General features: G+C 68.7%; 411 protein-coding genes, 5 tRNA genes, 1 other RNA gene and 2 pseudogenes (1 of these 419 cut by a window edge). 247 read left to right on the top strand and 172 right to left on the bottom strand.

What is annotated here, in order from left to right:
* Positions 1-188: 188 nt before the first annotated feature.
* The 7 genes from AC1PK7_RS08185 (at position 189) to AC1PK7_RS08215 (ending at position 7,068) form a co-directional block, all read left to right on the top strand.
* Positions 189-713 carry a GspH/FimT family pseudopilin gene (locus AC1PK7_RS08185; protein WP_420010199.1) on the top strand — a complete coding sequence of 175 codons (525 nt, stop codon included), beginning with the start codon at positions 189-191 and terminating at the stop codon, positions 711-713.
* A gap of 25 nt (positions 714-738) precedes the next feature.
* Positions 739-1,215, top strand: a complete 477-nt coding sequence (gene pilV, locus AC1PK7_RS08190; RefSeq protein WP_420009534.1) for a type IV pilus modification protein PilV — start codon at positions 739-741, stop codon at positions 1,213-1,215.
* Complete coding sequence (locus AC1PK7_RS08195) at positions 1,212-2,177, top strand: PilW family protein (RefSeq protein ID WP_420009535.1); 966 nt, start codon at positions 1,212-1,214, stop codon at positions 2,175-2,177. The genes pilV and AC1PK7_RS08195 overlap by 4 nt, the downstream gene beginning before the upstream one ends.
* On the top strand, positions 2,174-2,752 hold the full coding sequence (locus AC1PK7_RS08200) for a pilus assembly PilX family protein (protein ID WP_010342103.1): 579 nt from the start codon (positions 2,174-2,176) through the stop codon (positions 2,750-2,752). Before AC1PK7_RS08195 ends, AC1PK7_RS08200 begins: the two co-directional genes overlap by 4 nt.
* A gap of 10 nt (positions 2,753-2,762) precedes the next feature.
* Entirely contained in the window at positions 2,763-6,482 is a 3,720-nt protein-coding gene (locus AC1PK7_RS08205) for a pilus assembly protein (protein WP_481100443.1), read from the top strand.
* The gene (locus AC1PK7_RS08210; protein ID WP_010342101.1) at positions 6,482-6,901 is read left to right on the top strand and encodes a type IV pilin protein; all 420 of its coding nucleotides are present in this window, start codon (positions 6,482-6,484) and stop codon (positions 6,899-6,901) included. Before AC1PK7_RS08205 ends, AC1PK7_RS08210 begins: the two co-directional genes overlap by 1 nt.
* Positions 6,902-6,991: 90 nt before the next feature.
* Positions 6,992-7,068 (top strand) — tRNA-Asn (locus AC1PK7_RS08215).
* A gap of 44 nt (positions 7,069-7,112) precedes the next feature.
* Here the strand turns inward: AC1PK7_RS08215 and AC1PK7_RS08220 are convergent.
* Positions 7,113-7,649, bottom strand: a complete 537-nt coding sequence (locus AC1PK7_RS08220) for a GspH/FimT family pseudopilin (RefSeq protein ID WP_481100444.1) — start codon at positions 7,647-7,649, stop codon at positions 7,113-7,115.
* A 134-nt stretch (positions 7,650-7,783) separates the two neighbouring features.
* On the opposite strand from AC1PK7_RS08220, the gene uvrB reads away from it, so the two are divergent.
* The 17 genes from uvrB (at position 7,784) to AC1PK7_RS08305 (ending at position 26,036) form a co-directional block, all read left to right on the top strand.
* Complete coding sequence (uvrB, locus tag AC1PK7_RS08225) at positions 7,784-9,814, top strand: excinuclease ABC subunit UvrB (protein ID WP_481100445.1); 2,031 nt, start codon at positions 7,784-7,786, stop codon at positions 9,812-9,814.
* 98 nt (positions 9,815-9,912) lie between these two features.
* Positions 9,913-9,987: transfer RNA gene (locus AC1PK7_RS08230), tRNA-Val, on the top strand.
* Positions 9,988-10,192: 205 nt separating this feature from the next.
* A complete protein-coding gene (locus AC1PK7_RS08235) occupies positions 10,193-10,402 on the top strand; it encodes a hypothetical protein (protein ID WP_420009538.1) in 210 nt (69 codons plus the stop codon).
* 288 nt (positions 10,403-10,690) lie between these two features.
* Entirely contained in the window at positions 10,691-12,325 is a 1,635-nt protein-coding gene (locus tag AC1PK7_RS08240; RefSeq protein WP_010342094.1) for a type IV secretory system conjugative DNA transfer family protein, read from the top strand.
* Positions 12,326-12,731: 406 nt separating this feature from the next.
* On the top strand, positions 12,732-13,154 hold the full coding sequence (locus AC1PK7_RS08245) for a hypothetical protein (protein ID WP_017907227.1): 423 nt from the start codon (positions 12,732-12,734) through the stop codon (positions 13,152-13,154).
* A 60-nt stretch (positions 13,155-13,214) separates the two neighbouring features.
* Positions 13,215-14,228 (top strand): VirB8 family type IV secretion system protein, encoded by a 1,014-nt coding sequence (locus AC1PK7_RS08250; protein ID WP_481100446.1) that lies wholly within the window; start codon positions 13,215-13,217, stop codon positions 14,226-14,228.
* A complete protein-coding gene (locus AC1PK7_RS08255; RefSeq protein ID WP_017907225.1) occupies positions 14,225-14,986 on the top strand; it encodes a TrbG/VirB9 family P-type conjugative transfer protein in 762 nt (253 codons plus the stop codon). Before AC1PK7_RS08250 ends, AC1PK7_RS08255 begins: the two co-directional genes overlap by 4 nt.
* Entirely contained in the window at positions 14,983-16,164 is a 1,182-nt protein-coding gene (locus AC1PK7_RS08260; protein WP_371181648.1) for a TraB/TrbI/VirB10 family type IV secretion system protein, read from the top strand. Before AC1PK7_RS08255 ends, AC1PK7_RS08260 begins: the two co-directional genes overlap by 4 nt.
* A gap of 19 nt (positions 16,165-16,183) precedes the next feature.
* The gene (gene virB11 / locus AC1PK7_RS08265; RefSeq protein WP_481100447.1) at positions 16,184-17,227 is read left to right on the top strand and encodes a P-type DNA transfer ATPase VirB11; all 1,044 of its coding nucleotides are present in this window, start codon (positions 16,184-16,186) and stop codon (positions 17,225-17,227) included.
* A 132-nt stretch (positions 17,228-17,359) separates the two neighbouring features.
* Positions 17,360-18,235: a lytic transglycosylase domain-containing protein gene (locus AC1PK7_RS08270; RefSeq protein WP_481100448.1), complete on the top strand. Its 876-nt coding sequence runs from the start codon at positions 17,360-17,362 to the stop codon at positions 18,233-18,235.
* A gap of 73 nt (positions 18,236-18,308) precedes the next feature.
* Positions 18,309-18,704, top strand: a complete 396-nt coding sequence (locus AC1PK7_RS08275; protein WP_209244508.1) for a TrbC/VirB2 family protein — start codon at positions 18,309-18,311, stop codon at positions 18,702-18,704.
* On the top strand, positions 18,697-19,008 hold the full coding sequence (locus AC1PK7_RS08280) for a VirB3 family type IV secretion system protein (protein ID WP_010340363.1): 312 nt from the start codon (positions 18,697-18,699) through the stop codon (positions 19,006-19,008). Before AC1PK7_RS08275 ends, AC1PK7_RS08280 begins: the two co-directional genes overlap by 8 nt.
* Positions 19,009-19,174: 166 nt before the next feature.
* A complete protein-coding gene (locus AC1PK7_RS08285; protein WP_481100449.1) occupies positions 19,175-21,646 on the top strand; it encodes a VirB4 family type IV secretion/conjugal transfer ATPase in 2,472 nt (823 codons plus the stop codon).
* 120 nt (positions 21,647-21,766) lie between these two features.
* Entirely contained in the window at positions 21,767-22,498 is a 732-nt protein-coding gene (locus AC1PK7_RS08290) for a hypothetical protein (RefSeq protein ID WP_371182856.1), read from the top strand.
* Positions 22,499-22,582: 84 nt separating this feature from the next.
* Positions 22,583-23,686, top strand: a complete 1,104-nt coding sequence (locus AC1PK7_RS08295; protein ID WP_481100450.1) for a TrbL/VirB6 family protein — start codon at positions 22,583-22,585, stop codon at positions 23,684-23,686.
* Positions 23,687-23,692: 6 nt separating this feature from the next.
* Positions 23,693-24,178, top strand: coding sequence for a DUF4189 domain-containing protein (locus AC1PK7_RS08300; protein ID WP_481100451.1), 486 nt, complete (start codon positions 23,693-23,695; stop codon positions 24,176-24,178).
* A gap of 247 nt (positions 24,179-24,425) precedes the next feature.
* Positions 24,426-26,036, top strand: coding sequence for an alpha-glucosidase (locus AC1PK7_RS08305; protein ID WP_481100452.1), 1,611 nt, complete (start codon positions 24,426-24,428; stop codon positions 26,034-26,036).
* A gap of 773 nt (positions 26,037-26,809) precedes the next feature.
* Here the strand turns inward: AC1PK7_RS08305 and AC1PK7_RS08310 are convergent.
* Positions 26,810-29,560: a TonB-dependent receptor gene (locus tag AC1PK7_RS08310; protein ID WP_481100453.1), complete on the bottom strand. Its 2,751-nt coding sequence runs from the start codon at positions 29,558-29,560 to the stop codon at positions 26,810-26,812.
* Between the two features lie 475 nt (positions 29,561-30,035).
* Complete coding sequence (locus tag AC1PK7_RS08315) at positions 30,036-32,129, bottom strand: glycoside hydrolase family 97 protein (RefSeq protein ID WP_481100454.1); 2,094 nt, start codon at positions 32,127-32,129, stop codon at positions 30,036-30,038.
* A gap of 239 nt (positions 32,130-32,368) precedes the next feature.
* Between AC1PK7_RS08315 and AC1PK7_RS08320 the strand changes: the two genes are divergently transcribed.
* Genes AC1PK7_RS08320 through AC1PK7_RS08330 form a run of 3 tightly spaced genes read left to right on the top strand, consistent with a single transcriptional unit; the run spans position 32,369 to position 37,733 of the window.
* The gene (locus AC1PK7_RS08320) at positions 32,369-34,570 is read left to right on the top strand and encodes an alpha-L-rhamnosidase-related protein (protein WP_481100455.1); all 2,202 of its coding nucleotides are present in this window, start codon (positions 32,369-32,371) and stop codon (positions 34,568-34,570) included.
* 5 nt (positions 34,571-34,575) lie between these two features.
* On the top strand, positions 34,576-36,051 hold the full coding sequence (locus tag AC1PK7_RS08325; protein WP_481100867.1) for an MFS transporter: 1,476 nt from the start codon (positions 34,576-34,578) through the stop codon (positions 36,049-36,051).
* 8 nt (positions 36,052-36,059) lie between these two features.
* Positions 36,060-37,733 carry an alpha-amylase family glycosyl hydrolase gene (locus AC1PK7_RS08330; protein ID WP_481100868.1) on the top strand — a complete coding sequence of 558 codons (1,674 nt, stop codon included), beginning with the start codon at positions 36,060-36,062 and terminating at the stop codon, positions 37,731-37,733.
* 65 nt (positions 37,734-37,798) lie between these two features.
* On the opposite strand, the gene AC1PK7_RS08335 is transcribed toward AC1PK7_RS08330, so the two are convergent.
* Complete coding sequence (locus AC1PK7_RS08335; RefSeq protein ID WP_481100456.1) at positions 37,799-38,866, bottom strand: LacI family DNA-binding transcriptional regulator; 1,068 nt, start codon at positions 38,864-38,866, stop codon at positions 37,799-37,801.
* 330 nt (positions 38,867-39,196) lie between these two features.
* Here AC1PK7_RS08335 and thrS point away from each other — a divergent pair, with 330 nt between their 5' ends.
* From thrS to AC1PK7_RS08445, 22 genes are all read left to right on the top strand, one after another.
* Complete coding sequence (gene thrS / locus AC1PK7_RS08340; protein WP_481100457.1) at positions 39,197-41,101, top strand: threonine--tRNA ligase; 1,905 nt, start codon at positions 39,197-39,199, stop codon at positions 41,099-41,101.
* A gap of 48 nt (positions 41,102-41,149) precedes the next feature.
* On the top strand, positions 41,150-41,689 hold the full coding sequence (infC, locus tag AC1PK7_RS08345; RefSeq protein WP_081481966.1) for a translation initiation factor IF-3: 540 nt from the start codon (positions 41,150-41,152) through the stop codon (positions 41,687-41,689).
* A gap of 386 nt (positions 41,690-42,075) precedes the next feature.
* Complete coding sequence (gene rpmI, locus AC1PK7_RS08350; protein ID WP_010342861.1) at positions 42,076-42,273, top strand: 50S ribosomal protein L35; 198 nt, start codon at positions 42,076-42,078, stop codon at positions 42,271-42,273.
* A 10-nt stretch (positions 42,274-42,283) separates the two neighbouring features.
* Positions 42,284-42,643 (top strand): 50S ribosomal protein L20, encoded by a 360-nt coding sequence (gene rplT / locus AC1PK7_RS08355; protein WP_010342859.1) that lies wholly within the window; start codon positions 42,284-42,286, stop codon positions 42,641-42,643.
* A gap of 204 nt (positions 42,644-42,847) precedes the next feature.
* Positions 42,848-43,843 carry a phenylalanine--tRNA ligase subunit alpha gene (pheS, locus tag AC1PK7_RS08360; RefSeq protein ID WP_481100458.1) on the top strand — a complete coding sequence of 332 codons (996 nt, stop codon included), beginning with the start codon at positions 42,848-42,850 and terminating at the stop codon, positions 43,841-43,843.
* 122 nt (positions 43,844-43,965) lie between these two features.
* Positions 43,966-46,344 (top strand): phenylalanine--tRNA ligase subunit beta, encoded by a 2,379-nt coding sequence (pheT, locus tag AC1PK7_RS08365; RefSeq protein WP_481100459.1) that lies wholly within the window; start codon positions 43,966-43,968, stop codon positions 46,342-46,344.
* A gap of 24 nt (positions 46,345-46,368) precedes the next feature.
* A complete protein-coding gene (locus tag AC1PK7_RS08370) occupies positions 46,369-46,668 on the top strand; it encodes an integration host factor subunit alpha (protein ID WP_003466661.1) in 300 nt (99 codons plus the stop codon).
* Entirely contained in the window at positions 46,649-47,005 is a 357-nt protein-coding gene (locus AC1PK7_RS08375; RefSeq protein ID WP_009597860.1) for a MerR family transcriptional regulator, read from the top strand. The genes AC1PK7_RS08370 and AC1PK7_RS08375 overlap by 20 nt, the downstream gene beginning before the upstream one ends.
* 101 nt (positions 47,006-47,106) lie before the next feature.
* Positions 47,107-47,183: transfer RNA gene (locus tag AC1PK7_RS08380), tRNA-Pro, on the top strand.
* 572 nt (positions 47,184-47,755) lie between these two features.
* Entirely contained in the window at positions 47,756-48,448 is a 693-nt protein-coding gene (locus AC1PK7_RS08385) for a polysaccharide biosynthesis/export family protein (protein WP_150409446.1), read from the top strand.
* Positions 48,445-49,881 carry a GumC family protein gene (locus AC1PK7_RS08390; RefSeq protein ID WP_481100460.1) on the top strand — a complete coding sequence of 479 codons (1,437 nt, stop codon included), beginning with the start codon at positions 48,445-48,447 and terminating at the stop codon, positions 49,879-49,881. Before AC1PK7_RS08385 ends, AC1PK7_RS08390 begins: the two co-directional genes overlap by 4 nt.
* Positions 49,882-50,192: 311 nt before the next feature.
* Complete coding sequence (locus tag AC1PK7_RS08395) at positions 50,193-51,653, top strand: undecaprenyl-phosphate glucose phosphotransferase (protein ID WP_010342854.1); 1,461 nt, start codon at positions 50,193-50,195, stop codon at positions 51,651-51,653.
* Between the two features lie 178 nt (positions 51,654-51,831).
* Positions 51,832-53,112, top strand: a complete 1,281-nt coding sequence (locus AC1PK7_RS08400) for a polysaccharide biosynthesis protein GumE (protein ID WP_481100869.1) — start codon at positions 51,832-51,834, stop codon at positions 53,110-53,112.
* The gene (locus AC1PK7_RS08405) at positions 53,109-54,206 is read left to right on the top strand and encodes an acyltransferase family protein (protein ID WP_481100461.1); all 1,098 of its coding nucleotides are present in this window, start codon (positions 53,109-53,111) and stop codon (positions 54,204-54,206) included. Before AC1PK7_RS08400 ends, AC1PK7_RS08405 begins: the two co-directional genes overlap by 4 nt.
* The gene (locus AC1PK7_RS08410; RefSeq protein WP_481100462.1) at positions 54,203-55,336 is read left to right on the top strand and encodes a glycosyltransferase family 4 protein; all 1,134 of its coding nucleotides are present in this window, start codon (positions 54,203-54,205) and stop codon (positions 55,334-55,336) included. The genes AC1PK7_RS08405 and AC1PK7_RS08410 overlap by 4 nt, the downstream gene beginning before the upstream one ends.
* Positions 55,333-56,382, top strand: coding sequence for a glycosyltransferase (locus AC1PK7_RS08415; protein WP_481100463.1), 1,050 nt, complete (start codon positions 55,333-55,335; stop codon positions 56,380-56,382). Before AC1PK7_RS08410 ends, AC1PK7_RS08415 begins: the two co-directional genes overlap by 4 nt.
* Complete coding sequence (locus AC1PK7_RS08420) at positions 56,379-57,881, top strand: lipopolysaccharide biosynthesis protein (RefSeq protein WP_481100464.1); 1,503 nt, start codon at positions 56,379-56,381, stop codon at positions 57,879-57,881. The genes AC1PK7_RS08415 and AC1PK7_RS08420 overlap by 4 nt, the downstream gene beginning before the upstream one ends.
* A gap of 52 nt (positions 57,882-57,933) precedes the next feature.
* Positions 57,934-59,121, top strand: a complete 1,188-nt coding sequence (locus AC1PK7_RS08425; protein ID WP_481100465.1) for a GumK N-terminal domain-containing glycosyltransferase — start codon at positions 57,934-57,936, stop codon at positions 59,119-59,121.
* Positions 59,122-59,173: 52 nt separating this feature from the next.
* Complete coding sequence (locus tag AC1PK7_RS08430; protein WP_420009557.1) at positions 59,174-59,965, top strand: polysaccharide pyruvyl transferase family protein; 792 nt, start codon at positions 59,174-59,176, stop codon at positions 59,963-59,965.
* A complete protein-coding gene (locus tag AC1PK7_RS08435) occupies positions 59,952-60,743 on the top strand; it encodes a WecB/TagA/CpsF family glycosyltransferase (RefSeq protein WP_481100466.1) in 792 nt (263 codons plus the stop codon). Before AC1PK7_RS08430 ends, AC1PK7_RS08435 begins: the two co-directional genes overlap by 14 nt.
* A gap of 74 nt (positions 60,744-60,817) precedes the next feature.
* The gene (locus AC1PK7_RS08440; protein ID WP_481100467.1) at positions 60,818-61,288 is read left to right on the top strand and encodes a cupin domain-containing protein; all 471 of its coding nucleotides are present in this window, start codon (positions 60,818-60,820) and stop codon (positions 61,286-61,288) included.
* Positions 61,288-62,355 (top strand): TraB/GumN family protein, encoded by a 1,068-nt coding sequence (locus AC1PK7_RS08445; protein WP_481100468.1) that lies wholly within the window; start codon positions 61,288-61,290, stop codon positions 62,353-62,355. Before AC1PK7_RS08440 ends, AC1PK7_RS08445 begins: the two co-directional genes overlap by 1 nt.
* A gap of 395 nt (positions 62,356-62,750) precedes the next feature.
* Here the strand turns inward: AC1PK7_RS08445 and dxs are convergent, their stop codons facing one another.
* The 8 genes from dxs to AC1PK7_RS08485 form a co-directional block, all read right to left on the bottom strand.
* Positions 62,751-64,664, bottom strand: coding sequence for a 1-deoxy-D-xylulose-5-phosphate synthase (gene dxs / locus AC1PK7_RS08450; RefSeq protein WP_481100469.1), 1,914 nt, complete (start codon positions 64,662-64,664; stop codon positions 62,751-62,753).
* 150 nt (positions 64,665-64,814) lie between these two features.
* On the bottom strand, positions 64,815-65,474 hold the full coding sequence (locus AC1PK7_RS08455) for an HNH endonuclease (protein WP_029562070.1): 660 nt from the start codon (positions 65,472-65,474) through the stop codon (positions 64,815-64,817).
* A gap of 113 nt (positions 65,475-65,587) precedes the next feature.
* Positions 65,588-67,372, bottom strand: coding sequence for an acyl-CoA dehydrogenase C-terminal domain-containing protein (locus AC1PK7_RS08460; RefSeq protein ID WP_481100470.1), 1,785 nt, complete (start codon positions 67,370-67,372; stop codon positions 65,588-65,590).
* A gap of 103 nt (positions 67,373-67,475) precedes the next feature.
* Positions 67,476-68,123 carry a response regulator gene (locus AC1PK7_RS08465; RefSeq protein ID WP_481100471.1) on the bottom strand — a complete coding sequence of 216 codons (648 nt, stop codon included), beginning with the start codon at positions 68,121-68,123 and terminating at the stop codon, positions 67,476-67,478.
* A 112-nt stretch (positions 68,124-68,235) separates the two neighbouring features.
* The gene (locus AC1PK7_RS08470) at positions 68,236-68,949 is read right to left on the bottom strand and encodes a sensor histidine kinase (protein ID WP_481100472.1); all 714 of its coding nucleotides are present in this window, start codon (positions 68,947-68,949) and stop codon (positions 68,236-68,238) included.
* A complete protein-coding gene (locus AC1PK7_RS08475) occupies positions 68,946-72,179 on the bottom strand; it encodes a protein kinase domain-containing protein (protein WP_481100473.1) in 3,234 nt (1,077 codons plus the stop codon). The genes AC1PK7_RS08470 and AC1PK7_RS08475 overlap by 4 nt, the downstream gene beginning before the upstream one ends.
* Complete coding sequence (locus AC1PK7_RS08480) at positions 72,176-73,021, bottom strand: FHA domain-containing protein (RefSeq protein ID WP_481100474.1); 846 nt, start codon at positions 73,019-73,021, stop codon at positions 72,176-72,178. Before AC1PK7_RS08480 ends, AC1PK7_RS08475 begins: the two co-directional genes overlap by 4 nt.
* A 46-nt stretch (positions 73,022-73,067) precedes the next feature.
* Positions 73,068-73,895, bottom strand: a complete 828-nt coding sequence (locus tag AC1PK7_RS08485; protein WP_481100475.1) for a DUF6689 family protein — start codon at positions 73,893-73,895, stop codon at positions 73,068-73,070.
* A gap of 241 nt (positions 73,896-74,136) precedes the next feature.
* Between AC1PK7_RS08485 and AC1PK7_RS08490 the strand changes: the two genes are divergently transcribed.
* Both AC1PK7_RS08490 and AC1PK7_RS08495 read left to right on the top strand, forming a co-directional pair.
* The gene (locus tag AC1PK7_RS08490; protein ID WP_481100476.1) at positions 74,137-75,540 is read left to right on the top strand and encodes a S8 family serine peptidase; all 1,404 of its coding nucleotides are present in this window, start codon (positions 74,137-74,139) and stop codon (positions 75,538-75,540) included.
* 614 nt (positions 75,541-76,154) lie between these two features.
* On the top strand, positions 76,155-78,635 hold the full coding sequence (locus AC1PK7_RS08495) for a S8 family serine peptidase (protein ID WP_481100477.1): 2,481 nt from the start codon (positions 76,155-76,157) through the stop codon (positions 78,633-78,635).
* A gap of 300 nt (positions 78,636-78,935) precedes the next feature.
* Here the strand turns inward: AC1PK7_RS08495 and AC1PK7_RS08500 are convergent, their stop codons facing one another.
* The 5 genes from AC1PK7_RS08500 to AC1PK7_RS08520 form a co-directional block, all read right to left on the bottom strand.
* Positions 78,936-79,934: an HlyD family secretion protein gene (locus AC1PK7_RS08500; protein WP_481100478.1), complete on the bottom strand. Its 999-nt coding sequence runs from the start codon at positions 79,932-79,934 to the stop codon at positions 78,936-78,938.
* A gap of 8 nt (positions 79,935-79,942) precedes the next feature.
* Positions 79,943-80,149, bottom strand: coding sequence for a DUF1656 domain-containing protein (locus AC1PK7_RS08505; protein WP_017916033.1), 207 nt, complete (start codon positions 80,147-80,149; stop codon positions 79,943-79,945).
* Entirely contained in the window at positions 80,133-82,301 is a 2,169-nt protein-coding gene (locus AC1PK7_RS08510) for an FUSC family protein (protein ID WP_481100479.1), read from the bottom strand. Before AC1PK7_RS08510 ends, AC1PK7_RS08505 begins: the two co-directional genes overlap by 17 nt.
* A complete protein-coding gene (locus AC1PK7_RS08515; protein ID WP_481100480.1) occupies positions 82,298-82,795 on the bottom strand; it encodes a MarR family winged helix-turn-helix transcriptional regulator in 498 nt (165 codons plus the stop codon). The genes AC1PK7_RS08510 and AC1PK7_RS08515 overlap by 4 nt, the downstream gene beginning before the upstream one ends.
* 277 nt (positions 82,796-83,072) lie before the next feature.
* Positions 83,073-83,549, bottom strand: a complete 477-nt coding sequence (locus tag AC1PK7_RS08520; protein ID WP_420009570.1) for an LEA/WHy family protein — start codon at positions 83,547-83,549, stop codon at positions 83,073-83,075.
* Between the two features lie 323 nt (positions 83,550-83,872).
* On the opposite strand from AC1PK7_RS08520, the gene AC1PK7_RS08525 reads away from it, so the two are divergent.
* The 3 genes from AC1PK7_RS08525 (at position 83,873) to AC1PK7_RS08535 (ending at position 85,183) form a co-directional block, all read left to right on the top strand.
* Positions 83,873-83,948, top strand: a tRNA-Phe gene (locus AC1PK7_RS08525).
* A 314-nt stretch (positions 83,949-84,262) separates the two neighbouring features.
* Positions 84,263-84,541, top strand: a complete 279-nt coding sequence (locus AC1PK7_RS08530) for a hypothetical protein (protein WP_481100481.1) — start codon at positions 84,263-84,265, stop codon at positions 84,539-84,541.
* 96 nt (positions 84,542-84,637) lie between these two features.
* On the top strand, positions 84,638-85,183 hold the full coding sequence (locus tag AC1PK7_RS08535) for a lipocalin family protein (RefSeq protein ID WP_481100482.1): 546 nt from the start codon (positions 84,638-84,640) through the stop codon (positions 85,181-85,183).
* Between the two features lie 81 nt (positions 85,184-85,264).
* On the opposite strand, the gene AC1PK7_RS08540 is transcribed toward AC1PK7_RS08535, so the two are convergent.
* Genes AC1PK7_RS08540 through queG form a run of 3 tightly spaced genes read right to left on the bottom strand, consistent with a single transcriptional unit; the run spans position 85,265 to position 88,153 of the window.
* Positions 85,265-85,651, bottom strand: coding sequence for a hypothetical protein (locus tag AC1PK7_RS08540; RefSeq protein ID WP_481100483.1), 387 nt, complete (start codon positions 85,649-85,651; stop codon positions 85,265-85,267).
* A 28-nt stretch (positions 85,652-85,679) separates the two neighbouring features.
* The gene (xseA, locus tag AC1PK7_RS08545; protein WP_481100484.1) at positions 85,680-87,020 is read right to left on the bottom strand and encodes an exodeoxyribonuclease VII large subunit; all 1,341 of its coding nucleotides are present in this window, start codon (positions 87,018-87,020) and stop codon (positions 85,680-85,682) included.
* 26 nt (positions 87,021-87,046) lie between these two features.
* The gene (queG, locus tag AC1PK7_RS08550) at positions 87,047-88,153 is read right to left on the bottom strand and encodes a tRNA epoxyqueuosine(34) reductase QueG (RefSeq protein ID WP_481100485.1); all 1,107 of its coding nucleotides are present in this window, start codon (positions 88,151-88,153) and stop codon (positions 87,047-87,049) included.
* Between the two features lie 23 nt (positions 88,154-88,176).
* On the opposite strand from queG, the gene AC1PK7_RS08555 reads away from it, so the two are divergent.
* From AC1PK7_RS08555 to AC1PK7_RS08580, 6 genes are all read left to right on the top strand, one after another.
* A complete protein-coding gene (locus AC1PK7_RS08555; protein WP_481100486.1) occupies positions 88,177-89,664 on the top strand; it encodes an NAD(P)H-hydrate dehydratase in 1,488 nt (495 codons plus the stop codon).
* On the top strand, positions 89,661-90,143 hold the full coding sequence (gene tsaE, locus AC1PK7_RS08560; protein ID WP_481100487.1) for a tRNA (adenosine(37)-N6)-threonylcarbamoyltransferase complex ATPase subunit type 1 TsaE: 483 nt from the start codon (positions 89,661-89,663) through the stop codon (positions 90,141-90,143). The genes AC1PK7_RS08555 and tsaE overlap by 4 nt, the downstream gene beginning before the upstream one ends.
* Before the next feature lie 80 nt (positions 90,144-90,223).
* A complete protein-coding gene (locus tag AC1PK7_RS08565; RefSeq protein WP_481100488.1) occupies positions 90,224-91,792 on the top strand; it encodes an N-acetylmuramoyl-L-alanine amidase in 1,569 nt (522 codons plus the stop codon).
* Between the two features lie 134 nt (positions 91,793-91,926).
* Positions 91,927-93,822 (top strand): DNA mismatch repair endonuclease MutL, encoded by a 1,896-nt coding sequence (mutL, locus tag AC1PK7_RS08570; protein ID WP_481100489.1) that lies wholly within the window; start codon positions 91,927-91,929, stop codon positions 93,820-93,822.
* Positions 93,822-94,751: a DUF1684 domain-containing protein gene (locus AC1PK7_RS08575; RefSeq protein ID WP_481100490.1), complete on the top strand. Its 930-nt coding sequence runs from the start codon at positions 93,822-93,824 to the stop codon at positions 94,749-94,751. Before mutL ends, AC1PK7_RS08575 begins: the two co-directional genes overlap by 1 nt.
* 13 nt (positions 94,752-94,764) lie before the next feature.
* The gene (locus AC1PK7_RS08580; protein ID WP_481100491.1) at positions 94,765-95,742 is read left to right on the top strand and encodes a TraB/GumN family protein; all 978 of its coding nucleotides are present in this window, start codon (positions 94,765-94,767) and stop codon (positions 95,740-95,742) included.
* 160 nt (positions 95,743-95,902) lie between these two features.
* On the opposite strand, the gene phaR is transcribed toward AC1PK7_RS08580, so the two are convergent.
* From phaR to gluQRS, 3 genes are all read right to left on the bottom strand, one after another.
* Positions 95,903-96,415, bottom strand: coding sequence for a polyhydroxyalkanoate synthesis repressor PhaR (gene phaR, locus AC1PK7_RS08585; protein WP_481100492.1), 513 nt, complete (start codon positions 96,413-96,415; stop codon positions 95,903-95,905).
* A gap of 207 nt (positions 96,416-96,622) precedes the next feature.
* A complete protein-coding gene (phbB, locus tag AC1PK7_RS08590) occupies positions 96,623-97,363 on the bottom strand; it encodes an acetoacetyl-CoA reductase (protein WP_481100493.1) in 741 nt (246 codons plus the stop codon).
* Between the two features lie 60 nt (positions 97,364-97,423).
* Positions 97,424-98,350: a tRNA glutamyl-Q(34) synthetase GluQRS gene (gene gluQRS / locus AC1PK7_RS08595; protein WP_481100494.1), complete on the bottom strand. Its 927-nt coding sequence runs from the start codon at positions 98,348-98,350 to the stop codon at positions 97,424-97,426.
* 104 nt (positions 98,351-98,454) lie between these two features.
* Here gluQRS and htpX point away from each other — a divergent pair, with 104 nt between their 5' ends.
* Positions 98,455-99,339 (top strand): protease HtpX, encoded by an 885-nt coding sequence (htpX, locus tag AC1PK7_RS08600; RefSeq protein WP_010342979.1) that lies wholly within the window; start codon positions 98,455-98,457, stop codon positions 99,337-99,339.
* Between the two features lie 85 nt (positions 99,340-99,424).
* Here htpX and AC1PK7_RS08605 read toward each other — a convergent pair whose 3' ends face one another.
* The 3 genes from AC1PK7_RS08605 to AC1PK7_RS08615 all read right to left on the bottom strand — a co-directional run bounded on the left by AC1PK7_RS08605 (position 99,425) and on the right by AC1PK7_RS08615 (position 103,471).
* Positions 99,425-101,497 carry a GGDEF/EAL domain-containing response regulator gene (locus AC1PK7_RS08605; protein WP_010342980.1) on the bottom strand — a complete coding sequence of 691 codons (2,073 nt, stop codon included), beginning with the start codon at positions 101,495-101,497 and terminating at the stop codon, positions 99,425-99,427.
* Between the two features lie 235 nt (positions 101,498-101,732).
* Positions 101,733-102,929, bottom strand: coding sequence for a BaiN/RdsA family NAD(P)/FAD-dependent oxidoreductase (locus tag AC1PK7_RS08610; protein WP_481100495.1), 1,197 nt, complete (start codon positions 102,927-102,929; stop codon positions 101,733-101,735).
* Positions 102,926-103,471, bottom strand: coding sequence for a YaeQ family protein (locus tag AC1PK7_RS08615; protein WP_019801702.1), 546 nt, complete (start codon positions 103,469-103,471; stop codon positions 102,926-102,928). The genes AC1PK7_RS08610 and AC1PK7_RS08615 overlap by 4 nt, the downstream gene beginning before the upstream one ends.
* Before the next feature lie 482 nt (positions 103,472-103,953).
* On the opposite strand from AC1PK7_RS08615, the gene AC1PK7_RS08620 reads away from it, so the two are divergent.
* Together AC1PK7_RS08620 and AC1PK7_RS08625 are read left to right on the top strand one after the other, a co-directional pair.
* Complete coding sequence (locus AC1PK7_RS08620) at positions 103,954-104,163, top strand: cold-shock protein (RefSeq protein WP_009597534.1); 210 nt, start codon at positions 103,954-103,956, stop codon at positions 104,161-104,163.
* 207 nt (positions 104,164-104,370) lie between these two features.
* Positions 104,371-105,063, top strand: a complete 693-nt coding sequence (locus AC1PK7_RS08625; protein WP_010342983.1) for a glutathione S-transferase family protein — start codon at positions 104,371-104,373, stop codon at positions 105,061-105,063.
* Positions 105,064-105,100: 37 nt separating this feature from the next.
* Here the strand turns inward: AC1PK7_RS08625 and AC1PK7_RS08630 are convergent, their stop codons facing one another.
* Positions 105,101-105,994 (bottom strand): alpha/beta hydrolase, encoded by an 894-nt coding sequence (locus AC1PK7_RS08630; RefSeq protein WP_420009587.1) that lies wholly within the window; start codon positions 105,992-105,994, stop codon positions 105,101-105,103.
* Between the two features lie 267 nt (positions 105,995-106,261).
* Here AC1PK7_RS08630 and AC1PK7_RS08635 point away from each other — a divergent pair, with 267 nt between their 5' ends.
* Complete coding sequence (locus AC1PK7_RS08635; RefSeq protein WP_481100496.1) at positions 106,262-107,833, top strand: protein adenylyltransferase SelO; 1,572 nt, start codon at positions 106,262-106,264, stop codon at positions 107,831-107,833.
* Positions 107,834-107,852: 19 nt separating this feature from the next.
* Here the strand turns inward: AC1PK7_RS08635 and AC1PK7_RS08640 are convergent, their stop codons facing one another.
* Positions 107,853-108,557: a TetR/AcrR family transcriptional regulator gene (locus AC1PK7_RS08640; RefSeq protein WP_481100497.1), complete on the bottom strand. Its 705-nt coding sequence runs from the start codon at positions 108,555-108,557 to the stop codon at positions 107,853-107,855.
* A gap of 62 nt (positions 108,558-108,619) precedes the next feature.
* Between AC1PK7_RS08640 and AC1PK7_RS08645 the strand changes: the two genes are divergently transcribed.
* The 3 genes from AC1PK7_RS08645 (at position 108,620) to AC1PK7_RS08655 (ending at position 113,553) form a co-directional block, all read left to right on the top strand.
* Entirely contained in the window at positions 108,620-109,783 is a 1,164-nt protein-coding gene (locus AC1PK7_RS08645) for an efflux RND transporter periplasmic adaptor subunit (RefSeq protein WP_481100498.1), read from the top strand.
* Between the two features lie 6 nt (positions 109,784-109,789).
* Positions 109,790-112,912 carry an efflux RND transporter permease subunit gene (locus tag AC1PK7_RS08650; RefSeq protein ID WP_481100499.1) on the top strand — a complete coding sequence of 1,041 codons (3,123 nt, stop codon included), beginning with the start codon at positions 109,790-109,792 and terminating at the stop codon, positions 112,910-112,912.
* 83 nt (positions 112,913-112,995) lie between these two features.
* A complete protein-coding gene (locus tag AC1PK7_RS08655; RefSeq protein ID WP_481100500.1) occupies positions 112,996-113,553 on the top strand; it encodes an adenine phosphoribosyltransferase in 558 nt (185 codons plus the stop codon).
* A 57-nt stretch (positions 113,554-113,610) separates the two neighbouring features.
* Here the strand turns inward: AC1PK7_RS08655 and AC1PK7_RS08660 are convergent, their stop codons facing one another.
* The 3 genes from AC1PK7_RS08660 to AC1PK7_RS08670 all read right to left on the bottom strand — a co-directional run bounded on the left by AC1PK7_RS08660 (position 113,611) and on the right by AC1PK7_RS08670 (position 116,397).
* Positions 113,611-114,129, bottom strand: coding sequence for a DUF6985 domain-containing protein (locus AC1PK7_RS08660; RefSeq protein WP_481100501.1), 519 nt, complete (start codon positions 114,127-114,129; stop codon positions 113,611-113,613).
* Positions 114,126-115,502, bottom strand: a complete 1,377-nt coding sequence (dbpA, locus tag AC1PK7_RS08665; protein ID WP_481100502.1) for an ATP-dependent RNA helicase DbpA — start codon at positions 115,500-115,502, stop codon at positions 114,126-114,128. The genes AC1PK7_RS08660 and dbpA overlap by 4 nt, the downstream gene beginning before the upstream one ends.
* 205 nt (positions 115,503-115,707) lie before the next feature.
* A complete protein-coding gene (locus tag AC1PK7_RS08670) occupies positions 115,708-116,397 on the bottom strand; it encodes an alpha/beta fold hydrolase (protein WP_481100503.1) in 690 nt (229 codons plus the stop codon).
* Between the two features lie 139 nt (positions 116,398-116,536).
* Here AC1PK7_RS08670 and AC1PK7_RS08675 point away from each other — a divergent pair, with 139 nt between their 5' ends.
* Positions 116,537-118,435 carry an ATP-binding cassette domain-containing protein gene (locus tag AC1PK7_RS08675; RefSeq protein WP_481100504.1) on the top strand — a complete coding sequence of 633 codons (1,899 nt, stop codon included), beginning with the start codon at positions 116,537-116,539 and terminating at the stop codon, positions 118,433-118,435.
* Positions 118,436-118,713: 278 nt separating this feature from the next.
* On the opposite strand, the gene AC1PK7_RS08680 is transcribed toward AC1PK7_RS08675, so the two are convergent.
* Together AC1PK7_RS08680 and AC1PK7_RS08685 are read right to left on the bottom strand one after the other, a co-directional pair.
* Positions 118,714-119,157: a barstar family protein gene (locus tag AC1PK7_RS08680; RefSeq protein ID WP_420009596.1), complete on the bottom strand. Its 444-nt coding sequence runs from the start codon at positions 119,155-119,157 to the stop codon at positions 118,714-118,716.
* Positions 119,154-119,624 carry a guanyl-specific ribonuclease gene (locus tag AC1PK7_RS08685; protein ID WP_481100505.1) on the bottom strand — a complete coding sequence of 157 codons (471 nt, stop codon included), beginning with the start codon at positions 119,622-119,624 and terminating at the stop codon, positions 119,154-119,156. Before AC1PK7_RS08685 ends, AC1PK7_RS08680 begins: the two co-directional genes overlap by 4 nt.
* A gap of 294 nt (positions 119,625-119,918) precedes the next feature.
* On the opposite strand from AC1PK7_RS08685, the gene AC1PK7_RS08690 reads away from it, so the two are divergent.
* A complete protein-coding gene (locus AC1PK7_RS08690) occupies positions 119,919-120,530 on the top strand; it encodes a superoxide dismutase (RefSeq protein WP_010340242.1) in 612 nt (203 codons plus the stop codon).
* A 401-nt stretch (positions 120,531-120,931) separates the two neighbouring features.
* On the opposite strand, the gene AC1PK7_RS08695 is transcribed toward AC1PK7_RS08690, so the two are convergent.
* The 3 genes from AC1PK7_RS08695 to AC1PK7_RS08705 form a co-directional block, all read right to left on the bottom strand.
* Positions 120,932-121,819: an endonuclease/exonuclease/phosphatase family protein gene (locus AC1PK7_RS08695; RefSeq protein WP_481100506.1), complete on the bottom strand. Its 888-nt coding sequence runs from the start codon at positions 121,817-121,819 to the stop codon at positions 120,932-120,934.
* A 172-nt stretch (positions 121,820-121,991) separates the two neighbouring features.
* Positions 121,992-124,244 (bottom strand): beta-glucosidase family protein, encoded by a 2,253-nt coding sequence (locus AC1PK7_RS08700; RefSeq protein ID WP_481100507.1) that lies wholly within the window; start codon positions 124,242-124,244, stop codon positions 121,992-121,994.
* Positions 124,245-124,320: 76 nt separating this feature from the next.
* Complete coding sequence (locus tag AC1PK7_RS08705; RefSeq protein WP_481100508.1) at positions 124,321-126,093, bottom strand: M14 family metallopeptidase; 1,773 nt, start codon at positions 126,091-126,093, stop codon at positions 124,321-124,323.
* 168 nt (positions 126,094-126,261) lie between these two features.
* Here AC1PK7_RS08705 and AC1PK7_RS08710 point away from each other — a divergent pair, with 168 nt between their 5' ends.
* Together AC1PK7_RS08710 and AC1PK7_RS08715 are read left to right on the top strand one after the other, a co-directional pair.
* Positions 126,262-127,818 (top strand): POT-type proton-dependent oligopeptide transporter, encoded by a 1,557-nt coding sequence (locus tag AC1PK7_RS08710; protein ID WP_481100509.1) that lies wholly within the window; start codon positions 126,262-126,264, stop codon positions 127,816-127,818.
* 8 nt (positions 127,819-127,826) lie between these two features.
* Positions 127,827-128,462, top strand: coding sequence for a rhomboid family intramembrane serine protease (locus AC1PK7_RS08715; RefSeq protein ID WP_010343836.1), 636 nt, complete (start codon positions 127,827-127,829; stop codon positions 128,460-128,462).
* Between the two features lie 149 nt (positions 128,463-128,611).
* On the opposite strand, the gene AC1PK7_RS08720 is transcribed toward AC1PK7_RS08715, so the two are convergent.
* The gene (locus AC1PK7_RS08720) at positions 128,612-128,818 is read right to left on the bottom strand and encodes a hypothetical protein (RefSeq protein ID WP_420009602.1); all 207 of its coding nucleotides are present in this window, start codon (positions 128,816-128,818) and stop codon (positions 128,612-128,614) included.
* A 229-nt stretch (positions 128,819-129,047) separates the two neighbouring features.
* On the opposite strand from AC1PK7_RS08720, the gene AC1PK7_RS08725 reads away from it, so the two are divergent.
* From AC1PK7_RS08725 to AC1PK7_RS08735, 3 genes are all read left to right on the top strand, one after another.
* A complete protein-coding gene (locus tag AC1PK7_RS08725) occupies positions 129,048-129,332 on the top strand; it encodes a GNAT family N-acetyltransferase (protein WP_420009603.1) in 285 nt (94 codons plus the stop codon).
* 104 nt (positions 129,333-129,436) lie between these two features.
* Positions 129,437-130,270, top strand: a complete 834-nt coding sequence (locus AC1PK7_RS08730) for a DUF3298 and DUF4163 domain-containing protein (protein ID WP_420009604.1) — start codon at positions 129,437-129,439, stop codon at positions 130,268-130,270.
* 141 nt (positions 130,271-130,411) lie between these two features.
* Positions 130,412-130,945 (top strand): MarR family winged helix-turn-helix transcriptional regulator, encoded by a 534-nt coding sequence (locus AC1PK7_RS08735; RefSeq protein WP_420009605.1) that lies wholly within the window; start codon positions 130,412-130,414, stop codon positions 130,943-130,945.
* 196 nt (positions 130,946-131,141) lie between these two features.
* Here AC1PK7_RS08735 and AC1PK7_RS08740 read toward each other — a convergent pair whose 3' ends face one another.
* Both AC1PK7_RS08740 and AC1PK7_RS08745 read right to left on the bottom strand, forming a co-directional pair.
* Positions 131,142-131,924, bottom strand: coding sequence for an anti-sigma factor (locus AC1PK7_RS08740; RefSeq protein ID WP_420009606.1), 783 nt, complete (start codon positions 131,922-131,924; stop codon positions 131,142-131,144).
* On the bottom strand, positions 131,921-132,454 hold the full coding sequence (locus AC1PK7_RS08745) for an RNA polymerase sigma factor (RefSeq protein WP_481100510.1): 534 nt from the start codon (positions 132,452-132,454) through the stop codon (positions 131,921-131,923). Before AC1PK7_RS08745 ends, AC1PK7_RS08740 begins: the two co-directional genes overlap by 4 nt.
* Before the next feature lie 108 nt (positions 132,455-132,562).
* On the opposite strand from AC1PK7_RS08745, the gene AC1PK7_RS08750 reads away from it, so the two are divergent.
* Positions 132,563-133,843 (top strand): S8 family serine peptidase, encoded by a 1,281-nt coding sequence (locus tag AC1PK7_RS08750; RefSeq protein WP_420009608.1) that lies wholly within the window; start codon positions 132,563-132,565, stop codon positions 133,841-133,843.
* Between the two features lie 104 nt (positions 133,844-133,947).
* Positions 133,948-134,730: a hypothetical protein gene (locus tag AC1PK7_RS08755; RefSeq protein WP_481100511.1), complete on the top strand. Its 783-nt coding sequence runs from the start codon at positions 133,948-133,950 to the stop codon at positions 134,728-134,730.
* Positions 134,731-134,908: 178 nt separating this feature from the next.
* On the opposite strand, the gene AC1PK7_RS08760 is transcribed toward AC1PK7_RS08755, so the two are convergent.
* Entirely contained in the window at positions 134,909-137,095 is a 2,187-nt protein-coding gene (locus AC1PK7_RS08760) for a M3 family metallopeptidase (protein WP_481100512.1), read from the bottom strand.
* A 330-nt stretch (positions 137,096-137,425) separates the two neighbouring features.
* Between AC1PK7_RS08760 and AC1PK7_RS08765 the strand changes: the two genes are divergently transcribed.
* Positions 137,426-137,917: a glutathione peroxidase gene (locus AC1PK7_RS08765; RefSeq protein WP_295860276.1), complete on the top strand. Its 492-nt coding sequence runs from the start codon at positions 137,426-137,428 to the stop codon at positions 137,915-137,917.
* A gap of 240 nt (positions 137,918-138,157) precedes the next feature.
* On the opposite strand, the gene AC1PK7_RS08770 is transcribed toward AC1PK7_RS08765, so the two are convergent.
* The 3 genes from AC1PK7_RS08770 to AC1PK7_RS08780 form a co-directional block, all read right to left on the bottom strand.
* The gene (locus AC1PK7_RS08770) at positions 138,158-138,937 is read right to left on the bottom strand and encodes a ferredoxin--NADP reductase (RefSeq protein WP_026143480.1); all 780 of its coding nucleotides are present in this window, start codon (positions 138,935-138,937) and stop codon (positions 138,158-138,160) included.
* A gap of 97 nt (positions 138,938-139,034) precedes the next feature.
* Positions 139,035-139,433 carry a hypothetical protein gene (locus AC1PK7_RS08775; RefSeq protein ID WP_209244665.1) on the bottom strand — a complete coding sequence of 133 codons (399 nt, stop codon included), beginning with the start codon at positions 139,431-139,433 and terminating at the stop codon, positions 139,035-139,037.
* Between the two features lie 25 nt (positions 139,434-139,458).
* Positions 139,459-141,342 (bottom strand): ABC transporter ATP-binding protein, encoded by a 1,884-nt coding sequence (locus AC1PK7_RS08780; protein WP_420009611.1) that lies wholly within the window; start codon positions 141,340-141,342, stop codon positions 139,459-139,461.
* Between the two features lie 149 nt (positions 141,343-141,491).
* On the opposite strand from AC1PK7_RS08780, the gene AC1PK7_RS08785 reads away from it, so the two are divergent.
* On the top strand, positions 141,492-141,752 hold the full coding sequence (locus AC1PK7_RS08785; RefSeq protein ID WP_420009612.1) for a hypothetical protein: 261 nt from the start codon (positions 141,492-141,494) through the stop codon (positions 141,750-141,752).
* 125 nt (positions 141,753-141,877) lie between these two features.
* Here the strand turns inward: AC1PK7_RS08785 and AC1PK7_RS08790 are convergent, their stop codons facing one another.
* The 3 genes from AC1PK7_RS08790 to AC1PK7_RS08800 form a co-directional block, all read right to left on the bottom strand.
* A complete protein-coding gene (locus AC1PK7_RS08790; protein ID WP_420009613.1) occupies positions 141,878-142,780 on the bottom strand; it encodes a dimethylarginine dimethylaminohydrolase family protein in 903 nt (300 codons plus the stop codon).
* 286 nt (positions 142,781-143,066) lie between these two features.
* Positions 143,067-143,507, bottom strand: a complete 441-nt coding sequence (locus tag AC1PK7_RS08795) for a carboxymuconolactone decarboxylase family protein (protein ID WP_481100513.1) — start codon at positions 143,505-143,507, stop codon at positions 143,067-143,069.
* 85 nt (positions 143,508-143,592) lie between these two features.
* Positions 143,593-144,480: an RNA polymerase sigma-70 factor gene (locus AC1PK7_RS08800; protein WP_371181729.1), complete on the bottom strand. Its 888-nt coding sequence runs from the start codon at positions 144,478-144,480 to the stop codon at positions 143,593-143,595.
* A gap of 101 nt (positions 144,481-144,581) precedes the next feature.
* On the opposite strand from AC1PK7_RS08800, the gene AC1PK7_RS08805 reads away from it, so the two are divergent.
* The 3 genes and pseudogenes from AC1PK7_RS08805 to AC1PK7_RS08815 form a co-directional block, all read left to right on the top strand.
* A complete protein-coding gene (locus AC1PK7_RS08805) occupies positions 144,582-146,102 on the top strand; it encodes a fumarate hydratase (protein WP_481100514.1) in 1,521 nt (506 codons plus the stop codon).
* Positions 146,103-146,211: 109 nt separating this feature from the next.
* Positions 146,212-146,847, top strand: coding sequence for a glutathione S-transferase family protein (locus tag AC1PK7_RS08810; protein ID WP_371181730.1), 636 nt, complete (start codon positions 146,212-146,214; stop codon positions 146,845-146,847).
* Between the two features lie 555 nt (positions 146,848-147,402).
* Positions 147,403-148,062, top strand: a pseudogene (locus tag AC1PK7_RS08815) (TonB-dependent receptor domain-containing protein); the annotation flags it as partial.
* A 58-nt stretch (positions 148,063-148,120) separates the two neighbouring features.
* Here AC1PK7_RS08815 and AC1PK7_RS08820 read toward each other — a convergent pair.
* The gene (locus tag AC1PK7_RS08820; RefSeq protein ID WP_481100515.1) at positions 148,121-149,272 is read right to left on the bottom strand and encodes a phospholipase A; all 1,152 of its coding nucleotides are present in this window, start codon (positions 149,270-149,272) and stop codon (positions 148,121-148,123) included.
* A gap of 142 nt (positions 149,273-149,414) precedes the next feature.
* Positions 149,415-149,900 carry a DUF456 domain-containing protein gene (locus AC1PK7_RS08825; protein ID WP_010344408.1) on the bottom strand — a complete coding sequence of 162 codons (486 nt, stop codon included), beginning with the start codon at positions 149,898-149,900 and terminating at the stop codon, positions 149,415-149,417.
* Between the two features lie 238 nt (positions 149,901-150,138).
* On the opposite strand from AC1PK7_RS08825, the gene AC1PK7_RS08830 reads away from it, so the two are divergent.
* Positions 150,139-150,357, top strand: a complete 219-nt coding sequence (locus AC1PK7_RS08830; RefSeq protein ID WP_017909030.1) for a cold-shock protein — start codon at positions 150,139-150,141, stop codon at positions 150,355-150,357.
* An 89-nt stretch (positions 150,358-150,446) separates the two neighbouring features.
* Here the strand turns inward: AC1PK7_RS08830 and AC1PK7_RS08835 are convergent, their stop codons facing one another.
* Positions 150,447-150,929 (bottom strand): glycine zipper 2TM domain-containing protein, encoded by a 483-nt coding sequence (locus AC1PK7_RS08835; RefSeq protein ID WP_481100516.1) that lies wholly within the window; start codon positions 150,927-150,929, stop codon positions 150,447-150,449.
* 309 nt (positions 150,930-151,238) lie between these two features.
* A complete protein-coding gene (locus tag AC1PK7_RS08840) occupies positions 151,239-151,667 on the bottom strand; it encodes a hypothetical protein (protein ID WP_371181732.1) in 429 nt (142 codons plus the stop codon).
* Between the two features lie 116 nt (positions 151,668-151,783).
* Between AC1PK7_RS08840 and AC1PK7_RS08845 the strand changes: the two genes are divergently transcribed.
* Complete coding sequence (locus AC1PK7_RS08845; protein ID WP_420009621.1) at positions 151,784-152,596, top strand: tRNA threonylcarbamoyladenosine dehydratase; 813 nt, start codon at positions 151,784-151,786, stop codon at positions 152,594-152,596.
* Here the strand turns inward: AC1PK7_RS08845 and AC1PK7_RS08850 are convergent.
* The 3 genes from AC1PK7_RS08850 to AC1PK7_RS08860 form a co-directional block, all read right to left on the bottom strand.
* Positions 152,593-154,032 carry a putative bifunctional diguanylate cyclase/phosphodiesterase gene (locus AC1PK7_RS08850; protein WP_481100517.1) on the bottom strand — a complete coding sequence of 480 codons (1,440 nt, stop codon included), beginning with the start codon at positions 154,030-154,032 and terminating at the stop codon, positions 152,593-152,595. The two genes, AC1PK7_RS08845 and AC1PK7_RS08850, sit on opposite strands and share 4 nt — an antisense overlap.
* 470 nt (positions 154,033-154,502) lie before the next feature.
* The gene (locus tag AC1PK7_RS08855) at positions 154,503-155,297 is read right to left on the bottom strand and encodes a TatD family hydrolase (protein WP_420009623.1); all 795 of its coding nucleotides are present in this window, start codon (positions 155,295-155,297) and stop codon (positions 154,503-154,505) included.
* Between the two features lie 6 nt (positions 155,298-155,303).
* Positions 155,304-155,540, bottom strand: coding sequence for a DUF6116 family protein (locus tag AC1PK7_RS08860; RefSeq protein WP_481100518.1), 237 nt, complete (start codon positions 155,538-155,540; stop codon positions 155,304-155,306).
* 172 nt (positions 155,541-155,712) lie between these two features.
* Between AC1PK7_RS08860 and AC1PK7_RS08865 the strand changes: the two genes are divergently transcribed.
* From AC1PK7_RS08865 to AC1PK7_RS08890, 6 genes are all read left to right on the top strand, one after another.
* The gene (locus tag AC1PK7_RS08865) at positions 155,713-156,528 is read left to right on the top strand and encodes a glycine zipper 2TM domain-containing protein (protein WP_371181737.1); all 816 of its coding nucleotides are present in this window, start codon (positions 155,713-155,715) and stop codon (positions 156,526-156,528) included.
* A gap of 93 nt (positions 156,529-156,621) precedes the next feature.
* A complete protein-coding gene (locus AC1PK7_RS08870; RefSeq protein ID WP_481100519.1) occupies positions 156,622-157,797 on the top strand; it encodes an acyl-CoA dehydrogenase family protein in 1,176 nt (391 codons plus the stop codon).
* 49 nt (positions 157,798-157,846) lie between these two features.
* Positions 157,847-158,386 carry a GNAT family N-acetyltransferase gene (locus AC1PK7_RS08875; protein ID WP_481100520.1) on the top strand — a complete coding sequence of 180 codons (540 nt, stop codon included), beginning with the start codon at positions 157,847-157,849 and terminating at the stop codon, positions 158,384-158,386.
* A gap of 37 nt (positions 158,387-158,423) precedes the next feature.
* A complete protein-coding gene (locus AC1PK7_RS08880) occupies positions 158,424-159,101 on the top strand; it encodes a glutathione S-transferase family protein (RefSeq protein WP_481100521.1) in 678 nt (225 codons plus the stop codon).
* A 52-nt stretch (positions 159,102-159,153) separates the two neighbouring features.
* Positions 159,154-159,708, top strand: a complete 555-nt coding sequence (locus AC1PK7_RS08885) for an NADPH-dependent FMN reductase (protein WP_420009628.1) — start codon at positions 159,154-159,156, stop codon at positions 159,706-159,708.
* Positions 159,709-159,959: 251 nt separating this feature from the next.
* On the top strand, positions 159,960-161,378 hold the full coding sequence (locus AC1PK7_RS08890) for a replicative DNA helicase (protein WP_010344425.1): 1,419 nt from the start codon (positions 159,960-159,962) through the stop codon (positions 161,376-161,378).
* Between the two features lie 86 nt (positions 161,379-161,464).
* Here the strand turns inward: AC1PK7_RS08890 and AC1PK7_RS08895 are convergent, their stop codons facing one another.
* Positions 161,465-162,196, bottom strand: coding sequence for a hypothetical protein (locus AC1PK7_RS08895; protein ID WP_481100522.1), 732 nt, complete (start codon positions 162,194-162,196; stop codon positions 161,465-161,467).
* Between the two features lie 262 nt (positions 162,197-162,458).
* On the opposite strand from AC1PK7_RS08895, the gene AC1PK7_RS08900 reads away from it, so the two are divergent.
* The 3 genes from AC1PK7_RS08900 (at position 162,459) to AC1PK7_RS08910 (ending at position 166,230) form a co-directional block, all read left to right on the top strand.
* Positions 162,459-163,880, top strand: coding sequence for a cryptochrome/photolyase family protein (locus tag AC1PK7_RS08900; protein WP_420009630.1), 1,422 nt, complete (start codon positions 162,459-162,461; stop codon positions 163,878-163,880).
* 95 nt (positions 163,881-163,975) lie between these two features.
* A complete protein-coding gene (locus AC1PK7_RS08905) occupies positions 163,976-165,430 on the top strand; it encodes a WS/DGAT/MGAT family O-acyltransferase (RefSeq protein WP_481100523.1) in 1,455 nt (484 codons plus the stop codon).
* Between the two features lie 95 nt (positions 165,431-165,525).
* Positions 165,526-166,230, top strand: a complete 705-nt coding sequence (locus tag AC1PK7_RS08910) for a YiaD family glycine zipper/OmpA-like lipoprotein (RefSeq protein WP_010344429.1) — start codon at positions 165,526-165,528, stop codon at positions 166,228-166,230.
* Positions 166,231-166,319: 89 nt separating this feature from the next.
* On the opposite strand, the gene AC1PK7_RS08915 is transcribed toward AC1PK7_RS08910, so the two are convergent.
* On the bottom strand, positions 166,320-167,417 hold the full coding sequence (locus AC1PK7_RS08915) for a LysR family transcriptional regulator (RefSeq protein ID WP_481100524.1): 1,098 nt from the start codon (positions 167,415-167,417) through the stop codon (positions 166,320-166,322).
* A 126-nt stretch (positions 167,418-167,543) separates the two neighbouring features.
* Between AC1PK7_RS08915 and AC1PK7_RS08920 the strand changes: the two genes are divergently transcribed.
* The 6 genes from AC1PK7_RS08920 (at position 167,544) to AC1PK7_RS08945 (ending at position 175,267) form a co-directional block, all read left to right on the top strand.
* Positions 167,544-167,768 carry a hypothetical protein gene (locus AC1PK7_RS08920; protein WP_420009633.1) on the top strand — a complete coding sequence of 75 codons (225 nt, stop codon included), beginning with the start codon at positions 167,544-167,546 and terminating at the stop codon, positions 167,766-167,768.
* Positions 167,765-168,538 carry an SDR family NAD(P)-dependent oxidoreductase gene (locus AC1PK7_RS08925; RefSeq protein WP_481100525.1) on the top strand — a complete coding sequence of 258 codons (774 nt, stop codon included), beginning with the start codon at positions 167,765-167,767 and terminating at the stop codon, positions 168,536-168,538. The genes AC1PK7_RS08920 and AC1PK7_RS08925 overlap by 4 nt, the downstream gene beginning before the upstream one ends.
* An 11-nt stretch (positions 168,539-168,549) precedes the next feature.
* On the top strand, positions 168,550-169,743 hold the full coding sequence (locus AC1PK7_RS08930) for an efflux RND transporter periplasmic adaptor subunit (RefSeq protein WP_481100870.1): 1,194 nt from the start codon (positions 168,550-168,552) through the stop codon (positions 169,741-169,743).
* A gap of 136 nt (positions 169,744-169,879) precedes the next feature.
* Positions 169,880-173,050 carry an efflux RND transporter permease subunit gene (locus AC1PK7_RS08935; RefSeq protein WP_010344282.1) on the top strand — a complete coding sequence of 1,057 codons (3,171 nt, stop codon included), beginning with the start codon at positions 169,880-169,882 and terminating at the stop codon, positions 173,048-173,050.
* A gap of 28 nt (positions 173,051-173,078) precedes the next feature.
* Positions 173,079-173,813: an SDR family oxidoreductase gene (locus AC1PK7_RS08940; protein ID WP_481100526.1), complete on the top strand. Its 735-nt coding sequence runs from the start codon at positions 173,079-173,081 to the stop codon at positions 173,811-173,813.
* The gene (locus AC1PK7_RS08945) at positions 173,807-175,267 is read left to right on the top strand and encodes an efflux transporter outer membrane subunit (RefSeq protein ID WP_481100527.1); all 1,461 of its coding nucleotides are present in this window, start codon (positions 173,807-173,809) and stop codon (positions 175,265-175,267) included. The genes AC1PK7_RS08940 and AC1PK7_RS08945 overlap by 7 nt, the downstream gene beginning before the upstream one ends.
* 235 nt (positions 175,268-175,502) lie before the next feature.
* On the opposite strand, the gene AC1PK7_RS08950 is transcribed toward AC1PK7_RS08945, so the two are convergent.
* The 4 genes from AC1PK7_RS08950 to AC1PK7_RS08965 form a co-directional block, all read right to left on the bottom strand.
* Entirely contained in the window at positions 175,503-176,495 is a 993-nt protein-coding gene (locus tag AC1PK7_RS08950; protein WP_481100528.1) for a GGDEF domain-containing protein, read from the bottom strand.
* A gap of 501 nt (positions 176,496-176,996) precedes the next feature.
* Complete coding sequence (locus AC1PK7_RS08955) at positions 176,997-177,170, bottom strand: hypothetical protein (protein WP_481100529.1); 174 nt, start codon at positions 177,168-177,170, stop codon at positions 176,997-176,999.
* Positions 177,171-177,668: 498 nt separating this feature from the next.
* Positions 177,669-178,562 carry an SDR family oxidoreductase gene (locus tag AC1PK7_RS08960; protein WP_481100530.1) on the bottom strand — a complete coding sequence of 298 codons (894 nt, stop codon included), beginning with the start codon at positions 178,560-178,562 and terminating at the stop codon, positions 177,669-177,671.
* Positions 178,559-180,412 (bottom strand): glycoside hydrolase family 15 protein, encoded by a 1,854-nt coding sequence (locus AC1PK7_RS08965; protein WP_481100531.1) that lies wholly within the window; start codon positions 180,410-180,412, stop codon positions 178,559-178,561. The genes AC1PK7_RS08960 and AC1PK7_RS08965 overlap by 4 nt, the downstream gene beginning before the upstream one ends.
* 222 nt (positions 180,413-180,634) lie before the next feature.
* Here AC1PK7_RS08965 and AC1PK7_RS08970 point away from each other — a divergent pair, with 222 nt between their 5' ends.
* Genes AC1PK7_RS08970 through AC1PK7_RS08980 form a run of 3 tightly spaced genes read left to right on the top strand, consistent with a single transcriptional unit; the run spans position 180,635 to position 184,353 of the window.
* Positions 180,635-181,993: an alpha/beta hydrolase gene (locus AC1PK7_RS08970; RefSeq protein ID WP_481100532.1), complete on the top strand. Its 1,359-nt coding sequence runs from the start codon at positions 180,635-180,637 to the stop codon at positions 181,991-181,993.
* Positions 181,990-183,513 carry a GMC family oxidoreductase gene (locus AC1PK7_RS08975; protein WP_481100533.1) on the top strand — a complete coding sequence of 508 codons (1,524 nt, stop codon included), beginning with the start codon at positions 181,990-181,992 and terminating at the stop codon, positions 183,511-183,513. The genes AC1PK7_RS08970 and AC1PK7_RS08975 overlap by 4 nt, the downstream gene beginning before the upstream one ends.
* Before the next feature lie 36 nt (positions 183,514-183,549).
* Complete coding sequence (locus tag AC1PK7_RS08980; protein WP_420009644.1) at positions 183,550-184,353, top strand: SDR family NAD(P)-dependent oxidoreductase; 804 nt, start codon at positions 183,550-183,552, stop codon at positions 184,351-184,353.
* A gap of 41 nt (positions 184,354-184,394) precedes the next feature.
* Here AC1PK7_RS08980 and AC1PK7_RS08985 read toward each other — a convergent pair whose 3' ends face one another.
* The 9 genes from AC1PK7_RS08985 to AC1PK7_RS09025 all read right to left on the bottom strand — a co-directional run bounded on the left by AC1PK7_RS08985 (position 184,395) and on the right by AC1PK7_RS09025 (position 188,714).
* The gene (locus tag AC1PK7_RS08985; RefSeq protein WP_481100534.1) at positions 184,395-184,574 is read right to left on the bottom strand and encodes an SHOCT domain-containing protein; all 180 of its coding nucleotides are present in this window, start codon (positions 184,572-184,574) and stop codon (positions 184,395-184,397) included.
* A gap of 47 nt (positions 184,575-184,621) precedes the next feature.
* Entirely contained in the window at positions 184,622-184,903 is a 282-nt protein-coding gene (locus AC1PK7_RS08990) for a hypothetical protein (RefSeq protein WP_481100535.1), read from the bottom strand.
* A gap of 322 nt (positions 184,904-185,225) precedes the next feature.
* Positions 185,226-185,447 (bottom strand): helix-turn-helix transcriptional regulator, encoded by a 222-nt coding sequence (locus AC1PK7_RS08995; RefSeq protein WP_481100536.1) that lies wholly within the window; start codon positions 185,445-185,447, stop codon positions 185,226-185,228.
* Positions 185,440-185,793 carry a hypothetical protein gene (locus tag AC1PK7_RS09000; protein ID WP_481100537.1) on the bottom strand — a complete coding sequence of 118 codons (354 nt, stop codon included), beginning with the start codon at positions 185,791-185,793 and terminating at the stop codon, positions 185,440-185,442. Before AC1PK7_RS09000 ends, AC1PK7_RS08995 begins: the two co-directional genes overlap by 8 nt.
* Positions 185,786-186,256 carry a hypothetical protein gene (locus AC1PK7_RS09005; RefSeq protein WP_481100538.1) on the bottom strand — a complete coding sequence of 157 codons (471 nt, stop codon included), beginning with the start codon at positions 186,254-186,256 and terminating at the stop codon, positions 185,786-185,788. The genes AC1PK7_RS09000 and AC1PK7_RS09005 overlap by 8 nt, the downstream gene beginning before the upstream one ends.
* Positions 186,256-186,564 carry a hypothetical protein gene (locus AC1PK7_RS09010; RefSeq protein ID WP_481100539.1) on the bottom strand — a complete coding sequence of 103 codons (309 nt, stop codon included), beginning with the start codon at positions 186,562-186,564 and terminating at the stop codon, positions 186,256-186,258. The genes AC1PK7_RS09005 and AC1PK7_RS09010 overlap by 1 nt, the downstream gene beginning before the upstream one ends.
* Positions 186,561-186,752, bottom strand: a complete 192-nt coding sequence (locus AC1PK7_RS09015) for a hypothetical protein (protein WP_481100540.1) — start codon at positions 186,750-186,752, stop codon at positions 186,561-186,563. The genes AC1PK7_RS09010 and AC1PK7_RS09015 overlap by 4 nt, the downstream gene beginning before the upstream one ends.
* Positions 186,749-188,563, bottom strand: a complete 1,815-nt coding sequence (locus AC1PK7_RS09020; protein WP_481100541.1) for a DNA cytosine methyltransferase — start codon at positions 188,561-188,563, stop codon at positions 186,749-186,751. The genes AC1PK7_RS09015 and AC1PK7_RS09020 overlap by 4 nt, the downstream gene beginning before the upstream one ends.
* Positions 188,556-188,714 carry a hypothetical protein gene (locus AC1PK7_RS09025; RefSeq protein WP_481100542.1) on the bottom strand — a complete coding sequence of 53 codons (159 nt, stop codon included), beginning with the start codon at positions 188,712-188,714 and terminating at the stop codon, positions 188,556-188,558. The genes AC1PK7_RS09020 and AC1PK7_RS09025 overlap by 8 nt, the downstream gene beginning before the upstream one ends.
* 33 nt (positions 188,715-188,747) lie before the next feature.
* Between AC1PK7_RS09025 and AC1PK7_RS09030 the strand changes: the two genes are divergently transcribed.
* A complete protein-coding gene (locus tag AC1PK7_RS09030) occupies positions 188,748-189,326 on the top strand; it encodes a hypothetical protein (RefSeq protein ID WP_481100543.1) in 579 nt (192 codons plus the stop codon).
* Positions 189,327-189,361: 35 nt separating this feature from the next.
* On the opposite strand, the gene AC1PK7_RS09035 is transcribed toward AC1PK7_RS09030, so the two are convergent.
* The 12 genes from AC1PK7_RS09035 to AC1PK7_RS09090 form a co-directional block, all read right to left on the bottom strand.
* Positions 189,362-189,625, bottom strand: a complete 264-nt coding sequence (locus AC1PK7_RS09035) for a hypothetical protein (protein WP_481100544.1) — start codon at positions 189,623-189,625, stop codon at positions 189,362-189,364.
* The gene (locus AC1PK7_RS09040) at positions 189,622-189,927 is read right to left on the bottom strand and encodes a hypothetical protein (protein ID WP_481100545.1); all 306 of its coding nucleotides are present in this window, start codon (positions 189,925-189,927) and stop codon (positions 189,622-189,624) included. The genes AC1PK7_RS09035 and AC1PK7_RS09040 overlap by 4 nt, the downstream gene beginning before the upstream one ends.
* A complete protein-coding gene (locus AC1PK7_RS09045) occupies positions 189,924-190,151 on the bottom strand; it encodes a hypothetical protein (RefSeq protein ID WP_481100546.1) in 228 nt (75 codons plus the stop codon). The genes AC1PK7_RS09040 and AC1PK7_RS09045 overlap by 4 nt, the downstream gene beginning before the upstream one ends.
* Positions 190,151-191,926 carry a lambda-exonuclease family protein gene (locus tag AC1PK7_RS09050; RefSeq protein ID WP_481100547.1) on the bottom strand — a complete coding sequence of 592 codons (1,776 nt, stop codon included), beginning with the start codon at positions 191,924-191,926 and terminating at the stop codon, positions 190,151-190,153. Before AC1PK7_RS09050 ends, AC1PK7_RS09045 begins: the two co-directional genes overlap by 1 nt.
* Positions 191,927-191,928: 2 nt before the next feature.
* Positions 191,929-192,783 carry a recombinase RecT gene (locus AC1PK7_RS09055; RefSeq protein ID WP_481100548.1) on the bottom strand — a complete coding sequence of 285 codons (855 nt, stop codon included), beginning with the start codon at positions 192,781-192,783 and terminating at the stop codon, positions 191,929-191,931.
* Positions 192,784-193,154: 371 nt separating this feature from the next.
* Positions 193,155-193,442 carry a KTSC domain-containing protein gene (locus AC1PK7_RS09060; RefSeq protein WP_481100549.1) on the bottom strand — a complete coding sequence of 96 codons (288 nt, stop codon included), beginning with the start codon at positions 193,440-193,442 and terminating at the stop codon, positions 193,155-193,157.
* Between the two features lie 2 nt (positions 193,443-193,444).
* Complete coding sequence (locus tag AC1PK7_RS09065) at positions 193,445-193,627, bottom strand: hypothetical protein (RefSeq protein WP_481100550.1); 183 nt, start codon at positions 193,625-193,627, stop codon at positions 193,445-193,447.
* A gap of 77 nt (positions 193,628-193,704) precedes the next feature.
* Positions 193,705-194,304 (bottom strand): hypothetical protein, encoded by a 600-nt coding sequence (locus AC1PK7_RS09070; protein ID WP_481100551.1) that lies wholly within the window; start codon positions 194,302-194,304, stop codon positions 193,705-193,707.
* A 38-nt stretch (positions 194,305-194,342) separates the two neighbouring features.
* Entirely contained in the window at positions 194,343-194,600 is a 258-nt protein-coding gene (locus AC1PK7_RS09075; RefSeq protein ID WP_481100552.1) for a hypothetical protein, read from the bottom strand.
* A 121-nt stretch (positions 194,601-194,721) separates the two neighbouring features.
* Complete coding sequence (locus tag AC1PK7_RS09080) at positions 194,722-194,946, bottom strand: hypothetical protein (RefSeq protein WP_481100553.1); 225 nt, start codon at positions 194,944-194,946, stop codon at positions 194,722-194,724.
* Positions 194,943-195,107 (bottom strand): hypothetical protein, encoded by a 165-nt coding sequence (locus AC1PK7_RS09085; protein ID WP_481100554.1) that lies wholly within the window; start codon positions 195,105-195,107, stop codon positions 194,943-194,945. Before AC1PK7_RS09085 ends, AC1PK7_RS09080 begins: the two co-directional genes overlap by 4 nt.
* Positions 195,104-195,466 (bottom strand): hypothetical protein, encoded by a 363-nt coding sequence (locus tag AC1PK7_RS09090; protein WP_481100555.1) that lies wholly within the window; start codon positions 195,464-195,466, stop codon positions 195,104-195,106. Before AC1PK7_RS09090 ends, AC1PK7_RS09085 begins: the two co-directional genes overlap by 4 nt.
* A 208-nt stretch (positions 195,467-195,674) precedes the next feature.
* Between AC1PK7_RS09090 and AC1PK7_RS09095 the strand changes: the two genes are divergently transcribed.
* From AC1PK7_RS09095 to AC1PK7_RS09105, 3 genes are all read left to right on the top strand, one after another.
* A complete protein-coding gene (locus AC1PK7_RS09095) occupies positions 195,675-196,049 on the top strand; it encodes a hypothetical protein (RefSeq protein WP_481100556.1) in 375 nt (124 codons plus the stop codon).
* Between the two features lie 101 nt (positions 196,050-196,150).
* Complete coding sequence (locus AC1PK7_RS09100) at positions 196,151-196,447, top strand: hypothetical protein (RefSeq protein WP_481100557.1); 297 nt, start codon at positions 196,151-196,153, stop codon at positions 196,445-196,447.
* A 119-nt stretch (positions 196,448-196,566) separates the two neighbouring features.
* Positions 196,567-197,010, top strand: coding sequence for a hypothetical protein (locus AC1PK7_RS09105; protein ID WP_242081073.1), 444 nt, complete (start codon positions 196,567-196,569; stop codon positions 197,008-197,010).
* Here the strand turns inward: AC1PK7_RS09105 and AC1PK7_RS09110 are convergent.
* Positions 196,926-198,503 carry an MASE1 domain-containing protein gene (locus AC1PK7_RS09110; RefSeq protein ID WP_481100558.1) on the bottom strand — a complete coding sequence of 526 codons (1,578 nt, stop codon included), beginning with the start codon at positions 198,501-198,503 and terminating at the stop codon, positions 196,926-196,928. The genes AC1PK7_RS09105 and AC1PK7_RS09110 overlap by 85 nt on opposite strands.
* A gap of 70 nt (positions 198,504-198,573) precedes the next feature.
* The gene (locus tag AC1PK7_RS09115; RefSeq protein ID WP_481100559.1) at positions 198,574-199,188 is read right to left on the bottom strand and encodes a helix-turn-helix domain-containing protein; all 615 of its coding nucleotides are present in this window, start codon (positions 199,186-199,188) and stop codon (positions 198,574-198,576) included.
* Positions 199,189-199,258: 70 nt separating this feature from the next.
* On the opposite strand from AC1PK7_RS09115, the gene AC1PK7_RS09120 reads away from it, so the two are divergent.
* Positions 199,259-199,483, top strand: a complete 225-nt coding sequence (locus tag AC1PK7_RS09120) for a helix-turn-helix domain-containing protein (RefSeq protein ID WP_481100560.1) — start codon at positions 199,259-199,261, stop codon at positions 199,481-199,483.
* A 19-nt stretch (positions 199,484-199,502) separates the two neighbouring features.
* Here AC1PK7_RS09120 and AC1PK7_RS09125 read toward each other — a convergent pair whose 3' ends face one another.
* Entirely contained in the window at positions 199,503-200,012 is a 510-nt protein-coding gene (locus tag AC1PK7_RS09125; RefSeq protein WP_481100561.1) for a hypothetical protein, read from the bottom strand.
* An 85-nt stretch (positions 200,013-200,097) separates the two neighbouring features.
* Positions 200,098-200,262 (bottom strand): hypothetical protein, encoded by a 165-nt coding sequence (locus AC1PK7_RS09130; protein ID WP_481100562.1) that lies wholly within the window; start codon positions 200,260-200,262, stop codon positions 200,098-200,100.
* A 54-nt stretch (positions 200,263-200,316) separates the two neighbouring features.
* On the opposite strand from AC1PK7_RS09130, the gene AC1PK7_RS09135 reads away from it, so the two are divergent.
* From AC1PK7_RS09135 to AC1PK7_RS09240, 22 genes are all read left to right on the top strand, one after another.
* Positions 200,317-200,766 (top strand): phage regulatory CII family protein, encoded by a 450-nt coding sequence (locus AC1PK7_RS09135; RefSeq protein ID WP_481100563.1) that lies wholly within the window; start codon positions 200,317-200,319, stop codon positions 200,764-200,766.
* Positions 200,763-200,954 carry a hypothetical protein gene (locus AC1PK7_RS09140; protein WP_481100564.1) on the top strand — a complete coding sequence of 64 codons (192 nt, stop codon included), beginning with the start codon at positions 200,763-200,765 and terminating at the stop codon, positions 200,952-200,954. The genes AC1PK7_RS09135 and AC1PK7_RS09140 overlap by 4 nt, the downstream gene beginning before the upstream one ends.
* Positions 200,951-201,931 carry a hypothetical protein gene (locus AC1PK7_RS09145; RefSeq protein WP_481100565.1) on the top strand — a complete coding sequence of 327 codons (981 nt, stop codon included), beginning with the start codon at positions 200,951-200,953 and terminating at the stop codon, positions 201,929-201,931. The genes AC1PK7_RS09140 and AC1PK7_RS09145 overlap by 4 nt, the downstream gene beginning before the upstream one ends.
* On the top strand, positions 201,928-203,412 hold the full coding sequence (gene dnaB, locus AC1PK7_RS09150; protein WP_481100566.1) for a replicative DNA helicase: 1,485 nt from the start codon (positions 201,928-201,930) through the stop codon (positions 203,410-203,412). Before AC1PK7_RS09145 ends, dnaB begins: the two co-directional genes overlap by 4 nt.
* A complete protein-coding gene (locus tag AC1PK7_RS09155) occupies positions 203,409-203,597 on the top strand; it encodes a hypothetical protein (protein WP_481100567.1) in 189 nt (62 codons plus the stop codon). Before dnaB ends, AC1PK7_RS09155 begins: the two co-directional genes overlap by 4 nt.
* Positions 203,594-204,235, top strand: coding sequence for a hypothetical protein (locus AC1PK7_RS09160; protein ID WP_481100568.1), 642 nt, complete (start codon positions 203,594-203,596; stop codon positions 204,233-204,235). Before AC1PK7_RS09155 ends, AC1PK7_RS09160 begins: the two co-directional genes overlap by 4 nt.
* A complete protein-coding gene (locus tag AC1PK7_RS09165; RefSeq protein ID WP_481100569.1) occupies positions 204,232-205,179 on the top strand; it encodes a phosphoadenosine phosphosulfate reductase domain-containing protein in 948 nt (315 codons plus the stop codon). The genes AC1PK7_RS09160 and AC1PK7_RS09165 overlap by 4 nt, the downstream gene beginning before the upstream one ends.
* Positions 205,176-205,571, top strand: coding sequence for a hypothetical protein (locus tag AC1PK7_RS09170; protein WP_481100570.1), 396 nt, complete (start codon positions 205,176-205,178; stop codon positions 205,569-205,571). Before AC1PK7_RS09165 ends, AC1PK7_RS09170 begins: the two co-directional genes overlap by 4 nt.
* Positions 205,568-205,753: a hypothetical protein gene (locus tag AC1PK7_RS09175; RefSeq protein WP_242081059.1), complete on the top strand. Its 186-nt coding sequence runs from the start codon at positions 205,568-205,570 to the stop codon at positions 205,751-205,753. Before AC1PK7_RS09170 ends, AC1PK7_RS09175 begins: the two co-directional genes overlap by 4 nt.
* Entirely contained in the window at positions 205,750-206,457 is a 708-nt protein-coding gene (locus AC1PK7_RS09180; protein ID WP_481100571.1) for a hypothetical protein, read from the top strand. The genes AC1PK7_RS09175 and AC1PK7_RS09180 overlap by 4 nt, the downstream gene beginning before the upstream one ends.
* Positions 206,454-206,969 (top strand): hypothetical protein, encoded by a 516-nt coding sequence (locus AC1PK7_RS09185; RefSeq protein WP_481100572.1) that lies wholly within the window; start codon positions 206,454-206,456, stop codon positions 206,967-206,969. Before AC1PK7_RS09180 ends, AC1PK7_RS09185 begins: the two co-directional genes overlap by 4 nt.
* A complete protein-coding gene (locus AC1PK7_RS09190; protein WP_481100573.1) occupies positions 206,966-207,223 on the top strand; it encodes a hypothetical protein in 258 nt (85 codons plus the stop codon). Before AC1PK7_RS09185 ends, AC1PK7_RS09190 begins: the two co-directional genes overlap by 4 nt.
* A complete protein-coding gene (locus AC1PK7_RS09195) occupies positions 207,213-207,644 on the top strand; it encodes a hypothetical protein (RefSeq protein ID WP_481100574.1) in 432 nt (143 codons plus the stop codon). Before AC1PK7_RS09190 ends, AC1PK7_RS09195 begins: the two co-directional genes overlap by 11 nt.
* Before the next feature lie 40 nt (positions 207,645-207,684).
* Positions 207,685-208,839 (top strand): TIR domain-containing protein, encoded by a 1,155-nt coding sequence (locus AC1PK7_RS09200; RefSeq protein WP_481100575.1) that lies wholly within the window; start codon positions 207,685-207,687, stop codon positions 208,837-208,839.
* Between the two features lie 153 nt (positions 208,840-208,992).
* A complete protein-coding gene (locus AC1PK7_RS09205) occupies positions 208,993-209,493 on the top strand; it encodes a hypothetical protein (protein ID WP_481100576.1) in 501 nt (166 codons plus the stop codon).
* 64 nt (positions 209,494-209,557) lie between these two features.
* The gene (locus tag AC1PK7_RS09210; protein WP_481100577.1) at positions 209,558-209,950 is read left to right on the top strand and encodes a hypothetical protein; all 393 of its coding nucleotides are present in this window, start codon (positions 209,558-209,560) and stop codon (positions 209,948-209,950) included.
* Positions 209,950-210,447, top strand: coding sequence for a hypothetical protein (locus AC1PK7_RS09215; RefSeq protein WP_481100578.1), 498 nt, complete (start codon positions 209,950-209,952; stop codon positions 210,445-210,447). The genes AC1PK7_RS09210 and AC1PK7_RS09215 overlap by 1 nt, the downstream gene beginning before the upstream one ends.
* Positions 210,444-210,578, top strand: a complete 135-nt coding sequence (locus AC1PK7_RS09220; RefSeq protein ID WP_481100579.1) for a hypothetical protein — start codon at positions 210,444-210,446, stop codon at positions 210,576-210,578. The genes AC1PK7_RS09215 and AC1PK7_RS09220 overlap by 4 nt, the downstream gene beginning before the upstream one ends.
* Before the next feature lie 2 nt (positions 210,579-210,580).
* Entirely contained in the window at positions 210,581-211,084 is a 504-nt protein-coding gene (locus AC1PK7_RS09225; protein ID WP_481100580.1) for a lysis system i-spanin subunit Rz, read from the top strand.
* Positions 211,085-211,307: 223 nt separating this feature from the next.
* Positions 211,308-211,790 carry a terminase small subunit gene (locus AC1PK7_RS09230; RefSeq protein WP_481100581.1) on the top strand — a complete coding sequence of 161 codons (483 nt, stop codon included), beginning with the start codon at positions 211,308-211,310 and terminating at the stop codon, positions 211,788-211,790.
* Positions 211,741-213,234 carry a phage terminase large subunit gene (gene terL / locus AC1PK7_RS09235; protein ID WP_481100582.1) on the top strand — a complete coding sequence of 498 codons (1,494 nt, stop codon included), beginning with the start codon at positions 211,741-211,743 and terminating at the stop codon, positions 213,232-213,234. The genes AC1PK7_RS09230 and terL overlap by 50 nt, the downstream gene beginning before the upstream one ends.
* Complete coding sequence (locus AC1PK7_RS09240) at positions 213,234-214,619, top strand: DUF1073 domain-containing protein (RefSeq protein WP_481100583.1); 1,386 nt, start codon at positions 213,234-213,236, stop codon at positions 214,617-214,619. Before terL ends, AC1PK7_RS09240 begins: the two co-directional genes overlap by 1 nt.
* A 3-nt stretch (positions 214,620-214,622) precedes the next feature.
* On the opposite strand, the gene AC1PK7_RS09245 is transcribed toward AC1PK7_RS09240, so the two are convergent.
* Positions 214,623-214,973 carry a hypothetical protein gene (locus AC1PK7_RS09245; RefSeq protein WP_242081044.1) on the bottom strand — a complete coding sequence of 117 codons (351 nt, stop codon included), beginning with the start codon at positions 214,971-214,973 and terminating at the stop codon, positions 214,623-214,625.
* A gap of 76 nt (positions 214,974-215,049) precedes the next feature.
* On the opposite strand from AC1PK7_RS09245, the gene AC1PK7_RS09250 reads away from it, so the two are divergent.
* The 22 genes from AC1PK7_RS09250 (at position 215,050) to AC1PK7_RS09355 (ending at position 233,755) form a co-directional block, all read left to right on the top strand.
* On the top strand, positions 215,050-216,189 hold the full coding sequence (locus AC1PK7_RS09250) for a DUF2213 domain-containing protein (RefSeq protein WP_481100584.1): 1,140 nt from the start codon (positions 215,050-215,052) through the stop codon (positions 216,187-216,189).
* Between the two features lie 3 nt (positions 216,190-216,192).
* Positions 216,193-216,639: a structural cement protein Gp24 gene (locus tag AC1PK7_RS09255; RefSeq protein WP_481100585.1), complete on the top strand. Its 447-nt coding sequence runs from the start codon at positions 216,193-216,195 to the stop codon at positions 216,637-216,639.
* Between the two features lie 12 nt (positions 216,640-216,651).
* On the top strand, positions 216,652-217,599 hold the full coding sequence (locus AC1PK7_RS09260) for a DUF2184 domain-containing protein (protein ID WP_481100586.1): 948 nt from the start codon (positions 216,652-216,654) through the stop codon (positions 217,597-217,599).
* A 55-nt stretch (positions 217,600-217,654) separates the two neighbouring features.
* Positions 217,655-217,951 carry a hypothetical protein gene (locus tag AC1PK7_RS09265; RefSeq protein ID WP_481100587.1) on the top strand — a complete coding sequence of 99 codons (297 nt, stop codon included), beginning with the start codon at positions 217,655-217,657 and terminating at the stop codon, positions 217,949-217,951.
* A 3-nt stretch (positions 217,952-217,954) separates the two neighbouring features.
* Positions 217,955-218,467: a DnaT-like ssDNA-binding protein gene (locus tag AC1PK7_RS09270; protein ID WP_481100588.1), complete on the top strand. Its 513-nt coding sequence runs from the start codon at positions 217,955-217,957 to the stop codon at positions 218,465-218,467.
* Positions 218,464-218,820, top strand: coding sequence for a hypothetical protein (locus tag AC1PK7_RS09275; protein WP_481100589.1), 357 nt, complete (start codon positions 218,464-218,466; stop codon positions 218,818-218,820). Before AC1PK7_RS09270 ends, AC1PK7_RS09275 begins: the two co-directional genes overlap by 4 nt.
* Entirely contained in the window at positions 218,820-219,911 is a 1,092-nt protein-coding gene (locus AC1PK7_RS09280) for a phage minor head protein (RefSeq protein WP_481100590.1), read from the top strand. The genes AC1PK7_RS09275 and AC1PK7_RS09280 overlap by 1 nt, the downstream gene beginning before the upstream one ends.
* Positions 219,892-220,317 (top strand): hypothetical protein, encoded by a 426-nt coding sequence (locus AC1PK7_RS09285; RefSeq protein WP_481100591.1) that lies wholly within the window; start codon positions 219,892-219,894, stop codon positions 220,315-220,317. The genes AC1PK7_RS09280 and AC1PK7_RS09285 overlap by 20 nt, the downstream gene beginning before the upstream one ends.
* A complete protein-coding gene (locus tag AC1PK7_RS09290; RefSeq protein WP_481100592.1) occupies positions 220,314-220,724 on the top strand; it encodes a phage tail terminator-like protein in 411 nt (136 codons plus the stop codon). Before AC1PK7_RS09285 ends, AC1PK7_RS09290 begins: the two co-directional genes overlap by 4 nt.
* A gap of 9 nt (positions 220,725-220,733) precedes the next feature.
* Complete coding sequence (locus tag AC1PK7_RS09295) at positions 220,734-220,982, top strand: hypothetical protein (RefSeq protein ID WP_481100593.1); 249 nt, start codon at positions 220,734-220,736, stop codon at positions 220,980-220,982.
* A 241-nt stretch (positions 220,983-221,223) separates the two neighbouring features.
* Entirely contained in the window at positions 221,224-221,691 is a 468-nt protein-coding gene (locus AC1PK7_RS09300; protein ID WP_481100594.1) for a hypothetical protein, read from the top strand.
* 106 nt (positions 221,692-221,797) lie between these two features.
* Complete coding sequence (locus AC1PK7_RS09305; RefSeq protein WP_481100595.1) at positions 221,798-222,190, top strand: hypothetical protein; 393 nt, start codon at positions 221,798-221,800, stop codon at positions 222,188-222,190.
* A gap of 28 nt (positions 222,191-222,218) precedes the next feature.
* Positions 222,219-222,533, top strand: coding sequence for a phage tail assembly chaperone (locus AC1PK7_RS09310; protein ID WP_481100596.1), 315 nt, complete (start codon positions 222,219-222,221; stop codon positions 222,531-222,533).
* Positions 222,534-222,536: 3 nt separating this feature from the next.
* Positions 222,537-225,932: a phage tail tape measure protein gene (locus AC1PK7_RS09315; RefSeq protein ID WP_481100597.1), complete on the top strand. Its 3,396-nt coding sequence runs from the start codon at positions 222,537-222,539 to the stop codon at positions 225,930-225,932.
* Positions 225,932-226,264, top strand: coding sequence for a phage tail protein (locus AC1PK7_RS09320; RefSeq protein ID WP_481100598.1), 333 nt, complete (start codon positions 225,932-225,934; stop codon positions 226,262-226,264). Before AC1PK7_RS09315 ends, AC1PK7_RS09320 begins: the two co-directional genes overlap by 1 nt.
* Before the next feature lie 8 nt (positions 226,265-226,272).
* A complete protein-coding gene (locus AC1PK7_RS09325) occupies positions 226,273-227,169 on the top strand; it encodes a tail fiber domain-containing protein (RefSeq protein ID WP_481100599.1) in 897 nt (298 codons plus the stop codon).
* The gene (locus tag AC1PK7_RS09330) at positions 227,166-227,864 is read left to right on the top strand and encodes a phage minor tail protein L (protein WP_481100600.1); all 699 of its coding nucleotides are present in this window, start codon (positions 227,166-227,168) and stop codon (positions 227,862-227,864) included. The genes AC1PK7_RS09325 and AC1PK7_RS09330 overlap by 4 nt, the downstream gene beginning before the upstream one ends.
* A 61-nt stretch (positions 227,865-227,925) precedes the next feature.
* Positions 227,926-228,684 (top strand): C40 family peptidase, encoded by a 759-nt coding sequence (locus AC1PK7_RS09335; RefSeq protein ID WP_481100601.1) that lies wholly within the window; start codon positions 227,926-227,928, stop codon positions 228,682-228,684.
* Complete coding sequence (locus AC1PK7_RS09340) at positions 228,681-229,286, top strand: tail assembly protein (RefSeq protein WP_481100602.1); 606 nt, start codon at positions 228,681-228,683, stop codon at positions 229,284-229,286. The genes AC1PK7_RS09335 and AC1PK7_RS09340 overlap by 4 nt, the downstream gene beginning before the upstream one ends.
* The gene (locus AC1PK7_RS09345) at positions 229,283-232,729 is read left to right on the top strand and encodes a TipJ family phage tail tip protein (protein WP_481100603.1); all 3,447 of its coding nucleotides are present in this window, start codon (positions 229,283-229,285) and stop codon (positions 232,727-232,729) included. The genes AC1PK7_RS09340 and AC1PK7_RS09345 overlap by 4 nt, the downstream gene beginning before the upstream one ends.
* Positions 232,729-233,031 (top strand): hypothetical protein, encoded by a 303-nt coding sequence (locus AC1PK7_RS09350; RefSeq protein WP_481100604.1) that lies wholly within the window; start codon positions 232,729-232,731, stop codon positions 233,029-233,031. Before AC1PK7_RS09345 ends, AC1PK7_RS09350 begins: the two co-directional genes overlap by 1 nt.
* Position 233,032: 1 nt before the next feature.
* Entirely contained in the window at positions 233,033-233,755 is a 723-nt protein-coding gene (locus tag AC1PK7_RS09355; protein ID WP_481100605.1) for a hypothetical protein, read from the top strand.
* Here AC1PK7_RS09355 and AC1PK7_RS09360 read toward each other — a convergent pair.
* Positions 233,752-234,069, bottom strand: coding sequence for a hypothetical protein (locus AC1PK7_RS09360; RefSeq protein ID WP_481100606.1), 318 nt, complete (start codon positions 234,067-234,069; stop codon positions 233,752-233,754). The genes AC1PK7_RS09355 and AC1PK7_RS09360 overlap by 4 nt on opposite strands.
* A 286-nt stretch (positions 234,070-234,355) precedes the next feature.
* On the opposite strand from AC1PK7_RS09360, the gene AC1PK7_RS09365 reads away from it, so the two are divergent.
* The 4 genes from AC1PK7_RS09365 to AC1PK7_RS09380 all read left to right on the top strand — a co-directional run bounded on the left by AC1PK7_RS09365 (position 234,356) and on the right by AC1PK7_RS09380 (position 236,645).
* Entirely contained in the window at positions 234,356-234,721 is a 366-nt protein-coding gene (locus AC1PK7_RS09365; protein ID WP_481100607.1) for a hypothetical protein, read from the top strand.
* A 133-nt stretch (positions 234,722-234,854) separates the two neighbouring features.
* The gene (locus AC1PK7_RS09370) at positions 234,855-235,511 is read left to right on the top strand and encodes a hypothetical protein (protein ID WP_481100608.1); all 657 of its coding nucleotides are present in this window, start codon (positions 234,855-234,857) and stop codon (positions 235,509-235,511) included.
* Positions 235,508-235,723, top strand: coding sequence for a hypothetical protein (locus AC1PK7_RS09375; protein WP_481100609.1), 216 nt, complete (start codon positions 235,508-235,510; stop codon positions 235,721-235,723). The genes AC1PK7_RS09370 and AC1PK7_RS09375 overlap by 4 nt, the downstream gene beginning before the upstream one ends.
* Before the next feature lies 1 nt (position 235,724).
* Positions 235,725-236,645 carry an SOS response-associated peptidase family protein gene (locus tag AC1PK7_RS09380; protein ID WP_481100610.1) on the top strand — a complete coding sequence of 307 codons (921 nt, stop codon included), beginning with the start codon at positions 235,725-235,727 and terminating at the stop codon, positions 236,643-236,645.
* Here the strand turns inward: AC1PK7_RS09380 and AC1PK7_RS09385 are convergent.
* Positions 236,621-237,838: a tyrosine-type recombinase/integrase gene (locus tag AC1PK7_RS09385; RefSeq protein ID WP_481100611.1), complete on the bottom strand. Its 1,218-nt coding sequence runs from the start codon at positions 237,836-237,838 to the stop codon at positions 236,621-236,623. The genes AC1PK7_RS09380 and AC1PK7_RS09385 overlap by 25 nt on opposite strands.
* 163 nt (positions 237,839-238,001) lie before the next feature.
* Positions 238,002-238,353, bottom strand: a transfer-messenger RNA (tmRNA) gene (gene ssrA / locus AC1PK7_RS09390).
* Positions 238,354-238,915: 562 nt separating this feature from the next.
* On the opposite strand from ssrA, the gene AC1PK7_RS09395 reads away from it, so the two are divergent.
* Positions 238,916-241,165, top strand: coding sequence for a S8 family serine peptidase (locus AC1PK7_RS09395; RefSeq protein WP_481100871.1), 2,250 nt, complete (start codon positions 238,916-238,918; stop codon positions 241,163-241,165).
* 473 nt (positions 241,166-241,638) lie between these two features.
* On the opposite strand, the gene smpB is transcribed toward AC1PK7_RS09395, so the two are convergent.
* Positions 241,639-242,142: an SsrA-binding protein SmpB gene (gene smpB / locus AC1PK7_RS09400; RefSeq protein WP_010344270.1), complete on the bottom strand. Its 504-nt coding sequence runs from the start codon at positions 242,140-242,142 to the stop codon at positions 241,639-241,641.
* A gap of 58 nt (positions 242,143-242,200) precedes the next feature.
* Between smpB and AC1PK7_RS09405 the strand changes: the two genes are divergently transcribed.
* Entirely contained in the window at positions 242,201-242,632 is a 432-nt protein-coding gene (locus tag AC1PK7_RS09405; protein ID WP_148828116.1) for a type II toxin-antitoxin system RatA family toxin, read from the top strand.
* A gap of 5 nt (positions 242,633-242,637) precedes the next feature.
* The gene (locus AC1PK7_RS09410) at positions 242,638-242,892 is read left to right on the top strand and encodes an RnfH family protein (protein ID WP_420009646.1); all 255 of its coding nucleotides are present in this window, start codon (positions 242,638-242,640) and stop codon (positions 242,890-242,892) included.
* A 27-nt stretch (positions 242,893-242,919) separates the two neighbouring features.
* On the opposite strand, the gene AC1PK7_RS09415 is transcribed toward AC1PK7_RS09410, so the two are convergent.
* Positions 242,920-243,318, bottom strand: a complete 399-nt coding sequence (locus AC1PK7_RS09415; protein WP_010344267.1) for an outer membrane protein assembly factor BamE — start codon at positions 243,316-243,318, stop codon at positions 242,920-242,922.
* Between the two features lie 103 nt (positions 243,319-243,421).
* On the opposite strand from AC1PK7_RS09415, the gene fur reads away from it, so the two are divergent.
* Complete coding sequence (fur, locus tag AC1PK7_RS09420; protein WP_026143876.1) at positions 243,422-243,844, top strand: ferric iron uptake transcriptional regulator; 423 nt, start codon at positions 243,422-243,424, stop codon at positions 243,842-243,844.
* A gap of 460 nt (positions 243,845-244,304) precedes the next feature.
* On the opposite strand, the gene recN is transcribed toward fur, so the two are convergent.
* Entirely contained in the window at positions 244,305-245,966 is a 1,662-nt protein-coding gene (recN, locus tag AC1PK7_RS09425; RefSeq protein WP_481100612.1) for a DNA repair protein RecN, read from the bottom strand.
* Positions 245,967-246,077: 111 nt separating this feature from the next.
* On the opposite strand from recN, the gene hrcA reads away from it, so the two are divergent.
* The 6 genes from hrcA to AC1PK7_RS09455 all read left to right on the top strand — a co-directional run bounded on the left by hrcA (position 246,078) and on the right by AC1PK7_RS09455 (position 253,602).
* Positions 246,078-247,136, top strand: a complete 1,059-nt coding sequence (hrcA, locus tag AC1PK7_RS09430; protein WP_481100613.1) for a heat-inducible transcriptional repressor HrcA — start codon at positions 246,078-246,080, stop codon at positions 247,134-247,136.
* Positions 247,137-247,299: 163 nt separating this feature from the next.
* Positions 247,300-247,821: a nucleotide exchange factor GrpE gene (gene grpE, locus AC1PK7_RS09435; RefSeq protein WP_481100614.1), complete on the top strand. Its 522-nt coding sequence runs from the start codon at positions 247,300-247,302 to the stop codon at positions 247,819-247,821.
* Positions 247,822-247,963: 142 nt separating this feature from the next.
* Positions 247,964-249,889 carry a molecular chaperone DnaK gene (gene dnaK / locus AC1PK7_RS09440; protein ID WP_481100615.1) on the top strand — a complete coding sequence of 642 codons (1,926 nt, stop codon included), beginning with the start codon at positions 247,964-247,966 and terminating at the stop codon, positions 249,887-249,889.
* Positions 249,890-250,047: 158 nt separating this feature from the next.
* Positions 250,048-251,178 (top strand): molecular chaperone DnaJ, encoded by a 1,131-nt coding sequence (gene dnaJ, locus AC1PK7_RS09445; RefSeq protein WP_481100616.1) that lies wholly within the window; start codon positions 250,048-250,050, stop codon positions 251,176-251,178.
* Between the two features lie 394 nt (positions 251,179-251,572).
* On the top strand, positions 251,573-252,493 hold the full coding sequence (gene pdxY, locus AC1PK7_RS09450; RefSeq protein WP_481100617.1) for a pyridoxal kinase: 921 nt from the start codon (positions 251,573-251,575) through the stop codon (positions 252,491-252,493).
* Positions 252,490-253,602, top strand: coding sequence for a prephenate dehydrogenase (locus AC1PK7_RS09455; RefSeq protein WP_481100618.1), 1,113 nt, complete (start codon positions 252,490-252,492; stop codon positions 253,600-253,602). Before pdxY ends, AC1PK7_RS09455 begins: the two co-directional genes overlap by 4 nt.
* Before the next feature lie 410 nt (positions 253,603-254,012).
* Here the strand turns inward: AC1PK7_RS09455 and AC1PK7_RS09460 are convergent, their stop codons facing one another.
* From AC1PK7_RS09460 to AC1PK7_RS09480, 5 genes are all read right to left on the bottom strand, one after another.
* The gene (locus tag AC1PK7_RS09460) at positions 254,013-254,225 is read right to left on the bottom strand and encodes a hypothetical protein (protein WP_010344257.1); all 213 of its coding nucleotides are present in this window, start codon (positions 254,223-254,225) and stop codon (positions 254,013-254,015) included.
* Between the two features lie 118 nt (positions 254,226-254,343).
* Positions 254,344-256,110: an ABC transporter transmembrane domain-containing protein gene (locus AC1PK7_RS09465; RefSeq protein WP_481100619.1), complete on the bottom strand. Its 1,767-nt coding sequence runs from the start codon at positions 256,108-256,110 to the stop codon at positions 254,344-254,346.
* On the bottom strand, positions 256,107-256,700 hold the full coding sequence (locus AC1PK7_RS09470; protein ID WP_017913577.1) for an IMPACT family protein: 594 nt from the start codon (positions 256,698-256,700) through the stop codon (positions 256,107-256,109). Before AC1PK7_RS09470 ends, AC1PK7_RS09465 begins: the two co-directional genes overlap by 4 nt.
* 56 nt (positions 256,701-256,756) lie before the next feature.
* Positions 256,757-257,893 carry a hypothetical protein gene (locus AC1PK7_RS09475; protein ID WP_481100620.1) on the bottom strand — a complete coding sequence of 379 codons (1,137 nt, stop codon included), beginning with the start codon at positions 257,891-257,893 and terminating at the stop codon, positions 256,757-256,759.
* The gene (locus AC1PK7_RS09480) at positions 257,890-258,444 is read right to left on the bottom strand and encodes an RNA polymerase sigma factor (protein WP_010344250.1); all 555 of its coding nucleotides are present in this window, start codon (positions 258,442-258,444) and stop codon (positions 257,890-257,892) included. Before AC1PK7_RS09480 ends, AC1PK7_RS09475 begins: the two co-directional genes overlap by 4 nt.
* 219 nt (positions 258,445-258,663) lie before the next feature.
* Here AC1PK7_RS09480 and AC1PK7_RS09485 point away from each other — a divergent pair, with 219 nt between their 5' ends.
* A complete protein-coding gene (locus AC1PK7_RS09485; RefSeq protein WP_481100621.1) occupies positions 258,664-261,549 on the top strand; it encodes a bifunctional diguanylate cyclase/phosphodiesterase in 2,886 nt (961 codons plus the stop codon).
* A gap of 320 nt (positions 261,550-261,869) precedes the next feature.
* On the opposite strand, the gene AC1PK7_RS09490 is transcribed toward AC1PK7_RS09485, so the two are convergent.
* From AC1PK7_RS09490 to AC1PK7_RS09530, 9 genes are all read right to left on the bottom strand, one after another.
* Positions 261,870-262,463, bottom strand: coding sequence for an LOG family protein (locus tag AC1PK7_RS09490; protein WP_010344248.1), 594 nt, complete (start codon positions 262,461-262,463; stop codon positions 261,870-261,872).
* A 223-nt stretch (positions 262,464-262,686) separates the two neighbouring features.
* Entirely contained in the window at positions 262,687-264,129 is a 1,443-nt protein-coding gene (gene lpdA / locus AC1PK7_RS09495; RefSeq protein WP_481100622.1) for a dihydrolipoyl dehydrogenase, read from the bottom strand.
* Positions 264,130-264,241: 112 nt separating this feature from the next.
* Positions 264,242-265,456 (bottom strand): dihydrolipoyllysine-residue succinyltransferase, encoded by a 1,215-nt coding sequence (sucB, locus tag AC1PK7_RS09500; protein WP_017909176.1) that lies wholly within the window; start codon positions 265,454-265,456, stop codon positions 264,242-264,244.
* A 47-nt stretch (positions 265,457-265,503) separates the two neighbouring features.
* On the bottom strand, positions 265,504-268,329 hold the full coding sequence (locus AC1PK7_RS09505; protein WP_010344245.1) for a 2-oxoglutarate dehydrogenase E1 component: 2,826 nt from the start codon (positions 268,327-268,329) through the stop codon (positions 265,504-265,506).
* A gap of 185 nt (positions 268,330-268,514) precedes the next feature.
* Positions 268,515-269,414, bottom strand: coding sequence for a GNAT family N-acetyltransferase (locus AC1PK7_RS09510; RefSeq protein ID WP_481100623.1), 900 nt, complete (start codon positions 269,412-269,414; stop codon positions 268,515-268,517).
* 7 nt (positions 269,415-269,421) lie between these two features.
* Positions 269,422-270,663 carry a ribosomal protein uL16 3-hydroxylase gene (locus tag AC1PK7_RS09515; RefSeq protein ID WP_481100624.1) on the bottom strand — a complete coding sequence of 414 codons (1,242 nt, stop codon included), beginning with the start codon at positions 270,661-270,663 and terminating at the stop codon, positions 269,422-269,424.
* Positions 270,664-270,912: 249 nt separating this feature from the next.
* Entirely contained in the window at positions 270,913-271,515 is a 603-nt protein-coding gene (locus tag AC1PK7_RS09520) for a DUF3060 domain-containing protein (RefSeq protein ID WP_481100625.1), read from the bottom strand.
* 67 nt (positions 271,516-271,582) lie between these two features.
* On the bottom strand, positions 271,583-272,950 hold the full coding sequence (purB, locus tag AC1PK7_RS09525; protein WP_010344241.1) for an adenylosuccinate lyase: 1,368 nt from the start codon (positions 272,948-272,950) through the stop codon (positions 271,583-271,585).
* A gap of 36 nt (positions 272,951-272,986) precedes the next feature.
* A complete protein-coding gene (locus tag AC1PK7_RS09530; RefSeq protein WP_481100626.1) occupies positions 272,987-274,306 on the bottom strand; it encodes a hemolysin family protein in 1,320 nt (439 codons plus the stop codon).
* Between the two features lie 399 nt (positions 274,307-274,705).
* Here AC1PK7_RS09530 and AC1PK7_RS09535 point away from each other — a divergent pair, with 399 nt between their 5' ends.
* Together AC1PK7_RS09535 and AC1PK7_RS09540 are read left to right on the top strand one after the other, a co-directional pair.
* Positions 274,706-275,704 carry a YiiG family protein gene (locus AC1PK7_RS09535; RefSeq protein WP_481100627.1) on the top strand — a complete coding sequence of 333 codons (999 nt, stop codon included), beginning with the start codon at positions 274,706-274,708 and terminating at the stop codon, positions 275,702-275,704.
* A 325-nt stretch (positions 275,705-276,029) separates the two neighbouring features.
* Positions 276,030-277,463: a class II fumarate hydratase gene (locus AC1PK7_RS09540; protein WP_481100628.1), complete on the top strand. Its 1,434-nt coding sequence runs from the start codon at positions 276,030-276,032 to the stop codon at positions 277,461-277,463.
* 224 nt (positions 277,464-277,687) lie between these two features.
* Here the strand turns inward: AC1PK7_RS09540 and AC1PK7_RS09545 are convergent, their stop codons facing one another.
* From AC1PK7_RS09545 to AC1PK7_RS09575, 7 genes are all read right to left on the bottom strand, one after another.
* Positions 277,688-278,128 carry a hypothetical protein gene (locus tag AC1PK7_RS09545; RefSeq protein WP_481100629.1) on the bottom strand — a complete coding sequence of 147 codons (441 nt, stop codon included), beginning with the start codon at positions 278,126-278,128 and terminating at the stop codon, positions 277,688-277,690.
* 155 nt (positions 278,129-278,283) lie between these two features.
* On the bottom strand, positions 278,284-278,844 hold the full coding sequence (locus AC1PK7_RS09550; RefSeq protein ID WP_481100630.1) for a DUF2884 family protein: 561 nt from the start codon (positions 278,842-278,844) through the stop codon (positions 278,284-278,286).
* A 41-nt stretch (positions 278,845-278,885) separates the two neighbouring features.
* A complete protein-coding gene (locus tag AC1PK7_RS09555) occupies positions 278,886-279,710 on the bottom strand; it encodes a DUF4097 family beta strand repeat-containing protein (protein ID WP_010344233.1) in 825 nt (274 codons plus the stop codon).
* Between the two features lie 43 nt (positions 279,711-279,753).
* On the bottom strand, positions 279,754-280,746 hold the full coding sequence (locus tag AC1PK7_RS09560; RefSeq protein ID WP_481100631.1) for an ABC transporter permease: 993 nt from the start codon (positions 280,744-280,746) through the stop codon (positions 279,754-279,756).
* Positions 280,743-281,624, bottom strand: a complete 882-nt coding sequence (locus AC1PK7_RS09565) for an ABC transporter ATP-binding protein (RefSeq protein WP_209031284.1) — start codon at positions 281,622-281,624, stop codon at positions 280,743-280,745. The genes AC1PK7_RS09560 and AC1PK7_RS09565 overlap by 4 nt, the downstream gene beginning before the upstream one ends.
* Positions 281,621-281,983, bottom strand: coding sequence for a GntR family transcriptional regulator (locus AC1PK7_RS09570; RefSeq protein ID WP_010344230.1), 363 nt, complete (start codon positions 281,981-281,983; stop codon positions 281,621-281,623). The genes AC1PK7_RS09565 and AC1PK7_RS09570 overlap by 4 nt, the downstream gene beginning before the upstream one ends.
* A gap of 2 nt (positions 281,984-281,985) precedes the next feature.
* Positions 281,986-282,228, bottom strand: a complete 243-nt coding sequence (locus AC1PK7_RS09575; protein WP_010344229.1) for a hypothetical protein — start codon at positions 282,226-282,228, stop codon at positions 281,986-281,988.
* 128 nt (positions 282,229-282,356) lie between these two features.
* On the opposite strand from AC1PK7_RS09575, the gene AC1PK7_RS09580 reads away from it, so the two are divergent.
* The 7 genes from AC1PK7_RS09580 (at position 282,357) to AC1PK7_RS09610 (ending at position 289,305) form a co-directional block, all read left to right on the top strand.
* Positions 282,357-282,923, top strand: a complete 567-nt coding sequence (locus AC1PK7_RS09580; RefSeq protein WP_209031287.1) for a glutathione peroxidase — start codon at positions 282,357-282,359, stop codon at positions 282,921-282,923.
* A 96-nt stretch (positions 282,924-283,019) separates the two neighbouring features.
* On the top strand, positions 283,020-283,970 hold the full coding sequence (locus AC1PK7_RS09585; protein ID WP_371181779.1) for an FKBP-type peptidyl-prolyl cis-trans isomerase N-terminal domain-containing protein: 951 nt from the start codon (positions 283,020-283,022) through the stop codon (positions 283,968-283,970).
* 15 nt (positions 283,971-283,985) lie between these two features.
* Positions 283,986-285,332, top strand: a complete 1,347-nt coding sequence (locus tag AC1PK7_RS09590) for a UDP-glucose dehydrogenase family protein (RefSeq protein WP_481100632.1) — start codon at positions 283,986-283,988, stop codon at positions 285,330-285,332.
* Positions 285,322-285,558, top strand: a complete 237-nt coding sequence (locus tag AC1PK7_RS09595; RefSeq protein ID WP_010344225.1) for a SlyX family protein — start codon at positions 285,322-285,324, stop codon at positions 285,556-285,558. The genes AC1PK7_RS09590 and AC1PK7_RS09595 overlap by 11 nt, the downstream gene beginning before the upstream one ends.
* A gap of 27 nt (positions 285,559-285,585) precedes the next feature.
* Positions 285,586-286,275: a DUF2058 domain-containing protein gene (locus AC1PK7_RS09600; RefSeq protein WP_481100633.1), complete on the top strand. Its 690-nt coding sequence runs from the start codon at positions 285,586-285,588 to the stop codon at positions 286,273-286,275.
* Between the two features lie 2 nt (positions 286,276-286,277).
* The gene (locus AC1PK7_RS09605; RefSeq protein ID WP_481100634.1) at positions 286,278-288,416 is read left to right on the top strand and encodes an acyltransferase family protein; all 2,139 of its coding nucleotides are present in this window, start codon (positions 286,278-286,280) and stop codon (positions 288,414-288,416) included.
* A gap of 115 nt (positions 288,417-288,531) precedes the next feature.
* Entirely contained in the window at positions 288,532-289,305 is a 774-nt protein-coding gene (locus AC1PK7_RS09610) for a transporter (RefSeq protein WP_481100872.1), read from the top strand.
* Positions 289,306-289,563: 258 nt separating this feature from the next.
* Here AC1PK7_RS09610 and AC1PK7_RS09615 read toward each other — a convergent pair whose 3' ends face one another.
* The 4 genes from AC1PK7_RS09615 to AC1PK7_RS09630 all read right to left on the bottom strand — a co-directional run bounded on the left by AC1PK7_RS09615 (position 289,564) and on the right by AC1PK7_RS09630 (position 295,534).
* Positions 289,564-290,475, bottom strand: a complete 912-nt coding sequence (locus tag AC1PK7_RS09615; protein WP_481100635.1) for an NAD-dependent epimerase/dehydratase family protein — start codon at positions 290,473-290,475, stop codon at positions 289,564-289,566.
* Between the two features lie 79 nt (positions 290,476-290,554).
* The gene (gene metH / locus AC1PK7_RS09620; protein ID WP_481100636.1) at positions 290,555-293,317 is read right to left on the bottom strand and encodes a methionine synthase; all 2,763 of its coding nucleotides are present in this window, start codon (positions 293,315-293,317) and stop codon (positions 290,555-290,557) included.
* A 73-nt stretch (positions 293,318-293,390) separates the two neighbouring features.
* Positions 293,391-294,536, bottom strand: a complete 1,146-nt coding sequence (locus AC1PK7_RS09625; protein WP_481100637.1) for a homocysteine S-methyltransferase family protein — start codon at positions 294,534-294,536, stop codon at positions 293,391-293,393.
* Complete coding sequence (locus AC1PK7_RS09630) at positions 294,533-295,534, bottom strand: ArsR/SmtB family transcription factor (protein ID WP_481100638.1); 1,002 nt, start codon at positions 295,532-295,534, stop codon at positions 294,533-294,535. Before AC1PK7_RS09630 ends, AC1PK7_RS09625 begins: the two co-directional genes overlap by 4 nt.
* Before the next feature lie 126 nt (positions 295,535-295,660).
* Between AC1PK7_RS09630 and AC1PK7_RS09635 the strand changes: the two genes are divergently transcribed.
* Positions 295,661-296,809, top strand: a complete 1,149-nt coding sequence (locus AC1PK7_RS09635; protein WP_209244784.1) for an acyl-CoA dehydrogenase family protein — start codon at positions 295,661-295,663, stop codon at positions 296,807-296,809.
* 338 nt (positions 296,810-297,147) lie between these two features.
* Here the strand turns inward: AC1PK7_RS09635 and AC1PK7_RS09640 are convergent, their stop codons facing one another.
* From AC1PK7_RS09640 to AC1PK7_RS09650, 3 genes are read right to left on the bottom strand one after another with little or no spacing between them, the layout of a single operon-like run.
* Positions 297,148-300,321 (bottom strand): efflux RND transporter permease subunit, encoded by a 3,174-nt coding sequence (locus AC1PK7_RS09640; protein ID WP_010341461.1) that lies wholly within the window; start codon positions 300,319-300,321, stop codon positions 297,148-297,150.
* 12 nt (positions 300,322-300,333) lie between these two features.
* Positions 300,334-301,617, bottom strand: coding sequence for an efflux RND transporter periplasmic adaptor subunit (locus AC1PK7_RS09645; RefSeq protein ID WP_481100639.1), 1,284 nt, complete (start codon positions 301,615-301,617; stop codon positions 300,334-300,336).
* The gene (locus tag AC1PK7_RS09650) at positions 301,614-302,267 is read right to left on the bottom strand and encodes a TetR/AcrR family transcriptional regulator (RefSeq protein WP_481100640.1); all 654 of its coding nucleotides are present in this window, start codon (positions 302,265-302,267) and stop codon (positions 301,614-301,616) included. The genes AC1PK7_RS09645 and AC1PK7_RS09650 overlap by 4 nt, the downstream gene beginning before the upstream one ends.
* Before the next feature lie 241 nt (positions 302,268-302,508).
* Between AC1PK7_RS09650 and AC1PK7_RS09655 the strand changes: the two genes are divergently transcribed.
* The 6 genes from AC1PK7_RS09655 (at position 302,509) to AC1PK7_RS09680 (ending at position 312,606) form a co-directional block, all read left to right on the top strand.
* A complete protein-coding gene (locus AC1PK7_RS09655) occupies positions 302,509-307,626 on the top strand; it encodes an NAD-glutamate dehydrogenase (RefSeq protein WP_481100641.1) in 5,118 nt (1,705 codons plus the stop codon).
* A 276-nt stretch (positions 307,627-307,902) separates the two neighbouring features.
* Positions 307,903-308,529, top strand: a complete 627-nt coding sequence (locus tag AC1PK7_RS09660; protein WP_481100642.1) for a hypothetical protein — start codon at positions 307,903-307,905, stop codon at positions 308,527-308,529.
* Between the two features lie 227 nt (positions 308,530-308,756).
* Positions 308,757-309,527, top strand: coding sequence for an NAD kinase (locus AC1PK7_RS09665; RefSeq protein ID WP_029562019.1), 771 nt, complete (start codon positions 308,757-308,759; stop codon positions 309,525-309,527).
* Between the two features lie 134 nt (positions 309,528-309,661).
* Positions 309,662-310,627, top strand: coding sequence for a 5'-nucleotidase (locus tag AC1PK7_RS09670; protein ID WP_481100643.1), 966 nt, complete (start codon positions 309,662-309,664; stop codon positions 310,625-310,627).
* Entirely contained in the window at positions 310,624-311,436 is an 813-nt protein-coding gene (locus tag AC1PK7_RS09675) for a fused MFS/spermidine synthase (RefSeq protein ID WP_481100644.1), read from the top strand. Before AC1PK7_RS09670 ends, AC1PK7_RS09675 begins: the two co-directional genes overlap by 4 nt.
* A gap of 339 nt (positions 311,437-311,775) precedes the next feature.
* Positions 311,776-312,606 carry a hypothetical protein gene (locus AC1PK7_RS09680; RefSeq protein WP_481100645.1) on the top strand — a complete coding sequence of 277 codons (831 nt, stop codon included), beginning with the start codon at positions 311,776-311,778 and terminating at the stop codon, positions 312,604-312,606.
* 357 nt (positions 312,607-312,963) lie between these two features.
* On the opposite strand, the gene AC1PK7_RS09685 is transcribed toward AC1PK7_RS09680, so the two are convergent.
* From AC1PK7_RS09685 to can, 8 genes are all read right to left on the bottom strand, one after another.
* Entirely contained in the window at positions 312,964-313,500 is a 537-nt protein-coding gene (locus AC1PK7_RS09685; protein ID WP_481100646.1) for a DUF2939 domain-containing protein, read from the bottom strand.
* A 109-nt stretch (positions 313,501-313,609) separates the two neighbouring features.
* Positions 313,610-314,296, bottom strand: a complete 687-nt coding sequence (locus AC1PK7_RS09690; protein WP_017914978.1) for a DUF2461 domain-containing protein — start codon at positions 314,294-314,296, stop codon at positions 313,610-313,612.
* Positions 314,293-315,732: an exodeoxyribonuclease I gene (gene sbcB, locus AC1PK7_RS09695; protein ID WP_481100647.1), complete on the bottom strand. Its 1,440-nt coding sequence runs from the start codon at positions 315,730-315,732 to the stop codon at positions 314,293-314,295. The genes AC1PK7_RS09690 and sbcB overlap by 4 nt, the downstream gene beginning before the upstream one ends.
* A gap of 149 nt (positions 315,733-315,881) precedes the next feature.
* Positions 315,882-317,246 carry an FAD-dependent oxidoreductase gene (locus AC1PK7_RS09700; protein ID WP_481100648.1) on the bottom strand — a complete coding sequence of 455 codons (1,365 nt, stop codon included), beginning with the start codon at positions 317,244-317,246 and terminating at the stop codon, positions 315,882-315,884.
* A 46-nt stretch (positions 317,247-317,292) separates the two neighbouring features.
* Positions 317,293-318,564: a kynureninase gene (gene kynU / locus AC1PK7_RS09705; RefSeq protein ID WP_481100649.1), complete on the bottom strand. Its 1,272-nt coding sequence runs from the start codon at positions 318,562-318,564 to the stop codon at positions 317,293-317,295.
* A 124-nt stretch (positions 318,565-318,688) separates the two neighbouring features.
* Positions 318,689-320,833 (bottom strand): FUSC family protein, encoded by a 2,145-nt coding sequence (locus AC1PK7_RS09710; protein ID WP_481100650.1) that lies wholly within the window; start codon positions 320,831-320,833, stop codon positions 318,689-318,691.
* Positions 320,834-320,864: 31 nt separating this feature from the next.
* Positions 320,865-321,386, bottom strand: coding sequence for a 3-hydroxyanthranilate 3,4-dioxygenase (locus AC1PK7_RS09715; RefSeq protein ID WP_010342512.1), 522 nt, complete (start codon positions 321,384-321,386; stop codon positions 320,865-320,867).
* A 38-nt stretch (positions 321,387-321,424) separates the two neighbouring features.
* A complete protein-coding gene (gene can / locus AC1PK7_RS09720) occupies positions 321,425-322,087 on the bottom strand; it encodes a carbonate dehydratase (RefSeq protein ID WP_010342513.1) in 663 nt (220 codons plus the stop codon).
* A 98-nt stretch (positions 322,088-322,185) separates the two neighbouring features.
* Here can and AC1PK7_RS09725 point away from each other — a divergent pair.
* Positions 322,186-322,377 (top strand): annotated as a pseudogene (locus tag AC1PK7_RS09725) (response regulator transcription factor); the annotation flags it as partial.
* A gap of 48 nt (positions 322,378-322,425) precedes the next feature.
* Here the strand turns inward: AC1PK7_RS09725 and AC1PK7_RS09730 are convergent.
* The 4 genes from AC1PK7_RS09730 to asnS are packed head-to-tail and all read right to left on the bottom strand — an operon-like array spanning position 322,426 to position 325,087.
* Positions 322,426-323,046 (bottom strand): FMN-binding negative transcriptional regulator, encoded by a 621-nt coding sequence (locus AC1PK7_RS09730; RefSeq protein ID WP_481100651.1) that lies wholly within the window; start codon positions 323,044-323,046, stop codon positions 322,426-322,428.
* A gap of 7 nt (positions 323,047-323,053) precedes the next feature.
* Complete coding sequence (locus tag AC1PK7_RS09735) at positions 323,054-323,368, bottom strand: hypothetical protein (RefSeq protein WP_010342525.1); 315 nt, start codon at positions 323,366-323,368, stop codon at positions 323,054-323,056.
* Positions 323,365-323,670, bottom strand: a complete 306-nt coding sequence (locus tag AC1PK7_RS09740) for a hypothetical protein (RefSeq protein ID WP_017907180.1) — start codon at positions 323,668-323,670, stop codon at positions 323,365-323,367. The genes AC1PK7_RS09735 and AC1PK7_RS09740 overlap by 4 nt, the downstream gene beginning before the upstream one ends.
* Before the next feature lie 22 nt (positions 323,671-323,692).
* Positions 323,693-325,087 (bottom strand): asparagine--tRNA ligase, encoded by a 1,395-nt coding sequence (asnS, locus tag AC1PK7_RS09745; protein ID WP_481100652.1) that lies wholly within the window; start codon positions 325,085-325,087, stop codon positions 323,693-323,695.
* A gap of 134 nt (positions 325,088-325,221) precedes the next feature.
* Here asnS and AC1PK7_RS09750 point away from each other — a divergent pair, with 134 nt between their 5' ends.
* From AC1PK7_RS09750 to zipA, 6 genes are all read left to right on the top strand, one after another.
* A complete protein-coding gene (locus tag AC1PK7_RS09750) occupies positions 325,222-325,569 on the top strand; it encodes a HesB/IscA family protein (RefSeq protein ID WP_209031318.1) in 348 nt (115 codons plus the stop codon).
* Positions 325,570-326,064: 495 nt separating this feature from the next.
* Positions 326,065-326,499: a 30S ribosomal protein S6 gene (gene rpsF / locus AC1PK7_RS09755; RefSeq protein ID WP_010342529.1), complete on the top strand. Its 435-nt coding sequence runs from the start codon at positions 326,065-326,067 to the stop codon at positions 326,497-326,499.
* A gap of 11 nt (positions 326,500-326,510) precedes the next feature.
* A complete protein-coding gene (rpsR, locus tag AC1PK7_RS09760) occupies positions 326,511-326,741 on the top strand; it encodes a 30S ribosomal protein S18 (RefSeq protein ID WP_002804494.1) in 231 nt (76 codons plus the stop codon).
* A gap of 194 nt (positions 326,742-326,935) precedes the next feature.
* Complete coding sequence (gene rplI / locus AC1PK7_RS09765) at positions 326,936-327,385, top strand: 50S ribosomal protein L9 (RefSeq protein WP_010342531.1); 450 nt, start codon at positions 326,936-326,938, stop codon at positions 327,383-327,385.
* A gap of 319 nt (positions 327,386-327,704) precedes the next feature.
* A complete protein-coding gene (gene smc / locus AC1PK7_RS09770) occupies positions 327,705-331,208 on the top strand; it encodes a chromosome segregation protein SMC (RefSeq protein WP_481100653.1) in 3,504 nt (1,167 codons plus the stop codon).
* A 111-nt stretch (positions 331,209-331,319) separates the two neighbouring features.
* Entirely contained in the window at positions 331,320-332,057 is a 738-nt protein-coding gene (gene zipA / locus AC1PK7_RS09775) for a cell division protein ZipA (RefSeq protein ID WP_481100654.1), read from the top strand.
* 311 nt (positions 332,058-332,368) lie between these two features.
* Here zipA and AC1PK7_RS09780 read toward each other — a convergent pair whose 3' ends face one another.
* Positions 332,369-333,499: a pyridoxal phosphate-dependent aminotransferase gene (locus AC1PK7_RS09780; RefSeq protein WP_481100655.1), complete on the bottom strand. Its 1,131-nt coding sequence runs from the start codon at positions 333,497-333,499 to the stop codon at positions 332,369-332,371.
* A gap of 510 nt (positions 333,500-334,009) precedes the next feature.
* Here AC1PK7_RS09780 and ligA point away from each other — a divergent pair.
* From ligA to gyrA, 6 genes are all read left to right on the top strand, one after another.
* Complete coding sequence (ligA, locus tag AC1PK7_RS09785) at positions 334,010-336,526, top strand: NAD-dependent DNA ligase LigA (protein WP_481100656.1); 2,517 nt, start codon at positions 334,010-334,012, stop codon at positions 336,524-336,526.
* The gene (locus tag AC1PK7_RS09790) at positions 336,523-337,008 is read left to right on the top strand and encodes an N-acetyltransferase family protein (RefSeq protein WP_481100657.1); all 486 of its coding nucleotides are present in this window, start codon (positions 336,523-336,525) and stop codon (positions 337,006-337,008) included. The genes ligA and AC1PK7_RS09790 overlap by 4 nt, the downstream gene beginning before the upstream one ends.
* Positions 337,008-337,958 (top strand): EF-P lysine aminoacylase EpmA, encoded by a 951-nt coding sequence (gene epmA / locus AC1PK7_RS09795; protein WP_481100658.1) that lies wholly within the window; start codon positions 337,008-337,010, stop codon positions 337,956-337,958. The genes AC1PK7_RS09790 and epmA overlap by 1 nt, the downstream gene beginning before the upstream one ends.
* Positions 337,959-338,094: 136 nt before the next feature.
* Positions 338,095-338,802, top strand: coding sequence for a DUF3011 domain-containing protein (locus AC1PK7_RS09800; protein ID WP_481100659.1), 708 nt, complete (start codon positions 338,095-338,097; stop codon positions 338,800-338,802).
* Between the two features lie 69 nt (positions 338,803-338,871).
* On the top strand, positions 338,872-339,936 hold the full coding sequence (gene mtnA, locus AC1PK7_RS09805) for an S-methyl-5-thioribose-1-phosphate isomerase (protein ID WP_371181866.1): 1,065 nt from the start codon (positions 338,872-338,874) through the stop codon (positions 339,934-339,936).
* A gap of 208 nt (positions 339,937-340,144) precedes the next feature.
* A complete protein-coding gene (gene gyrA, locus AC1PK7_RS09810; RefSeq protein WP_481100660.1) occupies positions 340,145-342,961 on the top strand; it encodes a DNA gyrase subunit A in 2,817 nt (938 codons plus the stop codon).
* A 1-nt stretch (position 342,962) separates the two neighbouring features.
* Here gyrA and AC1PK7_RS09815 read toward each other — a convergent pair whose 3' ends face one another.
* Complete coding sequence (locus AC1PK7_RS09815; protein WP_481100661.1) at positions 342,963-343,205, bottom strand: hypothetical protein; 243 nt, start codon at positions 343,203-343,205, stop codon at positions 342,963-342,965.
* Between the two features lie 118 nt (positions 343,206-343,323).
* Between AC1PK7_RS09815 and AC1PK7_RS09820 the strand changes: the two genes are divergently transcribed.
* Positions 343,324-345,753, top strand: a complete 2,430-nt coding sequence (locus AC1PK7_RS09820; RefSeq protein ID WP_481100662.1) for a membrane-bound PQQ-dependent dehydrogenase, glucose/quinate/shikimate family — start codon at positions 343,324-343,326, stop codon at positions 345,751-345,753.
* A 234-nt stretch (positions 345,754-345,987) separates the two neighbouring features.
* On the opposite strand, the gene AC1PK7_RS09825 is transcribed toward AC1PK7_RS09820, so the two are convergent.
* The gene (locus AC1PK7_RS09825; RefSeq protein WP_481100663.1) at positions 345,988-346,842 is read right to left on the bottom strand and encodes a hypothetical protein; all 855 of its coding nucleotides are present in this window, start codon (positions 346,840-346,842) and stop codon (positions 345,988-345,990) included.
* Between the two features lie 159 nt (positions 346,843-347,001).
* On the opposite strand from AC1PK7_RS09825, the gene AC1PK7_RS09830 reads away from it, so the two are divergent.
* The 3 genes from AC1PK7_RS09830 to AC1PK7_RS09840 all read left to right on the top strand — a co-directional run bounded on the left by AC1PK7_RS09830 (position 347,002) and on the right by AC1PK7_RS09840 (position 348,919).
* Positions 347,002-347,418, top strand: coding sequence for a hypothetical protein (locus AC1PK7_RS09830; RefSeq protein WP_481100664.1), 417 nt, complete (start codon positions 347,002-347,004; stop codon positions 347,416-347,418).
* Between the two features lie 160 nt (positions 347,419-347,578).
* Positions 347,579-348,277, top strand: coding sequence for a GDSL-type esterase/lipase family protein (locus AC1PK7_RS09835; protein WP_019800857.1), 699 nt, complete (start codon positions 347,579-347,581; stop codon positions 348,275-348,277).
* Between the two features lie 144 nt (positions 348,278-348,421).
* On the top strand, positions 348,422-348,919 hold the full coding sequence (locus AC1PK7_RS09840; RefSeq protein WP_481100665.1) for an N-acetyltransferase family protein: 498 nt from the start codon (positions 348,422-348,424) through the stop codon (positions 348,917-348,919).
* 21 nt (positions 348,920-348,940) lie between these two features.
* On the opposite strand, the gene AC1PK7_RS09845 is transcribed toward AC1PK7_RS09840, so the two are convergent.
* The 7 genes from AC1PK7_RS09845 to hutI all read right to left on the bottom strand — a co-directional run bounded on the left by AC1PK7_RS09845 (position 348,941) and on the right by hutI (position 356,323).
* Positions 348,941-349,567: a TetR/AcrR family transcriptional regulator gene (locus AC1PK7_RS09845; protein WP_420009704.1), complete on the bottom strand. Its 627-nt coding sequence runs from the start codon at positions 349,565-349,567 to the stop codon at positions 348,941-348,943.
* Positions 349,567-349,824 (bottom strand): acyl-CoA-binding protein, encoded by a 258-nt coding sequence (locus AC1PK7_RS09850; protein ID WP_010342548.1) that lies wholly within the window; start codon positions 349,822-349,824, stop codon positions 349,567-349,569. The genes AC1PK7_RS09845 and AC1PK7_RS09850 overlap by 1 nt, the downstream gene beginning before the upstream one ends.
* Before the next feature lie 93 nt (positions 349,825-349,917).
* Entirely contained in the window at positions 349,918-350,736 is an 819-nt protein-coding gene (locus AC1PK7_RS09855; RefSeq protein WP_420009705.1) for a hypothetical protein, read from the bottom strand.
* Positions 350,737-350,876: 140 nt separating this feature from the next.
* A complete protein-coding gene (gene hutU / locus AC1PK7_RS09860; RefSeq protein WP_481100666.1) occupies positions 350,877-352,544 on the bottom strand; it encodes a urocanate hydratase in 1,668 nt (555 codons plus the stop codon).
* 51 nt (positions 352,545-352,595) lie between these two features.
* The gene (gene hutG, locus AC1PK7_RS09865) at positions 352,596-353,459 is read right to left on the bottom strand and encodes an N-formylglutamate deformylase (protein ID WP_481100667.1); all 864 of its coding nucleotides are present in this window, start codon (positions 353,457-353,459) and stop codon (positions 352,596-352,598) included.
* A gap of 126 nt (positions 353,460-353,585) precedes the next feature.
* The gene (hutH, locus tag AC1PK7_RS09870; RefSeq protein WP_481100668.1) at positions 353,586-355,124 is read right to left on the bottom strand and encodes a histidine ammonia-lyase; all 1,539 of its coding nucleotides are present in this window, start codon (positions 355,122-355,124) and stop codon (positions 353,586-353,588) included.
* A complete protein-coding gene (hutI, locus tag AC1PK7_RS09875) occupies positions 355,121-356,323 on the bottom strand; it encodes an imidazolonepropionase (RefSeq protein WP_481100873.1) in 1,203 nt (400 codons plus the stop codon). The genes hutH and hutI overlap by 4 nt, the downstream gene beginning before the upstream one ends.
* Positions 356,324-356,386: 63 nt before the next feature.
* Here hutI and AC1PK7_RS09880 point away from each other — a divergent pair, with 63 nt between their 5' ends.
* From AC1PK7_RS09880 to AC1PK7_RS09890, 3 genes are all read left to right on the top strand, one after another.
* A complete protein-coding gene (locus tag AC1PK7_RS09880) occupies positions 356,387-357,784 on the top strand; it encodes a formimidoylglutamate deiminase (protein WP_481100669.1) in 1,398 nt (465 codons plus the stop codon).
* Between the two features lie 52 nt (positions 357,785-357,836).
* Positions 357,837-358,568 carry a histidine utilization repressor gene (gene hutC, locus AC1PK7_RS09885; protein ID WP_481100670.1) on the top strand — a complete coding sequence of 244 codons (732 nt, stop codon included), beginning with the start codon at positions 357,837-357,839 and terminating at the stop codon, positions 358,566-358,568.
* Between the two features lie 302 nt (positions 358,569-358,870).
* Positions 358,871-360,859: an SDR family oxidoreductase gene (locus tag AC1PK7_RS09890; RefSeq protein ID WP_420009712.1), complete on the top strand. Its 1,989-nt coding sequence runs from the start codon at positions 358,871-358,873 to the stop codon at positions 360,857-360,859.
* 103 nt (positions 360,860-360,962) lie between these two features.
* On the opposite strand, the gene AC1PK7_RS09895 is transcribed toward AC1PK7_RS09890, so the two are convergent.
* From AC1PK7_RS09895 to AC1PK7_RS09905, 3 genes are all read right to left on the bottom strand, one after another.
* A complete protein-coding gene (locus tag AC1PK7_RS09895; protein WP_481100671.1) occupies positions 360,963-361,937 on the bottom strand; it encodes a restriction endonuclease in 975 nt (324 codons plus the stop codon).
* Between the two features lie 226 nt (positions 361,938-362,163).
* Positions 362,164-362,814: a phasin family protein gene (locus tag AC1PK7_RS09900; RefSeq protein ID WP_420009714.1), complete on the bottom strand. Its 651-nt coding sequence runs from the start codon at positions 362,812-362,814 to the stop codon at positions 362,164-362,166.
* A 124-nt stretch (positions 362,815-362,938) separates the two neighbouring features.
* A complete protein-coding gene (locus AC1PK7_RS09905; protein ID WP_010342559.1) occupies positions 362,939-364,204 on the bottom strand; it encodes a patatin-like phospholipase family protein in 1,266 nt (421 codons plus the stop codon).
* 87 nt (positions 364,205-364,291) lie between these two features.
* On the opposite strand from AC1PK7_RS09905, the gene AC1PK7_RS09910 reads away from it, so the two are divergent.
* A complete protein-coding gene (locus AC1PK7_RS09910) occupies positions 364,292-365,011 on the top strand; it encodes a DUF8198 family protein (RefSeq protein WP_481100672.1) in 720 nt (239 codons plus the stop codon).
* Between the two features lie 478 nt (positions 365,012-365,489).
* On the opposite strand, the gene AC1PK7_RS09915 is transcribed toward AC1PK7_RS09910, so the two are convergent.
* Complete coding sequence (locus AC1PK7_RS09915) at positions 365,490-365,765, bottom strand: polyhydroxyalkanoic acid system family protein (protein WP_010342562.1); 276 nt, start codon at positions 365,763-365,765, stop codon at positions 365,490-365,492.
* A 116-nt stretch (positions 365,766-365,881) separates the two neighbouring features.
* On the opposite strand from AC1PK7_RS09915, the gene AC1PK7_RS09920 reads away from it, so the two are divergent.
* On the top strand, positions 365,882-366,679 hold the full coding sequence (locus AC1PK7_RS09920; protein WP_010342563.1) for an FHA domain-containing protein: 798 nt from the start codon (positions 365,882-365,884) through the stop codon (positions 366,677-366,679).
* Here the strand turns inward: AC1PK7_RS09920 and msrQ are convergent.
* Positions 366,648-367,277 (bottom strand): protein-methionine-sulfoxide reductase heme-binding subunit MsrQ, encoded by a 630-nt coding sequence (msrQ, locus tag AC1PK7_RS09925; RefSeq protein ID WP_481100673.1) that lies wholly within the window; start codon positions 367,275-367,277, stop codon positions 366,648-366,650. The genes AC1PK7_RS09920 and msrQ overlap by 32 nt on opposite strands.
* A 105-nt stretch (positions 367,278-367,382) precedes the next feature.
* Positions 367,383-368,351: a protein-methionine-sulfoxide reductase catalytic subunit MsrP gene (msrP, locus tag AC1PK7_RS09930; RefSeq protein WP_481100674.1), complete on the bottom strand. Its 969-nt coding sequence runs from the start codon at positions 368,349-368,351 to the stop codon at positions 367,383-367,385.
* A gap of 154 nt (positions 368,352-368,505) precedes the next feature.
* On the opposite strand from msrP, the gene serC reads away from it, so the two are divergent.
* From serC to aroA, 3 genes are all read left to right on the top strand, one after another.
* Positions 368,506-369,591 (top strand): 3-phosphoserine/phosphohydroxythreonine transaminase, encoded by a 1,086-nt coding sequence (gene serC, locus AC1PK7_RS09935; protein ID WP_267103685.1) that lies wholly within the window; start codon positions 368,506-368,508, stop codon positions 369,589-369,591.
* 79 nt (positions 369,592-369,670) lie between these two features.
* Positions 369,671-370,819 carry a prephenate dehydratase gene (gene pheA, locus AC1PK7_RS09940; protein ID WP_481100675.1) on the top strand — a complete coding sequence of 383 codons (1,149 nt, stop codon included), beginning with the start codon at positions 369,671-369,673 and terminating at the stop codon, positions 370,817-370,819.
* 612 nt (positions 370,820-371,431) lie between these two features.
* Entirely contained in the window at positions 371,432-372,745 is a 1,314-nt protein-coding gene (gene aroA / locus AC1PK7_RS09945) for a 3-phosphoshikimate 1-carboxyvinyltransferase (RefSeq protein ID WP_481100676.1), read from the top strand.
* 70 nt (positions 372,746-372,815) lie between these two features.
* Here the strand turns inward: aroA and AC1PK7_RS09950 are convergent, their stop codons facing one another.
* Together AC1PK7_RS09950 and AC1PK7_RS09955 are read right to left on the bottom strand one after the other, a co-directional pair.
* A complete protein-coding gene (locus AC1PK7_RS09950) occupies positions 372,816-373,067 on the bottom strand; it encodes a hypothetical protein (RefSeq protein ID WP_420009720.1) in 252 nt (83 codons plus the stop codon).
* A gap of 115 nt (positions 373,068-373,182) precedes the next feature.
* Positions 373,183-373,839 carry an energy transducer TonB gene (locus AC1PK7_RS09955; RefSeq protein WP_481100677.1) on the bottom strand — a complete coding sequence of 219 codons (657 nt, stop codon included), beginning with the start codon at positions 373,837-373,839 and terminating at the stop codon, positions 373,183-373,185.
* A 131-nt stretch (positions 373,840-373,970) separates the two neighbouring features.
* Between AC1PK7_RS09955 and serS the strand changes: the two genes are divergently transcribed.
* From serS to AC1PK7_RS09970, 3 genes are all read left to right on the top strand, one after another.
* Positions 373,971-375,251 (top strand): serine--tRNA ligase, encoded by a 1,281-nt coding sequence (serS, locus tag AC1PK7_RS09960; protein ID WP_481100678.1) that lies wholly within the window; start codon positions 373,971-373,973, stop codon positions 375,249-375,251.
* 420 nt (positions 375,252-375,671) lie between these two features.
* A complete protein-coding gene (locus AC1PK7_RS09965) occupies positions 375,672-376,661 on the top strand; it encodes a LysR family transcriptional regulator (RefSeq protein WP_010342573.1) in 990 nt (329 codons plus the stop codon).
* A gap of 101 nt (positions 376,662-376,762) precedes the next feature.
* Positions 376,763-376,852, top strand: a tRNA-Ser gene (locus AC1PK7_RS09970).
* A 111-nt stretch (positions 376,853-376,963) separates the two neighbouring features.
* Here the strand turns inward: AC1PK7_RS09970 and AC1PK7_RS09975 are convergent.
* Positions 376,964-377,884 carry an AraC family transcriptional regulator gene (locus AC1PK7_RS09975; RefSeq protein ID WP_481100679.1) on the bottom strand — a complete coding sequence of 307 codons (921 nt, stop codon included), beginning with the start codon at positions 377,882-377,884 and terminating at the stop codon, positions 376,964-376,966.
* 114 nt (positions 377,885-377,998) lie between these two features.
* On the opposite strand from AC1PK7_RS09975, the gene AC1PK7_RS09980 reads away from it, so the two are divergent.
* The 5 genes from AC1PK7_RS09980 to AC1PK7_RS10000 all read left to right on the top strand — a co-directional run bounded on the left by AC1PK7_RS09980 (position 377,999) and on the right by AC1PK7_RS10000 (position 381,948).
* Positions 377,999-378,712, top strand: a complete 714-nt coding sequence (locus AC1PK7_RS09980; RefSeq protein WP_481100680.1) for a DUF2306 domain-containing protein — start codon at positions 377,999-378,001, stop codon at positions 378,710-378,712.
* Positions 378,713-378,931: 219 nt separating this feature from the next.
* Positions 378,932-379,495 (top strand): hypothetical protein, encoded by a 564-nt coding sequence (locus tag AC1PK7_RS09985; protein ID WP_481100681.1) that lies wholly within the window; start codon positions 378,932-378,934, stop codon positions 379,493-379,495.
* Entirely contained in the window at positions 379,492-380,070 is a 579-nt protein-coding gene (locus tag AC1PK7_RS09990; protein ID WP_481100682.1) for a hypothetical protein, read from the top strand. The genes AC1PK7_RS09985 and AC1PK7_RS09990 overlap by 4 nt, the downstream gene beginning before the upstream one ends.
* On the top strand, positions 380,057-380,647 hold the full coding sequence (locus AC1PK7_RS09995; RefSeq protein WP_481100683.1) for a hypothetical protein: 591 nt from the start codon (positions 380,057-380,059) through the stop codon (positions 380,645-380,647). The genes AC1PK7_RS09990 and AC1PK7_RS09995 overlap by 14 nt, the downstream gene beginning before the upstream one ends.
* Positions 380,644-381,948, top strand: coding sequence for a hypothetical protein (locus AC1PK7_RS10000; RefSeq protein WP_481100684.1), 1,305 nt, complete (start codon positions 380,644-380,646; stop codon positions 381,946-381,948). The genes AC1PK7_RS09995 and AC1PK7_RS10000 overlap by 4 nt, the downstream gene beginning before the upstream one ends.
* A 25-nt stretch (positions 381,949-381,973) precedes the next feature.
* On the opposite strand, the gene AC1PK7_RS10005 is transcribed toward AC1PK7_RS10000, so the two are convergent.
* The 3 genes from AC1PK7_RS10005 to AC1PK7_RS10015 form a co-directional block, all read right to left on the bottom strand.
* On the bottom strand, positions 381,974-382,744 hold the full coding sequence (locus AC1PK7_RS10005) for a BPL-N domain-containing protein (protein WP_481100874.1): 771 nt from the start codon (positions 382,742-382,744) through the stop codon (positions 381,974-381,976).
* A gap of 29 nt (positions 382,745-382,773) precedes the next feature.
* Complete coding sequence (locus tag AC1PK7_RS10010) at positions 382,774-383,103, bottom strand: hypothetical protein (protein ID WP_481100685.1); 330 nt, start codon at positions 383,101-383,103, stop codon at positions 382,774-382,776.
* A gap of 290 nt (positions 383,104-383,393) precedes the next feature.
* Positions 383,394-383,972, bottom strand: a complete 579-nt coding sequence (locus AC1PK7_RS10015; RefSeq protein ID WP_481100686.1) for a DUF3617 domain-containing protein — start codon at positions 383,970-383,972, stop codon at positions 383,394-383,396.
* Between the two features lie 348 nt (positions 383,973-384,320).
* Between AC1PK7_RS10015 and AC1PK7_RS10020 the strand changes: the two genes are divergently transcribed.
* Positions 384,321-385,508, top strand: coding sequence for a DUF2252 family protein (locus AC1PK7_RS10020; protein ID WP_481100687.1), 1,188 nt, complete (start codon positions 384,321-384,323; stop codon positions 385,506-385,508).
* A gap of 24 nt (positions 385,509-385,532) precedes the next feature.
* Here AC1PK7_RS10020 and AC1PK7_RS10025 read toward each other — a convergent pair whose 3' ends face one another.
* Positions 385,533-385,997, bottom strand: coding sequence for a GNAT family N-acetyltransferase (locus tag AC1PK7_RS10025; protein WP_481100875.1), 465 nt, complete (start codon positions 385,995-385,997; stop codon positions 385,533-385,535).
* A 461-nt stretch (positions 385,998-386,458) separates the two neighbouring features.
* Between AC1PK7_RS10025 and AC1PK7_RS10030 the strand changes: the two genes are divergently transcribed.
* Positions 386,459-387,106 carry a response regulator gene (locus tag AC1PK7_RS10030; protein ID WP_010342586.1) on the top strand — a complete coding sequence of 216 codons (648 nt, stop codon included), beginning with the start codon at positions 386,459-386,461 and terminating at the stop codon, positions 387,104-387,106.
* A gap of 552 nt (positions 387,107-387,658) precedes the next feature.
* On the opposite strand, the gene AC1PK7_RS10035 is transcribed toward AC1PK7_RS10030, so the two are convergent.
* Entirely contained in the window at positions 387,659-391,168 is a 3,510-nt protein-coding gene (locus AC1PK7_RS10035; protein ID WP_481100876.1) for an Rne/Rng family ribonuclease, read from the bottom strand.
* 406 nt (positions 391,169-391,574) lie between these two features.
* Here AC1PK7_RS10035 and AC1PK7_RS10040 point away from each other — a divergent pair, with 406 nt between their 5' ends.
* A complete protein-coding gene (locus AC1PK7_RS10040; protein WP_481100688.1) occupies positions 391,575-392,564 on the top strand; it encodes an RluA family pseudouridine synthase in 990 nt (329 codons plus the stop codon).
* Between the two features lie 42 nt (positions 392,565-392,606).
* On the opposite strand, the gene AC1PK7_RS10045 is transcribed toward AC1PK7_RS10040, so the two are convergent.
* The 4 genes from AC1PK7_RS10045 to AC1PK7_RS10060 all read right to left on the bottom strand — a co-directional run bounded on the left by AC1PK7_RS10045 (position 392,607) and on the right by AC1PK7_RS10060 (position 396,279).
* Positions 392,607-394,466 (bottom strand): DUF3300 domain-containing protein, encoded by a 1,860-nt coding sequence (locus tag AC1PK7_RS10045; RefSeq protein WP_481100689.1) that lies wholly within the window; start codon positions 394,464-394,466, stop codon positions 392,607-392,609.
* A gap of 126 nt (positions 394,467-394,592) precedes the next feature.
* Positions 394,593-395,414: a zinc transporter ZupT gene (gene zupT, locus AC1PK7_RS10050; protein ID WP_481100690.1), complete on the bottom strand. Its 822-nt coding sequence runs from the start codon at positions 395,412-395,414 to the stop codon at positions 394,593-394,595.
* Between the two features lie 86 nt (positions 395,415-395,500).
* On the bottom strand, positions 395,501-395,932 hold the full coding sequence (locus AC1PK7_RS10055; RefSeq protein WP_010343878.1) for an energy transducer TonB: 432 nt from the start codon (positions 395,930-395,932) through the stop codon (positions 395,501-395,503).
* 5 nt (positions 395,933-395,937) lie between these two features.
* Positions 395,938-396,279, bottom strand: a complete 342-nt coding sequence (locus AC1PK7_RS10060; protein ID WP_010343877.1) for a 4a-hydroxytetrahydrobiopterin dehydratase — start codon at positions 396,277-396,279, stop codon at positions 395,938-395,940.
* 86 nt (positions 396,280-396,365) lie between these two features.
* On the opposite strand from AC1PK7_RS10060, the gene AC1PK7_RS10065 reads away from it, so the two are divergent.
* Entirely contained in the window at positions 396,366-396,962 is a 597-nt protein-coding gene (locus tag AC1PK7_RS10065) for an NfuA family Fe-S biogenesis protein (RefSeq protein ID WP_019800223.1), read from the top strand.
* A gap of 13 nt (positions 396,963-396,975) precedes the next feature.
* Positions 396,976-398,685: a transmembrane repetitive protein gene (locus AC1PK7_RS10070; RefSeq protein WP_481100691.1), complete on the top strand. Its 1,710-nt coding sequence runs from the start codon at positions 396,976-396,978 to the stop codon at positions 398,683-398,685.
* Positions 398,686-399,092: 407 nt separating this feature from the next.
* Here the strand turns inward: AC1PK7_RS10070 and AC1PK7_RS10075 are convergent, their stop codons facing one another.
* Both AC1PK7_RS10075 and AC1PK7_RS10080 read right to left on the bottom strand, forming a co-directional pair.
* Positions 399,093-399,554, bottom strand: a complete 462-nt coding sequence (locus AC1PK7_RS10075) for a c-type cytochrome (RefSeq protein WP_010342878.1) — start codon at positions 399,552-399,554, stop codon at positions 399,093-399,095.
* 7 nt (positions 399,555-399,561) lie between these two features.
* Positions 399,562-399,948, bottom strand: a complete 387-nt coding sequence (locus tag AC1PK7_RS10080) for a c-type cytochrome (protein ID WP_481100692.1) — start codon at positions 399,946-399,948, stop codon at positions 399,562-399,564.
* Between the two features lie 194 nt (positions 399,949-400,142).
* Here AC1PK7_RS10080 and AC1PK7_RS10085 point away from each other — a divergent pair, with 194 nt between their 5' ends.
* Genes AC1PK7_RS10085 through AC1PK7_RS10095 form a run of 3 tightly spaced genes read left to right on the top strand, consistent with a single transcriptional unit; the run spans position 400,143 to position 407,850 of the window.
* On the top strand, positions 400,143-401,261 hold the full coding sequence (locus tag AC1PK7_RS10085) for an efflux RND transporter periplasmic adaptor subunit (RefSeq protein WP_481100693.1): 1,119 nt from the start codon (positions 400,143-400,145) through the stop codon (positions 401,259-401,261).
* Positions 401,261-404,767 (top strand): efflux RND transporter permease subunit, encoded by a 3,507-nt coding sequence (locus AC1PK7_RS10090; protein ID WP_481100694.1) that lies wholly within the window; start codon positions 401,261-401,263, stop codon positions 404,765-404,767. Before AC1PK7_RS10085 ends, AC1PK7_RS10090 begins: the two co-directional genes overlap by 1 nt.
* Complete coding sequence (locus AC1PK7_RS10095) at positions 404,764-407,850, top strand: efflux RND transporter permease subunit (RefSeq protein WP_481100695.1); 3,087 nt, start codon at positions 404,764-404,766, stop codon at positions 407,848-407,850. The genes AC1PK7_RS10090 and AC1PK7_RS10095 overlap by 4 nt, the downstream gene beginning before the upstream one ends.
* A 142-nt stretch (positions 407,851-407,992) precedes the next feature.
* Here AC1PK7_RS10095 and AC1PK7_RS10100 read toward each other — a convergent pair whose 3' ends face one another.
* From AC1PK7_RS10100 to ykgO, 5 genes are all read right to left on the bottom strand, one after another.
* Entirely contained in the window at positions 407,993-409,285 is a 1,293-nt protein-coding gene (locus AC1PK7_RS10100) for a TraB/GumN family protein (RefSeq protein WP_481100696.1), read from the bottom strand.
* A 143-nt stretch (positions 409,286-409,428) separates the two neighbouring features.
* The gene (locus AC1PK7_RS10105; protein WP_019799707.1) at positions 409,429-410,313 is read right to left on the bottom strand and encodes a carbon-nitrogen hydrolase; all 885 of its coding nucleotides are present in this window, start codon (positions 410,311-410,313) and stop codon (positions 409,429-409,431) included.
* A gap of 143 nt (positions 410,314-410,456) precedes the next feature.
* Positions 410,457-411,494: an agmatine deiminase family protein gene (locus AC1PK7_RS10110; protein ID WP_481100697.1), complete on the bottom strand. Its 1,038-nt coding sequence runs from the start codon at positions 411,492-411,494 to the stop codon at positions 410,457-410,459.
* 90 nt (positions 411,495-411,584) lie between these two features.
* Positions 411,585-411,914: a hypothetical protein gene (locus AC1PK7_RS10115; protein WP_010342886.1), complete on the bottom strand. Its 330-nt coding sequence runs from the start codon at positions 411,912-411,914 to the stop codon at positions 411,585-411,587.
* A gap of 127 nt (positions 411,915-412,041) precedes the next feature.
* Entirely contained in the window at positions 412,042-412,167 is a 126-nt protein-coding gene (ykgO, locus tag AC1PK7_RS10120) for a type B 50S ribosomal protein L36 (RefSeq protein WP_010342887.1), read from the bottom strand.
* Positions 412,168-412,338: 171 nt separating this feature from the next.
* Here ykgO and cmk point away from each other — a divergent pair, with 171 nt between their 5' ends.
* From cmk to galU, 8 genes are all read left to right on the top strand, one after another.
* Positions 412,339-413,010, top strand: coding sequence for a (d)CMP kinase (gene cmk, locus AC1PK7_RS10125; protein WP_017913728.1), 672 nt, complete (start codon positions 412,339-412,341; stop codon positions 413,008-413,010).
* A gap of 228 nt (positions 413,011-413,238) precedes the next feature.
* Positions 413,239-414,918 carry a 30S ribosomal protein S1 gene (rpsA, locus tag AC1PK7_RS10130; protein WP_010342889.1) on the top strand — a complete coding sequence of 560 codons (1,680 nt, stop codon included), beginning with the start codon at positions 413,239-413,241 and terminating at the stop codon, positions 414,916-414,918.
* A gap of 80 nt (positions 414,919-414,998) precedes the next feature.
* Positions 414,999-415,304 (top strand): integration host factor subunit beta, encoded by a 306-nt coding sequence (locus AC1PK7_RS10135; protein ID WP_010342890.1) that lies wholly within the window; start codon positions 414,999-415,001, stop codon positions 415,302-415,304.
* Positions 415,305-415,377: 73 nt separating this feature from the next.
* Positions 415,378-415,677: a LapA family protein gene (locus AC1PK7_RS10140; protein WP_010342891.1), complete on the top strand. Its 300-nt coding sequence runs from the start codon at positions 415,378-415,380 to the stop codon at positions 415,675-415,677.
* Between the two features lie 6 nt (positions 415,678-415,683).
* Positions 415,684-416,862 (top strand): lipopolysaccharide assembly protein LapB, encoded by a 1,179-nt coding sequence (gene lapB / locus AC1PK7_RS10145; protein WP_481100698.1) that lies wholly within the window; start codon positions 415,684-415,686, stop codon positions 416,860-416,862.
* Positions 416,862-417,851, top strand: a complete 990-nt coding sequence (locus AC1PK7_RS10150; RefSeq protein WP_481100699.1) for an MraY family glycosyltransferase — start codon at positions 416,862-416,864, stop codon at positions 417,849-417,851. Before lapB ends, AC1PK7_RS10150 begins: the two co-directional genes overlap by 1 nt.
* A complete protein-coding gene (locus tag AC1PK7_RS10155; protein ID WP_481100700.1) occupies positions 417,851-419,761 on the top strand; it encodes a polysaccharide biosynthesis protein in 1,911 nt (636 codons plus the stop codon). The genes AC1PK7_RS10150 and AC1PK7_RS10155 overlap by 1 nt, the downstream gene beginning before the upstream one ends.
* Positions 419,761-420,642 carry a UTP--glucose-1-phosphate uridylyltransferase GalU gene (galU, locus tag AC1PK7_RS10160; protein ID WP_242158990.1) on the top strand — a complete coding sequence of 294 codons (882 nt, stop codon included), beginning with the start codon at positions 419,761-419,763 and terminating at the stop codon, positions 420,640-420,642. Before AC1PK7_RS10155 ends, galU begins: the two co-directional genes overlap by 1 nt.
* A 250-nt stretch (positions 420,643-420,892) precedes the next feature.
* On the opposite strand, the gene AC1PK7_RS10165 is transcribed toward galU, so the two are convergent.
* From AC1PK7_RS10165 to AC1PK7_RS10175, 3 genes are all read right to left on the bottom strand, one after another.
* The gene (locus tag AC1PK7_RS10165) at positions 420,893-422,098 is read right to left on the bottom strand and encodes an acetyl-CoA C-acyltransferase (RefSeq protein ID WP_010342896.1); all 1,206 of its coding nucleotides are present in this window, start codon (positions 422,096-422,098) and stop codon (positions 420,893-420,895) included.
* A 164-nt stretch (positions 422,099-422,262) separates the two neighbouring features.
* Entirely contained in the window at positions 422,263-424,635 is a 2,373-nt protein-coding gene (locus tag AC1PK7_RS10170) for a 3-hydroxyacyl-CoA dehydrogenase/enoyl-CoA hydratase family protein (protein ID WP_481100701.1), read from the bottom strand.
* Positions 424,636-424,669: 34 nt separating this feature from the next.
* Positions 424,670-425,302, bottom strand: a complete 633-nt coding sequence (locus AC1PK7_RS10175) for a TetR/AcrR family transcriptional regulator (RefSeq protein ID WP_010342898.1) — start codon at positions 425,300-425,302, stop codon at positions 424,670-424,672.
* A 215-nt stretch (positions 425,303-425,517) separates the two neighbouring features.
* On the opposite strand from AC1PK7_RS10175, the gene ndk reads away from it, so the two are divergent.
* The 11 genes from ndk to AC1PK7_RS10230 all read left to right on the top strand — a co-directional run bounded on the left by ndk (position 425,518) and on the right by AC1PK7_RS10230 (position 437,911).
* Positions 425,518-425,943 (top strand): nucleoside-diphosphate kinase, encoded by a 426-nt coding sequence (gene ndk, locus AC1PK7_RS10180; protein WP_002812972.1) that lies wholly within the window; start codon positions 425,518-425,520, stop codon positions 425,941-425,943.
* A gap of 11 nt (positions 425,944-425,954) precedes the next feature.
* A complete protein-coding gene (gene rlmN, locus AC1PK7_RS10185; protein WP_420009757.1) occupies positions 425,955-427,160 on the top strand; it encodes a dual-specificity RNA methyltransferase RlmN in 1,206 nt (401 codons plus the stop codon).
* Positions 427,147-427,965: a type IV pilus biogenesis/stability protein PilW gene (gene pilW / locus AC1PK7_RS10190; RefSeq protein ID WP_209245731.1), complete on the top strand. Its 819-nt coding sequence runs from the start codon at positions 427,147-427,149 to the stop codon at positions 427,963-427,965. The genes rlmN and pilW overlap by 14 nt, the downstream gene beginning before the upstream one ends.
* Positions 427,962-428,834 (top strand): helix-turn-helix domain-containing protein, encoded by an 873-nt coding sequence (locus AC1PK7_RS10195; RefSeq protein ID WP_481100702.1) that lies wholly within the window; start codon positions 427,962-427,964, stop codon positions 428,832-428,834. The genes pilW and AC1PK7_RS10195 overlap by 4 nt, the downstream gene beginning before the upstream one ends.
* Positions 428,835-428,898: 64 nt before the next feature.
* Complete coding sequence (locus tag AC1PK7_RS10200) at positions 428,899-429,537, top strand: YfgM family protein (RefSeq protein WP_481100703.1); 639 nt, start codon at positions 428,899-428,901, stop codon at positions 429,535-429,537.
* Positions 429,537-430,892 carry an outer membrane protein assembly factor BamB gene (bamB, locus tag AC1PK7_RS10205; protein ID WP_481100704.1) on the top strand — a complete coding sequence of 452 codons (1,356 nt, stop codon included), beginning with the start codon at positions 429,537-429,539 and terminating at the stop codon, positions 430,890-430,892. Before AC1PK7_RS10200 ends, bamB begins: the two co-directional genes overlap by 1 nt.
* Positions 430,893-430,910: 18 nt before the next feature.
* Positions 430,911-432,308 (top strand): ribosome biogenesis GTPase Der, encoded by a 1,398-nt coding sequence (gene der, locus AC1PK7_RS10210; RefSeq protein ID WP_017913737.1) that lies wholly within the window; start codon positions 430,911-430,913, stop codon positions 432,306-432,308.
* A gap of 7 nt (positions 432,309-432,315) precedes the next feature.
* Positions 432,316-432,921 carry a molybdenum cofactor guanylyltransferase gene (gene mobA, locus AC1PK7_RS10215; protein WP_481100705.1) on the top strand — a complete coding sequence of 202 codons (606 nt, stop codon included), beginning with the start codon at positions 432,316-432,318 and terminating at the stop codon, positions 432,919-432,921.
* Positions 432,918-434,135: a molybdopterin molybdotransferase MoeA gene (locus AC1PK7_RS10220; protein WP_481100706.1), complete on the top strand. Its 1,218-nt coding sequence runs from the start codon at positions 432,918-432,920 to the stop codon at positions 434,133-434,135. Before mobA ends, AC1PK7_RS10220 begins: the two co-directional genes overlap by 4 nt.
* Positions 434,136-434,308: 173 nt before the next feature.
* On the top strand, positions 434,309-435,445 hold the full coding sequence (moeB, locus tag AC1PK7_RS10225; RefSeq protein WP_481100707.1) for a molybdopterin-synthase adenylyltransferase MoeB: 1,137 nt from the start codon (positions 434,309-434,311) through the stop codon (positions 435,443-435,445).
* A gap of 615 nt (positions 435,446-436,060) precedes the next feature.
* A complete protein-coding gene (locus tag AC1PK7_RS10230; protein ID WP_481100708.1) occupies positions 436,061-437,911 on the top strand; it encodes a monovalent cation:proton antiporter-2 (CPA2) family protein in 1,851 nt (616 codons plus the stop codon).
* A 307-nt stretch (positions 437,912-438,218) separates the two neighbouring features.
* On the opposite strand, the gene AC1PK7_RS10235 is transcribed toward AC1PK7_RS10230, so the two are convergent.
* Together AC1PK7_RS10235 and AC1PK7_RS10240 are read right to left on the bottom strand one after the other, a co-directional pair.
* Positions 438,219-438,992 (bottom strand): alpha/beta hydrolase, encoded by a 774-nt coding sequence (locus AC1PK7_RS10235; RefSeq protein ID WP_481100709.1) that lies wholly within the window; start codon positions 438,990-438,992, stop codon positions 438,219-438,221.
* Between the two features lie 2 nt (positions 438,993-438,994).
* Positions 438,995-439,291 carry a DUF1244 domain-containing protein gene (locus tag AC1PK7_RS10240; protein ID WP_209245723.1) on the bottom strand — a complete coding sequence of 99 codons (297 nt, stop codon included), beginning with the start codon at positions 439,289-439,291 and terminating at the stop codon, positions 438,995-438,997.
* 51 nt (positions 439,292-439,342) lie between these two features.
* Between AC1PK7_RS10240 and folD the strand changes: the two genes are divergently transcribed.
* From folD to guaA, 3 genes are all read left to right on the top strand, one after another.
* The gene (gene folD / locus AC1PK7_RS10245; RefSeq protein WP_481100710.1) at positions 439,343-440,296 is read left to right on the top strand and encodes a bifunctional methylenetetrahydrofolate dehydrogenase/methenyltetrahydrofolate cyclohydrolase FolD; all 954 of its coding nucleotides are present in this window, start codon (positions 439,343-439,345) and stop codon (positions 440,294-440,296) included.
* 183 nt (positions 440,297-440,479) lie between these two features.
* On the top strand, positions 440,480-441,937 hold the full coding sequence (guaB, locus tag AC1PK7_RS10250; RefSeq protein WP_010342915.1) for an IMP dehydrogenase: 1,458 nt from the start codon (positions 440,480-440,482) through the stop codon (positions 441,935-441,937).
* 127 nt (positions 441,938-442,064) lie between these two features.
* A complete protein-coding gene (guaA, locus tag AC1PK7_RS10255) occupies positions 442,065-443,630 on the top strand; it encodes a glutamine-hydrolyzing GMP synthase (RefSeq protein ID WP_481100711.1) in 1,566 nt (521 codons plus the stop codon).
* Between the two features lie 334 nt (positions 443,631-443,964).
* On the opposite strand, the gene arsH is transcribed toward guaA, so the two are convergent.
* Positions 443,965-444,699: an arsenical resistance protein ArsH gene (gene arsH / locus AC1PK7_RS10260; protein ID WP_481100712.1), complete on the bottom strand. Its 735-nt coding sequence runs from the start codon at positions 444,697-444,699 to the stop codon at positions 443,965-443,967.
* Positions 444,700-444,740: 41 nt separating this feature from the next.
* Here arsH and AC1PK7_RS10265 point away from each other — a divergent pair, with 41 nt between their 5' ends.
* The 3 genes from AC1PK7_RS10265 to AC1PK7_RS10275 form a co-directional block, all read left to right on the top strand.
* Complete coding sequence (locus AC1PK7_RS10265) at positions 444,741-445,055, top strand: ArsR/SmtB family transcription factor (protein WP_481100713.1); 315 nt, start codon at positions 444,741-444,743, stop codon at positions 445,053-445,055.
* A 125-nt stretch (positions 445,056-445,180) separates the two neighbouring features.
* On the top strand, positions 445,181-445,612 hold the full coding sequence (gene arsN2, locus AC1PK7_RS10270) for an arsenic resistance N-acetyltransferase ArsN2 (RefSeq protein ID WP_481100714.1): 432 nt from the start codon (positions 445,181-445,183) through the stop codon (positions 445,610-445,612).
* A gap of 40 nt (positions 445,613-445,652) precedes the next feature.
* A protein-coding gene (locus AC1PK7_RS10275; protein ID WP_481100715.1) for an arsinothricin resistance N-acetyltransferase ArsN1 family B crosses the window boundary here: on the top strand, positions 445,653-446,023 show its 5' portion. The gene runs 154 nt beyond the window's last position; 371 of the gene's 525 nt are visible here — the first part of the coding sequence; it begins with the start codon at positions 445,653-445,655; its stop codon lies beyond the right edge, outside the window.

A 446,023-nucleotide genomic window follows, 5' to 3' on the forward strand; every position in this document is an offset into this window, starting at 1 on the left:
GGCGGGTGGGGCAGGGCCGAGGTGCATCATGCCGGCTGGGCGCGCGCCGCGCACGGTCCGTCCACGCCTCCATATCCGCCATCCGTCGGCAATGGCTGGCGCGGGGGCAGTCCGGCCGCTAGCGTGGCGATCGGGAGAATCTGGGGAAGACGATGGCGGTTCCTTGCGTGCGTGGCCCGGCCGAGCGGATGCAGCGTGGTTTCACGCTGGTGGAATTGATGGTCACGATCGCTGTGCTGGCCATCATCATGGCGCTCGCGGTGCCCAGCTTCACCGGCCTGATCCGTGGCAGCCGCCTGACCGGTGCAGCCAACGAACTGGTCGCTTCGGTTCAGTTGGCGCGTTCTGAAGCAGTGCGCCTGAACGGCGGCGTCAGCCTGTGCCGCAGCGACGACGGTGCGACCTGCGCCAGCGGCGGCAACTGGACGCGCTATCTGACCGTCACCCGCGACGGCACCGTGCTGCGCACCACCACGCTGCGGACCGGCCTGGTCGTCACCAGCAACACCCTGGACGCCATGGGCGACAAACTGACCTTCGGCGCCGACGGCATCGCGCGCAACAGCAGCGGCACCCCTGTGACGGGGGGCATCGTGGTCTGCATGGCGGTCACCAATCCATCCGACAACGTCCGCAAGGTCAACCTGATGGGCGGCAGCCGCACCCAGGTCACATCGACGTCCGACGGCGGCAGCTGCACCACCACCGGCTAGGCCGGTTCCGGCAAACGGAGACAGCATGAAGCGGTTCGACAGTGGCAGACACATGGCAGGCATCACCCTGATCGAGGTCATGATCTCGGTGCTGATCCTGGGGGTGGGCATGCTCGGGGTGGCGGCGATGCAGACCACCGCGCTGCGCAACAACCAGAGCGCGCTGCAGCGCAGCCAGATCGTCATGCAGACCTATACGATCCTCGATGCGATGCGTGCCAACCGCAACGCAGCGATGCTGGGGGCCTACAACACCACCGGCATGCTGTGCACGGCGCCGGCGGCGGGCGACCTGGTCGCGACCGACAAGGCGATGTGGCTCACCGGCCTGAAGAATGCGATCGGCGGCGACCCGGCTTCGACCTGCGGCTCCATCGCATGCAACGACGGCAGTTGCACCATCGTTGTGCAATGGGACGACAGCCGCGGACTGAACGTCGGCGCGAACGGCAACATCAGCGGCAGCACGACCCAGACCCTGAGCACGACGGCCCAGCTGTGAACACATCCATCACGCTTGCGCCGCCCCGGCGCCAATCCGGCTTCAACCTGATCGAGCTGATGATCTCGATGCTGCTCGGCCTGCTCGTGGTCGGCGCGGCGATCGGAATCTTCCTGTCCAACCGCCAGACCTATACGGCGACCGAAGGCTTGAGCCGGATCCAGGAAGCGGCCCGGACCGGCTTCGAGATGATGGCCCAGGATATCCGCGAGGCCGGCGGCAACCCCTGCGATTCCGGACTGCCGGTCGCGAACGTGCTGAACAATCCCACCGCGACCTGGTGGACGAACTGGGCGCTGCCGCTGACCGGCTACGAGAACAGCAATCCGTCCAACCTCACCGTCACCGCGGGTACCGACGCGATCCAGATCCTTTCCGCCGGTACCGGCGGCGCGACCGTGACGGCGCACAATGCCGCGACCCAGACCCTGACGCTCAATGCCGCCGCCCCCGACCTGCACAGCAACGCGATCATGCTGCTGTGCGACCGCCAGCAACTGGCGGTGCTGCAGATGAGCAGCGTGTCCGGTACCAGCGCCAGCTATTCGAGCGGTGGCCTCAATGCCTGCAACCGGCTTGGGCGCCTGCCCGGCGTGTGCGTCGCCGGCTCGAACAACTACACCTACGAGATCAACTCCATCCTGACCGAGGTGCGGGCGGTACGCTGGTACATCGCGCCCAGCAGTGGCGGAACGGGCACGTCGCTGTATCAGCAGGTCATCGCGCCGGGCGGGACGAGTCAATCGAACGAAATCGCCGATGGCGTCACCGGCCTGCAGTTCAAGTACCTGTCCACCGGCGGCACCGCCTATGTCGATGCCAACGCCGTAGCCAACTGGGCCAATGTGATCGCGGTGCAGGTCAGCATGACCGTCAGCTCCACGGCCGCGGCCGGCGCGGGCAAGCCGCCGGTGACGCGGACCTTCAGCACGATCGTGAGCATCAGGAACCGGAACCCGTGAACACGTCTCCGTCGCCCCGCCGGCAAGCCGGCATCTCGCTCATCGTCGTCCTGCTGCTGTTGCTGGTGATGACCCTGCTGGGTCTGGCCGTGCTGCGCGGGACGCTGCTGCAGGAGCGCATGTCCTCCAACATGTACGACCGCAGCCTGGGCTTCCAGGCAGCCGAAGGCGCCTTGCGCGATGCGGAGAAGGTCATCCAGAACGCCGCCGCGGGCGGCAACACGGTTGGCTTCAACTGTTCGTCGGGCCTCATCGTCTGTCCGGCTGTGCCCAGCAACACCTATACCGGCAATGCGTCGTCCGGCTGTGCGCTCGGCACCCAGGAATGCTGGGTGAACGGAACCGTGACGCCGACCGGCCAGGCAGTGCCTGCGCAGTACTACATCCAGTATCTCGGCCAGCGCACCAGTGAGGATCAACTGGGCCTGGGCTCGAGCATCAATCAGAACCAGTACGGCGGTACCGGCGGCACGTCCCTGGAAAAATACTACCGGGTCATCGCGCGCAGCGGCGATCCATCCGCGACCAATGGCCGCGCCATCGTCGTGCTGCAGACCAACGTGACCGTCAAGTAAGGAGCCCTCTATGACCAGTCGAGCGAAGAAGACGACGTACCGGGATTGGCTCCTTGCGGTGGTGGCCGGCCTGTTCATCGGCACCATCGGCGGTGCCGGCGCGGATGTGGATGTCTCGCAATCGCCGCTGTACGTCGGCAGCGATGTGCCGGGCAACCTGGCCTTCGTGCCCTCGGTTGAATTCCCCACGGTGATCAGCAAGGCGAACCTGTCCGATACCTATTCGGCGTCGAGCAAGTTCGTCGGCTATTTCGATTCCAAGAAGTGCTACAAATATAACTATAGTGATAATGAGGCTGGGCGTTACTTCTATCCTGTCAGTGTGCTTGGTACTAACCCGACTGATTATACGTGTAGTGGCAACGGAGTTTGGGCGGGTAATTTTCTCAATTGGGCGGCTACTCAAACCATCGATCCTTTCCGCTCTGCCTTGACTGGCGGTTATCGCGTCACTGATACGACGACTGACACCATTCTGGAGAAAGCGATTGCTGATCGCGACAGCACCGGTAATTTTCCGCGTCGCTCCATGAATAACGCCACTTTGATTGCAGGGGGGACGCCTGCAAGTTGGCAGAACTTCAATATGCGGATCGACGGTCTCGGCAATCAAATGAACTTTAGTGGTAGTTCGCTTGGTGATCCCACCAAGGCGGTTCCCTATGATCCCAGCAAGCATCGCCTGGATGGAAGTCTCCTGAACCCTGATGGCTCGCCATGCGTTATTCGTGTGTTGTGCGTCAGCGACTCATCGTTGACGTTCACAGTCTCGGTGCGGGTGAGGGTTTGCGACAAGTCCTTTCTGGAAGATAACTGTGTCGGTTATCCGAGTGGCTACTATAAGCCTGAGGGACTGATTCAGCAGTATGCGAAACGCATTCGCTACAGTGTGTTCAGTTACAAGAATGACGATAATCCCTCGGTGGATAGCGGTATTTTGCGCGCCAATCAGAAGTTTGTGGGCCCTCTGACTTACAATCCGGAGGAGGGGCCGCTGACTAACGCGGCTCGCGAGTGGGATCCCGCGACAGGTGTCATTTATCAGAATCCCGATGCGGCCGACGCTACTGCAACGAATGCAGCAATTGGATCTGGGTATTCTGTTAAGGATAGTGGGGTCATTAACTATCTCAACAAGTTTGGCCAGTTGAAGACAGGGAAAAATGTCAAGTCGTACGACGATGTCAGCGAGTTGTATTACGCGGCGATTCGTTACTTCAAGCATCAGGGAAATATCGCAGCGTATTCGGCGCTGACCGCCAGTAGTGCGCAGGGGAGATACCAGCAATCCGATGGCTTCCCGGTGATCACGAATTGGAAGGATCCGATTGCATATCGCTGCCAAGTGAATGTAATCCTTGGTATTGGCGATACCAATACGCATTATGATAAGAACTTGCCTGGAAACACCAGTTCAACGGGCGAGCCTGCCAAGCCCGCGGAAGTGGTGAGTGATAAATCTGTAGATGTAGTCTCGCGAATGGCGCAGATTTGGCGAAAAGAGGGGTTGAGTGAATCCGCCGCTGCGACAAAAGCGGTCGCGGATTCTTTCAATTCCGGAGGAAACAATAACTCGGGCTACATCGCAGCACTTGCCTATGACGCGCATACCAAGGATCTTCGGCCTGATGCCGCTCAAGACGGCTTGCCTGGTATGCAGACTCTGTCCACGCACTGGGTCGATGTCGTGGAGTACGGCAATTACAAGACTTCGAGTACAAATCAGTACTGGTTGACGGCCAAGTATGGTGGTTTCCGTGTGCCGGCGGGGTACAACCCGGATACGGATTTTAGTGCCTTGGCGGATTCCACTTGGTGGAATGGAACCTCCTATGTCAACAATCAAGCTGGTTATAAGCAGCCAGATAACTACTACATCGCAGCGGACGCGGAGCGAATGGTGGCCAGCCTGCGCCAGGCGTTCGAGCGCATCTTGGAGGAGATGAAGGGATCTGCGGCGTCGCTGGCCAGCAACACGACCAAGCTCGAGGCCGGGGCGCGGACCTACCAGTCGGTGTTCTACAGCGGAAGCTGGCGTGGCGATGTGGTGGCGTACGACGTCGATCAGACCACCGGCGCACTGACGCAGGCGTGGAGTGCGAACGGGCAGTTCCCGGTCTGGAGCAACCGCACGATCAAGTTCGTCAACTCGGGCGGGACGCTGGACAATTTTGCATACGGCAAGCTCGCCGGGACGCCGCTATCGTCTGCCACGCAGAACCAGATCAACTACCTGCGCGGCGATCGTTCGCAGGAAAAGGCCAACGGCGGTACGCTGCGCACCCGCACCGGCATCATGGGCGACATCGTCAATTCGCAGCCTGTGTACGTCGGTTCGCCGAATGCGCGCCTCTATACGACGGCGACGTTCACCGGTGCAAGCGCCTATGCCACCTTTGCGGCGAGCAACGCGCAGCGTGCACCGATGCTGTACGTCGGTGCCAACGATGGCATGCTGCATGCGTTCGACGCGACGACGGGTGCGGAAAAATTCGCCTTCGTGCCGAAGGCGGCGATGACCGGCTTGCTCGACTACACCGATCCCAACTATCAGCACCGCTATTACGTGGACGGCGAACTTACCGTCTCGGATGTCTACATCGGTGGCAGCTGGCGGTCCGTCTTGGTCGGAACGATGGGGCGTGGTGGCTCGGGCATGTTCGCGCTCGATGTCACCGACCCCAATAACATCTCATTGCTGTGGGACAAGACTTCTGCGGATATCACGCAACTGGGCAACAATCTCGGCAAACCGATCATCGGGCAACTCGCCGACGGTCAGTGGTACGCGATGCTCGGCAATGGTCCCAACAGCACCAGTGATTCTGCCTACCTCATCCTGGTCAATATCTCTGGTGGAGCCGCCACGCAGATTGCCGCAGGAACCGGCAGCAATAACGGCTTGTCGGGCGTGCTGGCTTGGTCATCTAACAACAATTTCATCGTCGACCGCCTGTATGCCGGCGACCTCGCAGGCAATCTGTGGGCGTTCGACATGTCCGGTACACGCGGCACCGCGCGCAGGCTGTTCTCCGCCAGCTATGCATCCAAGGCGCAGCCGGTCACCGCGGCGCCCACGGCGGCGAAAGACCCGTCGACAGGCTTGACCTGGGTGTTCTTCGGAACCGGCAAATACCTGTCCAGCGGCGATCTGGGCAACAAGGACGTGCAGAGCTGGTACGGCCTGATCGATCGCGGCAGCACCATTCCCTCGACGCGCGCCACGCTGGGCAAGGTCAATATCCTGCAGGAGGGGACGGTCAACGGGTACGCGGTCCGGGTCATCGACGACAAGCCGAGCGCGGGACAGGACGGGTGGTACATGGACCTGGTCTCGCCGCCCGGGACGACGCCGCAGGGCGAGCGCATGGTGGTCTCCAACTTCTTCCAGGGTACTGCGCTGATCGGCACCACGCGCATTCCGGATTCGGGCGATGTCTGCAGCCCAAGCGGCAAGGGCTTCGTGATGGCGATCAATCCATTCACCGGCGGGCGGCTGGCGCAGTCCTTCTTCGACCTGGACGGTAGCGGCGGCTCGAGTACCGGCGATACACTCAATGGCACTCCCGTCTCTGGCATCGGCTTGAACAGCAGCCCCAATAGCCCGATCTTCATCGGCAACCAGATGCAGATCGCATTGGACAACGCGAGTACGACCACGCTCGGTACCAACAGCAGCGCGCTGAGCATGAAGCGCGTGTCCTGGCGCGAACTCCTGAGGAACAATTGATGCGATCCCTGTCTTTCCCGGCCCGCCGGCAGCGCGGTTTCACCCTCATCGAGCTGATGATCGTGGTGGCGATAGTGGGTGTTCTCGCCGGCATCGCATTTGCCAGCTATCAGTCCTATGTCGTCAAGTCGCGTCGCTCCGCCGCCTCCGTGTGCCTCCAGCAAGGTGCCCAGCTGATCGAGCGTTACTACACGGCCAACATGACCTATGTGGGCGTGAACAAGCCGCAATGCGCAACCGATGCCGTGCAGTTCTACACCGTCGACTTCACCGGAACTCCCACTGCCAACGCGTTCAAGTTGACTGCGACGCCTACCGGCCCCCAATTGGCCAAGGACACCCAGTGCGGCGCGCTCAGCATCGACCAGAAGGGCGCGCGCACCACATCCACCGGCGCAGGCGAGGGCACGTGCTGGTGAGGTCGGGGGAGTAGGGCGCAGCGACAGTCGGAAAAGCGCGCTCCTCACCCCTTGCGATTGTCATGGGGGCTCTATACAATGCGCCTCCCCGCCCGAATAGCTCAGCCGGTTAGAGCACTTGACTGTTAATCAGGGGGTCGTTGGTTCGAGTCCAACTTCGGGCGCCAAATCCGCAAAGGCCGCGAGCAATCGCGGCCTTTGCTTTTGCGCGTCAGTCCGGTGCCCGGCAGGGCATCGGTTCGGTCGCTTTTCGCGTGCGGATGCGTCCGGTGTTGTTCACCACCACCGCTGCACGTAGCCGGCCGCGCTCGCAGATGTTGACGGTCAGATTGCTGCCGGCGCTGCGTCCATCGGGCAGGAAGCGGATCGAGGGGCGGCCTTGGTTGGAGCGCAGTACCAGTTCGCCGGCGCCCGGCGCGCTGCCTTCGCTGAGGATGCTGTCCGGCGCGATCGGCTGGCCTTGCCGGTCCGGGTCGCGGAACACCAGCCAGCCCTGGCTCCAGTCGCTGTCGCCGCGGCAACTGCCGTCCCCGTTGGACGGGCAGGCGCTGACCGGGACGCCGGAGCTGATGGCGCTGCTGCGCGCCAGGGCGAAGTGCGCGCTCAACTGGTGGGTCGCCGCCGTCAGGCGTTGGCTCGCCAGCAGCTCGCGGAACGCCGGCAGGCCGATGCCGGCGACCAGGCAGAGCACCGCCATCACGATCATGGCCTCGAGCAATGTGTAGCCTTTGATTGCAGCGTTCCGCATGTCCGTCGTCTCCCGGTGCGAGGTCGCCAGTCTCGCGGCGGGACGGCGGGGCTTGAATGAGGGGGTTGTGCGTTCCCATGTAGGAAATCTCCCCGGCGCGGGGTCAGCCCCGTTCCCCACCTTGAGGCTTGTGCATGTCCGACCGTTTCCAACTCGTATCGCCGTATTCGCCGGCCGGCGACCAGCCGCAGGCGATCGAGAAGCTGGTGGCCGGTTTCGAGGCCGGACTGGCCAAGCAGACCCTGCTCGGCGTGACCGGGTCGGGCAAGACCTACACCATCGCCAACGTGGTCCAGGCGATCCAGAAGCCGACCCTGGTCATGGCGCCGAACAAGACCCTGGCGGCGCAGCTGTACGGCGAGTTCAAGGCGTTTTTCCCCAACAACGCGGTCGAGTACTTCGTCAGCTACTACGACTACTACCAGCCCGAGGCCTACGTGCCGTCTTCGGACACCTTCATCGAGAAGGACAGTTCGATCAACGAGCACATCGAGCAGATGCGCCTGGCCGCGACCAAGACCCTGCTGTCGCGGCGCGATGCGCTGGTGGTGGCCACGGTCTCTGCGATCTACGGCCTGGGCGCGCCGGAGGACTACCTGTCGCTGCGGCTGATCCTGTCGATCGGCGAGCATGTCGAGCAGCGCCAGCTGATCCGCCACCTGACCGATCTGCAGTACACCCGTAACGAGTACGAGCTGCACCGCGGCAGCTTCCGCGTGCGCGGCGAGGTGATCGACGTGTTCCCGGCCGAATCCGACAGCGAGGCGCTGCGCATCGAGCTGTTCGATGGCGACGTGGAGCAACTGACCCTGTTCGATCCGCTGACCGGCGAGACCCTGCGCAAGCTGCAGCGCTACACCGTCTACCCCAAGACCCACTACGCCACCACCCGCGAACGCACCCTCAGCGCGGTAGACACGATCAAGCTGGAGCTGAAGGACCGGCTCGAGCAACTGTACGCGCAGAACAAGCTGGTCGAGGCGCAGCGGCTGGCGCAGCGCACTCAGTTCGACCTGGAGATGATGGCCGAGGTCGGCTTCTGCAACGGCATCGAGAACTACTCGCGGCATCTCACCGGCAAGGCACCGGGCGAGCCGCCGCCGACCCTGTTCGACTACCTGCCGCCGGATGCATTGCTGGTGGTGGACGAATCGCACGTCACCGTGCCGCAGATCGGCGCGATGTACAAAGGCGACCGCTCGCGCAAGGAGACCCTGGTGGAATTCGGCTTCCGCCTGCCGTCGGCGCTGGACAACCGGCCGCTGCGCTTCGAGGAATGGGAGGCGCGCTCGCCGCGCAGCATCTACGTCTCGGCCACGCCCGGCCCCTACGAGTTGCGCGAGTCGGCCGGCGAGATCACCGAACTGGTGGTGCGCCCGACCGGCCTGATCGACCCGGAAGTGGAGATCCGCCCGGTCGCGACCCAGGTCGACGACCTGCTGTCGGAGATCAACCTGCGTGTGGCCGACGGCGACCGCGTCCTGGTCACCACGCTAACCAAGCGCATGGCCGAAAACCTCACCGAATACCTCGGCGAGCATGGGGTGAAGGTGCGCTACCTGCACTCGGACATCGACACGGTCGAGCGCGTTGAGATCATCCGTGACCTGCGCCTGGGCAAGTTCGACGTCCTGGTCGGCATCAACCTGCTGCGCGAAGGCCTGGATATGCCGGAGGTCTCGCTGGTCGCGATCCTCGACGCCGACAAGGAGGGCTTCCTGCGCTCCACCGGCTCGCTGATCCAGACCATCGGTCGTGCCGCGCGCAACCTGCGCGGCAAGGCCATCCTCTATGCGGACAAGATGACGCGTTCGATGCAGGCCGCGATCGACGAGACCGGGCGCCGCCGCGAGAAGCAGGTGGAGTACAACCTGGAGCATGGGATCGTCCCGAAGTCGGTGGCGCGTCCGATCGTGGACATCCTGGAGGGCGCGCGCGACGACGTGGCCGAGGCCAAGTCGGGCAAGGGCAAAGGCAAGGGCAAGGCGCGTCGGGTCGCGGAGGAGCCGGCCGACTACCGGGCGCTGGCGCCGGCGGAGATCGCCGCGCGGCTCAAGGCCCTAGAGCAGGAGATGTACCAGCACGCCCGCGACCTGGAGTTCGAGGACGCGGCGCGGGTTCGCGACCAGATCAAGAAGCTGCGCGACGCCAGCCTGGTGGGCTAGGCGGGCCGCAGCGGCACCCGATCGGATGATGGGTATTGTTCTTGTCCGCCAGGTGGGCTAAGATTCGCGCCCCTGCAGCGGTGCGCCGCGGCAGAGAAGGGCGGTTAGCTCAGCGGTAGAGCACTACCTTGACATGGTAGGGGTCACAGGTTCGAACCCTGTACCGCCCACCACGACGCGAGATGCGAGCGTGGAAACGACAAAGCCGGCGCAAGCCGGCTTTTTTGCGCCTGCGCGATGGCCATCGGCCAGCTCGGCAGCAGAGCGCTGGCCGCGCGGCCAGGCTTGCTTTAGCATCCGAGCGGACGATCAGGCGAGGAGGCCAGGCGCATGGTGGAATACCATCATACGGTGCAAGTCAAAGGACGCTACCAGCTCGTGGCGTTGACCCGGGAGCCGGAATACAGCCCGGCCAACGTGGTCGGCTATGCGGTCACCACCGACGGCGGCGCCCGCATGGATCCGCACGACATGTCCTGGGACGAGGCACGGATCTTCCTGGACAGCCTGGTCGAGCGCGATCGGGACGCGGTCAGTGCGGAAAAGAAGCCTTCGCGGAACAGGCCGAGCACGCGGCAGCGCCGCTGAAACGCAATACCCATCCGAGGCCGTGGCGCCGCCCGCACGGCTGGCGGGCAAGGCGAGCCGCAGCCATGGGGGCGCCTGGTGCCATCGTGGTCATGGGCTGCCTGGCGACGCCGCCCTTGAACGATGAGCTGTTCCGGCCGAGCCTGCGCCAGGCACTCCCGCCCGCCTCGCAGACTGTCGACACGGGGCGTCTCAAAATGCGGAACTCGCTCTAGAATATTTGCCAGGATGGATCAGGGAGGATAGGGCTTGTCGAATCGTAAACTCGTTGCGGCGGCGCTCGTCGTCGTGCTCACGGCCGTCTGCGGCTATTTCCTGTCCGGCTACCTGGTCCTGTTGCTGTTGAAGCTGGACACGCGGATGTTCGGGCCTGGCACCTACTACCAGTACGTCCACGCCATCGGCTTGCCGGAGGTGGCTCCCTACGTCGGCAAGATCAAATGGGCCGGCTACCTCGGCTTCGGCTTGCCCGGCCTGGTGGCCCTGCTGATCCTGGTGCTGATGTTCAAGCCGGCCAAGCGCAGCCTGCACGGCGACGCACGCTTTGCCGGTGCGGCTGACCTGTCCAAGCACGGGCTGTTCAAGACCAGCGGCGACGGCATCGTGGTGGGCAAGTTCCGCGGCAAGCTGGTGCGCCTCAGCGGCCAGCAGTTCGTGATCCTGGCGGCCCCGACCCGGTCGGGCAAGGGCGTCGGCGTGGTCATTCCGAACCTGCTCGAGTACCAGGAATCGGTGGTGGTCCTGGACATCAAGCAGGAGAACTTCGACCTGACCAGCGGCTGGCGCGCCAGCCAGGGCCAGGAGGTGTTCCTGTTCAATCCGTTCGCGGAGGACCGCCGCACCCACCGCTGGAACCCGCTCAGCTACGTCTCCGACGACCCGGCGTTCCGCGTGTCGGACCTGATGAGCATCGCCGCCATGCTGTACCCGGACGGCTCGGACGACCAGAAGTTCTGGGTCAGCCAGGCGCGCAACGCGTTCATGGCGTTCTCGCTGTACCTGTTCGAGAACTGGGACGACGAGCGCAACATCGGCTTCCCCGGCGGTCTCGGCACGCCGACGCTGGGCGCGATCTACCGACTGTCGTCCGGCGATGGCACCGACCTGAAGAAGTACCTGAAGTCGCTGTCGGAGCGGCGCTTCCTCAGCGGCAATGCCAAGTCGGCGTTCTCCAACCTGCTGTCGCAGGCGGACGAGACCTTCGCCTCGATCATGGGCACGCTCAAGGAGCCGCTCAACGCCTGGATCAACCCAGTGCTGGATGCGGCCACCAGCGACAACGACTTCCTGCTCACCGACCTGCGCAAGAAGAAGATGACCATCTACATCGGCATCCAGCCCAACAAGCTGGCCGAAAGCCGCCTGATCATCAATCTGTTCTTCAGCCAGATCATCAACCTCAACACCAAGGAACTGCCCAAGAGCAATCCGGCGCTGAAGTACCAGTGCCTGCTGCTGATGGACGAGTTCACCGCCATCGGCAAGGTCGACATCATCGCCTCGGCAGTGTCATATATGGCTGGCTACAATGTCCGCCTTCTGCCGATCATCCAGAGCATGGCCCAGCTCGATGCCACCTATGGCAAGGACATCTCGCGGACCATCATCACGAATCATGCACTGCAGATTCTCTACGCTCCGCGCGAGCAGCAGGATGCCAACGACTACTCCGAGATGCTCGGCTACACCACCTTCCGCAAGAAGAACGTCACGCGCGGCAAGGACGTGACCCGGAGCGTGTCGGAGGAGAAGCGGGCGCTGATGCTGCCGCAGGAGTTGAAGGCGATGGGCAACGATCAAGAGGTGTTCTTGTACGAGGGCATTCCGCACCCGGTGAAGTGCGACAAGATCAAGTACTACAAGGATCGCCACTTCACCGCGCGACTGCGGCCCAAAGTCGACATTCCGACGCTCTCGATTTAAAAGTGTGACGAAAAACACCTATTTTTTGAGCGTAGTTATCATTTGAACGTTTTTTTGCCAAATGCTTGACGTGAGCATGCCCCTCCGGCACATTCTCGCGAGTATGGCGATGCATTGGTAACAGAAACAGGTACAGGAACAGGGGCGTGGGCCGACAGGCGCACGTAAGGGGTGACATGGAAGGTTTGTCGTCAAATTCCGTTTTCTTCGGCGCCGATCGCGCGGCCTCGGGAGCATGCCGTTGCCTGCCGCGGATCCGTGTCCGTGCCGTTCCCGGCAGCTCCCTTCTTGCGGCGCCTGTGTCGCGTCGTTGCGTCGAATTCCGCCATCCAGCAGTGGGCCGCCTGCGCGCCGCCCGCTCTCTACACGTTTCCGCAATTCAGAGGCTCGCGTGAAAAGAACGCATATGTTTCGGCTGATCGCTACGTTGAGTGCCGTCGCGCTGTTGAGCGCCTGTGCAACCAGGCCCGCGCCCGACTTTCGCGGCAAATGGAAGCCGGTCAACCGTTTCTCCGAGTCGACCATGGAGATCCCGCTGTACTCGTCGTACGTGTACCAGGCGATTCCGATGGACGGCACGCTGAAGACGATGCTCGAGCGCTGGGCCAAGGATTCGAACATGCAGCTGTCCTATGGCATCCAGTCCGACTACACGCTGTATGCGCCGGTTGCCAAGATCAATACCACCAGCATCCAGCAGGCAGTCGCCGAGCTGAGCGTGGTCTATGCACAGGAAGGTCTGAGCGTGACCGCTGCGGGCAATCGCATTCTGGTGCAGCCGTCGTCGTCGGTGAGCGGTACGCCGGCGACCAGCGGCAGCGCGAAGTGACGTCACCGCCGGTGCGCACGCTGCGCGCCGGCAGCCATTTTATGAACCTGGTGAAGTCTGATGTTCGGTAAAAAGCAGGCCGAAAGCGAAAACGTCAACAAAGCGGTCGCCAAGGCGGTCAACTACGAGATCAGCATTGCGGATCTGGCGCGCCGCAGCGAGCGCCGCGCATGGTGGGTCGCCTTCGGCGCGATCATCATGTGTCTGCTGCTGGGCGGCGGGTATTACTACATGCTGCCGCTGAAGGAAAAGGTGCCGTATCTGGTGATGGCGGATGCGTACACCGGCAATTCCACGGTGTCGGTGCTGCGCAACAGCGGCGATGTGCAAAGTGTCACCAACAGCGAAGCGCTGGCCAAGAGCAACGTGGCGCGCTTCATCACCGCGCGTGAGTCCTACGATTCGGAGATGATGGGGCTCAACGACTGGAATACCGTGTTCTCGATGGCGCCGCGGAACTCCGCGGTGGGCGCGGAGTATTTCAATCTGCACGCGCCGAACAATCCCTCGGCTCCGTATTACACCTACGGCAAGGCGCGTTCGATTCGGGTCAAGATCCTGAGCATCAACCTGCTGGGCGGCGGCGGCAAACCGTATACCGGCGCGAACGTCCGTTTCCAGCGCAGCATCTACGACAAGAAGACGGGGCAATCCACGTTCCTCGACAACAAGTTCGCCATCCTCGGCTTCAAGTACAACAGCAATCTGGCCATGGAAGACGATCTGCGGGTGCAGAATCCGCTGGGCTTCCTGGTGACCGATTACCGGGTCGACAACGACTACTCGGCGATGCCGGTTCCGCCGTCGCCCGCCGTGCAGGCCCCTGCAACCGGTGCGGTACAGCAGCCGGCCGCCGCACAGATGCCGGCCGCTGCGGGACAGGCACCCATGCCGCAGCAGATGCCTGCTCAGCAGACGATGCCCGGTGCGAACGGCACGATGCCGGTTCCGCAGCAGGAGCCGATGGCCAATCCGGGGAGCGCGCCCGTCTATCCGGGGACGCAGCCCGCTGCGGCCCCTCCTGCACCCAACGTTGCACCTCAGCACAATGGTAATGGAGCGAACGTTCGATGAGTTTCCTGACGAAAACCGGTTCGGCGCATATTGCGTTGCTGGCTCTGGGCCTGTTCGCGCCGATCGCGTCGGCCCAGGTGGTCCAGCAGTACGAGTACGAGCCTGACAAGATCTATCAGGTGCGTACCGGCCTGGGCATTACCACCCAGATCGAGCTGAGCCCGAACGAGAAGATCCTCGATTACAGCACCGGTTTCACCAGTGGCTGGGAACTCAGCCGTCGCGAGAACGTCTTCTATCTGAAGCCGAAGAACGTCGACGTCGACACCAACATGATGATCCGCACCGCGACCCATTCCTACATCCTGGAATTGAAGGTGGTGGCTACGGATTGGCAGCGGCTGGAGCAGGCCAAGCAGGCCGGCGTGCAGTACAAGGTCACCTTCACCTATCCGAAGGACACCAGCTTTGCCGCGGCCAGCGACGAGGTGAAGGATGAGTCGCAGCTCGATACGCGGCTGACCAAGGACCGCCATTACTACTTCGACTACGACTACTCCACGCGCTCCAAGCAGATGTGGATCGTGCCGAGCAGCGTCTACGACGATGGCAAGTTCACCTACATCAAAATGGATCTGACGCGTTTCCCGACAGGCAATTTCCCGGCCGTGTTTGGCCGCGAGAAGGAGAGCGACGAGGATTTCCTGGTCAATACCACCGTCGAGGGCAACACCCTGATTGTCCACGGGACCTATCCCTTCCTGGTCATCCGCCACGGCAAGAATGTTGTCGGCTTGCGTAGGAACAAGCAAAAGTGAACTCGAATCTACCTCCGTCTGACGAAAACTACGGCCGCGATAACGGCCAGCCGCGCAATCCGCAAGCGGACGACGCGCCGCGCGAGAATCCCTATTTCGCTCGCCAGCAGCAGACTGCCGACCCGGATCTGGATGCCAACGAGCCGGTGCTGCGCTCCAGCGACCTGAAGAAGCTCAATCGCAAGGCGCTGGTGTTCCTGGCCGGTATCGCCGCGCTGCTGATCGTGGCGATCTTCTGGCTGGTGAGCGGCAGCAGCACGCCGGAGCCGGCGCCGAAGCCGCGCCAGGAGGCAGTGGTGGCGCCTGCGCTGCCGCAGACCGCGGCGCCGCCGCCGGTGCAGCCGGCCGAGCCGGTGCAGCTGGCCGAGCAGCCGAGCCTGCCGCCGTTGCCGCCAATGCCCACCGATACCGACGCGCAGATGCAGTCGGCACCGCGACAGGAGCGTGGGCCGTCCTTGCTGGAGCGGCGCATGGCTGGCCTGCAGCAACAGGACGCCGGCGGCCAGGGTCTTGGCGGCATGATGCCGGGACAGGAGCAGGGCGGTGCGCCGATGCAGCAGGAGCAGGAGACCTCTGCCAAGCCGATCGCCAACCCGGACGGTCTGCTGGTGCGTGGCACCTATATCCGCTGTGTGCTGGAGACGCGGATCATCACCGATTTCCCCGGCTTCACCTCCTGCATCATCACCGAGCCGGTGTACTCCATCAACGGCCGCCGCCTGTTGCTGCCGAAGGGATCGAAGATCCTCGGCCAGTACGGTCCCGCGGAACCGACCGGCCCGCGCATGCAGGTGGTCTGGGATCGCATCACCACGCCGACCGGCATCGATGTGACCCTGGTCGGTCCCGGCGTCGACAACCTCGGTAGCGCCGGCCACCCGGGCCAATACAGCGCGCATTGGGCGAGCCGCATCTCGTCCGCGCTGATGATCAGCTTGCTCAGCGACGCCTTCAAGTGGGCGGCGGCCGAGCATGGCCCGAAGACCACGACGACCGGCCTCAATTCCGGCATCGTCACCGAGCAGCCGTACGAGAGCAACACGGCGCAGTCCATCCAGCGTCTGGCCGACCAGGCCCTGGATCGTCGCCGTCCCGCCACCGTGACCATCAACCAGGGCACCATCGTGAACGTCTACGTCGCCAAGGACGTCGACTTCACGGCCGTGTTGCCGCGTTGACCGAGATCGAGACAGCGACGTGACGTTCGACGACTCTCCGACCGCGCAGATCTCCACGGACTTCCTGGATTACCAGTATTCGGTGCTGGGCATCCTGGATTATCTGAACTCGCCGGAAGTGACGGAGATCTGCATCAACCGTCCCGGCGAGCTGTACCTGGAGACCCTGCGCGGCTGGCAGCGGATGGACATCCCGTCGCTGACCTTCGATCGCGCCCGGCAGTTCTGTACGGCGGTGGTCAACGAGAGCAATACCGGTCAGCGCATCACCGACGCCGATCCGGTGGTGTCGCTGACCTTTCCCACCGGGCAGCGCGCGCAGTTCGTGATCCCGCCGGCCTGCGATGCCGGCAAGGTGTCGATCACCATCCGTCTGCCGTCCAAGCACACCAAGACCCTGGAGCAGTACAAGGACGACGGCTTCTTCCAGGAGATCCTGGAGGTGCAATCGGGACTCAGCGAGCAGGACCTCGAGTTGCTCGAGTTGCGGCGGCAGCGCGATTACGCTGAATTCTTCAAGAAGGCGGTGCTGTTCAAGAAGAACATCGTCGTCGCCGGCGCTACCGGCAGCGGCAAGACCACCTTCATGAAGTCGCTGGTGAATCACATCCCGCACGAAGAGCGGCTGGTGACGATCGAGGACGCGCGCGAACTCTTCATCAGTCAGCCCAATTCCGTGCATTTGCTCTACTCCAAAGGCGGACAAAGCACGAGCAACGTCACCGCGAAGAGTTGCATGGAAGCGTGCCTGCGCATGAAGCCCGACCGCATCATCCTGGCGGAGCTGCGCGGCGACGAGTCGTTCTACTTCATCCGCAACTGCGCCTCCGGTCATCCCGGTTCCATCACCAGCTGCCATGCTGGCAGCATCGGCCAGACCTGGGACCAGCTGGCGTTGATGGTCAAGGCCTCGGCCGAAGGCTCGGGCCTGGAATTCGCCGTCATCAAGCGGTTGCTGATGATGACCATCGACATCGTTGTCCATATCAAATCGCATGCGGGCCGGCGCTATATCACCGGTATCGATTTCGATCCTGAGCGCACGCATTCGGGTGGAGGGTGAATATGTTCATTGAGGTGATAAGGCGAAAATCCGCCGATTGACTTTGAATTTTTCTTCCAACACGATTGATTTGCGACACTGCGGCGTTCCGGGCGATTGCCATGACGCCGATGCATAGGGAGTAACCACGGCATGTTGCCAGGCATGGAATTACTCAGCTGTCCCGAAATGGCGGTTCCGGCTGAAGTCATGCAGCACGTTGTGCGCGTCGAGTCGTCGCACAACCCGTTCGCCATCGGCGTGGTCGGCGGTCGCCTGGTGCGCCAGCCGCAGAACCTGTCCGAAGCGGTGGCCACGGCGCGGATGCTGGAAGAGAAGGGCTACAACTTTTCCCTCGGCCTGGGGCAGGTCAATCGCTACAACCTGATCAAGTACGGCCTGGATACCTACGAAAAGGCCTTCAAGACCTGTCCCAACCTGCAGGCCGCGTCGAAGATCCTGGCCGAGTGCTACAGCCGCTCGGGCGGCAACTGGGGCAAGTCGTTCAGTTGCTACTACTCCGGTAACTTCGAGACCGGGTACCGCCACGGCTACGTGCAGAAGGTCTACGCATCGATCAACCAGGGCAGGGCGCTGGCCGCGTCCACGGCTGGTGCGATTCCGGTGATTCCCGCCGGAGGCGTGCGTCGTGCGGTCAACGACTCGGTGAAGGCCGCGGCGGTGCGCGAAGTCGATTCGATCGTGTCGCGGCGCATCGACTCGGCGGCCGATCGACTTGCCAACGGGCTCGCTGCGCAAGGCCAGCCATCGATGCGTCCCCAGGCCGCCGTCGCGGCGCCGGGGCAGCAGACGGCTAGCGCAGTGGCGGCGCAGCCGGCAGCGGCAGACGCTGATCTCTACGTAATACGACCTACAGGCGCCGGCAAAGGAGTGGCGGTTCCTGCAGGTGGCGGGGCGCCCCCAGCTCCGCACGTTGCCGCACACGCGCCCCAGGCCGTGGCGGGAGCGGCCGTTCCTGGCTCAAGTACGCCGCCGCCGACGTCTGGCGACGGGGCCTTCGTATTCTAGCCAGATGCAGTAGCGCGGCCATGCAAGTGGCTTTTTGATCACCCCCTGTTTTCCAGTCAAGGAGATACCCACGATGTTCAAGAACAATCAGATGAAGTCGAACGCCAAGGTCATCGGCACGGCGGCGTTGCAGGCGGCGGTGTTTACCGTGGCCCTGCTCGCGTCCAGCTTCGCGATGGCGCAGGACTATGCCGGTGCGGACACCAAGGTCTGTGGCTTCCTCGGCAAGACCAACAACATCCTGAACATGGCATCGGTGGTGGTGGTGACCATCGCGGTCGTCTTCGCCGGCTACCAGATCGCGTTCGCGCACAAGCGCGTTTCCGAAGTGGCACCGGTGTTGCTGGGTGGCGTGCTGATCGGTGCGGCCGGCCAGTTGGCCAAGATGCTGATCGGCGATACCGGCCAGACCGAGTGCAAGGCCACCGCCGCGATTCAGATGATCCAGCACGTCCTGCACTATGCATAAGAACGTACTTTTCCGGGGCTGCACCCGGCCGGCGATGTTTTTCGGGGTGCCTTACATCCCGTTCTTCATCGGCGCGGGCGGCGGCTTCCTGATGGGTATTTATTTCGATATGTGGCTCCTGCTGCTCATTCCGGTCATCGTCTTCGTCATGCAGCAGATGACCAAGCGGGACGAGATGATCTTCCGCATGCTCGGCTTGCGCTGGATGATGAGGATGCGCGTGCGCAACCTGCAGCGTTATTCCGGCATGTGGGTGTTCTCGCCGAATGAGTACAGGAAAGAGGTGCCGGGCGCCAAGCGCTAGCTTGGAACCGGGCACCTTGTCTCGGCCCCATGCACGACGCTGATGTCGTGCATGGGGTTGTTCGGTTTTTCGTGTCGACGCGCGAGACTGGTGGGCGCGTAGTCGGCGGTTCCTGGCGCATGCGCCGGGCCTTGGCAAGACGAAACGGATTCTGAGTCACTTCATTATGTTCATCCCGGATACTTCGATCAGCGAGTTCATCTCCATCTCCACGCATGTGGCGCCGTCCGTACTGAAGACGACGGGAGGAGATTTCATGCTGGTCTGGCACTTGGGCGGGCTTCCGTTCGTGGGCCGCGAAGAGTGGGAGATCGAACACCGGCACAACACCTTCAACCGCATGCTGCAGACGCTGCGCGCTCCTGACTTCGCCAACGTGGCGTTCTGGGTGCACGACGTGCGTCGCCGCCGCCGCATCAAGAACGCCGGCAAGTTCAAGCAGGCGTTCAACCAGGAGCTGTCGGACCAGTACTACGGTGCCCTGTCCTCGCAGAAGATCATGCAGAACGAGCTGTACCTGACCATGATCTATCGCCCGGTGGTGACGGGGAAGCGGCTCATGGACAAGTCGTCGAGCATTCCCCAGTTGCAGTCCGAGCAGGACCAGGCGATCGCCAAGGTGATTGAGCTCGCCGGCAACGTCGAAGCCGTGCTGAAAGACTACTCGCCCTACCGGCTGAGCATGTACGAGGCCAGCAATGGCGTGGTGTTCTCCGAGGCGCTGGAGTTCTTCGGTTATCTGATCAACCGCATCGATGAGCCGGTGCCGGTGCTGCAGGCGCCGGTGCCCGCCTATTTGCCGGTCAGCAAGCACATGTTCGCCAACAAGACCGGCGACTTCGTGATCAAGACCCCGGAGGGCGTCAATCATTTCGGCGCCATTCTGAACATCAAGGAATACACCGACGGGACCTATCCGGGCATCCTCAATGGCCTGAAGTATCTCGACTTCGAGTATGTGGTGACCCACTCCTTCAGCCCGATGGGACGGCACGACGCGCTAAAGGTGCTTGATCGCACGAAGGGCATGATGGTGTCCTCCGGCGACAAGGCGGTCAGCCAGATCCACGAGCTCGATCTGGCGATGGATCAGCTGTCGTCGGGTAATTTCGTGTTGGGCGAGTACCACTTCACCATCGCTGTCTATGCGGATACGCAGGAGAAGCTCGCGCAGCAGATCGCGACTACCCGTGCGGAACTGTCCAATGCCGGTTTCGTCTCGGCCAAGGAGGATCTGGCGGTCGCGTCCTCCTTCTACGCCCAACTGCCGGGCAATTGGCGTTACCGCACGCGTATCGCCAACGTCAGCTCGCTGAACTTCCTCGGTCTGTCGCCGCTGCACAATTTCGCCCAGGGCAAGCGCGAGAACAATCCGTGGGGCGAGTGCGTCACCACCTTGCAGACTACCAACGGCCAGCCGTACTACTTTAATTTCCACGCGACGCATCCGGCGGAAAACTCGCTCGGTGAGAAGGCGATCGCCAACACCATGGTGATCGGCAAGTCGGGTACCGGTAAGACCGCGTTGATCAACTTCCTGCTCAGCCAGGTGCAGAAGTTCGATCCGGTCCCGACCATTTTCTTCTTCGACAAGGACCGCGGCGCCGAGATCTTCGTGCGCGCCTGCGGCGGCAACTATCTGGCGCTGGAGAACGGCAAGCCCACCGGCTTCAACCCGTTCCAGTGCGAGCGCACCGAGGCGAACGTGCAGTTCCTGGCCGACCTGATCAAGGTCCTCGCCGGCAAGATCGAGTACACCTCGCGCGAGGAGGAGGACATCTTCCGCGGTGTGGAAGGCATGCTCGATACGCCCATGCACCTGCGCAGCATGACCAACTTCCGCAAGAGCCTGCCCAACATGGGCGACGACGGCCTGTATGCGCGCATGCGCAAGTGGACCGCCGGCAACTCGCACGGCTGGGTGTTCGACAATCCGGTCGACACGATCGATCTGGAGAAGGCCAGCATCATCGGCTTCGACTACACCGACGTCATCGACAACCCGGAAGTGCGCGTTCCGGTCATCAACTACCTGCTGCATCGATTGGAAGCCTTGATCGACGGCCGGCCGCTCATCTACGTGATGGACGAGTTCTGGAAGATCCTCGATGGCAAGGGTGGCCTGAAGGAATTCGCCAAGAACAAACAGAAGACCATCCGTAAGCAGAACGGCCTGGGCATCTTCGCCACCCAGAGCCCGGAGGACGCGCTGGCCAGCGACATTTCCGCCGCCTTGGTCGAACAGACTGCGACCATGATCCTGCTGCCCAATCCCAATGCCAGCAAGGAAGACTACATGGACGGCCTCAAGCTCACCGAGGCCGAGTATCAGGTCGTGGTCAGCCTGGACGAGCGCTCGCGCTGTTTCCTGGTCAAGCAGGGTCATGGCTCGTCGGTGTGCCAGCTGAATCTGCGCGGCATGGACGACGCCTTGTCGGTGATCTCGGCGTCGACCGACAACATCGAAATCATGCACCAGGTGCTGGAGCGCAAGGCCAAGGAACATGGCGTCGCGCCGGACGACCTGACGCCAGAACAATGGTTGAACGAGTTCTATGCAAGGCGTAAGGGGTCCGGTAAATCGGGGCCGGCGAAGTCGGTGTCTTCGGATAATCGGGGGGCGGCGGCGGTCAGCTGACTGTCTCGCCCAGGTCACGCATGGGAATGTTTCTACAAGATCCGTGTTGAGGTGTTTATGAACAAGACGATGAAATCCTCTAATCGCGTTCGCACTGCTGTCGCTGCCTTCGCTCTCTGCATGCTGCTGCCTGCCACTGCCTTTGCTCAGTGGAAGGTGATCGATAACGAGCAGATCAGCAAGAACAAGGAAAATACCGATACGCTCGATAAGAAGCTGGACAAGATCCGCGGGGACAACGAGATCGGCAAGGCCGAGAAGGAAAAGTCCAGCGGCGACGAGGTCGACAAGCCGAAGGAGAAGCTGGTCAAGGTCGACGACAACTACGGCGTCTCCGACTGTGCAGCCAAGACCTCGGGAACGCCCGTGTCGCAGGAACAGCAGCAGACCTGCGAACTGATCCAGCGCACGCGCAACTCGCAGTTCAATTACATGGTGGCGATGTACGACATCACCGAGAAGCGACTGCAGCGTCTGCGCGACCTGGAACAACAGCGTGCGAAAATCGACACGAACCAGATCGGCTTGCTGGAAGACAATACCAACAAGCTGATCGCATTGCGGGCGCTGATGGACATCGATCGCCAGCAGACCGAAGCGGCGATGTTCGCCTATGAGAAGCGCCTGTCCTACCTGACCCAGGTGCAATCCGCTGGTGCCTGGGCGGCGATGCGCGGCAAGAAGGCCCCGTCGGCGACCGATACCGGCAGCAGTGGCAGCCTGTTCGACGGCTTCTCCGGGTTGAGCGACTTTGCGAGCAAGATCGCTGCAGGCGCCGCCATGGGCGTCGCCCTGGAGGCGGTCAAGTCGTCCAGTCCCAAGAATCTCGAGCGTCTGAGCATCGCGAAGTAAGACCCACGTGTCGCCGCTTCCACCTGATTGGAGCGGCGACACCTGCTAAAGCTCAGTGATGAGCGCGCGCGTTATGGAGCAGTCATGGATTTTTTGCAGAACTACGCCAACTACCAGTTCTTCATCCTCATCAACAATTTCTTGCGGGATGAGATCGACTACTTTCAGTGGGCCTTGTTGATCCGCATGTCGTGGTGGGTGACGGTGACGGCGATGAGCGCGCTGACACTGTGGATCCTGCTCAAGGGGTACCGCGTCGCCACCGGGCAATCGCGTGAATCGGCGATGGAGCTGGTGGTGAGTTCGCTGCGCTCGGCGCTCATCATCGGTGTGGCCATGAGCATGGTATCTGCTGCCAGGCCTGGGGCCACCACGGGCGATCAGCAGATGAACGGTCTGTATTGGCGGCTCACGGATGGACTCAGCAGCGCCATCGTGGAGACCGTGACCGGCGACTCGGAGAGCGCCTATCAGGCGATCGACAAGAACCTGGCGTTGATGCAGATCGCGATGACGAGCATCGATCAGATCGATACGGCGAGCAATCCTCAGCTGGAAGACGAAAAAAGTCGCGCGCGTTGGTTCACCGGCTTGGGCATGGCAGGCCCTGGCGTGGTGGGCGGGTCGCTGTTGCTGCTGAACAAGCTGGCGATGGCGCTGTTCGTCGGCTTTGGGCCGTTGTTCATTCTGTGTCTGCTATTTGATGCCACCAAGTCCTTGTTCCAGAAGTGGCTGATGTATGGAATCGGGACGGTCTTCTCGCTGGCCGTGCTGAGCTTCACGGTCGGTCTGGCGACGAAGGTGGTGGCGGCAGTGGCGGCCGGGTTCCTGGCCAAGTGGGCGCTTCCCGGCGGCTCGACCGAGGGTGTCAGCAGCATGGCATTGCAGCAAGGAGGAATCGGCTTGGTCTTGAGCACGCTGATCATCACGGCCCCGCCGATGGCGGCCTCGTTCTTCCAGGGCACGCTGGGCCAGTTCTCGCCGTACTCCGGATTTGGCGCGGTTGGTAAGGATCCAGCGTCTGGTAGGCCTTATACCCCTCAGTCGCCCAACCTCGGAATGAATGGCAGTCCAAATCAGTCTGTAAATTCCCAGGTTAGCAATTACGCTAATATGAATAGAAATTCTGGAGAACAGACTCAGGTTGCAATGCCTGGAAGCCGTGCCGCTTATGATGGTAGGGTTTAATTGGTTATGAAGAAACTTTTCTCCATCTGTCTTTTGCTGAGCGTAGCGTGCATCATCTCCCTCGATGCTGTTGCTCAGACTCGCTGTCCTGCTGGGGCGCAGGCAGGAAGCGCACAATGTTTGCCCGATGATGAAGCAGCTGCGCCATCCAGGCCTACTGGGGAGTGGATTAAGACTTGGGGGGCTCTTTCCAGTTCTAATGGTATGCACGGCGCTTGGTCGACAAAAGGGAAACTTAGTGAGGAAGAGGCGCGCGAGGACGTTTTGAGCAAATGTTCTCAGGCTGGAGGGCGCGATTGTATCTTGGATGCGACATATTTTAATCAATGTATCGCTGTTGCTGGCTCTAGTGATACGGGCGTCAATACTAATACTGGTGTAAACGAAAAGGTTGCCAGTCAAAGAGCATTGAGTGACTGCCAAAAGAAGTCAGCTGCAAATTGTTCGGTGGTTTTCTCGGATTGCACAATGCCGATCTTCAAGAAATATTAATTGGCATATTTTTTAACATTACCTCAATGAATTATTTTAATTTTCTTGATTTATTGCTTGTGTTTTAGTTTTTGGGATATTGGCTGCAGTGGATGCCAGTCGCTCCAAAGATTGTTCAGTGTTATATGGCTCTACTTTCGCTGAATACGTATGCAGGCCCAGCTGAGATTCCTGCATCAACGCTACTCTAACGCAGCGTTTCGCGTGCCCGTCGCACGCGCGATCTCTGCCCGAAGGGGGGCGTTGCATGTCTCAGGCTCCATGGTGGCGCGGTGCCGTCATCTATCAGATCTATCCGCGTAGTTTCCTCGACGCCAATGGCGACGGTATCGGTGATTTGCCGGGCATCGTGCGCAAGCTGGACTACATCGCCGCCTTGGGCGTGGACGCGATCTGGATCTCGCCGTTCTTCAAGTCGCCGATGGCCGATTTCGGCTACGACATCGCCGACTACCGCGAGGTCGATCCGCTGTTCGGCACCATGGCCGACTTCGACGCGCTGCTGGCCAAGGCGCATGCGCTGGGCCTGAAGGTGATGATAGACCAAGTGCTCAGCCATACCTCGGTGGAGCACGACTGGTTCAAGGAGAGCCGGCAGAGCCGAGACAATCCCAAGGCCGATTGGTACGTGTGGGCCGACGCCCGCGAGGATGGGACGCCGCCGAACAACTGGCTGTCGATCTTCGGCGGTGTGGCGTGGCAGTGGGAGCCGCGCCGTGGGCAGTACTACCTGCACAACTTCCTGGCCTCGCAGCCGGATCTGAACTTCCACAATCCGCAGGTGCAGCAGGCGACGCTGGACAATGTGGAGTTCTGGCTGGCGCGCGGCGTCGACGGCTTCCGGCTGGATGCGATCAATTTCTGCTTCCACGATCCGCAATTGCGCGACAACCCGCCCAAGCCGCCGGAAAAGCGGGTCGGCCGTGGCTTCAGCCCGGACAATCCGTACGCGTTCCAATACCACTACTACAACAACACACAGGCGGAGAACCTGCCGTTCCTGCAGAAGCTGCGCAGCCTGCTCGATCGCTATCCGGGCACGGTGAGCCTGGGCGAGATCTCGTCGGAGGATTCGCTGGCGACCACGGCCGAGTACACCCGGGCCGGGCACCTGCACATGGGCTACAGCTTCGAACTGCTGACCGACGATTTCAGCTCCGCCTACATCCGCGAGACGGTCTCGCGGCTGGAAGCGGCGATGACCGAAGGCTGGCCGTGCTGGGCGATCTCCAATCACGACGTGCAGCGCGCGGTGACGCGCTGGGGGCAGGGCGCGGAGACGCCGGCCTTCGCGCGGCTGCTGATCGCGATGCTGTGTTCGCTCCGTGGTTCGGTGTGTCTCTACCAAGGCGAAGAGCTGGGCCTGGGCGAGGCGGAGGTGCCGTTCGAGGCGCTGCAGGATCCCTATGGCATCGCGTTCTGGCCGAACTTCAAGGGCCGTGATGGGTGCCGGACGCCGCTGCCGTGGGAGGCCGGCGAGCACGCCGGTTTCAGCACTGGCGCGCCATGGCTACCGGTCGCGCCGGCGCATCGCGCGCAATCGGTGGCGGCGCAGGAGGCAGACCCGGATTCGGTCCTGCTTGCGATCCGCCAGTTCCTGGCCTGGCGCAAGCGCCATCCCGCGCTGCGCGGGGGCGACATCCTGTTCCACGAGACAGCCGAGCCGGTATTGATGTTCGAGCGTCGCCACGCCGCGCAAACCTTGCTGCTGGCGTTCAACCTGTCCGCCGAGGCCGTCGACGTGGCCATGCCCGAAGGACGTTGGCAGGCGGTGCAGGTCCCGGGTGTGGTGCCTGGCGCCGTCGGTGAGCGCTTGCGCTTGCCCGGCTATGCGATGGTGTGCCTGCAGGGTGCGTGAGCGCGCAGGGTGACGGCTTTGCCGGGTCGCCGTCGACGTATTGCGGCACAGCAAGCATGCCCTCGGCGAAGAGGCAATCCGGCGCCGCCTTGCGCCGGATTGGTCAGCGTGCAGGTGGTGGCGACGCCTGTGCCCGATCAAACAGCGCTCGTCCGGCGTGCCACGCCCTGTTAGTGGCGTCCGGTATTCGCCACGATAGCGTGGCAGTTGGCCGGCTGCGGTCAGAGAGTCAATCCAGAGACTGCGTTGCCGGCCCGCGCGGTAAACGGTCTCGTCATGCCACGTTGCCGACGCTGGCGCTACTGCCAAGAAGCTCCAAGGGACGCGTGACGCACTGTCGGTCATCGCCAGGAAATCGCCAAGCGCGCGCGTCGCCCCCAGGCCAATGCGGTTCCCTCCAGCAGCGCTGTGGCGCAATTGCCGCCTTTTGGCTGCAAGCCATGCATCGGCGATGCTGACCCCCATCTTGATCTGCGGCGTAGCGCCGCTCTCCGGCGCTGGTGGTCCGGAGGACGACCAGCTTCGGTGATTCGGACGCTGATCGGATGTGCGGAGATGGAGTTGTCCCACCTTCACGAAGCGTAGCGGCGATTTCCTGCGAACCGCGCGTCTTCCCTCCGCCAGGCAAAGCACACCGACATCGCGACGCGATCGCAATCCCGCTTCGTCGCTCGATATCCGGGTGCTCGGCAGCTCCGCAACCGGCAATCGCCCAAAGAAAACGCCCGCCGGGTGTGCGCCGGCGGGCGTCGTCTGCGTGCTCTACGCGTGGCTCAGAACTTGTAGTTCACGCCGAGCATGTAGGTGCGTCCCCATTCGACGTACTCCAGCGGGCGATCCTTGGTGCCGGCGTAGGTGCGGTAGGGCGAGTTGGTCAGGTTGCTCGCCTGTAGCAGCAGGCTCAGCCCGGCCAGGGTGCTGCCGTCGGCGAAGGTGTAGCTGACCTGGGCATCGGTGACATTCTCGCCGACCACGTAGCGCAGCGTGCGGTTGCCGTTGAAGTTGCCGATCTCGCCGATGAAGTCCGAGCGCCGCCGCTGGCTGACGCGCGCCTCGAAGCCGTTGCGCTCGTAGTAGGCGGTGAAGTTGTACACGCGCTTGGACAGGCCGGGCAGGTCGATCGGCGCCGAGCCCACGCTGGAGGCGCTTTCGGGATCGACGATCTTGATGTCGCTGTCGTTGAACGTGGCGCTGGCCTGAATGCCGAAGCCGCGCAGGCTGTCGGTGAACATGTCCAGCGGCAGCGAGGCGGTCAGCTCCAGGCCGCGCAGAGTGCCGCCCTTGCCGTTCTGCGGCGAGGAGAAGGTGCCCGTCGTCTGCACCGGCACGGTCATGTTAGGCGGGCGCACGTAGCTGGCGAGCAGGGCGGAGAAGTCGTAATCGTCGCGCGATTGCGTGTAGATGTAGCTCTTCAGGTCCTTGTAGAACACCGCCGCGGCGACGTAGGCCTTCTCGCCGAAATACTTCTCGTACGACAGGTCCAGCGCATTGGCGCGCCACGGGTCGAGCAGGGGATTGCCGCCGCTGCCGCCGGGCTTGCCGGTGGAGGTGTCCACGCCGAAATCCAGGCCGGCGCGCATCTGATCCACGCGCGGCCGCGCCACCTGCTTGGCTGCGGCGAAGCGCAGGGTCTGCTGGTGCGGGAACAGGAAGGCCAGGTTGAGGCTCGGCAGCCAATCGTTGTAGGTCTTGCCGGCGTCGATCGGCAGCACGTTCTGGCCGACCGGACGGGACTGGTCGAAGTAGCTGGACTGCGAGCTCTGATCGGCATGCTGCAGCTGTACGCCGATGTTGCCGCGCACACCGACCTCGCCGATGTCGGTGTTGATGTTGGCGCGGAGCCAGGCCGTGGTGATCTTCTCCTGCACGGTCCACGACTTCGGAATCAGGTAGTCCAGGTTGGTGACCGGATTGAAGGTCATGTAGCGCGAGACCGCCGCCGGTACGTTCCAGGCCGGGATGGTGCCGATGCCGGCGAAGCCGAGGTTGACCGGGTCGTACTGCAGATCGCTGGCGATGCTGGTGTCGCCCTGCGCGCCGAGCAGGATGTTGCCTTCGGCCTGGGTCTTCTGCTTGCGCCGGTCGGCGTAGTTGACGCCCACGTCGATGTCCGAGAACCAGGTCAGCGCCTGCGGTGCCGGCAGCGTCGCCGCCAGGCGGCCGCCCTTCAGCCGGTCCTCGACCTCCGGCACCTTGCCGTAGCCGGAGCCGTAGATGGTGTTGGTCAGGAACAGGTTGTTCGGGTCGGAGTAGTCGCGGCCGGGGGTGATCTGCGAGAAGTCGTTGGGTTTGATCGCCAGGCCGACGGTATCGAGCTGCGGCATCGGCACCAGCTGCAGGTTGTTCTCCAGGTTCAGCTCCTTGCGGGTGGCCTTGGAGTAGTTCAGGTCGGCCATCAGGCGCACGCTGCCGAGGTTGAACTCGTTGTTCCAGCCGAAGGCGTCGATCTTGTCCTTGCGCTTGTTGTACATGCCGCGCACCAGCGGATACACGCCGCTGGCGGTGCCGCCGGTGAAGCTGCCGCTGGCGTCGACCTGCGGATTGGTGATCAGCAGGCCGGGCGTGTAGCCGCCGTTGTAGTTGCTGAGGTTGACCTCGAACTGGTTGGCGGTGTCGATCTGCTCGGCTTCGGTATGGAACGCGTCGAAGGTGCTGGTCCAGGCGTTGGACGGGCGGAACTGCACGGTCGCCATCACGCCGTCGCGCTTGTTGTTGCCTGTGCGGCGCAGCGCCTTGATGCCGTCGGAGAAATAGGTGCCCGGGGCCACGCCGGGGCGGCTGCCGTTGTCGGTGTTCTGCGTGGTCCACGGCTCGTACAGGCCGACCTGGTTCTCCTGGATGGGCATGTCGCTGTGGGCATAGCCGATCGAGAAGCCCAGGGTGTTGTCCAGGAACTGGTCGATGTAGCTGGCGCTGAAGCGGTTGCCGAAGGCGTCGACGTTGGCGGCCTTGCCGAGCGAGCTCTTCTGCAGGCGGCCGCTGACGGCGATCACCCGGTCCGGAAAGCTCAGCGGACGCACGGTCTGCATGTCGATGGTGCCGGACAGGCCCTGGCCGACCAGGCCGGCGTCGGGCGTCTTGTACACGGTCACCCCGTTGACCAGTTCCGACGGGTACTGGTCGAACTCGACGCTGCGGTTGTCGCCGGTGCTGACCACTTCGCGGCCGTTGAGCAGAGTGGTGGCGAAGTCGGGCGACAGGCCGCGCACGCTGATCACCTGGGCGCGGCCGGCGACGCGCTGCGCGGCCAGGCCGGGCAGGCGGCCGAGCGATTCGGCGATGCTCACGTCCGGCAGCTTGCCGATGTCTTCGGCCGAGATCGCTTCGACGATGGACGTGGAATCCTGCTTGATCGCGATGGCGTTCTCGATGCCGCGGCGGATGCCGGTCACCTGGACCTTGTCCAGTTCGGTGACCGGATCGTTGGATGTGGTGGCGGTGGTCTCGGACTGTGCCGCCGCCAGCATCGGCGTCATCGCGACGGCCAGCGCCAGCGTCAGCGCGTTGCGCTTGTGGTTCAACATTTTCCCCTCCCAGGCAATGTTGTCTTGCGAATATCTGAACCGGCGAGGCGGCCGGATGTGCGTGTCGCGCAGCCGCAGGGCGGTGTCGCGATTGCGCTGTATGGTAGACACGCGGCTTCGTCGCGAACGCCCGCTGCATACGTATTCACTGGCCTGCATCGCATTGGAAGCGCTTTCAGGATCGCAATGTCGTGTGCCGGCGGCTACGCCTGCGCCGCCTTGAACATGTGGGGCGACGCTGCCGAGACTGTCCGTCGCGAACGCCCGGCGCGGTGCGCTAGGCAATGTGGCTGCGCATGGACCAGCGCGTTCCTGGTCGCGTTGCCGAGACGCGGCGCAGTCCCCGGCTGACAGGCCGATGCCGTGCGCAGCGGCGCTGTCCTGCACGCGTGCTGGCGCGGCGGCGGATCCGGGAAGTCAGTGACCAAGCACCCAGCGCATCCGCCGTCGGTGCTGCCTGCGGCACAGTGCCGCGTTAGCGCGAAGCAGCCGAGCCAGCGGCTGCCGGCGCCGGGTCCAGCGGCACGAAACGGATCGCCTGACCGCCGCCAGGCGCCAGCTTCAGCTGCAACTGATCGCGGCTGGTGACCTCGCGCTGCTCGCGCACGAAGTCGAACGGATTGCGCTGGTAGTCGGCGGCGTCGCCGTCGCGGTAGATTTCGGCGCGGTAGCGCACGCCGGGCTCAAGGAAGCCCAGCGCGATCGGCAGCACGCGGCCGTGTTCGTCGGTGATGCTGCCCAGGAACCAGTCGCGGCTGTGGTGGTCCTTGCGCACGATGGTCACGTACTCGCCGATCTCGCCGTCGAGCACGCGGCTGTCGTCCCAGTCCACTGCCACGTCCTCGATGAAGCGGAAGGCATCGCGGTGCTGCAGGTAGTGTTCGGGCAGGTCGGCCGCCATCTGGATCGGGCTGTACAGGGTCACGTACAGCGCCAGTTGCCGCGCCAGCGTGCTCGGAATCGCGCGTCCGCCGCGGCCCTTCAGGCTGAGGATGCCGGGGGTGTAGTCCATCGGCCCGGCCAGCATCCGCGTGAACACCAGGTTCACTTCGTGCTCCGGCGGGTTCGGCGGCTCGCCCCAGGCGTTGTACTCCATGCCGCGCGCGCCTTCGCGCGAGAGCCAGTTCGGGTAGGTGCGGCGCAGGCCGGTGTCCTTGATCGGTTCGTGGGCGTTGAGCGACAGGTGACGCTTGGCGGCCTCCTGCACCACCTTGAGATGATGGCGGGCCATGAACTGGCCGTCGTGCCATTCGCGCCACAGCGGACCGCCTGCCGGATTGCGCCGATCCACTTGGCCATCGTCGCAGACGTAGCCGGTTTTGAAGGTGTCCACGCCCAGCCGCGCGTACAGGTCCAGCGCCGCATCCAACTGGTCTTCGTAGTGCTCCACCGCGCAGCCGGTCTCGTGGTGGCCGATCAGGTGCACGCCTTTCTTCGCCGCATAGGCGCTGAGCGCGGCGATGTCGAAGTCCGCGGTGGCGCGGGTGAAGTCGAAGTCGTATCCATTACCGACCCAGTTGCCGTCCCAGCCGGGGTTCCAGCCTTCGACCAGCACGCCGCGGAAGCCGTGCGCCGCGGCGAAGTCGATGTAGCGGCGGGTATTGGCGGTGGTGGCGGCATGCCTGGGACCGCGTGCCCAGGTTTCCTGGTTCAGGTGCATCGACCACCACACGCCCACGTACTTGGCCGGGTGCACCCAGCTCACGTCGCCCAGCGCATTGGGTTCGTTGAGGTTGAGGATCAGGTTGGAATCGACCAGGCCGCCGGCGGTGTCGCTGATCTGCAGCGTGCGCCACGGCGTGTCGAAGGGCAGGGCGCGGCGGACCTTCCAGCCTTCCGCCGACGGCGATAGTTGCGCATGCAGGCGCTGGCCTTCGCCGCGGCGCAGCCACATCCCGGCGTAGTCGACCAGGGTGGCCTCGTGGATGGCCAGGTGCAGGCCGTCCTGGCTGCGCAGGGTGAACGGCGTGTGCGCCAGCGGCACCTCGCGCAGCGGCGTGCGTCGGTACAGGTATTCGTAGTGGATGGGTTCGCCGGCGGGAATCCACCAGGCGGTCGCCTCGGGGACGATGTCGAACTCGGTGAGCTCTTCGTCGATGACGGCCTCCTGCATGCCGGGCTGCTGCGGAAAGCGGTAGCGGAAGCCGAGCCCGTCGTCGTAGACGCGGAACACCACCGCGAAGCGGCGCTGGCGGCCGCCGCGCTCGCCCAGGTCCACGCGCAGTTCGTTGTAGTGGTTGCGCACATAGCGGCGCTCGCCCCACGGCTGTTCCCAGGTCTCGTCGACGCTGCGGCTGTGCTGGTCCAGCACCGCCAGGTCGCGATCCAGGGCGCCGTCGCGCAACTGGAAGCCCAGCCGTGATTCGCCGATCACCGCCTCGCCCAGCCGCTGCACGCGATAGCTGGGGCGGCCGTCGTCCAACTGCAGGGAGACGCGCAGGATCTTGCCCGGCGAGTCCACGCTGGCCACCGTCTGCGGCGTGGCGTGCAGGCATGGCGCAACGCACCACAACACGCTCGCCAGTAACGACGGCACACGCAGGCGCGACAGGACCTCAAACAGCGGCATATCCCCTCCCAGGGCGACCGTGGCAGCGCATCGACTATAGCGACGCGGTCCGCGGCCGCCGTGGCGCATGCGATGAATACGTATGCAACTGCACGCGTCGCGGTGCCGCCCGTCTACCATGTCCGCAGCGCCCCGCGATGCGGAGGCGGCGACCGCAGCGCCGGCGTGCCGGCCTGCGCTTCCACCATGCAGGCAAAGAGGGAGGGAGGTCGATCGGTGCGAGCCGGTCTGCCGCTTCGATGCTGAAGATGATTTGCTTGGCCGCCACCTTGGGTGCCGCGGCGTCGGCGTCTGCTGGACAGACGTCATTGCAATGGCGTGGCCAGACCGCGCAGGCCGAGGCCACGGCCGACGGCGGTTTCGTGCTGCACGCGGCGCAGGGCACGCGCGCGCTGCCGGCTCAGCCCTTGCGCAGCGAGACCGACAGCCTGCTGTTCGATGCGCTGTTCGCGCTGGCGCAGCAGGAACTGCGCGACGACCAGGTGCAGGCGATCCGCGACCCGGCGTTCGATCACGGCAAGCCGTTGCCGTGCGATTGCTACCAGACCGGCGAGCGCTGGCCCTACGTGTGGACCCGCGATGTCAGCTATGCCGCGGACCTGGCCCTGGCGCGGCTGGATCCGCAGCGCACGCGCCGCTCGCTACGCTTCAAGCTGTCGCCGATGCGCGGCACCGACGCGCTGCCTGGGCTGTTCGTGGCGCAGGACACCGGCTCCGGCGGCAGCTGGCCGGTGAGCAGCGACCGGGTGGTGTGGTTCCTGGCTGCGCGGCACCTGCTTGACGATCCGGCCTTTGCCGCCGATACCCGCGCCGCGCTCACGGCCACGCTGGCGCAGGATCGCGCGTTCGCGTTCGACCCGCTTATCGGCCTGTACCGCGGCGAGACCTCGTTCCTGGACTGGCGCGAGCAGACCTATCCGGCCTGGACGCGCGAGGATGTCGGCTTCATCGCCAGTTCCTTCGCGCTGTCCACCAACGTGCTGCATTACCAGGCGCTGCGCCTGGGCGAGCGTCTGGCTCGTGAGCAGGGCAATACGCAGGCCGCCGTACGCTATGCCGGCTGGGCCGATGCACTGCGCCAGGCGATCGCGCAGCGTTTCTGGCGCGAGGACCGCGGCACCTACGTCGGCTACATCGGTACGGCCGAGCATCCGGTGCGCTACGAAAGCTACGATCTGCTGGGCCTGTCGCTGGCGGTGCTGGCCGACGTACTGCCGCCCGCGCGCGCGCGCCAGGCGCTGGCCCGCTATCCCGCGGTGGAGGCGGGCAGCCCGGTGGTGTGGCCGCAGCAGCGCGAGGTGCCGATCTACCACAACCGGGCGATCTGGCCGTTCGTCAGCGCCTACGCGCTGCGTGCGGCCCGGCACACCGACGACAGCGTGCGCATCGACCTGGAAGTGCGCTCGCTGCTGCGCGGCGCCGCGCTGGCCGGCTCGAACATGGAGAACTACGAGTTCCTGAGCCAGGCCGCGCATGTCGACGATGGCGCACTGAGCGGTCCGGTGGTCAATTCGCCGCGGCAGCTGTGGTCGGTGGCCGGCTACCTGGCGATGGTGATCGAGGGCGTGTTCGGCGTGGAGGACGACGGCCGCGTGCTGCCCAAGCTGCCGATCAGCCTGGTGCCGCTGTTGTTCGGCGAGCGCCAGGAAATCGCGTTGCAATTGAAGGACCGCCGCATCGTGCTGCGCCGCCCGGCGCAACTGCAGGGCGACCTGCTGGTCGCCGGCAAGACCAGTACCCAGGACAGCACCACCACCGTCGACCTGGTGGCGCGCCACAGCGGCAGCGCACCCTTGCAGATGCTGACGGCGGAAGACGCCTTCGCGCCGCTGGCACCGCCGGCACCGCAGGTGCGGCGCGAAGCGCAAGGCTGGCGGGTGCAGGCGGCTACGGACACGGTGCTGTACGTCGATGGGCAGGCGCACACGGGGCACGCTGACGGCGCGCTGCTGCCGCTGGCCGAGCGCGTGCAGTGCCTGAGCCTGACCCGGCAAGTGGGGCGCTGGGAATCGCTGCACAGCCCCACCGTCTGCGTCGGCGACGTTGCGCGCGTGGACGGTGCCGACGCGTGGACGTGGACGGCGCCGCACGATGGCGAATACCGGCTGAGCCTGCGCTACGTCAATGCGCACGGGCCGATCAATACCGGTGTCACCGCCGCGGTCAAACGCCTGCAGGTGCAGTGCGGCGACGCGCCAGCACAGTCGCAACCGCTGGTGATGCCGCACAGCGTCGGCGAGCAGACCTCCACGGCGGCGCTGTTCATGCTGCAGGCCGGGCAACGTTGCGTCGCGCGCTTGCTGCCGGCGGCAAACATGAGCGCACTGCAGCACTTCGCACGCTACACCGGTGGCCAGGGCGGCGCCGATGGCGTGGTCAATGCCGCCGATGTCGCCGCGCTGCTGATCGCGCCGGTCGGCCCGATCGAGGAGCGCCCATGAGCGCCATGCCACGCGCCAAGCCGGCGCTGTCGTTCTGGCAGATCTGGAACATGTGCTTCGGCTTCCTCGGCATCCAGTTCGGCTTCGCGCTGCAGAACGCCAATGCCAGCCGCATCTTCCAGACCCTGGGCGCCGACATGGAGCAGGTGCCGGGACTGTGGATCGCCGCACCGCTGACCGGCCTGATCGTGCAGCCGATCGTCGGTTACCTGTCCGACCGCACCTGGAACCGTTTCGGCCGGCGTCGCCCGTACTTCATGGTAGGAGCGCTGTTCACCACGTTGGCCTTGCTGGTGATGCCGAACTCGCCGGCGCTGTGGGTGGCGGCCGGCACGCTGTGGGTGCTGGACGCTTCGATCAACATCTCGATGGAGCCGTTCCGCGCCTTCGTCGGCGACCAGTTGCCGACGCGCCAGCGCGCCACCGGCTATGCGATGCAGAGCTTCTTCATCGGCGTCGGCGCGGTGGTGGCGAGCATGCTGCCGTGGCTGCTGGCGCACTGGGGCGTCAGTAATACCGCCGCCCCCGGCGAGGTGCCGGCGACGGTGCGCTACGCGTTCTATTTCGGCGGCGCGGTGCTGTTCCTGTCCATCGGCTGGACCGTGCTGCGCACCCGCGAGTATCCGCCCGAAGACCTGCACGGCAGCGACGTCGCCACCGCGGCCGCCGCGGCGGCGCAACCGCGCCGTGTCGATGGCGCCGCTGCGCTGTGGTGCGCGGTGGGCATTGCCGGCGCGGCGGCCATCGCCTGGTGCCGCGGCGACCGCATGCTGTACGTGCTGGCCGGCCTGTGCATCGCTTACGGCGCGCTGCAGGGCGTGGCGCCGCGCCTGCGTCGCGGGCACATGCTGGCGGCGATCGCCTGCGATCTGCAGACCATGCCGCGGGCGATGCGGCGCCTGGCCGGGGTGCAGTTCTTCTCCTGGTTCGCGTTGTTCGCGATGTGGATCAACACCACCGCCGCGGTCACCCAGACCCACTACAGTACCCAGGACGTCACCTCGGCCGCCTACAACGAGGGCGCCAACTGGGTCGGCGTGCTGTTCGCCGCCTACAACGGCTTCGCCGCACTGGCCGCGATCGCCATTCCGCTGCTGGTGCGCGTCTGCGGGCTGCGCATGAGCCATCTGCTCAACCTGTGCCTGGGCGCGGCCGGCCTGCTGTCGTTCCTGTGGATCCGCGATCCGCAGTGGCTGCTGCTGTCGATGGTCGGCGTGGGCTTCGCCTGGGCCTCGATCCTGTCGCTGCCCTATGCCTTGCTGTCGGACAGCGTGCCGGCGGCGAAGATGGGCGTGTACATGGGCATCTTCAATTTCTTCATCGTGATCCCGCAGTTGGTCGCGGTCAGCGTGCTGGGCTTCGTGCTCACGCACTGGCTCGGCGGCCGGCCGCTGTACGCGCTGGCGATCGGCGGCGGCAGCCTGCTGGTGGCGGCGCTGTGCGTGCTGTGGGTGCCGTCGGATTCGGGAGCGAACGCATGATCGATCGGATGTCGCTGTTGGCGCTGGCCCTGCTGGGCGCCTGCGCCGCGTCGGCGCAGGCCCAGGCGCCTGCGCAGCAGGAGTTCTACGGCACGCTGGAACCCTTCGCCAGCGAGGCGGTGTACTTCGTGGTCACCGACCGCTTCGTCAATGGCGATCCGGGCAACGATCACCGCGACCAGGGCGGCGCGCACCGCACCTTCGACATCCCGATCCCGGCGCCGCCGGGCGAGAGCGACAACATCGGCTACCTCGGCGGCGACTTCAAGGGCGTGGTCGACAACGCCGGCTACATCCGCGATATGGGCTTCGGCGCGGTGTGGATCACCCCGATCGTCGACAACCCGGACGAGGCCTTCACCGGCGGCAAGCCGATCACCTGGGGCAGTTCGCTGAGCGACCGCGGCAAGACCGGCTACCACGGCTACTGGGGCGTCAACTTCTACAAGCTCGACGAGCATCTGCCGAGCCCGGGCCTGGATTTCGCCGGCTTCACCCAGGCGATGCATGCGCAGCAGCTGAAGGTGGTGCTGGACATCGTCGGCAACCATGGCTCGCCGGCCTGGACCATGCCCAAGCGGCAACCGATGTTCGGCCAAGTGTTCGACCGCAACGGCACGCTCATCGCCGACCACCAGAACCTGCCGCCGTCCAAGCTGGACCCGGCGCACAACCCGCTGCACGCGTTCTACAACACCGGCGGCAACCTGGCGCAGCTGTCGGATTTCAACGAGCGCAACCCGGCGGTGATGGAGTACCTGGTCGGCGCCTATTCGCAGTGGCTGGGGCAGGGCGCCGATGCGTTCCGCATCGACACCATCGGCTGGATGCCGGACAGCTTCTGGCACGAGTTCGTGCGCCGCATCCGCGCGCAGCGCCCGGGCATGTTCATGTTCGGCGAGGACTTCGACTACAACGCGCACAAGATCGCCGGTCACACCTGGGCCAGCAACGCCGGCGTCAGCGTGCTGGATTTCCCGCTCAAGCAGGCACTGGCGGCGACCTTCGGCCATGCCCAGCGCGGCTACGAGACGCTGCAGCCGGCGCTGTACCTGGAGCGCGGCCCGTACGCCAATCCGTACGAGCTGATGACTTTCTACGACAACCACGACATGGCGCGGCTGGACGCCAGCGACGCCGGCTTCATCGACGCGCACAACTGGCTGTTCACCGCGCGCGGCATCCCGGTGATCTACTACGGCTCGGAGACCGGCTTCATGCGCGGCCGTGCCGAGCACGCCGGCAACCGCAACTACTTCGGCCAGGAGCGGGTGAACGCGGCGCCCAGCAGCCCGATCTTCGCGCCGCTGCGGCGCATCGCCACGCTGCGCCAGCGGACCCCGGCGCTGCAGCGCGGCCTGCAACTCAACCTGCAGCTGTCCGGCGACGAGGCGGTGTTCTACCGGGTGGTGCAGCATGCGGGCAGCACCCAGACCGCGCTGGTGCTGCTGAACAAGAGCGATGCGCCACGCACGCTGGAAGTGCGCCGCTACCTGCAGTCCGGCACCTGGCACGACGGCTTCGATGGCAGCGCCATCGAGGTGACCGATGCATTGCGCGCCGAGGTGCCGGCACACGGCGTGCGCGTGTTCCTGTCCGATGCGCCGATCGTGCGCCCGGACCTGCGCGCGCGGCTGCGCTGGCTGATGGCGGCCAAGGACGGGGTCGCGCCGACGCCGTGAACGCGGCGCTGCCGGTCGGCGTCAGCGCGCCGGCCGTCGGCGCGTCGGTGCCCCAGCAGGGTGGCTCAGTTGCGCGGCAGCGACGAGCCGCGCAGCGCCAGTGTCACCGGCAGGGTGCGGCTGCTCACCGGCTGCCCGGCGATCTGCGCCAGCAGGGTGTCCACCAGCACCGCGCCGGCCAGCTTGGTGTCCTGCTGCACCGTCGACAGCGCCGGGTCGACGCTGGCGGCCACCGGGATATCGTCGAAGCCGGCCAGGGCCACGTCCTCGGGCACGCGCAGGCCATGCTCGCGCAGCGCCTTCAGCGCGCCGATGGCGATCAGGTCGCTGGCGGCGAACAGCGCATCGAAGCGCTCGCCGCGGCCGAGCAGCGCCAGCGCCGCCTCGTAGCCGGACTGCTCGGTGGTGATCGCATCGACCTGCAGCGCCGGCGTGGCGTCGGCGCCGGCCGCGCGTAGCGCCTGCAGATGGCCGCGGTAGCGTTCCAGGAATTCGGGGTAATGGTTGGACGCGTCGCCGAGGAAGGCGATGCGGCGGCGGCCCTGCGCCAGCAGGTGTGCGGTGATGTCGTGCCCGCCCTGGAAGTTGTCGCTGCCGATCGAGACCCCCGGCTGCCCGGGCAGCACCGCGCCCCAGCGCACGAAATGCGTGCCCTGGTCGACCAGGTGCTGCAGCCGCTGCTGCGCCTGCAGGTAGTCGCCATAGCCGAGCAGGATCAGTCCATCGGCCTTCTGGCTGTCGCCGTAGTCGGCGCGCCAGTTGTCCGACAACTGCTGGAACGACACCAGCAGGTCGTAGCCGTGACGGGCGCATGCGCGGGTGATCGAGCCCAGCATCGAGTGGAAGAACGGGTTGATCAGCGAGTCGTCGGTGGTCGGATCTTCGAAGAACAGCAGCGCCAGGGTGCCGGCATTGCGCAGGCGCAGGCTGGAGGCGTGCTTGTCGACCTTGTAGTTCAGCTCGCGCGCGATCGCCAGGATCTTGCGCCGGGTCTGCTCGTTGACCGCCGGGCTGCCGCGCAGCGCGCGCGAGACGGTGGGTTGCGACACGCCCGCGAGATAGGCGATGTCCAGTGAGGTGGCCTTGCCTTTGATGACGGCGCGTCCGGTGCGGAGAAAACGTCGGCGAAGCATGCCATGGCGGCTGCTGTAGCTCTTGCTGCGGCGCAGCGAAGGCCTCGGCGGCATACCAGGAATGACCGTTTTGGTAAAAGACCGCAATTACCATTTTGGTAAAAGCTGGTTTACCATTCCCGTCTATCGACCTGATCCGGACATGGGTGGCCCGCGGCAACGCCGGCCGAGCGTGCGACATGAGCACTACCACCGCCCTCGCGTGAGTTCCTGCCCAAGGCTGTCCGAGCAGGCGCCCTTGTGGCGCCTTCTTTCTGTCCCGCGCCCCGCCGCGACCGCCACCACGGTGGCGTGGACGCCGTCCCCCCGTTTCCATTTCCGCCGACTCCCATGATCACGATCACGCTCCCCGACGGCAGCCGCCGCGAATTCGAACACCCCGTCAGCCCCATGGACGTGGCCCAGTCCATCGGCCCCGGCCTGGCCAAGGCCACCATCGCCGGCCAGGTCGACGGCCGCCTGGTCGACGCCTGCGACCTCATCGACCACGACGCCAGCCTGCGCTTGATCACCGCCAAGGACGCCGAAGGCGTGGAGATCATCCGCCACTCCTGCGCGCACCTGGTCGGCCACGCGGTCAAGCAGCTGTATCCCGAGGTCAAGATGGTGATCGGTCCGGTCATCGCCGAGGGCTTCTACTACGACATCTACAGCGAGCGCCCGTTCACTCCCGAGGACCTGGCGGCGATCGAGAAGCGCATGCAGGAGTTGATCGCGCAGGACTACGACGTGATCAAGAAGGTCACCCCGCGCGCCGAGGTCATCGAACTGTTCAAGCAGCGCGGCGAGGACTACAAGCTGCGCCTGATCGAGGACATGCCCGACGACGTCACCGCGATGGGCCTGTACTACCACCAGGAATACGTGGACATGTGCCGCGGCCCGCACGTGCCGAACACGCGTTTCCTCAAGGCGTTCAAGCTGACCCGCATCTCCGGCGCCTATTGGCGCGGCGACGCCAAGAACGAGCAGCTGCAGCGCATCTACGGCACCGCCTGGGCCGACAAGAAGCAGCTCGAGGCCTACATCCTGCGCATGGAGGAGGCCGACAAGCGCGACCACCGCAAGATCGGCAAGCAGCAGGACCTGTTCCACCTGCAGGAAGAGGGCCCGGGCCTGGTGTTCTGGCATCCCAAAGGCTGGTCGATCTGGCAGGTGGTCGAGCAGTACATGCGCAAGGTCTACCGCGACAGCGGCTACGGCGAGGTGCGCTGCCCGCAGATCCTGGACGTGTCGCTGTGGCAGAAGTCCGGCCACTGGGACAACTACCAGGACAACATGTTCTTCACCGAGTCGGAGAAGCGCACCTACGCGGTCAAGCCGATGAACTGCCCCGGCCACGTGCAGGTGTTCAACCAGGGCCTGCACAGCTACCGCGACCTGCCGATCCGCTACGGCGAGTTCGGCGCCTGCCACCGCAACGAGCCGTCTGGCGCGCTGCACGGCATCCTGCGCGTGCGCGGCTTCACCCAGGACGATGGCCACATCTTCTGCACCGAGCAGCAGATCGAGGCGGAGGTCACCGCCTTCCACCAGCAGGCGCTGAAGGTGTACGGCGACTTCGGCTTCGACGACATCCAGATCAAGATCGCCTTGCGCCCGGAAAAGCGCCTGGGCGACGACGCCACCTGGGACAAGGCCGAGGCCGCCCTGCGCGCCGCGCTCGGCGCCTGTGGCGTGGAGTGGCAGGAACTGCCGGGCGAGGGCGCCTTCTACGGCCCGAAGATCGAGTACCACCTCAAGGACGCGATCGGCCGTACCTGGCAGCTCGGCACTATGCAGGTGGATTTCATGATGCCCGGCCGCCTCGGCGCCGAGTACGTGGACGAGCACAGCCAGAAGAAACATCCGGTCATGCTGCACCGGGCTATCGTCGGCTCGATGGAGCGCTTCATCGGCATCCTGATCGAGCACCACGCCGGCATGTTTCCGGCCTGGCTGGCGCCGGTGCAGGCCGTGGTCATGAACATCACGGACGCGCAGGCAGACTATGTAGACAACGTGCGGAAACTCCTTGCAAATCAAGGGTTCCGCATCGAAGCCGATTTGCGGAACGAAAAAATCGGTTATAAGATTCGCGAACACACGCTGCAGCGGGTGCCGTACCTGTTGGTCGCGGGCGACCGCGAGACGGAAAACGGCGCGATTGCGGTCCGTACGCGATCGGGGGAGGATCTGGGCACCATGTCGGTCGCCGCCTTCGCCGACCGGCTGCGCGCCGAGCAGTTGGCGTGACACCACCCTGGCGCGGACGGAGCCTCCGTCCGTGCCAGTCCGATTCCCCTGGGAGATTGCAACATCAGTACCCCTGACAACAAACAGAATCGCAAGAACCAAGAGATCCGCGTGCCGCGCGTGCGCGTGATCGGCGCAGACGGCGAGATGGTCGGCGTGTTGAGCCGCGACGAAGCGCTGGCGATGGCCGAGGAAGACGGCCTGGATCTGGTCGAGATCCAGCCGCAGGCCGATCCGCCGGTCTGCAAGATCATGGACTTCGGCAAGTTCAAGTTCGAGCAGCAGAAGAAGGCCAACGAAGCCAAGAAGAAGACCAAGCAGGTCGAGATCAAGGAAATCAAGTTCCGTCCGGTCACGGACGAAGGCGATTACCAGATCAAGCTGCGCAACATGCGCCGCTTCATCGAGGAAGGCGACAAGGTCAAGGTCAACATCCGCTTCCGCGGTCGCGAGATGAGCCATCAGGAGCTCGGTCGCGAAATGGCCGCGCGGATCGAAGCCGATCTGGGCGAGGACATCGTCATCGAATCGCGTCCGCGCCTGGAAGGCCGGCAGATGGTGATGATGATCGCGCCGAAGAAGCGCTGATCCGCGGACTGCAGCCCGGGATCGCGCCCCGCCAACGGCAGGCGCGCGGTTCTCCGGTATCTGTGGCCAACCTCTTCTTGACGTTCCGGGCGTAGCGCGGCTGCGCCGTTGCGGCGTGCCCGTGCGCCGCCCAGCCTGCGCGAATCCCGAATCCCGAATCCCGAATCCCGGCGCGCAAGCGCCCAGATCGAACTGCATGATTTGCAAGGCATTCCAAGCCCTGGCATAATGCGCGGCCCAGTTCATCGGGTTTGCCGCTCCGGCGGCAATAGGACCCGCCCGGATCCTCAGTGGATCAAGGGCTTACAAGCAGGTAAGGGCACGGACGGAAAGTGTGGCGCAGCCACCGCCCTGACCAGTGACAAAACACCATCAAGGACATTGCAATGCCCAAGATCAAGACCAACCGGGCGGCGGCCAAGCGTTTCCGCAAGACCGCCTCCGGCAAGTACAAGGCCGGCCACGCCAACCGTAGCCACATCCTCACCAAGAAAGCGACCAAGCGGAAGCGCAACCTGCGGCAGACGAACCACGTCCGTGCCGAGGACGCAGGCCGTCTGGACCGTATGCTTCCCTACCTCTGAGGACTGAACCATGGCTCGAGTCAAGCGTGGCGTCCAGGCGCGCCGTCGTCACAAGAAAGTTCTGAACCTCGCCAAGGGCTACTACAACGCCCGTCGCAAGGTCTTCCGCGTCGCCAAGCAGGCGGTGATCAAGGCGCAGCAGTACGCCTACATCGGCCGCAAGCAGAAGAAGCGCAATTTCCGTTCGCTGTGGATCACCCGCATCAATGCGGCGGCCCGCATCAACGGCATGAGCTACAGCCGTTTCATGAACGGCCTGCTCAAGGCTGGCATCACCCTCGACCGCAAGGTGCTGGCGGACATCGCCGTGCACGACGCGCAGGGCTTTGCCGCCCTGGCGGAGAAGGCGAAGGGCGCGCTGGCGGCATAAGTTTGCGAGTCCCTGCAGAAACCCGCGCGTCCACGTGCCGGGTTTCGGCGGGAGCCATCGCAGGCATGCAGGGGAAGGGCGCAAGTCCTTCCCCTTTTGCGTTTTTGGGGCGTCCCGATGCGGGGTGCCTGCCGGGTAGGTGAGGTCCCGCATCGGTGGGACACGGTGGCCACGGTTCGGCCGGAGCAGTGAGGCGCGAGTGCAATGAGTGAGATCGATTCCCTGAGCGGGCAGGCGCTGGCGGAGATTGCCGCGGCGCAGAGTCCGGAGGCGCTGGAGCAACTGCGGGTCGCGCTGCTCGGCAAGAGCGGCAGCATCACCGCCCAGCTCAAGCAGCTCGGTGCGCTGGCGCCGGAGCAGCGCAAGCTGGCCGGCGAGGCGATCAACCGCGCGCGCGACACGGTGTCCGCCGCGCTGGCCGAGCGCCGCACGCTGCTGGAAACCGCGGCGCTGGACGCGCGCCTGGCCGCCGAGCGCATCGACGTGACCCTGCCGGGCCGGCGCGGCGAACGCGGCGGGCTGCATCCGGTCACCCGCACGTTGGAGCGCATCACCGAGATCTTCGCGCGACTGGGCTACGAACTGTCCGACGGCCCTGAGATCGAGGACGACTGGCACAACTTCGAGGCGTTGAATTTCCCGCCGCACCACCCGGCGCGGGCGATGCACGACACCTTCTATTTCGGCGACGGCCGCCTGCTGCGCACCCACACCTCGGGCGTGCAGGTGCGCTACATGGGTGAGCATGCGCCGCCGCTGCGCATGATCGCCGCCGGCAAGGTCTACCGCAGCGACAGCGACCAGACCCATTCGCCGATGTTCCATCAGGTCGAAGGCCTGCTGGTCGACGAGCACGCGACCTTCGCCGACCTCAAGGGCACCCTGGCCGAGTTCGTGCGCGCGTTCTTCGAGCGCGATTTCCAGATGCGCTTCCGCCCCAGCTACTTCCCCTTCGTCGAGCCCGGTGCCGAGGTCGACATCGCCTGGCAGCAGCCCGACGGCAGTACCCGCTGGCTGGAAGTGCTCGGCTGCGGCATGGTCCACCCGAACGTGCTGCGCAACGTCGGCATCGACCCCGAGCGCTACACCGGCTTCGCCTTCGGCATGGGCGTGGAGCGTTTCGCGATGCTGCGCTACGGCGTCAACGACCTGCGCGCCTTCTTCGAGAACGACGTGCGGTTCCTGCGGCAGTTTGCCTGAGGGCGGGGATTCGGGAGTGGGGATTGGGGATTCGTTGAAGCGAGTTCCCCTCCAATCTTCCGGTCCCACGCGTATCCGCTCCTGCGAATCCCCAATCCCGAATCCCCAATCCCGGCCTTCCAATGAAATTCAGCGAAAACTGGCTGCGCAGCCACGTTCCGACCCAGGCCTCGCGTGAGCAGCTCACCGCGACCCTGACTGCCATCGGCCTGGAGGTCGAGGAGGTCGTGCCGCTCGGCGACGGCCTGCAGCAGGTGGTGGTGGCGCGGATCGTCGAGGCCGCGCCGCATCCCGAGGCCGACCGGTTGCAGGTGTGCCGGGTCGATGCCGGGCAGGGCGAGCTGCTGCAGATCGTCTGCGGTGCGCCGAATGCGCGCGCCGGGCTGGTCGCGCCGCTGGCGCTGGTCGGTGCGCAGGTCGGTGGCATCGCGATCAAGCCGGCCAAGCTGCGCGGCGTCGCGTCCAACGGCATGCTGTGCTCGGCCAAGGAGCTGGGCCTGGACAGCGATGCGTCCGGGTTGTTCGAGCTGCCCGACGATGCGCCGGTCGGCCAGGCGCTGACCGAGTACCTGGGGCTGCCCGACGCCAGCATCGAGATCAAGCTCACGCCCAACCGTGCCGACTGCTTCGGCGTGCGCGGCATCGCCTACGACGTGGCCGCGGCCTGCGGCAGCGACGTGCTGCCGCTGGCGGTGACGCCGGCGGCGGTGAGCAGCGAGCGCACGCTGGCGGTGGCGCTGGACGCGGGCGCCGACGCGCCGCGTTACTGCGGCCGCGTGGTCGAGGACCTGGATCCGGCGGCGAAGACGCCGCTGTGGATGGCCGAACGCCTGCGCCGCAGTGGCGTGCGCCCGGTGTCGCTGCTGGTGGACATCACCCAGTACGTGATGCTGGAACTGGGCCAGCCGATGCATGCCTTCGACCTGGACACCTTGCAGGGCCCGGTCGGCGTGCGCCACGCGCGCGACGGCGAGACCCTGACCCTGCTCGATGGCCGCGAGGCGGCGCTGGATCCGGCCTTCCTGCTGGTCACCGACGCCGATCGGCCGGTGGCGCTGGGCGGGCTGATGGGCGGCCACGCGACCCGCGTCACCGAGACCACCTGCCACGTGTTCCTGGAGGCCGCGCATTTCGCCCCGGCGGCGATCATGGGCCGCGGTCGCAAGCTCGGCCTGCACACCGATGCCGGCCACCGTTTCGAGCGCGGCGTCGACCCGGCGCTGCCGCGGCAGGCGCTGGAACTGGCCACGCGGCTGGTGCTGGAGCTGGCTGGTGGCCGCGCCGGCCCGGTGGTCGAGGCCGCCCTGCCCGAATTCCTGCCGGCACCGGCGCCGATCGCGCTGCGCCGCGCGCGCATCCTGCGCGTGCTCGGCATCGAGATCGCCGACGCCGACGTGGAGCGCATCCTGCGCGCGCTGGGCATGGAGGTGACTGCATCGGCCGATGGCTGGCAGGTCACCGCGCCGAGCCGCCGCTTCGACATCGCCATCGAAGAGGACCTGATCGAGGAACTGGCGCGCATCCACGGCTACGACCGCCTGCCGATGACGTTGCCCGGCGGCGCCACGCGCATCGCCATGGACAGCGAGACCCAACTGGACGAGCGCAGCGTGCGCCGGCAGTTGCTGGCGCGCGAGCTGCTGGAAACCATCAACTACGCCTTCGTCGATGCCGCGCTGCTGGACCAGTGGGGGCTGCACGACGGGCGCGTGGCCCTGGCCAATCCGCTCAGCGCCGAACTGGCGGTGATGCGTCCGTCGCTGCTGCCGGGGCTGGTCGCGGCGCTGGGCCGCAACGCCGCGCGCCAAGCCGGGCGCGTGCGCCTGTTCGAACTGGGCAAGGTGTTCGCCGCGGCGGCGGAAGCCGGTGCCGCGCCGACCGAGACCCAGCGGGTGGCGGCCGCGGTGTGCGGCGATGCCGACGCCCTGCAGTGGGGCCTGCCGGCGCGCAAGGTCGATTTCCACGACCTCAAGGGCGACCTGGAGGCCCTGGCCGCGGCGTCCGGCGCACGCCTGGACTATCGGCCGGCGACGCACCCGTTCGCGCATCCGACCCGATCGGCCGACGTCTATCGCGACGAGACGCGGATCGGCTGGATCGGGCAGTTGCATCCGCGGCTGCTGCAGGCGATGCAGATCGACGTGGACGTGCTGGCGTTCGAGCTGGACCTGGCGCCGCTGGCCGCGCGTGCCTTGCCGCGCGCCGCCGAGCTGTCGCGGTTCCCGTCGGTGCGCCGCGACCTGGCCTTCGTGGTGCCGGACGCGGTGAGCTGGGCGGCGCTGGCGCGTAGCGTGCGCGCGGCGGTGGGGCCGTTGCTGCGCGAGGTGGTGCTGTTCGACCGCTACGTCGGCGCGGGGGTCGAGGCTGGTTGCAAGAGTCTCGCTATGGGCTTGATTTTGCAGGACAACACGCGCACTCTGACAGAACGCGACGTGGAGGCGGTGGTCGCCGATGCGGTGGCCGCGCTGGCGCGGGAACACGACGCGCGGATGCGTGGTTGAGAAGGGACAGGGGATAGCAGGGCAATGGCGTTGACCAAAGCGGAAATGGCCGAGCGGTTGTTCGACGAAGTCGGGCTGAACAAGCGCGAGGCCAAGGAATTCGTCGATGCGTTCTTCGACGTGCTGCGCGATGCGCTCGAGCAGGGGCGGCAGGTGAAGCTGTCCGGTTTCGGCAACTTCGACCTGCGCCGCAAGAACCAACGGCCCGGCCGCAATCCCAAGACCGGCGAAGAGATCCCGATTTCGGCGCGGACGGTGGTGACCTTCCGTCCCGGACAGAAGCTCAAGGAGCGAGTGGAGGCATATGCTGGACCCGGGCAGTAACCGCGAACTTCCGCCGATTCCGGCCAAGCGCTACTTCACCATCGGTGAGGTCAGCGAGCTGTGCGACGTCAAGCCGCACGTGCTGCGCTACTGGGAGACCGAGTTCCCCAGCCTGGAACCGGTCAAGCGGCGCGGCAATCGGCGTTACTACCAGCGCCACGACGTGCTGATGGTGCGGCAGATCCGCAGCCTGCTGTACGAACAGGGCTACACCATCGGCGGTGCGCGCCTGCGCCTGGAAGGCGAGGGCGCCCGCCAGGAATCGGCGCTGAGCAACCAGATCATCAAGCAGGTGCGGCAGGAGCTGGAAGAAGTCCTGCAGCTGCTGCGGCGTTGAATCAGGGCGGCCACCGCCGCTAGGAATGCCAGCGGCAAACCCGCTATAATCGCCAACTCGCCGCGAGGCGGGTCCGCCATGACGGCGGAGACGCAACACATCGGGGTATAGCGCAGCCTGGTAGCGCACTAGTCTGGGGGACTAGTGGTCGTCGGTTCGAATCCGGCTACCCCGACCATCTTTCGAAGGCCCATGTCTGCGACATGGGCCTTTTTGTTTGGCCAGGCTGGGCGGCCGACCTCCACGCGCGCCGGTAGACGTGCACGGCCCCCCGGGGGCGAGCGCCGCTCATGGCAGCGGTGCCGAAGCCGACGATCCGTAACATTCGTTTGGGGCCAAACGCACTGCCGTAGACAAAATTCGCAGGACTGCGCCATGGCTGCGCGCCGGCGCCGCCGCGTCAGATCGGAAAGCCGCGCCAGAACTGAGAGCGATGCAGCGTCAATGCGTTGACATTGATCACGTTAACATCGCGTCGATGGAACGTTCACCGGCCCTTGCTACGCTGAATCGCCGGACATGTAGTTGAACCCTCCTGTTACTGCGTCAAAAAAATGTCGGGTAACGCCTTGGTGACGGCAGATGGCTGTGCCATAGTGCGTTGCAACACGAAGCTTCGCTGTTGGCCAGGGCCGTTCGTCCCGGGCAGGAATTGACACCGTGATCATCCTCTGGCCGGGACGGAGCCCTGGCCGGTTGGACGAGTGCGGCGCTTCGAAAACCATTCGACAGAGGGCATCAGCATCGCGCATGGGTAAACTTTCCGTGACCTTCCACTGGGCGCTGGCCCTGTTCTGCCTGGGACTGCTGTCTGCATGCAGCAGCGGGCCGGCGATGCGTACCGACCTGCCGGCGGGCGATCCGCTTGCCGCTTCAATGGGCAAGCCGGAATACCTGCTCGGCCCGGGCGACCTGCTGACGGTCAAGGTGTTCCAGGTCGACGACCTGGAGCGGCAGGTGCGGGTCGACAACGAGGGCCGCATCTCGCTGCCGCTGATCGGCGACGTGAAGGCCGCCGGCTCCAGCGTCAATGCGCTGCAGAAGGAGATCGCCGACCGCTACCGCAACGGCTATCTGCAGAACCCGCAGGTGTCGGTGCTGGTCGACGAGTTCACCGGCAACCGGGTCACGGTCACCGGCGCGGTCAGCGAGCCGGGCATCTATCCCATCCAGGGCTCCGCGCTGACTCTGCAGCAGGCGCTGTCGCTGGGCAAGGGCGTCAGCGACGTGGCCAGCCGCGGCAACGTGGTGGTGTTCCGGACCGTTGACGGGCAGAAGATGCTGGCCCGTTTCGATCTGCGCGAGATCCAGAAGGGGGCCGCGCCGGATCCGGCGATCTACGGTGGCGACATCGTGGTGGTGTACCGCTCCGACGCGCTGGTGTTGCTGCGGACCGTCGTGCAACTGACCCCGTTCGTGATGGTCTGGAGGGCCTACCGATGAGCGCCTCCACCTTGCCTCCCGCCTCGGCGCCTCGCGCGCGCGCCGTGGGCACGCCGCTGAGCCCGGCCGACATCGGCCTGCTGGATTACTGGAATGCGCTGTACCGCCAGCGTTGGCTGATCGTCGGCATCACTGCGGCGGTGGTGCTGCTGGCGCTGCTCGTCCTCCTGCTGATGACGCCGAAGTACCGTGCCACCAGCGTGCTGCAGATCGAGCGCGAATCGCTCAACGTCGCCAATGTCGCCAACCTGATGCCGGTGGAATCGCCGCAGGATCGCGACTTCTACCAGACCCAGTACGAGCTGCTCGGCAGCCGGTCGCTGGCGCGGCAGGTGATCCGCGAGGCCAAGCTGACCCAGGAACCGGCGTTCAAGCCGCTGGTCGACGAAGCCCTGGATAAGCTGCAGGACAACGGCGACGGGCGTGCGCCGACGCCGCAGGCGCGTGCTGCCGCGGCCGAGAATGCGCTGGTCGGCCCGGTGCTGGATGCGTTGACCATCGAGCCGGTGCGCGACTCGCGCCTGGTGCGGATCAACTTCGATTCGCCCGACCGGGTGCTGGCCACGCGCGTGGCCAATACCTACGCCAAGATGTTCATCGCCTCGACCCAGGAACGCCGCCTGCAGGCGTCCTCGTTCGCTGCGCGTTACCTGTCCGAGCGTCTGGCGCAACTGCGCGACAAGGTCGAGGAGTCGGAGAAGAACGCGGTCGACTATTCCAGCCAGGAACAGATCGTGTCGATGGGCGACGACAAGCCGTCGCTGCCCACGCAGAACATGAGCGAACTGAATGTGCGCCTGGCCGCGGCGCAGGACGCGCGGATCAAGGCCGAGGCGGCTTGGCGCCAGGCCGGCATCGGCGACGGCATGGGCCTGCCGCAGGTGGTCAGCAATCCGTTGATCCAGAACCTGCGCGCCGAGCAGGCCAAGCTGACCGCCGACTACCAGCAGAAGCTGGCGACGTTCCAGCCCGGCTACCCGGAGATGCAGCGCCTGCAGAACCAGATCGCCGAGACCAAGCGCCAGATCGCCGACGAGGTCGCCAACATCCGCAGCGCGCTGAAGAACGACTACGAATCGGCGCGTCAGCAGGAAACCTTGCTGGCCGACCGCATCGCCGCACTGAAGAACGACGAACTGGACCTGCAGACCCGCAGCATCCGCTACACCATGCTGCGCCGCGAGGCCGACACCAACCGCCAGCTCTACGACGCGCTGCTGCAGCGCTACAAGGAGATCGGCGTGGTCGGCAACGTGGGCACCAACAACATCTCGATCGTCGACCGCGCCGATGTGCCCGGCAAGCCGAATTCGCCGAAGAAGTTGCTCGGCCTGGCGCTGGCCTTCGTGTTCGGCCTGTTCCTGGCGGTGGCGGTGGCGCTGGTGCGCTATTTCATCCGCGAGGCCGAAGCCGCGGCGGCGGCCTCGGCATGAGATGTCGCAGCGCCATGGCGCGCCGCACCGCGCAATGCGCGAGCGCGTGCCGCAACGCACACATCGGCATCGGTTCGACGCACAGTCTTCAGTGAGGTGATACGTGGTTCAGCTAGGCAATGAGGTGCTCCATTATTTTCCAGCGCGGTTGTACGAAGACGTTCTTCTGTTGAAGTAATCACGGGCTGCCGTGGACCTGGGGTCGGCGAGGGAGGCGCCGCAGCGGTCCACAGGCAGGCGAAATCGAGGCCCGGCGGCGTCGCATGTTCCCCCGCATGCCGATCGACCGGGTTTGGATAGGAATCCCGATCATGCTTTTGGCAGACCTGAGTAGCGCCACCTATACGACCTCCTCGCCGCGCATGCTGTCCAAGTACGCGGCCGCGGCAGACATCCTGTTGCGCGTGTCCGACCTGACCGTCATGGTCGGCGGCGCGTTGCTGACCCACCGGCTGCTGTTCGGTACCTGGATGCCGGAACCGGCATACCGGGTGGCGATCGGCACCACGCTGCTGTACGCGGTGATCTGCTTCGCCCTGTTCCCGCTGTACCGCAGTTGGCGCGGGCGCGGCCTGTTGCGCGAGATGATGGTGCTGAGCCTGGCCTGTGGCGGCGTGTTCGCCCTGTTCGCCATGCATGCCTTCGTGGTGCAGTTCGGCCAGCAGGTCTCGCGGCTGTGGATCGGCACCTGGTTCGTCACCAGCCTGGGAACGCTGCTGCTCTCGCGCACGGTGGTGCGCGGCGTGCTCAACCGGCTGCGTTCCGAAGGCGTGGACGTGCAGCGCGTGGTGGTGGTCGGGTTGCGCCATCCGGTGGTGAAGATCCACAACTACCTGAGCCGCAATCCCTGGGTGGGCATGCAGGTGGTGGGCTACTTCAGCAGCGACTACGACCTGTCGGTGGCCGACCATCCGCAGAAGCTGCAGTGCCTGGGCGAGGGCACCGCCGACGCGCTGATCGACTACCTCGACGACCACCAGGTCGAGCAGGTATGGATCTCGTTGCCGCTGGGCGAGCGCGACCACATCAAGCAGCTGCTGCAGCGCATGGACCGCTATCCGATCCAGGTCCGGCTGATTCCCGATCTGTTCGACTTCGGCATGCTCAACCAGTCCGGCGACCAGATCGGCAACGTACCGGTGATCAACCTGCGCCAGGGCGGGGTGGACCGCAACACCTACTTCGTGGTCGCCAAGGCGCTGCAGGACAAGCTGGTGGCCCTGGCCGCGCTGGCGGTGCTGTGGCCGCTGATGCTGGCGATCGCGGTGGGCGTGAAGCTGAGCTCGCCGGGTCCGGTGTTCTTCCGCCAGCGCCGCCACGGCCTGGGCGGGCGTGAGTTCTACATGTACAAGTTCCGCTCCATGCGCGTGCAGCAGGAGCCCAGCGACGTGGTGGTGCAGGCGACGCGCGGCGACAGCCGGGTGACCCGCTTCGGTGCGTTCCTGCGCCGCACCAGCCTGGACGAACTGCCGCAGCTGTTCAACGTGCTCGGCGGCAGCATGTCGGTGGTGGGGCCGCGTCCGCACGCGGCGCAGCACAACACCCACTACGAGAAGCTGATCCACCATTACATGCAGCGGCACTACGTCAAGCCGGGCATCACCGGCTGGGCGCAGGTCAACGGCTTCCGCGGCGAGACGCCGGAACTGCGCACGATGAAGAAGCGCATCCAGTACGACCTGGACTACATCCGCCGCTGGTCGTTGTGGCTGGATACGCGGATCATCGTGCTGACCGCGTTCAAGGTGCTCGGGCAGAAGACCGCCTACTGATGCGCCCGATGCGTCTTCTTCCCGCCGACCGTGTGCAGCGTCGGCGTCGCCTCCGCGTCGCCGTCGTTCCTGCATTGCCTGCACCGAATGGGCTGGCGCGCCGCATGCCGGCGCCATGCCCGGCGCGCGTCCAGCGTGGCGTCGTCGCGCGATGCGCCGTCGCCGCAGCGGGGTGCGCATGCTGAGCGCGCCGGACATGCCGCTGCGTGAGCAGCGTCGCAACCTGCTGATCGAGCTGGTGCTGTTGTTCGCCGTCGGCTACAACTTCGTGCTGGCCGTGATCAACGCCAAGGTGTTCCGGGTCAGCCCGGCGATGACCTACGCGGTGGAACTGGCGGTCTATGCGGCGTGTTTCCTGCTTGGCATGCGCGCGCTGGACCGCAAGCGCATGGCGATGGTGTTCACCGGCATCGCCCTGCTGGCGCTGCTGATGCTGGTGCGCCTGTTCATGGCGTGGACGCTGGATCCGAAGTTCTTCCGCGATGCGCTGATCCCGTTCGCCTTCCTGATGCTCGGCGCGGCGTATACCGGTTCGCTGCCGCGCATGTTCGTGCGCATGGCGCTGCTGGTGTCGCTGGTGGCGGTGTTCGAGCTGGCCCTGCCCAAGGTCTACGGCGACGTGGTCAACCCCAAGAGCTATTTCGTCAACGCGCGCGGCGCCAGCGCGTCGAGCTTCTGGAACCAGGACAGCAATCTGTTCGTCAGCGCCACCAGGCCCGGCGCGCGCAACTTCCTGCCGTCGTCGAACCTGCCGCGCGCCTCCTCGGTCTTCATCGAGCCGGTGACGATGGGCAACTTCATCATCTTCTTCACCGCGATCCTGCTGACCTTCTGGCGCTGGATGCGGCCGCTGGCGATCGTCGCCTCGGTGGCGATGATCGGCTTCCTGATCGTGGCCTCGGACGGGCGCCTGGCCGCCGGCACCTGCGTGATGATGGCGCTGCTGAGTCCGTTGCTGCTGCGCACCGACCAGCGGCTGGGCTTTGTGATCTTCTTCCTGGTGATGGGCGGGGCGTGGCTGCTGGTCTGGGCCTCGGGCATCCAGAGCTACGAGGACACCACCCTGGGGCGGGTGTTCTTCACCGTCGATTCGATCCGCAGGATGAGCGCCGATGCGTGGATGGGGCTGGACGTGGATCAGCCGTACCGCTACTTCGACAGCGGCATCGCCTACTTCATCTCCTCGCAGTCGGTGCTGCTGGTGCTGGCGTTCCTGCTGGCGTACTCGTTCGCGATGCTGATGCGCACCATCGAAGGGCAGTTGTTCAAGAACCTGCTGATCTTCGCGTTCTCGCTGAGCCTGCTGGTTTCCAACGGCTATTTCTCGATCAAGACCGCGGCGCTGTGGTGGTTCGTGTGCGGTTGCCTGTGGCAGATGACGCCGCGCCTGCGCGATGCGCCCGCGCTGCCGGCGACCGCGACGACGCCGGCTCCGCGTCTCCCGGCGGTGCCGGCATGAGCGCGCCCGCCACGGCTGTTTCCGCGTCGGTGCCGGCGCAGGCGCGCACCGCGCGAACGCGTGCGTCGCGCGATATGCGCATCGATGCGGCAAAGGCGCTGGCGATCCTGCTGGTGGTGTTCGGGCATGCCAAGGGCATTCCGCACGCCTACGTGATCCTGGCCTACAGCTTCCACGTGCCGATGTTCTTCCTGCTGTCGGGCTGGGTCGGCGAGGCCTTCGGCAACCGCCCGCTGACCCTGGCCACGGTCGGCAAGCTGGCGCGCAGCCTGCTGCTGCCGTACGTGGCGTTCTTCTTCGTCGCTTATGCGTACTGGATGCTGACCCGGCATATCGGCAGCAAGGCGCAGCTGTGGGGCGACCGGCCGTGGTGGGAGCCGCTGCTGGGCCTGGTCAGCGGCATCGGCCCCAAGCTCTACGTGATGCCGGCGCTGTGGTTCCTGCCGGCGCTGTTCGTGACCACGCTGGCGTATCTGGCGCTGCGTCGAACGCTGTCGTTGTCGGTGCTGGCCGGGTTGTCGTTGCCGCTGGCCTGGGGCTGGGCGTGCTGGTTCCCGGGGCAGGACATGCGCCTGCCGTTCTCCCTGGACGTGCTGCCGGTGGCGCTGTGCTTCTTCGCGATCGGTGCGCTCGCCGCCACGCGGGCGCAGTGGTGGCCGGCGCGGCCGGCCGGGAATGCGCTGGCCGCCCTGCTGCTGGGTGCCGCTTGGTTCGCGATCGCCTGGCACAACGGCCGCGTGGACGTGAACATGCTCAAGTTCGGCGATTCCCCGCTGGGCTTCCTGGCCGCCAGCCTGCTCGGCAGCGCCATGGCGCTGTGCATCGCCGGGCTGCTGCAGCACTGGGCCTGGTTGCAGTGGATCGGACGCAACACCTTGCTGATCCTGTGCACGCACACCTTGTTGTTCTCGGTGATGGCCGGCATCGCCGCCCGCACCGGCCTGGTCCGCGGCGACGCCTGGGGACCGGCCTGGGCAGTGTCGGTGAGCGTGCTGGCGGTGCTGGCCAGCGTACCGATGCGCGCGGTGCTGGTGCGGATTGCGCCGTGGATGATCGGCGTGCGTCGCAGCGCGGTCGCGGGAGCGACGGCATGAAGGTGGTGCATGTGGTGCGCCAGTTCCATCCGTCGGTCGGCGGCATGGAGGAGGTGGTGCTGAATATCGCGCGCCGCCATCTGCAGCAGGGCCGCGATCAGGTCGAAGTGGTGAGCCTGGAGCGGGTGTTCACCGATCCGCAGCAGCGTCTGGCGCCGCGCGACAGCCACCAGGGCGTGCCGATCGTGCGCTTGCCGTATCGCGGTTCCTCGCGCTACCCGCTGGCGCCGTCGGTGCTGTCGGCAGTGCGCGGTGCGGATCTGCTGCATGTGCACGGCATCGATTTCTTCTACGACTTCCTGGCCCTGACCCGGCCGCTGCACCGTGTGCCGATGATCGTCTCCACCCATGGCGGTTTCTTCCACACCACCTATGCCTCGCGCCTGAAGATGCTCTGGTTCAAGACCCTCACCCGCGCCTCGGCGCTCGCCTACGCGCGGGTGGTGGCGACCAGCGAGAACGATGGCCGGCTGTTCTCGCAGGTGGTCGCGCCGCAGCGGCTGCGGGTGATCGAGAACGGGGTGGACGTGGACAAGTTCGCCGGGCAGGGCAGCGCCACGCCCGGACGCACGCTGATCTACTTCGGGCGCTGGTCGGTCAACAAGGGCCTGCTGGAGACCCTGGACCTGGTGCGCGCGCTGGCCGCGCGGGATCCGGCCTGGCAATTGATCGTGGCCGGGCGCGAGTACGACTTCAGCGTGGCCGACCTGCAGCAGGCGATCGCCGAGCGCGGCCTGCAGCAGCGGGTGCGCCTGCAGGTAGCGCCGACCCAGGCGCAACTGGCGCAGTTGCTCGGCAGCGCGCAGTACTTCGTGTGCCTGTCGCGGCACGAGGGGTTCGGCCTGGCCGCGGTGGAAGCGATGAGCGCGGGACTGCTGCCGATCCTCAGCGACATCCCGCCGTTCGCGCGGCTGCAGCGCGAGTCGGGGCAGGGCGTGCTGGTCGACCCGGCCGATCCGCAGGCGGCCGCGGCCACGGTGCGCGCCTTCGCTGCCGCCACCGATGCGGACTTCGCCGCGCAGCGCGACGCGGCGATGGCGTATGCGCATCGCTACGACTGGGACCGCGTGGTCGGTGCCTATCTGGACGAGTACCGCCTGGCGCTGGGCGGCGCGGAGGGCGGCCGATGAGCGGCGAGCGCCAACGCCACGGCGCGGCGCAGCAGACTGCGCCGGCAGTCACCGTGCTGCTGTCCACCGAGCGCCCGACCGCGACCACCAATCCCTACCTGACCCAGCTCTACGCGGCGCTGCCGCCGCAGGTGCACCTGCGTTTCTTCTCGATGCGCGCGGCGCTGCTGTCGCGCTACGACGTGCTGCATCTGCATTGGCCGGAGTACCTGCTGCGGCATCGCACCGCGCTCGGTACGCTGGCCAAGCAGGCCTGCGTCGCGCTGTTGCTGCTGCGCCTGCGTGTGACGGGCGTGCCGTTGGTGCGCACCCTGCACAACGTGGCGCCGCACGAGGACAAGGGCTGGCGCGAACGCCTGCTGCTGCGCTGGATCGACCGCCAGACCGCGCGCTGGATCCGCATCAATGCGACCACGCCCGAACGCGCGCCGGCCACCGACACCATCCTGCACGGCCATTACCGCGACTGGTACGCGCCGCTGCCGCAACCGCCGCGGGTGCGCGGGCGCCTGCTGCACTTCGGGCTGCTGCGCCCGTACAAGGGCGTGGAGACGCTGATCGCGACGTTCGGCGCATTGTCCGATCCCCAGCTCAGCCTGCGCATCGCCGGCAACCCGATCGATGCGCAGATCCGCGGCGTGGTCGAGCGCGCCTGCGCCGAGGACCCGCGGATCAGTGCACGCCTGCAGTACGTGGAGGACGCGGTGCTGGCGCAGGAGGTCGGGGAGGCCGAACTGGTGGTGCTGCCGTACCGGCAGATGCACAACTCCGGCACCCTGCTGCTGGCGCTGTCGCTGGCGCGCCCGGTGCTGGCGCCGTGGAGCGAGGCCAATGCCGCCATCGTCGACGAAGTCGGCGCGCAGTGGGTGCAGCTGTACCAGGGCGAGCTGGATGCGGCGCAACTGGCGCGGGCCCTGGCGCACGCGCAGCAGTTGCCGGCCGACGCCGTGCCGGACCTGTCGCGGCGCGACTGGAACGGCATCGGCCTGCAGCATTACCGCAGCTATCTGCAGGCGCTGACCGCGCGCCGCGGGGAGGACGCATGAGCAGCGCCGAGACCCCGCGGCCGGTAGCGCCGCAACCCGGACTGGGCGCCCGCGCCGCCGGCGGCGCAGCCGTGACCATGGCCGGGCAGCTGGCCAAGATGGTGGTGCAGTTCGGCGGCATCATTCTGCTGGCGCGGCTGCTGACGCCCTACGACTACGGCCTGATGGCGATGGTGACGGCGATCGTCGGCATGGCCGAAATCCTGCGCGACTTCGGCCTGTCCTCGGCCGCGATCCAGGCCAAGCACGTCAGCCGCGAGCAGCGCGACAACCTGTTCTGGATCAACAGCGGCATCGGCCTGGCGCTGGCGATCGTGGTGTTCCTGTCCTCGTCGTGGATAGCGCACTTCTACCGCGAGCCGGCCTTGCTCGGCATTTCCCAGGCGCTGGCGGTGACCTTCCTGCTCAACGGCATGACCACGCAGTATCGCGCGCACCTGAGCCGTGCGCTGCGCTTCGGCCAGGTCTCGCTGAGCGACGTCGGCGCGCAGGTGCTGGGCCTGCTGGCCGGCGTCGGCGTGGCCCTGGCCGGCTACGGCTACTGGGCGCTGGTCTGGCAGCAGGTGGTGCAGGCACTGGTCAACCTGCTGATCGCCGGCGCCTGCGCGCGCTGGCTGCCGCGCGGCTACCGGCGCGATGCGCCGATGCGCACCTTCCTCAGCTTCGGCTGGAATCTGATGGCGGCGCAGTTGCTCGGCTATGCCAGCCGCAACGTCGGCCAGGTGATCATCGGCCACCGCATCGGCGCCGAGGCGCTGGGCCTGTACAACCGCGCGTTCCAGCTGCTGATGATGCCGCTGAACCAGATCAACGCACCGGCCACCTCGGTGGCGCTGCCGGTGCTGTCGCAGTTGCAGGACGACCCGCCACGCTTCGGCAACTTCCTGCTGCGCGGGCAGACGGTGATGGTGCACCTGATCGTCGCACTGTTCTCCTTCGCCTGTGCGCTGGCGATGCCGCTGATCGTGCTGGTGCTGGGCGAACAGTGGCGGCCGGCGGTGCCGCTGTTCCAGGTGCTGACCCTCGGCGGCATCTTCCAGACCGCGTCCTACGCCACCTACTGGGTGTTCCTGGCGCTGGGCCTGATGCGCCAGCAACTGGTGTACTCGGTGGTCGGGCGGGTGATGCTGATCGCCTGCATCTTCGCCGGCTCGCTGTGGGGGGTGATGGGGGTGACCGTGGGCTACACGCTGGGTCTGCTGGTGATGTGGCCGCTGTCGGTGATCTGGATCGCGCGTATCGCGCCGCAGATTCCGGCCTGGGAGCTGTTCAACAACGCCTTGCGCGCGGTGCTCGGCTACGGCGTCTGCGGCGTCGCCGCCTACCTGGCCGCGCAGCAGTGGGGCGGCGCGTCGCTGTGGATGCAGCTCGTCGTCGGCGCCGTGGCGATGGCGCTGTCCGGCTTGCTGGTGTTCGCGCTGTGGCCGGCGTTCCGCCGCGATGTGTTGGCCATCCTGCAGATGCGCACGCTGTTGCGCCAGGCACGGGGAGCGCGATGAGCGTCGGCCGGCCGCGTCTTTCCTTTCCTTCATTCCGCACAGGAGCGAGCGCATGAGCGATTCTTCCGCAGCGGCGCTGCCCGCATCGGCACCGGCCGCGGCCACCAGTGGGCATGCGCCGTGCTATCTGGTGCTGTCGGCGCACGACTACCGCACGCCGCGCCGCGCCAACATCCATTTCATCGCCGATGAACTGGCCAAGCGCGGCACCACGCGCTTCTTCTCGCTGCGCTACAGCCTGCTGTCGCGGCTCAAGGGCGATCTGCGCCTGCCGCTGGACGCCACCGCCAACCAGGTGGTCCGCCACAACGGCGTGGACTGCTACCTGTGGCGCGCGCTGCTGCATCCGTTCAACACCCGACGGCGCTGGCTGCGGCCGCTGGAAGACCTGATGTTCAAGGTCTACGCGGCGCGCGCGCCGGCCACGCTGATCCGCTGGATGCGCGAGGCCGACGTGATCGTGTTCGAGAGCGGCATCGCGGTGGCCTTCATTGCCCTGGCGGCGCGGATCAACCCGACCGCACGCAAGGTGTATCGCGCCTCCGACGGCTTGAGCACGATCAACGTCGCCGACTACATCGAGCGCGAGTTCGACCGCGTGGCGCCGAGCCTGGACGTGATCGCACTGGTGTCGCCGGCGATGGCCGAGGAGGTCGCCAGCCGCCACAACGTGTACCACGTCGGTCATGGCGTGGACCACGACCTGCACACGCTCGGCGATCCCTCGCCGTACGGCGAGGGCATCCATGCGGTGGCGGTGGGCTCGATGCTGTTCGATCCCGAGTTCTTCGTCGCCGCCAGCCGCGCCTTTCCGCAGGTCACCTTCCACGTGATCGGCTCGGGCATGGGGCGTGCGCCGGGTTATGGCGACAACGTGGTGGTGTACGGCGAGATGAAGCACGCCGAGACCATCCGCTACATCAAGCATGCGCGCTTCGGCATCGCCCCGTACGCGTCCGAGCAGGTGCCGGCATATCTGGCCGACAGTTCGATGAAGCTGCTGCAGTACGACTTCTTCGGGCTGCCGGCGGTGTGTCCCAATGCCGTGGTCGGCCGTTATCCGTCGCGCTTCGGCTACACCCCGGGCGACGAGGCGTCGATCGTCGCCGCGATCGGGCAGGCGCTGCAGGCGCCGCACGTGCGCCATCGCCAGTGCCTGAGCTGGTCCGACACCACCGACCGGGTGCTGGACCCGGCCGCCTACCCGGAGACACGCCTGTTCGCCGACCGCACCGCCTGAACACACGCCGCCGGCGTGTCTGCCTTACATCCCGCGCAACCAAGGAGGACCGATGTCCGCATTGCAAAAATGGATCGATTACCAAGAGCGCCGGGCGCTGTTCTGGTGGAAGCCGAAGAACGGCGAGATCAACGTCGGCGATCATCTCTCCAAGATCATCGTCTCCAACGTGCTCGGCCAGCGCGACCGTACCCTGCTGGACAAGCGCGACAAGCGCACGCGTCTGATCGCGATCGGCTCGGTGCTGCATTTCGCCCGCGATGGCGACACCGTGTGGGGCAGCGGCGTCAACGGCAAGATCCCCGCCGACCGCCACACCTTCCGCCAGCTCGACGTGCGCGCCGTGCGCGGGCCCAAGACCCGCGCTTTCCTGCGCGAGCGCGGCCTGCAGGTGCCGGAGGTGTACGGCGATCCGGGCCTGCTGATGCCGTTGTTCTTTCCGCGCGAGGCGCTGGCGCCCCCACCGGCACGGCGGCCGGTCATGGTGGTGCCGCACTTCAACGAATCCCTGGACAAGTATGCGCAGTACAAGGAACACCTGGTGCTGCCGAACCGCCAGCCGGCCGCGTTCGTGCGGCAACTGCTCGGCGCCGAACTGGTCGTGTCCAGTTCCTTGCACGGGCTGATCCTGGCCGAAGCCTATGGCGTGCCGTCGGTGTACCTGGACTGGGGCAACGGCGAGGACCGCTTCAAGTACGACGACTATTACGCCGGCACCGGCCGCAGCCGCTGGCATGCCGGGCAGACGGTGGAGGAATGCATGGCGCTGGGCGGCAATACCGTGTTCGACCTGGCCGCGGTGCAGCGCGGCCTGCTGGAGAGCTTTCCGCATGACCTCTGGTGAGCGCGCGGCGGGCGAGGTGCTGGCACTGGGCGGCTATCCGATCCTGTGCAGCACCGAAGCCGATTTCGTCGCCACCTTGCTGCAGGCGCTGGCGCGTGGCGAGCGCCGCCAGGTGTTCTTCGCCAACACCAACTTCGTGGTGCAGTGCCAGGCCCTGCGCGCGCAACTCGCCGTGCCGGACGTGTGCATCGTCAACGACGGCATCGGCATGGACCTGGGCGCGCTGCTGGTGCACGGCCGTCGCTTCGCCGGCAACCTCAACGGCACCGACCTGATTCCGGCGCTGTGCCGGCAGAGCCCGCGGCCGCTGCGCTTCTTCCTGCTCGGCGGCCGTCCCGGCGTGGCCGACACCGCGGCGCAGACCTTGCGGCAGACGCTGGGGCAGGAGGTGGTCGGCACCTGCGACGGCTATGCCGAGTTCGCCACCGCCGGCGCCGGCCTGGCCGCGCGCATCAACGCCTGCGGCGCCGACGTGCTGCTGGTGGCGTTCGGCAATCCGCTGCAGGAGCGCTGGCTGCTGCAGCACGCGGCGCAACTGCAGGTGCCGCTGGCGTTCGGCGTGGGCGCGTTGCTGGACTTCCTGTCCGGCACCGCGCGGCGCGCGCCGGCCTGGGTGCGCCGGCTGCGCATGGAATGGATCTATCGCCTGCTGCGCGAGCCGCGGCGCCTGCTCAAGCGCTACAGCTGGGATCTGCTGGTGTTCTTCGTCGTGTGCCTGCGCCACGGCCGACACCTGGGCGCCACGCTGCCTGTGCGGGACTCGCTGCGGCCTTCGTGACGCCGACCGGCTGTCGCCGACAAAAGGGCGCTGCCTGACATTCGCGCGACCATCCACGGGATTAGACTGGACGCATGTCCAGCGCCGCCGCCTTCCGAATCGCCGCACTGGTGCGCGACCTGTCGCTGCTGCCGCACCCGGAGGGCGGACGCTATGCGCGCGTGCATACCTCGGCCCTGACGGTGCAGCACGCACAGACGCTGCGCCCGGCCTGCACCGCGATCCGCTTCCTGCTGGAGCGCGGCGAGGTCAGCAACTGGCACCGCATCGATGCCGACGAGACCTGGCAATGGGAAGAGGGCGGGGCGCTGGAACTGTTCGGCTTCGACCCGAACCACGGCCTGCAGCGCTACCGTCTGGACGCCAGCGAGCGCGGCGGCATGCCCTCGGTGGTGATCGCCGCGGGTACCTGGCAGGCAGCGCGGCCGCTGGCCGACTATTGCCTGGTGCGCTGCGTGGTGGCGCCGGGCTTCCTGTGGGAACGCTTCGAACTGCTGGCCGCGACCGATCCGCTGGCGGCGCACCTGCCGAAGCTGGCGGACTGATGCCGGCACCGGGCGCGGCGCGCGCGGCGACTGCGCCGAGAACCATCGCGCGTCGGCGCGGCCCGGTGGTGTGCCTGGTCGCGGCCTTGCTGGCGGCAGCTGTGCCCATCGTGCAGGCGCAGACCACGCTGCCGGTCGCGCCAGCGAACCCACCAGTGGTCGACCTAGACGCGGTGCTGGTGAGCGGGCGCCAGCCCGGCCCGGGCCTGTGGCAGGTCCGCCGCGGCGATCACGTGTTGTGGATCCTCGGCACGGTGTCGCCGCTGCCCAAGCGCATGCAGTGGGAATCGGGCGACGTGGAGCAGGTGATCGCCCAGTCGCAGGAAGTGATCGCAGCGCCGAGCGTCACTCTGGACTCGGGCCTGGGCATGTTCCGCAGCTTGATGCTGCTGCCGTCCCTGCTCAAGGCGCGGCGCAATCCCGATGACCGCACCCTGCAGCAGGTGCTGCCGCCTGACCTGTATGCGCGCTGGGTGCCGCTGAAGGCGCGCTATCTGGGGCGCGACGGCAGCGTAGAACGCTGGCGGCCGGTGTTCGCGGCGCAGGAACTGTACGAAGCGGCGATGCGCACCGCCGGCCTGAGCCTGGGCAGCGTGGTGCAGCCGGTGATCGAGCGTGCGGCCAAGCGTGCCAGGGTGCCGATCGTGCCGGTGGTGGTGGAGGTGAAGGTCCCCGACGCCAAGCGCGCGCTGCAGGAATTCCGGGCGACCTCGCTTAACGACAGTGCCTGTTTCGCCCGCACGCTGCAGGTCATCGATCGCGACCTGGAGACGATGCGCCAGCGCGCCAACGCCTGGTCCGAAGGCGATCTGGACACGCTGGCCACGCTGCCGGCCAACGACCAGTACCGGATCTGCCTGGACGCGGTCGGCGAAGCGGCGATCGCGCGCAAGCTGGGCCTGGGCGATGTGCGCCAGCGGGCGATGGCGGCCTGGCTGCGGGAAGCCGAGCGGGCGCTGGCGCAGAACCGCTCCAGTTTCGCGGCGTTGCCGATGCAGACCCTGCAGGAGTCGGGTGGGCCGCTGGATCGGCTACGCGTCAGCGGCGCCGAGGTGATCGCGCCCTAGGGCGTGTCACCAATTCCCGAGTATGCCGCGTTGGGTCTGGCAGGCGCGCTGCCGGCGTTGCGTGGCGCAGTGCCTGACTGGCCGTCAGGTCAAGCCGCGCGGCGTCGGCAGCGCGCCTGCCAGACCCAACGCGAAGGGCCGCGGTTGCGCGCGCCCGTGGCCGCGTCATCGCTCGGGCGTGGACGCACGTCCACTTCCTCGCTCTTCCTTGCCACAGGCACGCGCAACCGCGGCGCGGCATGCTCGGGGATTGATGACACGCCCTAGCGCGTACACGAGACGTGTCGATAACGGGACGCGCCGACTTGGGGTGGGCGTGCAGCGTTGCGCGCGCAGGCGCAAGCAAGGGGAGACGGCATGCGCTGACGCCGTGCCGCCTCCGGTGACTGCGGCGGTCAGCCCGCCGCGGTGCGCGGTGCGCTGGCGCTGGTGGCCAGTTGCGGCCAGCGCTTCAGTACCGCGGCGCGGATGCCGGCGGCGTCGATGCCGGCTTCGGCCAGCAATTGCTCGCGGCTGGCATGGTGCTGGAACGCGTCGGGCAGGCCCAGGTGCAGCACCGGGCGCAGCACGCCCTCGGCGTTGAACAGTTCGGCCACGCCGGAGCCGGCACCGCCGGCCACCACGTTGTCCTCGATGGTCACGAAGCCTTCGTGGCTCTGCGCCAGTTCCAGCAGCAGGGTGCGGTCCAGCGGCTTGACGAAGCGCATGTTGACCACGCTCAGGCCGAGCTCGCGGCCGACCTGTTCGGCCGCCGCCAGGGTCGCACCGAACGCCAGCAGCGCCACCGTATGGCCCTGCGCGCGCAGCTGGGCCTTGCCGATCGGCAGGGTGTCCAGCGTGCTCCCCGGCGCGATCCCGGGGCCGGTGCCGCGCGGGTAGCGCACCGCGGCCGGACCGGGATGGCGCAGGCCGGTGCTGAGCAGTTGCCGGCACTCGGCTTCGTCGGCCGGCGCCATCACCACCAGGTGCGGCACGCAGCGCAGGAAACTCAGGTCCAGGTTGCCGGCATGGGTGGCGCCGTCCGGGCCGACCACGCCGCCGCGGTCGATCGCGAACAGCACGTCGAGCTGCTGCACCGCCACGTCGTGCACCAACTGGTCGTAGCCGCGCTGCAGGAAAGTGGAATAGATCGCCACGACGGGCTTGGCGCCGTGCACGGCCATGCCCGCGGCCAGGGTCACCGCATGCTGCTCGGCGATGGCCACGTCGAAATAGCGCTGCGGGTACTCCTTGCTGAAGCGCACCAGGCCCGAGCCTTCGCGCATCGCCGGGGTGATCGCCAGCAGCGCTGGCTCGGCCGCGGCCATGTCGCAGATCCAGTCGCCGAACACGTCGGTGTAGGTCGGCGCCTTGGCGCCCGGCTTGGCCACCAGGCCCTTGCTGGGGTCGAACGGGCCGACCGCGTGGTAGCCGATCTGGTCGCCCTCGGCCAGTTCGTAGCCCTTGCCCTTGGTGGTGATGACGTGCAGCAACTGCGGGCCCTTGAGGGTCTTGAGCGTCTTCAACGCGCCGAGCAGCGCCGGCAGGTCGTGGCCGTCGATCGGGCCGGTGTAGTGGAAGCCCATTTCCTCGAACAGCGTGGACGGCACGAACATGCCCTTCCAGTGCTCCTCCCAGCGGCGCACGAAGCGTGCGGTGGGGTTGCTCTTCTTGTCGCCGAGGATCTTCTTGCCGCCCTCGCGGATGGCGTTGAGGGTCTTGCTGCCGCTCATCCGCCCCAGCATCTTGGTGACCCCGCCGACCGCCTCGGAGATCGACATGCGGTTGTCGTTGAGGATCACCAGCAGGTTCGGTTCCGGGTCCATGCCGCCGGCGTGGTTCAGCGCTTCGTAGGCCATGCCCGCGGTCATCGCGCCGTCGCCGATCACCGCCACCACCTTGCGTTCGTCGCCCATGCGCTGCAGCGCCACCGCCATGCCCAGTGCGGCCGAGATCGAGGTGGAGGAGTGGCCGACGCCGAAGGTGTCGTACTCGCTTTCCTCGCGCTTGGGGAACGGCGCCACGCCATCGGCCTGCTTGACGGTGTGGATGCGGTCGCGGCGCCCGGTCAGGATCTTGTGCGGATAGGTCTGGTGGCCGACGTCCCACACCAGTTGGTCGACCGGCGTGTCGTACAGGTAGTGCAGGGCGACGGTGAGTTCGATCACGCCCAGGCCGGCGCCGAAGTGGCCGCCGCTCTTGCCGACGCACTCGATCAGAAAGGCGCGCAGTTCCTCGGCGATGGCCGGCAGCTCCGATTCATCGAAGCGACGCAGTTCTTCGGGGACCTGGATGCGCGAGAGGCGCGGATAGCGGGTGGGGTCGATCATCGGAATGGAGGTTCAGCGGACCTGTCATTTTCCTCTCCATTCCGGGCACACGCAATCAACCCGTGCGGTCGCGGGCGCGTGGATGGCCTGTTTTGGCCGGGGTGCGGCAATCCGTCGCAGCGGGCGTGACGGCGGCGTGAGGCCGCGCGGCTACAACGAGAGCTTGGAGCGCTTCGGCAACTGCGCCTTCAGGAACGACATCTGGTCGGCCAGGATGTTGCGATTGGACAGGATCAGATGCTCGATCCAGCTCGGCCGGTACGGCACCGCCAGCAGCGGCATCGATGCCTGCTGCGGGGTGCGATTGCCCTTGCGCGAATTGCAGTGGAAGCACGCGGTGACCACGTTCTCCCAGATGTCGCGGCCGCCCTTGGACACCGGCAGTACGTGGTCGCGGGTCAGTTGCGGGCGGCTGAACTGCTGGCCGCAGTACAGGCACAGCTGCGCGTCGCGGGCGAACAGCGCGGTATTGGTCAGGGTCGGGGTGGGGTCGAGCGCACGCGCATGCGCGTGGCCGCGCGCGGCGATGATCGGATGCAGCTCCAGCACGCTGCGCTCGCCGCTGGCGCGGCTGATGCCGCCATGGATGTGCATGCACGGCTCGCCGAGGGTCCAGGCGACCGCGCCACGCGCATACAGACAGGCGGCGTCCTGCCAGTTGATCCAGTCCAGCACGCGGCCATGCGCGTCCAGCGACAGCAGCCGGACCGAAGGCAGGTGGGAAGGGGACGCCGCAGGCGACGGGACCGCGGCCGAGGCGCCGCAGGCCCCGGTATCGATCAGACCAAGCGTTGTTGTGTCTGTCTCCATCGGGAAGACAGCTTATACCCGATTGGTGACGGTTTGTGTATCGGCCGTGGCGGGCGTTGCAACCCCCGGCACGGCGTGCGTGCCGGGGGCTGCGTCGGACCTGGATGTGCGACTCAGAATTGCGCGTCGGCCAGCGCCATCAGCGGCTCGGCCCCGCTGTCGATGGCTGCGGCGTGGGTCAGCGTGCGCGGCAGCAGGCGCGCGTAGTAGAAGCGCGCGGTCTCGCGCTTGGACTGCTTGAACGCCTCGCCATGGGCCGAGGCCTCGGCCGCGGCGACGCTGCGCGCCCACCAGTAGGCCAGCACCACGTAGCCGGAATAGAACACGTAGTCGTAGCTGGCCGCGCCCAGTTCCTCGGGATTGCCGGCGGCGCGCTGCAGGATGCGCTTGGTCAGCGCCGCCCACTCGGCGGCCTTCTCGCGTAGCGGGGCGACGAATTCGGCTACCGCCGGGTTGTCGGCGTGCTCGGTCAGGAAGGCCTCGATCTGCGCCAGGAACAGCTTCAGCCCGGCGCCCTGGCTGGACGCGGTCTTGCGCCCGATCAGGTCCAGCGCCTGGATGCCGGTGGTGCCTTCGTACAGGGTGGTGATGCGCGCGTCGCGGGCCAGCTGCTCCATGCCGTGCTCGTGGATGTAGCCGTGGCCGCCGAAGCACTGCAGGGCGTGGTAGGTGTTCTCCACCGCCCATTCGGTCTGGCAGGCCTTGGAGATCGGGGTGAGGAAGCTGACCAGCACGTCGGCCTGCTCGCGCTCGGCCGGATCCTGCGCGCTGTGCGCGATGTCGATCAGGGTGGCGGCGTGCAGCGCGAGCAGGCGGCTGCCTTCGGTCAGTGCCTTCACCGTCAGCAGCATGCGGCGCACGTCCGGATGCACCAGGATCGGGTCGGCCGGCTTCTCCGGCAGCTTGGCGCCGCTGAGCGAACGCGACTGCAGGCGCTCGCGGGCGTAGCGCAGCGCGTTCTGGTAGGCGCGCTCGGACAGGCCGATGCCTTGCAGGCCGACGCCGAGGCGCGCGGTGTTCATCATGGTGAACATGGCCTGCAGGCCCTTGTGCGGCTGCCCGACCAGGTAACCCTGGGCGCCGTCGAAGTTCATCACGCAGGTGGACGAGCCGTGGATGCCCATCTTGTGTTCCAGCGAGCCGCAGCGCAGCGCGTTGCGCTCGCCGACGCTGCCGTCGCGGGCGACCTTGAACTTCGGCACCACCAGCAGCGAGATGCCCTTGGCCCCGGCCGGCGCGTCCGGCAGCCGCGCCAGCACCAGGTGCACGATGTTGTCGGTGAAGTCGTGCTCGCCGGCGGTGATGAAGATCTTGGTGCCGCTGACCGACCAGCTGCCGTCGGCGTTGGGTTCGGCGCGGGTCTTGAGCAGCCCCAGGTCGGTGCCGCAGTGTGGCTCGGTCAGGCACATGGTGCCGGTCCAGCGGCCGTCCACCAGCGGCTTCAGGAACATCTCCTGCTGCCAGGCCTCGCCGTGCTGCTTGAGTGCCTCGACCGCGCCGTGCGACAGCAGCGGGAAATTGCCCCAGGCCAGGTTGGCGGCGTTGACCATCTCGTTGAGCGGCACGCCCAGGGTGTGCGGCAGGCCCTGGCCGCCGAACTCGGCGGCGGCGGTCAGCCCGGTCCAGCCGCCCTCGGCGAACTGCTGGTAGGCCTCACGGAAGCCGGGGGCGGTAGTGACCGCACCGGTGGCCTTGTCCAGGGTGCAGCCGTGCTCGTCGCCGACCCGGTTCAGCGGCGCCAGCACGGTGCCGGTGAAGCGTGCCGCTTCCTCCAGCACCGCATCGATCAGTTCGGCATTGGCGTCGGCATGGCCGAGGCGGGCGAACAGCGCCTCCACCTGCAGCACGTCGTGCAGCGCGAAGCGGAGATCGGTCAACGGGGCTTGATAGGTGCTCATGCGATCGCTCGTGGCTAGGGCCGCGGCGCGGCCGAGGGCGTCAGGATACTATGGCGTATGGAGTATGCGCAGCCGCGGCGAAGGCGCGGCTGCGTGCGGCCGTTCAGTCGAGCAGGCGGTGGCGCACGGCGTAGCGCACCAGTTCGGCGGTATTGCGCATGCCCAGCTTGTTGAGCACGCGGAAGCGGTGGTTCTCGGCGGTCTTGACGCTGATCTGCAGCACCCGCGCGATTTCCTTGGTGGTGCGGCCTTCCACGATCAGGTGGAACACCTCGCGCTCGCGCGGGGTCAGGCTGCGGTAGGGGTCGGGCGGCAGCGCCTGCGGCTGCTGCATCTGCGTCACCAGCGCCTGCGCCGCCTGCGGCGAGAAGTGGCCGCGGCCGGCGTGCAGGTTGCGCACCGCGGCGATCAGGTCGGCGCTGGCGCTATCCTTGAGCAGGTAGCCGGAGGCGCCGGCGCGCACCGCGTGCAGCACGTATTCGTGTTCCTCGTGCATGGTCAGCACCAGGATCCGCGCCAGCGGCACGATCTCGCCCAGCCGCCGTACCACGTCGATGCCGTTGAGCCGCGGCATGGAGATGTCCACGATCGCCACGTCCGGGCGGGTCGCCTCGGCCTTGGCCAGCGCCTCGATGCCGTCGGCGGCCTGCGCCACCACCTGGATGCCGGCGACGGCGTCGAGCACGGCGACCAGGCTTTCGCGCACCAGGGTGTGGTCGTCGGCGATGAGGACACGGATCGGGGTGTTCATGCCGGTGTGCGTCCGGGGTGGTGGCCGGGGCGGGCGGCAACTTCTTGCGGCGCTGCCGATCGCGTTGCCTGCAGGGCCATGCGGTTGCCGGCATGGGGGAGGGCGACGACGTTCAATCGGCCTCCAGCGGGACCCGGATCTGCACGCAGCAACCCTCGCCCGGCGACGATTGCAGGCGCAGGCAGCCGCCGCTCAGGCGCAGGCGTTCGCGCAGGCCGCTCAGACCGCTGCCACCGGCCGCCAGCGCCTGCTGCGGATCGAAGCCGCGGCCGTCGTCGAGCACCTGCAACTGCGCCCAGCCATCGCGGGCGACCAGCCGCAGCAGCACCGACTGCGCAGCCGCGTGCTTCAGCGCATTGGTCAGCGCCTCCTGCGCGCTGCGGAACAGCAGGGTCTGCAGCGCTTCGTCCAGCGCCGGCAGCGGGCCGATCTCGACCGCGACCGGGATGGCGCCGGCGGCGGACTGGCTGCGGCCGAGCCAGCCGAGCGCGGCCTCCAGCCCCAGGTCGTCGAGGATCGGCGGGCGCAGCAGCCGCGACATCTGCCGGGTGTCTTCCAGTGCCTGCGTGCATAGCTGGATGGCGTCCTCCAGCGGTGTGCGCAGCGCCGTGTCGGCGCTGCCGAGCGCCGCGCCCAGTTGCGCCAGCCGGTGCTTGAGCACGGTGAGGTTCTGGCCGACGCCGTCGTGCAGCTCGCGCGCCAGGCGCCGGCGCTCGTCCTCCTGGACCTTGACCACGGCGCGGCCGAGGCGGCGGAACTCGCGCTCGTTGGCTTCCAGGCGCTGCAGCAGCAGGCGGTAGCGGTCGGCGGCGGTTGCGTCGGTCATGGCGTAGTGCCCGCGCGTGCGACAGATAAACCGTCGGCGGCCTGCGCCGCGGCCCGGCGGGCGCGTTGCGCGGCGGCGTGGTCGCCGAGCGCCTCCAGGCGTTGCGCGGCCTGTGCGTGCAGCGTCGCGGCGAACAGCGGGCTGCCGCGCAGCAGCAGGACCTGCGCCTGCGCATAGCGCGCCGCCACCTGCTCGGCCGCACCGTAGCGCAGCGCCTGCTGCAGATAGCGCAGGCGCAGCCCGGCGTTGCCCAGGCGGGCGACGTCGCCCTCCAGCGCGGCGAGCGCGGGTTCGTCGTGCGCCGCACGCACCTGCACCTGCAGTTGCAGCAGGCGGGTGCCGCTGGCGCGCGCCAGCGCCTCGGCCTGGCGCAGCGACGCGGCGGCTGCAGCGGCATTGCCGTCGCGTTCGTCCAGTTGCGCCTGCAGCAGCGCGGCACCGGCGCGCTGTTCGCTGGACACCGAGGCGGGCGCTTGCCGCTGCACCTGCTGCAGCGCCAGTCGCGCCTGCGCCGGGTCGTCCAGCGCCAGCCACACCTGCGCGCGCAACAGGGCGATGTCGGTCTGGCCGCGCTGGTCGCGGCTCTGCTGGAACAGCCGCTGCGCCTGGTCCAGTTCGTTCAGCGCCACCGTGCGCTGCCCCTGCCAGAACGCCAGTTCGGCCAGGTTGCGCCGGCTCACCGCCACCTCCTCGAGCATCTGGTGGCGTTCGGCCTCGCGCAGCGCCTGGGTCAGCAAGCTCTGCGCCTGCGCCCAGTGGCCGCGCGCGGTGGCGAGCAGGCCGAGGTTCTGCGCAGTGCGTACGCGGCCGGTGGCGTCGTTGAGGTCGGCGTAGGCGCGTGCGGCCTGTTCCCAGAACGCCTGGGCGCTGTCCAGGTCGCCCAACTGGAAGTGCGCGAAGCCGATGTTGTTGAGCGTCTCGGCGACGCCGTGCGCATCGCCGAGCGCGCGCCAGGCCGACAGCGCACCGCGGAACGCCTGCAGCGCCTGCGGATAATCGCCGCGCTCCTCGGCCAGCAGGCCGAGTTCGTTGGCGGCGGCGGCCTGGCCATCGCGGTCGCCGAGTTCGGCGTACAGGGCCTGCGCCTGCTGCAGCTTCTGTTCGGCCTCGGCGAAGGCGCCACCGATGCTCAGCGTGCCGGCCAGGTTGCGCAGGCTGGTGGCGACGCCACGGCGATTGCCGACCTGCCGGCGCAGCTCCACGGCGCGCAGATACTGCGCCTGCGCCTGCTGCGCCAGGCCGAGACGGCCGTAGCCCACGCCCAGCGCGTTCACCGTTTCCGCTTCGCCATAAAGGTCGCGCCCGCGGCGGAACAGCAGTTGCGCACGCAGCAGGTCCTCGTCCACCGCGGTGGCGGCGTTGCCGCTGAGGATCGCCAGCTTGCCCAGCGCCAGCCACAACCGCGGGTCGTCGGGATCGCGCTGCACCAGCGTGCGCAGGCGGTCGCGCGCCGCGTCCAGGTGGCCGGCCTGCGCCTGGACGCGTGCGACCTGCAGTTGCACCACGCTGTCGTCGGGTCGGGCCGTGGCCAGCGCCTGCCAGGCGCGGTCGGCGGCGGCGAGATCGTCTTCGGCTTCCAGGCGCAGCGCCGCCAGCAGCGCCAGCGTGCGCGGCCGTGCCGGCGCCACGGGCGCACGCGCATCCAGCGCCTCGCGCGCCTTCTGTTCCTCGCCGATGGCCTGCGCCGCGACCACCTCGGCCAGGCGCAAGGGTGCCGATTGCGGCGCCTGTGCGCTGGCCGCGGCGAACTGCTGCAGCGCCAGCGCGCTGTCGTCGCGTTGCCGCGCCGCCAGGCCGCGCGCATAGGCCTGCAGGGCGGCGGGCGCGGGCAGGTCGTCGGGCAGGGCAGTGCCCTCGGCGAGCAGCGCCCTGGATGCGATCGGCAGCCAGGCGGCGTAGGCCGCGGCCGGATCGGCGGCGGTCGGTCCGTCGATGTGCTGCGCCGCGCCGCTGGGCGGATGCAGCAGCGCCTGCAGGCGCCAGCCGGCGCCCTGGCGTTGCAGGCTCGGCTGCAGCACGCCCTGCGCCGAGGCGAGCCGGCGCAGCGCCTGTACGTCCAGCGGCGCCTGGCCGGTGGGGTCGTACTGGCGCAGGGCCTGGCGGGTGCGTTCGTCGTCGACCACGGTCAGCGTTTCGCCCAAGCTGCCGCGCAGCCAGGCGCCCAGCGCCAGGCGTTGTTCGGCGCTGGCCGGGTCGCCGGCCAGCGGCAGCACCAGCAGCCGCGGCAACGGCTCCACGGCCGCCACCGGCGGCGCGCTCGCGCGTTGCGCCTGCCATTGCCAGGCGCCGGCGCCGAGCAGGGCGGCGCCGGCCAGGATCGCGGCCAGACCCAGGCCGACCCGGCGCCAGCGCCGGCGATCGCGCGGCAGTTGCCGGCGCTCGATCGCCACGATCACCTCGCCAGCATTCTGCAGCCGATCGCGCGGCTGCGGGCGCAGCAGCCGCTGCAGCAGCCGCACCAGCCAGGCCGGCACGTCCGCGCGCAGCCGGTCCACCGGCGGCGGCTCGCGCAGCATGCGCTGGGCCAGCGTCTCGGACAGGGTGCCGCCGGCGAACGGCACCTGCCCGGCGAGCATCTCGTACAGGATCAGGCCCAGCGCGTAGAGGTCGCTGCGCGGGTCGAGCGCATCGCCGCGCGCCTGTTCCGGCGACAGGTAGGCGGGCGTGCCGATGACGTTGCCCAGGGTCGCGCCGAGGCCGCTGCTGGCCATCGAACAGGCCACGCCGAAGTCGCTGATCAGCGCATCGCCGCCACGCTGCAGCAGGATGTTGGCCGGCTTCAGGTCGCGGTGCACGACGCCGCGCGCATGCGCCGCCTGCAGTCCCCGAGCGATGCCGCCGGCGATGCGCAGGGCGGTGTCGACATCCAGCCGTTCCTCGTGCTGCAGCCGCGCTTCCAGCGATTCGCCGTCCACGTAGTCCATGCTGATCAGCCAGCGCCCGGCGTGTTCGGCGAGATCGTGGATGCGCACCACGTGCGGGCTGGACACCTGCCGCGCCAGCAGCAGTTCCTGGCGGAAGCGGGCGAAGGCCTGCGGCCGCTGCGCCAGCTCCGGGCGCAGCAGCTTCACCGCCACGTCGATGCCCAATGCCTGGTCGTGGGCCAGGTACACCAGGCCCATGCCGCCGATGCCGAGCAGGCGTTCGATGCGGAAGCGGCCGGCCAGCACCTCGCCCGGGCTCAGGCTTTCCTGCGCATACAGGCCGGTGGCGGTGGCCGCGTCGCTCATGCCGGCCCGACCTCGGCGCCGCTGTCGCGCAGCGCCTGGCGTGCGGCGATCCACAGCGCGGCGCGCTCGCAGAAGGCTTCGAGCAATTGCATGTCCAGCGCACCGATGGCGCTGCCGGCGCGGCGGCTGTCGGCATAGATCGCGCCGAGCACGCGGGCGCCGTCGCGCAGCGGCAGGCATAGCAGGGTGCGCAGGCCGGCGGCGCAGACCGAGGCACGCTCGGCCAGCCAGGGCACGCCGCCGACGTCATGGGCCACGGTGGCCCGGCCGTCGCGCAGGGCGCGGTGCAGGGCGCCCTCGCTGCCGGGGAGGCTGTGCTGCAGCGGCATCGGCCCGATGCCGTGGCTGGTGGCGATGCGCGGGCCCTGCGGTTCGGCCAGGACCAGCACGCCGCGCTCGGCCTGGGCCAGTTCGACCACCGCGTCCAGGCTGGCGCCGAGCAGATCGTCGAGTCCGCCGATCTGGGCAAGCCCTTGGGTGAGGGCGGTGGCGCGATCGCAGCGGGCGCGCTGGCGGCGTTCGGCCAGGTCCGCATCGGCCGGGCTGAGCGGGGCGAACTCGGCGTAGATGTCGCCAAAGCGCAGCCAGGTCGCCGTCTCCAGCGCGATCGGCGCGGCCACGCGGACGCCATCGCGGAAGCTGCCGTTCTTGCTGCCCAGGTCGTGCAACTGCCAGTGGCCATCTGCCTGCGGCTGCAGCCGCGCATGCCAGCGCGATACCGAGGGATGTTCCAGCGCCAGCGCGTTGTCCGCCGCGCGGCCGATCGCCAGCGTCTGCCCGGCGGCGAGCAGCAGCGTCGGCGCCGGCGCGTCGGGCAGGTAGGCGGTCAGGCGCGCGGGCATCGCGGGAGGTCCTTCGTGGCGTCGTGCGTGACCGGTCCCGCAGCGCTCAAGGCGCGTAGAGGCGTTGGTAGTCGATGGAGAAGCGCAGGGTCGCCGCGCCGGCCAGCAGTTCGCCGGCGGGGTTGCCCTCGCTCATGCCGGCGTTCCAGGTCTGCGCGATGCCCTGGCCGGCGCGCGCCGACACTTGCTCGCGGAACCCGTCCAGCGCCACCGTGGCGGCGGTGTAGTCGGCATTGGCCAGGGCGCTCTGCACGCTGTTCAGCATGCTCGCCAGCGGGGTCGCCTCATTGGCGGGCAACTGCGCCACCAGCGCCTGCAGGCGGCTCAGCTTGGCGGCCACCACCGTGGCGGTCGGGCGCAGGTCGTGGATCACGATGAACTGCGAGAAGCCGCCGGTGGTGCCGCGGGCGCGGACGCTGCCGGGCGCAATCTCGTCGGTGATGTCGCGGAAATCGCCTCCCAGCGGCGCCTTGACCAGCCGCAGGGTGCTGTCGGCGGTGTAGGCCAGCGCATGCGTGTGCAGTTCCACGTGCACGACCCGGCGGAACGACAGGCCACCGTTCGGCGGCGGCGTCACCGTGATCAGCAGCGGCAACTGCGCTGGCACCTGGCCGGCTTGCGTGCTGGGCAGTCGCGGCAGCAAGGCAGTGACCTGTGCCGGGGTCAGCAGCTCTGCGCTCAGGCCCAGGCTACCCGGGTTGAGATCGCTGGCGCTGTCGAATTCCAGCGTCACCTCGGCCAGTGGGTGCGGACCGGCGCCGATCGCCGCCGTCGCCACATTGCCGCTCACCTCCACCTGCACCGGCAGCGGTTGCGCGGCGAGCCCGCCGCACGCCGCGACGGCGCAGAACAGCAGGCAAACCCTTGCGAACATCGTGTGCATCTGAAACCCCCTGTTGCATGTGCCGGCACCGCGCACCGCACCCGCGTTCCGCCCGGCGACGCGGCGAGGCAGCGGCTTACGCCTGGATCATACCGATCCGTACGGGCGATGCACGCGGCCCTGGGTGTTTCCACTCACGACCGCTAGGGGCGATCCCGGATAGGCGCCGCCGTGCCGCCGCGTCAGGCTGCAGTCACCCGCCCGTCCCGGGCCCACTCACCGGAGATTCCAGATGCCCATCCGTCGTCCCGCTCTCGCCATCGGCATTTGCGCCGTCCTCGCCAGCGGTATCCTGGCCGGCGGCAAGGCCGAAGCCGCCGCGCATCTGGACAGCCTGCTGGAGTCCAAGCTGGCCAATGCGCCGCTGACCGACGAACTGCAGATCGTCATCACCTACAAGCAATCCAAGCCGGTGTCGGCGGCGCAGCTGACCGCGCTGCAGGCGCTGGGCATCACCCGCGGCGTCAGCATGCAGACCCTGCCGATCGCCGGCGCGCTGGCCACGCCCGAAGAGATCCTGGCGCTGGCCGAGCGCGACGACGTCGCCTCGATCTACTACAACGCCCCGCTGCGCTACTTCAACCAGGACGCGCGCCAGGCGACCGGCGTCGACCGCGCGCAGAGCAATCCGGGCGACTTCGGCCGCACCGTGCCGTACACCGGCCGCGGCGTCGGCGTGCTGATCAACGACTCCGGCATCGACGCCACCCATCGCGACCTGGCCTACGGCGACCGGGTGGTGCAGAACGTGCTGGCCAACACCAACCTGCACAATCTGAATTCGATGCTGCCGGTCACCTACGTGGAAGGCGTGCCGAACACCGACGCCGGCTCCGGCCATGGCACCCACTGCGCCGGCACGGTCGGCGGCAGCGGCGCGCAGTCGGGCGGCAAGTACCGCGGCGTGGCCACCGGTGCCAGCCTGGTCGGCTACGGCTCCAGCGGCGTGCTGCTGATCCTGGACGCGGTCGGCGGCCTGGACTATGCGGCTTCGCACCAGAACAGCTTCAAGGATCCGATCCGCGTCGTCAGCAACTCCTGGGGCAGCTCCGGCAAGTTCGATCCGGCCGACCCGGTCAACGTGGCCACCTACGAGCTGTACAAGCGCGGCATCGTCAGCGTGTTCGCCGCCGGCAACGACGGTCCCAAGGAGGACACGCACAATCCGTACGCGCAGGCGCCGTGGGTGATCTCGGTCGCCGCCGGCAACGTCGACGGCACGCTGGCCGACTTCTCTTCGCGCGGCAAGGCCGGCGAGCGCGATACCTTCACCACCGCCGACGGCAAGAGCTGGACCCACATCAACGAGCCCAGCATCACCGCGCCGGGCGTGGACATCATCTCCACCCGCGCCTCCACCGGCTTGTTGCCGCCGCTGGCGGCACAGAAGGACGAAAAGCTGATCGCGCCGGCGCAGTTGCCGTTCTACACCACCATGAGCGGCACCTCGATGGCCACGCCGCATGTGGCCGGCGTGGTGGCGCTGGTGCTGGAGGCCAATCCGAACCTGACCCCGGACCAGGTCAAGGACCTGATCGAGCGCACGGCCACGCCGATGGCGGGGCGCGCCTCCTGGGAAGTCGGCGCCGGCTACCTCAATGCCTACTCGGCGCTGCGCGAAGCCAGCAAGAAGTGACCGTCTCGGTCGGACGCCAGCGTCCGCCCGATCCGCCGCAAGCGCAGTCGACCGCCCTGTCGCTGCTTGCGATGCAGTCCGGATGCCGCCGTTCTTCGACGAAATGAAGCGTCGTCCGATCGACTGATGTCGTTGACGTTTTCGCGGTTGCCTTCGATCACGCTGTCGCCGTTCGGCGGCGTGGTCGGCAGCCACCGCGATCCCCCGTGCTGGACGTGCGGGGTTCCACCGCTCCCCGGAATGGCGTCCGGGAATCGGAACGGGCCCCGCACGTCCCGCATCCCGTTCGGCCGCACCGCGCGCCGAATGCACCGCATCCGGCACGCCGCTGCCGCTGCCGCACCCTGTCTTTGCCGCATGTCGGCGCCTTCTGCCTGCAATGCACTCTGTTGCCGTTCCAGCCGCGGTGTTCGCTGGATCGAGCGGCACGCCCCGGCGCCGACCGCCGCGCGCGGCGACAGGGCGCGCCCTCCATGCCGTGGGTCTGCATGCGCCGCGGCTGGGTGTTTCCACCCGGCCGGCATGGGTGCGATACCGGATTGGCCGCGCATCGGCGCGCCCCGCACGCTGCGGCGACCGCCCGTTCCGGGCTTCCACGATCCGGAGACTCCGCAATGTCCATTCGTCGTCCCGTTCTTGCCATCGGCATCTGCGCCGTCCTTGCCGGCGGCACCTTCGTCGGTGGCGACGCCGTGGCCGCCGCACATCTCGACCAACTGCTGGAGGCCAAGCTCGCCGCTGCGCCTGCGGCAGACGAGCTGCAGATCGTGATCACCTACGATCAGTCCGGGCCGGTGTCGGCCTCGCAACTCACCGCGCTGCATGCGCTGGGCATCACCCGCGGGATCACCATGCGCACGCTGCCGATCGCCGGCGCGCTGGCCACGCCGGCCGAGATCCGCGCGCTGGCGCAGCGCGACGACGTGGCCTCGATCTACTACAACGCGCCGCTGCGCTACTTCAACAAGGAAGCGCGCGAACTGACCGGCGTGGACCGCGCGCAGGGCAATCCCGGCGATTTCGGCCGCGCGCTGCCGTACAGCGGCCGCGGCGTCGGGGTGATGATCAACGACTCCGGCATCGATGCCACCCATCGCGATCTCGCCTACGGCACCCGCGTTGTGCAGAACGTGCTGGGCACCACCAACCTGGCCAATGTGGATGCGATGCTGCCGATCACCTATGCCGAAGGCGTGCCCAACACCGACCTCGGCTCCGGCCATGGCACGCATTGCGCGGGCACGGTGGGCGGCACCGGCGCCCAGTCCAACGGCGATTACCGCGGCGTGGCCACCGGCGCCAGCCTGGTCGGCTACGGATCCGGCGCGGTGCTGCTGATCCTGGACGCGGTCGGCGGCCTGGACTATGCCGCCACGCACCAGTTCAGCTTCAAGGATCCGATCCGCGTCACCAGCAATTCCTGGGGCTCGTCGGGCAAGTTCGATCCGCAGAACCCGGTCAACGTCGCCACCTACGCGTTGTACAAGCGCGGCATCGTCAGCGTGTTCGCCGCCGGCAACGACGGCCCCAACGAGGACACCCACAATCCGTACGCGCAGGCGCCGTGGGTGATCTCGGTGGCCGCGGGCGAGAAGGACGGCACGCTGGCCGACTTCTCCTCGCGCGGCAAGCGCGGCGAGAGCGGCAGCTTCACCATGGCCGACGGCAAGACCTGGACCTATCTCAACGAGCCGACGATCACCGCGCCCGGCGTGGATATCGTCTCCACCCGCGATTCCACCGGCGCGTTGCCGCCGCTGGCCGCGGACAAGGACAGCAAGCTGATCGCGCCGGCGCAACTGCCGTTCTACACCACCATGAGCGGCACCTCGATGGCCACCCCGCACGTGGCCGGCATCGTCGCGCTGCTGCTGGAGGCCAACCCGGACCTGACCCCGGACCAGGTCAAGGATCTGCTCGAACGTACCGCCACCAACATCCCCGGGCGCACGTACTGGGAGGCGGGTGCCGGTTACGTGAATGCCTATGCCGCGCTGCTGGAAGCGAGCAAGCAGCGCAGCGGCTTCGGCAAGACGGTCAATTCCCTGCATCCGTTCTATAGCAATGCGCTGGTGCTGCCCGGCGGCAGCCAGCCGTTCGAGGCGGCGTTCTCGCCGGTGGGCACGCCGCAGACCCAGGCGTTCACCGTCGGCAAGGACGTCGCCTGGGTCAGCGCCAAGGCCACCATCGACGCCAACACGCAGGCGCTGGTGCTGACCGATCCGGATGGCGTCAGCCATGGCTCGCCGGTGGCGCTGCCGTTGCTGGGCAGCACGGTCAGCGTCGGCGCGCCGGGCAAGCCCGGCACCTGGACCATCAGCGTGCGCGGCATCGGCTCGATCAGTGGTGTCCCGGTTGCTCCGAAGGGCAGCAATGGCCTGGCGGCCCCGGGCACGGTGCGCGGCACCCTGGATTTCCTGCTCAGCGGCGGCTACACCGGCCTCAACGACGTGGCCAGCGGCGACCGCGATCGCGGTGCGGTGGAGTACGCAGTCGCCAACCGCTTGATGGATGGCTATGCCGATGGGCTGTTCCGTCCGCAGAATCCGCTCAAGCGCGCGGAGTTGGCGCGCTATCTGGTGATGGGTGCCGGCGTGCGCCAGGCGCTGCCGGCCACGCCCAGCTTCAGCGGGCTCGGCCGCAACGACCCGGCCTATCCGTTCGCCGAGGCGGCGGTGGGCAAGGGCGGGGCGCTGCGCGACCTGCAGCAGAACCAGGCGGCGATGCTGGGGCTGGTCGCCGGCGATTTCCGCCCCAACGACGCGGTCAGCAAACTGCAGTTGGCGTATTCGCTGGTGCAGGCGCTGGGCCTGCAGACGCAGGCGCTGGCCTTCGACGGCACGCTGTCGGTGAGCTACAACAACCAGCGCCTGCCGATCGAGGACGTGGGGGCGATCCCGGGCAACCTGCGCGGCTACGTGCAGCTGGCGCTGGATGCCGGCATCCTCAATGCGCGCTTCGCGGTGACCCAGGGGCCGCAGGACCTGCAGCCGACCCTGCATGCCTACTTCGATCCGGGCAGCGCGGTGTCGCGCAGCGGCTATGCGGTGATCGCCGGGCGCTTCCTCGGGGTCAACCGGCAGGCCAAGGACTGAAGACTGCGGTGACCGCGACGACAGCATGCGCGCAGATGCAACGCCTGCGCCGTGCTGGTTTCCTGCGGTAGGCGTCGACGCTGGCACAAGCACGCCTGTTGTGACGCGCTGTTGCCGCTGGTCAGCGGGATCTGGCGCTGCGCTTCGTAGGAGCGGCTTCAGCCGCGACGCGGTTTGCCAGGAACGCCCGTCGCGGCTGAAGCCGCTCCTACAAACGGCGTTTCGTCGTTGTTGGAGCGGCCCTGAAAGCCGCTGCTATACGTGAGCCTCCCTGATCGCTAGAGGCCCATAGGCGCGGCATCAGTTTTGCCGCGGGTGCACGCTCACCGTCGCGGTCATGCCGGCCGCAAGCAGGGTGCCCTGCGGCACGCTGGCCGGGTCGATGCGGATGCGCACCGGCACGCGCTGCGCCAGGCGGATCCAGTTGAAGGTGGGGCTGACGTCGGCCAGCAGCGAGGTGCCGGTCGGGTTGTCGCTGTCGGCGATGCCGCGGGCGATGCCCTCGACCTGGCCGCGCAGCATCAGCCCGCCGCTCATCAGGCGGATGTCGGCACGATCGCCGACGTGCACCCGCGGCAGCTTGGTTTCCTCGAAATAGCCGTACACCCACATCGCATCGTCGCGCACCAGCGCCAGGCGCGCGCCGCCGGCCTGGGCGTAGTCGCCCACGCGGACTTCCAGGTTGGTGATGTAGCCGTCGGCGGTGGCGCGGACCTGGGTGCGCTGCAGATCCAGCTCGGCCAGATCGAGCGCGGCCTGCGCCTGTTCCACCGACGCGACGGCCTGCGCCTGCGCCGCGGTGGCCTGGCCGCGCAGCGCCGCGCTGCGGTGCACGTCGGCCTGCGCCGAACGCGCGGTAGCTTCGGCATCCGAGCGTGCCTCGGCGGAGATCACCGCAGCGGCGCGCGCGCGCCGTTCGGCCTGGGCGCGGCGCATCTGGAACTCGGCTTCGCTGGCCGCCTGGGTGGCCGCCGCCGCCGACAGGCTGGCGCCGGCCGCACGCGCCTGCGCCTGCGCCACCGCGAGGTTGGCGCGGGCCTTTTCCAACGCCAGTTCGTAGCGCTTGCGGTCCACGCTGAACAGCAGGTCGCCGCGCTTGACGTGCTGGTTGTCGCGCACCGCCACCGCATCGACCAGGCCGGACACGTCGGGCGCGATGCGCACGACTTCCGCGCGCACACGGCCGTCGCGGGTCCAGGGCGAGAGCATGTAATGGCGCCACAGCGCATGCGCCAGCAGGGCGGCGACCAGCACCACGATGGCGGTCAGGGCGAAACGGATCAGGGCAGGGGTCTTCATGGCGGGACTCACGGAAGAAGGAGCAGGCCGAGCGCGGCGAACGCGCCGACGTAAATGGCCAGACGGAACAGGGACGGGTGCCAGGCGTAGCGGTACAGGCCGGCGCGGCCGGCGACCGCGTCCAGCGCCCAGGCGACCAGCAGCAGGGCCAGGCCCAGCACCAGCAGGCCGGGCACGTACACCCCGGCGATCGAGAGTTCAGCGGGCAGCAGCATCGTCGGCTCCTGGCGTGGTGGTGGTCGGCGCAGGCGTATCGGCCAGCGCGGCGAGAACGGAATCGGCGTCGAGCAGCGCGCCGCGCAGTAGCAACAGATGCTCGCGGGTGGGCTTCCAGCGCAGCGGCACCGCGCCTTCCACCTGGCTGGCGGCCAGCGCGGCCTCCACCCGCTGCAGGGCCTGGCGGTGCCGCTGCGGGCCGGGGTCGAGATACAGGTCGGCCAGCGCCTGCACGGCGGCGTCCACCGCGGTGGCCAGTGCCGGCGACAGCGTGCCTTCGGCGGCGTCGCGGCGCAGCTCGACCAGGGTGCGCCCGGTCTCGTGCACCGACAGCGCCCAGCCGAGCAGGTCGCGCAGTTCGTCGCTGCCCGGCGGGGTGTGCGCCACGATCTGCTGGAACAGGTCGCGGTTGACGCTCTCCAGGCGCAGCGCCAGCCCCGGCAGCGGCGCACGCGCGGCCAGCGTGGTCTGCCGCCGCAGCCGCTCCAGCAGGCGCCGGCGCTGCCAGCGGGTGCCGATCACCGGCGGTACGAACACGAACGTCGCGCTCACCGCCAGCGTGCCCAGCAGCAACGGCACCACGCTGTTGAAGGTGGCCGCGGCGTTGAAGCTGGGGGTCGGCTGGACCGCCAGGATCGAGACGAAGGCCAGGTTGGCGCCGGTGGCGAAGCCGTACAGCGCCGGTTTCGAGGCCAGGTACAGGGTCACCAGCAGGAACGGCAAGGTGCCGGCGACGAACAGGCCGTAGCCGTCCATCTGCGGCAGCACCAGCAACTGGCAGACCACGCCCAGCGCGATGCCGAACACGAACCCATTGAACAGCGAGCGCGCGGCGGCCGGTGCATTGGCGCTGGAGGACAGGATCGCGCTCAGCGCCACCGCCTGGAACACCGCCGTGGCGCCGCTGATCCAGCCGGCCTGGATCCACAGCCAGCACATCGTCGCCACCAGCAGCGCGCTGCGCAGCGCGGTCAGCGCTGCCGCGGCGTAGTCGTTGCCGCGCACGAACACCGCGGTGTCGCGATCCTGCGGCGTGCGCCACTGCTGCGGCGCGACCAGGGTCGCCTCGGTGGCCACGTAATCGTGCAGGTCGGCGAAGAACCGCTGCAGCAACGACACGCCGGTGTCGAAACCCTCGTGCTGCGCCGTTGGGAGCGCCTCGCGTGCCGCGGCTGCCCGCGTCGCCAGCGCATCGCGGCACGCGGCCAGCTTGCGCGCGGTCGCGGCGGCGCCCTCGCGTCCGCCGCGATCGCTGAGCGCGGCCTTGAGCGGCCGGTACAGGCCGATCAGGGCCTCGGCCACGTGGCCATCGCCGCTGCGCAGCAGCCGGTTGATGTAGTGGTGCAACGCCTGGAAGCTGGTCGACACCGCCATAAAGCGCTGGTTGAGCAGGCGCAGGCGGCCGCTGCGGACTCGCGCTTCCGGATCCTCGAACACCACCGAACTGCGCAGGTCCTCGATGGTCACCGCGTCGCGCACGAAACGCAGGTGCGCCTGCTCCATCGCCTCGCGCGGCAACTGGCCGCCGGTGGCGTCGCGGACGAAGTCCAGAAAGCCGTCGGAGGCACGGCGCACGGTGTCGCGCAGGGTCTGGCGCAGCCGGCTGGGGAATACCACGTCGCTGACGATGCCGGTCACCAGCAGGCCCAGCACCACCTCGGTCACCCGCGCCACCACCAGGTTGAACACGTTTTGCGGCTGGTTCACCGCCGGCAGCGCGATCAGCGCCACCGTGTAGCCGGACAGGACGAAGGCGTAGGCCTTGAAGTTGCGGTACAGCAGCGCGCCGCCGGTGCAGGCGCCGATCCACAGCGACAGCACCAGCACGAACAGCACCGGCTCCTGCGGGAACAGCGCCACCATCGTCAGCGCGGCGATGCTGCCGATCAGCGTGCCCAGTATCCGGTAGAAGCCCTTCGCGAAGACCATGCCGGTCTGCCGGTGCATCACCACCACCACCGTAATCATCGCGGTCATCGGCGAGGCCAGGTCCAGGCGCAGCGCGATCCAGCCGGCCAGATAGATCGACAGCAGGGTGCGCAGCACGAACAGCCAGGCCTCGCCTTCGCCGCGCAGGGCGTCGGCCAGCAGCGTGCGCAGGCCGGGTGCGGCGTCGGCAGCGGCGGTCGCGTTGGGCTGCGGCGTGCTCATGCCGCGTCCTCGACGCCGCGCAACAAGGCCTTCAGCAGCGTCTGCAACTGCGCCATCGCCGCCGGATCCAGATGTCGCACATAGGCGTCGAGCTGGGCGCACAGGGCCGGGATCAACGCATCGATCAGGCGCTCGCCGGCGTCGGTCAGGCGCAGCAACAGCATGCGCCGGTCCTCGGCGCTGGGCGTGCGCTGGATCAGGCCCTTGTCGACCAGTTGTGTGGTGAGGCGGGTGACGTTGGCGGACTTCTCGCCGGCCGCGTCGCCGAGCTGGGACGGGTTCAAGGTCCCGTCCGGGCTGGCGTCGATCATCATCAGGACGTTGTATTCCGCATAGCTCAGGCCGTAGGGCCGCAACACCTCGTTGCTCTGGTCCAGGCTCAGCTTGTGCAGCAGCTTGATCAGCCGCAGCAGCAGCGCGGCTTCACGCGGGAAGGGAGGATGCTTGCGTGCAGTGACGTCCAGGCGCTGCTCGGTGGCGGCAAAGCGACTCATGGCCGGCTCGGGATCTTATACATATATAGATAATACATTTATGTATTAATTTTGCGGTAATCCAGGCTGAACGAGGGCGGTACAAGACAGGAGCGGGAGGGCGCACGCGCGGGCGGGCGCCGACGGGGCGGTGCGCCAGCGTGCCAAAGGACAGGTCGAGGACGCGCCTGGATGCGGTGAAGCGCAGGTCGACGCGCAGGCGCGCTCCGCCCCCGAAGTCGGGGGCGGAGCGTTCGAGACAGGCAGGGCGGGGTGGCGCCTCAGCGCCACCGTGTGGTCAACGCAGTACGCCGTCCAGGCCGGGCGCCGGCGAGAGCATGTTGCGGGTATCGATGTCGAAGCTGCGCTGCTTCTTGTCCTCGGGCGTGGCGGCGATGCTGCCCTTGAGGGTGTACTCCAGGCTGCGGCGGCCGGCCAGGGCATCGGCGACGGCCATGCGCGCGCTGGAACTGGGGCGAAGCGCGACGCTCACCACATCCGCGGTCTCCGGGCCGATCGAGATGCCGGGGGCCGCCTGCAGGCTGCCGGCCGCTTCGCCGCCCACCCCCAGGTCCAGGCGCAGGCTGTCGTAGCGCATCGGGATGCTGCTGTAGTTCTGCAGGCGCAGGTCCACCTTCCAACTGCCGTCCATGTTGACCGTCAGTTGCTGCACGCTGGCGGCTGGGTCGGACACCCGCCGCACCATGCCGTCGCTGCAGGCGCCGAGCAACGCGGTGCACAACACAAGCAAGCCGAGGCGGAGCGGGTGACGCATGAGCGCAATCCATGGAGGGGAAGACCGGCGAAGACTACACCACACCCCGGGATGCGATGGTGGCGCAGCGATGGCAGGCTTGGCCCCGCAGGACACCTGCCCTGAGCGGTCCTCGGCGATCCGGCCGGCGGCCATCACCGTGCGTCCCTGCCGCGCGCCAGCCGGATGCCGAGGACGCGCTCAGCATCGCCGGTGCAGGATTCGGGCGCCGTCGGCACGTGCCGCGGCGGTGGGTAGGAAAATTCTGCAACATTGCGCTTGCCCAATCCTGATCGCCTCGCTATGATGCGCGTCCTCGCACCGGTCCTGCCGCGTTGCGCAGTGGCCGAGTAGCTCAGTTGGTAGAGCAGGGGATTGAAAATCCCCGTGTCGGCGGTTCGATTCCGTCCTCGGCCACCATTCATATCAAGGCTCTACAGCGATGTAGGGCCTTTCTTTTTTCAGGCTTGCGCCGGTGTTGAACCATTCCGCGTGGCGGGTCGGCGGATCGTGTCTGCCGCGCTGCGCCTAAGGGAGGTGCCGATCTGCGCGCTATGCAGATTTCCGCATGCGTGCCGCCTGTCATGACAGCCTCCTGGAACGATGTCGCGTGAAGAAAGCGTGTCCACGTTTGTAGACAAACGCACTCAGTTCACGGTTTTTCGGGATCTTCCGCTCAATCAATGGCGCTGCCTGTCGTAATCATAGGCACGGGCAATCGGGGGGACCTGCCAATGACCAGCGGATTCGGACGGAGATGGAGCGGCGTGGCGCTGCTGTGGGTCCTGGCTGGCGCGGCCATGGCGGCCCCCGCCGAGCAGGGGGAGCATGCGGGCGAGCAGGGCGGTCCCGGCGCCGATGCGCCTTACATCGAGCAGGTCGGCGCCGAGTGCGTCATGGTCAACACGTATCTGCAGCGGCACGACGGCGTGGTCGAGCGCGTGGTGCTGCGCGAGCCGGTGCAATGTGCCGGCCAGCCGGACCAGCGCGCCATGGCCGATCTGAGCCATTGACCGTCCACGCCATCGCCGCCGGCGTCTCGCGCCGCGCTTTACTTCGCTGCGCAGCTCCTGCATAAGCTGCTGTTTCCCGTCCATCGGAACCTGCGCATGCGTCTTTCGCCGATCGCGCTGCTGTTGCTGGCGTGCCTGTTGTGCCTCGCACCGCCGCTGCGTGCCGCGCAGCCGGTCAGTTCGGTCGCCGCGTTCGATCTCGGCCGCTATGCCGGGCAGTGGCACGAGATCGCGCACCTGCCGGTCTCCTTCCAGAAGAAATGCGTCGGCGACGTCACCGCGGCCTATGTGCTGCGCGATGACGGCCAGATCGGCGTGCGCAACGCCTGTCGCACCGCCGACGGCTCCACCCTCGCAGCCGAGGGCGTGGCACGGCGAGTGGAGGGCCATCCCGGGCGGTTGCAGGTGCGCTTCGCGCCGGATTGGCTGTCCTGGCTGCCGATGGTGTGGGCCGACTACTGGGTGATCGCGCTCGATCCGGATTATCAGTGGGCGCTGATCGGCGAACCGGGACGCAAGTACCTGTGGGTGCTGTCGCGCTCGCCGCGCATGCAGCGGAGTGTGTTCGAGGCGATCAAGGCCAAGGCGATGGCGATGGGCTACGACCTCGACCCGCTGCTGGTGGTCGCGCCGTTGGAGTGAGCGGCGCCGATCGGCGGCGCATCGCGCAACTGAGGCGGTACGTTCTGGGGCAGGGGCGACGGGCGCCTGGGTCGATCGGCCTCAGCCGGGAAACGCCGCCAATGCGGTGGCCAGCAGTGTCGCGCTGTCGCCGTCGCGCAGCGCCTGCAGGGCGCCGCGGCCGTCGGCCAGGCGCATCTCCCGCAACCACTGCGACAGCGTCGCCAGATCGCTGCCGCAGCCGTTCCAGGCCACGCAGATGGTGTCGCCGACATCGTGCAGGTCGGCGTGGTTCAGATGCTCCAGGGTGCCGTCATGCGCCAGCCAGGCGAGTGCCCGTTGCGCATCCTCCGGGGCGCCATAGGCAGCGCCGTCGATCAGCGACAACAGGTCGCTGTTGCCGGCGCGTTGCCCGGCCCGACGCCGTTCGGCGCGGCGCATGCCGTGCAGGATCGCCTTGATCCTGTCGTCGTGGAGGCTGTCGGTCATGCGCGTGGGGGCCAGGTGGGCAGCGGCATCATGCTTCGCGCTCGGCACGCAGTTGCAGTTCGCCGTCTGCCAGCCGCGCGCGCAGCCGATCGCCGGGCGCCACCTGGGCGGCCGAGCGCACCACGCTGCCGTCGTCGACGCGGGTCAGGATGCTGTAGCCGCGCGCGACGGTGGCCAGCGGGCTGACCGTCTCCAGGGCGCGCGCCAGCGCGCGCAGGCGCTGCGCATCGGCCTGCAGTTGCCGCGTCATCGCCGCCTGTGGACGCCGGCCCAGCGCCAGCAGCCGCACCCGCAGCATCGCCAGCCGCCGTTGTGGCTGTGCGGCGCGCAGCACCGCGGCGGCATGGCGCAACTGCGCATGGCGGCGTTCTTGTTGCTGCCGCCACACCGCCGCCAGCCGCCGTCCGATCTCGTGCTGGCGGCGCTGCAGCAGTTGCAGGCGCATTTGTGGACTCTGCGCCTGCAGGCGCAGCAGGGCGCGGTCGGCGCGTTGCTGCGCTTGCCGCAGCCGGTGCTGCTGCCAGCGCAGCAGCGCGGCGTGCTGGGCACGCAGGCGCGCGCCGAGATCGCGCTGGTCGGGCACCAGCAATTCGGCGGCGACCGACGGGGTGGGTGCGCGCAGGTCGGCGGCGAAATCGGCCAGGGTCACGTCGGTCTCGTGGCCGACCGCCGACACCACCGGCGTGACCGCGGCAGCGATCGTGCGTGCCAGCTGCTCGTCGTTGAACGCCCACAGGTCCTCCAGCGAGCCGCCGCCGCGGGTCAGCAGGATCGCGTCGTAGCGGCCGCTGGCGTCGGCCTGGCGCAGCAACGTGGCGATCTGCGCCGCGGCGCTGTCGCCCTGGACCAGGCTCGGCAGGATGTCCACCTGCAGCAGCGGCATGCGCCGCCCGAGCACGCTCAGCACGTCGCGCACGGCGGCGCCGCTGGGCGAGGTGATGACTGCCAGGCGCCGCACGAAGCCGGGCAGGGCGCGCTTGCGCTCGCTGGCGAACAGGCCCTCGGCGGCGAGCCGCGCCTTGAGCTCCTCGAACGCGCGGCGCAGCGCGCCTTCGCCGGCTTCCTCCAGATGGTCCAACACCAGTTGGTAGTCGCCGCGCGCTTCGTACAGGGTCAGGCGCCCGCGCGCCAGCACCCGCAGGCCTTCGCGCGGCACGAACCGCAGCCATTGGCTCTTGGGCTTGAACATCGCGCAGCGCACCTGCGCGCGCGCGTCCTTCAGGGTGAAGTACAGGTGGCCGGACGAGGGCCGGGTGACATTGCCCAGTTCGCCCTCCACCCAGGCCAACGGGAAGGCGCTCTCCAACAGGTCGCGGGCCAGCGTGTTGAGCTGGCTGGGGCTGAGGATCTGGTCGGCGCGATCGGACATGCGGGCAGTGCAGGGCGTACGGGCGCCTATCCTCGCACGTCGGCAGCTGCGTCCGGCTGCGTCGACTTGGCTGCGTGCCGGGCCAGCGCCCACTGCACGTGCTCGCGCACCAGCGGCGAGGGATGCTGCGCGCGCGCGCCGAGCGCCGCCAGTACCTGTGGCGTGGTCGGCGCGTTGCCCAGCGCTACGGCGAGATTGCGCAGCCAGCGTTCGTGGCCGCTGCGGCGGATCGCGCTGCCTTCGGTGCGGCGCAGGAACTCCTCTTCCTCCCAGGCGAACAACTGCGCCAGCGTCGCCTTGTCCAGGTCGTTGCGCGCGCGGAAGTCCGGCTCGTCGCTGCGCTTGGCGAACTTGTTCCAGGGGCAGATCAGCTGGCAATCGTCGCAGCCGAAGATGCGGTTGCCGATCGCCGGGCGCAGTTCCTCGGGAATCGCGCCGTCGTGCTCGATCGTGAGGTAGGCGATGCAGCGGCGCGCATCGAGCCGGTACGGCGCGACGATCGCCTGGGTCGGGCAGACGTCGATGCAGCGCGTGCAGGTGCCGCAGTGGGCGCTGGCCGGTGGGTCGATCGGCAGCGGCAGGTCGACGTAGATCTCGCCGAGGAAGAACCAGGAACCGCCGTTGCGGTCGATCAGGCAGGTGTGCTTGCCGATCCAGCCCAGGCCGGCGTCGCGTGCCAGGGCGCGTTCGAGCACCGGCGCCGAATCGACGAACACGCGGTGGCCGAACGGGCCGATCTCGTCCTGGATGCGCTCGGCCAGCTTCTGCAGGCGGGTGCGCATCAGCTTGTGGTAGTCGCGGCCCAGCGCATAGCGCGCGACGTAGGCGCGCTCGCCGTCGTGCAGCGTGTCCCAGGCCGAATCGTCGTCGTTGCGGCCGTAGTCCAGGCCCACCGAGATCACCCGCAGCGTGCCGGGAATGAGTTCGGCTGGGCGGGAACGCTTGTCGCCGTGCTGGGCCATCCAGTGCATCGTGCCGTACAGGCCCTGTTCCAGCCAGTCGCGCAGATGCGCCTCGTCCTGCTGCAGCTCGATCCCGGCGATGCCGCAGCGCTGGAAGCCGAACGTGCGCGCCAGCGCGCGGATACGCGTGGCCGCAGCGTGGGGATCGGCGATGTCGAGGCGGGCGGACATCGCGCAAGTATAGAATCCCGTGCATGTACGACTGCTTCGATCTCTACGCCACCGCGGCCGCGCGCCGCATCGATGCGCAGGCCACCGCGCTGCTGGGCGGCGACGGCTACACGCTGATGCAGCGCGCCGGCCAGGCTGCGTGGCAGGCGCTGCTGCAGCGCTGGCCGCAGGCGCAGCGCATCCTGGTGGCCTGCGGCAGCGGCAACAACGGTGGCGATGGCTACGTACTGGCGCGGCTGGCGCATCGCGCCGGACGCCAGGTGCGCGTGCTGCAGTTGCCCGGGCGCGGTCCGCAGTCGCCGCTGGCGCAGCGCGCCTGCACCGACTACATCGGCGTCGGCGGCCGTATCGAGGAGTTCGATGCAGCGCTGGCGCCGGCCGACGTGGTGGTCGATGCGCTGCTCGGCATCGGCCTCAATCGCGCGCCGGACGCCGAACTGGCGGCGCTGCTCGGTGCGCTGGGCGGGCTTGGCGCGCCGGTGCTGGCGCTCGATGTGCCCAGCGGCGTGGACGCCGAAACCGGCAGCGTGCCCGGCGCGGTGTTGCCGGCGTCGCTGACGTTGCAGTTCATCGTTGCCCATGCCGGCCTGCATACCGGTGCGGCCTTGAACCATGTCGGCGAGCGCGCGCTGGCGACGCTGGAGGTGCCGCCGGCCGCGTTCGCCGGTTGCGCGCCGCGCGCGCAGGCCTGGACTGTCGGCGCCTTGCGCCGCCGTCTGGCGCCGCGCCGGCAGGACAGTCACAAGGGCGATTCTGGCCATGTGCTGTGCGTCGGCGGCAACCTCGGCAGCGGCGGGGCGGTGATGCTCAGCGCCGAGTCGGCCCTGCGCAGCGGCGCCGGCCTGGTCAGCGTCGCCACCCGTGGCGCGCACGTGGCGCCGCTGCTGGCGCGCTGTCCGGAGGCGATGGCGCATGCGATCGACGATGCAGTGGCACTGGCTGCGTTGCTGCACAAGGCCAGTGTGGTCGCGCTCGGCCCCGGGCTTGGCCAGGACGATTGGGCGCAGGCGCTGTGGCAAACGGTCCTGGTCGATTCGAACCGCGCGATGATCCTGGACGCCGATGCATTGAACCTGCTTGCGCAGGCGCCGCGGTCCGTCCCGCAGGCGGTACTGACCCCGCATCCGGGCGAGGCCGGGCGCATGCTCGGCATTTCAACGGCCGAGGTGCAACGCGATCGCTTCGCGGCCGCCGCGGCCTTGGCCGAGCGCTATCAGGCGGCGGTGGTGCTGAAGGGTGCCGGCAGCCTGGTCGCCGCGCCGGGGCAGACGCCGCGGGTAATCGCCGCCGGCAATCCGGGCATGGCGGTCGGCGGCATGGGCGATCTGTTGACCGGGGTGGTCGCGGCGCTGCGCGCGCAGGGCCTGTCGGCGTTCGAGGCGGCCAGCGTCGGCGCACTGCTGCATGCCGGCGCCGGCGATCGCGCGGCTGCCGCGGGCCAGCGCGGGCTGCTGCCGACCGATCTGTTGCCGGCGCTGCGGCGCCTGTCCAATCCGGAATCCGAATCATGAGCCTCACGTTGTTCCTGCCCGACAGCGACGCCACCGAACGTCTCGGTCGCGCGCTGGCCGCGACCCGCCCGACGCAGGCCTCGGTGCATCTGCACGGGGATCTGGGCGCCGGCAAATCGACCCTGGCGCGGGCGCTGCTGCGCGCGCTCGGCGTGCAGGGCGCGATCCGCAGTCCCACCTATACCTTGGTGGAGCGCTACCCGCTGGCCGGTGGCGAAGCCTGGCATCTGGATCTGTACCGCATCGGCGCGGCCGGCGAGCTGGATTTCCTGGGGTTGGACGAGGGCGGGGCCACGCTGTGGCTGGTGGAGTGGCCCGAACGCGGCGGCGACGTGCTGGCCCCGGCCGATCTGGACGTGCGGCTGGCAGTGCGAGGCGACGGGCGCAGCGTCGCCCTGCAGGCGCGCACCGAGGCGGGCACCGCCTGGCTGGCCCGGGTGGGCGGACAGGCCGACTTGCAGGGACTTTTTGCCGGCTGACGCTAGAAAGTGAAGGCAGGTTATGGATTATTAAGGGAAAACCGCTTGCCTTTGGCTCCCGGCGATGTTTGAATCGCGTTATGCGCCCGGGGACCCGTTTTTTCGCCAGTTTCGCCGCTGCCGCAGGCTGGTGCCTGGCGGTGCAGACGGCGTTTGCCGGGCAGGTGCAGTCGGTGTCGCTCGACAACGGCGCCACCGGCACCCGCGCCGAGATCCGTCTGCAGGGCAGCGGTGGCTTCAGCACGCTGTCGTTGGCCAACCCCAACCGCCTGGTCGTCGATCTTCCCGATTCCTCCGCTGCCAAAGGCCTGAAGCTGCCGGCCGGCGGCGGGGTGGTGAGCGCGGTGCGTACCGGGCATCCGGTGCCGGGCACCTTGCGCATCGTCTTCGACCTGAGTAGCCAGGTGGTGGCGTTCAAACCGCAGATGCAGACCATCGGCGGCAGTTCGGTCCTGGTGATCGAGTGGCCGGGCGAGGCGCCGGCGGGCAAAACGGTGGCGGGCGACGTGCCGGCGGCCCCGGTACCGCAGCCTGCGCCCGTCCCGACGCCTAAGCCAGCGGTGGATGCGCGCGCCGAAGCCGCACGCGCGACCGCGGCACTGACCTCGTCGGTGGTGCAGCGTGCCAACCAGCCGGCGCCGGTGCCGCCGCCCGCCGCGCCCACGCCCACGCCCACCGTCGTTGCATCTGCGCCGAGTGTTGCTGCGGCGGCGCCCGGCCATCCTGCGCCTGGCAGCGTGCCGTCGCCCGCGCCCGCGCCAGTCGCGCCGCCGGCGAACGCGCCCTCCGAGCGTGACGACGCGGACGACGATGCGGCGGTGGCCGCGGCCGCCGAAGCGCGCCCGGTGATGCCGAGCGCCGCGGCGCGAGTGAAGATGGCGCCGGGCATGCGGCCGCTGATCGTGGCCATCGATCCCGGCCACGGTGGCCAGGACCCGGGCGCGAGCGGCCCCAGCGGCAAGCACGAGAAGGACGTGACCCTGGCGATCGGTCGTGAGCTGGCGCGCCAGATCAACGCCACGCCGGGCATGAAGGCGTACATGACCCGCACCACGGACGTGTTCATTCCCCTGCCGATGCGTGCGCAGAAGGCGCGTGCCGCCAAGGCCGACATCTTCATCTCGATCCATGCCGACGCGGCCGAGAACCGCAGCGCCACCGGCTCCTCGGTGTATGTGCTGTCGACCAAGGGCGCGTCCTCGCAGCGCGCGCGCTGGCTGGCGGACAAGGAAAACGCCGCCGACCTGATCGGCGGCGTGCGCCTGCAGAAGACCGACAGCACCCTGGCCAACGTGTTATTGGACCTGGCCCAGAGTGGGCATATGAAGGCCTCCGAAGACGCGGCCGGGCATGTGCTGGGTGGGCTGAAGCGGATCGGCAACAACCACAAGCCCGAGATCGAGCGCGCCAACTTCGCGGTGCTGCGCACCTCGGACATGCCGGCGATGCTGGTCGAGACCGCGTTCATCTCCAACCCAGACGAAGAACGCCGGCTGACCGATCCGGCCTACCAGCGCCGCATCGCCGGCGCCGTGCTCGATGGCGTCAGCACCTTCTTCACCCGGCAGCCGCCGCCGGGCACGCTGTTCGCCGCGCGCGCGCAGGCCGAGGCCGAAGCGGCCAGCACCGTGGCCGGCGGCAGCCGCTGAGGCGCTATCATTAACGGCTGATCCTCGATGACGGCGTCCGCGCCGCGAGCCGTGCCGATGTTCTTTGCCTGCTGTCGTTTCCCTCCCGTCGCCAAACCCGGTGCATGCGTGCGCGTGCATGGAGCGAAGACGGCATGAGCATCCGGCAGCTGCCCGAGATCCTGATCAACCAGATCGCCGCCGGCGAAGTGGTCGAGCGGCCGGCCTCGGTGGTCAAGGAACTGGTGGAGAACGCGCTCGATGCCGGCGCGCACCGCGTCGACATCGATCTGGAAGAGGGCGGCGTGCGCCTGATCCGCATCCGCGACGACGGCGGCGGCATCGCCCCCGACGAACTGCCGCTGGCGGTGTCGCGGCATGCGACCAGCAAGATCGCCTCGCTGGACGACCTGGAGTCGGTGGGCACGCTCGGCTTCCGTGGCGAAGCGCTGCCGTCGATCGCCTCGGTCAGCCGCTTCACCCTGGCCTCGCGCCGTGCCGGCGACGCGCACGGCGCGGCCCTGCAGGTCGAAGGGGGCAAGGTCGGCGAGGTGCAGCCGCGCGCGCTGCCGCAAGGCACCCTGGTCGAGGTCCGCGAGCTGTTCTACAACGTGCCGGCGCGGCGCAAGTTCCTGCGTGCCGAGCGCACCGAACTGGGCCACATCGAGGAATGGCTGCGTTCGCTGGCGCTGGCGCGTCCGGACGTGGAACTGCGCGTCTCGCACAACGGCAAGCCGTCGCGGCGCTACAAGCCGGGCGACCTGTACTCGGATGCGCGCCTGGGCGAGACCCTGGGCGAGGACTTCGCACGGCAGGCGCTGCGCGTGGACCACAGCGGTGCCGGCCTGCGCCTGCATGGCTGGATCGCGCAGCCGCATTACTCGCGCGCCAGTGCCGATCAGCAATACCTCTACGTCAACGGCCGCTCGGTGCGCGATCGCAGTGTCGCCCACGCGGTGAAGATGGCCTACGGCGACGTGCTGTTCCATGGGCGGCAGCCGGCCTATGTGCTGTTCCTGGAACTGGAGCCGGCGCGGGTCGACGTCAACGTGCATCCGGCCAAGCACGAGGTGCGCTTCCGCGACGCGCGGCTGATCCACGACTTCGTCTATCGCACGCTGCAGGACGCGCTGGCGCAGACCCGCGCTGGCAGCCTGCCCGGCACGATCGGCGCCGACGCGGTGCTGCCGACACCAGCCGCAGGTGCTGTGGCCTGGGCGGGCGCAGGCGCGCCGAACGGCGGCGGTGTCGGTGGTGGTGGTGGTGGTGGTGGTGGCGGGCAGGGCTACGGTTACGGCGCGCAGTGGCGCCCGGCGCAATCGCCGCTGGGCTTGCGCGTGGAAGAGGCGCCGGCGGCGTATGCGGCGCTGTACGCGCCTGCCGCGGAGGCGGGCAGTGCCGCCAGCCTGCCGCGGCAGACCCAGGACCCGGCCGGCGGCCTGCCGCCGACCGCCGCCGACAGCGGCGTGCCGCCGCTCGGCTATGCCGTCGCGCAGTTGCACGGCATCTACATCCTGGCCGAGAACGCCGATGGCCTGATCGTGGTCGACATGCACGCGGCGCACGAACGCATCGGCTACGAGCGCCTGAAGACCGCGCACGACGGCATCGGCCTGCATGCGCAGCCGCTGCTGGTGCCGATCACCCTGGCGGTCGGCGAACGCGATGCCGATACCGCCGAGCGCGAGGCGGAGACGCTGGCCGCGCTCGGCTTCGAGATCACCCGCAGCGGACCGCAGTCGCTGCACGTGCGCAGCATTCCGGCGCTGCTGGCGCAGGCCGAGCCGGAGGCCTTGCTGCGCGACGTGCTCACCGACCTGCGCGAACACGGCCACAGCGGTCGCATCGCCGGCGCGCGCGACGCGCTGCTGTCGACCATGGCCTGCCACGGCGCGGTGCGCGCCAACCGTCGCCTCACCGTGCCGGAAATGAACGCCTTGCTGCGCGACATGGAGGCCACCGAGCGCTCCGGACAATGCAATCATGGGCGCCCGACCTGGGCGCGGTTCACCCTGGGCGAGATCGATCGTTGGTTCCTGCGGGGGCGGTGATGGACAAGCGAGTGTGGATGATGGCGCTGCTGGCGGCGCTCGTCGCCTTGGGCGGATGCGGCAAGCAGGCGACGACACCGGCCGCGCCGAAGGCGATGGACGCGCGCTTCGTGGCCGACGAACAGGCCTGGCGCGCGCAGCGCCAGCGCGAACTGCAGGCGCCGGATGGCTGGACCAGCCTGGTCGGCCTGCACTGGCTGGAACTGAAGGAGCATTACCTCGGCAGCGGCCCGGACAGCGGCATCCGCCTGGCGGTCGGGCCGGCGCGGATGGCCCTGGTGTCGCAGGTGCAGCGCGAGGTGTACCTGACGCCCGAGCGTGGCGCCGCCCTCAGCGTCGCCGGTGCGCCGGTGCAGGGGCGCATCCGCCTGTACAGCGATCACGACCCGCAGCCGACGGTGATCGACTTCGACGACGGCAAGGGCAAGCTCAGCCTGATCGAACGCGGCGGCCGCTACGCGCTGCGGGTCAAGCACGCCGATGCGCCGACCCGGCGCAGCTTCACCGGCGTGCCGTACTGGCCGCTGGCCGAATCCTGGCGCGTGCGTGGGCGTTTCGTGCCCAATCCGCCGGGCACGACCCTGCCCATCGTCGACATCATCGGCGTCACCACGCCATCGCCCAATCCCGGCGCGCTGGAGTTCGAGCGCGGCGGCAAGCGCTACCGCCTGCAGGCGATCGGCGAGCCCGGCCAGCCGCTGTTCGTGGTGTTCGCCGACCGCACCAGCGGCCGCGGCAGTTATCCGGCCGGACGCTTCCTGGACGTGGACGCCCCGGCAGCGGACGGCAGCGTGGTGCTGGATTTCAACCGCGCCTACGACCCGCCGTGCGCATTCACGCCCTTCGCCACCTGCCCGCTGCCGCCGCCGGAGAACCGCCTCGACCTGGCGGTGGACGCCGGCGAGAAGGCGTACGCCGCTGCCCATTGAACCGAGGATGCCGATGACTCCATTCCCGCGCCTGTTGCGCCGCCTGCTGCTGGGGCTGTCGTTGTGCCTGGCCCTGCCGGCACTGGCCCGCACGCCGCCGCCGGTGGCCGCGACGCCGGTCGCCCCTGCTGCTGCGCCCGCGGCGGCGCCGCCGACGCCGCTGTTGTGGAAGGTCAGCGGGCCGCGCGGCACGCTGTACCTGCTGGGCTCGTTCCACATGCTCAAGGCCGACGACTATCCGCTGGCGCGCGAGGTCGATGCGGCCTATGCGGCGTCGCCACGGTTGCTGTTCGAACTGGCGCCGAAGGACGTGGACGCGCCGCAACTGGGCGCGCAGATGCTGCAGGCGGCGCAGCGCCACGACGGCAAGCGGCTGCAGGACGACCTGGACCCGGCGACGTGGGACCGGCTGCGCCGCTATGCCGCCGGCCATGGCCTGCCGCTGGCGCAGATGAGCGGCTTCGAACCGTGGTTCGTCGGCCTCAGCATCAGCATCGCCGACATGAAGGCGCAGGGCCTGCAGGCCGATGCCGGGCTGGACCGCCACTTCATGACCCTGGCCCTGCAGGACGGCAAGACCGCCGAGGGCCTGGAGACCGCGCAGGCGCAAATCGACCTGCTCGACGGCATGGACCCGGTGGAGCAGAAGCAGATGCTGACCGAGGCGCTCGACGACGCCGAGCAGGGCGCGGCGCAGACCCTGCGCCTGCACGACGCCTGGCGTCGCGGCGACGAGCGCCAGTTGTGGCAGGAGATCGGTGCGCAGATGAAGCGCGACTACCCGCGGCTGTACCAGCGCATCGACGTGGAGCGCAACCAGGCCTGGCTGCCGCGCCTGGAGCAGCGCCTGAAGGACGGTGGCGGCGACACCCTGGTGGTGGTCGGTGCGCTGCACCTGCTCGGTCCGGACGGCGTGGTCGATGGCCTGCGTGCGCGCGGCTACAAGGTCGAGCGGGTATGCGCGAGTTGCAAGCCGGCAAAGTCGCGCTGACACACGCCTGCGAGGCTTCGCCCCGTACCCTCATCCGCCCCTGCGGGGCACCTTCTCCCGAGGGGAGAAGGGAGAGGCCAGAGCCCCTCTCCCGTCGGGAGAGGGGTTGGGGTGAGGGTAGGGGCGCGAAGCGCCCGCCGAACCCACCCGGTCGCAATCCTTAGCGCGGACGCGACTTCGGCGCGGCACCCGCCGGCGGTTCGGCGGGCTTGCCGGTGCCGGCGGCCGGGCGGCCGAAGCCGGCGCCGAGGTTGCGCTGGAACTCCTGCCACAGTTCCAGGTTGCGCTCGGTGAGCTGGTTCATCATGGTCCACGGGGTCTGCCCCAGCAGGTTGCCCATCTGCTGGCGGAATTGCTGCTGCTGGTCGAGGAACACCTGCATGCTGCGCTCCAGGTAGTTGCCCATGAAGCCCTGCAGCGAGTCGCCATAGAAGCGGATGATCTGGCTGAGCAACTGCGTGGACAGCATCGGTTCGCCGTCCTGTTCCTGGTCGGCGATGATCTGCAGCAGCACTGCGCGGCTGAGGTCTTCGCCGGTCTTGGCGTCGCGGACTTCGAATTCCTCGCCGTCGATGATCAACTGACGAACGTCTTCGATGGTGATGTAACTGGAGATCTCTGTGTCGTAGAGGCGGCGATTGGGATACTTCTTGATGATGCGAATCTCAGCCATGAAGCGATCGCTCTGTGACGGTAGGCGCGCAGCATGGCGCAGCGCAGCAGGGCTTGCAACCGCCGAAAGTACCTGAACACGCGGGTGCAGCAAAAAGATCATGCTGCGCAGCATTCGCAGCGCAGCAAACGTCCGCAGGCCGCCGTGGTGGCCAATGCGGGATAGCGTTACCTCGCGCGAAAGCCGCCGCCTGAGCGATTCAGCCGCTCACCACCCCATGTGGTGGCCGCCGTTGATGTCCAGGTTCGAACCGGTGATCCACGCCGCTTCCTCGGCCACCAGGAACGCCACGGCGTAGGCGATCTCCTCCGGCTTGCCGAGACGCCCGGTGGGAATGTCGGCGGCGATCTTGGCGCGGACTTCCTCCGGCACCGCCATCACCATGTCGGTGGCGACATAGCCGGGCGAGACCGTGTTGACGGTGATGCCGTAGCTGGCGTTCTCGCGCGCCAGGGAAATGGTGAAGCCATGCATGCCGGCCTTGGCCGCGGCATAGTTGGCCTGGCCGTACTGGCCCTTAAGGCCGTTGATCGAGCTGATCTGGATGACCCGCCCCCAGCGCTTCTGGCGCATGCCCTCGATCACCGGGCGGGTGACGTTGAACACCGAGTTGAGGTTGGTGTTGATGACCTCGTGCCACTGCTCGGCGGTCATCTTGTGGAAGGTGGTGTCGCGGGTGATGCCGGCGTTGTTGACCAGGATCTCGACCGGGCCGAGCTGGCGTTCGACCTCGCGCACCAGGGTCTGCGCGTGTTCGGGCGAGGCGACGTCGCCGGGGACGATGGCGACCTCGTGACCACGCTCGCGCATGCGCTGCTGCCAGGCCAGGGCCTTGGCCTCGTCGCGGTAGTTGCTGGCCACGCGGTGGCCCTGCGCGGCCAGCCGCTCGCAGATCGCGGTTCCGATGCCGCCGGTGCCGCCGGTGACCAGCGCAACGCGTGATGTCATGGATGTCGCTCCGGATAGAGAAAGAAGGAGGGCGGCCGCGGCGCGGCCCAGGGTGCGATTCTAGTCAGCCTTGATGTCGCTGGGGATAGCGGGCGCGGCCGGCGCTGCGGCGTCCACGCGTCGGTCCTGCGCCGGCAGCCGTGCCGGGTCGAAGCTGCGCAGCGCGCAGTCCAGCAGCGTCCGTACCGATCCGGCGCCTGCCAGCGCGGCCGGCGGCTGGCCCAACGTCGCCCAGGCCAGGCGCAGCGCCGGCAGTGGGTCGGCGTCGTCCAGAGGCAGCGCGGCATGCGATTTGGACAGCTTGCGGCCGTCGGTGCCGAGCAGCAGCGGCAGGTGCAGGTAGCGCGGGGTCGGCAGGCCCAGCGCGCGCTGCAGCAGGATCTGTCGCGGCGTGGAATCGAGCAGGTCGGCGCCGCGCACCACGTCGGTGATGCCTTGCGCAGCATCGTCGACCACCACCGCCAGTTGGTAGGCCCAGCAGCCGTCGGCGCGCAGCAGCACCACATCGCCGACCTCGCTGTAGACGTCCTGGCGCAGCCGGCCGCGGACGCCGTCGTCGAAGGCGACCACGCTGGCCGCGCCGGGCGGCACGCGCAGGCGCAGCGCCGGGTGCGCGCGGACCTGGGTCGCCACGCAGGCATGGTGCACGCCGCCTTGCGCCGCCAGGTCGCTGCGGCTGCAACTGCAGGAAAAGGCCAGGCCGACCTGCAGCAGTCGCTGCGCCGCCTCGCGGTAGACCGGGTCGCGCTCGCTCTGCCGCAGCACCGGGACGTCGGCCTCCAGGCCGCATGCGCGCAGGCTGGCCAGTTGCCGCTCGGCGGCGCCGGGCACGCTGCGCGGGCGGTCCACGTCCTCGATGCGCAGCAGCCATTGTCCGCCGGCGTGGCGCGCCAACAGCCAGCTGCCGAAGGCGGCGAGCAGGGATCCCAAGTGCAGCGGGCCGGTGGGCGAGGGCGCAAAGCGGCCGCGGTAGGGGGGCGGAGACATGGACAAGCTGAATCCTCGGTCAGGTATGCGCTTGAATTCAAGCGGCCAACACCGCAGATTCGAGCCAATCCCGACCATTTAATCAGTGCGGAGCCCACGCTCACATGTTCAATCGCATCGTCCTGTTCCTCATCACCAACCTGGCGGTGCTGGTCCTGGCCGGCATTGTCATGTCCGTGTTCGGGGTCAACCCCAACCAGATGGGCGGCCTGCTGGTGATGGCCGCGATCTTCGGCTTCGGCGGCTCGCTGGTGTCGCTGCTGCTGTCCAAGTTCATGGCCAAGCGCGCCACCGGCGCGCAGGTCATCACCGAGCCGCGCAACCACACCGAGCGCTGGCTGCTGCAGACCGTGCAGCGCCAGGCGCAGGCCGCCGGCATCGGCATGCCCGAGGTCGCCGTGTACGACGGCCCGGAAATCAACGCCTTCGCCACCGGCGCCAACCGCAACAACGCCCTGGTCGCGGTCTCCACCGGCCTGCTGCAGAACATGACCGAGGACGAGGCCGAGGCGGTGCTGGGCCATGAGATCAGCCACATCGCCAACGGCGACATGGTGACCATGGCGCTGCTGCAGGGCGTGCTCAACACCTTCGTGATCGTGCTGGCGCGCGTGGTCGGCGGCGTGGTCGACAGCTACCTGTCGGGCAACCGCGACGGCCGTCGCGGCCTGGCCTACTACGCGATCGTGATGGTGCTGGAACTGGTGTTCGGCCTGTTCGCGACGATGATCGCGATGTGGTTCTCGCGCTACCGCGAGTTCCGCGCCGACGCCGGCGGCGCCAGCCTGGCCGGCCGCGCCAAGATGATCGCCGCGCTGCAGCGCCTGGAGCTCAACCACGGCCAGAGCACGCTGCCGTCGCAGGTGCAGGCGTTCGGCATCGCCGGCGGCCTGGGCCAGGGCCTGCGCAAGCTGTTCATGAGTCACCCGCCGCTGGCCGAGCGCATCGCCACCCTGCGCGCCTCGCACGTCAACGCGACAGTGAGTTGAGGTCGACCGCTACAGGCGCAGGCAAATGCCTGCGCCTGTAGCGGCTTTTGCCAATCCCCAATCCCGAATCCCCAATCCCGGCCCCTCAGGCAAAATCGAAGTTCATTCCCGGCGCCGCCAGGCCGACGAACTCGCCCTGCACGTAATCGACGCCGGCACTGAACAGCAGGCTCATCGAGGTGGCGTCGGAGACGAACTCGGCGATGGTGCGGATGCCGGCAGACTGCGCGCGCCCAGTGATCTCGCGGATCTTGTCCTGGTGTTCGCGGGTCTGGGTCAGGTCCTGGGTGAAGCCGCGGTCCAGCTTCAGGAACGAGGGCTGGAAGTGCGCCAGGAGCTGGAACGAATCTAGGCCGGAACCGAACTGTTCCAGCCCGACCTTGCAGTCCAGGGCGGTGGCGTCGGCGAGGAATTGCTGGGCGTTGCGCAGATGGGTGAACACCTTGGCTTCCGGCGTCTGCAGCCACAGGCGGTCGCCGGGCACGCCGTGCGTCGCCAGTTCGCGCCGGATCAGGTCGACCATCTGCGTGTCGGCGAAGGCCTCCGGGCTGACCTTGACCAGCAGGCTGGTGGCGTGGCCGGCACGCTGGCGTTCGCCGATCACGGCGATCGCACGAGAGACCACCCAGCGGTCGATCTCGGCCGTCAGGCCATGCTCGGCGGCGATGCCGAGGAAGGTCGACGGGCCGATCAACTCGTCGTTGCGCTCCAGGCGCAGGTAGGCCTCGTACAGCTCGTGCTGATCGCCCTGCAGGTTCAGCACCGGCTGGTAGTGCAGCAGGAAGCCGTCGCCGGCCAGGGCCTCGCGCAGGTGCTGCACCCAGCGCTGCACGCGCTCCTCCTCGAGGCGATCGGCCGCGCCCGGGTCGAAGATCTTGCAGGCGTTGCCGCCCAGCTCCACGGTCGCCTGCACGTTCTCGCTGGCGCGCGCCAGGACCTGGCCGACGCTGGCGATCTTCTCGCCGATCTGCACGCCGCCGATGCTGACGGTGACCGTGGCCGAGCGCTCGCCGACGCTGAACACATGGCTGGCGTAGGCCTGCAGCAGGCGCTCGGCCAGCGCCGCGGTACGCGCGTAGTCGCCTTCCAGCAGCAGCGCGAAGTTGTGCTCGCCGAAGCGCGCCGCCTGTACGTCGCCGTCGATGGCCGCGGCCAGGTGCTGGGCCAATGCTGCGACCAGCGCGTCGGCCGAATCCAGGCCGATGTCGGCCAACAGCCGCGCGTAATGATCCGGCTCGACCAGCAGGAAGCCGTACTGGCCCTCGCCGCGGCCGACCTGGGCCACGGCGGTTTCCAGCGCCAGCATGAAGGTGGGGCGGTTGAGCAGGCCGGTGACCTGGTCGCGCTGGCGCAGGTCCTCGACCTCGCGCGCCAGTTCCGGGTCGAACTCCTCGCGGCGGCGGAACACCACCTGCACGCAGGCCTCGCCCTCGTAGCTGGCGGTGGCGAATTCCATCGTCGCCGGAAAGCTGTCGCCTTCCAGGGTGCGCGCGTCCACCTGGTACTGCGCCGGCGGCGGCTCGCCCTTGCTCAACGACTTAAGCACCTGCTTGAAGCCTTCCACGTGCTGCGGGGCGACCATGTCCAGCAGCGACACGCCTTCGACGTCGTCGAACGATGAGAACCCGAACATCTCCAGGTAGGCGTCGTTGGCGCGGATGTGCATGCCTTCGTGGATGTAGGCGATCGGATCGCGCGAGGAGGCGATCAGCGCATCGCAGCGGCGCTCGGTCTCGCGCATCTGCGCCTCGATCCGGCGCAGCCCGCGCCGCGCCTGCAGATCGGCCCAGGTGGTGCGGACCACCGCCAGCAGGTGCTCGGGGCGCTGCCGCAGCGCGATCGCGCGTGCGCCACCGGCCACGGCCTCCAGCCATTCGTTCTCGTCGATGCGCTCGGCCAGCACGATGACCGGAATGTCCTTGCCGCTGGCCGCGACCCGCTGCAGCACCTGCGGCAGGGGGATCGACTGGGCCTGCGCGCTGAGCACCAGGTCGATCGGCTGCGCGGCCAGCATCGCCGACAACTCCTCGGCGTGCTGCGGCCGCGACGGACGCACCGCGATGCCGCTGTTGCGCAGGCTGCTGACGATCGCCTCAGCGTCTTCGCCGCTGTCGTCGACGATCATCAGGCGGAGGGTGATGTCTTTGCCTGTGTGCATGAAGCCTCCCGGGGACGGGGTTTAATACACGATGCCCGCTGTCGCGTCCATGGATGAGGGGCGGGGATTCGGGATTGGGGATTGGCGGTGAAGCGGGGATTGGAGATTCGTGATTGGGGATTCGCCGAGGCCTACTCCCCTCATCTTGGTCGGCCTTGGGTAACACGCGCACCTTCAGACATCGCGAACCCGCCTTTGCCAATCCCGAATCCCCAATCCCCAATCCCGGCGGCGGTCACGCCGCCATGCCAGCGGCATGGCCCGAGGCCCAGGCCCACTGGAAGTTGTAGCCGCCCAGCCAGCCTGTGACGTCGAGGACTTCGCCGACGAAGTACAGGCCGGGCACGCGTCGCGATTCCATGGTCGAGGACGACACCTGGTCGGTGTCCACGCCGCCCAGGGTGACTTCGGCGGTGCGGTAGCCCTCGGTGCCGCTGGCCACCAGCGGCCAGGCGCCGAGCAGCTCGGCGGCGGCGCGCAACTGCGGCTCGTCCAGCTGGCGCACCGGCTTGTCCGGCAGCCACACCTCGCACAGGCGTTGTGCGAAGCGGCGCGGCAGCGCCTCGCCCAGCACCGTACGCAGTTCGCTGGCGCCGCGCAGGCGCTTCTGTTCGCGCAGCCAGGTCGCCGCGTCCTGCCCCGGCAGCAGGTCCAGGCGCAGGTCGTCGCCCGGCTGCCAATAGGAGGAGATCTGCAGGATCGCCGGGCCGCTGACGCCGCGGTGGGTGATCAGCATGAAGTTGCGGAAGCTTGCGCCGTTGCAGCGGGCCTCCACCGGCAAGGCCAGGCCGGACAGGTCGTGCAGGCGTTCCTGGTGCTTGCCGCTCAGGGTCAGCGGCACCAGGCCGGCGCGGGTCGGCAGCACGGCGTGGCCAAACTGCCGCGCCAGCTCGTAGCCGAAGCCGCTGGCGCCGAGGCTGGGGATGGACAGGCCGCCGGTCGCCACTACCAGCGATTCCGCCTGCACCGGACCGTTGTCGGTGTCCAGGCGGAAGCCCTCGCTGCCGCGTTCCACCGCGCGCACGCTGCAGTCGGTGCGCACGGTGACGTCGGCTGCGGCGCACTCGTCCATCAGCATGCGCACGATCTGCTTGGAGGAGATGTCGCAGAACAACTGCCCCAGTTCCTTCTCGTGATAGGCGATGCCGTGGCGCTCGACCAGGTCGATGAAGTCGGTGGGGCGGTAGCGGGCCAGCGCCGACTTGCAGAAGTGCGGGTTGGCAGACAGGAAGTTGCCCGGGCCGGTGCCGGTATTGGTGAAATTGCAGCGGCCGCCACCGGACATCAGGATCTTCTTGCCGACCTTGTTGGCGTGGTCGATCACCCGCACCCGGCGCCCGCGCTGGCCGGCGGCGATCGCGCACATCAGCCCGGCGGCGCCGGCGCCGATCACCACGACGTCGGCACGGAGGGGGGCGGTCCCGGCGCTCATGCCGCGGCTTTGCGCACCGTGGGGGTGAAGGCAAAGCTGCCGCTGTCGCCCAGCCACTGCACCTCGCCGTCCTGGATCACCACGTCGAAGCGCATGCTGCGCTGGATCAGCTCGGCGGCCGCGGCCACGGCCTCGGCCGGCAGGTCGATCACCTGCACCTGCTTGAGCTTGCCCAGCGCCGAGGCGTTCTTGTCCCACCAGATGTCCGCGGCGCGGCCGCCGTAGTTGGCCACCACCACCGAGCGCGCCCGCCCGCAGGCCTTGCGCACCCGCGATTCGTCGGGCTGGCCGACCTCGATCCATTGTTCGATCGCGCCGGTGTAGTCCATCCGCCACAGGTCGGGCTCGTCGTCGCTGCTCAGGCCCTTGCCGAACAGCAGGCGCTCCTCGGCGTACAGGGCGAAGGTCAGCAGGCGTGCCATCAGCCGCTGGTCGGTCTCGGACGGATGTTGCGCCAGGGTCAGGGAGTGGGCGGCGTAGTAGCCGCGGTCCATGTCGGAAATCTGCAGCTCCGCCTTGCGGAGGGTGGCGGTGAGGGCCATGCGGCTACCGGGATCGAGGGCGCAATAGGATACGGTGTGCGGAGCCGCCGCCGACCCGTGCCGCGGGTGGGGCTCGAGGATCGCTGCCGGGTGAGATGGGAGGCGAGAGGGGAGCGCTGGGTGGATGCGGCGGTGTGAGCGGCGCTCAGCGCCTCAGTCGCCGTTGCCCGGCAGGCGGCAGATTTGCGCAGTTTTCGCGGATCGGCAGCAGGATCGGCCGCGCCGGCACTAACTTTAGGGTGAGGTTCAGCTTCCTTGTGGTGGATCCCGGTTTGTCTACACAAAGATGTCGCTTTTTGATCGCGACCCGCGTATGGTGGCCCCACTGTGTTTGCTAGAGTCACCGTGAATCGTGGCTTGGTGCAGTAGATCTCGCGATCCACTTCATCGTTCCGCTCGCTTTACTAACGCCTGCAACTCAGTCTCGGCCTCGATCTCCGATGGCTGCGATTTCTTCAATTCAATGTTTCAGGAGTTAGCAAATGTCTGATCGTCAGAGCGGTATCGTGAAGTGGTTCAACGATGCCAAGGGCTTCGGCTTCATCACCCCGGAAAGCGGCCCGGACCTGTTCGTGCACTTCCGCGCGATCCAGGGCACCGGCTTCAAGTCGCTGCAGGAAGGCCAGAAGGTGACCTTCGTCGCCGTGCAGGGCCAGAAGGGTATGCAGGCTGACCAGGTGCAGGCCGTCTAAGGACGCCCGCCACCGCAAGGTGCCGAACGCCGGAAGCGCAAGCTTCCGGCGTTTTTGTTTTGGGCGATGGTCCGGCGTCGGGCGCGCGTTCGCGCCAGCTGTGGCCGTTCGCTGGCAGCGCCGGGCGCTGCGGCGATGCCATGCACACGCCGGTTCACACCCGCATCCGGCTACGATGGCGGCCCCCACGTCGCCGGAGCCGCCGCCATGATCACTGTGCATCACCTCAACCAGTCCCGGTCGCAGCGCGTGCTGTGGTTGCTGGAGGAACTGGCGCTGCCGTACCAGGTGATCAAGTACCAGCGCGACCCCAAGACCATGCTGGCGCCCCCGGAGCTGCGCGCGATCCATCCGCTGGGCAAGTCGCCGGTGCTGGTGGACGACGGCCACGTGCTGGCCGAATCCGGGGCGATCCTCGACTATCTGGTGGACCGCTACGACACCGGCTGCACGCTGTCGCCGGCGCCGCAGCCGCTGGATTCGCCCGAACGCCTGCGCTACCGCTACTGGATGCACTACGCGGAGGGCTCGGCGATGCCGCCGCTGCTGATGAGCCTGGTGTTCGGGCGGATCCGCTCGGCGAAGATGCCGTTCTTCGCCCGGCCGATCGCCAAGGGCATCGTCGACAAGGCGATGCGCAGCTTCGTCGGGCCGCAGGTGCGTCTGCACCTGGACTGGATGGAGCGCGAGCTGGCGGCCACCGGCTGGTTCGCCGGCGACCGCTTCACTGCCGCGGACGTGCAGATGAGCTTCCCGGTGCAGGCCGCGGCGGCACGCATCGGCCTGCAGGCGCATCCGAACCTGGCCGGATTCGTGCAGCGGATCGAGCAGCGCCCCGCCTACCAGCGTGCGCTGCAGCAGGGCGGTCCGTTCGAACTGCTCGGCGGCGCGAACGACTGAGCCTGTCGCGCGCCCGCCGGCCGCGCCTCCCGCGCGGTCAGCGGACGCCGGGGCGCGCCGGGCAGGCGCGTACGAAGGCGATGCTGTCGGCCATGACCGGAAGCGTCGGGTCGTCCTTGCGCAGCGCCAGCACCAGGCGCATGTGGCCGACGCCGGGGTAGGTCTTCAGTTCCGCCGGCACTCCGACACGCTGCAGCGCGGCCTGCAGCGATTGGCTGTTGTGCGGCTCCACCACGGTGTCGGCATCGCCGTGCAGCAGCAGCGCCGGCGGCTCGTCGCCATCGACGAAGTTCACCGGCTGCGAGCGCCGCTGCTGCGCCGGGTCCTGGCCGAACATGCCGATCAGGTCCGGGTCGGTCAGCGGCAGGAAGTCGTAGGGACCGGCCAGCCCGACCAGGCCGCACAGCTGCCGCGGCGACAGGCCCTGCGCCTGCAGCCAGTGGCCGTCGGTGGCCAGCAGTGCGGCGATGTGCGCGCCGGCGGAGTGGCCCATCAGCACCAGTCGCTGCGGATCGCCGCCGTACTCGGCGGCATGGCGCTGGCTCCAGGCCACCGCGGCGGCGGCGTCGCGCATGAAGCCGTCCAGGGTCACCTGCGGATACTTGCGGTAGTCCGGCACGATCGCGACCACGCCGTGCCGCGCCAGCGCTTCCCCGGCCCAGCGGTAGTTCTGGCGGGTGCCGGTCTTCCAGGTACCGCCGTGGAAGAACACCACCACCGGCGCGTGCTGCACCCCGGCCGGGCGGTACACGTCCAGCGCCAGGCCGTGCGCGGCGTCGTAGACGATGCCGCGCTGCTCGCTGAGGCCATGCCGCGAGGAGCCGGCGTTGAGGCCGCCGAAGAACAGGCTGCTGCAGGCCGAGACCAGCAGCGAGGACAGGGCGATCAGGGCATTGCGGGGCCAGCGGGGGCGAGACGGACGGTCGGACATGGGCGATCCCGGAGAGGAGCGCGGAGCATGCCGGATGGGGGTGTCGGCGGCGAGTGGAGGTGGGGCGGGGATTTGGGATTGGGGAGTGGGGATTCGCAGAAGCGCGGCGTGTTGCGCTTGCGCCTTGATTTCGCGGTGGCCGGACCCTCACCCCAACCCCTCTCCCGGGGGGAGAGGGGCTTTTCAGGCCCAGGGGATACCTTGCGTGCACTGGATGCTCACCTTGCGGACTTTCCAATGAAGCCTGCGACTTCTACGCTGTCTGCCATGTCTTCCTTGCGTTTCGACAATCGTTTCGTCGCCGAGTTGCCTGGCGACCCGGAAACCGGGCCGCGGCGCCGCGAGGTGCTGGGGGCGCTGTGGTCGCCGGTCGAGCCGACGCCGGTGGCGGCGCCGCGGCTGCTGGCGTACTCGCCGGAGGTGGCGGCCTTGCTCGGGCTGTCCGAGCAGGAAGTGCGGGCGCCGCAGTTCGCCGCGGTGTTCGCCGGCAATGCGCGTTATCCGGGCATGCAGCCCTACGCGGCGAATTACGGCGGTCACCAGTTCGGGCATTGGGCCGGGCAACTCGGCGACGGCCGCGCGATCTCCCTGGGCGAGGCGCTGGGTGTGGACGGGCGGCGCTGGGAGTTGCAGCTCAAGGGAGCCGGGCCCACGCCGTATTCGCGCGGTGCCGACGGCCGCGCGGTGCTGCGCTCCTCGATCCGCGAGTTCCTGTGCAGCGAAGCCATGCACCACCTGGGCGTGCCGACCACGCGCGCGCTGAGCCTGGTCGGCACCGGCGAGACGGTGGTGCGCGACATGTTCTACGACGGTCACCCGCGCGCCGAACCGGGCGCGGTGGTGTGCCGGGTGGCGCCGTCGTTCGTGCGCTTCGGCAGTTTCGAGCTGCCGGCCGCGCGCGGCGACATCGCGTTGCTGCGGCTCCTGGCCGATCTGGTGATCGCGCGCGATTTCCCGGAATTGCCGGGGACCGGCGGCGCGCGCGACGCGGCCTGGTTCGCCGAGATCTGTGCGCGCACCGCACGCATGGTGGCGCACTGGATGCGGGTCGGCTTCGTGCACGGGGTGATGAACACCGACAACATGTCGATCCTGGGCCTCACCATCGACTACGGCCCGTATGGCTGGGTCGACGACTACGACCCGGAGTGGACGCCCAACACCACCGATGCGCAGGGGCGCCGCTACCGGTTCGGCACGCAGCCGCAGGTCGCGTACTGGAACCTGGGTCGGCTGGCGCAGGCGCTGGCGCCGCTGTTCGACGACGTGGCGCCGCTGCACGACGGCCTCGAACGGTTCCGCTCCGAGTATGCGCAGGCCGAGCGCGACAACATCGCGGCCAAGCTCGGCCTGCAACAGTGCGGCGATGACGATGTGGCGCTGATGCGCGACGTGCTGGATCTGCTGCAGCAGGGCGAGGTCGACATGACCCTGTGGTTCCGCGGCTTGAGCGCATTGCCGCTGCAGCCGTGGACGCCGGCGCAGGCCCTGGCGGCACTGGCCGACGCGTTCTACGACCCGGACAAGTTGGCGGCGCAAGCGCCGGCGTTCGAGGCCTGGCTGGCCCGCTATGCGCAGCGCCTGCAGCAGGATCCGCTGCCCGCCGCCGCGCGTGCGGAGCAGATGCGCGCGGCCAACCCGCGTTACGTGCCGCGCAACTACCTGGCGCAGCAGGCGATCGACCGCGCCGAGCAGGGCGACACCGGCGGCATCGACGAGCTGCTGGAGGTGATGCGGCGTCCCTACGACGAGCAGCCGGGACGCGAGGCCTTCGCGGCGAAGCGTCCGGACTGGGCGCGGACCCGGGCCGGCTGTTCGATGCTGTCGTGCAGTTCCTGAGCGGGGCCGGCGCGTGCGCTCAGGACGCGGTCGCGCCGCGGTAGCGCCAGGCAGCCAGGAAGGTCGCCACCACTTCTTCCGCCAGCGCCTGCTGAGCGGCTGCGTCCGGCGCCTGCCCGTTGAGCATCGCGCTGGGATAGGCATAGCCGAAGGTGGCGCCGATGAAGGCGGTGGCGCCGAGGAAGGGCGCATCGACCTGCACGTCGCCACGCGCGTGCAGGGTCTGCAGCAGTGCGCTCAGGCGCTCGCGCAGGCGGCCGGCGCGGCGCAGGTGCAGCGATTGCAGCAGATCCGGCATCTGCGCGCTGGCCTGCACCAGCAGGCGATGCAGGCGCAGGGCGTCGGGCGCGTACAGGTGCGCCGGCACGGTCACCGCGATCTGCCGCAGGGTCGCCGGCAGGTCCTGCGCGGTGGCGCTGCCGATGTTTTCGAAGCGCGCCTGCAGTTCCTCGTTCAAGGCCTCGAACACCTGCATCAGCAGTTCGGCCTTGCTGGAAAAGTGGTTATACAGGCTCTGCCGGGTCAGCCCGGCCTGGTTGGCGATCTGTTCCAGCGACACATCCAGCCCATGCTCCAGCAGCAGCGTGCGCGCTGCGGCCAGCAGGCGCGGGCGCGCCAGTGCCGGCCGTCCGCGCGGCCGGGCGGGCGCGGCCGACGCCGCCACCTCGGGCGTCGCGGTCGTTGCTTGCGCACCCGGCTGGGGAAGGGTTGTGCTTCCCTTCATGAATGTTTTTTTGTCTTTGAGTAAATTAAATGATCCTCCTCGTCGTCCCCAGGATCAAGCGCATGCCCGCGCCTCTCGTCCAGCGCCGCCGCGCGCTGCCGTTGCTGCTGTCCGTCGTCGTGCTCGCGTTCGCCGGCTGCAAGGGCGGAGGCAAGGCGCCGGCGCCGGCAGCGAAGACGGTGGAGGTGGTGACCCTGCAGCCGCAGAGTGTGCCGTTGAGCGTGGAGCTGGCCGGGCGCACCGTCGCGTCGGAGGAATCGGAGGTGCGGCCGCAGGTCAGCGGCATCCTGCGCCAGCGGCTGTTCGAAGAGGGTGCCGTGGTGCGGGCCGGGCAGCCGTTGTTCCAGATCGAGCCGACCCTGTACCAGGCCGCGGCCAACCAGGCGCAGGCCAACCTGGCCACCGCCGAGGCCACACTCGCCGCCGCCACGTTGCGCGCCGAGCGTTATCGCACCCTGGGCAAGACCCAACTGGCCGCGCAGCAGGACGTGGACGATGCGCAGGCCGCCTACAAGCAGGCGCTGGCCAGCCGCGAAGCGCAGCGCGCGGCACTGGACACCGCGCGCACGCAACTGCGCTTCGCCACGGTGCTGGCGCCGATCGGCGGGCGCATCGGCCGCGCGCGGGTGACCCCGGGCGCGCTGGTCACCGCCAACCAGACCGACGCCATCGCCAAGATCCAGCAACTGGATCCGATGAACGTGGACATCACCCAGTCGGGCAATCAGTTCCTGGCGCTGCGCCGGGCGATCGCTGCCGGTGGCGTACAGCCGGCCAGCACGCAGGTGCGGCTGACCCTGTCCGACGGCACCGAATATCCGCTGCCGGGCACGCTGGAGTTCGCCGACATCGACGTGGAGGAGACCACCGGCGCAGTGACCCTGCGCGCGCGCTTCCCCAATCCCGATGCGCAACTGCTGCCCGGCATGTACGTGCGCGCGCTGGTCGGGCAGGGCGTGCGCCAGCAGGCCCTGTTGGTGCCGCAGTCGGCGGTGGACCGCACCCCGCGTGGCGAGGCGGTGGCGTGGGTGGTGGGCACCGACAACGTGGTGCGCCAGCGCGAGTTCACCACGCTGCGCGCGGTCGGCGACCGCTGGCTGGTCGGCGATGGCCTCAAGCCCGGCGAGCGGGTGGTGGTGGCGGGCCGGCAAGGCCTCAGCGACGGCGCCAAGGTGACGGTCAAAACCGCCGCCACCGCGGCCGCGCCTGCCGCCAGTCAGGGCTGAGCCGGCATGCTGCCGCGTTTTTTCATCCACCGCCCGATCTTCGCCTGGGTCCTGGCGATCTGCATCATGGCCGCCGGCGCCATCGCCGTGTTCACCCTGCCGATCGAGCAGTACCCGGACATCGCGCCGCCCTCGGTCAACGTCACCGCCACCTACAACGGCGCCTCGGCGCAGACCGTGGAGGACAGCGTCACCCAGGTGATCGAACAGCAGATCAAGGGCATCGACCACCTGCTGTACTTCTCCTCGACCAGTTCCTCGTCCGGGCAGGCGCGGATCAGCATCACCTTCGACCAGGCGGCCAACCCGGACATCGCCCAGGTGCAGGTGCAGAACGCGGTCAACCAGGCGCTCAACCGCCTGCCGCAGGAAGTGCAGCAGCAGGGCGTGACCGTGGCCAAGTCGCAGGGCGACAGCCTGATGGCGGTGGCGATCTACGACCGCACCGACCGCATGGACAACGTCGACATCTCCGACTACCTGGTCAGCACCCTGCAGGACCCGATCAGCCGCATCAACGGCGTCGGCGAGATCAACGTGTTCGGCGCGCAGTATGCGATGCGGGTGTGGCTGGACCCGCACAAGCTCACTGCCTACCAACTGATGCCGGGCGACGTGCGCAGCGCGATCCTGGCGCAGAACACCCAGGTCACCGCCGGCGAACTCGGCGCGCTGCCCACCGGCGCCGAGCAGGAACTCAATGCCACGGTCACCGCGCAGTCGCGGCTGCAGACGCCCGAGCAGTTCCGGCAGATCATCCTGGCCACGCGCGCGGACGGTTCCAGCGTGCGCCTGGGCGATGTGGCGCGGGTGGAGATCGGCGCGGAGAACTACCAGAACAACGCCACGCTCAACGGCCACCCGGCGTCGGGCTTCTCGGTGACGCTGTCGGCCGGCGCCAATGCGATCGCCACCTCCGATGCGATCCACGCCACCATCGAACGGCTCAAGCCGACCTTCCCGCCGGGCCTGGACGTGGCCTATCCGCGCGACAGCACGCCGTTCGTGCGCATCTCGATCGAGAACGTGGTGCACACCCTGGCCGAGGCGATCGTGCTGGTGGTCGTGGTGATGTTCCTGTTCCTGCAGAACTGGCGCGCCACGCTGATCCCGGCGATCACCGTGCCGGTGGTGCTGCTGGGCACCTTCGGCATCCTCGCCGCGGCCGGTTTCACCATCAACACGCTGACCCTGTTCGCGATGGTGCTGGCGATCGGCCTGCTGGTCGACGACGCCATCGTGGTGGTGGAGAACGTCGAGCGGATCATGCACGAGGAACACCTGCCGCCGCGCGAGGCCACCGAGCGCTCGATGGGCGAGATCACCGGCGCGCTGATCGGCATCACCGTGGTGCTGGGTGCGGTGTTCCTGCCGATGGCGTTCTTCGGCGGTTCCACCGGCATCATCTACCGGCAGTTCTCGATCACCATCGCCTCGGCGATGGCGCTGTCGGCGCTGGTCGCGCTGACCCTGACCCCGGCGCTGTGCGCGACCCTGCTCAAGCCGGTGGAGCAGGAGCGCAAGCTCGGCCGCTTCTTCCAATGGTTCAACCGCAGCGTCGAGCGCGGCCAGCAGGCCTACCAGCATCGCCTCGGCGGCGTGCTGCAGCGGCCGCGGCGCTGGCTGGCGCTGTATGCGCTGGTGGCGCTGGCGATGGTGGTGCTGTACATGCGCATGCCCACCGGCTTCCTGCCGGTGGAGGATCAGGGCCAGGTGCAGATCCAGTTCACCACCCCGGAAGGCACGCCGCTGGCCAAGACCCAGGCCCTGGGCGAGCGCATCAGCGACTACTTCATGACCCACGAGAAGGCCAATCTCACCGCGATCTTCATGGTGGTGGGTCGCAACAACGCCGGCACCGGGCAGAACGCTGGCCAGGCCTTCGTGGCGCTCACGCCGTGGGGCGAGCGCAACCGCGACAACACCGCGCAGGCCATCATCGACCGCGCCAACGCGCATTTCCGCGGGGTCGGCGACGCCAAGATCAGCGTGCTGTCGCCGCCGGCGGTGCGTGGTCTTGGCCAGTCCAGCGGCTTCGAGCTGTGGATCCGCGACAGCGACGGCGCCGGCCGCGCGGCGCTGCTGAAGGCGCAGCAGCAGGTGCTCAAGGAGGCCGGCGACGATCCGCAGCTGACGGCGGTGCGGCTCAACGGCCTGGGCGACAAGGCCCAGCTGCAGGTGGACATCGACCACGCCCAGGCCAGCGCGCTGGGTCTGGCGCAGAGCGACATCAACGCGACCCTGGCCACCGCCTGGGGCGGCAGCTACGTCAACGACTTCATCGACCGCGGCCGGGTCAAGCGCGTCTACGTGCAGGGCGATGCGCCGTACCGCGCGCTGCCGGAGGACATCGCGCAGTGGTACGTGCGCGGCAGCGCCGGGCAGATGGCGCCGTTCGCCAGTTTCGCCAGCACCCACTGGACCCGCGGCCCGCAGCTGCAGCAGCGCTTCAACGGCCTGCCGGCATCGCAGATCCAGGGCGGCGCGGCGGCCGGCAGCAGTTCCGGCGAGGCGATGCAGCGGATGCAGGCGATCGTGGCCAAGCAGGAGGGCTTCGACCTGCAGTGGAGCGGGCTGTCCTACCAGGAGCAGTTGTCCAGCAACCAGACGCTGTGGCTGTACACGGCCTCGATCCTGTTCATTTTCCTGTGCCTGGCGGCGCTGTACGAAAGCTGGTCGATCCCGGTGGCGGTGCTGCTGGTGATCCCGCTGGGCGTGGTCGGCACGGTGCTGGCGACCACGTTGGCCGGGTTCGTCAACGACATCTACTTCCAGGTCGGCCTGTTGACCACGATCGGCCTGTCGGCGAAGAACGCGATCCTGATCGTCGAGTTCGCCGAGGCGCGGCAGCGCGCGGGCATGCCCTTGCTGGAGGCGACGCTGGAAGGCGCACGGTTGCGCCTGCGGCCGATCGTGATGACCTCGCTGGCGTTCGTGGCCGGCGTGCTGCCGCTGGCGCTGTCGACCGGCGCCGGCGCCTCCAGCCGCCGCGAGATCGGCGTGTGCGTGATCGGCGGCATGGTCACCGGCACCGTGCTGGCGGTATTGCTGGTGCCGTTGTTCTTCGTGCTGGTGCGCGGCCTGTTCCGCGGTTCCGCGCGGCAGGACGCTAGCGCTGCGGCGGCGTAAGCCGTAGACCGGCGAGGCGGCCCCGCGACGCGGTGCCGCCTTGCGACTAGACTTTGCGTTTCCCCACGCCATACGACCGCGCGATGAACCAATCCTCCTGTTGCGGCGCGCCCAGCGACGCGCCGGCCCACTGGTCCGACCGCATCCGCGATATCGCCGATTTCCCGAAGCCGGGCATCGTGTTCAAGGACATCACCCCGCTGCTGGCCGACGGCCCGGATTTCGCCTCTGCCGTGGATGCGCTGGCCCAGCCCTGGCGCGGCACACCGCTGGACGCGGTGCTGGGCATCGAGGCGCGCGGCTTCATCCTCGGCGCGCCGCTGGCGCACGAACTGCGCACCGGGTTCGTGCCGGTGCGCAAGCCCGGCAAGCTGCCGGCGCAGACCCTGGCCCAGGACTACGGCCTGGAGTACGGCCGCGACCGCATCGAGATCCATGCCGATGCGCTGCAGCCGGGCATGCGCGTGCTGCTGGTCGACGACGTGCTGGCCACCGGCGGCACCTTGCTGGCGGCGCTGGCGCTGGCGCAGCGGATGGGCGCCGAGGTGGTCGCGGCGACGGTGCTGGTGGAACTGGCCGGGCTGGGCGCGCGGGCGCGCTGGCCGGCGGAGATTCCGCTCACCGCGCCGCTGCGTTACTGACGCCGACGCCGCGCATGGGGGGCGCGGCCGGGATCGGTCGCGCCCGCGACGGGCGGTTCAATGCGGGTAGACCACGTCCTCCAGCGCCGGGTCGGCATGCGCGGCGGCGTGGCTCAGCTGGCCATCGAACGGACCGACCTTGCAGATGCGCCCGTCGTCGGCGAACACCAGTTGCAGTCCGTGTTCCGTTTCCCAGTCGCAGTTGCATTCCAGGCTGATGCGCAGGCTGCCGTCGCGGTGGCGATTGACATACGCCTCGCTGCCGAACTGCACGTGCGCCCACACCTCGGCGGGGCCGGCGATGTCCGGCGAAGGCCATCCGTATTTGGCGCACAGCGCCTGCGTGTGCCGGTAGTAGGCGAACACGTGCGGCGCCGCCGCGGCGAAGACCGCGGCATCGAGTTGCAGGAAGGTCTCGATGGCCGAAGCTGCGTCCGCTGGCACCTCGCCAGCGTTGCAATCCTCCAGCACGAAACAGCAGGTGTCGTGCATCCACGGCACCGGGACCGCCTCGCTCCAGAGGTTGCCGTCCTCGTCCGGGCGCAGCGCCGCCAGGATGTGCGCCGCCGTGCTCACAGCTTGGCGACCCGGAACCGGCGGCCCTTGATCTTGCCGGCCTGCAGCTGCGCCAGCGCTTTGCCGGCGTGGGCACGGGCGATGGCGACGTAGGAGCGGGTGGGGTAGATGGCGATCTTGCCGATCGCCGCGCCGGACAGCCCGGCATCGCCAGTCAGCGCGCCGAGGATGTCGCCGGGACGCAGCTTGTCGGTCTTGCCGCCGTCGATACGCAGGGTGACCATCGCCGCCTGCGGCAACTGCGCCGGCCGTGCGGTGGCCAGCGGCGCGCGCGACCAGCGCAGCGGCTGGCCCTGTTCGGTTTCCAGCGCCTGCGCGCGCGCGGTCTCGCGCGGCGCCACCAGGCTCAGGGCCAGGCCGTGCTTGCCGGCGCGCGCGGTGCGGCCGATGCGGTGGCGGTAGGTCTCGCTGTCGGTCGGCAGTTCGTAGTTGATCACCGCCGCCAGGTCTTCCACGTCCAGCCCGCGCGCGGCCACGTCGCTGGCGACCAGCACGTTGCAGCTGCGGTTGACGAAGCGCACCAGCACCTCGTCGCGGTCGCGCTGTTCCATGTCGCCATGCAGTGCCAGCGCGGAGAATCCGAACTGCTGCAGCGAGCCGGCGACCTCGTCGACCTCCTTGCGGGTGTTGCAGAACACCACGCTGGATTCGGGAGTGAAGCGCAGCAGCAGGCCGGCCACCGCCTTCTGCCGGTACGTGGGATCGACCTCGAAGAACTGCTGGTCGATTTCCGGCGCGCTGTCGGCGCCCTCGACGGTGATTTCCGCCGGTTCCTTGAGCAGGTCGCGCGCCAGCGCACGAATCGCCTCGGGGAAGGTGGCCGAGAACAGCAGGCTCTGCCGGTGCTTGTCGCAGCGGCTGGCGATCTCGCGGATCGGCTCCTCGAAGCCCATGTCGAGCATGCGGTCGGCCTCGTCCAGTACCAGCGTGCGCACCCCGCCAAGATGCAGCGCCCGCTTGCGCGCCAGCTCCTGGATGCGGCCGGGCGTGCCGACCACTACCTGCGGGTCGTGTGCCTCCAGCGAGGCCAGCTGCGGCGCCAGCGGCATGCCGCCGGTCAGCACCACCAGTTTCATGTTGGGAATGCCGGTGGCGAGCTTGCGCAACTGCTTGCCGACCTGGTCGGCAAGTTCGCGGGTCGGGCACAGCACCAGCGCCTGCGCGCGGCTCAGCGCCGGATCCAGCTTGTGCAGCAGGCCCAGGCCGAACGCCGCGGTCTTGCCGCTGCCGGTGGGCGCCTGCACGATGACGTCCTGGCCGGCCAGGATCGGCGGCAGGCTCTGCGCCTGCACCGGGGTCATGCGGGTATAGCCGAGGGCGTCGATGCCGGGCGCGAGCGCCGGGGAGAGGGAGAGGGTGGCAAAATCGGTCATGCGGCATTTTAGCCGGTGAGAGGCCGGGATTCGGGAGTGGGGATTCGGGATTGGGTGGCCCGGCGAGCGCTGGGCATCGCGTCATGCCCGTTGCGCGTCGTAGGAGCGGCTTCAGCCGCGACGGGCGTGCCCCCGGAGCGCGAGCGAGGTCTGGTTGCAAGTGAAGGAAACCGCACGTGTAGCGCTTCGACAGACGGGTGTCCGCTCAGCCCACGGTGGTCAGCCAATCGGCAATGGCGCATGCGCTCGCAGCAGGGGCGGTCTGCAGCAGCAGGTGCGGGCCGGGCAACTCGACGCAGTGGGCGCCGGCAATGCCGGCGAGGATCGTGGCACCGGCCGTGCGATGCATCAGCCGGTCGTGGCTGGCGCGCAGGTACAGCGTCGGCACGGCGATGTCGGCCAGGCGGGCGCTGACGTCCACGCGCAGGGCACTGGCCGCGCGGTCGCGCAGCACCGCAGGGGCGATGCTGCGCAGCGTGCGTGCCAGTTGCGTCTCCAGCGCCGGCGTGGACCAGCGGCCGAGCAGCGACCAACGCAATGCGGCGGTGGGCAGGCGATGTGCCGGTGCGAAGTGCGTCAGCGTCGCGAACGGTGCCAGTGCCGGGACCGGGTGACGGGCGAAGGTGGTGGACAGGACCAGGCCAGCCAGCCCGGCGGGACGTTGCGCCGCGAGCGACACGGCGACGGGGCCGGAGAACGATTCGCCGAGCAGGACGAAGCGCTGCTGCGGCAGCGATTGCCGTGCCAGCTGCTCCAGTTCCGCGTACGAGGTCAGTCGGTCGCGCGGATAGGTCACCACCGTCACCTGCGCGAAGCGCCGCCGGGCTTCGGCGACGAAGTCGCCGAGCAGTTCGCTGGTGCCGTCCAGGCCCGGCAGGATGACGAGTGCCGTCATTGCAGCGTCGGGCGCGGGCAGGCGGTCGCAGCGCGTCGGCGAGGGCATGAGGGCATGGCGAACAAACGGGCAAGGTCCAGGTGTGGGGTGGGCGCGGCAGTCGGCGTCGGCGCAGGGCGCATCCACGTACAATAGCGCGATGCCTCTTATCACTCTGCAGAACCTCGACTACAGCGTCGGCGGTCCCTTGTTGCTGGAAAAGACCGACCTGTCGATCGAGCCAGGCGAACGGATCGCCCTGATCGGCCGCAACGGCGCCGGCAAATCCACCCTGATGAAACTCATCGCCGGCGAGCTCAAGCCCGACGACGGCGAGGTCCGCGTGCAGCAGGGCGTGCGCATCGCCCGGCTGGAACAGGAGGTGCCGCACGGCGCCGCCGGCAGCGTGTTCGACGTGGTCGCCGACGGCCTGGGCGAGCTCGGCCATTGGCTGGCCGAGTTCCATCGGCTCAGCCATGCCGCCGAGTTCGACGGCGATGCGCTGGGCGCAGTGCAGTCCAAGATCGACGCTGCCAATGGCTGGGCCTTGGACCAGCGGGTCAACGAGACCCTGACCCGCCTGGAGCTGGACGGCGACGCCGAATTCGCGCGGCTGTCCGGCGGCATGAAGCGCCGGGTGCTGCTGGCGCGCGCGCTGGTCTCGGCGCCGGACCTGTTGTTGCTGGACGAACCGACCAACCACCTCGACATCGAGGCCATCGACTGGCTGGAAGGCTTCCTCAAGGGCTGGAACGGCAGCGTGGTGTTCGTGACCCACGACCGGCGTTTCCTGCGTGCCCTGGCCACGCGCATCGTCGAGATCGACCGCGGCCAGGTCAGCAGCTGGCCGGGCGACTGGGCCAACTATGAGCGCCGCCGCGAGGAGCGGCTCAATGCGCAGGCGCAGGAGAACGCGCGCTTCGACAAGCTGCTGGCGCAGGAAGAAGTGTGGATCCGCCAGGGCATCAAGGCCCGGCGCACCCGCGACGAGGGCCGGGTGCGGCGGCTGGAAGCGATGCGTCGCGAGCGCACCCAGCGCCGCGAACTCGGCGGCAACGTGCGCATGGAGGCCGCGCAGGGCGAGTCCTCCGGCAAGAAGGTGATCGAGGCCAAGGACCTGAGCTTTGCCTTCGGCGCGCGCAGCATGGTGCGCGATTTCTCCACCACCATCCTGCGCGGCGACCGCATCGGCCTGATCGGCCCCAACGGCAGCGGCAAGACCACGTTGCTGAAGCTGCTGCTGGGCGAACTGCCCCCGGACAGCGGCGAAGTGCGCGCCGGCACCAATCTGCAGGTGGCGTATTTCGACCAGTACCGCGCCACCCTGCGCGAGGACTGGAGCGCGATCGAGAACGTGGCCGAGGGCCGCGACTTCATCGAGATCAACGGCAAGCGCAAGCACGTGCATGCCTACCTGCAGGACTTCCTGTTCACCCCCGAGCGCGCACGCGCGCCGATCACCCGCCTGTCCGGCGGCGAGCGCAACCGCCTGCTGCTGGCGCGGCTGTTCGCGCAGCCGTCCAACCTGCTGGTGATGGACGAACCGACCAACGACCTGGACGTGGAAACCCTGGAGCTGCTGGAAGAACTGCTCGGCGACTACAGCGGCACGCTGTTGCTGGTCAGCCACGACCGCGACTTCATCGACAACGTGGTCACCTCGACCATGGTCATGGAAGGCGACGGCCGCATCGGCGAATACGTCGGCGGCTACAGCGACTGGGTGCGCCAACGTCCGGCGGCGCCGGCCAGCGCGATGGCAGTGGCCAAGGCCTCGGCCACCGCCGCGGCGACCACGCCGGTGGCGGCGACTGCAGCGGCCCCTGTGCCCGCGCCTGCCAAGCGCAAGCTCAGCTACAAGGATGCGCGCGAACTGGAACAGTTGCCGGCGCGGATCGAAGCGCTGGAACAGCAGGTCGCGGCGCTGACCGAGGCGATGACCGACCCGGCGTTCTACCAGCGCGACGCGGCCGCGGTGAACGCGCACACCCAGGCGTTGAGCCAGGCGCAGGCCGACCTGGATGCGGCGTATGCGCGGTGGAGCGAGCTGGACGGCTGAAAGGTCGGGACCCGGGACCCGGAACGGCAGCCGCCACAGCTAGGCGGCTCCACTGGAGCGCCGCGTGTGCGCTCGTCGTAGGAGCGGCTTCAGCCGCGACGGGCGTTCCCGGTGAATACGGTCGCGGCTGACGCCGTTCTTACTCGGTGCGCGCGGGCTCGCGTCCACGGATGTGCCTGTGCCACCAATAGTGAGCGATGGCATCAGTTCGCACGCCGGTCGCGATGGCGATCGCTCCGACGGCCGGTCGCGGCTGAAGCCGCTCCTACGCATTGCGCTCAGTCGGACTCCGCAGGCGCTTCCGGTTCCTCGCTGCCACCCACGAACGCGACGAAGCTGACGCCGTCCTGCGCCCACTCGCGGGCGACGTCGTCGAGAATTTCCAGCAGCACGTCGAAGGCCGGCTGCGCCACCGCCTGCAACTGCCCGGCGTCCTCCAGCAGCAGCGCGTAGCCGCGCGGCGAGGGCAGCCAGGACAGGTCGCGCAGGCCGTCGGTGAGCGCGTCCCAGTTGCGGCCGAAGCCGGGCGGGAAGTCCAGTTGCGCGGCCAGACGCATCAGCAGCATCGCCTTGCCGGTGCAGCCGTGCAGGTCGATCCGGCACAGCCGCAGGCCGGCGTCGCGGGCCAGGGCGGCGACGCTGTCCAGGTCGCGGTTGGCGACGCGGTAGACGCCGGAGGCGGCCGGCTCGGCGAGATTCAGCGCGAATGGGAAGCCGCTCATGGCGTCGGCCTCACCGCGCCGACCTCGAAGCTGCGGAAGCTGGCGTAGTGGTCGTCGCTGTAGTACCAGACCTGCGGCGGCGTGCCGCCGGTGACGATGCGGCGCGCACCGCGATGCGACAGGCCTGGGGTATCGACGGTGTATTCGCGGTAGTAGCCGCGCGGCTGTGCCGGTAGCCGGTTCTCGCGGTTGCCGAATACGCTGCCGTCCTGGCGGTGCGGGAACGGCCCGCCGCGCAGGATCAGCGCCACCGTGGCGCGCGCTTCGGGCGGCAGGAACGCCGGCAGGTTCGGCGTTGCCGCGTCGGCTGCGCGCGCAGATCTGCCGGGCGCGGTGTACGGCGCCTGCGCGGCCGCGTCGAGCGAGGGGGCGAATTGCTGGTGCGGCGGATGCTGCAGCCCGCGGATGCCCCACAGCCCGCCCACCAGCAACACGATGGCGGCGATCAACAGCACGGGCTTGCGCATGGACTCTCCTGCAGGAACGGCGGCGGCGCGCAGCAAGGCGCCCTCGTGCACAGTATGGGCCGGCCTGCCTGTTCCGGCTCTAAACGCCGCCGGTCACGACCGTGACGCGGGCGATTCACATCCGACTAACCGGGGCGTGGGGCATGGTAAGCGCCGATTCGCAGGCCGGCCGGCACCGCCGCCGCGGGATGGGACGATGTTTCCCCAGCCGCGCCCTTGGTAAGGTCGCCGACCGTCCCTACCATTGCTCACGCAACGCTCGTCCTTTCGACGGCGAAAGTCCAGGAGAACCGCATGGCCTACACCCTCCCCAAGTTGCCCTACGCCTACGACGCGCTGGAACCGCACATCGATGCGCAGACGATGGAGATCCATCACACCAAGCATCACCAGACCTACATCAACAACGTCAATGCCGCGCTGGAAGGCACCGAGTACGCCGACCTGCCGATCGAGGCGCTGGTGTCCAAGCTGAAGTCGCTGCCGGAGAACCTGCAGGGTCCGGTGCGCAACAACGGCGGCGGCCATGCCAATCATTCGCTGTTCTGGACGGTGATGGCGCCGAATGCCGGCGGCACCCCGAGCGGCGACGTCGGCAAGGCGATCGACGCCGAGCTGGGCGGCTTCGACAAGTTCAAGGACGCCTTCACCAAGGCCGCGCTGACCCGCTTCGGCAGCGGCTGGGCCTGGCTGAGCGTCACCCCGGACAAGAAGCTGGTGGTCGAAAGCACCGCCAACCAGGACAGCCCGCTGTTCGAGGGCAACACCCCGATCCTGGGTCTGGACGTGTGGGAGCACGCCTACTACCTGAAGTACCAGAACCGCCGTCCGGACTACATCGGCGCGTTCTTCAACGTGGTCGACTGGAAGGAAGTGGAGCGCCGCTACCACGCCGCGATCGGCTGATCGCGCGCCAGCGCCGTACTAGAAAAAGGCCGGGTTCGCCCGGCCTTTTTTTGTGGGCGTGCCATGCGAAAGCGCTGTCGGTGGAGGTGCCGGGGGGAGGAGCGGAAGGGGCGTATTTTCGTGCGCGCGATCCGCATGCTTCACGACGATGGCGGTCTGCGCTGGATGGGCCACGTTTGCGTCGCTGCGTCGTCGCCCGGCGGTGCGGTGCATCCGTAGGAGCGGCTTCAGCCGCGACGAGGCGTTCCGTGGAAGGCGGTCGCGGCTGAAGCCGCTCCTACGAGATGGGTGATGCGTGACGAATCAGGGGAGGAGCGCCGCCCGGTCGTCCCGGGCCGATGCCGCCCCATCCCAGGCGGCATCGAATGCACGGTGCACGCACGCGCGCACGCCGTCGTGTCCTACTGCACCGGCGGAAGCGGATCCGGCGCCGGGTCGAGCGGCTGCAGCGCCATCAGCAGGCCGCGTGCGCCCGCCGCGGGCAGTTCCCGCGCCGGTGCGAACAGGCGTGCGCCGTGCAGCGGGCGGAAGTGGCCGCGTTCGAAGAACACGTGGTCGGCCGCGGCCGCGGTGCCAGGCGCACGCACGTCGATCCGGTTGCGCGCCGATTCGCCACGCACGCTGCCGTCCTCGAAACGCGTCGCCAACGGCGCCAACTCGGGCGCACGCGCCGCGGCGAAGAAGCCACCCGCCAGCAGCGACGGCGCGCCCTCGGCGGTGGCATCGATCCATGCCATCAGGTCCTCGGCCTGTTCGCGGCGGCTGGCGCCACCGTCGCGCGCGGCATGCAGGCGGGTGAAGTACAGGTTCACCGGCTGTCCGTGCAGATCCACCCGTACCAGGCCGGCCACGCTGTAGTCCTCCAGCGGATGCAGCAGGGTCTCGGCTTCCTCCAGCACCGGCAGGCGGGTCAGCAATGCGTTGCCGCGGCGTTGCGGCCGGCTCGGCGGGTCGGGGCTGATGAAATGGCAGTGGTAGCCCAGGCGCGCGGCCAGCCATTGCGCCTGGTTCGGGATCTCCGGCGTCTGCAGCACCTCCTGCAGCGCGATGGCGTCGGGATGCAGGCGTTGCAGGGCCACGACGATACGCTCGCGGCGTGCGCTCCAGTCGTCGCCGTCCTGCGACGCGTGCGGATCGCCGGCCAGCGTGAGGGTGACCACGGTGAGCGGGCTGTCCGCGGGTGCCGCGATCGTCGGCATCGCGTCCGGTAACGCCTGCGCGTGTGCCAATGCCGCCACGGCCAGCAACAGCCAGCCGGTGCGATGCCATTGGAAGACGCGCAGGTTCATGCGGACGATGCTACGGCGCGGGGCCTCAGAGGGACGTATACAGTCGGCAGCGCTGCGGCGTCCGCCACACAATCGATGTTGCGCAGGTGGCAACGACGACCATCGCCCCGCCTCCGATGCGCGCAGGCGCGGAGGCGGGGCCGGGCCGCGGCGCGCACGCCACGGTCCTCGCTCAGTGCTGCAGCACGCCGTCCTTCAGGTGCAGCGGCGCGCGCGCCTCCACCTGCGTCGCCGAACGGCCGAGCAGCAGCTCGTAGTCGCCGGCGACGATGTGCCAGTGGCGCTTCTTTGGATCGTAGTCGGCCAGGGTCTTGGGCTCGGCGACGATGCTGACGTGGCGGCTCTCGCCCGGCTTCAGCAGCACCTTGTCCCAGCCGACCAGGCGGATCGGGGTGTGGTGGCCCTGCGGCAGGCGCAGGTACAGCTGCGGCACGTCGGCCCCTTCGCGGTCGCCGGTGTTGCGCACGTCGAAGCTGGCGACGACATGGCGACCGTCGGCCTGCACCTTGAAGTTGCTGTAGGCGAACGTGGTGTAGGACAGGCCGTAGCCGAACGGATACACCGGCTCCAGGCCGCGCGCGGCGAACCAGCGATAGCCGACGTTGGCGCCTTCGATGTTGTAGTCGACGTTGCTGCCGGCCGGTTGCGCCGGCTTGAAGCCCAGGCCGGGAATCGACGGGCGCGGCAGTTGCGACACGTCGCGCAGCCAGGTCACCGGCAGGCGACCGGACGGGTTGACTTCGCCCAGCAGCAGTCGCGCCAGGCCTTCGCCACCGCGGATGCCCGGGTACCAGGCTTCCAGCACCGCCGGCACCTGCTGCAGCCACGGCATCGCGACCGGGCCGTTGGTCTCCAGCACCACCACGGTCTTCGGGTTTGCCTTGGCCACGCCGGCGATCAGCGCGTCCTGACTGTCGGGCAGGGCGATGTCCGGCAGGTCCACCGACTCGGCCGACCACTGCGTGGCGAACACGATGGCCACGTCGGCCTCGCGCGCCAGCTTGGCCGCCGCCGCCGGATCGTCGCCGCTGGCGTAGTCGATTTGCGCGTCGGGCAGGGCCTTGCGCAGTGCCTGCAGCGGCGAGGACGGATGGAACATCACCGGGCCGGGCCAGGTGGTCGGGGCGATCCCCGGCACCGCGTTGCCGCCGTTGACGGTGACGCCGACCATCGACGAACCGCCGCCGCCGATCACGCCCTTGTCGGCATGGCCGCCGATCACCGCGATGCGGCGCACGTCGCGCGACAACGGCAGCAGCTTGCCCTCGTTGCGCAACAGCACCGTGCCTTCCTCGACCACGCGCTGCGCGGCCAGGCCGCCGGCCGCGTCGTCGATCGGCTGGTGCTGCGGCGGGTTGTCGAAGCTGCCGGTGGCGAAGAACGCGCGCAGGATGCGCTTGACCATGTCGTCCAGGCGCGCCTGCGGCACGGTGCCGGCGGCCACCGCCATGCGCAGCGGCTGGTCGAAGAACACCGCCTTGTCGAACACTTCGCCGGCCGACTGCTGGTCCAGGCCGGCCAGCGCGGCCTTGGAGCCGCTGTGCACGCCGCCCCAGTCGGACATCACGTAGCCGGGGAACTTCCATTCCTGCTTCAGCACCTTGTTGAGCAGGTAGTCGTTCTCGCAGCCGTACACGCCGTTGATGCGGTTGTAGGAGCACATCACCGAGCCGGGCTGGCCGATCTTGAGCGCCAGCTCGAAGGCCAGCAGGTCCGACTCGTGCATGGCCTGCTCGCCGATGTCGGCGCTGTGAGTGTTGCGCCCGGTCTCCAGGTCGTTCATCGCGAAGTGCTTCATGGTCGAGACCACGTGCTGGCTCTGCACGCCGCGGATCGATTCGCCGACCATCGTGCCGGCCAGCAGCGGATCTTCGCCGGCGTACTCGAAGTTGCGGCCGTTGCGCGGGTCGCGCTGCAGGTTGACGCTGCCGGCCAGCAGCACGTTGAAGCCCTGCTGCCAGGACTCGCGGCCCATGGTCGCGCCGCCGGCGAAGGCCAGTTCGCGGTTCCAGGTGGCGGCGGTGGCCGGGCCGGAGGGCATCGCGGTGGCGTGGTCGCCGGGGCGGATGTTGCCGGGATTGGTCACGCCGAGGCCGGCATCGGCCAGTTGCTGCGACGGGATGCCCAGGCGGTCGATCGCCGGCACGTAGCCGGCCGAGCCGAGCGCGCCCGGCGGACGCGGGCCGCCGTCCTTGCCCAGGCCGAAGTAGCTGTGCAGCATCTGGAACTTCTCGTCCGGGGTCATCGCCTGCACCAGCAGCGCGGCGCGCCGGTCCGGCGACAGGCTGCGGTCGTTCCACGGACGCTGCGCAGCGGCGCTGGCGTTCGGCGCGGAGGCGGCGTTCTTGGCCGTCGCCGGCGGTGCGGCGGTGGCGGGCGCGGCCAGCGCCAGGGTCAGGCAAAGGGATCCTGTAAACGTTTTCATATCGGGGCGTACAGCCTCTTCAGCAGATAAAGGGAAGGCGCATCTGGGGGGAGTCGGGGGGAGGGCGGAACCGCGCTCAGGACGGGGCTTCGTCGCTGCGCATGACCGGGTACAGGCGGTAGCGCTCGTCCCAGGAACTGTGGCGGCGGTAGAAGAACTCCAGCCGCGCCTGCGGATCCTTGGCGAAGTCCGCGTCGTGTTCGAGCTTGTCCTCGAACTCCGCCTTGAGCGCCGGGTCGCTGGCCAGCATCTGTCGCGCCACGTCCTCGGCGACGTAGTCTTCCATGTACTCGGCGCGCTCGAACGCGCTGTTGAACTCGCCCCACTGCAGCAGCGAGTCCGGCGCCTGCGGTTCCAGCAGCGTCATCAACAGGCGTGCCTTGGGCTGGGCGATCGGCACGAACAGCGCGCCGGCGCCGACCGCGCGGGTTTCCGCTTTCCAGTTGCCGGTGACGCTGAGCCGCTGGTGGCCTTCGGACGAGCGGGCGGCGAAGCTGGCAGTGTCGGCGCGGAAGGTCTGCACCGGCAGGGTGGCGTCGTGGTCCAGGGTGCGGAAGGCGATGCCGTGCTGGCGCAGCTTGGCGCCGACCAGGGCGGCCTGCGCGGCCGGCACCAGGTAGCCGGCGCGCGGCGCGGCGACTTCCACGCTGGGCACGACCTGGTCGCGCAGCGGCACCCGCCATATCTGCGGGGTGCGCTCGTCATAGCGGGTCATCAGCGCGCCGGACACCGGCGAGGGCGTGCGCGTGTAGGCATAGCCGCGGAAGTCCACCAGGTGCGAGGCGTCGGTGGTGCGGTAGTCCAGCGCCACGGTCTTGCCGCCCAGCGCTTGCGCGCGGACGTCGGCGGCCAGCACGTCGGCGCGCCACTGCGCACCGTGCCGCGCGACTTGCTGCAGCACTGAGACAATGGTGTTGCGGGTGATGCGCACGCGCTCGGGGTAGCGCTTCCACGAATGCGTCTCGACCAGCATGCCGAAGCGGTTGCGCAGCTGGAAATAGCCGTGCGAGAAGCGCGGCGTCGGCACGCCGTCCTCGAAGCCGGAGACCGGGTCGTCGTTGACCACGAACGAGGGGTAATAGGGCAATGGCAGCGAGCCCTGCCGCTTCAGGTCGGCGAGCACGGCGTCGCGCAGGCGCAGGCCGTCGCCGCGCAGCGCGGTGTCGCCGGCGTGCAGCGGTTCCACCTGGATCGACACGTCGTGCTCGAACTGCGCGCCGTCGGTGACGTGCAGGTCCACGTACAGCAGCGGATCCCACTGCTCGACCAGGCGCAGCATCGCCTGCATCTCCGGCGCATCGGCCTTGACGTAGTCGCGGTTGAGGTTGAGGTTCTGCGCGGTGGTGCGCCAGCCCATCTGCTCGGGGCCGCGCTGGTTGGGCCGGTTCCAGGCGCCGAAGCGCTCGTGCCCATCGACGTTGAACACCGGCACGAACAGCCACACCTGCCTGTCCAGCGCGCCGCGCGCGGCCTGGCCGTCGAGCAACTGGCGCAGCGCCAGGAAACCGGCGTCCTTGCCGTCGATCTCGCCGGCGTGGATGCCGCCCTGGATCAGCACCACCGGCAGCTTGCGCGCCTGCGCGGCGGCCGGATCCAGCGCGCCGGAGGTGGACACCGCCAGCGCCTTCATCGGCCGGCCTTCCGGCGTGGTGCCGAAGTCGAAGCAGCGCACCGCCTGCGGATAGCGCTGCGCGAACGCATCGCACAGGGCGATGGTTTCGGCGTAGCGGCCGGTGCGCGCGAACCCGCTGCGCTCGGCTTCGGTGGACAGGCCCGTCTCGCTGGCCAGCGACGGCATGCTGCACAGCAGCATCGGCAACAGCAGGGTGGCCAGCCAGGGTCGGATCATCTCGGCACCGTCTCGGGACAGGCCACCATGATGCGGGCAGCGCGCCGATTGCGAAAGCACCTAGGACACGCCCTAGCGGTTCGATTCGCCGGAACGATCGGGTAACCTTCTGAAAATTTTGCCTGGACGAGGGCCCGTGAGCAGCCAAGCCACCACGAGACACGCCGCATGAGCGCGGCGCAGGAGCGAAGCGCCGCGCGCATGCCGCGGCAGATTCCGTACATCATCGGCAACGAGGCCTGCGAGCGCTTCAGCTTCTACGGGATGCGCAACATCCTGGTGCAGTTCCTGATCACCTCGCTGCTGCTGCAGGAAGTGACCGCGCCCGGCCGCGAGGCCGAGGCCAAGCACATCATGCACAGCTTCATGATCGGCGTGTACTTCTTCCCGCTGCTCGGCGGCTGGCTGGCCGATCGCTTCTTCGGCAAGTACAACACCATTCTCTGGTTCAGCCTGGTCTACTGCGTAGGACACCTGTGCCTGGCGCTGTTCGAGGGCCATCGCACCGGCTTTTTCCTCGGCCTGGGCCTGATCGCGCTGGGTGCGGGCGGGATCAAGCCGCTGGTGGCCTCGTTCATGGGCGACCAGTTCGACCAGGGCAACAAGCATCTGGCCAAGGTGGTGTTCGACGCCTTCTACTGGATCATCAACTTCGGCTCGCTGTTCGCCTCGCTGCTGATCCCGCTGGCGCTGAAGAACCTGGGCCCGGCGTGGGCGTTCGGCATTCCCGGCATCCTGATGCTGGTGGCCACCCTGGTGTTCTGGGCCGGGCGCCACCGCTACGTGCGCGTGCCGTTGCCGCCCAAGGATCCGCACGGCTTTGCCCAGGTGGTGCGCACCGCGCTGCTGCGGCAGGCGCCGGGGCAGGGCCGCCCCGGGCTGGCCCTGGCTGGCGTGGCGGTGCTGCTGGCGCTGGCTACCTTCGCGCTGGTGCCGGCGCTGGGCCTGGTGATCTGCCTGTGCCTGGCGCTGGTATTGCTGCTGGCCGGCATCGGCGGCGGCACCTGGTGGCAGTTGGAACGCGCCCGCGCGGTGCATCCGGATGCGGCGGTGGACGGCGTGCGCGCGGTGCTGCGGGTGCTGGTGGTGTTCGCGCTGGTCACCCCGTTCTTCTCGCTGTTCGACCAGAAGGCCTCGACCTGGGTGCTGCAGGGCCAGCAGATGCAGATGCCGGACTGGTTCAGCGCCTCGCAGATGCAGGCGCTGAATCCGGCGCTGGTGATGCTGCTGATCCCGTTCAACAACCTGGTGCTGTACCCGCTGCTGCGCCGGCGCGGCTACGAGCCCACCGCATTGCGGCGGATGACCGCCGGCATCGCCTTCAGCGGCCTGGCCTGGATCGTGGTCGGGACGCTGCAGGTGATGATGGACGGCGGCGACGCGCTGTCCATCGCCTGGCAGATCCTGCCGTATGCGCTGCTGACCTTCGGCGAAGTGCTGGTCTCGGCGACCGGCCTGGAGTTCGCCTACAGCCAGGCGCCGCAGTCGATGAAGGGCGTGGTGATGAGTTTCTGGAACCTCACCACCACCGTCGGCAACCTGTGGGTGCTGCTGTCCAACGCCGCGGTGCGCAATGACCGCGTCACTGCGCACATCGGCAGCACCGGGCTCAGCGAGACCGCCTTCCTGATGTTCTTCTTCGCCGCCTTCGCCTGCATCGCCGCACTGCTGTTCGGGCTGTACGCGCGCCGCTACCGCATGGTCGACCACTACCGCCCCGCCTGAGACCCCGCATGCCCTCCGTCACCCCCGTCAACCTGATCCTGATCGTCCTCACCGTGCTGGTGTCGTGGGCGGCGTTCAACAACCGCCGGCTGCTCGACCGGCTGATCCTGTGGCCACCGGCGATCGACCGCCACAAGCAGTACGACCGGCTGGTGACCTACGGCTTCATCCACGCCGATTTCCCGCACCTGTTGTTCAACATGGTCACGCTGTATTTCTTCGGCGGCCCGATCGAGGTGCTGATGGAGCGGCACACCGGCAACATGCTGGTGTATCCGCTGTTCTACCTGTCGGCGCTGGTGGTCTCGATCCTGCCCAGCTACCTGAAGAACCAGAAGAACCCCAACTACATGAGCCTGGGCGCGTCTGGCGCGGTGTCGGCGGTGCTGTTCGCCTTCATCCTGATGGCGCCGTGGACCGGGATCTTCTTCTTCTTCATCCCGATTCCGATCCCGGCCATCCTGTACGCCGTGTTCTATGTCGGCTACAGCATCTGGATGGACCGCCGCGGCGGCGACAACGTCAACCACAGCGCGCACCTGGCCGGCGCAGCGTTCGGCGTGATGTTCCTGCTGATCATGGAGCCGTCGGTGCTGCAGCACTTCCTCGACGAGCTGGCCAACCCGCGCTTCGGCCGCGGCTGATCCGTGGCGCCGCGGCGCCTGCACGGGAGTGCGGCGCCGGATCGGTGCGTGCCTGGTTCGCTGCGCGGGCTGGGCGCCGTGGCGTCGATGCGGTCGTGGGCACGCATCGCGCTTGGGCAGGCGGCGGTCCGTTGGGCCGCCCTTCGGGTTCAGCGGGTCTGCTGCCCGCGCAACTGCACCTTGGCGCTGCCGATGGCGGCGTTCTCGTAGGTGCGCTTGAGGCGCTGGTAGACCTCGTCGTCGAGTTGCTGGAACTCGCCGCCCTGCTGGTCGCCGCTCACCGACAGTTGGAACAGCCCTTCCAGCAGGGAGGCGTTGTGGTCGCCCAGGTCGTATTTGCTCTCGTTCTCGCTCATGCGCGTGGTTCCTGTTGGATCGCTGCGTGACGGGAGTTGCAACTCCCATGCCAGGTTTTCGGCCTGTCCCGGGGTTATCGGCGGCGCGCGGCGCGACTTGAGCGGTAAGAGTCGAGCGGCGGACGGCTGACGCGCCGCGTCGAAGGCATGACGCGTTGGGGCAGGTGCTTCACATGGTCGCGGCGAGCGGCAGCGGACACTGCGCTTTCCGCGCCACACCTCTTTGCCCATGTCCGCAGCCAACGTCCCGATCGCGCACGATCCGCAACAGCGGCGCTTCACCCTGGAGGTCGACGGCCACCGCGCCGAGCTCGACTACGTGCTGGAACAGCAGCGCATGGTCATCACCCACACCGGGGTGCCTGGCCCGATCGGCGGGCGCGGCCTGGCTGCGCAACTGGTGATCGCCGCGCTGGACCACGCGCAGGCGCAAGGCTGGAAGGTGGTGCCGGCGTGTTCGTACGCGGCGGTGTTCATCCAGCGGCATCCGCAGTACGCCGCGCTGCTCGGTTGAGCGGGCGGCATCGCAACGGCGCGATAATGCGCGCCACTTCCATGGGCATTGCAGGAACAGGGGCAGTCGACGTGAGCAGGGCAGAGACGATGGGCAACGGGCGGATGGCATGGACGGCACTGGCGGTCGCGGCGGCACTGGCACTGGCCGGCTGCAAGCGCGAGGAACCGGCCGCCGCACCGGCGCCCGCCGCGGCGCCGGCACAGAGCGAGGCCGCCGCGCCGGCGGCGCCGGAGCAGGCGCAGACCGCACCGCCGGAACTGAAGGACATCGTCGAACACAGCCCCAGCTATGTGGTCGGGATCACCTTCCCGCCGTCGATCAACCGTTACCCGGGTCTGGCCGACGCGGCCAACCGCTACGCACAGAGCGCGCGCAGCGAGCTGATGGAAGCGGTCGACGGGCTCGGCAACGATCGTCCGCGCGCGCCCTACGAACTGTCGCTGCAGTTCGAGATGCTGCTGGAGCGCCCGGATCTGGTCGCGCTGAGCGCCGACGGCAGCCGCTACACCGGCGGCGCGCACGGCGAACCGCTGGTGGCGCGCTGGGTGTGGCTGCCGCAGCAGCAGCGCATGCTCACCGCCGAGACGCTGATCCCCGATGCGTCGCACTGGAAGCCGGTGGCCGGCTATGTCGCCGCGCAACTGCGCCAGGCGGTGCAGACGCGGGTCGATGCCGAGCAGGTGCCGCCGGAGGATCAGGACGAGCAGGTGCGCAGCGCCAGCAAGATGATTGCCGAAGGCACCGAGCCGCAGCCCGGCAATTTCAGCCAGTTCCAGCCGCTGGTCGACGCGGCGGGCAAGATCACCGCGCTGCGCTTCGTGTTCCCGCCGTACCAGGTGGGGCCGTATGCCGATGGCACGCAGACCGTGGACGTGCCGGCCAGCGTGCTGCGCGAACTGGTGGCGCCGGAGTACGCACCTCTATTCGCCACCTGAGCGGTCGCCGGCGCGCACGCGCGTCGGCAACGGCGTGCGGTGCATCGCGTCGACAGCGTGCCGGAACGCAACGCATGCCCTCGTCGGGGCGATGCGCAATGGGTAGCATTGGCGGCTACCCCACTTGCACGCGATTTCCTCATGGGCAGTTTCGATCAGACCGAGCGGCGTGTCGCGCACACCTGCGCACGCTATCCCGCGTTCCCGCGCGAGCCTGCCGTGCTGGTCCGCCTGGTCAAGCATCTGTACAAGCGCGTGCATGCCAACGCCAGCGGCATGCTCAAGGCGTACGGCATCAGCCCGCCGGAATACGAGATCCTGATGATGCTGTACGGCACGCCCGAGCAGTGCATCACTCCCACCGAGGTGGCCGAGGCCGCCAGCGAGAAGCCGGCCAACATCACCCGCCTCACCGACAGCCTGTGCAGCAAGGGGCTGCTGTCGCGCACGGCCAGTCCGGAAGATCGACGCAAGGTCACGCTGACCCTGCAGCCGGCCGGCATCGCCCTGATCGAGCGGCTGCTGCCGGATGTGTGCGCGTTCCTGGATGCGGAAACCGCGGCACTGGATGCGGGCGAGCAGCAGCAGTTGGAGGCGCTGCTGAAGAAGATGCTGGCCGGCATCGACGGCCTCGACGCTGCCGCCGGCGCGAAGACGCCGGCCGCGCTGCCCTGAGGGCACCTCGGAGACATTGCGTCCGCGGCAATCGAGCGGGATGCGATGTGCGCCGTAGGAGCGGCTTCAGCCGCGACAGGCTCATCGGAAACGCGCGTCGCGGCTGAAGCCGCTCCTACGGGACGCGTCCCGGGCGATTCGGCGCTGTGCCGAGGCGCGTTGTCCCTCCCAAAGCAGGCAGGGCGTCGGGCTGTTGCTAGCGCCAGCCGTGCGCGCGTGCTTGCTGTTCGCCGTCGGCATCCAGCGCTTCGCCGGCGATGCGCGCATCCACCGCCTGCAGCACGGCGGCCGGCATCGGGCTGGCCGCCATGCGCATGCCGCCGCCGTCGTTGCGTTCGCCGGCGGGCACCAGCAATTCCACCTGCCATGCGCCGTCGCGCTGGCAGGCCAGGCCGGCGCTGGCGCGCGGCATGGCGAAAGTGCGGCAGTAATGGCCGTCGCGATCGCGGAAGCTCAGGCCGATGCGCACGCTCCCCTGGGGCTGGCCGGACAACTGCTGCGTCAGCGCCTGCGCCAACGCGCCCTCGGCAACTCCACCCTGGGTGGCCGCGACCGTGGGGCCCGGCGCGGCGCCCTGCGGCAATTGCCGCTGCGCGATCCACAGCCCCAGCAGCAGCGCCGCCGCCAAGCCCGCCGGCAGCGCCCAGCGGCGGCGCGCACGCGGCCGCAGCGGCGTCGGCCGGCTCGCCTGCGCCGTCGCATGGATGGGCGAGGGCGGCCGCGCTGCGACAGCGGCGTCCTGGTCGGGCGCGTCGGCCGGCCGTGCGCGCGCCGCGGCGAGCAGGCGCGCCGGTACCGGTTCGTCCAGCACCGGCGCGAAGCCTGCACGCAGCCGCGCCTGCAGGTTGCGCAGCCGCTCCAGGGCCTGCGCCAACTGCGGGTCGGTACGCAGCGCCGCTTCCACTTGCGCGGCCTGCGCCGCGTCCAGTTCGCCGTCGGCGTAGGCCTGCAGGGTGAGTGAATCGATCGTGGTGGTCATGCGGTCGCCTCCAGTGACGCCTGCAGCGCTTCGCGTCCGCGCGCGAGCCGGCTGGTGAGTGTGCCCAGCGGAATCTCCAGCACCGCCGCGGCATCCTTGTAGGACAGGCCTTCGATCAGCACCAGCGCGATCGCCAGGCGTTGGTCCTCGGGCAGGCCGGCCATCGCGGCCTGCACCGCCATCCAGTCCTGCTGCCGCTCCAGCGGCGTGTCGCCGACGTGTTCGCCCTCGGCGGCATCGACGAACACCTGCCGCCGTCGCCGCTGCGCCCGCACCTCGTCGATCCAGGCGTGGCGGATGATGCCGTACAGCCAGTACTGCAGCGGCGTCTCCGGTCGCCATTGCGCGGCGCGGCGCAGGGCGCGTTCGATCGCGATCTGCAGCAGATCGTCGGCGTCCTCGCGATGCCCGGCGACGGCACGCGCGAAGCGCCGCAAGTGCGGCAGCAGGGTACAGATGCCGTCGCCGACGGCGGCCGTGGGATCGGCGTGCATGTGGGGGATACGTGCGGCGGAGGCGTTTTCTTCCATGGGCGCGGCGCGGCGTTCACGGCGGGTCGGGATGGCAGGATTAGTGTGGCACGCCAACAGGGGCGGACAACGGAGCGGGGCATGGCGACGGGCAGGCGAATGCGCTGGATGGCCGTGGCATGGCTGGCGGTGGCGACACCGGCGTTGGCGCAACTGGCGTTGCCGTCGGCGGGCGGGCTGGTGCAGGACGTCACCCAGGGCATGCAGGGCGGCATGAATCGGTTGGGAGAATCGCTGCAGGATGCGCGCGGCGATCTCGAACGGCTGCGGCTGAAACGCCTGCAGGCGCTGCTGCGCAGCGATCCGCGCGGGCTGGAGCGCGACGAAGGCGGCGCGGTGGTGATGCGCGGGCAGGTAGTGGCATTGGAGCCGGAGCCGGCGGCGCTGCAGGCGGCGCAGACGGCCGGCTTCGTGGTGTTGGAGCAGCGCAGCTTCGGCGAATTCGGCCTGCGCCTGGTGGTGCTGCAGGTGCCGTCGGGCCTGTCCACGCGCCGCGCCCTGCAGCAACTGCGCGAGCGCGATCCGCAGGGCGAGTACGACTACAACCACGTCTACAGCGGATCGGCGGCGGCGCCACCGGCGCCAGCCAGCGCGTCCGCCGCTCCGGCAGCCGCTCCGGCAGCCGCTGGCGCCGCGACGGGCAGCTTCGTGGTCGGGCTGATCGACAGCGGCGTGGACGCCGCGCATCCGGCGCTGGCCGGCGTGCAGGTGCAGACCTGGGGCTGCGACGGGCAGGTGCGCGCGCAGCCGCATGGCACCGCCGTCGCCTCGCTGCTGGCCGGACGCGCGGTGGCGCACGGGCCGTTCGCGCGCACCCTGTATGCGGCCGACATCTATTGCGGCCAGGCCGATGGCGGCACCGTGGTCGAACTGGTCGGGGCACTGGCATGGATGGCACAGCAGCAGGTGCCGGTGATCAACATCAGCCTGATCGGCGGCCCCAACCGCGCGCTGCAGCTCGCCGTGCAGCGCATGCTCGCGCGCGGGCACGTGCTGGTCGCGGCGGTGGGCAACGACGGCCCGGCGGCACCGCCGCTATACCCCGCGGCCTATCCCGGCGTGATCGGTGTCACCGCGGTGGATGCGCGTGGGCGGGTCTTGCCGGAGGCGGGGCGTGGGCCGCAGGTGGCCTTCGCCGCGGTCGGCGAATTGATCGCCGCCGCGCCGCAGGGCCGCTGGCAGACGCAGCGCGGCACCTCCTTCGCGGCGCCGCTGGTGGCGCGGCTGGCGGCGCAGGCGCTGTCGCAGCCGCATCCGCAGGCGGCCGCGAAGCTACGCACGCAGTTGCAGGCGCAGGCGCGCGATCTCGGTGCGCCCGGAGCCGATCCGGTGTACGGCGCCGGCCTGCTCGGTGCGGACTTGGCGCTACAGCGCGCCCCGGGCGGCTGAACGCATTCTGTCTGCGTCCGACCTGTACGGGATGTTCTGCGCCACTCGACTCGTAGGGAAACATGAGAGCCGCAGATGGCCTGCGGCGACACGAGGAGAATGCGATGAACGGCAAGACTCTGTTGGCGAGCGCGGTGCTGGTGGCGTCGGTGGCGCTGATCCCGGGCGTGGCCGGCGCGCAGTTGCTGGGTGGTGCGGGCAGCGTGGGCGGTGCCGTCAATGGCACCCTGGGCGGCCTGGGGGGCGGCAGCCTCGGCGGCAACGGCATGGGCGCCGGCCGCCTGGACGCCGGAGTGCCGCTGGATGCCGCGCGTAGCGGCATCGAGCAGTCGTCGCAGCGTGCGCGGATGGCGGCGCAGCGGGCGGCGGCGCGTGGCGCGGCCACCGCCGAGGGTGCGGCGCAGACCGCCGGCGCTGCGGTGAACCAAGGCCGCACGCTGGCCGGCAATGCCGCGGCCAACGGCAGTGCGGCGGCACGCAGCGCGGCCGGTAGTGCGATGGGCCAGGCCGACGGTGCGCTCGGCGCGGCGACCAGCGCGGCCAACCCCACGGCGGCGCTGTCGACCGCCGGCAATGCCGCCGGTGCAGTCGATGGCGTGACCGGTAACGGTGCTGCGTCGCGTGCGGCCGGTAACGGCAGCGGCAACGGCGCCGCCAGCGGCGGCAACCTGCCGACGGTGCCGGCGCTGTCCGGCAGCGGCAGTGCCAACGGTGCGGCCAGCGGCAGCGCCTCGCACAGCGCGGGCACGCATGGCGGGTCGGTGTCGGGCCAGGCCGGTGCGGGCGGCCAGGGCGGTGCGCAGGCCGGTAGCGGTCAGGCGCAGGGGCAGGCCGGGGGCAATGCGTCGCTGGGGGCCAGCATCAACGCCTCCAGCGACGGCCAGTAAGCCGCTGACGGCCACGCGCAATGTACCGCGCGTCGCCATCGCGACGGCAGGCTGAAAAACACGACGCCCGGCTGAGCCGGGCGTCGTGCGTTCTGCGTCGTGCGGGTTGGTCGTGGGAGCGTCCCAACGACGTCGTCGCGACGTCGCGGCACGGCCGGGGGCCGCACCGCAGTGCGCCTCAGCGTGCGCCAGGCGTCGTCGCCGGCGCGGCGTTGAGGCCGCGCTTCTCCAGCAAGGGCTCGATCTGCGGCGCGTGCCCGGCGAAGTCCTGGAACAACTGCATCGCATCGACGCTGCCGCCGCGCGAGAGCAGGGTCTTGCGGAAGCGGTCGCCGTTGGCGCGGCTCAGCCCGCCGTGCTGCTTGAACCACTGCTGGGTGTTGGCGTCCAGCACCTCGGACCAGATGTAGGCGTAGTAGCCGGCCGCGTAGCCGCCCATGATGTGGCTGAAGTACGGCGTACGGTAGCGCGGCGGCACCGGCGGGTAGGCGATGCCGTCGGCCGCCAGCGCCTTGGCCTCGAAGTCCATCACGCCCGAGGCCGGCGGCACTTGGCCGGGGCTGAGCTGATGCCAACGCTGGTCGAGCATGGCCGCGCCCAGGTACTCGGTGGTGGCGAAGCCCTGGTTGAACTTGGCGGTGGCCACCACCTTGTCCAGCAGCGCCTGCGGCATCGGCGCGCCGCTCTGGTAGTGCTTGGCGTAGTGCTTGAGGATGGCCGGATCGTCGGCCCACATCTCGTTGACCTGCGAGGGGAACTCGACGAAGTCGCGCGGCACGCTGGTGCCGGCGAAGTAGGGGTACTTCACGTTCGAGAACATGCCGTGCAGCGCGTGGCCGAACTCGTGGAACGCGGTGGTGACCTCGTCCCAGGTCAGCAGGGTCGGCTGGCCGGCGGGCGGCTTGGGGATGTTGAGGTGGTTGGCGACCACCGGCTTGTCGCCGGTCAGCGCCGACTGCGACACGTAGGAACTCATCCAGGCGCCGCCGCGCTTGGACTCGCGTGCGTACATGTCGGCGATGAAGATCGCCAACTGGCTGCCGTCGGCGTCGAACACGTCGTAGACCAGCACGTCGTCGCGGTAGGTCGGCAGGTCGGTACGCTGCTTGAAGGTCAGCCCGTACTCCTGGTTGGCGGCGTAGAACACGCCGTTTTCCAGCACGTTCTTCAGTTCGAAGTAGGGCTTGAGCTGGGACTCGTCGAAGTCGTACTTGGCCTGGCGCACCTTCTCGGTGTAGTAGGCCCAGTCCCAGGCCTCGAGCTTGAAGCTGGGCTTGCCGGCGGCCTTCTGCTCCTGGTCGATCATCGCCTGCAGGTCGGCGGCCTCGCGCTTGGCGTTGGCCACCGCGGCCGGGGCCAGCTTGCCGAGCATGGCGTTGACCGCTTCGGGGGTCTTGGCGGTCTGGGTTTCCAGCGAGTAGGCGGCGTGGTTCGGATAGCCGAGCAGCTTGGCGCGGTCGGCGCGCAGGGTCATGATCCGCGACACCAGCGCGGTGTTGTCGTACGGGCCGCCGTGGCTGCCGCGCGACACCGAGGCCTCGTAGATCTTCTGCCGCAGCGCGCGATCCTTGAGCTGGGCCAGCGGCGGCTGGCCGGTGGTGTTGAGCAGGGCGATCACGTACTTGCCGTCGAGCTTGCGCGCCTTGGCCGCTTCGGCGGCCGCGGCGATCTGCGCGTCGGACAGGCCGTCGAGCTGCTTGACGTCGTCCACCACCACCGCCGCGGCGTTCACTTCGGCCAGCACGTTCTGGCTGAACTTGGTGCCCAGTTCGGCCAGTTCGGCGTTCATCGCCTTGAGCTTGGCCTTGTCGGCGTCGTTGAGCTTGGCGCCATCGCGGACGAAGTCGCTGTGGTACTTCTCGATCAGGCGCACGCCTTCCGCGTCCAGGCCGAGCTGGTTGCGAGTGTCGTACAGGGTCTGGATGCGCGCGAACAGCTTGGGATTGAGCGCGATCGCATCGCGGTGCGCGGCCAGCTTGCCGGCGTACTCGGCCTGCAGCTTCTTGCGGGTGTCGTTGGTGTCGGCGCCGACCAGGTTGAAGAACACGGTGGTGGCGCGGTCCAGGACCTGCCCGCTTTTCTCCATCGCCACGATGGTGTTGTCGAAGGTCGGCTTGGCGGTCTGCTCGGCGATGGCCTGCATTTCCTGCAACTGCTGCGCCATGCCGGCGTCGAACGCGGGCGCGAAATCGCTGTCCTTGATCCTGTCGAACTGCGGGTAGTGCAGCGGCAGCGGGCTTTCGGCGAAGAACGGATTGGCCTGCGTGGTCGCCGTGGCGGCGGTGGGCGTGGTGGCCGGAGCGGCGTAGGCGGGCATGGCGAGTCCGAGCGTGGCGGCGAGGGCAAGGGCGAGGCGAGAGGTCATCAAGCGGTATCCGCAATCATGGTGATCGGGCAGGCTACCCCAGGCCGGCAGGCGTGACCCGTGACGAAAGCCATGGGAGCGCTGCAGCATAGGCGCTTATTTCCCAGGGCTTTGCGGCATCTGGCGTGAACGTTGATGTAGTGCGCTCTCCTGCGGGGTTGTGCCGGTGCAGGCCCGCCTCGGTGGTGCGCTGGCGGTGTTTGGCTGGTTCGCGCGGACGTCTGCAACGCGGCCTCGCGCATCGGCTCCGGCCCGCTGGCGACGCCTGCGGCCACCGCGTAGCATCGCGTCGAACCAGCGCCGCTACGGCGCGCCGCGCCACGAGGACCCATGGACACGCCGACCACCGCCTACGCCTTCACCGCGACCACCCTGGACGGGCAGGAGCAGCCGCTCGCCGAGTACGCCGGCAAGGTGCTGTTGATCGTCAACGTCGCCTCCAAGTGCGGTTTCACCCCGCAGTACGCGGGGCTGCAGGCGCTGTGGCAGCGCTATCGCGAGCGCGGGCTGGTGGTGCTGGGCTTTCCCTGCGATCAGTTCGGCCATCAGGAACCGGGCGATGCCGCGGAGATCCGCCAGTTCTGTTCGCTCAGCTACGACGTCGATTTCCCGATGTTCGCCAAGGTGCAGGTCAACGGCGACGGCGCGCATCCGCTGTGGCGCTGGCTCAAGCAGCAGAAATCCGGGCTGCTCGGCATCGCCGCGATCAAGTGGAATTTCAGCAAGTTCCTGGTCGGGCGCGATGGCCAGGTGCTGGCGCGTTATGCGCCGACCGACAAGCCGGAAGCGCTGGCCGACGAGATCGAGCGGGCGCTGGGGTGAGTAGGCAACCTGGGGACTCCAAGCTGCTGGGATAGTGCTCTTGTGGGAGGGACTTCAGTCCCGACGCTTTTCAGCTAAACGCGTCGGGACTGAAGTCCCTCCCACAAAATATTCCCCATTATTTAGCTTTGATCTGTTGCCGTGTCGCTTATGCCGGTAGGAGCGGCTTCAGCCGCGATGCTTTACCGGTAGTGCCCGTCGCGGCTGAAGCCGCTCCTACGACAGGCAAAGCGCAGCGGTTTATTTCTCGACGAACGCGCGCTCGAACACGTAATGCCCCGGCGAGCCGATGCGCGGCGAGGCGACGAAGCCGCGCGCGTCCAGGGTGTGGCGCAGGTCGGCCAGCATCTGCGGGCTGCCGCAGATCATCGCGCGGTCGTGTTCCGGATTCAGCGGCGGCAGGCCGAGGGTGCGCTGCATCTCGCCGCTCTCGAGCAACTCGGTGAGGCGGCCGCGATTGCGGAAGTCCTCGCGGGTCACCGCCGGGTAGTACAGCAGCTTCTCGCGGATGGTCTCGCCGAGGAACTCGTGCTGCGGCAGTTCCTTCTCGAAATAGTCGCGGTAGGCCAGGTCCTTCTCGAAACGCACGCCGTGGGTGAGGATCACCTTGTCGAAGCGCTCGTAGGTTTCCGGATCCTTGATCACCGACAGCCACGGCGCCAGGCCGGTGCCGGTGCCCAGCAGGTACAGGTGGCGGCCCGGGTGCAGGTCGCTGATCAGCAGGGTGCCGGTGGGCTTCTTGCCGACCAGCACCGAATCGCCGGGCTTGATGTGCTGCAGGCGCGAGGTCAGCGGGCCGTCCGGCACCTTGATGCTGAAGAACTCCAGTTGCTCTTCCCAGTTGGCGCTGGCGATGGAATAGGCGCGCAGCAACGGCCGCGTCTCCGTCTCCAGGCCGATCATCACGAACTGGCCGTTGTCGAAACGGAAGCCGTCGTTGCGGGTGGTGGTGAAGCTGAAGTAGTCCTCGGTCCAGTGGCGGACATCGAGCACCGTTTCGGGGCCAAAAGCGGAAGACATGCCGTTGATCGTGATGGGGAAGGAACGGCGGTCATTCTACCCCATGCCGGTTCAAATGAGATCAAATCTCATTTGAGGGGCCGATCACGACGATGGCTCACTTCTCGAACGAGACCTCGTAGGACAGGTACAACGGCGCCTGCGGCGGCGCCAGCAGCGGACGCTGGCGCAGGAAGCGCTCCAGGCACAGGGCCAGCGGCGTGGTGCCATTGCGCCAGCTGGCGCCGACGCTGCCGTCGGCCTGCACCTGCACCACCACGGTGAACGGCGAGGTGTCCGGGCGCGGCGTGGCGCAACTGGCCACGCCCTCGTCCAGCGCCGCGCGTTGCAGGGTCTGCAGGCGTTCCTCCATCGCCGCCGGCAGGCCGGCTTCGTCGCGGTCGGCCAGGGCCTTGGCCGCGGCGTAGTCGGATGGCGCCGGCGTGTCCGCGGCGGGAGCGGCGAGCGCCGGGACAGCGAGGGCGGCGGCGAACAGGCAGGGCAGGGTACGGAGCATGGCGGTGTCGGAAGGGGCGGACGGGCTAACGATACCCAGCGGCCTGCAGTTCGAACAGTTCCGCGTAGCGGCCGCCCTGCGCCATCAGTTCGTCGTGGGTGCCGCTGGCCTCGATCCGGCCGTCGGCCAGGACCAGGATGCGGTCGGCCATGCGCACGCTGGAGAAGCGGTGCGAGATCAGCACCGCGGTGCGGTTGTCCGACAGCTCCTTGAAGCGCTGGAACACTTCGAATTCGCTGCGCGCGTCCAGCGCGGCGGTCGGCTCGTCGAGGATCATCACCTGCGCGTCGCGCATGTAGGCGCGGGCGATGGCGATCTTCTGCCACTGCCCGCCGGACAGGTCCACGCCGGTCTTGAAGCGGCGCCCGATCACCTGCGCGTAGCCCTGCGGCAGGCCGTCGATCAACTCGGCGGCCATCGCCCGCTGCGCGGCGGCGCGGATCCGCGCCGCGTCGTCCAGTGCGTCGACCTGGCCGACGCCGATGTTCTCGCCGGCGCTGAAGTGATAGCGCACGAAATCCTGGAAGATCACCCCGAGGTTGGCGCGCAGGTCGTCCAGGTCGTAGTCGCGCAGGTCGCGGCCGTCGAGCAGGATGCGGCCCTCGTCCGGGTCGTACAGCCGCGCCAGCAGCTTGACCAGGGTGGTCTTGCCGGCGCCGTTCTCGCCGACCAGGGCCAGCACTTCGCCGGCGCGCAGGGCGAAGTCCAGGTGCCGCACCGCCCACTGTTCGGCGTCCGGGTAGCGGAAGCCGACGTTCTCGAACACGAAGCCCTGCCGGATCGGCCGCGGCACCGGCACCGCGCCGGGGCGGGTGCGGATCTCCGGGACGATGCGGAAGAACGAATACAGGTCGTCCAGGTACAGCGCCTGCCCGGCCACCTGCGAAAAGCCGATCAGCAGGCCTTCCAGCAACTGCCGCAGGCGCAGGAAGCTGCCGGCCAGGAAGGTCAGGTCGCCGATGCTGAAGTCGCCGCGCACGGTACGCCAGGCGATGTAGCCATAGGCCCCGTAGTAGCCCAGCGTGCCCAGCGCCGCCAGCAGCGTGCCCCACAGCATGCGCTTGCGCGCCAGCGCGCGGTTGGCCTGGAAGTAGCGGTCGGCCAAAGCGCGGTAGCGTGCGATCAGGAAGTTGTGCAGGTTGAAGATCTTCACTTCCTTGGCGGTCTCGACGCTGGCGCCGAGCTGGCGCAGGTAGTCGAGCTGGCGGCGCTCGGCCGTCCACTGGAAGTTGAGCGAGTAGCCCAGCGCGTTGAAGTGCGCCTCGCCGATGAAGGCCGGCACCAGCGCCACCGCCAGCAGGGCGATCAGCCATGGCGCGTAAACCAGCAGGCCGACCGCGAAGCTGACCACGGTGATCGCGTCCTGCACCTGGCCGAACAACTGGCTCATCAGGTTCATCCGGCCCATGGTCTGGCGCCGCGCGCGGTCGAGCCGGTCCTGCTGCTCCGGGTCCTCGAAATCCTCCAGGTCCAGTTGCGCGGCATGCTCCATCAACTGCACGCTGGTGGTGTTGTTGAACAGCTCCGACAGCAGCGTGTCGGCATAGCTGACCAGCCGCCCGAGCAGGTCCGAGGCGATCGCGAGCGCCAGCTCCAGGCCCAGCAGTTCCAGCAGCCGGTTCAGGCGGCCGCTGGCCAGGGCCTGGCCTAGCGAATCGAAGCCGGGCGATTGCGCCACCAGGTGGATGGCCTCGTCGATGATCAGCTTGCCGACGTACAGCGAGGCCACCGGCAGCAGCGCGCGCAGCACGCGCAGGCCGATGCTGCTGAGGGTGAGCCAGCGGCTGGTCTGCCAGATCTGGCGCAGGAACGGCGGCAGATTGCGCATCGCGTCGAAGCGTTCGCGCAGGCTCGGACCGGTGCGGGACGCGGCGCGGGCGCCGCCATGAGAGGGGGAGGTGGAGGCCATCGGCGCATTGTGCCGGGGGCGGGTGTGCGCGGGGAGTGTGGGCTGCGCGGCGACGAAGGCTGCACCGGCGCTGACCCGGGTGGCTGGCGCGCGCTTTCTCAGGGCGGGGCATGGGGTAGCCTCGTCGACGTCCAGCCGAGGCCCTTGCCATGTTCGATCCCGTCGCGCGTGCCGTCGCCCGCCTGCGCGCGCACCTGCCGTGGTGGCGCGAACTGCTCGGTTGCGCGGTCTTCGTCCTGGTCGCCGCCGCGCTGCTGCGGTGGGGCGAAGCGACCATGGTGGTGTTGACGCTGTCCTATGTCGCCTTCGCGATTGGCTACAGCCTGTTTCGCCTGTTCGGCGGTCGCGGCAGCATCGACCTCGGTCAGCTATGGCGCGATGTGCTCGATGCGGTGCTCAGTCTGGGCTGATGGCGGGTTAGCGTTGGCAGGTCTGCTCGGTGCCACGGCCGTATCATGCGGTGTCCCGCACCTCACCCCAACCCCTCTCCCGGTGGGAGAGGGGCCGATTGTGCGGCTCGCGGGAGCCTTTCGGCTTACTCGTCCAGCCGCAAGGTCAGGCACTTGGCCGCGCCGCCGGCCTTGAGGAATTCGTCCAGCGGGGTCTGCACCACGCGGTAGCCGATCGCGGCCAGTGCGGCGCACAGCGCCGGCGAGGCGCGGTTGAGCAGCAGGGTGTCGTCCAGGTCCACGGCATTGCAGGCGAAGGCGAGGGCATCGGCCTCGCCGACGGCGATGCGCCGTGCGGCCGGGATGTGCTGGGCGATCGCCTGCTGCGCGGCGGCGTCGAACGCGGCCGGGTAGTACAGCAGGTAGCCGTCGCGCAGCGGGCAGAAGCAGGTGTCCAAGTGATAGAAGCGTGCGTCGACCAGGCGCAGCGGCACCACCTCGATGTCCAGCAGGTCGGTCAGCTCGTGCGCGGCGGCCAGGTCGCTGCGGTGGCCGTGGCCCATCCACAGCCGGCGCGCGCCGCGGTCCAGCAGCGCGTCGCCGGCGCCTTCGAAATACACCTGCTCGGGCAGTTCCTGGATGCGCAGGCCGGCCTGGCGGCACCAGGCGGTGAACAGGGCTTCTTCGCCGCGGCGCTCGGCGTGGCGGAAGCGGCTGGGCACGAAGCGGTCGCCGAGCACCAGGCCGGCGTTGGCGCTGAACACCATGTCCGGCAGGCCCGGCGCGGCAGCAATGCAATCGACGCGCGCACCGGCCGCTTCCGCGGCAGCCACCAGCGCATTCCACTGCGCCTGCGCACGCTCGCGGCTGGCGGCGTGCACGTTGCCTTCCATCCAGGGATTGATCACGTAGTCCACCGCGAAGTGCTGCGGCGCGCACATCAGCAGGCGGTGGCGGTAGCTGGCGCCGGCGCGGGAGTGCGGTTCGGGGGAAGCGAGGGCCAGGTCGGTCTCATCGGCCAGGCCGACAGCAAGGACGTTCTCGATCATGCGCGCGCTCCGCGTCGGGGATGCGCGCCACGCTAGCGGCGGCGTGTTGCGGGGACATGTCGGTGGATTGGTGGCGTACGCCAGCGGGATTGGGGATTGGGGATTCGGGATTGGTGATTCGTCCAAGCAGAGCCGCGCGCGCTGGGTTTGCCTGGTGTTGGCATGCGTGGTCGTGCGTCCAGCGGTGAGCATTCGGGAGTTTTGAAATGCTATGCATCCTTGCCGACTACGCGATCCTGCCTCCGAATCCCCAATCCCGAATCCCCAATCCCGGCGCGCAGCGCCCTTACGGCAGCGTCGGCTGCAAACCCACGCCCAATCGGTTCCAGGCGTTGATCACCGCCACGGCCATGGTCAGCGCGCTGATCCCGGCCGGGTCGAACTGTGCCGTCAGTGCGTCGTACACGACCTGCGGCGGCGCGCCGGCGGGTAGCGTGGTCAGCGCCTCGGCCCAGTCCAGCGCGGCGCGCTCGCGGGCATCGAAGAAGCGGCTGTCGCGCCAGGCGGCGAGGGTGTCGAGCTTGCGTGGTTCGGTACCGGCCTTGCGCAGGGCGGTGGCATGCATGTCGATGCAGTAGGCGCAGCCGTTGAGCTGGGAGACGCGCAGGAACACCAGTTCGGTGAGGGCGCTGCCGAGCGTGCCGTCGTGGACCTGCTGGCTGGCGCCGAGCAGGGCGCGGTACGCCTCGGGTTCGTGGCGGGTGTAGTCGATGCGATGGAAAGGCATGGTGGGTCCAAGCATGGCGGCCACCATGGCCGCCTTCCCCTCCAGGACGCGGCGGCGCGTCCCGGCGTGACAGCGCCGGCGCAGGTCAGTCGCGGCTGGCTGCAGGTCGCGCCGTCGGCGTCGGCAGCTTGTCCGGGTTCATCAGGGTCAGCACCTCGGCGATGCGCTCGCCGTCGATCACCAGCACCGTCGCCGAGTGCAGCCGTGGCCCCAGGAAACGCAGGATCGCCGGTTCGCCGTTGACCGTGCCGATCCGCGCCCGCAGGCCCAGGTCGCGCCGCGCCACGGCCCAGTACAGCCGACCGATGCGCTCGGCGCCGTGCAGCGGGCGCAGGCTGGCGGTGACCTTGCCGCCGCCGTCGGAGCGCAACTGCGCGTCGGCATGCAGCAGGGCGACGATGGCGGCGCGGTCGCCGCGCTGCGAGGCGTGCAGGAAGCGCTCCAGCAACTGGCGGTGGCGCTCGGGCGTGACCGCGAAGCGCGCCTGGCCATGGCCGAGCCGTTCGCGCGCCCGGTGCACCAGTTGCCGGCAGCCGGCCTCGCTGCGCTCCAGGGTGCGGCCGATCTGCGCGTAGTCGTAGTCGAACGCTTCCTTCAACAGGAACGCCGCGCGCTCGTGCGGGTTCAGCCGCTCCAGCAACGCCAGGAAGGCCAGCGACACCTGCTCGGCGCGGTCATGGCGCTCGGCCGGGTCAGCGTCTTCTGCGTCGGCGATCTCCAGCGGCTCGGGCAGCCACGGCCCGACGTAGTGGACGCGTGCGCTGCGCGCCGCGCGCAGGCGGTCCAGGCCGAGCCGGGTGGTGGCGGTCACCAGCCAGGCTTCGGGGTCGCGGATCGCGCCGCGGTCGCTGGCCTGCCAGCGCAGCCAGGCGTCCTGCACGGTGTCCTCGGCGTCGGCGCGGCTGCCGAGCAGGCGGTAGGCCAGGCCGAACAGCCGGGCGCGGTGGGATTCGAAGGTCGGATCGTGGGTCATGACGACCAGGACGGAACAGGGCGTGCCGGCGTGACAGCGGGCGGGGCCGCCACTTTGCCCTAAAATGGGCGGGTTTCCCCCCGCCAGCCGCAGAGCCAGCCGTGACCTCGATCAAGCAGGAAGACCTCATCCAGTCCGTCGCCGACGCGCTGCAGTACATCAGCTACTACCATCCGGTCGACTACATCAAGAATCTGTCCGCGGCCTACGAGCGCGAGCAGTCGCCGGCGGCCAAGGACGCCATCGCGCAGATCCTGATCAATTCGCGCATGTGCGCCGAGGGCCACCGGCCGATCTGCCAGGACACCGGCATCGTCACCGTGTTCCTCGAGATCGGCATGAACGTGCGCTGGGACGACGCCACGATGGGCGTGGAGGACATGGTCAACGAGGGCGTACGCCGCGCCTACAACCATCCGGACAACAAGCTGCGCGCCTCGGTGCTGGCCGACCCGGCCGGCAAGCGCCAGAACACCAAGGACAACACCCCGGCGGTGGTCAACGTGAAGGTCGTCCCCGGCGACACCGTCGACGTCATCGTCGCGGCCAAGGGCGGCGGCTCGGAGGCCAAGAGCAAGTTCGCCATGCTCAATCCGTCCGATTCCATCGTCGACTGGGTGCTCAAGACCGTGCCGACCATGGGCGCCGGCTGGTGCCCGCCGGGCATGCTCGGCATCGGCATCGGCGGCACCGCCGAGAAGGCGATGCTGCTGGCCAAGGAAGCGCTGATGGAGCCGATCGACATCGTCGACCTGCAGGCCCGTGGCGCGTCCAACCGTGCCGAGGAGCTGCGCCTGGAACTGTACGAGAAGGTCAACGCGCTGGGCATCGGCGCGCAGGGCCTGGGCGGCCTGACCACGGTGCTGGACATCAAGGTCAAGGATTACCCGACCCACGCCGCCAACCTGCCGGTGGCGATGATCCCCAACTGCGCGGCCACCCGCCATGCGCACTTCACCCTGGACGGCAGCGGCGCGGTGATGCTGGATCCGCCCTCGCTGGAGGACTGGCCCAAGCTCACCTACAACCCGACCAATGCGCGCCGGGTGAACCTGGACACCATCACCCGCGAGGAAGTGGCCAGCTTCAAGCCGGGCGAGACCATCCTGCTCAACGGCAAGCTGCTGACCGGCCGCGACGCCGCGCACAAGCGCATGATCGACATGCTCAACCGCGGCGAGACGCTGCCGGTGGACTTCACCAACCGCTTCATCTACTACGTCGGCCCGGTCGATCCGGTGCGCGACGAAGTAGTCGGCCCGGCCGGCCCCACCACCGCCACGCGCATGGACAAGTTCACCCGGCAGATGCTGGAGCAGACCGGCCTGCTGGGCATGGTCGGCAAGTCCGAGCGCGGCGATGCGGCGATCGCCGCGATCCGCGACAACAAGGCGGTGTACCTGATGGCGGTCGGCGGCTCGGCCTACCTGGTGTCCAAGGCGATCAAGGCCAGCAAGGTGCTGGCGTTCGAAGACCTGGGCATGGAGGCGATCTACGAGTTCGAGGTCAAGGACATGCCGGTGACCGTGGCGGTCGACGCCAGCGGCGAGTCGGTGCACAAGACCGGCCCGCGCGAGTGGCAGGCGCGCATCGGCAAGATCCCGGTGGTGGTCGAGGCCTGATCGGCCCCGGCGCGAACGCCGGCGCGAGTGCCGGCGTTCCGTATCGCGCTGGCGGCGTGCGGGCGGCGCGGCAATAATCGGCGCTGGTTCCGTCTCCGGGGAAAGCGTCGTGTCCATCGTCCTTTACGGTTCGCCCAGTACCGCCTCGTTCGTCGTGCACTGGTTGCTGATCGAACTGCAGGTCGATTTCGAACTGCGCATGCTCGATTTCGACCGCCAGGAGCAGAAGAGCCCCGAGTACCTGGCGCTCAACCCGCAGGGGCGGGTGCCGACCTTGGTGTTGGACGGGCAGGTGCTGACCGAATCGGTCGCCATCGCCATGCATCTGGCCGACCTGTATCCGCATGCCGGCCTGGCGCCGCCGCCCGGCACGCCCGAGCGCGCGGCCTACTACCGCTGGATGCTGTTCGGCGCCTACACCCTGATGCCGGCCTACCGCGACTGGTTCTATCCCGACGAACCGGCCGGCGCCGACAATGCCGAGCGCGTGCGCGCCAGTGCCCGTGCGTTCCTGGAAAAGGCCTGGGACGAGGTGGCGGCCCACCTGGAGCAGGGCGGCCCCTACCTGCTGGGCGAGCACTGCAGCGCCGCCGACTTCGTGCTGGTCATGCTGATGCGCTGGTCGCGCAACATGCCGCGGCCCACCGACCGCTGGCCGGCGCTGAAGGCGCTGGCCGACAGGATGAAGGCGCGCCCGGCGTTCCACGAAGCCTATCGGCGGGAAGGCATTACCGACTGGATGTGAGTGACGGCGCGGGGCGTTGCGCCGGATGTCGGCGATTGCGTTGTCGGGCGTCGCGATTGCCAAGCTTTTTTGCGGCGCTCTCGGGGCATCGCGCCGGCACTCGCGCCATCCGCACTGGCGCGCGCTTTTCCCTGGGCTTCGATCTGGGAGCCGAACCGACGTCACATGGATCGAGGGCGGGCGCACTGACTGTTGTCGTGGTTTGCTACACACATGGAAGCGGCGAGCAGCGCTGAGCAACGCGCGGCCTTGCCGCTTGCGTCACCTTGTCGCACCCGCTTCTCCGGTCCGTTCGCTGCCGCCAGTGCCGCCTAGAACGGCCCGGTGTCCGTCCTCCGTGCTCCCGCCCGACTGCGCCGCCTGATGCGCTGGCCTGCCTTGCTGGCCGCGCTGTTGCTGGTGGTCGCTCCGGTGGCCAGCCGCCTGCTCGAAGCAGCGACGCTGCCGGTGCCGTTGTGCACCGCGGCCGGATTTCAGGCCGACGCGGACCTGCCGCCGCCGCACGGCGCCGTCCGTGCCGGCCACGAAGACGCGTCGGGCGTGCAGCGCGACCATGGCCCGGCCAACGCCTTTGCCGGGCTGCGCCCGGAACGCACCACCCAGCTCGATCTCGGCCTGCAGTACCGCGGCGCGAGCGTGCAGGGCTGGGTCTCCGCCTACGCCGGGCGGGTGCAGGACTTCATCCTGTTCACCTATGCCGACGGCGGCATGATGGGCACCACCACCCGCGTCGACAACGTCGATGCGCGCATCGCCGGCGCCGAGGCGGGCGTGGAGTGGCAGCCGCTGCACGGCCTGACCCTTGGCGGCACGCTGGCCTACGCCTGGGGCGAGAATCGCAGCGACGGCACGCCATTGCCGCAGATGCCGCCGCTGGAATCGCGGTTGCGACTGGACTGGGAAGGACAACGCTGGTCGGCCGGCGCGCTGCTGCGCGCGGTCGCGCGGCAGGGGCGGGTGGCATTGGATCAGGGCAACGTGGTCGGCCGCGACCTCGGCCGCAGCGCCGGTTTCGCCACGTTGGGGCTGAGCGGTGGCTACCGGGTCAGCGAGGGGCTGCGGCTGAGCGCCGGCATCGACAACGTCTTCGACCGGCGCTACAGCGAACATCTCAACCTGGCCGGCAGCGCCGATTTCGGTTTCCCGGCCGACCCGGTGCTGCGTATCGCCGAGCCGGGCCGCAACCTGTGGCTGAAGGGCAACTACCGGTTCTGAGCGACCAACGCACGCGACGCCCAGGCGGGCGCCGCGTGCCTCGCTCAGGCGTGGCCGATCAGAACCACTCCAGCAGCGAGATGCCGACGCCGACATAGGTGGCGCGGTGGTTGTAGTCGATCATGCTCTCGCCGTAGCCATCGAACACCTGCACATGGCCGCGCAGCAGGTTGCTGATCGGGAAACCCCAGTCGAGTTGCACCGCGCCGTGCGAGCGGTCGCCGCCGCGCAGCGAGTGCCGCGCCATCAGCGCCACCTCGTGGCCGTTGCGGTTGTAGATCAGGGTCGCATCGCCGCGGCCCATGTAGTCCTCGATGTCCGGGTTGTTGTCCTGCTTGCGGCTCTCCGGGATGCGGTACCAGGGGCGCAGCACCAGCGCCCAGTTGTCGCGGTCCAGGCCGATGTTGAGCATCGCCCGGTTCCAGCTGCGCGACAGCGGATCGCTGCGGCCGTTGGACTGGTGGGTCAGCTGGATGCCGGTCATCCGTCCCTTCCAGCCGAACAGGCTGTAGTTGTTGCGGAACACCAGCATCAGTTCCGGCTCGTAGTTGGTCTCGCGGAACGGCCGCGACTGCTCGGAGTTGTACACCTGCCAGCGCGAGCTCTGGGTGTAGGCGCCCCACAGGTCGCCGTTGTCGCCGAAGATGTTCTCCACGATCTTGGTCTTGAAGCTCAGCTGGAATTTCGCCTCCACGCTGTCCAGCGGCTCGGCGGTGGTCACCGTGTTGGCCGGGTTCGGCGAGGACGGCAGTTCGTTCTTCTTGCTGGTCCAGAACGCCGGCAGCAGGTACACCGGCTTGTAGGCGCGCAACTGGAAGGTGCCCAGCTTGGAGTCCTTGGCCAGCTCCCAGCGGCTGTCCAGCAGCGAGCCCTTGCCGGCATTGGCGATGGTGCTGTCGTAGCGGTCCTGCTTGAAGATCGCGGCGGCGCGCTGGCGGGTGCGCTCGGCGACGCCGGCATCCTCCGGCACGCTGGCGTCCAGCTTTTGCTTCTGGCGTTCGCTGGCGGCCTGCGCCGCGGCGTCGGCGGCCTGCGGGTCGGCGGTGCGGCGCGATAGCGCCTGGTCGTAGCAGGCCAGGCGGGCGGCGTCGCTGGAGATGGCCACGCAGGCTTCCGGCGAGGCGGGGGTGGGCAGGACTTCCTGCGCGTGCGCAAGCGGCGCGGCCGCGATCGACAGCAGCAACAGGGGACGGACCTGACGATGGGACATGCGGTTCTCGCTGCAACGGGCGGCGCGGGCGGGTGGTGCGCTGCCGGGGTGAATGGCCGGCAGGGAAAATACAGGAAGTGACGACAACAGGGTCATCACACGTTCATGCTGTCGCCGCGACGTCGTCTTCAGGCGTCCTGCGTCAGAGCAGCCAGGCCACCGCGAACACCGCCAGCATCGCCAGCGCCAGGCCGAGCTTGGCGGCGGTACCCAGGACGATGCCCAGCCAGGTGCCGACACCGACCCGCGTCGCCTGGCGCAGCTCGCGCCCATGCCAGTACTCCCCGGCCAGGGCGCCGACGAAGGGGCCGACGAACAGCCCGATCGGCATGAAAAACATGCCGGCGATCCCGCCCAGCACCGATCCCCACAGCGCCTTGCGGCTGGCACCGACGCGTTGCGCGCCGAACGCGGTGGCCAGCAGGTCGACCAGCAGCGACAACGCGGTGAGCACGCCGAGCACGGTCAGCGTCGGCCAACCCAGCCGCTGGAAGCCGTCGGCCCAGGCCGCCAGCAGCATCCCGGCGAACATCAGCGGGGTACCGGGCAGGGCCGGCAGCAGCACCCCCGCCAGCCCGACCAGAACCAGGAGACCGGCACAGACGTAATAGATGAACGCAGGGTCCACGTAGCTCACCGCAGGGGAGATTTGGGGGTTGACAGATGGGGTCTTTTTGCTGATTGCATTTTCATTTTGACCGGGGTAAGTTGCAGCCGCTGCGTTTGCAAAGGTCACCGTGAATCGTGGCCTGATGCGGTAGATCCACCGATCCGCTACATCGTTATACCTCGCTTCCTCCTTGCAACCAGCCGCCGCCCCCACGGCGTACCCACCCCTGAGACGTGTTCCAAGGAGTAAGTCCATCATGAACGGCACTGGCAATCGCGAAAACGGCACCGTGAAGTGGTTCAACGATGCCAAGGGTTTCGGTTTCATCAGCCGCGAAAACGGCGAGGACGTGTTCGTGCACTTCCGGGCGATCCAGACCCAGGGCTTCAAGAGCCTGAAGGAAGGTCAGAAGGTCAGCTTCACCGTGGTGCAGGGCCAGAAGGGCCTGCAGGCCGACGCGGTGCAGCCGCTCTGAGTCGTTGCCGCGCGGCGTCGCGCGCAGCGCAGCAAAAAGGCCCGCAGTGCGGGCCTTTTTGCGTTCAGGCAGGTCGGCGAGGCCGATGATCAGCGCGGTACGACGCGCCCGTTGACCACGCGCACGTAGGTGTTCTCGCGCACGCCGGCCAGGTCGCGCTGGTTGACCACGATCACCCGGCCGTCGTCCATCTGCACATGCACGTCGTAGGTGTCGCTGGTGACGTTCTTCTGGATCTCGTTGCCGGCCAGCGCGCCGGCCGCCGCACCGGCCACCGCCGACACGTTCTGGTTGCCCTTGCTGCCGCCGGTGTGATCGGAAATCTCGTGGCCGGCGACCGCGCCGACGATGCCGCCGAGGATCGCGCCGGTGGCCGACGGCGCAGTGCGGCCCGACGGCACGGTGTCGATGCGGGTGACGATGCCGCAGTCGGCGCAGCGGGTCTGGGTGTAACCGTCGCGCGCCGGCTGGCTGTAGCCGCCGCCGTAACCGCCGCCATAGCCGGGGGACGTGGCGCAGCCTGCCAGCGCCAGGGTCGCCACGGCGGCGGTGGCCATCAGTTGGATCTTCATGGGTGCTCTCCTCGACAGACAGTGATGGAGCGCGGCGGCAGCGCCGCGTTCGCACGCATCCTGTCCACCCGTGCGTGAATGCAACGCCAATCCTGGCAGGCGCCGTTCAGCCTCGCGGCGGCCGGCGTCAGCGGCAATTCATGCAAGGAGGTTCATCCGAAAGCACGATGCGGAACAGCATGAGACCGCTGCCAGCGGAGCATCGAACCAGCGCGATCCCACATCGTCAGCCAGCGGCGTCGTCAGGCTTCGAAAACGGGCATTCAGCCCGGCGCCGGCACCCACGTCGGCGTCGATCGTGCCAGACGCTCAGCGGAAATCGCGGTGACAGGCGTCGCAGCGTTCGTCGATCTGCTGGCGCGCCTGCGCCAGCGCGGCACAGTCGGCCGGCGGCTGCGCCAGTGCCGCGTCCGCGCTGGCGCGCAGCGCGTTGGCGTGCTCGCGGAAGCGGCTGTCGTCGGCCAGGTCGGGGAACGCGGTGTCCAGTTCGTCGCCGAGCAGGCGCAGCGTGCGCAGTCGCGCCTGCGGACCGGCGCCGCTGCATTGCCGGTGCGCGGCGTCGCGTTCGAGCAGCGCCAGTTGCTTGCCCATGACCTGCATCAGGCTGCGCGGGAACGGATCCTGCCGCGCCTGCACTGCACGCAGCGCCATCACCGTCAGCACCAGGCCGAGCAGCAGCCCGGCCAGCAACACGAACAGATAGCGGGACGCGGAAGCGGGCGGGGGCGGCTTGGCCATGGCAGGCATGCGCGGCAGGAAGGAATGCCGATGGTACGCCTGCCTTCGCCACCGGCGTCGCCCACGCAGACCAGCGGCGCAATCCCCAATCCCCAATCCCGGCCTAAAATAGGCGGATGAACGAACAATGGCGCGAGCGCTTCGCCGGCATCGACCGGCTCTACGGACAAGGCACGATCGCGCGGCTGGCGCAGTGCCGGGTGGCGGTGGTGGGCATGGGCGGGGTCGGCTCGTGGGTGGTGGAGGCGCTGGCGCGCTCGGCGGTCGGGCATCTGACCCTGATCGACGCCGACGACATCTGCGTGTCCAACACTAACCGGCAACTGCCGGCGCTGGCGGGGCAGTACGGGCGCAACAAGGCGGTGGCGATGGCCGAGCGCTGCCTGGCGATCAATCCGCAGATCGAGGCGGTGGCGGTCGAAGCCTTCCTGACCCCGACCAACATCGCCGAACTGCTCGACGCCGGCTTCGACCTGGTGATCGATGCCTGCGACAGCTTCCGGGTCAAGGTCGAGACCATCGCCTGGTGCCGCCGGCGCAAGCTGCCGCTGCTGACCGTCGGCTCGGCCGGCGGGCGCACCGATCCGACCCTTGTGCGGATCCGCGACGTGTCGCGCACCGAGCACGACGCGATGCTGGCGCTGATCCGCAAGAAGCTGCGCAGCGAATTCAACTTCCCCAAGAACGCGCAGCGCTATTTCGGTGTGCCGGCGGTGTACTCGCTGGAAAACGTGCGCTACCCCCAGGCCGACGGCAGCGTCTGCGGACTGCGGCCGGCGCTGGGGCCGGATGCGGCCTTGAACCTGGACTGTGGCGCCGGGCTGGGCGCGGCCACCCACATCACCGGGGCGTTCGCCTTCGCCGCGGTCGGCAAGGCGCTGGAGATGCTGTTGAAGCGCGCCGCGGCGCGCGAGGTCGCGGCCGCCTAGCGCCTGTCGGTGGGCGGCTGCGGCGCATCCGGTACGCGGGTCGCCGCGCCGCTCATCAGGTTGCGCTCGGTGCTGGCCTGCAGGAGCGCCAGCCGTTCCAGGTCCTGCGCCGGCTGCGGCCGGCCGAACAGGAAGCCCTGGAAGTGCCGGCAGCCCATCGCCGAGAGCATCTCGCACTGCTGCGCATCCTCGATGCCTTCGGCCAATGCGACCATGCCCATCACCTCGGAGATCTCCACGATCTTGGCCAGCAGGCGCCGCGAGGACTCGTCGGCCCTGGCGTCGTTGACGAACTGCCGGTCGATCTTGAGCTTGGTGACCGGCAGCGTCCGCAGCATCGCCAGCGACGAGAAGCCGGTGCCGAAGTCGTCCAGCGCCCAGCCGATGCCGAACGCCTTGAGTTCGTGCATCTTGGCGCGCACCCCGGCGGTATCCACGTACAGCGCCGATTCGGTCAGCTCGAATTCCAGCGACGCCGGCGCCACGCCTTCGCTGGTGATCACCTGCTTCACCGTGGACACGAAATTGGGGTCGAGCAACTGCACGGGGCTGACGTTCACTGCGACCACCAGCGCACGCAGGTCCGGGTCGTGCGACCAGCGTCGCAGCGTCGCGCAGGCCTGGCGCAGCACTTCCAGGCCCACGTCGCGGATCAACTGGCTCTCTTCGGCCAGCGGGATGAACTTGTCCGGGGTCAGCAGCTTGCCGCTGGGATGGCGCCAGCGCACCAGCGCTTCGGCGCCGAGCATGCTGCCGTTCGCGCTGACCTGCGGTTGGTACAGCACTTCGATCTCGCCGTTGCCGACCGCGCGTGCCAGTTCCCGCTCCAGCGAGATGCGCGCGTTCACGTCGTTGCGGTAGATGTGCAGGATCGCCGCCAGCAGGCCGGCGGCGCAGGCCATGTTGCAGATGGCGCCGAGCCGGCGCATCCGCTGCGGTGGCGAGTCATGCGGCGCCAGCCAGTCCAGTTCGCCCGAGCCGAAGGCGACGAAGGCGGCCAGGCACGCCATGGGAAACACCAGCGCGCGGTAGCGGCGGCTGCGGTCGAACACGAACAGTGCGCCTGCTGCCAGCGGCAGGAAGAAGGTGTGCACGGACCGTGGCACCGTGGCGATCGGCGCGTCGATGATCGAGATCACCAGGACCACGGCGAAGACGCCGTGCGCCACCAGCGACAGCGAGCCCTCGTCGCAGTGGCGGCGGCGGCCCAGCGCGAGCAGGCCGACCGCCGTCAGCCCGACGAAGGCGATCGCCAGTTCGGGCCGGCCGTAGTACAGGTAGCACACGGTCCACAACGCACCGAGCGAGGTGCACGAGACCCCGGCCAGGGTCATGGTGCTGCGCATCTTGCGGCTGCGATTGCTGTCGCGGAATTTCAGCGAGACCCAGCTTTCGCCGTTGGATGCGTGTTTTTCCGAAGCTGCGCCGCTCTTCATTGCCGCAACGCTCGCATGCGCGATGGCGCCGTTCGCGCCGCAGCGGCCGCGGAGGAGGCGATCGCACGCGAGCGCCGCGCGCTGGGGAGAAGCGGGTAGGGAATGCGGCTTGCCGACTGTTTCACGCCAGGATGATCCGATCTGCCAGAACGCGTGCCATCGAGCCGGCCGCCGAGCCTTCGCTGAGAGCGAACGGGTTCACACTCCGGTACCTGGCGGACAAAGCGCCGCTCGCCGTTTCAGCGCGGTGCACAGTAGCAGAAGCAAGTGCGCCGAAACGCGGCCAAAAGGCGTGCATCCGCCTGCCCAGGTCACAGTTTCGGACGAAAGCCGTTTTGCCGGGCGATGTGCCGCACCGACCGCCTTTCAGTCACGCGTTGCGCGGCCGACGTGTGGCGTCTGTTCCTGTGTCGGCGCGTCAAAAAGCGACGCGCAGCGTCGGAATGTGCGGTGTGCAGGAACGCGCTGGGTCAGGCGATGACGGGCGTGCCGGCGCGCGTGTCGGGCAGGCCGAACAGGCGCCGCGCGTTGGCCGCGGTCTGCGCGGCGATGGCGGCGGCAGGTGCGTCGCGCAGGTCGGCGATGGCGTCCAGCACCGTGCGCAGCCGTGCCGGTTCGTTGCGCTGCCCGCGGATCGCCGCGTCGGGCTGGTCCGGCGCATCGGTTTCCAGCAGCAATTGCTCCAGGGGCATCGTGGCGGCGAGCCGACGCAGGCGCTGCGCGCGTTCGTAGGTGACCGGCCCGCCCAGGCCGATCAGGAAATCCAGCGATCGCAACTGTGCGGCCTGTTCGACGCTGCCGGCGAAACTGTGCACCACGCCGCGCACCCGGCCGACCTTGCGGATCGCCAGGATCACGGCGTCCACCGCGCGTCGCGCATGCACGATCACCGGCAGGTCGAAGCGCCGCGCCAGTTGCAGTTGCCCGACGAAGTAGCGGTGCTGCTCGGCCGCGTCCAGGCCTTCGACGAAGAAGTCCAGGCCGCACTCGCCGATCGCGCACGGCCGCTCGCGTGCGATCCACTCTTCCAATGCCTGCAGGTCGTCAGGGCGATGCTCGGCCAGGAACAGCGGATGCAGGCCATACGCCGGATACAGCCCGGGCGCTGCCGCGCAGACCGCGCGCAGCTTGGGCCAGGACGCCGCGGTCACCGCCGGCACCACCTGCGCCTGCACGCCCGCCGCCTGCGCGCGCGCGATCACCGCGTCGCGGTCGGGATCGAACTCCGCCGCGTCCAGGTGGCAATGGCTGTCGATCAACTGCATCGGCGCTCAGCGGCGCACGCGCTGCGCGGTCGAGCGCAACGGCGCGGTGGCCTGCGCCGGCGTGCGGGTCTTCCAGTTGGCCAGCAGCAGCGTGCCCAGGCCGAACACGATCTCGTCGATGAAGGGCACCGGGTCGGGCAGCAGCACGCTCAGCACGAACAGGCTGGCGGTGATCTTGAACAGGGTCGGGTAGCGCAATTTGCCCGCCCAGCGCAGCAGCGGATACACGATCGGATTGGGCACGGCACGTCCTCCGGGGAGCGGTGGAAACGCTAACAGCCTCGATATGGCGACGTTCCGCGGGCGTTACCAGCCGTGTGTACGCCGCGTTACTGAATAGGGAGCGGATCGGTTCAGCTTCGGCATGGTAATCACAGCACCGTAGACAACGCGGTCAGCCCGCAGGAGAGCACACATGAAAAGCACTACGACAACCGTTCTGGTCGCGGCTGGCGCCTTGCTGGTCGGCGGCGTCGCCACCGCGGCCTTCATGAACAATCGCGACAAACCGGTGGACGTCGGCAGCAGCGACGTGCGCCCGGCCCTGGACAATACGCGCGGCGACAGCGCGATGGACAACAGCGTCGGCGGCAAGCTCGAGTACGCCGACGTGGTGCGGGTCGATCCGATCACCCAGAAGCAGCAGCGCTACGCCGAGGTGATCGGCACCGAGCCGCTGCGCGAGACCTCCACCACGACCACGCCGCGCCAGGTGTGCAACGACGTGGTGGTGCAGGAGCGCCTGCCCGAGCGCGACGGCAACGTCGGCGGCACCGTGGTCGGCGCGGTGGTCGGCGGCCTGCTCGGCAACCAGATCGGCCACGGCAACGGCCGCAAGGCCGCGACCGCGGCCGGCGCGGTGGCCGGCGGCTTCATCGGCAACCGCATCGACCAGAACCACGTCGGCGGCCGCGTGGTCGACCGCACCGAGCGCCAGTGCCACACCGAGAACAGCACCGCGCAGTCCTCGACCATCACCGGCTACAACGTGACCTACCGCAATGACGACGGCACCACCGGCACCATGCGCATGGACAGCAAGCCGGGCAATCGCATCGCCATGGGCACGCAGGACGTGGTCAAGGGCTACGACGTGACCTACCGCTACGACGGCCAGGAAAAGACCGTGCGCATGGACGACCGCCCGAACAGCGACCGCCTGCCGGTACTGGACGGCCGCCTGGTCACCCAGACCGCCTCGGCCGGCGACGTCGCCGTCAGCCAGCGCTGAGTCGCAGTTTCGTTGCTCCCCGAAGGCCGGCGCGTGCGCCGGCCTTCGCATGTGCGGCGGCATGTGCGCGGCCGATACAATGCGGCTTTCGCCATGGACGCCGCCATGCCCTTGCCTTGCGATGATCTGTTCAACGTAGCCGCGCTGCTCAGCGAGGAGGAGCGCGCGATCCAGCAGGCGGTGGCGCGCTTCGTCGATGCGAAGGTGCTGCCGGTGATCGGCGAGGCCTTCGACCAGGCGCGCTTCCCGCGCGAGCTGGTGCCAGAACTGGCGCAACTGGGGCTGCTCGGCGCCAGCCTGCCGGCGGGGCAGGGCGGCGGCGGCCTCAACGCGGTCTGCTACGGCCTGATCTGCCAGGAACTGGAGCGCGGCGACAGCGGCCTGCGCAGCTTCGTCAGCGTGCAGTCCTCGCTGTGCATGTACCCGATCCACGCCTACGGCAGCGACGCGCAACGCCAGCGTTGGCTGCCGGCGATGGCCGCCGGCACTGCGATCGGCTGCTTCGGCCTGACCGAGTCCCAGGGCGGCTCCGACCCGGCGGCAATGCAGACCCGCGCCGTGCGCGACGGCGACGGCTGGCGCCTGAGCGGCAGCAAGATGTGGATCACCAACGGCGGCATCGCCGACGTCGCGATCGTGTGGGCGCAGACCGACGACGGCATCCAGGGCTTCCTGGTCGAGGCCGGCACGCCGGGGTTCGGCACCCAGGACATCGCGCACAAGATGAGCCTGCGCGCCTCGGTGACCTCGGCGCTGTTCTTCGACGACGTGCGCCTGCCCGAGAGCCAGCGCCTGCCCGGCGTGCGCGGGCTGAAGGGGCCGCTGGGCTGTCTGACCCAGGCCCGCTACGGCATCAGTTGGGGCGCGATCGGCGCGGCCATCGCCTGCCTGCGCGAGGCGCTGGCCTATGCCGGCGAGCGCATGCTGTTCGGACGGCCGCTGGCGGCGACGCAGAGCGCGCAGATCAAGCTGGCCGACATGGCGCGGCGTATCGCCGCCGCGCAGTTGCTCGCGCTGCAACTGGGCCGGCTCAAGGACGCCGGCACGCTGCAGCCGGCGCAGGTGTCGCTGGCCAAGTGGAACAACGTGCGCATGGCCCTGGACATCGCCCGCGAGTGCCGCGACCTGCTCGGCGGCGCCGGCATCACCACCGACTACGGCGCGATCCGGCACGCCCTGAACCTGGAATCGGTGATCACCTACGAAGGCACCGAGACCGTGCACCAACTGGTGGTCGGCCGCGAACTGACCGGCATCAACGCGTTTTGAATCCCTGGCCCGCGTGCGGCTGCGGGCCCGTTTTGCAGGAGACCCGACGATGAGCGTGTTCGATGTACGTGTGGAGACCGAGCGCCTGTTGCTGCGCCCGCCCACTGCCGAGGATTTTGCGGCGTTCTGCGCCTTTTCCGCCGATGCGCAGACCATGCACCACCTCGGCGGCGTGCAGGTGCCGTCGGTGGTCTGGCGCAGCCTGACCTCGCTGGTCGGCAGCTGGCAGTTGCAGGGATTTGCGATGTTCTCGGTGATCGAGAAGCGCAGCGGGCAGTGGATCGGCCGGGTCGGCCCCTGGCAGCCGCACGAGTGGCCGGGCCCGGAAGTCGGCTGGGGCATCGCGCGCGCGTTCTGGGGCCAGGGCTATGCGCCGGAAGCGGCGACCGCGTCGGTCGACTGGGCGTTCGCGCAGTTGGGCTGGACCGAGGTGATCCACACCATCGTCCCCGACAACGCCAATTCCAAGGCGGTGGCGGCCAAGCTGGGCTCGCGCTACCTGCGCCAGGACCGCCTGCCCGAGCCGCTGCAGGCGTTCGAGGTGGAGGTGTGGGGCCAGTCGCGCGCGCAGTGGCAGGCGCGGCGCTGAACCAGCACGACAGCAGCATTCGACACAGGAACGGCGCATGGCATCCGAACGTTTTCCCCTGACCGTGTACGGCATGGCGCTGTCCGGCAACTGCTACAAGGTGCGGCTGCTGCTGGATCAGCTCGGCTGCGGCTACCGCTGGATCGAGATCGACAGCGCCAACGGCCAGACCCGCACCCCGGCCTTCCTGGCCAAGAATCCCAACGGCAAGGTGCCGCTGCTGGAGCGCGAGGACGGCCGCGTGCTGGCCGAATCCAACGCCATCCTGTGCTGGCTGGCCGAAGGCACCGGCTATCTGCCCGCCGATCCCTGGCAGCGCGCGCAGGCGCTGAGCTGGCTGTTCTTCGAGCAGTACAGCCACGAGCCCTACGTGGCGGTGGCACGCTTCATCTGCGGCTGGACGCCGCCCGACTCGCCGCGTCGCGCCGAGCTGCCACGGCTGCGCGAGGGCGCGCTGCGGGCGCTGGCGGTGATGGAGCAGCACCTGCAGGCGCAGGCCTGGTTCACCGGCCCGGCCTATGGCATCGCCGATATCGCGCTGTTCGCCTACACCCATTGCGCCGGCGATGCCGGCATCGCGCTGGCGCAGTATCCGGCGCTGTGCGACTGGCTGCAGCGGGTGCGCGCGACGCCGGGCTTCGTGGCGCTGCCGCCGCTGCCGGAGGACGTGCGCGCCCGCCTGGCGCAGGCCGGCACAGCCGTGGCGTTCACCTGACTGCCGCGCGGCGGCGGCTAGCCTGAAGATCCATTCAGTCTGGAGCTACGCCATGAGCCAGTACCGCATCGCCGTGTTCGTCGGCAGCCTGCGCAAGGAATCGTTCAACCGGCGGCTGGCGCACGCGCTGGAGAAGCTTGCCGGCGACCGTGCCAGTTTCGAGTACGTCGAGATCGGCGACCTGCCGCTGTACAACCAGGACCACGACCACGACTATCCGGCGCAGGGCCGGCGCCTGAAGACGCAGGTCAGCGGCGCCGACGCGGTGTTGTTCGTCACCCCGGAGTACAACCGCTCCATCCCCGGCGTGCTCAAGAACGCCATCGACCTGGGCTCGCGTCCGTACGGCGAGAGCGCCTTCGCCGGCAAGCCGGCGGCGGTGTGCGGCACCTCGCCCGGGGCGATCGGCACCGCCCTGGCGCAACAGCACCTGCGCAACGTGCTGGCTTACCTGGACATGCCGGTGTTGGGGCAGCCGGAAATCTTTCTGCAGTTCAAGGAGGGGCTGATCGCCGAGGACGGCGCGATCGACGACGAGCGCACCCGCAAGTTTCTCGCCGGTTTCGTCGACAAGTTCATTGCCTGGATCGACGAACTGCAGGCCTGAGCGCCGCGCCGGCGCTCGCGGTTGGCGACGCGTGGATCGGGGAGGGCGGGCCTTGTGCCGCAGGGCCCCGGCGAGGTTCTCAACCGGTTGTCCCCAGACTTGTCCCCAGCGTGTGCCGATACGCGGTGAGGCGCGCTGTCGTTCGGCAGGCGTCCCGCCCTAGCCCCCGCCGGGCGCGGCGACTAAAATTGGTGCCCGGGCCGCGGTGAGGCCGCGCCCGGCGCCCGCGCCCCACAGAGAAGACCCAGCCTATGTCCGCCCGTCCCGGCTACCGCGGCGATCGCAAGAGCGAGCGCAGCGAACGCAGCGAGCCGCGTCTCGACCAGTTGCGCGTGCCGCCGCACTCGATCGAGGCCGAACAGGCCGTGCTCGGCGGCCTGATGCTGGCGCCGGATGCCTACGATCGGGTCAACGATCAGTTGACCGAAAACGATTTCTACCGGCGCGATCACCAGTTGATCTACCGCGCGATCCGCGAGCTGGCCGAAAAGGGGCGCCCGTTCGACGCGGTGACCCTGGGCGAGTGGTTCGAATCGCAGGGCAAGCTGGAGATGGTCGGCGATGGTGCGTACCTGATCGAACTGGCCAGCACCACGCCGTCGGCGGCCAATATCGTCGCCTACGCGGAAATCGTCCGCGACAAGGCGGTGCTGCGGCAGCTGATCGAGGTCGGCACCACCATCGTCAACGACGGTTTCCAGCCGGAAGGGCGCGAGAGTTCGGAACTGCTGGCGTCTGCGGAAAAGGCCGTGTTCCAGATCGCCGAGGCCGGCGCGCGCGGGCGCAGCGACTTCGTGGCGATGCCGGGCGCGTTGAAGGACGCGTTCGAGGAACTGCGCAACCGCTTCGAGAACGGCGGCAACATCACCGGCCTGCCGACCGGCTACACCGATTTCGATGCGATGACCGCCGGCCTGCAGCCGACCGACCTGATCATCCTCGCCGCGCGTCCGGCGATGGGCAAGACCACCTTCGCGCTGAACATCGCCGAGTACGCGGCGATCAAGTCGAAGAAGGCGGTGGCGGTGTTCTCGATGGAAATGTCGGCCTCGCAGCTGGCGATGCGCCTGATCTCCTCCAACGGCCGCATCAACGCGCAGCGCCTGCGTACCGGCCAGCTCGAGGACGAGGACTGGGCGCGGGTCACCGGCGCGATCAAGATGCTCAAGGAGACCAAGATCTTCATCGACGACACGCCGGGCGTGTCGCCGGAAGTGCTGCGCTCCAAGGCGCGCCGGCTCAAGCGCGAGCACGATCTGGGCCTGATCGTGATCGACTACCTGCAGCTGATGTCGGTGCCCGGCAACAGCGAGAACCGCGCCACCGAGATCTCGGAGATCTCGCGCTCGCTCAAGGGCCTGGCCAAGGAACTTGGGGTGCCGGTGATCGCGCTGTCGCAGCTCAACCGCTCGCTGGAAACCCGCACCGACAAGCGCCCGGTGATGGCCGACTTGCGCGAATCCGGCGCGATCGAGCAGGACGCGGACATGATCGTGTTCATCTACCGCGACGACTACTACAACAAGGAAAACTCGCCGGACAAGGGCCTGGCCGAAATCATCATCGGCAAGCACCGCGGCGGCCCGACCGGGTCGTGCAAGCTCAAGTTCTTCGGCGAATACACCCGCTTCGACAATCTCGCCCACGACTCGGTGGGCGCGTTCGAGTAAGCCGCCGCCCGCACCTGCGGGCAGCGGTCGCGACGCACGGCGCCCGCAAGGCTGCGGACACCGGCGTGGTGCGGAGGCAACGAGGATCAGTAGGGAATGTCGATCTGGGCGTTGCTGGTGGTGTCGTAGGTGTTGGCGCCGTACTCGGCATGATGGGTGCAGACCACGGTGATCTTGCGGTATGCGCCGTAGACGAAGTTCGACGTGAAGTGCACGTCGACCAGGGCGCCGTTGCCTTCCTCGTCGTAATCGGTGGTGTAGCCGTTGCCGTACGGGTCGTAGGCGTTGCAGCGCACGTTGATGTAGTTGGCGTCGACGCGGTCGTTGTTGGCATTTGCGAAGCGCGAGTAGGCGCGGATCTTCAGACGCTTGCCGCCGGCAGGCCGATTGTCGGACTCGTAGCCCTGATTCTGGATCACGCCCTGCAGCGTGTAGGCCGGCGTGCTGCCCCCGCCGCTGCCCGGCGGTTGGTAGCCGCACGATCCCGGGCCTTCCTCGATCTCGGTGCTGCACGCCATCGCCAGCGGGGCGGCGAGGCTCAGCGCGAGGGTGAGGGCGGCTTTTGCGATGCGCTTGTCCATGGGTCTTGCTCTCCTGAGGGTGTTGCGGATGTCGGCGATGGGCATGACCGGGCTGCGCCGTTGGCTGCCCGCAGCGCGTCGCGGCCCTGGCGATGCAGGTCCGGGCGCGGGCGGTTCGGGCCGCACGCAGCCGCGCTCGCCGGCCGTGGTGGCCGTGAGGTCGCAGAAGCGATGGCGGATGTTCCCCGTGCGCGCGAGACGGCCGTGGCCGTGTCGTGCGCGGTGCAGCGAAAGCATGGAGGACGTCCTTCCCCGGAACGTCGTCCAACAGCAGCGGTCGCGGCGCCGCTTCGACATGACGGCGCCCGCCTCGGCGTTATAGCAGGGCGGATGAGACGCACGCGCGCGGCGCGTGGCGATGTCTACGAAATCCGGTCAGCGCGGCCCGCATCGGGCCAGGCACGGCAGCGTGCAGACGCATGCCGTTGCGTTGCCGCATGCTCACCTGGCCGCTGCACCCGATCCGTATCATGGCGCGTCCTTCGCTGCGTCCCCTCGCATGAGCTACGCCATCGTCTGGTTCCGGCGCGACCTGCGCCTGCACGATCAACCCGCCCTGCAGGCCGCGCTGGATGCCGGGCACACGCCGGTGCCGGTTTACCTGCACAGCCCGGAGGACGAGGGCGCATGGGCCGCGGGCGCGGCCTCGCGCAGTTGGCTGCAGCGCTCGCTGGCGGCGCTGGATGCGCAACTGCGCGCGCGCGGTTCGCGCCTGATCCTGCGCCAGGGCCCGGCCGAGGCTGCCTTGCGCCAGGTGATCGCCGACTGCAGCGCGGAGGCGGTGTACTGGAACCGCCGCTACGAGCCGGCCACGCAGCCGCGCGATGCGCGGCTCAAGCGCGAACTGCGCGAACAGGGGCTGGAGGTACACAGCCATAACAGCGCGCTGCTGTTCGAGCCCTGGCAACTGGCGACGCAGCAGGGCGGCCCGTACAAGGTATTCACGCCGTTCTGGCGCAGCGCGCTGAGCCACTGGCAGGTGCCGGCGTTGCAGGCCGCGCCGAAGACGCTGCCGCCGCCGCCCGCGACGCTGGACAGCCTGCCGCTGGAGCGGCTCGGCCTGGCGCCGGCACTGGACTGGGACCGCGGTTTCTGGGAGGTCTGGCAGCCGGGCGAGGCGGGGGCGCACGAGGCGCTGGACGTGTTCGTCGATGGCGCGCTGCGCGACTATCTCGACGGCCGCGACCGCCCGGACCAGGTCGGCACCTCGCGGCTGTCGCCGCATCTGCATTTCGGCGAGATCGCCCCGTGGCGCATCGTCGCCACCCTGGAGCGTCATCGCCGTGCCGCCACCGCCGCGGCCATCGACGGTTACATCCGCCAGCTCGGCTGGCGCGACTTCGCCCATCACCTGCTGCACCATTTCCCGGACACGCCCGAGCGCAACCTCAATCCGCGTTTCGAGCGCTTCCGCTGGGCCACGCCCGACCCCGCGCAATTGCATGCTTGGCAGCGCGGCCGCACCGGCGTGCCGATCGTCGATGCCGGCCTGCGCGAGCTGTGGCACACCGGCTGGATGCACAACCGCGTGCGCATGATCGTCGCCAGCTACCTGTGCAAGCACCTGCGCGTGCATTGGTCCGAAGGTGCGCGCTGGTTCTGGGACACCCTGGTCGATGCCGACCTGGCCAACAACACCCTTGGCTGGCAGTGGGTGGCCGGGACCGGCGCCGACGCCGCGCCGTATTTCCGCGTGTTCAATCCGGTGACCCAGGCGCAGAAGTTCGATCCGAAGGGCGAGTACATCGCGCGCTGGGTGCCGGAACTGGCGGCGCTGCCGGTGGCCGATCGCTTCGCCCCGTGGCAGGCGCCGCAGCGGCTGGCGCAGGCTGCGCCGCAGTATCCGCGTCAGCCGATCGTGGACCTGGCCGCCGGCCGCGACGCGGCGCTGGCCGCGTACCGCGAGACCGCCGCGGGTTGAACATCGCGCCGTGTTGCGCGGCGCAGCACGGCCGCAGGCGCGATTGACGCCCTTCGCAGGGCCATGATTCACTCCGGGCTCGGACAGGAGCCCGCATGGCCACCAGCTCAGCTCGCCGCAAGCCGCAGCGCGAACCAATGTCGCGCGTGGACACCGCCTGGTTGCGGATGGACCGGCCGACCAATCCGATGATGATCACCGGCGTGCTGATGTTCGACGAGCCGCTGACCCTGCCCGCGCTCAAGCAACTGGTGCGCAAGCGCTTCCTGGCCTTCCCGCGATTCCTGCAGAAGCCGGTGGAGACGGCCACCGGCGCCTACTGGCAGCGCGACGACGATTTCGATCTGGACTGGCACGTGCGCCTGTCGGCCTTGCCCGGGCGCGGGCAGAAGAAGGCGCTGGAGCGCTTCGCCGGGCAGATGGCGTCCACGCCCTTGGACAAGACCAAGCCGCTGTGGCAGTTCCACCTGATCGAGCGCTACGAAGGCGGCTCGGCGCTGGTGGCGCGGATCCACCACAGCTACGCCGACGGCATCGCCCTGGTGCAGGTGCTGCTGTCGTTGACCGATACCCAGCGCACCCCGGAGCCGTCGGCGCAGCTCGAGCGCGCCTGGCTCAAGGACGACGGCAAGGAGGTGGTGCGCCGGGTCGGCGCGGTGGACCGCTACCTCAAGCTCGGCGGACGCATGCTCGACAAGGGCAGGGCGATGGCGCAGGACCCGAACCTGCCGCAGATGCTGGCGCGCGAAGGCGGGCTGATCGGCCGCGAACTGGTCAATGCCTTGCTGCTGGCCGACGATCCGCCGACGCTGCTGCGCGGCCGCCTCGGCGTCAGCAAGCGCGTGGCCTGGGCCGAACCGCTGGACCTGGACGAGGTCAAGGCGGTCGGCCGCGCCTGCGACTGCACGGTCAACGATGTGCTGATGGCGACCATGGCCGGCGCCTTGCGCGACTACATGCTCGAGCGCGGCGAACGCCTGGACGGGGTGACCCTGCGCGCCACGGTGCCGGTCAACCTGCGCCCGCTGGAGCACGCGCGCAAGCTCGGCAACCACTTCGGCCTGGTGTTCCTGGACCTGCCAGTGGGCGAGGCCAATCCGGTGCGGCGGCTGCAGTGCGTGGCCGAATCGATGCAGCAGCTCAAGCAGTCGCGGCAGGCGATGGTGGTGTTCGGCCTGCTCGCGGCGGTGGGCATGGCGCCGGCGGCGCTGCAGTCGGCGGCGCTGGACCTGTTCAGCCGCAAGGCCACCACCGTGGCGACGAACGTGCCGGGGCCGCAGCAGCCGCTGTACCTGGCCGGCAGCCGCGTGCGCGAGATGATGTTCTGGGTGCCGCAGACCGGGTCGATCGGCGTCGGCGTGTCGATCATGAGCTACAACCATCGTGTGCACTTCGGCCTGATCGGCGATGCGCGGCTGATCCCGGATCCGGACGCGGTGATGCGGCGGGTCGGCGCCGAATTCGAGAAGTTGCTGTACCTGGCGCTGATGAGCGATTGGGAGCAGCCGTTGAGCGCGGCCGACGCCGAGACCCTGTTGCCGTCTTCCTGAACCTGGCGCATCGCGCGCCGCGCCGCGTTCATCCGCGCCTCGCGTGGCGCTGTTTATGCTGCCGCCACGTCCATCCAGGTTCGGGAGAGAACACGATGAAAACGACCGCCCTCCGCGGCATATCCGTTGCCCTGGCCAGCGCGCTGGTGCTGTCCGCCTGCGCCACCGGCGGCTCCTACGTGCAGCGCGATCAGTACGGCAATCCCACCGAGCAGCAGAACCGCACCGGCCGCGGCGCGCTGATCGGCACCGCAGTCGGCGTGGCCGCCGGCCTGCTCAGCGGCAGCAGCGCCACCGAGCGCCGCCAGCACGCGATGATCGGCGCCGGCATCGGCGCGCTCAGCGGCGCGGCGATCGGCAACTACCAGGATCGCCAGGAGCGCGCGCTGCGCGAGCGCACCGCCAACACCGGCATCGACGTGCGCCGCGACGGCGACAACATCACCCTCAATCTGCCCGACGGCATCACCTTCGACTTCAACCAGTCCACGCTCAAGCCGCAGTTCTACTCGGCGCTCAACGGCGTGGCCCAGACCCTGGGCGAGTACAACCAGACCATGATCGAAGTGGTCGGCCACACCGACAGCATCGGCAGCGATGCGGTGAACCAGCGTCTGTCCGAACAGCGCGCGTCGTCGGTGGCCGCGTACCTGACCGCGCAGGGCGTGCAGCCCGAGCGCATCCAGACCCTGGGCGCGGGTAAGAAGTATCCGATCGCCGACAACAGCACCGAGGCCGGCCGCGCGCAGAACCGCCGCGTGGAGATCCGTGTGGTGCCGCTGCGCTCCTCCGCCGGCTGACCGACCCGCCGACCGCAACGACGAACGGGCCGCACTGCGGCCCGTTCGCGTTTCGTGCTGCCGATGCGCAGCGCCGTGTGCCGCGCGGCTCAGACCAGCGCCGCGTCCTCTTCGTCCTCGGCTTCGGTTTCCGCTGCCGCATCCGCAGCTGCAGGCGCGGCGGCGACGCGCGGCAGGGTGGCCAGCGACTGCGTGTTCATCGCCACGCCGCTGCACAGGGTGAACTCGGCGCCGTCCTCGGCCTGCTGCGTGGCCAGCTTGGCCGGGCACTGCGCCATCATGTAGCTGACGTCGAAGTTGAGCTTGTCGACCAGGAAGTCGACGAAGGCGCGCACCTTCGGCGAGAGCATGCGCCCGCCCGGGAACACCGCGTTGAAGTCAAGGTCCGGCCCGACCCAGCCGCCGAGCACACGCCGCGCCTTGCCGGCCTCGATCAGCGGCTTGATCGTCGCATCGCTGGCCAGCACCAGGCCTTCGCCGCAGACCAGGCCGCCGATCAGTGCCGCCGAATCGTTGGCCAGCAGGATCGGCTGGACCAGGAACTCGCCGCTTTGCTTGCCGTTGCGCAGCGGCCAGCACAGCCGGTTGCCGCCGCCGCGGCCGTTGCTCAGCGCCAGCGTGCGGTGGTGCTGCAGGTCGTCCGGATGCAGCGGCTCGCCGTGGCGTTCGATGTAATAGGGGCTGGCGAAGACCTGGGTGCGGAAGGTGGCGAGCTTGCGCGCGACCATGGTCGAATCCGGCAGCGTGCCCATGTGCAGGGCCACGTCCACGCCTTCGGCGATCGGGTCGACCTTGTCGCTGGTCATGATCATCTCCAGGCGCACTTCCGGGTGCTGGCGGTGGAATTCGCCCAGGATCGGCGCCACCCAGGAGATGCCGGCCGAATAGGGCACGCTGAAGCGCAGCCAGCCGCGCGGGCCAGCCTGCAACTGGCCTACCGCGCTCTCGGCTTCCTCCAGTTCGCGGGCGATGCGCTGGCAATGCTCGTGGTAGACCGCGCCGGCCTCGGTCAGCCCGAGTCGGCGCGTGGTCCGGTGCAGCAGGCGCGCGCCCAGCCGCGCCTCCAGGTCCTGCACCTTGCGGCTGACGGTGGTCTTGGGCAGGCCGAGGGCATTGGCCGCGGCGATGAAGCTGCCTTGCTCGACCACCTTGACGAAGATCAGGGTGTCGTTCAGATCGTGGCTCATGGCGGTTCCTTGGGGTGGAGACGATTGGACCGATAGCGGGACGATTATTCCCCTTAATTCGGACTAATCAAGTGCGGCTTTGGCGCCTAATTTGTCCGCATTCGCCATCACCGACGGTCTTTGCCCATGTCGATGCGCACCCTGTTCCAGTTTTTCGCCTGCCCCGATCGCCAGCCGCGGCGCCGTTCCGCGTCCGTGGCGACGGCGCAATCCCTTTACCCGAAAGCGTTTCGCGAGTTCACGCCGCCGCCGCGGCGGCAGGGCGGCAGCAGCCTGCGCCTGGGCGCGTCCGGCACCGATCGGCTGGGACGCATCGCGATTGTCCCGTCGGCGGGAGGAAAAGTCCCGTGAGCGGGACGTTGGCCCCCGAGGTTCTGGTCCTCGGCGGCAGCGGCACGGTCGGGCAGGGCGTGGTGCAGGCGCTGCTGGAAGCGGGCAGCCCGGTGCTGGCGGTGGCGCGCGACCGCGCCCGTCTGGCCGCCTTGCGCGAACGCCACCGCGACGAACCCGGTCTGGACGTGCTGGCCGGCTCGGTCGCCACCGATGCGGGCGCCGCGGCCCTGGTCGCCGAGGTCGCGCAGCGGCCGCGGCCGCTGGCCGGGGTGGTCGCCGCGCTCGGCAGCCCGCTGCGGCCGGGGCGCCTGCTGGAGCGGCCGCTGGGCGCGCTGCGCAAACGCCTGGATGCCGACCTGCTGCCGCATCTGGCTGCCGCCCGGCATCTGCTGCCGCTGCTGGCGCAGCACGAGCGCGGCGCCCGCTACGTGCTGCTGGGCAGTCCCTGCGCGCTGCGCGCCTGGTCCGGGCATGGCGACAGTTCGGTGGCGGCGGCGGCGATCCGCATGCTCGCCCAGGTGCTGCACGAGGAAGCCAAGCCGCTCGGCGTGCACGTGCATCTGCTGTCGCTGTCCGAGCCGGTGTGCCGCAGCGACGCCGCCATCGACGACTGCCCAGAGTGGTTCACCACCCTCGGCGTCGGCCGCGCCGTGGTCCACCTGCTCGCCGAACCGCAGCGGCCGGACCGTGCGCTGGTCGAGATCGACCGCCGCCACTTCGCCCAGCCGCGCAGCGCCTTGCTCACCCCCTTGCCGTTTTCCTTCTCCACCCACGAGGTCTTTCCATGAATCCGATTCCGATGCCGTCGCGCCTGCTGCCGGGCGCCTTGCGCCCGCTGGCGGTGGCGCTGCTGGTCGCCACGCTGGCCGCCTGCGGCAGCCAGGCCAACGAACAGGGCGCGCCGCCGCCGCCGAGCGTGGGCGTGGCGCCCGCGCTGCAGAAGCAGATCAGCCAGTGGGACGAGTTCAGCGGCCGCGTCGAGGCGGTGGAGCACGTCGACCTGCGCCCGCGCGTGTCCGGGTACATCGACAAGGTCGCCTACGTCGAAGGCCAGGAAGTGAAGAAGGGCCAGGTGCTGTTCACCATCGACGCGCGCAGCTACCGCGCCGAGCTGGCGCGCGCCGAGGCCGACCTGGCGCGTGCGCGCACCCAGGCCAAGCTCAGCGCCAGCGAGGCCGCGCGCGCCAAGACCCTGTCCGAGCAGCAGGCCATCTCCACCGAGAGCTGGGAACAGAAGCGCGCCGCCGCCGAGCAGGCGCAGGCCGACGTGCTGGCCGCGCAGGCGGCGGTGGACACCGCACGCCTGAACCTGGAATGGACCCAGGTGCGCGCGCCGATCGACGGCCGCGCCGGCCGCGCGATGGTCACCGCCGGCAACCTGGTCACCGCCGGCGACAGCGCCAGCGTGCTGACCACGCTGGTGTCGCTGGACAAGGTGCACGTGTACTTCGATGCCGACGAAGGCACCTTCCTGCGCTATGCGCAGATGGCGCGCGACGGCCAGCGCCCGAGCGAACGCGACGGCAGCCTGCCGGTGCAGGTCGGCCTGGTCGGCGAGGACGGCTATCCGCATGCCGGCAAGGTCGATTTCCTCGACAACCAACTGGTGCGCAGCACCGGCACCATCCACGTGCGCGCGCTGCTGGACAACGCCGACCGCCGCTTCACCCCCGGCCTGTTCGCGCGGGTGCGGCTGCTCGGCAGCGGCCGCTTCGACGCGGTGCTGATCGACGACCGCGCGGTGCTCACCGACCAGGACCGCAAGTACGTCTACGTGGTCGACAAGGACGGCAAGGCGCAGCGACGCGACGTGCAGCTCGGCCGCAGCGCCGAGGGCCTGCGTATCGTGCAAAGCGGCTTGTCCGCCGGCGACAAGGTCATCGTCGACGGCGTGCAGAAGGTGTTCATGCCCGGCATGCCGGTGCAGGCCAAGCCGATCGCGCTGCAGACCACGTCCCCGGCCGCACCGAGGCAGGCCGTCGCCCTCGACTGAGTCGCGGGCGCCGACGCAGCACCGGCTGGCCAGTGCCGGCCGTCCCCGCCGGGCCCGCAACGGCCCGGCGCCGCCACCGGCATGCCTGCGTCCGCGCCTGGCCCCCCCGTTTCAACCGTTTCCAGGACCACCACCCATGGACTTTTCCAGATTCTTCATCGACCGGCCGATCTTCGCCGCCGTGCTGTCGATCGTCATCTTCGCCGCGGGCCTGATCGCCATCCCGCTGCTGCCCATCGGCGAATACCCGGACGTGGTGCCGCCTTCGGTGGTGGTACGCACGGTGTATCCGGGCGCCAACCCCAAGGTCATCGCCGAGACCGTCGCCACGCCGCTGGAGGAAGCGATCAACGGCGTCGAGAACATGATGTACATCAAGTCGGTCGCCGGCTCCGACGGCGTGCTGCAGATGACCGTGACCTTCCGCCCGGGCACCGATCCGGACGATGCCGCGGTGAAGGTGCAGAACCGCGTCGCGCAGGCGCAGGCGCGCCTGCCCGAGGACGTGCGCCGGCAGGGCGTGACCACGCAGAAGCAGTCGCCCACCTTCCTGATGGTGGTGCACCTGACCTCGCCCAAGGGCAAGTACGACAGCCTGTACCTGCGCAACTACGCGCGCCTGCACGTCAAGGACGCGCTGGCGCGGATCCAGGGAGTGGGCGATGCGCAGGTGTTCGGCGGCGGCGACTACGCGATGCGCGCCTGGCTGGATCCGGAGCGGGTGGCCGCACGCGGCCTCACCGCCAGCGACGTGGTCGCGGCCATGCGCGAGCAGAACGTGCAGGTGTCCGCCGGCCAGCTCGGCGCCGAGCCGATGCCGCAGAGCAAGTTCCTGACCCTGATCAACGCGCAGGGCCGCCTGCGCACCGAACAGGAGTTCGGCGACATCGTGCTCAAGGTCGGTGCCGACGGCCAGACCGTGCGCCTGTCCGACGTCGCCCGCCTGCAACTGGGCGCCGGCGACTACACCCTGCGTGCGCAGTTGGACGGCAAGAACGCGGTCGGCATCGGCATCTTCCAGGCGCCGGGCGCCAATGCGCTGCAGATCCGCGACCAGGTCATCGCCAAGATGGACGAGCTGACCAAGCAGTTCCCGGACGACGTGAAGTACGAGGCGGTGTACGACACCACCATCTTCGTGCGCGATTCGATCAGCGCGGTGGTGCACACCCTGCTGGAGGCGGTGCTGCTGGTGGTGCTGGTGGTGATCCTGTTCCTGCAGACCTGGCGTGCCTCGATCATTCCGCTGATCGCGGTGCCGGTGTCGGTGGTCGGCACCTTCGCCGCGCTGTACCTGCTGGGCTTCTCGATCAACACGCTGACCCTGTTCGGGCTGGTGCTGGCGATCGGCATCGTGGTCGACGATGCGATCGTGGTGGTGGAGAACGTGGAGCGCAACATCGAGGAGGGACTGAGCCCGCTGGCGGCGGCGCACCAGGCCATGCGCGAGGTGTCCGGGCCGATCATCGCGATCGCGCTGGTGCTGTGCGCGGTGTTCGTGCCGATGGCGTTCCTGTCCGGGGTGACCGGGCAGTTCTACAAGCAGTTCGCGGTGACCATCGCCATCTCCACGGTGATCTCGGCGATCAACTCGCTGACCCTGTCGCCGGCGCTGGCCGCGCGCCTGCTGCAAAGCCACGACGCGCCCAAGGACCGCCTGTCGCGCGGCATGGAGCGGCTGTTCGGCAACTGGCTGTTCCGCCCGTTCAACCGCTTCTTCCACCGCAGTTCCGACCGCTACCAGGGCGCGGTGTCGCGTATCCTCGGCCGCCGCGGCGCGGTGTTCGCGGTGTACGTGGTGCTGCTGCTGGTCACCGGGCTGATGTTCAAGGCGGTGCCGGGCGGCTTCATCCCGACCCAGGACAAGATGTACCTGATCGCCGGTGTGAAGCTGCCGGAAGGTGCCTCGATCGAGCGCACCGACGCGATGCTGCGCAAGGTCGCCACCATCGCCATGCAGACCGACGGCGTGGCCCACGCGATCTCGTTCCCGGGCCTCAACGCGCTGCAGTTCACCAATACGCCCAATACCGGCGTGGTGTTCCTGCCGCTGAAGCCGTTCGCCGAGCGCCACCGCAGCGCGTTGGAGATCAATGCCGAGATCAACCAGCGCATCTCGCAGCTGGGCGAGGGCATGTCGTTCGCCTTCATGCCACCGCCGATCCTCGGCCTGGGCAACGGCAACGGCTACCAGCTGTTCATCGAGGACCGTGCCAACCTGGGCTACGGCGCGCTGCAGAACGCGGTCAGCACGATGCAGGGTGCGGTGGCGCAGACCCCGGGCATGAGCTTCCCGATCGGCACGTATCAGGCCAACGTGCCGCAGCTCGACGCCGAGGTCGATCGGGTCAAGGCCAAGGCCCAGGGCGTGGCCCTGACCGATCTGTTCGATACCTTGCAGACCTACCTGGGCTCGACCTACGTCAACGACTTCAACCAGTTCGGCCGCACCTGGCAGGTGATCGCCCAGGCCGATGCGCCGTTCCGCGAGAGCGTGGAGGACATCGCCCGGTTGCGCACCCGCAATGCCAACGGCGAAATGGTGCCGATCGGCTCGATGGTGACCATCAAGCAGACCTACGGCCCGGATCCGGTGCTGCGCTACAACGGCTATCCGGCCGCCGACCTGGCCGGCGAAGCCGATGCGCGTGCGCTGTCCTCGGCCGAGGCGATGGCCAAGATCACCCAGATCGCCAAGCAGGTGCTGCCCAACGGCATGGAGATCGAGTGGACCGACCTGAGCTACCAGCAGGCCACCCAGGGCAATGCAGCGCTGGTGGTGTTCCCGCTGGCGGTGCTGCTGGCGTTCCTGGTGCTGGCCGCGCTGTACGAGAGCTGGACGCTGCCGCTGGCGGTGATCCTGATCGTGCCGATGACCCTGCTGTCGGCGTTGTTCGGGGTGTGGCTGAGCGGCGGCGACAACAACGTGTTCGTGCAGGTGGGCCTGGTGGTGCTGATGGGCCTGGCGTGCAAGAACGCGATCCTGATCGTCGAGTTCGCCCGCGAGCTGGAGCTGCAGGGCAAGGGCATCGTCGAATCGGCGCTGCAGGCCTGCCGCCTGCGCCTGCGCCCGATCGTGATGACCTCCATCGCCTTCATCGCCGGCACTGTGCCGTTGGTGTTCTCGCATGGCGCCGGCGCGGAAGTGCGCTCTGCCACCGGCATCACCGTGTTCGCCGGCATGCTGGGCGTGACCCTGTTCGGTCTGTTCCTTACCCCCGTGTTCTATGTCGCCCTGCGCAAGCTGGCCGGGCGGCCGCTGGTCTCGCATGCGCCGGCCCACGCCGACGCGCCGGCGCACGGCTGATTTCTTTCCATCCTTCAGGAGTTTCGCAATGAACGCAGCACACAAGATCGCCCTGGTCACCGGCGCCACCCGCGGCATCGGCCTGCACACCGTGCGGCAGCTGGCCGAAGCCGGCGTGCACACCCTGCTGGCCGGGCGCGACGCGACCCGTGCCAGCGCCGCAGCGCTGGAACTGCAGGGCGAGGGCCTGCCGGTGGAGCCGCTGACCCTGGACGTCACCGACGCCGCCAGCATCGCCGCCGCGGTGGAGACCGTGCGCGCACGCCACGGGCGGCTGGACATCCTGGTCAACAACGCCGGCATCCTGCGCGACGACCTGCGCCTGAGCGTGTCGCAGCAGAGCCTGGAGACCTGGCGCGAGACCTTCGACACCAACCTGTTCGGCCTGATCGCGGTCACCCAGGCGTTCCTGCCGCTGCTGCGCGAGGCGCCGGCCGCGCGCATCGTCAACGTCTCCAGCCTGCTCGGCTCGCTGACGCTGCACAGCCAGCCGGGCTCGCCGATCTACGACTTCAAGGTGCCGGCCTACAACGTGTCCAAGAGCGCGGTAAACGCCTGGACCATCCAGCTGGCCTACGAACTGCGCGACACCCCGATCAAGGTCAACACCATCCACCCCGGCTACGTGAAGACCGACATGAACGCGGGCGAGGGCGAACTGGAGGTGGCCGACGGCGCGCGCAGCAGCGTGATGATGGCGCTGCTCGACGCCGATGGCCCGACCGGCAGCTACACCCATGTCGGGCAGGTGCTGCCATGGTGATCCGGCCCGCACTTGGCGCGCTGGCGCTGGCGCTGCTCAGCGCCTGCGCCAGTGTCGGCCCCGACTACCACGCACCGGCGCAGCCGGCGGTGACGCTGCAGGGCGCGGCGTCGCCGGTGTTCGCGACCGATTCGCCGGTCGCGTCCTGGTGGGCGCAGTTCGACGATCCGGTGCTGGAGCAACTGGTGCACGACGGTCTGGTCGCCAACCTCGACCTGCGCATCGCCCTGGCGCGCGTGCACGAGGCGCGCGCGGTCTTCGCCGAGCAGCGCCTGGACCAGGCGCCGCACGTCACCGCCGGCGGCGACTACACCCGCGGCAAGGCCCCGGATGCCGATGCCGGCGGCGCACGCGTGCTCACCGAGAGCTACCGGCTCGGTTTCGATGCCGGTTGGGAGCTGGACCTGTTCGGGCGCCAGCGCCGTGCCAGCGAGGCCGCGCGCGCGAACCTGGAGGCCGAGCAGGCCGGCCTGGCCGACGCCCAGGTCACCGTGGCCGCGGAGATCGCACGCAACTACTTCGCCTTGCGCGGCACGCAGAAGCGCATCGCCCTGGCGCGCACCACGCTGGACAACCTGCGCGACACCCAGCGCCTGACCGAGACGCGCTGGCGGCTGGGCGCGGGCAGCGAGCTGGACGTGCAGAGCAGTCGCGCGCGGCTGAAGGCGATCGAGGCCGACATCCCGCTGCTGGAAGTCGACGCCGCGCAGGCGCGGCACCGGCTGGCGGTGCTGCTGGGCAAGCCGCCTGGCACGCTCGACGCGCTGCTGGCGCCGCAGCCGACCCCGGCCTATGCGCGGGCCTTGCCGCTGGGCGACACCACGCAGTTGCTGCGCCGGCGTCCCGACGTGCGCATCGCCGAACGCCGCCTGGCGGCGGCGACGGCGCGGGTCGGCGTGGCCACCGCCGATCTGTTCCCGCGGATCAGCCTGTCCGGCTTCGTCGGCTTCCTGTCCGGCGATGCAGGCGCCCTGCTGCATGGCCGCAGCAAGGCCTGGTCGCTGACGCCCTCGATCCAGTGGGCGGCGTTCGACCTGGGCAGCGTGCGCGCACGCCTGCGCGCGAGCGAGGCGCAGGCCGACGGCGCGGCCGCCGACTACGAGAAGACCGTGCTCGGCGCGCTGGAGGACACCGAGAACGCCTTGACTGCGTACGCCCACGAGCAGGCGCGGCTGGCGATCGTGGCCGAGCAGACGCAGGCCGCGCAGCGGGCCGAAGCGCTGGCGCAGATCCGCTATCGCGAAGGCTCGGAGGATTTCCTGACCCTGCTCGATGCGCAGCGCACGCAACTGACCGCCGAGGCCGATCTGGCCGATGCCGAGGCGGCGGTGAACATCGGCGTGGTGCGGGTGTACAAGGCGCTCGGCGGCTGGGGCCAGGATGCGGGCACGGACGCCGGCAGCAGGGACGTTGCGACCACCGCGGGGGCGGCGTCTGCGGTGCAGGCGCGCTGAGCGGGCAGGGTACTCAAAGGCCGCGGTGCGGGCCGACTGCACGCACCGCGGCCTTCTCGGCATGTCTTTTCATCTGCTTTTTGTCAGCATCGGGCCGGTGCGGGTTTCCTGTAGGAGCGGCTTCAGCCGCGACGGGCGTTCCAGGTGAAGCCCGTCGCGGCTGAAGCCGCTCCTACGGAGGCTGGTGACGGCTGCCGGATCGGATTGCGCCGCGTCTGCCGCCGGTGCCGGCCGCTCAATCCTGCGCCACGTCCTCGGCGATCACGTAGCGGTCGCGTCCGTTGTTCTTGGCCTGGTACAGCGCGGTGTCGGCGCGCGAGAACCAGTCGTGCCACTGCGCCTCGTCGCAGAGCATGGCCGCGCCCAGCGACACGGTGATCGTGCCGTTGGGACCGTGCAACGCGGTGCGTGCCGCGTCGTGCAGGCGTCTGGCGAAAGCGGACAGTTCGGTCGCCGACTGCAGCCGTGCGACCACCACGAACTCCTCGCCGCCGAAGCGGAACACCTCGTCCGGCGCGCGCACCTGCGCACGCAGCAGTGTGGCCAGCTCGACCAGTACCCGGTCGCCCTCGGCATGGCCGTAGAGGTCGTTGACGTCCTTGAAGTGATCGATGTCGAGCACGATCAACCCATGCCGGCGAGTCGCGCGGCGCGGATCGGCCACCCGTTGCGACAGGCTACGCTCGAGCATGCGTCGGTTCGGCAGCCCGGTCAGCGAGTCGTGCGATGCCAGTTGTTCCAGTTGCACGCGGTCGCCTTCCACCCGCAATGCCAGCATGTAACCCAGCCCGGTGATCAGCAGCGACACCGATACCATCGAGAAGAAATGCTCGGCACCCAGTGTGCTCGGGGTGACCACCAGCAGCACCGCGATCAGGGTGGCGTTGCAGGCCAAGGCGACATTGCGCGTCACCGCAAAGAAGTTGCTCATCATCACCAGGTACAGCCACGGCACCGCGGCATGGCGCAGCGCATGGCAGGCCAGGGCGCTGCCCAACAGCCAGCTCAGCGACAGCAACGGATCCATGCGGCCATCGCCGCGATGCAGCGCCAGCCAGGTCGCCAGCGCGGCCAATCCGGCCAGCGCAGTGCCGGCCAGGGCGGTCCCCGGCGCGCCGATCGCCATCTGGTAGACGGCGAACAGCAGCAGCACCGCCGCCGTGGACGGGCCCAGGACCTTGATGATGCCGAGCCGGAAGTGCCGGCGCAGGGTCAGGCCCGCGCTCACGGAGAAGCGCTCCGGCACGGCGCACGGTCATGGCGGGCGGGTGAAGCGGGGCGGGCGGCGAACATGGCGACGTCAGAATGGCGGAAGAGTGTTGCAATGCCAGAGGCAAGTTCCATGCCTGGATTTCTTTTGTGGTGGGTATCCCGTGCTGACCAGGGAAAGGCGGGAGTGCCCACACCAAGCGCGCCGCAAAGGCGTCACATTGGCGCGGGGAGTGGCGTCGTACCGATGACCCTGCGTCACGTGGCAGGCGGCGTCTGGTCGCGGCGAGCAGGGCAGCGTTGCTGAAGCACGCTCGCCTGGTTCCTTTTCCCCAACGCTCCCCACGTGAGAAGTGGCTTGCAGCGCCGGATGGAGAGTGCGGGCAAAGCCTGGCGCGCGCTGGGCATGCATGTCGCGGTCGCATCGGGGTCGATTGCATCCACGACGGAGCAGGCTGCGGCGCTGGCGTGCCACGCCGGCACCGGGAGCGTTATCAGCGAGGGGGTGCCAGGGGACAGGCTATGCTTCGCTGCCGTCGATGGCCTTCAGCCCTTTCTGGCTCAGCGCAAGATCGCCGTCCTCGCCTTGCGCCGCATAATTTTCGCACACCGCCCAGTTCGCTTCCGCTTCGCTGACCGGTGTGGTGGCGTGGATGTCCTGCAGGATGCGCAGTTGTTCCTGGGTCAATGGCATGGCGAGCGGTCTCGGATCGGAAAGGGCATTCCACCCTACAGGCCGCCGGTGACGGACATGTCGGTGCGTTGCCGGATGTCGCGATTGCCGACGCCGGTACGCGTGATCGTGGCGAGGAAGGAGGGCGCTGCCCGTCTCGTCGCACGGCCACGACGCCGCCGACATCATTCCGCAACGCCTCGAGGACGCCGGCGTAACGCATCACCACGCATCATGCGCCTACCAGCTGTGCGGCCGGGGCGATGCCTGGGGCTGCTTCAAGGATGCAGGCATCCGCGGCTGGACCACCTTCTCCCGCATCGGCAGGCTCACTGGCCTGCCGATGCTGTTTTGTACCAGGGCGTCGAGGACGATGCGCGTTCGTGGCGACCCGCGCGCTGGTCGGCGATAGTGCCGTGGTTCGCGGCCCCGTCCCGGAGGACGCACATCGCCGGCCACACACGCAATGGCGCGCCTGAGCGCGCCATTGCGTCGAGGATACGCCGATGTCGCCAGGCGTCAGGCGACGCCGGCCCCGCCGGTCGCGCCGAACACTTCGCCTGTCAGGTAGCTGCCTTCCTGGCTGGCGAGCAGCACGTACAGCGGCGCGATTTCGACCGGCTGGCCCGGACGCTTGAAGTGCGTCTTCGAGCCGAACTGGGTGACCGCCTCCATCGGTTGGCCGCCGGAGGACTGCAGCGCGGTCCAGAAGGGACCCGGGGCCACCACGTTCGCCCGGATGCCCTTTTCGCTCAGTTGCGCCGCCAATGCCTTGGTGTAGGCGACGATGCCGGCCTTGGTGGTCGCGTAGTCGAGCAGGATCGCCGACGGATCGTACGCCTGGATCGACGCGGTGGTGATCACCGCCGCGCCCGGCGGCAGGTGCGGTACCGCGGCGCGGCAGATCCAGTGCATGGCGTAGAGATTGGTCTTCAGCGTCTTGTCGAAATCCTCGTCGCTCACGTCGCCGATGGCTTCGCGATATTGCTGCCGCCCCGCGTTGATCACCAGGATGTCCAGGCCACCCAGGCCGGCCACCGCTTTATCGACCAATTCCGCGCACCACTGCCGATCGGTGATGTCGCCCGGCAGGCTGATCGCCTTGCGTCCTTCGGCCTCGATGAGGGCGATGACCTCCTGTGCGTCCGAGGTTTCCTCGGCAAGGAAGGAGATGGCCACATCGGCGCCCTCGCGCGCAAACGCGATCGCCGCGGCGCGGCCGATGCCGCTGTCGCCGCCGGTCACCAGTGCCCGGCGGCCCGCCAGCTTGCCCGATCCGCGATAGCTGGTCTCGCCGTGGTCGGGCACCGGGTCCATCTCCGAGGCCTTGCCCGGCACCGGTTGCGGCTGCGGCGGGAACGGCGGCTTGGGGTACTGTTCGCGTGGGTCCTGCATCTTCAGTCGATCGTTCATCGCGTCTTCCTCTTCTTGGCGTGTGGTTGCAGTTTTACCGGGTTGGTTTTCGTGTTCTCGATGCTCGACATCGCCATGATCTGCGCGAGATGGCTCAGTCCTTGCGGAAAGTTGCCAAGGAATCCGCCGGAGTGCGGATCGACCATCTCGCTCAACAGGCCATTGCAGCGATCGAGCGCGTCGTTGAGTTGCGTCAGCCGTTTTTTGGCTTTGGCTTTCTGTCCCAGGCGGGCATAGGCTTCGGCGATCCAGTAGGAGCAGGCGACAAAGCAGCCTTCTTCCTGCGCCATGCCGGAGTAGCGGTAATGGAACGCGCCGGCGCCCAATACGCGGTCGATCGCGTCGAGCGTCGCCAGCAGGCGTTCCTTGCCGTCGAAGCGGAAGCGTGCAGCCAGCGCCACCGACGCATCCAGCTTGTCGCTGCCCGGATACATCACGAACGCCTGTTGCGCATCCGACCAGCAGTGGACTTCGATCCAGTCCTTGATCCTGTCGCGCTCCCGTTCCCAGCGATCGCGACACGTCGTCGGCAGTTGGCCCTGGTCGGCCAGTTCGACGGCCCTGGCCAGCGCCTGCCAGCAGCTGACCTTGGACATGGTGTAGTGCTGCAGTTCGGGCAACTCCCAGATCCCCGAGTCGGCCTTGCGCCAGTGATCTGCGCATTGGTCGGCGAGCCGGGACAGCAGTTCGGCGCTGGAGGCGTCCAGGATGTTGCCGCGGCTCACGAAGCAGTAAGCGGTCTCGAAGATGTCGCCGTAGATGCCGTGCTGGTGCTGCCCACCGGCGATATTGCCCCGCACCACCGGCAATGTGTCGCGGTAGCCGGCGGCCTCCAGTTCGGTGACGTCGGGCACCAGTCCGCCATCCAGGGTGAACACGACTTTCGGGCCATGCCGGCGCAGTTGCCGGATCAGCCAGGTGAACGCGGCCTTCGATTCCGCTTCCAGACCCGCGGCCAGAAATGCCTGGATCGTGTAGCCGGCATCGCGGACCCAGGCGTAGCGATAATCGAAGTTCTTGTCGCCGCCGATGCGTTCGGGCAGCGACGTCGTCGCGGCAGCGGCGATGGCGCCGGAGGGCGAGTAGAGCAGCAACTTGAGCGCAAGCGCGCTGCGCACGAAAAAATCCCGGCCCTCGCGCGGGAAGGTCACGTTCTTCGACCATGCCCGCCATTCCTTGTCGGTCAGATCGATGCGGCTGTCGATCTCCTCGATGGTGGGCGCGACCAGCGGCTCGTCCTCGCCGACGACCAGGGCGATCGTCGCGCGTTGTCCCTTTGCCACGGTGATGTCGCCGCGAACGCCGTGATCCGACCACACGCAGCGTAGCCTGTCGTCGTGGATCATGACGCCAAGCAGGCGGTCGACATGGAACACGGTGTGCGGGCCGATCGCCGCGCAGTAGGGGCTGGCGTTCTGCGCGCGCAGGCTGAATTTAAGCTCCAGCCGGAAGCGCACTTTCCCGCGCTGGCATTCGATGCGGCGTGCAAGCTCGCACCAGGGCAGGCGCCCCGCGTGCCCGCTGTTGAGCGACTCGGTCAGCGTCGCCTGGCCGGAGGTAGTGGTGAATGTGGTGACCAGGACGTTGCTGTCCTTGCGATAGTGCCGCTCGGTGCGGAAAGGCGCGTCCGGCGCAAGCACGAAGTAGCCGCCTTGGTCGGCATCCAGGAGCCGGTCGAACAGTGGCGGGCTGTCCATGTTGGGCGCGCACCACCAATCGATCGATCCGTCCTTCCCGGTCAGGGCGACCGAGCGTCCTTCGCCAAGCGCGCCGTACTGCTCGATCGCCAGTACGCCCTCGCTGCGGTCGACGCTGGAGGTCGCGCGGCGTCGCCGGGCTGTTGTGGTCACGTGCTCAGGCTCCACGCCAGCACGCGTCCAGGCCGCGCCGGGTCGCCGTCGATTCCTGCATGACGTGTCGAGGAAGCATGGGGGCAGGTGCGAAGGGGAGGGCAGCCCGACGGTAGTGGTCCTTCTGCCGAGGCTCGGTGAAGACGGCATGCGCCTGCGCCGGCCTCCACGTGACGTGGACGAAGGCTGGTCCATCGTGCGTCACCGTCATCGAGGTGCGCCATGGGAACACCGGTCCTGTATTTCCTGCACGCCCTCGGCTCGAGCGGGCGCGAGTGGTCTTCGGTGATCGATCTCCTGGGTGCGCGCTTCGACTGCATCGCACTGGATATTCCCGGTTTCGGTGATGCGCCGGCATTGGACCGCCCGGATGTCACGGCGCTGGTCGATTGGTTCGCAGGCGAGGTCGCGCGCGACAGTCCGGATTGCTGGTATGTGGTGGGCCACAGCATGGGCGGAAAGATCGCCACGCTGACCGCCGCGCGCGCCCGCGACGGCGTGGCCGGGCTCGCCGGCTTGGCCGGGGTCGTGCTTGTGGCGGCATCGCCGCCCGCGCCCGAGCCGATGGATGAATCCCGGCGGCAGACCATGTTGTCCTGGTTCGACGGTGCCGTCCCCACGCGGCAGCAGGCCGAGCAGTTCATCGACGACAACTGCGCTGCGCCGTTGCCGACGCCGCCGCGCGACGGTGCCGTCGACGATGTCCTGCGCAGCAGTGCGCGCGCATGGAGCGCCTGGCTCACCCACGGCAGCCGCGAGGACTGCGCGGCGCAGGCCGGCTGCATCGAGGTGCCTGCGCTCGTGGTCGCGGGCAGCGAGGACGGCGATCTCGACGAGACGGCGCAGCGGCGCTGGAACCTGCCGCATTACCGCGATGCGCATCTCACCGTGATGGCGCAGGCGGCGCACCTGATTCCCTATGAGCGACCGCAGGCGCTCGCGGTGTTGATCGCCGCGCATGTCGATGGCACCGCGGCACGCCGGCTGCCCGACGACTTCGTGGCCTTGCTCAACGCCGAGCGTGTCGCCCCGACGATGCGCAAGACGCTGCTGCATCGCCATGCCGGGCCGTCGCGTGCGGCCAAAGGGATCTTGAGCGAGCCCCAGTCCGGCGCGCTGGCCGCGGTGATCGAGCGCGTCCTGGATGGTGCGGGCGACGCCGGCGATATCGCACGCCGCATCGACGTCGATCTCGCCAATGGGGTGGGGGACGGGTGGCGGTTCGCCGACCTGCCGCCCGACCGTCTCGCCTGGCCGATGGGGCTGGATGCGCTGGACGCCTTGTCCGGCGGCTTCGCCGCCTTGCCCGCCCAGGATCGGGACCGCTGGCTGCACGCCATCTCCGTGCACGGGGCAGGCGACTGTCGCGCGTGCGGATGGAGCGCGGCGCAACTCGCCGATTGGTTCGAAGACGTGCGCGCCGAGACGGTTCGGGTCTGGACGAGCCTTCCCGCCACCATGGCGGCCTTGGGTTACGACGGGTTCGCCGTGGGCGGATTGGGCGCGGGCAGTCCCGGTTATCAGGAGACCGCCGCCGGTCGGCGCGAGACCTGGCAGCTATCGCCCAAGGCGCATCCATGACTGCCGCATCGGCCGCCGCGGTGGACGCGGTCGTGGTCGGTAGCGGTGCAGGCGGCGGTCCGTTGGCCGCGCGGCTGGCACAGGCCGGCGTCTCGGTGGCGGTGCTGGAAGCCGGCGCCACGTTCGGCCCGGACGCGCATTGCGCGGACGAACTGGCGACGGACATCTACTGGATGGAAGAACGCCTCAGCGGCGGGCGGACGCCGACCGCGTTCGGCCCGAACAACTCCGGTACGGGGCTCGGCGGATCGACGCTGCACTGGGGCGCGTTCTGCCCGCGCCCGGACCCGCGCGATCTGCAACTGCGAACCCAGACCGGCCAGGGCGAAGACTGGCCGATCCCGCACCCGGAACTGCTGTCCTATCTCCAGCGCGTCGAACGTTTCATCGGCGTGTCCGGGCCGGCGGTCTACCCCTGGGACGGCGAGCGCTGCTATGCGTTCCCGCCGGCCCAGCGCAACGCGCCCGCCGAGGCGATGGAGCGCGGCTGCCGTGCCCTCGGCATCACCGCCGCCGATGCGCCGGCGGCGCTGGTCACCCGCACGCACGAGCAGCCGCATTGGGGCACGCGCGTGGCCTGCAACAACTGCGGTGCCTGTCATCAGGGCTGCAGCAACGGCGCCAAGGTCAGCGTGGACACGACCTGGCTGCCGTTGGCGCGCGCACACGGTGCGGACCTGCGCAGCGATTGCCGGGTTGTCGGCATCGAGCGCAACGGCCTGGGCGCGGTCACCGGCGTGGTCTACCGGCAGGGCGAGCGCGAGTTGCGTCAGCGTTGCGCGGCCTTGTTCCTGTGTGCCGGTGGGGTGGAAACGCCGCGCCTGCTACTGAACCTGGGACTGGCCAACTCCAGTGGACAGGTCGGGCGCAATTTCATGGCGCACGTCGCGACCCAGGTCTGGGGCACGTTCGATATGGACATGCGGATGAACCGCGGCTACCCGTCGTCGCTGATGAGCGAAGACATGCTGCGCCCCGCGCACGCCGGGTTTGCCGGCGGCTATCTGATCCAGAGCCTGGGCGTGCAGCCGGTGACGCTCGCCAACACCCTGGCGCGCGGCGCCGGACGCTGGGGCGCCGCGCTGGTGCGGACCATGACGCGCTACAACCGCCTGGCCGGTATCGGCATCAATGGCGAATGCCTGCCGCAGGACGCCAATCGCCTGACGCTGGCCGACGAGCGCGATGCCTTCGGTCTGCGCAAGGCGCGGGTCGACTTCAGCTACGGCCCAAACGAACAGGCGATCGATGCCCACGCCAGACGCACGCTGCAGGCGATCTGGGAGGCGGCCGGCGCCGAGGACATCTTCGCTGCCGCGCGCTCGGCGCACACGCTCGGCACCTGCCGCATGGGCCGCGATCCCGCGCAGGCCGTGGTCGATGCGGACGGTCGTTCGTTCGACATCGACAATCTCTACGTCTGCGACAACTCCGTCTTTCCCAGCGCATTGGCGGCCAATCCGGCCCTGACGCAGATGGCACTCGGCCTGCGCACGGCCGAGCGGTTTCTCGCCCACTAGGCGGTTGCTTCCCCTTCACCTAACGAGGAAAACGACATGGACCTTGGAATCAACCAGCGGATTGCCCTGATCAGTGGCGCCGACTCGGGCATGGGCAAGGAAACCGCCCGCCAACTGCTGCAGGCCGGCGTGCGTGTGGCGATCACCGACCGTGCGGACGGCACGCTCGATCAGGCGCTGTCCGAGCTGTCGGGCCTGGGCGAGGTCATCGCCGTGGCAGGCGACGTGACGCGTGCGCAGGATGTGGCGAACATCTGGGCGCAGGTCCGGGCGCAGTTGGGCGATCCGGATATCTACGTCAACGCGGCCGGTGTCACTGGCGCGACCGGCGACTTCCTCGACGTGAGCGATGCGGGATGGCTGGAAACGCTGGACATCAACCTGATGGGCGCGGTGCGGATGTGCCGCGAAGCGATTCCCGCGATGCGTCGAAACGGCTGGGGGCGGATCGTCCTGTTCGCATCCGAGGACGCCGTGCAGCCCTACGTGGACGAACTGGCCTACTGCGCGTCGAAGGCGGGCATCCTGAGCCTGGCCAAGGGCCTGTCCAAGGCCTACGGCGGTGACAACGTGCTGGTCAACACGGTGTCGCCCGCGTTCATCCATACCCCGATGACCGACGCGATGATGCACAAACGCGCCAAGGAGAAGGGCATCACCTTCGATGAAGCGGTGTCGTCGTTCCTGGACGAGGAGCGTCCCGGCATGGTGCTCAAGCGCCGTGGTCGACCGGAAGAGGTGGCGGCGGCGGTCGCGTTTCTGTGCTCCGAGCGCGCCAGCTTCATCAATGGCGCCGGGATCCGGGTCGATTCGGGATCGGTGCAGACCATCGCGGGGTGAGTCGTACGAGGCACACCGCGTGATTGCTGCTGTCGACGCGGCTAACGCGACAGCAGTTTGGCCTTCTGCGCCTGGAACTCGGCATCGGTGAGCAGGCCTTTCTTCCGTAGGTCGTCGAGCTTCAGCAGTTCGGCGTATAGATCGGACTGCGCGCCGAGTGCGCGCGGCGCATCGCCGGTTGCGGCCGGCGATGCCGCGCTCGCGCTCACCTCGATCTGCATGTCGGCTTGCGGCTGTAACCCGACGGTCTCAACGGAACCTTGCGGAACTAGACGGAACTGATACTCGACGTACGGCCACTGGCCTGGTCCACCTGCGTCCACCGCTTCCACTGCCACTGGTACGCTTGCATGTTCTTGGCGGAGGCGAACGCGTTGGCGGCCAGAAGCGCCTTGCGCTTGGTCGTCGCAGCGCTGGCGAAGATGCCGGCGTGGTTCTTGACCGTCACCATCCACACGCCGGGTGATACCTGCACAAACTCTGGCTCACCGGCCTGCGCGGTGCCGACCAGCGCCATCCATAGCATGGACACGAAAAGAATGCGTTTCATGGGCCTTCCTCAGCGAGTGATCGCGGCGCCTGGTAAGGCTGCTGGGCCGTTCCCGCTCATCATGGCATGCGACCGCGTGATCGACCGAGTCAAGGTTGGCGGACGGGCGCTTTGCATAGGGGCCGTCCCGCGTGTCGCCGGCCAGCATCAGGCACAAAAAAAGCCGGAAATCTCGATGCAATCGGGATTCCAGCTTTGTTTGCACGTCCATGGACGTTTGGATGGTGGAGGTGGGCTCTACCGTAAAAATACTGTAAGGCTTTGATTTGAAAAGGTAGCGGCAGATGGTTCGGGTGTCGATACCCCCAGCGCTACCCCCGGATCATGCGGCCTTGTCGCGCTGCTCAATCCGCGCGGCCATCCATTCCTCTACCTCCGATTCTACCCATGCCGACAGGGAGCCTCCCAGCGGTACCGGCTTGGGGAAGGTGCCGGCTCGAATTCGATCGTACAGGGTGGACTTGGACAGGCCCGTGCGCCGCTTCACGTCCGGCAAACGGAGGAAACGACGCGGCTCCGGCGGGGTGCGGTCTTGTTCAGCCATTTTGGTTCTCCAGCAGGTACTGCGGGTCGATGTTCCAGCCGGCCTCGCGTGCGCCCAGCAGGCGCAGCTCGGCGGCGTCGTGCTCGTCAAGGCGTAGGAATGCTGCAGCGGCGTCGATGTGTGCGGGCGAAAAGGCCCGGCTGTCGCAGAACATGTCGTAGACCGTCTGCGGCTTGCACTGCCACGGCCCGGCCAGGTCCTGCATGCGGTGGCCTTCCTCGCGCAGATGCTGGCGCAGGATCTGCCGCACCGTGGCCTTTCCGCGCGGAACGCGGATCGGGCGTCCACGTACTGCCATCCCGTTGTTGCGGGCCTGGCGGGGAAGGGCGTGCTGGCGCTCAGCCATGGCTGCCGCCCTCCGGCGCAGTCTGCGCCTCTTGCGGCAGGAGCTTCTGGTGCTGGACATGCTCGATCACGGTCTGGCCGCTGGGCAGCAGGATGTGCGACAGGAACGCGGCCTCGAACGTCAGCATGCCAATCTCGATGGCCGTGACCTGGCCTTTCACCCAGTCACGCAGGATCGAATAGACAGCGACGCCGCCGATCCGCAACGCCTTGGCTTCGTGGTCGGCACGTGTCGCGCGGACGCGCGGGCCATAGGGGTGCGCCTTGAGCCAGGCGGCGGCATAGCCGCTGGCGCTGGCCTTGAGCTGGACCTGCCGTCCGCGGTGCTCGAACTGGATGAACAGTTCGCCAGTCTCGTAGTCCTCGCCAGTGGCGAAGCGCTGGCAGCCGAAGGCGCGCAGCATCTTCTGGATCTCGTTGATCGCGTTGTTGCCGCTGGTGGCGTTCTCGTAGGGAAGGGCCATCACGGCACCTCCGGTGCCGGCGCGGCGGAGATAGCGGCGTCCCACGCCTGACGCGCCTCGTCCAGAGACCTGCGCTCGTCGTCGGTAAGGTGCTCGCGTTGCGCGAGGTTGTAGGCGCAGTTCGAGAGCATCGCGCCGGCGCGCCGCACTTCGGCCAACGCCCGCGCATGCTCTACCTGCAGCTCGATCCATCCGGCGACCAGGGCGTCGTAGACGCGATTCGGAATCCCAGCGTACTCGCCGGCATTGCACGCTGCGGCCATGGCGCGCTGCAGGGCTTCGGGGGTCAGGGTCTTGGTCGTGCTCATGGTGCAATGTCCTTCGGCGCTGTGCGCCAGCGGTTGATGAGGCGCCGCCACCAGGTCGAGCGCAGCCGCTCGTTCTCGGCGCGGAGCCGGATATTCTCTTCGGTGATGCTGGCCAGGTGCTGACGCAGCACGTCCTTGGTCGGCTGCTTGAGCCGGCGCGGCGGGCGCGGGAAAAGCTGGCCCGTCATGCGGCTTCCTTCATCAGTGCGCGCACCAGCGCCTTGGCAGTCCGGTTCGGCACCGCGTTCCCGATCTGCTTGGTGATCTGGGTGGCGTTGCCAGCGAAGTCGTACACCTCGCCCTCGTCGTCGAAGCTCGTGGCCCTGGCCAGCTCGCGCCAGTGCAGCATCCGGTAGTTCACGTCGATCCGCACCTCGTCGGCGACCTCGCCCGCCGGCGTGGCCAGGCCAAGCTCGCCTCGGTTCGCACCGGTGATGGTGGGCAGTGGGTCGTCCATTCCGTGCGTGCGCGTGTCGCCGTGGTGCGTGACCGGCAGGGCGAAGGGCTGAGCGATCGACACCTCGTTCGACGTGGTCAGCGCAGGCAGCGGGCTGTCGACGTCGATCACGCGGCTCGCTGGGTCGCGGCCGTCGCTGTCGCCATGCCCGGCGCGCATCAGCACCGGCTCGGCCAGGCCGAAGCGCGCCTTCGTCGACACGGTCGGCACCGGCTTGTCCACCGACGTCGACGTCTGGCCAGATCCGCGGCCGTAGTACGGCGCCACCAGCGGCAACGCGACGCCCTGGTCGCCGCCCTTCGCGGTCGTGACCGTGCGAATGGGCTCGTCGGCCGACCGCGGCACGCCGGCGCTGCTGCTGTTCGACACCGGCACGATCAGCGGATCTGCCAGGAAGCCGCCGCCAGCGGTGCAGATGGTCGGCAGGGGCTCGTCGATCGGGCGCGAGGTGCGGCCGCCATCGCTGTTCGTCCGCATCACGATCAGCGGCTCGACCAGCTGCGGTCGTGCGCAGCCTGGGCGCGCGCCGCCGGCGCCGCCGGTGGTGATAGTCGGCAGCGGCTCGTCTAGATCCCGCGCAGCGCCGCCGCTGGCGGTGGCCAGCACCAGGCCCAGGCCTTCGGGCTGCACCAGGCCAAGCTCGATCGCCTCGGCCCGGCTGAAGATCAACCGCGGCGTCATGCCGTCGAGCAGCGCCTGCAGTGCGTCGACGTAGGGCTGGGGCCAGCGGTATTTCACGGCGCCCGCTAGGATGCGGCGGATCGTGTTGGGCTTCAGCGGCTTCGGCCGGGTGAAGATGCTGGTGCCGGTCATCGTCCAGTCGATCACCTCGCGCGCGCCGCGCCACTTCTGGCGTATGCCCAGCAGGTCGACGGTGCCAGATCGGGCATGCGTTGGTTCGGGCCATTCCAGCGGGCCGCGATCACTGCGGCCGATCAGGAAGAGCCTGCGGCGTGTGGTCGGGTCGCCGTAGTCCGCGCAGCACAGCACCCGGTAGTCGACCCGAAAGCCGACGGCCTGCAGGGCCGCGATCCACGCCTGGAAATATTCCCCGCGCCTGGACTTGATCGGCCGGCCGGTGACCAGGCTGCACGGACCCCAATCGACGAACTCGGGCACGTTCTCGATCAGGATGCGGCTGACGCGGAGCTCTGTGCACCAGCGCACGACGTGCCAAGGGTCCATCCGCTGCTGATCGTGCACCGGCCTGCCGCCGCGTGCGCGGGAGTGGAACACGCACGACGGCGCCGCCATCAGCAGGTCGAGCCTGCCCTCGGGGACGTGGTCGAGCGGCAGCGCCGTCTCGAGGTTCGCGCAGGTGATGCGGTCAGCGTGCTCGCGGTGGTTGCGCCTGTTCGTTTCGATGGCGATGGGCCAATGGTTCGCGCCGACCAGGCTCATGGCCAGATCGAGTTCACGCATGGCGCGCTGGGCACCGTTGGACAGGCCACCGGCTCCGCAGAATAGATCGGCCACCAGCTTGGTGCGCTGGCGCGCGCCGCGGTTCGGTTGGATCTGCGGGATATGGGAGCCGTCAGCCACGGCGCACGTCCCGCTGCGCATCGTCGCGCAACTGCTGCAGCGCCGGCAGCACATTGAGGCGGACCAGCTCGTCGCCGGCGGCGGCCTCGCGTGCGCGCTCGACGGCCCATTGCAACGCGGCCAGTCGGTCGTTCTGGTGGATGCTGGTCATGGCAGAATCGCTCAAAAGGAAAAGGGGGTTCGAATGGAATGGATGTATGGGGTGTTTCAGTGCGCGCCTTTGAGCAAGACGTGCGTGTTGGAATGGAATTCGGTAGCGGCCATCGGGGGATGGGCGTCTGCGGTTGCCACCTTGCTTGCCGTCGTGCTCCCGTATCGGCGCGAAGTCAGACGCGGACGCTATCGGTCGTATGTCGCGATGCGGGCTTTCCGGGATAGTCTCCAGCGCCTTTCGCAACGGCTCGACGGCGCTTCGAGCATTAGAGGCACCTTGATTGACGGCGACTTCCACCCGAGCGGGGTTGAAGTCGAGGCGCTTCTGGGAATGCCGGTAGAGATTCCTCTTTTTGACCTTGATCCCGAACTTGATGACGTGCTCAACGCCATTTCTGTGCTGAGGCGTCGCATTGGCGCATGGGAGCAGATAGTTGAGTTTCTGAAACTCGGGCCTAATGAGAACCCGCTGGCGCCGCGCGGTGGATTTTCCCAGAGGCTCAAGAACCTTGCGCCGATGCTCGACGAGTTGACCACAGAGATTCATGAAGCCATCGAAGCTGCTGAAACAGCGATCGACAGCACGAAGTTTGGTCCGCGCAGGCGGTAGCTGAGCGTGGCCGTGCAAGCTGTGCTGGCCGTTGCTCACGCTGCGCTCCGCTGCCCGAACATGGTGGCCAGGTCGATCTCGTCGACCTTGTCGCGCAGCTTGTGGCGCCCGCGGCGGAGGTCGTTGGCGATGTCCCGGCGTGCGGCGGCGACGTGGAAGGTGTGCATCGAGCAGTGCAGCGCGCCGCTCAGGTCGCGACGGAACAGGCGATAGGTGACGGTCTGCTCGCTGGGCAGCACGCGGCCCCAGCTAAAGCCGCCATTGCGCGGCGGAGCGCGGCGGGTGAAGGGGCGGATCATCCTTCGACACCCTCATAGCCGCCCCACGGATCAGGGCGAGAACCGATTCCCCACGTTTCCCGCACCCACAGCCGGTCGCCGGGCTGGCCGTAGGGGCAGAGGCGCCAGTGCCCTGCAGCCATCCCGCGACCAGTCAGCGAGGGGCCGTTGGGCAACCAGCGCCCCGAGCCGCCGGCATCTGGAACAATCTCGGTGATTGGCCAGCTCGGGAGATCCTTCACCAAGCGCCGCGTCTGCGTCTTCTTCCCGACCAGGATGGCGCGCACCATCGCGCCGTTGAACAGGATCGGTCGTTCTTTCACGCTGCATTCCTCAGTGGTGTTCCGCGCTCGACCCAGCCATGCCAGATCGAGACGGTGTTGTTCAGCCGGACCTGCACCGGGTCCACGCGGACCGGCGCCAGCGGCGCGCGGGTGCGCTGCACGTCGTTGTCGCAGAGCCGGCATGCGCCGCGCCGCTTGCCGCCTGCCCAGTTGAACTGGCTTTCTGCCAGACGGCGCTCGCAGTGGGTGCAGGTCCGGAGCATCACGCGGCCGCCTTGGTGATGGCCTGCGCCAGCCGGCGCTGCATGGCATCGACCATCGCCGGCAGGCGCGTAGCGTCGTACAGCTTTGCCGCGCGCTCGGTGCCGACCGGCTGGAAGCCCAGCTCGGCCAGGCCGTCGGCGCTGATCGATAGCGGCGCGATGAGCGCATTGATCTCGCCCAGGCGCAGCTTGCGTGACGGCGAGCTGGCCGCCGGCGGTGCGGCGGGTGCGGAGAAGGCGAGAGCGGGTGACTGCATGGGCGCAGGGGCTGCCACGGTCTGCGGCTGGGCCGGCGGCGCGGGCTGTCCCTGCTCGGCGCGCAGCGCACGCTCGCGTGCTTCCTCCGCCTCGCGGTCCGCCCTCTCCTGGGCCAGCCGCGCGGCCTCGGCCTCCTGCAGCTGGCGCTGAGCGCGCGCCTCCTCCTCGGCGCGGATCTTCTCGCGCTCGGCCTCGCGCCGGGCCTGCTCGCGCTGCTGGTGCTCGGCGATGCGGGCGGTGACCAGGTTGCGCAGATCTTCCGGCGTCTTCGCCGCGCACAGCTGCACGCGGTCGGGGAAGAGCGCCGCGTAGTCGCCCATCTCCATCTCGAGCACGTGCACACACGCGCGGACGCGGTCTGCCTGCTGGCTTGCGGTGATCTTGGCATTGGCCGCGGCGGTGCCGACGGCGTCGTGCATGCTGGCCAGCGACTTCTTACCCTTGATCGCCCCGCCCATGTCCATCACCAGCGACTGCGGCGGTTGGATGCGGTGCTGGCCCAGGGTGGCGTTGATCGCGTCGTAGTGGTCGCGCACGGCGCGCACGCCGGCTTCCACGATCTGCTGGCGCCGATTGTCCTTCTCCGCCTTGACGGCCTTCTCCAGCGCCAGACGCGCGGCGCGGATCGCCTCGCTGATCGAGCCAGCGGTGCGCAGCAGCTTGTCCACGTCCACCATCTCGCCCAGCGCGGCATCCTGCGCGGCCTTGATGCGGGATTCCGCCTCCGAGCACGCCTTCACCGCGGCGTCGGCATCGGCGAAGTCCTGATCGGTCTGCAGGTCCGCTGGCTTCGGCAGCTGCGCCAGGAACGCGTCGGCGTTGGCCTTGAACGCTTCCAGGTTGGAGGCCAGCACGCGCCCCTCCACGCGGATCGACAGTGCGCCGAAGCCGGCGACCGGCGACGGGACCACCGCGGCCTTGGCCGGCTCCAACTCGTACGCGGCGACGTCGGCCTCGAACTGCTCCCAGCCGGCGATCAGGCGCGCGCGCAGCTCCGGGTTCGGCGTGTACCAGCAGTGCCGTTCCTCGACCAGCTCGTCGCCGCTCCACTTCGACGCCATGAACAGCACGCGCTCGGCGCCGGACACCATGCACTGGTGCTCCATCTGCACCTGGTAGTGCAGGGGCAGGTCGGTGCCGGTGCAGCCTTCGCGCATCGCCGCGCGCAGCGTGTCGTTGAGCGCCTTGTGCTCGAACGCCTCGTCCTCCAGCAGCTTCAGGCCGTCGAAGCTGGCGGAGTACTTGCCCTCCACGCCGACGCACGGGTACAGCTCGTCGCCGATGATCTTCTCGGCCAGCGGCCGCGCCAGGTCTTCGGCCCGGTGGCCCTCGGCGAAGCGCTGCAGCGTCGCGGCGTCGTGCTCTTCGCCGATGCCAGTCGCAAACTCGCGCACCAGCTGCGCGCGCGTCTTGTACGGGCTGCAGCCGAGCATCGCCGGCGCGTCGCTGGCGTTGAGGTGGCTGGCGCGGTGGGCATGCCATTCCGGCGTGCCCTGGATCAAACTGACGGTGCGCATGATCAGCCCTCCACCGCGGCGTCGCTGGCGCCGCTAGCCGGGCCGGCTTCATCGCCCTGGCGCTCGCTCTCGTCGCTGTCCTTCGGGGGATTGCGAATCTCCTTCAGCTGCTCGGCCGTGAAGCGCACCTTCGTCTGCAGCGTGGCGATCAGGTCGTCGGCCGTCTTCTTGCCGCTGGCGATGATGTCCCACCACTTCGGCAGGTTCGCCGCGAAGTCGGCTTCCGAGTACAACGGCAGCTGCTTCTCGGTCTGGCCTTCGCCCGCGCCGTGGCCGGCGGCAGCCGCGGCAGCGCCGGCCTGCGGGATGTCCATGAGCTCTTCGGCGATCGGCATGCCCTTCAGCACGTCGGGGAAGACGTCGCGCAGCGCGAAGGCACGAGCGCGCATCTGCCGCATGCGCTTCGGGTACTGCGTCCACGGTCCCTGCTTGCCAGACAGCCCGGCAGCCTTGGCGTCGTCGACGCTGAAGGTCCGGACCTCTTCGCCCTCGCCGCGGCGCTTCACGCGGCACGTCGCAGTCTTTCCGTCGTCGGTCTCGGTGATGTACTCGCACAGCGGCGAACTGCGAACCAGCGCAATGACGGCGTCGCCCCACAGCCCGGCGCGACCGTTGATCACCGCGATGTTCTGCAGCGCCTGCAGTGGCTTCAGGCCCAGCTCGGCGCCCCACTGGATGGCGATCAGGCAGTTCGCCGGCTTGCCCTTGAAGTCCTTGGGCACCAGGTCGCTCTCGGCAAGGTAGTCGCAGAAGGTCAGAGCCTGGTCGAACGTCTGCGGGCTGAGGTCGAACTGCTGGCGCGGCTGCGCGGTGAGCGCGGCCTGCTGGTTCTGCGGGATCACGGTTACGTTGCTCACTGCGGTCTCCGGCCGGCTGCGCCGGCGTCATGGGAATGGGTGCCGGCACAGGGCGCCGCCGGCTGGCGTTGGGATAGGTGCCGGTTACGTCTCCGGCGCGGGGCTCTCACCGCCGTGTTGCCCAGTTCGGGGATGGCCATGGCCTTTCCCTCTGCTGTCCTCTGCTTTGCTTTCACGCCCAACTGTCTTGCCAGAGGCTTCCAGGCGGCCGGTCTTTCCCGACTGCATAGGCTTGTGGCCTTCCGCTCCTTCTTGCGCACGTATCGGCGGTGCGGGCGGTTCCCTTCCTGCCTTTAACGTCTGCCGTTGCTTTCCTGGCAATGCGCGGTGCGTTCGCGTCCGTGGACTACCTGCCACGGCTCAGGTATCGCTCAGGCTGCCTGCTGCTCCTCGGCGACCTTGGTGTACGGGTACTGCTGCGGGAACGGCTTGATGAACTGGGCGAAGTGCTTGCCCAGCGACTCGGCCGCCTTGAACGCCGCGAAGTCGGCGGCGGTGAAGTTGGCGTAGTGATACAGCGACCCCGGGCCGCGGTTCGCGCCGTAGCCCTTCGTGAAGCGGATAGCCAGCGTGTTCGTCTCGGGGTCGTGGCCGATGGAATGGATCTGGCTGGACTCGACGTCCACCAGCTCGATGCGCGCGGCAGAGGGGGCGCTCATGGTCACGCGGCCTTGCGCTGGAACTCGCCCAGCGAAGCGGTGCGCTGCTCGCCGCCGACGGTGTAGTGCACGGTGTGGCCGCGGCCCTGCGCCTTCAGCGCGGTGACCTTGGCCTTCTCCTCGCCTACGACGGCGCGGCCGCGGCGGGTCTTCAGCGTGTACGTCTTGCCCTTCTCGATTTGCATGGTGCGATCCTCTGGTGGTGGTGCCGGGGAAGCGCCCGGCGCGCGTGGAAGTTGCGGCGCCGACGCGGCGCGCGCGGTCAGGCCGCTTTCTTGCCGGCTTCGATGAGGCTCGCGGCTTCCGCCTCGGCGTCGGCGGCGTCCTGGGCGTCGAGCGTGTCGCCCTCGCTGAGGTCCGGCTCCTGCGCCGCGCGCTTCGGCGGCGTCAGCGTCAGCAGCACGTCCTCGCGGATGAAGGCGGCCGACAACTCGCTGATCTCGTCGGCGTCGACCTCGGCGGACGCGGTGAACGACATCGCGACGCTGCCGCCTTCCTTCGGCTCGATCACGAAGCGCTTCAGCTTCACGTCGACCAGCACCACCGGATCGCCGGCTTCCAGCATGCCGGCCAGCTCCAGCTCGTACCCGGTCAGCTCGTGGTTGAGCTTCAGCGGCTCCAGCGCCGGGTGCTTCACCTGGGTCAGCGCGGCGTGGCCGATCTGGGGCAGCTCCTGCTGCTCGCCGCTGCCCGGCTTGCGGAAGAGGTCCGCGCGCAGCGTCGGGTCGAACGAGTCCAGCGCCTCGTTGCTGACGCTCAGGACGAACTTGATGTCTGCGGCGAGCTGGCGCTCCTCGCCGTGCCGCTGGATGCGCTGGTTGACGTTGGCGATGGACGCCTCGTGCTTGTCGAGTTGGAACATGGGAACCTCATCGGTAGTGCCGGCCGCGCCGGCGGGGATCAGCGGACGCCGCGGCGCGGCTGTTCGGGGAACTCGGCCGTTGCCGGCGGATTGGGGCGAAGGAACGCGGTGCCGCGGCGCTGCCGACGCGCAGCGCGCCATGCGCTTCGGGTGGCGATCAGCGCCAGCACCAGCAGCGCGGCGACGAACGGCACGAGCGTCCAGGCCTCGACGACGAAGCAGCGGCGGAGCATGTCGCCGAAGAAGCCGACGGCGATGCCGCAGATCAGGAGGCGGAGGAGGGCGCCGGCGCGCATCAGCGCACCGCCATCACGAGCAGGGCGAACAGCACGCCGGCGCAGAACGAGCACGCGCCGATCAGGAACAGGCCTTCCGCTTCCTCGCGGATCGGCGGGATGTCTTCGAAGTGATCCATGGTCAGGCGGCCTCCGGGCCGTGGTCGTCGTCGTTGGTCTGCATGCGGGCACGCCGCGCGCGCTCCGCAAGTTCGTTGCGGACCGCCTGGCTGCAGCCGCTGCGCAGGAAGTCGCGTTCCGCCTGGCGCCGGTTCCAGCCGGCCTGCTCGGCGGTGTCCCCGACGCTCCGGTACCTGTACTGGTCGTGGTCGGACTGGATCGGGAACAGCACGACATGGCCGCTCATTGCGCACCGCCATTGGCGAGCTGCGCCTGGATGACGATGATCTCGCCCACGCAGCGCGCCAGGACCGCACGCAGAATTGCCGGATCGGCCGGTGGGTTGTCGCCGCTCAGCGCCTGATAGATATCTTCGAGCGGCCCGTAGCAGTAGTCGGCCATGTTCATGCCGCGGCCCTCCACGGCTGGGCCGGCGCGGTGCGCGGCGCGACTTCGTAGACCGTCCGCAGGTGCTGCACAGCCTCAAGCCGCGTGCAGCCCACGTCCTCCATCCGACCGGCGATCGACGAAGCCAGGTAGTCGGCCTGAACCCGGCGCAGGATCTCGGCCAGGCCAGCGTCGTTCCCCGAGGCAAGGTGGCCGGCCAGCAGCGCGTGCTGCTCCGTCGTCAGCTCGCCCAGCGCCTCGGCGAAGACCGCGCCGGACGCCTGCAGGTCCAGCGCCAGCGCATCGGCGCGCGCATCGGCCCGCTCGATCCGGCAGCAGGTCGCGCAGCCGCAGTGCCTGTCGTACTTGTGGGTTGCCATGGTCCCGTCTCCGTGCCCTCGTGGGCTGACGTAGACACTCTATGGGATGCCATAACTGCATGTCAATGGGATTCCATAGTTTTCCGTAGACAAGCATCTGCGCAACGGCGGGGACTGGCCGCAAGGAGCGCAACCCCTTGATGTTTCAAGAAACGCGGAACTCGATCGGTTGGCGCCCCGTGTGTTGGCATTGCTGCAGGCCCTACGAATGAACTGTCTGCGCAGTGTCGGGCACGAGTTGGTAAGCTCGCTGCTCGATCAGGGGGAGCAGGGAAGCCCAATGGGCGAAGAGCCAGTCAAGTTCAGGGACACCGAGATATCGACCGCCGATGCTGTCGCCTTTTTGAATTCGTTTGGCCCTGCAGGCCTTTGCCCGGTGTGCAAGTCGCCGAACTGGCTGGTGAACTTCACCCCTGGGGAGGGGCTTTACGTGGAACTGCGGACGCAGGGGCCGCTTGAGGGTTCTGCTTACGGGCTCGCTGTCTACTTTGTAGTCTGCGACCGGTGCGGCTACGTCCGGACACACACGATGGCAGCGCTTGCTGATTGGAAAAGCAAGCAGGGCAAGGAGGCCTCAGAATGAACGTTTCGCACCTGCGACCTGCAAATGAGGGGGCCTCGGCATTCAGCCATAGGGGCCCCAATTCAGTTGAAAAGGGCGGTGGAGGGGGCCATGATGGGGGCATGGAAGCACGCGTTGCCAAGCTCGAAGCGGTAGTTCCGACGCTCGCCACAAAGTCGGATGTCGAGGCTGTGCGCGCGGATCTGCACAAGGTTTCGAGCGAGATGAAGGGTTGGTTTGTTGCGACGGCGGTCCTGGTGCTGGTTGGGCTATCCACGATCGCGAACATCATGATCTCAAATGTTCGCTCGCTAGCGGACAAGGGAAGTGCAACTCCCACTGCTGCCGCGCCATACATCATCCAGGTGCCTGCGGCCCCCGCTCAGCCCCCGCCTGCGCCGGTGAACAAACAGCCATAGCCGCGTTGAAGATTGCCCCGCTCCTGCGGGGTTTTCTTTGCCCGGTGCTGGACGGCTCGGGAAGCCGTAAGCTGGCGATGCCCGCACGGCGCGGGCTTGGCCAATTCAAGGAGATGGCGATGAATACGGTGCTGCAGGGCGCTTCTGTGCGGAGGATGGTTATAGGACTGTTGGTGGCCGGTGTTCCGGCAGCTGCGTTCGCATGTTGTCCTTCGGGCGGCAGCGGGTCGCCGGGCTCTGTGCCCGCAGCGAAGGGGCTGGGCGAAAGCGCACCGCAGGCCGCGAATCTATCGGCGGACCCGGAATGGGGTGTCTACGAGTTCGCGAGGGACGGCATCAACTATCTGCAGATCAATGACAGCCGAGGTGCAGTCCGCGCCGCCGTCGGTCGGATCGATGCGACCGCATGGGTGATGCCCATGGGCTCGGATGTTGATCGCGTGACCGTGGCAGCTAGCAGCTCGGCCGGCACCGTCGTCTACACGTCGGATCGATTCGTCGTCAGGGCGTTGAAGGGCAGCGACGGCGTGAGCTGGATCATCGTGCCGGTTTCCAGCCGCTGATCGACGTCTTCGGTCAGGGTCAGCACTACACGCGTGCGGCGGCGCTTGAATGCTCCGCCGTAAGCTTCAACCTTCGCTCGTAGCTGGATCTCAGCATTTCTCTGGGTATCGCCATCGACGAGCAACTGCATAGCCGTCGCAGATCGGACGCTGATCGAGATTCCGCGTCGGCGACCCAGCTTCCACGTACGAAGCTGCAGGCGCTTCAAGCCCGGCGGTAGAAGGTCTATGGCATGCGTAATGCTGCGATGTGCCGCAAGCTGTAGAGCAAGGGAGTGTTTCGCCGCGCCGCCCTTGAGCGACACCGTCTCAACGTCCCGATACGCTATCCCCACGAACTCGCCTGACTGCAGAAGCTCGAAAAGGCCCACGCTGTCCAGATCCAGAGGGTAGATGGACACGACCTGCTCGAAGAGCATGCGGCTGTTGTTGAAGCCCAGCGTGTTGGCCTGAAGAGCAAGCCCATAGCGACCTTGTGCTTTTAGGTGCAACACGATGTCGCGCCAACCTGCGTCGGCCTCCACTTGCGCATCGGCGATTGACTGCGCGCGTTCGCGCAGTAGCATTTCCGCCGACACGTGGTTCCACCTGGCCAGCTTCAGAGCATCCTGCTTTGCACGCTGCAGCCGAGCGCCATTTTCGTACTCGCTCGAGACGGTCGAGCCAAGTACCAGCAACACGGTTCCGATGACCGCCAACGACTGCTGTGCCACGAACACCAGCAGGTCTTTGTTCCCGAGCAAGCCAGTATCGGGTATGGAAAATCCCAGAGACAGGATGGCAACGAGTGTGCCGAGCGCGGCGCCTCTCCAGCCATGCCTGAAACAGAGCACGATGGGCGGAACCAGCATGGTGCCCAGCAGGAACAGGCGCTCCCACGACGTCGCCGCGAGTTGAAGTGCGCCATAAGCAGCCAGCGTCCCCAGCACGGCCACTATCGCGTCCCGCGTGAACTTGGGCGGCACGTGGCTGCGCGCCTTGCGCTTGAACCAAAGCAGCACCGGCAGCGTGGCTACAGTGATGGCCAGATACTGGCCTACGCCGAAGCGATAGATGTACGACGCGAGGTCATCGTCTACCGGGCCGCCGAACGTCCAATTCAATGCTGTGCTGGCTGACACGCCCCAAAAGGCTATCCCGATCAGCATAAGCGGAAGCCACCGCTCGCTCGTAAGCGATCCCATGAAACGTGCTCGAGCCAGCAAAGGGCCGAGCGAGACGATTGGGCAGAGCAACAACGATGTCGCCCAGGCCCACATCGGGCTCGCGCCCAGATGCGCCGAAATCGGAAGCCGAATGCCGAGCATGGCGACCGCGTCGCCGGCGAAGATTGCGGGCCAGAATCGATAAGGCGTGAATAGCAGTGCTGCGACGCGAAGGCCGGCAGGCAGATAGAACTGATCTTCGGAACTCACCCAGGCTAGACGAAACGCAACAGCGTAGAGCGCCGCTCCGAGCATGGCCCGCACCACATGTTTCGTCCCGTGACCCATGCTCTGACCTTCAGTCCTTGATGGTCAAATTACCGCGAGCGTGCCGCTATTTTGTAGACAACTGAGCCGCTCAGCCCTTCTTCTGGGTGAGGTCGTCGTCCTCACTGCCAAATTGCTCAAGGCTCTGCCGCCAGGCGCTCATTGAGGCATTTCCCTTGGCACTAGTGCGTCCTTGCGGCGCCGGCGAAAGGTTGCGCACCGCGGCCCATCGCAAGAATTTTCCGAAGGACCCTGGCGCGTCGGGTCCCTCGTGCTCCGCTACCCAGTCGTATGCAGCGGCGAAGAGGATGGCATCGTCCTCGCTGCTGAGGTCGTACGGATGGTCAGAGGACAGAAGAGCGTGCACCCGGCCAAGAAGAACCGGATCCACCTTCGCGCCCGACTGATGGTCAGCCGCTGTATTGGGCTCGTCCCGATCGGGATACTTCGGCTCCTTCCCGGTCGCCAGCCAGATAGCCGTTACGCCGAGAGCGCTGGCCAGGTCCGGGATTCTGGTGGACGTCGACTGGTCGCCATTCTCCAGGCCGGCCAGGGTCGGATAGGGCACCTTCGCCAGCTTCGCCAGTGCCGGGCGGGTCAGATCCCGCTCTGCGCGCGCTTCAATCAGGCGCTTGCCCACTCCGGCAGCGCCCGCCTCGTCGGGATGGTTTCCCCTTTTGCTGGCGCTGGCCGGCGACGTCGTCATGCACGCATTCTTACGGAATCCCGTTATGGGATGCCGTTGACTCGACCTATGGGATGCCATAGGATGAGCCATGGACACGACATGGGCAGACCGAATTAGGGCGCTTGAGGCGAGGGGCTGGTCTCTAACGGAGATCGGGCGCGCCATCGAGAAATCTCCGCAAGCGGTGAGCGACATCAAGCAGGGGCGCACGCGCGAACCTGGCGGCATGGCCGCGGTGAGGTTGCACCAGTTGCATGCCTCCGGCGCGCTGCCGCCCCCTGCCGACCAGCAGGAGGTGCCACATGCTGCCTGACCCGCAGCCTGGTTGCCCCTCAAACGGAATCGAGGCTGTAGCCGGTGAGGCCTCTACTCGACTGCACAGCGCCTTTGGGCGTGTACGCCTGCTTGCAGAGCGTGCAGTGCCAACTATTGCCCCAGTGCTGCAAGACGGACCTGTGCCCTTTGCTATCCCAACACGGCTGGCAGAGGTAGTGAGCCGGCTCCGCGCGTCCTGGCTCGCCGGGCCGGCCCTCATGTGGGGCGACATCCACGCGGTACACGAACTTTCCGCCACCGAGATCGAAAAGCGGATAGCGGTCCTTGCTCGCGACGGCTTCTTTGAGTTCTCGCAGTTCCTTTGTGGCCTCGAAGTAGTCCTGCTGCAATTGCAGCAGGGTGGCGTTGTGCATGAGCAGACCCTGCTGGGCTGCGAGCAACTTCTCGTTGATCTGCGCGAGAGCCGCGGCCGACTGGTTGAAGTCTCGGACGCCGAGAGCGGCGGAGGCCAATTCCTGCGCGGTGCGGAGCGAGGCAACCGCCGTGGCGATTGAGTTGAAGTCCATGTCGCCCTCCTTGCGGGCATCGGCTGTGCGTGTGGTAGCCGCAGCGTATCGCAAGGAGGGCGACGCCTTGTTGGACAAACACGGGTCACGCCGCTCCGCGGCGCAGCACCCGGCACACAACCTTGCCGCCGATCCATCGAGCGGCCAGCCAATTGCCTCCCACCTTCACCAGCGCGGTGACGTTCTCGCCGCGCGGCACGCGCACCTGGCCATCCCTGGCCCGCTTCCCTGCTGACTTGATCTTCTCCATGCGGCGCATGTTGCGCCGCCGCAGTTCTGCCTTCCACGTTCGCCGCAGGTACCCATGAACATCCTCGACGCCGCACACAAGACCGTGCACGCCTACCCAGGCGGCAGCGAGTCGCTCGCGCCCCGCATCGGCATGTCCGCCGCGGTGCTGCGCAACAAGGTCAACCCCAACAACACCACTCACCACCTGACGCTGGTTGAAGCCAGCGAGGTGATGGGCGTCACCGGCGACGACCGGATCCTGCACGCGCTGGCCGCGCAGCACGGCTACACGCTGCAGCGGATCGAGGTCCCGCAGGCCGGCTCCCTGGTCGGCGCGCTGATCGACGCCGGCGAGATCAAGGGCAAGCTGTGCCAGATCATCGGCGACGCCTTGGACGATGGGCGCATCACCCAGAACGAGGCGCTGTGCATTGCCTCGGCCTGCGGCGACCTGCAGGGCATCGCTGCCCAGATTGCCCAGCACGCGCGGGCAGCCGTCGAGAAGGCGAGGTCCGCGGCATGATCCTGCAGCGCATCGCCGACTGGCGCCGGGAGCGCCGCATCCGCCGCCTGGCCGCTGCGCTGCGCGTGGCCAACGCCGCCGGCCAGTACGCGCTGGCTCGCTCCCACTGGGAGAGCATGCGCCGCGAGTGCCTGGCGCGCAGCGCCGCGCAGGTCGCCCGCATGGAGCGGGCAGGGGGCCTGGCGTGAGCACAGATGCGCGCCTCAGCGTCGGGCTGCCCGGGCATCCCAAGACGAAGAAGCTGATCCGTCGACTGGGCTCCAGCGCGGGCTGGTCCCTGGTGTGCCTGATCCTGTGGGCGCGCGCGAACCGCGCCGACGGCGACCTCACGGGCATGTCGGCCGAGGACATCGAGCTGGCTGCAGACTGGGCCGGCGAGAACGACGCACTGGTCCGTGAGCTGGCCTCGGTGGGCTTCCTGGACGGCGAGGAGGGGCAATATCGCCTGCACGACTGGGCGGAGCACCAACCGTGGTCGGCCGGTTCGGAGGCGCGCGCAGAGCGGGCGAAGTGGTCGGCGCTGTGCCGACGCCATGGCCGCGAGGAAGCTGCGCGCCTCATGCCCGAGTACGCCGCACGTCTTGCTAGTAGCACGGATTCGTCTGCTAGTAGCAGCGCGGATCCTGCTAATAGCAGAGACACAGCAGGTGATGCTCCTGCTAAAACCGAAAAATCGCCTGCCCCGTCTCCGTCTCCGTCTCCGATACCGTCTCCGTCTCCAAAAGCAGAAGCTTCCTCGCTTCGCTCGGAGTCGTCCGCGTCGCTGACGCTGACCCCCCCGTCGCCACCTGCCGACCTGAGCCAGCGGAAGTCCCAGCGGATCCTGCAGATCGCTGAGGACGCACAGGCCGCCTACAACCGCCTGCTGGCCAAGCCCAACGGTGAGCTGACCGCCTGCACGGTGCTGAACAAGCCGCGGATCAAGGCCGTGGAGAAGGCCCTGCCGACGGCACGCGCCATCTGCCGGCAGCTCTACGGCAACGAGCGGGTCACCCCGCAGTTCTGGGACGCGCTGTTCGAGACCGCGGCCGACGACGAGTTCCACTCCGGGCGCAAAACCGGCGGCCCAGGCCACGAGAACTGGAAACCCGACTTCGAGTACCTGCTGCGCGAGGCGGTGATCGCGAAGCTGTTCGACCGGGCGATGACGGAGCACGCGGCATGAACGCCCACGACGACATCGAGCGCATGGCGCAGCTGTACGGCGAGCCGCGGCAGCAGCAGGAGCACCACCACGCGATCCGCGTGCCGCCGCACAGCGTGGACGCAGAGCAGGCGGTGCTGGGCGGCCTGATGCTGCGTTCCATCGCCTGGGACGAGGTGCAGGACCAGGTGCGCGAGGAGGACTTCTACCGCCGGGACCACCAGGCGATCTTTCGCGCCATCCGCGACTTGGCGAAGGCGCGTCGCCCGTTCGACACGGTGACGATCGGGGAATGGTTCGAGTCCCGTGGCCAGCTCGAGCTGGTCGGTGACGGTGCGTACCTCGTGGAACTGTCCAGCACCACGCCGTCGGCCGCCAACATCCGCGCCTACGCCGAGATCGTGGCGGATAAGGCACGGTTGCGGCGGATGATCGAGGTCGGCACCGAGTTCGTGGACAGCGCCTTTGCCTCGGCTGGCCGCAGCAGCCTCGAGCTGATCGGCGAGGCGCAGACCCGCATGGCTGCGCTGCTGGACAACCAGCCCTGCGACCTGGAGCAGGTGGCGCCGGTCATGCAGCGGGTGTTCGATCGCCTGGGCGAGCGCTCGCGCGGCGAGGGCGACGCCAACGGCCTGTCCACCAGCATCGACGAACTGGACGCGCTGATCGGCGGCCTGAAGCCGGGCGGCCTGTACGTCCTGGCGGCGCGGCCGAAGATGGGCAAGACGACGCTCGCGCAGAACATCGCCGAGCACGTCGCCCTGGTGCGCGGCGAGCCGGTGGCCGTCTTCAGCTTCGAGATGCAGCCGGAAGAGCTGGGCGACCGCATGCTGGCGTCGGTGGGCAACATCGACGGTGGTCGGATCCGCTCCGGCGAGCTGGACGACGTCGACTGGGGCAACGTCACCGCGGCAATGAAGCGCCTGCGCGCGGCGGAGATCTACGTCAGCCGGCCGCGCAACGCCAGGGTGGAGCACGTCGTCGCGCAGGTCCGCCGCCAGCATGCGCGCAAGCCGCTGGGCCTGGTGGTGATCGACTACCTGCAGCTGATGCAGATCGTTGGCGACAACCGCGCCCAGGGATTCGGCGACATCACCCGCGCCCTGAAGCTCATGGCCGGCGAGTTGGGCGTGCCGGTGCTGCTGCTGAGCCAGCTCAACCGCGACCTGGAAAAGCGGCCGGACAAGCGGCCGATCCCGTCGGACCTGCGCGACTCCGGATCGATCGAGCAGGACGCGGACGCGGTGATCTTCATCTACCGCGACGAGGTCTACCACCGCGACAGCCGCTGGAAGGGCACCGCCGAGCTGATCGTGGCCCTGCAGCGCAACGGGCCGGCCGGCGAGGTGCGCGTGCTGTACATGCCCGAGCGCTTCAAGTTCCAGAACCTGCCCGAGTACTGGCAGCCAGCGCCGATCGAGAGCGACTACCGGCCGGCGCCGGCGCGGCGGGGATTCCGCAAGGTGACCGCGGCCGCCGCGCGCCAGGACGGTGAACAGTGAACGGCGACGCCATCTTCCGCACCGCGAAGGATCCGCACCATGACGGCCACGCCGAATGGGGCTGGGACGGGACATTCCTGTGGCACCGCGGCGTCGGCCAGTCGCATTGGACGAAGGTCAGTCGCGTGTCCTTCACCCCCGCGCGCATGCAGGCCATCGCCGAGTTGGTCCGGGAGGTCGCATGACCCTGACCGCTGCAGCGAAGAAGATCCGCGCCAAGCGCGCGAGCCGGCCGATCTACATGGTTGTGCGCCGGTTGCTGGACCCGGTCACGCGCCAGGAGCTGGGCGCGCTGGTGCCGGAGCACGAGGTCGACAGCGAGCTGATGCGCGCGCGCGGCTACCGCGTGGGCCAAGAGCTGCGCGCCGAGCTGAAGGCACCGCGCGACGCGTGGCGGCACCGCCTGCTGCACAAAATCGGCCGGCTGATGGTCGAGAACGTCGACGGATGGGAGGCACTGGATACCCACGAGGCGGTGAAGCGCCTGCAGCGCGAGGCCAGCGTGTGCTGCGACCAGGTCGACATGGACGCCACCGCCGTGGTGTCGGCGGTGCTGGCGGCGGCCGATGCCGCGTTCGGCCCTGGCGCGGCCAAGCTGCTGCGCGAGGTGCTGCCGCGGATCGAGAGCATCCCAGTCACCGTGGCGCGCTCGCTGGCGTTCGACTGCATGGACGAGGACGAGTTCCGCCGCCTGTTCGAGGGCATTACCCAGCACATCGGCACGCACTACACGCACGTGATGCTCGACGAGGTCGTTGCCGAGTTCTGGCTCATGGCGAACGGGCAGGGCACGCAGCCGGCGCCGGCGCGGAGGGCTGCATGAAGCCAATCCAGCACCTGGTCAACGTCAGCGGCGGCAAGGACAGCACCGCCACCTATCTGCTGGCATTGGAATCGGGTCGGCCGTTCCGCGCCGTGTTTGCCGACACCGGCAACGAGCACCCTGCCACGTTGGAGTACGTGGCGCGCCTCGCGGAGCGCACCGGCGGACCGGTGGTCGAGACCGTGCGCGCGGACTTCAGCAGGCAGCTCGCCCAGCACAGGAAGTACGTGCTGGAAAAGTGGCCGCAGCAGGGCATTCCGGACGACATCGTGGAAGAGGCGGCGCGGCTGCACGAGCCGACCGGCAATCCATTCCTCGACCTGTGCATCAGCAAGGGAAGGTTCCCGAGCCGGATGGCGCAGTTTTGCACCGAAGAGCTGAAGACCATCCCGATCACCACCCAGGTTGTGGGACCGATGCTGCGCGATGGCATGGTGCTGCAGTGGCTGGGCATCCGGGCCGACGAGAGCCGAAACCGTGCCAAGCAGCCCCGCTACAACCGGCACGAGTGCGGCTCGATGGTGTGGCGCCCGATCTTCCATTGGACCGTCACCGACGTTTGGGGGCAGCATCGGCGGCATCGCCTGCCGCCGAATCCGCTCTATGCGTTGGGCATGGGCCGAGTGGGCTGCATGCCATGCGTCAACTGCCGCAAGGGTGAGCTGCGCGAGATCGCAAGCAGGTTCCCGGAGCACATCGACAGGATCGAACGATGGGAGGCCATCGTCGCGGCCGCGAACAAGCGTCGGTCGGCGACGTTCTTCCCGGCGGTCACCGACCCGACCGATCGCGACCGTCCCGGCAGCTACTCGCGGATTCGGACATTGGTGGAGTGGGCGCAGACCGATCGCGGGGGGCGGCAGTTCGCGCTGATGTTCGACGAGCAGCCTGGCGGCGGCTGTACCTCAGACCTAGGGCTGTGCGAACTAGAGGCGGCGGCATGAAGCGCGCGATCAAGCCGGCGACGAGAGCCGAGCAGGCCTATCAGGACGCGGCGCGCGCGCTCGGGTGCGTCGTCTGCCGCTGGCGAATCGCCGCCGGCCTGCAGCCGCCGATCCAGTGCGGCCACACGCAGATCCACCACCGCAACCTGGGCGATCTGCACGGACAGCGCCAGCTCGGCCAGCACGCCGTCGTGGCCATGGGCGCATGGCACCACGACGGCGATCAGTTCCCGGGCCGCAGCCGCGAGGACATGCGCGAGCTGTTCGGCCCGAGTTTCAAGCACCACGCCCGCGAGTTCCGCATCTGGACGGCCGACGTCCTGGGCGGACGCGGGACCGAGGCCTGGCAGCAGTACCAGGACCAACTTCTGACCATCACGAGGGCAGCATGATCAACCAGCAGCGATACGAGCAGGCGAGGGAGGCAGGGCGCCGCGCGCGCCAGGTCGGCAAGGGACGCGATGATGGCCCGCGCTACGGCATCACGGCCGACGACCGGGCGCTGCGCGAGGCCTGGGTGCTGGGCTGGGAGGAAGAGGACCAGCAGCGGCAGCAGCCGAGGCGCGCCGCATGAGCCGGTCGGAGCGGGTGAGGGAATGGCTGAAGGCCGCCGGTGGCGCGCATACCGCTGCCGCCGTGTCCGATGCGCTCAGCGCCACCGGGCGCGAGCGCATGATGATCGGCTGGACCCTCCGGGAGATGATGCGCAGCGGGCAGCTGATGCGGGACGGTGTCGGCCGCAGCACGCGCTACGAGTTCGTGCAGATGCCGACCCGGCCGGCGAAGCTGACGAAGGCGCAGCGCAACGCCAATCGGGCTGCAGCGGCGCGCGCCGCGCACCATGCCCGGGGTGGCCGATCGATGGAGCAGGTGCGGGCGGAGCAGCAGGCGAGGCGGGACGAGAAGGAGGCTGAGCGCGTGCGGCGCCGCGCCGTCCGCGCCGCGCGTGTCCGCACCAAGCATGACCGCCAGCGCGATTCCGAGAAGAAGCGAGAGCGTCGCCTCGCCGCCGGCGGCATGACGCGCACCGAATGGCTGGCGAAGCTGGCCGCGCAGCGCGAGGACCGCGCCGCGGCCAAGGTGAAGAAACAGCGGGAACGCCTGCAGCGGGTCGGCAACCGTGCCGGCCTCGCGCCGGTGCAGCAGCAGGCTGTGCAAACGGGCCCAGCCGAGACCGTCGAGCAGTTCCTGGCGCGTGGCGGCCGTGTGCAGGCGCTGCCCGGCATCCAGGATCCGCCGGCGCCGCGAACCATTCCGACGTGGAGGCATGCGGCATGACCATGCGCCTGACCTTCGGCATTGACCCTGGCCTGTCCGGGGCAATCGCTACCCTGATCGACGGCGAACCTGGCCCGGTCCTGGACATGCCTATCCTCACCGTCGGCGAGCGCAACGAGGTCGACGCGCGCGCCATGGCCAAGTTCATCCGCGACGTGCGCGGCCAGCACCCGGGCGCGTACTTCAGCGCCTGCATCGAGCGCGTGCGCGCCATGCCGGTGGAGGGCCGCAAGCAGGGCGCGCAGTCGTCGATGAACTTCGGCGACAACTACGGCAAGGCGAAGGCGGTGCTCGAGGTGATGGGCATCCCTTACACCCGCGCCGAGCCGGCCAGCTGGAAGCGCCGGTTCGGCCTGCTGGGGCAGGGGAAGGATGCCGCGCGCCTGCTGGCGCTGCAGCGATTCCCGGCCGCCGGCGCGCTGCTGAAGCGGAAGAAGGACGATGGCCGCGCCGATGCGCTGCTGATCGCCCTTTACCACGACCAGGCCGACGTGGGAGCGCGCGCCGCGTGAGCAACCCCGACGACCTGACCCGCCCGGAGCGCTACACCGAGCGCCACCACGCGCGAGTTCTACGCAAGCGCATGGACGCCGACCGCCGCCGGCACGGCAATTGCTGCATCTGCGCGTGCCGCGTCACCACCCTAGGCATCGTCCACTGCCGCGGCCAGGAAGAGCGGCAGAAAGGCGCCTGCAGCTGGGACGGCAAGCAGCCCATTTTCCGATTCGACCCGACCACCTTGGAGAAGTACCGCGATGCAGCTTGATACCTTTGGCGTATATGTGCGCAGTCGGTTGGAGCAGTGGGGCGAAGAGTTCTGCTTGGCGCGCGAACGCGAATATGTAGCGCGCGAGCCGAAGAACACTCTCCAGATTTTGATTGAGCATCGAGGCGAGATGCCAGCGCGGCCCACCGGCTATGCACCAATATTTGTCAACGAGCGTGCACAAGAAATAGAGGATGTTGTAGCCAGCATCGCTCGCGACAACATCGGTATCTCCTGTTCTCTGCGCGCCTACTACTGTGGATCTGGTCGAAGGAAGGTTGAACGCTACGAAACAGCGCTTGCCCTGCTGGCGGGCTGTGGGCAGGGGCCTGTATCGATGCGACAGTACCTAAGCCTTGTGGAGCTCGGTTTCCAGCGTGTGCGGGGCCGTCTTGAGGGTTGGGTGTCAGAGGCGGCTTGAGGGCGTATGATCCGGGGAGGTTCGGAGCGCTGGAAATTCTATGCTTAAAGTCTTTGTAAGCTACGCCAGAGAAGACGGTGAGGCTGCTCTGGAAATCTACAATTGGCTCGCGTCGATAGGTGTCGAGCCTTGGTTGGATCAAAAGTGCTTGCTTCCCGGTCAAAACTGGGAGGCAGAAATAGAAAGGGCCTTTAGTGAAGCCAACGTCATTCTTCTTCTCATGAGTGCGAAGAGTGTGAATAAGCGTGGTTTTGTCCAGCGTGAGGCAAATGAAGCTTTGCAGAGGCTGATCTATAAACAGCCAACAGACGTCTACGCGGTCCCGATACTCCTTGAGCAGTGTGATGTCCCGCCCCAAATTTCAGCCAGGCTGCAGTACGTCGATTGGAACAGCCCCGATGCCAGGAGTGGTGTCACGGCTGCGCTTGCGTTGGCCGCCGAGCAGCAGTCTATAAATGTCGCAGAAGGCGCGGAGTTTGGCCCATTCCGGATTATTCCAAAGGCGATCGTGGAGCGCTGGGAGGGGCTGCCTGGACACGATATTTCTGTGTCCTATCCACGGTTCACTTCTCAGATTCTGTCGCCAGTGGCAGAAGAGCTCAACCAGTTTTTCGAGGGGCGGGCCAGAAAATCGGTTATGGCTGCGCGGCAAAAGATGTGGAATCAGAATCCTGACTTGTTCGCCGCCGGCTTTGAGAGCCCTCCGTCTGATGGGCGATGGGACGATTACGAAATTGCCTTTGCGACCAATCACGTTTTGAGCATCGTTTACCGAGTTGGTTGGTACGGGGCAGGAGCTGCTCATCCGAATTCTCACTTCGAAAACTATAATTTTGTCCTGACCCCCAGCTTGGTTAAGCTGGAGCTGGAAGATTTCTTTTTGGAGTTTTCGGATGCTCTCCAGGCAATAAGTGATTTCTCGATTAGAGAGCTGCGGCGTGAATATTGGCGCAGGTCTGGCCGTGAGGTCGAGGCTGATAGCCTTGAATGGATGCAGAGTGGCGCTGGACCGCACAAAGATAACTTCGGGGAATTTAGTATCTCAGAGGATGGACTGACCTTCATGTTTGCTCCATACCAAGTTGCTGCATACGTTTATGGTAGTTGGACTGTCTTGGTGCCCTTCTACGACTTGTTGCCTTTCCTCCGACTTGACGGTCCTTTCTCGCTAATTCGCCCGCCAGCGCCAGATTGACAGGTGTACACCTCTGGTGTAGTTTTTCCGGCACGCTGACATAGAAGCCCTCGGGAGACCCCCGGGGGCTTTTTCGTTTCTGCCCGCGCACCCTCACCGGACCCATTCGCAGAGCCAGCCGGGCTGCGGTGGCGGGCACCTATTGGAGTTGCCATGTCCCTGCTGCCCCTCCCGATTGCGCCCGCGGTGGCGCTGTCGCAGATCATCGTGCCCGCGCTGGCGGAGCTGGGCGACGGCATGGACTCGCAGCCGGCCCGCATCCAGATCCTGGCGACCGGAATGCAGGAATCCGGCCTGAAGTACCGGCACCAGGTTGGCGGCCCGGCGCATGGCCTGTTTCAGTTCGAGCGGGGCGGCGGGGTCAAGGGCGTGCTGACGCACTCCGCCAGCCAGCGGCGCGCGCGGTTGCTGTGCGAGCGCCACGGCATCGCGCCGAACATCGCCGCGGTCTTCGACGGGCTGGAGCAGGACGACGTGTTGGCTGCCGGCTTCGCCCGGCTTCTGCTTTGGACGCTCCCGATTCCGCTGCCGGCGATCGGCGACGAGCAGGCGGCGTGGGAGCAGTACATCGAAGCCTGGCGCCCGGGGAAGCCGCACCGGGATCGCTGGGCCGAGGTCTACCCCCAGGCGGTCAAAACCGTGCGGGGCGGCTGACGTGCAGCGTCCTACGCTGGCACAGCTCGCGGCGGCTGTGCCCGTCGTCGCCGGTGTCGTAGCCATGGCCGACAACTGGCCGGCAGTGAAGCTGTTCCTGGTCGACGTCGGCGAGTACATGACCACGCCGCTGGCGGAGGCCATGTGGCAGAGCATGCTGATCAGCGTGTGCATCGGCTTGGTACTGCCGCACCTGCCGGAGCAGATCGGTATGCGAGCAGCATGGTCGGGCGACAAAACGAAGGCGCGCATCCGGTTCTGGTCGTGCCTGCTGGCCATCGCGATGTGCTGGGCGCGCGTCCCGACGCCGCGTGGCATGTGGTACGCGCTGACCTGCGGTTTCGCCGCGATGGGGCTGTGGACCACTGCCGCCGGCTGGATCTATCGCGTCTGGCCCTGCGCCAGGCCGCAATCGCTGAAGGACGAGCCGCCAGCGGCTGGGACGGGAGCGGAATGATGCCGGACCTTGACGACGCCACGCTGCTGGACGCCGAGCGCCAGTCCCTGGGAGAGGCGGTGGCGCTGCTGCAAGAGGTGTGGGGCCGCTCTCCGCGCCCGCGCCGCGACGGCCGCAACGTCCTGCGTCTGGGCTACGGCCGGGCGATCGAGACGCGCGACCAGAGCGAGCGCGCGGCGACGCTGGAGCTGACCGAGGACTGCATGGAGGCGCAGGAGACGCTGCGCGGCCGCTTCTTCGAGTTGCTGGCGGTGCACCCGGAGATGCGCCCGTCACTGCCGTACATCATCGCTATCGCCGACATCATCGGTGCCGAGGTGGTGCGGGACAGCAGCGATCTGTGGGCAGCCGCGCGCCGAGGCGACTGGATGGAGTTCGGCTCGGTGATCCAGGAATTCCGCTGGGAACGCTTCAACGACGCGACGGAACAAGACAACCGCGCGGTGTCCAGGCTCGTCATGCGCCTGGCCATGGGCGCTTCGCAGGCGGCGGCGTGACCGACCGCTGGAACCGCGGCCTGCCTCCGGCGGGCGACCCGCCCGGATGGCTGGTCGTCGTCCTGTGCCTGGCGCTGCTGCTGGCGCTGGCGTGGCTGTGGGCCGACCTATCCATCCTTCCGAGGGGCTGACCGTGAACCGGATCCTGATCGCCATTGCCGCCTTTGTCGTTTGGACTGGGGCAGCGTTTTGGGCCGGCCGCGAGTGGCGCGACCGCAGCGCGGACCTGGCCACCTCGCAGCAGCAGACCGCATCCGCGCAGGGTGAAGCACAGGCCCAGGCTGGTGCGCGTGAGACCGAGCACACTCAGGGCCAGGCGCTGGCCGACATCGGAGCCAATCATGAAGAAGACCGTACGGCGGCCGAGGCCGTCCCTGCTGCTGTTGTGGCTGACCTGCGCACTGGCAATCTCCAGCTGCGCGACGACCTCGCCACCTGCCAGACCCAGCGTCTGTCCGACGCTGCCGCCGGCGCCGCCGAACGTGATGCGCCCGCCCAGCTACGAGCAGAGGTTGCGGGAGATCTTGTTCGCGTCGCCCGTGACGCCGACGACCAGCTCCGGGCAGCGCAAGCCGTGATCACTGCGGATCGCGCGGCGCCGGAGCCTTCGCTGGCCAGCGCTCCAGCACGCAGATGAGCAGTTGGATGACGGCAGTGGCCAGCGGTAGGAAATCGATGAGGTCGTGCATGTTGGCGAGAGGCTCGGGCTTGGTGTGGATTGAGTCTGCGCTGGCTGTGGGAGCAATCAACGGTGTTGTGCCGGGAGGCGGTCAAGCCGTTCCAGGCCGGCATGCGCAGGCTCGCCGGTACCGCAACGGCGTGCCACTTCCAGGATTTCCGCAGTGCCATGGGGCAGCACGATGAAGGCCAAGCCGCCCGGGCGCGCCGCCGGGCTCACCGCGAAGCAGCAGCGGTTCGTCACCGAGTACCAGAAGGACAGCAACGGCAAGCAGGCAGCGATCCGCGCCGGCTACGCCCCGGGCTCTGCTGAGGTCCAGGCCAGCCGTTTGTTAAGGAATGCTCAGGTGCGTGCGGCGGTTAACAAGGGCCAAGCCCGGGCGGCCAAGAAGGCCGAGGTCTCGGTCGACAGCCTGATGGCGGAGCTGGAGCAGGCGCGACGGCTCGCTCTGAAGGAGAAGCAGGCCAGCGCCGCGGTCACCGCCACCATGGGGAAGGGGAAGCTGGCCGGCCTGTTGGTGGAGAAGCGGCACCACACCGGGGCGATCGGCACCTACGACCTGAGCAAGCTCACCGATGACCAGCTCGACAGTCTCGAATCGATCCTCGGTCCGCTTGCCGACTCTGGCGGAGATCAGGGCAGAGAGGGCGAGGCGGACGGCTGAGCGGGAGCGGGACCGCGTCCGCCGGGATGCGGAGGGCATCAGGGAGCGCTGCAGCAGCCTCGCCGGCTTCATCCGGGAGGGCTGGCACGTCCTGGAGCCTTCGCAGCCCTACGTGCACGGCTGGCACATCGACGTGCTCTGCCAGCACCTTGAGGCGATCACCGACGGGCAGATCACCCGGCTGTTGATCAACATCCCGCCGGGCACAATGAAGTCGCTGGTCGCCAGCGTCTTCTGGCCGGCCTGGGAGTGGGGGCCGCGCGGCCTGCCGTCGATGCGCTACCTGACGACCTCCTACGCGGAGAAGTTCGTCAAGCGCGACAGCCGGCGCATGCGCGACCTGGTGCAGTCGGAGTGGTTCCAGAGCCTGTGGCCGGAGATCGAGCTGAGCCGGTCCGGCGAGATGTCGTTCGCCAACTCGAAGATGGGCAACCGCGAGGGCATGGCGTTCGCCAGCCTGACCGGCGGCCGCGGCGATCGGGTGATCATTGACGACCCGCACTCAACCGAGACGGCAGAAAGCCCAGCAGAGCGTGCGACAACAACCCGCATCTTCCGCGAGTCGGTACCGACGCGACTGAACAACCCGGCCACGTCGGCGATCGTGGTCATCATGCAGCGCCTGCACGAGAAGGACGTGTCGGGGCAGATCTTGGACCTGGGGCTCGGGTACGAGCACCTGATGCTGCCGATGGAGTTCGAGCCTGAGCGCCGGTGCCGCACGTCGATCGGCTTCAGCGACCCGCGGACGGAAGACGGGGAACTGCTGTTCCCCGAGCGCTTCCCCCGCGCAGTGGTGGAGCGGGACAAGAAGATCCTGGGCAGCTACGCGGTGGCTGGCCAGCAGCAGCAGCGGCCGACGCCTCGCGATGGCGGCAAGTTCAAGCGGGATTGGTTCGAGGTCGTGGAGGCCGCGCCGGCCATCCTGGCCGCGCGCAAAGTGCGGCGCTGGGACTTCGGCGCGACGGACCCGAAGGAGCAGAAGAAGAAGGGCGACCCCGACTACACGGTCGGCCTGCTTCTGGGCGAGACCGGGGGCGTCTATTACGTGCTGGACGTGGTGCGCGACCAGGTGTCGCCCGCCGGCGTCGAGCGGCTGCTGAAGAACACCGCGCTGCAGGACGGCAGGACGATCAAGGTGCGGATCCCGCAGGACCCGGGCGCCGCCGGCAAGTCCAACGCGGCGCACCAGATCAAGCTGCTGGCCGGCTGGGACATCAAGGCCGCGCTGGAATCCGGATCGAAGGAGGTCCGGGCGACACCGGTCGAGGCCCAGGCCGAGGCCGGCAACATCAAGCTGGTGGCTGGTCCATGGGTGGCTGCATTCCTGGACGAGATCGCCGAGTTCCCCAACGCAAAGCACGACGACCAGGTGGACGCGCTCTCGGGCGCGTTCGCTGAGCTGGTCATGGGCAGCACCTACAACCTTGGAAGCGCACTCTGATGGGCAAGCTCGCCACCCTCCGCGACGGGCTGGTCAACCTCGTCGCGAACCTGGGCACGTCCCGGGACAAGGCGGCGGCCTCGCACTACGCGCTGCCGCTACTGACCGACAACGAAGCCAGCAATGCGTACCGCGGCACGTGGCTGGCGCGCAAGATTGTGGACATCCCCGCGCAGGACGCCTGCCGCAACTGGCGCACCTGGAACGCCGAGAAGGAGCAGATCAGCGCACTCGAGGCCGAGGAGAAGCGGCTTGGCCTGCAGGGCAAGCTGCTGAACGCCTACAAGAAGGCCAGACTGTTCGGCGGCGCCGCGCTGTACATCGGCACCGGTGACGCGAACCCGTCGCAGGAACTGCTGCCCGAGCGTATTGGGAAGCAGGGCATCAAGCACCTGGCGCTGCTCACGAAGTGTGTGCTGGCCGCTGGCGACCTGGAGCGCGACCCGGAGTCGCCGAACTACGGCCGGCCGGCCTTCTACACCATGACCAGCCCCAATGCTGGCCAGGTACAGATCCACCCGTCGCGGCTCGTTGTGCTGCAGGGCGCCGAGCGGCCCGATCCGGACATCGACTACGGCGACGGCTGGGGCGATTCGGTGCTGTTGGCGATGCTGCGCGCGGTCAAGGATGCCGACGGCACCAGCGGCAACATCGCCTCGCTGGTGTTCGAGGCCAAGGTCGACGTCATCAAGATCCCTCAGCTGATGGCGCTGCTGGCAGATCCTGAGACCGAAAAGCAGGTCATGGACCGCTTCAGGTTGGCGGCCATGCTCAAGGGCACCAATGGCCTGCTCATGATGGACTCGGAGGAGGACTACCAGCAGAAGAACGCCAGCTTCACGGGTCTGATGGACGTTCTCATGGGGTTCCTGCAAATGGTGTCCGGCGCGGCCGACATCCCGCTGACCCGCCTGCTGGGCCAGTCGCCGGCCGGGCTGAACAGCACAGGCGACGGAGACATCCGCAACTACTACGACCGGGTGCGGTCGACGCAAGAGCTGGAGGTGCAGCCCGCGCTGCAGGTGCTGGACGAATGCCTGATCCGCTCGGCGCTCGGCGCGCGGCCGGCCGACGTCTGGTACAGCTGGCGCAGCCTGTGGCAGACCAGCGACACCGAGCGCGCCACGATCGGCAAGACCACGGCCGACACGATCAAGACCATCGCCGACACGAAGCTCATCCCGGACGAGGTCATGTCGACGGTGGCGGTGAACATGCTCACCGAGGCCGGCGTGGCGCCTGGCCTGGAATCGGAGATGGACGACTACGTCGCCTCGAACCCCGACTGGCAGGAGCAGCAGGCGGAGGAAGAGTTGGCGGCTGCGGCGCTTGCCGCGGAGACCACGCAGCAGAACAAGCAGGATCCGGCGCCGATGGGACAGTGAGCCTTAGAACATCGGCCTGGCAGGCTTGCACTTGCCAGTGAACTCGACGACGGATGTCTGGGAAAGCATCCACATCGCCTCGCCAGTGTAGCGATCGAGGTTGTACCAGTAGCTCTTGCCGGACGGCGTCGCCAGCGTGCCCATGTAGGTCTGCGGGTCGGTGCCGAGCGGTCCGACAGCCCACCCGTTGAGCGTCTTGATCCGAACCGTTCCGGCCTCGGCATCGACGCTGGCCAGGCTGGAATAGGGGACTGGATCGCGCCCAGGGATGAAGAGCTGCCCGTCGCATAGCAGGTCGGTAGCGCCTGCGGCAGGCGCGCAAAGCACAGCGGCAACGAATGCGAAGAGGCGCACAGCCTTTCCCCAGCGAGTTCCTTCAGTTCCAGTGTAGCGCGGCCCGCAGAGCCGCCACATCCAGCAGGAGTACCTCATGTTTCTGACCGATCGAGTCTCGGTGTCGGCGCCGCGCCGCACTGGGGATGGCTACCTCGTGGCCGATGCCAAGGTCGCGCGCACCGGCGTGCAGCAGTACCTGGGCAGCGAGCTGGGCCGGCCGGACATGCCGATCGTGCGGCTCTACCGGCCGCCGGAAGAGGTGTTCGCCACCGACGCCATGCACAGCTACGCCTACCGGCCGGTGACGGTCGAGCATCCGGCGCAGATGGTGGACGCCAGCACCTGGAAGTCTGTGTCGGCTGGCCAGACCGGCGCCGAGGTGGTGCGCGATGGCGAGTTCGTCCGCGTGCCGCTGGTGCTGATGGATGCCGCAGCGATCAAGGCCTACGAGTCCGGGAAGCGCGAGCTGTCCATGGGCTACAGCGCCGAGATCGTCTTCCGCGACGGCGTGTCGCCGGACGGCGAGGCCTACGACGCGGTGCAGACCAACCTCCGCATGAACCACCTCGCCCTGGTCGATCGCGCCCGGGGCGGCAATCAGCTTCGCATCGGGGATGGCCGCGCCCCCGGTGCCCAGGATCGCGGCGCCCCCAACCCTCAACCGGAGAAATCCAACATGAGCAACACCAACACCCGGACCGTCCTGGTCGACGGGTTGTCCGTCGAGACGACCGACGCGGGCGCCCAGGCGATCGCCAAGCTCCAGCAGCAGGTGCAGGACAGCCGCGGCGCGCTGGAGGCGGCCAACACCGCACACACCGCTGCCATCGCCGCGAAGGACGCCGAGATCGCCAAGCGCGACGCCACCATCGACGACCTGAAGGGCAAGGTCCTGACCGACGCCGCCTTGGACGAGCGCGTGCAGGCGCGCGGCGACCTGGTCGCCACGGCCAAGGCGATCCACGACGCCGACTACCGCGGCAAGAGCGACGCCGAGGTCCGCAAGGCGGCTGTGATCGGCAAGCTCGGCGACGCCGCGGTTGCCGGCAAGGCCGACGCCTACATCGAAGCGCGCTTCGACATCCTCGCCGACAGCGTCAAGACCAGCGCCGACCCGGTCGCGCGTGCGCTGCGCGACGGCGCCGGCCATCGCACCACGGTCCAGGACAACGGCTATTCCGCCTCGGTGGCCGGCCTGGACTACCGCACCCGCAACCAGAAGCAGGAGGGCTGATCCATGGCACTGCAGACCAACTATCCGGACACCCAGCCCGCCGCCACCGTCGGCATGCAGGCGACGATGATCCCGGCCACCGTCATCTCGCGCAACGTCGAGGACGCCGCGGGCGTCGGCTTCGGCAAGGCGGTGTTCCAGGGCGCCGCCGACAAGGGCATCACCACCACCGCCAACGCCAAGTTCGTCGGTATCACTCTGCTGGACCGCTCGGCCACCGGCGCGATCGGCAACCCCGACGCGTTCCCGCAGCGCGCCTCGGCGCGGGTGATGACCAAGGGCGACATCTGGGTCGCAGCCTCGGTCGCCGTCGCCGCTGGCGATCCGGTCTACCTGACCTCGGCCGGCGCCTTCACCAATGTCGCCACGTCCAACACCGCCATCACCGGCGCCCGCTGGGACACCAGCACCACCGCGGCGGGCCAGCTGGCCGTCGTCCGCCTGGCCTAAGGAGCCACCCACATGCATGCAGTTCCCTTGATCGACGCCCAGTCTGCGCTGGGCTTCGTGGTGGCACAGACCTCGATCATCGAGCCCGGCGTCTACCGCACCGTCTACCCCGACATCCAGTATCGTGGGTTGATCCCGGTGGATACCTCGGGCAGCGAGTTCGCCACCTCGGTGACGTACTACTCGCAGGACCAGTACGGCAAGGCCGACTGGATCAACGGCAACGCCGACGACATCCCGAAGGCCGGAACCAACCGCTCGCAGTTCCAGACCGGCGTGCACCTGGCGGGCATCGGCTACGGCTACGGCTGGCAGGAAGTCGGCCGCGCGCAGATGCTGGGCATCAACCTACAGACCGAAGATGCGGAGGCTGCGCGGCGCGCTTCCGAGGAGATGATCGACCGGGTAGCGCTTCAGGGTGACTCGTCGAAGGGCTTCACCGGGCTCTTCAGCGCCGCCGGCGTCATTCCGGTTGCTGCGCCGACGGGATCCTGGGGCACGCTGCTGGTCCCCGGCACCGCCACGTCCGACCAGATCGTCGCCGACATGAACGCGGCGCTGATGAACGTCTTCAACGGCACCAACACCACCGCGATCGCCGATCGCCTGCTGTTGCCGTGGTCGAAGTTCATGCTTATCTCGACCAAGAAGATGAGCGAGTACAGCGACATGACCGTCCTGCAATACTTCCTGGCGAACAACATCTACACCGCCACCACCGGGCAGCAGCTGATGGTTCGCGGCCTGCGTGGCCTCGACACCGCAGGTGCAGGCGGCGTCGCGCGCATGGTCGCGTATCGCTACGACCCGAACGTCCTGAAGCTGCACATGCCCATGCCGCACCGCTTCCTGCCGGTGTACCAGTCCGGTCCCATGCGATGGGACATTCCGGGCGTGATGACCCTGGGCGGCCTGGACGTACGCCTCCCGAAGCAGGTCGTCTACGTCGACGGCATCTGATCCATCGCCACGGCCCCGGCATCCGCGCCGGGGCCTTAATCGGAGAAACACCCGCATGAAGATCACCAACAACCATTCCACCGCGCTCGGCCTGCCGAGCGGCATCGAGTTGCTTCCGGGCGTTGCCACCTCGATCCCGAACTGGCCGGAGGTCAAGAAGAACGCCGTGGTGAAGGCGTGGGTCGAAGCCAACGTCCTGAGCGAAGAGCTGGAGGAAGGCGACGTCGACGAGGCGCGCGCCGCCGTGATGGCGCAGCTCGACGCGCTCGGCGCCAAGTACGACAAGCGCCTGGGCCTGGAGAAGCTGCAGGCGGCGCTCGACGACGCCCAGAAGGCCAAGGTCGAGGGCTGACCGATGTACGGCACGCTGGCGGGCGCCGACGCCTATCATCTGGCCCGCGGCAACGCCGTGTGGGCCGGCGGCACCGAGGCTGCTCGCACGGCGGCGCTGGTGCGCGGTACCGACTATGTGGACGGCCGCTACCGGGTTCTGCTGCCGTCCGGCCGCTGGGCGTCGATGTTTCCCGGCGCGCGCACGGCCGGGCGGGGTCAGCCGAACGAGTGGCCCCGCACCGGCGCCGTGGACTACGACGGCGATCCGATCGCGCCAGACGAGATCCCGGTCGAGGTGGAGTGCGCGACCTACGAGGCGGCGCTGCGCGAGCTGGTGAAGCCTGGAAGCCTCTCGCCCGACTTCGTCGCCAGCGCGCTGGCGGTGCGCAAGAAGGTCGGCCCCATCGAGGTCGAGTACAGCGACAAGGCTACGGACGGGAGCGTGCCGAACAGGCCGGTGGTCACCGTGATCGACGAGATCCTTGGGCCGCTGCTGCGCACGCCGGCCCTGATGCCTGCGGTGCGCGTCGTATGAGCGAGATCTACGACGAACTGCAGGCCGTTGCGGTCGAGATGATCGAGGAGTTCGGTTACGCCTCGCAGATCGAGCGCGACGGCGCGCCGACTGGGCCGCCGCACAACCCGCAGCCGGGCGCGCCGACGCGCCACGATTGCCGCGTCGTGGAGACCGAGTACAGCCTCACGAACCGCGACCCGACGCTGGTGCTGCAGGGCGACAAGCTCGGCCTGATCTCCACGGCAGTGGACATCGTACCGACGAAGGACGACCGGATCGTGCTCGGCGACGAGGTCTACAGCCTGGTCGACCTGCAGCCGCTGTCGCCCGGCGGCCAGGTGCTGCTCTACGAATTCCACGCGAGGCGCTGATGGCGGCGATGACGAACCGGGAACTGCTGCTGCTGGCGGAGCAGTTGGAGCCGGACATCGCCAAGGCATTCGTGCAGGCGATCTACGCGATCCGCGGGCAGGCAGCGGTGCAGGTGATCGCCGACCTGCTGCAGGCCGGCCGGATCGACGACGTGCTGACCGCGCTCGGCTTCGACGCGCCGCGCTTCTCGGGACTGGCGGAGGCGGTGCGCCAGGCCTTCGTCGCCGGTGGCGCGGCCGGCGTGGGCGAACTGCCGCGCATGACGCTGAAGCTGGATCCGGTCATCACCGGCAGCTACCGACCCAAGGCGGTGTCGCCGGTGCTGCGCCCGAGCTTCGACCTGCGCAACCCGGCCGCTGAGGCCTGGCTGCGCGACAACTCGGCGCGGCTCGTCAGTCGCATCGTGGACGACCAGCGGCAGCTGATCCGCGGCGTGCTGCAGCAGGGCATGGCCGCCGGCCGCAACCCGCGGCAGAGCGCGCTGGACATCGTCGGCCGAGTGGGCGAGACCGGGCGGCGCAGCGGTGGGGTGATCGGCCTGACGGCGCAGCAGGGGCAGTTCGTCGCCAACATGCGCGCGCAGCTGGCCAGCGGTGACCCCGCCCAGATGGCGGCCTACTTCGACCGGGCGCGCCGCGACAAGCGCCTGGACGGCATCGTCAAGCGCGCCATCGCCGCCGGCAAGCCGGTCGCGCAGGCGGACATCGACAAGATCGCGGGGCGCTACGCCGATCGGCTGCTGGCGCTGCGCGGCGAGATGATCGCGCGCACCGAGTCGATCACCAGCATGAACGCCGGTCGCGAAGAGGCGTTCCGGCAGCAGATCGAGGCCGGCGCGCTGGCGCCGGAGAACGTCGTGGCCACCTGGAGCGCCACCGGCGACAAGCGCACGAGGCACAGCCATGCGGCGATGAACGGGCAACGGCGCACGTTCGGCCAGCCGTTCCAGTCGCCCAGCGGCGCGCAACTCATGTACCCGGGCGACACCAGCCTGGGCGCCGGCCCGGAGGAGATCGTCGGCTGCCGCTGCACGAAGCAGTACCGGGTGGACATGACCGCGGAGGCGCTGCGTGGCAAGCAAGTTCGGTGAGCAGGTCCGCGCCTTCGCGGAGAAGGCGAAGCAGCGGCAGGAGGTGATCTTCCGCGAGTCGGCGCAGCGGGTGATGGAACAGGCCAACACGCCGATCGCCCAGGGCGGCCGCATGCCGGTCGATACCGGGTTCCTGCGCAACTCGGTGGTGGCGTCGACGTCGGGCGTGCCGGACGGCGGCAGCGGGCCGCCGGCGCTGGTGTTTGCGCAGATGGAGGTCGGGCAAACCGTCTGGGCGGGATGGACCGCGCGCTACGCCCTGCGCATGGAGTACGGCTTCTACGGCGAGGACAAGCTCGGCCGGGTCTATGCCCAGGCCGGCAATGGCTTCATGCGTGCTGCGGCGCAGAACTGGGCGTTCATCGTGGCCGAGGTGACAAACGAGGTGAAGGCGAGGATTCCATGAGCGACACCGCGATCTACGACACCTTCGCCACCATGGTCGTGCAGTTCGCCGCTGCGCAGGGGCTGCCATGCGCCTACCCGGGTCGCGGCTTCACCCCGCCGACCGGCGCGGCGGCGCGCTGGCTGGAGCTGCGGTGGTTTCCGAACGAGACGCAGAACTACGCCACAGACGACGAGGAAGGCGGCCTGAAGCAGGGGTTCGCCCAGCTCTCGGCGTGCTACCGGCCAGGCAACGGCATCGTGGTCGGCACGCTGATGACCGACCAGATCCGGGCGGCCTTCCCGAAGGGCACCAGCTTCGCCGGGGTGCGGGTCTACCGGCCGCCGTGGACCTCCAGCGTCATCGAGGACCCGGAGCGGGTGATGCACCCCGTGAGCATTGCATGGCGGGGCTTCGCTTCGGGCTAAAATCCGGCCATGAGCAAGGATCCGCCGAAGCCGAAGCTGGAACTGGTCAAGATGGACCACCCGCCCACCGAGGGCGAGATGGCGCAGTTGCGCGACGCCGTCGACCGCATGCGGCGGAACCAGCACCTGCTGGAAGCCTTCTGCCGCGAGCAAGCAAAGTTCGTGCGCAGCGAGTACCTGGCCTACATCGATGTCGGCTTCAAGCCGGCGCAGGCCATGCAGTTGGTGGCGGCGAAGCTGACGCCGCCGGCGAAATAGTTCAACGTCGATGGATAGTCCCGGCCTGGTTCGGTGTAGCCGGGGGTTGTAGGAGATGCGCCTACATTCATGCCCACGGGTAAGGCCGTGGGATTGGGCCAGCAAGGGTCGCGCCTTGCGGCGGTTCGAATCCGCATCATCGACACCAACGCCAAGGCCCGCCTAACAGCGGGCCTTTTTCGTTCCCCAAGACCCCGCCCCGTGGCGGGTTTTTTCATGCCACTCGCGAGGAGATACGGCAATGGCCGAGGCACAAACCAACAGCGGTTCGAAGCTCTACATCTGCGCCACGCCGCAGAACAGCGACCTGACGCAGACCCAGTTCGCGGCGCTCACCTGGGTGCGCGTGAGCAAGGTCGGCAACGTCGGCGAGCGTGGCACCTCGACCAACGTCGTCAGCTGGGACAGCTGGGACACGCAGGTCACCAGCAAGGGCAAGGGCATCACCAACGCAGGCGACCCGCAGATCGAGGTGGCGGAGCTGCTGGCCGATCCCGGCCAGATCGCCATGCGTGCCGCCGGCGCGCCCGGCGTGGCCGACAACTATGCCCTCAAGATCGAACGGCCGGACGGCTCGCTCGAGTTCCTGCGCGGCTTGGTCGCCGGCCCGCGCTTCAACGGCGGCCGCAACGAGGACTTCGTGCTCAACACCTACACGATCGGCCTCAACCAATTGCCGATCCGGGTCGCCGCCTCCAGCGGCACCTGACCGAACACCGGCGGGGTAGGGCGCGCGCCTGAAAGGCTGCCTGATCCGACAGCTTCCCCGCCGGTCCCTTTTCGGATCGACCAACGCACAACCCAAGGATCACGACATGACCGACCTGAGCAAACTCGTCCCGCAGCCGCGCGACATCGAAATCAAGCACCCCGTGACCGACGAGCCCGTCGGCCTGAGCATCACGCTGCTGCCCGACACCGACCCACGGGTGCGTGCGGTGGCCCGCAAGGCGCTCAACGAGCGCCTGATCGGCAAGGGGAAGCTGAGCGCCGAGAAGATCGAGCAGAACCGCCGGGACTTGCTGGTGGCGTCTGTTGGCGGGTGGACCTGGCAGGGGGATCTGACCTTCAAGGGCGCCAAGCCCGAGTTCAACGAATCGAATCTGCGCGCCGTGCTGACGCACCTCCAGTGGATCCAGGATCAGATCGACGCGGAGCTGGTGGACCGCTCCGAGTTCTTTCGCAGCGCTGCGGAAGCAGCTGGCTGAGGCCACCTATCTGACCGTCCGCTACGACATGGCGGACGAGAAAGGCGAGACGCGGCGCCAGCGCAATGAGCGCTTCGAGGAGGCGTCGCCAGATATCGAGGTGCCGGAAGAGGGCGGCCACGTCTGGGACTGGTTCTGGACGCTCTCCGCGCGCCGGCGCAGCGGCCCCGAAGCCCTGAGCTTCGGGGAAGTCGCCGAGTGGTGCCGTCTGCTGCTGCAGGACGTGCTGCCGGCCGAGGTCGAAATGCTGATGGAAATGGACGACGCCTACCTCCGCGCGGTGCGTGAAGAGCAGGCGGCGTCGCGCGCGCGTGCGCTCGAACAACAGAACAGCGGAGGGTAGTCGGTGGACATCGCCGAGCTTGGGTACAAAGTCGACTCGTCGGGCCTGGTCGAGGGCACACGCGCGCTCGACGAGAACGCGGCCGCCGCCGGCAAGGCCAGCGGCGCCGCCGATCGTCTGGAGAAGGACTACCAGTCGCTGGCGCGCACGATCGAGCAGTCGTCGCGCTCGCTCGGTGACCGGCTGGGGGGCGCGCTGGACCGGATCTCGACCGGTACCGGCGCCGTCATCACCGAGATGCAGGCGCTGAACAAGACCAACGCGGAGATCCTGGCCGCGCTGGGGGCGCTCGATGGTAAGTTCGCCGGCACCGCGGCGCAGGCGCAGGCATACGGCGCCGCCGGCAGCGCCGCGGCCGCCGCCACCACGCAGGTGACCACGGCCAGCCAGCAGCTCGAGCAGCAGCTCGCGCAGCAGGAGGCGCGCTACAAGGCTGTTGCGCAGCAGGCGATGGCGTGGAGCCAGGGCAACCAAGCGGCGAACCTGTCCGAGCGAGCGCTGGCAGAGGCGGCGCGCGACGCCGCCGCAGGGATCGACCACAAGGCGGTGGCGATGGCCGGCGCCGGCACGGAGCAGGAACGGATGGCGGCGCGTGCGCGCGCTCTGCAGGAAGCAGAGGCCCGGGCCACGAACGAGCAGCGCAAGGCAGCCGCGGCGGCCGACGCACAGAAGATCAACCTGCAGCAGCTCCTGGGCCAGATCGACCCGACCATCGCCGCGCTGAACCGGCTGGCGGCTATGGAAGATCGCCTCGAGCGCGCGCACAAGGCAGGCCTGATCAATCCGGCGCTGTTCGACCAGTATCAGACGAAGATCGACGCGATGCGCACCTCGGTGCTCAACGCCACCAACGCGCAGAACGGCATGGGCATGTCGGCGCGGCAGCTGCAGGCCAACCTGCGCATGATCCCGATGCAGGTGACGGACATCGCGACGAGTATCGCCAGCGGCCAGCCGATCTGGATGGTGGCGATCCAGCAGGGCGGGCAGCTGAAGGACCAGCTCGGCGGCATCGGCCCGGCCGCGCGCGCCGTCGGCGGCTACGTGCTGGGGCTGATCAACCCGCTGACGCTCGCCGCGGCGGCGATGGCGGCGCTGGTGCTGGCGGCGAAGCAGAATCGGGATCAGCTTTTCGAGTTTCAGAAGGAACTGATCCTCAGCGGGCAGGGCGCGGTGATCGGCTCGGCCGGTTTCGAGCAGCTGACGAACAGCCTGGACCGCCTGCAGGGCGTGTCGCGCGGCGGCGCCGTGGCAGCGCTCACCGCCACCGCGGCGGCCGGGCGCTTCACGGGCGAGCAGTTCGAGCTCGTGGCCGGCGCCGCCGCGCGTATGGAGGCGGCAACGGGCCGGTCAGCCGCCGCGACGGTCAGCGCCTTCGAATCCATCGCCAAGGATCCGCTGGACGGCCTGCTGAAGCTCAACGACGCCGAGCGCTTCCTCACCGAGGCCCAACTGCAGCGCATCGTGGCGCTGCGGGAGGAGGGGCACTCGCAGGATGCTGCGAACGAGGCGATCCAGCTTTACGCCGCCCACTTGCGCGACGTGGCGGACCAGACCGACGCGGTCATGCCGGCGATGTCCCGCGGCTGGCGCGACGTGAAGGACGACATCAGCGGCGCGTGGTCGGCGCTGGGCGGCCTGACCAATGCCCTGGCTGACCTCGCCGGCAAGTGGGGCGTCCTGCAGCGGCTGCCCCGGCTCAGCGACATGCTCGGTCTGGGCGTGGCGACGAGCACCATCACGAAGAACCTGGGCCTGCCGTCGGTCACCGACGCGGTCAACGGCTACGCGAACTTCTTCCGCGGTGGCAGCGGGGCCAAGCTGCCGGCGCCGATCGACGAATCGGGGATGAGCCCGCAGATGGCGCGGGAGCTCGCCACGGTCGCCGAGGAGAACGCCAGCGCGCAGCGTGCCGCATCGGACGCGATCAACGCGCAGGTCGCCGGCCTGGACCGCGCCACGGCCAAGGAGGCGGCGCGGCTGAAGATCATCGCCGAGTACAACAAGCTCGCCGACAACGACGCCCGGCACTTCGACGGCTCGATGGACCGGCTGATCGCCAACTCCAACAAGCAGATCGACAAGCAGTTCAACCAGCGCGAGGGCATCGGCAAGAAGAACACCGACGACACGTCGGCCCAGAGCTTCATCGCCAGCGTGCAGCGGCAGATCGAGGCCAACAACCAGTTGGCCAGCTCGGGCGAGAAGGTCACCGCCAGCGACCGCATGGTGATCCAGGCGCGCCAGCTGCTGGCGAACAAGACCAACACCATGACTGCAGCGACGCGGAAATTGCTGGAAGCGCTGATCCCGCAACTTGAAACCACCGATGCCCAGGCGCAGGCAGAAGTGCAGCGGCAACGCGGCATGCAGGCCAGTCTCGCGCTGACCGAGCGGCTGACTCAGCTGGAGAAGCAGCGGCAGGAACAGGCGGACATCGACCTGATGGGCCTGGGCCGCGGAGCCGACGCCACCCAGATGCTGCAGCGACAGCTCGACATCCAGCGTCAGTACCTGCAGGAGCAGGAAAAGCTCGACAAGACCTACAACACTGACCGCGTATCGCTGAGCGGCGAAGCCCTGGAGGTCAGGCGGACCCAGTACGAGCAGGACAAGGCGAACCTCGAAGCGAGCTTGGAGCGGTCGCTGGACATCGAGCGCACCTATCAGCAGCGCCGGCTCGCCATGCTGCAGGACTGGCGGACGGGGTTCGCCAAGGCGTGGGAGGACTATGCGTTCGCCGCGGGCAACTCGTCGGAGCAGGCAGCTTCGTTGCTCACCAGCAGCCTGCAGGGCGCTGAGGATGCGTTCGTACGATTCGTGCAGACCGGCAAGCTGTCGTTCAAGGATCTGGCCAACTCGATCATCGCCGACCTGGCGCGGATCGCAGCGAAGCAGGCGATCGTCGGCATCGTCGGCTCCATCGCCGGTTCGCTCTTCGGCAGCATCGGCGGTGGCTCCTACACGGGTGTCAGCGCCGGCGCCGGCAGCAATCTGAACTTCGGCAACAACGTCGGCGGCTTCACCGGCAGCGACTGGATGAGCTACGGCGGCGGCCGGGCTGCTGGTGGTCCGGTCGGACGCGGCAGCTACTACGAGGTCGGGGAGAACGGCCGCCCCGAGCTGTACCGGCAGGGCGGCCGCAACTACCTGATCCCCGGCAACGACGGCACGGTCATCCCGATGGCACCGGCGGCGAGCGGAGGTTCTGGCGGCGGCAACGTGTACTTCAACCAGCAGATCGTCGTGAACAGCGACGGCAGCACCAGCACGAGTAGCTCTACGACCGGCGACAACGAGGCGGCAGCACGCGCGCTCGGAGAGCAGACGCGCAAGGTCGTGCAGGCCGAGCTGGTCAAGGCGCTCCGCCCTGGCGGCATTCTGGCGAGGGCGAATTGATGGCCGACACGTTCACCTGGGTTCCCACTACGACCAGCCGCGCCACGGCGACAGGGCGTGTCCGGCGCGCGCAGTTCGGTGACGGCTATGCCCAGTCGTCCCGGGATGGGCTCAACGCGATCGGCCGATCGTGCGACGTCTCGTTCACCGGGCAGAAGGCGGTGATCGCTGCCATCGCCGCATTCATCGACGCGCACCTGGGCGTCTCCTTCAACTTCGCCCATCCGCTGCACGGGCCGGGCCTGTACCAGTGCGACGGCTACAGCGATTCCAACGACGGCGGCGTCATGTGGACGCTCACCGCGACGTTCCAGCAGCAGTTCCAACCGTGAGGCTTTAGATGGCACGCCAAGTAATCGACACCACCACCGACCACGGTTCCTACAAGGGCGATCCTGCGGTCACGGCATTCGGCAAGGTCAACGCCAACTTCGACGAGCTCTACAACGGAGACGTGACTTTTGCGGGGGCGAAGACATACAGCGGCGCCGTAACAGTGAACAACGTGGTCGGGTTCGCGAACTACCTCGACGGCAAGACCACCACGTCCGTCCTCGCTGCCCAGCCGAACGGCGCGATCTTCCTGCGGCCGAATGGCATCGTCGATACCACCGGGCAGCTCCGCGTGTCCAGCGACGGCACCATCGTTTCAAGCAAGGACATCAACTCCGGCGGCAGCCTCACGCTGAAGGGGACCGTGTACACCACGGTCGACAACACCTATTCGTGTGGCAACTCCAGCTTCCGCTGGTCGGTCGTCTATGCTGCGACCGGCTCGATCAACACGTCCGATGCGCGGGAGAAGTCCGATGTGGCGCCGCTCACGGACGCGGAGCTGCGCGCGGCGAGGCAACTGGCGCGCGAGATGGGGACGTACCAGTGGCTGGCCAGCATGCAGGCCAAGGGAGCGGACGCGCGCCAGCACGCGGGCATGACGGTCCAGCGAGCCATGGAGGTGATGCGGGGCGAAGGCCTGGATCCGCTGCGCTACGGCTTCATCTGCTACGACAGTTGGGAGGCGGCGGACGCCGTCATGGAGTCGTGGGAGGCTGTGGTCGACGAAGAGGGGAACGTCCTGACCGAGGCCGGCTCGCGTGAGGTGCTGCCGGCGCAGACAGCCGGCGACCGGTACAGCTTCCGTTCCGACCAGCTCGCCTTCTTCGTCGCCCGCGGACTGGCCGCGGAACTCGACGAGGTCGCCGCCAGGCTGGACGCGCTGGAGGCGCGCGCCGCATGAGCCTGCTGGCTGACATCCAGACCTTGGAGCCGGGCGCGCGCGTGCGGCTGTTCGAACTGGATGCGACCGTGCTCGGTGCCGATTCGCTGTTGTTCCACCCGCACCTGCAGACCAATCCGATCGTCTGGCAGGGGCAGGTCTACGATCCCTGGCCGGTGGAGGCGACAGGATTCGAGCGCACCAGCGACCAGCCGCCGACGCCGCGCCTACGCGTGGGCAACATCAACGGCTCGATCACCGCACTCTGTCTCCTATTCGACGACTTGGTCGGGGCGCGGCTGATCCTTCGCCGGACGCTGGTGCAGTACCTGGACGCGGTCAACTTCTCCGGGGGCAACAGCCGGGCGGACCCTAACGAGCACTTCCCGGACGAGATCTGGTTCATCGAGCGCAAGGTGTCCGAGGACGACGAGGTCGTCGAGTTCGAGCTGGCCACCGCGGCGGACCTCAACGGCGAGCAGCTGCCGGGTCGGCAGATCATCGCCGGCACCTGCGGCTGGATCGTGCGCGGCGGCTACCGCGGATCCTACTGCGGCTACAACGGGCCGCCCGTGGCCGACATCAACGACAACCCGACCAGCGACCCGTCGCAGGACGTCTGCGGCGGCAAGGTGCGTTCCTGCAAGCTACGGTTCGGGGTGAACGAGCCGCTGCCCTATGGCGGATTCCCCGCCGCCGGCCTGCTGCGCACCTGATCTCCACTGCGATTCCACCTCTTCAGGCCCGCCACGTGCGGGCCTTTTCTTTGGGCATCCCATGCAACAGAGCACCCTGCAGGCCATTCAAGCACACGCGGTGGCCGAGTACCCGCGCGAGTGCTGCGGGCTGATCGTGGCCAGTGCCGGCGGCGAGACCTACGTGGCTTGCCGAAACGCCGCCACCACGCCCAGCGAGCACTTCCGGCTGCCGGCTGAGGACTATGCCGCCGCCGAAGACCGAGGCGATGTGCTGGCGGTCGTGCACAGCCATCCCAATGCGCCGCCGGCGCCGTCGGACGCAGATCGGGTGATGTGCGAGGCAAGCGGCCTGCCGTGGCACATCATCAGCGTCGGTCAGGTCGACGGCGTGCCGGAGTGCGGGGAGGTCTTCTCGTTCCGGCCGGACGGCTATGTCGCGCCGCTGGTCGGCCGTCATTTCTCCCACGGTGTGCTCGACTGCTACACCCTGGTGAGGGACTTCTACGAGCGCGAGCTGGGCGTGCAGCTGGCCGAGTACGAGCGCGCGGACAACTGGTGGGACAACGGTGGAGACCTGTACGCGCTGGACAGGCTGCAGGCCGAGGGCTTCGCGGAGATCCAGGACGAGCCGCAGCGCGGCGACCTGATCCTCATGCAGATCCGCGCGTCGGTGCCGAACCACGCCGGCGTCTACCTCGGCGATGGCCAGATGCTGCACCACCTCGCTGATCGCATCTCCTGCCGCGTGCCGTACGGCGGCTACTGGGCAGAGCGAACCGTGCGCATCGTGCGGCACCGGGAGATGACGACGCACTCGGCGCAGGCTGGTGCGGCATGACCCCGCGCGACCAGACCCCGAAGGTGCGCACGGTGCGCCTGTACGGCCAACTGCGCGCGCGCTTCGGCAAGGAGTTTCGCCTCGCCGTGGCGTCGCCGGCGGAAGCCGTCCGCGCGCTCTCGGTGCAGCTTCCCGGCTTCCAGGCGTTCCTCATGGGCGCCAAGGATCGCGGCATGGCGTTTGCTGTATTCGCCGGCCAGCGCAACCTGGCCGAGGACCAGCTCCACGACCCCCCCGGCGAGGACATGATCCGCATCGCGCCGGTGCTTCAGGGTTCCAAGCGCGGCGGCGTGCTCCAAACAATCGTCGGCGCCGTGCTGATCGTCGCGGGCATGGTGCTGTCCGCCTACGGTTTCGGCGCTGTCGGCGTACCGCTGACGCACGCAGGTATTGCCATGGTGCTCGGCGGCGTGGTGCAGATGCTGTCGCCGACGCAGAAGGGGCTGGGCGCACAGGACAGCCCGGCCAACAAGCCCAGCTATGCGTTCAATGGCCCGGTCAACACACAGGCCCAGGGCAACCCCGTGCCGGTCGCCTACGGTGACCCCTGGACCGGATCCGCCGTCGTCAGCGGCGGCATCTTCGCAGAGGATCAGCAATGAGCAACGTGGTGGCGCTGGCCGGCGCGAAGAAGGGCGGCAGCTCCGCGCGCGCTCCTGTCGAGACGCCGGACAGCCTGCAGTCGATCGCATACGCCAAGATCATCGATCTGGTCAGCGAAGGCGAGATCGTCGGCCTGAAGGACGGACTTCGCTCGATCTACCTCGATGGCACGCCGCTGCAGGCCGCAGGCGGCAGCATGAACTTCCAAAACGTGCGCGTGGAGCTGCGTACCGGAACGCAGGACCAGGACTATCTTGCGGGATTTCCGAGCGTCGAGAACGAGAACTCGGTCGACGTCGAGTTGCGCAGCGATCAGCCGGTCGTGCGTAGCTTCACGAACTCCGACCTTTCGGCCGTTCGGATCCGCCTCGGTGTCCAGGCGCTACAGAAGACCAACACCAGCAATGGGGACATCGAGGGCTATAGCGTCAGCTACGCGATCGATGTGGCGACGGATGGTGGCGCCTTCACGACGGTGATCTCCAACGCGTTCACCGGCAAGACCACCACGCCATACGAGCGGTCGCACCGCGTCGATTTGCCCGCCGGCAGCCAATGGCAGATCCGTGTCCGGCGCCTGACCCCGAACGCGAACAGCGCCACGGTAGCGGACACGACCACGGTGAAGTCGATGACCGAGATCATCGACGCGAAGCTGCGATACCCGAACAGCGCTCTGGTCGGGATCGAGATCGACGCCAGCCAGTTTCAAGCGATCCCGACGCGCGCGTACCGCGTGCTTGGCCGCATCATCTCGGTGCCGAGCAACTACGATCCCCAGGCGCGGACGTACTCGGGGCTCTGGGACGGCACCTTCAAACCCGCGTGGACGAACAATCCCGCGTGGGTGTTCTACGACATGGTCACGAACGACCGGTTCGGCCTTGGCCACCGCATCCCGGCGGCGTGGGTCGATCGCTGGCGCCTGTATCAGATCGCGCAGTACTGCGACCAGATGGTGAGCGACGGGCAGGGCGGCCAGGAGCCGCGCTTCGTGTGCAACGTCTACCTGCAGACACGCAGCGATGCCTACAAGCTGCTGCAGGACATGGCGGCCGTGTTCCGGGGCATTACGTACTACGCCGCCGGGCAGTTCACCGCGTCGGCGGATATGCCGCAGGACCCGGTCTACCAGTTCAACCAGGCCAACGTCATCGACGGCAAGTTCACCTATTCCGGCTCCGCGCGGAAGGTGCGCCACACCGTCGCACTGGTGTCCTGGAACGACCCGGACGACTTCGGGCGCGCCAAGGTCGAGACCGTAGAGTATCGCCCCGGCATCGCGCGCTACGGCATTCAGCAGACAGAGGTCACGGCCATGGGCTGCACCTCGCGCGCGCAGGCGCAGCGCATTGGGCTGCACATCCTGTACACCGAGAACCTGGAGACCGAAACGGTCACCTTCGGCGTCGGCCTGGAGGGCGCGGTGCCGCAGCCGGGCGACATCATCGAGGTGGCTGACCCGAATCGCGCGGGCCGGCGCAACGGCGGCCGGATCCGCTCGGCGACGGCGCAGGAGGTCGTGCTGGACGCGGTGCCTGAAGGCCTGGCCGTCGGGGACACGATCCGTGTGCTGGGCAGCAACGGCCGCAGCCAGGGTCGTACGATCAGCGGCATCAGCGGCAACACCGTGTCCGTTGCCGCGCCCTGGGACACGGTTCCGGTGGCGACCTCGGTCTGGTCAGCCTCGACGTCTCATATCGCTCTGCAGACTTTCCGCGTGCTCGCTGTTACCGAGGGCGACGGCGCCGAGAATGCGATCACCTACCAGATCACCGCGCTGAAGCACGTGCCGTCCAAGTTCGCAGCGATCGACGACGGCGCGCGGATCGAGCTGCCGCCGATCAGCATCATCCCGCCCAGCGTGCAGCCGCCGCCGAGCGATATCGCACTGTCGTCGCACGTGGTGATCGACCAGGGCATCGCGACGCCCGTCCTGACGATCGCGTGGACCGCCGCGGAGAAGGCCATTGCCTACGACGTGGAATGGCGCCGGGATGACCTGAACTGGGTGCGCGCGGGCAGGGTGGCCACGACGACCGCCGAGGTGCGCGGCATCTACGCTGGGCAGTACCTGGCGCGCGTGCGCGCGGTGAACGCGCTTGGCGCGGTGTCCATGCCCGCGCTGTCGGCGCTGACGAGCATCGAGGGGAAGACCACGCCGCCGCCGGCGCTCGCGTCGCTGACGGCCAGCGGCATCATCTTCGGCATTGAGCTGGCCTGGACGTTCCCGCCCGGCGCAACCGACACCCAGCGCACCGAGATCTGGTACGGCACGGCGAACGTGCTGGCCAACGCGATCAAGCTGGGCGACTTCGCCTATCCGCAGGCAAAGCACACGATGATGGGCCTGGCCGCGGGCGTGCAGTTCTTCTTCTGGGGCCGCCTCGTGGACAGGTCCGGGAACGTCGGTCCGTGGTATCCGCTGGCCAACGGCGTGGTGGGCCGGTCCAGCACCGACGCCAACGCGATCCTGGACTACCTCACGGGCAAGATCACCGAGAGCCAGCTCGGGCAGGCGCTGCTCGCGAAGGTGCAGTCGATCTCCGACCTGCTGCCCCTGGTGTGGGACGCCGGCGCGACCTACACCAAGGGCCAGACGGTGATCTACGACGGCAAGATCTACAGCTGGGAGAGCGACACGGCCGGCAACGAGACGCCGCCCGGGACGAACTGGAAAGACGTCGGCGACGCGATCGCAGAGATCGGCGCGGTGGTGGGGCAGGTCAGCGCCAATACCCAGGCGATCTCCCAGCTGGACGGCAAGGTTACGGCCCAGGGCCAGAAGGTCGACGGCATCTTCGCGCAGTTGGACGTGCAGGCCGCCGGCGACAGCGATTGGGGGGCGGGCGACACGAACGTCTATGCCGGCACGATCACGGTGCAGAGCGTCATTGCGAGCGGCGACTATGCGCAGGCGAAGCGCACGGACACCGTGGAGGCGAACCTAGGCGCGACCAACGCCGCAGTACAGGTGACGAGCCAGGCCGTGGCCACCCTCAACGGCAAGGCGTCGTCGAGTTACGTGGTCAAGGCCGCGGTCACCTCGGGCGGCATGTACTACGCCGCAGGCATCGCGCTGGGTATCGACGCCAGCGGCGGCACCGTGCAGTCGTCGTTCCTGGTCTACGCCGATCTGTTCGGGGTGCTCAACGGCACCGGCAGTGATGCGACCGTCACGTCTCCGTTCACTATCAGCGGTGGCCAGGTCTTCATCCGCAGCGCCGTGATCCAGGATGGGTCGATCACCAACGCCAAAATCGGCGACGTGATCCAGTCATCGGCCACGGGCGTCAATGGACAACCTCGGTGGAAGCTCGACAAGAGCGGCACGCTGACACTCAACAGCGCGAATAGCGGAGGCTACATGACGGTGACCGACAGCCTGATCCAGGTATTCAACTCGAGCGGGGGCCTTCTGCTTCGTCTGGGGCGCTGGTGATGCCGGCCGGTTTGGAGGTTCAAGACGGCAACGGGAACGTCGTAACGGCCGTCACCGACCGGCTGACGCTCTACATGGGGCAGGTGGCGATCTCTCCCAATACGTCGGGCTCGGTGGCTGTGCCGGCTCTGGGCACAAATGATGTCGCGTACTACTTCGTAGCCACAACCACGGATACTGATTTTCAGGCCATGCCGTCGTTCTCGATATCCGGCGACACGATCTCGTGGGCGTCACCGAACGTTAGTTCGACCGCAGCTGTGAAGGCAGCGGGTGGTGTGCTGCAGTACGGGAGATACTGAGGTGCCAGCAGGTCTTGAGGTCTACCCGAACGGTGGCTCGATACTACAGATCACCGGCGCCTATCAGAACTTGGAGGTGAGCGCGAAGGGCACCGCCACGGCTGCGCTGTGGAACAGCGGCTTCAGCCCCAACCGCGGGATCATCTCGATCACGACGGCTGGAACGGCTCCGGTGATCGCGGTGGAGAGTGGCGAGAAGATCGCATTGTTGAGGCGAGTGCAGAGCGGCTCCAACTTCACGTTCACGCTCATCACGGAGAATCCCAGCACGACCTTCAACTATTTCATCTTCGACAGGCCTACGGGATCATCGTCGACAGACGGTCTTCAGGTTTTCATCGACACCGGCACCGCCACGACTGGGCCACTCGCGTTCGATGCGCGCAAGCGGTACATGCGGGTCATCGCCGTGATCAGCGGCACGGCCACGGCATCGGCGCCGGTCACGCAGGCAGCCAGCGCAGGGCGAGTTGCAGTGCTGCTTGCATACGCGGGCAGCGAGTTAGTGAGTGCCGGTGGGATCATTGCCGGGGGAAACACCTGGATGGTCAGCACCACCCTGTTCATGGCTGCGGTTTCCTACTCGGGCGGCCAAGTAGCCGCCGCAAGGATGGCGATGAACGCCACCAGCGTGTCCGGCACGGGCTCATCCGGCATTCCCGCCACGGGCAACTGGGGGACGACGGCTGTGCGGCACCTGATCCTGGACGTGTCGAACTTCTAACGCGTGCAGCGATCCGCGTAGCGCAGCATGTAGTCCTTCCCGTCGACCCGGGTGAGGCTGGACCCGTCAGGCTGCTCGTACACCTCGATCGTTGCGAGCTTTTCGGCGGATTGATCGACGACCCCGGCCTCACCAGTCACGGGGAGCGAAACGACCTTGATGCCACCGGATCCGAGCGACAGGTATCGCTTAATGCAGTCGCGGACTTCGGCTGCAGGCCGAGCGCTCGGGAAATCGCGCCGCACAACCGTTGCCTTGCCGCCGCAAGCGACAAGCAAAGAGCAGATGGTCAATATGGAAATGACGGTGCGCACTTGGCCTCTCCTTGAGTGGGTGTCGAAGCGACGCTAGCCGCTTCCCTGCTGCGACCATGCACCAGAGTAAGCGGCGTGAATACGTTCGTCGACGTGCGTCGCAGCACAAGCGACGCGGCTGCGTAGGGGAAACCCGACAGCGCGGCGCGGCGGCGCCCTATACCGCCGGGCGGCCCTACGCGCGATCCTGGCCATGCCGGACGCGGGGCCACAGGCCGCTCAACCCGCGGGCCTTGAGCAAGCCATGCTGGCATCCAACCCATTCAATGCTATCCAAGGAGGCGATATGCTGAAGCACATTGCGTTGGCCGCATTCGCGGCAATTTCGATCGCTGCCGTGCCCGCTGCTCAGGCCGTCAGCTACACGACGGTGGAACAGACTGGAACGTCGACCACGCTGGTTGGTTCGATCGACATTACTCCCCAATGCCCTGCTGGCTACACCCCGATTTCCGGTGGGTGGCGAAGTGGAGAGCCGAACTCGATCCAGTTCGATGGCAACTATTCCGGAAGCGGCAGGGCCGATTACAGGATGAACACTGGCCGGTTCCAGCCGGTGGGCAGCCACCCGAACGGGCAGGGCTGGCGCACCTACGGCTACACCAATGGGCCGATCATCGTGGTGGTCTATTCAGTCTGCGCGTCGGGTTGATCGGTGGTTCCGAGGGCTGCCCTAGCTTCGGGCAGCTCTCCCTGGCGCAGGATTCCTGAGCTGTTCACCAACGCGTCTCAGCCCATGCGACGCCGAGGCGTAGGATCCGCTTCCCCGGTTCCTACGTTCCAGCATGCGGTTCGTCCTGGCCAGCTACCACTTCACCGATCATTGGGCGACCGCGGCCGGCCTGGTGCCGCCGCCGCTTGGGTATGGCGGGCGGGCGAATTCTTGGTCGGTCCAGCCGGGCAAGTACTTGCAGTCGATCCGCCGGCGGAGCAATGGCCAGATGGATGTCGGCACGGTGTTCTGGAGCCCCGCGAGACCTGTCCTCTGGGACATCGACGCCCGCCGTGTCGAGGTATCGCGCGCCGCTGTCTTGGTCAGCGGCTTCTACATTGAGTTGGACGACCGCTGGCGCTACTTCGCTGCCCCCGGCGACGAGCCGTTCTTCCTGGCCGCCGCTGGTGGCAAAAAGGCCGCGGCGCTGCTGGGCTGGGCGCCTGGCGGTGAGGCCGGCGGGATGCCTGCGATAGTCCTCGCCGAGGACGCTGTGCGCTGGGCTGCGGGCGAGGGCACAGCGGCCGATGCCTTCGCTGGCCTGCAGCGCTGGACCGCCGACGCCTTCCGCAGCTGGCCAGTCCAGTCGCCCATCGACCGGCCGCCGCTGCGGGAGCGCGACGACGACTCGCTCATCGCCCCGGTGCTGGACCCGCCGCACGAAAGAACACATCCCATGTACCGGCGGCGCGGGATGCTTGCCGCAGGACGTGGCGGGAGCACGACGTGAAGAACAGAGCCGAGCTGGACGGGATGCTGGACGCGCTCGACGCGCAGCTACCGGCGATGCTGGAGCAGTGCCCGGATGATGGCGATTTCTGGGCAGAGTTCGCCGGCCACGCCGACGAGATCGAAGACGCCGCGCGGAACGAGGACTGCGCTTACGTTACCCAGCGCATCGACGCCATGATCGACAACGTGAAGGCGAGGATGGCCGAATAGCATGTGCTACAGCGCCCAGGTGTACGCCGAGTACAAGCAGTACCAGCGCCAGTTCGGCGCGGTGATGGACATCGACGAGTACGTGCGTACCTTCTGGTCGCCGGAGGAGCGGCCGCGCCGCGTGAAAGCGCCGCGCGCAATGATCCGGGAGCTGCTGGAGATCGCGCCGCCCGACCTGCAGGCGAACCTGCGGGCGGCCGACGCCGCCGAGGCCGACACCCTGACGCGGGAGATCTTCGACCAGAAGCGCCGCGTTGCCGACGCCGAGCGGGCGCTGCAGGTCAAGGAGACCAAGAAGGCGAGGGAGGACGTGCGGATCGGCAGCAACAAGATCGCGCAGGCCCAACGCCGGCTCGACGTGCTGAAAGGCATGCGCGGTGCGGAGGACAACCGCATCTTCCCGGGCGTCTACTGCCCGGTCCTCGTCGTCGAAGATGGCCGGCGGGTCGTGAAGCCGATGCGGTACCAGTGCCGCCCCGCGGGCGCGCCGATCCTCTACGACCGCAAGTTCCCAGGCACCTACAACGCGAGGCGCGACAACCTCGAAGGCTTCTGGCGCCGGCAGTTCGGCTACACGCACGGCCTGATCGTCGCCGACCGCTTCTACGAGAACGTGGAGCGCGACGGGGAGAACGAGCGGCTGGAGTTCGTCCCCAGCACAGGCGAGCCGATGCTGATCGCCTGCCTCTGGTCCCACTGGCGCGACCCCGCCGGCAACGAGCCGGATCTGCTGTCCTTCGCGGCGATCACCGACGAGCCCGAGCCCGAGGTCGCCGCAGCCGGCCACGACCGGACAATCATCAACATCAAGCCCGAGCACGTCGATGCCTGGCTGAACCCGGACCCGGCCGACCTGGTCGCGCTCTACCGGATCTTCGACGACAAGCGGCACCCGTTCTACGAGCACCGCATCGCGGCGTAGCCCTCGGGTTCCTTGACGGTGCGCAGCTCGTCCAGATAGTCCGCCCAGCGCTGCATCATGCGCACGCGCTCCGGCAGATGCGTGGTGCGGTTGTAAGCCCGCCCGTTCGGATCCTTCACCGCGTGGGCCAGCTGGTGCTCGATGATGTCCGGCCGGAACTCCAGCACCTCGTCCAGAATCGTGCGCGCCGTCGCCCGGAAGCCATGGCCGGTAGCGGTGCCGACTTCGTAGCCCAAGCGGCGCAGCGCGGCATTGATGGTGTTCTCCGACATGGGGCGCTCCCGTGACCGCGCGCCGGGGAACACGTATCGGCCGCGTCCGCTCAGCGGCTGCAGCTCCCGCAGGATGTCGATAGCCTGGCGCGGCAGCGGGACCATGTGGGCAATCCCCATCTTCATGCGAACCGCTGGGATGTCCCAGGTCGCCGCTTCCAGGTTGAACTCTTTCCATTCGGCCATGCGGAGCTCCCCCGGCCTGACGAATACGAGCGGCGCCAGCGCCAGCGCAGCCCGCGTGACCAAGCTGCCGGTGTAGCCGTCGATAGCGCGCAGCATCGGGCCGAGCTCGCGCGGATCGGTCACCGCCGGCAGATGCCGTTCCGGCGCCGGCTGGAGGGCGCCCCGCAGGTCTGCCACGGGGTTACGGCTCGCCCGGCCCGTGGCGACCGCGTAGCGCATGACCTGGCCGCAGTTCTGCATGATCCGGTGCGCCGACTCGATCGCTCCGCGCTTCTCCACGCGCCTGGCCACCGCCAGCAGTTCCGGTGCCTCCAGCTCCGCGGCTGGGCGGCTACCTATCCACGGGAACACGTCGTTGTCGAACCATGCGGCGACCTTCACGCTGTAGCCCGGCACCCAGTCGCGCGTCGCCAGCCACTCTCTGGCTATTACCTCGAACGTGTTGGCGCCGAGCTGCGCGCGCGCCGCGGCCGCTGCCTTCTTGTGCTGGCCGGGATCGATGCCCTGAGCAAGCAGCCGCCGCGAGTCGTCGCGCCGCTGCCTGGCCATCGCCAGCGGGACATCGGGGTACACGCCGAGCGCAAGCAGCTTCTCCCTTCCTGCGAAGCGGTACTTCCATCGCCAGAAGCGGCCGCCGCTCGGCGCGACCAGGAGGAAGAGGCCGCCGCCATCGAACAACTTCTGCGGGCGGTCGCTCGGCTTTGCACGGCGAAGTGCGAGGTCTGATAGACGCATTGGGGGTACCAGATCGGGGACGCCGCAATGTACCCCCGGCCATACCCCCGCCATGCACCGAACTGGCATGCACACGTCCGCACTCTCTCGGACACAAAAAAGGCCGGAAACCCTTGTTTTATGGGGATTCCCGGCCTTTCTCGGACCTTCTCGGTCCGCTCATTGGTGGAGGTGGGCGGAATCGAACCGCCGTCCGAAGGCACTCCATCCCCGGCACTACATGCTTAGCTCATCGTTGGATCTCGTCCCGGAACAGCACGATGTGCGAAGCGCATCCCGGGACCAGCCTGCTTGATTTAGCCAATGGCTGACAGGCAGCCACCACCGGCGATTCCGTGATAATGACCCTACGTCGCGAGCACGGACACAAGCGATTTCGGGGCTAGGCCTTAAGCGGCCAGAGCGTAGTTGTCGTCGTTGGCAACTATAAGTTTGCGGCTGGATTTACGAGGAAAGCTGCCCCCTCGGCATGCGCCAAGCGATTTTGCAACCCCCGTCGAAACCAGTGCACCCCCCGGGGACAACGTCAAACGCTGACCTGCACAGTGTAGGGATCGGGGAGGGCAGTCACAAGTCTTGAGACAGACCGCGCTTAAGCTGGCTTCACTACGACGCCGGCCCTGTCACGCCGCCGTCCCCCAGGCATTCCCCCAGGCATGGAGCAGCGCAATGGCAAGCAGACAGCCGCGTGGCCGCAGCAGCGGGCGTGCGCCCAAGGCACCCGTCACGTCCTCGACCTCCAAGCCCGGCAAGACGCCGGTCAAGGCGCAGGCGGCATCCGCCGCCAAGCCGAGGGCGGCACTGCGCAAGACGGCGACAGGCGGCGTAGATGCTGCCAAGCGGGCGCAGAAGACGACGCCGGCAGGAGCGGCTGCGTGGGCAAGGCCCGCAACAGCGTCCAGTTCCACCGTCTCGGCTCCTGGCGCCAGCAGACCTGCCTCTGCGACCCGCGCCGCGACGCCGCCAGCGCGCAACGCGCTGCGGCCTAAGGCCACCGGCGAAGGCTCGCTGGCGCAGGGGCAGGCGCGTACCGTCGTCTACATCCATGGCATCGGCAACAAGCCACCGGCCGAGGTGTTGCGCTGCCAGTGGGACCGCGCGCTGTTCGGCCGCGCGATGGGCGAGCGCACGCGCATGGCCTATTGGGTCAATCGCGAGCGCTATCCGTCGCCGGAGCCGGGCGATTGCCAGGATCAGGACCGCGGTCCGGTATTGAACCAGGCCGAGCAGCGCATGTTGAGCGCGCTCGGCATGGCGCCGCAACTGGCCGATCTGCGCCAGCTCGCCGACACCCTGGCCAGCAGCGATGCCGAGCGCGCGCGGTTGCACCAGGTGCTGGACGAGGTGGAGGCGGCGGCGCCGCCCTCGGCGGCTGCAGCCGCCGATGTGCATGCGCAGGGCGTGATCGACGTGTTCAATCGCGCGCTGCTCAAGCTGATCTCCGCGGCGCTGCTGCAGGACGTGCACGATTTCTTCTTCGTGCCGGCGCGACGTGAGCAGATGCGCGACAGCCTGCTGCAACGCATCCGCGCCGGTGGCGGCCCATTCGTGATCGTCGCGCATAGCCAGGGTTCGCTGATCGCCTACGACGTGCTGCGCGAACTGCAGCCGCAGGACTGCGAGGTCTCGCTGCTGCTCACGCTCGGCTCGCCGCTGGGGCTGCCGGTGGTGCGCAGCATGTTCAAGGAGTGGACCGGTACCCCGAAGCTGCCGTTCCCGCCCTGCGTGGCGCGCTGGGTCAACGTCGCCGAGCGGCGCGACCCGGTGGCCCTGGACGACGATCTCAGCGACGACATCGCCGATGCCGGCGGGCGCTTCCACAACATCGCCGGGTCGAAGATCAATCCCGATTGGCAGCACAACCCGCATTCGGCCGCCGGCTACCTGTCCATCCCCGACGTGCGGGCCGAGGTGCGGCGCGCGGTGGGTGTGGGCTTCGATCAGCCGATCGCGCACCCGGTGTTGATCAAGGATTTGTCCGACCAGTTGGAGGCGCGTGCGCCGGACTACCGTCATGAGGTGCTGATCGAACTCGAGAAGCTGTCCGAGGCCGGCGATCCGGCCCAGCTCAAGCGCGACCTGATCGCCGCATTGCGCACGCTCACCGGGGCCTCCACCGGCCTGCACGGCGAGGCGCTGGATGTGCAGATCGAGCTGGAAGACACCATGCAGCGCTACGTGTCGGCGCGGCTGACCCGGTTCGAGATCGAGAGCCTGCGCGAGCGCTATCGCGATCTCAACCTGAAGCGCCTGTGGCGCGATGCGGGCAAGCGCGCGCTGATCTACCAGTCGCGCAGCACGATCCAGGTGGACGCGGCGCAGGTGGCTTACCGCGCACTCGGCGCCGGTATCGGCTGGGCGGTACTGGACAGCGGCATCGCCGCGGCGCATCCGCACTTCCATACCGCCGGGCAACCGGCGGCCGTGCTCGCCCAATGGGACTGCACCCAGCGCGGGCGCCCGCGCGCACTGCGCCCGGGCGAGGCCGGCTTCGATGCGCTCGACGGCAATGGTCACGGTACCCACGTGGCCGGCATCATCGCCGGGCAGTGCGAGGCGCCGCTGCCCGGTTTGCCGGCCACCGCGCCGCTGCAGTTCGCCGGCATGGCGCCGCTGGCGCGGCTTTACGGACTGAAGGTGCTGGACGACGACGGCAACGGCCGCGACTCCTGGATCATCAAGGGCGTTCAGCAGGTGGCCGAGCTCAACGAGCGCGCCGGCGAGCTGGTGGTGCACGGGGTCAACCTGAGCCTGGGCGGCTACTTCGACGCCGAGAGCTACGGCTGCGGCTTCACCCCGCTGTGCAACGAGTTACGCCGGCTGTGGCGGCAGGGCGTGGTGGTGGTGATCGCGGCCGGCAACGACGGACTGGCCTGGCTGATGCAGGGCGACGGCGAGGCCTACCCGCTGAACCTGGACCTGAGCATCGGCGACCCGGCCAACCTGGAGGAGTCTTTGGCAGTGGGTTCGGTGCACAAGAGCAGCCCGCACAGCTACGGCATTTCGTATTTCTCCTCGCGCGGCCCGACGGCCGATGGCCGCTACAAGCCGGACCTGGTCGCGCCGGGCGAAAAGATCCTGTCGGCGCACCACGGGTTTGTGGTCGAGGATCCCGGCACCTGGATGGTGGAGATGAGCGGCACCAGCATGGCCGCGGCGCATGTGTCCGGGCTGATCGCCGCGTTCCTGTCGGTACGCCGCGAGTTCATCGGCGCCCCGGATCGGGTCAAGCAGCTGGTGCTGGCGCAATGCCTGGACCTGCAGCGCGATCGCTACATGCAGGGCAGTGGACTGCCGAGTTTGATGCGGATGCTTGGCGGGACGTGAGTGGGGCGGGGATGATCAGCCATTCGGCTGCTGAAAAGCCAGGGATTGGGGATTGGGGATTCGCAACAGCAGTTCTCAGGCCGCATCGTCTTTCATTCGGAAATCTGCTTGCGCCGCGATCGGTGAATGCCAATGTTCCAGGAACGCCTGGCGGACCCCGTGCGAGCGGCGCGTCTGAATCACGTCGCGATTCCTGCGTCATCGCGTCGCGGCTGAAGCCGCTCCTACAAGGGCATTGATGCGCTATAGGGCTCTTGCCGCTGCCGAAATTTCCGTGCTGCGCTGCGCGTTCGGTTGAGTTGGTGTGCCGGGGAGTTGCTTTCGCGACTCCCCAATCCCCAATCCCCAATCCCGGCCTCACCGCGTCGCGGCTGAAGCCGCTCTACGGGAAAGGCGAGGCGGGCAAGACAACTGGGGCGGGCAGGAGATTTGCTGTTGCGAATCCCCAATCCCGAATCCCAAATCCCAGCCCCTCAGGCATTCTTGTTGTGCCGGCGCATGATGCGCTGCTTGTCGCGGGCCCAGTCGCGGTCCTTGGCCGCGTTGCGCTTGTCGTGGTCCTGCTTGCCCTTGGCCAGTGCGATCTCGAGCTTGATCTTGTTCTTGCTCCAGTACATCGCGGTGGGCACGAGGGTGTAGCCGTCGCGTTCGACGCGGCCGATCAGCTTGTCGATCTCGTTCCGGTGCAGCAGCAGCTTGCGCGTGCGGCGGTCGTCGGCCACCACATGGGTGGAGGCCTGGATCAACGGGGTGATCTGCGCGCCGAACAGGAACAGCTCGCCCTGGCGCACGAAGGCGTAGCTCTCGCCGATGTTGGCGCGGCCGGCGCGGATCGACTTCACCTCCCAGCCCTGCAGGGCCAGGCCGGCCTCGTAGCGGTCCTCCAGGTGGTATTCGTGGCGCGCGCGCTTGTTCAGGGCGATGGTCTTGTTGGCCGTCGCGCCGTTTGCTTTATCCTTGGCGGGTTTCTTGCTCATCTTGCTATTGTCTCCGATTCGGGGCCTCCCGAACGTCTTGGTCCCACTTCCGTCCCGAATGCCTATCATCCGCCGCAGCGCTCTGGTCGAACACGCCGCAACGCGCATGTTCGATCTGGTCAACGACGTCGCCGCCTATCCGCGCCGGTTCGCCTGGTGCGATGCGGCGCATATCCTCGAGCAGAACGACCGCGTCCTGGTCGCGCGGCTGGACCTGGGGCTGGGTTCGTTCCGCACCTGGTTCACCACCGAGAACAGCCTGCAGCGCCCGGATCGCATCGATATGCAGCTGCGCGACGGCCCGTTCAAGCGCCTGCAGGGGCAGTGGACCTTCCAGGGCTTCAACGACCATGCCAGCAAGGTCAGCCTGATGCTCGACTTCGAACCGGCCTCGCGCCTGCTGGGGCCGGCGCTGGCGCTGGGCTTCCAGAGCCTGGCCGATCGCATGGTCAACGACTTCGTGCGCGTGGCCGACCGGGAACAGGCCTAGCCGCCATGCAGATCGAGGTGGTGCTGGCCTGGCCGGAGCGCTTCGTGTCGCAGCGGCTGGATCTGCCGGAAGGCGCGACCGTGGCCGATGCGCTGGCGGCCGCCGCGTTGCCCGAAGCGAGCCCCGACATGCCGTGCGCGGTCTACGGCGAAGTCGCCGCACCGACGCGGCTGTTGCAGGACGGCGACCGGGTGGAACTGCTCAGGCCGCTGCTGATCGACCCCAAGGACGCCAGGCGGCGCCGCGCCAAGCCGCGCTGAGCGGCGGGGCACGGCGCGGCCGCCGGCTCATTCGCCGCGGCGCTGCTTCTTCTTGTCCTTGGCCAGGTTGCGGCCGAACTGGCGCACGCTGTTCTTGGCCAGTTCTTCGTCCTGATCCGGGAAATAGTCGCCTTCCCAGCGGGTGACCATGTCGTTGTCGAAGAACACGACGAAGTTCTTGATCTCGGTATGGCCGACGCGATCGATCCGCTCGGTGGAGGTGTAGTCCCAGCGCTGCGCATGGAACGGATCCGGGATCGAGGGGCTGCCCAGCAGCGCGCTGACCTGCTGCTTGCTTTGCCCGACCTTGAGCTGCTCCACGGCCGACGGCTTGATCAGATTGCCCTGATAGATGGGCTGCTTGTAAATGATGCCGCAGCCGGCGGTGGACAGGGCAACAGCGGCGACCAGCAGGAGATTGCGCATCGGGGACATGGCTGAATGAAATCACGTCGATGATACACTCCCGGCGACCGCCGCGACCCATTCCCAGGCAGCTGGCGATAAACCAGCTATGAACGGAGACGCCATGGAATCCCACGATCTGCGCAAAGTCGGCCTGAAGGTCACGCACCCCCGGATGCGCATCCTCGAGCTGCTGGAGCAGAAATCGGCGCGGCACCACATGACTGCCGAGGAGATCTACCGGCAGCTGCTGGACCACGGCGACGAGATCGGCCTGGCCACCGTGTACCGCGTGCTGACCCAGTTCGAGGCGGCCGGGCTGGTGCTCAAGCACAACTTCGAGGGCGGCCAGGCGGTGTATGAGCTGGACCGCGGCGGCCACCACGACCACATGGTGGACGTGGACACCGGCAAGATCATCGAGTTCGAAAGCGCGGAGATCGAGGAATTGCAGCGCAAGATCGCCGCCGATCACGGCTACGAACTGGAGGAGCACTCCCTGGTGCTGTACGTGCGCAGCAAGCGGCCGAGCGGCAAGAAGGGCTGAGTTCTGCGGCCGGGTCGGCCTGGCCTGTGTCCCTTCGGTGCAACGCGCTAGGGCTTCGCCACGTACCCTCACCCCAACCCCTCTCCCGGTGGGAGAGGGGCTACTGCCTCTCCCATCTCCCACCGGGAGAAGGTGCCCCGCAGGGGCGGATGAGGGTCCGGGTGGCGCCGTGTGGATCAGGTCAGCGGGTCGCTGCGCGCCGAACCCTTACCCCAACCCCTCTCCCGGTGGGAGAGGGGCTAACGCTTTTCCCTTCTCCCGCCGGGAGAAGGTGCCCCGCAGGGGCGGATGAGGGTTCGGGTGTCGCCGCATGGATCACGTCAGCGGGTCGCTCCGCGCCGAACCCTCACCCCAACCCCTCTCCCGGTGGGAGAGGGGCTTTTGATGCTTTCAGTGACCTGCGGCGCCTGGGCAGGGCGGCACGGCCTGGCGCTGGCAGCGCTGCCCGATCGCCAGCCGCTCAGCCCGCGCTGAGCAGCAGCCGCTTGGCCGCGGCGCGGGCTTCCTTGCTGACCTCGACCCCGCCCAGCATCCGTGCCAGTTCTTCCTCGCGCTGGCGTGGGGCCAGCAGTTCCACCGAGCTCTGGGTCATGCCCTCGACCGGCGCCTTGCTGACCCGGTAGTGGGCGTGGCCCTGCGCGGCGACCTGCGGCAGGTGGGTCACACACAGCACCTGGCGCTGCTCGCCGAGCGCGCGCAGCTTCTTGCCGACGATGTCGGCGACGGCGCCGCCGATGCCCGAGTCCACTTCGTCGAAGACCATGGTCGGCACCGCGTCCAGGCCCAGCGCGGCGACCTCGATCGCCAACGAGATGCGCGACAGTTCGCCGCCGGAAGCGACCTTGCGCAGAGCGCGCGGCGGCTGCCCGGCGTTGGCGGCGACCAGGAACTCGACCCGCTCGGCGCCGGCCGGGTCCGGCCGCTCCGTCTCATGCGGCTCGAGCTGTATCAGGAAGCGGCCGCCGCCCATGCCCAGTTCGCCGATCAGTGCGGTGGTGTCGTGCGAGAGCGCCTGCGCGCCGCGGTCGCGGGTGGCGGTCAGGGCGGCCGCGGCGTCGCGCCAGGCCTGGGTGGCCTGGGCGATCTCGGCGTCGAGCACGTCCAGCCGCTCGCCGGCGCCGCGCAGGCTCTCCACTTCGGCCAGCAGGGCGTCGCGGTGCCCGGCCAGCGCGTCCACCCCGATCCGGTGCTTGCGCGCCAGGTCGTGCAGTCGGCCGAGCTTGCGTTCCATCTCATCGAACTGCGCCGGGTCGGCATCCAGGTCGTCGCGGACCCGGTCGATCAGCGCCAGCGCTTCCTCCAGCTGGATGCCGGCGCTGTCGATTAGCGCCTGCACCTCGGCCAGGCGCGGGTCGTACTCGCCGACCTTGCCGAGTTCGTGGCGGGTCTGCTGCAGCAGGTCCAGCACCGCCGGCGCCTCGTCGCCGTTGAGCCGCTGTGCCGCGCCCTCGCAGGCGCCGATCAGCGCGGCGGCGTGGGCCTGGCGGCGGTGGTTGGCGTCCAGGGCAGCGATCGCCGCCGGGTCCAGGTCCTCGCGCTGCAGTTCGGCCAGCTGGTGCTGCAGGAAACCGATGCGGTCGCTGACGTCGCCCTGCGCCAGCAGGGTCTCGCGCTCGCTGAGCAGGCCCTGCCAGCGGACGGCGGCGGCGCGCACCGCGGCGCGTTCGGCCTCGTTGCGGGCGTAGGCGTCGAGCAGACCGAGCTGGCTGCCGCGCGAAAGCAGGGCCTGGTGTTCGTGCTGGCCGTGGATCTCGACCAGGTGGCCGGCCAGTTCGGCCAGTTGCGACAGGGTCACCGGGCGGCCGTTGATCCAGGCGCGGGAGCCGCCGTCGGCGCGGATCACCCGGCGCAGTTGGCAGTGTTCGTCGTCGTCGAGTTCGTTCTCGCGCAGCCAGGCGCGCGCCTGGGCGGGGGGCGCGAACTCGGCCGACAGTTCGGCGCGGTCGGCGCCGTGGCGGACCACGCCGCTGTCGGCGCGCAGCCCGGACAGGAAGCCGAGCGCGTCCACCATCAGCGACTTGCCGGCGCCGGTTTCGCCGGACACTACGGTCATGCCGGGGCCGAATTCCAGTTCGGTGCCGCGTACGACGGCGAAATCCTTGATCGAGAGATGTCTGAGCATGGGGTCTGCATCCGGAGCCGCGCAACGCTAGCATGCGCGGGTAGGTGGGCCAATGACTTGCCAAGCCGGCGTGCAGACATTATCTAAGGGCCAGTCTCACGGGTTGATTCCATGCGCGCTTCCCCGGTCCATTCCAGCCTCGATCCGCGTGCCCGGCAGCTGCTGCGCACGCTGATCTCGCGCTATATCCGCGACGGCGAGCCGGTCGGCTCGCAGACCCTGGCCCGGCATGCCGGGCTGGACGTGAGCCCGGCGACGATCCGCAACATCCTGGCCGACCTGGAGGACGCCGGGCTGCTCAGCTCGCCGCACACCTCGGCCGGACGCGTGCCCACCGCCACCGGCTACCGGGTGTTCGTCGACAGCCTGGTGCAGATGCGCCCGCCGGCCGAAGGCGAGGTGGCGCGGCTGCGCGCGGAGATGGCCAATGCCGCCGGCACCCAGGCATTGCTGGGCAGCGCTTCGGAACTGTTGTCGGCCATGACCCACTTCGTCGGCGTGGTCAGCGCGCCCAAGCGCGAGCAGTTCGCGTTCCGGCATATCGATTTCGTGCCGCTGGACGCTCGGCGGGTGCTGGCGATCCTGGTGTTTGCTGACAACGAGGTGCAGAACCGCGTCATCGAGCCGCGCAAGGTCTACGAGCCGGCCGAACTGGAGCGGGTGGCCAACTATCTGAACCGGCATTTCGCCGGGCGCGCCCTGGCTGACATCCGTGCCAGCCTGCTGCGCGACCTGCGCCACGCCCGCGACGAGATGGAGCAGTTGCTGGCGCACAGCGTCGAGCTGGCCGAGCAGGCGCTGGCCCCGGCCGGCGACGACATGGTGCTGGCCGGGCAGACCAAGCTGATGGGCGTGCAGGACCTGTCGGACCTGGAGCGGCTGCGCGAACTGTTCGAGGTCTTCGCCAGCAAGCGCGAGATCCTGCAGCTGCTCGAGCGCACCATCCGCGCGCCCGGCGTGCGCATCTTCATCGGCGAGGAGACCGGCATGGTGCCGCTGGAGAGCGTGTCGCTGGTGACCGCCCCGTACATGGCCGGCGGCCAGGTACTGGGCGTGCTGGGCGTGATCGGCCCCAAGCGCATGGACTACGACCGGGTCATCCCCCTGGTCCAGACTGCCGCCGACGTCCTCGGCGCACGCCTGGACCCGTCCCCGCCCGGCGACCGCTGAGCCAGCACTAGCAAAGCACCGCCGCGCCCGGCCGAATCCCCAATCCCGAATCCCCGCTTTTCAGCAGCCGAATGGCTGATCATCCCGGCCTCACTTGAATCCGCCCGCACCGCCCACATAGGTGGTCCGGTAAGGCGGGACGTACCCCGCCAGGGATACGGACATGACGCAAGAACACCCCGAATTCGATTCCGAACACCTGACCGAGGCGCAGCAGCCCTCGAGCGATCCGCTGCAGGCGGAGATCGAGACGCTGCGCAGTGAACTGGCCCTGGTCAAGGCCGACGCCCTGCGCGAGCGGGCCGACCTGGAGAATCAGCGCAAGCGCATCGCCCGCGACGTGGAGCAGGCGCGCAAGTTCGCCAACGAGCGCCTGCTCGGCGACCTGTTGCCGGTGTTCGACAGTCTGGACGCTGGGCTGAGCGCCGCCGGCAGCGAGCCCAGCCCGCTGCGCGACGGCCTGGAGCTGACCTACAAGCAGTTGCTCAAGGTCGCCGCCGACAACGGCCTGACCCTGCTCGACCCGACCGGCGAGCCGTTCAACCCGGAGCATCACCAGGCGATCAGCCAGGCCGAGGCCGAGGGCGTGGCGCCGGGGCACGTGATCCAGGTGTTCCAGAAGGGCTACCTGCTCAACGACCGCCTGCTGCGGCCCGCCCTGGTGGTGGTGGCCAAGCACGACTGAGCGCCGGCCGCCTCGCCTGAACCCGGCGCGGCAGCCGTGGAACGCTAATTTGCGGCGATGGCTTGAATGACCCGCGGCCATCCCTATATCCGAACCAGATCCCGGCACTGGCCGGCTACACGACCTTTCAGGAGTCATTGCAATGGGCAAGATCATCGGCATCGACCTGGGCACGACCAATTCGTGCGTGGCGATCATGGACGGCGGCAAGGCCCGCGTCATCGAGAATTCCGAGGGTGACCGCACCACGCCGTCGATCGTCGCATACACCAAGGACGGCGAAGTCTTGGTGGGCGCCTCGGCCAAGCGCCAGGCCGTCACCAACCCCAAGAACACCTTCTATGCGGTCAAGCGCCTGATCGGCCGCAAGTTCACCGACGCCGAAGTGCAGAAGGACATCGGCCTGGTGCCGTACAGCATCGTCCAGCACGACAACGGCGACGCCTGGGTGGCCACCGCCGACGGGCGCAAGCTGGCCTCGCAGGAAATCTCCGCGCAGGTGCTGGAGAAGATGAAGAAGACCGCCGAGGCGTTCCTGGGCGAGACCGTCACCGAGGCGGTCATCACCGTGCCGGCGTACTTCAACGACAGCCAGCGCCAGGCGACCAAGGACGCCGGCCGCATCGCCGGCCTGGACGTCAAGCGCATCATCAACGAGCCGACCGCCGCGGCGCTGGCCTACGGCCTGGACAAGGGCCAGGGCGGCGACCGCAAGATCGCCGTGTACGACCTGGGCGGCGGCACCTTCGACGTGTCGATCATCGAGATCGCCAACGTCGACGGCGAGAAGCAGTTCGAAGTGCTGGCCACCAACGGCGACACCTTCCTCGGCGGCGAAGACTTCGACAAGCGCGTCATCGACTACCTGGTGGAAGAGTTCAACAAGGACCAGGGCATCGACCTGCGCAAGGATCCGCTGGCGCTGCAGCGCCTGAAGGACGCCGCCGAGCGCGCCAAGATCGAACTGTCGTCCTCGCAGCAGACCGAGGTCAACCTGCCGTACGTCACCGCCGACGCGTCGGGCCCGAAGCACCTCAACATCAAGCTGACCCGGGCCAAGCTCGAGGCGCTGGTGGAGGACCTGGTCAAGCGCACCATCGATCCGTGCCGCACCGCGCTGAACGACGCCGGCCTGCGTGCCAGCGACATCACCGAGGTGATCCTGGTCGGTGGCCAGACCCGCATGCCGAAGGTGCAGCAGGCGGTGGCCGAGTTCTTCGGCAAGGAGCCGCGCAAGGACGTCAACCCCGACGAGGCCGTGGCGTTGGGCGCGGCGATCCAGGGCGGCGTGCTGGCCGGCGACGTCAAGGACGTGCTGCTGCTCGACGTGACCCCGCTGAGCCTGGGCATCGAGACCCTGGGCGGCGTGTTCACCAAGATCATCGAGAAGAACACCACCATCCCGACCAAGGCCTCGCAGGTGTTCTCCACCGCCGAGGACAACCAGTCGGCGGTGACCGTGCACGTGCTGCAGGGCGAGCGCGAACAGGCCCGCTTCAACAAGTCGCTGGCCAAGTTCGACCTGTCCGGCATCGAGCCGGCGCCGCGCGGCCTGCCGCAGGTGGAGGTGTCCTTCGACATCGATGCCAACGGCATCCTGCACGTGTCGGCCAAGGACAAGAAGACCAACAAGGAACAGAAGGTCGAGATCAAGGCCGGTTCGGGTCTGTCGGACGACGAGATCCAGCGGATGGTCGCCGACGCGGAAGCCAACCGCGAGGAAGACAAGAAGTTCCACGAGCTGGTGCAGGCGCGCAACCAGGCCGACGGCCTGATCCACGCCACCCGCAGCGCGATCACCGAGAACGGCAGCAAGGTCGGCGGCGATGTGATCGGCAAGGTCGAGTCGGCGCTGGCGGATCTGGAAACCGCGATGAAGGGCGACGACAAGGGCCAGATCGAGGCCAAGACCAAGGCGCTGGAAGAGGCCGGTCAGTCGCTGTACGCGGCCGCGGCGGCGGGCGAGCAGCAGCCGGGCGGCAACGCCGGCGGCGCGCATGCGTCCTCGGCCCAGTCCGACGACGTGGTCGACGCCGAGTTCACCGAAGTCAAGGACGACAAGAAGTAAGCCGGGATTGGGGATTTGGGATTGGGGATTCGCAAAGGCCTTGGCCTGTTGGTTCCCACTCCCATCCCTGTCCATCAAGTTTGTAAAAGCGGAAGAGCCGAGGCTCTCCGCTTTTGCATTGAACGAATCCCGACTCCCGAATCCCCAATCCCCGCCCTATGAGCAAACGCGACTATTACGAAGTGCTGGGTGTGGCCCGCACCGCCAGCGACGACGAGCTGAAGAAGGCCTATCGCCGTTGCGCGATGAAGTACCACCCGGACCGCAATCCCGGCGACCACGCCGCCGAGGCCGCGTTCAAGGAATGCAAGGAAGCCTATGAGGTGCTCTCCGACGGCAACCGCCGGCGCATGTACGACGCGCACGGCCACGCCGCGTTCGAGCACGGCATGGGCGGGATGGGCGGCGGCCCGGGCGGCCCGGACATGGGCGATATCTTCGGCGATATCTTCGGCAACATCTTCGGTGGCGCCGGCGGTGGCGGGCGTGCGCCGCGGCGTGGTGCCGACATCGGCTACGTGCTGGAGCTGGACCTGGAAGAAGCGGTGGCCGGCATCGAGCGTCGCATCGAAATCCCGACCCTGAGCGAATGCGAGCACTGCCACGGCAGCGGCTCGGAGGACGGCAAGGTCGAGACCTGCGGCACCTGCCACGGGCGCGGCCAGGTGCGCATCCAGCGCGGCATCTTCGCCATGCAGCAGACCTGCCCGCATTGCGCCGGTCGCGGCCAGATCGTGCAGAACCCGTGCGGCGAGTGCCATGGCGCCGGGCGTGTGGAAGAAACCAAGGTGCTGTCGGTGAAGATTCCCGCCGGCGTCGACAACGGCGATCGCATCCGCCTGTCGGGCGAGGGCGAGGCCGGTCCCGCCGGTACCCCGCCGGGCGATCTGTACGTGGAAGTGCGGGTGCGCGAGCATCCGATCTTCCAGCGCGACGGCGACGACCTGCACTGCGAGGTGCCGATCCGCATCTCGCAGGCGGCGCTGGGCGACACCGTGCGCGTGGCGACCCTGGGCGGCGAGGCGGAGATCCGCATCCCGGCCGAGACCCAGACCGGCAAGCTGTTCCGCCTGCGCGGCAAGGGCGTGCGCTCGGTGCGCAGCCGCAGCGAAGGCGACCTGTACTGCCGCGTGGTGGTGGAGACCCCGATCAACCTCACTGCCGACCAGCGCAAGCTGCTGGAGCAGTTCGAGTCCACCTTCACCGGTGAGGACGCGCGCAAGCATTCGCCGAAGTCGGCGACCTTCATCGATGGCGTGAAGGGGTTCTGGGACCGGATGACGTCGTGAGGCCGGGATTGGTGATTCGGGATTCGGGATGACAGCCTGCGGCTGTTGAAAAGCCGGGATTCGGGATTTTCCAAGGGTTCCTGGCCGCTGCCAGGCTTTTTGTGGGAGGGGCTTCAGCCCCGACGCTTTACCGTCAAAGCGTCGCGGCTGAAGCCGCTCCGACAGCGGAATGTTGTGCTGGAATGTTTCGCCCGCTGCCTGCAGCGGACGTCAAGATTCGATTCCGGATGCTTGGCCGTTCTTGCGCATCCTGACTCTATGTTGTGTAGGAGCGGCTTCAGCCGCGACGCTTTCTCGTCGGAGCGTCGCAGCTGAGGCCGTTGTTGCTTAAAGCCATGCAACGCACCGGCACGCGCGCATCCGGGCGCCCTTGCGCCGGCGCTACACTACGGCGATGAACGCCTCCGCCGACAGTGCCACCGCACGTCATCTCATCCATGGCCGCCGCCAGCGGCCCGACGGACCGGTGCCGGTCGACGTCATTTCCGTGCAGTCGCAACTCGTCTATGGCCACGCCGGCAACAGTGCGGCGGTGCCGCCGTTGCGCGCGCTGGGCTTGCGCGTGGCCGAGATCCCGACCACCTTGCTGAGCAATGCGCCGTTCTATGCCACGCTGCGCGGCAAGGTGCTGCCGTCTGAATGGTTCGCCGATCTGCTGCTCGGCGCCAGCGAACGCGGCCTGCCGCAACGTGCGCGCATGCTGGTGTCCGGCTATTTCGGCAGCGTCGGCAATGGCGCCGCCTTCGCCGACTGGCTCGACGCCACGCTGCCGCAGTGCCCGACGCTGCGCTACTGCCTGGATCCGGTGATCGGCGATACGCACACCGGTCCCTACGTGGAGCCGGGCCTGGAAGCGATCTTCGCCGAGCGCCTGTTGCCGCACGCATGGCTGGTGACGCCGAATGCGTTCGAGCTCGGCCGCCTGACCGGCATGCCGGCACTGGCGCAGGACGACGCGATCGCCGCAGCACGCGTGTTGCTGGGGCGCGGTCCGGAATGGGTGCTTGCGCACAGCGTCGGCGGCGATGCCGGGCAACTGGTGACGCTGGCGGTGAGCCGCGAGGCGGTCTACCGCTGGTGCTCGCCATTGCTGCCGGTGGATGTCGCCGGCACGGGCGACGTGTTGATGGCGCTGCTGGTGGCCTTCCTGCTGCGCGGCGACAGCTTCGAGGCGGCGATCGGCCGCGCCATCGCCGGCGTGCACGCAGCCCTGGAGGCGACCCTGGCCGCGGACGTGGAAGAACTGGACGTGCTGGCGGCGGCGCCGGCTGCGCTGGCCACGCCGCTGCGCTTCGTCGCCGAGCGCCTGGCGTGAGCCTGCGCCCGGTCGTCGGCATCGTCGGCAGTGCCGGCGCCTATGGCCGCTGGCTGAGCTGCTTCTTCCGCGAGCGCATGCAATTGCAGGTGATCGGCCACGATCCGGCCGACCCGCAGTCGCTGGCGCCGGAGGCGCTGCTGCAGCAGGCGCAGGTGCTGATCTTCTCCGCGCCGATCCGGCACACGCCGGCGTTGATCGGCGAGTACGTGCAGCGCGCCGGCGGCCGCGAGCGCGACCAGCTCTGGCTGGATGTCACCTCGGTCAAGGCCGCGCCGGTGGCGGCGATGCTGGCCTCGCAGGCGGAAGTGGCCGGCCTGCATCCGATGACCGCGCCGCCCAAGTCGCCCACGCTCAAGGGCCGCGTGCTGGTGGTGTGCGAGGCGCGGGTGGCGCAGTGGCAGCCCTGGCTGCACACCATGTGCGCCGCGCTGGAAGGCGAGTGCGTGCACACCACGCCCGCGCACCACGACCAAGTGATGGCGCTGGTGCAGGCCATGGTCCACGCCACGCACTTGGCCCAGGCCGGCGTGCTGCGCGAACATGCGCCGGCGCTGGGGCCGTTGCAGGCCCTGCTGCCGTACCGCTCGGCCTCGTTCGAGCTGGATACCGCGATCATCGCGCGCATTCTGGCCCTGAATCCGGCCATCTACGAAGACATCCAGTTCGGCAATCCGCATGTGGGCGATGTGCTGGACGGGCTGATCGCGCAGCTGTCGCGGCTGCGCGACCAGGTCGGCCGCGGCGACGATGCGGCGCGCGCGCAATTCCGCGCCGAGTTCCTCGACGCCAACCGCCAGGCCTTGGGCGAGGCGGCGATCGCCCAGGGCAACTACAGCTACGAGCGCGTCGGTTATCTGCTGGCCGATCTGACCGAGCAGTCCACGCTCAGCGTGTACCTGCCGGAGGACCGCGCCGGTTCGCTGCGCGCGCTGTTGCACGTGTTCGAGCGCCATGGGGTGAATCTCGCTTCGATCCATTCCTCGCGCACGCAGGCGGGCGAACTGCATTTCCGGCTTGGCTTCGATCCGGCCAGCGATGCCGGCGCCGTGCGCAGGGCTGCGGCGGAGATCGATGCCAGTGGGATCGGGCGGGTGTTGGCGGGGTGAATTGCATCGCATGCCGTCGCGGCTGAAGCCGCTCCCGCAGGAACTTGCGGCGAGTGGGCTAGGGCATTGTGGGAGGGACTTCAGTCCCGACGCGGTGCGCGATCGGAACGCGCACCGCTTCGCTTGTCGCGGCTGAAGCCGCTCCTACGAAAGTACGCAAGAACCGTCGTAGGAGCGGCTTCAGCCGCGACCGTGCAACTCGCCAGACGCGTGCACGGGAACCACCAACGTCTGCCGCAATTCATCCACAGCGCATGTGGATGGCCACTGCGCAAACATGTGGATAACTGTCGGCGCGCCTTGCGGGGCAAGCCTGTCAAGAGATGTGGCGAAAAATTCACCAGCTTGCCGCCAGTGCCCCGAACGCCAGTGGCGATGACAGGGCACGGTGGCATACTGTGATGGCGACGCTAGACCGCGGTCAGGGTCAACTCGCCGCCGGTGGTGACGAACTGCTGGCCGCGGCGGATCAGCTTGCGGCCGTCGGCCAGTTCGTAGCGCAGTCCGCTGTCGGCGTGCGGGTCGTGCTGCGCCTGCTGCTGGCGCGGCGCATCGTCCTGGAACTCGGTGATCAGATAGGCCTCGCCGTCGGGACCGAGGGCGGGCAATTGGCGAAAGGACATCGGAAGCCTCCTGTCGAACGCTGCATCGAATGCGGGACGCCGGAGCGGCGGTCGCGAGCGCGCGGCCGCAGCGCAGACGCGGTCCGACCGTAGTCCCGCTGTCGTTAGCGCGGCGTGCTCAGTCGATGAATTGCAGGCGAGCGAGTTCGGCGTACAGCCCGTCCTGCGCCAGCAGCTCGGCGTGGGTGCCCTGGGCGACGATGCGGCCGTGGTCCATCACCACGATGCGGTCGGCCTTCAGCACGGTGGCCAGGCGGTGTGCGATCACCAGAGTGGTGCGTCCGGCCATCAGCCGCTCCAGCGCCTGCTGCACGGCGTGTTCGCTCTGCGCGTCCAGGGCGCTGGTGGCCTCGTCCAGCAGCAGGATCGGCGCGTCCTTGAGCAGGGCGCGGGCGATGGCGATGCGCTGCTGCTGGCCGCCCGACAGGCGCGCGCCGCGTTCGCCCAATTCGCTGGCATAGCCATCCGGCAATTGCCGCAGGAACGCATCGGCTTCGGCCGCGCGCGCGGCGGCCTCGACCTCGGCCTCGCTGGCCTCGAGCCGGCCGTAGCGGATGTTGTCGGCGGCGCTGGCGGCGAACAGGGTCGGGTGCTGCGGCACCAGGCCAATGGCTGCGCGCAGTTGCGACGGGTCCAGCGTGCGCAGGTCCAGGCCGTCCACCTGCACGCTGCCCGATTGCGGATCGTGGAAGCGCATCAGCAGCGCCAGCACGGTGCTCTTGCCGGCCCCGGAGGGGCCGACCAGGGCCACGCTCTCGCCGGGCCGCACGTGCAGGTCGAATCCGTCCAGCGCCGGCTGATCGGGGCGCTGCGGATAGCGGAAGCTGACGTTGTCGAAGCGCACCTCGCCGCGCAGCGGCTGCGGCAGCGCACGCGGTTGGGCCGGGGCGACGATCTCGGGACGTTCCTGGAACAGTTCGGCGATGCGGCCCATGCCGCCGGCCGCGCGCTGCAGGTCGTTCCAGACTTCGGCCAGCGAGGCCACCGAACCGCCGCCGAACATCGCGTACAGCAAAAACTGGCCGAGCGCGCCCGCGCTGAGTTCGTGGGCGGCGACCTCGTGCGCGCCCAACCACAGCACCAGCACGATGGCGCCGAAGATCAACACGATGGCCGCGGCGGTGATCAGCGCCTGCGCGCGGACCCGGCGCCGCGCCACCGCCACAGTCTGCGCCAGCGCCTCGCCGAAGCGGCCGCGTTCGTAGCCTTCGCGCGCGTACGCCTGCACCGTGCGCACCGCGCCCAGGGTCTCGGCGGCCAGGGTGTTGGCGTCGGCGACGCGGTCCTGGCTGGCGCGCGAGATCTTCTGCAGCCGGCGCGCGCCGAGCACGATCGGCAGCACCGCCACGGGGATGCCGAGCAAGGTGTAGGCGGCCAGGTGCGGGCTGGTCACGCACAGCATCACCACGCTGCCGACCGCGGTGACCGTGCTGCGCAGCGCCACCGACATGGTGCTGCCGATGACCCCGCGCAGCAGTTCGCTGTCGGCCGACAGGCGCGAGACCAGTTCGCCGCTGCGGTTGCGGTCGTGGAAACCGGCATGCAGCCCGATCAGATGCGTGTACAGGCGCTCGCGCAGGTCGGCGACCACCTTCTCGCCGAGCAGCGACACGAAGTAGAAGCGCGTGGCGGTGGCCACCGCGAGCACCACCGAGACCGCGAACAACAGTGCGAACGACTGGTTGATGAGGCCGACGTCCTCGAAGCCGTGGTCGATCATCTGCCGGACCGCGACCGGCAGGCTCAGCGTGGCGCTGGAGGAGATCGCCAGCGCCACCAGCCAGGCGATCAGCAGCCCGCGCCGGCGACGCACGAACGGCCACAAGGTGCGCAGGCTGCCGAGTCTGCGCAGCGACTTGGCCTGGTCGGCCGAGGGGGTGTTCATGCGGGGGCGGGTTCCGAACAGCGGACCCGATTGCGAGTGGCGTCGCGCAGGCGGGTTTTCAAGGCGTCGACGCGATCGCGGGGCAGGCGCAGGCGCAGTTCGGCGCCGCCGGCATCGAAGCGTTCATCGAGTTTTTCCGCGGCGCAGGCGCTCAGCGCGGCATGCACCGCGCCCAGGTCGTCGAAGCCGCAGTGCAGGGTCAGCAGGCTCAACGCGAGCAAGGGTTGCCGGGGCGCCAACCGCAGGCATTCGGCCGCGCTGCCGCCATAGGCGCGGACCAGGCCGCCGGCGCCGAGCTTGATGCCGCCGTACCAGCGCGTGACCACCACCACCACGCGGTCGAAGCCCTGGCCGTCGATCGCCGCCAGGATCGGCCGGCCGGCGGTGCCGGCGGGCTCGCCGTCGTCGCTGGAGCGGTATTCGTCGCCATGGCGGTAGGCCCAGCAATTGTGGGTGGCGTCGGCCACCATCACCTGCTGCACGAACGCCAGCGCTGCGCCGGCGTCGGCGATCGGCGCGGCGTGGGCAACGAAGCGACTGTGCTTGATCTCCACGCTGTGGCTGACGGGGTGCGGGAGCGTGTCGGGCATCGGCGGCATTGTAGACGAGGTGCGGCCTCGGCCCGCCGTGGCGGTCGCGGCGCAGCTCACTCCGGCAGCAGCGGGCGCAGATCTTGCGGGATCGATCGCTGCGGATGCGCACGCTGGAAGCGCAGCAGGCTGGCGCGTGCGGTCTCCAGTTCGCCTTGGTCGCGGCGCTCACGGATCCGCTGCAGCCAGCGGCGCGGCGATAGCTGCGCATCGGCCTCCACCGCGGCCGCCAGGGCGTTGCTGTCGGATTCCGGCAATGCCGCGGAGGGGGCCGCAGCGGATGTCGAAGGGCGCAGCAAGAGGGTGTCCGCCGTCTCGGCCGCAGCGGCCTTCGCGCGCGCGGAGGTCGCCAGCCTGGACGGGGTGGCGGTGTCGGCGGGCGCACTGCGCGCCAAGGCGTCCTGCGCCGTTTCCGCGCGCGTGGGTGCACGCAGCGGCATTCCGGCCGGCGCAGCTTGCTCGGCGGCGGATGCATTGCTGTCGGCCGCAAAGGCCTGCGGTGGCGCGGCCGGAGCCGCTGGAGCGGCGGGCGCCACCATGATCGCTGGTGCGGGAGGAGGCATGCTGAGCGTGGGCGCTGGCTTGTGCATCGGCGCCTGCGCACGCTCGGACAGCGGCGCGTCGGCTGTCTCCGTCGCGATGCGCGCGGAGGCCGCAGGGGCGGGTGCCGCTGTCTCAGCGGCTGCCGGCCCTGCGGTCGCCGGTGCCGGCTCCGTGGAGGGCGGTGCCGGGGAGGCGACGGGTGTGGCGGGGGCGTCGGCGGCGGAAGTCGCCGCCGGGGTCGGGGCAGGTGCTGCCGCCGGCGTGGGCGTGGAGGGCGTCGGTGGACGTGCGCGCCAGGCGATGCCGGCCACCAGCACCAGCGAGGCGGCCAGGCCGAGCCAGGTCGGCCAGCGTGCACGCGATGCCGGCGGGGCGGCACGCGATGCAGGCGCCGGGTCTGGCTCGGCCAGGTCGGCGGTCGCGATGGAGGCGGGCGCGGACGTGGGCATCGCCGCGGCGGCCTGCGCCCGCGCGCGCTCCGCGACGCTGCTGGGGTACTCCGGGACCTCGGCGGCCCCCGGTGCGACTGCCGCACGCGCGGCAGCCAGGATCGCCGCATCCAGCGCCGGCGGCGGCAATGCCTGCCGGCCCAGGCGCAGGCGTTCGGCCAGCGCGCGCTCTTCCGGGGTCAGCGGTTCGTCGGCGCTCATCCGCCCAACCTCGCGCGCAGTTTATCCATCGCATAGCGCAGCCGCGACTTGACCGTCTCGCGGCCGACGCCGGTGATCTGCCCGATCTCGTCCAGGCTCAATTCCTGCTCCAGGCGCAGCAGCAGCACGTCGCGTTGCTCCTCGGGAAGCGCATCCAGCGCCAGTTGCAGCTGGCGCCGCTGCTCGAAGGCGGACAGTTGCCGCTCCGGCGTATCGGGGTCCTGCACGCGTGCGGTGCGCAGGTCGGCGTCCGCCGGTGCCGGCGGGCGATGCTTGGCCGCGCGCCAGTGGTCGCCGAGCCGATTGTGGGCGATGCGCAGCAGCCAGGTGGTGAACGCGGCCTGCGGCTGCCACTCCAGGCGTGCGGCGATCACCCGCTGCCACACGTCCTGGAACAGCTCTTCGGCCAGCGCACGGTCGCGCAGTTGTCGCAGCAGGTACTGGTACAGGCGGCCACGGTGGCGCAGGTACAGGGTCTCGAACGCGCGCGCGTCGCCGGCCGCGTAGGCCAGCATCAGGGCTTCGTCGCTCGCTTCGACCGGGGCGTCCACGGCGGCAAGCCTAAGCGTTCGCCGGGCCGCCGCATAGTCGGGAGGCGAGGGGCCGGGAGAGAGTGGCGAGGGCGGAAATTCTGACAACATGTGTAGACAAACGCCCATCTCGTCGCGTCGGGGTCGATCGGCCGTCGATCGGTCCATGCAACAGGTATGCTGATGATGAAGGGCGAGCGTGGAGCGGTTCCGGGGGGCCCTGCAGGAGAATCGTTGTCGATGCTGTTCAATTCGTCCGCCACCGTCCGCGAAGACGCATCCGGCGGCCATGCGCCCGCCCGCACGGCGCAGGCCTTGTGCGGGCTGCTGCCGCCCGGCAGCGCCGTGGCGATCGGCTGCGGCGACGGCGTGGTCGGGCGCTTCCACGGCGCCAGCGCGGACGCGCCGGAATGGCTGCAGGCGCTGGTCGCGCAGACGCTGGCCGCCACCGAGTTGCCGCCGTCGACGACACCGACGGTGCTGCACGTGCACCGTACCGCCGAGGGGGCTTGCGTGGTCATCGGCGCGCAGGCGAAGCAGCCGCTGGATGCGGCGTATCGCACGGCCTGGTGCGAGGCCGCGGTCGCGTTCGGTCTCAACCTGCTCGACACCGAACGCATGCGCGCGCGCATCGCGGGCCTGGAAAAATCCAAGCAGCTGCAGCAGGCGCTGTACGAGATCGCCGACCTGGCCGGTGCCGATCTGGAAATGGGCCAGATGCTGCAGCGCGTGCACGCGGTGCTGGAATCGCTGATGTACGCGGAGAACTGCTACATCGTCGAATACGACGAAGACCAGCAAAGCATGCGCTTCCTGTACTTCTCCGACCGTCACGACGACTTCGTCGCCGATCCGGAGAAGACCTACCTGCTGCGCGACATGCCGAACAGCCTCACCGTGGGGCTGCTGCGCCATGGCCGTGCGGTGCGTGGGCCGTCGGAACAGGTGCGCGAACGCCTGCAGGTGGGCTACAACGCCGAACACGGCCCGGACAGCCGCGACTGGCTGGGCGTGCCGATGTTGCGCGAGGGCCGCGTGTGCGGGGCCATCGTGGTGCAGAACTACGACTACGCGTTGCGCTACACCGATGCCGACCGCGCCTTGCTGGCCTATGTGGCCCAGCACGTGCAGACCGCGATGGACCGGCGGCATGCGCAGGTGCAGCTGGAGCGGCGCGTGCACCTGCGCACCCAGGAACTGCAGCGTGCCAACCACGACTTGCAGGAGGAGATCCAGGAGCGCAAGCGCGCCGAGACCCTGCAACTGGCGCTGTTCCGCATCGCCGAACTGGCGATCCGCTCGGAGAGCCTGCAGCAGTTCTATACCGAGGTGCACGCCATCGTCGGCGGGCTGATCGACGCGCGCAATCTGTACATCGCGCTGCTGTCCGATGACGACACGATGCTGGAGTTCGTGTACTCGGTGGACGAGTTCACCCCGTACCGGCCGCAGCGGCGCCGCGGCCGCGGACTGACCGAGTACGTGATGCGGGTGCGGCGCCCGCAACTGCTGGAGCTTCCCGACATCGACGCCTTGCTGGCGCAGGGCGAGGTGCAGGAATACGGCCAGCGCCCCTATAGCTGGCTGGGCGTGCCGCTGTTCGACGAAGGCGAGGTGATTGGCGCGATCGTGGTGCAGAGCTACATCGCCAAGGTGCGGTTCACCGAACACGACCAGCGCCTGCTGACCTTCGTCGCGCACAACGTCGGCAGCGGCCTGGCGCGGCAACGCGCGCAGGAACGGCTGCGGCTGGCCCACGCGGAACTGGAGCAGCGCGTGGAGGAGCGCACCCGCGAACTGGCCGAAGTCAACGAGCAGTTGCTGGCGCAGATCGCCGAGCGTTGGCGCGCCGAACAGCGCCTGACCCACCAGGCGCTGCACGATGCGCTGACCGGCTTGCCGAACCGCTCGCATCTGCTGGACCGGCTCAGCGAGGCGATCGCGCGTGCCCGCGGCGGCGGCAAGACCTTCGCCGTCCTGTTCCTGGATCTGGACCGGTTCAAGCTGGTCAACGACAGCATCGGCCACGCCGCCGGCGACGAGATGCTGGTGCAGGTGGCCAAGCGCATCGTCTCCACAATCCGCGGCCAGGACGTGGTGGCGCGCCTGGGCGGCGACGAGTTCGCGGTGCTGACGCCGAGCGAGCACGGCCTGGACGGTGCGCGCGAACTGGCGCGGCGCCTGCTGCATGTGCTCGGCCAGCCGATGTGGGTGGCCGGCCGCGAACTGTTCCCGTCGGGCAGCCTGGGCATCGCGGCCTGGCATCCGCGCTACCACAACGGCGAGGAGATGCTGCGCGACGCGGACGCGGCGATGTACCGGGCCAAGGCGCAGACCCAGGACCGCTGCGTGGTGTTCGACGAGGCCATGCGCGAGGCGGCGCTGCGCAGCCTCGACCTGGAGGCGGACCTGCGCCGGGCGATCAACAACCGCGACTTCGAGCCGTTCTACCAGCCAATCGTGCGCCTGCACGATGGCGAGGTGATCGGCCACGAGGCCCTATTGCGCTGGCGCCACGAAAGCCGCGGGTTGCTGGTGCCGAGCCAGTTCATCGATCTGGGCGAGGAGAGCGGCCTGATCGAGCAGGTGGACTGGCTGCTGTACGCGCAGGTGATCCGGCGCCTGGCGCAGAGCGAGGGCGGCTACGTCTCGGTGAACGTCTCGCCGCGGCATTTCCGCTCGCCGGATTTCACCGAACGGCTGTTCGGGCTGATCGACAGCGCCGGCGCCGACCCGCGCCGCCTGCGCGTGGAGATCACCGAGGTGGCGCTGCTCGACGACGCCCCGCGCACCCTGGCCATCCTGCAGGCATTGCGCGAGCGCGGCGTGCTGGCGCAGCTGGACGACTTCGGCACCGGCTTCTCGGCGCTGTCCTACCTGCACCGCTTCCCGATCTCGGTGCTGAAGATCGACCAGAGCTTCGTCGCCGGCCTGCAGGACGAACGCGGCACCGGCAGCCACGCGCTGGTGCGCGGCATCCTTGCCCTGGCCAGCACCTTGGGGATCGAGACCGTGGGCGAGGGCATCGAGACCGAGCAGCAACTGGCGACATTGCGCGAGCTGGGCTGCAATTACGGGCAGGGTTATCTGCTGGGGCGCCCAGCCGCCGCGCCGCAGCAGCTTTGAGGCGATCGAACGTGGAGCGCGGCGCCATGCGCTCGGAGCGCGCTGTCGCCATGGCAGCGCGTGGCGTAGGAGCGGCTTCAGCCGCGATGGGCGTTCTCGGTAAAGCCCCGTCGCGGCTGAAGCCGCTCCTACAGGATACGTCCTGTCGGTATGGGCGGTGACCTAACGGGTCGCCATACTCGAAGCGCTTGCCGCGGATCCGATTCCTTTGGCGCAACGCGTTGCGTCGCTTTTCATCAATCCGCGCCGTGCAAGCAGTGAGGCGCCGGAATTTGTAACGCGTCGCCACGCGCGAGGCGCTAACCGCCGATCGGATGCCCTCAACGCAGTGCGTTCCGACGCTTCTCGTCGATCCACTTAGAAGCCTGCGCCGGCGTGTAGTCCCGCATCCAGCCCAGCATCGTGTCGATGTCGCTGCCGTACCACAGGTCGGCGCGCTGGTCCGGGTGCAGGAAGCGCTCTTCGACCATGCGATCGATCATGCCGATCAGCGGCGCGTAGAACCCTTCCACGTCGAGGAAGGCGCAGGGCTTGTTGCCGATGCCGAGCTGGCGCCAGGTCAGCATCTCGAAGATTTCCTCCATGGTGCCGAAGCCGCCGGGCAGGGCGACGAAGGCGTCGGAGAGGTCGAACATGCGCGACTTGCGCTCGTGCATCGAACCGACGATCTCCAGTTCGGTGAGGCCGCGGTGCGCCACTTCCCAGTCGGCCAGTTGCTTGGGAATCACGCCGGTGACCTCGCCGCCGGCGGCGAGCACCGCATTGGCCACGGTGCCCATCAGACCGACATTGCCGCCGCCGTAGACCAGGCGCAGCCCTTGCTCGGCGATGCGGGTGCCCAATTCGGTTGCGCGCTCGACGTAGGCCGGCTTGTTGCCGGCGTTGGAGCCGCAGTAGACGCAGATGCTTTTCATGGGATTCGGGAGTTGGGATTGGGGATTCGTAAAAGCGGTGAGTGGGTCGGGGCGCTGATAATGCCGGAGTGGGCGCGGATCATCGCTTGATCGGCTTCATGCGTGGGGCGATCCGCAAAGCACAACGCCGGGCATGTGCCCGGCGCTGTGGGATAAAGGATCGGGGATGGAGGCAGGGACGCGGCTTTGGCGAATCCCCACTCCCGAATCCCCAATCCCGGCCTCAATTGGCCTTATGAATCGCCCGCTTGCTCACCGCCATGGCCGCGTCGTGGATCGCTTCGGACAGGGTGGGGTGGGCGTGGCAGATGCGCGCCAGGTCGTCGGCCGAGCCGTTGAACTCCATGGTCAGCACGCCTTCGTGGACCAGTTCGGAGACGCCGACGCCGACCAGGTGCATGCCCAGCACGCGGTCGGTCTCGGCATGGGCGATGACCTTGACGAAGCCAGCCGGCTCGCCCATCGCCACCGCACGGCCGATCGCCGCGAACGGGAAGCTGCCGGCCTTGTACGGCACGCCCTCGGCCTTGAGCTGCTGCTCGGTCTTGCCGACCCAGGCGATTTCCGGCTCGGTATAGATCACCCACGGGATGGTGTCGAAGTTGACGTGGCCGGGCAGGCCGGCGATCAGTTCGGCGACCGCGATGCCTTCCTCGAAGCCCTTGTGCGCCAGCATCGGCCCGCGCACGCAGTCGCCGATCGCCCACACGCCGTCCACGCCGGTGTGGCAGTGCGCATCGACCTCGATCTGGCCGCGCTCGTTGACCTTGACGCCGGTGCCGTCGGCCAGCAGGCCCTTGGTGGCGGCGCGGCGGCCGACGGCCACCAGCAGCTTGTCCACGTTGAGGGTCTTCTCGCCTTCGCCATCGCTGTAGGTGACGACGACTTCCTGCTTCTTGCCCTTGCCGGTCACTTCGGTCTTGGAGACCTTGGCGCCGAGCTTGATGTCCAGGCCCTGCTTCTTGAATTCCTTCAGCGCGGTCTTGGCCACTTCGGCATCGGCCAGGGCCAGGAAGTCCGGCAGCGCCTCGAGGATGGTGACCTCGGCGCCCAGGCGCTTCCACACGCTGCCCAGTTCCAGGCCGATCACGCCGGCGCCGATCACCGCCAGGCGCTTGGGTACTTCGGTGAAGTCCAGCGCGCCGACGTTGTCGACGATGGTCTCGCCGTCGAACTTGGCGAACGGCAGCTCGATCGAATCCGAGCCCGCAGCCAGGATCACGTTGGTGCCCTTCAGCTCGACTTCGCTGCCGTCGTGCTGTTTGACCTTGACCACGTTGCCCGGCTGCAATTCGCCGAAGCCGTAGTACGGGGTGATCTTGTTCGCCTTGAACAGCATGGCGATGCCGCCGGTGAACTGCTTGACGATCTTGTCCTTGCGCCCGACCATCGCCGCGACGTCGATCTTGGCATCCTTGAAGCTGATGCCGTGCTCGCCGAACAGGTGGCCCATGTTCCAGAACTGGCGCGAGGAATCCAGCAGCGCCTTGGACGGAATGCAGCCCACGCGCAGGCAGGTGCCGCCGAGCGCCGGCTTGCCGTCCTTGCCCAGCGCCGCGTCGATGCACGCGGTCTTCAGACCCAACTGGGCGGCGCGGATGGCCGCGTGATAGCCGGCGGGACCGGCTCCGATGACGACGACGTCGTATTGCTGTTGTTCGCTCATTTCATTCGCTCACGGGATTCGGGATTGGAGATTCGGGATTCGCAAAAGCAGGAGGGGCTCAGGACGGGGACGCTGTTACGAATCCCCAATCCCGAATCCCCAATCCCGGCTCTTACAGACCGAACAGCATCCGGCCCGGGTTTTCCAGCTGGTTCTTGATGTCGACCAGGAACTGCACCGAGTCCTTGCCGTCGATGATGCGGTGGTCGTAGGACAGCGCCAGGTACATCATCGGCGCGATCACGACCTGGCCGTTCTCGGCGATCGGACGCTCCTTGATCGCGTGCATGCCCAGGATCGCGCTCTGCGGCGGGTTGATGATCGGGGTCGACAGCAGCGAGCCGAAGGTGCCGCCGTTGGTCACGGTGAAGGTGCCGCCCTGCAGTTCTTCCAGGCTCAGCTTGCCGTCGCGCGCCTTCTTGGCGTAGTCGGCGATGCCCTGCTCGATGTCGGCGAAGGACTGCCGCTCGACGTTGCGCAGCACCGGCGTGACCAGGCCCTTGTCGGTGGACACGGCGATGGAGATGTCGCTGTAGCCGTGATAGATGATGTCGTCGCCGTCGATCGAGGCGTTGACCAGCGGGAAGCGCTGCAGCGCGTTGGCCGCGGCCTTGACGAAGAAGCTCATGAAGCCGAGCTTGATGCCGTGGGCCTTCTGGAACTCGTCCTGCAGTTCCTTGCGCGCCGCCGAGACCTTGGCCAGGTTGACCTCGTTGAAGGTGGTCAGCATCGCGGTCGAGTTCTTCGACTGCATCAGGCGCTCGGCGATGCGCTTGCGCACGCGGGTCATCGGCACGCGCTCTTCCGGACGCGCACCGCTGGCCTTGCCGGCACCGCCGTTCTTGGCGTAGTTGAGGATGTCTTCCTTGGTCACCGCGCCACGGCGGCCGGTGCCTTCGACCTGGGACGGATCCACGCCTTCGGTGATGGCGCTGAAGCGCGCGCCCGGCGGCAGGCTGGACACATCACCGGCGGCCTTCGGCGCGTCGGCCTTGGCGGCCTTCGGCGCTTCCGCGGCGGCGGCCTTGGGCGCTTCGGCCTTCGGGGCCTCGGCGACCTTGGCCTCGGCCGGCGCCGCAGCGGCGGTCGCGCCTTCCTCGATGATCGCCAGGATCTGCGAGCTGGTCACGGTGGCGCCGGTCTCGAACTTGATCTCCTTCAGCACGCCATCGACGGGCGAGGGCACTTCCAGCACGACCTTGTCGGTCTCCAGGTCCACCAGGTTCTCGTCGCGCTTGACCGCCTCGCCGGCCTTCTTGTGCCAGCTGGCGATGGTGGCATCGGATACGGATTCGGGCAGTACCGGAACTTTGACTTCGGTGGCCATTGCAGGGGGCGTCCTAGTGGTGTCTTTTTTGAAGTGTGAAAGGGTGTTTATTCAGCGACTTGGTCGTTGAACGGATTCAACAGCGCATCGGCGACCAGCTTCAGCTGCTCTTCCACGTGCTCGGCGAAGTGGCCGGCGGCGGGAGACGGCGAGCGGGCGCGGCCGGCGTAGTGCAGGCTCTGTCCGTCGGCCAGGCAGGCCTGCAGGTGGTGCTTGATCTGGTACCAGGCGCCCTGGTTCTGCGGCTCTTCCTGGCACCAGACCAGGTCGGTGGCATTGCCGTAGCGCTTCAGTTCGGCCGACAGCAGCTCGCGCGGGAACGGATACAGCTGCTCCACGCGCAGGATGGCGACGTCGTCCTGGCCGCGCTTGGTCTGGTCCTCGAGCAGGTCGTAGTAGACCTTGCCCGAGCAGGCGACCACGCGCTTGACCTTCTTCGGGTCGGCCTTGGCGTCCGGGATCAGGTGCTGGAATTCGCCGTCGGCCAGTTCCTCCAGGGTCGACACCGCCAGCTTGTGGCGCAGCAGCGACTTGGGCGTCATCACCACCAGCGGCTTGCGCGTGGACATGCGCATCTGCCGGCGGATCATGTGGAAGGCCTGGGCCGGGGTGGTGGGCACGCAGACCAGCATGTTCTCCAGCGCGCACAGCTGCAGGAAGCGCTCCAGGCGTGCGGAGCTGTGCTCCGGACCCTGGCCTTCGTAGCCGTGCGGCAGGAACAGCGACAGGCCCGAGATGCGGCCCCACTTGGCTTCGCCGGCGGCGATGAACTGGTCGATCACCACCTGCGCGCCGTTGGCGAAGTCGCCGAACTGCGCTTCCCAGATGCACAGCGCGTTGGGATCGGTGGTGGAGTAGCCGTACTCGAAGCCCATCACCGCCTCCTCGCTGAGCAGCGAGTCGATCACGGTGGCGTCTTCCGGGTTCTCCACCAGCTGCCGCAGCGGCAGGTAATAGCTGTCGGTCTTCTGGTCGTGCAGGATCGCGTGGCGGTGGAAGAACGTGCCGCGGCCCGCGTCCTGGCCGACCAGGCGCAGCTTGTGGCCTTCGCCCAGCAGGGTCGCGTAGGCCAGGTTCTCGGCGAAGCCCCAGTCGCCCGGCAGTTCGCCGGCGGCCATCTTCACGCGGTCCTCGTAGATCTTGGCCACGCGCGGGTGCAGCTCGACGCCGCCCGGGATGGTGGTGATGATCTTGGCCAACTGGTCCAGGGTCTTGCGCTTGACCGTGGTGTCGACCTTGTCCGACAGCTTGCCCGACAGGTACTTGGACCAGTCGATGGCGAATTCGTCGGGCTTGCGGGTCGCCAGCTCGGTGGTGTACTCGCCCGAGTCGAGCTTGTTGCGGTAGCCGTCGACCAGCGCCTGCGCCTCGCCGGCCTGCAGCACGCCTTCGCTTTCCAGCTGGGCGGCGTACAGCTCGCGGGTGGTCTTGTGCTTGCGGATGGTCTGGTACATCACCGGCTGGGTGGCCGCCGGTTCGTCGGCCTCGTTGTGGCCCCAGCGGCGGTAGCAGACCAGGTCGATGACCACGTCCTTGTTGAACTGCTGGCGGAAGTCGTAGGCCAGGTTGGCCACGAACGCCACCGCGTCCGGATCGTCGCCGTTCACATGGAACACCGGCGCGCCGATCATCTTGGCCACGTCGGTGCAGTACAGCGTGGACCGGGCGTCGTCGCGGGCGCTGGTGGTGAAGCCGATCTGGTTGTTGACCACGATGTGCACGGTGCCGCCGACCGCGAAACCGCGCGCCTGCGACATCTGGAACAGCTCCATCACCACGCCCTGGCCGGCGAACGCGGCGTCGCCGTGGATGATCACCGGCAGCACCGACTTGCGCGCGGCGTCGCCGTAGCGCTCCTGGCGCGAACGCACGCTGCCGACCACGACCGGATCGACGATTTCCAGGTGCGAGGGGTTGAACGCCAGCGCCAGGTGCACCGACTTGCCGTCGGCCACCGCCACGTCGGCGGAGAAGCCCATGTGGTACTTCACGTCGCCGGTGTGGGCGCGGTCGTCGTGGGCGTGCTCGAACTTGCCTTCGAACTCGTCGAACAGCTTGCGCGGGTTCTTGCCCAGGGTGTTGACCAGCACGTTGAGGCGGCCGCGGTGGGCCATGCCGACCACGATGTCCTTGACCGCGTCGTTGCCGGCGCGCTGCACCAGCACGTCCATCATCGGGATCAGCGAGTCGCCGCCTTCCAGCGAGAAGCGCTTCTGGCCGACGTACTTGGTGTGCAGGTAGCGCTCCAGGCCCTCGGCGGCGGTGATCCGCTCCAGGGTGCGGCGGCGGCTGGCGGCGTCGCCGGCGATGTTGCCGCCCGCGTTCTCCAGGCGCTGGTAGATCCACTGGCGCTGTTCGAACTCGGAGATGTGCATGAACTCGCTGCCGATCGACCCGGTGTAGGTCGCCTTCAGCCGCGCCAGCAGATCGCGCAGTTTCATCCGCGGCTGGCCGCCGAGGCCGCCGGTGCTGAACTCGCTGCCCAGATCGCTTTCCGACAGGCTGTGGAACGGCAGGCCCAGGTCCGGCGGGTTCACCGGCGGGGTCAGGCCAAGTGGATCCAGGCGCGCGCCGAGGTGGCCGCGCGAACGGTAGGCGGTGATCAGGCGGCCGACATGGCGCTCGCGCTCGTCGCCGCTCGGGCCGGTGCCGCTGTTGGCGGCCTGGCGCGCCGCGCTGGCGATGTGGGCGATGACCGCAGAGTGGGGAACGTCACCGGCATCGCGGCCCTGGAAGCCGTCGAAGTAGGTTTTCCACTTGGGATCGATGCTGTCGGGAGAGACCAGATACTGTTCGTACAGGTCTTCGATATAGGCGGCATTGCCGCCGGCGAGTTGCGATGACTGCGCAAACTGCTTGAGTAGATTGTCCACGATGGTGGGGTGCGGTCGCTTTGTTTGGGGTGGCTTGCGGTAGGAACCGGCGGACGCGAGGGCCGCGCGGGCGTAATCAAGCGCAAAAATTATACCCCCATGAACCAGCCGGGGTGTGCATTCGGCGTGGTCAAGGCCGATCCCGGTTCATCCGTGGCAGTTGCGGCGGCGTGGTCGCGGCCGCCTCACCAGCCCAGTGCGCGCAGTTCGCTGCAGGGCCGGGCGCGCTCCCAGACCCGGTCGAAGGTGGCGCGCAACTGGCGCGCGCGGCCGCCACCGAGCAGGTCGGTCTCGCCGTCGTAACGGTGACCGAGTCCACGGAAGTAGTAGCCGCCGCCGTCGTCGACCAGGTAGGCGGTGGCGTCGCTGCGGTCCACCGGATCGCTGACTTCGCGGAACTGGAACACACTGGGCAGGCGCTGTGCCAGCGCCAGCAAGGGGGCGCCGGCACGCTGCGGCGCGGCTGCGTCGTGCAGCAACACGCGCACCTGCTTGGCATGCGCGGCGACCGCGAAGCGGCGCACCTGTTCCACCACGCGGGCATCGTCGAGCAGGCCGGGATCCAGCATGCGGCTGTGGATCAGCACCTGGCGGCGGGCCTGCGCCAGCACCGCGATGCTGGCGGCGATCGCCATCGCCGCGTCCTCCACCGCCACCGCGCCGTCGAAGCGGCGGCGCAGCGGCACGGCCTCCGCGGAGGCGGCCACGCCGCCCGGCGGCGGCAGGAAGCCTTGGCGGGCATGGAATGCCAGTGTCGCGGCGGGCGCATGCAGCGCCAGCTGCGGCCAACCCCGCTGCTGCGCCTGCGCGATCAGGCCGCGCAGCAGCGCGCTGCCGACGCCGCGTCCACGCCAGGCCGGCAACACGGTCAGCGCGGCGATCCGCCGGTCCGCGCCGAGCCGGGCCGCACCGACCACCTGGCCATCGTCGCTGCGCGCGACCAGGTGTTCGCCCAGCGCGTCCTGCGCTCCACGTGTGGGGTCGGCCGGGTCCGCGACGGTGCCGGCCGCGGCACGCAGCGCGTGCAGTTCGGCGCCGTCGTGGACGGGATCCAGCGCAGCGATGCGGAAACCGGGGCCGGGCATGGTCGGATCAGGCCGCGTCGGCGTCCTCGTCGGTGGCGTCCTCGGCCTCCAGCGGCTGATAGAAGCCGCCTTCGATCAGTTCCAGCAGGGTCTGCCTGCCGGCTGCCGACAGCGCCGCGTAGTCGCTGCCGTCGATGTGCTCGGCCGCGGCCAGGCGCTTGGCGTCCTTGACCGGCAGCGCGAACTCCAGGCCGCTGCAGAACAGCATGGCGCTGCGGCTGGCGCGCCGCCACGCCGGCCGCGCCCAGGGATGCCGCTGCAGGACCAGGCCCTGTTCCAGCGCCGCGGCGATCTCCGCCGCCGGCGGCAGCCCGGCCGGCGGCAGGATCTCGCCGGCGGCACGGTAGGTGGTGATGAAGCGGCCGAACCAGGCGCCCAGCTTGTCCGGGTCGTTCATGCGCAGCGCGTTCAGCGCCTCGACCACGCGGCCCATCGCCGCCGCATCGATCTCGTAGGGATCGGTCGGCGCCTGCAGGTCTTCGTCGTGGTAGCGCAATGCCTCGTCGGCGCCGTCGATCAGCGTGTCCAGGTAATCGGCGATCAGCTCGGCCGAGGACGGCGCGCGCATGCCCACCGAGAAGGTCAGGCAGGCGTCCTCGGCGACGCCGTGGTGCGGCACCAGCGGCGGCAGGTACAGCATGTCGCCGGGCCCCAGCACCCAGTCGTGGGTCGGCTCGAACTGGCGCAGCAGCTTCAGTTCCACGTCGTCGCGGAAGTCGGTCGGCGGCGCCGGGCGGCCCAGCGCGACGCTGGCGTCGATCTGCCAGCGGCGGTGGCCGTGGGCCTGCAGCAGGAACACGTCGTAGTGGTCCACGTGCGCGCCGACCGAGCCGCCGCGCGCGGCGAAGCTGACCATCACGTCGTCCACCCGCCAGCGCGGCAGGAAACGGAACTGCTCAAGCAGGGCGCGGATGTCCGGGTCCCACTTGTCCACATCCTGCACCAGCAGGGTCCAGTCGTGGTCGGGCATGCCGGGGAACTCGTGCTCCTGGAACGGGCCGCTGCGCACCCGCCAGCGGTCGTTGCCGCGGTCGTGCTCGACCAGCCGCGATAGCGCCGCCTCTTCGCAGGCCAGGCCGGCCAGGTCGCCGGGCTCGATCGGCGAGACGAAGTTGGGGAAGGCGTTGCGGATCAGCAGCGGGCGCTTGTGCCAGTAGTCGCGCAGGAAGGTCGCGGCGGGCATGCCCAGTGGTTGCCCGGGGCGGGCGTGGAGTTCGAAGGCGGGAGCGGCGGTCTTGCGGGCAGCCATGTGCGGTGGGGTCCTTGCAACGCGGAAGGAAAGGGCGGGCGCGCGGCGGCGCCGGCCGGACCCGGCCATTGTCCGCCGGTTTGGCCCGTGGGGCCATCGCGGCGGGCTTGGCGGATCGCCGTCGGCCAAGGTGGTGGCGATCCGGCGATCCGGTTCTGGCGCATGCGTGCATGCAGGGTGCGCGCCGCCGGCGGTTCGGGACGTCCGCGGCGCGCGGCGGCCGCGTCGCGGCGGGCGAGGCGCTGGGCGTTACTGGTCGAGGATGCGGTTGTCGCGGCCGCTGTCGTCGACCTGGGCCGTGCCGCTGCGCTGGACGATGGCGTTGTCGTTGCCCTGCAGGACGATGGCGCCGATCGCGCTGGCCTGCAGCTGGTTCTGGTCGCCCGACACCTCCAGCGTGGCGATGCGCGCCATCTGCAGGCGGCCGTGGCGGCCGAACAGCGCGACCTGGCCGGCGTCGCCGTGCACCGTCACCTGCGCGTTGTCGCCGAGCACGCGCAGGGTGTCGGCCCGTTCGATCTGCAGGTTGCCGTTGCGGCCGAACAGGCTGACGGTGGCGCAGTGCCCGTGCAGCACCAGGGTGGCGTCGCGGCCGACGATGTTCAGGTCGCGGCCGTCGCAATCGATGTCGCCGCTGGCCGAAGCGGCCATGCGGATCGGCGTCGCGGCGTCGCGCTCGTCGCCATCGGCAATGTCGCCGGCCGACGGCGTCGCCGCGATCGGCGGCGCGGCCTGCATGACCACGGTGCGCGGGGCGGCGGTGTGCGCGCCATCGCCGGCCGGCGGGCGTGGCGCCTGCGCGCAGCCGGCCAAGGCCAGCAGCGGCAACACAAACAACGGGGTGCGTTTCATCGCGGGGCTCTGCTGTGAGCCACCAGCATGCCCCTGGCCGATTAACCCAGGATGGACGGGACGCGGCTCAGATGTCGCGCGCCAGCCGTTCGGCCAGGCCGACATAGCCGCCCGGGGTCAGCTCGCGCAGGCGCTGCTTGGCGTCCTCGGGCAGGTCCAGGGTCTCGACGAAGGCGCGCATCGAGTCGGCGGTGATGCCCTGGCCGCGGGTCAGCGCCTTGAGCTGCTCGTAGGGGTTGGGCAGGCCGTGGCGGCGCATCACCGTCTGTACGGCTTCGGCCAGCACTTCCCAGGCCGCGTCCAGATCGGCGTCCAGGCGCTCAGGGTTCACGGTCAGCTTGCCCAGGCCCTTGGCCAGCGAGTCCAGCGCTACCTGGGTGTGGCCGAAGGCGGTGCCGAGCGCGCGCAGCACGGTGGAGTCGGTGAGGTCGCGCTGCCAGCGGCTGATCGGCAGCTTGGCCGAGAAGTGCTCGAACAGGGCGTTGGCGATGCCGAAGTTGCCTTCGGCGTTCTCGAAGTCGATCGGGTTGACCTTGTGCGGCATGGTCGAGGAGCCGACTTCGCCTTCCTTGAGCTTCTGCTTGAAGTAGCCCAGCGAAATGTAGCCCCAGATGTCGCGCGCCAGGTCGATCAGCACGGTGTTGGCGCGGCGGGTGGCGTCGCCCAGTTCGGCGACGTTGTCGTGCGGCTCGATCTGGGTGGTGTAGGGGTTGAACACCAGGCCCAGGCTTTCCACGAAGCGCTGCGCGAAGCCCGGCCAGTCGACGTCGGGGTAGCTGGCGACGTGGGCATTGTAGTTGCCGACCGCGCCGTTGATCTTGCCGGTCAGCTCGACCGCGGCGATCTGCCGGCGCTGGCGCTCGAGGCGGGCGACCACGTTGGCGATCTCCTTGCCCAGGGTGGTCGGCGAGGCGGTCTGGCCGTGGGTGCGCGAGAGCATCGGCTGTGCGGCCTGCGCATGGGCCAGGGCGCGCAGCGTCGCGATCACCGCGTCCAGGGTCGGCAGCAGCACCTCGCGCCGGGCCTGCTCCAGCATCAGCCCGTAGCTGAGGTTGTTGATGTCCTCGCTGGTGCAGGCGAAATGCACGAACTCCAGGGCCGGGCCGAGTTCGGCGTCGTCCTTGAGCTGCTCCTTGATGAAGTACTCCACCGCCTTGACGTCGTGGTTGGTGGTGCGCTCGATCTGCTTGACCCGCGCCGCGTGCTCCACGCCGAAGCCCTCGGCCAGCGCGCGCAGGCGCTGCGCCGCCGCCGGCGAGAACGCGGCCAGCTCGCCGATGCCCGGCTCGGCGCCCAGCGCCAGCAGCCATTCGATCTCCACCTTCACCCGCGCCTTGATCAGGCCGTATTCGGAGAAGATCGGCCGCAGGGCGTCGACCTTGCCGGCATAGCGGCCATCGAGCGGGGACAGGGCGAGCAGGGCGGAATCGGACATGGCGGGGCGTGGGGTGGTGTCGGCGGGGGCGCCATTCTACGTCGGCGCGGCCTCGGCCGGCGCCAGGCGTACGGTCACCGCCTGGATGCGGTGACCGGCCATGCGCTTGACCGTGAACAGGTGCCCGTCGATCTCCAGCCGCTCGCCTTCCTCGGGCAGGCGCTGCAACTGGTGCACGATCAGCCCGCCGACCGAGTTGAGGTGCTCCGGCGCGCGCAGGTCGCGGCCGAGCAGGCGTTCGAGGCGGAAGATCGAGGTCGAACCGGCCACCAGCACGCTGCCGTCGGCGCCGCGGGTCGGCGCGTCCTTGACCACGTGCGGGTGCTCGTCCTCGATGTCGCCGACCACCACTTCCAGCAGGTCTTCCAGGGTGAAGTAGCCGAGGATGCGGCCGTGCTCGTCCACGCACAGCGCCATGTGCGTGGCCCCGGTGCGGAAGCGCTCCAGCACCAGCGGCACCGGCGTCTCCAGCGCGATCAGGTTGGCCGGGCGCAGCAGCGGGCGCAGGTCGTCGCTGCGGCGGCCGCGGGCGATCTCCACGAGCAGGTCCTTCATGTGCAGGATGCCCAGCACCTGCTCGCCGTCGCGGTCGAACCATGGATAGCGGCTGTAGCGGCTGTCGGCGAACTCGGCCATCACCGCCTCCAGCGGCATGCCCTCGCGGAACCCGCGCAGATGGTCGCGCGCCCGCATCAGGTCGCCCGCCACCAGTTCCGGCAGCTCCAGTGCGTGGCTCATCAAGGTCAGTTCGTGGTCGGGCGCGCCGCCGGCGGGGTGCTGGCGGCCGACGATCAGCTTCAGTTCCTCGCGCGAATAGCGGTGCGAGGCATGCTCGACCTCGCCCCAGCCCACGGCCTTCAGCAAGCCGTTGGCGCTGGTGTTGAGCAGCCAGATCGCCGGATACATCGCCCAGTAGAACAGGTACAGCGGCGCCGCGGTCCACAGCGACATGCGCTCCGGGCGGCGGATCGCCATCGACTTGGGCGCGAGTTCGCCAAGCACGATGTGCAGGAACGAGATGACGCTGAAGGCGATGACGAAGGCGCTCAGGCGCGCCGCCTCTTCGCTCAGCCCCAGCAGGTCGAACAGCGGCTGCAGCAGGTGCGCGAAGGCCGGCTCGCCGACCCAGCCCAGGCCCAGCGAGGACAGGGTGATGCCGAGCTGGCAGGCCGACAGATAGGCGTCGAGGTGGCCGTGCACGTTGAGCAGCAGGCGGCCGCGCCAGCCGTGGCGCTCGGCCAGCCCCACCGCCTGGGTGTGGCGCAGCTTGACCAGGGCGAACTCGGCGGCGACGAAGAAGCCGTTGAGCAGCACCAGCAGCATCGCCAGCGCCAACAGCAGGAGGTTGCCGATCATGTGCGTTCCCCGGCGCGCGTCGCTGGCGCGTCAGCGCGCCAGGTGGGCAGGATGGAAACCGCGGGGTGCGTGGCCCGGCGCAGCGTGCGCCGGCATCTACAGTCTGAATCGTCGCCCATGGCGGCGTGGAAGTTCCATCGGTGATACGTCGTCGGAGTCTAGCCGATGCGCTGCGCGGCCGCCGCAGGCGCGCGCCATCTCGCGCAGTCCGTCACAGGCAAAGCGTCGCCAACGAATACCGTGGAAGGACGCGCAACCGCTGTTGCGAATCTCCAATCCCGACTCCCCGGCCTTTCAGCAGCCGAATGGCTGATCATCCCGGCCCTCCAGCCATCACGCCGCGACGATCTTTTCGTTTGCTAAACTTTCTGTAACCGTTTTCAACATCAACGTTCCCCCATGAAATCTTCTTTGCGTCTTGCGGCGCTGGCCGCTGCTGTGTCCGTTTTTCTCACCGCCTGTGGCGGCAAACCCTCGGCCACGCCGACCGACACCGATGCCAGCCATGCTCCCGCAGACGCCGCCGCCGCCGCCGACGAAGCGGACCAGGCGCTGACCCGCAAGCTCAACGCCTACATCGAATGCTTCAACAAGGTCGATGGGCGCATCCACGAAGGCGCGCAACAGTACGTGCGCTGGATGGCCGACCCCAAGGCCGGCCCCACGGGCAAGGAAACCAGCGTGTACGGGCCCGCCCCGATCGACGAGTACGCCATGAAGCAGTGCGACGCGCCGATGACCGAGGCGATCGCGGCCAAGCCGGCGTTGCCGGCGCTGGATGCGGCGGCCAAGCGCTATCTGGCCGCGTTGAAGACGCTGCAGCCGCTGGCCAACCAGGCCCGCGACTACTACGACCGCGAGGACTACCAGGACGATCAGTTCGCCAAGGGCAAGCAACTGCATGCCCCGCTGATGGCCGCGCTGTCCGAATTCCACGAGGCCAGCGACGCCTTCAGCCATGAACTGGAGGCGCAGAACGACGCCGCGCAGCGCGAGCAGTTGAAGGCGATGGAGAAGGCCGAGGGCCGTACCCGCGACTTCTATCGGTTGTCGATGATGCTCGAGGCCAAGGACATCGTCGGGCTGATGCAGGACGACGACTTCGACACCGCCAAGGCCACCGCGCTGGTGGCCGGCTTCAACCGCCTGTCCGACGAGGCGCACGCCAAGGTCGCCAACCAGGAGCCGGGCAAGTCCGACTGGAGCGGTTTCGAAACCGCCGCCGAGAACTTCCGCAAGGAATCCAAGGCGCGGATCAAGCGGGTGGCGGAAAAGATTTCTTACAGCGCATTCGAGCAGCGCGCGCTGGACAACCCGATCGTCGCGCCGGAAGGCTCGCCGGCACGCTTGATGAAGAGCTACAACGACCTCGTGTTCCAGAGCAACCGGCAGCGCTGAGCGTCCTGGCTGGCGGCGCAATGCCGCCAGTCCCGCCGCCGCGGTCGCCGTGGCCGCCCTGCGTGCCATGGCGTCTTGCCGGCGCTTCGGCCGGCGACTGCGTACCGTCGACAGGCATCGCGTCGACTGCCTGCATCCGCCGATCACCGCGCTCGCGCGCCTGGCACGCCTCCAGACATTCCTAACATCCGCCGGCGCACACTGCTGACGCCGGGCGCTGCGCCGCGGATAATGCGTGCGCCAGCCGCCATCCCGCCAGCCTGCCTCCCCGGACGTCCGATGACGGCGCCGATGGATTCCTTTTTGCAGATGCGGAGATTGCGCGATGAGTGACACATTCAGGGTCGAACACGACAGCATGGGCGAACTGCAGGTGCCTGCAGAGGCCTTGTGGGGAGCGCAGACCCAGCGTGCGGTGCAGAACTTCCCGGTGTCCGGGCGCCCGATGCCGCGCGGCTTCATCCGTGCGCTGGGCCTGATCAAGGCCGCCGCGGCCGGGGTCAACGCCGACCTGGACCTGCTGCCGAAGGCGGTCGCCAAGGCGATCCATGCCGCGGCGCTGGAGGTGGCCGACGGCCGCCACGACGCGCACTTTCCGATTGACATCTACCAGACCGGGTCGGGCACCTCGTCGAACATGAACGCCAACGAGGTCATCGCCACGCTGGCCAACCGCAGCGCCAAGGGCGAGGGCAAGAACGGCAGCAAGGCGCTGCCGACGGTGCACCCCAACGACCACGTCAACCTCGGCCAGAGTTCCAACGACGTGGTGCCGACCGCGATCCGCGTCGCTGCGTTGCTCGCTGCGCGCGAGCACCTGCTGCCCTCGCTCAAGCACCTGCGCAAGACTATCGACAAGCGCGCCAAGCAACTGCAGGGCGTAGTCAAGACCGGGCGTACCCACCTGATGGACGCGATGCCGCTGACCTTCGGCCAGGAATTCGGCGCCTGGTCGGCGCAACTGGTGTCGGCGCAGGCGCGCATCGACGACAGCCTCAAGCGCTTGCGCCGGCTGCCGCTGGGCGGCACCGCCATCGGCACCGGCATCAACGCCGATCCGCGCTTCGGCGGCAAGGTCGCCAAGGCGCTGTCGGCGCTGACCGACGTTACCTTCGAGAGCGCCGAGAACAAGTTCGAGGGCCTGGCCGCGCAGGACGATGCGGTGGAACTGTCCGGCCAGCTCAACGCGCTGGCGGTGGCGCTGATCAAGATCGCCAACGACCTGCGCTGGATGAACGCCGGGCCGCTGGCCGGCCTCGGCGAGATCGAATTGCCGGCGTTGCAGCCGGGCAGCTCGATCATGCCGGGCAAGGTCAATCCGGTGATTCCCGAGGCCACGGTGATGGCCTGTGCGCAGGTCATCGGCCACCACACCGCGATCACCGTGGCCGGGCAGACCGGCAACTTCCAGTTGAACGTGACCCTGCCGTTGATCGCTGCCAACCTGCTGGAGTCGATCCAGTTGCTGGGCAACGTGTCGGTGCTACTGGCCGATTCGGCGATCGCCGGGCTCAAGGTGCGCGAGGAGCGGGTGCGTGAGGCGCTGGACCGCAACCCGATCCTGGTCACCGCGTTGAACCCGATCATCGGCTACGAAAAGGCCGCGGCGATCGCCAAGCGCGCCTACAAGGAGAACCGGCCGGTGCTGGAGGTGGCCAAGGAAGACAGCGGCCTCGGCGAGGACGAACTGCGCCGGTTGCTGGATCCGGCCGCGCTGACCGAAGGCGGCATTCATGCCGGTGCGGGGGGCGGTGGCTGAGCCGCGACGGAGCGCATGCTGGCGGTTGAACCTGGCAGCCGTCGGGACTGACGTCCCTCCCACATCGCGCCCAGACACCGTATCGCAAGCCCCTGTGTAGGAGCGGCTTCAGCCGCGATGGGCTTTACCGGGAAGGCCCATCGCGGCTGAAGCCGCTCCTACAGGAAGGCCTCCATCGTTACTGGAGGCGCTCTTGTGCCGGCACTTGCGCGCGCGAGCACGCCTCAGCGACGTTCGGCCTGCAGGTTGCCGAAGCTGTCGCGGTACGGCTGCAGCGAGGGAATGTCGCGCAACACCGCCGCCTGCGCTTCGGTGATCTCCGGGGTCGGCGCGAAGCCGACCGAACGCATGTTCGGGTCCGGCGCCGCGGTCTCCAGGGTGCGCTGGCGCTGCATCTGCAGTTGCATGAACAACTGCTGCAGTTCGGTGCGCTGCGCGGGCGGCAGCGGCAGTTCGATGTCGTCGATGCGCAGGCTGCCATCGGGGCCGATGGTGGCGTTGGCGGCCGGGGCGCGGCGCAGCATCACGTTCATGCTGTCCACCGCCACCCGCGGCTTGCTGCGCTCGGCGCGCGAGGAGGCGGTCTCGCCGCCGCGTCCGCCGCAGGCGGCGAGCAGCAGGCACAGCGACAGCAGCGAGAACCAGGCGAACAGCGTCTTCTTCATGGCGGCGATGGAGCGGGGGGGAGTGCCGCCCATTCTAGAGCGTGTGGCTGTGGTGCGGCGTGCGGCCGCATGTCGCAGGGACCAGTCCACCGATCGCCCGAAGCCATGCAAGGCCGGCCCGGCACGCGCGCGCGCACCCGGTCGGCGTGGCGGCCTTACGCCGCCGAATGCTTGCAGTCGCGCACGTCGCTGTCTTCCAGCGTGGAATACGGACGGAACGCCGGCACCTTTTCCATCAGTGCATCCTGCGCGGCGCGCAGCGCGGCGACCTGGTCGCAGATCTTCAGCGCGGCCTGCTTGATCTTGTCGGCCTGCGCCTCGACCCGCTCGCCGATATGGTCGGTGTCGCCGCTGAGCACACCGCTGATTGCATCGCCGGCCGCTTTGACGCCCAGCGCCGCACCGGCCTTGCCGACCTCCACGCCTTGCTTGCCCACCGCTTCGATCTGGCTGCGGTAGGCCAGCAGCAGGCGCTGCTGCTCGGCGTCCAGGGCGACCGGCTTGCCGTCGATCAACAGCTTGCCGTCGCGGGTGATGGTGGCCGGCGGCTGGCCATTGGCCTTCAGGGTGAGGTCGCCGTTGACGAAGGTCAGGCTTTGCGCGCCGCCGTGGTCGACCACGACGCGGTCGTTCGACGAGGCCGAGCGCTGGCAGCCGCTGAGCGAGAACAGCACGGCCAGGGCGACACCGGCCAGGGACAGTGAACGGAATTGCATGGGCGTATCCTCGTGCGGAAGGGAGAGAGTGGCCTGTTGGATCAGCGCGGTTTGGGCAGGTTGATGCTGCCGCGCACGCCGTGGTGGGTGACGTCGCCGCTGCCGACCTTCTGCACGCTCAGGTTGCCGCCGACGGTGCCGACATCCAGGTCGCCGGAACCCACGGTCTGCACCGCGACGCTGCCGCTGACATCGCGCAGTTGCACGTCGCCGGAGCCGACGCTGTCGACCTGCACGCTGCCGCGCACCCCGTGCACGGTCAGGTCGCCGGAGCCGACCGTGCCGACCTTGACGTCGCCGCCGACCTGGTCGGCCTTGACGTCGCCCGAGCCCAGCGTCGGCAGGGCCACGCTGCCGACATTGCGCAGTTCGATGTCGCCGGAGCCGACCGTGGCGCTGACCGCACCGCGGATGTTCTGCGCATGCAAGTCGCCGGAGCCGATCTTGGCGTCGAGCGAGGCCACGCCGCTGATCTCGGCATCGCCCGAGCCCAGTTGCAGCTGCACCGGCAGGTTGGCCGGGATGCTGCCGGCGACGTTGAGATAGGCGTAGCGGTTGCCGACGCTGATGCCATGGATCTTGCCCTCGTGCTTCAGCGTCACCACCAGGGTGTCGCCGTCGTGACGCTGGCGCAGGGTCAGCTCCTTGAGCATGTCCGCGTCGGAGGCGCAGGCGCGGCCGCGCAGGGTGGAGTCGCCGCCGCTGGCGCCGGTGAGCTTGAGGTCGTTCTGCTGCACGTCCAGCAGCACCGACTTGACGCCGGCCAGGTCCAGCTTCAGTTCGCGCGGTTCGGAATACTTGCAGTCGTCGGCCATGGCCACGGCCGGCAGCGACAGCAGGGCACACAGGGCGAGGGTCTTGTGCATCGGGAAACTCCTTGCGGAAAAGGGAAGGGAGACGGCGTTGCGATCAGGCTTCGTCGCGCCAGCGGCGCACGTAGATCGCGGCGACGATGAAGGCCACGCCGACCGCGGCGCCGATCCACAGGTCGGGATCGCGGAACAGCACCCAGGTGTCGCCGAGATGGATCGCGTTGACCAGGTCCTGCGGACCGCTGATGTGGGTTTCGGCCACCTGTTCGTTCAGCACCGGACCCCAGCTGCCCGGCAGCACGCTGAGCAGGCCGCGATAGACCACGGTGTACCAGATCAGGTTGTGGTTGACGTTGAGCATCGGCAGGATGCCCATCATGCTGGCGGTCACGCAGCCCAGGATCGGGATCAGCACCGCCCACAGGAACGGCTTGCTGCGCGCCCAGGCCGAGCACAGCATCAGCCAGCCGATCGCCGGCAACGACCACAGCACCTGCACCGGCAGTGCGGCCAGGACCATGCCGATGATGCGCAGCGGGTGCGATTCGGTGAACACCGCGGTGCTCTGCGGGATGCCGTTGACCGACAGGGTCAGCGCGGTGACCACCCACAGCGCCAGGCCGATCAGCAGGCCGACGCCGATCGCCAGCAGCGGCGCCAGCAACAGCGCCCAGGCGGCCTTGGACAGCACGGTGCTGGTGTCCGACAGCGGCAGCGACTTCCAGAACAGCACGCTGCGGTCGCGACGGTCGTCGTACAGCGCGCCCAGCGCATAGAAGAACACCACGAAGCCGACCACGATGCAGGCCAGGACCACGCCGGCGAGCATGGTGCCGTCGCCGACCGCGCCGATGATCTGGTGGGCGTTCGCGGCCTGGCCATCCCACTGCACGTCGTTCAGGCGCGAGCTGCCGCCATGGTTGCGGCCGGCGATGCTGCCGATGATCGACAGCACCGTGTACAGCGTGGCGACGATGCCGCCGGTGATGACCGGCGCCCACAGGAAGCCGCCGCGGTGTTCCCAGAATTCGCGCTTGAGCAGCCACTTGAAGGTGGACACGGGAGAGATTGTCTTGGCGGGAGCGTTCATGCGTAGGTGCCCTTCATGATGGCGACGAACAGGTCGGCCAGGCCGGGAGTGCGGGTTTCGCCGAGTGCGGCCAGCTGCGCCTGCGGCACGCCGTCGTACAGGAACACCGACTTGCCGAACGGCAGGCCGCGTTCGTCGATCGGCTGCAATGCGCGCGCGGCCTCGATGCGCTCGGCCGGCACCAGCAGTTCGGTGTAGCGGGTGGCCATGTGCTCCATGTCGGCGCTGAGCACGATGCGGCCGTCGCGGATGAACAGCACGTCGGTGAGGATGTGCTCGATCTCCTCCACCTGGTGGGTGGTGATGACGATGGTCTTCTGCTCGTCGAAATAGTCTTCCAGCAGGCGCTGGTAGAACTCCTTGCGGTACAGGATGTCCAGGCCCAGGGTCGGCTCGTCCAGCACCAGCAGGCGCGCGTCGATCGCCATCACCAGGGCCAGGTGCAACTGCACGATCATGCCCTTGGACATCTCGCGCACCCGCAGCTTGGGCGAGAGCTTGGTGTTGGCCAGGAAGCGCTCGCACTTGGCGCGATCGAAACGCGGATGCACGCCGGCGACGAAGTCGATCGCCTCGCTCACCCGCATCCAGCGCGGCAGCACCGCCACGTCGGCAATGAAGCACACCTCGTTCATCAGCGCGTCGCGCTGCTTGCGCGGGTCCATGCCCAGCACGCGCAGTTCGCCTTCCACGGCGGTCAGGCCCAGCACCGCCTTCAATGCGGTGGTCTTGCCGGCGCCGTTGGGGCCGATCAGGCCGACGATGCGGCCGGGCGCGATGGTGAAGGAGGCATCGGCCAGGGCCGGCTTGTGGTTGTAGGTCTTGCGCAACCCCTGCGCGTAGACGACGGATTCGGATGCGGCGACAGCGGCAGTCATGGCGTTTTCCCCGGTGGCAACAAGTCTTCCAATGTCAGGCCCAGGCGCTGGATGCGTTCCAGCACCAGGGGCCACTCTTCGTTGAGGAAGCGGTCGCGCTCGCTGCCGCGCAGCTTCTGCGCCGCTTCCTCGGTCATGAACATGCCCAGCCCGCGGCGCTTCTCGACCAGGGCCTCGTCGGCCAGTTCCTGGTAGGCGCGCGAGACGGTGATCGGGTTGAGCTGGTATTCGGCGGCCACCTGGCGCACCGAGGGCAGGGCGTCGCCGGGCTTGAGGATGCCGTCGAGCATCATCGCGATGACCCGGTCCTTCAGCTGGCGGTAGATCGGAGCGCCGTCGCTCCATTGGATATCGCTCATGGTCAGCTCCGTGGGCGCAGGGTGCGCGCGAAGGAGAAATAAGGCACGGACAGCGAGGCCCGCAGACGCCGCACCGCCGGGACGGTAGAAGGTGCGGCGCCGGCGGCGCTGTCGTCGTGCGGCGTGCTGGCGCCATAATCCAGCGGCCGTCCCTGGTGGCGTTGGGCGCCGATCCAGCTCGCGCAGAGCAGGGTGCCGACGATGACCAGGGCCGGAAGACTGCGCTGGAGGCGTTTGAGGTTCATCGTGGGACCTGCTCTGGGTGAGTGGTGTTGTATTTAACTATAACACCGTTACACGGCATGTCAACACGCTGCAGACCCAACTTCCGACCTGGTTGCCCGCGACTTCTCCTTTTCTCTGACGGTGCCTCATGAAAATTTCCAAGCGTCTGTTTTTCCTCGCGATCCTGGCCGCTGCCGGCACCGTCGGCAGTGCCTGGGCGGGCTCCTTGCTGGACCGGGACTACCGTCCGCTGGCCGGCAAGGACAAGGTGAACCTGAACAAGACCTACGGCGGCAAAGTGCTGCTGGTGGTCAACACCGCCAGCAAGTGCGGCTACACCCCGCAGTACGACGGCCTGGAGAAGCTGCAGCAGCAGTACGCGGCGCAGGGCTTCAGCGTGCTCGGCTTCCCGTCCAACGACTTCAAGGGCCAGGAGCCCGGATCGGAGAAGCAGATCCAGGAATTCTGCACGCTCACCTATGGGGTGAAGTTCCCGATGTTCGAGAAGGTGCATGTGATCGGCGACGACGCGACGCCGCTGTACAAGCAACTGACCCAGGCCACCGGCGTGGCGCCGGGCTGGAATTTCCACAAGTATCTGATCGCGCGCGACGGGCATGTGGTCGCGCAATTTCCGAGCAAGGTCACGCCCGACGATCCGGCCTTGCGCAGTGCCATCGAACGCGAACTGAAAGCGCAGCCGGCGTCGCACTGAAAGCGGGTCAACATCTCGGCCGCGCGTGCGACAATGCCGGCCTCCGCGCCACCCCGGCGCATCCAGTACACAGTTCACTTCCAGGGAAAGTAGCGAATGAAGATGGGAATGCGCGGCGCCGTGGCGTCGCTGGTGGTGGGGATGGCGATGGTCGCCGGTCATGCGTCCGCGCAGGCGCCGGCGGCCGGCAGCACGGCGACGACGCTGAGCACGGAAAAGCAGAAGGTCAGCTACGCGATCGGCATGGATGTGGCGCGCTCGTTCGAGCCCATCGCCCAGGACATCGACGTGGACGCGATGCAGCGCGCGATCGAGAACGCATTCAAGCAGGGCAAGCCGCTGCTGTCCGATGAGCAGACCCAGGCCACCGATACCGCGCTGCGCACGCAGCTGGCCGCGCGCAACGGCCAGCCGGTGCCGGGCATGGCGCCGGGCACGCAGCCGCCGCCGGTGTCCAAGGAGAACGTGGGCCTGATGCTGGGCGACCGTGCGGTCGGTCCGTCGCTGGCGCGGATCCAGAACGACATCGATCTGCCGACGCTGATGGGCGCGGTGCGCACGGTGTTCGCCAAGGGCCAGACCGCGATGACCCAGGAGCAGGCGATGGCCACGCTGCAGGCCTTCGGTGCGTCCAAGCAGGCCGCGGTGGCGACCAAGAACAAGCAGGAAGGCAATGCCTTCCTGGCGCAGAACAAGAACCAGAAGGGCGTGATCACCACCCCGTCCGGCCTGCAGTACATGGTGCTGCGCGAAGGCAGCGGCCCGCGGCCCACGCCCACCAGCAAGGTGCGCGTGAACTACGAAGGCAAGCTGCTCGACGGCACCGTCTTCGACAGCTCGTACAAGAACGGCCAGCCGGCCGAGTTCGCGCTCAACCAGGTCGTGCCGGGCTGGAGCGAGGGCGTGGCGCTGATGCCGGTGGGATCCAAGTACCGCTTCTGGATTCCGTCCAACCTGGGCTACGGCCCGCAGGGAACGCCGGGCGGCCCGATCGGCCCGGATGCGATGTTGACCTTCGACGTGGAACTTTTGAACATCCTTCAATAACCGAAAGGAGATTACATGCGCGTAGCGATATTCGGCACCGGCTATGTCGGGCTCGTCACCGGAACCTGTCTGGCCGAAGTCGGCCACCACGTGGTGTGCGTAGACATCGACCAGGCCAAAGTGGATGGGCTCAACAAGGGCGTGGTCCCGATTTACGAGCCTGGCCTCTCGCCGATGGTCAAGGCCAACCACGCCGCACGGAGGCTGTTCTTCACCACCGATGCGGCCAGCGCCATCGCGCATGGGGATATCGTGTTCATCGCCGTCGGTACGCCGCCGGACGAGGACGGTAGCGCAGATCTGCAGTACGTCCTGGCAGTGGCCCGCACCATCGGCCAGCACATCCAGGGGCCGACCATCGTGGTCAACAAGTCGACGGTGCCGGTGGGTACAGCCGACAAGGTGCGCGCGGCGATCGCCGCCGAGCTGGAAGCGCGCGGCGAGGCGATCGAGTTCGACGTGGTGTCCAATCCGGAGTTCCTGAAGGAAGGCGATGCGGTCGCCGACTGCATGCGGCCGGACCGCATCGTCATCGGCAGCAGCAAGCCCGGCTCGGCCGCGCGCCTGCGCCGCCTGTATGCGCCGTTCAATCGCAACCACGACCGCATCGTGGAGATGGACGTGCGCTCGGCCGAACTGACCAAGTACGCGGCCAACGCGATGCTGGCGACCAAGATCAGTTTCATGAACGAGATCGCTAACATCGCCGAGCGCGTCGGCGCCGACGTGGAGAAAGTGCGCCAGGGCATCGGCTCGGATCCGCGCATCGGCTGGCACTTCATCTACCCGGGCGCCGGCTACGGCGGCTCGTGTTTCCCCAAGGACGTGCAGGCCCTGGCGCGCACCGCGCAGCAGTACGGTCACGCGCCCAGGCTGCTGGATGCGGTGGAGGCGGTCAACGAGGCGCAGAAGGGCCATCTGTACGAACTGATCCAGCGCCACTACGGCGCGGCGCAGTCGCTGAAGGGCAAGACCTTCGCGGTGTGGGGCCTGGCGTTCAAGCCCAACACCGACGACATGCGTGCCGCCTCCAGCCGTCGCCTGCTGGCGCAACTGTGGGAGGCGGGCGCAACCGTCCGCGCCTACGATCCGGAGGCGACCGACGAGGCCAAGCGCATCTTCGGCGAGCGCGACGATCTGCACTTCTGCGAGGATGCCTTCGACGCGCTGGAAGGCGCCGATGCGCTGGCAGTGGTCACCGAGTGGAAGCAGTTCCGCAGCCCGGACTTCACCCGCATGAAGGAGCTGATCGGCGATGCGGTGGTGTTCGATGGCCGCAATCTCTACGATCCGCAGGAAATCGAGAGCTTCGGCCTGGCGTACTACGGCATCGGCCGCGGACGTTCGATCCATGCAGCATGATTTTTCCACCCAGGATCGGTTGCTGGAGAACCGCCTGATCGAGCTGGAAACGCGCCTCTCCTTTCAGGAGCAGGCGCTGGCGGAAATGAGCGATGCCTTGGCCGAAGCGCGGATCGAAAGCCAGCGCAACGCCGAGTTGCTGCGTCACCTGCTCGAGGATCTGGGCAAGGTGCGCAGCACGCTCTACGCCGATCCGGCCGACGAACCGCCGCCGCCGCATTACTGATCCCCCGAACCGACCGATGCCGTCCCGATGAGCGATACCCTCCGCGAGCAATTGCTGGGCCTGGGCTTCAAGCCTGCGCCGAAACCCGAACGCAAGGCCCCGCCTGCCGCGCCGCGGCCGCAGGGACGGCCGGGCCAGCGCCCGGCACCGGCCGGGGCGCGCGGCGAGCGCGCGCCCGGCGGCGCACCCAATGCCGGCAAGCCCGGCGGCGGGCGCGGCCGTCCGCACGGCCAGGGTCACGGCAAGCCGCAGGGTGCGGGCGGCCAAGCGGCGCGGCCACCGCGCAGCCGCGAGGACATCGACCTGGCCAAGGCCTATGCGATCCGCGCCCAGCGCGAGAAGGACGAGCGCATCGAGGCCGAGCGGCAGAAACAGGAAGAAGCGCGCCTGCGCCGAGAGGCGCGGGCCAAGCTCGACGAACTGCTCAAGGGCCAGGCGCTGAACCACGCCGAGGCCGACATCGCCCGCCATTTCCCCTATGGCGGCAAGATCAAGCGCATCTACGTCACCGCCGACCAGCTCAAGGCGCTCAACGCCGGCGAACTGGGCGTGCTGCAGCAGAACGGCCGCTATTTGCTGGTGACCGCGGCGCTGCTCGACCAGGCCGAAGCGATCTTCCCGGCGGCGGTCGCGCTGCGGGTCGACCCGAACGCGCCGGCCGAGGAAGACCCCTACGCCGACCCGAAGTACCAGATCCCCGACGATCTGGTCTGGTAAGCGTGGCGCTGCCAGGGACGGGCACGCAGGACACCGGGCGTCTGCGCACGTCGCCGCACACGGGCGGCGGCTACCTGCCGTACGTGGACGGGCTGCGCGCGATCGCGGTGCTGGCGGTTATCGCCTACCACCTCGATCCGGCGTGGCTGCCGGGCGGGTTCGCCGGCGTGGACATGTTCTTCGTGATCTCCGGCTTCGTGGTCAGCGCCTCGCTGCAGCGCCTGCCGGCGGCCGGACAGTTGGGCGTGTTCGCGCAGTTCTACGCGCGGCGCATGCGCCGCATCGCGCCGGCACTGGTGGCGTGCCTGCTGGTCACGGCCTTGGCCAGCGGCCTGTTCATTCCCGAGTCCTGGCTCAGCGAGACTAGCGCCAAGACCGGGCGCATGGCCTTCGTCGGCCTCAGCAACTGGGTGCTGGCCGCGACCGGCAACGACTACTTCTCGCCCAAGGCCGAATTCAATCCGTACACCCACACCTGGTCGCTGGGCGTGGAGGAGCAGTTCTATCTGCTGTTCCCGCTGCTGTTCCTGGCCTGGAACCGCGGCGGCCGCGGCCGGCTGTGGTCGACGCTGCTGGTGGCGCTGGCCTCGGCCGCCTCGCTGGCGTTCGCCTGGTTGCGCAGTCGCGACGCGGGCGATGCCGCGGCGGCGTTCTACCTGACCACCGCACGCTTCTGGCAACTCGGCAGCGGCGTGCTGTTGTACCAGGTGCTGGCATTGCGCGGACGCTTCGACGCCGGTACGCAGGCGCCGCCGCCGGGCGCCTGGACCTGGCGCTCGCCGCTGCTGGCGGTGGCGCTGGGCGCGGTCGCGGTCGGCCTGTGGTGTGCGCGTCCCGGCCACTCGCCGTGGCCGGATGGGCTGTGGCCGGTACTGGGCACGCTCGGCCTGCTGGCGTTGCTGCACGGTGCCCCCGCCGGCTGGACCCGCCGCGCACTGGCCCATCGCGCGCCGGTGGCGGTCGGCCGCGTGTCGTATTCGCTGTACCTGTGGCACTGGCCGGTGTTCGTGCTGCTGCGTTGGACCGTCGGCCTGGAATCGGTCTCGACCAAGGCCGTGGCGCTGCTGCTGGTAACCCTGCTGGCGCTGGCCTCGTATCGCTGGGTGGAGTTGCCGTGGCGGCATGGCCGGATCGGCCGCGCACGCACGCCGACGCGGACCATCGTCGCCGGATTGGGGCTGGTGTTGCTCGCCGCCGGCATGCAGGCGCTGCTGCAGGACACCCAGCGTTACTACGGCTTGAGCACGGTCAGCCGGCATCCGCTGGACTGGTATGCGTATGCCAAGGGCCTGCGCCGGGAGTTCCCGCAGTGCACGCTGCAGACGCGCCAGGTGCCGGTGCAGGTGGGCAGCGCCAAGCTGTTCGAGCGCGGTGCCTGTACGCTGCACAAACGCGATGCCGGCCAGTTGTTCGTCGCCGGCGACTCGCATGCGCTGGCCTACAACGAACTGCTGCGACGCTTCGCGCTGCAGAGCGGGGTGCCGGTGCGCCTGTACGGCGTCGGCGGTTGCCCGATCGTCGGCCTGCAGGCCTGGCAGGCCGGCAATCCCGGTTGCCAGGCCTACGAACGCAGCACCCTGGCCGACGTCGCCGCGCACGCGCGCAGCGGCGACGTGCTGTTCCTGCCCGCGCTGCGGGTGCTGCGGCTGGCCGACCAGGATCGCCTGTTCGACGAGACGGCGGTGATGGCCGAGCAGGAAGGCGCCGCCGCGCAGGCCGCGCGCAGCGCGGGCGAAACGGCCGCGGTGGCGCTGTTGCAGCCGCTGGCGCAGCGCGGCGTGCGCATCGTCTTCGAGGCGCCCAAGCCGGTGCTGCGCGCGCCGCCGTACCGCTGTTCGGACTGGTTCAATCGCGGCAATCCGATCTGCGCGCACGGCATCCCGATCCCGCGCGCGACCATGGAGCGCTACCGCGCGCCGGTGCTGCAGAGCCTGCAGCGCATCGCCGCGCAACTGCCGCATGCCTCGGTGTGGGATCCGCTGCCGCTGCTGTGCGACGCGCAGCAGTGCAGCGGCCGCCGCGACGGGCGTCCGCTGTTCTTCGACGCCGACCACCTCAGCGGCTACGGCAACCGCGTGCTGCTGCCGGGCTTCACGTCCCATTTCGCTGCGATTCAGGCAAACTCGCCGCCGGTGCCCTGAGACGCAGCCCTGCGCCTCCCGCGTCGCAAGGAGTTCGCGCATGCCCGTTCCACGTTTCGTCGCGCTGCGGCTATCGCCGGTCGTCCCGCCATCCGTTGCCTGTCGCCGGGCGCGGTTGCGCCGCCGCGGCGATGCGCTGCTGCGCGGGGCGCTGCTGCTGGCCGCGCATGCCGGTGCCGCCGGTGTCGCCTGCGCCGAGGACGCGCCCGCGTTCGACCGGCCCGGCATCGGCTTCGCCTCGACCACCCTGCAGCGCGGCCAGGTGGCCTGGGAGCAGGCGTTCTTCGACGGCAGCTACGACCGCGACGGCGACGTGCGCAGCACCGAGTACGTCGCCAACAGCCGCCTGCGGTTCGGCCTGAGCGCGAGCACCGAATTGCAGCTGGCGATCGACAGCCAGGTCTGGCAACGCGTGCGCGGCGGCGGGCAGGATCGGCGCGGGCACAGCGGCGGCGACGCCAGCGTCGGCATCAAGCAGGCGCTGCCGAGCGCCAGCGACGGCTTCAGCTGGGCGCTGCTCGGCAGCGCCAGCCTGCCGGTCGGGCGCGCGCCGTACGGCGACGCCGGCCACCGCTACGACTTGGGCGTGAGCGCCGGCTGGGACCTGCCCGAAGGCCGCAGCCTGGCGCTGTACGGCAATGTCAGCGACAGCGAGGACGGCTCCGGCTGGAGCGTGTCGCCGAGCTATACCTTCTACGCCGGGGACACCCTGAGCGCCTACGTCGAGGCCGGCATCGGCGGCGGCGAGGACGACATGCGCGCGCTCGGCAGCGGCGTCACCTGGCTGTTCGCCAAGCGCGTGCAACTGGATGTGTCGGTGCTGCGCGGCCTGTCGTCGCAGACCCCGGACTGGCAGGGCGGCCTCGGCATTTCGGTGTTGCTGCGCTGAGCCCGAAGCCTCTTTCTCGTCGGGAGAGGGGGGGGAGGGTGTGGTGAGGGTTGGCGCGAAGCGTCTGGTGCTGTTGGGTTGACGTGGCTGCGCCCGTACCCTCATCCGCCCCTTCGGGGCACCTTCTCCCGAGGGAAGAAGGGAGCAGCGGTAGTAAGTGTGCCCCTCTCCCGTCGGGAGAGGGGTTGGGGTGAGGGTCGGCGCGAAGCGTCTCGTGGAGCTGGAGTACGCGAGATTCTTGCCCCTACTGGCGCATGCTTACTCGCGCGCGGCCGTGCCATCGCCGGGTGGCAGGATCTCCGGGACGTGCTGGTCGTACTGCACCAGCACCTCCTCGAAACCGTAGCGCGGTCGCCAATCCAGCGCCTGCATCGCGTGCTGTGCCGAGTAGACGCGGTCGATCCGCGCCGGGAGCGTCCAGCCGCGTTGCTTGAATGCGGCCACCAACTCGGGTGCGCGACGTCGCAGGACCGCCGGCGCCGTGCGGTGCAGTTCGGCGCAATCCTCGCGCTGGAACGGCGTGGCGCCGGAAATGACGAACGTCGCGCTCGCCGGCCCGGCATGTCGCAATGCCGCGGCATGGGCCTCGGCGACGTCGCGCGCGTCGATGCCGCGATGCAGGCGGAACGCGGCCATCACGTTGACCGGCTCCGGGAAGCAGCGCGACATGCGCAGGATGCGCACGCTCGGACCGCCCTGGTCGGCGGCCTCGCGCAGCAGCGCCTCGGCCTCCAGCTTGGTGTGGTGGTAGATGGTCTGCGGCTGCGGCGCCAGCGTCTCGTCGACCCAGGCCGCGGTGCCCTCGGGCGTGGCGGCGCTGCCGTACAGCGCGGTGGTACTGGTGAACACGATGCGGCGCACGCCCGCCGCCGCGGCGGCATCCAGCACGCGGCGCGTGCCGTCGACGTTGACCTGGCGGAACCGCGCCGCCGGTACGTGCGCGACGTGCGGCGCATGCAGCGCGGCGGTGTGGATCACCGCGTCGGCGCCCTGCAGCGCCCGCGCCAGCAGCGCGGCATCGTCGAGGTCGCCAACCCAGTCGGCGGTGGAGCAGGGCGTGCGGTCGACGCCGCTGACGCGGTGTTCGCGGGAGAGCCGGATGTGGATCGCGCGGCCGACCCGGCCGGCACTGCCGGTGACCACGATCTTCAGCGGGGACGCGATGGACATGGGCATCGGCGATGGGCGCGAAAGCGGTTGAGGAATGCCGAGGCAGGCGCTGGTGCGCGCAGCGGCGGCGGGTCCCGGCTCACTCCGGATCGTAATCCAGGTTCGACGCCAGCCAGCGTTCGGCCTGTTGCAGCGAGACGCCCTTGCGCCGGGCGTAGTCGGCGAGCTGGTCCTTGCCCAGCCGGCCGACCACGAAGTACTGGCTCTGCGGGTGGCTGAAGTAGTAACCGGACACCGCCGCGGTCGGCAGCATCGCGAAGCTCTCGGTCAGCGACATGTCGGCGTTGCGCCCGGCGTCGAGCAGCGCGAACAAGGTCTGCTTCTCGCTGTGGTCGGGGCAGGCCGGGTAGCCGGGTGCGGGCCGGATGCCGCGGTAGCGCTCGGCGATCAGCGCCTCGTTGTCCAGCGCTTCGTCGTCGACATAGCCCCAGAACTCGGTGCGCACGCGCTGGTGCAGGCGTTCGGCCAGCGCCTCGGCCAGGCGGTCGGCCAGGGCCTTGAGCAGGATCGCGTTGTAATCGTCGTGCGCGGCCTCGAAGCGCGCCACGTGCGGCTCGATGCCGATGCCGGCGGTGACTGCGAAGGCACCGATCCAGTCCTGCTTGCCGCTGTCGCGCGGGGCGATGAAATCGGCCAGGCAGAAGTCCGGGCGCTCGGCGGGCTTGTCGACCTGTTGCCGCAAAAAATGCAGGGAATGGGGAATGGAGAATCGGGAATGGTCGAGCGGCGCAGTCCCGCCTGACGATTCCCCATTCCCGTCTCCCGATTGCCGGTCCGTCAGGACCACAACATCGTCGCCCACCGACTGCGCCGGCCATAGCCCGAACACGGCCTTGGCGGTCAGCCATTTCTCGGCGACGATCCGTTGCAGCATCGCCTGCGCGTCCTGGTACAGCTCGCTGGCCTGCTGGCCGACGATCTCGTCGGTGAGGATCGCCGGGAACTTGCCGGCCAGTTCCCAGGCCTGGAAGAACGGGGTCCAGTCGATCAGCGGGACCAGGTCGTCCAGCGGGTAGTCGTCGAACACGTGCAGGCCGGGCTGGCGCGGCGCGGGTGGGGTGTAGGCGTCCCAGCCGCCGTCGAAGCGCTGGCCGCGCGCGTGCGCGAGCGACACCAGGCGCTTGGCGTCGCCGCGGTTCTTGTGGCGCTGGCGGATCTCGGCGTAGTCGGCGTCGTTGGCGGCCACGAAGGCCGCGCGCAGGTCGCGCGAGATCAGCGATTGCGCCACGCCGACCGCGCGCGAGGCGTCCTTCACCCAGACCGTCGGCGCCGCATAGTGCGGGTCGATCTTCAGCGCGGTGTGCGCGCGCGAGGTGGTGGCGCCGCCGATCAGCAGCGGCATCGAGAAGCCTTGCCGCTGCATCTCGCGGGCGACGTGGGTCATCTCTTCCAGCGATGGGGTGATCAGCCCGGACAGGCCGATGATGTCGGCGTTCTCGGCGCGGGCGCGGTCGAGGATGGTCTGGGTGGGCACCATCACCCCGAGGTCGATCACGTCGAAGTTGTTGCAGGCCAGGACCACGCCGACGATGTTCTTGCCGATGTCGTGCACGTCGCCCTTGACCGTGGCCATGATGATCTTGCCGTTGGACTTGCCGGTGTCGCCGCTGCGCAGCTTCTCTGCCTCGATGTAGGGCAGCAGGTAGGCGACCGCCTTCTTCATCACCCGTGCCGACTTCACCACCTGCGGCAGGAACATCTTGCCGGCGCCGAACAGGTCGCCGACCACGTTCATGCCGTCCATCAGCGGGCCTTCGATCACGTCCAGCGGCCGCGCGGCCTGCTGCCGCGCCTCTTCGGTATCGACCTCGACGAACTCGTCGATGCCATGCACCAGCGCATGGCTCAACCGCTCGCGCACCGTCTTCTCGCGCCACGCCAGCTTTTCCCGATTCCCGATTCCCGCATCCCGATTCCCCGCCTTTTTGTAACGTTCGGCAATCTCCAGCAAACGCTCGGTGGCGTCGCGGCGGCGGTTGAGGATCACGTCCTCGACGCGCTCGCGCAGTTCCGCATCCAGTTCGTCGTAGATCGGCATGCCGCCGGCGTTGACGATGCCCATGTCCATGCCCGCGGCGATGGCGTGATACAGGAACACCGAATGGATCGCCTGGCGCACGGTCTCGTTGCCGCGGAACGAGAACGACACGTTGGAGACGCCGCCGGAGACATGGCAATGCGGCAGGGTGCGCTTGATCTCGCGGGTCGCTTCGATGAAGTCGACCGCGTAGTTGTCGTGCTCCTCGATGCCGGTGGCCACGGCGAAGATGTTCGGATCGAAGATGATGTCTTCCGGCGGGAACCCGACCTGCTCGGTGAGGATGCGGTAGGCGCGGGTGCAGATCTCCACCTTGCGCGCGCAGGTGTCGGCCTGGCCGACCTCGTCGAAGGCCATCACCACCGCCGCGGCGCCGTAGCGCAGCACCTTGCGCGCGTGTTCGACGAACTGCGCCTCGCCTTCCTTGAGCGAGATCGAGTTGACCACGCTCTTGCCCTGCAGGCACTTCAGCCCGGCCTCGATCACGCTCCACTTGGAGGAGTCGACCATGATCGGGATGCGCGCGATGTCCGGCTCGGACATGATCAGGTTGAGAAAGCGCACCATCGCCTTCTCCGAGTCGATCAGGCCCTCGTCCATGTTGACGTCGAGGATCTGCGCGCCGTTGGCGACCTGCTGGCGCGCCACCTCCACCGCCTCCTCGTAGCGCTCTTCCTTGATCAGCTTGCGGAACTGCGCGCTGCCGGTGACGTTGGTGCGCTCGCCGACGTTGACGAACAGCAGGTCCGGGGTCAGCAGCAGCGGCTCCAGGCCGGACAGGCGGGTGTGGCGGGCGGAGGACATGATCAGCGTTCCGGAAGCAGGGAGGTGCAGGCGCGCACGCGGGTGGCGACGGCGAGGGTGCGCGCGGCGTTCATCAGGCGGCCTGCGCCTGCGCCGCCAGCGGCACGCGCGGCGGCAGCCCGCGCACCGCCTCGGCGATGGCGCGGATGTGCGCCGGGGTGGTGCCGCAGCAGCCGCCGACCAGGTTCAGCAGCCCGGACTCGGCGAACTCGCGCAGCGTCGCCGCCATTTCCTCCGGCGTCTCGTCATATTCGCCGAAGGCGTTGGGCAGGCCGGCGTTGGGGTGGGCGCTGACGTAGCCGTCGGCGATCCGCGCCAGGGTCTCCACGTGCGGGCGCAGGTCCTTGGCGCCGAGCGCGCAGTTCAGCCCCACCGACAGCGGCCGCCCGTGCGCGACCGAGGCGTAGAACGCTTCGGCGGTCTGCCCGGACAGGGTGCGGCCGGAGGCGTCGGTGATGGTGCCGGAGATCATCACCGGCAGGCGCCCGCCGCGCGCATCGAACACTTCCTCGATCGCGTACAGCGCGGCCTTGGCGTTGAGCGTGTCGAAGATGGTCTCCACCATCAGCGTGTCGGCGCCGCCGTCGATCAGGCCGTCGATCGCTTCGCGGTAGGTGGCGCGCAGTTCGTCGAAGCTGGTGTTGCGGAAGCCAGGGTCGTTGACGTCCGGGCTGATCGAGGCGGTGCGGCTGGTCGGGCCGAGCACGCCGATCACGAACCGCGGCTTGTCCGGCGTCAGCGCCTCGACCGCGTCGCAGCAGGCGCGCGCGACCTGCGCGCCGGCCTTGTTGAGTTCGTAGACCAGGTGTTCCAGGTGGTAGTCGGCCTGGCTGATCGACGTCGCGTTGAAGGTGTTGGTCTCGAGCAGGTCGGCGCCGGCGTCGAGGTAGGCACGGTGGATCTCGGCGATCACCTCCGGCCGTGTCAGCAGCAACAGGTCGTTGTTGCCCTTCAGGTCGTGGCCCTGCGGCGCGTGGTCGCAACCGGGGCCGTGCACGTGCCCGGCCTGCGCGTCGTAGCCCTCGGCAAAGCGCTCACCGCGGTAATCGGCCTCCTGCAGCCCATGGCGCTGGATCATCGTGCCCATCGCGCCATCGATGATCAGGATGCGCTCAGAGAGGGCCTGCAGCAGCGCCTCGGCGCGCTGGGGGTGGAGCCATTGGGAGGCCGGGAGTGGGGAATGGGGAATGGGGAATGGGGGAGGAGCGACGGCGCTCATGCGACATCTCCTACGGCTGTTTTGGCCTTGGCGGTTGCTTTTTCGATTCCCGATTCCCCAATCCCGATTCCCGGCTTCCCCGCAATCAACGAAATCACTTCGAAGTGCGGCGGGCGCTTCTCGCGGGTCACGGTTTCCAGGCTGGAGACCTCGAGCCCGGCCTTGCCGACGAACTTGCGCAGTTCCTTGGCCGAAAAGCCGAGGTTGACGTGGCCGTAGGCCTGCACCGCGGCCTTGTGTTCGTGGCGCGCCAGGCTGCACAGCAGCAGGCGCCCGCCCGGGCGCAGCACCCGCGCCGATTCGCACACCGCCTGCGCCGGCTTGGTGGCGTAGGTCAGGGCGTGCATCATCACCACCAGGTCGAAGCTGGCGTCGGCGAAGGGCAGGGCGTGCATGTCGCCCTCGCGCACTTCCACGTTGCCGAGCCGGCGCAGGCGCTCGCTGGCCGCGGCCACCACCCGCGCGCTGGTGTCGATGCAGACGTAGCGGCGTGCGTGCGGCGCCACCAGTTCGGCCAGCACGCCGTCGCCGGAGGCGATGTCGAGCACGTCGCCGGTTTCCAGCAGCGGCAGGGCGGTGCGCGCCAGCGCTTCCCAGGTGCGGCCGGGCGAATAGTGGCGTTCCATGTCGCCGGCCACCGAGTCGGCCCAGTTCTGGTCGGCGGCGCGGTTGGCCAGCACCGCGGCCACACGCTCGGCGTCCTGGCGCAGCAGCGGGTCGTCGCTGCCGGTACTCAGCGCCAGCCATAGCGCGCGCTGGGCCGGGTCCAGCAGGGTCTCGTCGAAGCGATAATAGGCCGACACGCCGGCGCGGCGGTCGCGCACCAGCCCGGCCTCCTTGAGTTTGGCCAGGTGGGTCGAGACCCGCGGCTGCGCCAGGCGGGTGATGGCCGACAGCTCGGCCACGGTCAGCTCCTCCTGCTCCAGCAGCGCCAGCAGGCGCACGCGGGTGGCGTCGGCGAAGACCTTCAGCCGGGACGACCAGTCCTCCAGATCCATAAATATCTTCCTATCGCGATATAGAGATATTTTGGTCCGGGCAGAGGTTCCGGTCAAGTTGCACACGCCAGCGTATGGTCGGCGCGGCTACAATGGCCGCACCAACAAGCCCGGGAGGGGTTCGACGTGGATTTCAGCTTTACCGAAGAGCAATTGATGATCCAGGACGTGGCGCGGCGCATCGCGCAGGAGCGGATCGCCCCCAGCGCCGAGCACCACGACCGTACCGGCGAATTCCCGCTGGAGAACATCCGCCTGCTGGGCGAGAACGGGCTGATGGGCATCGAGGTACCGGAGGAATACGGCGGTGCCGGCATGGACCCGATCGCCTACGTGCTGGCGATGGTCGAGATCGCCGCCGGCGATGCCGCCCATTCGACCATCGTGTCGGTCAACAACTCGCTGTTCTGCGCCGGCATCCTCAAGAACGGCAACGAGGAGCAGAAGCAGAAATACGTGCGCGCCATCGCCGAGGGCCGCGAGATCGGCGCCTTCGCGCTGACCGAGCCGCAGTCCGGCTCCGACGCCACCGCGATGCGGTGCCGCGCGGTGCGGCAGGACGACGGCAGCTTCGTCATCAACGGCAAGAAGAGCTGGATCACCTCCGGCCCGGTCGCCAAGTACATCGTGCTGTTCGCGATGAGCGAGCCGGACAAGGGCGCGCGCGGCATCACCGCCTTCGTCGTCGACACCGACAAGCCGGGCTTCCACCGCGGCAAGACCGAGCCCAAGCTGGGCATCCGCGCCTCGGCCACCTGCGAAATCGAGTTCCAGGACTACGTGGCCAGCGCCGACGAGGTGCTGGGCACGCCGGGCGAGGGCTTCAAGATCGCGATGAGTGTGCTCGACGCCGGCCGCATCGGCATCGCCTCGCAGGCGATCGGCCTGGCCCGCGCCGCCTACGAGGCGACCCTGGAGTACGTGAAGGAGCGCAAGGCGTTCGGTTCGCCGATCGGCGCGTTCCAGATGACCCAGGCCAAGATCGCGGACATGAAGTGCAAGCTGGACGCGGCGCTGCTGCTGACCTTGCGCGCGGCCTGGCTGAAGGGGCAGGGCCAGCGCTTCACCACCGAGGCCTCGGTGGCCAAGCTGACCGCCTCCGAGGCGGCGATGTGGATCACCCACCAGGCGGTGCAGATCCACGGCGGCATGGGCTACTCCAAGGAGATGCCGCTGGAGCGTTACTTCCGCGATGCCAAGATCACCGAGATCTACGAGGGCACCAGCGAGATCCAGCGCCTGGTGATCGCGCGCAACGAGACCGGGTTGCGGTGAGGCCGGGAGTGGGGATTCGGGATTGGGGATTCGCCGGTTTCCGAATCGGTTGAGGATTCAGGAGAAGCGGCCGCAGGGCCGCTTTTTCTTTTTGTGGGAAAGGAATAGTGGCGTTCGGGCTGCACTGCGTCGGGACTGAAGTCCCTCCCACAAGGAGCGCTCGGCCTTCAAGAAGCGCTCAGACTGCATAGGATGTCCGATGGCGCTTCCCAACCAGGTTCCCGGACAAAAAAAGCGGCCTTGCGGCCGCTTTTTGTTTGTTTCTACAGAGAGGCATCAGGACCAGGAGTGGGTCTCGCCTCACGAATCCCCACTCCCGAATCCCCACTCCCGGCTCCTCAGCGATCCGGCTGGTGCCGCGACAGGCCCGCTTCCTGCATCTGCGTGAATTCCTTCGACGGCTCGTCCAGCTTGTCGCCGAGCATGCGCCGCACCATCACGAAGAACAGCGGGATGAACAGCACGCCCAGCACGGTGGCGAACAGCATGCCGCCGATCACGCCGGTACCGATGGCGTGGCGGGCGTTGGCGCCGGCGCCGGTGGAGATCGCCATCGGCAGCACGCCGAGGATGAAGGCGAAGGAGGTCATCAGGATCGGGCGGAAGCGCAGGTGCGCCGCCTCGGCCGCGGCCTCGCGCAGGGTCTTGCCCATCGCCCGCTGTTCCACCGCGAACTCGACGATCAGGATCGCGTTCTTGGCGGCCAGGCCGATCACCGTGATCAGGCCGATCTTGAAGTAGATGTCGTTGGGCAGGCCGCGCAGCAGCGAGAACGCCACCGCGCCGAGCACGCCGATCGGCACCACCAGCAGCACCGACACCGGGATCGACCAGCTCTCGTACAGCGCCGCCAGGCACAGGAACACCACCACGATCGACAGCACCAGCAGCAGTGTCGCGGTGTTGCCGGCGATGATTTCCTGGTACGACATGCCGCTCCAGTCGAAACCGAAGCCCGGCGGCAGGTCGTTGTTGACGATGTCCTCCATCGCGCTCATCGCCTGGCCGGAGCTGCCGCCCGGCGCCGGGTTGCCGACGATGTTGACCGCCGAGTAGCCGTTGTAGCGGCTCAGCGACGGCGAGCTGTAGATCCAGTCCGAGCTCACCACCGTGCTCAGCGGGATCATCTGCGGCAGGCCGCTGCTGTCGGTGGACGTACTGCTGGGCACGTAGAAGTTGCGCAGCGACTCCGGACCGGTGCGGAACGGCGCGTCGGCCTGCATGTTGACGCGCTTGATGCGGCCTTCGTAGAAGAAGTCGTTGACGTACACCGGCGCTAGCATCAGCTGGATCGACTGGTAGATGTCGCTTACCGACAGGCCCATCGACTGCGCCTGCACGCGGTCCACCTTCAATTGCAGCTGCGGCGAGTTCTCCAGGCCGTTCGGACGCACGCCGGCCAGCGCGTTCTGGCGCTGCGCGGCCTTGCCGAGCACGATGTTGCGTGCCTGCAGCAGGGCTTCCTCGCCCTGGCCGCTGCGGTCCTGCAGCCACATGTCGAAGCCGCCGAACTGGCCCAGGCCCTGCACGGTCGGCAGGTTGACCACGAAGATCTGCGCGTCCTTGATCCCGTAGAACATGCCGTTCAACTGCTGGATCAGGTCGCCCGCGGCGATGTCGCGCTCGTCCCAGGGCTTGAGCCGGATGAAGCCCATGCCCACGTTCTCGCCGCGGCCCAGGAAGCTGAAGCCGGCCACCTGCAGCATGCCTTCGACCGCCTTCTGCTGCTGCAGCACGCCGCGCATCTGCGCGAACACCTCGTTGGTGCGGGTCTTGGTCGCCCCCGGCGGCAACTGCACGATCGCCAGCGCGAAGCCCTGGTCCTCTTCCGGCAGGAAGCTGCCCGGCATGCGCGTGAACAGGAAGCCGCACAGCACCAACAGCAGGGCGAACACCGCCATCCAGCGCGGCGCGCGGCGGATGGTGCTGCCGACCGCGCCGACGTAGCGATGCGACAGCTTGTCGTAGTACTTGTTGAAGGTGCGGTAGACCCAGTTCGGGTTGTCGTTGTGGGTGGGCTTGAGGAACGCCGCACATAGCGCCGGGGTGAAGCTCAGCGCCAGGAACGCCGAGAACGCCATCGACATGGCGATGGTGATCGCGAACTGCTTGTAGATCGCGCCGGCCGCGCCCGGCTGCATCGCCGAGGGGATGAACACCGCCGCCAGCACCACGGTGATCGCCACCACCGCGCCGGTGATCTGGGTCATCGCCTTGTGCGTGGCCGCCTTCGGTGCCAGGTGCTCCTCGGACATGATGCGTTCGACGTTCTCGATCACCACGATCGCGTCGTCGACCACGATGCCGATCGCCAGCACCATCGCGAACAGGGTCAGCTGGTTGATGGTGAAGCCGATCGCCCACATGCCCAGGAAGGTGCCCAGCAGCGCCACCGGGATGACCAGGGTGGGGATGATGGTGGCGCGGAAGTTCTGCAGGAACACCAGCATCACCAGGAACACCAGCACGATCGCCTCGGCCAGGGTCTTGACCACTTCCTCGATCGAGATCTTGACGAAGGTGGTGCTCTCGTACGGCGTGAACCAGGTGACGCCCTGCGGGAAGCTGGGCTGCAGCTCGTCCATCTTGGCCTTGACCGCCGCCGACACGTTCAGTGCGTTGGCGCCCGGCAGCAGCTGGATGGCGAAGGCGCCGGTGGGCTTGCCGTTGTACTGGGTGTCGAAACCGAAGTTGGTCGGGCCGAACGCGACCCGGGCCACGTCCTTCAGCCGCACCACGGTGCCGTTGCCGTCGGCGCGCAGGATGATGTTCTCGAACTGCTCGGGCGAGGTGAAGCGGCCCTCGGCGCTGACCGTGGCGGTGAACGACTGGCCCTGCGGCGCCGGATCCGAACCCAGCGAGCCGGCGGCGAACTGCACGTTCTGCGCGCGGATCGCGGTGTACACGTCGTTGGCGGACATGTGGTAACCCTGCAGCTTCTCCGGGTTCAGCCAGATGTCCATGGCGTACTCGGCACCGAACTGCTGGGTGCTGCCGACGCCGGGCACACGCGAGATCTGCTCCAGCACGCGCGACCCGACGATGTCGTTGAGCGCGTCGCGGTCGATCGACGGGTTGTCCGAACGCAGCGCGATCACGCTGAGGAAGCCGGCGTTGGCCTTGGCCACCACCACGCCCTGCGCGGTCACTTCCGAGGGCAAACGCGGGGTGGCCAGCGACACCTTGTTCTGCACCTGCACCTGGGCGATGTCCGCGTCGGTGCCGGTCTCGAAGGTCAGGGTGATGGTGGCGGTGCCGCTGGAGGACGACGACGAGCTGAAGTACAGCAGGTGGTCGATGCCGGTCAGCTGCTGCTCGATCACCTGGGTGACCGAGCGCTCGGTGGTGCTGGCGCTGGCGCCGGGATAGGTGGCGGTGACGGTGACCTGGGGCGGGGCGATCGAGGGATACGACTCGACGCCGAGATTGAGGATGGCGATCACGCCGCTGAGCGAGATCAGGATCGCCACCACCCAGGCGAAGACCGGGTGTTCGATGAAGAACTTAGGCATGGGGGGAGTCCGTTACTGCTTCGGCTGGTCGGAATGCGAGGCGGCGTCCGGCGTGTCGCCGTGCGCTGCGCCCTGCGCCGGGGCGGCGCCCTTGGCCGGCGCCGCGGCGCCTTGCGCGCCCTGGCCGGGTGCCGCGCCGGCACCCGAGCCCTGGCCCTGCGCGGCGGCGTTCGGGTCCCACGGCTTGGCCACGGCCGGTGCGCCTTCCTTGACCTTGGGCAGGCCGCTGACCACGACCTGGTCGCCGCTCTGCAGGCCGCCGCTGACGATCCACTTGTCGCCCTGCTGGCCGGCGGTGGTCAGGTCCTTGCGCACCACCTTGCCGTCCTTGCCCACGACCATGGCGTAGGGGCCCTTGGCGTCGCGCAGCACCGCCGCCTGCGGGATCAGGTACACGTCCTTGCGCTCGCCCAGATTGGCCGCAAAGCTGACGAAGGCGCCGGGCAGCAGCACCCGGTCCGGGTTCGGCAGCAACGCGCGCAGCGTCACCGAGCCGGTGCTCGGGTCGACCGCGGCGCCGGAGAAGTCCAGCGTGCCGGCATGCGCATAGGTGCTGCCGTCGCCGAGCTTGATCTGCACGGTGGACTTGTCCTCGGCGTTGAGGGCGACGTTGCCCTCGGTCTGCGCCTGGCGCAACTGCGCCAGTTCGTCGGCGCTCATCGAGAAGTTGACGTACAGCGGGTCGAGCTGGTCGATCGTGGTCAGCAGGGTGCTGTCGCCCTGGCCGACCAGCGCGCCTTCGGTCACCTGCTGCTTGCCGGCGCGGCCGGCGATGGGCGCGGTGACGGTGGCGTAGCCGAGGTTGATGCGCGCGGTTTCGACCGCCGCACGCGCCTGCTGCACCGAGGCGGCGGAGCTGCGTTCGGTGGCCTCGGCGTTGTCCAGGTCGGACTTGGACACGTAGGCCTGCGGCGCCAGGCTGCGCGCGCGGGCGGCGGCGGCCTTGGCATTGGCGTAGGTGGCTTCGGCCGCGGCCAGCTGGCCCTGCGCCGAGGCCAGGGTCGCCCGCAGCGGCGCCGGGTCGATCTGGAACAGCGGCTGGCCTTCCTTGACGTCGGTGCCTTCGGTGTACAGGCGCTTTTCCAGCACGCCGGCGACACGGGCGCGCACGTCGGCGCTGCGGAATGCGGACAGGCGGCCGACCAGGTCGCGCTGCAGCGGGACGGTCTGCGGCTGTGCCTGCAGCACGCCCACTTCCGGCGGCGGCATGGCCTGCTGCTGCTCCTGTTTCTTGCAGGACGCCAACACCACCACGACGGCGCAGGCCAGGGCGAGAGAACGCAACGGGGAGGTCATCGGGTGGTACTCCGGTCTGGTTTTGTAAAAGGAAGGGAAGGGGCGGCGGCGAACGCGCGCAAAAAGCCGTCCACGGCGAACTCGGCCCAGGCGCGCTGCGCGGCGGCGTCGCCGCGATGCGCGCTGTGGAAGCGCTGACGCTCGAAATCCATGCCGACGATCATGCTCAACAGCAGTTCGGCCATGAAGTGCGGATCGTCATGCCGGAGCTGGTCGCGGGCGATGGCGCCGCGCAGGCATTCGCCCAGGCGCTGCATCAGGGCACCAGCGCTGTCGCGGAACATGGCGCGCGCTTCGTCGGGGAAGTGCCGCGACTCGGCGGCGATCAGCTGGCAACTCTGCAGCACCCGCGGTTCCGACAGCTGCTCCAGGTATTCGCAGGCGAAGCGCAGCAGGCTGCCGCGCAGGTCGTCCTGCACCGGCTCCAGGTGCGCGGTGGCCAGGTCCAGGTGATCCTGCATCGCCCGCCGCAGCAGGCCCTGCTTGCTGCGGTAGCGGCTGTACAGGGTCTGCTTGGAGCAGCCGGCGCGTGCGGCCACCGCCTCCATGCTCAGGCCCATGCCTTCCTCGGCCAGCAGCTCGCGCACGGCGGCGTACACGCGCTGGTCGCGCGCCTGGCGCTGGGCGGCAGAGGCGAGGGGGGTGCTCATCGATTGTGGACTATACCGTCCAGTTTAGAATTAGAACAGCCTTGACACCGGGGCGTTCTTGCTGACAACAGCGCGGCCGGCAAAGCATGGTGACCGCCGCGTGACGACGATGTTGTAGACACTTTGCGTGATCTGGCGCGTCGTCTTCGCCACGCCTTCGGTTTGCGATGCAGCAAGGTAGTTGAACGAGGCACCGGTACAATTCGCGCTTTCCCATCGAGCATCGCTGCTGCTCTCCGTCATGAAACCCAAACACGCCGCTTCCCGTTCCAAATCCTCGGCCGCCACCCGCACCTCCGCGACCCCGTCCGCCACCAAGCCGGCCAAGGCGCCTGCCAAGACCAAGGCCGCCGCCAAGCCTGCAGCCAAGCCCGCCGCCCCGCGCAAGGCCGCGACGCCGCCCAAGCTGGCCGCGACCGTTCCGGCCACGGCCAAGGTGATCGACGCGGCGCCGGCCGCCAGCGGTTTCAGCCTGACCCCGGTGTTCGCGGCGCTGCGCAAGCGCTATCCGGCCGGCCGCCAGGAGGAAGCGCAGACGTTCGCTGAAGAGTTCTACAAGCGCATGGAGGAGGACGAGTTCCCCCACCACAGCGCGCAGGAGTGGGCGGCGCTGGCCGCGTCGATGCTGGAATTCGCGCGCAAGCGCAAGCCGGGCACGGTCAACGTGCGGGTGTTCAATCCGAACCTGAAGGACGACGGCTGGGAGTCGTCGCACACGGTGCTGCAGATCGTCAACGACGACATGCCGTTCCTGGTCGACTCGGTGAGCATGGCGCTGGCGGAACTGGGCATCGGCGTGCATGTGCTCGGCCACCCGGTGCTGCGCATGCAGCGCGACAAGGGCGGCACGCTGGAAAGCGTGGGCGAGGGCAAGGCGGAATCGCTGATGGCGCTGGAGATCGACCGCCAGCCGCCGGAGGACATGGCCCAGGTGGAAGCGGCGATCCGGCGCATTCTCGGCGAGGTGCGCAACATCGTGCGCGACTGGAGCAGCATGCGCGAGAAGATGCTGGCACTGGCCGACGACCTGACCACGCGCCGCCTGCCGGTGGACGACAAGGGCCGGCGCGAGGCGCAGGAATTCCTGCGCTGGGCCGCGGCCGACCACTTCACCTTCTTCGGCTACCGCGAATACCGCGTGGAGAAGCAGGGCGGCGAAGACGTGCTGGCGCCGCTGGAAGACAGCGGCCTGGGCCTGCTGCGCGGGCAGGACAAGTCGCCGGCGCGGCCGGTGCGCACGCTGGCCGCGCACGGCCTCAGCGAGTCCGGCACCAAGGAAGCGCTGATCCTGACCAAGACCAACGCGCGTTCGCGGGTGCACCGCAGCGGCTACATGGACTACATCGGCGTGCTGGAGTTCGACGCCAAGGGCCGCATCGTCGCCGAGCAGCGCTTCCTCGGCCTGTTCACCTCCAGCGCCTACAACCGCCGCCCGTGGGAGATCCCGCTGGTGCGCGAGCGCTTCGACTCGGTCATGCGCAAGTCCGAGCTGACCCCGAGCAGCCACAGCGGTAAGGCGCTGCGCCACATCCTGGAGACGCTGCCGCGCGAGGAGCTGTTCCAGTCCAACGAGGAAGAGCTGTACCGCACCGCGATGGGCATCCTCGGCCTGCAGGAGCGGGTGCGCAGCCGCCTGTTCCTGCGCCGCGACAAGTACGGTCGCTTCATTTCCGCGCTGGTGTACATCCCGCGCGAGCGCTTCAACACCGACGTGCGCTTGCGCATCGAGGCGCTGCTGAAGGACGCGCTGCACGGCGAGTACATCGATTCCAACGTGGTGCTGGGCGAGTCGCCGCTGGCGCAGCTGCACATGATCGTGCGGCCCAAGCCCGGCGAGGCGCTGGAGTTCGACACCACCGAACTGGAATCGCGCCTGGCCCACCTGCTGCGCAACTGGCACGACGACCTGCGCGAGGCGCTGGTGGCCAGCCGCGGCGAGCGCGACGGCCTGCGCTTGGCCGCCGGCTACGGCCGCGCGCTGCCGGCCGGCTACATTGAGGAGTCGACCGCGCAGATCGCCGCGCGCGACGTCGAGCGTCTGGCCGCGCTGCGCGGTCCGGAAGACCTGCACCTGAGCCTGCAGGCGCTGCGCCGCGACGGCGCCGACAGCCTGCGCCTGAAGCTGTACCGCCAGCACGACGACCTGCCGCTGTCGGACGTGCTGCCGATGATGGAAAACCTGGGCCTGCGGGTGATCTCCGAGCGCCCGTACCGGTTGGTGGTGGACGGCACGCCGCTGTCGATCCAGGACTTCGAGGTCGAGCCGCTGGCCGGCAGCATCGACGTGGAAGCCGCCGACGCGCCCCTGTGCGAGGCCTTCGTGCGGATCTGGCGCGGCGACGCCGAGAACGACGGCTTCAACCGCCTGATCGTCGGCGCCAGCCTGAGCTGGCGCCAGATCGCGGTGCTGCGCGGCTACTGCAAGTACCTGCTGCAGACCGGCGTGCCGTTCTCGCAGGCCTACGTGGAAGAAACCTGCAACCGCTATCCGCTGCTGGCGCGACTGCTGGTGGAGCTGTTCGAGGCGCGCTTCGACCCGGCCACCGGCAGCGAGAGCAAGGCGCAGATCGCCGAGGGCCAGGCCGCGCTGGCGGCGCAGTTGCGCCTGCTGGCCAACGGCGACGAGGCCGCGCTGAAGGCGCTGCAGCCGGTGATCGATGCGCGCAGCGGCAATCGCGAGGCGCAGCTGGAGGCGGTCTCGGCGGCGCTGCTGAAGCTGTTCGACCAGGTGGCGAGCCTGGACGAGGACCGCATCCTGCGCAGCTTCAAGGGCGTGATCGAGGCGACCCTGCGCACCAGTCACTACCAGCGCAGCGCCGACGGCGGGTTGGGCCACTGCATCAGCTTCAAGCTGGATTCGGCCAAGGTGCCGGACCTGCCCAAGCCGCGTCCGTACCGCGAGATCTTCGTGTACGGCCCACGCGTGGAAGGCGTGCACCTGCGCTTCGGCGCGGTGGCGCGCGGCGGCCTGCGCTGGTCCGACCGGCGCGAGGACTTCCGCACCGAGGTGCTGGGCCTGGTCAAGGCGCAGATGGTCAAGAACACGGTGATCGTGCCGGTCGGCGCCAAGGGCGGCTTCTTCTGCAAACGCCCGCCGGTCGGCGGCGATCGCGACGCGGTGCTGGCCGAGGGCATCGCCTGCTACAAGCTGTTCATCCAGGGCCTGCTGGACATCACCGACAACATCGTCGGCGGCAAGATCGTGCCGCCGCCGCAGGTGGTGCGCCACGACCAGGACGACCCGTACCTGGTGGTCGCCGCCGACAAGGGCACGGCCACCTTCTCCGACATCGCCAACGGCCTGGCGCTGGACCACGGCTTCTGGCTGGGCGATGCGTTCGCCTCCGGCGGCTCGGTCGGCTACGACCACAAGGGCATGGGCATCACCGCGCGTGGCGCCTGGGAGTCGGTCAAGCGCCATTTCCGCGCGCTGGGCCGCGACTGCCAGAACGAGGACTTCACCTGCGTGGGCATCGGCGACATGTCCGGCGACGTGTTCGGCAACGGCATGCTGCTGTCGCGCCACATCCGCCTGCTGGCCGCGTTCGATCACCGCCACATCTTCCTCGACCCGAACCCGGACGCGGCAGCGTCCTTCGCCGAGCGCGAGCGCCTGTTCAAGCTGCCGCGCTCCAGCTGGGCCGACTACGACGCCAAGCTGATCAGCGCCGGCGGCGGCATCTATCCGCGCACGCTCAAGTCGATCGAGATCAGCGCGCCGGTGCGCGAGGCGCTGGGCCTGGAGCCGGGCGTCAAGCAGCTCTCGCCGAACGACCTGATGAACGCCATCCTCAAGGCGCCGGTGGACCTGTTCTGGAACGGCGGCATCGGCACCTACGTCAAGGCCGCCAGCGAAACCCACGGCGACGTCGGCGACCGCGCCAACAACGGCCTGCGCGTCAACGGCGGCGAACTGCGCTGCAAGATCGTGGGCGAGGGCGGCAACCTCGGCCTGACCCAGCTCGGCCGCATTGAGGCCGCGCAGGTCGGCGTGCTGCTCAACACCGACTTCATCGACAACTCGGCCGGCGTGGACACCTCCGACCACGAGGTCAACATCAAGATCCTGCTCAACGACGTGGTGCAGGCCAAGAAGCTGACCCTGGAGGCGCGCAACAAGCTGCTGGCCTCGATGACCGACGAGGTTGCCGAGCTGGTGCTGTGGGACAACATCCGCCAGAACCAGGCGCTGAGCCTGATGGAGCGGATGAGCGTCAAGCGGCTGGGCTCCAAGCAGCACTTCATCCGCACCCTGGAAGCGCAGGGCCTGCTCGACCGGCAGATCGAATACCTGCCCTCGGACGCGGAGATCTCCGCGCGCAAGGCGCGCGGCCAGGGCCTGACCCGGCCGGAACTGGCGGTGCTGCTGTCCTACTCCAAGCTGGTGGCGTTCCAGCAACTGCTGGAATCGGACATCCCCGAGGACCCGTACCTGTCCAAGGAACTGCAGCGCTACTTCCCGCAGCCGCTGCAGAAGAAGTACGCCGACGCGATGGAGCGGCACCGCCTCAAGCGCGAGATCATCGCCACTGCGGTGACCAACACCACCATCAACCGCATGGGCGCCACCTTCCTGATGCGCATGCAGGAAGACACCGGCCGCAGCATCGCCGAGGTCGCCAAGGCCTACACCATCAGCCGCGAGACGCTGGATGCGCGCGCGCTGTGGACGCAGATCGACGCGCTGGACGGCAAGGTGCCCGAGTCGGTGCAGATCGACGCGCTGGAGGTGATCTGGACGCTGCAGCGCGCCTTCGTGCGCTGGCTGCTGTTCCGTCCGGGCCCGATGCCGGGCATCACCGCGGCGGTGGAGCGCTACTACGAGCCGTTCAACGACATCCGCGTCGCCTCCGGCGTGCTGCCCGATTCGCAGCGTCCGCGCTACGAGGCCCTGGTGCAGGAGTGGCAGGACAAGGGCCTGCCGCCGGCGCTGGCGCAGCAGCTGTCGGAACTGCGCTTCCTGGAGCCGGCGTTCGACATCATCGAAATGGCGCGCACCCGCAAGCTCAAGCCGGTGGAAGTGTCCAAGGTGCACTTCCGCCTGGGCGAGGCGCTGCAGTTGCCGTGGCTGTTCGAGCAGATCGACGCGCTGGAGGTCAACGGCCGCTGGCATGCGGTGGCCCGCGGCGTGCTGCGCGACGAACTGGCCAAGCACCACAGCGCGCTGGCCGGCCAGGCGCTGAGCCTGCCGGGCGGCACCGCCGAGGCCAAGGTGCAGCACTGGCTGCAGCGCGACGACAGCAGCCTGCGTTTCACCCTGAGCATGCTGCAGGAGCTGGCCGCGCAGAAGACCCTGGACTACCCGACGGTGTCGGTGGCGGTGCAGCGGTTGGGCCAGTTGGCGGCGCACGGCGTCTGAGGTCGCGTGTCGATGGCCAGGTCCGCGCTCGCGGACCTGGCCCACGGCGGTACCGCGTCATCGCGTGGTACCGCCTGGCGGGTCGCCTGCGCTTGCGGCGACGCGTCCCTGGCGGGCGCGCCGCATCGCACTGTTGCTCGCGTCGATGGCCAGATCGGAACACCCCGCTGCTGTTGTCGACCGCGTTGCGCACAGCAGGGCGATTCTGGAAATCGAGCCGATCCCATCCGTGCCGTGCGGCGCATTCGCCTGCAGCGCCTTCTTTCGAGACGCATCATGTGGTTCCTGGCCATCCCCGCGCTGATCCTGTTGTGGATCGTCATCCAGGCACGGCAGCCCCCGCTGGAGGTGCGGCTGCAACAGGCGCTGCAGCAGGCGCGACAGGGCGACCTGAGGCGCTTGCGCGCCCTGTCCAGGGCATCCGTTGGCGATGCCGCGTATGCGCTGTTTCTGCAACTGGACGCCAAGGGCGAGCAGGCCGCAGCGCTGGCCGCACTGAAGCGTGCGGTCCATGCCCGCACCTGGCTGGACATCTGTGGTTGCAGCGTGGCCTTGCGCGAGTACGGCCGCCGTCGTTTTATGGGCGTGGGCACCACGCCCGACCATGCCGCGCTGCTGGCCGAATGGAGCCGTCCCGGCTGGTGCACGGGCGCTGGCTGGGAGCCCGAACTTGCCTGGATCCAGGCCTGCGGCCCGGAGGCGTGCAGGGACGAGGCACGCGCCTGGTACTGGCTGTGCCTGGCCGATGCGCGCAAGCAGGAGGGCATGGGCGAGATCAGGTCGGTGGAACTGGCGCAGCAGGTGCGGGCGCATCTGACCCCGCTGGTGCCGGCGCCGGTGCGCCAGGCGATGCAGGAGCAGGCCGCGCACACCGCGCGCGACGATTACCTGTCCGGCAGATAGGCCAGACCGCGCGACAAGGCTCAGCCGCAGGCCCGGACGGCAATCGTCGGGACTGCGCAAGCGTTCTGGCGCAGGGGGGGCGATCGCAAGCGCAGCGCAGGCGCACGCGCCATCCGCGGCGAGCGCAGACAGCGCCATCGCTGCGACCGCAAATAGGTGTCGCCGGTGCGCCGGCGCGCGCCAGTCATGGCGCCGCGGGTATGATCGGGGCCATGAATGCTTCCGTCCTGCCGTCCTCGCCCCGCATCTGTTTCCTCGCCAGCGTCGCGCCGGAAGCGCAGCACGCGCGCGAACAGTTGGTGACACGCTACGGCGACTGCGAGCCGGCCGACGCCGACGTGCTGTGCGCGCTGGGCGGCGATGGCTTCATGCTGCAGACCCTGCATCGCCACGGTAGCCTGGGCAAGCCAGTGTTCGGCATGAAGCTGGGCACGGTCGGTTTCCTGATGAACCAGTTCCGCGACGACGACCTGGTCGCGCGCCTGGCGCTGGCCGAACCGGCCAAGCTGCGGCCGCTGGAAATGCTGGCGCAGACCGAATCCGGCGCCACCACCGGCTCGCTGGCCTACAACGAAGTCTCGCTGCTGCGGCAGACCCGCCAGGCCGCGCACGTGAGCATCGACCTCAACGGCCAGACCCGCGTCGACGAACTGATCTGCGACGGTGTGCTGGTGTCCACCCCGGCCGGCAGCACCGCCTACAACTCTTCCGCGCACGGACCGATCCTGCCGCTGGGCTCGCACACGCTGGCGCTGACCCCGATCGCCCCGTACCGGCCGCGGCGCTGGCGCGGCGCGATCCTCAAGGCCGACATCGAAGTGCGCTTCCGCGTGCTGGACCCGTACAAGCGCCCGGTCAGCGTCACCGCCGACTCGCACGAGACCCGCGACGTGGTCGAAGTCACTATCCGCGAATCCCGCGACCGCCTGGTCACCCTGCTGTTCGATCCGGAGCACAATCTGGAGGAGCGGATCTTGAGCGAGCAATTTATGGTTTAGGGGCGGGGATTCGGGAGTCGGGATTGGGGATTCGCAACAGCGCATCCGCTTTTGCCGCCCATTCTCGAATCACGTTCAGATCCCTTTGCCCGCTTTTGCCAATCCCCAATCCCCACTGCCGAATCCCTGCTCTCATGTCCGACAACTCCCCCCGTCTGCTCACCGTCGCGGTCACCTCGCGCGCCCTGTTCGATCTGGAAGAGGGCCATGCCCTGTTCGAGCGGGAGGGGGTGGAGGCGTACAGCGCGTATCAGCGCGAGCGCGAGGACGATGTGCTGGCGCCCGGGGTGGCGTTTCCTGTGGTGCGCAAGCTGTTGGCGCTGAACCAGGGCACGCCGCCGGAGACGCCGCCGGTGGAGGTGATCCTGCTCTCGCGCAATTCCGCCGACACCGGGCTGCGCATCTTCAATTCGATCCAGCACTACGGCCTGGGCATCGTGCGTGCCACCTTCACCTCCGGCGAGGCGACCTGGCCCTACGTCAAGCCGTTCGGCACCGACCTGTTCCTATCGGCCAATCCGGAGTCGGTGCGGCGCGCGCTCAGCCACGGCATCGCTGCGGCGACCATCCTGCCCAAGCCGCCGGGCGAGCATGCGCAGGAAGCGGCCGCGGCGGCCGGTGCGATCGATGCCGATCGTCTGTCCACCCAGTTGCGCATCGCCTTCGACGGCGATGCGGTGATCTTCGGCGACGAGGGCGAGCGCTTCTCGCGCGAGCAGGGCGTGGAGGCGTTCGGCCGCTACGAACGCGAGAACGCGCGCGAGCCGCTGACCGGCGGGCCGTTCCGCAATTTCCTGTCGGCGCTGCATGCGCTGCAGTCCGCGTTCCCGGCCGGCGACGCGTCGCCGATCCGCACCGCGCTGGTTACCGCGCGCTCGGCGCCGGCGCACGAGCGGGTGATCCGTACCCTGCGCGAATGGGGCGTGCGCCTGGACGAGGCGCTGTTCCTCGGCGGCCGCCACAAGGGCCCGTTCCTGCAGGCGTTCGGCGCGGACATCTTCTTCGACGATTCGCAGCACAACATCGACAGCGCCGCCCGCGAGCGCGTCGCCGCCGGGCATGTGCCGCACGGGGTCGCCAACGACATCGCCAAGCCGTGAGTGCGGCGCCCGGCGGCGGCCGCTGGGCCGCGCTGCGCCGCCTGCTGCGGCAGGGAGCGGACGCGCCCACCGACCTGCGTCCCGGACGACCCTACGTGCGCCATGGCTGGCGCTACACCAGCCTGCAGTTCAAGGGCGAAGTGACCCAGAGCCGCATGTACACCTGGTGGCCGGACGTGCTGCAGGTCGGCTACACCCGCAGCATGCTTGGCGCGCTGCTGCTGCGCCCGGATCCGCGGCGGATCGGCATCGTCGGCCTCGGCGGCGGTTCGCAGGCCAAGTTCTGCTATCGGCACCTGCCGCAGGCGCGGATCGAGGCGATCGAGGCCGATGCCGACGTGCTCGCCCTACGCGCGGCGTTCCGCATTCCGGACGACGACGCGCGCTTCGAGGCCGTGCACGGCGACGGCGCGCGGTTGCTGCGGCAACGGCGCGATCGCTACGACCTGCTGCTGCTCGACGCCTACGACGCCGACGGCATCCCGGCCGCGCTGCTCAGCCGCGGCTTCTACGAGGACTGCCACGCGGCGCTGGCACCGGGCGGGGTACTGGCGGTGAACCTGTACGACACCGACACCCGCCGCCATCTGACGCATCTACGTGCGCTGTTCGGCGGCCGCGTGCTGCGCCTGGACGAGCCGCAGATGGACAACCATGTGGTGTTCGCCTGGACAGGTGCGCTGCCGGCGCTGGACGCGCACGCGGCCCTGGCACGTCTGCCGTGGTCGGCACGCTGGCAACTGCGCACGCCGTTCCGGCGCGTGCAGCAGGCGATGGCTGGCAGGTCGGGGTCGGGCGCGCCGCGCTAGGCAGGGTTTGGCGGTATCGGGTCATCGGGTTGCGCGTGCATCGTTCGCACACGACGCGTGCCTGACGTTGCACGCCATTGCTGGCAAACACGTTGCGCTCAGGTGCGATTTGCAAGAATTCCCGCTCGTTTGATGGAAGAGTCCGCGCATCGATGCGTCCGCAACACGAGTCAGCTGCGTCCCCGCCTGCGCACGCGAGCGCAGCCACGATCCTGTGGCGGACCACCGTGCCCGGCGTGGCCGCCCATCGACTCTGGCTGGATGAGCGGACCGGGCAGGTGCTGGTCGCGGATGGATGGGGCGTGAGCTTCGGCGCGCTGCGGGGTGCGCGCGTTGTCCATGGCGACAGGCGCCGAAGTGGCGTCGGTCGCCCTCGGCAACCAGGCGCGCGCCTTCGCCAGCGACGGCGAGGGCGGCGTGCTGGTGGCCACCGATACCAAACTGTTCCGGCTCGAGTCCGGCACGCTGCGCGTCGCGGAAAAGTGGACGTCGCGCATTCCGCGCTACATCGATCGCCTGCTGCCGCTCGGTGGCCATGTGCATGCGGTCAATGCCCGCTCCACACAGCTCAGCGCCATCAGTCTGGCGGATGGCAGCGTGCGGCGCAGGGCGCTGGCAGAGGAATTGCAACTGCACGCGACGCCCGATGGAAAGATCCTGGCGGTAGCGGCCGAGGGCAGCGTGTGGTTGGCTGAGCCGGGTCTGCCGCAGCCGCCCAAGCGCATCGCGCGGATACCGCCGATCTGCCACTCGGCGATGGACGGACACGGCCGCCTGTGGCTCTCGCTCGGACCCGGCCGCATCGTCGACGGCAACCGCGTGTCCTGGGCGGCACCGACCGCGAGCGCCGGCTTCATGGACCCGCCGTACACGTCGGTGACGGAGATCGACCTCGGCACCGACTTCTGGAACATCGCGGTCACTCGCGATGGCCGCATGCTGTCGGTGGCCGCCACCACGGCGACGACGGGCGAGCAAGCGCGGCATGTCCAGACGGGTGTTGCGTCCTTCCGCACCGAAGAATGCGCACCACACCGCTGGGTGCAGGCGCCGCCGGCGTTCGAGATCGCGCTGATGTGCCCGGACGTCGGGTGCGCGTTCGCTACCCGAAACCTGTGGCGTAGCGCTGGCGATCCGGAAGTATCCGAGCTGATCTGCCTGCAGTTGTAGCGACGCTCCCGTGTCGAGGCCAGGCAGGCAACGCTAGAGGACTGCCGATGTGCGCCTGGTCGAACAGTTGATCAGCCCTGCAGGCAACGAAGGGCAGGGGGCGGCCCGATGTGCCTCCTGTGGGAGGGACTTCAGTCCCGACTGCATACTGTTTGATGAGACGTCCGCGCTTTGGTCGTCGCGACTGAATGTCGCCTCCGATCAAGACAGGGCGCACCCGTAGGAGCGGCTTCAGCCGCGACAGCCACGCATGGGCTGCCTCGTCGCGGCTGAAGCCGCTCCTACGAGACAGGACGATGCCAGCAAAACGGGGTGCTGGAGATGTTCTGAAAGGGCATCCAGCCCAGCCGCACGCGCCTACAGCGGCAACAGGATATTGCTGAGCTTCCATTGCAGGCCGTCGCGGGTGAACACGAACGGCACCGCGGTGCCATCGGCGGTGTACACGGTGGCGACGAAGCGCGTGGTCGATTCGAAGCGGTGTTCGGCCTGGCGTAGCGGTTGTGGCGGGCGCGGCGCGGCGTAGGTATCGCCGCCGACGGTGTCGCCGCTGGCGCGTTTCCACAGCGCGTCGCCCTGCATCAGCGCGCCGATGCCGGCCGGGGTGACCAGCGCATCCACGCTCATCCCACCGAGGCCGCCTGCCAGCGACAGCAGTGCGCCGCCGAACAGGCTGGACTGCAGGTCGGGTCCGGCGCGGCGCACCAGCGCGTCGTCCACCTGGGCCTTCAGGTTCACCCGCAGCGTGGGGAAGTCGACATAGCGCTCCAGCGCCGCAGCATCGCGCTCGCGCAGCGCCTGGTCGATGCCGCGGATGGCCAGGTACGGCCCGGCCACGACGTAGCCGCCGAGGGCGAGCAGGGCGAGGAACAGCAATGCCAGCCATTTCTTCATCGTGTGTCCCGTTGCGCGTGTGGGCATTCTGTAGGAGCGGCTTCAGCCGCGACACATTACCGGTGATGCCTGTCGCGGCTGAAGCCGCTCCTACGTGGAGCGCTGCGTCTCAGAACTCCAGGTCCAGCGCCGCGCACAGATAGTCCACGAACGGGCCCAGCGTCTGCAGGTCGGCGGCGATCTGCGTGCGCAGCCGTGGGCCGGTCATGGTGGCGTCGTCGAGCTGACGCCAGAACACCCAATTCTTGTGCTTGAGGTCGTCGATGCATTCGAAATCGGCCGGGAAACCGCGCGGCGGCCGCACCAGCATCTCGCTTTCCTCGAAGTCGAAGCGGCGGCGCAGCGCCGGCGCATGCGCAGCGGCCTTCCAGCTGCCGGGATTGTCGAAGATGAACTGGCGTACCTTGCGCTGGGTGTCCGGCTCCGGATGCCACAGCCCGGCGCCGACGAAGCTCTCGCCCGGCTGCAGGTGGATGTAGAACGACGGCGCCGGCACCTGCTTGCGCCGCTCGTGGAACAGGCGCGCACCCTGCCAGGTCTTGTACGGCGACTTGTCGTGGGAGAAGCGCGCGTCGCGGTGGATCCGGAACAGTGAGCCGCCGACGCCGCGCGGATCGGCGCGGAAATGCTCGCTGACCTGGGCCAGGTCCGGCTGCAGGTCGGTGATCAGGCGCAGGAACGGCTGGCGCACGTGCTCTTCGTACTTGTGCCGGTTGTCGTTGAACCAGGCCTTGTCGTTGTGCCGCGCCAGGGCACGCAGGAACTTGAAGCTGGCGTCGCTGAAATAGCTGGTCATAGGCTGCGTTGCAGGTCGTGGCCCCAGGCGGCCAACTGGTCGAGCAGGGCTTGCTTGGTAGCATCCTGCGGGTGAGCCAGGCGTAAACCGGCCAGTTCCGCGTAGAACGCGTCGAAGTTCAGTTCGGACAGGCCGCTGTCCTGCTGCAGGCGCTGCCGACGGTAATCGTCCCAGCGCGCCTGCTCGGCGATGGACAGGCTCTGCGGCCAGTTGCGCGCGCGGTAGCGGAACAGCAGCTCGGGCAGGCGCGGATCGCGGAACTGGCCTTCGAGCGCGGCCAGTTGCGCCGGTGGGGTGGCGCGGACCTGGGCCATCGTGCGCTTGTCGCCATCGGCCAGAAAGCCGTCGTACAGCGACGCGTCGACATCCGCCGGTACCGCGGCGCGCTCGCTGGCGAACACCCGCCGCACCTTCTCCGCCAGCGCCGGGCCGGCCTCGCGCAGGCGCTCTGCCTTGGCCAGGAGTTGCGAGGGGTCCAGCCGCAGCCGGGCGAAATCCGCTTCGCGCAGGTGCGCCCAGGCGACCAGCGCCGGCGCCTTGTTCAGATGCACTTCCTTGAGCGGGATGCGCTGCTCGCCCTCGGGCAGGTCGGCCTGCGGGGTGTACAGGCGGTCGGCGATCTGTTCCGGCGTATAGCGCAGCAGCGGCTCGATGTCGCCTTCCAGGTCGAACACCAGCACGCGGCTGTCGATGCGTGGGTGCCGCGCCAACGGCAGCACCGGCGCCGCGCACAGGCGCGCGGCCGGGTAGCGCATCGACACGTGCAGCACCGGCTGCATCGCCACCGCGTCGAGCAGGCTGCCGCAGAAGCGCTTGTCGCGCAGCTTCAGCGCGTACTCCCACAGCCGCGGCTGGCTGCGGCGGAAGTGCCGGGCCATGCCGATGGTGGCGTACACGTCGGACAGCGCCTCGTGCGCATCGCCGTCGCGCACGCCGTTGGCCAGCGCCAGTTGCTCCAGCTTGAACGAGGTGGCGCCATCCTCGCGCTGCGGCCAGACGATGCCCTCCGGGCGCAGCGCGTGCATCAGCCGCAGCATGTCCAGCAGGTCCCAGCGCGAGTTGCCGTTGCGCCACTCGCGTTCGTAGGGATCGTAGAAGTTGCGGAACAGGCCGTGGCGCACGAACTCGTCGTCGAAGCGCAGCGAGTTGTAGCCCAGCGTGCAGGTCTGCGGCCGCGCCATCTGCTCGGCGATGCGCGCGAATGCCTCCGCTTCGCTGACGCCTTCGCGCAAGGCCTGCTGCGGGGCGATGCCGGTGATGAGGGTGGCGACCGGCGAGGGCAGCAGGTCGTCGGCCGGCTTGACGAAGAAACTGATCGGCTCTTCGATCACGTTCAGCTCGGCGTCGGTGCGCACCGCGGCGAACTGCGCGATGCGCGTGCGCCGCGGATCGGCGCCGAAGGTTTCCAGGTCGTAGAAGAGGAAGCTGTCGGGCATGACGAATCGAATGGTGCGAGGCAGGCGAGGCTAGGAGCGTGGGAAGGCTTGTAGGAGCGGCTTCAGCCGCGACAGACAATCCCGGTCACGCCCGTCGCGGCTGAAGCCGCTCCTACGGAAGACCGGGGGTCCGGATAGGCTACGCCGGCTCAATGCGCCCCCTCCAGCGGTTCCAGCCGCGCGTGCACGATGCGCTCCAGCCAGTGCCAGTCGATCCGCGACAGATCGCTGTGGCCCTGCGTGGCCTGGACCAGGATGTCGCGCTGCACCTCGCTGCGTTCCAGCGCCTGCGCGTACGGCGTGCGCAGGAAGGTGACCATGGTGTAGTGCGGCACGAAGCGGGTGGGATGCCGCGCCTGCAGCGCCTGGCCGAGTTCGCGCTGCAGCAGGAAGCCGGCGTCGCCGACGCGGTCGCGCATTTCCACGTAGTTCTCCAGCGCCATCTGCTGGATCGCGCCGGCATTGGGCTTGCGCTCGGCCTCGAAGGCGGCATAGGCGCGGGCCAGGTCCGGCTCGCGCTGCAGGTGCGCGGCCAGCGCGGCGCAATCCTCGAACGCGCAGTTCATGCCTTGCCCGTGGAACGGCACCATCGCGTGCGCGGCGTCGCCCAGCAGCACCGCGCGGCCGCCCAGGTGCCAGCGCTCCAGGCGCAGCGTGCCGAGCAGGCCCGGCGGGTGCTGCTCCCAGTGCTCGGCCAGTTGCGGCATCAACGGCAGCGCATCGGCGAAATCGCGCGCGAACAGCGCCAGCGCCTCCTCGCCGTTGCGCACCGTGGCGAAGCTGGGCTCGCCCTTGTTGGGCAGGAACAGGGTGACGGTGAAGGTGCCTTCGTGATTGGGCAGGGCGATGCACATGTAGTGCCCGCGCGGCCAGATGTGCAGGGCGTTGGGCTCGATGCGGAAGCCGCCGTCGGCGCCAGGCGGGATCTCCAGTTCCTTGTACGAGTGGTCAAGGAACTCGATGTGCTCGGCCATCGGCGCCTTGCGCTGCATCGCCGCGCGCAGCGCCGAGCCTGCGCCGTCGGCGCCGATCATGCTGTCGAAGCGGATGTCGTGCGGCTGGTCGTCACGGTCGTCGATGAAACGCGCATAGCCGGCGTCGAAATCCACCGTGTGCAGGCGCCGGTAGAAATGGATGCGCGCGCCGGCCTGCTCGGCCAGTTGCAGCAGGGTGATGTTGAGATCGTTGCGGTGTACCGACCAGATCACCTCGCTGTCGTCGCGGCCATAGCGCTGCAACTGCTGCTGGCCGTCGGCGAAATGCACCATGCGCCCGCGCATCATCACCGCCTTGGCCATCACTGCGGCATCGGCGCCGGCCTGGCGCAGCACGTGCAGGCCACGTTCGGCCAGGGCCAGGTTGATCGAGCGGCCGCGCTCGTAGTCGTGCACGCGCGGGTCGCCGCGGCGCTCGTAGACGGTGACCTGCCAGCCCTGGCGCGAGAGCAGGATGGCGAGCAGGGAGCCGGCCAGGCCGGCGCCGATCAGGGTGATGCTGCGGGGGGATGCGTTCAATGCGGTGTCCGGAAAGCGCGGCGGCTGCCCGCGCGAAGAAGGCGGCTCAGACGCCGGCCCAGGTTTCCACTTCCTCGACGAAGCGGTAGACGTCGCGATAGCGGTTGTACAGCGGCACCGGGCTGATCCGGATCACGTCCGGCTCGCGCCAGTCGCCGAGCACGCCGACCGATTGCAGGTACTCGAACAGGGCGCGGCCGCGCTCGCGGCCGCCGGCCACGCGCAGCGACAGCTGGCAGCCGCGTTGTGCCGGGTCGGACGGGGTGATGATCTGCAGGGTATCGGCCAGGCGGGCGCGGATCAGCGTCTCCAGGTAGCCGGTGAGCTGCTGCGACTTCTGCCGCAGCGCGTCCGCCCCGGCGCGCTCGAACAGGTCCAGCGAGGCGCGCAGCGGCGCCATGCTCAGGATCGGCGGATTGCTTAGCTGCCAGCCGTCGGCGCCGGGCGCGGCGACGAACTCGGGCGCCATGCGGAAGCGGGTGCGCTTGTCGTGGCCCCACCAGCCGGCGAAGCGCGGGGTGTCGCCGTGGCCATGGCGCTCGTGCACGAAGGCGCCGGCGACCGCGCCGGGGCCGGCGTTGAGGTACTTGTAGTGGCACCACACCGCGAAATCCGGCGCGGCATCGTGCAGGTGCAGCGGCACGTTGCCGATCGCGTGGGCCAGGTCGAAGCCGACCGCGGCGCCGGCCGCGCGCGCCAGCCGCGCTACCGCGGCCAGGTCGAAGGCCTGGCCGGTGCGGTACTGCACCCCCGGCCACAGCACCAGCGCCAGGCGCGGGCCGTGCTCGGCGATGGCGCGCTCGATCGCCGCCAGCGACACGGTGCCGTCGGCACCGTCGGGCGGTACTTCGATCAGGTCGGTGGCCGGGTCGAAGCCGTGGAAGCGGATCTGCGAGGCCACCGCGTGCTGGTCGGAGGGAAACGCGCCGGCCTCGATCAGGATCGCCGGGCGCTCGCGGGTGGGCCGGTAGAAGCTCACCATGAGCAGGTGCAGGTTCACCGTCAGCGTGTTCATCGCCACCACTTCGTGCGGATGCGCACCGACCAGCCGCGCCAGCGGCGCGGCCAGCAGTTCGTGGTAGGTCATCCACTGGGTATCGCCGTTGAAATGGCCTTCCACCGCCAGCGACGACCACTTGTCCAGCACCTCCTGCACCGCGGCGCGCGCGCCGCGCGGCTGCAGGCCCAGCGAGTTGCCGACGAAATAGGACTGGTCGGCACCCTGGTGCTGCGGGAACAGGAACTCCTGGCGCAGGGCGCGCAGCGGATCGGCGGCGTCGAGAGCGATGGCGTGCTGGCGGGACAGGATCTCGTTCATCGGCATTGGTTCCGGGAAGCAGGGCGAGAGTCTAGAGCGTGCGGGACGATGTGAGGTGACTGCCGGGCGGCGTGGGCGGGCGCTGCGGCGCGGGCCTTGCAGAGCGCGCAGGCCGCGGCGGTGTTCACCCGCTGCGGTGCGCGGTCGCCGGTGGATGTTCCTTGGTGGCCGCAGTCGCCGGCAGCAGCGCACTGCGGACCAGATGGGTGAGGGTGCCGATGCTGTCGGCGACGCGGTCGCTGGTGTCGCCCAGCGCGGACAGGGCGCCGCCGTCGCTGCCGTCCTGCGGCTGCGCGGCCAGCGCCTCGGCCAGGCGCCGCTCGTCCGCGCGCAGGCTGGCCTGCGGCGGCGGCGTGCCGCTGCGCAGGCCCTCGGCCAGTTCGGTCAGCGCGGCATGCGCCTGCTGCCGGAAGTGCTGCAGTTCCGGCAGCAGCGGCGGTGGCGGCGCATCGCGCAGCACCGCCTCCAGCGCCAGCGAGGCGCGGATCAGCCGGTTGCCGTTGGCCAGCACCGACTCGGCCAGGGTCAGTTCGCGCAGGTTGCGCTTGCGCCTCGGCTCGCCGCGCAGGCGTTCGATCGAGGCCTGCGCGTTGGTGCGCGCGGTGCGCGAGGCCGCGCGGGTCTCCGGCAGCGCCTGCAGGCGGCCTTCCAGCACCGCGTCGAGATGGTCGCGGTAGGCGAGCAGCAACTGCGCCAGGATCGCGCGGATGTGCTTGCGTTCCCAGGTCGGCCACAGCGCATAGGCCGTGAGCGCCAGCGCGCTGCCGAGCACGGTGGCCTGGATGCGCTCGCCGATCGCCTCGCCCGGGGCCATGCCCTCGAACGACAGCAACAGCACCAGCATGCCGGTCAGCGACGCCACGCCGAGCCCGTAGTTGACCTGGGTCAGCAGTCGGAACCCCAGGCAGAACACGGTCAGCAACAGCAGCCGCACCACCGCCCCGTCCATCACGAAGTGGGCCAGCACGGTCGCCAGCAGCAGCCCGGCGAAGGTGCCGGCCACGCGCAGCGCGCCGAAGCTGAGGGTGCCCCCGAAATCCGGCTTGAGCACGATCGCCGTGGTCATCGGGATCCAGTAGCCGTGCGGGATCGCCTGCCAGCGCGCGAACAGCACCGCCAGCGCCAGGCACACCCCGCAGCGCAGCGCATGGCGGAACGCCACCGAGGACAGATTCAGGTTCGCCCGCAAGGTCTGCAGCGGCGCCAGCGGGCGCAGTGCCGCCGGCAACTGCGCTTCGGCCAGTTCGGCCTGGATCTCGCCGCGGCTGCTGGCCCAGCGGCCATTGCGTGCCAGCGCGCGCAGCTGGCCGCCCAGGCCCTGCGCGCGTGCCACCGCGATGCGCAGCAGGCGGCGTTCGCGGGTGTCCTCGGCCTGCGCCTGCACTTGCGCCAGTGCGTCCACCAGATCGTCGAAGCCGGTCATCGACGCAGTGGCCGCGTCTGGATCCTCGGCGCTGTCCAGTGCGTGCGCGAGCTGGTCCAGCACCACCGCGCTGCGCTCGAGCACGCGTTCGATCGGCAGCCGCGCCGGCGATGCCGGCTCCAGGCGTCCGTGCAGGTCGGCCAGGGTCAGTAGTTCCAGCCGCGCGCGTTCGCACAATTCGGCGATGACCCGGAACGCCTGCACCGCACGCCCACGCGAGCGGTGTTCGCCGTGCAGCATCACCATCGCCTCCAGCACCGCCTCGGTGGCCGGCGGCGCCGCGGTCGCGCTCGGCCGCTGGCGGGCAATGCCGGCCAGCTGCCGCATCAGGTCGGCCAGGGCGAAGCGCTCCGGGCGGTAGCGCTGCAGCGGCCAGGCCGCCAGCGCCATCAGCATCTGCAGCACGCCGCCGGCGAAGATCAGCGTGGCCACGCCCACGCTCTGCAGCGCCGGCAAGCGCACGTCGGCGCTGACCACCAGCAGGATCATGCTGGTCAGCCCGACCCGCGCCGCCACCGGGCCCAACGCCACCAGCAGGCCGCCGCCGAGGCCGAGCAGCAGCGCGCTCAGTGCCAGCGCCACGGTATGCGCGCCGATCAGCATGCCGAGCAGCGCGGCGACCCCGGCCGCCAGCGCGGCCATCAGCATGCGCTGCATCCGCGCCCGGTACGGGCCGGGCTGGTCGGAGAACATGGTGTTGAGCGCGCCGGTGGACACCGCCAGGCCCAGCTCGGCATGGCCGGCGGCCACGCCCAGCGCCAGCGGCGCGACCACCGCGGCGGTGTTGCGCAGGGCCACGCGCACCGGCACGTCGCGCGGCTTGAGCGCGATCAGGCTGCGCAGCATTGCGGTCCCGAATGGCGCGGGCGCCAGGCGATCACGGCGCGGCGGCCGCCGGCAGCGGATGCACGTGGCCGCAGCGGGCGCAGGTGCGCAGCGCTTCGGAGGCATAGAAGCGCGCGAACACCGGCGGGAAGTCGGTCTCGATGTCCTGCAGCGGGAAGTAGGCTTCGTGCAGCAGGTGGTTGCAGCGCTCGCAGAACCACAGCAGGCCGTCCTGCTCGTGCGGCAGGCGTCGCCGCTCGATCACCAGACCGACCGAGTCGGGTCCGCGCTGCGGCGAGTGCGGCACCTTGGGCGGCAGCAGGAAGGTCTCGCCGGCACGGATCGGGATCTCGCGCACCGCGCCGTCTTCCTGGATCTTCAGCACCATCTCGCCTTCGAGTTGGTAGAACCACTCCGGGCCTTCGTCGTAGTGGTAGTCGCTGCGCGCGTTCGGCCCGCCGACCACCATGACGATGAAGTCGCCGGCATACAGGCACTTGTTGCCCACCGGCGGCTTGAGCAGGTGGCGGTGGGCGTCGATCCAGGCGTGCAGGTTGAGCGGGCCGGGGAGCATGGGGGTTCCTCGCGGAAAGAGGCTGAGCGGCGGACCGCTCAGCGGTCCTCGCGGTCCTGGCCGATCCGCGCCAGGGCGGCGTCGTAGCGCGGGACCAGGTCCTCGATGCGGTCCAGTTCCATGCCCAGGTCGTGCACGCGGCCGTCGCGCAGGCTGTAGACCCAGCCGTGCACGGTCAGTTCCTGGCCGCGCGCCCAGGCGTCGAGCACGATCGAGGTCCGGCTGACGTTGACCACTTGCTCGAGCACGTTGAGCTCGCACAGGCGCGCATGCTGCACGTTGAGGTCGCCGGCCTGCTGCAGGCACTGCTCGTGCTTCTCGGCCACGTCGGTGACGTGGCGGATCCAGTTGTCGACCAGGCCCAGCCGCGCGCGGGTCAGGCCCGCGTGCACGCCGCCGCAGCCGTAGTGGCCCACGACCAGGATGTGCCGCACCTTCAGCACCTCGACCGCGAACTGGATCACCGACAGGCAGTTGAGGTCGGTGTGCACGACCACGTTGGCGATGTTGCGGTGGACGAACACCTCGCCCGGTGCCATGTCGATGATCTGGTTCGCCGGCACCCGCGAATCGGAGCAGCCGATCCACAGGTACTCCGGCGTCTGCTGTTTGGACAGGCGGCTGAAGAAATCCGGGTCTTCGCGGCTGATGCGATCGGACCAGGCGCGATTGTTGCGCAGGAGTTCGGCGATTTTGCTCATTGCTGGCCATTATCCCAGAAGCCCGCGGCCGGCGCGCGATTGGCCGCGTGCGCCCCGGCGTAGGGCGACGCCAAGCGCCTGCTGCAACTGGAGCCGACCTGTCGGCCAAGGAGATCGCCACGCGCCTGCACATCAGCGTCAAGACCATCGGCACCCATCGCGGGCACATCATGCTCAAGCTGGGCATGCAGCGCATCGCGCAATTGACGCGCTCTGCGATCCGCGAAGGCCTGACCGTCAGGGGCCGGCCAATCGCTGCGGGTGGGGCGGCGCACGCCACGGCGGCGTAGCTGGCGAACGTGCCAGTTCCCGTCAGCCGTGCTGCGTGGCGGCGTGGGTCAGTCCGGGCGTCGCGCGTGCATCAGCGCCGCGACCGCCTGCGCCCCGGCGTCGGCCTGGGTCGCCAGCGCTGCGCGCACCGCGGCCTGGTTCGCCGGCGGATGGTTCTGGCTGAGCTTGAACTTCAGCTCGACCCGCTCGACCTGGAAACGGAAGCCGACGATGCCGCGCAACTGGCGCCGGTGCGCGTCGTTGTCCGGCTCGTAGCGCCAATCGCTGCCCAGCGCGCGCTCGTGGCGTTCGCTCAGCCGCGCCACCACATCGGCCAGCAGCGCTTCGTCGTCGCTGGCGTGCAACTGCCCGTGCAGGTGCGCGGTGGCGTAGTTCCAGGTCGGCACCCGCGCCATCGCCTCCTTGTCCGGGTACCAGCTTGGCGAAACGTAGGCGTGCGGGCCGTGCACGATCAGCAAGGCCGGCCCGGCGTGCCGCGCCTGCGGGTTGGCGCGCGACCAATGGCCTTCGACCAGGATGCGTTCCCCGTCGCGCCGGTACAGCACCGGCAATGGCGTGGCGCAGGGCAGGCCATCGGCGACGGTGACCAGGGTGGCGAACGGGTTGTCCGCGATCAGCGCATCGAGCGCGCCCAGGTCGCTTTCTGCGAAGGCGGACGGAACGTGCATCGCCGGGTCAGGCGCGCGCGCCCAGGGTCTGGGTCATGCGCCCGCGCAGGCCGGCATCGTCGTCGGCCTGCGGCGGCGACACCTCGCCCAGCGAGAAGCCGCGCGCCCGCGCATCGTCCTCGTCCAGGCCATCGAAGGCGACGAACTCGGCGTCGAACAGCGCCGCGCGGGCGGTGTCCTCGCTGTCGTAGCTGAGGGTGTTGCCGTCGCTGTCCAGCACCTCGGCGGTGCCGGCGGCGCGCACGCGCAGGCGCGCCCACACCAGCAGGCGGCCGAGGCTGGCCAGGTACCACTGATCGTGGGCGGGGGAATCTGAGGTCATGGAATCACCAGGGAAAGCAGCCAGAGCAGGGCGGCCATGCCCAGGCCGAAGAAGATGGTCATCAGCGACAGCCAGGCCGGCGTCGCCAACCCGGAGAGTCCGCGGTCGCCGAGCGGACGGTAGCGCCGCGCCAGCAGCCAGCCCAGCGCGACCGGCTTGAGGAAGGCGCCCGGCCCGAACGCCGCCACCAGCGGCGGATGGCGGTCGCGGATGTGCACCAGGGTCAGCGGCCAGAAGATCAGGAATGCGCTGGCGCCTGCGATCGCCACGCCGACGAAGCACAGCGCGAAGAACAGGATCATGGCGTGCGCTCCCCGGCTCGCCTCAGAACTCGGCGCTGCCCGGCGCGCGCGGGTAGGGGATGGCGTCGCGGATGTTGCTCAGCCCGCACACGTATACCACCAGGCGCTCGAAGCCCAGGCCGAAGCCGGCGTGCGGCACCGTGCCGTAGCGGCGGAAATCGCGGTACCAGCCGTAATGCTGCGGATCCAGGCCGAACTGCAGCATGCGCGCGTCCAGCACGTCCAGGCGCTCCTCGCGCTGGCTGCCGCCGATGATCTCGCCGATGCCCGGCGCCAGCACGTCCATCGCCGCGACGGTCTTGCCGTCGTCGTTCAGGCGCATGTAGAAGGCCTTGATGTGCTCGGGGTAGTTGGTCACCACCACCGGGCGGCCGACGTGCTGCTCGGTCAGCCAGCGCTCGTGCTCGGTCTGCAGGTCCAGGCCCCATTCCACCGGGAACTCGAACTTCTGCCCGGACTTCTGCAGCAAAGTGATCGCGTCGCCGTATTCGATGCGCTCGAACGGCGAGTTGATGAAGGTCTCCAGCTTGCTGATCGCGGTCTTGTCCACGCGCTCGGCGATGAACGCCAGGTCGTCGGCGCGCTCTTCCAGCACCGCGCGGAACAGGTACTTGAGGAAGTCCTCGGCGACCCGCGCGTCCTCGGCCAGGTCGGCGAAGGCGATTTCCGGCTCGATCATCCAGAACTCGGCCAGGTGGCGGGTGGTGTGGCTGTTCTCGGCACGGAAGGTCGGGCCGAAGGTGTAGACCTTGCTCAGCGCCAGGCAGTAGGCCTCGACGTTGAGCTGGCCGGACACGGTCAGGAAGGTCTCCTTGCCGAAGAAGTCGCGGCCGAAGTCGACCTGGCCCTGCGCGTCGCGCGGCAGGTTGGCCATGTCCAGGGTGGAGACGCGGAACATCTGCCCGGCGCCCTCGGCGTCGGAGGTGGTGATGATCGGCGTGCTGATCCAGGAGTAGCCGTTCTGGTGGAAATAGCGGTGCACCGCCTGCGCCAGGCAGTTGCGGATGCGCGTCACCGCGCCGAAGAGATTGGTGCGCGGGCGCAGGTGCGCGACCTCGCGCAGGAACTCCGGCGACATCGGCTTGGGCTGGATCGGGTAGGTCAGCGGGTCCTCGACCCAGCCCACCACCTCGACCGCGCTGGCCTGGATCTCATACGACTGGCCCTTGCCCTGCGACTTCACCAGCACGCCCTTGGCGATCAGCGAGCAACTGCCGGTGAGCCGCTTGACCTCGTCGAAATTGGGCAGCGCATCGGTCGCCACCACCTGGATCGGGGCGAAGCAGGAGCCGTCGGTCACGTTGATGAAAGCCAGTCCGGCAGATCCGCGCAGCGTGCGCACCCATCCCCGCACCGTGACTTCGCCGCCTTCCGGGATCTTCCCGGCCAGCGCATGTGCAACGCTCACCACCGTCATGACTTGAATCCTCGCCGCAGCGACTCGATATGGAAGGGGCAAGTGTACTGGCTGGAGCGCGGCGCTTGCGAGGCGTGGCGGCGATCGGCCGCCGTCCTTCCTATAATGTCCGTTCGCAGTCGCCGGAGTTCGTCATGGCCATCCGTCTCACCCCCGTCGCCCACGCCCGCGTGCAGCGCTTCGTCGCGCAGACGCCCGGGGCCCTGGGCTTGCGCTTCGGCGTCGAACGCACCGGTTGTTCCGGCTGGGGCCACGTCACCGACCTGGCACGCGAGGCGCGTGCGGACGATGCGGTGTTCGAGCAGGATGGCGTGCGCATCTACGTCGATGCGACCAGCCTGCCGCTGGTCGACGGCACCGAGATCGACTTCGCCAAGCAGGGCCTGGGCGAGACCTTCGTGTTCCGCAACCCGAACGCCACCGCCGAGTGCGGCTGCGGCGAGAGCTTCACCACCGACGCCGCACACGCCGACGCGCCCTGAGCGTCACCGCTGCGGCCAGGCGGCCTCCTCCAGGAGGGCGCAGGGCAGGGCGGCATCGGTTCGCATTCAACTGCCTCAGTTCCTCCATCACCCCAACGCCTATGCGCTGTGCTTCGCGCAGTAAGACGGCGTCTGCGACTGCTGCTGCGGCCAAACCCGCGCTGGCGCTACCAGGGGCCGTTCTACTGCGCTGGCGTCGCCCCGCAGTCTTTGTGTCCCGGGTGTATTGCGACGGTCGCGTGCCTGTTCCGTTGCCTGCAGTGCGGCCAGCATTGCCCGTATGTGGATATGGGTTGATCCAAGCCGTTGATTCGATTGGTTTCGTGCGCTGCGGTGGCGTCCCTGTCCGGCGCCGGGGACGGCTGGCTTGTCGGTGACCGGGTATCTCGGTCATAATGTGCGGCTTCCTGCCTTCCCGGCAGGAGTCCTTGCCCCACCGCCGTCGCACCGCGGGGGGCTGTCCGGCCGCAAGGCCACATCCGAAAGGTACACACCATGAGTCGTCATTACGAAATCGTGTTCCTGGTCCACCCGGACCAGAGCGAGCAGGTCCCGGCCATGATCGAGCGCTACAAGTCGCTGGTCGAGAACGGCAAGGGCACCATCCACCGTCTGGAAGACTGGGGCCGCCGCCAGCTGGCGTACCCGATCCAGAATCTGGTGAAGGCCCACTACGTCATGCTGAACATCGAAGTGGACCAGGCCGTGCTGAGCGAGCTGGTCGAGAGCTTCCGCTTCAACGACGCGGTGCTGCGCCACCTGGTGATCAAGCGCGACGGCGCCGACACCGAGCAGTCGCTGATCATGAAGAGCAAGGACGAGAAGGCCGACAAGCCCGAGCGCGGTGAGCGCCGTCGTCGCGACGACGAAGAGGGCGATGCGCCCGCCGCCGCCACCGAAACCGACGGCGACGCCGCCGAAGCCGCCTAAGGAGCACGCTCATGTCCAAGTTCTTCCGTCGTCGCAAGTTCTGCAAGTTCACCGCCGAGGGCGTCAAGGAGATCGACTACAAGGATCTCAACACCCTGCGCCAGTACCTCACCGAGAACGGCAAGATCGTGCCGAGCCGCGTGACCGGCACCAAGTCCAAATACCAGCGTCAGCTGGCCACGGCGGTCAAGCGCGCGCGTTTCCTTGCGCTGATCCCGTACACGGACAACCACGACGTTTAATTCCGGGTCTCCCGGAACGCAACACGGCCCGCACCTCCCGGTGCGGGCATTCAACCGAAGTCTGGCGATCGAAGAGTGCGGTGCCGATCGGGCGCAAATCCCGATTCCCGAATCCCCAATCCCGGCTTCTCCTATTCGGACAGCACCCGTTGCGGCGGCCGCGTGCCGACGCTAACGAATAACGGAGCAAGACCATGCAACTGATTCTTCTGCAGAAAGTGACCAACCTGGGCGGCCTCGGCGACAAGGTCGACGTCAAGCCGGGCTACGGCCGCAACTACCTGGTGCCGCAGGGCAAGGCCGTGCCGGCCACCGCCGCCAACATCGCCGAGTTCGAAGCCAAGCGCGCCGAGTACGAAGCCAAGGCCAAGTCGATCCACGACGACGCCGAAGCCCGCGCCGCCAAGCTGGAAGGCGCCAGCGTGACCGTCAAGGCCAACGCCTCCACCGAAGGCAAGCTGTACGGCTCGGTCGGCCCCCGCGACATCGCCGAGGCCTTCACCGCCGCCGGCATGCCGCTGGAGAAGGGCGAAGTGGTGCTGGGCGAAGGCGCGTTCCGCAACATCGGCGAGTACGAGGTGCTGGTGCGCCTGCACGCCGACGTGGAAACCACGGTCAAGGTCGTGGTCGAAGCCGACGCCTGATCCCTGCGTCATCGCTGTACCGACACGGGCACCGCAAGGTGCCCGTGTCGTTTTTGCCGACCTGCGCCACCTGAGTGTGCCGTGCTGCCCTGGTCGGTGGCTCGCGGTCGCCCGCGTATGCGACCGCCATCGCATCGCCGCCGCCCGGCGCCGGCTACCCCGGCGCCGCGCGGGGGCCGCTATACTCAGCGACTCGTGTCCGATGTCGGCCCGGCGGTGTAGCCGCATCAATGGGTTGGACGCAGGACCTCACCTGGATCTTCATTAGCGGCAGCGCAGCTCGGAATGCCGGCGGCGTCTGCCATGGATTGCCCGCACCATGCGCCTGTCGACCATCAAGCTGTCCGGCTTCAAGTCCTTCGTCGATCCGACCACGCTGCACCTGCCGACCAACATGACCGGCATCGTCGGTCCGAACGGCTGCGGCAAGTCGAACATCATCGACGCGGTGCGCTGGGTGATGGGCGAAAGCTCGGCCAGCCGGTTGCGCGGCGATTCGCTGACCGACGTGATCTTCTCCGGCTCCTCGGCGCGCAAGCCGGTGTCGCAGGCCACGGTGGAACTGATCTTCGACAACACCGACCACACCATCGCCGGCGAGTACGCCTCGTTCAACGAGATCTCGGTCAAGCGCCAGGTCAGCCGCGACGGCAGCAGCAGCTACTACCTCAACGGCACCAAGTGCCGGCGCCGCGACATCACCGATCTGTTCCTGGGCACCGGCCTGGGCCCGCGCAGTTACTCGATCATCGAGCAGGGCATGATCAGCCAGATCATCGAGGCGCGCCCGGAGGACCTGCGCGTGTACCTGGAAGAGGCCGCCGGCATCTCTAAGTACAAGGAGCGGCGCAAGGAGACCGAGACCCGCATCCGCCACACCCGCGAGAACCTGGAGCGCCTGGGCGATTTGCGCGAGGAGATCGGCAAGCAGCTCGAGCACCTCAAGCGCCAGGCGCGCCAGGCCGAGCAGTACCAGGCGCTGCAGGAAGAACGGCGGATCAAGGACGCGCAGTGGAAGGCGCTGGAATACCGCGGCCTGGACGGACGCCTGCAGGGCCTGCGCGAAGCGCTGGGCCAGGAAGAGACCCGCCTGCAGCAGCTGATCGCCGAGCAGCGCGATGCCGAGGCGCGCATCGAGACCGGCCGCGTGCGCCGCGAGGAGGCCGCCGAGGCGTTGAGCACCGCGCAGGCCGAGGTCTACAAGGTCGGCAGCACCCTGGCCCGGATCGAACAGCAGATCCAGCACCAGCGCGATCTGTCGCAGCGCCTGCACAAGGCGCGCGACGAGGCGCAATTGGCACTGGCCGAGCTCGGCCAGCATATCGGCACCGACGAGGCCAAGCTGGCGCTGTTGCGCGAATCGGTGGACGTGGCCGGCCCGCAGCTGGAGCAGTTGCAGGAAGACAACGAGTACAAGCAGGAAGCGCTGCGCGAAGCCGAGGCACGCCTGGCCGACTGGCAGCAGCGCTGGGAATCGCATCAGCGCAACACCGCCGAAGCCTCGCGCGCCGGCGAAGTGGAGCGCACCCGCGTCGATTACCTGGACCGGCAATCGCTGGAAGCCGAGCGCCGCCGCGAGGCACTGCAGGCCGAGCGCGCCGGGCTGGACCTGGACGCGCTGTCCGAGGCGTTCGCGCAACTGGAACTGCAGCACGAGACCCAGCGCGCCGCGCTGGACGGGCTGACCGAGCAGGTCGAGGCGCGCAAGCAGGCGGTGGCGGCGCTGCAGGACCAGCAGCGCACCGCCCAGGCCGAGCTGGCCGACGTGCGCAAGCAGGCGCAGGCCGCACGCGGCCGGCTGTCGTCGCTGGAAACCCTGCAGCAGGCCGCGCTCGGCCAGGAGCAGGGCGCGGCGGTGGCCTGGCTGCAGGCGCGCGGGCTGGATTCGGCGGCGCGCGTCGGCGAGCGGCTCAGCGTCGAGAGCGGCTGGGAGAACGCGGTCGAAGGCGCGCTCGGGCAGTTGATCGAAGGCGTGCTGGTGGAGGCGCCGGAGACCCTGGTCGACGCCCTCGGCGAGCTCGGCGAAGGCCGCATTGCCCTGGTCAGCGGCGAGGAGGCGGCCGAGACCTTCGCGCCGACCTCGCTGGCGGCCAAGGTGCAAGGCCCGATCGCGATCCGCCGGCTGCTGGCGCGGCTGCACGCGGCCGAGGACCTGGCTGCCGCGCGCGCGCTGCTGCCGCAGCTGGGCGAGGGCGATTCCATCGTCACCCGCGACGGCGCACGCCTGGGCCAGGGCTGGTTGCGGGTGTCGCGCTCCGGCGCGGCCAAGCAGGGCGCGCTGCTGCGCGAGCGCGAGATCCAGAGCCTGCGCGGCCAGATCGAGACGCTGCAGGAGCGCGAGGCCGACCTCGAGCAGCGCCTGGGCGAACTGCGCGCGCAGTTGCTGGCCGGCGAGCAGCAGCGCGAGGAAGCGCAGCGCCAGCTGTACCAGGCGCACCGCAGCGTGTCCGAACTGGCCGGGCAGTTGCAGAGCCAGCAGGGCAAGGTCGACGCCGCGCGCACCCGTATCGAGCGCATCGAACTGGAGGTCGCGCAACTGCTGGAAACCCTCGACAGCAGCCGCGAGCAGGCGCGCGAGGCGCGCTCCAAGCTGGAGGACGCGGTCACCAGCATGGGCGACCTGGAATCGGTGCGGCATGCGCTGGAAAGCGAGCGTCGCCAACTCACCGAGGCGCGCGACCTGGCCCGCGACGCCGCGAGGCGGGTGCGCGAGGCCTCGCACGCGCTGGCCCTGACCCTGGAGTCGCAGCGCACCCAGATCGCCTCGCTGAGCCAGGCACTGGAGCGCATGGGCAACCAGCGCGGGCAGCTCGACGCACGCCTGGGCGAACTCAGCGCGCAGTTGAATGAGGGCGACTCGCCGGTGCTGGCGCTGGAGGCCGAGCACCAGGCCGCGCTCAGCGAGCGCGTGCGCACCGACCGCGCGCTCGGCGAGGCGCGCGCGCTGCTGGACGGCATCGACAACGAATTGCGCGCGCTGGAGCAGACCCGCCAGCAGCGCGACGAACAGGCGCTGGCGCAGCGCGAACGCATCGCCCAGCGCCGGCTCGACCAGCAGGCGCTGGTGCTCAGCGCCGAGCAGCTGTCGGCGGCGGTGGTCAAGGCCGGCTTCGTGCTCGAGGACGTGATCAACGGCCTGCCCGAGCACGCCGACCCGGCCGAGTGGGAGCAGGCGGTGCAGCAGATCGATGCGCGGATGCGTCGACTGGAGCCGGTCAATCTGGCGGCGATCAGCGAATACGGCGAGGCCGCGCAGCGCGCCGAGTACCTGGAAGCGCAGGACGTCGACCTCAATATCGCGCTGGAGACCCTGGAAGACGCCATCCGCAAGATCGACCGCGAGACCCGCGGCCGCTTCAAGGACACCTTCGACCGGGTCAACTCCGGCGTGCAGGCGCTGTATCCGCGCCTGTTCGGCGGCGGCCACGCCTACCTGGAGCTGACCGGCGAGGACCTGCTGGATACCGGCGTGGCGATCATGGCGCGGCCCCCGGGCAAGCGCGTGTCCAGCATCTCGCTGCTGTCCGGCGGCGAGAAGGCGATGACCGCGGTGGCGCTGGTGTTCGCGATCTTCCAGCTCAACCCGGCGCCGTTCTGTCTGCTCGACGAGGTCGACGCGCCGCTGGACGAAGCCAACGTCGGCCGTTTGGCGGCGATGGTCAAGGAAATGAGCGAAAAGGTGCAGTTCCTGTTCGTCAGCCACAACAAGGCGACCATGGAGGCGGCGCACCAGCTCAGCGGCGTCACCATGCGCGAACCGGGCGTCAGCCGCCTGGTCAGCGTGGACCTGGAGGAGGCCGCGCGTTTGGCGGGCGCGGCCTGACGTGACATGCTAAAGGGCGTAATGCGCGTCGAGGCGCTGTCGCTGTATGGACAGACCTCGTGCGCAAGCAGCTACGTTCCCCCTGTGTACCCTTGCCGGAGTAACCCCTGAATGTCCGACATGGCAATGCTACGCATCGGCATCCTCGCCGCCGGCTTGCTGTTGATTGCGGCGATCTTCCTGTTCGGCCGCCCCAAGAAACCGAGCCAGGGTCGGCGCGTGGAGCCGGCCGATCCGGCCGCACCGCGCCGCGAACCCTCGCTGGGCGACGCCGCCCCGGCGGTCGGCGATGACGCGCTGGCCGCCGATGGTGTCGACGGCGACGCGCACCAGCCCGAGCTGGGCCTGCCCGCCGCGGAAGCGCCGGGCGCCGAACTCGGCAAGCGCCCGAGCCAGGATTTCGACAAGATCGTCTCGCTGTACGTCGCCGCCCGCGCCGGGCAGGTGCTGCGCGGCGAGGACATCGTGGTGGCCGCGGAGAAGACCGGCCTGACCTTCGGCCACATGAACGTGTTCCACCGCCTGGTCGAGGGGCATCCCGAGCGCGGCCCGATCTTCAGCATGGCCAGCATCATGAAGCCGGGCAGCTTCGACATGGCGCACATCCGCGAGATGGAGACCCCGGCGATCGCCTTCTTCCTGACCCTGCCGGCGCCGATGACCGCGCTCGACGCCTGGGAGAAGATGCTGCCGACCGTGCAGCGCATGGGCGAACTGCTCGACGGCGTGGTCCTGGACGACAGCCGCAACGCCCTGGGCCGCCAGCGCATCGCCCACATCCGCGACGACCTGCGCGCCTACGACCGCCAGCACCAGGCTCCGCCGTTGACGAAGGCGCCGCGCTGGTGAGTGCCGCGCCGTTGGCGCGGCCCCGGGATTCGGGAGTCGGGATTGGGGATTCGTAAAGCGAGTCCCTGCGGCTGATGTCCCGCGCGCTTTTCCCTTCTCCCGCCGGGAGAAGGTGCCCCGAAGGGGCGGATGAGGGTACGACTGCCGCCGCCGAGGCCAGAAGCCCTGGCATTGGCTCTAGCGCGCCACGCCGGAGCTAGCGAATTGTGCATCGTGAATGGGATGCACCAAGGCAAAACCAGCCACGCCTCAGCAACGCCGCAGCCCCGCTTTTACGAATCCCCAATCCCGAATCCCCAATCCCAGGCGCGCTATTTGCGCGCCTTCCCAAACGCCTCCCGAAACCGCAGCATCTCCGCTTCGGTGCCCACGGTCACGCGCACCAGCTTCGGCCAGATCGGCCAGCTGCGGCCGACGATCACGCCTTGCTTGGCCATCGCCGCGGCGAAGGCGGCGCCGTCGCGCTTGACGTCGACCATGAAGCAGTTGGCCTGCGACGGCAGGCACTTGTAGCCCTTGCTCTGCAGCCACGCGATGGTGGCGTCGCGAATGCGCGCGTTCTCGACGCGGCGGGTCGGCACCAGTTGCAGGTCCTGCAGGCTGGCGATGCCGGCGGCCAGCGCAGGCACCGACACCGGATTCTGGCCGAACGCGGCCAGCTTGGTCTGCAGCCCCGGCGCGGCCACCGCCAGGCCCAGGCGCAGCCCGGCCATGCCGTACAGCTTGGAGAAGGTGCGCAGCACCAGAAGATCCTGGCGCTGGCCGATCAGGTCGATGACCGACGGCTCCTCGCTGTAGTGCAGGTAGGCCTCGTCGACCAGCAGCACGCTGGAGGCGGGCTTGTTGGCCAGCAGCCATTCGATGTCGGCGCGCTTGGTGATCGAACCGGTCGGGTTGTTCGGATTGCACAGGTAGATCAGGCCGGCATTCGGATCGACGCTGGCCATGGCCTTGACGTCGTGCGCGCCGTCGGCGCGCAGCGGTACCCGCCGCACCGGCGCGCCGTGCGCGGCGGCCACGTCGGCGACCGCCTCGAAGGTCGGATCGGCCACCACCACGCCGGCGCGCGGCGTGGTGAAGGCGCGCGCGGCGCGCGCCAGCGGCTCGCTGGAGCCGGGATACACCGCCACGTGGTCGGCCGGCAGGCGCTGCTGGCCGACGAAGGCGGCGATCAGTTCGTCCGACAGCTCGAACAGGTAGCGTCCGCTGCGCGGCAGGATCGCCTGTGCGGCTGCCAACGCGGCGGGCGAGGGGCCCAGTGGGCATTCGTTGAAATTGAGGTAGACCGTGCCGGCGGCCGGCGCCACGCCGGGTGTCGCGGCTACGGCGGCCGCTGCCTTGCGTCGCGCCGCCTCGGCAACAGGGGCCAGGCCGACGGCGCCGAGCGCCAGACCGGAAGTGGCCAGGGACAGGAAGGAACGGCGCGAGACCGGTAGCGACACGTGGCTCTCCAGAGCGGGCGGGGGAGGTCACGTTAACGGGGTGTTAATGGTGGGGCAAGGGAATGAGGGGCCGGGATTCGGGATTTGGGATTTCGGGATGGGCTTGAGGCTGGGATTCGGGATTCGGGATTCGGGATTCGGGATTGGGGATTGGGGATTGGCAAAAGCCGGGGTGGTGGCGTCGATGGCGCTGCGCGCCCCGTACCCTCACCCCAACCCCTCTCCCGGTGGGAGAGGGGCTTCGGCCTCTCCCTTCTCCCCTCGGGACCATGGCCCCCTTCTTGGGGGAAGGTGCCCCGCAGGGGCGGATGAGGGTCCGACCGCCGCCGACACCAGAAGTCCGAGCGCGGGCTCTTGCGAATCCCCAATCCCCAATCCCCAATCCCGGGCGTCAAGCGAATCCCCAATCCCAAATCCCCAATCCCGGCCGTCCGGCCGCCAAGCCGACTCCCCGATCCCCGCCTTCCAGCTACTATCGCCCCCTCTCCGTTACCCGCCTTTCCGCTGCGCATGACCGTAACTCCCGATCCCCAGCAGCGTGTCGCCGACTTGCGCCAGCGCATCGACGACGCCAACCACCGCTACTACGTGCTCGACGACGCGTCGATTCCCGATGCCGAGTACGACGCGCTGATGCGCGAGTTGGAGGCGCTGGAGGCCGCGCACCCCGAGTTGGCCAGCGCGGATTCGCCGACGCGCAAGGTGGGGGCGCGCCCGGACGGCGGCTTTCCCGAAGTGCGCCACGCGATCCCGATGCTCTCGCTGGCCAATGCCTTCGAAACCCCGGGCGTGCCCGAGGACGCCGACGACCGCACGCGCTTCGCCGAGGTCGCCGATTTCGAGCGCCGCATCGAGCGCGAACTCGAACTGGCCGCGCCGGTGTTCTCGGTGGAACCGAAGCTCGACGGCCTGGCGATCAGCCTGCGCTACGAGGATGGCATATTCGTGCAGGGCGCCACCCGCGGCGACGGCAGCACCGGCGAGGACGTCACCGCCAACCTGCGCCAGGTACGTTCGGTGCCGCTGAAGCTGCGCGACCTCGGCGTGCCGCCGCCGGCGGTGCTGGAAGTGCGCGGCGAGATCTACATGCCGCGCGCCGCCTTCGCCGCATGGAACGCGCAGGCGCTGGAGCGCAACGAGAAGCTGCTGGCCAACCCGCGCAATGGCGCCGCCGGCTCGCTGCGCCAGCTCGATCCGGCGGTGACCCGGCGCCGGCCGCTGGCGTTCTTCGCCTACTCGGTGGGCGAGGTGCGTGGCCTGGAACTGCCCGAAACCCACTCGCAGACCCTGCAACTGCTGCGCGACTACGGCTTCCCCGTCGCCCCGGAGGCGGACACCGCCACCGGCTTCGATGGCCTGATCGCCTATTTCCGCCGCATCGGCACCGCCCGCGACACCTTGCCATACGACATCGACGGCGTGGTCTACAAGCTCGACGACTACGATCAACAACAGGCGATGGGCTTCGTCTCGCGCGCGCCGCGCTGGGCGCTGGCGCACAAGTTCCCGGCGCAGGAGCAATCCACCGTGCTGCGCGCGATCGAGGTGCAGATCGGCCGCACCGGCGCGGTCACCCCGGTGGCGCGGCTGGAGCCGGTGCAGGTCGCTGGCGTCACCGTCACCAACGCGACCCTGCACAACGCCGATCAGATCGCGCGGCTGGACGTGCGCGAGGGCGACACGGTGATCGTGCGCCGCGCCGGTGACGTGATCCCGGAAGTGGTGCGGGTGATCGAGGAGCGGCGTCCGCCCGGCACCGTGCCATGGACGATGCCGGCGGCGTGCCCGGTGTGTGGCTCCGAGCTGGTCAAGGAAGAGGACGCGGTGGCCTGGCGCTGCAGCGGCGGCCTGGCCTGCGCCGCGCAGCGCAAGGAAGCCTTGCGGCACTTCGCCTCGCGTCGCGCGTTGGACATCGAAGGCCTGGGCGAGCGCCAGGCCGATGCGCTGGTCGAGTTCGGCTTCGTGCAGTCGCTGGCCGACCTTTACGCCTTGAGCGTGGAGGACCTGGTGCGAATGAAGACCGCGCTGGACGCGGCCACTGCCGCCGACCTGCTGCAGGCGCTGGAGGACAGCAAGGGCGCGCTGGCGCTGGATGCGGCTGGCCGCGCCGCGCTGGAGGACGAGGCTGCCCAGTGGCGGCGCGCCGACTTCCTGCGCGCGCACCTGGCAGTGGACCTGGGCGGCAAGCTCGCGAGCAAGTGGGCGGAAAACCTGGTCGCCGGCATCGACGCCAGCCGCGCCACCACGCTGCCGCGCTTCCTGTTCGCGCTGGGCATTCCGCACCTGGGCGAGACCACGGCCAAAGCCCTGGCCTACTGGCTGGGCTCGCTGGCGTTCGTGCGCAGCACTCCCGCGGTGCTGCTGCAGGCCTTGCCGGACATCGGCGGCGAGGTGGCGCGCTCGATCGCCACGTTCTTCGAGCAGCCCGGCAACGCGGAGGTGGTCGATGCGCTGATCGCCGCCGGCATTCGCTTCTCCGACGAGGGCAAGCCGCCGGCGGAACTGCGCGAGCGCCTGGACCTGGCGCATCTGCTCGGCACGCTGCCGGTGGACAAGCTCGGCGGCAAGAGCGCGCAGCGCTTGGCCGCCACCTACGGCACGTTGCACGCGTTGCTGGGCGCCAACGAAAGCGGCTGGACCGGCGCCGGACTGTCCACGGCCGGCGCCGCCAACCTCGCCGCGTACCTGGCCGATCCGGCGCAGAAGCAGGCGCTCCTGGATGCCGAGGCGGCGATGCAACGCCTGCTCGATGCCGCCCCGGCGCAGACGCGGCGCCGCGCCGGCCCGCTGGACGGGCAGACCGTGGTGCTGACCGGCACGCTGACCGCGTTGACTCGCGACGAGGCCAAGGCACGCCTGGAGGCGCTGGGCGCCAAGGTGGCCGGCAGTGTGTCGAAGAAGACCGCGTTCGTGGTCGCCGGCGAGGCCGCCGGTTCCAAGCTCGACAAGGCGCAGGAGCTGGGCGTGGCGGTGTGGGACGAGGCGCAGTTGCTGGCGTTCCTGCAAGCGCAGGAGCAGGGCGCATGAGTGCGCCCGGCACGCTGCAGAACGCGTTGCGCTGGCGCACCGCCGGCGTGGCGGACCAGCCGGCCCTGCTGGAGATGCTGCAGGCGTTCTACGCCGAGGACGGCATCGCGTTCGACGCCGAGCGGGTGACGCGCGGCCTGCAGGCGCTGCTGGCGCAGCCGGCGCTGGGCGAGGCGCTGCTGTGGCTGGCGCCGGACGACGCGGTCGTCGGCTATGCGCTGATCACCGCGTGCTTCAGCGTCGAACTGGGCGGGCGCTATCTGCTGCTCGACGAGCTGTATCTGGGGCCGGCCGCGCGCGGTCGCGGCTGGGGACGGCGCGCGGTGGCGCTGGTCGAGGCGCGCGCCCGCGCGCTGGGCGTGGATGTGCTGCGGATGGAGGTCAACCACCACAACGCCGCCGCCAAGCGCCTGTACCTGGGCCTGGGCTACCGCGACGACGCGCGCGACCAACTGAGCCGCCGGCTCGACACGGCGCCGTGATGGACCTGCTGTCCGTCCTGCAATTGCGCGCCCGGCTCAACGCCGCCATCCGCGGCTTCTTCGCCGCGCGCGGCGTGCTGGAAGTGGAAACGCCGATGCTGTCGGCGGCCGGCAACACCGAGCCGAACATCGACAGCTTCCAGACCCGCTTCAGCGGCCATGTCGACGCCGGTCCGGCGCTGCGCTGGTTGCGCACCTCGCCCGAGTATCCGCTGAAGCGGCTGCTCGCCGCCGGCATCGGCGATTGCTACGAACTGGGGCGGGTGTTCCGCAACGGCGAGGCCGGCGGTCGCCACAATCCCGAGTTCACCATGCTCGAGTGGTACCGGGTCGGCTGGGATCACCGGCAACTGATCGAGGAAACCGTGGAGCTCGTGCGCACGGCGCTGGCGCTGGTCGGGCGCAGCGCCACGCTGCAGGTGCTCAGCTATCGCGACCTGTTCCTGCAGGGGCTGGGCCTGGATCCGTTCGCCGCGCCGCTGGAGGCGCTGCAGCAGCCCTTGCGCGAGATCCGCATCGAAGCCGACGGTCTGGGACGCGACGACTGGCTGGACCTGCTGATGACCCACCGCCTGCAGCCGGCGTTCCCGGTCGACCGCCTCACCGTGGTCCACGACTGGCCGGCCAGCCAGTGCGCGCTGGCGCGCGTGCGCGACGACGACCCGCCGGTGGCCGAGCGCTTCGAGCTGTATCTGGGCAGCTATGAACTGGCCAACGGCTACCACGAGCTCAACGATGCCGCCGAGCAGCGCCGGCGTTTCCTGCGCGACCACGCGCTGCGCCAGGCACGCGGCGCGGTGCTGCCGCCGCTGGACGAGCGCCTGCTGCAGGCGCTTCCGGCCTTGCCCGACTGCGCCGGCGTGGCGGTCGGCGTGGACCGGCTGCTGATGGCGATGCGCGGCACCGCGCAGATCGGCGAGGTGCTCGCCTACGATTTCGCGCATGCCTGAACCGGCCGTCACGTGTTTTCGCGGCGCCTTGTTGCGTTGTCCACACCGATGATGGTTTGATCGGGCACGGCATGCGCACGCCGCGCGCCAGCAGGTCTTCGTTGTTCAGGTTCTAGGCATAGGGGCAGAGCCAAGCATGAAGTGGGCGTACGGGCTCGGTGGCTGGTGTTGGCTGGGGTTGGCGGCAAGCATGTGGCCGATGCCGTCGCCGGCGCAGGACACCGATGCCTACGATGCCGCGGTGGTGCGCTGCGAGTCGCGCGACATGACCTGGGTGCACTGTCCGATGTCCACCGACCAGGGCGTGCAACTGGTGCGGCAACTGTCCGACAACGACTGCATCCGCGGCAGCGAGTGGGGTTCTGACGCCACCGGCGTGTGGGTCACCCTCGGCTGTCGTGCCGAGTTCCGTCCCAATCCGGTGGAGGCGCCGCGCAGCGCGATGCGCCGCGTGTTGCGCTGCGAGTCCGATGGTCGCCTCGAGAGTTGCCCGGTGATGCTGCGCGGGGCGCCGGTGCGGTTGATGCGGCAGTTGTCGTCGGTGCCGTGCCGCGAGGAGCGCAGCTGGGGCGTGCGCCGCAACGAAATCTGGGTCGCGCGCGGTTGCCGCGGCGAGTTCGAGATCGGCGCCGCCGACGGCTCCGGGTTTCCCGCCGGCCCGCGGCCGGTGTTGTGCGAATCCAAGGGCAAGGCGCGGCGCCGCTGTGGCGTCAGTGTCCAGGACCATGTGCAACTGCGCCGGCAGTTGTCCGGCGCGCCTTGCGTGCAGAACGACAGCTGGGGCTGGGACCGCGACGGCATCTGGGTCGACAAGGGCTGTCGCGCCGAGTTCAGCGTCAACTGAGCGCTGGCGCGGCGCTGTGACGCCGCGAAGCGTCCTCAATCCGCAATCGCCGGCGTTTACAATGGGGCGATGAACGCCGCCCTCGATATCGATTACGCCCGCTACGACCATATCCGCCCGATCCTGTGGACCGGCGATGCGCTGGAACTGCTGGACCAGCGCAAGCTGCCGTTTGCGGTGGAACACGTGCGCTGCAGCGACAGTGACCAGGTCGCCGCGGCGATCCACGCCCTGGCCGTGCGTGGCGCGCCGGCGATCGGCATCGCCGCCGGCTGGGGCACCGTGCTGGCCGCGCGCGAGGTGCAGGCCGAGACCGGCGCCGAGGCGCTGCTGAAGCTGGAGCCGGCCTTGCAGCGGCTCAATGCCGCGCGACCGACCGCGGTCAACCTGGCCTGGGCACTGGCGCGCATGCGCACCGCCCTGGGCGCGGCCGGCAGCGACTGGCGCTCGGTGCTGGAGCGCGAGGCGCAGGCGATCGCCGAGGAGGATCTGGCCGCCAACCGGCACATGGGCGCGCTCGGCGCGGGTCTGATCGTGCCTGGCAGCGGCGTGCTGACCCATTGCAACACCGGTTCGCTGGCCACCGCCGGCTTCGGTACCGCGTTGGGCGTGATCCGCGCCGGCGTCGCCCAGCAACGCATCGCCAAGGTGTTCGCCGGCGAGACTCGGCCCTGGTTGCAGGGCGCGCGGCTGACCGTGTGGGAGCTGCAGCAGGACGGCATCGACGCCACCCTGATCGCCGATTCGGCCGCATCGCACCTGATGAAGACCGGCGCGGTGCAGTGGGTGATCGTCGGCGCCGACCGCATCTGCGCCAACGGCGACACCGCGAACAAGATCGGCACCTACCAACTGGCGATCGCCGCGCGCCACCACGGCGTCAGGTTCATGGTAGTGGCGCCGTCGTCCACGGTGGACATGGACACCGCCGACGGCGCGCAGATCGAGATCGAGCAGCGCGATCCGGGCGAGCTGTTCGGCGTCGGCGGCACCCGCACCGTGGCCGACGGTATCGCCGCCTGGAATCCGGTGTTCGACGTGACCCCGGCAGACCTGATCGATGCCATCGTCACCGAGCGCGGGGTCATCGAGCGCCCGGACCTGCCGCGCATGCGCGCCGCCTTCGGCGGCTGAGCCGGGACACTGCGGCGGCGCCCGGCGGGCGCTGCCGAAGGCGCGCAAGTGCTTGTTCGCGCCGGCAAAACCGGGCAATCGGGCGCCCGTCATGATAGAATCCGGCGGTTCGATCGACCGCCGTGCGCCCTAGGCGTGCGGCCGCGGCGGGCCCGCCTGTCGCGGGCCGGCGTCGTGGTCGATCCGCCACCAGACTTACGGAACCCGAATGGCAGAATCCGCCAAGGAAATCATCCAGGTCAACCTGGAAGACGAGATGCGCAAGAGCTACCTCGATTACGCCATGAGCGTGATCGTGGGGCGTGCCCTCCCGGATGCGCGCGACGGCCTCAAGCCGGTGCATCGCCGCGTGTTGTTCGCGATGAACGAGTTGGGCGCGCACAGCAACAAGCCCTACTACAAGTCGGCGCGTATCGTCGGCGACGTCATCGGTAAGTACCACCCGCACGGCGACCAGTCGGTGTACGACACCCTGGTGCGCATGGCGCAGCCGTTCTCGCTGCGCTACATGATGGTGGACGGGCAGGGCAACTTCGGCTCGGTCGACGGCGACTCCGCGGCGGCGATGCGTTACACCGAGGCGCGCATGTCGCGGCTCGCGCACGAGATGATGGCCGACATCGACAAGGAAACCGTCGATTTCCAGCCCAATTACGACGAGAAGGAACAGGAACCGTCGGTGATGCCGACGCGCTTCCCGAGCCTGCTGGTCAACGGCTCGGCCGGTATCGCGGTGGGCATGGCCACCAACATCCCGCCGCACAACCTGACCGAGTCGATCAATGCCTGCCTGGCGCTGATCGACAACCCGCAGATCGACGTCGACGGGCTGATGGAACACATCCCCGGCCCGGATTTCCCGACCGCGGGCATCGTCAACGGCACCACCGGCATCGTCGCCGGCTACCGCACCGGCCGTGGCCGCGTGCGCATGCGCGCCAAGGCCGAGATCGAGATCCAGGACAACGGCCGCGAAGCGATCGTGGTTACCGAGATCCCGTACCAGGTCAACAAGGCACGGCTGATCGAGAAGATCGCCGAGCTGGTCAAGGAAAAGAAGCTCGAGGGCATCAGCGAGCTGCGCGACGAGTCCGACAAGGACGGCATGCGCATCTACATCGAGGTCAAGCGCGGCGAAGCCGCCGACGTGGTGCTGAACAACCTGTACCAGCAGACCCAGATGGAGTCGGTGTTCGGCATCAACATGGTGGCGCTGGTCGATGGCCGTCCGCAGCTGCTGAACCTTAAGCAGATGCTGGAGGCGTTCGTCCGCCACCGTCGCGAAGTGGTGACCCGCCGCACCATCTTCGAACTGCGCAAGGCGCGCGCCCGCGCGCACATCCTGGAAGGCCTGACCGTCGCGCTCGCCAACATCGACGAGATGATCGAGCTGATCAAGACCTCGGCGAACCCGAACGAAGCGCGCGAGCGGATGCTGGCCAAGACCTGGCAGCCGGGCCTGGTCGGCGCGCTGCTCAATGCGGCCGGCGCCGAGGCCTCGCGCCCGGAAGACCTGCCCAGCGGCGTCGGCCTGGTCGGCGGCGGCTACCAGCTGACCGAAGTGCAGGCCACGCAGATCCTGGAAATGCGCCTGCACCGCTTGACCGGCCTGGAGCAGGAGCGCCTGACCGAGGAATACAAGCAGCTGCTGGAGGCGATCGCCGGGCTGATCCGCATCCTGGAAAACCCGGACGTGCTGCTGCAGGTGATCCGCGAGGAACTGGTCAACATCCGCGAGGAATACGGCGACGCGCGCCGTACCGAGATCCGCCACAGCGAGGAGGACCTGGACATCCTCGACCTGATCGCGCCGGAAGACGTGGTGGTGACGCTGTCGCACGCCGGCTACGCCAAGCGCCAGCCGGTCAGCGCCTACCGCGCGCAACGCCGCGGCGGTCGCGGCCGCAGCGCGGCGGCGACCAAGGAAGAGGATTTCATCGACCAGCTGTGGCTGGTCAACACCCACGATACGCTGCTGACCTTCACCAGCAGCGGCAAGGTGTTCTGGCTGCCCGTACACCAGTTGCCCGAGGCCGGGCCGAATGCGCGCGGCCGCCCGATCGTCAACTGGATTCCGCTGGAGAACGGCGAGCGCGTGCAGGCGGTGCTGCCGGTGCGCGAATACGCCGAAGGCCGCTACGTGTTCTTCGCCACCCGCAATGGCATGGTCAAGAAGACCCCGCTGAGCGAGTTCGCGTTCCAGCGCAAGATCGGCAAGATCGCGATCAATCTGGACGAGGGCGACGCGCTGGTCGGCGTGGCGCTCACCGACGGCGAGCGCGACGTGCTGCTGTTCGCCTCCAACGGCAAGACCGTGCGCTTCTCCGAACGGCCCAAGGACGACGAGGCCGATGATGCGGCCGTCGACGAGGCCGCTGCCGACGACGGCGCCGTCGCCGACGACGAGGCCGCGGGCGAGGAGGGCGACGATGCCCGCGGCGCGCGGCGCAAGAGCCGCGGCGGGGTCAAGCCGACCGGGCGCAGCAGCCGCGGCGTGCGCGGCATCCGCCTGGCCAAGAGCGAGTACGTGGTCAGCCTGATCGTGGCCGAGCCGGCGGTGGGTCAGGACGAGGACGCCGAGGACGTCGACGCCGCGGCCGACACCGAGGTCGATGCCGAGGCGCGCAACGGCGACGAGGCCGATGCCTACATCCTCACCGCGACCGAGAACGGCTACGGCAAGCGCACCCCGCTGGGCGAGTATCCGCGCAAGGGCCGCGGCACCCAGGGCGTCATCGGCATCCAGACCAGCGAGCGCAACGGCAAGCTGGTCGGTGCGGTGCTGCTGAGCACCCGCGACGAAGTGCTGCTGATCTCCGACGGCGGCACCCTGGTGCGCACCCGCGCCTCGGAAATCTCCCGCGTCGGCCGCAACACCCAGGGCGTGACCCTGATCCGTCTGTCCAAGGGCGAGAAGCTGCAGGCGGTGGAACGCCTGGACGGCTCGCTGGTCGAGGAAGACGGGTTGCCGGGCGAGGAGGGCGCCGCCGAAGGCGCTGGCGAGGCAGCACCGCCGCAGGCGTGATCTACGCCTGAGCGAACGACGACGCCGGCCTCGTGCCGGCGTCGTCGTTTTCGGAATGACCATTGACGATGCGGGCGACCTGCTGCGCGAGCACGCCGGCGGCGGCGCCACGACCGTCGCGCGTTGTGTCGCTGCGCCACATCGCCTGCCGCCATGCCGTCGGGCAATCGTTGTCCTCGACGACACATGCCGTGTGATGCCCGGGTCGGCGCTGGATCACGAAGACCGCAAGATTGCGTGTCACTGTGTGTCGCCTGGAAACGCGTGATGTTCACTTGCAGCCTGGGATAAACGCGAGGCGGTGCGCACGCGCCGCTGCCACGGCGGATGTTCCGCGTGGCCGTGTCCTGCGAGGAGTGGCAATGAACGAATTCGAACGAACCGAGCGTCGTGGCGGCTGGCCGCTGCGGTTGCTCGGCGGGGTCTGCGCGCTGATCGGCGCAGTGCTGACGATTGGCGGCGCCTGGCTGCTGGCGCTGGGCGGCTCCTGGTACTACCTGGTCGCCGGTCTCGGCCTGGCGATTTCCGGCGTGCAGCTGTGGCGCGGCCGGCGCAGCGGCGCGCTGTGGTTCGCCGCGACCTTCCTGCTGTCGCTGCTGTGGGCGGCGTGGGAGTCGGGCACCGACTATTGGCGCTGGGTGCCGCGCATGGGCCTGATGGTGTTCCTGGCGCTGCTGCTGGCGTTGCTGCTGCCGCGGCTGGACCGACCGTTCTCGCGCACGCTGTCGCGCACGCTCGCCGCGGTGCTGGCGCTGGTGTTCGTCGGCGCGTTCGCGCTGGCGTTCCTGCCATACGGGGTGACCGAGGCCGACGGCACGCTGGCGCATGCGGCCGGTATGGCCGCGGCGCTGGCGTCCCCGCGCACCGGCGCGCAGCCGGCCGACGCGCCCGCCGATGCCGACTGGGCCGCCTACGGCCGCGACAACGCCGGCAGCCGCTACACGCCGCTGCGGCAGATCGCTCCGGACAACGTGGCGCAGTTGCGTACCGCCTGGACCTTCCGCACCGGCGACCTGCCGGACAAGCGCTGGGGCGCGGAAACCACGCCGCTGAAGATCGGCGACAGCCTGTACCTGTGCAGCGCACGCAATCAGCTGATCGCGCTGGATGCGCGCAGCGGCCGCGAACGCTGGCGCTACGATCCCAAGGTGGCGGACAAAGCGATCCCGTATACCGCCGCCTGCCGCGGCGTCAGCTACTACGCGGTGCCCGACGCCCAGGCCACGGCATCCACGGCCTGCCGCCAGCGCATCATCGAAGGCACTTTGGACGGGCGCCTGATCGCGGTCGATGCGGCCGACGGCAAGCCCTGCGAGGACTTCGGCCAGCATGGCCAGGTCGACATCACCGTCGGCATGGGCTCCACGCCGCCCGGCTATGTCTCGATCAATTCGCCGCCGACCATCGTGCGCGGGGTCGTCGTCACCGGCCACCAAGTGCTGGACGGACAGAAGCGCTACGAACCGTCCGGCGTGATCCAGGGCTTCGATGCGGTGACCGGTGCGCTGCGCTGGGCATGGGACATGACCCATCCGGACTGGACCGGCGCGCCGCCGCCGGGGCAGACCTGGACCCGTGGTACGCCCAACATGTGGACCAGCGCCGCCGGCGACGAGCAACTCGGCTACGTGTACCTGCCGATGGGCAATTCCTCGGCCGACTACTGGAGCAGTTCGCGCACCCCGCAGGAAGACCGCTATGCGACCTCGCTGGTCGCGCTGGACGTCACCACCGGCAAGCCGGTGTGGAATTTCCAGACCACCCACATCGACGTGTGGGACTACGACCTGGGTTCGCAACCGACCCTGCTGGATTTCCCGCACGACGGCACCACCGTGCCGGCGGTGCTGCTGCCGAGCAAGCAGGGCGAGCTGTACGTGCTCGACCGGCGCACCGGCAAGCCGCTGGTCGGGGTCGAGGAACGCGCGGTGCCGGGCGGCGGCGTGGAGCCGCAGCGCCGCGCCAAGACCCAGCCGTTCTCGCTGTACCACTCGCTGCGCAAGCGCGACCTGACCGAGCGCGACATGTGGGGTATGACCCCGATCGACCAACTGGTGTGCCGCATCCAGTTCCGCAGTGCCAGCTACAAGGGCATCTACACGCCGCCGGAAGCCGACCGCCATTCGATCGAGTACCCCGGCTACAACGGCGGCTCGGACTGGGGCAGCGTGGCGGTGGATCCGCGGCGGGGTGTGATCGTCGCCAACTACAACGACATGCCCAACTACAACCTGCTGGTGCCGCGGGCCAAGGCCGACAAGATGGGCTGGGCGCCGCGCGACCAGGTGCGCGGCGACAGCGGCGGCGCCGAGGGCGCCGGCGATCCACAGGCAGGCACGCCGTATGCGATCAACGTCAACGCCGGCTGGCGCCTGCCGTTCACCGGGCTGCTGTGCAAGCAGCCGCCGTACGGCGGCATCCGTGCGATCGACCTGGCCAGCGGCAAAACGCTGTGGGACCGTCCGTTCGGCAGTGCGCGCGGCAACGGCCCGTTCGGCATCCACTCCGGCTTGCCGATCGAGATCGGCACGCCCAACAACGGCGGCGCCGTGGTCAGCGCCAGCGGGCTGATCTTCATCGCCGCGGCGACCGACGACATGATCCGCGCGATCGACCTGGCCAGCGGCAAGACCCTGTGGCAGGCCAAGCTGCCGGCCGGTGGCCAGGCCACGCCGATGGTGTACGCGGTCGACGGCCGCGAGTACCTGGTCATCGTCGCCGCCGGCCATCACTTCATGGAGACCAAGCGCGGCGACTACGTGATCGCCTATGCGCTGCCGCCGGCAGGCTGATGCGGGCTGCCGCTGCGAGGTCGCGATGCGGCTTCGCGGCGGCGGGGCGGAGGCGGGAAGGGCGTGATCGCCCTCCTGCCGCGAACATGCCGATCCCGTCGCGGTGCGTCCGTTGACGTGTGTGATTTGTCGTAGGAGCGGCTTCAGCCGCGACAGGCCTTCACGCGAAAGCCTGTCGCGGCTGAAGCCGCTCCTACGCGATGGGATCGAGATACGTCCAGGTCGTGCCGGCGCCTACTCCAACTGGTCGCGCGCGAACGCCGCGTCCAGTGCTTCCATCGCATCGCGCGGCTTGAGCTTGGCGGCCTTCTCGAAGGCCGCGGCGGCAGCGTCCTCGCGCTTGTCCCCATGCAGCAACAGCAGCACGTTGGCGTGTTCGATGTGGGCGATCGGCGCGTCCGGCACCAGCTTCAGCGCCTGCTGGATGTGCTGTTCGGCGGTGGCCGCCTTGGCCCCGTAGGTGAGGCCGCCGATCATCGTGCCGACCTTGCCGATGATCTCGGCGTGGTACAAGGCCAGCGCCATGTGCGCCTCGGCATGCTTGGGCTCCAGCTCCAGCGCCGCTTCCAGCGACGTGCGCACCTTGCTGGCGATGCCCTGCTTGAGCGCCTTGACGATGCTCAATCCCTGGCTGTAGCGGCCCAGTGCGAAGGCGTGGCGGTAGTGGCTGTTGGCCTCGTCCGGCAGCGCGGCGATCGCCGCCTCGGCCAGCGCCGCGGCCTGCTGCAACCGCTGCAACTGTTCTTTCTCGTCGTCGACCAGGTAGCCGGCGTGGATGCCGATCGCCTTGACCGCGACCGAGGCACCGAACACGCCCAGCGCCTTGCCGGCCTCGTAGGCCTGCTGGAACTGCCCATCGTGGAAGGCCCGCCAGGCCTCGATCAACGCAGCCGAGAGGGTCTGCGCGTCGTGGCCCTTGCCGGCATTGCCGGCGGCATCCAGCAGCGCCTGCGCGCGTGCCGGATCCGGGTAGGGTTCCCTGTCGCCGGCGTGCAGCTTGGGCCAGGCCTTCTTCAACGCATCGCCTGCGTAGGCGTAGGCCTTGGCATCGTAAGGAAACGGCGCCCACGCGCCCGATTTTGCTGCCATGCGGATCTCCCTGTGCGGCGCCGGGCCACGGCGTCCGCGCCGAGCATGGCGCGGGCGCCGGCGCGTGGCAAGGGTGGTCGTGGATAGTGTGTTTGCTCAAGCCACCGGCGCCAGCATGGCACGCATCGGGCCACTGCCGGCCCTTCTGGAGATCGTGCGATGGCGACCAAGAAGCGTTCCACTTCCGCGCTGCGGCCGGATCGGCTGAACCCGCGGCACCTGTGGCTGGCCGGGTTGGGCGTGGTCGCGCTGACCCGCAAGCGCGCGCTGGCCGCCGCCGCCGATGCCGCGCAGGGCGCGGCGACGCTCAAGGCGCTGGCCACGCAACTGGCCGACGACGCCGAGAGCAGCGTCCGCGAGGGCGCCGCGGCGCTGCGCGGCCAGGTGCAGCCGTTGAGCGCCGAGGTCGAGGCGCGCCTGCAGCCGGTGCTGGTCAAGCTGGGGCTGAAAGCCGCGCCGCGCTCCGCCTCGCGCAAACGCCCGGCCGCGCCCGGGCGCGCCAAGCCCGCCGCCAGGAAGCGTGCGGCCGCGCGGCGCCCAGGTGCCGCCAGCAAGCGCAGTGCAGGCGCTCGATAGAAACCCGGGCGCAGACGCTGCCATGCCAGCCGCCTGCCTGCCGCGGTGGCGCGGCGCTACGGGCAGCGCATTGCACGCCGGGACTGCCGTCGGTCTGCGTATGCGGTGCGGGGAGCGATTTCACGCTCGCCAAGACAGTTCCTATTGATCACAATAAGGAATGAAAACGATTTTGTTGCTTGGCTGTCTGGCCGCCGTCCCGTTCCTTGCGCACGCCGCCGACTCGGCCGGTCGCGGAACCTGCCTTGGCGCCGTCAAGCAGGAACTCAGACTGGCCTGGCCGCAGAATCACACGATCAATATCGTGACCTTCGGGCACAGCGTGCCAGCCGGCTATTTCGTCGTTCCGGAGGTGCGCAGCAAGGAGGCGTACCCACAGCGTGTCGCCGATGCGCTGGAGCAGCTTTATCCGACCGCGGTCATCAACGTGATCACCTCGGCGGTCGGCGGCGAGAATTCCAGTCAGGGGCTGGGCAGGTTCGTCGCGGAAGGCCTGGGACATCGGCCGAAGGTGATCACCATCGACTACGGCCTCAACGACCGCAATCTGACGGTCGCGCAGTCGCGCGCCAACCTCACGGAGATGATCCGCGAGGCACGATCGGCGAACGCGTGCGTGGTGTTGATGACGCCGAGCATCGATCTGAAAGGCGATCCGCCCGCATCCAAGTCGACCCTGCTCGAACAGGTCGACATGATCCGCAGGCTTGCGAAGACGCAAGGCGTCTCGTTGGGCGATTCGTACGCGGCCTTTGCGGCTTACAAGGGAAATCGACAGGACCTGATGGCGCAGTCGAACCATCCCAATGCAAAGGGGCATCAGCTCATCGCGGACAGGTTGGTCGAACTGTTCAAGTGAGTGGTGTGCGTCGGCAGGGCCGGCGCGCGTGCGAGGCATCCGCGTCCGGGTCGTCCGGCAGCGTTGCGCGCGAGTCGGTTCGCCGTTGGCGGCGGAACGCCGCGTTCGGGCATACTCGCGTGCCGTTCCCAAGATGCCGACACCATGCAGATCCGGCCTGCGACGCTCGACGATGCCGAGGCGATGGTCGCGGTGCAGAACGCGATCTTTGCCGCCGGCCTGCGCAAGGCACCGACCGATCCGACGACGGTGCGCGCGACCTATCTGCAGCATCCCGATCGCCTGCAGTGCGTGCTGGCCGAGGACGCCGACGGACGCGTGCTCGGTTTCCAGTCGCTGCGCATCGCGCGTCCCGGCAATGCCTACGACGTCGCCGAGGGCTGGGGCATCATCGGGACCCACGTGGATCCGCGCGCGGCGCGCCGTGGCGTCGGCAGCGCGCTGTTCCAGGCGACCCGTGCGGTGGCGCGCAGCGCCGGGCTGATCCGGATCGACGCCAGCATCGCCGCCGACAATGCGCTCGGGCAGGCGTACTACGAGGCGATCGGCTTTCGCACCTACCGCACGCCGCCGGGCCTGGTGTGCAAGGTCTACGTGCTCGACGGCGCAGCCGCCGACAGCGCCACCGGGGCGAGCGTCTGACGCTGCGCAGGGCTGGGCGCCTCAATCCAGGTAGGCGTCCATCAGTGCGGCCAGGTGCGCGCGTTCGGCGTCGCGCAGGAACGGGGCGATCAATTGCATCACCTGCACGATGCCGTGGCGGATCGCCACTTGCTCGTCCTTCTCGCCGCGCGCGGCCGCGTAGTTGAGCCAGAACGTGGCCACCACCAGCACGTTGGTGGCCACGCCGCTTCTTTCCTGGGCGCTGGCGCGCATCGCCCCGGTCTGCGCCAGGCCCTCGAACACTGCCTGCACGCTGGCGTCGGCGCGGCGCAGGATGCGCGCGAAGCGCAGGCGCAGGCGCCGGCTGCGGCTGAGGATCTCGACCAGGTCGCGGTACAGGAAGCGGTAGTCCCAGATGCACTCGAACACCAGGTGCAACTGCAGCCAGATATCCTCCAGCCCCGGCAGGCGCGCGCTCGGCAGCGCCAGCGCCGTGTCCATGCGCTCCTCGTAGCGCGCGAACAGGTGCTCGATGATGTCGTCCTTGTTGCGGAAGTGGTAGTACAGGTTGCCGGGGCTGATCTCCAGCTCGTCGGCGATGTGGTTGGTGGTGACGTGCGGCTCGCCCTGCGCGTTGAACATCGCCAAGGCGGTCTCGAGGATGCGCCGCCGGGTGTCGCGGGCCATCAGGCCAGCAGCTTCTTCACCAGGTCCACGTATTTCTTCTGCGCGTCCGCCTGCGGCATGCCCTTGAGCTTGGCCCAGGCCTCGTACTTGGCGGTGCCGACGAAGTCGAAGAAGCCCGGCTTGGCGCCGCTGACGTCGCCCTCCGAGCCTTGCTTGTACAGTGCGTACAGCCGCAACAGGGTGTCGTTGTCGGGACGCTCGGCCCGCTGCTTGATGTCCTGGACCGCTTTCTCGAAGGCCGCCTTGCTGTCTGCCATGATCCCGCTCCGCCCTGACCGGCAGGCATCACAGCACGGGCGCGGGGCCGGGTCAACGCGGGGCGCGGTCGTCGGCCGGGACGGATGGCGCCGTCACAGCATCGACAATGCGTCGGCCTGGCGGCTGTCGGCGATGCGTTCGTGCGCATGCGCGGCCTGTTCGTGCGCGGCCTGCGCCTGCCGCGCCAGCGAGGCCTTGGCCGCGATGGAACGGATCGCATCGGTGACCTCGGCCAGCGGCACCTGGGTGCTGAGCCGCTGGAAGGTGTCGCGGCTGTTGTAGCCCGAACCGTCGCGCAAATACTGCTCGTACATCGTCAGCAGCTCGGTGCAGGCGGCGGTGAGGGTTTCCATGTTGTTGCGGGCCAGGGCGTGGCCGACCTGGTCCAGGTTGTGCAGGCAGTCGGACAGCCAGTGCAGGTCGTAGCGCGCGCTGGCCGGCTCCGGGCCGTTGTGGCCGCGGCTGTAGGCGCTGTAGCGACGGATGCTGCGCGCCACCCGCGCGACGTGCGCGAGCAGGGTGCCGACCTCGTCGGCGATGTCGATCTGGGCCAGGGCGATGGTCGAGGGCGGCGCGGCCGGGGTCGGCGCGGGCGCCGCCTTCGACGCTGCCGTCGAAGGGGCATTGGCAGGCGCGGCGGTGGCGGACGCCGCTGCAGCGGGCGCCGCCTCGTATTCGAGGGTTGCGCGCAGGCGCTCGTGGTCCTGGCGCAGCGTTTCCAGTTCCTGCGCGCTGGCGGCGGCCTGCGCCTTCAGTTGGCTCAGCGCTGCCTGATACCGCGCGATGGTCTCCTTCGCAGTCGCGTCGCGCCGATAGGCGTGCCCCAGACGCTGGAACAAGCCATGCGCGAACGCTGTGGCAACGGCAGCCCACAGCGCCACGGCAGGAGTGAGGTAGATCAGGATGCCCATGCAGGCTCCTTGAAACGATGCATCCCTTGTCGGCGTGCGTCAGCCGATCTTGAGGGTGCATCGTGCGAGCGGTGACGCAGTTCCGGTTTGGCGCCTCGCGGGCCGCCCGCCGCCGCCAGGCGACGGACGCCGCGTCGGCCTCAGCGCAGGATGCCGGGCAGATCCAGCTGTTTGTCGCGCGCGCACTCCAGGGCGATGGGATAGCCCGCGTCGGCATGGCGCATCACCCCGGTGGCGGGGTCGTTCCACAGCACCCGGGCGATGCGCTTGGCCGCCGCCTCGGTGCCGTCGCAGACGATGACCATGCCGGCGTGCTGCGAGAAGCCCATGCCGACGCCGCCGCCATGGTGCAGCGAGACCCAGGTGGCGCCGCTGGCGGTGTTGAGCAGGGCGTTGAGCAGCGGCCAGTCGGAGACCGCATCGGAGCCGTCGGCCATGGCCTCGGTTTCGCGGTTCGGCGAGGCGACGCTGCCGCTGTCCAGGTGGTCGCGGCCGATCACCACCGGTGCCTTCAGTTCGCCCTTGGCGACCATCTCGTTGAACGCCAATCCCAGCCGGTCGCGATCGCCCAGGCCGACCCAGCAGATCCGCGCCGGCAGGCCCTGGAACTGGATCTTCTCGGCGGCCATGTCCAGCCAGCGGTGCAGGTGCGGGTTGTCCGGAATCAGTTCCTTGACCTTGGCGTCGGTCCTGGCGATGTCCTCCGGGTCGCCGCTCAGCGCGGCCCAGCGGAACGGGCCGACGCCGCGGCAGAACAGCGGGCGGATGTAGGCGGGCACGAAACCGGGGAAATCGAAGGCATTCTCGACGCCTTCTTCCAGCGCCATCTGCCGCAGGTTGTTGCCGTAGTCCACGGTGGGCACGCCCAGCGCGTGGAAGGCGAGCATGGCGCGGATGTGGTTGGCCATCGAGGCGCGCGCGGCCTGTTCCACGTCCTTCGGCGCGCTGACGCGCTTGGCGTCCCACTGCTCGACCGTCCAGCCCTGCGGCAGGTAGCCGTTGACCGGGTCGTGCGCAGAGGTCTGGTCGGTCAGCAGGTCCGGCTTGACGCCACGCACCAGCAGTTCGTCCAGCACGTCGGCGACGTTGCCGAGCAGGCCGACCGACAGCGGCGTCTTCGCCGTGCACGATTCGGCGATCAGGCGCAGCGCCTCGTCCAGATTATCGGTCCAGGTATCGAGGTAGCCGGTGCGCAGGCGCATGTCGATGCTGCTCTTGCGGCACTCCACCGCCAGGCACGAGGCGCCGGCCATCACCGCGGCCAGCGGCTGCGCGCCGCCCATGCCGCCGAGGCCGCCGGTGAACAGCCACTTGCCGGACAGATCGCCGCCGTAGTGCTGCCGGCCCATTTCCACGAAGGTTTCGTAGGTGCCCTGCACGATGCCCTGGGCGCCGATGTAGATCCAACTGCCGGCGGTCATCTGCCCGTACATGGCCAGGCCCTTCTTGTCCAACTCGTTGAAGTGGTCCCAGTTGGCCCAGCGCGGCACCAGGTTGGAGTTGGCGATCAGCACCCGCGGCGCGTCGGCATGGGTGCGGAACACGCCGACCGGCTTGCCCGACTGCACCAGCAGGGTCTGGTCGTCGTCCAGCCGCTTGAGCGTCTCGACGATGGCGTCGAAGCTCTCCCAGTCGCGCGCGGCGCGGCCGATGCCGCCGTACACCACCAGTTCCTGCGGACGCTCGGCCACATCCGGATGCAGGTTGTTCATCAGCATGCGCAGCGGCGCCTCGGTCAGCCAGCTCTTGGCGGTGAGGGTGCTGCCGGTGGGCGCTTGGATGGTGCGGGTGGCGTCGAGGCGGGTCATGCGGGAATCCTCAGGTGGATGCGCGGAAGGCGAAAGCGCGGTGCGCGCGCGTCAGTCGGCGGCGCGGCTGGATGCGGCGGGGCGGCGGGCGAAGTCGAGGCAGGCCTGCAGCACCTGCTGCAGCACCGCGCGCAACGGCGCGGCGTGGTCGGGTTGCCACGGCGAGGGCCAGTTGCTGGGGTCTACCGTGTCGGGCTCGTGCATGTAGCCGCGGCAGGCCAGTTCCATCTGGATCGCGTGTACGCCGTCGGCCGGCGCGCCGTGGTGGCGGGTGCTCCAGCCGCCCTTGAAGCGGCCGTTGCGCACGTGGCTGAAGCCGCTGACGGCGCAGACGCGTTCGACCGCATCGGTCAGCGCTGCCGCGCAACTGCTGTCCACCGCGCCGGAGGCACCGGCGCTGCCGATGTTGAACTGCGGCAACTCGCCGTCGAACAGGTGCGGGATGCGCGAGCGGATCGAATGCGCGTCGTACACCACGATCGCCGGGTGCAGGGCGCGCAGGCGCGCGATCTCCGCGTCCAGTGCGGCGTGGTAGGGCGCGAACCAGCGCGTGCGGCGCGCGTCGATCTCGTCAGCGTCGGGTTCGGCGCCGGGTCGGTACAGCGGCTGCGCGTCGAAGGTGGTCAGCGGGCACAATCCGGTGGTGTTCTGCCCGGGATACAGCGACACCCCGGCCGGGTCGCGGTTGACGTCGATCACCGAGCGCGAGATCGCGGTGCGCACGGTGGTCGCGCCGAGCGTTTCGGCGAAGTCGTAGAGCAGGTGCACCCACCAGTCGGCATCGCGCTGCGCCAGCCACGGCGAGACGAAGCGGTCGGCCAGCCCCTCCGGCAGCTCGGTGCCGGTATGCGGGAAGCTGAGGATCAGCGGCGCATCGCCGCGGTGCACAGTGAGCCAGTCGGGCAGGGATGTCATACGGCCTCGCGGGTTGTGCGGTGTCGTAGGAGCGGCTTCAGCCGCGACCGGGCATTGCCGGGACAGCCCGGTCGCGGCTGATCCCAAAAAGGGGACAAGAGCCGCTCCTACAAGGGTTTCATCAGATCAAGCGCTCGCCTCGGGCAAGCGCATTCCCACCGCCGCAGCCAGCGCGCCATCGCGCACCAGCGCGGTGGCGGCCAGCATGTCCGGGTGGAAGTAGCGGTCGTCCTGCAGCGCCGGCACGCGGGCACGCAGCAGCGCGCGTGCCGCTTCCAGGGCGGCGCTGGAGCGCAGCGGCGCGTGGAAGTCGCAGCCCTGCGCAGCCGCCAGCAGTTCGATGCCGACCACGTTGGCCGCGTTCTCGGCCATCGCCAGCAGGCGGCGCGCGCCGTGCGCGGCCATCGACACGTGGTCTTCCTGGTTGGCCGAGGTCGGGATCGAGTCGACGCTAGCCGGATAGGCGCGTTGCTTGTTCTCCGAGACCAGCGCCGCGGCGGTGACCTGCGGGATCATGAAGCCGGAGTTGAGGCCGGGCTTGGGCGTCAGGAACGCCGGCAGCCCGGACAGCGCCGGGTCCACCAGCATGGCGACGCGGCGCTCGCTGATCGAGCCGATCTCGCACGCCGCCAGCGCCAGCATGTCGGCGGCGAAGGCCACCGGTTCGGCGTGGAAGTTGCCGCCGGACAGCGCCTCGCCGGTGTCGCTGAACACCAGCGGGTTGTCCGACACGCCGTTGGCCTCGGTGGCCAGGGTGGTGGCGGCCTGGCGCATCACGTCCAGCGCCGCGCCCATCACCTGCGGTTGGCAGCGCAGGCAATACGGGTCCTGCACGCGTACGTCGTTGTCGCGGTGCGAATCGCGGATCGCCGAGTCGCGCATCAATTCACGCAGCGCCGCGGCGGTGGCGATCTGCCCAGGCTGGCCGCGCAGCGCGTGGATGCGCGGATCGAACGGGGTGTCCGAGCCTTTCGCGGCCTCGGTGGACAGCGCGCCGGCGACCAGCGCGGCATGGAACACGCGCTCGATCTCGAACAGCCCGGCCAGCGCATAGGCGGTGGAGAACTGGGTGCCGTTGAGCAGCGCCAGGCCTTCCTTGGCGCCCAGCGTCAGCGGCTGCAGTCCGGCCTGGGCCAGCGCCTGCGCCGCGGGCAGGCGCGCGTCGCCGACGAAGGCCTCGCCGACGCCGAGCATCACCGTGGCCAGGTGCGCCAGCGGCGCCAGGTCGCCGGAGGCACCGACCGAGCCCTGGCACGGCACCACCGGGATCACCTCGTGCTGCAGCAGCGCTTCCAGCATCGACAAGGTTTCCGGGCGCACGCCGGAGGCGCCCTGGGCCAGGCTGGCCAGCTTCAGCGCCATCATCAGCCGCACCACCGGCACCGGCATCGGCGCGCCGATCCCGGCCGCATGCGACAGCACGATGTTGCGCTGCAGGGCCTCCAGGTCCTCGCGCTCGATGCGCACGCTGGCCAGCTTGCCGAAGCCGGTGTTGATGCCGTACACCGGCGCGCCGGTGGCCACGATCGCCTCCACGGTCTGCGCGCTGCGCAGCACCGCGTCGGCGCAGGCCGGGTCCAGGCGCACACCGGTGCCGCGGTACACCGCGCGCCACTGCGCCAGGCTGACCGCGCCGGGGCGCAGCAGGATCTCGTCGTCGCTCATTGTCCTCTCCAGATACGCGCATGCAGCGGGTTGAAGCCCATGCGATAGACCAATTCGGCCGGTTCGGCGATGTCCCAGATCGCCAGGTCGCAGGCCAGCCCGGCGCGCAGCCGGCCGACCTGGTCGTGGCGCCCGAGCGCGCGCGCCGCCTCGCGGGTGAAGCCGGCAATGCATTCGGCCACGGTCAGCCGGAACAGCGTCGCTGCCAGGTTCATCGCCAGCAACGGGCTGGTCAGCGGCGAGGTGCCGGGGTTGCAGTCGGTGGCCAGCGCACATGGCACGCCGGCGGCGCGCAGTGCGGCGATCGGCGGCAGCTGGGTGTCGCGGGTGAAATAGAACGCGCCCGGCAGCAGCACCGCGACGGTGCCGGCCGCGGCCATCGCGGCGACGCCGGCGTCGTCCAGGTATTCGACATGGTCGGCCGAGCGCGCGCCATAGCGCGCCGCCAGCGCCGCGCCGCCCTGGTTGGACAGTTGCTCGGCGTGGATCTTCAGGGCCAGGCCATGGCGTTGCGCGGCCTGGAACACCTGCTCGGTCTGCGCCGGTGTGAAGGCCAGGTGCTCGCAGAACACGTCCACCGCCTCGGCCAGGCCCTGCGCGGCGACCGCCGGGATCATGCGCTCGCAGACCTCGTCGATGTAGGCCTGCGCCTCGCCGCCGGGCGGCACCGCGTGCGCGCCGAGGAAGGTCGGCGACACGGCCACCGCACGCAGTTCGCCCAGGCGGCGGGCCACGCGCAGCAGACGCAGTTCGTCTTCCAGGGTCAGGCCGTAGCCGGACTTGATCTCCACCGTGGTCACCCCCTCGGCCAGCAGCGCGTCCAGCCGCGGCAGGCTGGCGGCGAGCAGGGCGTCCTCGTCGGCGGCGCGGGTGGCGCGCACCGTGGAGACGATGCCGCCGCCGGCGCGGGCGATGTCGGCGTAGCTGGCGCCGAGCAGGCGCTGCTCGAACTCGCCGGCGCGGTTGCCGGCATAGATCAGGTGGGTGTGGCAATCGATCAGGCCGGGGCCGATCCAGCGTCCGCCGCAGTCGATGCTGCGTTGCGCCGACAGCGGGCCGGGCAACTGCGCGGCGGCGCCGGCATAGACGATGCGGCCGTCGCGGCAGGCCACCACGCCGTCGTGGACCAGCCCCAGGCCGCCGTCCTCGGCGTCCAGCGTCATCAGGTGCGCGTTGTGCCAGAGCGTGTCGCAGGGCATGGTCACGGGCAGGCTCGTCGGTTATTTTGTATATACAATATTGTGGTCGATGGAGGGTGTCCAGTGCAGACCCAGGCGCAGCAGCAGGCCAGCGGCAACGCGGGATCGGGCGAATTCTGGTGCGCGCACGCGCTGCTGCCGCAGGGCTGGGCGCGCGACGTGCGCATCGGCGTGCGCGGTGGCCGCATCGCCGCGGTCGAGAGCGGCCTGCCTGCGGCGCTGGGCGACCAACGCCTGGACATCGTGGTGCCCGGGCTGGGCAATCTGCACAGCCACGCCTTCCAGCGCGGCATGGCCGGGCTCACCGAGATCGGCGGGCGCAGCGGCGACAGCTTCTGGAGCTGGCGCGAGCTGATGTACCGCTTTCTGCAGCGGCTGAGCCCCGACGATCTGCAGGCCATCGCCGAGCAGGCCTATGTGGAAATGCTCGAGGCCGGCTTCACCCGGGTCGGCGAGTTCCATTATGTGCATCACGCCGCCGACGGCCGGCCCTATGCCGACCGCGCCGAGATGGCGCAGCGCCTGGCCGCCGCGGCGCAGACCAGCGGCATCGGCCTGACCCTGCTGCCGGTGTTCTATGCGCATGCCGACTTCGGCGGCGCCGCGCCGAACCCGGCGCAGCAGCGCCTGCTGCACGACGTCGACGGCTTCGCCGCGTTGCTGGATGGCAGCCGCCGCGCGCTGCAGGGACTGGACGACGCGGTGCTGGGCCTGGCCCCGCACAGCCTGCGCGCGGTCACCCCGGACGAACTGGCGGCGCTGCTGCCGCTGTGCGACGGCCCGGTGCACATCCATATCGCCGAGCAGACCCGCGAGGTCGACGCCTGCCTGGCCTGGAGCGGGCAGCGCCCGGTGCAGTGGCTGCTGGCGCACGCGCCGGTGGATGCGCGCTGGTGCCTGGTCCACGCCACCCATGTCGACGCAGCCGAAGTGCAGGGCATCGCCGCCAGTGGCGCCGTGGTCGGGCTGTGCCCGATCACCGAGGCCAATCTCGGCGACGGCCTGTTCCCGATGCCGGAGTTCCTGCGCGCCGGCGGCCGCTTCGGCGTGGGCTCCGACTCCAATGTGCTGATCGATGCGGCCGAGGAACTGCGCCTGCTCGAGTACGGCCAGCGGCTGAGCCTGCGTGGGCGCAACGTGCTGACCGGCGACACCGCGCTGTCCAGCGGCCGCTTCCTGTTCCAGTCCGCCGCGCAGGGCGCGGCGCAGGCGCTCGGTGTCGAACAGGGTCTGTGCGAGGGCGCCCCGGCCGATCTGGTCGAACTGGACGCCGCGCATCCGGCACTGCAGGCACGCCGTGGCGACGCCTGGCTGGACAGTTGGCTGTTCGCCGCGCGCGGCGGCGCGGTGCGTTCGGTCTGGCGCCACGGCCGCGAGCTGGTGCGCGAGGGCCGCCACCTGCAGCGCGAGGGCGTCGCCGCCCGCTACGCGCGTGCGCTGACCCGGTTGCTGGACGCATGAGCCGCGCGCTTCGCGTCGCCTTGCGCAGTCGCCGCCGCAGCGCGGAGCGCCCGTGAGTCCCGCCACGCCGGTGCTGCCGCTGAACCAGCGCATCCGTCGCGACATCGAGGCGCGCATCCGCAGCGGCGAGTGGCCACCGGGCCATCGCATTCCGTTCGAGCACGAACTGATGGCGCAGTACGGCTGCTCTCGCATGACCGTCAACAAGGTGCTGGCGCTGCTCGCCGACGCCGGCATGATCGAGCGCCGGCGCCGCGCCGGCTCGTTCGTGGCGCGGCCGCATCCGCACATGGAGCAGGTCGCGCTGGAGATCCCGGACATCCCGGTCGAGGTCGCCGCGCGCGGTCATGTCTACCGTTTCGAACTGCTGGAGCGGCAGCAGCGTGCACCGCGCGCGGCGTTGCCGCAGGAAGCCGAGGTCGCCGCGGACGGCAGCCTGCTGGCGCTGCAATGCCTGCACTACGCCGACGGCCGCCCGTTCGCGCTGGAGGAGCGGGTGATCAATCCGGTGGCGGTGCCGGAGGCTTTGCAGATGGACTTCGCGGTCACCGTGCCCGGCAGCTGGCTGCTGCAACACGTGCTTTGGACCCGCGCCGAACACCGCATCAGCGCGGTCGGGGCCAGCGCCGCGCAGGCGACGCGCCTGCAGGTGCCGGCCGGCACCGCCTGCCTGCTGATCGATCGCCGCACCTGGCGCGGCGAGCAGGCGGTCACCTTCGTGCGCCAGGTGTTTCTCGGCGACACCTACGACCTGGTCGCGCGCTTCTCGCCCGGCGCGCGCTGAGTCGGGCGCGCGCGGCGACTGCAAGGCGGCGCAATGACGTTGGGAAGCATCCTGTAGGAGCGGCTTGAGCCGCGACGCGCTTGTCCGTGCGGTCGCGGTTGACGGCGCTCCTCCACGACCACATGGCCCGAGGCGAACGCAGGTTGCTAGCGGTACCCGCCGTCGCCTCTGCGCTGCGCGATGCTGCGATGCCGCACGTTCGCCATACGCCAGCGTGCGTTTGTCCTGCCTGCCGCACTCTGGCAAGTTAGCGTCAGGGCCGGGGCGAGGGGCCGTGGCCGCGGAACGAGGGATGGTTCGGCATGACGTATTTCGTGACAGGCGCCACCGGTTTCATCGGCCGTTACTTGATGGCCAAGCTGATGCGGCGCAAGGGCGTCGTGCATGTCCTGCTGCGCAAGGAGTCGCAGCGCAAGTTCGATGCGCTGGTGCGCGAGCAGGGCTGGGATCCCAAGCGCCTGGTGGTGCTGCACGGCGACGTCGGTGCGGCGTACTGCGGGCTGTCCACGGCGCAGCGCAAGGCGCTGCAGGGCAAGGTCAAGCATTTCTTCCACCTGGCCGCGCTGTACGACCTCACCGCCAAGGCCGATGACCAGCGCGTCGCCAACCTCGACGGCACCCGCAATGCGCTGGAACTGGCCGCGCACCTCGGCGCCGGCATCTTCCACCACACCAGTTCGATCGCGGTGGCCGGGCTGTACCCGGGCATCTTCCGCGAGGACATGTTCGAGGAAGCCGAGGGACTGGACGATCCCTACCTGCGCACCAAGCACGACGCCGAGGCGCTGGTGCGCGCCGAGACCCGGATCAAGTGGCGCATCTACCGCCCGGCGATGGTGGTCGGCGATTCGCGTACCGGCGCCATCGACAAGATCGACGGCCCGTACTACTTCTTCCCGCTGATCAAGAAGCTGCGCCAACTGCTGCCGCCGTGGGCGCCGATGCTGGGCATCGAGGGCGGGCGGATCAACCTGGTGCCGGTGGATTTCGTCGCCGACGCGATGGACCACATCGCGCACAAGCCCAAGCTCGACGGCCACACCTTCCACCTCACCGATCCCGAGCCGCTGCGCGTGGGCGAGGTGCTCAACGTGTTCTGCCGCGCCGGCCACGCGCCGGAAATGACCTTGCGCGTGGACGCGCGCATGTTCGCCTTCGTGCCCTCGAGCATCCGCGCCGCGGTCGGCAGCCTGCCGCCGATCCGCCGCTTCACCGGCATGCTGTTGCGCGATTTCCGCATCCCGCGCGAGGTGCTGAAGTTCATCACCTATCCCACGCGCTTCGACAGCCGCGAGACCGAGCGCGCGCTCAAGGGCAGCGGCATTGCCGTGCCGCGGCTGGAAGACTACGCCTGGCGCCTGTGGGACCACTGGGAACGGCACCTGGACCCGGACCTGTTCGTCGACCGCTCGCTCAAGGGCAAGGTCCGCGGCAAGGTGGTGCTGATCACCGGCGGCTCCTCGGGCATCGGCCTGGCCACCGCGCAGCGCGTGGCCGAGGCCGGCGCGATCACCGTCATCGTGGCCCGCGGCGAGCAGGAACTGCACGCCGCGCGCGATGCGATGAACGCCAAGGGCGGCAAGGTCTTCGCCTACACCGCCGACCTGTCGGACCTGGCCGACTGCGACCGCCTGCTCAAGACCGTGCTGGAGGCGCACGGCCACGTCGACGTGCTGATCAACAACGCCGGCCGTTCGATCCGCCGCTCGATCGAACTGAGCTACGACCGATTCCACGATTTCGAGCGGACCATGCAGTTGAACTACTTCGGCAGCCTGCGCCTGATCATGGGCGTGCTGCCGGGCATGACCGCGCGGCGCAAGGGCCACATCATCAACGTCAGCTCGATCGGCGTGCTGGCCAACTCGCCGCGCTTCTCCGCCTACGTCGCCTCCAAGGCGGCGCTGGACGCCTGGAGCCGCTGCGCGCAGGGCGAACTCTCGGGCAAGGGCATCAGCTTCACCACGGTCAACATGCCGCTGGTGAAGACGCCGATGATCGCGCCCACCAAGATGTACGACAGCGTGCCGACGCTGAGCGTGGACGAGGCCGCCGACCTGATGGTCAAGGCCATCATCGAACGCCCCAGCCGCGTGGCCACCCGCCTGGGCATCTTCGCCGCCCTGGTCAACGCCGTGGCGCCGAAGGCCTACGAGGTGGTGATGAACACCGCCTTCGAACTGTTCCCCGACTCGGCCGCGGCCAAGGGCGACCGCAAGGCGCTACGCGAGACCAAGCCGAGCCAGGAGCAGATCGCGTTTGCGGCGTTGATGCGGGGGGTCCATTGGTGATGGGGCGGGGATTGGGGAGTCGGGATTGGGGATTCGCAAAGGCGCATCCGGCGCTCTGATCCGCTTTACCAATCCCCAATCCCGATTCCCCAATCCCGGCTGATCAAAACGTCCTACATTGCCGCCACCGCACCGGTTCCTCGTGGCCGGGGCGCGGGTTGAGCTGGATGCGGACGGTGCGCAGGGATGGGTAGCGTTCCACTTCCTTGCAGATGCGCGGCCACACCTGGGCGTCGTCGCCGCTGCGGTCGACGACCAGGGTCATCTGCGTCTGCCAGATGCCGCGGATCACGCCCGGGGTGCCGGCCAGGGCCTTGGAGAGGTCCTGACGGTGGCGTTGTTCGGTGGCGGGGTCGGGCTCGGCCAGGTCGCCGGCGTCGTCGAGCGTCGGCGGGGGCACGGCAGCGGTGGAACTCGTTGGCGTGGTTACGGCCGCCGTAGGCGCGGCTGCGGCGGCGGGCGTAGGCGTAGGCGCTGACGCGGCCACGGCTGCCGGAGGCGCTTCCGGTTGCTGCAACGCCAGCGCACCGACGCCGACCACAACGCCCAAGGCCAGCGACGCCAAGCCGGCGATGGCGATGTGGCGTTGCGCGCGTCGGCGGCTGGCGCCGATCACGCCGTCTTCCAGTTCGCTGGGCAGGTAGGGCTTGAGCATCGGCCAGATGCGCCGGCCGTCGAGGATTTCCACCGCCTGCTTCTCGGCCGCGGCGATGCCGTCGCGCTGCACCTTGCCTTCGGTGATCAGGATGCCGCCCTGCGCGCCCATCAGCCGCGCCGCCGCACCCAGTTCGTTGACCGCGGCCGAGCCGATCCGATAGGCGCGGCCGTGCTTGCACGACAGCAGCCAGCGCGCGTCGCCGCGGGTCATCACGAAGTCGCTCTGCGGTTCCTGGCTCGCGTGCTCGTCGACGGTGGCGTCCTGCAGGTCGCGCTGTTCGCGCATCGCGCGCCGCACCATGTAGGAGAAATCGCGCCAGTGCAGGCCGGCCAGCGCATGCAGCCCGGCGCTGGTCTCGTTCTCGCGGCGCCGCACCAGCCACAGGTAGCCACTGGCCGCCAGCCATGTCGCGACTGCCAAGACCGTTGCCGCTATCCAGGAAAACATGCTCGCACCCGCACACGCGCCGAAAGAAGTCAGTGTATCGCCAGCGTGTCACGGCGCCGGCAAGGCGACAGCGGGGAACGGCGGACAGAAAAGACCCGCCAGTCCGAAGCCGAGAGGGGAGGGGAGCAAACGGTCTTCTGATGGACTGGCGGGTCCGTTTCGATTGTCTGGAAAAACGTGTTGCTTTGCAACAATTCCGTTACTCGGCCGGGGCCGGGGCCTCGCTGCGCTTGCGGCTGGCGCGCTTGGGCGCGGCCGCACGTTTGGCTGGCGCGACCTTGGCGACCACCGGGCCGGCAGGTCGGCGTGCCGGTGCTGCGCGCTTTGCGGCGCCCGCGGGCGACGCGGCGGTCTTCCTGGCGGCCTTCTTCGCCGCCGGCGCCTTGCCCGCCGCCGGCGTTGCACGGCCGCCGCGCAGATGCCGCAGTTCGCCATTGAGCGCGTCCACGCGTTCGATCAGCGCGCCCAGGTCTTCGCGGCTGGGCACTTCCAGGCGGCGCAGGGCACGCTGCACGCGGTCCTCGAACACCTTCTCCAGGCGGTCCCAGGTGTCGGCGGCGCGCTCGCGGGCCTGGCCGACGCGGTTCTCCACCGCATCGCGCACCGCGTCGACGCCGCCGCCGGCCAGCTTGCGCGTGCTTTGCTCGAGGTTCAGCCCTTCCTTCACCAGGGTCTCGAACAGCTTGCCGCCTTCGGCCTGCGCACGGCCGAACGCGCCGACTCCGGCCAGCCAGACCTGCTGCGCCGATTCGCCCAGGCGCTTGGACAGCTTCTCCGCCTGCGCCTGCAGGGTGTCGTCGGCAGCGGCGGTGCTGCGCTTCTTGCGCGCGGATTTCTTCAGAGTGGCCATGACGGTGCGGTTCCTTCGGCGGGTGAGTGGCGGGATTCGAGACTCGGGACTGTGACTAGAGTAATCACACCAGCGCGCGCAGGACGTGCGCGGGAGCGATGGCGACGGCGGCCGGCGCTGCGCGCTACGCCTCCGGCGAACGCCGGGTACGGCGCTTGGCGCGGCGGTTGGCGATGACCTGGTCGACGTCGTCCAGCGCACGCCGCAGGCGCGCGGTGGTCTCGGTCATGCGCCGCGGCTGCACGTCCACGCCATCGAGGAAGGTGCGCTTGCGGTCGTTGAGGATGTCGTGGCGCAGCGCGATGCCGTGCGCGGCCAGCAGCGGCTCCAGCGTTTGCGCGTTGCGGCGCAGGTCCGACAGGGTGTTGCGGTAGGCGAGCTGGCAGACGCGGTGGCGCGCGGCGTAGCTGAAGAGATTGGTAAAGAACAGCTCGCCGTTGTCGGCGTTGGGCTCGAACACCAGTTGGTCCACCTGCGGATACTGCCGCGCGTATTTCTCCAGCCCCACCTGCATGCGCGACTGCAGCAGGGTGCGGAAGGTCTGCGACAGCACCGCCGGCAGGCCACCGGCGAGCAGCCGTGCGCGGTCGACGTGGCCATTGCGTCGCGGCGCGTGGGTGGCGTCGTAGGGCACCAGCGGGTTGATCCCGATCATCAGGTCGATACCGCGCTCCAGCAGGGTGGAGGCATGCATGGTGCGGCGCAGCGCGCCGTCCACGTAATGGTGGCCGTCGATCTGCACTGGCGGGTACAGCCCCGGCAGTGCCGCGCTGGCCTGGATCGCCAGCGAGATCGGCACGTGGTCCATGCCCGGCTCGCCGAAGCGCACCGTGCGGCCACTGTCCAGGTCCACCGCGACCACGAACAGATTGGTGCCCAGTTCGCGGAAATCGTTGCTGCGGCCGCGGCGGCTGAACACGTCCTGCAGGAAGCGCTCGACTCCGGCATTGTCGAACAGGCCGCTCGGCACCAGCCCGCCGAAGCGGGTGATCAGGTCGGACCAGCGGGTCTTGCGCGGTTCGGTGAGCAGGTCGTGCCACCAGCCGTAGGCCAGCCGCGGCAGCGTTGCGGCGCGGCGCAGGTATTCGTAGACGTTGGGCCGCAGGAAGTCTTCCGGGCGGAAGTGCGCATCGTCGCTGTTGCCGGTGACGAAGATCCGGCAGATCTCGGCGCTGCTGACCCGGTTGGCCAGCCCGGCGGTGAGGAAGGCGCCGGAGCTGACCCCGACGTAGCAATCCAGGCGGGTCAGGTCCAGTCCGTCCAGCGCCTCGTCCAGGGCGCGCAGCGCGCCGAGGCCGTACATGCCGCCGATCGGGCCGCCGCCGGCGATGGCCAGGCCGATGCGGCCGTTGGAATGGGGACGGGGCGAGGCGCTGTGGAGGGAAAGCATGCGCGGTCCGCAGGAGGCAGTGGCGCGAGTGTAGCCGAGCGCCGTGACGCTTGCGGTCGTGCCGGGCTGCGACCATCATCGGCGGCCATGGCGCGCAGCACTCCCGTCCTGGAACGACTCGGCCGCCGCCTGGCGTGGCACCAGGCGCTGCACGACCCCGTACGCGAACCGCGCAATGCGCTGCGCTGGCTGCAGGAACTGCGGCGCTGGCAATCGGAGCGGCTGGAGCGCAGCTTCGAGCATTTCCTGGAGGACCCGCAGCGGCGTCCGGCGGCGATGTTCTTCCTGACCGACGTCTATGGCGACCGCGATTTCAGCCGCCGTGATGCCGATATCGTCAAGGTGTTGCCGATGATGCAGCGGCTGATGCCGGCGTCGCTGCTGGACACCGTGGCCGACGGCATCGAACTGGGCGCGCTCACGCATGCCCTGGATCTGCGCATGGCCGAGGCGTTGCAGGGCCTGGCACCGCAGCGCAAGCGCCTGGACGAAGCGTTGTATGCCGAAGCCTATCGGCAGACCGGGCTCCCCCGGCTGCGCCAGCGCCAGATCGACCTGATCGCGCGCGTCGGCCTGGGCCTGGCCAAGGCGGTGCATACCCCGGGCGTGCGCATGCTGCTGCGCTTCGCCCGCGGCCCGGCCAAGGCGGCGGGGCTGTCGGAACTGCAGGGATTCCTGGAACGCGGTTTCGACGCGTTCTCCAAGTTGGGCGATGCCGAGGGGTTCATCGGCGATATCGAGACCACCGAGCGCGCCGTGTCGCGGCGGTTGTTCGCGGGCGATCCGGATCCGTTTGCGTTGGAGTGAGTCGGCGGCCGGACCCTCACCCCAACCCCTCTCCCGGCGGGAGAGGGGCTTTGGCTGTTCCTTCTCCCTCCGGGAGAAGGTGCCCCGAAGAGGCGGATGAGGGTACGAGCGAAGCCTTACGCAGCTGATTGCGTCAGCGCTCGGTACCGCGCCCTCACCCCAACCCCTCTCCCGGTGGGAGAGGGGGCTAGCAGCTGTTCCTTCTCCCTTCGGGAGAAGGTGCCCCGCAGGGGCGGATGAGGGTACGAGCGAAGCCTCGTGCAGCTGATTGCGTCAGCGCTTGACGCCGCACCCTCACCTCAACCCCTCTCCCGGTGGGAGAGGGGCTAGCAGCTGTTCCTTCTCCCTTCGGGAGAAGGTGCCCCGCAGGGGCGGATGAGGGTACGAGCGAAGCCTCGTATAGCTGATCGCGTCAGCGCTTGGTACCGCACCCTCACCCAAACCCCTCCCCCGAGGGGAGAGGGGCTCGATGCACTGATCAGCCCAGCTTTTCCGACAGCACCCGCCGAATCTCGCTTTCCACGGTGCCCTTCATCGCCGACAGCAGGAAGCCCAATTCAGCGGTCACGTGCACCTGCTTGGGCAGCAGTTCGATGCGGCCGTCCACGCCCGAGCGCGAGAACAGCAAGGAATCGCCATCCCAGTGCGATTCCAGGTCGAAGCGCTCGGCCAGTTTCTTGGCGGCGGTTTCGATGGCCTTGCGCGCCTGCGCGGGGGTCTTGTCGTGGTCGTGGCGGATGTCGATGCTGGACATGCTGGCTCCTGTGCGGGCGGGTGCCCGCGTGAACGATCAGGCATTGTGCGTATGCGCGGTGCATTGTCCAGCACGCGCGCTTCTGCGCGCGCAGGCAACCTGCTAGGCTGCCCGCCGTGCACGATCTGCTAGTCCATTTCAGCAACCGCCAACATCCCGACCGGCCCCTGCGCGCGGGCGTGCATCGCATCGTGCGGCTGGCCTCCGGCCAGGTCAGTGTGGTCGACGACACCCAGGGCGCATTGCTGCTGGCGCAGTTCTGCCTGGACCGGCGCGGTCTGTGGCTGCAGGTCGCCAACGGCAGTCGCGGCATCCACGTCAACGGCCGCCCGGTGCGGCGCATGGCGCTGCTGCGCGCCGGCGACGCGGTCTACGCCGACGGCGTCGAAATGGTGGTGCAGGGCAAGTGCGAGCCGCTGCAGCGCCTGCCCGAGGTCAGCGAGGCCGAGCACGACGATCCGCGCCTGGTCCTGCGCGGCGTCGGCGGTCCGCACCATGGCCGCAGCTTCACCGTCGACCGCGTACGCAGCGTCGGCCGCCTGCGCGAGTGCGACATCCGCATCGACGATCCGGCCTGCGCCGAGCAGCACGCGCGCCTGGAACGGCATGGCGAGCGGGTGCTGCTGCGCGGCTTCGGCGAGGCGCAGACCCAGGTCAACGGCGTGGCCGTGCGCAGCTGCTGGCTGCAGCCCGGCGACCAGGTGGTATTCGATGCCCAGCACCGCTTCGTGCTGGAAGTCCCGCAGGTCGTCGGTGCCGAGCCGCTGCGCGACGACCCCGCCTTGGCCGCGCTGGCGCTGACCCCGGCGGTGGCGCCACGCCCGGCCACCGCGCGGCGCTGGCCGTGGCTGTTGCTCAGCGCCTTGTTGCTGGCCGCCGCGCTCAGCGGCCTGCTGTGGTTCGGCGCGCGCTGAGCGCCCGCCAGCCGCGCCAGCACAGCAGCACCGCCAGGATCCCCCCGTACAGCAGCGGTTCGCGGATGTCCGACTTCACCAGCCACCAGAAGTGCAGCACGGCGAGCACGCCGATCGCGTAGATCGCCTTGTGCAGCTTGCCCCAGTTGCGCTTGAGCCGGCGCATCCAGCCCTGTGTCGAGGTGATCGCCAGCGGCACCAGCAGCAGCCACGCCAGGAAACCCACGGTGATGTACGGGCGTTTGACGATCTCCTCGAAGATCTGCGTCCAGTAGCCGCGCAGGTCCAGCCCCAGGTAGGCCGCCAGATGCACGGTCGCGTAGACGAACGCGTACAGCCCAAGCATGCGCCGGAAGCGCAGCAGCACCGATTGCCCGGTCAGTTGCCGCAGCGGGGTGATGGCCAGGGTCAACAGCAGCAGCCGCAGCGCCCACAACCCGGTGCGATGCTCGACCTCGGCCACCGGATCGGCGCCGAGCGCATCGCTGCCGCTCTGCCACACCTGCCAAAACTGCCAGCCCAGGTACGCCGTCGGCGCCAGCGCCAGCGCATGCACCACCGCCTTGGCAGCGATCAGCGACGCAGATGTCTTAGCCATGCAACCTCAGCACCTCACCAAACCCGAGAAAAGAAACGAGCGCGCACGCCCCACGCGCGCGCCGCCTGCTCCACGAATCCCCACTCCCCAATCCCGAATCCCGGCTCAATACCATTTCTTCAGATCCATCCCCGCATACAGCGATGCCACCTGGTTGGCATAGCCGTTGAACGGGCGGGTGGGAATACGCTCGGCGAACAGCTTGCTGGCCTTGCCGGCGATGCGGCGCTCGGTCTTCTGGCTCCAGCGCGGGTGGTCCACCGCCGGATTGACGTTGGAGAAGAAGCCGTACTCGGACGGCTGCAGCTCGTGCCAGGCGGTTTCCGGCATGCGCTCGACGAAGCGGATCTCGACGATCGACTTGATGCTCTTGAAGCCGTACTTCCACGGCACCACCAGCCGCAGCGGCGCACCGTTCTGCTGCGGCAGCGGCTTGCCGTACAGGCCGGTGGCGAGCAGGGTCAGCGGATGCATGGCCTCGTCGATGCGCAGGCCTTCCTTGTACGGCCAGTCGATCGAGCTGTAGCGGACGCCGGGCATCTGCTGCGGATCGGCCAGGGTGGTGAAGGCGACGTACTTGGCCTTGGAGGTCGGCGCGAAGCGCTTGAGCACATCGCCAAGCGGCACCCCCAGCCACGGGATCACCATCGACCAGCCTTCCACGCAGCGCAGGCGGTAGATCCGCTCCTCGGGCGTGTGGCCCTTGAGCAGGTCGTCCAGGCTCAGCGTGCCGGGCTTCTCGCATTCGCCGGATACCTTCACCGACCACGGCGAGGTGCGCAGGGTCTTGGCCGCCTTGGACGGATCGGTCTTGTCGGTGCCGAATTCGTAGAAGTTGTTGTAGCTGGTCACGTCCTCGTAGCGGGTCAGTTCCTCGTTGGTGCGGAAGCCGCTGCGTGCCTGTTCCGGGGTCACCACGGTCTTGGGCGGCGCCGGCGGCTCGGCGTCGGCGCAGCCGACCAGGCCGGCCACCGGGGTCAGCGCCAGGGCCTGCAGCAGGCGCCGCCGGTCGCGGTAGACCGCCTCGTCGGTGATCTCGCGGCTGGGAACGGTGAGGGCATCGCGCAACGACATGGCGGACTCCTGGAGCGAAGGGGGCGAGCAGTGGCGGGGACTTCAACACAGACTACGCATGCGCAGGGCGAATGGATGCAAATGCAACCTAAATTGCCCGGGCCGCAAGCTGTTGCGCTGCGGCATACTAGGGGTCCTGTCCGATAGGTGCCCCATGACGCGCGCGTTCAATTTCAGTGCCGGCCCCGCTGCCTTGCCGGAATCGGTCCTGCGCCAGGCGCAGGCGGAGATGTTGGAGTGGAACGGCGTGGGCGCCTCGATCGTGGAGCTGAGCCACCGCGGCGCCGAGTTCATGGAGGTGGCGGCACAGGCCGACGCCGACCTGCGCCGGCTGATCGGCATTCCCGACGACTACGCTGTGCTGTTCCTGGCCGGTGGCGCCACCACCCAGCAGGCGCTGCTGGCGCTGAACTTCGCCGCGCCCGGGCAGACTGTGGACTACGTGGTGACCGGGCACTGGGGCAAGACTGCGATCAAGCAGGTCGGGCCGTATGTCGACGTGCACGTGGCCGCCAGCAGCGAGGCCGACGGCTTCCGCGACATCCCGCCGCGCGCGGCCTGGCAGTTGCGCGAGGATGCCGCCTACGTGCACATCACCGCCAACGAGACCATCCACGGCGTGGAGTTCCGCGACACGCCCGACGTCGGCGACGTGCCGCTGTTCGCCGACTTCAGCTCCAGCATCGCCTCCGAGCCGATCGACGTCTCCAGGTACGCGCTGATCTACGCCGGCGCGCAGAAGAACCTCGGCCCGGTCGGCGTCACGGTGGTGATCATCCGCCGCGACCTGCTCGAACGCGCCGGCCAGCCGCGCGCGGACATCTTCGACTATCGCTCGCATGTGGCGCGCGACTCCATGCTCAACACCCCGCCGACCTGGAACTGGTACCTGGCCGGGCTGGTGTTCAAGTGGATGCTGGCCGAGGGCGGCGTGGAGGCGTTCGCAGCGCGCAACCAGGCCAAGTCGGCGCTGGTGTATTCGGCGATCGACGCCTCCGGTGGCTTCTATCGCAACGAGGTCGCGGCGGCGGTGCGCTCGCGGATGAACATCCCGTTCTTCCTGCCGGACGAGACCCTTACCACGCGCTTCGTCGCCGAGTCCAAGGCGGCCGGATTGCTGGCGCTGAAGGGCCACAAGGCAGTCGGCGGCATCCGCGCGTCGCTGTACAACGCCATGCCGCTGGCCGGTGCGCAGGCACTGGTTGCGTTCATGCGCGACTTCCAGCAGCGCCACGGCTGAGTCGCCGATTTTTGTAGGAGCGGCTTCAGCCGCGACCGGATCGCTGCGGCGATCCGGACCACCGAGGAACCCCCGATCCATGGCCGCAAAGCCGAAGAAATCTCCCGCCGCCGACGCCAAGCCGCCCAAGCCCGCGAAACCCGCCGCCACGCCGGCCCTGGCCGACGTTCGCGCCAAGATCGACGAGATCGACCGCAACATCCAGGCACTGATCGCCGAGCGCGCGCAGTTCGCGCACCAGGTCGGCAAGGCCAAGGGCAAGCTTGCCGCGGCGGTGGACTATTACCGCCCCGAGCGCGAGGCGCAGGTGCTGCGTATGGTGGTCGACCGCAACCAGGGGCCGCTCAGCGACGAAGTGCTGGTACACGTATTCCGCGAGATCATGTCCGCGTGCCTGGCGCAGCAGGAGCCGCTGAAGATCGGCTACCTGGGGCCGGAAGGCACCTTCAGCCAGCAGGCGGTGCTCAAGCACTTCGGTCGCTCGGCGGTAGGCCTGCCGATGGCCACCATCGAGGAAGTGTTCCAGGAAGTGGAAAGCGGCAACGCCGACTTCGGCGTGGTGCCGGTGGAGAACTCGGGGCAGGGCACGATCCAGGTCACCCTGGACATGTTCCTGACCTCCAACCTGAAGATCTGCGGCGAGACCGAGCTGCGCGTGCACCAGTTCCTGCTCTCGCGCAGCGGGCGGCTGGACGCGATCGAGCGGATCTACGCGCATCCGCAGTCGTTCGCGCAGACCGCCGGCTGGCTGCGCGCGAACCTGCCCAAGGTGGAGAAGATTCCGGTCTCCAGCAACGCCGAGGGCGCGCGCCGTGCGCGCAATGCCGACGATGCGGCGGCGATCGGCGGGGAGAGCGCGGCGCATGTGTATGCGCTGAAGAAGGTCATCATGAAGTCGATCGAGGACGACGCGGACAACACCACGCGCTTCCTGGTGATCGGGCGGCAGATCTTCCCGCCGTCGGGGCACGATCGCACGTCGGTGCTGGTGTTCATCCACGACAAGCCGGGTGCGCTGTTCGATGTGCTCAGCCCGTTCGCGCGGCATGGGATCAGCATGAACCGGATCGAGTCGCGGCCGTCGCATCAGGCGAAGTGGGAATATGGGTTCTTCATCGATCTGGCGGGGCATGTGGAGGATGAGGCGATGAAGTTGGCCTTGGCGGAGTTGAAGGCGCATTCGGCGCAGATCAAGGTGTTGGGGTCGTATCCGGTAGCGGTGCCTTGAGGTGGTTGCGCGGTTGCTTCGGCTCTGATCGCGGTGGGGCGCTTTGGCCACGAGGAGATGTGCACCTGTTGTAGGAGCGGCTTCAGCCGCGACGGGGCATTCCCTGGAATGTGAAACCGCTTCTTCAGCAGCAACAGCTTTAACGGCAACAGCTTTAACGGCAACAGCTTTAACGGCAACAGCTTTCGCGCTGACGCGCGAGTCACTTTTCCTTGCTTGTGCAAAGAAGGGCTTTACAGCAGCCGGAGGCTGATCAAAGTAACCAAAAGAAACACACACCCGGGCGGGCTGCCCCGCGCTGCGCGCGGGGTCCGCGGACACGACGGCAATTTTCGGAAGGCACATCCATGTGCCTGCCAAAAACGACGCGCATCCTGCGCGTCGCCCCTCACGGGGTTTTACCCGTCGTGTCCGCCAGCCCTTACGGGGGATTGAGAGCAATAGCAAAAGCCAGGACAACGGCAAAAGCAGGAACACCAGCACCAGCACCAGCGTTGGCGGTGTCGGTGGTGGACTGGGTTTAGGCGTCGTCGCGGTAGCGCAAGCACGCGGTAGCGGCACCAGTGTCGCTGGGTGGCGATGGATATTCGGGTGGTTGGACTTTCAGGAACGATGATGAGCAACGAGCAAGGCTGGATCGCAACGCGCGCCACTGCGCTGCAGGGCACGCTGACGGTGCCGGGGGACAAGTCGGTGTCGCACCGGGCGGTGATGTTCGCGGCGTTGGCCGATGGCACGTCGCGGATCGAGGGGTTTCTCGAGGGCGAGGACACGCGTTCGACGGCGGCGATCTTCGCGCGGCTCGGGGTGCGGATCGAGACGCCGTCGCCGTCGCAGCGCATCGTGCATGGCGTGGGCGTGGATGGGCTGCAGGCGCCGCAGGGCGAGCTGGATTGCGGCAATGCCGGCACCGGCATGCGCCTGCTTGCAGGACTGCTCGCGGCGCAGCCATTCGACAGCGTGCTGGTCGGCGATGCGTCGCTGTCCAAGCGGCCGATGCGGCGGGTGACCGAGCCGCTGGCGCTGATGGGCGCGCGCATCGACACCGAGGCCAATGGGGTGCCGCCGCTGCGCATCCACGGCGGGCAGCCGCTGCGCGGCATCGACTTCGTCTCGCCGGTGGCCAGTGCCCAGGTCAAGTCGGCGGTGCTGCTGGCCGGCCTGTATGCCGACGGTGTCACCTCGGTGCAGGAGCCGCATCCGACCCGCGACTACACCGAGCGCATGCTGTCCGCATTCGGTGTGGACATTGAGTTCTCGCCGGGCCAAGCGCGGCTGCGCGGGGGCCAGCGCCTGCGCGCCACCGACATCGCGGTGCCGGCGGACTTCTCCTCGGCTGCCTTCTTCATCGTCGCCGCCAGCATCATCCCCGGCTCGGACATCACCCTGAAGGCGGTCGGACTCAATCCGCGCCGCACTGGCCTGCTCGCCGCGTTGCGGCTGATGGGCGCGGACATCGTCGAGCACAACCACAGCGAGCACGGCGGCGAGCCGGTGGCCGATCTGCGGGTGCGCTACGCGCCGCTGCGCGGTGCGCGCATTCCGGAGGACGTGGTGCCGGACATGATCGACGAGTTCCCGGCGCTGTTCGTCGCTGCGGCCGCCGCCGACGGGCAAACCATAGTCAGCGGCGCGGCGGAGCTGCGGGTCAAGGAGTCGGACCGCCTGGCGGCGATGGCCACCGGGCTGCGCAGCCTGGGCATCGTCGTCGACGAAACCCCGGATGGCGCCACCATCCACGGCGGCACGCTGGGCGCCGGGACCATCGAGAGCCACGGCGACCATCGCATCGCCATGGCCTTCGCCATTGCCGGGCAATTGGCGCAGGGCGAGGTGCGGATCCAGGACGTCGCAAACGTGGCGACCTCGTTCCCGGGTTTCGATAGCCTGGCGCGCGGCGCTGGATTCGGGTTGCGCACCGCCTGAGCGAGCAAACAACATCGGCCGCGTACGAGCGCGGCCGGTGGAAGAAAGAAGTACGTCGGGAAGTCGGGAATCAGTGCGTGGGCTGTGGACGCGGCGGATCCTTGGCAGGCGTGGATGACGAGGCTTGGTAGTCACTGCCGTCGTCGTCGCGGTCCAGCGCCAGCCACCAGCCGGCGACGGCCAGCGCCAGGGCGATCACCACCATCCACGCCCAGGGCGAGCCGCGGTCGGCGCGCGCATGCTGCTCCCCGCGGTCAGCCGGCCGCGCGGAAGAACGCTTCCACGCATGGATCGGCTGTGTCGACTTGTAGGGGGTGGGCATGGCGGCAACTCCGGTGCCGTGGGTGCGGGGCCAGTGTCGCCCAGGACCCGTACCTGCAGTGTCACCCCCATGTGAACGCCGCCGGCGCAACCGGGCGACTGTTCAGTTATTTCGGTTACGGTCCTGGCTTGAAATCGAACGGGATCTCGATGCTGGCCGGCACCGCGCGGCCGTTCTGCTGCGCCGGGCGGAACTTCCAGCGGCGCACGGTTTCCATCGCCGCGCGGTCCAGATCGCGCGAGCCGCTGCGCCGCACCAGGGCCACGCCGGCAGGCGCGCCGCTGGCGTCGACCTCGACCCGCACCACCACGGTGCCGGCATCGCCGTGGCGCAGCGCTGCCGGCGGATAGCGCGGCGGCGGGGTCTGCCCTTCCAGCGGCACCGGGCGGTCGCCAGGGGCCAGCGCGGTGGCCGTGCTGCCGGCGCCATCGCTGCCTGCGGCAGGAGCCGGTGCTTCCGTGGTCGGCGGCGGGGTCGGCGCGGTCTCCACCAGCTTCGGTGCGTCGCCGGCGGGCGCCGGCTTGGCCTGCGGCATGCTGCTGGCGGCGCTGCCGGCGGGCAGCGGCTCTGGCAGCGGCTTCACCTGTTCGGTGTCCTGCTGCACCTGCTGCGCCGGCTGCGGCTTGTAGAAATCGTTGTCCTTGCGTCCGACCAGCCACACCACCAGGAACAGCAGCAGGCCGGCGACGAAGGCGATGCCGACGATCGCGAGCAGGCGCCGCGGCAGATGCAGCACGATGCCGGGCTTGGAAGACGAGGGCGACGTGGACATGAGGCTCACCGTGGGGAACCGCCCGATTCTGGCATAGCCGCGGTGAATCGCGCGCCGCGGCGGGCGCGGGTCGGCAAAACCGCGGCGGACAGGCGATAATCCGGGGTTCGTTCCCCTGGCACCCCGCGCACATGCTCGATCCCGCTCTGCTTCGCCAACAGCCCGCCGACCTCGCCGAGCGCCTGCGCACCAGCCGCGGCTATGCGCTGGACGTGGCCGTCCTGGAGGCCCTGGAGGCCGACCGCAAGCGCATCCAGGTGCGGACCCAGGAACTGCAGAGCCTGCGCAACAGCCGCTCCAAGGCGATCGGCCAGGCCAAGGCCAAGGGCGAGGACGCGAGCGCGCTGATGGCCGAAGTGGCCGGCTTCGGCGACGAGCTGAAGGCCTCCGAGCAGCGCCTGGACGAGATCCGCGCGCAACTGGAGACGCTGGCGCTGGAGATTCCCAACCTGCCGCAGGCCGACGTGCCCGTGGGCAAGGACGAAGCCGACAACGTCGAACTGCAGCGCTGGGGCAGCCCGCGCAGCTTCGAGTTCGAGGTCAAGGACCACGTCGAACTCGGCGCGCGCCACGGCTGGCTGGACGGCGAGTCGGCGGCCAAGCTGTCGGGCGCGCGCTTCACCGTGCTGCGCGGGCCGATCGCGCGCCTGCACCGCGCCCTGGCGCAGTTCATGCTGGACCTGCACACCGGCCCGCACGCCTACCAGGAAACCAACGTGCCGGTGATCGTCAACGCCGACAGCCTGTACGGCACCGGCCAGTTGCCGAAGTTCGAGGAAGACATGTTCGCCACCGCGCTGGGCGAACAGAAGCGCTACCTGATCTCCACCTCGGAAATCTCGCTGACCAACCTGGTGCGCGACGAGATCGTCGAGGCCGAGCGCCTGCCGCTGCGCATGACCGCGCACTCGCTGTGCTTCCGCTCCGAGGCCGGCAGCGGCGGCCGCGACACCCGCGGCATGATCCGCCAGCACCAGTTCGAGAAGGTGGAACTGGTCAGCGTGTGCCGCCCCGAAGACAGCGCCGCCGAACACGAGCGCATGACCCGCTGCGCCGAAGTGGTGCTGGAGACGCTGGGCCTGCCGTATCGCAAGATGCTGCTGTGCACCGGCGACATGGGCTTCTCGGCCAGCAAGACCTACGACCTGGAAGTCTGGCTGCCGTCGCAGCAGACCTATCGCGAGATCTCCTCCTGCTCCAACTGCGGCGATTTCCAGGCGCGGCGCATGCAGGCGCGCTGGCGCAACCCCGCCACCGGCAAGCCCGAACTGCTGCACACGCTCAACGGCTCCGGCACCGCGGTCGGCCGCGCCATGATCGCGGTGATGGAGAACTACCAGAACGCCGACGGCTCGATCACCGTGCCCGACGCGCTGCGCCCGTACATGGGCGGTGCCGAGCGGATCGGCTGATTGCCGCCAGCCCGGGGCGTTGGTCCCGGGCGATCCTAGCGTTGTCGTGGTTGCGGCGACGCGTCTTGCGCGACTGCGTGTTGCAGGCGAGCTGCCGCGATGCAGTCGGCTCCCGACTGCGTCCTCATGTCCTCGACTGGGCCCGGGCAGGGCAGGGCATCCGCAGGTATTCCTTGCTGCCGCACCCGCCGCACCCGCCGCACTCGCCGCACTCGCCGCACTCGCCGCAAACGGCGTTCCGCGTGCGCCAAACGCCCTGATCCGTCACTTTGCGCTAGCCCGGTCAGGGTTACGATGCGCGCGTCTACCTCCGTGCCTGAGCCACCGAGCGAGCGCGACCGGCGTCCTGCAGCGCAAATCGTTGTAGGAGTAGAATGAATCGGATCCGATTGTCCCCATCGTTCTAAATATCGAAAGAACATGCACGACCTCAACGATCTGTACTACTTCGCCATGGTGGTCGACCACGGCGGCTTCGCCGCCGCCGAACGCGCCCTGGGCATCCCCAAGTCGCGCCTGAGCCGCCGCATCAGCCAGCTGGAGAGCGATCTGGGCGTGCGTCTGCTGCAGCGCTCCACGCGCCGTTTCGCCGTCACCGACCTGGGCATGAGCGTGCATCGCCACGCCCAGACCATGCTGGCCGAGGCGCAGGCCGCGCGCGAAGTCGTCGACCGGCTCAGCGCCGAGCCGCGCGGGCTGGTGCGGGTCAGCGTGCCGGTGTCGCTGGCGCAGATGCAGCTGCCCAAGCTGCTGCCGATGTTCCTCGACCAGTACCCCAAGGTGCGGCTGCAGTTGAACATCAGCAACCGCCGCGTCGACATCATCAACGAAGGCTACGACGTCGCCCTGCGCGTGCGCTCGCGCCTGGACGACGACGGCAGCCTGGTGATGCGCAGCTTCGGCCAGGTGCAGGAACTGCTGGTCGCCAGCCCCAAGTACCTGGACCGCGCCGGCCGCCCCAAGGATCCCGAGGAACTGACCTCGCACGTCACCCTCAGCATCAGCGAGGACGAGGCGCGGCAGCGCTGGGAACTGCACGGCCCGGCCGGCGAAGTGCGCCGCGTCGACCTGCAGCCGCGCGTGGCCGGCTTCGATTTCCCGCTGCTGCAGTCGATGGTCAAGGACGGCTTCGGCATCACCCTGCTGCCCGAGACCGTCTGCGCCGAAGCCGTGCGCAACGGCGAACTGGAAGTGGTGCTGCCGGAATGGTCGCTGCCGCAGGGCATCTGCCATGCCGTGTTCGCCTCGCGCCGCGGCCTGCTGCCGGCGGTGCGCGTGTTCATCGACTTCCTCGCCGAACACCTGCCGCGCCAGATCGAAGCCTCGCGTCTGGACTGCGGCGGCAACTGCCCCGAGCGCACCAAGGCGCGGCACTCGACCCTGGGCGCGATGGCGGTCGAGGCGGGTTGATCGCGACGCCGGCCGAGCAGGTCGGTCGAGCAAAACCGACGCGGGCGTGCGAAAATGCGCGCCTGTGCCGGTGGTTGTTGGTTACCGCCGCGTTCGCAAACGGAGAGATGGCCGAGCGGTTTAAGGCACCGGTCTTGAAAACCGGCGAAGGGTCAAACCTTCCGTGGGTTCGAATCCCACTCTCTCCGCCACACTGGCAGTCAAGGCGTGATGGCGTATGCGAAGCCTAAGGGCGGGACGCCTGCGTTGATCTAGTGCGGTGAGACCTCCTCAGTGTTTGCGTCCTAAAGACACCCACAACGTCAGAACTTGGCCGCTACCGATTGCGCGCGATACTGGCTGGGGGATGCATCGAAGTTGCGCTTGAATGCAACCGCGAACGCGCTTTCAGATGAATAACCGACAGACATGCCGATCGCACCGACCGAGAGCGTCGACGTCAGCAGACGATGAGACGCCAGGGCCATGCGCCACCGGGTCAGATAATCCATCGGTGTCTCGCCGGTGACGCGCTCGAAATGGGCGGCGAAGCTGGAGCGCGACATCCGTGCGGCGGCGGCCAATTCTGCGACCGTCCACCGATGGCTGACGTTCGCGTGCATGGCCGTCAGGGCACGATGCAGTGCGGGCACGCCGAGCGCGGCCAGCCATCCCATTTGCTGCTGGCCCGTCTCCAGATGGGCGCGCAAGGCCTCGATCAACAGCGCCTGCGCAAGGTGTCCAGCGAGCAGATCGCTGCCTGGCCGAGGTTCGCGCAGTTCGACGATGAGGCGCCGTACGCTGGCTTGAAGCGCCGCCTTGTGATCTTGAGACCGAATGTGGACCACCGGCGGTACCGCTGAAAGGATGGCCGCAGCATGTTGGCCGCGCAACGAAAAGAAACCCCCGATGCCTCGACAAACCCCGCCGCCATTGAGTTCAGCGACGTGGCCAGGCGGCACCTGTGTCAGGAACGAGATGGCGTCCTGCCACGTCACGGGGGCGCCTGCATACAGCTGCATGGCGGCTCCTCCTTGCACAAGAATCACATCACCCGGTTCCAAGGCGATAGGAGAGCGGGCGTCCTGCAGCACGATCCTGCATTCCCCCGAATCGATGGCAAAGCATCGGATGCCGTCGGCTGGTGGGAAACGCAGTCCCCAGTCGCTTCCAGCGTCCAACCCGCGAAATCCATACGAGTTGAGCTGAACGAGGGTGAGGATGTCGGAAAGCGGGTCGGTCATGTCTGGACGATAGCGACAGATGTTTCGACGATCGAACATGGGCTCGGCTGCCCGGCACCGATAGTGTTGCACTTGAAGGACGTGGCGGACATGCCGCGGCTTGAAGTCCGGCCCATGGCCGCATTTGTCACTCCAGGGAGCAGCGTGATGCATTCGGCGTATCGGTCGCAGGCAAGCACGACAGCGAAATCCAGACGGTCGGGCTATGCATGGGGCGTGCTCGCTGTGTTGAGCGGCATGGTCGCCCTGCTGTCCTATCGCTATCTGTTCGACCGAGGTCCGGTGCCACCTGGGGTCGCAGCCAACCGGCATGTGCATCCATGGTTGATCGTGCACGCGACCAGCGCCGCGACGGCGCTGCTCTGTGGGCCCTTGCAGTTCGTTCGCCGGCTTCGTCTGCGTCACCCGGGGTGGCATCGGGCGACCGGACGCGTGTATGTCGCCGGTTGCATGGTCGGAGGCCTCTCCGCGCTGTTTTTGGCTGCCGGGATATCCACCGGGCCTGTCGCTGGCGCGGGGTTCGGTGCGCTTGGAATCGCGTGGATGGCGACAACGGCCATCGCGCTGCGCAAGGTTCTGACAGGTCGGCTGGCTGAGCATCGGCGCTGGATGATGCGCTCGTTCGCCTTGACCCTGTCTGCGGTAACGCTGCGTCTTTACTTGCCTTTCTCGACGTTTGTCTTGGGCATCGAATTTGTCGTGGCCTATCGGGCGATTGCCTGGTTATGCTGGCTACCGAATCTTCTGGTAGCCGAGTGGCTGATGAAAGCGCACCCATCGGCCCTTGGGCGAGATGACGTTAGCCCCGATTTCGAGCGCTCAGACTAGGCATCCGCGCCGCCGGATCCGCGATGAGCGCCTTATCTCTCGCTTGAGCATCTGCGAGTAGGTCTGGAAGTAGGATCTACAGTGCGGACGGAATACTGTTTCTCTGCATTCAGTTGCGGGTTGCACGTCTTCGCAACCCGGTGCTACCGTCCGGCCGAGCGTCCAAAAGGGTCACCCGGTTTGGCGAGCAAAGCGTCTCTAGGACAGTGGCGGACACGGATGCTGGCCGGGATCGGTGGCATTGCCGCGATCGTGGTGGGGTGGGGCATCGGCCTGTTCGAGGCCAAGGATGTGCCGGTGCCGCCCGCGCTGCAGGCTGGCAAGGACGTTGCCGCAGGCGAGTGGTCGCTGCGCTTCGATCACGTCGAGACCAGTGACCGGTTACCGAATGGCGACACCGTGTCGCGCGACGGTCGCAAGGCCATCGTGCTGTATCTTCAGGCCACCAATCGCACCACGCAGACCAGTGGCTCGCTGGTGCAGGCGGTGGCGTTGAAGACTCCGCCGCGCGGGGCCGATGTGCGGCCGACTGCTTATCTCTTGCGCGATCGCGCGGCGACCACCGAACTGCAACCGGGCCTGCCGGAACAGATCGCTCTGGTCTGGACCTATCCGGCGACGGAACAGGTGGCTCGCCGCGCGCGCTTCGACATCACCGCCAGGACCTTCAAGGCCTTCGACAATCTCTACGCGCAGCCGATATGGACCGATCCGCATCCGGTCGGGGTTGTGGAGTTGCCGCTTGATGCGTCGCGTTCCAACACTGGGGCAGGTGCGCCGTGAAGCGGCTTTCCGCCATCGCGATCCTGCTGCTCGGCTTCGTGCTGCTTGCCGGGATGCGCTGGACGATGCCGCGCTACGAGCGCATCATCGGACCGATCGTGGTGTCCGGAGCGCCGGACGGTTGGGTGCAGACCGACAATCTGGCCGTGGACGCCGGTACGCCGCAACTCGCGCGCACCATCCGCTTCAAGGTGGCGGGCGCGGTGCAGCAGCGCGACAGTGGCGGCGTGTGGCTGGTGGTGCCGGTGCGGTCGAAGGTCGCGCGCGCGACCGCACGCGTGTATGGCCGGGTCTGGGCGACGCCCGACGGCCGCCGCTACCGCGCCAGCGGGCGCGCGGAGATGGGCGACGCGGTGCTGTCGTCGATCAAGACGCTGCAGCCCGGGCTGCAGCGCAAGGACGTGCTGGTGTTCGAACTGCCGTCCGCGCTCGCCAGGGCCGGCGGCACGCTGCTGCTGTCGGAAGACCGCGACCCGCAGCTGACGGCCGAGGCGCAGGTGCGCTATCCGCCGCTCCCGCCCGCAACGGCGGTCACCGATGTGCTCGATCTGGATGCGCTGCATGCACGCCTCTGACCGCGGTGTGGTCCCGGCCGTTACCGAGCGGCGCATGCGCTGGCTCGCGCTGGTGGCGCTGGCCGTGCTGGTGACGTGCACGATGGCCGCGATCGGCTGGCGCGATGCGCGGGAACTGCTGCGCGCGCGCGAATGGCGACCGATCGATGTGGCGATGACGCAGACCATGGAGTACGACAGTGCCGCCGTCCAACTGGTATCGGTCGACGTGCTGCCGTTCGAGCCAGGTCTGCCCGCCGACCGCACCTTCGTGCGCACGCGCCTCTCGTTGGTGCCCGGCGCCGCCGGCGCGCAATGGAGCGATTGCACGCTCAAGCTGGTCGATGGCACTGGCCGGTCGTGGACTGCGATCGATACCGTGCCGGACCTGTTGCAGCGTGCCCTGGCCAAGCCGGGCGAACCGCCCGGCGTGGCCTGCGATGGGCTGGCCGTGTTCGCGGCCAAGCCGGGCGTGCCGCTGGCGATCGACGGCTACTATCTGGTGCCGCGTGCGGTGGCCGCGCAGCTGCAACTTACCGTGAGCACGCGCGGCGGTCGTCCGCGTTACCTGCGTTTCGCGAGAGGAGCAACGCCATGACCGAAATGGCGCTGCGCGGCGGGCCGCTGGGGTTGATCGGCGACACGCTGCGGCTGTGGTTCCGCTACTTGCCGCAATTGCTCGCCGTGGCACTGGCCGGCGTGCTGCTCAACGAACTGCTGCTGCAAGCTGCGGTGTGGATCGGCTATCAGAACCGGCTCGCCGGCTTGCTGTCGCTGACCCTGGTGGTGCTGGTCAAGCTGGTGATCTTCGTCCTGCTGTTCGAAACGCTGCGCCCGGCCTTGCCGGGAATAGCCAGCGCGGCGCTGGCCGAACAGAACGATGCGACGACGGCAGAGGACGAGGGCAGGGCGCGCTGGCGCCGCCTGTCTACCATCGTCTCGCAGGCGCTCGTGCCGTTCTTCGCCTACTACGCCGCCTGGGGCTTTCTCGGCGAGACCATCCGCGCCTATGGGCGCGAGGGCTTGGGGCAGTTCAATCCGTTCGATCCGACCTATCGGGGATCGCTGTTCGAGGTGTCGGGCGGCTGGTGGCTGGCGGCGTCGGTGGCGCTGCTGTGGCTGATCCGGCGCGCGGCGAAAAAACAGAAGCAGCGCAGCGCGCATCCGGCCTGGAACGTGCTGATCGTGCTGTGCGAGGCGGGCTGGACCTTCGTCGGCATGTACGTGCTCACCGAATGGAAGGGCGGTGTGTTCCGCTGGCTGGCGCATCTGCGCATCGCCGATCTCGGCCAGCAACTGTGGCAGGGCATCAGCCATCCGATCGGCGTCGCCCACGCCGCGTTGCCTGGCGCGGTGGAGCAGGCGCCGCCGGGTGTGGCGGACACGCTGGTGGCGATCTTCTTCTCGGGCTTGTTGCCCGTGGTCTGGCTGGCGCTGGCCGCGTTGATCTACCGCTACGACGTCCACAATGCCGAATGGAATGCGTCCGCCAAGTGGTCGAGCAAGGTCGACGGTACGTTGGGACTGTGGCGAAAACTGCCGACCTGGTTGCGCGACTTCATCGGCCATTTCTGGGCCGGCACCGTCTCGCGCTATCGCGCCGCGGCCAACAGCGTGCAACTGGCCGGCGCGACCGGGCTGGCGGCGCTGGTGACGCTGATCGTGCTGTATCGCGCCCTGGACTGGGCCTCGGCCTGGGCCTGGATGGGCCTGACCCGGCTGATCGGCCCGCACCCGCAGGTGGTGTGGCAGGCGATTGCCAATCAGCTGTCGGTGGTGCTGGGCACGCCCAGCGATCCGGGCGACGGCATCCTGCCGCAGACGCTGAAGATCTGCCTGCTCGCGGCGACGCTGGAGCGCGCGTTCCGTGCCGGGCGGAGTTGGCGGGCGTTGAAGTAGTCCGGCCTGTGTGGGGCTTCTGCCTCTAGCGGTCGACACGGACAGATGACGGTTGCGACGACCGCGTGGCGAACTCGTCGAACAGCGCCCGCAGCACCGGCGTCCTGGGCATCCTGTCCAGCGGGATCTCGGCCTGTTCGAACCAGCTCCGGTCCGCCTCGGGATGCGGACCGCTGAGGACGACGGTGCCGCGGCCGAAGCTATAGCGGGCCGCGGCCACGTCGCCGTTGGCGTAGGTGGCGAGCGCGCGGAAGCCGCCCTGGGTGCTCTGCGGGAAGTAGGGGCCGTCCTGGAAGAAGACGCTGTCGGGCTGGCCCTTCCAGCGAACCGCGACGGCCTCCTCATCGATGGTGGTGACGGGGAAGCCGCGCCGCCCGACCTCGCCATCGAGATCGTCGCCGATCAGGCCCATGTTGGTGTCGTCGGCGAGATACGCGCCCATGCACAGACCCAGATAACCGCCGCCCTGCGCGACGAAGTCGCGGATGGCGGCGATCCGGCGCTCGCCCATCGCCTGCAGCGCGACCGGAATGTCCTGCCCGCCGCCCGGTTGCACATACACCGCGTAGCCGCGCAGGGTGGCAGGCGTGACGTCCTGCGCCTCCTTCGGGCCGATGATGTCGACCTGGTACTGCGGACTCAGCGCCTCGATCGCGTCCTTGGCGGTTTCGGAGCAGTCGTCGCAGCCGGCAGCGCCGCGATAGACCGCGACCCGGATCGTGGGTTGTGCGTTCGCTGCGGACACGCAGGCGAACGCGAGGCAGCACAGCGCTGCCAGTCGCAATGGACGTTTCATGGTCGGCACTCCTGGCGCACGTTGGAGATTCAGCGCTTGTGCGCACGCGGCAATGCAATCAATCGGGAGTCTCCGTCGCCGATCGACGGCCCGATCTTGCAATCGGCGAGGCGCACCGCCTCGTGGCCGGCGACCTTGCGCGGCAGGCAACTGCCGCCATGCGTGCAGAACGCACCGCCCGACGGCGTGTCGCGCGCGATGTCCACCGGCACGGTCTGGCCCTTGTTCCAGGTGTTGTGCATGTCGTCCTGCACTGCGGCCAGCATCACCGCGTGACAATCCGGCGCCGGTGTGCGTGCGCTCGCCATGGCGGGGGCACCCGCGAGCGCGATCAGCGTGGCCAGAAGGGCGTTGCGCATGGTGTCTCCTGTTGGTTGTGGTTCGGCACGGTGCGCCCGCAAAGGGCGGCAGTGCTGTGGAGTGGAGACTGGCGTGGGCGACCTACATCAATCGATCCGCCTGCAACCAGGCATGAACAGTCCATTGCCTTCGCTGCACAGCCGCGCGTGGTCAGCGGTGGGTCGAGCATCTGCAAGCGCGTGGACGCGCCCATGAAAAACGCCGCGACGGGTCACCATCGCGGCGTTTTGGACAGGACAGCGACATCCCGGAAAGCGGCGCCGGGCGCCGCCTTCAGGGACAAGCATGCTCAGCCGGCAGCCGGCGCCTTGGTGTCGCCAGCCTTGATGTCGCCCGGCTGGCACTCGCCCAGGCGCTTGCCGTCCATCTTCATGTGCGTCTTCATCGACACGCCGCCCGGCAGGCCGGTGATCGTGGAGTGCGATTCGGAGGCCATCTCGGTGGCGCTGAAGGTGCCGGTGCTGGTGCCGGCGACCTTGATGTCGCCCATCGTGCAATGCATCTTCGCGTCGATCTTGCCGTCCTTCATGCTGAAGGTGTCGTACACGCAGTTCTTCTGCATCGGCGAGGCACTGCCGAAGAGGCTGGCAGGATCGTTGATCTGCTCGGCGGTGAGGCACACCTTGGCGGTGCTCGGTGGCATCTTCGGCATCTGCGGCATGTTGCCGGAACCGCCGCTGGTCTCGCTGCTCACCTGTTCGATCCGCATCTCCCACTGGCCGGGCTGCAGTTTGGCCGCCTGCACCTTGGCCACGTCGGCGACCGAGGCGTTGGACATGGCGACGTTGTCGCCGTTCTTGTCGCCGCCCTTGCTGCAGGCGGCGAGCAACACACACACGGCAAGCGTTGCCGGCACGGTCAGACGCATGAACTTCTCCCTAAGTTATGTGAGGTGCGCGGAGCATAGCCGGGGGCGTGATCAAGATCACGTCGACGCCGGGCATTCGCTGGCGACGCGTGCCTGGCGCCGCAGCGGCACCGGGGAAGCGGGCGAACCGACCGTCGTCGGTTCGCTCAGCGGCTGCAACGGAACATAAAAACCTTGCGAAGTCGCGCGATATCGCCGCGCGATTGCATGCGTGTCGAACGCGCGTGATCCGGAGACACGGAGTGCGTTGCCGCCGCGGCCGCCGTGCACGGACCATTCCGCTCGGCTCTGCTAGCGTCTGCGCCGCCGCGCGTGACCCCCACGCCCATTGCATCGGTTCTCCCCGCCATGCCAAGCCTCGCCGAACGCCCCACGATTCTCGAAGACAAGCGCACCCTGAAGATGGCCCGCTCCGCCCACGCCTACGTGCGCGGCAATACCGCCAGGTTCTACGAATGGCTGGCAGCGTCGCCAGCGGCGCGGCGCGTGCCGATGGGGCCAGCGATCTGGATCTGCGGCGATTGCCACCTCGGCAACCTCGGCCCGGTCGCCGACGGCGAGGGGCGCGTGGAGATCCAGATCCGCGACCTCGACCAGGGCGTGATCGGCAACCCCGCGCACGATCTCATCCGCCTGGGCCTGTCGCTGGCCACCGCGGCGCGCGGCTCGGACCTGCCCGGCGTCACCACGGCGCGGATGATGGAAGCGATGATCGACGGCTACGGCGCGGCGATCGCCGACCCGACCCGCGAGCATCCGGGCGCCGAACCCGAGACCGTGCGCAGCATCCGCCGCGAGGCCTTCGGCCGGCGCTGGCGGCATCTGGCCAAGGAACGCCTGCAGGCGGTGGAGCCGCGCATCCCGCTGGGCGAGAAGTTCTGGGCCTTGGCGCCGGAAGAGCGCGAGGCGCTGGAGCGGCTGTTCGCCGATCCGAAGGTGGCGCAGATGGTGCTGTCGCTGAAGGGGAAACCCAAGGATCGCGAAGTGCGCCTGGTCGATGCGGCGTACTGGATGAAGGGCTGCAGTTCGCTGGGCCTGCTGCGCTACGCGGCGATCGTCGCGCTGAAGACCGGCAAGGGCCACTGGTCCTATGCGCTGGTCGATCTGAAGGAGGCGGTCGCGCCGATCGCGCCGGCGGCGCCCGATGCGCGGATGCCGGCGGACAACGCCGAACGCGTCACCGCCGCGGCGCGGGCGCTGTCGCCCTATCTGGGCAGCAGGATGATGCCGGTGCACATGCTGGGCCGCTCGCTGTTCATTCGCGAGCTCTCGCCGCGCGATCTGAAACTCGAAGTCGACCAGTTCAATCACGCCGAGGCGGTGCGCTCGGCGCGCTATCTCGCCTTCGTGGTCGGCAAGGCGCATGCGCGGCAGATGAAGCCGGGGACGCGCGCCGGGTGGCTACAACTGCTGAACGCCGATCGGCGCAAGGCCATCGACGCACCGTCGTGGCTCTGGGAGAGCGTGGTCGCGCTCGCCGGCCATCACGAGGCCGGCTATCTGGAGCACTGCCGTCGTTACGCGCTGGCTGCCTGACGGCTTTGCGAGGCGCGATCGGTTTCAGCCGCGCGCGCAGTCCAGGTCCAGCGCCATGTCCCAGCGGTCCAGCCCCGGGCCATAGCCGTCCACCACCACGCGTTCGACGCCGAAGCCGAAGCGCGCGTAGAACGCCCGGGTGTGCTGGCTGGTGTCCAGTTCGATCCGCGTCACGCCAGCGCTGCGTCGGCAGGCGTCGAGCCGCGCCTCGGTCAAGGCGCGGCCCAGGCCCTGGCGGTGCAGGCGGCGGTCGACCATGCCCCAGCCGAAGCTGGCGACGCGGCCGTCGACGCTCAGCGCGTGGCCGCCGCAGGCCACGACCGCGCCTGCGCGAACGATGACCAGGTAGTGCCAGGCGCCGGCGTCGTGCTCCAAGAAGCGTTCGAAGTCGGTGCGTTCAGTGCGAGCGAAGAACTGCGGGACGTTGCTGTCGAACAGCGCCAGGCAGGCGGCGTAGTCCTGGGTGACGTAGGGGCGGATCGTGTTCACCCGGGCAGTGTGCCGCAGGCGACTAGGCATGTCGTGGCTGCGCCGCGTGCGGGAGGCCGCATCGGCCATTTCCGACGCGAGCGTCGGAAAATTTCGCCGGGCCTGTCCGGGATCCGCAGCGGGGTGGTGTCCGGAAGCGGGAAGGGGGAGGGTCAGATAATTCTGACGTGAGATCAGGATTGTCCTGATAACGCTTTTATGGCCGCACCAGCATACTGGCCTCGGCCTGACGCAGGGACCGTCGCGCGCCTTCCGAGGAAAGCGCAGGCAGGTCACTCGACCCTGCGTGCCGAGCCTTGAGTAAGCTCGGCAGGGTTTTGATGACGCCATCATGACGTTTCGCGAGGTGCGAATGAGCACCCCGTGAAGCGTCGTCGTTTGTCTACGAATTCGTCTTGCCCTGAATAATTCACGCAGATAGTCTGGATGGTGCGGTATCCGCTGCGTTGGGGTTATACGAGATGGCCATCAGGGTTTTTCTGGTCGATGATCACGCTCTTGTCCGGACGGGCATGAAGCTGATCCTGTCGAATCAAACGGATATCGAGATCGTCGGCGAGGCAGACAGCGGCGAAAATGCGCTCCCGCAGATCCGGCAGCTGAAGCCGGACATCGTCCTGTGCGATCTGCACATGCCAGGCGTCAGCGGGCTGGAAGTCACCGAGCGCATCGTCAAGGGCGACCACGGCACCAAGGTCATTATCGTGTCGGTGCTGGAAGACGGCCCTTTGCCCAAGCGCCTGCTGGAAGCCGGCGCCTCCGGCTATGTCGGCAAGGCCGGCGATGCGCAGGAGTTGCTGCGCGCGGTGCGCGACGTGGCGATGGGCAAGCGCTACCTCGGCGCCAACATCGCGCAGAACCTGGCGCTGGCCAATCTGGAAGGCGGCGGTTCGCCGTTCGACGCGCTGTCGCCGCGCGAACTGGAAGTGGCCCTGCTGCTGACCCGCGGCCTGCGCCAGGAAGACATCGCCAAGCGCCTGAGCCTCAGCGCCAAGACCGTCAACACGCACAAGGCTCGCCTGTTCGAGAAGGTCGGGATCCAGGACAACATCGCCCTGGCGCGCCTGGCCACGCAATACGGATTGCTGGATCCGGCGCACCCGCTGTAATCGCCGGGACTGGTCGGACTGCATGGGAGCCGCCTTCGGGCCGCTCTTGCGTTTTGCTTGCGCGAACGAGGGGACTTGTTCGTGGTGGATCGACTGCGACCAAGCGTTCGCCGGCTTCGCCGAGGTCCCGTGCCTTCGCGAGTGCCGCGGTCGGGATGGCTGGGTGCCGCCGCGGCATGACTTGGCGCAAGCGCGGTGGAGGAGGCGCAGGCGCTCTTCGCGCATGCGTCAGGCACTGCTGCAGCAAGCCTGCAACGACGTGGGCGTGCAGGTGTTGGGGCATCTTCAGGACAACTCCAGTCGCCGCCTTGCACGCATCACGTGCGCGACCATTTGCTCTCGTAGGAGCGGCTTCAGCCGCGACAGGCATGGCGGGTCATGCCTGTCGCGGCTGAAGCCGCTCCTACGGGATGGCGGCGCGAACGGGATGCGTTGAAGATTTCGCGCATGCAGGTGATCGTTTTGAACTGCTGCGTTGCGCGTCCTCCGCAGCGCCCATGAAAAAAGCGGCCCGAAGGCCGCTTTTTCCTGCTGCAACGGAACGCGCGTGGATCAGCCGCGATCCTTGTGCTCGTCGCCGTCCGCCTTGTCCGCGGCATGCGGCGCATGCGTTGCGGACTGCGCAGCCGCGGCGGCACGTTCCTTCTTGTCCGCTTCGTCTGCAGCCGCGACCTGCGCCTGCGTCGGCGCGGCCGGCGTGGCGACCGCGGCGCTGCTGTCGCTCGCCGGGGCAGATGCAGGCTCGGTCGGCGTTGCGGCCGCTGCCTCGCCACTCTGCGGGACCTGCGCCGGCGCCTCGGCGAAGGCGTCGAGCAGGGTGGTCTGCACCGGCGCGGCTTCCTCGGCAGGCGGTTCCGCGGAAACGGCGGGCGCGGCGGTCGGCGCTGCGCTCGGCGCGACGGGAGCCGTCGCCGGTGCAGTCACGCTCGCCGGATCCTCGACTGTCGCCGTGGCATCCGCGGCCTCCGGCTCCGCGACCGGCGCCTTGACGGCGGCGGCGGTCGGTTGCTCGACGGACGCGGTGACCGCTTGCGGCTGCTGCGGCGCGGCCGGCGCGACGGCGGGGGTTGCAGGCTCGGACGGCGCTGCCGCGCGCTCGGCGGCGACCGTCTCTTGCGCAACCGGCGTGGTCGCGGCGACCGGAGCCGGTGCCGCAGCCACCACGGTATCGGCGTGGGCCACGGCGGCAGTGCTGACGCCCTGCGCTGCAGCGGTCGGCGCAGGCGATGCGATCACGGCATCGGCAGCGGCCGGCTGCATCGGTGCGGTGGCCGGCGCAGGCACAGGGTCGGCGGTGATCGGCGCGGGGGCCTGGGCTGCGTCATCGGTCGGTGCTGGTGCACTGGCGGCGGCTGCACGCTCACGACGCGGCTCACGCTTTTCCTGCGGCTCGCGCTTTTCCTGCGCGGGCGACTGCGGCTTGGGCGCCGGCGCGTCGGAGGCAGCGTCGTCGTCGAAGTCGAACTCCGGCTGGCTGCGGCTCGGCGCCTGCGCGCTTTCGCCATCGCTGTCGCTGTCGCCAGCATCCAGGTCGGCATCGTCCAGCCCGCTGGCATCGCCGGCAGCGCCGGCTTCGCCATTGCCACGGCGGCGGCGGCGGCCACCGCGACGGCCACGACGGCGGCGGCCGCCGGCGTCGCCGGTGCCGTCCTCACCCTCGGCGCCTTCGCCAGCGGGCACGGCCTGTGCGGTTTCCGCGGCGCTTTCGCGCGCATCGATACTGTCTGCTGCGGCGGCCGGTGCCGGTTGCACCGGTGCCGGGGTGGCGGCCTCGACGGCCGCTGCCGGCTCCTGGGTCGCGGCGATCGCGCCACCGGCGACCGCCGCGGCGGCCAGGGTGGTGGCGTCCTGCGCCGGCGTCACCGGAGCGGCCGCGACCGGCGCGGCCTGCTGCTTGGCGACGGCCTCGTCGCCGCGCGGCTGACGCTGCGGCTTGTCGCCCTGCACGGCGGCCTGCGCCGGCTCCTGCTGCGGCTTCGGTTGGCGCGGCGGGTTCTGCGGCTGCTGCTGCTTCTGCGGCTTCGGCGTTTGCGGCTGCTGCTGCGGCTTGGCTTGCTGCGCGGCCTGCTCGTTGCGCGGCGCCTTGGGCTGCTGGTTCTGCTGCCCGGCGGGCGCGGCGCCACCGTTGCCATTGCCGGCGCGGCGCTCGTCGCGGCGCGCGTTGCCGCCACCGTTGTTGCCGTTGCCGCGTGCGGCATTGCCGCCCTGGCCGCCGTTGCGGTTGCCGTCGCGGCGGGCATTACGGTCATTGCGATCGCCACGGTCGTTGCGGTTGCGGTTGCCGTCCTGCGGTCGCTGGCGCTGGGCCGGCTCGGCCGCGGCCGGGGCGGGGGCCGGACTGTCGCCGGCGCCGAAGATGCGCTTCAGCCAGCCGACCACGCCGGTGGCCGGCGGCGCGACCGGGGCCGGCGCAGCCACCGGCGTCGGCGCCGGGGCGGCCACCGGTTCCTCAACCACTTCACGTACCGGGGCCGGCTGCGAGTGCTTCACATTGGTCACCGCAGGTGCCGGGATGTTCAGCTGCGCCTTGGTCAGCGCGTGCACCGGCAACTTGCGCGGGGTGCCGCGCTGGTAGCTCGGCTTGGTGCTTTCCTCGCCCAGTTCGTTCTCGCGCAGGCGGGTCACTTCGTAGTGCGGGGTGTGCAACTGCTCGTCGGCGACGATCACGATCGGCGCGTCGTGGCGCTTCTCGATCTCGCTGAGCGCGCGGCGCTTCTCGTTGAGCAGGTAGTTGGCGATCTCCACCGGGGCCTGCACCAGCACCTGCCCGGTGTTTTCCTTCATCGCGTGTTCTTCGGCGACGCGGATGATCGACAGCGACAGCGACTCGACGCTGCGCATGCGGCCGTGGCCGTCGCAGCGCGGGCAGACGATCTGGCTGGACTCGCCCAGCGACGGACGCAGGCGCTGGCGGCTCATCTCCAGCAGGCCGAAGCGCGAGATACGGCCGATCTGCACCCGCGCGCGGTCGTACTTGAGCGCGTTCTGCAGGCGGTTCTCGACCTCGCGCTGGTGCTTGTTGGAGGCCATGTCGATGAAGTCGATCACCACCAGGCCGCCGAGGTCGCGCAGGCGCAGCTGGCGCGCGACCTCTTCGGCCGCCTCCAGGTTGGTCTGGAACGCGGTGTCCTCGATGTCGCTGCCCTTGGTGGCGCGCGAGGAGTTGACGTCCACCGCGGTCAGCGCCTCGGTCTGGTCGACCACGATCGAACCGCCGGAGGGCAGGCGCACGCTGCGCTCGTAGGCGGCCTCGATCTGCGACTCGATCTGGAAGCGGTTGAACAGCGGGATGTCGTCGGTGTAGTGCTTGAGCTTGCGCAGGCTCTGCGGCATCACCTGCTGCATGAACTCCTTGGCGTCGCCGTACATCTCCTCGGTGTCGACCAGGATCTCGCCGATGTCGGCGCGCAGGTAGTCGCGCAGGGCGCGGATGATCAGCCGCGATTCCTGGTAGATCAGGAACGGCGCCGGCTTGGCCAGGGCGGCCTCGGCGATCGACTTCCACACCTGCAGCAGGTAGTCCAGGTCCCACTGCAGTTCTTCGGCATCGCGGCCGACGCCGGCGGTGCGGATGATCACGCCCATGTCGTCGGGGATGTTCAGCTTGTCCAGCGCTTCCTTCAGCGCGGCGCGGTCCTCGCCCTCGATGCGGCGCGAGACGCCGCCGGCGCTGGGCGAGTTCGGCATCAGCACCATGTAGCGGCCGGCCAGGGAGATGAACGTGGTCAGGGCCGCGCCCTTGTTGCCGCGCTCCTCCTTGTCCACCTGCACCACGACTTCCTGGCCCTCGCGCAGCAGTTCGCGGATCGTCGCCTTGTTATGGTCGACGCCGGCCTGGAAGTAATCGCGGGAGATTTCCTTCAGCGGCAGGAAGCCGTGGCGCTCGCCGCCGTATTCGACGAAGGCCGCTTCCAGCGAGGGTTCGAGCCGGGTGATGCGGCCCTTGTAGATGTTGGACTTCTTCTGTTCCTTGGACGGCTGCTCGATGTCGATGTCGTACAGGGTCTGGCCGTCCACGATGGCCACACGCAGTTCTTCCGCCTGCGTGGCGTTGATCAGCATTCGCTTCATTGTTGCGTTCCTCGCGCTGCTACCGCGCGGAACGCCATGGGGTTTCGCTTCTGGTCACGCTTCGTCGCCCATCGCGCAGGCGCGGGGTGGGCGTCTTGGGTTTCCAGCGCTACGACACCACGGCGAACCGCGGGAGCGCTTTTTGCTTTTAGGTGGTTCAGGACCGGCGGCGACTCCACCAGCCAGGCTGGGCGCCGCACGGGGCATGTTCAGCGCGGACGCTTGCGGCATCCGGCGATGGCCGGGTAGGCCGGTGAGCCGCTAACATGGCCGCCCCGGGGGCGGTGGTCGCGCACTGTGCCGGAATCGTCGTAAGCCGGGCTTCTGGCCCTCAACTAACTTCCAACGAAATCAAACCCTTATCTCGCCCCCCGAGTGTAACAGAATAAACTGCCTGATGACTTCCCCCCCGATCCCTCCGAAGCCGCGCGATGTCGCGACCAGCGCGGTGCGCATTCTCAAGGTCCCGGAAGACAGGGCCGGACAGCGCGTAGACAATTTCCTGCTCGGCCAGCTCAAGGGCGCGCCGCGCAGCCTGATCTACAAGCTGATGCGCAGCGGCCAGGTGCGGGTCAACGGCGGCCGCACCAAGGCCGAGCGCAAGCTCGAGGCCGGCGACGAGGTGCGCATCCCGCCGGTGCGGCTGACCGAGGAGGGCGAGAAGAGCGCGCCGCCGGATGCGTTCATGGCCCGGCTCGAGGCGGCGATCGTCTACGAGGACGCGCGGCTGCTGGCGCTGAACAAGCCATCCGGCGTCGCCAGCCACGGCGGCAGCGGGATCAGTTTCGGCGCCATCGAGACGCTGCGTGCGCTACGTCCCAATCAGTCGCTGGAGCTGGTGCACCGGCTCGACCGCGACACCTCCGGACTGCTGATCGTGGCCAAGAAGCGCTCGGCGCTGACCGAACTGCAGGCGCTGATGCGCGAGGACGACCGGGTCCAGGGCCGCGGCATCAACAAGCGCTACCTGACCCTGCTGGTCGGGCGCATGCCCGACGGCACCATGAGCGTGGACGCGCCGCTGCACATCGGCCTGCGCCAGGGCGGCGAGCGCCACGTGCAGGTGAACGCGGCCGGCAAGCCGTCGCTGAGCCATTTCCGGGTGCTGGAGCGGCGCGGCGGGCATTCCTATTGCGAGGTGCGGATCGAGACCGGCCGCACCCATCAGATTCGTGTGCATGCCCAGCATCTCGGGCATCCGGTCGCCGGCGACGACAAGTACGGCGATCTGGCGGTCAACAAGCGCCTGCGCGAGCAGATCGGGCTCAAGCGCCTGTTCCTGCATGCCGCCTCGCTGGAGTTCAGCCTGGACGACGGCAAGACACCTTATCTATTGAACGCACCGCTGGCCGACGAACTGGCCGAGGCGCTGAACCGCCTCGGCTGAACCAGGCTTACGGGAGCGGCCTGCCGCCGCCCCCGCGTTGCCTCAGCTTTCGTGATGGTCGTGATCGTGGTGCCCATCGTGGTGGGCGGGCGCCGGTCGTTGCGCCGGATGCGACTCGGCCGGCCGCGGCTCGGGCATGCGCGGCGATGGGGAGAACCGGGCCACGCGCTGTTCCTGGTGTTGTTCCTGACGCTGCTCCTGGCGCGGTTCCGGCATCGGCGCGCGCATCGTCTCGCGCGGCATCTCCTGCGCGCGCGCCTCACGCTGGGGCGCCGGCGCATGCCAGGCCTGGGCGCGCGGCGCGTCGGCCGGCATCGCCTCTCGCGGTGGCTGCGCACGCGCCATCTCGCGGGCCAGGTTGTCGCGGGCGAAGCCGGTGGGCTGCATGCCGGGGTCGCCGCGCCGCTGCGGTTCGGCGAAGCGCGGCGTGGGCAGACCGCCATGATTGGCGACCGCCTCGCGCGCCGCCGGCGTGGGCGTCAGCGCCTGCGGCACCGGCCGGCCATGGAACTGCGGGACTGGCATCGACGGCGCCATGCGTGGCGCATTCGGCTGCGCCATCGCCACGCTGCGTTGCGGTGCCGCGGCACGCTGGGCGAAACCGGGCAGCAGCCGCTGGTCACGCGCGGCGGCCATGGCCGCTGGCGTACCCGGCGCCGGCAGGCGCTGCGCCGGCGGCGGCATCGCCGCCACCGGGCGGCCGGCCTGCAGCATCTGGCTGGTGAAGTGCGGCATGGTCTGCGGCATCGCTGGTGGCTGCGCGCGCGCCGGCCCGAACGCCGCTGCCGGCGCACGCGCCGCCATCGCCGCAGCGGCCATCGCAGCCCCCGCCGGTGCACGCGCGCCAGCGAAGGCCTGCTGCCCACCCGGACCGCCCATCGGCGCGGCCGGCGGCGGCGCACCGCGGTAGTCGTTGTGCACGTAGCTGCGGTTGTCGTAGTGGTTGTTGATGATGGTGGTGCGCGGCGCGTACACGCTGTTGCGGTAGACCACGTAGTTCGGTGCCGACGGCGGCGCGTTCCAGTTCACTCCCCAGTTGTTCCAGCCCCAGCTGTGCCACGGCGGCGCCGGTTCCAGCCAGCCGAACACGCTGTGGTGGTGATGTTCGAGCGCATCGCCGACCAGCACGCCGACGCCGAACGAAATGATGCCGGCGGTGACCAGGTCGCCGGTGTCGTAGTAGGGGCGCGGCGGGCGGTAACGGTACTCGCGATAGACGTTGACCGGTGCGCCGTAGACCACATCGGGATCGTAGCGGGGCACGTAGACCACGTCCGGCTGCGCCGGTTCGATGACGATGGTGCGGGTCGGCGGCGGCACCGCGTCGGCATAGGCCGGGGCCGGCTCCACCACGGTGCGTTGCACCACCTGCACGCGCTGCTGCGGGGTGCTGCGCAGGTGGCCCTGCGCCTGCGCGCGTTGGCGCATCACCTGCACCGCGTCCAGCACCTGGTTGGGATCGTGGGCGTAGGCGTCGCCCAGCGCGCGGGTCCAGTCGCCGTTGCCGGCCAACTGGTCGACCACGTCGGGAAAGGCGGTCAGCGCTTTGACGCTGGGATCCCAAGGCTGCGCCGCGGCCGCCTGCAGGCGGTCCGTGGCGGACAGGGTGCGGTTGTTGCGCAGCCAGTCCTGCGCCGACACCACCTGGTCCGGATACACCGAGGCGGCCAGGGTCTGCGCCAGCAGCTTGTCCGGGAACAGCGCGATCGGCGCGACCAGTTGATACAGCTGGTCGGCGGTGGGCGGGACGTAGGGGGCAGGTGCGGGCGCTGCGGCGGGGGCTGGCGCATCGGCCTGAGCCGCGGGGGCGGGCGCATCCTGTCGTTGACAGGCGCCCAGTGCCACCACGCTCAGGGCGGTGAACAGGGCCAGCCTGGCCGGAGGAAAGGGGCGGAGATCCATGCGACACCTCATCGAGCGGGGCGAAGGTGGCCGCAGCATGCGCCGCCTTGGGTGTCTGCGACCTTTCTGCGCAGCGCTGTCGCGCAGGCCAGCGAGCGCGCGTTCAGCCGGCGCCAGCCGCTGCCATCAGGCCGGCGCGGACAGGCGGAACAGCACCAGGCTGAGCGCCAGCGTGGCCATGCCTGCGACCAGGCCGTACACCGTCTCGTGCCCCTGCGCGTAGCGCTTGGCCGCCGGCAGCAATTCGTCCAGGGCCAGGAACACCATCACCCCGGCGATCAGCCCGAACACCGCGCCGAACACCGCCTCGGACAGGACGCGCGCCAGCGCGACGTAGCCGATCAGCGCGCCGATCGGCTCGGCCAGGCCGGACAGCAGGCTGGCGGCGAACGCATAGGACTTGCGCCCGGTGGCGTAGTGCACCGGCACCGCGATGGCGATGCCTTCGGGGATGTTGTGCACGGCGATGGCGAAGGCCAGCGGCATGCCCACCGCCGGGCTTTCCAGCGTGGCGAAGAAGGTGGCCAGGCCCTCGGGGAAGTTGTGCGCGGTGATCGCCACCGCGGTGAGCAGGCCGACGCGCTTGACGTAGGCGCGGTTGTCGTCGCGGAACAGCGGATCGCGGCTGTTGAGGCTTTCGTGCGGATTGGGCACCAGCCGGTCGATCGCCACGATCAGCACCATGCCGGCCAGGAACGCCAGGGTGGCGTAGGCCTGGCCCAGGCGCGGATCGAAGGCGGCGCTGAAGGCGGCGATCGACTTGCCCAGGATCTCGGTCAGCGACACGTACACCATCGCGCCGGCGGAAAACGCCAGGCCGAAGGCGAGCAGGCGCGGATTGGGCCCTCTGCTGAACAGCACCAGCACGCTGCCCAGGCCGGTGGCCAGGCCGGCGCCAAGGGTCACGGCGAGCGCGACCAGGACGTTGTGCAGTGGGATGTCCAGCATACGCCGGCGGCTCCGAAGAAGAGGCGTCGATCAAACCCGGCGCGCTGCGGGTGTCGCGTGAAGGCGCGCGCTGCGCGCCTCGTGGCTCAGCCGGCCTTGTGCGCCTGCGCGTCCAGCGCGAAGCAACGGTCCGGGCGCGGCTGCGGCGGATTGAAGTTGACCGGCACCTGGATGGTCCACGGTACTGCCTGGCCGTTGCGGGTGGCCGGCTTGAACGTCCAGCCGCGCACGGCCTCCTGTGCCGAGGCGTCCAGCTTGGCCTGGCCGCTGCCGGTGACCACGTCCACCTCGGTCGGCTTGCCCTGCACGCCGACCACCACCTTCAGCACCACGGTGCCGCCGAGCCCGGCGCAGGCCACGTCGATCGGGTAGTCCGGTGGCGGCGTCTTCACCGCGGCGACCTCGGTCGGCGGCTGGGCCACGGTGTGTGTCTGGGATTGCTGGGATTGGCCGCAGGCGCTGAGCAGCACAGCGCTCAGGCAGGCCAGGGGGAGCAGGCGGCGGGCGGTAGCGGTCATCGGGATCATTCCGGAAGGGCGGACGCCTTGGCGGCGCAGATGAAGTCGTTCTCGCTGAGGCCGCCCACGTCGTGGGTGGAATAGCGCACCACCACGCGGTCGTAGTGCACGCCCAGGTCGGGGTGGTGGTCCTCGCGGTGCGCGATCCAGGCCAGGGCGTTGACGAAGGCCAGGGTGCGGTAATAGTCGGGGAAGCGGAAGGTGCGGCTGATCGCAGTGCCGTTCTCCACCACTTCCCAGCCGGGCACCTGCGGCAGCAGTTCAGCGACGCGCGCCTGGGTCAGTTTGTACTCGCTGCCCTTGCAGGGCGAGCAATGGGCCTGGGCGAGGGGGATCAGGTCGTTCATGGAGGGTCTCTGCGGTGGAACGGACAGGGCCGATCAACATACCGCCCGCGATGAGCGCAGGGCGTGGAAGGGTCTAGAATACCCGCATGATCCAGATCTCAGACAACGCACAGGCCCATTTCCGCAAGTTGCTCGAACGCGAGGCCGTGCCCGGCATGGGCGTGCGCCTGAGCGCGGTCGATGCCGGCACCCCGCGCGCCGATGCGCGGCTGGAGTTCGCCGAGCCGGCGGACCTGGCCGGCGACGAATGGGCGATCGACTGCGCCGGCTTCACCCTGTACGTGGCGGCCGACAGCGTCGCCTGGCTTGACGGCGCCGAAATCGACTACGTCACCCAGGGCACCGGCCAGCAGCTCACCATCAAGGCGCCGAAGATCAAGGGCGAAGCCCCGGGCGAGGCGGCCTCGCTGGTGGAGCGGGTGCGCTGGGTGGTGGAGAACGAGGTCAATCCGCAGCTGGCCCAGCACGGCGGCCGCGTGGCGGTGCAGGAAGTGTCCGCCGATGGCGTGGTGCTGCTGCGCTTCGGCGGCGGCTGCCACGGCTGCGGCATGGCCGACGTGACCCTGAAGCAGGGCATCGAGAAGACGCTGATGGGCCGCGTGCCCGGGGTGACCGCGGTACGCGACGCCACCGACCACGACAGCGGCAGCGCTCCCTACATTCCGCGCGATTCGGCCGCCTGACGTCCCGCTGCCGGTGACGCGCGCCACCGACATCCTTGATGTGTTGTTGGCGCGCACGCCGCGCAAGCTGCTGCGCGATCGCCGCACCGGCCTGCCATACGCGTGGGCGCACTGGATCGCGGCGCAACCGGCGGTGCCGCGGCCGTTCGCGGCCCCCGAGCTGATCGCGGCGATGCCGCCGGTGCAGCCCCCAGCGACCACGCGCCTGCCGGCTTTGCCACTGTGGCAGGCGTTCCGCCGCCTGTGGTGGCAGCACTGGGACCCGGCGCCGTACGACCAGCGCTGGTGGCGGCGCATCGCCGTGTTGCTCAGCCTGCTGCTGCATCTGCTGTTCGCGGTGTTCCTGCTGTGGGTGGCGTTCGTGCGCTGGCTGCCGCCGCGCGCCGATGCGGACGCCGCCGGCCGCGTGCAGGTGGAGTTCGTCGGCCGCGGCACGCCCGCCGAGAGCGGCGGCGGGGCGCCGGCCGAGGCGGCCGCATCCACGGAGGCGACGTCGCCGACCCCGCCGCGCGCGCAGCGCGCCGCGTCCGCGCGGCCGCGCCCGACGCCGCCAGCCGCGGCAGCGCCTGCGCCGGCAGCGGCCGCAGCGCCGGTGCCCGCGCCGGCCACGGCCAGTGCGCCACCACCGCCGCCAGCGGAACAGCCGCTCCAGGTGACCGAAACGCCCACGCCCACCCGCGATTTCGTGCTGCCGCCGCCGCCGAGCGTGCGTGTACCGGTGCCGACGCCGCGCGCGGTGGTGCCGCCCGACGTGCAGGTGCCGGTGCGCGAGGTCGAGGTGGTCACCGACGTGCCGACCGTGGCGCAGCTGCGGCCGCGCGACATCGCGGTGCCGCGCCCGGCCACGCCGCAGGTGCAGGTGCGCGAACGCGAGGTGCCGGCCCCGTTGCCGCAGGTGCAGGTTCCGGCGCCACAGCTGCGCACGCCGGTGCCGACACCGGTGCTGCGCAGTGCCGAGGTGCCGCAGGTGCGTCAGATCGAAGTGCCGACGCCGAGTACCGCCACCGCGAGCGCACCCACGCCGGCACCGCCGGCTGCCCCGGCCGCCAGCCCGGACACCACGCCGGCGAGCGCGCCGACCCCGCAGTCGGCGCCGGCCGCCGCTGCCGGCGCTGCGGCCAGTGCGACTGCCAAGCCGACCGCCTCTGCGGCCGGCACCGCGCCGCCCGGCAGCCAGGCCGCAGCCCCCGGCAGCGGTCCTGCGCCGGTCGCCCGCGATGGCGGCTGGGCCACGCCGCAGCGCGGCGACGACTGGGGTGCGGCCGCCCGCAATCGCCCAGGCGATGCCGGTGCGGGCGCCAGCAAGGGCGGCGGCCTGTTCAATGCCGACGGCAGCGTGCGCCTGGCCGATGGCCGCGGCAACGACCAGGCGCCGGCGCGCAGCGCGCCCGGCTCGGAGACCGACACCTGGACGCGCGAGCGCATCGAAAAGGCCGGCGAGTGGCTCAAGCGTCCGCCGTACGACTACACGCCGACTTCGTTCGACAAGTACTGGCTGCCGAACGCGACGCTGCTGGAAGAATGGGTGCGGCGCGGCATCAAGTCGGTGAAGATCCCGATTCCCGGCACCACCAGCAGCATTTCCTGCGTGATCTCGATCCTGCAGGTGGGCGGCGGCTGCAGCATCACCGATCCCAATCTCAACGAGCAGCCGGCCGGCGCACGGCCGCCGCCGAACGTCCCGTTCAAGCGCGAGTTGCAGGAAGACAACGGCAGTCGTTGAGTGGCGGGGTGCGGGCTCGGCGTCACAAGAGGGCGCCGCACATCACCAGCTTTCAGCGCACGCGAAGCGACGCGGCTGCACTGAGTGGGCGACTTCAGCGGCACGGCTTTCCATGAGAGGGCTCATCGCCGCGGAAAGACAACTCCAAACGATCCGTCGCGCACGGCGTGCTGTCTCGTAGGAGCGGCTTCAGCCGCGACGGGCGTTCCCGGTGAAGCCCGGTCGCGGCTGAAGCCGCTCCTGCGCGTGGCCCTCGCGTTGGATGGCGCCGGAGCGACAGATTGAGCGTGATGCGAACGCACATCCGGAGCGCACCGCGTGCGGCCGCGCCGCCGCTGCTCAGCGCACCATGGTACAGGCGACCACGCACGTCATGCGGTGTGCGTGGCTGCCTGCGCGTGCTGCGCTCAGTTCACGCCGTGCAAATCGCGCAACTGGCTGCTGCGCGAGCCGAAGTAGGCGGCCAGGTCGGCGATGTCCTGGTCGCTCAACTGCGCCGCCTGCGGGCTCATCAGCGGATGCGTGCGGGTGCCGCCGCGGTAGGCCTGCAGCGCGTGCGCGAGGTAGTCGCCGTATTGGCCGCCGAGCTTGGGATAGGTCGGGTCGATCGGCGCGTTGCCGTCGGCGCCGTGGCAGTCGATGCAGCTCTGCCCGGTGGCCTTGCCCTTGGCGTGGGCCAGTTTGTCGCCGGCCTCGATGCGCCCGCCGGGCAGGCCGGCGGAGGAGCCGGAGCCGTGCTCGCCGCTGGCATGGCCGGGGTCGCCGGCGGAGGTGCTGGTGGATTCCACCTGCGATTGCGAACAGGCCCCCAGGCACAGGGCGGCAAGCAGGACGAGGGCGGGACGCAAGGCGTGCGCGGCGTTCGGCATGGGAGGCCTACTTGAGGGTGGACAGGAAAGCGGCGATGTCGGCGATCTCCTGGTCGGAGAAGCTTTCCGCCTGGGCCTGCATGGTCGGATGCTTGCGCTTGCCGAGCCGGTATTCGGTCAGCGCCTGGGTCAGGTACTGCGCCGACTGCCCGCCGATCTTGGGGATGCGGTAGCTGGGGTAGGCGTTCTTGTAGCCGGTGACGCCGTGGCAGCCCTGGCAGGTGTAGGTGAGCACCCGGCCGTTGGCGGCATTGCCCTGCACAGGGGCGGGCGCCGCGGCTGCGGCGGCGGCGGGAGCGGCGGGCGCCGGCGCGGTCTGCGCCATGGCCGGGGCGGCCCCAACAGAAACGAGTACGGCCAGAGCAAAACAAGCGGCTAGCGGCTGCGTGCGCATGGTTTCGTGGTCCGGAGGACGGATTGGGGTTCCGGCGTGGGGGAACACGGAACGGCCCGAGTATAGCCTCACCTTTCGCGGCTCCGAAACTGGCGGCCGTGGGCGACCCGTGACCTTTGGGGCATACGGCACGACGTTGTTTGGTGATCTACTTATCTACAACACCATTCACGCCATCCACCAAGGACACGACGATGACGCGACCGTTCGAGCGCCGCACTGCCACCTGCGCTGCCGTGCTGCTGGTCACCACCACGCTGCTGCTCGGCGGCTGCAAACCGGCCGCCGAGGCCAAGGCCAAGGCCGCCGACAGCGAAAAGGCGCCGGAGGCGGTGCCGGTGGAGGTGGCGGCGGCCAGCCGCCGTGCGGTGGCGGCCAGCTACAGCGGCACCGCGGCGCTGGAAGCGCGCGCCGAGTCGCAGGTGGTCGCCAAGACCTCCGGCGTGGCCCTGGCGGTGTTGGCCGAAGAAGGCCAGCAGGTGCGCGCCGGGCAGCCGCTGGTGCGGCTGGACCCGGACCGCGCGCGGCTGGCGCTGGCGCAGAGCGAGGCGCAACTGCGCAAGCTGGAGAACAACTACCGCCGCTCGCAGCAACTGGTGGGCCAGCAACTCGTCAGTGCCGCCGATGTCGACCAGATCAAGTACGACCTGGCCAACGTGCGCGCGCAACACCAGTTGGCCGCGCTGGAGCTGTCCTATGCCACGGTGGTGGCGCCGATTTCCGGGGTGATCGCCTCGCGTTCGATCAAGACTGGCAACTTCGTGCAGATCAACACGCCGATCTTCCGCATCGTCGACGATTCGCGCCTGGAGGCCACGCTCAACGTGCCCGAGCGCGAACTGGCCACGCTCAAGACCGGGCAGCCGGTGACCCTGCTGGCCGATGCGCTGCCAGGCAAGCAGTTCCGCGGCCGGGTCGACCGCATCGCGCCGGTGGTGGATGCCGGCAGCGGCACCTTCCGCGTGGTCTGCGCCTTCGACGAGGGCGCCGAAGCGCTGCAGCCGGGCATGTTCGGCCGCATCCGCATCGACTACGACCAGCGCACCGATGCGCTGGTGGTGCCGCGGCTGGCGCTGCTCGACGATGGCGAGCCGGCGGTGTTCCGCGTGGTCGCCGGCAAGGTCGCGCGGGTGCCGGTGACGCTGGGCTATGCCGAAGGGCCGTGGGTGGAGATTCGCCAGGGCCTGCAGCCCGGCGACCAGGTGGTCACCGCCGGCAAGGTCGCGCTGCGCGACGGCAGCCGCGTGCAGGTGATCGCGCCGCAGCGCGCGGTCGCCGACGCCGCGCCAGCCACTGCCACCGGAGCGCGCTGATGCACGGCGCCGGCCCCGACCCGCACGCACCGCCTGCGCCCGCCGCTGCGCACGGCGGCGGTCTGGTCGAATTCGCCACCCGCCGACGCGTGACGATCGCGATGATCACGCTGACCATGCTGCTGTTCGGCGCGATCGCGCTGCACGGGCTCAAGGTCAACCTGCTGCCGGACCTGAGCTATCCGACGCTGACCGTGCGCACCGAGTACGCCGGCGCCGCGCCCTCGGAGATCGAGACGCTGGTGACCGAGCCGGTGGAGGAAGCGGTCGGCGTGGTCAAGAACCTGCGCAAGCTCAAGTCGGTCTCGCGCACGGGGCAGAGCGACGTGGTGCTGGAGTTCGCCTGGGGCACCAACATGGACCAGGCCAGCCTGGAGGTGCGCGACAAGATGGAGGCGCTGTCGCTGCCGCTGGAGGCCAAGGCGCCGGTGCTGCTGCGCTTCAATCCCTCCACCCAGCCGATCATGCGCCTGGTGCTGTCGAGCAAGACCGCCGCGCACACCGACGCCGAGGCGGTGCGCGCGCTGACCCAGTTGCGTCGCTACGCCGACGAGGACCTGAAGAAAAAGCTGGAGCCGGTGGCGGGCGTGGCCGCGGTCAAGGTCGGCGGCGGCCTGGAGGACGAGATCCAGGTGGATATCGACCAGCAGCGGCTGGCGCAGCTCAACATGCCGATCGACACGGTGATCGCGCGGCTCAAGGATGAGAACGTCAATCTCTCCGGCGGCCGCCTGGAGCAGGGCACGCAGCGCTATCTGGTGCGCACGGTCAACCAGTTCGCCGACCTGGACGAGATCCGCAACCTGTTGCTGACCACCCAGGGCGCCGGCGGCAACGCGGCCGACGCGGCCCTGCAGCAGATGTACGCGATCGCCGCCTCCACCGGCTCGGAAGCGGCGCTGGCCGCGGCGTCGGCGGCGCAGAGCGCGACCTCCAGCACGACCACCACCGTCGCCGGCGGCATGCCGATCCGGCTCAAGGACGTGGCGCAGGTGCGGCAGGGCTACAAGGAGCGCGAGGCGATCATCCGCCTGGGCGGCAAGGAGGCGGTGGAACTGGCCATCTACAAGGAGGGCGACGCCAACACCGTGGCCACCGCGGCGGCGCTGCGCAAGCGCCTGGAACAACTGCAGGCGCAGATTCCCGCCGACGCCGAACTGACCACGCTGGAGGACCAGTCGCGCTTCATCGAACACGCCATCGGCGACGTCAAGAAGGACGCGGTGATCGGCGGCCTGCTGGCGATCCTGATCATCTTCCTGTTCCTGCGCGATGGGTGGAGCACGTTCGTGATCGGGCTGTCGCTGCCGGTGTCGATCGTGACCACGTTCTTCTTCATGGATCGGCTCGGCCTGAGCCTCAACGTGATGTCGCTGGGCGGCCTGGCGCTGGCCACCGGCCTGGTGGTGGACGATTCGATCGTGGTGCTGGAAAGCATCGCCAAGGCGCGCGAGCGCGGCCTGAGCGTGCTCGATGCGGCGATCGTCGGCACCCGCGAGGTGGGCATGGCGGTGGTCGCCTCGACCCTGACCACGATCGCGGTGTTCCTGCCGCTGGTGTTCGTGGAGGGCGTGGCCGGGCAACTGTTCCGCGACCAGGCGCTGACCGTGGCGATCGCCATCGCGATCTCGCTGGTGGTGTCGATGACCCTGATCCCGATGCTCAGCTCGCTGAAGGGTCGTGCGCCGCTGGCGTTCCCGGTCGAATCGGCGCCGCCGCACTGGCAGCCGCGGCGCGGCTGGCTGAAGCCGCTGGCCTGGAGCCGGCGCGGCGCAGGTGCAGCGGTGCGCGGCGTGTTCTTCGGCGTGGCCTGGCTGTGCGTGCGGCTGTGGCGCGGTGCGGTGGCGGTGGTCGCGCCGGTGATGCGCAAGGCCAGCGCCCTGGCGATGGCGCCGTACGCGCTGGCCGAACGTAGCTACCTGCGGCTGCTGCCCGGCGCGCTGGCGCGTCCGGGCTGGGTGCTGGGACTGGCGGCGCTGGCCTTTGCCGCGACCCTGGCGGTGGCGCCGCTGCTGGGCGCCGACCTGATCCCGCAGCTGGCGCAGGACCGCTTCGAGATGACGGTGAAGCTGCCGGCCGGCACGCCGCTGCGGCAGACCGATGCGCTGGTGCGCGAACTGCAGGAGGTCCACGGCAAGGACGCTGGCGTGCAGGCGCTGTACGGGGTCAGCGGCAGCGGCACCCGACTCGACGCCAATCCCACCGAGAGCGGCGAGAACATCGGCAAGCTGACCATCGCCATGGCCGGCGGCGGCAGCGCGCAGTTCGAGGCGCAGCAGAGCGAGCGCATGCGCGCGACGATGCGCAACCATCCTGGCGTGCAGGTCGGTTTCAGCCGGCCGGAGCTGTTCAGTTTCTCCACGCCGCTGGAGATCGAACTGCGCGGCCAGGACCTGCAGACCATCCAGCACGCCGGGCAGAAGCTGGCGGCGTTGCTGCGCGGCAACGGCCACTTCGCCGACGTCAAATCCACGGTGGAGGAGGGCTTCCCGGAGATCCAGATCCGCTTCGACCAGGAACGTGCCGGCGCGCTGGGGCTGACCACCCGGCAGATCGCCGACGTGGTGGTGAAGAAGGTGCGCGGCGACGTCGCCACCCGTTACAGCTTCCGCGACCGCAAGATCGACGTGCTGGTGCGCGCGCAGCAGAGCGACCGCGCCAGCGTCGACAGCATCCGCCGGCTGATCGTCAACCCGGGCAGCAGCCGGCCGGTGACCCTGGACGCGGTCGCCGACGTGGTCGCCACCACCGGTCCCAGCGAGATCCACCGCGCCGACCAGATCCGCGTGGCGATCGTCTCGGCCAACCTGCGCGACATCGACCTGGGCACGGCGGTGCGCGAGGTGGGCGAGATGGTGGCGCGCGATCCGCTCGGCGCCGGCGTCGGCATGCACATCGGCGGGCAGGGCGAGGAACTGGCGCAGTCGGCGCGCTCGCTGCTGTTCGCGTTCGGCCTGGCGGTGTTCCTGGTGTACCTGGTGATGGCCTCGCAGTTCGAGTCGCTGCTGCACCCGTTCGTCATCCTGTTCACCATCCCGCTGGCGCTGGTCGGCGCGGTGCTGGCGCTGCTGCTGACCGGCAAGCCGGTGTCGGTGGTGGTGTTCATCGGCCTGATCCTGCTGGTGGGCCTGGTGACCAAGAACGCGATCATCCTGATCGACAAGGTCAACCAGTTGCGCGAGGAGGGCGTGGCCAAGCGCGCCGCGCTGATCGAAGGCGCGCGCTCGCGGCTGCGGCCGATCGTGATGACCACGCTGTGCACGCTGTTCGGCTTCCTGCCGCTGGCGATCGCCAGCGGCGAGGGCGCCGAGGTGCGTGCGCCGATGGCGATCACGGTGATCGGCGGGCTGCTGGTGTCCACGTTGCTGACCCTGCTGGTGATCCCAGTGGTCTACGACCGCCTGGACCGCCGCGCCGACGCGTACTACGCCGAACGCGGGCGGCGTGCGCGGCAACGTGAAAACGGCGAGCAGCGCCTGCAGGACGGCGAGGGCGCACCGGCATGAGCGTCGCCGAATTCAGCATCCGCCGCCCGGTCACCACCATCATGTGTTTCGTGTCGCTGGTGGTGGTCGGGCTGATCGCCGCCTTCCGCCTGCCGCTGGAGGCCTTGCCGGACATCTCCGCGCCGTTCCTGTTCGTGCAGTTGCCGTACACCGGCTCGACCCCGGACGAGGTCGAGCGCAACCTGGTGCGGCCGACCGAGGAAGCGCTGGCGACGATGACCGGGATCAAGCGCATGCGCTCGACCGCCACCGCCGACGGCGCCAACATCTTCATCGAGTTCTCCGACTGGGACCGCGACATCGCCATCGCCGCCTCCGATGCGCGCGAACGCATCGACGCGATCCGCGCCGACCTGCCGGCGGACCTGCGGCGCTACAACGTGTTCAAGTGGTCCAGCAGCGATCAGCCGGTGCTGAAGGTGCGCCTGGCCGGCGCGGCGGACCTGACCGGCGCGTACGACATGCTCGATCGCGAGTTCAAGCGCCGCCTGGAACGCATTCCCGGGGTGGCCAAGGTCGAGGTGTCGGGCGCGCCACCGAACGAGGTCGAGATCGCCATCGCCCCGGACCGGCTCAGCGCGCACAACCTCAGCCTCAACCAGCTCAGCGAGCGCCTGGGCAAGCTCAACTTCTCGCTGTCGGCCGGGCAGATCGACGACAACGGTCAGCGCCTGCGGGTGCAGCCGGTCGGCGAGCTGCGCGACCTGCAGGAACTGCGCGACCTGGTCATCGACGCCAAGGGCCTGCGCCTGGGCGATATCGCCGAGGTGCGGCTGAAGCCGACCCGGATGAGCTACGGGCGGCGCCTGGACGGGCGTCCGGCGGTGGGCCTGGACGTGTTCAAGGAGCGCAGCGCGAATCTGGTCGAGGTCTCGCGCGCAGTGCTGGCCGAGGTCGAGCAGATCCGCAAACAGCCGGCGCTGAGCGACGTGCAGATCAAGGTCATCGACAACCAGGGCAAGGCGGTGACCTCGTCGCTGGCGGAACTGGCCGAAGCCGGCGCGGTGGGCCTGCTGCTGTCGGTGACGGTGCTGTTCTTCTTCCTGCGGCACTGGCCGTCGACCCTGATGGTGACCCTGGCGATCCCGATCTGCTTCGCGATCACCCTGGGTTTCATGTACTTCGCCGGGGTCACCCTCAACATCCTGACCATGATGGGCCTGCTGCTGGCGGTGGGCATGCTGGTGGACAACGCGGTGGTGGTGGTGGAGAGCATCTACCAGGAGCGCGAGCGCATGCCCGACCAGCCGCAGCGCGCGTCCATCGTCGGCACCCGCAACGTCGCCATCGCGCTGTCTGCGGGCACCCTGTGCCATTGCATCGTGTTCCTACCGAACCTGTTCGGCGAGACCAATAACATCAGCATCTTCATGTCGCAGATCGCCATCACCATCTCGGTGTCGCTGCTGGCGTCGTGGCTGGTGGCGGTGAGCCTGATCCCGATGCTGTCGGCGCGCATGCGCACCCCGGCACTGCTGCATTCCCCCAGTGGGCTGATCCCGCGCCTGCAGCGCCGCTACGCGCGGGTGCTGGGCTGGTCGCTGGCGCACCGCGGTTGGAGCGTCTGCGCGATCGTGCTGATCAGCGCGCTGAGCGTGATCCCGATGATGCAGACCAAGAAGGACATGTTCGGCGGCGACGGCGGCGAGCAGGTGTTCATCGGCTACCAGTGGAAGGGCGCCTACACGCGCGAGCAGATGGCCGAGGAAGTGACCCGGCTCGAGCGCTTCATCGATGCGCGGCGCGCGCAGTACCACGTGAACCAGGTGTATTCCTGGTTCAGTGAGGAGGAGGGCAGCAGCACCACGTTGACGGTGGATCTGAAGCAGGTCCGCGACCTGCCGGCCCTGATGGAACGCATCCGCAAGGAACTGCCGCGTTCGGCGCGGGTGGATTTCCACGTCGGCAACAGCAATGGCGGCGATGGCGGCAACGGTGGCGGGCAGACCGTGCAGGTACAACTGGTCGGCGATTCCACCGAGGCGCTGCGCGCGCTCGCCGACGACGTGGTGCCGCTGCTGGCACGGCGCAAGGAACTGCGCGACGTGCGCGTGGACAGCGGCGACCGCAGCACCGAACTGGCGGTGCGGGTGGATCGCGAGCGCGCCGCCGCGTTCGGCTTCAGCGCCGAGCAGGTCGCCAGCTTCGTCGGCCTGGCGCTGCGCGGCGCGTCGCTGCGCGAGTTCCGCCACGGCGACAACGAGGTGCCGGTGTGGGTGCGTTTCGCCGGCGCCGAGCAGACCTCGCCGGAAGACCTGGACAGCTTCAACGTGCGCACCCAGGACGGGCGCAGCGTGCCGCTGCTGAGCCTGGTCGAGACGCAGCCGCGCGCCGCCGCGACCCAGATCGCCCGCACGAACCGGCAGACCACGCTGACCATCACCGCCAACCTCGGCGCCAAGATCACCGCGCCGGAAGCCAAGCAGGCGATCGAGGACACCCTCAAGGCGGTCGACTTCCCGGTCGGCTACCGCTACAGCTTCGACGGCGCGGACGGCCAGGACGACGATCAGGCCAGCAAGCAGATGCTGTTCAACCTGCTGATCGCGCTGGTGATGATCTACGTGGTGATGGCCGCGATGTTCGAATCGCTGCTGTTTCCCGTGGCGATCATGAGCGGCGTGCTGTTCTCGGTGTTCGGCGTGTTCTGGCTGTTCTGGATCACCGGCACCAGCTTCGGGATCATGGCCTTCATCGGCATCCTGGTGCTGATGGGCGTGGTGGTGAACAACGGCATCGTGATGATCGAGCACATCAACAACCTGCGCCGGCGCGGCCTGGGCCGCACCGAGGCGCTGATCGAAGGCTCGCGCGAGCGTCTGCGCCCGATCATGATGACCATGGGCACGGCGATCCTGGCGATGGTGCCGATCTCGCTGACCACCACGCAGATGTTCGGCGACGGCCCGGCCTACTACCCGATGGCGCGCGCGATCGCTGGCGGCCTGGCGTTCTCGACCGTGGTCAGCCTGCTGTTCCTGCCGACCATCTACGCAATCCTGGACGATCTGAGTAACGGCGTGGCTGGCTTGGTGCGGCGTGCGCGTGGGCGTCGCGGCGTGGCCGCGCAGATGGTGTCCTGATTCGGAGGCCCCTTCACTGCTCCAAACGACATGTGGGAGGGGCTTCAGCCCCGACGCCGTACCGCTGAAGCGTCGGGACTGAAGTCCCTCCCACAAAGGCGAAACTTGCGCGGCAGCAGTTACCGCTGCCGCGCAGTGTGGTTCAACCCGCCAGCTTGCCGAAGATGCGGAAGCCGGCCAGCCACACGCCGAGCATGCTGCCCAGGTTGGTCAGCAGGAAGGTCAGCACCACCCGCGAGACGCGGTTGCGGTACCAGCCGCGCAGGTTCTGCGCATCGTCGCGCAGGGCCAGGAAATCGCCATAGGCCGGCTTGCGCATGTGCACCTCGACCAGGGCGCTGAACGCACCGGCGGGCACGCCGGGGCGGAACGGCTTCAGCGGCGCGGCGATGGCGCCGGCGATCACGCTCAGCGGATGGCCGCCGGCGAGGATGCAGCCCAGCCCGGCCAGGCCGCCGGTGAACAGCACCCACTGCAGCAGCAGGTCGGTGCCCAGCGCGAAGCCGCCGTGCCAGTAGCCCCAGGCCACGCCGCCCAGCACCAGCGCGGTCAGGGTCAGGGTGATCCACGGCACCTTCTTCTTAGTGTGCACTTCTTCCAGCGCCTTGCGCAGCGTCGCCGGGTCGTCCTGGTCGCCCTGCAGATGCCGCGCCAGACCGGCCAGGTGACCGGCACCGACCACGGCCAGCACCTCGCGCACGCCGGCGCCGCTGGCGCCGTCCAGCGGTTCGGCGTTGCCGGCCAGCGGCAGCGCGCGCTGTTGCGCCTGTTCCTCGCGCAGGCGCGTGGCCATGTAGCGGTCGCGCTCGGCGATGATGGTCTCGTACAGCGCCGGGCTCTCGCTGGCGAAGTCGCCGAAGCTGGCCTCGAGCATGTCGCCCTGCTTGAGTTTCTCGATCTCCGCCTCGCCGACCTCGTCGGAGGCGAACAGGCCGCCGAGCAGGCCGCTGGCCAGCTTCAGCTTGCCGAAGAAGCCGAGCCGGCTGGAGGCGCGCTTGAAGGTCAGGCCGACTTCGCGATCGACCAGGTACACCGGCAACTGCCGTTCGCGCGCCAGCAGCACCGCGCGCTTGAGTTCGGCGCCGGGCTCGATGCCCAGTTGCTCGGCCAGGCGCCGCTGGTAGGCGGCCAGCGCCAGGTTGGCGGCGAACAGGGCCACGCGGCCCTTGCGGATCACCTGCACCAGGTCCAGCTTGGTCAGCGCATCGGGATCGGTCAGCGCCTGCAGGCGCTGCGGATCCAGTTCCACCGCCACCGCGTCGAAACGGCCGCTGTCGATCGCCCGTTCCACGGCGGCAACGCTGGCCAGGGACACGTGCGCGGTGCCGAGCAGGGTGTAGCGGATGCCATCGCGTTCGACGATGCGGTACGGCTGGCCGTCGAACAGCGCATCGTCGCCGTCGGCCTGGGAAAGTTCGTTCATTCCATCACTCATCGGAGGGCGCCTCGTCGGCGCCGGGGCTCAGCGGGCATGGGGGGGAGGGCATCGGCCGCGACAGGCATGGGCGCCTGCCGCCGGGGTACGCTGCGTCGCAGCCAGCAGCGCAACGCATGCGAGGACCGGGGCGGCGCTGCAGGTCAGTCGATGTAGCGTTTCAGCAGATCGCCGTAGGCATCGATGCGACGGTCGCGCAGGAACGGCCAGATCCGCCGCACGTGCTCGCTGCGCTGCAGGTCGACGTCGCAGACCAGCACGGTCGGCTCGGCGCCGGCCTCGGCAATGAACTCGCCCTGCGGACCGAGCACATGGCTATTGCCCCAGAACTGGATGCCCGATGCACCCAGCGGCGACGGCTCGTGGCCCACACGGTTGCAGCTCAACACCGGCACGCCATTGGCCACGGCATGGCCACGGTGGCTGAGGATCCAGGCATCGCGCTGGCGTTCCTGCTCGGCCTGTTCGTCGTTGGGGTCCCAGCCGATCGCGGTGGGATACAGCAGCAGTTCGGCGCCGGCCAGCGCCATCAGCCGCGCCGCTTCCGGGTACCACTGGTCCCAGCACACCAGCACGCCGAGGCGGCCGACCGAGGTCTGGATCGGGGTGAAGCCCAGATCGCCCGGGGTGAAATAGAACTTCTCGTAGAAACCCGGATCGTCGGGGATGTGCATCTTGCGGTACTTGCCGAGCAGGCTGCCGTCCTTTTCGAACACCACCGCGGTGTTGTGGTACAGGCCGGCGGCGCGGCGCTCGAACAGCGAGCCGACCAGGACCACGCCATGGCGCTTGGCTAGCGCGCCCAGGCGCTCGGTGCTGGGGCCGGGAATCGGCTCGGCCAGGTCGAATTCGTCCACCGACTCGTGCTGGCAGAAGTACGCGCCGTTGTGCAGCTCCTGCAGCAGCACCAGCTGCGCGCCCTGCGCGGCAGCCTCGGCCACACGCGATTCGATCGCTGCCAGGTTCGCCGCGGCGTCGCCGTGGTTGCGCTCCTGGATCAGCGCGACGGAAAGAGTGTTTCGGCTCATTGCGGAATCAAGGTTCGCGGTAAACCGGCATGGTAGCGCGGATGGCCGCGCGGCAGGTTCCAGGGAGATGAATCCCGCGCCGCGCGTGGCGGCGGCACGGGCGTGGTCGGCGCTGCGCCGGCGTGCGGCGCAGCGGCGGCGGCTCAGTCTGCGAGCAGTCCGGCGGGCAGCTGCATGGTGATGCAGTGCAGGCTGCCGTTCTGCCAGATCAGCGCGCGGCAGGGGATCGGCACGATTTCGTGCTGCGGGAAGGCCTGCGCCATCACCGCCTGCGCCTGCGCGTCGGCCGCGTCGCCGTAGGCCGGCATCAGCACCGCGCCGTTGACGATCAGGAAATTGGCGTAGGAGGCGGCCAGGCGCCGGCCCTCATCGATGACCGGCTGCGCCCACGGCAGCGGGAACAAGCGATAGGGCGCGCCGTCTGTGGTACGCAGCGCCGCCAGTTCGGCGCCCATCGCCTGTAGTTCGGCGTAGTGCGAATCGCCGGCGTCGTCGCAGGCCTGGTAGACGATCGCGTCGGTTCCGGCGAAGCGGGCGAGGGTGTCGATGTGCGCGTCGGTGTCGTCGCCTTCCAGGTAGCCGTGGTCCAGCCACAGCACGCGCTGCTGCGCCAGCCAGTCGGCCAGGTCGTGGCTGAGCGATTCGCGGCTGCGCTGCGGGTGGCGCTCGTGCAGGCACTGCCAGGTGGTCAGCAGGGTGCCGGCGCCGTCGCAGTCGATCGCGCCGCCTTCCAGGGCGAAATCGATGCGGCGCACGTCGCTGTCGGCGAACAGGCCCTGCTTGGCCAGCACGCTCACCAACTGGTCGTCGCGGCTGGCCTGGAACTTGCCGCCCCAGCCGGTGAAGCGGAAATCCAGCAACTGGAAGCCGCCACCGGCGCGCGCCAGGGTGATCGGGCCGGAATCGCGCAGCCAGGTGTCGTCGTATTCGGCCTCGACGAAACGCACCCGCTGCATGTCCGCCCGCGCCGAGCGCAGCCGCGCCTCGGCATAGATCTGCAGGTCGGCGTCGGCCACGCAGATCAGCACCCGCTGGAAGCGCACGATCGCCGCGACCAGGGCGATGTAGGTCTCCTCGACCTCGGCCAGGCGCTCGGCCCAGTCGGTGCCGGCATGCGGCCAGGCGATCAGGATGGCGGACTGGGGCCCCCATTCGGCGGGAAGGCGAAGACGATCAGACATTGCGACTACTGCTCACGTGTTGCCGAGGGAAGCCCGGCGGTTATGTACATCCCCGCACAGACGTGTGCGGGCGTTTGCCCGGGACGCGCGCTAGCGGATCGCCGGCTTCGGGCCGATCTCGTTGGGATCGGCCTTGTTGGCGACCACGTCCACCACCTTCTGCTTCTCGAAGTACACGGTGAAGGCCGGATAGACCCAGCGGTTGATGGTCGGCCACTGCCGCTTCTGGCCGCCGCGCGGCTCCAGCTTCTGCTGCGGGGCGCCGTAGCGCGCCTGCACCTGGGCCATGCTCAGGCCGCGGGTCGGTAGCGCCGCGGCGGGTTCTTCCTTGACCCGGTCGACCAGCAGGGTCTCGGCGTGGGCGCCGCCGGCCAGGCCCAACACGGCCAGCAGCGGCAGGACGGACAGACGATGCTTCATCACGTGTACTCCCCAGAGGACGAACGCCGATTACAGCAAACTTCGGCAACAAAAAACCGCCCGAAGGCGGCTTTCGTCGACGACCGGCCACCGCTGCGCGCGGTGCGGCAGGGCAGGCCGGGTCGGATCAGCGCTGACGCGCCTTGAAACGGGGGTTGGACTTGCAGATCACGAAGACCTTGCCGCGGCGGCGGACCACCTTGCAGTCGCGGTGACGGGCCTTCGCCGACTTCAGGGAGGACAGGACTTTCATGGCACACCTCGGCGTAAACTTGTGGATTCGAAGGAGGGCGGCATGGCCGAAACCATGGCGCGGGATCAGTAAGCCGGCGATTGTAGCCTGGTTTTCTTCATGGTTTCAACTGCTTGCGCCAGCCCGGCCGGCGTCGGCGCTACAATGCGCCGCCCCATCCTGAGGAACCGCATGAACGAGCCCGCTCCCGTCCTGACCATCGATGGCCCGTCCGGCGCCGGCAAAGGCACCGTCAGCCGCATCGTCGCCGCCCGCCTGGGCTGGCATTACCTGGATTCGGGGGCGCTGTACCGGGCGGTCGGGGTCGCGGCCAGCTGGGCCAATCTGGACATTTCCGACGCCGCCGCCCTGGTGCGTTGCACCTTCGACACCCGGGTGGACTTCGACGAGGTCGCCGGCGGTGGCCTGCGGGTCCGGATCAACGGCGCCGACGCCACCGACGAGTTGCGCCTGGAGACCACCGGCGCGGTGGCCTCGGCGATCGCCGCCATCCCCGAGGTGCGCGCGGCGCTGAAGCAGCGCCAGCGGGCCTTTCGCACCCCTCCCGGGCTGGTCGCCGACGGTCGCGACATGGGGACGGTGATTTTCCCCGACGCCCCCTACAAGGTGTTCCTGACCGCCAGCGCCGAGGAGCGTGCCCAGCGCCGGCATAAGCAGTTGAAGGAAAAAGGGGTTTCGGTTATATTCGATGACCTGCTGCGCGAGATCATGGCCCGCGACGCACGCGATGCCCAACGCGCGGTGGCCCCGCTGAGGCCGGCAGACGATGCCGTTCTCCTCGATACCACCGGCATGGACATCGACCAGGTGGTGGGCCGCGTCCTGCAGTTGCTGCCCGTCTGAGCGGCACGCAGGGCAGCAGCAGGGCGGCATCGTCATGGATGCCGCCGGTTCCTCGCAACACCCGCAACATCAATGTTCCATCGATAGTGTCAAAGGCTCCGCTGCGCAATCCCGCGCTGCGGTTTTTCCATTCCACACCCGGCCGCTGTTCGGGCCGACTAACAGGTGGGCAGTCGCTGTTTTCCAGAAGAAAACGCCCTGTCCGTGTGTCCACTAGAGTAATTTCAAATGACCGAATCTTTTGCCGAACTGTTCGAAGCCAGCCAGGCCAATCTGGCCAAGCTGAAGCCCGGCGCCATCGTCACCGGTACCGTCGTGGAAGTCCGCGGCGACGTGGTGGTGATCAACGCCGGCCTGAAGTCCGAAGGCATCGTGCCGATCGAGCAGTTCCGTAACGACGCTGGCGAAATCGACGTCGCCGAAGGCGACCTGGTCAAGGTCGCGCTCGACTCGCTCGAGAACGGCTTCGGCGAGACCGTGCTGTCGCGCGAGAAGGCCAAGCGCGCCATGGTGTGGGACGAGCTGGAAGAAGCGTTGGAGAAGAACGAGACCATCACCGGCCGCATCAGCGGCAAGGTCAAGGGTGGTTTCACCGTGGACATCAAGGATGTCCGCGCGTTCCTGCCCGGTTCGCTGGTGGATGTGCGCCCGGTGCGCGACCCGGCCTACCTGGAAGGCAAGGAACTGGAGTTCAAGCTGATCAAGCTGGACCGCAAGCGCAACAACGTGGTGGTCTCGCGTCGTGCGGTGGTCGAGAGCGAGCACTCGGAAGAGCGCGAGCAGCTGATGGACAAGCTGCAGGAAGGCGCGATCCTGAAGGGTGTGGTCAAGAACCTGACCGACTACGGCGCGTTCGTGGACCTGGGCGGCATCGACGGCCTGCTGCACATCACCGACATGGCCTGGAAGCGCGTGCGCCATCCGTCCGAAGTGGTCAACGTCGGCGACGAGCTGGACGTGCGCGTGCTGAAGTTCGATCGCGAGCGTAACCGCGTCAGCCTCGGCCTGAAGCAGCTGGGCGAGGATCCGTGGGACAACATCGCCCGCCGTTACCCGGCCAACAGCCGCGTGTTCGGCAAGGTCTCCAACGTCACCGATTACGGCGCGTTCGTCGAGATCGAGCCGGGCGTGGAAGGCCTGGTGCACGTGTCCGAGATGGACTGGACCAACAAGAACGTCAACCCGTCCAAGGTCGTGCAGGTCGGCGACGAAGTCGAAGTGATGGTGCTGGACGTGGACGAAGAGCGTCGCCGCATCTCGCTGGGCATGAAGCAGGTCGCCGCCAATCCGTGGGAGACCTTCGCCGCCACCCACAAGAAGAACGACAAGGTGTCCGGCCAGATCAAGTCGATCACCGACTTCGGCATCTTCATCGGCCTGGACGGCGGCATCGACGGCCTGGTGCACCTGTCCGACATCAGCTGGAACACCACCGGCGAAGACATCGTGCGCAACTTCAAGAAGGGCGACACGCTGGAAGCCGTGGTGCTGGCGGTGGACCCGGAGCGCGAGCGCATCAGCCTGGGCGTCAAGCAGCTGGAGCAGGATCCGTTCGGCCAGTACATGGCCGCCAACCCGAAGGGCTCGAAGGTCGAAGGCGTGGTGCGTGAAGTGGACGCCAAGGGCGCCACCATCGACCTGGCCGACGGCATCGAAGGCTACGTCGCCGCGCGCGACATCGCCAACGAGCGCGTCGACGACGCCAGCCAGCACCTGAAGGTCGGCGACAAGATCGAAGCCAAGTTCGTGGGCATGGACCGCAAGGGCCGCACCCTGCAGCTGTCGATCAAGGCCAAGGACGATGCCGAAATGCGCGAAGTGCTGGAGGAATACCAGTCCGCGTCGGGCGGCACCACCCAGCTGGGCGCGCTGCTGCGTGCACAGCTGAACGGCAACAAGTCCGAGTAATCCGCCACACGCAGCGTTACTGGCACGGCCCGGTGTTCCCGGGCCGTGCCAGGTTGCGACCCCACAGCACGCATCCGTAAATGACCAAATCCGAGCTGATCGAAATCCTGGCGCGCAAACAGGCGCATCTGAAGTCGGACGACGTCGATCTGGCGGTGAAGTCGTTGTTGGAAATGATGGGCGGCGCCCTGTCCGGCGGCGATCGCATCGAGATCCGCGGCTTCGGCAGCTTTTCCCTGCATTACCGGCCGCCGCGCCTGGGACGCAATCCCAAGACCGGCGAGTCCGTCGCGCTTCCCGGCAAGCACGTGCCGCATTTCAAGCCCGGCAAGGAGCTGCGCGAGCGCGTGAGCGGCGTCGTCCCGGTCGAATCCGACACGCCCTGAGCCCGGCGTCCGGCGCTTGCCGGAATCCACGCCTGTTCGGCTAATCTAGTGTCTCCCGACGCTGGAGTTGCTCATGAAGATTGCACGACTGCTGATCCTGCTGGTGTTGCTGTTGGCCGGCCTGGTCATCGGGTCGCTCAATTCGCAGCCGATCCAGATCAACTTCGTGTTCTCCAGCATCGCCACCACCTCCGGCATCGCCATCATCGTCTCGTTGTTCGCCGGCGTGCTGATCGGTGCCTCGCTGGTCCTGGCGGCCCTGGTGATTCCCCTGTACGCCAAGCTGCGTCGCGCCAACAAGGCCGCGAACGCCGCTGCGCCGGCCGTCGCGCCGGTCTCCCCCCATGCCCACCAGCCCTTGGACGGACGCTGATCTTCGATGGACTTTCTGACCGAGTGGTTCTGGTTCTTCCTGTTTCTGCCGCTGGCGGCGCTGAGCGGCTGGGTGATCGGTCGCCGTGGCGGCCAGCGTCATGGCGACACCCAGGTCAGCCGGCTCTCCAGCACCTATTTCCGCGGCCTCAACTACCTGCTCAACGAGCAGCCGGACAAGGCGATCGAGCTGTTCCTGCACATCGCCGAACTGGACAAGGAAACCTTCGAGACCCAGGTCGCGCTGGGCCACCTGTTCCGCCGCCGTGGTGAGGTCGACCGCGCCATCCGCCTGCACCAGGGCCTGGTCCAGCGCGGCGACCTGAGCGACGCGCAGCGCGTGCAGGCCTTGCTGGCGCTGGGCGAGGACTACATGAAGTCGGGGCTGCTGGACCGCGCCGAAACCGTGTTCACCGAACTGGCGCAGATCGACCAGCGCGCGCCGCAGGCGCTCAAGCACCTGATCAGCATCTATCAGGCCGAGCGCGACTGGGAAAAGGCCATCGACAACGCCACCCGCTACGAAGAGGTGACCGGCGAGCCGATGGGCAAGCTGATCGCCCAGTTCGAATGCGAGCTGGCCGATCGCTATCGCGCCTCGGGCAAGAACGACTTGGCGCGCGCGGCGATCGCACGCGCCTACCAGGCCGACGCCAAGTCGGTGCGCGCCGGCATCCTGGAAGGGCGCATCGACGTCGACGACGGCAACGACGAGGCCGCCATCCGCGCCTTCGAGCGCGCTGCGCGCCACGACCCGGACTACCTGCCGGAGATCATGCCGGCGCTGATGGAGTGCTACCGCCGTGGCCAGGATCTCAGTGGCGCGCGTGCGTTCCTGTCGGAGATGACCGAGCACTACCGCGGCATCGCCCCGGTGCTGGCGCTGACCCGCCTGATGGAGTCGCAGGAAGGCATTTCCGCCGCGCGCTCCTATCTGGGCCGGCAACTCAAGGACCGGCCGTCGGTGCGCGGCGAGTCCGCGCTGATCGACCTGACCCTGGCCGAAGGTGCCGATTCCACCGCGACCCTGCAGGACCTCAAGCACATCACCGACCAGTTGCTGGTGCGCAATCCCAGCTATCGCTGCACCCGCTGCGGCTTCGGCGCGCGCACCCACCACTGGCAATGCCCCAGCTGCAAGGAGTGGGGCACGGTCAAGCCGTTGCTCAACTACGCGGTGGTGTAGTGCCCATCGCAGGAGCCGCGCTGCTCTTGGCGCTCGGGGTGTTCAGCGCGGCCGGCACCTGGCTGTCGCGCCAGTACGCACTCAAACGCAAGTTGATGGATGCGCCCGGCGAGCGGCGCAGCCACACCGTGGCGACGCCGCGCGGCGGCGGCGTGGCGATCGTTGCGGCGGTGCTGCTGGCCTGCGGCTGGGCGGCCCTGCGATGGCCGCAGCACGGCGCGGGCGTCGCCACCGTTGCCGCTGGCCTGATGCTGGTCGCCGGCGTCGGTTGGTGGGACGACCACCGTTCGTTGTCGGCGGGATTACGATTACTGGTGCATGCGGTGGCGGCGGCCCTGCTGGCTGCACTTGTCTACAAGGCGAGCCAACCACTGTGGATGGTCGCGCTGGTGTGGTTGGCGGCGGTTTCGTTGATCAACATCTGGAATTTCATGGATGGCATCAATGGTCTGGCCACTAGCCAGGCGATGCTCGCCGCCCTGGGATTCGCCTGGTTGCTGCCTGAGCCGCTGCGTTGGCCGTGCTGGGTGCTGCTGGTGGCCTGCGCGGGATTTTTGCCGTTCAACTACCCGCGGGCGCGCATTTTCCTCGGCGATGTCGGCAGCGGCGCGCTCGGTTACCTGATCGCCGCGCTGTTCGCCTGGTGCATTGTCGTCGGCGGCCAGGCGCCCTGGCTGCCGGCCTTGCCGCTGTCGGCCTTTGCTATCGACGCGGGCTTCACGCTCGCCTCGCGCATGCTCGCCGGCGAACGCTGGTGGCAACCGCACGCGCAACATTTCTATCAGCGTTGGGTACACACCGGCAGTAGCCATACTGTCGTCACGCTCGCCTACGGTCTGTTCAGCATTGTCGCGATTACAATTGCGCGGCTGGGCAGACCGCTGGATGCGGGCCTCCAGGCCGGTCTGACGATCGCCTGGTTCTGTTCGGCAGGTGTGCTTTGGCTGGCTTTGCGCAACCGGATGCGCCGAACTCTTACGGATTACTGATGCTTTCCACGCGCGACCGAGTCACCGAGTTGTTTCCGAAGGCCTCCGTGGTCATCCACGATCTGGCCATCGTCTGGGTCTGCTGGCAACTGCTGCACGCCGCGCGCTACACGATGCTCCCCGGCGAGCATCCGTTGCCGCTGTGGAACCTCAACACCGCCATCGTACTGGTGGCCCAGGGGCTGGTGTTCTGGAAGGTCGGCCTGTACCGCGGCCTGTGGCGCTTCGCCAGCGTTCCCGACCTGCTCAATATCTTCAAGGCCAGCTTCTATGGCCTGGTGGCGATCGTGCTTGGGCTGGCCTACAGCCGTTTCGATGCGATCCCGCTGTCGGTGCTGATGGTGTATCCGTTCGCGCTGTCGGCGCTGCTGGGCGCGCCGCGGCTGCTGTACCGCGCCTGGAAGGACTACCAGATCGCGCATTCGGACGACACCGCGCGGCGTGTACTGATCGTCGGTGCCGGCCGTGCGGCCGAAGCACTGGTGCGCGACCTGCGCCGTTCCGGTGCCTACCAGCCCGTGGGATTCGTCGACGACGCCGGCCATCTGCACGGCGCCAAGCTGCAGGGCCTGCCGATCCTGGGCCGCATCGACGAGGCCGGCGCGATCGCCAAGGAGACCGCGGCCAAGCTGCTGGTCATCGCGATTCCGTCGCTGGACGCGGCCGGCATGCAGCGCGTGGTGGCGATCTGCGAAAGCACCGGTCTGCCGTTCCGCACCGTGCCACGACTGCTCGACGTGCTCGACGGCCATTACCTGCCGGGCGAACTGAAGGAGGTTGCGATCGAGGACCTGCTCGGGCGCAAGCCGGTGACCCCGGACTGGAAGCTGATCAAGGGCTGGCTGTCGGGGCGTACCGTGCTGGTCACCGGCGCCGGCGGCTCGATCGGCTCGGAACTGTGCCGGCAGTGCGCACGCCACGGTGCACGCAAGATCGTGTTGCTGGAGATCAGCGAACTGGCGCTGATCACCATCCATGCCGACCTGCGCCGGACCTTCCCCGATCTGGAGATCGCCTGCGTGCTCGGCGATTGCGGCGATCCGGCGGTGATCCGCCACGCCATGCAGGTGGCCGAGCCGGACGCGGTGTTCCATGCCGCTGCCTACAAGCAGGTGCCGCTGCTGGAGCAGCAGTGCCGCGAGGCGGTGCGCAACAACGTGCTGGCCACCGAGAACGTGGCGCGTGCCTGCGTCGCCGCCAAGGTCTCGACCTTCGTGTTCATTTCCACCGACAAGGCGGTCAATCCGGTCAATCTGCTCGGCGCATCCAAGCGCTATGCGGAAATGGTGTGCCAGTCGCTGGACGACCAGGCGGTGAGCACGCGCTTCGTGACGGTGCGCTTCGGCAACGTGCTCGATTCGGCCGGCAGCGTGGTGCCACTGTTCCGCGAGCAGATCCGCCAGGGCGGCCCGGTGACGGTGACCGATCCGCAGGTGACGCGCTACTTCATGACCATTCCCGAAGCCAGCCAGCTGATCGTGCAGGCCGCGGCTTCCGCGTCGCATGGCGCCATCTACACCCTGGACATGGGCGAGCCGGTGCCGATCCGTCTGCTGGCCGAGCAGATGATCCGCCTGGCGGGCAAGCAGCCCGGGCGCGACATCGCCATCGTCTACACCGGCCTGCGGCCGGGCGAGAAGCTGCACGAAACCCTGTTCTATGCCGACGAGAACTATCGGCCCACCTCGCATCCGAAGATCCTGGAAGCGGGCGTGCGCAGCTTCTCGCGCGAGGACGTGCTGCGCGGCGTGCAGCAGTTGCGCGCCGCGGTGGCCGATTACGACAGCGACACCATCGAGAAGGTGTTGCGCATGACCATGCCGGAGTTCGCGCCCTTGCGTCAGCAAGACGGTCACGACGGCTCCGCTACCATCGTTCCATTCCCCGCACGCGAGGCCAGAAGGCTCTGATGAGCAAGAGAATCCGCAAGGCAGTATTCCCGGTGGCAGGTTTGGGTACCCGCTTCCTTCCCGCCACCAAGACGGTTCCCAAGGAAATGCTGCCGATCATCGATCGGCCGCTGATCCAGTACGCCGTCGACGAGGCGATCGAGGCCGGTTGCGACACCCTGATCTTCGTCACCAACCGCTACAAGCACGCAGTCGCGGATTATTTCGACAAGGCCTACGAACTGGAGCAGAAGCTGGAGCGTGCCGGCAAGCACGAACAGCTGGAAATGATCCGCCACGTGCTGCCCGATGGCGTGCGCGCGATCTTCGTGACCCAGGCCGAAGCGCTGGGCCTGGGCCATGCGGTGCTGTGCGCCAAGTCGGTGATCGGCGACGAGCCGTTCGCGGTGCTGCTGCCGGACGACCTGATCTGGAACCGCGGCGACGGTGCGCTGAAGCAGATGGCCGATCTCAACGAGCGCAGCGGCGCCAGCGTGATCGCCGTGGAAGACGTGCCGCACGAGAACACCGCCAGCTATGGCATCGTCGCCACCGAGGCCTTCGACGGTCGCAAGGGCCGCATCGCGCAGATCGTCGAGAAGCCCAAGCCCGAAGACGCGCCGAGCGATCTGGCGGTGGTCGGTCGCTACGTGCTCAGCTCGAAGATCTTCGAACTGCTGGAAAGCACCGGCACCGGTGCCGGCGGCGAGATCCAGCTGACCGACGCCATCGCCGCGCTGTTGAAGACCGACGAAGTCGACGCCTACCGCTTCGAGGGCACCCGTTTCGATTGCGGCACCCACCTGGGCCTGGTCGAGGCGACCATCCGCTTCGCGCTGGAGAACAAGAAGCTGGCCAAGCCGGCACGCGAGAAGCTGACCCAGATGCTTGCCGAGGAGTGAGCTGGGCACAGCGCGCCGCTGCAGGGTGGCGCGCTGGCCGAGTTTCTGATCCAGTAGCGTCAAGCAATGATTCGATCCGAATCGGTCGAATCGGATGACAAACAAAAAAGCAGCCGCGAGGCTGCTTTTTTTGCGCTGGCGTGCGCAACAACGCTTGATGCCGGACCCTCACCCCAACCCCTCTCCCGGTGGGAGAGGGGCTATGGCCCGCTTTTGGATAAGGTGCTGAGGGTAGGGCGCTGCCGAGCGCTTACAGCGCCTCGATGATGCCCGCGGCGCCCATGCCGGTGCCGATGCACATGGTGACCATGCCGTACTTCTGCTTGTGGCGACGCAGGCCGTGCACCAGGGTGGCGGTGCGGATCGCGCCGGTGGCGCCCAGCGGATGGCCCAGGGCGATGGCACCGCCCAGCGGATTGACCTTGGACGGGTCCAGGCCGCTGTCGCGGATCACCGCCAGCGACTGCGCGGCGAAGGCTTCGTTGAGCTCGATCCAGTCCAACTGGTCCTTGCTCAGGCCGGCCTGCTTGAGCGCCTTCGGAATCGCCTCGATCGGGCCGATGCCCATCACTTCCGGACGCACGCCGGCGACCGAGAAGCTGACGAAGCGGGCCAGTGGGGTCAGCCCGTAGTCCTTGATCGCCTGCTCGGAGGCCAGCAGCACCGCACCGGCGCCGTCGCTCATCTGCGAGGAGTTGCCGGCGGTGACGCTGCCGCCGAACTGGCCGTTGCGGAACACCGGGCGCAGCTTGGCCAGGCCTTCGATCGAGCTGTCCGGACGCGGGCCTTCGTCGGTGTCGACCAGCTTCTTGCGCAGGGCGATGACGTTGCCGGCCAGGTCGGGCTGGTGCGAGACGATCTCGTACGGGCTGATCTCGTCGCGGAACTCGCCGGCGGCGATCGCGGCGATGGCCTTCTGGTGCGAGGCGAGGGCGAAGGCATCCTGGTCCTCGCGCGACACCTTCCATTCCTCGGCCACCTTCTCGGCGGTGATGCCCATGCCGTAGGCGATGGCGACGTGGTCGTCGGCGAACACGCTCGGCGACAGCGCGACCTTGTTGCCCATCATCGGCACCATCGACATCGACTCGGTGCCGCCGGCCAGCATCAGGTCGGCGTTGCCCAGGCGGATCTGGTCGGCGGCCAGCGCCACCGCCTGGATGCCCGAGGAGCAGAAGCGGTTGATGGTCTGTCCGGCCACCGAATTCGGCAGGCCGGCCAGCAGCACGCCGATGCGCGCCACGTTCATGCCTTGCTCGCCCTCGGGCATCGCGCAGCCGATGATCGCGTCGTCGATGCGCGAGGTATCGATGCCCGGCGCCTGCGCCACCACCGCGCGCAGCACGTGCGCCAGCATGTCGTCGGGACGGGTGTTGCGGAACATGCCCTTGGGCGCCTTGCCGACCGGGGTACGGGTGGCGGCGACGATGTAGGCTTCCTGGATCTGTTTGCTCATTTGGCTTTCTCCGAAAGCCGGGATTGGGGATTCGGGATTGGGGATTCGTCAGAGCGGATCCCGGTGCCCGAATGTTTCCTGCCCGGCGGATGAATTTGTGGGAGGCGAGAATCGTTGGAAGTGGGGATCCGCTGGTGCGAATCCCCAATCCCGACTCCCGAATCTCAGTTCCTCAACGGCTTACCCGTCTTGAGCATGTGCCCAATCCGCGCCTGGGTCTTTTCCTGCTGGGCCAGTTCGACGAAGTGCTTGCGCTCGAGCTTGAGCAGCCATTCCTCGTCCACCAGCGCGCCGCGGTCGACTTCGCCGCCGCACAGCACGGTGGCGATGCGGGTGGCGATCTCGTAGTCGTACTCGCTGATGAAGCGGCCTTCCAGCATGTTGACCAGCAGCATCTTGAAGGTCGCGATGCCGACGTCGCCGGCGACCTGGATGCGTCGGGCCGGCAGCGGCGGGCGGTAGCCCCCCTCGGCCAGGGCGCGCGCCTCGGCCTTGGCGATGTACAGCGATTCGTAGCTGTTGAACACCACCTTGTCGGTGCCGCGCAGCAGGCCCAGTTCCTTGGCGTTGACCGCCGAGGTGGAGACCTTGGCCATGGCCACGGTCTCGAAGGTCTTCTTCAGCTCGGCGAACACGTCGCCACCCGGACCCGCGGCCTGCGCCGCGCGCACCGCGATCTCCTTGAGGCCGCCGCCGGCCGGCAGCAGGCCCACGCCGGCCTCGACCAGGCCGATGTAGCTCTCCAGCGCAGCCACGGTCTTGGCGCTGTGCATCTGGAACTCGCAGCCGCCGCCCAGCGCGAGACCGCGCACCGCCGCGACGACCGGCACCAGCGAATACTTGATGCGCTGGCTGGTGGCCTGGAAGTTGGCGACCATCGCCTCGAACGCATCGACCTTGCCGGCCTGCAGCAGGCCCAGCGCACCGGCCAGGTCGGCGCCGGCAGAGAAGGGTTCCTTGTGCTGCCACAGCACCAGGCCCTTGAAGTCCTTCTCGGCGCGGCCCACCGCTTCCTGCAGGCCGTCCAGCACCTGGTCGGAGACGGTGTTCATCTTGGTCTTGAAGCTGACCACGGCGATGTCGTCGCCGTCGTGCCACATGCGCAGGCCGTCGTTCTCGAACACGGTCTCGCCCTGCGCGAACTTCTCGCCCAGCAGCGGATCGGGGAAGCGCTGGCGCTTGTACACCGGCAGCGCCGAGCGCGGCAGCTTGGCGTCGCGCGCCGGGCTGTACGAGCCCTCGGCGGCGTGAACGCCGTCGCGGCCATCGAACACCCAGTTCGGCAGCGGCGCGCTGCTCATGCTCTTGCCGGCAGCGATGTCGTCGGCGATCCACTGCGCGACCTGCTTCCAGCCGGCGGCCTGCCAGGTCTCGAACGGACCCAGCGCCCAGCCGTAGCCCCAGCGGATCGCCAGGTCCACGTCGCGCGCGGTCTCGGCGATGTCGGCCAGGTGGTAGGCGCTGTAGTGGAACAGGTCGCGGAAGGTCGCCCACAGGAACTGCGCCTGCGGATGCTGGCTCTCGCGCAGCTTGGCGAACTTCTCGGCCGGGTTCTTGATCTTCAGGATCTCGACCACTTCCGGCGCGGCGGCGCGGTCGGCCGGACGGTAGTCCTGCTTCTGCAGGTCCAGTACCACGATGTCCTTGCCGACCTTGCGGAAGATGCCGGCGCCGGTCTTCTGGCCCAGCGCGCCCTTGCCGATCAGCGCCTCCAGCCACTTCGGCGCCTTGAAGAAGGTATGCCACGGATCGTTCGGCAGGGTGTCGCCCATGGTCTTGATGACGTGGGCCATGGTGTCCAGGCCGACCACGTCGGAGGTGCGGTAGGTGGCCGACTTGGGACGGCCGACCAGAGGGCCGGTGAGGCCGTCGACCTCGTCGAAGCCCAGGCCGAACTGCTCGGTGTGGTGGATGGTGGACAGGATCGAGAACACGCCGATGCGGTTGCCGATGAAGTTCGGGGTGTCCTTGGCGTAGACCACGCCCTTGCCCAGGGTGGTGACCAGGAAGCTCTCCAGGCCTTCCAGCACCGCCGGCTCGGTGTGCTTGGCCGGGATCAGCTCGGCCAGGTGCATGTAGCGCGGCGGGTTGAAGAAGTGCACGCCGCAGAAGCGGTGGCGCAGCTGTTCCGGCAGCACGTCGGACAGGGCGTTGATGCCCAGGCCGGAGGTGTTGGAGGCCAGCACCGCATGGTCGGCCACGAACGGCGCGATCTTCTTGTACAGGTCCTGTTTCCAGTCCATGCGCTCGGCGATGGCTTCGATGATCAGGTCGCAGCCGCGCAGCTGCTCCAGGCCGGAGTCGTAGTTGGCCGGGGTGATGGCCTCGGCAAGGGCGGTGCTGGCCAGCGGCGCCGGGCTGAGCTTGGTCAGGTTGGCGATCGCCTTGAGCACCACGCCATCGGCGGGGCCTTCCTTGGCGGGGAGGTCGAACAGCACGGTGTCGACGCCGGCGTTGGTCAGGTGCGCAGCGATCTGCGCACCCATCACGCCCGCGCCCAGGACGGCGGCACGGCGGACGAGCAGGGGATTGGACATAGCGATCAGCCTCTGTGGGTCAACGTTTGCGGGATCAGGGAGCCGAGTGGGCGAGGAAGCCGGCTTCGGCGAAACGGATGAGTTCGCGGGCGGCGTGGGCACGGTGCGCGCCCTCGCTGACGCCGGCGGGGCGCTTGATCAGGCCGAAGTCGGCCATGGCGTAGGTCAGGGCGCCGGCCAGGAAGTCCAGGCGCCAGTACAGTTCCTGTTTGCTCAGCCCGGGCACGCAGGCGGCGATGGCCTTGCCGAACTCGCGCAGCACGTGACCGTAGTGGTCGGACAGGAACTGGCGCAGGCTGTCGTTGTTCTCGGCGTAGGCGCGGGCGATCACCCGCACGAAGGCGCCGCCGCTCTGCCGCTCCTGGGCCATCGCCAGGGCCGGCTCGACGAAGGCGGCCAGCACCGGGCCTAGCTGGCCGGGATGCTGCCGCTGCGCGGCTTCCAGCTGCGCCATGCGCGCGGCGGTCATTTCGTCCATGCGCCGCCGGAACACCTCGTTGACCAGGTTTTCCTTGGACCCGAAGTGGTAGTTCACCGCGGCGATGTTGACGTCGGCCTGGCTGGTGACCTGGCGCAGCGAGGTGCCGGAAAAGCCGTGCTGCGCGAACAGTTCCTCGGCCGCGCTGAGGATGCGGTCCTTGGTCGAGAAGTGCGCTTGCTTTGCCATGCGGCCGCCAGAATCAATCAAACGATTGTTTGAGTCTAGGCCCGGGCGGGAAGTGCGTCATGCTGCTTTGCAGCACGATTCAGGCCCGGCCGTGCAAAGCCGGCGCCGATTGGATAGAATTGTCCATCGCAATTCTGGCTAAGCCCGCGTTTTGACGCGGGTTTTTTTCATGTTAACCTCGGGCCTTCAGTGGCCCGCCCAACGGAGAACTTCCCATGGCGCTGGAGCGCACCCTGTCCATCATCAAGCCCGATGCCGTCGCCAAGAACGTCATCGGCGAAATCTACTCGCGCTTCGAGAAGGCCGGCCTGAAGGTCGTGGCCGCCAAGTACAAGCAGCTGTCGCGCCGCGAGGCCGAGGGCTTCTACGCCGTGCACCGCGAGCGCCCGTTCTTCAACGCGCTGGTCGAGTTCATGATCTCCGGGCCGGTGATGATCCAGGCGCTGGAAGGCGAGAACGCCGTGGCCGCGCACCGCGACCTGCTGGGCGCCACCAACCCGAAGGACGCCGCGCCGGGCACCATCCGCGCCGACTTCGCCGATTCGATCGACGCCAACGCCGCGCACGGCTCGGATTCGGTCGAGAACGCCGCCAACGAAGTGGCGTACTTCTTCGCCGCCACCGAAGTGGTTTCGCGCTAAGCGAGGTCGTCGTGAACGAGGTCGTCCATCCTCCCTTGGCCATCGCCGATCCCGTGCGGAGCGGCGCGGCGGCCAAGCAGAATCTGCTCGACCTCGATCGCGAGGGGCTGGAGCGTTTCTTCGCCGAGACCCTCGGCGAAGCGCGCTACCGCGCCCACCAGGTGATGAAGTGGATCCACCACCGCTACGTCACCGATTTCGACCAGATGACCGACCTCGGCAAGGCGCTGCGCGCCAAGCTGCAGCAGCATGCCGAGGTCGTCGTCCCCAACATCGTGTTCGACAAGCCTTCCGCCGACGGCACCCACAAGTGGTTGCTGGCGATGGGCGTGGACGGCAAGAACGCGATCGAGACCGTGTACATCCCCGACAAGACCCGCGGCACGCTGTGCGTGTCCTCGCAGGTCGGTTGCGGCCTCAACTGCACGTTCTGCTCCACCGCCACCCAGGGCTTCAACCGCAACCTCTCCACTGCCGAGATCATCGGCCAGGTATGGGTGGCGGCGCGGCATCTGGGCAATGTGCCGCACCAGATGCGCCGCCTCACCAATGTGGTGATGATGGGTATGGGCGAGCCGCTGATGAATTTCGACAACGTCGTGCGCGCGATGAGCGTGATGCGCGACGACCTGGGCTACGGCCTGGCCAACAAGCGCGTGACCCTGTCCACCTCGGGTCTGGTGCCGCAGATCGACCGCCTGTCCAGCGAGAGCGACGTGTCGCTGGCGGTGTCGCTGCATGCGCCCAACGATGCGCTGCGCGAGACCCTGGTCCCGCTCAACAAGAAGTACCCGATCGCCGAGCTGATGGCCGCCTGTGCGCGCTACCTGCGCGCCAACAAGCGCCGCGAGTCGGTGACCTTCGAATACACCCTGATGAAGGGGATCAACGACCAGCCCGAACACGCGCGGCAACTGGCGCGGCTGATGCGCCAGTTCGACAACGCGGTGCAGGCGTCGAATGCCGGCAAGGTCAACCTGATCCCGTTCAATCCGTTCCCGGGCACGCGCTACGAGCGCTCCGGCGAGACCGAGATCCGCGCGTTCCAGAAGATCCTGCTGGACGCGCAGGTGCTGACCATGGTGCGGCGCACGCGCGGCGACGACATTGATGCGGCCTGCGGGCAGCTCAAGGGGCAGGTCATGGACCGCACCCGTCGACAGGCCGAGTTCAAGCGCGAATTGCAGACGCGGGCGGATCGGGATGCGGCGGCGTAGCCAAGGGCGTTCCCTCGCGATGGTGGCGATCGCAGTGCTGGCCTTGCCGGGCTGCAACTGGATCGCGGCCAAGACCGGCACGGTGCGCACCAGCGAGCAGGTGCAACCGCAGTATTCCTTCCGCGACAACCGTGCGGTGAAGGCGCGGGTGGCCTTGCAGGAACAATTGGGTCTGGCCGCCAACGGGCTCGCCTCCGGCGACCTGGAGGCGGCGCAGACGCATGCGCGCAAGGCGCTGGCGCTGGATCCGCAATCGGTGGACGCGCTGACCGTGCTGGCGGTGCTCGCCGATCGCCGCGGCGATGCCACGACCGCCGGCGGGTACTACCGCAAGGCTGCGGAACTGGCGCCGAGCAACGGTGCGACCTTGAACAACTACGGTGCCTGGCTGTGCGCGAACGGGTCGCCGGCCGAGTCGCTGGCCTGGTTCGACCGCGCGCTCGCGCTGCAGGACTACGCCACGCCGGCCTCGGCGCTGGCCAACGCCGGCGGCTGCGCCTTGCAGGTCGGTCAGCGCGAGCGCGGCGAACGCGACCTGCGCAAGGCGCTGGATCTGGACCCGGACAACGCGTACGCGCTCGAGGCGATGGCCCGCAACGAGGTCGCGCAAGGGCGCTTTTTCGAGGCGCGCGCCTTCGCCGAGCGGCGTCTGGCGGCTGCGCCTGCCACCGCTTCCGTGTTACAACTTGCTATTCAGATTGAGCAAAGGCTGGGCGACAAGGCTGCCGCCGGCCGTTACCAACAGCGGTTGCGCAAGGAGTTTCCCGACGCCGCGACCACGACACCCGGGGCTAGTGCATTGTGATCAGTGATTCCAATCCGAACGCTTTCGATGGCGCCAAAGGCTGCGGGCAACAGCTCCGCGAAGCGCGCGAAGCGGCCGGCCTGAGCATCGACGACGTCGGCAGCCGACTGCGCATGCCGGTGCATGTGGTGCAGGCACTCGAGTCGGAGCAGTGGCAGCGCCTCGGCGCGCCGGTGTTCGTCCGTGGGCAGTTGCGCAGCTATGCGCGCCTGCTCGGCGTCGATCTGGAGCCGTTGCTGCAGACCGCGCAGATCGCGCCGGTGCAGCCGGTCGAATTGATCAGTCACACGCATACCCCGCCGCTGCGGCGCATGCTCGAAAGCGCCACCCGGCGCATGGTCTACGTGGTGATCACCGCCGGACTGGCGGTGCCGGTGTGGTACGCCACCCGCAGCCATTTCGCCGACGACAACGGCCCCAGCACAGCCTCGCTGGATGTGGTGCCGGGCACGCCGGGTACGACCCCGGCGGCAACGGCGGCGCCGGCCAATGGCGCCGCTGCGGCCGCACCGGCCGCGCCGGCGCCCGCACGCCCTGCGCCGAGCGCCGCGCCTTACATCGCCTCGCTGACGCCGATGCCGCGCCCGGCCGCAGAGCCGGAGAAGAACACCCTGAGCTTGTCGTTCCAGGGCGACAGTTGGGTGCAGATCCTCGCCCCCGACGGCACGCCGGTGGAAAAAGCCCTGCTGAAGGCGGGCGAGACCCGCACCTATGCGCCGGGCCAGGTCGGGCGCGTGGTGCTGGGCAATGCGTCCGCGGTCCAGGTTCAGCAATCCGGGAGTACCGTGGATCTGACCCCGTTCAGGCGCGCGAACGTGGCGCGCTTTGCGGTATCCTCTGACGGTTCCGTGACGCCCGCCTCCGAGTGACGGCGGCGCGGTTCCTCACTTTCAACATTCCATGTCCCGTCGCAGCGGCGGGGCGAGAGTACGCATGGCGATTGACGACCTGCTCGACGAGCACGAACAAAGCGAACGCGTCCGCACTTGGCTCAGGAAGAACGGCGCCGGCCTGATCGGCGGCATCGTCCTGGGCCTCGGCGCGATCATCGGCTGGCAGTGGTGGACCAAGCAGCGGTCCAACGATCTGGCCCAGGCCAATGCCCGCTACGAAGCGGTGCTCAAGAGCATCCAGGCCAATCAGCTGGACAAGGCGGCCAAGGACATGGCCGAACTGCAGCAGGGCTCGACCAACATCTACGCCGAACTGGCGGCGCTGCGCCTGGCCAAGGCGCAGGTCGACGCGGGCAAGTCCGATGCCGCGTTGAGCACGCTGCGCGCGCTCAAGGCCGACGGCGAAATGAAGGTGCTGGTCGACCATCGCGTGGCGCGGTTGCTGATTTCCGGCGGCAAGCCGCAGGACGCGCTGGCGCTGGTGGCCTCGGCCACCGATTCGCAGGGCCTGGAGATTCGCGGCGATGCGCTGATCGCGCAGGGCAAGCGCGATGCGGCGCGCGATGCGTACGCCAAGGCGCTGACCAGTCTGGACGTGGCCTCGCCGCAGCGGCGCGTGGTCGAAACGAAATTGATGGATGCGGGCGGCAGCGTGCCGAATGCCGCGGAGCCGATCTGATGAAGGTAGTCATGTTCAAGCGTGTCGCCACCGTGGCCCTGCTGGGTCTGGCGCTGTCCGGCTGCAGCACCGTCAAGGGCTGGTTCGCCGGCAAGGATGCGGCCGCCAAGAAGGCCGCCGAGCCGGCCGAACTGGTCAAGTTCACCCCGTCGGTGAAGGTGGTGAAGCTGTGGTCCACCGACGCCGGCAAGGGCGAGCGCCTGATCGGCGTGCGCCAGCGCCCGGTGGTGGCCGACGGCAAGGTGTATGCGGCCGCGACCTCCGGCACGGTGTACGCGCTGGATCTGCAGACCGGCAAGACCATTTGGGAATACGACGCCAAGCAGGCGCGCAAGCAGCAGCTGTCGCAGGCCGAGGACCAGCCGAAGAGCCAGGTCGAGAGCGAGTCCGGCAAGAACCTGTCCAAGGACGAGCGCGCCGCCTACAAGCAGCGCCTGCGCAACGAGAAGCAGCAGGCCAAGGAGCGCAAGCGGCTCGAGAAGAAGCGTCCGCTGCCGCGCTTTGCCGGCGGTCCCGGCGTGGGCGACGGCCTGGTGGTGGTCGGTGCGCTGGATGGCGCCGTGATCGCGCTCGATGCCGCCAACGGCACCGAGAAGTGGCGCGCCAAGGTGCCCAACGAAGTGATCGCCGCGCCGGTGATCGCGCAGAACATGGTGTTCGTGCGCAGCAATGATGGCCGCACCACCGCCTTCGATGCGGCCACCGGCCAGCAGCGCTGGTTCAATGCGCAGGAACTGCCGAGCCTGACCGTGCGCGGCAACGCGCCGGTGGTGGCGGGTCCGGGCGTGCTGTTCATCGGCAACGACGACGGCACCCTGGCCGCGCTGGCGATGCAGGACGGCCGCGTGCTGTGGGAGCAGACCATCGGCACGCCGGAAGGCCGCACCGAACTGGAGCGCATGGCCGACGTCGACGGCGCGCCGGTGCTCGACGGCACCACGCTGTACGCGACCAGCTTCAAGAACCAGACCGTGGCGCTGGAAGGCCCGAGCGGCCGCCCGCTGTGGAACCGCGATCATGGCGGCGCCGGCGGTGTGGGCGTGAGTTCCGGCAACGTGGTGGTGGCCGACAACGCCGGTACCGTGTGGGCGCTGGACAAGGCCTCCGGGTCGGCGATGTGGTCGCAGCCGGGGCTGGCGCGCCGCTCGCTGACCGGTGTGGCGATCCAGGGCGACTACGCCGTGGTCGGCGACTACAAGGGCTATCTGCACTGGCTGCGGCTCGACAACGGCGAGTTCGCCGCGCGCGAGCGGGTCGGGCGCAAGCCGCTGGTGGCGCAGCCGGTGGTCGCGGACGGGATCCTGCTGATGCAGAACACGAAAGGCGACCTGACCGCGTTCCGGTTGGGTCAATAACAAGAGAAGGATGTCGCGATGCTGCCGCTGGTCGCCCTGGTTGGACGGCCGAATGTCGGCAAGTCCACGCTGTTCAATGCGCTGACGCGCAGCCGTGACGCGCTGGTCCACGACCAGCCGGGCGTCACCCGCGATCGCCACTACGGGGTATGCCGGCTGCAGCCTGACACCCCGTTCGTGATCGTCGATACCGGCGGCATCTCCGGCGAAGAGGAAGGCCTGGCCGGTGCCACGGCCGAGCAGGCGCGTGCCGCCGCCGGCGAGGCCGATCTGATCCTGTTCGTGGTCGACGGCCGCGAGGGATCGTCCGCGCTCGACGACGAGATCCTGGCCTGGCTGCGCAAGCTGGCGCGGCCGACCCTGCTGCTGATCAACAAGATCGACGGCACCGACGAGGATCAGGTCCGCGCCGAGTTCGCGCGCTATGGTCTCGGCGACGCCATCGCGGTCTCCGCCGCGCATCGACACGGCATCGACGACCTGCTCGACGAGGTCCTGGAGCGGCTGCCGGAAGAGGGCGCCGGCGAAACCCTGGATACCGACCCGGCGCGCATGCGTATCGCCTTCGTCGGCCGCCCGAACGTCGGCAAGTCGACCCTGGTCAATCGCCTGCTGGGCGAGGAGCGCATGATCGCCTCCGAGGTGCCCGGCACCACCCGCGACTCGATCGCGGTGGACCTGGAGCGCGACGGCCGCCTGTACCGGCTGATCGACACCGCCGGCCTGCGTCGCCGCGGCCGCGTCGAGGAGGCGGTGGAGAAGTTCAGCGCGTTCAAGACCCTGCAGGCCATCGAACAGTGCCAGGTGGCGGTGCTGATGCTCGATGCCGGCGAAGGCGTGACCGACCAGGATGCGACCGTGCTCGGCGCGATCCTCGATGCCGGCCGCGCCCTGGTGGTGGCGATCAACAAGTGGGATGGGCAGAGCGACTACCAGCGCGCCCAGGCCGAAGACCTGCTGTCGCGCAAGCTCGGCTTCGTCAGCTGGGCCGAGGCGGTGCGCATCTCCGCCAAGCATGGCTCGGGCCTGCGCGAGCTGTTCCAGGCGATCCATCGCGCACACGCCTCGGCGGTGCGCGAGTTCAGCACCAGCGAAGTCAACCAGGCGCTGGAAATCGCCTACGAGAGCAATCCGCCGCCGAGCATCCGCGGCCACGTCTCCAAGCTGCGCTACGTGCATCCGGGCGGCAGCAATCCGCCGACCTTCATCGTCCACGGCACGCGCCTGAAGGTGCTGCCGGAGTCGTACAAGCGCTACCTGGAGAACTTCTTCCGCAAGCGCTTCAAGCTGGTCGGCACGCCGGTGCGCTTCATGTTCCGCGAAGGCGCCAATCCGTACGAAGGCAAGAAGAACGTGCTGACCGAGCGCCAGATCGCCAAGAAGCGGCGCCTGATGAAGCACGTCCGCGGCAAGTAGCCGCACGATGGACACGCGGCGCGCGATCACCCTCGGCATTCTCGCCGGCGGCCGCGCGCAACGCCTGGGCGGGTGTGACAAGGCCTGGCTGCAGCGCGACGGACAGGCGCAGGTGCAATGGCTGGTGCAGGCGCTGGCGCCGCAGGCGTCCGCGGTGCTGGTCAGCGCCAATCGCAGCTTGCCGCGCTATGCCGCCGTCGGCCTGCAGGCGGTTCCGGACCGTGTCGCGGCGCCAGCCGACGCCGAGCGTTCGCTGGGGCCGATCGCCGGATTGGATGCACTCGCCGCCCACTGCGCCACTCCTTGGCTGCTGACCGTGCCGGTCGACCTGTGGCGGTTGCCATCGGATCTGCCGGCGGTGCTGGCCGCGGCCGCTGTGGACCGCGATGGCGCCTGGGTCGAGGATGCCGCTGGCGCGCAGCCGCTGGTGGCGCTTTACCGGGTGGCTGCGTTGCGCCCGGCGCTGGAGGAGGCGCTGGCGGCGGGCCGTTATGCGCCGCGTGCCTTGCAGCAGCGCCTGTGGATGCTTCCGGTGGCGTTGCCGGAGATCGTGCTGGGCAATCTGAACACGCCGCAGGATCTGGCCGCAGCGGGTATCCTGCCGCCACCATGACCGACTATCCCTCCCGGATCGCCTACACCGACGCGCTGGCGATCGTCGCTGCCGCTGCGCGCGCCCGTCCCGTCAACAGCGAGCGCCTGGCGGCGTCGCGTGCCGATGGCCGCATCCTGCTCGAACCGCTTGATGCGCCGATCGACCTGCCGCCGTTCGTCAACAGCGCGATGGACGGTTTCGCGTTGCGCCACGCCGACCTGAGCCCGGGGGCGCCGACCGACTTGCGCCTGGCCGGAGAGCAGTTCGCCGGGACCGATCGGCAACAGGCGCTCGCGCCCGGCGAGTGCCTGCGCGTGACCACCGGCGCGCCGTTGCCGGCCGGTGCGGATACGGTGGTGATCAAGGAGAACGTGCACGAGCGCGATGGCCTCGTGCAGGTGCCGGACGGGCTCGCCGCTGGCGCGCACGTGCGGTCGCGTGGCGAGGACGTGCGCGCCGGCGAGCGCGTGCTCGAGGCCGGCATGCTGCTGACGCCCTCGCGGATCGGCCTGGCTGCGGCCTTGGGCGTGGACCAGCTGACGGTGGCGGCACGGCCGACCGTGGCGGTGTTCGCCACCGGCGACGAGCTGGTCGAGCCGGGCCTGCCGTTGCAGCCAGGGCAGATCTACAACAGCAACCGCGACATGCTGATGGCGCAGCTGCGCCTGCTCGGCCTGTCGCCGACCGCCTGGCCGACCCTGCCGGACGATCCGCAGCGCATCCAGGCCATGCTCGCCGACGCGGCCTCGGCGTTCGACGTGGTGCTGACCTGCGGCGGCGTTTCCGCCGGCGAGAAGGACTACCTGCCGCGTCTGTTGGTCGAGCACGGCCGCATCCTGTTCTGGAAGGTGCGCATGCGCCCGGGCATGCCGCTGCTGTTCGGCGAGTGGGATCGGGCCCTGTTCCTGGGCTTGCCTGGGAATCCGGTGTCGGTCCTGGCGACCTTCCTGGCGATCGGGCGGCCGTTGCTGGATGCGTTGCAGCGGCGCAGCGAACCGCACCGGGCCTGGCGTGCGCGACTGGCGGCTGGCTGGGACAAGCGCCACGACCGGCTGGAGTTCCTGCGCGGACGCATGCGCTGCGACGCGCACGGCCAGTTGTGGGCGGAACCGAATCCCGCCGACGGCTCGCACCGCCTGCGCGGCGCCGCCGACAGCGACGTGCTGCTGCGGCTGGAGGAGGGCGCACGCCATTTTCAGGCCGGCGACGTGGTCGAGGTGGTGCCGTACTGAGGGCACCTCCTAAGCACCTTCATCCAACACCATCAAGCCGGATACAGGATGCCTGGGGGAATGGTTTCAGCGGGACGGGGCGTTCCCGCTCAAGCGCGTCGCGGTTGAATGAGAGGTTCCTTCAGCCGCGCCGCCGACGGGACGCGGGCCCGGTTTGCGCCGATAATGCGTGCATGGGCATTCGAGAACTCACTCCTGCACAGGCGCAGGCACGGCAGGCGCAGGGCGCGCGGCTGATCGACATCCGCGAGGAGCACGAACGTGCCACCGGCATGGCCGCCGGCGCGCAGGGCGTGGCCCGCGCGCAGTTGCAGGCCGACCCGGCCACCTATCTCGGCGCCGACACCGAGGTGCTGCTGATCTGCCAGAGCGGCAAGCGCTCGCACGATACCGCCGTGTTCCTGGAGCAGGCTGGCTACTCGCAGGTCGCCTCGGTGCTGGGCGGCACCACGCGCTGGCAGCGCGAGGGCTTGCCGCTGCAGCGGCCGGCGCTGGCGCCGGAGCAGGAAGACTTTTTCGACCGCTATTCGCGGCATCTGCGCCTGCCCGAAGTCGGGGTCGAGGGCCAGCGCAGATTGCAGGCCGCGCGCGTGTTGCTGGTCGGCGCCGGCGGCCTGGGCTCGCCGGCCGGTTTCTACCTGGCGGCGGCCGGGGTGGGGCAGTTGCGCATCGCCGACGACGACGTGGTCGAGCGCAGCAACCTGCAGCGGCAGATCCTGCACGGCGAGGCGCGGATCGGCCAAGCCAAGGTGGACTCGGCTGCGGCGAGCCTTGGGGCGCTGAACCCGGGCGTGCGGGTGGAGGCGGTGCGCGAGCGGGTCACCGCGGACAACGTCGAACGGTTGCTGCAGGACGTGGATGTGGTGCTGGACGGCTCGGACAATTTTCCGGCGCGTTATCTGCTCAACGATGCCTGCGTGAAGCTGGGCAAGCCGCTGGTGTACGGCGCGGTGCAGCGCTTCGAGGGCCAGGTCAGCGTGTTCGACGCCGGCCGCCGGCGCGGGCAGGCACCGTGCTACCGCTGCCTGTTCCCGGAGCCGCCGCCGCCGGAGTTCGCACCGAACTGTGCCGATGCCGGCGTCCTCGGCGTGCTGCCCGGCATCGTCGGGCTGCTGCAGGCCAACGAGGTGCTGAAGCTGTTGCTGGAGATCGGCGAACCGCTGCGTGGCCGCCTGCTGCACTTCGACGCACTGTCGATGCGCTTCCGCGAAACCCGCCTGTCCGCCGATCCGCAGTGCCCACTGTGCGCGCCGGACCGGCCGTTCCCTGGTTATATCGACTACGCGCTGTTTTGCGGGGATGAGGGTTAGCTGCTCCTAGGTGTCGCTGTTCGCGGCGGCGGACGTACCCTCATCCGCCCCTTCGGGGCACCTTCTCCCGATGGCAGAAGGGAGGAGCGGTCTCGATGGCTGAAGCGGGCGCTGCGCACGCTCAAGCCCCTCTCCCTCCGGGAGAGGGGTTGGGGTGAGGGTAGGGCGCGCAGCGCCTGGCCATGCCAGACAGAACTAGCTGTCGTCGGACGCAGCGGCGGACGTACCCTCATCCGCCCCTTCGGGGCACCTTCTCCCGGTGGGAGAAGGGAGGCGGGGTCTCGATGGCTGAAGCAGTGTCGCGCCGCTCAAGCCCCTCTCCCTCCGGGAGAGGGGGGGTGAGGGTAGGGCGCGAAGCGCCTCGCAATGCCTGGCTGCACTAGCCGTCGTTGTTCGCAGCGGCGCCCGTACCCTCATCCGCCCCTGCGGGGCACCTTCTCCCGATGGGAGAAGGGAGGCGGGGCTGCGAGCTGATCGCACACGATCGACGCCGTCCAACATGCGATCGCGTGCATGTCGCGCGAGAGGCATCTTGCGCGCAGCACGCAGTGCACCGCGTCTCACCTCGCACCCCGCGCCATGGGGATGCTCCAGCCTTGTGCGTAGAATCGGCGCATGACCAGTCCAGCCGACAGCAGCGAATTGATCAAGGTGGTGGCGCTGCTCGGCGCCGCCGTGGTGGCGGTGCCGGTGTTCCGTCGGCTCGGCCTGGGATCGGTGCTCGGTTACCTCGCCGCCGGCCTGGCGATCGGGCCGTTCGGCCTGGGTTGGTTCTCCGATCCGCAGGCGATCCTGCACGTCGCCGAACTGGGCGTGGTCATGTTCCTGTTCGTGATCGGCCTGGAAATGCGGCCCTCGCATCTGTGGAGCCTGCGCAAGCAGATCTTCGGCCTGGGCACCGCGCAGATCATCGTCTGCGCCAGCGTGCTGACCGGCGTCGGCTTGGCCTTCGGTTTCCCGCTCCCGGTGGCCTTCATCGCCGCCTCGGGGTTCGTGCTGACCTCCACTGCGGTGGTGATGCAGTTGCTCGGCGAACGCGGCGACATCGCCCTGCCGGCCGGGCAGAAGATCGTGGCGATCCTGCTATTCGAGGACCTGTTGATCGTGCCGCTGCTGGCGGTGGTGGCATGGATGGCGCCGGTGCCCACGGATGCCTCGGCGCCGTCGCGCTGGGTCGGCATCGGTGTTGGCGCCGCCGCGATCGTCGGCCTGCTGGCGGCCGGGCGCTGGCTGCTCAATCCGCTGTTCCGGCTGCTGGCCGCGGCCAAGGCGCGCGAGGTGATGACCGCGGCCGCCCTGCTGGTGGTGCTGGGTGCGGCGTTGCTGATGCAACTGGGTGGGCTGTCGATGGCGATGGGCGCGTTCCTGGCCGGCGTGCTGCTGTCCGAATCGACCTTTCGCCATCAGATCGAGGCCGACATCGAACCGTTCCGCGGCATCCTGCTGGGGCTGTTCTTCCTCGGCGTCGGCATGGCGCTGAACCTGGCGGTGGTGGCCGCCAACTGGACCCTGATCCTCAGCGGCGTGCTCGCGTTCATGGCCGCCAAGGCCGCGTGCATCTACCTGGTCGCGCGGCTCACCGGCAGCGGCCATGCGCAGGCGCTGGATCGCGGCGTGCTGATGGCGCAGGGCGGCGAGTTCGCCTTCGTGCTGTTCGCCGCCGCTAGCGGCGCCGGTGTCATCGACGCGCAGATCAACGCCAACCTGACCGCCATCGTGGTGTTGTCGATGGCGCTGACCCCGTTGTTCGTGCTGCTGTACCGGCGCTGGGCGCCGGTGGAGGCGCCGTCGATGGAGGGCGTGGATGCGGCCGACGGCCTCACCGGCAGCGTGCTGATCATCGGCTTCGGCCGCTTCGGCCAGGTCGCCAGCCAGTCGCTGCTGGCCCGCGACGTGGACGTGACCATCATCGACAACGACATCGAGATGATCCAGAGCGCGGCCAAGTTCGGCTTCAAGATCTACTACGGCGACGGCACCCGTCTGGACGTGTTGCACGCCTCCGGCGCGCACAGCGCCCGCGCCATCGCGGTGTGCGTCGACAACCGCGAGGCGGCCAACCGCATCGTCGAACTGGCCAGGCACGAGTTCCCCCAGGCCAAGCTGCTGGTGCGCTCCTACGACCGCGAGCACGCGCTGGAGCTGATCGCCGCCGGCGTCGACTACCACATTCGCGAGACCTTCGAATCGGCGGTGGAATTCGGCCAGGCCGCGCTGATCGAGCTGGGCATGGACGAGAGCGAGGCGCGTTCCATCGCCCGCGAGATCCGCCGCCGCGATGCCGAGCGGCTGGAACTGGAGATCGCCGCTGGCGACGTGCGTGCTGGCAGGGGCCTGATGTACGGCAACATCACCCCAGTGGTGCCCACGCCGACCCCGTTCACGCCGCCGCGGCGCGAAAGCCGCACGCTGAATCCGGAAGGCGTGCCGGTGACGAAGCCAGCGCAGGAGCGTGACGGCACATAGCCGCAATGGTTGGCGGGGAGTTGTAGGAGCGGCTTCAGCCGCGACAGTGCCTTCCTGGGAATGCCCGGTCGCGGCTGAAGCCGCTCCTACGACAGGGGCCCAGCCTCAGCGAAGAACGCCTGCAACGCCTGCACGTAGCCCAGGATCGTCGCTGATCTCGTTTGATCGAGCCAGCGCAGCAACGTGACGGAACGTAACCACAATCGAATCGTTGGCGGGGAGTTGTAGGAGCGGCTTTAGCCGCGACAGTACCTTCCTGGGAACGCCCGGTCGCGGCTAAAGCCGCTCCTACAACAGGCGCCCAGTCTCAGCGCAAGAACGCCTGCAGCGCCCGCACGTAGCCAGGATCGTCGCTGATGTCGTTATGGTCGGCCTGCGCGAAGGCGACCACGGTCGGGCGCTGTGGCAGAGCCGTGAGCAGGGCGTCTGTACTGGCCGGCGGCACCACCTGATCGCGGCCGGCGCGCAGGATCAGCAGCGGGCCGCGATAGGCGCGCAAGGCGCGCGCCGAGTCGTAGCGATCGCGCAGCAACCAGCGCACCGGCGCCCACGGGTAGTGCGCCTGCGCCGCCGAGACCAGGCTGTCGAACGGCGTCACCAGCACCAGCCGCGCCACCGCGCGGCGCGCCGCCAGTTGGCTGGCCACGCCGCTGCCCAGGCTGCGTCCCATCACCGCGATCTGTGCCTGCGGCTGTGCGGCGTGCACATGGTCGTACAGCGCCACGGCATCGCCGATCAACGCCGCTTCGGTAGGCTTGCCGTCGCTGGCGCCGTAGCCACGGTAGGCGAGCAGGTAGAGGCTATGGTCGGGCAGGGCGGCCTGCAGCTGCGCGCGGGCGTAGCGCAGATCCTCGGCATTGCCGCCGAAGTACAGCAGCACCTTGTCGCGGTCGGGATTGACCTGCCAGCCGCGCAGCTCCACGTCCGCGTCGCGCCGAAGCGCGAAGTCGGTCTGCGCCGGTGCCACCCGCGTGCCCTGCGGGAAGTACAGCAGGTCGCGCTGGCCCAGGTAGAGCAGGGCACAGACCACCACATAGGCCGCGGCGAGGATGACCGCCGCGATCGCGGTGTAGCGCAGCATCGCTAGCCGTGCTTGCGCTGCGCCTCGGCGAAGGCGGCCAGTTGCGCCGGGGTGGCCTCGGCCTGGTGCTGCGCCTTCCAGTCGGCGAACGGCATGCCGTAGACGCGCTCGCGCGCCTGCTCCTTGCTGAGATCCTCGCCTTCGGCGGCCGCGGCTTCGCGGTACCAGTCGGCCAGGCAGTTGCGGCAGAACCCGGCCAGGATCATCAGGTCGATGTTCTGTACGTCCGGGCGGTCCTGGTTGAGGTGCTGCAGCAGCCGGCGGAAGGCGGCGGCCTCGATGCGGGTGGTGTCGGTCATGGCGGAATCGGGGACAATGGACATCCCCCGACTCTACACCCGCCCGCCCCGATGACCGATTCCGCGCCCGTCTCCTCCGTTCCGGCCCGCATCCTCGACGGGCGGCGCATCGCCGAAGACTTGCTCGACGAGCTGAAGGCGCGGGTCGACGCGCGGCTGGCGGCCGGGCAGCCGCGGCCCGGATTGGCGGTGGTGCTGGTGGGCGGCGACCCGGCCTCGGCGGTGTACGTGCGCAACAAGCGCCGCGCGGCCGAGAAGGTCGGCATCGAGGCGTTCGATTACGACCTGCCGGCCGGTACCAGCGAGGCCGAGCTGCTGGCGCTGATCGACCGGCTCAATGCCGACCCCAAGATCCACGGCATCCTGGTGCAGCTGCCGCTGCCGGGCATCCCCGATGCCAGCCGGCTGATCCATCGCATCGATCCGCGCAAGGACGTGGACGGCTTCCATCCGGAGAACGTCGGCCACCTGGCGCTGCGCGAATTCGGCCTGCGGCCGTGCACCCCGCGTGGCATCGTCACCCTGCTGGCGCACACCGACCAGCCAGTGCGCGGGCGCAACGCCACCATCGTCGGCGTCAGCAACCACGTCGGCCGGCCGATGGCGATGGAACTGCTGATCGCCGGCTGCACGGTCAGCTGCTGCCACAAGTTCACCCCGCCGGAGGTGCTGCAGGCGCGGGTGCGCGACGCCGACATCCTGGTGGTGGCGGTGGGCCGGCCGGGGCTGATCCCGGGCGAGTGGGTCAAGCCGGGCGCGGTGGTGATCGACGTCGGCATCAACCGCCTGGACGATGGCCGCCTGGTCGGCGACGTCGGCTTCGACGCGGCGGCGCAGCGCGCCAGCTGGATTACGCCGGTACCGGGCGGCGTCGGGCCGATGACCGTGGCCACGCTGATGCAGAACACGATCGAGGCCGCTGAGGCGGCCGGGATTGGGGATTCGGGATTGGGGATTGGGGATTCGTTGAAGGCTGCGCGGGATTCGGGATTCGGGATTCGTTAAAGGCAACAGTAAAAGCGCATGCACGGCGCATCCGGGATCGGTAGGCCTTCGAATCGGCCATTTGACAGCCAAGTAAACGGTCGACTGCGCAGGGCGCCGCCTTGACGAATCCCCAATCCCGAATCCCCAATCCCCGCCCCAAATGCGTTAAAATGCCGCGCTTCCCCACACTCGGGTCCGCCGATGCTGCGCATCCAGGCTGAAGCTCTCACCTACGACGACGTCTCGCTCGTCCCCGCCCATTCGATCGTCCTGCCCAAGGACGTCAGCCTGGAAACCCGGCTGACCCGCGACCTGCGCCTGAAACTGCCGATCCTCTCGGCCGCGATGGACACGGTCACCGAGCACCGCCTGGCGGTGGCCATGGCCCAGCTCGGCGGCATCGGCATCATCCACAAGAACCTGACCCCGGCGCAGCAGGCCGCCGAAGTGGCCAAGGTCAAGAAGTTCGAGGCCGGTGTCATCACCGAGCCGTTCACGGTCGGTCCGGAGACCACCATCGGCGAGGTGCTCAAACTCACCCGCGCCCGCAACATCTCCGGCGTACCGGTGGTGGACGGCAGCGAGCTGGTCGGCATCGTCACCAGCCGCGACATGCGCTTCGAGAAGAAGCTCGACGACCCGGTCCGCCACATCATGACCAAGAAGGATCGCCTGGTCACCGTGCGCGAGGGCGCCAGCGACGAGGAAGTGCTGCAGCTGCTGCACCGCCACCGCATCGAGAAGATCCTGGTGGTCAACGACGGCTTCGAGCTGCGCGGCCTGATCACGGTCAAGGACATCCAGAAGAAGACCGACAACCCCAACGCCGCCAAGGACGCCGCGACGCGGCTGCTGGTCGGCGCCGCGGTGGGTGTCGGCGGCGATACCGAGCAGCGCATCGAGCTGCTGGCCGCGGCCGGCGTGGACGTGGTCATCGTCGACACCGCGCACGGCCATTCGCAGGGCGTCATCGACCGCGTGGCCTGGGTCAAGAAGACCTACCCGCAGTTGCAGGTGATCGGCGGCAACATCGTCACCGGCGACGCCGCGCTGGCGCTGATGGACGCCGGCGCCGACGCGGTCAAGGTCGGCGTGGGCCCCGGCTCGATCTGCACCACGCGTGTGGTCGCCGGTGTCGGCGTGCCGCAGATCACCGCGATCGACATGGTCGCCGAGGCGCTGCAGGACCGCATTCCGCTGATCGCCGACGGCGGCATCCGCTACTCCGGCGACATCGGCAAGGCGCTGGTCGCCGGCGCCTCCACGGTGATGGTCGGCGGCCTGTTCGCAGGCACCGAGGAAGCCCCGGGCGAGGTCGAACTGTTCCAGGGCCGCAGCTACAAGAGCTACCGCGGCATGGGCAGCCTGGGCGCGATGGAGAAGGGCAGCAAGGATCGGTACTTCCAGGATGCCTCCGACGCCGACAAGCTGGTGCCGGAAGGCATCGAAGGCCGCGTGCCGTACCGCGGCCCGCTCAGTGGCATCATCCACCAGTTGATCGGCGGCCTGCGCGCGACCATGGGCTACGTGGGCTGCGCCACCATCGAAGAGATGCGCACCAAGCCCAAGTTCGTCACCATCACCGGTGCCGGCCAGCGCGAAAGCCACGTCCACGACGTGCAGATCACCAAGGAACCGCCGAACTATCGCATGGGCTGATGCCCATGCGCGGGATTGGGGAGTCGGGATTGGGGATTCGTCGCCCGCCGCGTCTCCACCGGCCGTGCGCAGCGCGGCCACCCGCTCTTGCGAATCCCGACTCCCGAATCCCCACTCCCGGCCCCAGATGACCAACATCCACAGCGACAAGATCCTCATCCTCGATTTCGGTGCGCAGTACACGCAGTTGATCGCGCGGCGCATCCGCGAACTGGGCGTGTACTGCGAGATCTGGGCGTGGGACCACGATCCGACCGAGATCGCCGGCTTCGGCGCCAAGGGCATCATCCTCTCCGGCGGCCCGGAATCGACCACGCTGCCGGGCGCGCCGGCCGCGCCGCAGGAAGTGTTCGACAGCGGCCTGCCGATCTTCGGCATCTGCTACGGCATGCAGACCCTGGCCGCGCAGCTCGGCGGCGCCACCGAAGCGGCGGACCAGCGCGAGTTCGGTCATGCCGAAGTCGAGGTGGTCGCGGCCGATGCGTTGTTCTCCGGACTGACCGATCACGCAGGCGCGTCGCGTTTGAACGTGTGGATGAGCCACGGCGACCACGTGTCGCAGGTGCCGCCGGGCTTCACCATCACCGCCGTCACCGACCGCATCCCGGTCGCGGCCATGGCCAATGAGGCCAAGCGCTGGTACGGCGTGCAGTTCCATCCGGAAGTCACCCACACCCTGCAGGGCCAGACCCTGCTGCGCCGCTTCGTGGTCGACGTGTGCGGCTGCGCCACGCTGTGGACCGCGGCCAACATCATCGACGACCAGATCGCCCGCGTGCGCGCCCAGGTTGGCGATGACGAAGTGATCCTCGGCCTGTCCGGCGGCGTGGATTCGTCGGTGGTCGCCGCGCTGCTGCACAAGGCGATCGGCGACAAGCTGACCTGCGTGTTCGTCGATACCGGCCTGCTGCGCTGGCAGGAAGGCGACCAGGTGATGGCGATGTTTGCCGAGCACATGGGCGTCAAGGTGATCCGGGTCAACGCGGCCGACCGCTACTTCCAGGCGCTGGCCGGCGTCAGCGATCCGGAAGCCAAGCGCAAGATCATCGGCAACCTGTTCGTGGAGATCTTCGACGAAGAGTCGAACAAGCTCAGCAACGCCAAGTGGCTGGCGCAGGGCACCATCTACCCGGACGTGATCGAGTCGGCCGGCAGCAAGACCGGCAAGGCCCATGTCATCAAGAGCCACCACAACGTCGGCGGCCTGCCTGAGCACATGAAGCTGGGCCTGGTCGAACCGCTGCGCGAACTGTTCAAGGACGAAGTGCGGCGCCTGGGCGTCGAACTCGGCCTGCCGCGCAGCATGGTCTACCGCCATCCGTTCCCCGGCCCCGGCCTGGGCGTGCGCATTCTCGGCGAAGTGAAGCGCGAGTACGCCGAACTGCTGGCCAAGGCCGACGCGATCTTCATCGACGAACTGCGCAAGGCCGATCTGTACGACAAGACCAGCCAGGCCTTCGCCGTGTTCCTGCCGGTGAAGTCGGTCGGCGTGGTCGGCGACGCCCGCGCCTACGAATGGGTGATCGCGCTGCGCGCGGTGGAGACCATCGACTTCATGACCGCGCACTGGGCGCACCTGCCGTACGACTTCCTCGGCACGGTGAGCAATCGCATCATCAACGAATTGCGCGGCGTGTCGCGGGTGGTCTATGACATCAGCGGCAAGCCGCCGGCGACGATCGAGTGGGAGTGAGGTGACCTGCTGCGTGGGCGGCGCTGGCTGGTCGGCGCGACCCGGAAGCAGGCTTTGCATTGCGGTAGTGTTCCGGCTCGCCTTCCAGCATCGCGTCCAGCAGGTTGCTGTCCGTCAGCTCGGTATTGCGTCGCTCCAGCGCTTGATACGGCGTGCCTTTCTTCGAAGAGCCTCTCGCACCGTCAGCCCGGATGCGGCGATCAGCTCCACAAGTCGCTGCCGGCTTGGAGAGGTCTTGAGGTATGCGACGACCTAAGGGTGTGCTCCCGCGTCGCGGATCAGGGTGAGGCGTTGCGCGAGATTCCGCATTCTGGGTTGTGGCAGATCACGGCCTTCATGGCGCGGTCTTTGCCGCCTGGGCGGCTTCGACCGCGCCTGCGGCCGCCGCCAGTGCAGCGGCGGCCAGTGTGTCCTTGCGCTCGCTGTAGCGGTCGACCAGGTAGTCGCTGCGGCCGCGCACCAGATAGGTGAACTTCACCAGTTCCTCCATGACGTCCACCACCCGGTCGTAGTACGCCGATGGTTTCATGCGGCCATTGGCGTCGAACTCCTGCCAGGCCTTCGGCACCGACGACTGATTCGGGATGGTCACCATCCGCATCCAGCGCCCAAGCATGCGCAGCGCGTTGACCACGTTGAAGGATTGCGATCCGCCGCAGACCTGCATCACCGCGAGCGTGCGTCCCTGCGTCGGGCGGACGCTGTCTTCCTGCAGAGGCAGCCAGTCGATCTGGTTCTTGAAGACCGACGACACCGCGCCATGACGTTCGGGGCTCACCCAAACCTGGCCTTCCGACCACAGCGACGCGGCGCGCAGTTCCTGCACCTTCGGATGGTCCGGGCCGACGGCATCGACCATGGGTAGGTCGTGGGGATCGAAGACGCGGGTCTCGGCGCCGAAGTAGTCGAGCAGCCGTTGCGCTTCCAGTGCCAGCTTTCGGCTGTAGGACTCCGGGCGCAGCGATCCATACAGGATCAGGATGCGTGGCTTGTGCTCGGCATCGCCGGCGGCCAGGCGCACGCGATCCGCTGCGGGCGCAAGCGTTGCATCCAGATTGGGAAGGTCCATGATCGATTGCCTGGGTTCATTAATTCAATTATTCTAAAATAATGGAACATTTGACCGCAACCAAGGCCTTGTCGGCATTGGGCCACGAGACCCGTCTGGCCATCTTCCGGCTGCTCGTCCAGGCCGGACCGGCGGGCAAGCTGGCGGGCGAGATCGCCAGCGCGCTGACATTGCCGGCGCCGACCCTGTCCTTCCACCTGAAGGAGCTGGCTGCTGTCGGAATGATCCGCGCCGAGCAAAGGGGCAGGACGGTCTGCTATCGCGCCGAGTTCGACACGATGACGCGTCTGCTCGATTACCTGACCGAGAACTGCTGCGGCGGCGACGTGCGTTGCGGAGAGGGGCGGACTTGCTGACGCTTGGCATTCGATGCTGAATGGCTGCGACATGAGCGTGGGCGCGGCTCATGTCGCGCCGACGGCGCATCGCCAGGCTGCCGCCAACCGTCGTTTCGTGCTTCTGCACATATCGAGGTGATGTCATGGACGTGGTGATCAGCCTGGCGCAGTTCGATCCGCAGACGGAAGAACTGCTGCAGTCCTCGGGGTTGCCGACCTCCGACCTGATCGCCGGTCACGCGTCGCGACAGTTCCTCGCCGCGCGTCGGGGTGGGTTGGTCGGCACGGTGGCTGTCGAATTCCATGGCGAACATGGCGTGCTGCGGTCGTTGTGCGTCGCGGAGGGGCATCGCGGTGATGGCCTCGGGCGTCGGCTGGTTCGGGAGGCGGAGCGCCTTGCTGTGCAGCGTGAGGTGCTTGCCTTGTATCTGCTGACCACGACGGCGCAGGATGTGTTCGCCGCCATGGGCTACGCACAGTGCGACCGGCGGCAGGTGCCGCCGCTGGTCGGGGCGTCGAGTCAGTTCGAACGCCTCTGTCCGTCCAGCGCCGTCTGCATGTCGAAGCGCCTGTGATCCAGGCCCTGCCTCTCATCAACAAAGGAAGCCGGTGACCGTGACAGCGACCGTCGTTTCGGCCAGTCCCGTGCATGCCCAGCGCATCGCTGACATCTACAACCACTACATCGCCAACACGTGCGTCACGTTCGAACTGGATCCCGTGACGTCGGCCGACATGGCCAGGCGCATGGAAGATGTCCAGGGCGTCGGCCTTCCTTGGCTGGTGGCGCTGGTGGGCGACGAGGTCGTTGGATACGCTTACGCCACCCAGTGGAGAGCGAGGAAGGCGTACCAGCGTTCGGTGGAATCCACGATCTACCTGGATGATGGGCATCGTGGGCGAGGGCTGGGCGCTGTCCTGTATGGCGCGCTGCTGGAAACACTGCGACGGCTGGAGTTGCACGCAGTCATCGGCGGTGTCGCTCA

The organism is Xanthomonas sp. NCPPB 3174, assembly GCF_056725205.1.

Excerpts from the sequence above, each read along its gene's own strand:
- smc (WP_481100653.1), top strand. The coding sequence starts at position 327,705 with ATGCGCCTGTCGACCATCAAGCTGTCCGGCTTCAAGTCCTTCGTCGAT.
- AC1PK7_RS09210 (WP_481100577.1), top strand. The coding sequence starts at position 209,558 with ATGGCCGACAACTGGCCGGCAGTGAAGCTGTTCCTGGTCGACGTCGGC.
- AC1PK7_RS10000 (WP_481100684.1), top strand. The coding sequence starts at position 380,644 with ATGACCGAAATGGCGCTGCGCGGCGGGCCGCTGGGGTTGATCGGCGAC.
- cmk (WP_017913728.1), top strand. The coding sequence starts at position 412,339 with ATGAACGAGCCCGCTCCCGTCCTGACCATCGATGGCCCGTCCGGCGCC.
- ligA (WP_481100656.1), top strand. The coding sequence starts at position 334,010 with ATGACCGTAACTCCCGATCCCCAGCAGCGTGTCGCCGACTTGCGCCAG.
- AC1PK7_RS09415 (WP_010344267.1), bottom strand. The coding sequence starts at position 243,318 with ATGCGCAATCTCCTGCTGGTCGCCGCTGTTGCCCTGTCCACCGCCGGC.
- AC1PK7_RS09800 (WP_481100659.1), top strand. The coding sequence starts at position 338,095 with ATGAAGTGGGCGTACGGGCTCGGTGGCTGGTGTTGGCTGGGGTTGGCG.
- AC1PK7_RS08740 (WP_420009606.1), bottom strand. The coding sequence starts at position 131,924 with ATGACCACCACGATCGATTCACTCACCCTGCAGGCCTACGCCGACGGC.
- AC1PK7_RS09320 (WP_481100598.1), top strand. The coding sequence starts at position 225,932 with ATGGCCGACACGTTCACCTGGGTTCCCACTACGACCAGCCGCGCCACG.
- AC1PK7_RS09080 (WP_481100553.1), bottom strand. The coding sequence starts at position 194,946 with ATGAGCGGCCATGTCGTGCTGTTCCCGATCCAGTCCGACCACGACCAG.
- AC1PK7_RS08410 (WP_481100462.1), top strand. The coding sequence starts at position 54,203 with ATGAAGGTGGTGCATGTGGTGCGCCAGTTCCATCCGTCGGTCGGCGGC.
- AC1PK7_RS10140 (WP_010342891.1), top strand. The coding sequence starts at position 415,378 with ATGAAGATTGCACGACTGCTGATCCTGCTGGTGTTGCTGTTGGCCGGC.
- hutG (WP_481100667.1), bottom strand. The coding sequence starts at position 353,459 with ATGACATCCCTGCCCGACTGGCTCACTGTGCACCGCGGCGATGCGCCG.
- AC1PK7_RS08835 (WP_481100516.1), bottom strand. The coding sequence starts at position 150,929 with ATGAAGATCCAACTGATGGCCACCGCCGCCGTGGCGACCCTGGCGCTG.
- AC1PK7_RS09295 (WP_481100593.1), top strand. The coding sequence starts at position 220,734 with ATGAGCAAGGATCCGCCGAAGCCGAAGCTGGAACTGGTCAAGATGGAC.
- AC1PK7_RS10100 (WP_481100696.1), bottom strand. The coding sequence starts at position 409,285 with ATGAGTGATGGAATGAACGAACTTTCCCAGGCCGACGGCGACGATGCG.
- AC1PK7_RS09530 (WP_481100626.1), bottom strand. The coding sequence starts at position 274,306 with ATGATCGGCAACCTCCTGCTGTTGGCGCTGGCGATGCTGCTGGTGCTG.
- AC1PK7_RS08840 (WP_371181732.1), bottom strand. The coding sequence starts at position 151,667 with ATGGCCAAGCCGCCCCCGCCCGCTTCCGCGTCCCGCTATCTGTTCGTG.
- AC1PK7_RS09165 (WP_481100569.1), top strand. The coding sequence starts at position 204,232 with ATGAAGCCAATCCAGCACCTGGTCAACGTCAGCGGCGGCAAGGACAGC.
- AC1PK7_RS09250 (WP_481100584.1), top strand. The coding sequence starts at position 215,050 with ATGTTTCTGACCGATCGAGTCTCGGTGTCGGCGCCGCGCCGCACTGGG.
- AC1PK7_RS09645 (WP_481100639.1), bottom strand. The coding sequence starts at position 301,617 with ATGACCTCCCCGTTGCGTTCTCTCGCCCTGGCCTGCGCCGTCGTGGTG.
- AC1PK7_RS09540 (WP_481100628.1), top strand. The coding sequence starts at position 276,030 with ATGAGTGACACATTCAGGGTCGAACACGACAGCATGGGCGAACTGCAG.
- arsH (WP_481100712.1), bottom strand. The coding sequence starts at position 444,699 with ATGGACCTTCCCAATCTGGATGCAACGCTTGCGCCCGCAGCGGATCGC.
- AC1PK7_RS08620 (WP_009597534.1), top strand. The coding sequence starts at position 103,954 with ATGTCTGATCGTCAGAGCGGTATCGTGAAGTGGTTCAACGATGCCAAG.
- ykgO (WP_010342887.1), bottom strand. The coding sequence starts at position 412,167 with ATGAAAGTCCTGTCCTCCCTGAAGTCGGCGAAGGCCCGTCACCGCGAC.
- gyrA (WP_481100660.1), top strand. The coding sequence starts at position 340,145 with ATGGCAGAATCCGCCAAGGAAATCATCCAGGTCAACCTGGAAGACGAG.
- AC1PK7_RS08685 (WP_481100505.1), bottom strand. The coding sequence starts at position 119,624 with ATGCGCAAGCCCGTGCTGTTGATCGCCGCCATCGTGTTGCTGGTGGGC.
- hutH (WP_481100668.1), bottom strand. The coding sequence starts at position 355,124 with ATGAGCGACGACGAGATCCTGCTGCGCCCCGGCGCGGTCAGCCTGGCG.
- AC1PK7_RS09995 (WP_481100683.1), top strand. The coding sequence starts at position 380,057 with ATGCACGCCTCTGACCGCGGTGTGGTCCCGGCCGTTACCGAGCGGCGC.
- AC1PK7_RS08765 (WP_295860276.1), top strand. The coding sequence starts at position 137,426 with ATGGACACGCCGACCACCGCCTACGCCTTCACCGCGACCACCCTGGAC.
- AC1PK7_RS09470 (WP_017913577.1), bottom strand. The coding sequence starts at position 256,700 with ATGCCCGACACGCTCCCGCACCCCGTCAGCCACAGCGTGGAGATCAAG.
- thrS (WP_481100457.1), top strand. The coding sequence starts at position 39,197 with ATGATCACGATCACGCTCCCCGACGGCAGCCGCCGCGAATTCGAACAC.
- AC1PK7_RS09655 (WP_481100641.1), top strand. The coding sequence starts at position 302,509 with ATGAAACCCAAACACGCCGCTTCCCGTTCCAAATCCTCGGCCGCCACC.
- gluQRS (WP_481100494.1), bottom strand. The coding sequence starts at position 98,350 with ATGTCTCCGCCCCCCTACCGCGGCCGCTTTGCGCCCTCGCCCACCGGC.
- AC1PK7_RS08910 (WP_010344429.1), top strand. The coding sequence starts at position 165,526 with ATGAAAACGACCGCCCTCCGCGGCATATCCGTTGCCCTGGCCAGCGCG.
- AC1PK7_RS10135 (WP_010342890.1), top strand. The coding sequence starts at position 414,999 with ATGACCAAATCCGAGCTGATCGAAATCCTGGCGCGCAAACAGGCGCAT.
- htpX (WP_010342979.1), top strand. The coding sequence starts at position 98,455 with ATGTTCAATCGCATCGTCCTGTTCCTCATCACCAACCTGGCGGTGCTG.
- AC1PK7_RS08605 (WP_010342980.1), bottom strand. The coding sequence starts at position 101,497 with ATGCACACAGGCAAAGACATCACCCTCCGCCTGATGATCGTCGACGAC.
- AC1PK7_RS09575 (WP_010344229.1), bottom strand. The coding sequence starts at position 282,228 with ATGAACCTCAAACGCCTCCAGCGCAGTCTTCCGGCCCTGGTCATCGTC.
- AC1PK7_RS09685 (WP_481100646.1), bottom strand. The coding sequence starts at position 313,500 with ATGAAGAAATGGCTGGCATTGCTGTTCCTCGCCCTGCTCGCCCTCGGC.
- AC1PK7_RS08395 (WP_010342854.1), top strand. The coding sequence starts at position 50,193 with ATGCTTTTGGCAGACCTGAGTAGCGCCACCTATACGACCTCCTCGCCG.
- AC1PK7_RS08220 (WP_481100444.1), bottom strand. The coding sequence starts at position 7,649 with ATGCGGAACGCTGCAATCAAAGGCTACACATTGCTCGAGGCCATGATC.
- AC1PK7_RS08575 (WP_481100490.1), top strand. The coding sequence starts at position 93,822 with ATGGACAAGCGAGTGTGGATGATGGCGCTGCTGGCGGCGCTCGTCGCC.
- AC1PK7_RS09570 (WP_010344230.1), bottom strand. The coding sequence starts at position 281,983 with ATGAGCGATATCCAATGGAGCGACGGCGCTCCGATCTACCGCCAGCTG.
- AC1PK7_RS09670 (WP_481100643.1), top strand. The coding sequence starts at position 309,662 with ATGTCCGACAACTCCCCCCGTCTGCTCACCGTCGCGGTCACCTCGCGC.
- AC1PK7_RS10200 (WP_481100703.1), top strand. The coding sequence starts at position 428,899 with ATGGCGATTGACGACCTGCTCGACGAGCACGAACAAAGCGAACGCGTC.
- AC1PK7_RS10040 (WP_481100688.1), top strand. The coding sequence starts at position 391,575 with ATGACTTCCCCCCCGATCCCTCCGAAGCCGCGCGATGTCGCGACCAGC.
- AC1PK7_RS10055 (WP_010343878.1), bottom strand. The coding sequence starts at position 395,932 with ATGACCGCTACCGCCCGCCGCCTGCTCCCCCTGGCCTGCCTGAGCGCT.
- AC1PK7_RS08755 (WP_481100511.1), top strand. The coding sequence starts at position 133,948 with ATGAACGGCAAGACTCTGTTGGCGAGCGCGGTGCTGGTGGCGTCGGTG.
- AC1PK7_RS08630 (WP_420009587.1), bottom strand. The coding sequence starts at position 105,994 with ATGTCCGACCGTCCGTCTCGCCCCCGCTGGCCCCGCAATGCCCTGATC.
- AC1PK7_RS09380 (WP_481100610.1), top strand. The coding sequence starts at position 235,725 with ATGTGCTACAGCGCCCAGGTGTACGCCGAGTACAAGCAGTACCAGCGC.
- AC1PK7_RS09910 (WP_481100672.1), top strand. The coding sequence starts at position 364,292 with ATGGCGCGCAGCACTCCCGTCCTGGAACGACTCGGCCGCCGCCTGGCG.
- AC1PK7_RS10015 (WP_481100686.1), bottom strand. The coding sequence starts at position 383,972 with ATGCGTCTGACCGTGCCGGCAACGCTTGCCGTGTGTGTGTTGCTCGCC.
- AC1PK7_RS08970 (WP_481100532.1), top strand. The coding sequence starts at position 180,635 with ATGGGAACACCGGTCCTGTATTTCCTGCACGCCCTCGGCTCGAGCGGG.
- AC1PK7_RS08855 (WP_420009623.1), bottom strand. The coding sequence starts at position 155,297 with ATGCAGTTGATCGACAGCCATTGCCACCTGGACGCGGCGGAGTTCGAT.
- AC1PK7_RS09595 (WP_010344225.1), top strand. The coding sequence starts at position 285,322 with ATGCAGCATGATTTTTCCACCCAGGATCGGTTGCTGGAGAACCGCCTG.
- AC1PK7_RS10175 (WP_010342898.1), bottom strand. The coding sequence starts at position 425,302 with ATGGCAAAGCAAGCGCACTTCTCGACCAAGGACCGCATCCTCAGCGCG.
- can (WP_010342513.1), bottom strand. The coding sequence starts at position 322,087 with ATGAGCAAAATCGCCGAACTCCTGCGCAACAATCGCGCCTGGTCCGAT.
- queG (WP_481100485.1), bottom strand. The coding sequence starts at position 88,153 with ATGTCCGCCCGCCTCGACATCGCCGATCCCCACGCTGCGGCCACGCGT.
- AC1PK7_RS09205 (WP_481100576.1), top strand. The coding sequence starts at position 208,993 with ATGTCCCTGCTGCCCCTCCCGATTGCGCCCGCGGTGGCGCTGTCGCAG.
- arsN2 (WP_481100714.1), top strand. The coding sequence starts at position 445,181 with ATGGACGTGGTGATCAGCCTGGCGCAGTTCGATCCGCAGACGGAAGAA.
- AC1PK7_RS10165 (WP_010342896.1), bottom strand. The coding sequence starts at position 422,098 with ATGAGCAAACAGATCCAGGAAGCCTACATCGTCGCCGCCACCCGTACC.
- dnaB (WP_481100566.1), top strand. The coding sequence starts at position 201,928 with ATGAACGCCCACGACGACATCGAGCGCATGGCGCAGCTGTACGGCGAG.
- rplI (WP_010342531.1), top strand. The coding sequence starts at position 326,936 with ATGCAACTGATTCTTCTGCAGAAAGTGACCAACCTGGGCGGCCTCGGC.
- AC1PK7_RS08900 (WP_420009630.1), top strand. The coding sequence starts at position 162,459 with ATGAGCTACGCCATCGTCTGGTTCCGGCGCGACCTGCGCCTGCACGAT.
- AC1PK7_RS09955 (WP_481100677.1), bottom strand. The coding sequence starts at position 373,839 with ATGTCCACGTCGCCCTCGTCTTCCAAGCCCGGCATCGTGCTGCATCTG.
- AC1PK7_RS10155 (WP_481100700.1), top strand. The coding sequence starts at position 417,851 with ATGCTTTCCACGCGCGACCGAGTCACCGAGTTGTTTCCGAAGGCCTCC.
- AC1PK7_RS08490 (WP_481100476.1), top strand. The coding sequence starts at position 74,137 with ATGCCCATCCGTCGTCCCGCTCTCGCCATCGGCATTTGCGCCGTCCTC.
- AC1PK7_RS09545 (WP_481100629.1), bottom strand. The coding sequence starts at position 278,128 with ATGAAGAAGACGCTGTTCGCCTGGTTCTCGCTGCTGTCGCTGTGCCTG.
- AC1PK7_RS09730 (WP_481100651.1), bottom strand. The coding sequence starts at position 323,046 with ATGCACGTTCCGTCCGCCTTCGCAGAAAGCGACCTGGGCGCGCTCGAT.
- AC1PK7_RS08655 (WP_481100500.1), top strand. The coding sequence starts at position 112,996 with ATGAACCAATCCTCCTGTTGCGGCGCGCCCAGCGACGCGCCGGCCCAC.
- AC1PK7_RS08370 (WP_003466661.1), top strand. The coding sequence starts at position 46,369 with ATGGCGTTGACCAAAGCGGAAATGGCCGAGCGGTTGTTCGACGAAGTC.
- phbB (WP_481100493.1), bottom strand. The coding sequence starts at position 97,363 with ATGACATCACGCGTTGCGCTGGTCACCGGCGGCACCGGCGGCATCGGA.
- AC1PK7_RS09000 (WP_481100537.1), bottom strand. The coding sequence starts at position 185,793 with ATGGCTGAGCGCCAGCACGCCCTTCCCCGCCAGGCCCGCAACAACGGG.
- AC1PK7_RS09100 (WP_481100557.1), top strand. The coding sequence starts at position 196,151 with ATGGAAGCACGCGTTGCCAAGCTCGAAGCGGTAGTTCCGACGCTCGCC.
- AC1PK7_RS08320 (WP_481100455.1), top strand. The coding sequence starts at position 32,369 with ATGCTGAAGATGATTTGCTTGGCCGCCACCTTGGGTGCCGCGGCGTCG.
- AC1PK7_RS08495 (WP_481100477.1), top strand. The coding sequence starts at position 76,155 with ATGTCCATTCGTCGTCCCGTTCTTGCCATCGGCATCTGCGCCGTCCTT.
- AC1PK7_RS09125 (WP_481100561.1), bottom strand. The coding sequence starts at position 200,012 with ATGGACTTCAACTCAATCGCCACGGCGGTTGCCTCGCTCCGCACCGCG.
- metH (WP_481100636.1), bottom strand. The coding sequence starts at position 293,317 with ATGTCCTCCGCCCGCCACACCCGCCTGTCCGGCCTGGAGCCGCTGCTG.
- AC1PK7_RS08335 (WP_481100456.1), bottom strand. The coding sequence starts at position 38,866 with ATGCTTCGCCGACGTTTTCTCCGCACCGGACGCGCCGTCATCAAAGGC.
- dxs (WP_481100469.1), bottom strand. The coding sequence starts at position 64,664 with ATGATCGACCCCACCCGCTATCCGCGCCTCTCGCGCATCCAGGTCCCC.
- AC1PK7_RS09325 (WP_481100599.1), top strand. The coding sequence starts at position 226,273 with ATGGCACGCCAAGTAATCGACACCACCACCGACCACGGTTCCTACAAG.
- mtnA (WP_371181866.1), top strand. The coding sequence starts at position 338,872 with ATGAACGCCGCCCTCGATATCGATTACGCCCGCTACGACCATATCCGC.
- AC1PK7_RS09535 (WP_481100627.1), top strand. The coding sequence starts at position 274,706 with ATGAAATCTTCTTTGCGTCTTGCGGCGCTGGCCGCTGCTGTGTCCGTT.
- grpE (WP_481100614.1), top strand. The coding sequence starts at position 247,300 with ATGACGCAAGAACACCCCGAATTCGATTCCGAACACCTGACCGAGGCG.
- AC1PK7_RS09340 (WP_481100602.1), top strand. The coding sequence starts at position 228,681 with ATGACCCCGCGCGACCAGACCCCGAAGGTGCGCACGGTGCGCCTGTAC.
- AC1PK7_RS08795 (WP_481100513.1), bottom strand. The coding sequence starts at position 143,507 with ATGCCTTTCCATCGCATCGACTACACCCGCCACGAACCCGAGGCGTAC.
- AC1PK7_RS08775 (WP_209244665.1), bottom strand. The coding sequence starts at position 139,433 with ATGCTCCGTACCCTGCCCTGCCTGTTCGCCGCCGCCCTCGCTGTCCCG.
- AC1PK7_RS08785 (WP_420009612.1), top strand. The coding sequence starts at position 141,492 with ATGTTCGATCCCGTCGCGCGTGCCGTCGCCCGCCTGCGCGCGCACCTG.
- AC1PK7_RS08975 (WP_481100533.1), top strand. The coding sequence starts at position 181,990 with ATGACTGCCGCATCGGCCGCCGCGGTGGACGCGGTCGTGGTCGGTAGC.
- pilV (WP_420009534.1), top strand. The coding sequence starts at position 739 with ATGAAGCGGTTCGACAGTGGCAGACACATGGCAGGCATCACCCTGATC.
- AC1PK7_RS08870 (WP_481100519.1), top strand. The coding sequence starts at position 156,622 with ATGGACGCCGCCATGCCCTTGCCTTGCGATGATCTGTTCAACGTAGCC.
- AC1PK7_RS09465 (WP_481100619.1), bottom strand. The coding sequence starts at position 256,110 with ATGAACACCCCCTCGGCCGACCAGGCCAAGTCGCTGCGCAGACTCGGC.
- AC1PK7_RS08510 (WP_481100479.1), bottom strand. The coding sequence starts at position 82,301 with ATGAGCACGCCGCAGCCCAACGCGACCGCCGCTGCCGACGCCGCACCC.
- AC1PK7_RS09650 (WP_481100640.1), bottom strand. The coding sequence starts at position 302,267 with ATGAGCACCCCCCTCGCCTCTGCCGCCCAGCGCCAGGCGCGCGACCAG.
- AC1PK7_RS10220 (WP_481100706.1), top strand. The coding sequence starts at position 432,918 with ATGACCGACTATCCCTCCCGGATCGCCTACACCGACGCGCTGGCGATC.
- AC1PK7_RS09905 (WP_010342559.1), bottom strand. The coding sequence starts at position 364,204 with ATGCTTTCCCTCCACAGCGCCTCGCCCCGTCCCCATTCCAACGGCCGC.
- AC1PK7_RS09475 (WP_481100620.1), bottom strand. The coding sequence starts at position 257,893 with ATGAGCGCCGACGAACCGCTGACCCCGGAAGAGCGCGCGCTGGCCGAA.
- AC1PK7_RS08730 (WP_420009604.1), top strand. The coding sequence starts at position 129,437 with ATGGCATGGACGGCACTGGCGGTCGCGGCGGCACTGGCACTGGCCGGC.
- AC1PK7_RS08895 (WP_481100522.1), bottom strand. The coding sequence starts at position 162,196 with ATGCTTTCGCTGCACCGCGCACGACACGGCCACGGCCGTCTCGCGCGC.
- AC1PK7_RS08635 (WP_481100496.1), top strand. The coding sequence starts at position 106,262 with ATGTCTTCCTTGCGTTTCGACAATCGTTTCGTCGCCGAGTTGCCTGGC.
- pheA (WP_481100675.1), top strand. The coding sequence starts at position 369,671 with ATGGCCGCAAAGCCGAAGAAATCTCCCGCCGCCGACGCCAAGCCGCCC.
- AC1PK7_RS08315 (WP_481100454.1), bottom strand. The coding sequence starts at position 32,129 with ATGCCGCTGTTTGAGGTCCTGTCGCGCCTGCGTGTGCCGTCGTTACTG.
- AC1PK7_RS08745 (WP_481100510.1), bottom strand. The coding sequence starts at position 132,454 with ATGGAAGAAAACGCCTCCGCCGCACGTATCCCCCACATGCACGCCGAT.
- AC1PK7_RS09515 (WP_481100624.1), bottom strand. The coding sequence starts at position 270,663 with ATGGCTGCCCGCAAGACCGCCGCTCCCGCCTTCGAACTCCACGCCCGC.
- AC1PK7_RS09045 (WP_481100546.1), bottom strand. The coding sequence starts at position 190,151 with ATGCTCCGGACCTGCACCCACTGCGAGCGCCGTCTGGCAGAAAGCCAG.
- AC1PK7_RS09630 (WP_481100638.1), bottom strand. The coding sequence starts at position 295,534 with ATGGATCTGGAGGACTGGTCGTCCCGGCTGAAGGTCTTCGCCGACGCC.
- AC1PK7_RS10230 (WP_481100708.1), top strand. The coding sequence starts at position 436,061 with ATGACCAGTCCAGCCGACAGCAGCGAATTGATCAAGGTGGTGGCGCTG.
- AC1PK7_RS08505 (WP_017916033.1), bottom strand. The coding sequence starts at position 80,149 with ATGCTGCTGCCCGCTGAACTCTCGATCGCCGGGGTGTACGTGCCCGGC.
- recN (WP_481100612.1), bottom strand. The coding sequence starts at position 245,966 with ATGCTCAGACATCTCTCGATCAAGGATTTCGCCGTCGTACGCGGCACC.
- guaB (WP_010342915.1), top strand. The coding sequence starts at position 440,480 with ATGCTGCGCATCCAGGCTGAAGCTCTCACCTACGACGACGTCTCGCTC.
- AC1PK7_RS08330 (WP_481100868.1), top strand. The coding sequence starts at position 36,060 with ATGTCGCTGTTGGCGCTGGCCCTGCTGGGCGCCTGCGCCGCGTCGGCG.
- AC1PK7_RS08535 (WP_481100482.1), top strand. The coding sequence starts at position 84,638 with ATGCGTCTTTCGCCGATCGCGCTGCTGTTGCTGGCGTGCCTGTTGTGC.
- AC1PK7_RS08250 (WP_481100446.1), top strand. The coding sequence starts at position 13,215 with ATGTTCGGTAAAAAGCAGGCCGAAAGCGAAAACGTCAACAAAGCGGTC.
- AC1PK7_RS08205 (WP_481100443.1), top strand. The coding sequence starts at position 2,763 with ATGACCAGTCGAGCGAAGAAGACGACGTACCGGGATTGGCTCCTTGCG.
- dbpA (WP_481100502.1), bottom strand. The coding sequence starts at position 115,502 with ATGACCGATTTTGCCACCCTCTCCCTCTCCCCGGCGCTCGCGCCCGGC.
- AC1PK7_RS09550 (WP_481100630.1), bottom strand. The coding sequence starts at position 278,844 with ATGCAATTCCGTTCACTGTCCCTGGCCGGTGTCGCCCTGGCCGTGCTG.
- AC1PK7_RS08285 (WP_481100449.1), top strand. The coding sequence starts at position 19,175 with ATGTTCATCCCGGATACTTCGATCAGCGAGTTCATCTCCATCTCCACG.
- AC1PK7_RS08695 (WP_481100506.1), bottom strand. The coding sequence starts at position 121,819 with ATGAACCTGCGCGTCTTCCAATGGCATCGCACCGGCTGGCTGTTGCTG.
- msrP (WP_481100674.1), bottom strand. The coding sequence starts at position 368,351 with ATGTCGTTGCGCGATGCCCTCACCGTTCCCAGCCGCGAGATCACCGAC.
- AC1PK7_RS08300 (WP_481100451.1), top strand. The coding sequence starts at position 23,693 with ATGAAGAAACTTTTCTCCATCTGTCTTTTGCTGAGCGTAGCGTGCATC.
- AC1PK7_RS09900 (WP_420009714.1), bottom strand. The coding sequence starts at position 362,814 with ATGGCCACTCTGAAGAAATCCGCGCGCAAGAAGCGCAGCACCGCCGCT.
- AC1PK7_RS10080 (WP_481100692.1), bottom strand. The coding sequence starts at position 399,948 with ATGCGCACGCAGCCGCTAGCCGCTTGTTTTGCTCTGGCCGTACTCGTT.
- AC1PK7_RS08645 (WP_481100498.1), top strand. The coding sequence starts at position 108,620 with ATGCCCGCGCCTCTCGTCCAGCGCCGCCGCGCGCTGCCGTTGCTGCTG.
- AC1PK7_RS09030 (WP_481100543.1), top strand. The coding sequence starts at position 188,748 with ATGGAATGGATGTATGGGGTGTTTCAGTGCGCGCCTTTGAGCAAGACG.
- AC1PK7_RS10240 (WP_209245723.1), bottom strand. The coding sequence starts at position 439,291 with ATGACCGACACCACCCGCATCGAGGCCGCCGCCTTCCGCCGGCTGCTG.
- AC1PK7_RS09160 (WP_481100568.1), top strand. The coding sequence starts at position 203,594 with ATGACCCTGACCGCTGCAGCGAAGAAGATCCGCGCCAAGCGCGCGAGC.
- AC1PK7_RS08890 (WP_010344425.1), top strand. The coding sequence starts at position 159,960 with ATGTCCGCCCGTCCCGGCTACCGCGGCGATCGCAAGAGCGAGCGCAGC.
- AC1PK7_RS08885 (WP_420009628.1), top strand. The coding sequence starts at position 159,154 with ATGAGCCAGTACCGCATCGCCGTGTTCGTCGGCAGCCTGCGCAAGGAA.
- AC1PK7_RS08255 (WP_017907225.1), top strand. The coding sequence starts at position 14,225 with ATGAGTTTCCTGACGAAAACCGGTTCGGCGCATATTGCGTTGCTGGCT.
- AC1PK7_RS09410 (WP_420009646.1), top strand. The coding sequence starts at position 242,638 with ATGCAGATCGAGGTGGTGCTGGCCTGGCCGGAGCGCTTCGTGTCGCAG.
- AC1PK7_RS08940 (WP_481100526.1), top strand. The coding sequence starts at position 173,079 with ATGAACGCAGCACACAAGATCGCCCTGGTCACCGGCGCCACCCGCGGC.
- AC1PK7_RS08465 (WP_481100471.1), bottom strand. The coding sequence starts at position 68,123 with ATGAACACCCCGATCCGTGTCCTCATCGCCGACGACCACACCCTGGTG.
- AC1PK7_RS09215 (WP_481100578.1), top strand. The coding sequence starts at position 209,950 with ATGCCGGACCTTGACGACGCCACGCTGCTGGACGCCGAGCGCCAGTCC.
- AC1PK7_RS08290 (WP_371182856.1), top strand. The coding sequence starts at position 21,767 with ATGCTGCTGCCTGCCACTGCCTTTGCTCAGTGGAAGGTGATCGATAAC.
- AC1PK7_RS08460 (WP_481100470.1), bottom strand. The coding sequence starts at position 67,372 with ATGAGCACCTATCAAGCCCCGTTGACCGATCTCCGCTTCGCGCTGCAC.
- AC1PK7_RS10030 (WP_010342586.1), top strand. The coding sequence starts at position 386,459 with ATGGCCATCAGGGTTTTTCTGGTCGATGATCACGCTCTTGTCCGGACG.
- rpsA (WP_010342889.1), top strand. The coding sequence starts at position 413,239 with ATGACCGAATCTTTTGCCGAACTGTTCGAAGCCAGCCAGGCCAATCTG.
- AC1PK7_RS08960 (WP_481100530.1), bottom strand. The coding sequence starts at position 178,562 with ATGAACGATCGACTGAAGATGCAGGACCCACGCGAACAGTACCCCAAG.
- AC1PK7_RS08405 (WP_481100461.1), top strand. The coding sequence starts at position 53,109 with ATGAGCGCGCCCGCCACGGCTGTTTCCGCGTCGGTGCCGGCGCAGGCG.
- AC1PK7_RS09565 (WP_209031284.1), bottom strand. The coding sequence starts at position 281,624 with ATGACTGCCGCTGTCGCCGCATCCGAATCCGTCGTCTACGCGCAGGGG.
- AC1PK7_RS08325 (WP_481100867.1), top strand. The coding sequence starts at position 34,576 with ATGCCACGCGCCAAGCCGGCGCTGTCGTTCTGGCAGATCTGGAACATG.
- AC1PK7_RS09600 (WP_481100633.1), top strand. The coding sequence starts at position 285,586 with ATGAGCGATACCCTCCGCGAGCAATTGCTGGGCCTGGGCTTCAAGCCT.
- folD (WP_481100710.1), top strand. The coding sequence starts at position 439,343 with ATGACCGATTCCGCGCCCGTCTCCTCCGTTCCGGCCCGCATCCTCGAC.
- AC1PK7_RS09035 (WP_481100544.1), bottom strand. The coding sequence starts at position 189,625 with ATGATCCGCCCCTTCACCCGCCGCGCTCCGCCGCGCAATGGCGGCTTT.
- uvrB (WP_481100445.1), top strand. The coding sequence starts at position 7,784 with ATGTCCGACCGTTTCCAACTCGTATCGCCGTATTCGCCGGCCGGCGAC.
- AC1PK7_RS08985 (WP_481100534.1), bottom strand. The coding sequence starts at position 184,574 with ATGCAGATCGAGGTGAGCGCGAGCGCGGCATCGCCGGCCGCAACCGGC.
- AC1PK7_RS08565 (WP_481100488.1), top strand. The coding sequence starts at position 90,224 with ATGCGCCCGGGGACCCGTTTTTTCGCCAGTTTCGCCGCTGCCGCAGGC.
- AC1PK7_RS08445 (WP_481100468.1), top strand. The coding sequence starts at position 61,288 with ATGCCGGCACCGGGCGCGGCGCGCGCGGCGACTGCGCCGAGAACCATC.
- AC1PK7_RS09980 (WP_481100680.1), top strand. The coding sequence starts at position 377,999 with ATGGCCGCATTTGTCACTCCAGGGAGCAGCGTGATGCATTCGGCGTAT.
- AC1PK7_RS08820 (WP_481100515.1), bottom strand. The coding sequence starts at position 149,272 with ATGTCCCATCGTCAGGTCCGTCCCCTGTTGCTGCTGTCGATCGCGGCC.
- AC1PK7_RS09015 (WP_481100540.1), bottom strand. The coding sequence starts at position 186,752 with ATGACGGGCCAGCTTTTCCCGCGCCCGCCGCGCCGGCTCAAGCAGCCG.
- AC1PK7_RS10115 (WP_010342886.1), bottom strand. The coding sequence starts at position 411,914 with ATGAAGCATCGTCTGTCCGTCCTGCCGCTGCTGGCCGTGTTGGGCCTG.
- AC1PK7_RS09025 (WP_481100542.1), bottom strand. The coding sequence starts at position 188,714 with ATGACCAGCATCCACCAGAACGACCGACTGGCCGCGTTGCAATGGGCC.
- kynU (WP_481100649.1), bottom strand. The coding sequence starts at position 318,564 with ATGAACGAGATCCTGTCCCGCCAGCACGCCATCGCTCTCGACGCCGCC.
- AC1PK7_RS08475 (WP_481100473.1), bottom strand. The coding sequence starts at position 72,179 with ATGAGCGACGCGGCCACCGCCACCGGCCTGTATGCGCAGGAAAGCCTG.
- AC1PK7_RS09490 (WP_010344248.1), bottom strand. The coding sequence starts at position 262,463 with ATGAAAAGCATCTGCGTCTACTGCGGCTCCAACGCCGGCAACAAGCCG.
- rpsF (WP_010342529.1), top strand. The coding sequence starts at position 326,065 with ATGAGTCGTCATTACGAAATCGTGTTCCTGGTCCACCCGGACCAGAGC.
- dnaK (WP_481100615.1), top strand. The coding sequence starts at position 247,964 with ATGGGCAAGATCATCGGCATCGACCTGGGCACGACCAATTCGTGCGTG.
- AC1PK7_RS09560 (WP_481100631.1), bottom strand. The coding sequence starts at position 280,746 with ATGAACGCTCCCGCCAAGACAATCTCTCCCGTGTCCACCTTCAAGTGG.
- AC1PK7_RS08435 (WP_481100466.1), top strand. The coding sequence starts at position 59,952 with ATGACCTCTGGTGAGCGCGCGGCGGGCGAGGTGCTGGCACTGGGCGGC.
- AC1PK7_RS09050 (WP_481100547.1), bottom strand. The coding sequence starts at position 191,926 with ATGCGCACCGTCAGTTTGATCCAGGGCACGCCGGAATGGCATGCCCAC.
- AC1PK7_RS08210 (WP_010342101.1), top strand. The coding sequence starts at position 6,482 with ATGCGATCCCTGTCTTTCCCGGCCCGCCGGCAGCGCGGTTTCACCCTC.
- AC1PK7_RS09200 (WP_481100575.1), top strand. The coding sequence starts at position 207,685 with ATGCTTAAAGTCTTTGTAAGCTACGCCAGAGAAGACGGTGAGGCTGCT.
- AC1PK7_RS08295 (WP_481100450.1), top strand. The coding sequence starts at position 22,583 with ATGGATTTTTTGCAGAACTACGCCAACTACCAGTTCTTCATCCTCATC.
- AC1PK7_RS09060 (WP_481100549.1), bottom strand. The coding sequence starts at position 193,442 with ATGAGCGCCCCCTCTGCCGCGCGCATCGAGCTGGTGGACGTCGAGTCC.
- AC1PK7_RS08650 (WP_481100499.1), top strand. The coding sequence starts at position 109,790 with ATGCTGCCGCGTTTTTTCATCCACCGCCCGATCTTCGCCTGGGTCCTG.
- AC1PK7_RS08715 (WP_010343836.1), top strand. The coding sequence starts at position 127,827 with ATGCCCTCCGTCACCCCCGTCAACCTGATCCTGATCGTCCTCACCGTG.
- AC1PK7_RS09850 (WP_010342548.1), bottom strand. The coding sequence starts at position 349,824 with ATGGCAGACAGCAAGGCGGCCTTCGAGAAAGCGGTCCAGGACATCAAG.
- xseA (WP_481100484.1), bottom strand. The coding sequence starts at position 87,020 with ATGTCCGATCGCGCCGACCAGATCCTCAGCCCCAGCCAGCTCAACACG.
- AC1PK7_RS10060 (WP_010343877.1), bottom strand. The coding sequence starts at position 396,279 with ATGAACGACCTGATCCCCCTCGCCCAGGCCCATTGCTCGCCCTGCAAG.
- guaA (WP_481100711.1), top strand. The coding sequence starts at position 442,065 with ATGACCAACATCCACAGCGACAAGATCCTCATCCTCGATTTCGGTGCG.
- AC1PK7_RS09735 (WP_010342525.1), bottom strand. The coding sequence starts at position 323,368 with ATGACCTCAGATTCCCCCGCCCACGATCAGTGGTACCTGGCCAGCCTC.
- AC1PK7_RS09520 (WP_481100625.1), bottom strand. The coding sequence starts at position 271,515 with ATGAAACGCACCCCGTTGTTTGTGTTGCCGCTGCTGGCCTTGGCCGGC.
- AC1PK7_RS09330 (WP_481100600.1), top strand. The coding sequence starts at position 227,166 with ATGAGCCTGCTGGCTGACATCCAGACCTTGGAGCCGGGCGCGCGCGTG.
- AC1PK7_RS09130 (WP_481100562.1), bottom strand. The coding sequence starts at position 200,262 with ATGGAGAAGATCAAGTCAGCAGGGAAGCGGGCCAGGGATGGCCAGGTG.
- AC1PK7_RS09590 (WP_481100632.1), top strand. The coding sequence starts at position 283,986 with ATGCGCGTAGCGATATTCGGCACCGGCTATGTCGGGCTCGTCACCGGA.
- pdxY (WP_481100617.1), top strand. The coding sequence starts at position 251,573 with ATGAACGCCTCCGCCGACAGTGCCACCGCACGTCATCTCATCCATGGC.
- AC1PK7_RS08845 (WP_420009621.1), top strand. The coding sequence starts at position 151,784 with ATGAACGAACAATGGCGCGAGCGCTTCGCCGGCATCGACCGGCTCTAC.
- AC1PK7_RS08615 (WP_019801702.1), bottom strand. The coding sequence starts at position 103,471 with ATGGCCCTCACCGCCACCCTCCGCAAGGCGGAGCTGCAGATTTCCGAC.
- AC1PK7_RS09105 (WP_242081073.1), top strand. The coding sequence starts at position 196,567 with ATGAATACGGTGCTGCAGGGCGCTTCTGTGCGGAGGATGGTTATAGGA.
- AC1PK7_RS08440 (WP_481100467.1), top strand. The coding sequence starts at position 60,818 with ATGTCCAGCGCCGCCGCCTTCCGAATCGCCGCACTGGTGCGCGACCTG.
- AC1PK7_RS08485 (WP_481100475.1), bottom strand. The coding sequence starts at position 73,895 with ATGTTCGCAAGGGTTTGCCTGCTGTTCTGCGCCGTCGCGGCGTGCGGC.
- AC1PK7_RS10095 (WP_481100695.1), top strand. The coding sequence starts at position 404,764 with ATGAGCGTCGCCGAATTCAGCATCCGCCGCCCGGTCACCACCATCATG.
- AC1PK7_RS10005 (WP_481100874.1), bottom strand. The coding sequence starts at position 382,744 with ATGAAACGTCCATTGCGACTGGCAGCGCTGTGCTGCCTCGCGTTCGCC.
- AC1PK7_RS10035 (WP_481100876.1), bottom strand. The coding sequence starts at position 391,168 with ATGCTGATCAACGCCACGCAGGCGGAAGAACTGCGTGTGGCCATCGTG.
- AC1PK7_RS09280 (WP_481100590.1), top strand. The coding sequence starts at position 218,820 with ATGGCGGCGATGACGAACCGGGAACTGCTGCTGCTGGCGGAGCAGTTG.
- serS (WP_481100678.1), top strand. The coding sequence starts at position 373,971 with ATGCTCGATCCCGCTCTGCTTCGCCAACAGCCCGCCGACCTCGCCGAG.
- AC1PK7_RS09195 (WP_481100574.1), top strand. The coding sequence starts at position 207,213 with ATGCAGCTTGATACCTTTGGCGTATATGTGCGCAGTCGGTTGGAGCAG.
- AC1PK7_RS09070 (WP_481100551.1), bottom strand. The coding sequence starts at position 194,304 with ATGTTCCAACTCGACAAGCACGAGGCGTCCATCGCCAACGTCAACCAG.
- AC1PK7_RS09175 (WP_242081059.1), top strand. The coding sequence starts at position 205,568 with ATGATCAACCAGCAGCGATACGAGCAGGCGAGGGAGGCAGGGCGCCGC.
- AC1PK7_RS08470 (WP_481100472.1), bottom strand. The coding sequence starts at position 68,949 with ATGACCGACGCAACCGCCGCCGACCGCTACCGCCTGCTGCTGCAGCGC.
- rpsR (WP_002804494.1), top strand. The coding sequence starts at position 326,511 with ATGTCCAAGTTCTTCCGTCGTCGCAAGTTCTGCAAGTTCACCGCCGAG.
- AC1PK7_RS09240 (WP_481100583.1), top strand. The coding sequence starts at position 213,234 with ATGGGCAAGCTCGCCACCCTCCGCGACGGGCTGGTCAACCTCGTCGCG.
- AC1PK7_RS08670 (WP_481100503.1), bottom strand. The coding sequence starts at position 116,397 with ATGACGGCACTCGTCATCCTGCCGGGCCTGGACGGCACCAGCGAACTG.
- AC1PK7_RS08625 (WP_010342983.1), top strand. The coding sequence starts at position 104,371 with ATGATCACTGTGCATCACCTCAACCAGTCCCGGTCGCAGCGCGTGCTG.
- lapB (WP_481100698.1), top strand. The coding sequence starts at position 415,684 with ATGGACTTTCTGACCGAGTGGTTCTGGTTCTTCCTGTTTCTGCCGCTG.
- AC1PK7_RS08945 (WP_481100527.1), top strand. The coding sequence starts at position 173,807 with ATGGTGATCCGGCCCGCACTTGGCGCGCTGGCGCTGGCGCTGCTCAGC.
- AC1PK7_RS08725 (WP_420009603.1), top strand. The coding sequence starts at position 129,048 with ATGTCCGCAGCCAACGTCCCGATCGCGCACGATCCGCAACAGCGGCGC.
- AC1PK7_RS09640 (WP_010341461.1), bottom strand. The coding sequence starts at position 300,321 with ATGCCTAAGTTCTTCATCGAACACCCGGTCTTCGCCTGGGTGGTGGCG.
- sbcB (WP_481100647.1), bottom strand. The coding sequence starts at position 315,732 with ATGCCCGACAGCTTCCTCTTCTACGACCTGGAAACCTTCGGCGCCGAT.
- ndk (WP_002812972.1), top strand. The coding sequence starts at position 425,518 with ATGGCGCTGGAGCGCACCCTGTCCATCATCAAGCCCGATGCCGTCGCC.
- msrQ (WP_481100673.1), bottom strand. The coding sequence starts at position 367,277 with ATGGCTAAGACATCTGCGTCGCTGATCGCTGCCAAGGCGGTGGTGCAT.
- AC1PK7_RS09385 (WP_481100611.1), bottom strand. The coding sequence starts at position 237,838 with ATGCGTCTATCAGACCTCGCACTTCGCCGTGCAAAGCCGAGCGACCGC.
- AC1PK7_RS09965 (WP_010342573.1), top strand. The coding sequence starts at position 375,672 with ATGCACGACCTCAACGATCTGTACTACTTCGCCATGGTGGTCGACCAC.
- AC1PK7_RS09845 (WP_420009704.1), bottom strand. The coding sequence starts at position 349,567 with ATGGCCCGCGACACCCGGCGGCGCATCCTCGAGACCGCCTTGGCGATG.
- pheS (WP_481100458.1), top strand. The coding sequence starts at position 42,848 with ATGAGTGAGATCGATTCCCTGAGCGGGCAGGCGCTGGCGGAGATTGCC.
- zipA (WP_481100654.1), top strand. The coding sequence starts at position 331,320 with ATGTCCGACATGGCAATGCTACGCATCGGCATCCTCGCCGCCGGCTTG.
- AC1PK7_RS08750 (WP_420009608.1), top strand. The coding sequence starts at position 132,563 with ATGGCCGTGGCATGGCTGGCGGTGGCGACACCGGCGTTGGCGCAACTG.
- AC1PK7_RS10110 (WP_481100697.1), bottom strand. The coding sequence starts at position 411,494 with ATGTCTGATCGTCTTCGCCTTCCCGCCGAATGGGGGCCCCAGTCCGCC.
- AC1PK7_RS10105 (WP_019799707.1), bottom strand. The coding sequence starts at position 410,313 with ATGAGCCGAAACACTCTTTCCGTCGCGCTGATCCAGGAGCGCAACCAC.
- AC1PK7_RS10045 (WP_481100689.1), bottom strand. The coding sequence starts at position 394,466 with ATGGATCTCCGCCCCTTTCCTCCGGCCAGGCTGGCCCTGTTCACCGCC.
- AC1PK7_RS09135 (WP_481100563.1), top strand. The coding sequence starts at position 200,317 with ATGAACATCCTCGACGCCGCACACAAGACCGTGCACGCCTACCCAGGC.
- AC1PK7_RS09110 (WP_481100558.1), bottom strand. The coding sequence starts at position 198,503 with ATGGGTCACGGGACGAAACATGTGGTGCGGGCCATGCTCGGAGCGGCG.
- AC1PK7_RS09370 (WP_481100608.1), top strand. The coding sequence starts at position 234,855 with ATGCGGTTCGTCCTGGCCAGCTACCACTTCACCGATCATTGGGCGACC.
- AC1PK7_RS08400 (WP_481100869.1), top strand. The coding sequence starts at position 51,832 with ATGCTGAGCGCGCCGGACATGCCGCTGCGTGAGCAGCGTCGCAACCTG.
- mobA (WP_481100705.1), top strand. The coding sequence starts at position 432,316 with ATGGACACGCGGCGCGCGATCACCCTCGGCATTCTCGCCGGCGGCCGC.
- moeB (WP_481100707.1), top strand. The coding sequence starts at position 434,309 with ATGGGCATTCGAGAACTCACTCCTGCACAGGCGCAGGCACGGCAGGCG.
- AC1PK7_RS09680 (WP_481100645.1), top strand. The coding sequence starts at position 311,776 with ATGGCGACAGGCGCCGAAGTGGCGTCGGTCGCCCTCGGCAACCAGGCG.
- AC1PK7_RS09140 (WP_481100564.1), top strand. The coding sequence starts at position 200,763 with ATGATCCTGCAGCGCATCGCCGACTGGCGCCGGGAGCGCCGCATCCGC.
- AC1PK7_RS08705 (WP_481100508.1), bottom strand. The coding sequence starts at position 126,093 with ATGATCCGACCCTGGCTGGCCACCCTGCTGTTGCCGATGCTGCTGTGC.
- AC1PK7_RS08425 (WP_481100465.1), top strand. The coding sequence starts at position 57,934 with ATGAGCGATTCTTCCGCAGCGGCGCTGCCCGCATCGGCACCGGCCGCG.
- AC1PK7_RS08540 (WP_481100483.1), bottom strand. The coding sequence starts at position 85,651 with ATGACCGACAGCCTCCACGACGACAGGATCAAGGCGATCCTGCACGGC.
- AC1PK7_RS09300 (WP_481100594.1), top strand. The coding sequence starts at position 221,224 with ATGGCCGAGGCACAAACCAACAGCGGTTCGAAGCTCTACATCTGCGCC.
- smpB (WP_010344270.1), bottom strand. The coding sequence starts at position 242,142 with ATGAGCAAGAAACCCGCCAAGGATAAAGCAAACGGCGCGACGGCCAAC.
- AC1PK7_RS08980 (WP_420009644.1), top strand. The coding sequence starts at position 183,550 with ATGGACCTTGGAATCAACCAGCGGATTGCCCTGATCAGTGGCGCCGAC.
- AC1PK7_RS08710 (WP_481100509.1), top strand. The coding sequence starts at position 126,262 with ATGAGCGCGGCGCAGGAGCGAAGCGCCGCGCGCATGCCGCGGCAGATT.
- AC1PK7_RS08640 (WP_481100497.1), bottom strand. The coding sequence starts at position 108,557 with ATGAAGGGAAGCACAACCCTTCCCCAGCCGGGTGCGCAAGCAACGACC.
- AC1PK7_RS09950 (WP_420009720.1), bottom strand. The coding sequence starts at position 373,067 with ATGCCCACCCCCTACAAGTCGACACAGCCGATCCATGCGTGGAAGCGT.
- AC1PK7_RS10085 (WP_481100693.1), top strand. The coding sequence starts at position 400,143 with ATGACGCGACCGTTCGAGCGCCGCACTGCCACCTGCGCTGCCGTGCTG.
- AC1PK7_RS08500 (WP_481100478.1), bottom strand. The coding sequence starts at position 79,934 with ATGAAGACCCCTGCCCTGATCCGTTTCGCCCTGACCGCCATCGTGGTG.
- AC1PK7_RS09010 (WP_481100539.1), bottom strand. The coding sequence starts at position 186,564 with ATGAGCACGACCAAGACCCTGACCCCCGAAGCCCTGCAGCGCGCCATG.
- AC1PK7_RS10235 (WP_481100709.1), bottom strand. The coding sequence starts at position 438,992 with ATGCTGCGCTACACCGCGATCGCGGCGGTCATCCTCGCCGCGGCCTAT.
- AC1PK7_RS09265 (WP_481100587.1), top strand. The coding sequence starts at position 217,655 with ATGAAGATCACCAACAACCATTCCACCGCGCTCGGCCTGCCGAGCGGC.
- AC1PK7_RS08800 (WP_371181729.1), bottom strand. The coding sequence starts at position 144,480 with ATGACCCACGATCCGACCTTCGAATCCCACCGCGCCCGGCTGTTCGGC.
- AC1PK7_RS09580 (WP_209031287.1), top strand. The coding sequence starts at position 282,357 with ATGAAAATTTCCAAGCGTCTGTTTTTCCTCGCGATCCTGGCCGCTGCC.
- AC1PK7_RS09615 (WP_481100635.1), bottom strand. The coding sequence starts at position 290,475 with ATGTCCATCGCGTCCCCGCTGAAGATCGTGGTCACCGGCAGTGCCGGC.
- AC1PK7_RS09310 (WP_481100596.1), top strand. The coding sequence starts at position 222,219 with ATGGCGGACGAGAAAGGCGAGACGCGGCGCCAGCGCAATGAGCGCTTC.
- AC1PK7_RS08555 (WP_481100486.1), top strand. The coding sequence starts at position 88,177 with ATGTACGACTGCTTCGATCTCTACGCCACCGCGGCCGCGCGCCGCATC.
- AC1PK7_RS08995 (WP_481100536.1), bottom strand. The coding sequence starts at position 185,447 with ATGGCTGAACAAGACCGCACCCCGCCGGAGCCGCGTCGTTTCCTCCGT.
- AC1PK7_RS08375 (WP_009597860.1), top strand. The coding sequence starts at position 46,649 with ATGCTGGACCCGGGCAGTAACCGCGAACTTCCGCCGATTCCGGCCAAG.
- AC1PK7_RS08310 (WP_481100453.1), bottom strand. The coding sequence starts at position 29,560 with ATGTTGAACCACAAGCGCAACGCGCTGACGCTGGCGCTGGCCGTCGCG.
- AC1PK7_RS08390 (WP_481100460.1), top strand. The coding sequence starts at position 48,445 with ATGAGCGCCTCCACCTTGCCTCCCGCCTCGGCGCCTCGCGCGCGCGCC.
- dnaJ (WP_481100616.1), top strand. The coding sequence starts at position 250,048 with ATGAGCAAACGCGACTATTACGAAGTGCTGGGTGTGGCCCGCACCGCC.
- AC1PK7_RS09690 (WP_017914978.1), bottom strand. The coding sequence starts at position 314,296 with ATGACCAGCTATTTCAGCGACGCCAGCTTCAAGTTCCTGCGTGCCCTG.
- galU (WP_242158990.1), top strand. The coding sequence starts at position 419,761 with ATGAGCAAGAGAATCCGCAAGGCAGTATTCCCGGTGGCAGGTTTGGGT.
- aroA (WP_481100676.1), top strand. The coding sequence starts at position 371,432 with ATGATGAGCAACGAGCAAGGCTGGATCGCAACGCGCGCCACTGCGCTG.
- asnS (WP_481100652.1), bottom strand. The coding sequence starts at position 325,087 with ATGACGGTGGTGAGCGTTGCACATGCGCTGGCCGGGAAGATCCCGGAA.
- AC1PK7_RS09255 (WP_481100585.1), top strand. The coding sequence starts at position 216,193 with ATGGCACTGCAGACCAACTATCCGGACACCCAGCCCGCCGCCACCGTC.
- AC1PK7_RS08580 (WP_481100491.1), top strand. The coding sequence starts at position 94,765 with ATGACTCCATTCCCGCGCCTGTTGCGCCGCCTGCTGCTGGGGCTGTCG.
- serC (WP_267103685.1), top strand. The coding sequence starts at position 368,506 with ATGACGCGCGCGTTCAATTTCAGTGCCGGCCCCGCTGCCTTGCCGGAA.
- AC1PK7_RS08790 (WP_420009613.1), bottom strand. The coding sequence starts at position 142,780 with ATGATCGAGAACGTCCTTGCTGTCGGCCTGGCCGATGAGACCGACCTG.
- AC1PK7_RS08420 (WP_481100464.1), top strand. The coding sequence starts at position 56,379 with ATGAGCAGCGCCGAGACCCCGCGGCCGGTAGCGCCGCAACCCGGACTG.
- zupT (WP_481100690.1), bottom strand. The coding sequence starts at position 395,414 with ATGCTGGACATCCCACTGCACAACGTCCTGGTCGCGCTCGCCGTGACC.
- AC1PK7_RS09555 (WP_010344233.1), bottom strand. The coding sequence starts at position 279,710 with ATGCACAAGACCCTCGCCCTGTGTGCCCTGCTGTCGCTGCCGGCCGTG.
- AC1PK7_RS09260 (WP_481100586.1), top strand. The coding sequence starts at position 216,652 with ATGCATGCAGTTCCCTTGATCGACGCCCAGTCTGCGCTGGGCTTCGTG.
- AC1PK7_RS09405 (WP_148828116.1), top strand. The coding sequence starts at position 242,201 with ATGCCTATCATCCGCCGCAGCGCTCTGGTCGAACACGCCGCAACGCGC.
- AC1PK7_RS09790 (WP_481100657.1), top strand. The coding sequence starts at position 336,523 with ATGAGTGCGCCCGGCACGCTGCAGAACGCGTTGCGCTGGCGCACCGCC.
- AC1PK7_RS09065 (WP_481100550.1), bottom strand. The coding sequence starts at position 193,627 with ATGCAAATCGAGAAGGGCAAGACGTACACGCTGAAGACCCGCCGCGGC.
- AC1PK7_RS09715 (WP_010342512.1), bottom strand. The coding sequence starts at position 321,386 with ATGCTCCCCGGCCCGCTCAACCTGCACGCCTGGATCGACGCCCACCGC.
- AC1PK7_RS09740 (WP_017907180.1), bottom strand. The coding sequence starts at position 323,670 with ATGATCCTGTTCTTCGCGCTGTGCTTCGTCGGCGTGGCGATCGCAGGC.
- AC1PK7_RS09365 (WP_481100607.1), top strand. The coding sequence starts at position 234,356 with ATGCTGAAGCACATTGCGTTGGCCGCATTCGCGGCAATTTCGATCGCT.
- AC1PK7_RS10010 (WP_481100685.1), bottom strand. The coding sequence starts at position 383,103 with ATGCGCAACGCCCTTCTGGCCACGCTGATCGCGCTCGCGGGTGCCCCC.
- AC1PK7_RS09085 (WP_481100554.1), bottom strand. The coding sequence starts at position 195,107 with ATGAACATGGCCGACTACTGCTACGGGCCGCTCGAAGATATCTATCAG.
- AC1PK7_RS08850 (WP_481100517.1), bottom strand. The coding sequence starts at position 154,032 with ATGAAGAGCGGCGCAGCTTCGGAAAAACACGCATCCAACGGCGAAAGC.
- lpdA (WP_481100622.1), bottom strand. The coding sequence starts at position 264,129 with ATGAGCGAACAACAGCAATACGACGTCGTCGTCATCGGAGCCGGTCCC.
- AC1PK7_RS08690 (WP_010340242.1), top strand. The coding sequence starts at position 119,919 with ATGGCCTACACCCTCCCCAAGTTGCCCTACGCCTACGACGCGCTGGAA.
- AC1PK7_RS08735 (WP_420009605.1), top strand. The coding sequence starts at position 130,412 with ATGGGCAGTTTCGATCAGACCGAGCGGCGTGTCGCGCACACCTGCGCA.
- AC1PK7_RS08515 (WP_481100480.1), bottom strand. The coding sequence starts at position 82,795 with ATGAGTCGCTTTGCCGCCACCGAGCAGCGCCTGGACGTCACTGCACGC.
- AC1PK7_RS09825 (WP_481100663.1), bottom strand. The coding sequence starts at position 346,842 with ATGGCAGCAAAATCGGGCGCGTGGGCGCCGTTTCCTTACGATGCCAAG.
- AC1PK7_RS08270 (WP_481100448.1), top strand. The coding sequence starts at position 17,360 with ATGTTGCCAGGCATGGAATTACTCAGCTGTCCCGAAATGGCGGTTCCG.
- AC1PK7_RS09270 (WP_481100588.1), top strand. The coding sequence starts at position 217,955 with ATGTACGGCACGCTGGCGGGCGCCGACGCCTATCATCTGGCCCGCGGC.
- epmA (WP_481100658.1), top strand. The coding sequence starts at position 337,008 with ATGGACCTGCTGTCCGTCCTGCAATTGCGCGCCCGGCTCAACGCCGCC.
- AC1PK7_RS08245 (WP_017907227.1), top strand. The coding sequence starts at position 12,732 with ATGTTTCGGCTGATCGCTACGTTGAGTGCCGTCGCGCTGTTGAGCGCC.
- AC1PK7_RS08480 (WP_481100474.1), bottom strand. The coding sequence starts at position 73,021 with ATGCCCGCGCGCCTGACCGCCTACCTGCCCGACGCGCCGGCGCCGACG.
- AC1PK7_RS09975 (WP_481100679.1), bottom strand. The coding sequence starts at position 377,884 with ATGACCGACCCGCTTTCCGACATCCTCACCCTCGTTCAGCTCAACTCG.
- AC1PK7_RS08875 (WP_481100520.1), top strand. The coding sequence starts at position 157,847 with ATGAGCGTGTTCGATGTACGTGTGGAGACCGAGCGCCTGTTGCTGCGC.
- AC1PK7_RS08955 (WP_481100529.1), bottom strand. The coding sequence starts at position 177,170 with ATGCCATTGACCCAGGAACAACTGCGCATCCTGCAGGACATCCACGCC.
- AC1PK7_RS09075 (WP_481100552.1), bottom strand. The coding sequence starts at position 194,600 with ATGCGCGCCGGCGCCCTCCTCCGCCTCCTGATCTGCGGCATCGCCGTC.
- fur (WP_026143876.1), top strand. The coding sequence starts at position 243,422 with ATGGAATCCCACGATCTGCGCAAAGTCGGCCTGAAGGTCACGCACCCC.
- AC1PK7_RS09485 (WP_481100621.1), top strand. The coding sequence starts at position 258,664 with ATGCTGTTCAATTCGTCCGCCACCGTCCGCGAAGACGCATCCGGCGGC.
- hutI (WP_481100873.1), bottom strand. The coding sequence starts at position 356,323 with ATGCCCTGCGACACGCTCTGGCACAACGCGCACCTGATGACGCTGGAC.
- AC1PK7_RS09820 (WP_481100662.1), top strand. The coding sequence starts at position 343,324 with ATGAACGAATTCGAACGAACCGAGCGTCGTGGCGGCTGGCCGCTGCGG.
- AC1PK7_RS08865 (WP_371181737.1), top strand. The coding sequence starts at position 155,713 with ATGAAAAGCACTACGACAACCGTTCTGGTCGCGGCTGGCGCCTTGCTG.
- AC1PK7_RS09120 (WP_481100560.1), top strand. The coding sequence starts at position 199,259 with ATGGACACGACATGGGCAGACCGAATTAGGGCGCTTGAGGCGAGGGGC.
- AC1PK7_RS08880 (WP_481100521.1), top strand. The coding sequence starts at position 158,424 with ATGGCATCCGAACGTTTTCCCCTGACCGTGTACGGCATGGCGCTGTCC.
- pheT (WP_481100459.1), top strand. The coding sequence starts at position 43,966 with ATGAAATTCAGCGAAAACTGGCTGCGCAGCCACGTTCCGACCCAGGCC.
- pilW (WP_209245731.1), top strand. The coding sequence starts at position 427,147 with ATGCGGCGGCGTAGCCAAGGGCGTTCCCTCGCGATGGTGGCGATCGCA.
- AC1PK7_RS08280 (WP_010340363.1), top strand. The coding sequence starts at position 18,697 with ATGCATAAGAACGTACTTTTCCGGGGCTGCACCCGGCCGGCGATGTTT.
- AC1PK7_RS09090 (WP_481100555.1), bottom strand. The coding sequence starts at position 195,466 with ATGGCAACCCACAAGTACGACAGGCACTGCGGCTGCGCGACCTGCTGC.
- AC1PK7_RS08185 (WP_420010199.1), top strand. The coding sequence starts at position 189 with ATGCAGCGTGGTTTCACGCTGGTGGAATTGATGGTCACGATCGCTGTG.
- AC1PK7_RS09345 (WP_481100603.1), top strand. The coding sequence starts at position 229,283 with ATGAGCAACGTGGTGGCGCTGGCCGGCGCGAAGAAGGGCGGCAGCTCC.
- AC1PK7_RS09350 (WP_481100604.1), top strand. The coding sequence starts at position 232,729 with ATGCCGGCCGGTTTGGAGGTTCAAGACGGCAACGGGAACGTCGTAACG.
- AC1PK7_RS09855 (WP_420009705.1), bottom strand. The coding sequence starts at position 350,736 with ATGGGCATCCTGATCTACCTCACTCCTGCCGTGGCGCTGTGGGCTGCC.
- AC1PK7_RS10020 (WP_481100687.1), top strand. The coding sequence starts at position 384,321 with ATGCCAAGCCTCGCCGAACGCCCCACGATTCTCGAAGACAAGCGCACC.
- tsaE (WP_481100487.1), top strand. The coding sequence starts at position 89,661 with ATGAGCCTCACGTTGTTCCTGCCCGACAGCGACGCCACCGAACGTCTC.
- AC1PK7_RS08520 (WP_420009570.1), bottom strand. The coding sequence starts at position 83,549 with ATGCGTCACCCGCTCCGCCTCGGCTTGCTTGTGTTGTGCACCGCGTTG.
- AC1PK7_RS09915 (WP_010342562.1), bottom strand. The coding sequence starts at position 365,765 with ATGTCCAGCATCGACATCCGCCACGACCACGACAAGACCCCCGCGCAG.
- purB (WP_010344241.1), bottom strand. The coding sequence starts at position 272,950 with ATGTCCGATTCCGCCCTGCTCGCCCTGTCCCCGCTCGATGGCCGCTAT.
- AC1PK7_RS08905 (WP_481100523.1), top strand. The coding sequence starts at position 163,976 with ATGGCCACCAGCTCAGCTCGCCGCAAGCCGCAGCGCGAACCAATGTCG.
- phaR (WP_481100492.1), bottom strand. The coding sequence starts at position 96,415 with ATGGCTGAGATTCGCATCATCAAGAAGTATCCCAATCGCCGCCTCTAC.
- AC1PK7_RS10065 (WP_019800223.1), top strand. The coding sequence starts at position 396,366 with ATGATCCAGATCTCAGACAACGCACAGGCCCATTTCCGCAAGTTGCTC.
- AC1PK7_RS09005 (WP_481100538.1), bottom strand. The coding sequence starts at position 186,256 with ATGGCCCTTCCCTACGAGAACGCCACCAGCGGCAACAACGCGATCAAC.
- AC1PK7_RS09230 (WP_481100581.1), top strand. The coding sequence starts at position 211,308 with ATGAAGGCCAAGCCGCCCGGGCGCGCCGCCGGGCTCACCGCGAAGCAG.
- AC1PK7_RS08385 (WP_150409446.1), top strand. The coding sequence starts at position 47,756 with ATGGGTAAACTTTCCGTGACCTTCCACTGGGCGCTGGCCCTGTTCTGC.
- AC1PK7_RS09890 (WP_420009712.1), top strand. The coding sequence starts at position 358,871 with ATGACGTATTTCGTGACAGGCGCCACCGGTTTCATCGGCCGTTACTTG.
- AC1PK7_RS09510 (WP_481100623.1), bottom strand. The coding sequence starts at position 269,414 with ATGCCCGGCCCCGGTTTCCGCATCGCTGCGCTGGATCCCGTCCACGAC.
- AC1PK7_RS08770 (WP_026143480.1), bottom strand. The coding sequence starts at position 138,937 with ATGTCTTCCGCTTTTGGCCCCGAAACGGTGCTCGATGTCCGCCACTGG.
- AC1PK7_RS08780 (WP_420009611.1), bottom strand. The coding sequence starts at position 141,342 with ATGGCCTCCACCTCCCCCTCTCATGGCGGCGCCCGCGCCGCGTCCCGC.
- AC1PK7_RS09660 (WP_481100642.1), top strand. The coding sequence starts at position 307,903 with ATGTGGTTCCTGGCCATCCCCGCGCTGATCCTGTTGTGGATCGTCATC.
- AC1PK7_RS09840 (WP_481100665.1), top strand. The coding sequence starts at position 348,422 with ATGCAGATCCGGCCTGCGACGCTCGACGATGCCGAGGCGATGGTCGCG.
- AC1PK7_RS08530 (WP_481100481.1), top strand. The coding sequence starts at position 84,263 with ATGACCAGCGGATTCGGACGGAGATGGAGCGGCGTGGCGCTGCTGTGG.
- AC1PK7_RS09275 (WP_481100589.1), top strand. The coding sequence starts at position 218,464 with ATGAGCGAGATCTACGACGAACTGCAGGCCGTTGCGGTCGAGATGATC.
- AC1PK7_RS08920 (WP_420009633.1), top strand. The coding sequence starts at position 167,544 with ATGTCGATGCGCACCCTGTTCCAGTTTTTCGCCTGCCCCGATCGCCAG.
- AC1PK7_RS08415 (WP_481100463.1), top strand. The coding sequence starts at position 55,333 with ATGAGCGGCGAGCGCCAACGCCACGGCGCGGCGCAGCAGACTGCGCCG.
- AC1PK7_RS09335 (WP_481100601.1), top strand. The coding sequence starts at position 227,926 with ATGCAACAGAGCACCCTGCAGGCCATTCAAGCACACGCGGTGGCCGAG.
- bamB (WP_481100704.1), top strand. The coding sequence starts at position 429,537 with ATGAAGGTAGTCATGTTCAAGCGTGTCGCCACCGTGGCCCTGCTGGGT.
- AC1PK7_RS08305 (WP_481100452.1), top strand. The coding sequence starts at position 24,426 with ATGTCTCAGGCTCCATGGTGGCGCGGTGCCGTCATCTATCAGATCTAT.
- AC1PK7_RS09095 (WP_481100556.1), top strand. The coding sequence starts at position 195,675 with ATGAACTGTCTGCGCAGTGTCGGGCACGAGTTGGTAAGCTCGCTGCTC.
- rplT (WP_010342859.1), top strand. The coding sequence starts at position 42,284 with ATGGCTCGAGTCAAGCGTGGCGTCCAGGCGCGCCGTCGTCACAAGAAA.
- AC1PK7_RS08455 (WP_029562070.1), bottom strand. The coding sequence starts at position 65,474 with ATGGAGACAGACACAACAACGCTTGGTCTGATCGATACCGGGGCCTGC.
- AC1PK7_RS08930 (WP_481100870.1), top strand. The coding sequence starts at position 168,550 with ATGCCGTCGCGCCTGCTGCCGGGCGCCTTGCGCCCGCTGGCGGTGGCG.
- AC1PK7_RS09710 (WP_481100650.1), bottom strand. The coding sequence starts at position 320,833 with ATGCTGCGCAGCCTGATCGCGCTCAAGCCGCGCGACGTGCCGGTGCGC.
- AC1PK7_RS09185 (WP_481100572.1), top strand. The coding sequence starts at position 206,454 with ATGACCATGCGCCTGACCTTCGGCATTGACCCTGGCCTGTCCGGGGCA.
- AC1PK7_RS10265 (WP_481100713.1), top strand. The coding sequence starts at position 444,741 with ATGGAACATTTGACCGCAACCAAGGCCTTGTCGGCATTGGGCCACGAG.
- AC1PK7_RS08430 (WP_420009557.1), top strand. The coding sequence starts at position 59,174 with ATGTCCGCATTGCAAAAATGGATCGATTACCAAGAGCGCCGGGCGCTG.
- AC1PK7_RS09835 (WP_019800857.1), top strand. The coding sequence starts at position 347,579 with ATGAAAACGATTTTGTTGCTTGGCTGTCTGGCCGCCGTCCCGTTCCTT.
- rpmI (WP_010342861.1), top strand. The coding sequence starts at position 42,076 with ATGCCCAAGATCAAGACCAACCGGGCGGCGGCCAAGCGTTTCCGCAAG.
- AC1PK7_RS08830 (WP_017909030.1), top strand. The coding sequence starts at position 150,139 with ATGAACGGCACTGGCAATCGCGAAAACGGCACCGTGAAGTGGTTCAAC.
- hutU (WP_481100666.1), bottom strand. The coding sequence starts at position 352,544 with ATGACCCGCCTCGACGCCACCCGCACCATCCAAGCGCCCACCGGCAGC.
- AC1PK7_RS10090 (WP_481100694.1), top strand. The coding sequence starts at position 401,261 with ATGCACGGCGCCGGCCCCGACCCGCACGCACCGCCTGCGCCCGCCGCT.
- der (WP_017913737.1), top strand. The coding sequence starts at position 430,911 with ATGCTGCCGCTGGTCGCCCTGGTTGGACGGCCGAATGTCGGCAAGTCC.
- AC1PK7_RS09625 (WP_481100637.1), bottom strand. The coding sequence starts at position 294,536 with ATGAGCGCCGTCGCTCCTCCCCCATTCCCCATTCCCCATTCCCCACTC.
- hrcA (WP_481100613.1), top strand. The coding sequence starts at position 246,078 with ATGCGCGCTTCCCCGGTCCATTCCAGCCTCGATCCGCGTGCCCGGCAG.
- AC1PK7_RS08915 (WP_481100524.1), bottom strand. The coding sequence starts at position 167,417 with ATGAGCCACGATCTGAACGACACCCTGATCTTCGTCAAGGTGGTCGAG.
- AC1PK7_RS08720 (WP_420009602.1), bottom strand. The coding sequence starts at position 128,818 with ATGAGCGAGAACGAGAGCAAATACGACCTGGGCGACCACAACGCCTCC.
- AC1PK7_RS09585 (WP_371181779.1), top strand. The coding sequence starts at position 283,020 with ATGAAGATGGGAATGCGCGGCGCCGTGGCGTCGCTGGTGGTGGGGATG.
- AC1PK7_RS09115 (WP_481100559.1), bottom strand. The coding sequence starts at position 199,188 with ATGACGACGTCGCCGGCCAGCGCCAGCAAAAGGGGAAACCATCCCGAC.
- AC1PK7_RS08275 (WP_209244508.1), top strand. The coding sequence starts at position 18,309 with ATGTTCAAGAACAATCAGATGAAGTCGAACGCCAAGGTCATCGGCACG.
- AC1PK7_RS08610 (WP_481100495.1), bottom strand. The coding sequence starts at position 102,929 with ATGAGCGCCGGGACCGCCCCCCTCCGTGCCGACGTCGTGGTGATCGGC.
- AC1PK7_RS08935 (WP_010344282.1), top strand. The coding sequence starts at position 169,880 with ATGGACTTTTCCAGATTCTTCATCGACCGGCCGATCTTCGCCGCCGTG.
- AC1PK7_RS09985 (WP_481100681.1), top strand. The coding sequence starts at position 378,932 with ATGCTGGCCGGGATCGGTGGCATTGCCGCGATCGTGGTGGGGTGGGGC.
- AC1PK7_RS09830 (WP_481100664.1), top strand. The coding sequence starts at position 347,002 with ATGGCGACCAAGAAGCGTTCCACTTCCGCGCTGCGGCCGGATCGGCTG.
- AC1PK7_RS08680 (WP_420009596.1), bottom strand. The coding sequence starts at position 119,157 with ATGAGCGGCTTCCCATTCGCGCTGAATCTCGCCGAGCCGGCCGCCTCC.
- AC1PK7_RS09305 (WP_481100595.1), top strand. The coding sequence starts at position 221,798 with ATGACCGACCTGAGCAAACTCGTCCCGCAGCCGCGCGACATCGAAATC.
- AC1PK7_RS08675 (WP_481100504.1), top strand. The coding sequence starts at position 116,537 with ATGCCTCTTATCACTCTGCAGAACCTCGACTACAGCGTCGGCGGTCCC.
- AC1PK7_RS09170 (WP_481100570.1), top strand. The coding sequence starts at position 205,176 with ATGAAGCGCGCGATCAAGCCGGCGACGAGAGCCGAGCAGGCCTATCAG.
- AC1PK7_RS10170 (WP_481100701.1), bottom strand. The coding sequence starts at position 424,635 with ATGTCCAATCCCCTGCTCGTCCGCCGTGCCGCCGTCCTGGGCGCGGGC.
- AC1PK7_RS10075 (WP_010342878.1), bottom strand. The coding sequence starts at position 399,554 with ATGCCGAACGCCGCGCACGCCTTGCGTCCCGCCCTCGTCCTGCTTGCC.
- AC1PK7_RS09460 (WP_010344257.1), bottom strand. The coding sequence starts at position 254,225 with ATGTCCTTTCGCCAATTGCCCGCCCTCGGTCCCGACGGCGAGGCCTAT.
- AC1PK7_RS09180 (WP_481100571.1), top strand. The coding sequence starts at position 205,750 with ATGAGCCGGTCGGAGCGGGTGAGGGAATGGCTGAAGGCCGCCGGTGGC.
- AC1PK7_RS09290 (WP_481100592.1), top strand. The coding sequence starts at position 220,314 with ATGAGCGACACCGCGATCTACGACACCTTCGCCACCATGGTCGTGCAG.
- mutL (WP_481100489.1), top strand. The coding sequence starts at position 91,927 with ATGAGCATCCGGCAGCTGCCCGAGATCCTGATCAACCAGATCGCCGCC.
- AC1PK7_RS08760 (WP_481100512.1), bottom strand. The coding sequence starts at position 137,095 with ATGACCTCTCGCCTCGCCCTTGCCCTCGCCGCCACGCTCGGACTCGCC.
- AC1PK7_RS08700 (WP_481100507.1), bottom strand. The coding sequence starts at position 124,244 with ATGAAAACGTTTACAGGATCCCTTTGCCTGACCCTGGCGCTGGCCGCG.
- AC1PK7_RS09750 (WP_209031318.1), top strand. The coding sequence starts at position 325,222 with ATGGCCATCCGTCTCACCCCCGTCGCCCACGCCCGCGTGCAGCGCTTC.
- sucB (WP_017909176.1), bottom strand. The coding sequence starts at position 265,456 with ATGGCCACCGAAGTCAAAGTTCCGGTACTGCCCGAATCCGTATCCGAT.
- AC1PK7_RS08990 (WP_481100535.1), bottom strand. The coding sequence starts at position 184,903 with ATGAAACGCATTCTTTTCGTGTCCATGCTATGGATGGCGCTGGTCGGC.